This window comes from Bradyrhizobium sp. 63_E2_N1_3 (assembly GCF_052076005.1).
GTDB lineage: Bacteria > Pseudomonadota > Alphaproteobacteria > Rhizobiales > Xanthobacteraceae > Bradyrhizobium > Bradyrhizobium barranii.
The window spans coordinates 4414178-4871331 of record NZ_CP197235.1 but is presented as its reverse complement, the minus strand read 5'-3'; the positions used below and the strand labels follow the sequence as shown (position 1 = coordinate 4871331).

General features: G+C 63.4%; 435 protein-coding genes, 4 tRNA genes, 17 pseudogenes and 2 riboswitches (2 of these 458 running past the window's edge). Of the genes and pseudogenes, 229 read left to right on the top strand and 227 right to left on the bottom strand.

All coding sequences use genetic code 11. The annotated features are described in order from the left end of the window. The 9 genes and pseudogenes from AB7531_RS23250 to AB7531_RS23210 form a co-directional block, all read left to right on the top strand. Nucleotides 1–232: the 3' end of an efflux RND transporter periplasmic adaptor subunit gene (locus AB7531_RS23250; RefSeq protein WP_063983416.1), read on the top strand. 1169 nt of this gene lie to the left of the window's left edge; the window shows 232 of its 1401 coding nt (coding positions 1170–1401); its start codon lies off the left edge, out of view; it ends in the stop codon at nt 230–232. 36 nt (nt 233–268) lie between these two features. After that, the gene (locus AB7531_RS23245) at nt 269–3418 is read left to right on the top strand and encodes an efflux RND transporter permease subunit (RefSeq protein ID WP_063983415.1); all 3150 of its coding nucleotides are present in this window, start codon (nt 269–271) and stop codon (nt 3416–3418) included. Then, the gene (locus AB7531_RS23240) at nt 3418–6522 is read left to right on the top strand and encodes an efflux RND transporter permease subunit (protein WP_063983414.1); all 3105 of its coding nucleotides are present in this window, start codon (nt 3418–3420) and stop codon (nt 6520–6522) included. The genes AB7531_RS23245 and AB7531_RS23240 overlap by 1 nt, the downstream gene beginning before the upstream one ends. A 213-nt stretch (nt 6523–6735) precedes the next feature. After that, the gene (locus AB7531_RS23235) at nt 6736–7548 is read left to right on the top strand and encodes a class I SAM-dependent methyltransferase (protein ID WP_187387706.1); all 813 of its coding nucleotides are present in this window, start codon (nt 6736–6738) and stop codon (nt 7546–7548) included. Nucleotides 7549–8046: 498 nt separating this feature from the next. Beyond that, nucleotides 8047–8781: a tRNA-uridine aminocarboxypropyltransferase gene (locus AB7531_RS23230; protein ID WP_441280065.1), complete on the top strand. Its 735-nt coding sequence runs from the start codon at nt 8047–8049 to the stop codon at nt 8779–8781. A gap of 67 nt (nt 8782–8848) precedes the next feature. Then, the gene (locus AB7531_RS23225) at nt 8849–9694 is read left to right on the top strand and encodes an ABC transporter permease (RefSeq protein ID WP_245328437.1); all 846 of its coding nucleotides are present in this window, start codon (nt 8849–8851) and stop codon (nt 9692–9694) included. Nucleotides 9695–9857: 163 nt separating this feature from the next. Beyond that, nucleotides 9858–10463: pseudogene (locus AB7531_RS23220) on the top strand (ABC transporter ATP-binding protein); the annotation flags it as partial. Nucleotides 10464–10519: 56 nt separating this feature from the next. Beyond that, nucleotides 10520–10593 (top strand) — tRNA-Cys (locus AB7531_RS23215). Nucleotides 10594–10782: 189 nt separating this feature from the next. Beyond that, nucleotides 10783–10929 (top strand): hypothetical protein, encoded by a 147-nt coding sequence (locus AB7531_RS23210; RefSeq protein WP_167767891.1) that lies wholly within the window; start codon nt 10783–10785, stop codon nt 10927–10929. Between the two features lie 81 nt (nt 10930–11010). On the opposite strand, the gene AB7531_RS23205 is transcribed toward AB7531_RS23210, so the two are convergent. Beyond that, nucleotides 11011–11205, bottom strand: coding sequence for a hypothetical protein (locus AB7531_RS23205; protein ID WP_039148908.1), 195 nt, complete (start codon nt 11203–11205; stop codon nt 11011–11013). 262 nt (nt 11206–11467) lie between these two features. Here AB7531_RS23205 and AB7531_RS23200 point away from each other — a divergent pair, with 262 nt between their 5' ends. The 14 genes from AB7531_RS23200 to AB7531_RS23135 all read left to right on the top strand — a co-directional run bounded on the left by AB7531_RS23200 (nt 11468) and on the right by AB7531_RS23135 (nt 27140). Further along, nucleotides 11468–11731 carry a hypothetical protein gene (locus AB7531_RS23200; RefSeq protein ID WP_063983409.1) on the top strand — a complete coding sequence of 88 codons (264 nt, stop codon included), beginning with the start codon at nt 11468–11470 and terminating at the stop codon, nt 11729–11731. Between the two features lie 440 nt (nt 11732–12171). Continuing rightward, a complete protein-coding gene (locus AB7531_RS23195) occupies nt 12172–13089 on the top strand; it encodes an ABC transporter substrate-binding protein (protein WP_063983408.1) in 918 nt (305 codons plus the stop codon). Then, nucleotides 13089–14711, top strand: a complete 1623-nt coding sequence (locus tag AB7531_RS23190) for an amino acid ABC transporter permease/ATP-binding protein (RefSeq protein WP_063983407.1) — start codon at nt 13089–13091, stop codon at nt 14709–14711. Before AB7531_RS23195 ends, AB7531_RS23190 begins: the two co-directional genes overlap by 1 nt. A 46-nt stretch (nt 14712–14757) precedes the next feature. Then, on the top strand, nt 14758–15999 hold the full coding sequence (locus AB7531_RS23185) for an acetamidase/formamidase family protein (RefSeq protein WP_063983406.1): 1242 nt from the start codon (nt 14758–14760) through the stop codon (nt 15997–15999). A gap of 134 nt (nt 16000–16133) precedes the next feature. After that, a complete protein-coding gene (locus AB7531_RS23180; protein ID WP_063983405.1) occupies nt 16134–18464 on the top strand; it encodes an acetamidase/formamidase family protein in 2331 nt (776 codons plus the stop codon). 14 nt (nt 18465–18478) lie between these two features. Then, complete coding sequence (locus AB7531_RS23175) at nt 18479–18862, top strand: RidA family protein (protein WP_063983404.1); 384 nt, start codon at nt 18479–18481, stop codon at nt 18860–18862. A 341-nt stretch (nt 18863–19203) separates the two neighbouring features. Then, nucleotides 19204–20367 (top strand): PspA/IM30 family protein, encoded by a 1164-nt coding sequence (locus AB7531_RS23170; protein WP_063983403.1) that lies wholly within the window; start codon nt 19204–19206, stop codon nt 20365–20367. A 10-nt stretch (nt 20368–20377) separates the two neighbouring features. Beyond that, nucleotides 20378–21037 carry an OB-fold-containig protein gene (locus tag AB7531_RS23165; protein ID WP_063983402.1) on the top strand — a complete coding sequence of 220 codons (660 nt, stop codon included), beginning with the start codon at nt 20378–20380 and terminating at the stop codon, nt 21035–21037. A gap of 23 nt (nt 21038–21060) precedes the next feature. Further along, nucleotides 21061–22755, top strand: a complete 1695-nt coding sequence (locus AB7531_RS23160; protein WP_441280064.1) for a flotillin family protein — start codon at nt 21061–21063, stop codon at nt 22753–22755. Between the two features lie 210 nt (nt 22756–22965). After that, the gene (locus AB7531_RS23155; protein WP_063983400.1) at nt 22966–23334 is read left to right on the top strand and encodes a hypothetical protein; all 369 of its coding nucleotides are present in this window, start codon (nt 22966–22968) and stop codon (nt 23332–23334) included. 132 nt (nt 23335–23466) lie between these two features. After that, nucleotides 23467–23541 (top strand) — tRNA-Asn (locus AB7531_RS23150). 382 nt (nt 23542–23923) lie between these two features. Beyond that, nucleotides 23924–24136 carry a helix-turn-helix transcriptional regulator gene (locus tag AB7531_RS23145; RefSeq protein WP_245328436.1) on the top strand — a complete coding sequence of 71 codons (213 nt, stop codon included), beginning with the start codon at nt 23924–23926 and terminating at the stop codon, nt 24134–24136. 307 nt (nt 24137–24443) lie between these two features. Further along, nucleotides 24444–26732 (top strand): bifunctional DNA primase/polymerase, encoded by a 2289-nt coding sequence (locus AB7531_RS23140; protein ID WP_063983398.1) that lies wholly within the window; start codon nt 24444–24446, stop codon nt 26730–26732. Between the two features lie 246 nt (nt 26733–26978). Further along, entirely contained in the window at nt 26979–27140 is a 162-nt protein-coding gene (locus AB7531_RS23135; protein WP_161495836.1) for a hypothetical protein, read from the top strand. Between the two features lie 1325 nt (nt 27141–28465). Here AB7531_RS23135 and AB7531_RS23130 read toward each other — a convergent pair. The 6 genes and pseudogenes from AB7531_RS23130 to AB7531_RS23105 form a co-directional block, all read right to left on the bottom strand. Then, nucleotides 28466–28660 carry a hypothetical protein gene (locus AB7531_RS23130; RefSeq protein WP_144030747.1) on the bottom strand — a complete coding sequence of 65 codons (195 nt, stop codon included), beginning with the start codon at nt 28658–28660 and terminating at the stop codon, nt 28466–28468. A gap of 63 nt (nt 28661–28723) precedes the next feature. Continuing rightward, nucleotides 28724–29228, bottom strand: a pseudogene (locus AB7531_RS23125) (YciE/YciF ferroxidase family protein). Nucleotides 29229–29288: 60 nt separating this feature from the next. Then, nucleotides 29289–29600, bottom strand: a complete 312-nt coding sequence (locus AB7531_RS23120; RefSeq protein ID WP_063983396.1) for a hypothetical protein — start codon at nt 29598–29600, stop codon at nt 29289–29291. Then, complete coding sequence (locus AB7531_RS23115) at nt 29597–30235, bottom strand: cysteine hydrolase family protein (RefSeq protein ID WP_063983395.1); 639 nt, start codon at nt 30233–30235, stop codon at nt 29597–29599. The genes AB7531_RS23120 and AB7531_RS23115 overlap by 4 nt, the downstream gene beginning before the upstream one ends. A 36-nt stretch (nt 30236–30271) precedes the next feature. Next, nucleotides 30272–30562: a SemiSWEET family sugar transporter gene (locus AB7531_RS23110; RefSeq protein ID WP_063983394.1), complete on the bottom strand. Its 291-nt coding sequence runs from the start codon at nt 30560–30562 to the stop codon at nt 30272–30274. An 8-nt stretch (nt 30563–30570) separates the two neighbouring features. Then, nucleotides 30571–30783: a hypothetical protein gene (locus tag AB7531_RS23105; RefSeq protein ID WP_144030748.1), complete on the bottom strand. Its 213-nt coding sequence runs from the start codon at nt 30781–30783 to the stop codon at nt 30571–30573. 136 nt (nt 30784–30919) lie between these two features. Here AB7531_RS23105 and AB7531_RS23100 point away from each other — a divergent pair, with 136 nt between their 5' ends. The 4 genes from AB7531_RS23100 to AB7531_RS23085 are packed head-to-tail and all read left to right on the top strand — an operon-like array spanning nt 30920 to nt 32904. Next, nucleotides 30920–31504, top strand: a complete 585-nt coding sequence (locus AB7531_RS23100; RefSeq protein WP_063983392.1) for a phosphatase PAP2 family protein — start codon at nt 30920–30922, stop codon at nt 31502–31504. Continuing rightward, the gene (locus AB7531_RS23095) at nt 31491–32096 is read left to right on the top strand and encodes a cupin domain-containing protein (RefSeq protein WP_441280063.1); all 606 of its coding nucleotides are present in this window, start codon (nt 31491–31493) and stop codon (nt 32094–32096) included. The genes AB7531_RS23100 and AB7531_RS23095 overlap by 14 nt, the downstream gene beginning before the upstream one ends. Continuing rightward, nucleotides 32093–32440 carry a DUF3147 family protein gene (locus AB7531_RS23090; protein WP_063983390.1) on the top strand — a complete coding sequence of 116 codons (348 nt, stop codon included), beginning with the start codon at nt 32093–32095 and terminating at the stop codon, nt 32438–32440. The genes AB7531_RS23095 and AB7531_RS23090 overlap by 4 nt, the downstream gene beginning before the upstream one ends. Next, entirely contained in the window at nt 32437–32904 is a 468-nt protein-coding gene (locus tag AB7531_RS23085; RefSeq protein WP_063983389.1) for a DUF3147 family protein, read from the top strand. The genes AB7531_RS23090 and AB7531_RS23085 overlap by 4 nt, the downstream gene beginning before the upstream one ends. Nucleotides 32905–32937: 33 nt before the next feature. Here AB7531_RS23085 and AB7531_RS23080 read toward each other — a convergent pair whose 3' ends face one another. From AB7531_RS23080 to AB7531_RS23070, 3 genes and pseudogenes are all read right to left on the bottom strand, one after another. After that, nucleotides 32938–33453, bottom strand: coding sequence for a YciE/YciF ferroxidase family protein (locus AB7531_RS23080; protein ID WP_063983388.1), 516 nt, complete (start codon nt 33451–33453; stop codon nt 32938–32940). Between the two features lie 456 nt (nt 33454–33909). Next, complete coding sequence (locus AB7531_RS23075) at nt 33910–34260, bottom strand: response regulator (RefSeq protein WP_084795139.1); 351 nt, start codon at nt 34258–34260, stop codon at nt 33910–33912. Nucleotides 34261–34320: 60 nt separating this feature from the next. After that, nucleotides 34321–35456, bottom strand: a pseudogene (locus tag AB7531_RS23070) (YihY/virulence factor BrkB family protein). A 601-nt stretch (nt 35457–36057) separates the two neighbouring features. On the opposite strand from AB7531_RS23070, the gene AB7531_RS23065 reads away from it, so the two are divergent. From AB7531_RS23065 to AB7531_RS23055, 3 genes are all read left to right on the top strand, one after another. Continuing rightward, on the top strand, nt 36058–36267 hold the full coding sequence (locus tag AB7531_RS23065; RefSeq protein WP_063983386.1) for a hypothetical protein: 210 nt from the start codon (nt 36058–36060) through the stop codon (nt 36265–36267). 140 nt (nt 36268–36407) lie between these two features. Then, nucleotides 36408–37484 carry a glycosyltransferase family 4 protein gene (locus tag AB7531_RS23060; protein ID WP_063983385.1) on the top strand — a complete coding sequence of 359 codons (1077 nt, stop codon included), beginning with the start codon at nt 36408–36410 and terminating at the stop codon, nt 37482–37484. A gap of 12 nt (nt 37485–37496) precedes the next feature. After that, a complete protein-coding gene (locus tag AB7531_RS23055) occupies nt 37497–38492 on the top strand; it encodes a L,D-transpeptidase family protein (RefSeq protein WP_063983384.1) in 996 nt (331 codons plus the stop codon). Between the two features lie 397 nt (nt 38493–38889). Here AB7531_RS23055 and AB7531_RS23050 read toward each other — a convergent pair whose 3' ends face one another. From AB7531_RS23050 to AB7531_RS23020, 7 genes and pseudogenes are all read right to left on the bottom strand, one after another. Beyond that, the gene (locus AB7531_RS23050; protein ID WP_441280062.1) at nt 38890–39162 is read right to left on the bottom strand and encodes a hypothetical protein; all 273 of its coding nucleotides are present in this window, start codon (nt 39160–39162) and stop codon (nt 38890–38892) included. A gap of 72 nt (nt 39163–39234) precedes the next feature. Continuing rightward, nucleotides 39235–39498: a GlsB/YeaQ/YmgE family stress response membrane protein gene (locus AB7531_RS23045; protein WP_063983383.1), complete on the bottom strand. Its 264-nt coding sequence runs from the start codon at nt 39496–39498 to the stop codon at nt 39235–39237. A gap of 9 nt (nt 39499–39507) precedes the next feature. Then, a pseudogene (locus AB7531_RS23040) lies at nt 39508–39968 on the bottom strand (YidB family protein). A gap of 73 nt (nt 39969–40041) precedes the next feature. Further along, the gene (locus AB7531_RS23035; protein ID WP_038936815.1) at nt 40042–40662 is read right to left on the bottom strand and encodes a general stress protein; all 621 of its coding nucleotides are present in this window, start codon (nt 40660–40662) and stop codon (nt 40042–40044) included. A 37-nt stretch (nt 40663–40699) separates the two neighbouring features. Continuing rightward, nucleotides 40700–41020, bottom strand: a complete 321-nt coding sequence (locus tag AB7531_RS23030; RefSeq protein ID WP_028152961.1) for a PepSY domain-containing protein — start codon at nt 41018–41020, stop codon at nt 40700–40702. A gap of 437 nt (nt 41021–41457) precedes the next feature. Beyond that, nucleotides 41458–43239: a thiamine pyrophosphate-requiring protein gene (locus AB7531_RS23025; RefSeq protein WP_063983381.1), complete on the bottom strand. Its 1782-nt coding sequence runs from the start codon at nt 43237–43239 to the stop codon at nt 41458–41460. Then, on the bottom strand, nt 43236–44261 hold the full coding sequence (locus AB7531_RS23020; protein ID WP_063983380.1) for an aldo/keto reductase: 1026 nt from the start codon (nt 44259–44261) through the stop codon (nt 43236–43238). The genes AB7531_RS23025 and AB7531_RS23020 overlap by 4 nt, the downstream gene beginning before the upstream one ends. Nucleotides 44262–44450: 189 nt before the next feature. Between AB7531_RS23020 and uvrA (AB7531_RS23015) the strand changes: the two genes are divergently transcribed. Continuing rightward, nucleotides 44451–46979, top strand: a complete 2529-nt coding sequence (uvrA, locus tag AB7531_RS23015; protein ID WP_063983379.1) for an excinuclease ABC subunit UvrA — start codon at nt 44451–44453, stop codon at nt 46977–46979. On the opposite strand, the gene AB7531_RS23010 is transcribed toward uvrA (AB7531_RS23015), so the two are convergent. The 3 genes from AB7531_RS23010 to AB7531_RS23000 form a co-directional block, all read right to left on the bottom strand. Further along, the gene (locus AB7531_RS23010) at nt 46976–47119 is read right to left on the bottom strand and encodes a hypothetical protein (RefSeq protein ID WP_245328434.1); all 144 of its coding nucleotides are present in this window, start codon (nt 47117–47119) and stop codon (nt 46976–46978) included. The two genes, uvrA (AB7531_RS23015) and AB7531_RS23010, sit on opposite strands and share 4 nt — an antisense overlap. Nucleotides 47120–47890: 771 nt before the next feature. Continuing rightward, entirely contained in the window at nt 47891–48130 is a 240-nt protein-coding gene (locus AB7531_RS23005) for a hypothetical protein (protein WP_441280061.1), read from the bottom strand. An 87-nt stretch (nt 48131–48217) separates the two neighbouring features. Then, on the bottom strand, nt 48218–49414 hold the full coding sequence (locus AB7531_RS23000) for an MFS transporter (RefSeq protein WP_231141857.1): 1197 nt from the start codon (nt 49412–49414) through the stop codon (nt 48218–48220). Nucleotides 49415–50244: 830 nt separating this feature from the next. Here AB7531_RS23000 and AB7531_RS22995 point away from each other — a divergent pair. The 3 genes and pseudogenes from AB7531_RS22995 (at nt 50245) to AB7531_RS22985 (ending at nt 51251) form a co-directional block, all read left to right on the top strand. Further along, on the top strand, nt 50245–50526 hold the full coding sequence (locus tag AB7531_RS22995) for a hypothetical protein (protein ID WP_085398433.1): 282 nt from the start codon (nt 50245–50247) through the stop codon (nt 50524–50526). 34 nt (nt 50527–50560) lie between these two features. Beyond that, nucleotides 50561–50957 (top strand): annotated as a pseudogene (locus AB7531_RS22990) (Ku protein); the annotation flags it as partial. 51 nt (nt 50958–51008) lie between these two features. Then, nucleotides 51009–51251, top strand: coding sequence for a hypothetical protein (locus AB7531_RS22985; protein WP_063983370.1), 243 nt, complete (start codon nt 51009–51011; stop codon nt 51249–51251). Between the two features lie 920 nt (nt 51252–52171). On the opposite strand, the gene AB7531_RS22980 is transcribed toward AB7531_RS22985, so the two are convergent. From AB7531_RS22980 to AB7531_RS22950, 7 genes and pseudogenes are all read right to left on the bottom strand, one after another. After that, nucleotides 52172–52549 carry an ester cyclase gene (locus AB7531_RS22980; protein WP_063983369.1) on the bottom strand — a complete coding sequence of 126 codons (378 nt, stop codon included), beginning with the start codon at nt 52547–52549 and terminating at the stop codon, nt 52172–52174. Between the two features lie 621 nt (nt 52550–53170). Beyond that, nucleotides 53171–54604, bottom strand: coding sequence for an HWE histidine kinase domain-containing protein (locus AB7531_RS22975; protein WP_063983367.1), 1434 nt, complete (start codon nt 54602–54604; stop codon nt 53171–53173). Between the two features lie 450 nt (nt 54605–55054). After that, nucleotides 55055–58199 (bottom strand): annotated as a pseudogene (locus tag AB7531_RS22970) (GAF domain-containing protein). A 738-nt stretch (nt 58200–58937) separates the two neighbouring features. After that, nucleotides 58938–59159 carry a hypothetical protein gene (locus tag AB7531_RS22965; protein ID WP_084794892.1) on the bottom strand — a complete coding sequence of 74 codons (222 nt, stop codon included), beginning with the start codon at nt 59157–59159 and terminating at the stop codon, nt 58938–58940. 15 nt (nt 59160–59174) lie between these two features. Continuing rightward, on the bottom strand, nt 59175–59495 hold the full coding sequence (locus AB7531_RS22960; RefSeq protein ID WP_063979757.1) for a hypothetical protein: 321 nt from the start codon (nt 59493–59495) through the stop codon (nt 59175–59177). 70 nt (nt 59496–59565) lie between these two features. Then, a complete protein-coding gene (locus tag AB7531_RS22955) occupies nt 59566–60024 on the bottom strand; it encodes an Hsp20 family protein (protein ID WP_063979756.1) in 459 nt (152 codons plus the stop codon). 177 nt (nt 60025–60201) lie between these two features. Next, the gene (locus AB7531_RS22950; RefSeq protein WP_371494754.1) at nt 60202–60351 is read right to left on the bottom strand and encodes a hypothetical protein; all 150 of its coding nucleotides are present in this window, start codon (nt 60349–60351) and stop codon (nt 60202–60204) included. A gap of 41 nt (nt 60352–60392) precedes the next feature. Between AB7531_RS22950 and AB7531_RS22945 the strand changes: the two are divergent. From AB7531_RS22945 to tnpC, 11 genes and pseudogenes are all read left to right on the top strand, one after another. Further along, nucleotides 60393–60791: pseudogene (locus AB7531_RS22945) on the top strand (ATP-dependent DNA ligase); the annotation flags it as partial. Then, nucleotides 60790–61080 carry a hypothetical protein gene (locus AB7531_RS22940; protein WP_063979755.1) on the top strand — a complete coding sequence of 97 codons (291 nt, stop codon included), beginning with the start codon at nt 60790–60792 and terminating at the stop codon, nt 61078–61080. The pseudogene AB7531_RS22945 and the gene AB7531_RS22940, both read left to right, overlap by 2 nt. A 134-nt stretch (nt 61081–61214) precedes the next feature. Continuing rightward, entirely contained in the window at nt 61215–61601 is a 387-nt protein-coding gene (locus AB7531_RS22935; protein ID WP_231145284.1) for a DUF1236 domain-containing protein, read from the top strand. Between the two features lie 439 nt (nt 61602–62040). Further along, nucleotides 62041–62247 carry a hypothetical protein gene (locus AB7531_RS22930; RefSeq protein WP_063983366.1) on the top strand — a complete coding sequence of 69 codons (207 nt, stop codon included), beginning with the start codon at nt 62041–62043 and terminating at the stop codon, nt 62245–62247. A 92-nt stretch (nt 62248–62339) separates the two neighbouring features. After that, entirely contained in the window at nt 62340–62585 is a 246-nt protein-coding gene (locus AB7531_RS22925) for a hypothetical protein (protein ID WP_084795134.1), read from the top strand. A 202-nt stretch (nt 62586–62787) separates the two neighbouring features. After that, nucleotides 62788–63138 (top strand): PilZ domain-containing protein, encoded by a 351-nt coding sequence (locus AB7531_RS22920; RefSeq protein ID WP_341850513.1) that lies wholly within the window; start codon nt 62788–62790, stop codon nt 63136–63138. Further along, entirely contained in the window at nt 63135–63536 is a 402-nt protein-coding gene (locus tag AB7531_RS22915) for a response regulator (RefSeq protein ID WP_085398163.1), read from the top strand. The genes AB7531_RS22920 and AB7531_RS22915 overlap by 4 nt, the downstream gene beginning before the upstream one ends. An 8-nt stretch (nt 63537–63544) precedes the next feature. Further along, entirely contained in the window at nt 63545–63907 is a 363-nt protein-coding gene (locus AB7531_RS22910) for a response regulator (RefSeq protein WP_084795133.1), read from the top strand. 301 nt (nt 63908–64208) lie between these two features. Next, a complete protein-coding gene (tnpA, locus tag AB7531_RS22905; RefSeq protein WP_063980519.1) occupies nt 64209–64640 on the top strand; it encodes an IS66-like element accessory protein TnpA in 432 nt (143 codons plus the stop codon). Further along, a complete protein-coding gene (tnpB, locus tag AB7531_RS22900) occupies nt 64637–64993 on the top strand; it encodes an IS66 family insertion sequence element accessory protein TnpB (RefSeq protein WP_063980520.1) in 357 nt (118 codons plus the stop codon). The genes tnpA and tnpB overlap by 4 nt, the downstream gene beginning before the upstream one ends. A 122-nt stretch (nt 64994–65115) precedes the next feature. Further along, nucleotides 65116–66594, top strand: a complete 1479-nt coding sequence (gene tnpC / locus AB7531_RS22895; RefSeq protein WP_063986009.1) for an IS66 family transposase — start codon at nt 65116–65118, stop codon at nt 66592–66594. Between the two features lie 266 nt (nt 66595–66860). On the opposite strand, the gene AB7531_RS22890 is transcribed toward tnpC, so the two are convergent. Together AB7531_RS22890 and AB7531_RS22885 are read right to left on the bottom strand one after the other, a co-directional pair. Next, nucleotides 66861–67553 carry a helix-turn-helix domain-containing protein gene (locus AB7531_RS22890; RefSeq protein ID WP_063983365.1) on the bottom strand — a complete coding sequence of 231 codons (693 nt, stop codon included), beginning with the start codon at nt 67551–67553 and terminating at the stop codon, nt 66861–66863. A 607-nt stretch (nt 67554–68160) separates the two neighbouring features. Continuing rightward, a pseudogene (locus AB7531_RS22885) lies at nt 68161–68373 on the bottom strand (hypothetical protein); the annotation flags it as partial. Nucleotides 68374–68639: 266 nt separating this feature from the next. On the opposite strand from AB7531_RS22885, the gene AB7531_RS22880 reads away from it, so the two are divergent. The 5 genes from AB7531_RS22880 to AB7531_RS22860 all read left to right on the top strand — a co-directional run bounded on the left by AB7531_RS22880 (nt 68640) and on the right by AB7531_RS22860 (nt 71790). Further along, entirely contained in the window at nt 68640–69341 is a 702-nt protein-coding gene (locus AB7531_RS22880) for a response regulator transcription factor (protein WP_063986614.1), read from the top strand. A gap of 752 nt (nt 69342–70093) precedes the next feature. Then, nucleotides 70094–70336: a DUF6894 family protein gene (locus AB7531_RS22875; RefSeq protein WP_014494428.1), complete on the top strand. Its 243-nt coding sequence runs from the start codon at nt 70094–70096 to the stop codon at nt 70334–70336. Nucleotides 70337–70708: 372 nt separating this feature from the next. Next, nucleotides 70709–70957 carry a hypothetical protein gene (locus AB7531_RS22870; protein WP_014494430.1) on the top strand — a complete coding sequence of 83 codons (249 nt, stop codon included), beginning with the start codon at nt 70709–70711 and terminating at the stop codon, nt 70955–70957. Nucleotides 70958–71310: 353 nt separating this feature from the next. Beyond that, entirely contained in the window at nt 71311–71511 is a 201-nt protein-coding gene (locus tag AB7531_RS22865; protein WP_231141863.1) for a hypothetical protein, read from the top strand. Nucleotides 71512–71559: 48 nt separating this feature from the next. Next, nucleotides 71560–71790 carry a DUF6894 family protein gene (locus AB7531_RS22860; protein WP_014494432.1) on the top strand — a complete coding sequence of 77 codons (231 nt, stop codon included), beginning with the start codon at nt 71560–71562 and terminating at the stop codon, nt 71788–71790. 9 nt (nt 71791–71799) lie between these two features. Here the strand turns inward: AB7531_RS22860 and AB7531_RS22855 are convergent, their stop codons facing one another. The 3 genes and pseudogenes from AB7531_RS22855 to AB7531_RS22845 form a co-directional block, all read right to left on the bottom strand. Beyond that, on the bottom strand, nt 71800–72069 hold the full coding sequence (locus AB7531_RS22855; protein ID WP_085398671.1) for a hypothetical protein: 270 nt from the start codon (nt 72067–72069) through the stop codon (nt 71800–71802). Then, a complete protein-coding gene (locus AB7531_RS22850; protein ID WP_231141865.1) occupies nt 72066–72530 on the bottom strand; it encodes a hypothetical protein in 465 nt (154 codons plus the stop codon). The genes AB7531_RS22855 and AB7531_RS22850 overlap by 4 nt, the downstream gene beginning before the upstream one ends. A 444-nt stretch (nt 72531–72974) precedes the next feature. Further along, a pseudogene (locus tag AB7531_RS22845) lies at nt 72975–73324 on the bottom strand (PRC-barrel domain-containing protein). A 323-nt stretch (nt 73325–73647) separates the two neighbouring features. On the opposite strand from AB7531_RS22845, the gene AB7531_RS22840 reads away from it, so the two are divergent. From AB7531_RS22840 to AB7531_RS22820, 5 genes are all read left to right on the top strand, one after another. Further along, nucleotides 73648–74082, top strand: coding sequence for a hypothetical protein (locus tag AB7531_RS22840; RefSeq protein ID WP_187387703.1), 435 nt, complete (start codon nt 73648–73650; stop codon nt 74080–74082). 839 nt (nt 74083–74921) lie between these two features. Further along, a complete protein-coding gene (locus AB7531_RS22835; protein WP_063983360.1) occupies nt 74922–75485 on the top strand; it encodes a hemerythrin domain-containing protein in 564 nt (187 codons plus the stop codon). A 133-nt stretch (nt 75486–75618) separates the two neighbouring features. After that, the gene (locus tag AB7531_RS22830) at nt 75619–75897 is read left to right on the top strand and encodes a hypothetical protein (RefSeq protein WP_063986383.1); all 279 of its coding nucleotides are present in this window, start codon (nt 75619–75621) and stop codon (nt 75895–75897) included. Nucleotides 75898–76036: 139 nt separating this feature from the next. After that, entirely contained in the window at nt 76037–76273 is a 237-nt protein-coding gene (locus AB7531_RS22825; protein ID WP_085398194.1) for a hypothetical protein, read from the top strand. 1853 nt (nt 76274–78126) lie between these two features. Further along, nucleotides 78127–78621 (top strand): DUF4142 domain-containing protein, encoded by a 495-nt coding sequence (locus AB7531_RS22820; RefSeq protein ID WP_063983357.1) that lies wholly within the window; start codon nt 78127–78129, stop codon nt 78619–78621. A 704-nt stretch (nt 78622–79325) separates the two neighbouring features. Here the strand turns inward: AB7531_RS22820 and AB7531_RS22815 are convergent. From AB7531_RS22815 to AB7531_RS22800, 4 genes are all read right to left on the bottom strand, one after another. Continuing rightward, nucleotides 79326–79502, bottom strand: coding sequence for a hypothetical protein (locus AB7531_RS22815; RefSeq protein WP_187387677.1), 177 nt, complete (start codon nt 79500–79502; stop codon nt 79326–79328). A gap of 476 nt (nt 79503–79978) precedes the next feature. Beyond that, entirely contained in the window at nt 79979–80404 is a 426-nt protein-coding gene (locus tag AB7531_RS22810; protein ID WP_038935863.1) for a hypothetical protein, read from the bottom strand. Between the two features lie 457 nt (nt 80405–80861). Further along, complete coding sequence (locus tag AB7531_RS22805; RefSeq protein WP_441280060.1) at nt 80862–81047, bottom strand: hypothetical protein; 186 nt, start codon at nt 81045–81047, stop codon at nt 80862–80864. Nucleotides 81048–81307: 260 nt separating this feature from the next. Further along, the gene (locus tag AB7531_RS22800) at nt 81308–81553 is read right to left on the bottom strand and encodes a hypothetical protein (protein WP_135217284.1); all 246 of its coding nucleotides are present in this window, start codon (nt 81551–81553) and stop codon (nt 81308–81310) included. A 465-nt stretch (nt 81554–82018) separates the two neighbouring features. Here AB7531_RS22800 and AB7531_RS22795 point away from each other — a divergent pair, with 465 nt between their 5' ends. The 3 genes from AB7531_RS22795 (at nt 82019) to AB7531_RS22785 (ending at nt 83962) form a co-directional block, all read left to right on the top strand. Next, complete coding sequence (locus AB7531_RS22795) at nt 82019–82255, top strand: DUF6894 family protein (RefSeq protein WP_085398587.1); 237 nt, start codon at nt 82019–82021, stop codon at nt 82253–82255. Nucleotides 82256–82997: 742 nt separating this feature from the next. Then, nucleotides 82998–83267, top strand: coding sequence for a hypothetical protein (locus AB7531_RS22790; RefSeq protein ID WP_063983354.1), 270 nt, complete (start codon nt 82998–83000; stop codon nt 83265–83267). A 494-nt stretch (nt 83268–83761) separates the two neighbouring features. Then, complete coding sequence (locus AB7531_RS22785; protein ID WP_084795130.1) at nt 83762–83962, top strand: hypothetical protein; 201 nt, start codon at nt 83762–83764, stop codon at nt 83960–83962. A gap of 112 nt (nt 83963–84074) precedes the next feature. Here AB7531_RS22785 and AB7531_RS22780 read toward each other — a convergent pair whose 3' ends face one another. The 3 genes from AB7531_RS22780 to AB7531_RS22770 all read right to left on the bottom strand — a co-directional run bounded on the left by AB7531_RS22780 (nt 84075) and on the right by AB7531_RS22770 (nt 84836). After that, nucleotides 84075–84227 (bottom strand): hypothetical protein, encoded by a 153-nt coding sequence (locus AB7531_RS22780; protein ID WP_161495735.1) that lies wholly within the window; start codon nt 84225–84227, stop codon nt 84075–84077. A 164-nt stretch (nt 84228–84391) separates the two neighbouring features. Beyond that, on the bottom strand, nt 84392–84631 hold the full coding sequence (locus AB7531_RS22775; protein ID WP_063983353.1) for a hypothetical protein: 240 nt from the start codon (nt 84629–84631) through the stop codon (nt 84392–84394). Nucleotides 84632–84680: 49 nt separating this feature from the next. Then, the gene (locus AB7531_RS22770; RefSeq protein WP_187387701.1) at nt 84681–84836 is read right to left on the bottom strand and encodes a hypothetical protein; all 156 of its coding nucleotides are present in this window, start codon (nt 84834–84836) and stop codon (nt 84681–84683) included. A gap of 86 nt (nt 84837–84922) precedes the next feature. Between AB7531_RS22770 and AB7531_RS22765 the strand changes: the two genes are divergently transcribed. After that, a complete protein-coding gene (locus AB7531_RS22765; protein WP_063983352.1) occupies nt 84923–85126 on the top strand; it encodes a cold-shock protein in 204 nt (67 codons plus the stop codon). 659 nt (nt 85127–85785) lie between these two features. On the opposite strand, the gene AB7531_RS22760 is transcribed toward AB7531_RS22765, so the two are convergent. Continuing rightward, complete coding sequence (locus tag AB7531_RS22760; protein WP_187387677.1) at nt 85786–85962, bottom strand: hypothetical protein; 177 nt, start codon at nt 85960–85962, stop codon at nt 85786–85788. A 160-nt stretch (nt 85963–86122) separates the two neighbouring features. Between AB7531_RS22760 and AB7531_RS22755 the strand changes: the two genes are divergently transcribed. After that, nucleotides 86123–86365 carry a DUF6894 family protein gene (locus AB7531_RS22755; RefSeq protein WP_063983351.1) on the top strand — a complete coding sequence of 81 codons (243 nt, stop codon included), beginning with the start codon at nt 86123–86125 and terminating at the stop codon, nt 86363–86365. On the opposite strand, the gene AB7531_RS22750 is transcribed toward AB7531_RS22755, so the two are convergent. From AB7531_RS22750 to AB7531_RS22735, 4 genes are all read right to left on the bottom strand, one after another. Next, nucleotides 86362–86592, bottom strand: a complete 231-nt coding sequence (locus AB7531_RS22750) for an ECs_2282 family putative zinc-binding protein (RefSeq protein ID WP_063983350.1) — start codon at nt 86590–86592, stop codon at nt 86362–86364. The two genes, AB7531_RS22755 and AB7531_RS22750, sit on opposite strands and share 4 nt — an antisense overlap. Nucleotides 86593–86640: 48 nt before the next feature. After that, entirely contained in the window at nt 86641–87252 is a 612-nt protein-coding gene (locus AB7531_RS22745) for a hypothetical protein (protein WP_063983349.1), read from the bottom strand. A gap of 694 nt (nt 87253–87946) precedes the next feature. Next, entirely contained in the window at nt 87947–89137 is a 1191-nt protein-coding gene (locus tag AB7531_RS22740) for a tyrosine-type recombinase/integrase (protein WP_063983348.1), read from the bottom strand. Nucleotides 89138–89470: 333 nt separating this feature from the next. Continuing rightward, the gene (locus AB7531_RS22735) at nt 89471–90355 is read right to left on the bottom strand and encodes a helix-turn-helix domain-containing protein (protein ID WP_245328431.1); all 885 of its coding nucleotides are present in this window, start codon (nt 90353–90355) and stop codon (nt 89471–89473) included. On the opposite strand from AB7531_RS22735, the gene AB7531_RS22730 reads away from it, so the two are divergent. The 24 genes and pseudogenes from AB7531_RS22730 to AB7531_RS22615 all read left to right on the top strand — a co-directional run bounded on the left by AB7531_RS22730 (nt 90335) and on the right by AB7531_RS22615 (nt 117800). Next, nucleotides 90335–90514, top strand: a complete 180-nt coding sequence (locus tag AB7531_RS22730) for a hypothetical protein (protein WP_441280059.1) — start codon at nt 90335–90337, stop codon at nt 90512–90514. The genes AB7531_RS22735 and AB7531_RS22730 overlap by 21 nt on opposite strands. Before the next feature lie 459 nt (nt 90515–90973). Next, nucleotides 90974–91981 (top strand): formylglycine-generating enzyme family protein, encoded by a 1008-nt coding sequence (locus AB7531_RS22725; protein ID WP_063983346.1) that lies wholly within the window; start codon nt 90974–90976, stop codon nt 91979–91981. A 10-nt stretch (nt 91982–91991) separates the two neighbouring features. Next, on the top strand, nt 91992–93644 hold the full coding sequence (locus AB7531_RS22720) for an arylsulfatase (protein WP_063983345.1): 1653 nt from the start codon (nt 91992–91994) through the stop codon (nt 93642–93644). 62 nt (nt 93645–93706) lie between these two features. Then, nucleotides 93707–94741, top strand: coding sequence for an AAA family ATPase (locus tag AB7531_RS22715; protein ID WP_231141961.1), 1035 nt, complete (start codon nt 93707–93709; stop codon nt 94739–94741). Between the two features lie 7 nt (nt 94742–94748). Next, nucleotides 94749–95735: a DUF58 domain-containing protein gene (locus AB7531_RS22710; RefSeq protein ID WP_063983344.1), complete on the top strand. Its 987-nt coding sequence runs from the start codon at nt 94749–94751 to the stop codon at nt 95733–95735. After that, nucleotides 95728–96219, top strand: coding sequence for a DUF4381 domain-containing protein (locus AB7531_RS22705; RefSeq protein WP_187387700.1), 492 nt, complete (start codon nt 95728–95730; stop codon nt 96217–96219). The genes AB7531_RS22710 and AB7531_RS22705 overlap by 8 nt, the downstream gene beginning before the upstream one ends. Continuing rightward, complete coding sequence (locus AB7531_RS22700) at nt 96212–97210, top strand: VWA domain-containing protein (protein WP_063983342.1); 999 nt, start codon at nt 96212–96214, stop codon at nt 97208–97210. The genes AB7531_RS22705 and AB7531_RS22700 overlap by 8 nt, the downstream gene beginning before the upstream one ends. After that, a complete protein-coding gene (locus AB7531_RS22695) occupies nt 97203–98726 on the top strand; it encodes a vWA domain-containing protein (protein ID WP_084795128.1) in 1524 nt (507 codons plus the stop codon). Before AB7531_RS22700 ends, AB7531_RS22695 begins: the two co-directional genes overlap by 8 nt. 23 nt (nt 98727–98749) lie before the next feature. Then, nucleotides 98750–100117, top strand: coding sequence for a BatD family protein (locus AB7531_RS22690; protein WP_245328429.1), 1368 nt, complete (start codon nt 98750–98752; stop codon nt 100115–100117). 91 nt (nt 100118–100208) lie between these two features. Continuing rightward, nucleotides 100209–101894 (top strand): arylsulfatase, encoded by a 1686-nt coding sequence (locus AB7531_RS22685; protein WP_063983340.1) that lies wholly within the window; start codon nt 100209–100211, stop codon nt 101892–101894. A 24-nt stretch (nt 101895–101918) separates the two neighbouring features. Further along, nucleotides 101919–102125 (top strand): annotated as a pseudogene (locus AB7531_RS22680) (haloacid dehalogenase-like hydrolase); the annotation flags it as partial. A gap of 36 nt (nt 102126–102161) precedes the next feature. Further along, nucleotides 102162–102671, top strand: a complete 510-nt coding sequence (locus AB7531_RS22675; RefSeq protein WP_231141962.1) for a hypothetical protein — start codon at nt 102162–102164, stop codon at nt 102669–102671. Nucleotides 102672–102970: 299 nt separating this feature from the next. Next, on the top strand, nt 102971–104002 hold the full coding sequence (locus AB7531_RS22670) for a DUF1254 domain-containing protein (protein ID WP_231145288.1): 1032 nt from the start codon (nt 102971–102973) through the stop codon (nt 104000–104002). Between the two features lie 10 nt (nt 104003–104012). Then, a complete protein-coding gene (locus AB7531_RS22665) occupies nt 104013–104252 on the top strand; it encodes a DUF3302 domain-containing protein (protein WP_063983338.1) in 240 nt (79 codons plus the stop codon). Further along, the gene (locus AB7531_RS22660) at nt 104252–105193 is read left to right on the top strand and encodes an HlyD family secretion protein (protein WP_063983337.1); all 942 of its coding nucleotides are present in this window, start codon (nt 104252–104254) and stop codon (nt 105191–105193) included. The genes AB7531_RS22665 and AB7531_RS22660 overlap by 1 nt, the downstream gene beginning before the upstream one ends. Before the next feature lie 13 nt (nt 105194–105206). Beyond that, the gene (locus AB7531_RS22655) at nt 105207–106646 is read left to right on the top strand and encodes a DUF1254 domain-containing protein (protein WP_063983336.1); all 1440 of its coding nucleotides are present in this window, start codon (nt 105207–105209) and stop codon (nt 106644–106646) included. A gap of 51 nt (nt 106647–106697) precedes the next feature. Next, nucleotides 106698–107708 (top strand): SphA family protein, encoded by a 1011-nt coding sequence (locus tag AB7531_RS22650; protein WP_063983335.1) that lies wholly within the window; start codon nt 106698–106700, stop codon nt 107706–107708. A gap of 22 nt (nt 107709–107730) precedes the next feature. Continuing rightward, nucleotides 107731–109836 carry an adenylate/guanylate cyclase domain-containing protein gene (locus AB7531_RS22645; protein ID WP_063983334.1) on the top strand — a complete coding sequence of 702 codons (2106 nt, stop codon included), beginning with the start codon at nt 107731–107733 and terminating at the stop codon, nt 109834–109836. After that, nucleotides 109833–110837 (top strand): ABC transporter substrate-binding protein, encoded by a 1005-nt coding sequence (locus tag AB7531_RS22640; protein ID WP_063983333.1) that lies wholly within the window; start codon nt 109833–109835, stop codon nt 110835–110837. Before AB7531_RS22645 ends, AB7531_RS22640 begins: the two co-directional genes overlap by 4 nt. 270 nt (nt 110838–111107) lie before the next feature. Next, a complete protein-coding gene (locus tag AB7531_RS22635) occupies nt 111108–111284 on the top strand; it encodes a hypothetical protein (RefSeq protein ID WP_094183926.1) in 177 nt (58 codons plus the stop codon). A 137-nt stretch (nt 111285–111421) separates the two neighbouring features. Continuing rightward, the gene (locus AB7531_RS22630; RefSeq protein WP_063983331.1) at nt 111422–112078 is read left to right on the top strand and encodes a protein-L-isoaspartate O-methyltransferase family protein; all 657 of its coding nucleotides are present in this window, start codon (nt 111422–111424) and stop codon (nt 112076–112078) included. A 217-nt stretch (nt 112079–112295) separates the two neighbouring features. Next, nucleotides 112296–113687, top strand: coding sequence for a TolC family outer membrane protein (locus AB7531_RS22625; RefSeq protein WP_071914064.1), 1392 nt, complete (start codon nt 112296–112298; stop codon nt 113685–113687). Nucleotides 113688–114026: 339 nt separating this feature from the next. Then, on the top strand, nt 114027–114761 hold the full coding sequence (locus AB7531_RS22620) for a PopZ family protein (RefSeq protein WP_223154042.1): 735 nt from the start codon (nt 114027–114029) through the stop codon (nt 114759–114761). Nucleotides 114762–114923: 162 nt separating this feature from the next. Next, nucleotides 114924–117800 carry a valine--tRNA ligase gene (locus AB7531_RS22615; protein ID WP_231141965.1) on the top strand — a complete coding sequence of 959 codons (2877 nt, stop codon included), beginning with the start codon at nt 114924–114926 and terminating at the stop codon, nt 117798–117800. Between the two features lie 86 nt (nt 117801–117886). Here AB7531_RS22615 and AB7531_RS22610 read toward each other — a convergent pair whose 3' ends face one another. After that, nucleotides 117887–118495, bottom strand: coding sequence for a DNA-3-methyladenine glycosylase (locus AB7531_RS22610; protein WP_063983328.1), 609 nt, complete (start codon nt 118493–118495; stop codon nt 117887–117889). 130 nt (nt 118496–118625) lie between these two features. Between AB7531_RS22610 and lipA the strand changes: the two genes are divergently transcribed. Then, the gene (lipA, locus tag AB7531_RS22605; RefSeq protein WP_063983327.1) at nt 118626–119582 is read left to right on the top strand and encodes a lipoyl synthase; all 957 of its coding nucleotides are present in this window, start codon (nt 118626–118628) and stop codon (nt 119580–119582) included. Between the two features lie 6 nt (nt 119583–119588). After that, a complete protein-coding gene (locus tag AB7531_RS22600) occupies nt 119589–120059 on the top strand; it encodes a type II toxin-antitoxin system RatA family toxin (RefSeq protein WP_063983326.1) in 471 nt (156 codons plus the stop codon). A 110-nt stretch (nt 120060–120169) separates the two neighbouring features. Here the strand turns inward: AB7531_RS22600 and AB7531_RS22595 are convergent, their stop codons facing one another. From AB7531_RS22595 to AB7531_RS22570, 6 genes are read right to left on the bottom strand one after another with little or no spacing between them, the layout of a single operon-like run. Then, a complete protein-coding gene (locus AB7531_RS22595) occupies nt 120170–120985 on the bottom strand; it encodes a c-type cytochrome (protein WP_063983325.1) in 816 nt (271 codons plus the stop codon). Continuing rightward, the gene (locus tag AB7531_RS22590; RefSeq protein WP_063983324.1) at nt 120985–122607 is read right to left on the bottom strand and encodes a b(o/a)3-type cytochrome-c oxidase subunit 1; all 1623 of its coding nucleotides are present in this window, start codon (nt 122605–122607) and stop codon (nt 120985–120987) included. The genes AB7531_RS22595 and AB7531_RS22590 overlap by 1 nt, the downstream gene beginning before the upstream one ends. Then, nucleotides 122594–123163 (bottom strand): cytochrome C oxidase subunit II, encoded by a 570-nt coding sequence (locus AB7531_RS22585; RefSeq protein ID WP_063983323.1) that lies wholly within the window; start codon nt 123161–123163, stop codon nt 122594–122596. The genes AB7531_RS22590 and AB7531_RS22585 overlap by 14 nt, the downstream gene beginning before the upstream one ends. Then, nucleotides 123160–123336, bottom strand: coding sequence for a hypothetical protein (locus AB7531_RS22580; protein ID WP_166341619.1), 177 nt, complete (start codon nt 123334–123336; stop codon nt 123160–123162). Before AB7531_RS22580 ends, AB7531_RS22585 begins: the two co-directional genes overlap by 4 nt. 8 nt (nt 123337–123344) lie before the next feature. Beyond that, complete coding sequence (locus AB7531_RS22575; protein WP_094183930.1) at nt 123345–124601, bottom strand: cytochrome c; 1257 nt, start codon at nt 124599–124601, stop codon at nt 123345–123347. An 8-nt stretch (nt 124602–124609) separates the two neighbouring features. Next, on the bottom strand, nt 124610–125221 hold the full coding sequence (locus tag AB7531_RS22570) for a c-type cytochrome (RefSeq protein WP_225048829.1): 612 nt from the start codon (nt 125219–125221) through the stop codon (nt 124610–124612). Between the two features lie 189 nt (nt 125222–125410). Between AB7531_RS22570 and AB7531_RS22565 the strand changes: the two genes are divergently transcribed. Continuing rightward, nucleotides 125411–125962: a hypothetical protein gene (locus AB7531_RS22565; protein ID WP_354096316.1), complete on the top strand. Its 552-nt coding sequence runs from the start codon at nt 125411–125413 to the stop codon at nt 125960–125962. 124 nt (nt 125963–126086) lie between these two features. Beyond that, complete coding sequence (locus tag AB7531_RS22560; RefSeq protein ID WP_231141971.1) at nt 126087–126272, top strand: hypothetical protein; 186 nt, start codon at nt 126087–126089, stop codon at nt 126270–126272. Nucleotides 126273–126278: 6 nt separating this feature from the next. Here the strand turns inward: AB7531_RS22560 and AB7531_RS22555 are convergent, their stop codons facing one another. Continuing rightward, on the bottom strand, nt 126279–126890 hold the full coding sequence (locus AB7531_RS22555) for a CinA family protein (protein ID WP_028161429.1): 612 nt from the start codon (nt 126888–126890) through the stop codon (nt 126279–126281). Nucleotides 126891–126893: 3 nt separating this feature from the next. Next, nucleotides 126894–128075: a bifunctional 2-C-methyl-D-erythritol 4-phosphate cytidylyltransferase/2-C-methyl-D-erythritol 2,4-cyclodiphosphate synthase gene (locus AB7531_RS22550; RefSeq protein ID WP_063983322.1), complete on the bottom strand. Its 1182-nt coding sequence runs from the start codon at nt 128073–128075 to the stop codon at nt 126894–126896. Nucleotides 128076–128357: 282 nt separating this feature from the next. On the opposite strand from AB7531_RS22550, the gene dusB reads away from it, so the two are divergent. From dusB to ntrC, 3 genes are read left to right on the top strand one after another with little or no spacing between them, the layout of a single operon-like run. Continuing rightward, complete coding sequence (gene dusB / locus AB7531_RS22545; RefSeq protein WP_187388075.1) at nt 128358–129359, top strand: tRNA dihydrouridine synthase DusB; 1002 nt, start codon at nt 128358–128360, stop codon at nt 129357–129359. Next, entirely contained in the window at nt 129356–130531 is a 1176-nt protein-coding gene (locus AB7531_RS22540; RefSeq protein ID WP_063986376.1) for a two-component system sensor histidine kinase NtrB, read from the top strand. The genes dusB and AB7531_RS22540 overlap by 4 nt, the downstream gene beginning before the upstream one ends. Nucleotides 130532–130540: 9 nt before the next feature. Continuing rightward, nucleotides 130541–131983: a nitrogen regulation protein NR(I) gene (gene ntrC, locus AB7531_RS22535; RefSeq protein ID WP_028147560.1), complete on the top strand. Its 1443-nt coding sequence runs from the start codon at nt 130541–130543 to the stop codon at nt 131981–131983. 167 nt (nt 131984–132150) lie between these two features. Here the strand turns inward: ntrC and AB7531_RS22530 are convergent, their stop codons facing one another. Further along, nucleotides 132151–132435: a hypothetical protein gene (locus tag AB7531_RS22530; RefSeq protein ID WP_063983321.1), complete on the bottom strand. Its 285-nt coding sequence runs from the start codon at nt 132433–132435 to the stop codon at nt 132151–132153. A 45-nt stretch (nt 132436–132480) separates the two neighbouring features. Between AB7531_RS22530 and AB7531_RS22525 the strand changes: the two genes are divergently transcribed. From AB7531_RS22525 to hflX, 4 genes are all read left to right on the top strand, one after another. Then, nucleotides 132481–134868: a sensor histidine kinase gene (locus tag AB7531_RS22525; protein ID WP_063983320.1), complete on the top strand. Its 2388-nt coding sequence runs from the start codon at nt 132481–132483 to the stop codon at nt 134866–134868. A gap of 17 nt (nt 134869–134885) precedes the next feature. Continuing rightward, complete coding sequence (gene ntrX, locus AB7531_RS22520; RefSeq protein ID WP_063983319.1) at nt 134886–136256, top strand: nitrogen assimilation response regulator NtrX; 1371 nt, start codon at nt 134886–134888, stop codon at nt 136254–136256. Nucleotides 136257–136504: 248 nt separating this feature from the next. Continuing rightward, on the top strand, nt 136505–136753 hold the full coding sequence (gene hfq / locus AB7531_RS22515) for an RNA chaperone Hfq (RefSeq protein ID WP_007591126.1): 249 nt from the start codon (nt 136505–136507) through the stop codon (nt 136751–136753). An 11-nt stretch (nt 136754–136764) separates the two neighbouring features. Next, entirely contained in the window at nt 136765–138144 is a 1380-nt protein-coding gene (gene hflX / locus AB7531_RS22510) for a GTPase HflX (protein WP_063983318.1), read from the top strand. A 78-nt stretch (nt 138145–138222) separates the two neighbouring features. Here hflX and AB7531_RS22505 read toward each other — a convergent pair whose 3' ends face one another. Together AB7531_RS22505 and mazG are read right to left on the bottom strand one after the other, a co-directional pair. Further along, nucleotides 138223–139245, bottom strand: coding sequence for a DUF2278 family protein (locus AB7531_RS22505; RefSeq protein ID WP_063983317.1), 1023 nt, complete (start codon nt 139243–139245; stop codon nt 138223–138225). A 193-nt stretch (nt 139246–139438) separates the two neighbouring features. Beyond that, nucleotides 139439–140293 (bottom strand): nucleoside triphosphate pyrophosphohydrolase, encoded by an 855-nt coding sequence (gene mazG / locus AB7531_RS22500; RefSeq protein ID WP_063983316.1) that lies wholly within the window; start codon nt 140291–140293, stop codon nt 139439–139441. A gap of 137 nt (nt 140294–140430) precedes the next feature. Between mazG and queC the strand changes: the two genes are divergently transcribed. Further along, the gene (gene queC / locus AB7531_RS22495) at nt 140431–141144 is read left to right on the top strand and encodes a 7-cyano-7-deazaguanine synthase QueC (RefSeq protein WP_063983315.1); all 714 of its coding nucleotides are present in this window, start codon (nt 140431–140433) and stop codon (nt 141142–141144) included. Nucleotides 141145–141293: 149 nt separating this feature from the next. On the opposite strand, the gene AB7531_RS22490 is transcribed toward queC, so the two are convergent. The 3 genes from AB7531_RS22490 to nthA are packed head-to-tail and all read right to left on the bottom strand — an operon-like array spanning nt 141294 to nt 142950. Continuing rightward, on the bottom strand, nt 141294–141671 hold the full coding sequence (locus AB7531_RS22490) for a nitrile hydratase accessory protein (RefSeq protein WP_063983314.1): 378 nt from the start codon (nt 141669–141671) through the stop codon (nt 141294–141296). Then, entirely contained in the window at nt 141671–142330 is a 660-nt protein-coding gene (gene nthB / locus AB7531_RS22485; RefSeq protein ID WP_063983313.1) for a nitrile hydratase subunit beta, read from the bottom strand. Before nthB ends, AB7531_RS22490 begins: the two co-directional genes overlap by 1 nt. Beyond that, the gene (gene nthA, locus AB7531_RS22480) at nt 142327–142950 is read right to left on the bottom strand and encodes a nitrile hydratase subunit alpha (protein ID WP_063983312.1); all 624 of its coding nucleotides are present in this window, start codon (nt 142948–142950) and stop codon (nt 142327–142329) included. The genes nthB and nthA overlap by 4 nt, the downstream gene beginning before the upstream one ends. A gap of 120 nt (nt 142951–143070) precedes the next feature. Here nthA and AB7531_RS22475 point away from each other — a divergent pair, with 120 nt between their 5' ends. From AB7531_RS22475 to AB7531_RS22455, 5 genes are all read left to right on the top strand, one after another. Continuing rightward, nucleotides 143071–143877 carry an enoyl-CoA hydratase/isomerase family protein gene (locus AB7531_RS22475; RefSeq protein ID WP_063986375.1) on the top strand — a complete coding sequence of 269 codons (807 nt, stop codon included), beginning with the start codon at nt 143071–143073 and terminating at the stop codon, nt 143875–143877. A 128-nt stretch (nt 143878–144005) separates the two neighbouring features. After that, nucleotides 144006–145478, top strand: a complete 1473-nt coding sequence (locus AB7531_RS22470) for a DASS family sodium-coupled anion symporter (RefSeq protein ID WP_063983311.1) — start codon at nt 144006–144008, stop codon at nt 145476–145478. A 233-nt stretch (nt 145479–145711) separates the two neighbouring features. Next, entirely contained in the window at nt 145712–146851 is a 1140-nt protein-coding gene (locus tag AB7531_RS22465; protein WP_187387699.1) for a methionine ABC transporter ATP-binding protein, read from the top strand. Next, nucleotides 146841–147506 (top strand): methionine ABC transporter permease, encoded by a 666-nt coding sequence (locus tag AB7531_RS22460; RefSeq protein WP_063983310.1) that lies wholly within the window; start codon nt 146841–146843, stop codon nt 147504–147506. Before AB7531_RS22465 ends, AB7531_RS22460 begins: the two co-directional genes overlap by 11 nt. Before the next feature lie 28 nt (nt 147507–147534). Then, nucleotides 147535–148308 carry a MetQ/NlpA family ABC transporter substrate-binding protein gene (locus tag AB7531_RS22455; RefSeq protein WP_063983309.1) on the top strand — a complete coding sequence of 258 codons (774 nt, stop codon included), beginning with the start codon at nt 147535–147537 and terminating at the stop codon, nt 148306–148308. A gap of 177 nt (nt 148309–148485) precedes the next feature. Here AB7531_RS22455 and AB7531_RS22450 read toward each other — a convergent pair whose 3' ends face one another. Continuing rightward, nucleotides 148486–149475, bottom strand: a complete 990-nt coding sequence (locus AB7531_RS22450) for a helix-turn-helix domain-containing protein (RefSeq protein ID WP_063983308.1) — start codon at nt 149473–149475, stop codon at nt 148486–148488. Nucleotides 149476–149654: 179 nt separating this feature from the next. Here AB7531_RS22450 and AB7531_RS22445 point away from each other — a divergent pair, with 179 nt between their 5' ends. From AB7531_RS22445 to fsrB, 5 genes are all read left to right on the top strand, one after another. Next, the gene (locus AB7531_RS22445; RefSeq protein ID WP_231141973.1) at nt 149655–150851 is read left to right on the top strand and encodes a serine hydrolase domain-containing protein; all 1197 of its coding nucleotides are present in this window, start codon (nt 149655–149657) and stop codon (nt 150849–150851) included. A gap of 15 nt (nt 150852–150866) precedes the next feature. Next, entirely contained in the window at nt 150867–152867 is a 2001-nt protein-coding gene (locus AB7531_RS22440; RefSeq protein WP_063983307.1) for a primary-amine oxidase, read from the top strand. Nucleotides 152868–153074: 207 nt separating this feature from the next. Next, complete coding sequence (locus AB7531_RS22435; protein ID WP_028147544.1) at nt 153075–153533, top strand: hypothetical protein; 459 nt, start codon at nt 153075–153077, stop codon at nt 153531–153533. Nucleotides 153534–153614: 81 nt separating this feature from the next. Then, nucleotides 153615–155021, top strand: a complete 1407-nt coding sequence (locus AB7531_RS22430) for a Dyp-type peroxidase (protein ID WP_063983306.1) — start codon at nt 153615–153617, stop codon at nt 155019–155021. 495 nt (nt 155022–155516) lie between these two features. Then, nucleotides 155517–156809: a siderophore utilization protein FsrB gene (gene fsrB, locus AB7531_RS22425; RefSeq protein ID WP_063983305.1), complete on the top strand. Its 1293-nt coding sequence runs from the start codon at nt 155517–155519 to the stop codon at nt 156807–156809. Nucleotides 156810–157159: 350 nt separating this feature from the next. Here the strand turns inward: fsrB and AB7531_RS22420 are convergent. Then, a pseudogene (locus tag AB7531_RS22420) lies at nt 157160–157253 on the bottom strand (ClpX C4-type zinc finger protein); the annotation flags it as partial. Between the two features lie 72 nt (nt 157254–157325). Continuing rightward, nucleotides 157326–157478: pseudogene (locus AB7531_RS22415) on the bottom strand (glyoxalase superfamily protein); the annotation flags it as partial. 289 nt (nt 157479–157767) lie between these two features. Between AB7531_RS22415 and AB7531_RS22410 the strand changes: the two are divergent. After that, complete coding sequence (locus AB7531_RS22410) at nt 157768–158583, top strand: hypothetical protein (protein ID WP_441280058.1); 816 nt, start codon at nt 157768–157770, stop codon at nt 158581–158583. 149 nt (nt 158584–158732) lie between these two features. On the opposite strand, the gene AB7531_RS22405 is transcribed toward AB7531_RS22410, so the two are convergent. Then, nucleotides 158733–159929, bottom strand: a complete 1197-nt coding sequence (locus AB7531_RS22405; RefSeq protein ID WP_063983302.1) for a M24 family metallopeptidase — start codon at nt 159927–159929, stop codon at nt 158733–158735. Nucleotides 159930–160078: 149 nt separating this feature from the next. Beyond that, a complete protein-coding gene (locus tag AB7531_RS22400) occupies nt 160079–161056 on the bottom strand; it encodes a LysR family transcriptional regulator (RefSeq protein WP_063983301.1) in 978 nt (325 codons plus the stop codon). Between the two features lie 228 nt (nt 161057–161284). On the opposite strand from AB7531_RS22400, the gene AB7531_RS22395 reads away from it, so the two are divergent. From AB7531_RS22395 to AB7531_RS22370, 6 genes are all read left to right on the top strand, one after another. Further along, entirely contained in the window at nt 161285–162493 is a 1209-nt protein-coding gene (locus AB7531_RS22395) for an ABC transporter substrate-binding protein (protein WP_063983300.1), read from the top strand. Then, nucleotides 162490–163239: a nitroreductase gene (locus AB7531_RS22390; protein ID WP_063983299.1), complete on the top strand. Its 750-nt coding sequence runs from the start codon at nt 162490–162492 to the stop codon at nt 163237–163239. The genes AB7531_RS22395 and AB7531_RS22390 overlap by 4 nt, the downstream gene beginning before the upstream one ends. Then, entirely contained in the window at nt 163218–163757 is a 540-nt protein-coding gene (locus AB7531_RS22385; RefSeq protein WP_063983298.1) for a 4-hydroxylaminobenzoate lyase, read from the top strand. The genes AB7531_RS22390 and AB7531_RS22385 overlap by 22 nt, the downstream gene beginning before the upstream one ends. 504 nt (nt 163758–164261) lie before the next feature. Further along, a complete protein-coding gene (locus AB7531_RS22380; protein ID WP_063983297.1) occupies nt 164262–165281 on the top strand; it encodes a TRAP transporter substrate-binding protein in 1020 nt (339 codons plus the stop codon). 32 nt (nt 165282–165313) lie between these two features. Continuing rightward, entirely contained in the window at nt 165314–167203 is a 1890-nt protein-coding gene (locus tag AB7531_RS22375) for a TRAP transporter large permease (protein ID WP_063983296.1), read from the top strand. 22 nt (nt 167204–167225) lie between these two features. After that, on the top strand, nt 167226–168875 hold the full coding sequence (locus AB7531_RS22370) for an acyl-CoA synthetase (protein ID WP_063983295.1): 1650 nt from the start codon (nt 167226–167228) through the stop codon (nt 168873–168875). A gap of 15 nt (nt 168876–168890) precedes the next feature. Here the strand turns inward: AB7531_RS22370 and AB7531_RS22365 are convergent, their stop codons facing one another. The 6 genes from AB7531_RS22365 to AB7531_RS22340 form a co-directional block, all read right to left on the bottom strand. Next, nucleotides 168891–169688 (bottom strand): MBL fold metallo-hydrolase, encoded by a 798-nt coding sequence (locus tag AB7531_RS22365; protein WP_063983294.1) that lies wholly within the window; start codon nt 169686–169688, stop codon nt 168891–168893. A 13-nt stretch (nt 169689–169701) separates the two neighbouring features. Beyond that, nucleotides 169702–170478, bottom strand: coding sequence for a TatD family hydrolase (locus AB7531_RS22360; protein WP_063983293.1), 777 nt, complete (start codon nt 170476–170478; stop codon nt 169702–169704). A 12-nt stretch (nt 170479–170490) separates the two neighbouring features. Then, entirely contained in the window at nt 170491–172503 is a 2013-nt protein-coding gene (gene metG / locus AB7531_RS22355) for a methionine--tRNA ligase (RefSeq protein WP_084795126.1), read from the bottom strand. Between the two features lie 109 nt (nt 172504–172612). After that, nucleotides 172613–173659, bottom strand: coding sequence for a DNA polymerase III subunit delta' (locus AB7531_RS22350; RefSeq protein ID WP_063983292.1), 1047 nt, complete (start codon nt 173657–173659; stop codon nt 172613–172615). Beyond that, on the bottom strand, nt 173656–174342 hold the full coding sequence (tmk, locus tag AB7531_RS22345; RefSeq protein WP_063983291.1) for a dTMP kinase: 687 nt from the start codon (nt 174340–174342) through the stop codon (nt 173656–173658). The genes AB7531_RS22350 and tmk overlap by 4 nt, the downstream gene beginning before the upstream one ends. 2 nt (nt 174343–174344) lie before the next feature. After that, a complete protein-coding gene (locus AB7531_RS22340) occupies nt 174345–175607 on the bottom strand; it encodes a D-alanyl-D-alanine carboxypeptidase family protein (protein ID WP_063983290.1) in 1263 nt (420 codons plus the stop codon). A 152-nt stretch (nt 175608–175759) separates the two neighbouring features. Here AB7531_RS22340 and AB7531_RS22335 point away from each other — a divergent pair, with 152 nt between their 5' ends. Continuing rightward, nucleotides 175760–176716, top strand: coding sequence for an alpha/beta fold hydrolase (locus tag AB7531_RS22335; protein WP_063983289.1), 957 nt, complete (start codon nt 175760–175762; stop codon nt 176714–176716). On the opposite strand, the gene AB7531_RS22330 is transcribed toward AB7531_RS22335, so the two are convergent. The 4 genes from AB7531_RS22330 to AB7531_RS22315 all read right to left on the bottom strand — a co-directional run bounded on the left by AB7531_RS22330 (nt 176713) and on the right by AB7531_RS22315 (nt 179023). Next, nucleotides 176713–177228 (bottom strand): GNAT family N-acetyltransferase, encoded by a 516-nt coding sequence (locus AB7531_RS22330; protein WP_063986371.1) that lies wholly within the window; start codon nt 177226–177228, stop codon nt 176713–176715. The genes AB7531_RS22335 and AB7531_RS22330 overlap by 4 nt on opposite strands. 22 nt (nt 177229–177250) lie before the next feature. Then, on the bottom strand, nt 177251–177799 hold the full coding sequence (locus tag AB7531_RS22325) for a phage tail protein (protein WP_441280057.1): 549 nt from the start codon (nt 177797–177799) through the stop codon (nt 177251–177253). Between the two features lie 40 nt (nt 177800–177839). Then, nucleotides 177840–178367, bottom strand: coding sequence for a phage tail protein (locus AB7531_RS22320; RefSeq protein WP_063983287.1), 528 nt, complete (start codon nt 178365–178367; stop codon nt 177840–177842). A gap of 110 nt (nt 178368–178477) precedes the next feature. After that, nucleotides 178478–179023, bottom strand: a complete 546-nt coding sequence (locus tag AB7531_RS22315) for a phage tail protein (protein ID WP_063983286.1) — start codon at nt 179021–179023, stop codon at nt 178478–178480. A gap of 521 nt (nt 179024–179544) precedes the next feature. Here AB7531_RS22315 and AB7531_RS22310 point away from each other — a divergent pair. Further along, a complete protein-coding gene (locus AB7531_RS22310) occupies nt 179545–183807 on the top strand; it encodes an IPT/TIG domain-containing protein (protein WP_063983285.1) in 4263 nt (1420 codons plus the stop codon). Between the two features lie 66 nt (nt 183808–183873). On the opposite strand, the gene AB7531_RS22305 is transcribed toward AB7531_RS22310, so the two are convergent. After that, nucleotides 183874–184806, bottom strand: coding sequence for a septal ring lytic transglycosylase RlpA family protein (locus tag AB7531_RS22305; RefSeq protein ID WP_063983284.1), 933 nt, complete (start codon nt 184804–184806; stop codon nt 183874–183876). Nucleotides 184807–185612: 806 nt separating this feature from the next. On the opposite strand from AB7531_RS22305, the gene AB7531_RS22300 reads away from it, so the two are divergent. Then, the gene (locus AB7531_RS22300) at nt 185613–185741 is read left to right on the top strand and encodes a hypothetical protein (RefSeq protein WP_256376408.1); all 129 of its coding nucleotides are present in this window, start codon (nt 185613–185615) and stop codon (nt 185739–185741) included. Between the two features lie 31 nt (nt 185742–185772). Here the strand turns inward: AB7531_RS22300 and AB7531_RS22295 are convergent, their stop codons facing one another. Then, nucleotides 185773–186063, bottom strand: coding sequence for a hypothetical protein (locus AB7531_RS22295; RefSeq protein ID WP_063983283.1), 291 nt, complete (start codon nt 186061–186063; stop codon nt 185773–185775). A gap of 162 nt (nt 186064–186225) precedes the next feature. Here AB7531_RS22295 and AB7531_RS22290 point away from each other — a divergent pair, with 162 nt between their 5' ends. Further along, complete coding sequence (locus tag AB7531_RS22290; protein ID WP_063983282.1) at nt 186226–186816, top strand: TIGR00645 family protein; 591 nt, start codon at nt 186226–186228, stop codon at nt 186814–186816. 18 nt (nt 186817–186834) lie between these two features. On the opposite strand, the gene AB7531_RS22285 is transcribed toward AB7531_RS22290, so the two are convergent. After that, nucleotides 186835–187155 carry a DUF1476 domain-containing protein gene (locus tag AB7531_RS22285; protein ID WP_063986370.1) on the bottom strand — a complete coding sequence of 107 codons (321 nt, stop codon included), beginning with the start codon at nt 187153–187155 and terminating at the stop codon, nt 186835–186837. Nucleotides 187156–187418: 263 nt separating this feature from the next. Between AB7531_RS22285 and AB7531_RS22280 the strand changes: the two genes are divergently transcribed. Next, a complete protein-coding gene (locus AB7531_RS22280; RefSeq protein WP_028153369.1) occupies nt 187419–187643 on the top strand; it encodes a hypothetical protein in 225 nt (74 codons plus the stop codon). Between the two features lie 58 nt (nt 187644–187701). Here AB7531_RS22280 and AB7531_RS22275 read toward each other — a convergent pair whose 3' ends face one another. From AB7531_RS22275 to AB7531_RS22245, 7 genes are all read right to left on the bottom strand, one after another. After that, nucleotides 187702–187893 carry a hypothetical protein gene (locus AB7531_RS22275; protein ID WP_028153368.1) on the bottom strand — a complete coding sequence of 64 codons (192 nt, stop codon included), beginning with the start codon at nt 187891–187893 and terminating at the stop codon, nt 187702–187704. Nucleotides 187894–188008: 115 nt separating this feature from the next. Then, the gene (locus AB7531_RS22270; protein ID WP_063983281.1) at nt 188009–188656 is read right to left on the bottom strand and encodes a DJ-1/PfpI family protein; all 648 of its coding nucleotides are present in this window, start codon (nt 188654–188656) and stop codon (nt 188009–188011) included. Nucleotides 188657–188687: 31 nt separating this feature from the next. Then, complete coding sequence (locus AB7531_RS22265; RefSeq protein ID WP_441280056.1) at nt 188688–190895, bottom strand: multicopper oxidase family protein; 2208 nt, start codon at nt 190893–190895, stop codon at nt 188688–188690. 10 nt (nt 190896–190905) lie between these two features. Beyond that, a complete protein-coding gene (locus AB7531_RS22260; protein ID WP_341850515.1) occupies nt 190906–191955 on the bottom strand; it encodes a tryptophan 7-halogenase in 1050 nt (349 codons plus the stop codon). 92 nt (nt 191956–192047) lie between these two features. Next, complete coding sequence (locus tag AB7531_RS22255; RefSeq protein WP_063983279.1) at nt 192048–192464, bottom strand: hypothetical protein; 417 nt, start codon at nt 192462–192464, stop codon at nt 192048–192050. Continuing rightward, nucleotides 192461–194740 carry a LodA/GoxA family CTQ-dependent oxidase gene (locus tag AB7531_RS22250; RefSeq protein WP_063983278.1) on the bottom strand — a complete coding sequence of 760 codons (2280 nt, stop codon included), beginning with the start codon at nt 194738–194740 and terminating at the stop codon, nt 192461–192463. The genes AB7531_RS22255 and AB7531_RS22250 overlap by 4 nt, the downstream gene beginning before the upstream one ends. 18 nt (nt 194741–194758) lie before the next feature. After that, the gene (locus tag AB7531_RS22245) at nt 194759–196864 is read right to left on the bottom strand and encodes a tyrosinase family protein (protein WP_441280055.1); all 2106 of its coding nucleotides are present in this window, start codon (nt 196862–196864) and stop codon (nt 194759–194761) included. Nucleotides 196865–197322: 458 nt separating this feature from the next. Here AB7531_RS22245 and AB7531_RS22240 point away from each other — a divergent pair. The 5 genes from AB7531_RS22240 to AB7531_RS22220 all read left to right on the top strand — a co-directional run bounded on the left by AB7531_RS22240 (nt 197323) and on the right by AB7531_RS22220 (nt 203082). Beyond that, nucleotides 197323–197412 (top strand) — tRNA-Ser (locus AB7531_RS22240). A 361-nt stretch (nt 197413–197773) separates the two neighbouring features. Then, nucleotides 197774–198028, top strand: a complete 255-nt coding sequence (locus AB7531_RS22235) for a hypothetical protein (RefSeq protein ID WP_038937372.1) — start codon at nt 197774–197776, stop codon at nt 198026–198028. A 42-nt stretch (nt 198029–198070) separates the two neighbouring features. After that, nucleotides 198071–198343, top strand: coding sequence for a hypothetical protein (locus AB7531_RS22230; RefSeq protein WP_063983276.1), 273 nt, complete (start codon nt 198071–198073; stop codon nt 198341–198343). Nucleotides 198344–198626: 283 nt separating this feature from the next. Then, nucleotides 198627–198887 (top strand): DUF3551 domain-containing protein, encoded by a 261-nt coding sequence (locus AB7531_RS22225; protein ID WP_441280054.1) that lies wholly within the window; start codon nt 198627–198629, stop codon nt 198885–198887. Between the two features lie 814 nt (nt 198888–199701). Then, nucleotides 199702–203082, top strand: coding sequence for an AAA family ATPase (locus AB7531_RS22220; protein ID WP_063983275.1), 3381 nt, complete (start codon nt 199702–199704; stop codon nt 203080–203082). A gap of 47 nt (nt 203083–203129) precedes the next feature. Here AB7531_RS22220 and AB7531_RS22215 read toward each other — a convergent pair whose 3' ends face one another. From AB7531_RS22215 to AB7531_RS22180, 8 genes are all read right to left on the bottom strand, one after another. After that, nucleotides 203130–203321, bottom strand: a complete 192-nt coding sequence (locus AB7531_RS22215; protein ID WP_063983274.1) for a hypothetical protein — start codon at nt 203319–203321, stop codon at nt 203130–203132. Between the two features lie 204 nt (nt 203322–203525). Continuing rightward, nucleotides 203526–205139, bottom strand: coding sequence for an NAD(P)-binding domain-containing protein (locus AB7531_RS22210; protein WP_063983273.1), 1614 nt, complete (start codon nt 205137–205139; stop codon nt 203526–203528). Between the two features lie 681 nt (nt 205140–205820). Then, nucleotides 205821–206510, bottom strand: coding sequence for a MarC family protein (locus AB7531_RS22205; RefSeq protein WP_063983272.1), 690 nt, complete (start codon nt 206508–206510; stop codon nt 205821–205823). 24 nt (nt 206511–206534) lie between these two features. Continuing rightward, entirely contained in the window at nt 206535–206669 is a 135-nt protein-coding gene (locus AB7531_RS22200; RefSeq protein ID WP_256376406.1) for a hypothetical protein, read from the bottom strand. 16 nt (nt 206670–206685) lie between these two features. Continuing rightward, nucleotides 206686–206862: a hypothetical protein gene (locus AB7531_RS22195; protein WP_166096581.1), complete on the bottom strand. Its 177-nt coding sequence runs from the start codon at nt 206860–206862 to the stop codon at nt 206686–206688. A 49-nt stretch (nt 206863–206911) separates the two neighbouring features. After that, entirely contained in the window at nt 206912–207262 is a 351-nt protein-coding gene (locus AB7531_RS22190) for a phasin (RefSeq protein ID WP_063983271.1), read from the bottom strand. Nucleotides 207263–207289: 27 nt separating this feature from the next. Beyond that, nucleotides 207290–208153 carry an alpha/beta fold hydrolase gene (locus tag AB7531_RS22185; protein ID WP_063983270.1) on the bottom strand — a complete coding sequence of 288 codons (864 nt, stop codon included), beginning with the start codon at nt 208151–208153 and terminating at the stop codon, nt 207290–207292. 9 nt (nt 208154–208162) lie between these two features. Next, complete coding sequence (locus tag AB7531_RS22180; RefSeq protein WP_063983269.1) at nt 208163–210670, bottom strand: alpha/beta hydrolase; 2508 nt, start codon at nt 210668–210670, stop codon at nt 208163–208165. Between the two features lie 132 nt (nt 210671–210802). Here AB7531_RS22180 and AB7531_RS22175 point away from each other — a divergent pair, with 132 nt between their 5' ends. From AB7531_RS22175 to AB7531_RS22155, 5 genes are all read left to right on the top strand, one after another. After that, complete coding sequence (locus tag AB7531_RS22175; RefSeq protein WP_063983268.1) at nt 210803–211729, top strand: alpha/beta fold hydrolase; 927 nt, start codon at nt 210803–210805, stop codon at nt 211727–211729. After that, complete coding sequence (locus tag AB7531_RS22170; protein ID WP_063983267.1) at nt 211726–212322, top strand: hypothetical protein; 597 nt, start codon at nt 211726–211728, stop codon at nt 212320–212322. The genes AB7531_RS22175 and AB7531_RS22170 overlap by 4 nt, the downstream gene beginning before the upstream one ends. 93 nt (nt 212323–212415) lie before the next feature. Further along, nucleotides 212416–213063 (top strand): CoA transferase subunit A, encoded by a 648-nt coding sequence (locus tag AB7531_RS22165; RefSeq protein ID WP_063983266.1) that lies wholly within the window; start codon nt 212416–212418, stop codon nt 213061–213063. A gap of 4 nt (nt 213064–213067) precedes the next feature. Next, nucleotides 213068–213718, top strand: coding sequence for a 3-oxoacid CoA-transferase subunit B (locus AB7531_RS22160; RefSeq protein WP_063983265.1), 651 nt, complete (start codon nt 213068–213070; stop codon nt 213716–213718). Between the two features lie 13 nt (nt 213719–213731). Beyond that, nucleotides 213732–214190: a MaoC family dehydratase gene (locus AB7531_RS22155; protein ID WP_063983264.1), complete on the top strand. Its 459-nt coding sequence runs from the start codon at nt 213732–213734 to the stop codon at nt 214188–214190. Between the two features lie 6 nt (nt 214191–214196). Here the strand turns inward: AB7531_RS22155 and fabI are convergent, their stop codons facing one another. From fabI to AB7531_RS22135, 4 genes are read right to left on the bottom strand one after another with little or no spacing between them, the layout of a single operon-like run. Continuing rightward, complete coding sequence (fabI, locus tag AB7531_RS22150) at nt 214197–214985, bottom strand: enoyl-ACP reductase FabI (RefSeq protein WP_063983263.1); 789 nt, start codon at nt 214983–214985, stop codon at nt 214197–214199. Next, complete coding sequence (locus AB7531_RS22145; protein WP_063983262.1) at nt 214982–216196, bottom strand: acetate/propionate family kinase; 1215 nt, start codon at nt 216194–216196, stop codon at nt 214982–214984. The genes fabI and AB7531_RS22145 overlap by 4 nt, the downstream gene beginning before the upstream one ends. A 5-nt stretch (nt 216197–216201) precedes the next feature. Beyond that, nucleotides 216202–217164, bottom strand: coding sequence for a phosphate acetyltransferase (locus AB7531_RS22140; RefSeq protein WP_231142019.1), 963 nt, complete (start codon nt 217162–217164; stop codon nt 216202–216204). A 29-nt stretch (nt 217165–217193) separates the two neighbouring features. Next, the gene (locus AB7531_RS22135; RefSeq protein ID WP_063983260.1) at nt 217194–219416 is read right to left on the bottom strand and encodes a DUF3141 domain-containing protein; all 2223 of its coding nucleotides are present in this window, start codon (nt 219414–219416) and stop codon (nt 217194–217196) included. Nucleotides 219417–219567: 151 nt separating this feature from the next. On the opposite strand from AB7531_RS22135, the gene AB7531_RS22130 reads away from it, so the two are divergent. Then, nucleotides 219568–220089 (top strand): GNAT family N-acetyltransferase, encoded by a 522-nt coding sequence (locus tag AB7531_RS22130; RefSeq protein WP_063986368.1) that lies wholly within the window; start codon nt 219568–219570, stop codon nt 220087–220089. Between the two features lie 349 nt (nt 220090–220438). Here AB7531_RS22130 and AB7531_RS22125 read toward each other — a convergent pair whose 3' ends face one another. The 3 genes from AB7531_RS22125 to AB7531_RS22115 form a co-directional block, all read right to left on the bottom strand. Then, on the bottom strand, nt 220439–220762 hold the full coding sequence (locus tag AB7531_RS22125; RefSeq protein ID WP_063983259.1) for a hypothetical protein: 324 nt from the start codon (nt 220760–220762) through the stop codon (nt 220439–220441). 222 nt (nt 220763–220984) lie between these two features. Next, nucleotides 220985–222835, bottom strand: a complete 1851-nt coding sequence (ilvD, locus tag AB7531_RS22120) for a dihydroxy-acid dehydratase (RefSeq protein ID WP_063983258.1) — start codon at nt 222833–222835, stop codon at nt 220985–220987. A gap of 201 nt (nt 222836–223036) precedes the next feature. Further along, nucleotides 223037–223906: a VOC family protein gene (locus AB7531_RS22115; protein ID WP_231142021.1), complete on the bottom strand. Its 870-nt coding sequence runs from the start codon at nt 223904–223906 to the stop codon at nt 223037–223039. Nucleotides 223907–224823: 917 nt separating this feature from the next. Here AB7531_RS22115 and AB7531_RS22110 point away from each other — a divergent pair. After that, nucleotides 224824–227070: a TOMM precursor leader peptide-binding protein gene (locus tag AB7531_RS22110; protein ID WP_063983256.1), complete on the top strand. Its 2247-nt coding sequence runs from the start codon at nt 224824–224826 to the stop codon at nt 227068–227070. A gap of 95 nt (nt 227071–227165) precedes the next feature. Next, complete coding sequence (locus tag AB7531_RS22105; protein ID WP_063983255.1) at nt 227166–228542, top strand: SagB/ThcOx family dehydrogenase; 1377 nt, start codon at nt 227166–227168, stop codon at nt 228540–228542. A gap of 47 nt (nt 228543–228589) precedes the next feature. Here AB7531_RS22105 and AB7531_RS22100 read toward each other — a convergent pair whose 3' ends face one another. The 9 genes from AB7531_RS22100 to pncA form a co-directional block, all read right to left on the bottom strand. Continuing rightward, complete coding sequence (locus AB7531_RS22100; RefSeq protein ID WP_063983254.1) at nt 228590–229450, bottom strand: ABC transporter permease; 861 nt, start codon at nt 229448–229450, stop codon at nt 228590–228592. Beyond that, a complete protein-coding gene (locus AB7531_RS22095; RefSeq protein WP_014495224.1) occupies nt 229447–230376 on the bottom strand; it encodes an ABC transporter permease in 930 nt (309 codons plus the stop codon). The genes AB7531_RS22100 and AB7531_RS22095 overlap by 4 nt, the downstream gene beginning before the upstream one ends. Then, entirely contained in the window at nt 230376–231368 is a 993-nt protein-coding gene (locus AB7531_RS22090) for an ABC transporter ATP-binding protein (RefSeq protein ID WP_063983253.1), read from the bottom strand. Before AB7531_RS22090 ends, AB7531_RS22095 begins: the two co-directional genes overlap by 1 nt. After that, nucleotides 231365–232348, bottom strand: coding sequence for an ABC transporter ATP-binding protein (locus tag AB7531_RS22085; RefSeq protein ID WP_063986367.1), 984 nt, complete (start codon nt 232346–232348; stop codon nt 231365–231367). Before AB7531_RS22085 ends, AB7531_RS22090 begins: the two co-directional genes overlap by 4 nt. Nucleotides 232349–232351: 3 nt before the next feature. Then, the gene (locus AB7531_RS22080; protein ID WP_441280053.1) at nt 232352–233989 is read right to left on the bottom strand and encodes an ABC transporter substrate-binding protein; all 1638 of its coding nucleotides are present in this window, start codon (nt 233987–233989) and stop codon (nt 232352–232354) included. 30 nt (nt 233990–234019) lie between these two features. Next, nucleotides 234020–234835, bottom strand: coding sequence for a sugar phosphate isomerase/epimerase family protein (locus AB7531_RS22075; protein ID WP_063983251.1), 816 nt, complete (start codon nt 234833–234835; stop codon nt 234020–234022). A 492-nt stretch (nt 234836–235327) separates the two neighbouring features. Continuing rightward, nucleotides 235328–237361 carry an NAD(+) synthase gene (locus tag AB7531_RS22070; RefSeq protein WP_063983250.1) on the bottom strand — a complete coding sequence of 678 codons (2034 nt, stop codon included), beginning with the start codon at nt 237359–237361 and terminating at the stop codon, nt 235328–235330. 151 nt (nt 237362–237512) lie between these two features. After that, nucleotides 237513–238628 carry an alpha/beta fold hydrolase gene (locus tag AB7531_RS22065; protein ID WP_063983249.1) on the bottom strand — a complete coding sequence of 372 codons (1116 nt, stop codon included), beginning with the start codon at nt 238626–238628 and terminating at the stop codon, nt 237513–237515. 16 nt (nt 238629–238644) lie between these two features. Beyond that, nucleotides 238645–239271: a bifunctional nicotinamidase/pyrazinamidase gene (pncA, locus tag AB7531_RS22060; RefSeq protein WP_063986366.1), complete on the bottom strand. Its 627-nt coding sequence runs from the start codon at nt 239269–239271 to the stop codon at nt 238645–238647. A gap of 257 nt (nt 239272–239528) precedes the next feature. On the opposite strand from pncA, the gene glk reads away from it, so the two are divergent. From glk to AB7531_RS22045, 3 genes are all read left to right on the top strand, one after another. Next, nucleotides 239529–240515 (top strand): glucokinase, encoded by a 987-nt coding sequence (glk, locus tag AB7531_RS22055; protein WP_063983248.1) that lies wholly within the window; start codon nt 239529–239531, stop codon nt 240513–240515. Between the two features lie 139 nt (nt 240516–240654). Then, nucleotides 240655–240858, top strand: a complete 204-nt coding sequence (locus tag AB7531_RS22050) for a hypothetical protein (RefSeq protein ID WP_014495215.1) — start codon at nt 240655–240657, stop codon at nt 240856–240858. A gap of 146 nt (nt 240859–241004) precedes the next feature. Beyond that, entirely contained in the window at nt 241005–241160 is a 156-nt protein-coding gene (locus tag AB7531_RS22045) for a hypothetical protein (RefSeq protein ID WP_166096600.1), read from the top strand. Between the two features lie 95 nt (nt 241161–241255). On the opposite strand, the gene AB7531_RS22040 is transcribed toward AB7531_RS22045, so the two are convergent. After that, nucleotides 241256–241633, bottom strand: coding sequence for a response regulator (locus AB7531_RS22040; RefSeq protein WP_063983247.1), 378 nt, complete (start codon nt 241631–241633; stop codon nt 241256–241258). Nucleotides 241634–241744: 111 nt separating this feature from the next. After that, on the bottom strand, nt 241745–242548 hold the full coding sequence (locus AB7531_RS22035) for a Spy/CpxP family protein refolding chaperone (protein ID WP_063983246.1): 804 nt from the start codon (nt 242546–242548) through the stop codon (nt 241745–241747). A 484-nt stretch (nt 242549–243032) separates the two neighbouring features. Here AB7531_RS22035 and AB7531_RS22030 point away from each other — a divergent pair, with 484 nt between their 5' ends. The 6 genes from AB7531_RS22030 to AB7531_RS22005 all read left to right on the top strand — a co-directional run bounded on the left by AB7531_RS22030 (nt 243033) and on the right by AB7531_RS22005 (nt 249171). Continuing rightward, the gene (locus AB7531_RS22030; RefSeq protein ID WP_063983245.1) at nt 243033–244373 is read left to right on the top strand and encodes an ABC transporter substrate-binding protein; all 1341 of its coding nucleotides are present in this window, start codon (nt 243033–243035) and stop codon (nt 244371–244373) included. A gap of 148 nt (nt 244374–244521) precedes the next feature. Continuing rightward, nucleotides 244522–245460 carry a carbohydrate ABC transporter permease gene (locus tag AB7531_RS22025; protein ID WP_063983244.1) on the top strand — a complete coding sequence of 313 codons (939 nt, stop codon included), beginning with the start codon at nt 244522–244524 and terminating at the stop codon, nt 245458–245460. Continuing rightward, nucleotides 245460–246371, top strand: coding sequence for a carbohydrate ABC transporter permease (locus AB7531_RS22020; RefSeq protein WP_063983243.1), 912 nt, complete (start codon nt 245460–245462; stop codon nt 246369–246371). Before AB7531_RS22025 ends, AB7531_RS22020 begins: the two co-directional genes overlap by 1 nt. A gap of 6 nt (nt 246372–246377) precedes the next feature. Continuing rightward, nucleotides 246378–247478, top strand: coding sequence for an ABC transporter ATP-binding protein (locus AB7531_RS22015; RefSeq protein WP_063983242.1), 1101 nt, complete (start codon nt 246378–246380; stop codon nt 247476–247478). 34 nt (nt 247479–247512) lie between these two features. Next, on the top strand, nt 247513–248502 hold the full coding sequence (locus AB7531_RS22010) for a hydroxyacid dehydrogenase (RefSeq protein WP_063983241.1): 990 nt from the start codon (nt 247513–247515) through the stop codon (nt 248500–248502). Nucleotides 248503–248670: 168 nt separating this feature from the next. After that, a complete protein-coding gene (locus AB7531_RS22005; RefSeq protein ID WP_063983240.1) occupies nt 248671–249171 on the top strand; it encodes a hypothetical protein in 501 nt (166 codons plus the stop codon). Here the strand turns inward: AB7531_RS22005 and AB7531_RS22000 are convergent. Beyond that, on the bottom strand, nt 249168–249671 hold the full coding sequence (locus AB7531_RS22000; RefSeq protein WP_028158770.1) for a DUF1993 domain-containing protein: 504 nt from the start codon (nt 249669–249671) through the stop codon (nt 249168–249170). The genes AB7531_RS22005 and AB7531_RS22000 overlap by 4 nt on opposite strands. A gap of 114 nt (nt 249672–249785) precedes the next feature. On the opposite strand from AB7531_RS22000, the gene AB7531_RS21995 reads away from it, so the two are divergent. Next, entirely contained in the window at nt 249786–250568 is a 783-nt protein-coding gene (locus AB7531_RS21995; protein ID WP_063986365.1) for a transporter substrate-binding domain-containing protein, read from the top strand. Nucleotides 250569–250584: 16 nt separating this feature from the next. Here AB7531_RS21995 and AB7531_RS21990 read toward each other — a convergent pair whose 3' ends face one another. After that, entirely contained in the window at nt 250585–251478 is an 894-nt protein-coding gene (locus AB7531_RS21990; protein ID WP_354102518.1) for an alpha/beta hydrolase family protein, read from the bottom strand. Nucleotides 251479–251795: 317 nt separating this feature from the next. Between AB7531_RS21990 and AB7531_RS21985 the strand changes: the two genes are divergently transcribed. After that, complete coding sequence (locus tag AB7531_RS21985; RefSeq protein WP_063983238.1) at nt 251796–252671, top strand: DUF2147 domain-containing protein; 876 nt, start codon at nt 251796–251798, stop codon at nt 252669–252671. 179 nt (nt 252672–252850) lie between these two features. Continuing rightward, nucleotides 252851–253207 (top strand): hypothetical protein, encoded by a 357-nt coding sequence (locus AB7531_RS21980; RefSeq protein WP_063983237.1) that lies wholly within the window; start codon nt 252851–252853, stop codon nt 253205–253207. A gap of 142 nt (nt 253208–253349) precedes the next feature. On the opposite strand, the gene AB7531_RS21975 is transcribed toward AB7531_RS21980, so the two are convergent. After that, entirely contained in the window at nt 253350–253754 is a 405-nt protein-coding gene (locus AB7531_RS21975) for a (R)-mandelonitrile lyase (RefSeq protein WP_063983236.1), read from the bottom strand. 18 nt (nt 253755–253772) lie between these two features. Beyond that, nucleotides 253773–254471: a ribonuclease activity regulator RraA gene (locus AB7531_RS21970; protein WP_063983235.1), complete on the bottom strand. Its 699-nt coding sequence runs from the start codon at nt 254469–254471 to the stop codon at nt 253773–253775. A gap of 258 nt (nt 254472–254729) precedes the next feature. On the opposite strand from AB7531_RS21970, the gene pxpB reads away from it, so the two are divergent. The 3 genes from pxpB to AB7531_RS21955 are packed head-to-tail and all read left to right on the top strand — an operon-like array spanning nt 254730 to nt 257298. Next, nucleotides 254730–255461 carry a 5-oxoprolinase subunit PxpB gene (gene pxpB / locus AB7531_RS21965; protein ID WP_063983234.1) on the top strand — a complete coding sequence of 244 codons (732 nt, stop codon included), beginning with the start codon at nt 254730–254732 and terminating at the stop codon, nt 255459–255461. After that, nucleotides 255458–256495, top strand: coding sequence for a biotin-dependent carboxyltransferase family protein (locus AB7531_RS21960; protein WP_063983233.1), 1038 nt, complete (start codon nt 255458–255460; stop codon nt 256493–256495). Before pxpB ends, AB7531_RS21960 begins: the two co-directional genes overlap by 4 nt. Before the next feature lie 32 nt (nt 256496–256527). After that, on the top strand, nt 256528–257298 hold the full coding sequence (locus AB7531_RS21955; protein WP_063983232.1) for a LamB/YcsF family protein: 771 nt from the start codon (nt 256528–256530) through the stop codon (nt 257296–257298). Here AB7531_RS21955 and AB7531_RS21950 read toward each other — a convergent pair whose 3' ends face one another. The 5 genes from AB7531_RS21950 to AB7531_RS21930 form a co-directional block, all read right to left on the bottom strand. Then, on the bottom strand, nt 257299–257451 hold the full coding sequence (locus tag AB7531_RS21950; RefSeq protein ID WP_014495196.1) for a hypothetical protein: 153 nt from the start codon (nt 257449–257451) through the stop codon (nt 257299–257301). Nucleotides 257452–257780: 329 nt separating this feature from the next. Beyond that, nucleotides 257781–259388, bottom strand: coding sequence for a sulfite reductase subunit alpha (locus AB7531_RS21945; protein WP_063983231.1), 1608 nt, complete (start codon nt 259386–259388; stop codon nt 257781–257783). Further along, nucleotides 259385–261166, bottom strand: a complete 1782-nt coding sequence (locus AB7531_RS21940) for a NirA family protein (protein WP_063983230.1) — start codon at nt 261164–261166, stop codon at nt 259385–259387. The genes AB7531_RS21945 and AB7531_RS21940 overlap by 4 nt, the downstream gene beginning before the upstream one ends. Before the next feature lie 333 nt (nt 261167–261499). Further along, nucleotides 261500–262663, bottom strand: a complete 1164-nt coding sequence (locus AB7531_RS21935; RefSeq protein WP_063983229.1) for a CmpA/NrtA family ABC transporter substrate-binding protein — start codon at nt 262661–262663, stop codon at nt 261500–261502. After that, nucleotides 262660–263250 carry an ANTAR domain-containing response regulator gene (locus tag AB7531_RS21930; RefSeq protein WP_027559205.1) on the bottom strand — a complete coding sequence of 197 codons (591 nt, stop codon included), beginning with the start codon at nt 263248–263250 and terminating at the stop codon, nt 262660–262662. Before AB7531_RS21930 ends, AB7531_RS21935 begins: the two co-directional genes overlap by 4 nt. A 112-nt stretch (nt 263251–263362) precedes the next feature. On the opposite strand from AB7531_RS21930, the gene rimO reads away from it, so the two are divergent. Next, nucleotides 263363–264688: a 30S ribosomal protein S12 methylthiotransferase RimO gene (rimO, locus tag AB7531_RS21925; RefSeq protein WP_063983228.1), complete on the top strand. Its 1326-nt coding sequence runs from the start codon at nt 263363–263365 to the stop codon at nt 264686–264688. Nucleotides 264689–264894: 206 nt separating this feature from the next. Here rimO and AB7531_RS21920 read toward each other — a convergent pair whose 3' ends face one another. The 7 genes from AB7531_RS21920 to AB7531_RS21890 all read right to left on the bottom strand — a co-directional run bounded on the left by AB7531_RS21920 (nt 264895) and on the right by AB7531_RS21890 (nt 269174). Further along, nucleotides 264895–265020: a hypothetical protein gene (locus tag AB7531_RS21920; protein WP_256376405.1), complete on the bottom strand. Its 126-nt coding sequence runs from the start codon at nt 265018–265020 to the stop codon at nt 264895–264897. Next, nucleotides 265017–265436, bottom strand: coding sequence for a carboxymuconolactone decarboxylase family protein (locus AB7531_RS21915; protein WP_063983227.1), 420 nt, complete (start codon nt 265434–265436; stop codon nt 265017–265019). Before AB7531_RS21915 ends, AB7531_RS21920 begins: the two co-directional genes overlap by 4 nt. Continuing rightward, a complete protein-coding gene (locus tag AB7531_RS21910) occupies nt 265369–265800 on the bottom strand; it encodes a MerR family transcriptional regulator (protein WP_084795125.1) in 432 nt (143 codons plus the stop codon). The genes AB7531_RS21915 and AB7531_RS21910 overlap by 68 nt, the downstream gene beginning before the upstream one ends. Before the next feature lie 161 nt (nt 265801–265961). Further along, on the bottom strand, nt 265962–267083 hold the full coding sequence (locus AB7531_RS21905) for an IS630 family transposase (RefSeq protein WP_063981152.1): 1122 nt from the start codon (nt 267081–267083) through the stop codon (nt 265962–265964). Nucleotides 267084–267423: 340 nt separating this feature from the next. Next, nucleotides 267424–267642, bottom strand: a complete 219-nt coding sequence (locus tag AB7531_RS21900) for an SH3 domain-containing protein (protein ID WP_063983226.1) — start codon at nt 267640–267642, stop codon at nt 267424–267426. 56 nt (nt 267643–267698) lie between these two features. Beyond that, the gene (locus AB7531_RS21895; RefSeq protein ID WP_063983225.1) at nt 267699–268151 is read right to left on the bottom strand and encodes a hypothetical protein; all 453 of its coding nucleotides are present in this window, start codon (nt 268149–268151) and stop codon (nt 267699–267701) included. Nucleotides 268152–268232: 81 nt separating this feature from the next. After that, on the bottom strand, nt 268233–269174 hold the full coding sequence (locus AB7531_RS21890) for a hypothetical protein (protein WP_063986364.1): 942 nt from the start codon (nt 269172–269174) through the stop codon (nt 268233–268235). A gap of 124 nt (nt 269175–269298) precedes the next feature. On the opposite strand from AB7531_RS21890, the gene AB7531_RS21885 reads away from it, so the two are divergent. Both AB7531_RS21885 and AB7531_RS21880 read left to right on the top strand, forming a co-directional pair. Beyond that, nucleotides 269299–270450, top strand: coding sequence for a tetratricopeptide repeat protein (locus AB7531_RS21885; protein ID WP_231142031.1), 1152 nt, complete (start codon nt 269299–269301; stop codon nt 270448–270450). A 286-nt stretch (nt 270451–270736) separates the two neighbouring features. After that, on the top strand, nt 270737–271927 hold the full coding sequence (locus tag AB7531_RS21880; RefSeq protein WP_063983223.1) for an acetylornithine transaminase: 1191 nt from the start codon (nt 270737–270739) through the stop codon (nt 271925–271927). Nucleotides 271928–272077: 150 nt separating this feature from the next. On the opposite strand, the gene AB7531_RS21875 is transcribed toward AB7531_RS21880, so the two are convergent. The 3 genes from AB7531_RS21875 to pcsA form a co-directional block, all read right to left on the bottom strand. After that, nucleotides 272078–273052 carry a quinone oxidoreductase family protein gene (locus tag AB7531_RS21875; RefSeq protein ID WP_014495182.1) on the bottom strand — a complete coding sequence of 325 codons (975 nt, stop codon included), beginning with the start codon at nt 273050–273052 and terminating at the stop codon, nt 272078–272080. 81 nt (nt 273053–273133) lie between these two features. Next, nucleotides 273134–273868, bottom strand: coding sequence for a TerC family protein (locus AB7531_RS21870; RefSeq protein WP_063983222.1), 735 nt, complete (start codon nt 273866–273868; stop codon nt 273134–273136). Further along, the gene (gene pcsA / locus AB7531_RS21865) at nt 273865–274632 is read right to left on the bottom strand and encodes a phosphatidylcholine synthase (protein WP_063986363.1); all 768 of its coding nucleotides are present in this window, start codon (nt 274630–274632) and stop codon (nt 273865–273867) included. The genes AB7531_RS21870 and pcsA overlap by 4 nt, the downstream gene beginning before the upstream one ends. Before the next feature lie 87 nt (nt 274633–274719). Between pcsA and AB7531_RS21860 the strand changes: the two genes are divergently transcribed. Next, the gene (locus AB7531_RS21860; protein WP_063983221.1) at nt 274720–275904 is read left to right on the top strand and encodes a UbiH/UbiF family hydroxylase; all 1185 of its coding nucleotides are present in this window, start codon (nt 274720–274722) and stop codon (nt 275902–275904) included. Between the two features lie 6 nt (nt 275905–275910). On the opposite strand, the gene AB7531_RS21855 is transcribed toward AB7531_RS21860, so the two are convergent. Beyond that, the gene (locus tag AB7531_RS21855) at nt 275911–276864 is read right to left on the bottom strand and encodes an AEC family transporter (protein ID WP_063983220.1); all 954 of its coding nucleotides are present in this window, start codon (nt 276862–276864) and stop codon (nt 275911–275913) included. 106 nt (nt 276865–276970) lie between these two features. Here AB7531_RS21855 and hspQ point away from each other — a divergent pair, with 106 nt between their 5' ends. Beyond that, the gene (hspQ, locus tag AB7531_RS21850) at nt 276971–277303 is read left to right on the top strand and encodes a heat shock protein HspQ (protein WP_014495177.1); all 333 of its coding nucleotides are present in this window, start codon (nt 276971–276973) and stop codon (nt 277301–277303) included. A gap of 96 nt (nt 277304–277399) precedes the next feature. On the opposite strand, the gene AB7531_RS21845 is transcribed toward hspQ, so the two are convergent. After that, nucleotides 277400–278224 (bottom strand): invasion associated locus B family protein, encoded by an 825-nt coding sequence (locus AB7531_RS21845; RefSeq protein WP_063983219.1) that lies wholly within the window; start codon nt 278222–278224, stop codon nt 277400–277402. A gap of 272 nt (nt 278225–278496) precedes the next feature. Between AB7531_RS21845 and AB7531_RS21840 the strand changes: the two genes are divergently transcribed. The 3 genes from AB7531_RS21840 to AB7531_RS21830 all read left to right on the top strand — a co-directional run bounded on the left by AB7531_RS21840 (nt 278497) and on the right by AB7531_RS21830 (nt 283159). Continuing rightward, the gene (locus tag AB7531_RS21840) at nt 278497–280344 is read left to right on the top strand and encodes an extracellular solute-binding protein (protein ID WP_063983218.1); all 1848 of its coding nucleotides are present in this window, start codon (nt 278497–278499) and stop codon (nt 280342–280344) included. A gap of 4 nt (nt 280345–280348) precedes the next feature. Next, entirely contained in the window at nt 280349–281851 is a 1503-nt protein-coding gene (locus tag AB7531_RS21835; protein ID WP_063983217.1) for a class I adenylate-forming enzyme family protein, read from the top strand. Between the two features lie 84 nt (nt 281852–281935). Next, nucleotides 281936–283159 carry a hypothetical protein gene (locus AB7531_RS21830; RefSeq protein ID WP_063983216.1) on the top strand — a complete coding sequence of 408 codons (1224 nt, stop codon included), beginning with the start codon at nt 281936–281938 and terminating at the stop codon, nt 283157–283159. A gap of 55 nt (nt 283160–283214) precedes the next feature. Here AB7531_RS21830 and AB7531_RS21825 read toward each other — a convergent pair whose 3' ends face one another. From AB7531_RS21825 to AB7531_RS21815, 3 genes are all read right to left on the bottom strand, one after another. Further along, nucleotides 283215–284345 (bottom strand): acyl-CoA desaturase, encoded by a 1131-nt coding sequence (locus AB7531_RS21825; RefSeq protein WP_063983215.1) that lies wholly within the window; start codon nt 284343–284345, stop codon nt 283215–283217. Nucleotides 284346–284641: 296 nt separating this feature from the next. Further along, on the bottom strand, nt 284642–288160 hold the full coding sequence (gene mfd, locus AB7531_RS21820) for a transcription-repair coupling factor (RefSeq protein WP_063983214.1): 3519 nt from the start codon (nt 288158–288160) through the stop codon (nt 284642–284644). Continuing rightward, nucleotides 288157–288447: an FAD assembly factor SdhE gene (locus AB7531_RS21815; RefSeq protein ID WP_063983213.1), complete on the bottom strand. Its 291-nt coding sequence runs from the start codon at nt 288445–288447 to the stop codon at nt 288157–288159. The genes mfd and AB7531_RS21815 overlap by 4 nt, the downstream gene beginning before the upstream one ends. A 185-nt stretch (nt 288448–288632) precedes the next feature. On the opposite strand from AB7531_RS21815, the gene recG reads away from it, so the two are divergent. Further along, nucleotides 288633–290741, top strand: coding sequence for an ATP-dependent DNA helicase RecG (gene recG, locus AB7531_RS21810; RefSeq protein ID WP_063983212.1), 2109 nt, complete (start codon nt 288633–288635; stop codon nt 290739–290741). Here the strand turns inward: recG and panE are convergent. Then, nucleotides 290738–291666 (bottom strand): annotated as a pseudogene (panE, locus tag AB7531_RS21805) (2-dehydropantoate 2-reductase). The gene recG and the pseudogene panE sit on opposite strands and share 4 nt — an antisense overlap. Nucleotides 291667–291966: 300 nt before the next feature. Here panE and AB7531_RS21800 point away from each other — a divergent pair. Continuing rightward, the gene (locus tag AB7531_RS21800) at nt 291967–292404 is read left to right on the top strand and encodes an AAA family ATPase (protein ID WP_231142035.1); all 438 of its coding nucleotides are present in this window, start codon (nt 291967–291969) and stop codon (nt 292402–292404) included. 28 nt (nt 292405–292432) lie between these two features. Here AB7531_RS21800 and AB7531_RS21795 read toward each other — a convergent pair whose 3' ends face one another. From AB7531_RS21795 to glmS, 3 genes are all read right to left on the bottom strand, one after another. Beyond that, nucleotides 292433–293290: an NAD(P)-dependent oxidoreductase gene (locus AB7531_RS21795; protein ID WP_063986362.1), complete on the bottom strand. Its 858-nt coding sequence runs from the start codon at nt 293288–293290 to the stop codon at nt 292433–292435. 105 nt (nt 293291–293395) lie between these two features. Then, nucleotides 293396–294166 (bottom strand): DUF502 domain-containing protein, encoded by a 771-nt coding sequence (locus tag AB7531_RS21790; protein WP_014495163.1) that lies wholly within the window; start codon nt 294164–294166, stop codon nt 293396–293398. Nucleotides 294167–294255: 89 nt separating this feature from the next. Beyond that, nucleotides 294256–296082, bottom strand: coding sequence for a glutamine--fructose-6-phosphate transaminase (isomerizing) (glmS, locus tag AB7531_RS21785; protein WP_063983209.1), 1827 nt, complete (start codon nt 296080–296082; stop codon nt 294256–294258). A 219-nt stretch (nt 296083–296301) separates the two neighbouring features. Here glmS and AB7531_RS21780 point away from each other — a divergent pair, with 219 nt between their 5' ends. Then, complete coding sequence (locus AB7531_RS21780; protein ID WP_028158733.1) at nt 296302–296520, top strand: hypothetical protein; 219 nt, start codon at nt 296302–296304, stop codon at nt 296518–296520. A gap of 9 nt (nt 296521–296529) precedes the next feature. On the opposite strand, the gene AB7531_RS21775 is transcribed toward AB7531_RS21780, so the two are convergent. Continuing rightward, on the bottom strand, nt 296530–296715 hold the full coding sequence (locus AB7531_RS21775) for a hypothetical protein (RefSeq protein ID WP_187387697.1): 186 nt from the start codon (nt 296713–296715) through the stop codon (nt 296530–296532). Between the two features lie 12 nt (nt 296716–296727). Then, the gene (gene glmU / locus AB7531_RS21770) at nt 296728–298095 is read right to left on the bottom strand and encodes a bifunctional UDP-N-acetylglucosamine diphosphorylase/glucosamine-1-phosphate N-acetyltransferase GlmU (protein WP_063983208.1); all 1368 of its coding nucleotides are present in this window, start codon (nt 298093–298095) and stop codon (nt 296728–296730) included. 171 nt (nt 298096–298266) lie between these two features. On the opposite strand from glmU, the gene AB7531_RS21765 reads away from it, so the two are divergent. From AB7531_RS21765 to AB7531_RS21755, 3 genes are all read left to right on the top strand, one after another. Further along, nucleotides 298267–299637 carry a hypothetical protein gene (locus AB7531_RS21765; RefSeq protein ID WP_063983207.1) on the top strand — a complete coding sequence of 457 codons (1371 nt, stop codon included), beginning with the start codon at nt 298267–298269 and terminating at the stop codon, nt 299635–299637. Between the two features lie 41 nt (nt 299638–299678). Next, on the top strand, nt 299679–300554 hold the full coding sequence (locus AB7531_RS21760; protein ID WP_063983206.1) for a hypothetical protein: 876 nt from the start codon (nt 299679–299681) through the stop codon (nt 300552–300554). Between the two features lie 109 nt (nt 300555–300663). Further along, the gene (locus AB7531_RS21755; protein ID WP_028147889.1) at nt 300664–301044 is read left to right on the top strand and encodes a hypothetical protein; all 381 of its coding nucleotides are present in this window, start codon (nt 300664–300666) and stop codon (nt 301042–301044) included. Here the strand turns inward: AB7531_RS21755 and AB7531_RS21750 are convergent. Next, nucleotides 301004–302668 (bottom strand): glycoside hydrolase family 17 protein, encoded by a 1665-nt coding sequence (locus AB7531_RS21750; protein ID WP_187387696.1) that lies wholly within the window; start codon nt 302666–302668, stop codon nt 301004–301006. The two genes, AB7531_RS21755 and AB7531_RS21750, sit on opposite strands and share 41 nt — an antisense overlap. Before the next feature lie 222 nt (nt 302669–302890). Between AB7531_RS21750 and AB7531_RS21745 the strand changes: the two genes are divergently transcribed. The 4 genes from AB7531_RS21745 (at nt 302891) to AB7531_RS21730 (ending at nt 307123) form a co-directional block, all read left to right on the top strand. Beyond that, nucleotides 302891–303487 carry a hypothetical protein gene (locus tag AB7531_RS21745; RefSeq protein ID WP_063983204.1) on the top strand — a complete coding sequence of 199 codons (597 nt, stop codon included), beginning with the start codon at nt 302891–302893 and terminating at the stop codon, nt 303485–303487. Nucleotides 303488–303701: 214 nt separating this feature from the next. After that, entirely contained in the window at nt 303702–306371 is a 2670-nt protein-coding gene (locus AB7531_RS21740; protein ID WP_063983203.1) for a glycosyltransferase, read from the top strand. A 327-nt stretch (nt 306372–306698) separates the two neighbouring features. Continuing rightward, a tRNA-Lys gene (locus AB7531_RS21735) sits at nt 306699–306774 on the top strand. 49 nt (nt 306775–306823) lie between these two features. After that, nucleotides 306824–307123 carry a hypothetical protein gene (locus AB7531_RS21730; protein WP_063983202.1) on the top strand — a complete coding sequence of 100 codons (300 nt, stop codon included), beginning with the start codon at nt 306824–306826 and terminating at the stop codon, nt 307121–307123. A gap of 14 nt (nt 307124–307137) precedes the next feature. Here the strand turns inward: AB7531_RS21730 and AB7531_RS21725 are convergent, their stop codons facing one another. Then, complete coding sequence (locus AB7531_RS21725) at nt 307138–307335, bottom strand: hypothetical protein (RefSeq protein ID WP_231142042.1); 198 nt, start codon at nt 307333–307335, stop codon at nt 307138–307140. Between the two features lie 164 nt (nt 307336–307499). On the opposite strand from AB7531_RS21725, the pseudogene AB7531_RS21720 reads away from it, so the two are divergent. The 6 genes and pseudogenes from AB7531_RS21720 to AB7531_RS21695 form a co-directional block, all read left to right on the top strand. Beyond that, nucleotides 307500–307652, top strand: a pseudogene (locus tag AB7531_RS21720) (transposase); the annotation flags it as partial. Further along, nucleotides 307619–308686, top strand: a complete 1068-nt coding sequence (locus AB7531_RS21715; RefSeq protein ID WP_231142186.1) for an IS3 family transposase — start codon at nt 307619–307621, stop codon at nt 308684–308686. The pseudogene AB7531_RS21720 and the gene AB7531_RS21715, both read left to right, overlap by 34 nt. A 42-nt stretch (nt 308687–308728) precedes the next feature. Beyond that, a pseudogene (locus AB7531_RS21710) lies at nt 308729–308881 on the top strand (transposase); the annotation flags it as partial. Next, complete coding sequence (locus AB7531_RS21705; protein WP_231142186.1) at nt 308848–309915, top strand: IS3 family transposase; 1068 nt, start codon at nt 308848–308850, stop codon at nt 309913–309915. The pseudogene AB7531_RS21710 and the gene AB7531_RS21705, both read left to right, overlap by 34 nt. Before the next feature lie 438 nt (nt 309916–310353). Beyond that, nucleotides 310354–310626 (top strand): hypothetical protein, encoded by a 273-nt coding sequence (locus AB7531_RS21700; RefSeq protein WP_063983199.1) that lies wholly within the window; start codon nt 310354–310356, stop codon nt 310624–310626. Nucleotides 310627–310814: 188 nt separating this feature from the next. Beyond that, the gene (locus AB7531_RS21695; protein WP_063983198.1) at nt 310815–311102 is read left to right on the top strand and encodes a hypothetical protein; all 288 of its coding nucleotides are present in this window, start codon (nt 310815–310817) and stop codon (nt 311100–311102) included. Between the two features lie 986 nt (nt 311103–312088). Here the strand turns inward: AB7531_RS21695 and AB7531_RS21690 are convergent. Then, nucleotides 312089–312757 (bottom strand): hypothetical protein, encoded by a 669-nt coding sequence (locus AB7531_RS21690; RefSeq protein WP_063983196.1) that lies wholly within the window; start codon nt 312755–312757, stop codon nt 312089–312091. Between the two features lie 271 nt (nt 312758–313028). Here AB7531_RS21690 and AB7531_RS21685 point away from each other — a divergent pair, with 271 nt between their 5' ends. Then, entirely contained in the window at nt 313029–313199 is a 171-nt protein-coding gene (locus AB7531_RS21685) for a hypothetical protein (RefSeq protein WP_166096634.1), read from the top strand. Between the two features lie 87 nt (nt 313200–313286). Here AB7531_RS21685 and AB7531_RS21680 read toward each other — a convergent pair whose 3' ends face one another. Next, entirely contained in the window at nt 313287–313655 is a 369-nt protein-coding gene (locus AB7531_RS21680) for a hypothetical protein (RefSeq protein ID WP_187387694.1), read from the bottom strand. 217 nt (nt 313656–313872) lie between these two features. Between AB7531_RS21680 and AB7531_RS21675 the strand changes: the two genes are divergently transcribed. The 3 genes from AB7531_RS21675 (at nt 313873) to AB7531_RS21665 (ending at nt 315400) form a co-directional block, all read left to right on the top strand. Further along, nucleotides 313873–314043, top strand: a complete 171-nt coding sequence (locus AB7531_RS21675; RefSeq protein WP_167541702.1) for a hypothetical protein — start codon at nt 313873–313875, stop codon at nt 314041–314043. 670 nt (nt 314044–314713) lie between these two features. Then, a complete protein-coding gene (locus tag AB7531_RS21670; RefSeq protein WP_028152129.1) occupies nt 314714–314956 on the top strand; it encodes a hypothetical protein in 243 nt (80 codons plus the stop codon). Nucleotides 314957–315157: 201 nt separating this feature from the next. After that, nucleotides 315158–315400: a hypothetical protein gene (locus AB7531_RS21665; RefSeq protein WP_063983193.1), complete on the top strand. Its 243-nt coding sequence runs from the start codon at nt 315158–315160 to the stop codon at nt 315398–315400. Between the two features lie 137 nt (nt 315401–315537). On the opposite strand, the gene AB7531_RS21660 is transcribed toward AB7531_RS21665, so the two are convergent. The 3 genes from AB7531_RS21660 to AB7531_RS21650 all read right to left on the bottom strand — a co-directional run bounded on the left by AB7531_RS21660 (nt 315538) and on the right by AB7531_RS21650 (nt 318029). Further along, nucleotides 315538–315930: an NUDIX hydrolase gene (locus AB7531_RS21660; RefSeq protein WP_028152127.1), complete on the bottom strand. Its 393-nt coding sequence runs from the start codon at nt 315928–315930 to the stop codon at nt 315538–315540. A gap of 97 nt (nt 315931–316027) precedes the next feature. Further along, nucleotides 316028–317113, bottom strand: a complete 1086-nt coding sequence (locus AB7531_RS21655) for an AI-2E family transporter (protein WP_063983192.1) — start codon at nt 317111–317113, stop codon at nt 316028–316030. A 190-nt stretch (nt 317114–317303) separates the two neighbouring features. Next, complete coding sequence (locus AB7531_RS21650; RefSeq protein WP_063983191.1) at nt 317304–318029, bottom strand: outer membrane protein; 726 nt, start codon at nt 318027–318029, stop codon at nt 317304–317306. Nucleotides 318030–318258: 229 nt separating this feature from the next. On the opposite strand from AB7531_RS21650, the gene AB7531_RS21645 reads away from it, so the two are divergent. From AB7531_RS21645 to AB7531_RS21635, 3 genes are all read left to right on the top strand, one after another. Beyond that, complete coding sequence (locus tag AB7531_RS21645) at nt 318259–318648, top strand: hypothetical protein (RefSeq protein WP_063983190.1); 390 nt, start codon at nt 318259–318261, stop codon at nt 318646–318648. A 4-nt stretch (nt 318649–318652) separates the two neighbouring features. After that, nucleotides 318653–319315, top strand: coding sequence for a hypothetical protein (locus AB7531_RS21640; RefSeq protein WP_187387693.1), 663 nt, complete (start codon nt 318653–318655; stop codon nt 319313–319315). A gap of 152 nt (nt 319316–319467) precedes the next feature. Then, on the top strand, nt 319468–319695 hold the full coding sequence (locus tag AB7531_RS21635; protein ID WP_063983188.1) for a hypothetical protein: 228 nt from the start codon (nt 319468–319470) through the stop codon (nt 319693–319695). Between the two features lie 66 nt (nt 319696–319761). On the opposite strand, the gene AB7531_RS21630 is transcribed toward AB7531_RS21635, so the two are convergent. Further along, nucleotides 319762–320262: a hypothetical protein gene (locus AB7531_RS21630; protein WP_187387692.1), complete on the bottom strand. Its 501-nt coding sequence runs from the start codon at nt 320260–320262 to the stop codon at nt 319762–319764. A 204-nt stretch (nt 320263–320466) separates the two neighbouring features. Between AB7531_RS21630 and AB7531_RS21625 the strand changes: the two genes are divergently transcribed. Together AB7531_RS21625 and AB7531_RS21620 are read left to right on the top strand one after the other, a co-directional pair. Beyond that, nucleotides 320467–322512 (top strand): acetoacetate--CoA ligase, encoded by a 2046-nt coding sequence (locus AB7531_RS21625; protein WP_441280052.1) that lies wholly within the window; start codon nt 320467–320469, stop codon nt 322510–322512. A gap of 425 nt (nt 322513–322937) precedes the next feature. Continuing rightward, complete coding sequence (locus AB7531_RS21620) at nt 322938–323240, top strand: hypothetical protein (protein WP_063983186.1); 303 nt, start codon at nt 322938–322940, stop codon at nt 323238–323240. A 5-nt stretch (nt 323241–323245) separates the two neighbouring features. Here the strand turns inward: AB7531_RS21620 and AB7531_RS21615 are convergent, their stop codons facing one another. Next, nucleotides 323246–323479 carry a hypothetical protein gene (locus AB7531_RS21615; protein WP_063986360.1) on the bottom strand — a complete coding sequence of 78 codons (234 nt, stop codon included), beginning with the start codon at nt 323477–323479 and terminating at the stop codon, nt 323246–323248. Nucleotides 323480–323816: 337 nt separating this feature from the next. Continuing rightward, complete coding sequence (locus AB7531_RS21610; protein WP_063986359.1) at nt 323817–324101, bottom strand: hypothetical protein; 285 nt, start codon at nt 324099–324101, stop codon at nt 323817–323819. A 189-nt stretch (nt 324102–324290) separates the two neighbouring features. Here AB7531_RS21610 and AB7531_RS21605 point away from each other — a divergent pair, with 189 nt between their 5' ends. The 3 genes from AB7531_RS21605 (at nt 324291) to AB7531_RS21595 (ending at nt 325909) form a co-directional block, all read left to right on the top strand. Further along, nucleotides 324291–324878, top strand: a complete 588-nt coding sequence (locus AB7531_RS21605; protein ID WP_063983185.1) for a formyltransferase family protein — start codon at nt 324291–324293, stop codon at nt 324876–324878. A gap of 196 nt (nt 324879–325074) precedes the next feature. After that, complete coding sequence (locus AB7531_RS21600; RefSeq protein WP_014495138.1) at nt 325075–325419, top strand: hypothetical protein; 345 nt, start codon at nt 325075–325077, stop codon at nt 325417–325419. Beyond that, complete coding sequence (locus AB7531_RS21595) at nt 325364–325909, top strand: hypothetical protein (protein ID WP_063983184.1); 546 nt, start codon at nt 325364–325366, stop codon at nt 325907–325909. The genes AB7531_RS21600 and AB7531_RS21595 overlap by 56 nt, the downstream gene beginning before the upstream one ends. Nucleotides 325910–325967: 58 nt before the next feature. Here the strand turns inward: AB7531_RS21595 and AB7531_RS21590 are convergent, their stop codons facing one another. Beyond that, the gene (locus tag AB7531_RS21590; RefSeq protein WP_038955466.1) at nt 325968–326366 is read right to left on the bottom strand and encodes a RidA family protein; all 399 of its coding nucleotides are present in this window, start codon (nt 326364–326366) and stop codon (nt 325968–325970) included. A 147-nt stretch (nt 326367–326513) separates the two neighbouring features. On the opposite strand from AB7531_RS21590, the gene AB7531_RS21585 reads away from it, so the two are divergent. Beyond that, nucleotides 326514–327389, top strand: a complete 876-nt coding sequence (locus AB7531_RS21585; protein ID WP_063983183.1) for a DMT family transporter — start codon at nt 326514–326516, stop codon at nt 327387–327389. 204 nt (nt 327390–327593) lie between these two features. After that, nucleotides 327594–329021, top strand: coding sequence for a caspase family protein (locus tag AB7531_RS21580; RefSeq protein ID WP_063983182.1), 1428 nt, complete (start codon nt 327594–327596; stop codon nt 329019–329021). Nucleotides 329022–329088: 67 nt separating this feature from the next. Here the strand turns inward: AB7531_RS21580 and AB7531_RS21575 are convergent, their stop codons facing one another. Then, on the bottom strand, nt 329089–330048 hold the full coding sequence (locus AB7531_RS21575; RefSeq protein ID WP_063986358.1) for a LysR family transcriptional regulator: 960 nt from the start codon (nt 330046–330048) through the stop codon (nt 329089–329091). A gap of 125 nt (nt 330049–330173) precedes the next feature. Between AB7531_RS21575 and solA the strand changes: the two genes are divergently transcribed. From solA to AB7531_RS21550, 5 genes are all read left to right on the top strand, one after another. Continuing rightward, nucleotides 330174–331343, top strand: a complete 1170-nt coding sequence (solA, locus tag AB7531_RS21570) for an N-methyl-L-tryptophan oxidase (protein ID WP_063983181.1) — start codon at nt 330174–330176, stop codon at nt 331341–331343. A 76-nt stretch (nt 331344–331419) separates the two neighbouring features. Then, nucleotides 331420–332232 carry a transporter substrate-binding domain-containing protein gene (locus tag AB7531_RS21565; protein WP_028152112.1) on the top strand — a complete coding sequence of 271 codons (813 nt, stop codon included), beginning with the start codon at nt 331420–331422 and terminating at the stop codon, nt 332230–332232. A 98-nt stretch (nt 332233–332330) separates the two neighbouring features. Next, nucleotides 332331–333074: an amino acid ABC transporter permease gene (locus AB7531_RS21560; protein WP_063983180.1), complete on the top strand. Its 744-nt coding sequence runs from the start codon at nt 332331–332333 to the stop codon at nt 333072–333074. Beyond that, complete coding sequence (locus AB7531_RS21555) at nt 333071–333913, top strand: amino acid ABC transporter permease (RefSeq protein WP_063983179.1); 843 nt, start codon at nt 333071–333073, stop codon at nt 333911–333913. Before AB7531_RS21560 ends, AB7531_RS21555 begins: the two co-directional genes overlap by 4 nt. Nucleotides 333914–333924: 11 nt before the next feature. Further along, the gene (locus tag AB7531_RS21550) at nt 333925–334677 is read left to right on the top strand and encodes an amino acid ABC transporter ATP-binding protein (protein WP_063983178.1); all 753 of its coding nucleotides are present in this window, start codon (nt 333925–333927) and stop codon (nt 334675–334677) included. A gap of 43 nt (nt 334678–334720) precedes the next feature. Here the strand turns inward: AB7531_RS21550 and AB7531_RS21545 are convergent, their stop codons facing one another. Continuing rightward, entirely contained in the window at nt 334721–334960 is a 240-nt protein-coding gene (locus AB7531_RS21545; protein WP_028152108.1) for a BrnA antitoxin family protein, read from the bottom strand. A 3-nt stretch (nt 334961–334963) separates the two neighbouring features. Continuing rightward, nucleotides 334964–335941 (bottom strand): cysteine synthase A, encoded by a 978-nt coding sequence (gene cysK / locus AB7531_RS21540; RefSeq protein WP_063983177.1) that lies wholly within the window; start codon nt 335939–335941, stop codon nt 334964–334966. Between the two features lie 223 nt (nt 335942–336164). Here cysK and AB7531_RS21535 point away from each other — a divergent pair, with 223 nt between their 5' ends. After that, entirely contained in the window at nt 336165–336383 is a 219-nt protein-coding gene (locus AB7531_RS21535) for a hypothetical protein (protein ID WP_063983176.1), read from the top strand. Here the strand turns inward: AB7531_RS21535 and tgt are convergent, their stop codons facing one another. Further along, nucleotides 336384–337532 carry a tRNA guanosine(34) transglycosylase Tgt gene (gene tgt, locus AB7531_RS21530; RefSeq protein WP_063983175.1) on the bottom strand — a complete coding sequence of 383 codons (1149 nt, stop codon included), beginning with the start codon at nt 337530–337532 and terminating at the stop codon, nt 336384–336386. It abuts the gene before it with no gap. Nucleotides 337533–337775: 243 nt separating this feature from the next. On the opposite strand from tgt, the gene AB7531_RS21525 reads away from it, so the two are divergent. From AB7531_RS21525 to AB7531_RS21510, 4 genes are all read left to right on the top strand, one after another. Beyond that, the gene (locus AB7531_RS21525; protein ID WP_063983174.1) at nt 337776–338930 is read left to right on the top strand and encodes a patatin-like phospholipase family protein; all 1155 of its coding nucleotides are present in this window, start codon (nt 337776–337778) and stop codon (nt 338928–338930) included. A gap of 135 nt (nt 338931–339065) precedes the next feature. After that, nucleotides 339066–339812 carry a TetR/AcrR family transcriptional regulator gene (locus AB7531_RS21520; protein ID WP_063983173.1) on the top strand — a complete coding sequence of 249 codons (747 nt, stop codon included), beginning with the start codon at nt 339066–339068 and terminating at the stop codon, nt 339810–339812. Nucleotides 339813–340061: 249 nt separating this feature from the next. Next, nucleotides 340062–340664 carry a PepSY domain-containing protein gene (locus tag AB7531_RS21515; RefSeq protein ID WP_063986357.1) on the top strand — a complete coding sequence of 201 codons (603 nt, stop codon included), beginning with the start codon at nt 340062–340064 and terminating at the stop codon, nt 340662–340664. Nucleotides 340665–340882: 218 nt separating this feature from the next. Beyond that, nucleotides 340883–341920, top strand: coding sequence for an aspartate-semialdehyde dehydrogenase (locus tag AB7531_RS21510; protein WP_063983172.1), 1038 nt, complete (start codon nt 340883–340885; stop codon nt 341918–341920). Between the two features lie 114 nt (nt 341921–342034). Here AB7531_RS21510 and queA read toward each other — a convergent pair whose 3' ends face one another. From queA to coaD, 5 genes are all read right to left on the bottom strand, one after another. Further along, a complete protein-coding gene (queA, locus tag AB7531_RS21505) occupies nt 342035–343108 on the bottom strand; it encodes a tRNA preQ1(34) S-adenosylmethionine ribosyltransferase-isomerase QueA (protein ID WP_063983171.1) in 1074 nt (357 codons plus the stop codon). Nucleotides 343109–343251: 143 nt separating this feature from the next. Beyond that, nucleotides 343252–343716 (bottom strand): peptidylprolyl isomerase, encoded by a 465-nt coding sequence (locus tag AB7531_RS21500; RefSeq protein WP_071913717.1) that lies wholly within the window; start codon nt 343714–343716, stop codon nt 343252–343254. Beyond that, on the bottom strand, nt 343713–344123 hold the full coding sequence (locus tag AB7531_RS21495; RefSeq protein ID WP_063983169.1) for a hypothetical protein: 411 nt from the start codon (nt 344121–344123) through the stop codon (nt 343713–343715). The genes AB7531_RS21500 and AB7531_RS21495 overlap by 4 nt, the downstream gene beginning before the upstream one ends. Before the next feature lie 9 nt (nt 344124–344132). Continuing rightward, on the bottom strand, nt 344133–344708 hold the full coding sequence (locus tag AB7531_RS21490) for a peptidylprolyl isomerase (RefSeq protein ID WP_063983168.1): 576 nt from the start codon (nt 344706–344708) through the stop codon (nt 344133–344135). A 37-nt stretch (nt 344709–344745) separates the two neighbouring features. After that, a complete protein-coding gene (coaD, locus tag AB7531_RS21485; protein ID WP_063983167.1) occupies nt 344746–345243 on the bottom strand; it encodes a pantetheine-phosphate adenylyltransferase in 498 nt (165 codons plus the stop codon). A gap of 249 nt (nt 345244–345492) precedes the next feature. Here coaD and AB7531_RS21480 point away from each other — a divergent pair, with 249 nt between their 5' ends. From AB7531_RS21480 to AB7531_RS21460, 5 genes are all read left to right on the top strand, one after another. After that, entirely contained in the window at nt 345493–345750 is a 258-nt protein-coding gene (locus AB7531_RS21480; RefSeq protein WP_063983166.1) for a hypothetical protein, read from the top strand. A gap of 192 nt (nt 345751–345942) precedes the next feature. After that, nucleotides 345943–347796, top strand: coding sequence for a potassium transporter Kup (locus tag AB7531_RS21475; protein ID WP_063983165.1), 1854 nt, complete (start codon nt 345943–345945; stop codon nt 347794–347796). Nucleotides 347797–348553: 757 nt separating this feature from the next. Continuing rightward, complete coding sequence (locus AB7531_RS21470; protein WP_187387691.1) at nt 348554–350569, top strand: TonB-dependent siderophore receptor; 2016 nt, start codon at nt 348554–348556, stop codon at nt 350567–350569. 4 nt (nt 350570–350573) lie between these two features. Continuing rightward, nucleotides 350574–351737, top strand: a complete 1164-nt coding sequence (locus AB7531_RS21465; RefSeq protein WP_063983164.1) for a PepSY-associated TM helix domain-containing protein — start codon at nt 350574–350576, stop codon at nt 351735–351737. Beyond that, nucleotides 351734–351928, top strand: a complete 195-nt coding sequence (locus AB7531_RS21460) for a hypothetical protein (RefSeq protein ID WP_063983163.1) — start codon at nt 351734–351736, stop codon at nt 351926–351928. The genes AB7531_RS21465 and AB7531_RS21460 overlap by 4 nt, the downstream gene beginning before the upstream one ends. A gap of 88 nt (nt 351929–352016) precedes the next feature. Here the strand turns inward: AB7531_RS21460 and gyrA are convergent, their stop codons facing one another. The 3 genes from gyrA to AB7531_RS21445 all read right to left on the bottom strand — a co-directional run bounded on the left by gyrA (nt 352017) and on the right by AB7531_RS21445 (nt 356028). Next, nucleotides 352017–354758, bottom strand: a complete 2742-nt coding sequence (gene gyrA, locus AB7531_RS21455; protein ID WP_063983162.1) for a DNA gyrase subunit A — start codon at nt 354756–354758, stop codon at nt 352017–352019. A gap of 168 nt (nt 354759–354926) precedes the next feature. Further along, entirely contained in the window at nt 354927–355325 is a 399-nt protein-coding gene (locus AB7531_RS21450) for a DUF2306 domain-containing protein (RefSeq protein ID WP_063983161.1), read from the bottom strand. Nucleotides 355326–355527: 202 nt separating this feature from the next. After that, nucleotides 355528–356028: a single-stranded DNA-binding protein gene (locus AB7531_RS21445; RefSeq protein ID WP_212451249.1), complete on the bottom strand. Its 501-nt coding sequence runs from the start codon at nt 356026–356028 to the stop codon at nt 355528–355530. A 449-nt stretch (nt 356029–356477) separates the two neighbouring features. On the opposite strand from AB7531_RS21445, the gene AB7531_RS21440 reads away from it, so the two are divergent. From AB7531_RS21440 to AB7531_RS21400, 9 genes are all read left to right on the top strand, one after another. Beyond that, nucleotides 356478–357239 (top strand): outer membrane protein, encoded by a 762-nt coding sequence (locus tag AB7531_RS21440; protein ID WP_028153431.1) that lies wholly within the window; start codon nt 356478–356480, stop codon nt 357237–357239. Nucleotides 357240–357472: 233 nt separating this feature from the next. Next, complete coding sequence (locus AB7531_RS21435; RefSeq protein ID WP_063983159.1) at nt 357473–358159, top strand: outer membrane protein; 687 nt, start codon at nt 357473–357475, stop codon at nt 358157–358159. Nucleotides 358160–358390: 231 nt separating this feature from the next. Next, on the top strand, nt 358391–359137 hold the full coding sequence (locus AB7531_RS21430; protein ID WP_063983158.1) for an outer membrane protein: 747 nt from the start codon (nt 358391–358393) through the stop codon (nt 359135–359137). 189 nt (nt 359138–359326) lie between these two features. Next, the gene (locus AB7531_RS21425) at nt 359327–360091 is read left to right on the top strand and encodes an outer membrane protein (protein ID WP_063983157.1); all 765 of its coding nucleotides are present in this window, start codon (nt 359327–359329) and stop codon (nt 360089–360091) included. Nucleotides 360092–360236: 145 nt separating this feature from the next. After that, nucleotides 360237–360992 (top strand): outer membrane protein, encoded by a 756-nt coding sequence (locus tag AB7531_RS21420; RefSeq protein ID WP_063983156.1) that lies wholly within the window; start codon nt 360237–360239, stop codon nt 360990–360992. A gap of 304 nt (nt 360993–361296) precedes the next feature. Beyond that, nucleotides 361297–364275 carry an excinuclease ABC subunit UvrA gene (uvrA, locus tag AB7531_RS21415; protein WP_063983155.1) on the top strand — a complete coding sequence of 993 codons (2979 nt, stop codon included), beginning with the start codon at nt 361297–361299 and terminating at the stop codon, nt 364273–364275. 45 nt (nt 364276–364320) lie between these two features. Continuing rightward, entirely contained in the window at nt 364321–364653 is a 333-nt protein-coding gene (locus AB7531_RS21410) for a hypothetical protein (protein ID WP_187387690.1), read from the top strand. Nucleotides 364654–364797: 144 nt separating this feature from the next. After that, nucleotides 364798–365439 (top strand): HAD-IA family hydrolase, encoded by a 642-nt coding sequence (locus AB7531_RS21405; RefSeq protein WP_063983153.1) that lies wholly within the window; start codon nt 364798–364800, stop codon nt 365437–365439. A gap of 35 nt (nt 365440–365474) precedes the next feature. Then, the gene (locus AB7531_RS21400; protein ID WP_063983152.1) at nt 365475–366398 is read left to right on the top strand and encodes a nucleoside hydrolase; all 924 of its coding nucleotides are present in this window, start codon (nt 365475–365477) and stop codon (nt 366396–366398) included. Nucleotides 366399–366487: 89 nt separating this feature from the next. On the opposite strand, the gene AB7531_RS21395 is transcribed toward AB7531_RS21400, so the two are convergent. The 3 genes from AB7531_RS21395 to AB7531_RS21385 all read right to left on the bottom strand — a co-directional run bounded on the left by AB7531_RS21395 (nt 366488) and on the right by AB7531_RS21385 (nt 369736). Then, entirely contained in the window at nt 366488–367441 is a 954-nt protein-coding gene (locus tag AB7531_RS21395) for a YVTN family beta-propeller repeat protein (protein ID WP_063983151.1), read from the bottom strand. 2 nt (nt 367442–367443) lie between these two features. Continuing rightward, nucleotides 367444–368013, bottom strand: coding sequence for an SRPBCC family protein (locus AB7531_RS21390; RefSeq protein WP_063983150.1), 570 nt, complete (start codon nt 368011–368013; stop codon nt 367444–367446). A 955-nt stretch (nt 368014–368968) separates the two neighbouring features. Next, entirely contained in the window at nt 368969–369736 is a 768-nt protein-coding gene (locus tag AB7531_RS21385; protein ID WP_063986355.1) for an AAA family ATPase, read from the bottom strand. 265 nt (nt 369737–370001) lie between these two features. On the opposite strand from AB7531_RS21385, the gene AB7531_RS21380 reads away from it, so the two are divergent. Further along, on the top strand, nt 370002–372074 hold the full coding sequence (locus tag AB7531_RS21380; protein ID WP_231142064.1) for a DUF1217 domain-containing protein: 2073 nt from the start codon (nt 370002–370004) through the stop codon (nt 372072–372074). 16 nt (nt 372075–372090) lie between these two features. Here the strand turns inward: AB7531_RS21380 and AB7531_RS21375 are convergent, their stop codons facing one another. The 3 genes from AB7531_RS21375 to AB7531_RS21365 all read right to left on the bottom strand — a co-directional run bounded on the left by AB7531_RS21375 (nt 372091) and on the right by AB7531_RS21365 (nt 375171). Further along, a complete protein-coding gene (locus AB7531_RS21375; protein WP_063983148.1) occupies nt 372091–372951 on the bottom strand; it encodes a PCC domain-containing protein in 861 nt (286 codons plus the stop codon). Nucleotides 372952–372960: 9 nt separating this feature from the next. After that, a complete protein-coding gene (locus AB7531_RS21370; protein ID WP_063983147.1) occupies nt 372961–374568 on the bottom strand; it encodes an acyl-CoA synthetase in 1608 nt (535 codons plus the stop codon). 105 nt (nt 374569–374673) lie between these two features. Then, the gene (locus tag AB7531_RS21365; protein ID WP_063983146.1) at nt 374674–375171 is read right to left on the bottom strand and encodes a hypothetical protein; all 498 of its coding nucleotides are present in this window, start codon (nt 375169–375171) and stop codon (nt 374674–374676) included. 94 nt (nt 375172–375265) lie between these two features. Here AB7531_RS21365 and AB7531_RS21360 point away from each other — a divergent pair, with 94 nt between their 5' ends. The 3 genes from AB7531_RS21360 (at nt 375266) to AB7531_RS21350 (ending at nt 376523) form a co-directional block, all read left to right on the top strand. Then, nucleotides 375266–375628 carry a hypothetical protein gene (locus tag AB7531_RS21360; protein ID WP_014495092.1) on the top strand — a complete coding sequence of 121 codons (363 nt, stop codon included), beginning with the start codon at nt 375266–375268 and terminating at the stop codon, nt 375626–375628. 92 nt (nt 375629–375720) lie between these two features. Further along, a complete protein-coding gene (locus AB7531_RS21355; RefSeq protein ID WP_063983145.1) occupies nt 375721–376236 on the top strand; it encodes a DUF3828 domain-containing protein in 516 nt (171 codons plus the stop codon). A gap of 11 nt (nt 376237–376247) precedes the next feature. Beyond that, nucleotides 376248–376523: a GNAT family N-acetyltransferase gene (locus tag AB7531_RS21350; protein WP_063983144.1), complete on the top strand. Its 276-nt coding sequence runs from the start codon at nt 376248–376250 to the stop codon at nt 376521–376523. 49 nt (nt 376524–376572) lie between these two features. Here AB7531_RS21350 and AB7531_RS21345 read toward each other — a convergent pair whose 3' ends face one another. Next, entirely contained in the window at nt 376573–376971 is a 399-nt protein-coding gene (locus AB7531_RS21345; RefSeq protein WP_063986354.1) for an SPW repeat protein, read from the bottom strand. 202 nt (nt 376972–377173) lie between these two features. Then, entirely contained in the window at nt 377174–378109 is a 936-nt protein-coding gene (locus AB7531_RS21340; RefSeq protein WP_063983143.1) for a tetratricopeptide repeat protein, read from the bottom strand. Between the two features lie 104 nt (nt 378110–378213). Here AB7531_RS21340 and AB7531_RS21335 point away from each other — a divergent pair, with 104 nt between their 5' ends. Next, on the top strand, nt 378214–378483 hold the full coding sequence (locus AB7531_RS21335) for a GNAT family N-acetyltransferase (protein ID WP_028152356.1): 270 nt from the start codon (nt 378214–378216) through the stop codon (nt 378481–378483). Between the two features lie 56 nt (nt 378484–378539). On the opposite strand, the gene AB7531_RS21330 is transcribed toward AB7531_RS21335, so the two are convergent. Next, nucleotides 378540–378938, bottom strand: a complete 399-nt coding sequence (locus tag AB7531_RS21330) for a DUF3597 domain-containing protein (RefSeq protein WP_028156132.1) — start codon at nt 378936–378938, stop codon at nt 378540–378542. A gap of 332 nt (nt 378939–379270) precedes the next feature. On the opposite strand from AB7531_RS21330, the gene AB7531_RS21325 reads away from it, so the two are divergent. Both AB7531_RS21325 and AB7531_RS21320 read left to right on the top strand, forming a co-directional pair. Continuing rightward, nucleotides 379271–380179 carry a DUF2189 domain-containing protein gene (locus AB7531_RS21325; protein ID WP_063983141.1) on the top strand — a complete coding sequence of 303 codons (909 nt, stop codon included), beginning with the start codon at nt 379271–379273 and terminating at the stop codon, nt 380177–380179. A 136-nt stretch (nt 380180–380315) separates the two neighbouring features. Further along, a complete protein-coding gene (locus AB7531_RS21320) occupies nt 380316–381140 on the top strand; it encodes a lytic murein transglycosylase (RefSeq protein ID WP_063983140.1) in 825 nt (274 codons plus the stop codon). Nucleotides 381141–381200: 60 nt separating this feature from the next. Here the strand turns inward: AB7531_RS21320 and AB7531_RS21315 are convergent, their stop codons facing one another. Next, entirely contained in the window at nt 381201–381527 is a 327-nt protein-coding gene (locus AB7531_RS21315; RefSeq protein ID WP_028152352.1) for a hypothetical protein, read from the bottom strand. Between the two features lie 640 nt (nt 381528–382167). Here AB7531_RS21315 and AB7531_RS21310 point away from each other — a divergent pair. The 4 genes from AB7531_RS21310 to AB7531_RS21295 all read left to right on the top strand — a co-directional run bounded on the left by AB7531_RS21310 (nt 382168) and on the right by AB7531_RS21295 (nt 385632). Beyond that, nucleotides 382168–382320 carry a DUF1127 domain-containing protein gene (locus tag AB7531_RS21310; RefSeq protein ID WP_007590701.1) on the top strand — a complete coding sequence of 51 codons (153 nt, stop codon included), beginning with the start codon at nt 382168–382170 and terminating at the stop codon, nt 382318–382320. Between the two features lie 126 nt (nt 382321–382446). Further along, the gene (gene trmFO / locus AB7531_RS21305; RefSeq protein ID WP_063983139.1) at nt 382447–383874 is read left to right on the top strand and encodes a methylenetetrahydrofolate--tRNA-(uracil(54)-C(5))-methyltransferase (FADH(2)-oxidizing) TrmFO; all 1428 of its coding nucleotides are present in this window, start codon (nt 382447–382449) and stop codon (nt 383872–383874) included. 8 nt (nt 383875–383882) lie between these two features. Further along, the gene (locus tag AB7531_RS21300; RefSeq protein WP_063983138.1) at nt 383883–384977 is read left to right on the top strand and encodes an AMP-binding enzyme; all 1095 of its coding nucleotides are present in this window, start codon (nt 383883–383885) and stop codon (nt 384975–384977) included. A gap of 91 nt (nt 384978–385068) precedes the next feature. Beyond that, a complete protein-coding gene (locus AB7531_RS21295; RefSeq protein ID WP_063986353.1) occupies nt 385069–385632 on the top strand; it encodes a CAP domain-containing protein in 564 nt (187 codons plus the stop codon). Nucleotides 385633–385644: 12 nt separating this feature from the next. Here AB7531_RS21295 and AB7531_RS21290 read toward each other — a convergent pair whose 3' ends face one another. The 5 genes from AB7531_RS21290 to AB7531_RS21270 form a co-directional block, all read right to left on the bottom strand. Further along, nucleotides 385645–386118: a VOC family protein gene (locus AB7531_RS21290; RefSeq protein WP_063983137.1), complete on the bottom strand. Its 474-nt coding sequence runs from the start codon at nt 386116–386118 to the stop codon at nt 385645–385647. Nucleotides 386119–386240: 122 nt separating this feature from the next. Beyond that, on the bottom strand, nt 386241–387575 hold the full coding sequence (locus AB7531_RS21285; protein ID WP_063983136.1) for an MFS transporter: 1335 nt from the start codon (nt 387573–387575) through the stop codon (nt 386241–386243). Nucleotides 387576–387614: 39 nt separating this feature from the next. Beyond that, a complete protein-coding gene (locus AB7531_RS21280; RefSeq protein ID WP_231142066.1) occupies nt 387615–388556 on the bottom strand; it encodes a hydroxymethylglutaryl-CoA lyase in 942 nt (313 codons plus the stop codon). Further along, nucleotides 388553–389746 (bottom strand): CaiB/BaiF CoA transferase family protein, encoded by a 1194-nt coding sequence (locus AB7531_RS21275; RefSeq protein ID WP_063983134.1) that lies wholly within the window; start codon nt 389744–389746, stop codon nt 388553–388555. Before AB7531_RS21275 ends, AB7531_RS21280 begins: the two co-directional genes overlap by 4 nt. 113 nt (nt 389747–389859) lie before the next feature. Continuing rightward, nucleotides 389860–390972 carry a LysR family transcriptional regulator gene (locus tag AB7531_RS21270; RefSeq protein ID WP_354102453.1) on the bottom strand — a complete coding sequence of 371 codons (1113 nt, stop codon included), beginning with the start codon at nt 390970–390972 and terminating at the stop codon, nt 389860–389862. Between the two features lie 45 nt (nt 390973–391017). Here AB7531_RS21270 and AB7531_RS21265 point away from each other — a divergent pair, with 45 nt between their 5' ends. Next, entirely contained in the window at nt 391018–392196 is a 1179-nt protein-coding gene (locus tag AB7531_RS21265; RefSeq protein ID WP_063983132.1) for an aminotransferase class V-fold PLP-dependent enzyme, read from the top strand. Between the two features lie 13 nt (nt 392197–392209). Here AB7531_RS21265 and AB7531_RS21260 read toward each other — a convergent pair whose 3' ends face one another. From AB7531_RS21260 to yajC, 6 genes are read right to left on the bottom strand one after another with little or no spacing between them, the layout of a single operon-like run. Next, the gene (locus AB7531_RS21260) at nt 392210–393454 is read right to left on the bottom strand and encodes a threonine ammonia-lyase (RefSeq protein WP_063983131.1); all 1245 of its coding nucleotides are present in this window, start codon (nt 393452–393454) and stop codon (nt 392210–392212) included. A 45-nt stretch (nt 393455–393499) separates the two neighbouring features. Beyond that, entirely contained in the window at nt 393500–394363 is an 864-nt protein-coding gene (locus AB7531_RS21255; protein ID WP_063983130.1) for a phytoene/squalene synthase family protein, read from the bottom strand. After that, nucleotides 394360–394743: an Mth938-like domain-containing protein gene (locus tag AB7531_RS21250; protein WP_028152342.1), complete on the bottom strand. Its 384-nt coding sequence runs from the start codon at nt 394741–394743 to the stop codon at nt 394360–394362. Before AB7531_RS21250 ends, AB7531_RS21255 begins: the two co-directional genes overlap by 4 nt. 60 nt (nt 394744–394803) lie before the next feature. After that, nucleotides 394804–395823, bottom strand: coding sequence for a protein translocase subunit SecF (gene secF, locus AB7531_RS21245; RefSeq protein WP_063983129.1), 1020 nt, complete (start codon nt 395821–395823; stop codon nt 394804–394806). Nucleotides 395824–395834: 11 nt separating this feature from the next. Further along, nucleotides 395835–397439, bottom strand: coding sequence for a protein translocase subunit SecD (gene secD / locus AB7531_RS21240; protein ID WP_063983128.1), 1605 nt, complete (start codon nt 397437–397439; stop codon nt 395835–395837). Between the two features lie 47 nt (nt 397440–397486). After that, nucleotides 397487–397861, bottom strand: coding sequence for a preprotein translocase subunit YajC (yajC, locus tag AB7531_RS21235; protein ID WP_063983127.1), 375 nt, complete (start codon nt 397859–397861; stop codon nt 397487–397489). A gap of 181 nt (nt 397862–398042) precedes the next feature. Between yajC and AB7531_RS21230 the strand changes: the two genes are divergently transcribed. Then, nucleotides 398043–399035, top strand: coding sequence for an ATP-binding protein (locus tag AB7531_RS21230; RefSeq protein WP_063983126.1), 993 nt, complete (start codon nt 398043–398045; stop codon nt 399033–399035). 279 nt (nt 399036–399314) lie between these two features. Here the strand turns inward: AB7531_RS21230 and AB7531_RS21225 are convergent, their stop codons facing one another. Beyond that, nucleotides 399315–400433 carry a SphA family protein gene (locus AB7531_RS21225; protein WP_231145306.1) on the bottom strand — a complete coding sequence of 373 codons (1119 nt, stop codon included), beginning with the start codon at nt 400431–400433 and terminating at the stop codon, nt 399315–399317. 768 nt (nt 400434–401201) lie between these two features. Here AB7531_RS21225 and AB7531_RS21220 point away from each other — a divergent pair. After that, entirely contained in the window at nt 401202–402722 is a 1521-nt protein-coding gene (locus AB7531_RS21220) for an outer membrane protein (RefSeq protein ID WP_084795372.1), read from the top strand. Nucleotides 402723–402928: 206 nt separating this feature from the next. On the opposite strand, the gene AB7531_RS21215 is transcribed toward AB7531_RS21220, so the two are convergent. The 3 genes from AB7531_RS21215 to AB7531_RS21205 form a co-directional block, all read right to left on the bottom strand. Next, nucleotides 402929–403582, bottom strand: coding sequence for a MarC family protein (locus AB7531_RS21215; protein ID WP_063983123.1), 654 nt, complete (start codon nt 403580–403582; stop codon nt 402929–402931). Nucleotides 403583–403594: 12 nt separating this feature from the next. Further along, nucleotides 403595–404404 carry an MIP/aquaporin family protein gene (locus tag AB7531_RS21210; RefSeq protein WP_063983122.1) on the bottom strand — a complete coding sequence of 270 codons (810 nt, stop codon included), beginning with the start codon at nt 404402–404404 and terminating at the stop codon, nt 403595–403597. A 115-nt stretch (nt 404405–404519) separates the two neighbouring features. Further along, complete coding sequence (locus tag AB7531_RS21205) at nt 404520–405140, bottom strand: ParB-like protein (protein ID WP_063983121.1); 621 nt, start codon at nt 405138–405140, stop codon at nt 404520–404522. Nucleotides 405141–405516: 376 nt separating this feature from the next. Here AB7531_RS21205 and AB7531_RS21200 point away from each other — a divergent pair. After that, nucleotides 405517–405753: pseudogene (locus AB7531_RS21200) on the top strand (hypothetical protein); the annotation flags it as partial. Between the two features lie 161 nt (nt 405754–405914). Here AB7531_RS21200 and AB7531_RS21195 read toward each other — a convergent pair. From AB7531_RS21195 to AB7531_RS21165, 7 genes and pseudogenes are all read right to left on the bottom strand, one after another. Next, a complete protein-coding gene (locus AB7531_RS21195; protein ID WP_063986351.1) occupies nt 405915–406892 on the bottom strand; it encodes an HAD family hydrolase in 978 nt (325 codons plus the stop codon). 136 nt (nt 406893–407028) lie between these two features. Next, on the bottom strand, nt 407029–408672 hold the full coding sequence (locus AB7531_RS21190) for an arylsulfatase (RefSeq protein ID WP_063983119.1): 1644 nt from the start codon (nt 408670–408672) through the stop codon (nt 407029–407031). Between the two features lie 230 nt (nt 408673–408902). Then, nucleotides 408903–410548 (bottom strand): annotated as a pseudogene (locus AB7531_RS21185) (arylsulfatase). A gap of 239 nt (nt 410549–410787) precedes the next feature. Continuing rightward, nucleotides 410788–412458, bottom strand: a complete 1671-nt coding sequence (locus AB7531_RS21180; protein ID WP_063986350.1) for an arylsulfatase — start codon at nt 412456–412458, stop codon at nt 410788–410790. 126 nt (nt 412459–412584) lie between these two features. Continuing rightward, nucleotides 412585–413580: a formylglycine-generating enzyme family protein gene (locus tag AB7531_RS21175; RefSeq protein WP_063983118.1), complete on the bottom strand. Its 996-nt coding sequence runs from the start codon at nt 413578–413580 to the stop codon at nt 412585–412587. Between the two features lie 395 nt (nt 413581–413975). Next, nucleotides 413976–415358 (bottom strand): LysM peptidoglycan-binding domain-containing M23 family metallopeptidase, encoded by a 1383-nt coding sequence (locus AB7531_RS21170; protein ID WP_231142069.1) that lies wholly within the window; start codon nt 415356–415358, stop codon nt 413976–413978. 109 nt (nt 415359–415467) lie between these two features. Next, a complete protein-coding gene (locus AB7531_RS21165; protein WP_028152470.1) occupies nt 415468–416118 on the bottom strand; it encodes a protein-L-isoaspartate(D-aspartate) O-methyltransferase in 651 nt (216 codons plus the stop codon). A 237-nt stretch (nt 416119–416355) separates the two neighbouring features. On the opposite strand from AB7531_RS21165, the gene AB7531_RS21160 reads away from it, so the two are divergent. Next, the gene (locus AB7531_RS21160) at nt 416356–416727 is read left to right on the top strand and encodes a response regulator (RefSeq protein ID WP_028152469.1); all 372 of its coding nucleotides are present in this window, start codon (nt 416356–416358) and stop codon (nt 416725–416727) included. 3 nt (nt 416728–416730) lie between these two features. Here AB7531_RS21160 and surE read toward each other — a convergent pair whose 3' ends face one another. From surE to AB7531_RS21100, 12 genes are all read right to left on the bottom strand, one after another. Next, entirely contained in the window at nt 416731–417498 is a 768-nt protein-coding gene (surE, locus tag AB7531_RS21155) for a 5'/3'-nucleotidase SurE (protein WP_063983116.1), read from the bottom strand. Between the two features lie 104 nt (nt 417499–417602). Beyond that, nucleotides 417603–417965 carry a hypothetical protein gene (locus tag AB7531_RS21150; RefSeq protein ID WP_063983115.1) on the bottom strand — a complete coding sequence of 121 codons (363 nt, stop codon included), beginning with the start codon at nt 417963–417965 and terminating at the stop codon, nt 417603–417605. 197 nt (nt 417966–418162) lie between these two features. Next, entirely contained in the window at nt 418163–419494 is a 1332-nt protein-coding gene (gene serS / locus AB7531_RS21145) for a serine--tRNA ligase (RefSeq protein ID WP_063983114.1), read from the bottom strand. A 193-nt stretch (nt 419495–419687) separates the two neighbouring features. Beyond that, nucleotides 419688–420500, bottom strand: coding sequence for a twin-arginine translocase subunit TatC (tatC, locus tag AB7531_RS21140; RefSeq protein ID WP_063983113.1), 813 nt, complete (start codon nt 420498–420500; stop codon nt 419688–419690). Next, nucleotides 420497–421042, bottom strand: a complete 546-nt coding sequence (tatB, locus tag AB7531_RS21135) for a Sec-independent protein translocase protein TatB (protein WP_063983112.1) — start codon at nt 421040–421042, stop codon at nt 420497–420499. Before tatB ends, tatC begins: the two co-directional genes overlap by 4 nt. An 86-nt stretch (nt 421043–421128) precedes the next feature. Further along, complete coding sequence (locus AB7531_RS21130) at nt 421129–421365, bottom strand: twin-arginine translocase TatA/TatE family subunit (RefSeq protein WP_028156107.1); 237 nt, start codon at nt 421363–421365, stop codon at nt 421129–421131. 167 nt (nt 421366–421532) lie between these two features. Then, nucleotides 421533–422282: an SMC-Scp complex subunit ScpB gene (gene scpB / locus AB7531_RS21125; protein ID WP_063983111.1), complete on the bottom strand. Its 750-nt coding sequence runs from the start codon at nt 422280–422282 to the stop codon at nt 421533–421535. Between the two features lie 21 nt (nt 422283–422303). After that, nucleotides 422304–423143, bottom strand: coding sequence for a segregation and condensation protein A (locus AB7531_RS21120; protein ID WP_063983110.1), 840 nt, complete (start codon nt 423141–423143; stop codon nt 422304–422306). Beyond that, nucleotides 423140–424168 (bottom strand): beta-N-acetylhexosaminidase, encoded by a 1029-nt coding sequence (nagZ, locus tag AB7531_RS21115; protein WP_063983109.1) that lies wholly within the window; start codon nt 424166–424168, stop codon nt 423140–423142. The genes AB7531_RS21120 and nagZ overlap by 4 nt, the downstream gene beginning before the upstream one ends. Before the next feature lie 46 nt (nt 424169–424214). Beyond that, complete coding sequence (locus tag AB7531_RS21110; RefSeq protein WP_063986349.1) at nt 424215–425816, bottom strand: SPOR domain-containing protein; 1602 nt, start codon at nt 425814–425816, stop codon at nt 424215–424217. Between the two features lie 141 nt (nt 425817–425957). Next, nucleotides 425958–427748, bottom strand: a complete 1791-nt coding sequence (argS, locus tag AB7531_RS21105; protein WP_441280051.1) for an arginine--tRNA ligase — start codon at nt 427746–427748, stop codon at nt 425958–425960. Between the two features lie 9 nt (nt 427749–427757). Further along, nucleotides 427758–428966, bottom strand: coding sequence for a deoxyguanosinetriphosphate triphosphohydrolase (locus tag AB7531_RS21100; protein ID WP_094184451.1), 1209 nt, complete (start codon nt 428964–428966; stop codon nt 427758–427760). A 123-nt stretch (nt 428967–429089) separates the two neighbouring features. Between AB7531_RS21100 and erpA the strand changes: the two genes are divergently transcribed. Further along, nucleotides 429090–429419, top strand: coding sequence for an iron-sulfur cluster insertion protein ErpA (gene erpA, locus AB7531_RS21095; protein WP_014495044.1), 330 nt, complete (start codon nt 429090–429092; stop codon nt 429417–429419). Nucleotides 429420–429660: 241 nt separating this feature from the next. Then, nucleotides 429661–430563 (top strand): hypothetical protein, encoded by a 903-nt coding sequence (locus AB7531_RS21090; RefSeq protein ID WP_063983106.1) that lies wholly within the window; start codon nt 429661–429663, stop codon nt 430561–430563. Between the two features lie 77 nt (nt 430564–430640). On the opposite strand, the gene AB7531_RS21085 is transcribed toward AB7531_RS21090, so the two are convergent. Beyond that, on the bottom strand, nt 430641–432971 hold the full coding sequence (locus AB7531_RS21085) for a hybrid sensor histidine kinase/response regulator (RefSeq protein ID WP_063983105.1): 2331 nt from the start codon (nt 432969–432971) through the stop codon (nt 430641–430643). A 133-nt stretch (nt 432972–433104) separates the two neighbouring features. Between AB7531_RS21085 and xth the strand changes: the two genes are divergently transcribed. Continuing rightward, a complete protein-coding gene (gene xth, locus AB7531_RS21080; protein WP_014495040.1) occupies nt 433105–433902 on the top strand; it encodes an exodeoxyribonuclease III in 798 nt (265 codons plus the stop codon). An 82-nt stretch (nt 433903–433984) separates the two neighbouring features. Here the strand turns inward: xth and AB7531_RS21075 are convergent, their stop codons facing one another. From AB7531_RS21075 to AB7531_RS21030, 10 genes are all read right to left on the bottom strand, one after another. Continuing rightward, entirely contained in the window at nt 433985–434815 is an 831-nt protein-coding gene (locus tag AB7531_RS21075) for a tetratricopeptide repeat protein (protein ID WP_063983104.1), read from the bottom strand. Next, complete coding sequence (ilvD, locus tag AB7531_RS21070; RefSeq protein WP_063983103.1) at nt 434802–436526, bottom strand: dihydroxy-acid dehydratase; 1725 nt, start codon at nt 436524–436526, stop codon at nt 434802–434804. The genes AB7531_RS21075 and ilvD (AB7531_RS21070) overlap by 14 nt, the downstream gene beginning before the upstream one ends. Nucleotides 436527–436938: 412 nt before the next feature. Further along, complete coding sequence (locus AB7531_RS21065; protein ID WP_063983102.1) at nt 436939–437397, bottom strand: GNAT family N-acetyltransferase; 459 nt, start codon at nt 437395–437397, stop codon at nt 436939–436941. A gap of 74 nt (nt 437398–437471) precedes the next feature. Then, nucleotides 437472–438626, bottom strand: a complete 1155-nt coding sequence (locus AB7531_RS21060) for a ribonucleotide-diphosphate reductase subunit beta (RefSeq protein ID WP_063986348.1) — start codon at nt 438624–438626, stop codon at nt 437472–437474. Nucleotides 438627–438636: 10 nt separating this feature from the next. Next, nucleotides 438637–441540: a ribonucleoside-diphosphate reductase subunit alpha gene (locus AB7531_RS21055; protein ID WP_063983101.1), complete on the bottom strand. Its 2904-nt coding sequence runs from the start codon at nt 441538–441540 to the stop codon at nt 438637–438639. Nucleotides 441541–441662: 122 nt separating this feature from the next. Next, nucleotides 441663–441880, bottom strand: a riboswitch (cobalamin riboswitch). Between the two features lie 87 nt (nt 441881–441967). Continuing rightward, entirely contained in the window at nt 441968–442255 is a 288-nt protein-coding gene (locus tag AB7531_RS21050) for a hypothetical protein (RefSeq protein ID WP_063983100.1), read from the bottom strand. Between the two features lie 12 nt (nt 442256–442267). Further along, on the bottom strand, nt 442268–442717 hold the full coding sequence (locus AB7531_RS21045) for a nuclear transport factor 2 family protein (RefSeq protein ID WP_063983099.1): 450 nt from the start codon (nt 442715–442717) through the stop codon (nt 442268–442270). Between the two features lies 1 nt (nt 442718). Then, a complete protein-coding gene (locus AB7531_RS21040; RefSeq protein WP_231142072.1) occupies nt 442719–443498 on the bottom strand; it encodes a ribonuclease activity regulator RraA in 780 nt (259 codons plus the stop codon). A 12-nt stretch (nt 443499–443510) separates the two neighbouring features. Next, entirely contained in the window at nt 443511–444704 is a 1194-nt protein-coding gene (locus tag AB7531_RS21035) for an L-talarate/galactarate dehydratase (protein WP_063983097.1), read from the bottom strand. A 38-nt stretch (nt 444705–444742) separates the two neighbouring features. Beyond that, nucleotides 444743–446104 carry an MFS transporter gene (locus AB7531_RS21030; protein WP_231142073.1) on the bottom strand — a complete coding sequence of 454 codons (1362 nt, stop codon included), beginning with the start codon at nt 446102–446104 and terminating at the stop codon, nt 444743–444745. Between the two features lie 155 nt (nt 446105–446259). On the opposite strand from AB7531_RS21030, the gene AB7531_RS21025 reads away from it, so the two are divergent. Then, nucleotides 446260–447144 (top strand): LysR family transcriptional regulator, encoded by an 885-nt coding sequence (locus AB7531_RS21025; RefSeq protein WP_063983096.1) that lies wholly within the window; start codon nt 446260–446262, stop codon nt 447142–447144. A gap of 86 nt (nt 447145–447230) precedes the next feature. On the opposite strand, the gene AB7531_RS21020 is transcribed toward AB7531_RS21025, so the two are convergent. The 8 genes from AB7531_RS21020 to AB7531_RS20985 all read right to left on the bottom strand — a co-directional run bounded on the left by AB7531_RS21020 (nt 447231) and on the right by AB7531_RS20985 (nt 454532). Beyond that, a complete protein-coding gene (locus tag AB7531_RS21020) occupies nt 447231–447809 on the bottom strand; it encodes a hypothetical protein (protein ID WP_063983095.1) in 579 nt (192 codons plus the stop codon). Nucleotides 447810–447871: 62 nt separating this feature from the next. Continuing rightward, nucleotides 447872–448882 carry a DUF6925 family protein gene (locus AB7531_RS21015; RefSeq protein WP_063983094.1) on the bottom strand — a complete coding sequence of 337 codons (1011 nt, stop codon included), beginning with the start codon at nt 448880–448882 and terminating at the stop codon, nt 447872–447874. A gap of 17 nt (nt 448883–448899) precedes the next feature. Then, nucleotides 448900–450786, bottom strand: coding sequence for a TonB-dependent receptor plug domain-containing protein (locus AB7531_RS21010; RefSeq protein ID WP_245328422.1), 1887 nt, complete (start codon nt 450784–450786; stop codon nt 448900–448902). A 343-nt stretch (nt 450787–451129) separates the two neighbouring features. Next, nucleotides 451130–451343: riboswitch (cobalamin riboswitch) on the bottom strand. A gap of 75 nt (nt 451344–451418) precedes the next feature. Next, on the bottom strand, nt 451419–451640 hold the full coding sequence (locus tag AB7531_RS21005; RefSeq protein WP_063986347.1) for a hypothetical protein: 222 nt from the start codon (nt 451638–451640) through the stop codon (nt 451419–451421). A gap of 127 nt (nt 451641–451767) precedes the next feature. Continuing rightward, on the bottom strand, nt 451768–452025 hold the full coding sequence (locus tag AB7531_RS21000) for a hypothetical protein (protein WP_063983093.1): 258 nt from the start codon (nt 452023–452025) through the stop codon (nt 451768–451770). Between the two features lie 102 nt (nt 452026–452127). Next, nucleotides 452128–452340, bottom strand: coding sequence for a hypothetical protein (locus AB7531_RS20995; protein ID WP_063983092.1), 213 nt, complete (start codon nt 452338–452340; stop codon nt 452128–452130). A gap of 152 nt (nt 452341–452492) precedes the next feature. Then, on the bottom strand, nt 452493–452669 hold the full coding sequence (locus tag AB7531_RS20990) for a hypothetical protein (RefSeq protein ID WP_166341944.1): 177 nt from the start codon (nt 452667–452669) through the stop codon (nt 452493–452495). Between the two features lie 126 nt (nt 452670–452795). Next, entirely contained in the window at nt 452796–454532 is a 1737-nt protein-coding gene (locus AB7531_RS20985) for an adenylate/guanylate cyclase domain-containing protein (protein ID WP_063983091.1), read from the bottom strand. Between the two features lie 325 nt (nt 454533–454857). Here AB7531_RS20985 and AB7531_RS20980 point away from each other — a divergent pair, with 325 nt between their 5' ends. Continuing rightward, nucleotides 454858–457044 carry a transglycosylase SLT domain-containing protein gene (locus tag AB7531_RS20980; RefSeq protein ID WP_441280050.1) on the top strand — a complete coding sequence of 729 codons (2187 nt, stop codon included), beginning with the start codon at nt 454858–454860 and terminating at the stop codon, nt 457042–457044. 90 nt (nt 457045–457134) lie between these two features. Here the strand turns inward: AB7531_RS20980 and AB7531_RS20975 are convergent, their stop codons facing one another. Next, nucleotides 457135–457154: the 3' portion of a hypothetical protein gene (locus AB7531_RS20975; protein ID WP_175618423.1), read on the bottom strand. The gene runs 283 nt beyond the window's last position; the window shows 20 of its 303 coding nt (coding positions 284–303); the start codon falls outside the window, past its right edge — the gene reads right to left on this strand; it ends in the stop codon at nt 457135–457137.

Genomic DNA, 457154 nt, shown 5'->3' with positions numbered 1-457154 from the left:
GGTCGTCGGCCGCGATGACCAGACACCGTCGGCCGATCTCGCCCCGCGCAAGCGCACGCGCGGCCCGGACGGCCAGAAAAAGGATGGGCAGGCCAAGGACGGGCAAAAGGACGGACAGGGCAAGGACGGCGAGCACCGCGCCAAGCGGAGCAGCAGTGAAGGCGACCAGAAGGGGCAGACCGGACCGGCATCGGGGCCGGGGGCATCGGGACCTGGAGCCAAGCAGCCATGATCCCGACAACAGCCGCCTGAGCGGCAGGCATATCCCATGGGCGTCTCCGAACCCTTCATCCGCCGCCCGATCGCGACCTCGCTGCTCGGCATCGCCCTGCTGATCGGGGGCGCGCTCGGCTATTTCTCGCTGCCGGTCTCGGCGCTGCCGCAGGTCGATTTCCCGACCGTGCAGGTGTCGACGCAGCTTCCGGGCGCGAGCCCCGACGTGATCGCCTCGCTGATCACCGCGCCGCTGGAACGGCAGCTCGGCCAGATCCCGTCGCTGACGGCGATGAACTCGACGAGCTCGTTCGGCGTCAGCCAGATCTCGCTCCAGTTCGATCTCAACCGCGACATCGACGGCGCGACCCAGGACGTGCAGGCCGCGATCAACGCGGCGGCCGGCGTGCTGCCCAAGACGCTGCCCTATCCGCCGACCTACGCCAAGGTGAACCCGGCGGACGCACCGGTGATGACCCTGGCGCTTCGCTCCGACACGATCTCGCTGCGGGCGATGAGCGACATCGCCGACACGCTTCTGGCGCAGCGGCTGAGCCAGATCTCCGGCGTCGGCCGGGTCTCGGTGCTAGGTGGGCTGAAGCCGGCCGTGCGCATCCAGGCGGATCTGGCGCGCCTTGCCGCCTATGGCATCGCCATGGAGGATCTGCGCACCGCGATCTCCAATGCCAACGTCTCCGGGCCAAAAGGCTCGCTCGACGGCGCGCAGCAATCCTACCTCATCGCCGCCAACGACCAGATCGCCGCTGCCGACGCCTACAAGCCTGTTATCATCGCCTACCGCAACGGCTCCCCGGTCACGATCGGCGACGTCGCGCAGATCGTGGATGGCCTGGAGAACGACCGCACCGGCGGCTGGTACCAGGGCACGCCGGCGGTCATCATCGACATCCAGCGCCAGCCCGGCGCCAACGTCATTGATGTCGTCAGCCAGATCCGGGCGGAAATCCCAAAAGTCCAGCGCGCCATTCCGGCCGGCGTGAACCTCACCATCGTCTCCGACCGCACCGTCACGATCCGCGCCTCGGTCCGCGACGTGCAGTTCACCCTGATCCTCAGCGTCGTCTTGGTGACGCTGGTGGTGCTGCTGTTCCTGCGCTCGCTGCGGGCCACGCTGATCGCGGGCGTCGCGCTGCCGCTGTCGCTGATCACCAGCTTCGGCATCATGTATTTCGCCGGCTTCAGCCTCGACAATCTGTCGCTGATGGCGCTCACCATCGGCACCGGCTTCGTCGTCGACGACGCCATCGTCATGATCGAGAACATCGTCCGCCACATGGAGAACGGCGACAGCGCGATGGAGGCCTCGCTGAAGGGGGCCAGCGAAATCGGCTTCACCGTGATCTCGCTGACGGTGTCGTTGATTGCGGTGTTCATCCCGCTGCTGTTCATGTCCGGCCTCGTCGGGCGCATGTTCCGCGAATTCGCGCTGACGCTGACGATCGCGGTCGTGACCTCGGCCGTGGTCTCGCTGACGCTGACGCCGATGATGTGCTCGCGGCTGCTCAAGCACGCCCATGAGGAACTGGCTGTGCCGGGATTGGCCGCGATCAGCCGCTTCATCGATCGCACCGTCGAGTTCTATCACCGGACGCTCCTCTGGGTCCTGGAACGCCAGCGCGCCACGCTGCTCGTGACGTTCGCCACGCTGGGCGCGACCCTCGTCCTCTACGTCGTCGCGCCAAAGGGCTTTCTGCCGCTTCAGGACACCGCATCGATCACGGCGGTGACGGAGGCGGGACCCGACGTGTCGTTCACCGAGATGCAGAATCGGCAGGCCGAGGCGGCCGATGCCATCAAGGCGGACCCTGATGTGGTCGGCGTGGTCTCGGTGATCGGGGCGGGCTCGGTCAACCCGACCACCAATGTCGGGCGCCTGGTCATGACCTTGAAGCCGCGCGGCGAGCGGCGCGACGACGTCAGCGCGGTCGTGACCCGGCTGAAGGAACGGGTGTCGGCCATCCCCGGCATGACCGTCTATTTCCAGCCGGTGCAGGACGTGCAGATCTCGACCCAGTCGAGCCGTTCGCAGTACCAGTACACGCTGACCGGGACCGACGCGACGCTGGTGTCGGAATGGGCGCGCAAGCTCGTTGCCGAGATGCGGCGCGATCCGCTGTTCCGCGACGTCTCCTCGGAGGCGCAGGAGGGCGGCCTGCGGGCGCAGCTCGATGTGGACCGGACCCGGGCCGGACAGCTCGGCGTGAGCCTGCAAGGAATCACCGACACGCTCAACGACGCGTTCGCGCAGCGGCAGATCTCGACCATCTACGGCCAGGCCAACCAGTACCGCGTGGTGCTGGAAGCGCTGCCGATGTACCAGCGCGATCCCTCGATCCTGTCGAAGCTGTATCTGCCGGGCGCGGCGAGCAGCATCGTGGGCGCGCCCAACGCCCAGGTGCCGCTCTCGGCCGTGGCGACCCTGAAGCGCACCACGGCGCCGCTCGCGATCTCGCACCAGGCGCAATTCCCGTCGATCTCGCTCAGCTTCAACCTCGCCCCGGGCGCCGCGCTCGGCGATGCCGTCGAGGCGGTGAAGACGATCGAGACCCGGATCGAGATGCCCAACAGCATCGTCGGCGTCTATGCCGGCGATGCCGCCGAATTCGCCAAGGCGCTCGCCGGCCAGCCCTGGCTGCTGCTCGCCGCCGTCATCACGATCTACATCGTGCTGGGCGTGCTCTATGAGAGCTACATCCACCCGATCACCATCCTGTCGACGCTGCCCTCGGCCGGCGTCGGCGCGATCCTGGCACTGATGCTGTGCGGTCAGGACCTCTCGGTGATCGGCCTGATCGGCATCATCCTGCTGATGGGCATCGTCAAGAAGAACGCGATCATGATGATCGACTTCGCGCTCGAGGCCGAGCGCAGGCAGGGGATGTCGCCGAACGAGGCGATCGTGCAGGCCTGTCTCTTGCGCTTCCGTCCGATCATGATGACGACGCTGGCGGCGCTGTTCGGCGCGCTGCCGCTCGCGATCGAGAGCGGCACCGGCGCCGAGCTGCGCTTTCCGCTCGGCATATCCATCATTGGCGGCCTGCTGCTGAGCCAGCTTCTGACGCTCTACACCACGCCCGTGATCTACCTGGCGCTCGACCGCATCAACCGCCGCCTCGAGCAGGCGCTGCCGCCGGCTGAATCCGGCGGCCCGCCGGTCGCGGGCGCAACCGAGGGGATGCAGTGATGGCATCGATCTCGGAGCCCTTCATCCGCCGGCCGGTCGCGACCACGCTGCTGTCGATCGGGTTGTTCCTGCTGGGTGTCGTCGCCTACGAGTTCCTTCCCGTCGCCTCGGTCCCGAACGTCGACTTCCCCGCCATCTTCGTGTCGGCCAGCCGGCCGGGCGCCGACCCGTCCGTCATGGCGGCGACGGTGGCCTCGCCATTGGAGCGTCGGCTCGGCGAGATCGCGGGCATCAACCAGATCACCTCGACGTCGTCGCTCGGCACGACCAGCATCCAGCTGCAGTTCGACATCGGTCGCAACATCGACAAGGCCGCACGCGACGTGCAGGCGGCGATCAACGCGGCGCTGATCGACCTGCCGAGCGACCTGCCGACGCTGCCGCGCTTCCGCAAGGCGAACACGGCCGGCGCGCCCGTTTTCGTGCTGGCGCTGACCTCGAAGACGCTGTCGGCCAGCGCGATCTACGACGTCGCCGATACCGTGCTCGCGCAGCGCATCTCGCAGGTGCCTGGTGTCGGTGACGTGACGGTGAGCGGCGCCGACCAGCCGGCGGTGCGCGTGCAGCTCAACCCCGTCGCATTGTCCAACGCCGGCATCGCCACCGACGACGTCAGGACCGCGATCATCAACGCCAACCCGCTTGGTCCCGTCGGCATCTTCAACGGCGAGCGCCAGAGCGAGACGCTGTCGCTGAACAAGCAGATGCGGACGGCGAAAGAGTTCCGCGACATCATCATCAAGAGCTCGAACGGCAATTTCGTCCGGCTGTCCGACGTCGCCGACATCGAGGACTCCGTCCGCAACGCTCGCTCGATCGCCTGGTTCAACAAGCAGCCGGCCGTGCTGATCCAGATCACCAAGCAGGGCGACGCCAACGTCATCGACACCGTCGACCGGGTGAAGGCGCTGATCCCGGCGCTGAAGCAATGGATCCCGGCGGGTGTCGATATTTCCACGCTGGTCGATCGCACCAGTACGATCCGCGCCAGCGTGCTCGACATGCAGTGGACGCTGCTGGCAACCGCTGTCCTCGTAATGGTCGTGGTGTTCGTGTTCCTTCGGCGGCTGACGCCGACGATCGCGGCCGGCATCTCCGTGCCGCTGGCGTTGGCCGGGACCTGTGCCGGGATGTGGGTCGCGGGCTTCTCGATCGACAATCTGTCGCTGATGGCGCTGGCGATCTCGGTCGGCTTCGTGGTCGACGACGCCATCGTCATGATCGAGAACATGTACCGCAATCTCGAACATGGCATGCGGCCGCTCCAGGCGGCGCTCGTAGGCGCCCGGCAGATCGGGTTCACCGTGGTCTCGATCAGCCTATCGCTGATCGCGGCTTTCACGCCGTTGATCTTCATGGACGGCATCGTCGGCCGCCTGCTGCGCGAGTTCTCGCTGACGCTGACCTTCGCGATCCTGGTCTCGACGCTGGTGTCGCTGACGGTCACGCCGATGATCTGCGCCCATTACATCCGGCAGACCACGTCCGGGACCGCGACGCTGTTCGATCGGCTGATCGAAGGCTCGCTGTCACGCGTCGTCACGTTTTACGCCCGCAGCTTGCGCACCGTGCTGCAATATCCGCTGCTGACGCTGCTGGTGTTCTTCGCCACCATCGGCCTCACGGTGACGCTCTACATCAAGGTCCCCAAGGGCTATTTCCCGACCGACGATTCCGGCTTCGTCATCGGCGCGACGCGCGCCTCGGCCGACATCTCGTTCCAGTCCATGCTCGGCCTGCAGCAGCGGCTCGCCGACATCGTGATGCAGGATCCGGCCGTGGCCGGCATCGGCTCGACGGTCGGCAGCGGAGGCGGGCCGGGGGGAGCGACCTCGAACCGCGGCACCATGTTCATCAGCCTGAAGCCGCCGGAGGAGCGTGACCACGTCTCGACGCAGGTCGTGATCGACCGTCTCAGGCGCGCCCTGTACCCGGTGCCCGGCATCCGCCTGTTCATGTTCGCCGCCCAGGACGTCCGCGCCGGCGGACGGCAGAGCGATTCCGACTACCAGTACACGCTGACCAGCACCGACCTTAGCCTGCTCCAGAAATGGGCGCCGATCGTGGCCAAGCGCATGGAGAGCGTCGAGGGCATCACGGATATTTCCAGCGACCGCGATCCCGGCGGGCTTCAGCTCACGCTCTCGATCGACCGCCAGAAGGCCTCGGCGCTCGGCGTCAAGGTCCAGGACATCGACAACGCGCTCAACAACGCATTTTCGCAGCGGCAGATCGGGATCATCTACACACAGCGCAACCAGTATATGACCGTGCTGGAGATCGACCCGAAATTCCAGGTCGACCCATCCAACCTCGATCGCATCTATGTCGCCGGTGCCAATGACGCGCAGGTGCCGCTGTCGGCCGTGGTGCATGCGACGCGCGGGCTCGCTGCGCTGGCGGTCTACCATTCGCAGGGGTTTCCCTCGACCACGGTATCGTTCAACCTGATGCCGGACGTGCCGCTCCAGACCGCGACCCAGAACGTGCAGCGCGCGATCGAGGAGCTGCACATGCCGGAAGGCATTCGCGGCAGTTTTGACGGCAATGCCGGCGATTTCGCCAGGACCAGCGGCCGGCAACCGCTGCTGATCCTCGGTGCGCTGGTGGCGATGTATATCGTGCTCGGCGTGCTCTATGAGAGCCTCGCCCATCCGCTGACGATCATCTCGACGCTGCCGTCCGCCGGGCTCGGCGCACTGCTCGCCTTGCAGCTCACCAACACGCCGCTGACGGTGATCGCCTTCGTCGGCATCATCCTGTTGATCGGCATCGTCAAGAAGAACGGCATCATGATGGTGGACTTCGCGCTCGATGCCGAGCGCCAGCGCGGCCTGTCCTCGGCGGAGGCGATCTTCGAGGCCTGCCAGGCGCGCTTCCGCCCCATCCTGATGACGACCATGGCGGCGCTGTTCGCCGGCATTCCGCTGGTCATCGCGACCGGTCCGGGCACGGAGCTGCGCCGTCCGCTCGGCATCACCATCATCGGCGGCCTGTTCGTCTCGCAGATCCTGACGCTCTACACGACGCCCGTGATCTACCTGCTGATCGACCGCCTGCGCCGCCGTTCCGAGCCCCGTCCGCTCGCCGCGCCCGCGGAATAGGCCAAGTATCGCGCACGTTCCGACACCGTCAGTCGGCTCGATCCCCTAACATTTGATGTTGTCAACTTAACATCTGTTCTCATAAAGGCTGTTACTTCTCATTTCTGTCAACAAAGCTCGTTACAGAACGGAGACGGGCGCGGCCTTCGCTCGTCGCGCCGCCCGAAGCTATTGCATTCGAACGGAATCCCGCCCCGAGAACGTGTGACGTGCTTGGGAATCCTTGCGGGCGAGCGGAAATCGGCTGGCTCGTGGTGTTTTGGAGTGATTGGCCAAATGGCTAATACGGTCGGATCGCACTTTTTCCCGGAGATTGCGGCGGGTGGATTCTCTCGGGTCGATGGCACGGTTCAGTTCTGGCAGCGGGTCGGGGCTTTGGTTGGCCCGGATTCCGTCGTGCTGGACTTTGGCGCCGGGCGAGGCGCCGGCCAGAGCGAGGATTCGGTCGCCTACCGGCGCAGTCTGCGGTCGTTGAAGGGACGGGTGCGCGAGCTCGTCGGGGTGGATGTCGACCCGGCCGTAACGACCAACAAGGCGCTGGATCGGGCGTTCGTGATCACACCCGATGGAGAGCTACCGATCGCCGATCACTCCATCGACGTGATCGTATCGGATTTTGTGTTCGAGCATCTCCAGGATCCTGCCAGAGCCGCCCGTGAACTCGACCGCGTGCTCAAGCCGGGCGGCTGGATCTGCGCGCGAACGCCCAACCGCTATGGATACATCGCACTCGCCAACCGGATGATCCCCGACCAGTTGCATGCCCGCATCATCCAGTCGGCCCAGGACGACCGCAAGGGCGAGGATGTCTTCCCGGCCGTCTATCGGCTGAACACTGCCAGCGCGTTCAAACGGCATTTTCCCGCCTCCCGATACGATCTGTATGTGATCCCGTGGGACGCGGAGCCGGCCTACTATTTCGGATCGAAGCTGCTCTATTCGCTGTTGCTAGCGGTTCAGCACTGCACGCCGGCTCCGTTCAAGACGGTGTTGACGGCGTTCATGCGCAAACGCCCCGTGCCGTGAGCCCGACAGCCAAGTCACGTCGGGCTCAAGCCGCCGTACACCTCATTGCGAAGACGGGACGAAAGGCCTTCGAGCGCGGAACGTCACGCAACGCAGGCGCCTTGTAGAAAGATCGTACCCTCCAAGACGTCACCAAGTCCGAGCGATAACGTCATTCGGCGATCAACTGGGGCGTGTATTACGGCCTGACCACCACACTTCATGACCATCGCCTCCCAATCCCCATCCCAAAGCCCATGTCGACGTAGGTGCTCAGTTCTACGACACAGACCTCAGCAAGCCGATTTGGGTCGCCAACGTGGCCGCGAATGGTACTGTGGATTGGAGAGACGCTGCCGGAACGCCGGTCTAGCAGAGCGGTCGACGCGTTCGACATACCGGCGCAACGAGACCGCCTTCGGGCGGTCTTTTTGTCGTGTGCCGAGGTTCGGGGTTATGGCGGCGCCACTCCCGGCAAGAGAGTTGTTGAACCGCCGCTTCAAGCGTATAGCGGCGACCATGTCGAACCCCACAGCCGCCGCGCCGGCCGATCCGATCCCCGAATGCCCGCACTGCCAGAAGCCGATGCCGCTGTGCATCTGCGACAGTGTCACGCCCATCAAGAACCGGCTCTCGCTCCTGATCCTCCAGCATCCGCAGGAGCAGGACAGGGCGCTCGGCACCGCCCGGCTGCTTGCGAAGCACTTTGCCGATGCCACGGTGCGGGTCGGCCTGTCCTGGTCGAGCCTGTCCAAGGCGCTGGCGCGGCCGGTCGAGAACGCCTCGCACTGGGCCGTGCTCTATCTTGGCTCGGCGCGCGCGGCCGATCTGGAGGCCGAGGGCGAGATCCTGGCGCTCAACCGCACGGGCGAAGTCGCGGAGAACCAGCGCTCGATCCTCGGCAAGCTCGAAGGCGTGGTGCTGCTCGACGGCACCTGGAGCCAGGCCAAGGCGCTGTGGTGGCGCAATCCCTGGATGCTCAAATGCCAGCGCGTGATCCTCAACCCGGCGCATCCCTCCCGATACGGACGCCTGCGCAAGGAGCCGCGGAAAGACGGGCTGTCGACCATCGAGGCGGCCGCGACCATCCTGGCCAGTCTTGAGAAGCGCCCCGATATCGCCGAGACGCTCAATGCCAGTTTTGAACGGATGTTGACGCGCTACCGCGAGGTTCAGGCCGAAATGCCGGAATTGGCGCCAAAACCGCCGGTCAAGGACCGCCGGCGCGGTGTCCGGCGCAGCAAGCGCAGCTGACTCGCGCTTAAATCCTCCGTACGGTTGATTGCCCCGCGCGAGACGGGCGGGTAGAGACGATCGGCCGATGGGCCGCGAACTGTTATCTTCGCAGAATCGGAAAGCCGGAAGCGGAAGGGGCAGTCGAATTCAGGCCGCGGCGAAGGAAATCCTTGCACAGGCGGCGCGGCCCGATCGGTGGGGCACGCTCGCGCTGATGGACATCTCGCTGCGTTACCGGCGCACCGTGATCGGCCCGCTCTGGATCACGCTGACGCTGGCAGCAACAATCGCAAGTGTCGGCACGGTCTACGCCGCACTGTTCAAGCAGGACATCGCCGGTTTCCTGCCGCCCTTCGCCGTCGGCCTGATCGTCTGGACCCTGATCGCGACGACGCTCCAGGAAGGCTCAAGCATCTTCGTGGCGTCGGGCCACTTGATCAAGGCCGTGCCGGCGCCGCTGATCGTGCATGTGCTCCAGATGATCGCGCGCAACGTGCTCATCTTCGCGCATCATCTGGTGATCGTGGTGCTGCTCTACATCGTGATGCCCTGGCCGCTGCATGGGAGCATGCTGCTCGCGGTGCCCGGCTTTGCGATCCTGCTCATCGTTCTGCTCGGCGGTTCGGTCGCACTCGGCATGCTCTGCGCGCGCTTTCGCGATATCGGCACGGCGGTCGTCAGCGGCCTGCAATTCATCTTCTTCCTGACGCCGATCATCTGGACCGAGGACGCCCTGCGCGGCACCGCGTTCTCCTGGCTGATCCGCGCCAATCCGTTCGCGACGCTGCTCGACCTCGTGCGCAGGCCGCTGCTGTCGCAGCCGACCGATCCGGTGCAATGGCTGCTCGGGGCGATCTATGCGATCGTCGTAGCCGTCATCGCCTTCGGCTGCTACGCGAAATACCGCCACCGCGTGGCGTATTGGCTGTGAGGCGCGCATGAGCCTTGCTGCCCACATCGTGCTTCGCAACGTTTCGGTCAACTTTCCGGTGCTGTCGTTCCGCGACCGTTCGCTGCGCAGCCGGTTCGTCAGCGCGGTGACGCTGCGCCGGACGCGGGCTGTGCCGCACATCGTCTCCGCGCTCAACGACGTCAGTCTCGACATCCGCGCCGGCGACCGCGTCGCCATCATCGGCGCCAACGGCGCAGGCAAGACCACGCTGCTGCGGGTGCTCGCCGGCATCTATCATCCGACCGCGGGCAGCGTGGACGTGCTCGGCCGCTGCCTGTCGCTGTTCGACCTGTCGGCCGGCTTCGACGAGGAGGCCACGGGCTACGAGAACATCGTGCGCCGCGGGCTCGTGATCGGCGCGCGGCGCTCCGAGATCGATGCGCGGCGGGCGGAGATCGCAGAGTTCACCGAGCTCGGCGACAGGCTCGACCTGCCGCTGCGGACCTATTCCAGCGGCATGATGCTGCGGCTGATCTTCGCGGTCGCAACCGCCGTGGAAGGCGAGATCGTGCTGCTGGACGAATGGATCGGCGTCGGCGACCAGCAATTCCGCCGGAAGGCGCGGCAGCGGCTCGACGAGATCGTGGCCCGTGCCGGCATCCTGGTGCTGGCCTCCCACGACATCGAGCTGATCCAGAGCACCTGTAACCGCGCGATCCTGCTCGAGGAGGGGCGGATGACCGCGGCCGGCCCGACCGATGCGATTCTTGCGAAATATCTCGCCGGTCCTGGCGTGGCAAAGGCGTAAACACCCGGCCGGGGTTGCCTAAGCCATTGATCCCCTATATTGCTCCGCCCGTACGGGGCCACGTGGCGGAGTGGTTACGCAACGGTCTGCAAAACCGTGTACACCAGTTCAATTCTGGTCGTGGCCTCCATTACAACTTCCTGATATTTCATCACAAATTTTGCTCACCGCGCGTTCCGCCAAGCGCGCGGCTAAGGCCTGCCAGGTCGTGCACACCGGGTTTGCCCGGGGCTTGGCGGACACCAGCGATTCAGGCCCGATGGCATAGACTTCGCATCTGCGAAGTGATGCGTCAGGCCCCCCTGGAGCTGGAGAGCACGTGAGCGACGTCGTCCGATTTGTCCCGAAATCCGAGCTGGAGCGGGCTCGCCTCATTCGCGAGGCCCGTGCGATCTATGACAGTATCTTTCCGCCGGCCGCACCCGACCGGGTGCCGCAGGACGGCGAGGAGCGGGTCAAGACCTGATCGGAGCCGCGCCGTTCCGGCGCATGGCCGATAGCAAAACGCCCGCAGGAGCGGGCGCATCGGTTGACGTTGAAAGTGGTCTCAACAGGCCGCGTACCAGCCGTCCGGAAACGGCAGAAGGGGCCAGGCGCCCTCATTGTCATTGGCGGCTTTGGGCGTTGCGACGTACGACCACGAGCGGGGCACGAATTCCTCCTCCGGCTCGGGCGCGAAATCTTGATAGACCATGGCGTCCCGGACGGCATCCAGCAGCAAGTTGAATTCGGCTTCGCTCATCGCACCCTCGCAGAACGCGGATGGCGCAATGTCGCAAAGCCGGTTTGTTACCCGATTGAGCCGATCGTTCGCATTTTAGCGATCCGGCGATCGGGCTCCGATTGGTTAGCGATTCCTTAAAATCCCCGCGGAACCGTACGTTCCTCCCGTCCGGCCTCAGTGTGAAAGAGATCACATCCCCCGCGATTTATTTCTCCTACCCCTTGGCACGACACCGGCCAGCGAAGGCCGGGGGCGGGCAAGGCAGACGGGAGACTTGGTCATGAGGGCAAGGTTCTTACGGTTTGCGGGGGCGAAGAGCCGGGCGCGCCGCGCCTCGACGGTCGGGCTGTTCCTGGCGCTGTTCGCCTCCGCCGCCAATGCACAGCAGGGAACGCCGGAGCAGCGCCGGGCCTGCACCCCCGACGTCTACCGGCTCTGCGCCGGCGAGATCCCCAACGTCCGCGCCATCACGGCCTGTCTGCGCCGTAACCGGTCAAGCTTGAGCGAGGCTTGCCGCACCGTGTTCGATCAAGCCGGCGGTTGACATAGCCGCCCTGTGGGTTTGTGCGCAGCAAGTGGCTCGTGCGGCCTCGCGAATCCGGCATAGTCGGCCTGTGGATATGCTGCGGACAGGCTGTGGAAAGCGGTGAGATGCTGTGGATGTCGTCCACAGATGCGTCTGCCCCGCGCCTCATTTCCGTCAGCGAACGTCATATCTCTGTCAAATATCCTGACTGATTGATTCTCCAACCGTGCAGATTATTGCGTCGCGCGAGATCATTTGGTTCTCCCGAATTCGGAATTGCGTGCCGCAGGACACCTGACGCACGAACAGTTTTTGTGCAGCCGGCTGCCTAATTCGCGGGCCTCATTCATCCAATTTTTTGTACGCCCGCGGACAAGCTTTCCCGTCCGCACTCCACCTAGGCTCGCTCCCGAGATCTGGAACATGGCCAGTGCCATGACAATTCAAAGGAGCTGGAGATGGAGAGACGGGTATTGCCCCACGCGCAGGGAACGGCGCGCGCATCATCACCGTGGCGCAAGGTCGCGCTCGGCGCCACCATCGCCTTCGGCCTCGTCGCAGCGGCGCCGCTGAGCGCGCAGGCCGCCGCGCCCGCCGCCTGCGCCGCACTCCAGGAGAAATATCCGGACTGGAAGGGCAAGACGCTCGTCAACGCCATCAACCCGCATACACCGGGCTATGAGACGATCGACCCGAAGGATCCCAGCAAATATATCGGCTTCGACATCGATCTTGGCGAGGCCATCGGCGAATGCCTCGGCTTCAAGCTGACCTACAAGCCGGTGACGTTCGCAGCACTCCTCACAACGCTCGCTGCCGGCCAGGCGGACATCGTCATCTCCGACATCTACGCCACCAAGGAGCGCGCCAAGGCCGCCGACTTCATCACCTACTCGAAAGTGTTCGACGGGGTGCTCGTCGCCAAGGGTAATCCGAAGGGCATCAACGGCATCAACATGTCGATGTGTGGCGCGGCCGCCGCCGAGAACACCGGCTATGTCGAGGTGCCCCTGATCCAGGCCCTGATCCCGGAATGCAAGAAGGCGGGCAAGGCCGAGCCGACCATCCAGCTCTACGACAACAACGCCAACTGCATCCAGGCGATCCTGGCCGGCCGCGCCGACACCTATGTCAATGACGTCAACACCGTCGACAGTGCGGTGAAGGCCTATCCGGACAAGCTGGAGAAGGCGATCGCGGTGACGATCCCGTATTCGGTCGGCATCGCCGTTCCCAAGGACAAGCCGAAATTCCGCGACGCCGTGCTCGCCGCACTGATCGAGGTGCAGAAGGCCGGCACGCATATGGAGCTTCTAAAGAAGCATGGGCTCGACGTGAACAACTTCAAGGAGCCTGACATTCTGACGGCAGACTGATGTCGCTGTTCCTCCATTACCTGAGCATGCCGTATCTGCTCGAGGGCATCGAGCTCACCCTCGAGGTGACCGCCCTCGGGCTCGGCGGTGGATTGATCCTTGGATTGATCCTCGCCGGCATGCAGCTCTCGCGCTTCTGGCTCCTGGCGGCGATCGCCAGGGCCTATACCGTGATCTTTCGCGGCACGCCGCTGATTCTGCAGATGGTTTTCGCCTACGATGCGTTACCGCATATCGGCATCAAGCTGCCGGCGGTGCTGGCGGCCGGCCTCGCGCTCGCCTGCAACGAGGCGCCGTTCATCGCGGAGATGCTGCGCGCCGGCGTGCTCGGCGTCGACCGCGGGCAGGTGACGGCCGGCCAGGCGCTCGGCATGACGCCGCGGATCCTGATGTGGCGGGTGATCGCGCCGCAGGCGATCCGCACCATGATCCCGGCCTTCGGCAACGAGGCGGTGAGCGCGCTGAAGAATTCCTCGCTGGCGTCCGTCGTCGCAGTCCAGGAGCTGACCTTGCGCTCGACTCAATTGGCGTCCTCGACCTTCGACTTCTTCTCGATCTTCTTCGCCTCTGGCCTCTTGTACCTCGTGCTGACCTTTGCCATCAGCGTCATCCAGTTGTTCGTCGAATGGCTGCTCGATCTCGACCGCGCCAAGGGACGGAAGCGCAAGCTCGCCGATTACCTGCCGTGGCGTCGCGTCGATCTCGGCGCCAAGCTGGAGCTTGCGGAGGCGACCGTCGCCGATCCCGAACCCGTGCAGGCAGAGCTGACCGACACGCCGCCGCTTGCTCTGACCAGAGAGGAGCGCACGCGGCGTTCCGCGACGATCGCGCGCAACAACATCGCGGTCGAGACCAAGGACCTCACCAAGAGCTACGGCACGCAAAAGGTGCTCGGTGGCCTCGATCTGACCGTTCGCGTCGGCGAAGTGGTCGCGCTGCTCGGCCCCAGCGGCTCGGGCAAGAGCACGCTGCTTCGCTGCATCAACCATCTCGAAAGCTGGGACGGAGGCACCGTGCGCGTCGGCGGCCGCCGTCTCGGCTTTGACGACGACGGCAAGTTGCTGTCACCGCGGGCGATCGCCAACGAGCGGGCAACGGTCGGTGTCGGCATGGTGTTCCAGCAGTTCAATTTGTTCGCCCATCTGTCGGCACGCGAAAACATCGCCGGGCCTTTGCGCTGGGTCCACGGTATGACCCGCATCGACGCCGACCGTCGCGCCACCGAGCTGCTCGACCGTGTCGGTCTCTCACAGCGCGCCGACGCGCTGCCGCGACATCTCTCCGGCGGCCAGCAGCAGCGCGTCGCCATCGCCCGCGCGCTGGCGCCCAATCCAAGCGTGCTGCTCTTGGACGAGCCGACCTCGGCGCTCGATCCCGAGCTCGTCAACGAGGTACTGGAAGTGATCCGGCGGCTCGCCATCGACGACGGTCTCACCATGATCATCTCGACGCACCAGATCCGCTTTGCCGATGAAGTCGCCGACCGCGTCGCTTTCCTGAGCGGCGGCACCATCATCGAGGAGGGACCGGCGCACGAGGTGCTCACCAATCCCCGCAATCCGCTGACGGCGCGTTTCCTCAGCGTGATGGAAGCCGACAAGACTCCGGAGGCGGTGCGATGAGCGCCGCCCCCACGTTCAAGACCGCGTTCCCCGAAGAGGCCACCTGATGAAGCATTTCACGCTGCCGGTTTCGCCGAAGACCGTCCACTGGGGCTATTTCTCCAAGAAGGTCACGCCGGCCCTGACACTGCGCTCCGGCGACCGCGCCACCATCGAGACGCTGACCCATCACGCCAACGATGATTACGAGCGCATGATCCAGGGCGATCCCGGCGCCGAGAGCGTGTTCCAGTGGACGCGCGAGTACAAGGCGGTCCCGCGCCGCGGCTCAGGCCCGGTCGAAGGTCCGTTCATCCGCGGCGCAGGCGAGGGGATCGGCGTGCATCTTCTCACAGGTCCCGTCGCGATCGAAGGCGCCGAGCCCGGTGACATCCTGGAAGTGCGCATCCTCGATATCAGGCCGCGGCCGAGCTGCAGCGCCTGCCACGCCGGCCGCTGCTTCGGCTCCAACGTCGCCGCAAACTGGGGCTTTCACTATCACGATTTGATCGAGGAGCCGAAGCCGCGGGAGGTCGTCACCATCTTCGAGCTCGACACCTCGGGCGAGCCTTATGCGAAAGCGGTCTACAACTACGTCTGGACGCCGCAGACCGACCCCGACGGCATCGTGCATCCCACCATCGACTATCCCGGCGTGCGCGTCGATCACGCCACCGTCAGGAAGCGCGAAAACATCCTGTCGAGCGTGAGGGTGCCCGCGCGATTGCATTTCGGCACCATGGGCCTCGCGCCCTCGGAAGCTGATTTCGTCAGCTCGATCCCGCCGAGCTACACCGGCGGCAACATCGACGACTGGCGTATCGGCAAGGGCGCGCGGATGTTCTATCCGGTCGCAGTCCCCGGCGCCTATTTCTCGGTCGGCGATCCTCACGCCGCGCAAGGCGACAGCGAGCTCGGCGGCACCGCAATCGAGACCTCGCTCACCGGCGATTTCGAGTTCATCCTGCACAAGAAGGCTGATCTGGCCGGCACCAGTCTGGAGGGCCTCGACCATCCGATGCTGGAGACCGATCACGCCTGGTCGTTCTACGGCTTCACCTATCCGAACTATCTGGCCGCGCTCGGCGCCGACGCACAAACCGAGATTGCCAATCACTCGAGCCTCGACCGTGCGATGCGCGATGCGTTCAGAAAACTCCGGCGGTTCCTGATGACCGTGCACGGTCTCAGCGAGGACGAGGCGATCTCGCTGCTGTCGGTCGGCGCCGATTTCGGCGTCACCCAGGTCGTCGACGCCAACTGGGGCGTCCACGGCACGATCCGCAAGAACATCTTTCGCTGCGACTAATGCATTGAGACACAGCGAGTTTTCGGGATGAGGGGATGAGCGGCGAACGTCATTTGCGGCCCGTTGCTGCGACGGATGACCGCGTTCGTCTGGCACAGAGGTTGCTTCGATCAACTGCAATCTGGGTTGATCTGATGAGCTTCCGGCCGTTCACGAGCGAGTCCTACGCGCAAGACGACCGCCCCGAAGCCTGGCGGGACGTGCTGGCGGCGGTCGGCCTGCAACCGGCGACCGGCCATTCCTTCTTTGACGGACATGCAACCGCATCGCATCGCCACACAGCAGGTGTTGCGCTGACGCGGATGGCGGCTGGCGCGCAAAGCGTCGCGCCGCTATCGCAAGCGAATGAAGACCTTCCGATCGCGCTGATCCCGGTCGAGGACGGCATGGTGCTGAAGAGCGCCGGCGGCCACCGCATCGTTCCGGTCGGCCATCTCGTGCTGCTGCCGCGGAGCGGAGACTGGAGCATCGTGTTCCAGCGCGACATGCGGGCCATCGTGCTGTCGGTGACCTCGGAAGCGCTGCACGGACGCCTCTCGGGCAGGCCGCGGCTCGGCGAGCCCCGCGTCGTTCCACCCAGCGGCTTTGCCGATGTGTTCTCGCGTCTGCTGGACGCGACCGCGCGCACGCTCGACACGTTGAGCGATGCCGAGTGGAATTCGGTCGCGCAGTCGCTCGTTGACCTGCTCCTGACGCTCGCGCATCAACTGGCGGCTTCGACGTCCGATGCCGGATCGAGTGCGACGCAGGCCGCGCTGCTGCACCGGATCTGCCAGACCATCGAGCGGCGGCTCGACGATCCCGAACTGGCGCCGGCGCGCGTCGCGCAGGCCCAGGGGATTTCCGAGCGCTACCTGCAAAAACTGTTCGAGACGGTCGGCGACAATTTCACCCATTACGTCCGGGAGCGCCGCCTCCAGCGTGCCTGGGCCGATCTGTCCAATCCGACCGAGGCGCTTCGTTCGATCTCGGAGATCGCCTACGCCTACGGCTTTGGCGATTCCGCACATTTCAGCCGCGCCTTCCGTCATCGCTTCGGCCTGCCGCCGCGCGAATTCCGCCAGCAGGAGGCGGAGCGGGCGACCTTGCAGCACGGCATTGCCGGCCAGCGCGGCTGGCCGCAGGAGGCGCTGGCGCAGCTCCGCGTGCATTCGAGCGTCGAGGCACGCAGCACCGCTGCTTGCGCCGGCACCGAGGAGCGGACGACCGCGGAACGCAGGCATCACCATCTCCCGGTCGAAGCCAGCCGCATCCATTGGGGCTATTTCAGCCGCTCGCTATCGCCGCAAATCGAGATCGCCTCGGGCGACACCATCACCATCGAGACGCTGACGCAGCACGCCTCCGATGCGCCCGAGATGATGATCGCGGGCGATTCCGGTGCTGAAAGCGTGTTCGGCTGGACACGGGACAAGAAGAACGTCGATCGTCGCGGCGCTGGCCCGATGGATGCCAGCGTGTTCGGCCGTGGCGCCGGCGAAGGATTTGGCGTGCACATCTGCACGGGGCCGGTCGCGGTGAAGGATGCCCAGCCCGGCGACGTGCTGGAGGTGCGCATCCTCGACATCGTGCCGCGCGCGAGCCGCAATCCGAACCATGCCGGCCGTGTGTTCGGCTCCTCGGTCGCGGCTTGGTGGGGCTATCACTACAACGAGTTTCTCGGCGGTCCCATGCCGCGCGAGGTCGTCACCATCTACGAGATCTTCGACGATCCAGAGGAGCCGCACGCCCGGGCGCTTTATTCCTATCGCTGGGAGCCGCAGACCGACCCCTTCGGCGTCGTGCACGCCACCTACGACTATCCCGGCGTCCCCGTCGCGCCGGCCACGGTGAAGCGCCGGCATGCCGTACTCGATGGCATCCGCATTCCCCTGAGGCCGCATTTCGGCGTGATCGCGGTGGCGCCGCGCGAGGTCGATTTCGTCGACTCCGTGCCGCCGTCCTATTTCGGCGGCAATCTCGACAATTGGCGGCTGGGGAAGGGCTCTACCGTCTATCTTCCGGTTTCGGTGCCCGGCGCGCTGCTGTCGGTCGGCGATTCCCACGCCACGCAAGGCGACGGCGAACTCAGCGGCACGGCGATCGAATGCTCGATGACAGGGACATTCGAGGTGATCCTGCACAAGAAGGCCGATCTTGCAGGCCGGCCCTTTGCCGATCTCTCTTATCCCCTGATCGAGACCGAGACCGACTGGGTGCTGACCGGCTTCAGCCATCCCAACTATCTCGCCGAGTTCGGCGCGCAGGGCCAAAGCGAAGTCTACACAAAATCCTCGCTCGACCTCGCCATGAAGGATGCGTTCCGCAAAATGCGGCGCTTTCTGATGAACGTCAAAGGGCTCAGCGAGGACGAGGCGATCGCCTTGATGTCGGCCGCCGTTGATTTCGGCGTCACCCAGGTCGTCGACGGCAATTGGGGCGTGCACGCCATCCTCAGCAAGCGCCTGTTTCGGGACGCGACTTAACAAGGACATCTCAAGTGAAATTCCACATGATCAGCGGCGGACCGAAGCCGGTCGCGCCCTTCAGCCACGCCGTCGAGACCGACGGGTTTGTCTTCGTCACCGGCCAGATGCCGGACACGCCGCAGGCGCCGGGTGTGCTGCCCGACGGCATAGAGGCGCAGACGCGGGCCGTGATGGAGAATTTGAAGGTGGTGCTCGCCGGCCTCGATCTCGGCCTCGAGCACGTCGTGATGACGCGGATCTATCTGACGCGTTTCAAGGAAGACTATGCCGCGATGAACGAGACGTATCGCAGCTTCTTCGCACCGGATCGTTTGCCGGCTCGCACGTGTGTCGGCGTCACCGGGCTCGCCTATGACGCACTGATCGAGATCGATCTGGTGTGCCGGCGGCCGTGAGGCGATGCTGTAGCCCGGATGGCGCGCAGATCGATCCTGGACGCGTCCTGAGGCCCCGGATTACGCTGCGCTCCATCCGGGCTCTAAAAATGGAAGTGTCGGGACATCGACCAGCCGATTAACAGTCGGATGGTCGGCGGCAACGTTGACCAGTCCGGTTTCCGTTGGGTTCGCCTTAAATTGCAACCCGTGCGTGCATGAAGTCTTGATCGGCCGTGATCTAGGGATGATCAACCTCCTTGAACGCGTCGCCTGCGGCCGACGACTAACCCACAGAGTGCATGAGGGTCAGGGGAACGTGATCGTACTTCCTCTTCCAAAAGCACCAAAATGGTGCTTTAGTGCTTTCCATGAGCCCGTCGTCCAAAAACGCGCCGTCCGCGCTGCGTTACAGGCTTGCCCCTGACCCGGCCGCCAAGGCCGCCATGGAGGCGACGTTCAGGGCCTATGACCGCATGATGGAGATCCTGGACGAGGTGGCGCGGAGCCATAACGTCGGCTCCAATGTCGTCCTGCTCCATGCTCATGCCTATGAGCCGATCCGGAAAGAAACCGCGCTGCCGTCGCGGCTGGTGACGCTGGGCCTGCGCGACCGCGCCGATTATCGCGCCGCGCAGGGCCGCCGCCTGCCGCTCGACGACAAGCTCGCCAAGATCAAGGGCCCCGCCACCATTTCGATTGCAACCGTGGAAGGGCGCTTCAGCGTTCCCTTCGACTATGCCGGCTATGCCGAGGGTTGGGGGCAGAGCGCTCCCGCGCACCTCATCCGCACCGACGACGGTTTCGAAGTTCACTACGGCGTCACGCCGAACAATCTGCCAGAGGAGGAGAACGCTATGGATACCATCGCTGCCGCCCCCGACAACTTCCTGTCCCGGGTCGGGCGCCTGATCGCCGGGATCGCCTATGACGCGATCGAGCAGGCGGAGGGGAAGAACAAGCTGAACGTGGTTGGCCAAGCCATCCGCGAGATCGAGCGCGCGGAGAGTGAAGCGCGCGATGCGCTCGCGGCCGCGCGCGCCGAGGAATACCGTCTCAACGCGCGCCGCACCGAGATAGAACGCGAGATGACCAATCTTGCGCCCAAGATCGAAGGTGCGATTGCTGATAGCCGGGACGATCTCGCCCGCGCCGGCATCGCGCGGCAGATGGACCTCGAAGCGCAGTTCGAGGTGCTCTCCCGGGCCATCGACGAGAACAACGAGAAGATCGAACAGTGCGTGACGTCGCTGCGCGCCGTGCTGTCAGCATTGCAAGATGCCGAGCAACGCCGCGCCGATCTCGAAAAGAGCGAGGCTCAGGCAAGCCATCAGGCTTCGACGTCGCCCCGGAAGTCCGGTGGTGCCTCGGCGGCAGCGAAGGCCTTGCGCGCGGGCAGGGCGGTGGCGCGCGCCACCGGCGTCCCGGCAGCGATCCCGTATTCAAGCGACATCGACGAGCTCAGCACGTTGCATCGCGACAAGGAGATTGCAGCGAGGCTGGCGCGGTTGAAGTCGCGCTCCTGAGTAATGTGTCATGAGCGCTCTGCTCGAACACGTGATGTCGCCGGAGGTCAGGCCGTTCGCGATCGCGGCGGCCATGATCCTCATCGTCGGCTCGATCGAGGTGGTCTCGATGCTGGTCGGGGCCTCGCTGAGCGAGATGCTCGGCACCAACATCGATTTTGGTCACCCCAGCGACAATGGCGTGATCAACGCCATCTCCTGGATCAATGTCGGCGGCGTGCCGCTCTTGATCTTCCTGCTGTTGCTGCTTGGCGCGTTCTCCATCACCGGCTTCCTGATCCAGGACATCGCGCGGATGGTGGCCGGTCCCTTGCCGGCAACGCTCGCGTCGGTCGGAGCGGTCGCCGTCTCGATTCCGGTGGTCCGCGCCGCAAGCAGGGGCATCGCGCGGGTCATTCCCAAGGATGAAAGCTATGCCGTCGGTCTCGGCGATCTCGTCGGCCGTGTCGGCGAGGTCGTGATCGGCCCGCTCGATCAGGGGCCGCCCGGCCGCGTCAGCGTCGCCGACATCCACGGCAACCGCCATTTCGTGTGGGCGGTCGCCGCACCGTCATCATTGCCCCTGCCGCAGGGAACCATGGTCCTGCTGGTCGATCGCGCCGGCACCCGCTTCGTGGCGGTGAAGGCCGACGATGAACTGAAACCTTCCAAACCGCCTCTAAGCAGCTGACAAGTCATTTATCGGAGAAAGTCATGTTCGACATTGCAGTCCCGGCCATGATCGGCGTCGCGCTGATCGTCGTCCTCGGGATCGTCTTCACCATCCTCTACAAGCGCGCCACCCGCGACGAGGCCTTCGTGCGCACCGGCCTCGGCGGCAAGAAGGTCGTGCTCGACGGCGGCGCCATGATCCTGCCGATCTTCCACTCCTATGCCAGCGTCAATTTGAAGACGCTGCGGCTCACCGTCGAGCGCAAGGAGCGGGAGTCCCTGATCACCAAGGACCGCCTGCGCGTCGACATCATCGCCGAGTTCTACGTGCGCGTCCGTCCTGACGATGAGAGCATTGCGCTCGCGAGCCAGACGCTGGGCGCGCTGACGAATGACGCCGAAGCCCTGCGTAACCAGGTCGAGGCAAAATTCGTCGACGGCCTGCGTTCGGTGGCGGCCACCATGTCCATCCTGGAGTTGCAGGAGAAGCGCAGCGACTTCGTCAAGCATGTGCAGGCGACAGTGGAATCGGATGTGAAATCCAACGGTCTCGAGCTTGAATCGGTGTCGCTGACCAAGCTCGACCAGACGGATGTGAAATTCTTCAATCCGGAAAACTTCTTCGACGCCGAAGGTCTGACCCAGCTGAAGACCGTCACCGAGACGCGCCGGCGCGACCGCAACTCGATCGTGCGCGACAACGAGGTGGCGATTGCGCAAAAGGACCTCGAGGCGCGGCAGCAGACCCTGACCATCGAGCGCACCAAGAAGGAGGCCGAGCTCTCCCAGGAGCGCGACATCGCCAACAAGACCGCGAGCACCCGCGCTGAAGTCGCAACCGCGACCCAGACCGCGCGCCTGACCGAGGAGAACGCCCGCATCGATACCGACCGCGCCGTGGCCGAGAAGGAGGCCGGCGCCAAGCAGGTCAAGGAAACCGCGGTCATCGAGTCGGATCTCGCCATCAACAAGCGCAAGACCGACGCGCAGCGCGAAATCCAGATCGCCACGCAGGAGAACGAGATCCAGATCGCGGCCAAGAGCAAGCAGACCTCGGAAGCCGTCGCCGACGCCAAGACCGCCGAGGCGCTCGCCGTCTCCGCGGAGGAAAAGGTCGTGACCGCCCGCGCGGTCGAGGTCGCCGACCGTGCCCGTCTCACCCAGGTGCTCGCCGCGCGCACCGAGGCCGAGCGCAAGTCGACCGAGCTGATCGTCGCGGCCGAAGCTGAAAAGAAGGCCTCGCTCGATCGTGCCGAGGCCGTCAAGACGCTGGCCACCGCGGAAGCCGAGTCCAACAAGATCAAGGCAGTCGGCGTCAGGAATATCGGCGAGGCCGAAGCCGCAATCATCACGCTCAAGAACGAGGCGCAGAACAAGCTCGGTGCCAACGTCATCGACTTCGAGCTCGCCAAGAAGCGGATCGAGACCATGCCCTCGGCTCTGGCCGAGATGGTCAAGCCGATCGGCAATCTCAAGGACGTCCGCATCCTGCACACCGGCGGCGCGTTCGGCGGCAATGGCACCGGCGGCGGCAATGTCGGCTTCGGCGAAGGGCTTGCGGGCGAGCTCCTCAAGGTGCACGCGCTGCGTCCGATGATCGACGAGATCCTGCGCCAGAGCGGGTTTGCGCCGGGCGAGGATCCCGTGAAAGCGCTGGTCGGCGCGGTGACGGGAAAGAGCAACGGCGCCGCAGTGCCGGCGCCCGTGCCGGAGAAAACAAACACCGCCGATCTATGAACGCCGGTTCATTGCTGCGGAGAATTCGAATCGATATGAACTGCCCGTGCGCGTCTCGCGTCGCGCACGCTCCGGAGCGTCGATCGATCGCGTGTTGAACCACTTGATCGCGCTCCGGGTGAATTCTTCGAGGCAACGCCATTTGTTGCCGCGGTGCCTGCGCGGATCGACGTCAGGCACCGGAGCCTCTTTCGATCGGGGGAATTTCACATGAAGTATTTTCTGTCCGGACTGATCGCGATCGGTCTTGCGATCGCCGCTGCGCCGTCGTTCGCGGCCGACGCCCGCAACGTCACCGTCGTCAACGAGACCGGCTATGCCATCAAATTCCTGGGCTTCAACGCACCGGACGACGGCCTGGACGAATGGGAGAACGAACTCGACAAGGTTTTGCAGAACCAGGCGAGCACCTATGTCGAGTTCGAGGAGGACGACGAGGGATGTGTCTGGAACATCCGCGTCGACTGGCAGAACTATGACGAATCCGTGCTCTGGAAGAACGTCAACCTCTGCAAGATCACCGCGCTTCGGTTGCGGTACGATTCCGGAACCAAGACCACGTCCTTCGTCGCCGAATAGTTTGACCTGACTTGAGCCAGGGGAGGGGCGGCGGCCCTTCCTCGGCGCATTGTGCAAGATCGCGAATTCGTCCTTTGCAAGCGCAAGCGGCTTTGTTATACGCAGCCGCGCGCGAACGACTGGTTCGCCCTTTCCTCGGTAGCTCAGCGGTAGAGCATCCGACTGTTAATCGGATGGTCGCTGGTTCGAATCCAGCCCGGGGAGCCATTTACTGTGCATTAAGCCTTTGATTTCAAAGCGCTTTTTCAAATTTAAAAAAGGCTTTCCCCGCTTTCTCTCCCCGCTTTGATCAGGCGCCGCCCGGGGCCGGCTCACCTGCAAGCTAGCCTGCACGCGCGGCCCTCGCGCAAGATCTGGTGGGTAGGAAATAAATTTACTCCATATGCGGTTTCTCTATGGCCATATTGCCCGAAAGGTGTATAATGCTCATTATGGCGACGTTGTGCGATTCGTGGGCGCTCACGTGACTGCCTGACGGGCACCTAGCCCGTCATCGGCTCTCAGCCGAGGTAATGCAGCCGCTCAGCGGCAACGCTAACCGAAAACTCCACACACCATGCACACTCTAAATCCGTCCGTCGACGAGCCCATGCTCGTCTCGATGAAGCACGCATGTGCGCTCACTTCGTTGAGCCGCACGATGCTCAACCGCTACCGCGCGGAGGGCCGCTTTCCTGCGGCCGTCCCGCTCGGGGACCGCCGCGTCGCCTTCGTCCGTCAGGAAGTGAATCAGTGGATCGCTGACCGCATCGCTGCGCGTGGCGCCAACGACAATTCAAAGAGCGGCACCCAAGCCGCCTGACGCTCGATCGGCGCAAGCCGAGGTACGCAGCGGCACAGCCGCAACCCCAATAGGGGGATTTTCCACTTGAGAATAATTGATATCCGCCCGGCACCGCCTGGCTCGTCGACGATTGCGTACGTCGATGTCGAATTAATCGACGGCGCCAAACTATTCGGAATCCGCGTCTCGCGGGCTGATGACGGCACGTATCGCGCATTCGGCCAGAACTCCGAGCGCGGACGTACCTGCTCATTCTCTCAAGCCATCGTCGCAGACATCGCAGCAGCAACCATTTCTCAACTCTCATTGACGGGCCATCGCACCAATGACCGCACTCGCAGCTAACAACACCGACAAAAACGATATCGCCGACCTTCGGCGCACACTCTGCGAGAACGGCTATCCCCACATCCCTGTGAAGGATAAGGGTCCGCGTATTCCTGGCTGGGCGAAGAAGCGTATTACCACGGGCCAGGTAGATGGGTATCTTCGCCAATATCCTGACCACGTCCGCACTGGCATTCTGTGCGGCAACGATCTCGTCGCTATTGATATCGACGCGCCAATCGAGGCAGTCAGCGAGAGGCTGTTCACTCGGCTGACCGAGGTTGTGCACGCCGCTGCACAAGCACCACGCCGTACCGGTAAAGCGCCAAAATGCCTATTCCTATTTCGAGCCACTGAGCCGGGCGACAAGAGTGCCACGCCAGAATTCAAGATCGACGGCGCTAAGCATCAGGTCGAGGTTCTGCGCGACGGGCAGCAGTTTGTCGCATTCGGCGATCACGTCGAAACCGGCAAGCCGTATCGTTGGGATAATGGCTCACCGCTCGATGTGAGGCCAGTCGATTTGCCCGCCATAACCAACAGTGAGATCGCCGCGTTTCTTTCCGAGGCCGAAACTATTCTCGCTGGCCTTGGCGAGCGGGTGAAGGAGAAGCCTAAGACGAAGCGCGCGTCGGCTGGAGATTCGTTCTGGCAGCAGGTCAACACCGCGGCTATTGCGTCGCCAGACCGATGGGTGAAAACGCTATTTCCTGGCGCACAGTACCAACCTGGCACTGGAGCGTGGCGAGTTTCCAGCCAAGAGCTTGGCCGGAAACTTGAGGAGGATATCTCAATCCATCCCGAAGGGATTCAAGACTTCGGCCGCGAACATGGTGCCACGCCCATTGAACTCGTGAAGGAGTTTGGTGGTGCGCCCACCACCAAGGATGCCGCATTCTGGCTATGCGAACAGGTTGGCGTCGATCCCGCCGATCTTGGATGGCAGCAGCGCCAGGCTGTCGCGATCATCACTGGCCCAGTCGCGCTGCCGACGCCCGCCAACGATGACACCAGATCGCCTGCGAACCGTCGTCATGACGAGGACCCTTTCACGCCTGAAGCGTGCGGTGGTCTCATGGCAGACATCTCACAGTGGATTCTCGATACGTCTCGGCGCAAGTCACCCGAGTTTGCGGTCATGTCGGCAATCGCCTTCATGTCAGTGTTCTATGGGCGGCGCGTTATTGGCCCGACCACTTGTGGGGTGAACCTCTATCTCGCCGGCATCGCCGGTCCGGGGTTCGGTAAAGAGGCGCCGCTGCAGCGGTTGGTGAAGTTGCTGCAGGAGACCGATATGGCGTTCCTCGTGGGAGCCGGTGAAGTATCCAGCGCCAGTGCGATCGAGAAAATCCTTCGTCGTAAGCCCGTCGTCGTAATGCCTTGGGACGAAGTTGGTGACGTTCTGGAGTCGATCAACGCAAAAGGAAATGGGAACTGGGCGTCGACAATTCGCAAAGCTATGTTGGAGCTATACTCGAAATCGACCGGTGTCTGGTTCGGCAAGGAAACCATGGATGACGATCGGATCGGGGCGCCGATCCATTGCCCGTCGTTGACAGTCATCGGCACGTCGACACCAACACGATTTTACGGTGGTTTGTCGGATAAAAACCTGTCGGACGGCTTCGCCGCCCGCATGGTCTTTATTGCCCCAACCAAGCGACCGGAGCGCGGCAATCCTCGCGACGGCGGGCTGGTGGTGCCGGAGCCATTGCGGGAGGCGATCAAGGAAGCGCAAAAGAAGTTCCCGTGGCCATCCATGAACTCGCAGGGGAATTGGCGGACGCCCGATGTTCAGCCCCATCTGTACGAAGTCCCGTGGGCTGATGAGGCGGCCGAAGCCGCGTGGTTGGCAATCGAAGATTGGCAGGAATCTGAAATCGAGCGTGACGAAACCAGGGATGGTCTCGTTGGACGATTGGCAGAGAACGCAATCCGGTTGGCCACTTTACGCGCGCTCAGCCGCAGCCCCTCGCGGCCTTCAGTCAGTGTCGAGGATGTGCGGTGGGCACACGCGATCATGTTGGCCTCCGTCCGGTCGCTCGATGATGGCGTCGACAAGTATATGTCTAGCAGCCAGTTTGAGCAGCTCTGCCAGGCCATTCTGTCTTCGCTCCGCTCCAGTCGCGGCGGCTCTATGTATCGAGCTGAATTGCTGAAGCGCCGCGGCATCAGTGGCTCAGATACCAGGACGTTTGATGCTGCGATCCTCCGGCTTCAGGAAACCCGCCAGATCGAGAAGACGGACGGCAAGCGGTTCGTTCTCTCACCCGCCAGTGGTGGGTGAGGGACTTGCAGAATTCTTGCAGAAGAACGGCAATTGCAACGAGGTGGTACTGGAAATTGTGCCACGGTGTTGCAAATGGCAAGAGTTTGGCAAGTGGTGTGGTAGGTGTAAGTATATGATATATATAAATATTATCTATTCACTTGCAGAATTGCAGCATTTGCAATCACTCCCGCTTTTTTCGGATCACTCCGAGAATCCCTATGGGTTGCAAATCTGCAAGTCGGTCTCGGAGGATGGGGTGTGATGATCGATCCAGACACAATTGAAGATGCCGACGAATGCGATGGCGAGTTGCTCCACGCCTACGGGCGCGACACCTCGACTGGCGAGTGGCAATGGCAGTGGGTGCCCGTTGATGTGCTGATCGAGGCAGGTCGCGGCGACTTGGTGCCGTGGTTAGGGTAGGGGGCCATTCCGAAGTTGCCAGCCCACCGCCTTGCCTACCGGCCCCACAGTTACGGACGTCATCCCGCAAGTTTTCAAATTGTTTTCCCCTGTGTGCAGCCATACCAAGAGCCAGTGAATGGCCAGAACGTCACGTCACGAAGAGACAATCCATGAAACACACCCGTCCTGGATACGCCACGCGTTGCTGCTGCGCTGGGCGAACACCGTGATGTGTTGGAGCAGTCACTCGATGGCGCGACCGCGCGGGAGATTGCCGCTGCGAACGGTTGGGGCGATGGCAAGGCGGCGAGCGCAGGATCGGGGGCTGCAGGATGCCGCTCTATTGGCGTTGGCCGCGCCGGAGATCGCAGCCTAGCAATGAAATCATGGTCTAGCCTCATTTGAGCCTGGAATCGCCGATCAGTATCTCCCGCGCGCCAGAGCGGGGGAGACTGCGAGTCGTGGCGAACGAGCGGCGACGTAATGTCTATGCTGCGCAGATAATGGTCGACGGCAGTCCTGTGCGCCGCCACCTCACTGATTCCTCTGCGGTCGTACAAGTAGATAACGCGCCTCTCGTGCCCGCAGCCTTCGGCCTGCGCGTTCCAAGTGCTGGCTTGGATACGGATTGCTCGGTTGTATGGCGTGATGAGCGCCGTCTCGCCGTGAAGTTTCTGAACTGACTGCCTATGTCTTTGTAGACGCGCGTCCCTCGACCCTATCTGGGAACGTATACAAGTGTAGGGATGCTGATCCCGACGTGGCAGCGCGCCGCAGGGTTGAGGGGGCATGTGCCGTCGACAAATCTCGCTTAGCATCTGAGGCGCATGGACCGGGGAGGGGTGGGTCAGATCCTTCCAACCTTCGCCACTAACCACCGGCGGCCCCCGAAATTTCGCGCATCCACAAATCAAAATATGGGGTATCTTAGGTTGTATTGTATAGTAACGCACCTGACGAGAAGACCCATGCCGCGCGAAAGCGCGGCGAGATCAGTGCTCCGTAGTCGAAGAATAGATCCTTCATGAACCCGCTAGCAACGCGCTCCGCTTTTCTTTGGTCGTCGACAAGTAAATCAGTTGCGGATGCCGATTAGTCGCAAGCATGGGACGGCCGCCTCATCAATGATAGCCATATCGCCGACAGCATCATCGCCTGCGCGAGGAAAGGGCAGACATCGATCGGCGGTTTGACGGAGGCGGGAGAAGCCGCGCTCGCACGCCGGGCCATTTCAGACAGGAAGCAGGCCTGATCTTCTCTACCGGGCCGCGTGATCCGCAGGCCGAGACGCGGCGGCTTCCTTGTCGGCGCGCGGTAGCCAGCGCTGTACGCCAGTAAGTTGATCAGAAGAAGAACGGCGTTCTGGATGATGAGCGAGTTCTTCGGTTCATTATCCCGTCGGCGATCCATGCGAGAGACGCGGCGATAAAGAGAGCGAACCCGCACACGGTGATGCGCGCGTTCCAGTTCGCCGCCACCATGGCGGCAGCGATAATCGTCATGGCGGCTGCCAGTGTCCTTAATACTTCAAGGCTCATGCTTTCCTGCTCAAAACAAGGGCCGCCTTCCGGGCGGCCCTCCACGTCAATCCTGCCAACGGACTAGGCGGCTTTCCGGTTCACGCTGCGCAGCGCCATCGTATTGAGCTTCTCGTCCGTCGCCTTCTCCTCATCGAGATTCTGCTGCAGGACGGAGGCGCAATCATCGCGGCCGAGCATCTTGGCCCATGCGATCAGTGTGCCGTACCGGGGTGATTTCATAGTGTTCGACGGCTTGGGCCGCCACAATCAGAGCCGCATCCAGCACTTGCTTGTCGTCGACGTCGCCCGCGACCTCACTCGCTTCCTTGAGGATGCCGTCGATCGCGGGGCAATCGACGCCCTTCGCCGCGACGCCATGCATTTCGAAGACTTTCTCAAGCCGGGTGATCTGGCCCTTGGTTTCGGAGAGATGCGTTTGGAAGCCGTTCTTGAGGCCGGGATCGCTTGCCTTCTCGATCATGTCCGGAAGGTTCTTCGCGATCTGCTGCTCGGCGTAATAGATATCCTGCAGCGTATGCACGAAGAGGTCGTTCAGCGTTTTAATGTCCCTGGTGAAAAAGCCCATGGCGTCCTCCTGTGTTGGGTTCGCACTCCAAACGACCGGCGGGGGGACCGTTCCTACGCGCTACAGCGGGATTTGCTGCGCGGGGATGACGATCTTATGCTGCGCGAGCTCCGACTCCAGTCGCTCGCGAAGACCGCGCCAGTAGTCCGGGAGGAGAAGCTCCGTCGTGACCTCAACGACGGCGATATTGTCGTGCTCGGTGCCGCCGCCGCTTCGCCACAGACCTTCGCCGGGCGCTCGGATGAAGCTCGTTGCGCCGCCGAACTTGTCGGTCAGCTCTCTCAGAAGCCCGTCGAACCAATCCTTCGGGATCTTTTCTCCCTTGCCCGTCTCCTTCGGTAGCAGGATCTGCACAAGATAGGACTCGCTCATGGCAGAAGGCCCGTGCGGGTGCCGCCGGGCCAGGCGGCGAGGAGCGTTTCCGTCGTCACGCATTCCACCTGCTGCCCGAACCTGTTCGCGTAGATGGTCATCATGGAGTCGTGGGTCTCGTCGGCGGAGCTGCAGATCGCGTCGGTCATGAGGACGACTCGAAAGCCCCAATCGACCGCGCCCAGCACGGTCGCCAACACGCAGACGTCGGTCTCGCCGCCCGTGACGATCACGGTGTCGACGCCGGCGGCGCGCAGTTGCGCGTGCAGGTCGCTGCCGATCCACGGTGAGTAGACGTACTTGTCAAAAGTGCGGGCAGGTGGAACGAAGCGGGCGAGATTCGGTACAAGATCGATCATGTCGGAACCGATCTCGTCGATGGTCATCGAGCTCCAGCGCTCATAGTAGCGGCGCCACATGCCGACGCCGTGGCCGGGAGCGCTCGCCGGAATGAAGCGGGTGAAGACCGTGCGCGCCGGGTGCGCGGCCGTTATCGCCACGACGTTCGGCAGGACGCGGGGCAGCCACGGCATCTTCCAATCCGTGTCTTCGGCGAACATGCGCTGCATATCGACGCAGAGGTGGATCGCCTCGGCGCCCACGGGCCCGTACCTGAGCTCGTCCTTTTTTGACATCGCTCCCATCCTCGAAAGCCAGCCCCAACGGACCTGCTAGGGCTTGGTTCCTCGCTTGTGCGAGTGGCACTTGCGGTCGCGGAGCTTGCAGCCGAGGACGGCACCGGCGAGGGCGGCGCCGACCACGTTGGAGCCGACGATGACCCAATCTCCCTTAATGGCGCCGTAGACGATCCAGAGCGTCAGGCCGAGCGTGAGTGCCGTGAGCATGCCGAGAGAGAGGTCGTCCGTGGATCCGCGTGGCCAAGCCTTCCGGACCTGCGGCACGTAGGACAGGGAGGCGAGAAAGGCGGCAAGTGCGCCGACGTAGGGGGCAAGGGTCGACAAGCCGGTAGCTACTTGGGCTCGATCTTGAGCTTAGGATCGGTAGGAAGGACTTTCGCGCCGACATCGGCCGCGGCCTGCTCGGTGCTCACACCGGAGTTGGCGTGGACGGAGCCGGAATTCTTCCCGCCGATCAGCGGGTAACTGAGGAAAACGGTCGCGAGCACCAGCGCTCCACTAGATGCGAGCCATTGCGATTTCCGCTTCTTCCCGATTGTACCCATCGTTTTCCAAATCTTGGCCTGGTCGATTGGTTCCATGACAGGCAGATGAACTTGGAACCTGCTCCGACGTTATGATGGCAAAGGCAATTCAAACGAGGCGTCCGCGACTACGCGGACGCCGTCACGGATCGAGGTGATGGCGCTGGTCACTGTCAAACCTACCAAGCCTGACGTGCTCATTGCACGGACCGTGGCGAGTAAGACCAACCATTGCGCGGAGAGGGTCTCGCGCGGCCTGACGTGGGGCGGCGACGAAAAGATCCTCCTGGCTTTGGCCGTCGCCGGTTGGGTCGTGACGAGGGGCAGATCGGAGCAGCTGCAGCGCGCGGGCAACCACGCTCTCCTGGTCACAGTCGCAGCCTCCCTGGCGCCTCACGGTATGAAATCGGTTTTCGACCAGACCCGCCCGGATCGCACGACGGTGCTCGGTCATCTGCACGGGGTCTCGTTTTCCGGCAAGCGCGAGGACGCATTTCCGTCCGGCCACGCGCTCCACATGGGCGCCCTGGCATCCGCTGCGGGCACATTGCCGCCTCTGCTGCGGCGACTAATCCGTACCTTGGCGGTCGGCCTTTCCCTGACGCGGGTCATAGTGCTGGCGCACTGGGCGAGCGACGTGATCGCGGGCTTCGCGCTCGGAGTCATCATGGAGCGGTTACTGCGTCTCTGGACCGGCTATCCAATGTCGCCACCGAAGGAGGATGACAATGCCAATCCTTGAGGACGTGAAGGAATACGTGCAGCGCGCGACCGGTCTGCGCCGACCCGGAAAGAAGGAGGCGCCTGACCTAGCGCGGCCAAGAAAGCCTCAGACGGCTCGTTTCAAGGAAGACGGTCTCATCCCGAACCATCCGCGCTGGCCTCTCGTCATCTACCGAGGCGCTGTGGATCTCGGCGACGGGCATGATCCGGCGGCCGTCATGGAGGACCTGTTCGAGGCCAACGGCTGGGGCGAAACTTGGCGGGACGGGATTTACGACTACGTTCACTACCATTCACGTATCCATGAGGTGCTTGGCATCGCGCGGGGTAGGGGACGTGTACGCTTCGGCGGAAGCAAAGGCCGGATCTTCAAGCTTAAGGCGGGCGATGTCGCCATCCTGCCGGCGGGCACGGGACACCAATGCCTGTTCGCAGATGAGGACTTCCTCGTCGTCGGCGCCTATCCGCGCGTCGGCACCTACGACGAGTGCACGCAGGTCGAGGACCGTCCGAAAGCTCTGAAGACGATTCCAAAGGTGCCTGTCCCGCGCAAGGATCCGGTGTACGGCGCGGGAGGCCTGCTCTCAAAGCTATGGAAGAAACCGAAATGAGCGAGTACGTCGTCCGCTTCCTGGTAGGCGGCGCCGTTGTGTCGGCCTTCGCGATGCTCGGAGACGTGCTCAGGCCGAAGAGCTTCGCCGGCCTGTTCGGAGCCGCGCCCTCGGTCGCGCTCGCCACTCTAGGCATCGCGATCTATCAGCACGGCGAATCCTACGCAGCCGTCCAAACCCATTCGATGATGGCCGGTGCGATCGCGCTCGGGATCTACAGCTTGGTCGTCTGCCAGCTCTTGATCCGGGCGCGCATGCGTGCGCTGCCGGCCACGCTGCTGTCGATCGTCGTGTGGCTCGCAGCTGCCTTCGGCCTGTGGGCGGCCGCGGGAGGTCAGACATGAGCGCGCCGATTGAAATCTCGCCGTCCTCGCTGCGAGAAGGACGCTGGCACGAATACGCGGTCCGCTTCGCGCTGGGCGGCGCAGCGACCGTCTTCGCCGGCCTGGTCAGCAGTTGGTACGGGGCTTCGATCGGCGGCCTATTCCTTGCTCTACCGGCGATCTTCTGCGCCAGCGCCACTCTCATCGAGAAGCATGAGATCCGCCGCATGCGCGAGGCCGGACTTGACGGAAAGCGGCGAGGGCAACAAGCCGCAGCGCTCGACGCCGCCGGCGCTGCGCTCGGCGCGCTCGGGATGCTGGCGTTCGCCGGAGTGTTCTGGCTACTGGTCGAACGAAGCGTCGCCGGCGCATTTGCGAGCGCCTCGCTGGCGTGGCTGGCGGTGTCGGTCGCGGCTTGGTTCGTGCGACGCAAGGCGAGATCATGTCGGAGCTCGCCCGCAGCCGAAAGGGCCGGCCCGCGTTAACGCGAAGCCGGCCCTTCTGAAGTTGGTCAGCCGTCAGGCAGCGTCGGAGGCCTTGGCGTTGACGCCCTTGCGCAGCGCGACCGTGTTGAGCTTGGTGTTCGCCGCCTTCTCTTCGTTCAGGTTGGTCGTGAGGAAGCGCACGATCTCGTCATGGCCGAGTTCTTCGGCCCAGGCGATCAACGTCCCGTAGCGGCACATCTCGTAGTGCTCGACGGCCTGCGCGTTGGCGACGATGGCCGCGTCCAGCACCGCCTTGTCTTCGATTTCGCCGGCGGTCTCGTCGGCTTCCTTGATGATGCCGTCGATGGCCGGGCACTTCGTGCCGCTGGGCTCCTTGCCGAGCTTTGCGAAGGCCTTCTCGAGCCGCTCTACCTGCTTATTGGTCTCTTCCAGATGGTTCTTGAGGCCGGTAACCAGGTCGCGGTTGGTGGCCTTTTCGATCATCTTCGGCAGCGCTTTCAAGATTTGCTGCTCGGCGTAGTAGATGTCCTGAATACCGTGGATCAGAAGGTCATCCATGGTTTTGATGTCTTTGGTGAAGAAGCCCATAATCGATTTCTCCTCTCGCAATGATGTCAACGGAACGCCGAAGGGTCTTCGGCGGTTCCGCCTTGCGACACGGAGACACTGATGACAGATCGAACCAATACCTTCGTAGCGCGGCTCGATCGAGCGGCCATGGGCGACTAGAGCGACGTGCCACGCCATATTTAAGAGACACTCTTCCTCGAACGTCGGCAGGAGCGATGGCGGGAAAAGGGGCCGGCGCCACGAGGGCGCGGGCCCTAAGTTTTGCTCTTCGAGTATCGTGACATCCTCGAAGCTTATTCAACGTTCGATGTCGGTCGCCGTTCCTGCGTCGCGCGACGCAGAGCGCGACGAGCTCGCTGCGCCACTACTCGACCGGCATCCGAGGACATGAAGCGGTGGGGCGTGCTGACGATCGGGACGGGACTGGGCAACGCCCGCGTCACCAACCGCGGCAACGGCAAAAACTAGCAGACGTTAGCGACCCGCCGTCATCTCTCTCACGGCTTCGACAATCTGCTCCGGATGGTAGGGCTTCCGTAACATGAGGCTGTTCGGCACCGGTCGGGGCGTCACGGGAGAGAAGCCCGTCGCATAGATCACCGGCAACTCCGGATGATGTTGACGGCAGTGTTCGGCGATCTGCCAGCCGTCGATCTTTCCGGGCAGCCTCACATCGGTGACAAGAACGTCGGCCGCCGTACGTTTGCACCACGCAAGCGCTTCTTCGCCGTCGCAGGCGTGGATGACGTCATAGCCTTCCTCGCGTAGCGCTTCGACGATGAATTCTCGGATCAGAGGGTCGTCTTCGACGAAAAGGATGCGCACGCGGAACTCCGATTCACTCAGGAGTCTGAACCGCCGAATGTTTGGGCGGTTCCTGCTGGTCTATCGGTCCACACGGGCCGCGCCGACCGTGTCCGCCATCTTCGCGCCCCGCGCGCCGAGCGGCTTAGGCGCGCCGGTCGTGGTGTCACGTGCGGTCTGATGCTCTATCTCCGCGTTAAGTTCGCATCCGAGCAGGATCACGATCGCTGAGATCCAGAGCCACGTCATGAAGCCGATGACGGCGCTGAGCGAGCCGTAGGTCTGGTTGAACGTGCCGAAGTTGGCGGCGTACCAGGAGAACAGCGCCGAAGCCACGAGCCAGAGCACGGTCGCGCCCGTGCTGCCCCAGGTGATCCACGTCCAGCGTGGCGCTTGGCGGCTTGGCCCGAAGCGGTAGATACAGGCGAGAGAGAGCGCGAGGACGACAAAGAGCGCCGGCCAGCGCCCAATCCGGACCAGGAGTTTGGCTGCGTTCGACAGGCCAACGTACTGCAGTGGAACGACGACGACCGCACCCAGCGCCGCTATAACAAACGCGATCCCGGCGGCGGTGAAGCCTAGGGACATCGCATTCAATTTCAGAAAGCCGCGCTTCTCCTGTTCGCAGTAGACTATGTTTAAGGTGTCAAAAAGCGACTTCATAGCGGCGTTCGCGCTCCACAGCGAGATTCCCAGCCCGATCGCGAATGTGAAGAGCCCAGGGTCCGATCTCCCTTGGTGGCAACGCGCATGAGTTGTTCGCGTGCCACGTCGACGGCACCGCCCGGGATGAAGCCGGACACGTCGTCGAGGTGCCTGGCGATGCTGCCTGGATCCGAAAACAACCCGTAGATGGCGACGAGAGCGGCGATCGCCGGAAAGATCGCGAGTATGCTGTAGTAGGTCATACCGGCGGCCAGCGCGAGAATGCGATGTTCGCCGATGTTGCCGTATACACGCCAAAGAATGTCTTTCCACCCTTCCGCCGGGATCTCCGACGGAGAAGTCGCGCTCCGGCCGCGACCGTCGCCTTCCGCCGCCAGGCCGGCAGCGGCGGTGTCCCGCTTTGCCTCCGCCAGCGGCGGATGGATTTCGTCCTCTAAAGGGGCAAAGCGCTCGACCAGGAATGCCGCGGCCAACAAGCCGAGCGCCGCGGCGATACTCCAACCACTATGGTCGGCGCGACCGCGGGGCGTGCCATCGACAACATGTTTCATGAGCCTCTCCGCGAAAGTTAATCGGAGTGGTTGAAGGGAATTCCTCGCGGCGACTTCGGAGGTTTCCGGCCTTAGCCCCCGGTTGGGGAAACATGCGCCACGCGCCTGAGCTGCGGCCTGAGAGGAGCCTATGCTAACTCGGTGGGGATACTCAGATGTCGGCGATAGACCAACCGATGCGGAAGCCTTGACCGTTGTGAGGCGGGTCCAATAAACGCGCGCCTGACAGAACCCGGCGGGGGCGGGATCGGTACGTTTGTATGAACTGCTATGACTTAAGTCGGTTGGAGGATCCCATTAGGCGCTGTTGGATCGAGGGTCTTCTCCGGCCGCTCGACAAGTAGGGAAATAATCCGGCGCAGGGCTTGCTCTTGCTCGTCGATCTTATTCGCATCGGCCATGGTTTAGCATTGGCACTGGAGCTCGAAGCGATGGGATTGCGCTTGGACGGCGATGGCGAACTCCAGGTGTCCCGTGAGCCGTCACGGCCTCGATACGGTCCATCTCCGTCACTGGGCTTAAGATTTTCGGGAAAAACTGGAAACCTCCGCTCGGGCGATGAGTTGCCGTCCCACGACGTCAATTTTGTTGGACCCGGAACATGGTCGACGAAGCCCTGCGGCGGCGAGCCGTGGATACAGTTTGGTCCCTCTATCGTGCGAAGCATCGCGACGTGGATGCCGCGGACAGCCGGCGTTGTCTGCTGCAGCGCCACCTTCAAGGAAGATGGGAAGCGCGCGTGAGCGAGGTCGAAGAACTGACCGGGTTCGGCCTGGCCTACTTGAACCGTCTCCCCAAGGACGAATGTTGAGGCTTATGGAGAAGCTCGTCAGGCAATTGGTGGCAAGCACCGCGAGGCCGGACTGGACGCTGTTGATCATCTCCAAGCTCGTTTCGGCTGCCATCATGCTGATCCTCCTTTTGATGTTTCCAGTCTAGAGGATCGGCAATATGCGCATTGCTCAGCTTGCTCCCCTCGCCGAAAGCGTTCCCCCAAAGCTCTACGGCGGCACCGAGCGGGTCGTGGCATGGTTGGTGGACGAGTTGGTAGAGCTCGGTCACGAGGTCACACTATTCGCGAGCGGCGACTCCAGGACGAAAGGCAAACTCCATCCCGTGTGGCCACGCGCGCTGCGCCTCGGTCGGAAGGGCGTGGACCCCAATGCGGCCAGTGCCGTGCTGCTGGAGGCCATCGCCAGGCGCGCGAAAGACTTCGACGTGATCCACGCACACATCGATTGGTTGCCGCTTCCGCTGCTCAGTCGGCTCGGCGTGCCCTTCCTGACCACGATGCATGGTCGGCTAGACCTCCCGGGCCTGCCGGACGTGGTGCGCGAGTTTCCCGGCGCCGGCTTCGTCTCGATATCCGAGCACCAGCGCGTGCCGCTTCCGGAGGCGAACTGGATCGCCACGATCCAGCACGGGCTGCCTTCGCACCTCTTCCGCCCGTCTTTCGATGAGGGATCCTATCTCGCTTTCCTTGGTCGCCTCACGGCGGAGAAAGGTCCCGAGGACGCAATCCGGATCGCGCGGGCGGCCGGCAAGCCACTGCGCATCGCCGCAAAGATCCCGCGCGGTGAGACCGGATACTTCAAGAAGAAGCTAGAGCCGCACATCGATGGTCGAATGGTTCAGCTTGTGGGGGAAGTCGACGATGCGAAGAAGCAGCCGTTCCTCGCCGACGCAGCGGCCCTCCTATTCCCGATCGATTGGCCTGAGCCGTTCGGTCTCGTCATGATCGAGGCGATGGCATGCGGAACGCCCGTTATTGCCTACCGATCCGGATCCGTGCCGGAAGTCGTTGAGGACGGCGTGACGGGTTTCATCGTCGAGAATGAGGACCAGGCGGTAAGGGCGGTTGGAGAGCTTGGCCGTCTCGACCGGAGGGTAGCCCGCGCCCGCTTCGAAGCGCGCTTCTCCGCAAGCCGGATGGCGCGAGAGTATGAGCGCGCCTACCGAGGCTTGATCGCCGATCCCGGCGTGAAGGAAACGGACCTTTGCCCAGGTGCTCAGCCATCGATACCATGAAAGGATTTGGCGATGTGGCCTCGAAAGGTGAAACACATCATTGTTCTCCTGGCCGTGATGGCCGACCCGGCGGCGCGGTGCGCCGAAATGGGGGCGGCTGCTATCGATGCCGCCGAACCATCGAAGAAGATCTTGTCGAACGAGAAGCCGACGCCGGCGGGCGTTCGGTTACAAGTCCTGCTCGACCGGGCCCACTTCTCGCCAGGTGAGATCGACGGCAGATTCGGCGAGAACGCGAAGAAGGCCCTCCGCGCCTTCGCGGAGGCGCGGCAATTGCCGAGCTCGGACGTTCCGACCGAGGACGTCTGGAACGCACTGCGCGCGGACGATCGGCGAGTCACGGCGAACTACACGATCACCGAGCAGGATGTCGCCGGACCTTTTCTTAGCAAGCTCCCGTCGAAGATGGAGGAAATGAAAGACCTGCCGAAGCTGGGTTTCACCAGTCCGCGAGAAGGACTGGCCGAGAAATTTCATATGAGCGAGCAACTGCTGGCGGCGCTCAATCCCGGGCAGCGCTTCGACCGCCCCGGCGACGACATCATCGTTGTGGATACTGGCAGTGCAGAGGCCGGCGCGCCGTCGAGGGCGGACAGGGTCGAGGTCGACAAGAGTCGGCAGACCGTGAAGCTGTTCGACAAGTCTAACGTGCTTATCGGCTTCTATCCGGCAACGGTCGGGAGCGAGGAGAAGCCGTCGCCATCCGGCACTCTGAAGGTGACCGAGGTCGACCGAAATCCGACCTATCGCTACAATCCGGCCTACCACTTTAAGGGCGTTCAATCCCGAAAACCTTTCACCATCAAGCCGGGCCCCAACAATCCGGTTGGAACGGTGTGGATCAACCTCACCGCTGAAGGATACGGCATTCATGGCACACCGTCGCCCGACAAGGTCTCGAAGGCGGAATCCCATGGCTGCGTCCGTCTGACCAACTGGGATGCGGAGCGGGTTGCAACGAGCGTCGCGAAGGGCACTCCGATCGCCTTCGTCGACGGCTCACGATGACAGCAAATGCACCGCGAGCGTGGCCCCCCGGCGCCGATTGGCGTGAATGACTCCGGTCGGTCAGGTCGGCGAGTGTTTATCGAGGTAAGCGCAGCATCGAACCCGGAACCTGTTCTGGCGTTGAGTAGCCTGGTTGGCGCCGGCTGTTTATCGAGGAGCCATTGGAGGAGGAGCGGAATGGATACGGCCGAAGGTTCGAGCGCTAGCTTCCCTACCAGGCTGCCTCGCGACGCACACTAAGCCGCCGGAGCTTACGCCCGCCGACGGCAACGGCGGTGAAGAGCTTTTTCAAGGCAGCTACAACACTCGTTTGCGACCCCTATGTTCCGAACGTTCAGACGTCACGGTTTCGGACTTGGCGGCGGCGTGGGTGCGGCTTGAGGAGGCTGAGAGGGCATCAATTGCTCGGCTGCTGCGGCGCTATGGTATCGCCGCCTGCATGAGGAACGCACGTACCGATGTTGCTAAGCAGGCGTTTGGCCTGGAGGTCGCGCATCTTTGAGTATTCGCGTCGTCGCTCGATATTTGCCGCGGCCCATCGGTCCCAGACCTCGAAGGCGTCGGTGTAGTGCTTTCGCATCTGCTCCTTGGCGGCAAGGCAATCGGCGAATTTGTCGAAGACCAGGTCGGTGTTGACCGGTGTCATGCCTCCTACCAGGACAACGAGCATCCATTTCATCTGCTGTGCCTTTCGCGCCGGACGGATATTCGCGTTTACGCGAAGAATTTCCGGTTACCGCGGTTAGATAGCCCGTCGACTGCGACCGGCCACAAAACCGTAGACAAAAAGCACGATGATGGCGCCCACGACCGCCCCCACCAGCCCTGCGCCTTCTCCGGGCCGATACCAGCCTAGTGACTGGCCAAGATAGGTCGCAACGAACGCTCCCACTATTCCCAGGATAGTGGTCAGGATGAAGCCGGAGGGCTCGTTGTCGCCAGGCATGATGAACTTCGCGATGACGCCTGCGACGAAGCCAATGATGATCGTCCAGATGATGCTCATGTCTCTCCCCTAGCCTTGCGATCCCGATGGAGCCGGAAGACGTCCATCAGGCGTGTATTTGTCCACCGCTTGCCGGCAGCTCGCGAGACAATCGGTCGAGAATCTCCTGCCGGGACAGGCCGGTCTGCTGCTCCAGTTTTTGAAGGACGTCCGGACCGATAGCCTGCTGGAGTTCGGGCGGGGTGACTTCCCGGTTTGGCCCTTGATTGATCCAGGATTGGGCCGCATCGCCCTGTCCGTTCTGCTTGAAGTGCTCAAGCAACTCGCCGATCCCGCCGTTCAGCAGCGAACTCACGCCGCCGCCTCCCACAAGGCCGCCAAGATTGCGAGCATACCGCTCAGGGAATCCTTGGCACCCGCCGGCTGACCGGAGGTAGCGTTGCGAAACATGTCGGCGAGTCCCGATTTTGGTAACCGGCGATTGCGAGCATACCCAAGAGGGCGGTCATTGATGGCATTCCGCGACTCATCTTCGGCTCCTGAGTTCGATGGGCAAACGTACGCAAGAAAAGGGCGACCCGCCTTGGCGGGCCGCCGGGTAATTCATCGCAGGCCGGTGCCGTAGAGCTGGCGCTCTCTCCGGACCTCCTCCGCGCCATAAGGCTGGGCGGATGGATCATAATTTTTCCACCCTGCCTTCTGCCAGGCTGCGCTCCGGTCGCGCAGGTTGACGGCGGACTGATTCAAGATCGCTTCGTATCGCGTCCGATCCGCATCCGGCACACGAGCTGAAACCAGCGTACCGCCGCGCCTCACACCTTCGGCGTAGAGTGGTGCTTCCTCATCGGATACGCCGGCCTGCGTCAGCGCCCCAACGACCCCGCCTGTGGCGCCGCCGGCAACGGCACCGAGCGCGGTCGATGCGAGCCATCCGGCCGCCACGACCGGACCCAGGCCGGGGATAGCCAACAAACCAAGGCCCGCGAGCAAGCCGGCAGCGCCACCAAGACCTGCGCCGACGCCCGCTCCCGTGGCTGCGCCTTCCGCCCGATCGTCCACCCCATCGCGATCGCGATCGACCTTCTTGTCGGTGCTGTACCAGTTGTCGGAATTGTTCGCGACGATGCTCAGATCCGAATGCGGCACGCCCGCGGCCTCCAGGCTCGTCACCGCGCGCTGCGCATCGGAGTAGTTATCGTAGAGACGTGAAATCGTAACGGTCATGCTGAATCCCTCTTAATTTTCGCTGGTGGTCGCCAGGTTACTTGGCCGCGTTCACGTTGCCCTGGAAATCCAGACTGACATTGGTCGAGGCACCGCCTTTGCTGGCCTTTCCGCGCCAAACGCCGTTGTCGTCCTTCTTCAGGGATGTGACGTTGCTGTAGCCCGCGTCCTCGATCTTCGATTTGGCCTGGCCCTCGGTGAAGCTGTTGGCGCCTTCAACCGGCTTGCTGGAATTGTTCTGGCCGGAACTGTTGACCGCATTGTTGTTGGGCCGATCGGTCGCCGGCGGATTTTGCGCAAACGACGGACCCGCCAGAAGCGAAGCAGCCGTCAGCAGCAAAAGAAATGTCTTTTTCATATCGTCCTCCTGTCGTGGCAAGGCCCAACATACGCTGAACTGAGAAGTTCCAAGTTTTCCCGGTCCGCAGGGCTTGCAAAGCATCTACAAGAAAGCGGGAGCGAGCTCCGGGGCGCGTACTTGAACCTATTAGAAGGAGAGCCCGGACGTGGTCCAACTCGGGCCTGGGGCGACGTGCGCCAACGCGCCCCTGTCAGAAGTAATAGCGAACCTCGCAAGAAGCGCAGCGCGGGTAGTACATTTGCTGAGGCTGATGCGGCAGGCGCGGTATCCCAAAGCGCAACGTGTGATCCGTCCTTAGCTGTGTTCAGGCGTGCACCGTGTCTTTTTGATTCGGAACACCGCATCGCCTTCGAAGTTGGAAGATTCGTGGGTTAAGTAAGCTACCCGCCGTCGGCGGAGGTCCGCAACGCGTTGAAGCGCCGCGGGCCCCAAATTCAATCTCTCTTGCCGAATAGGCCGTCGACAACTTGTCTTGCGGTGTCGCTGATGACACGGCCAGCGCCTCTGTCTCCTTTAGCCATCGCAGGCATAAAGGAGCGGGCCTCCTTGAACGTGACGTGCGGCGGCAGCGGAGCCACCTCAGGATCTGTCTTCACTTCCAGGACGACAGGGCGATCGCTCGAAAGTGCCTCCTGCCATGCGGATGCCAGGCGGCCCGGAGAATCAACGAAGATCCCCCTGAGCCCGAGCAGTTCGCCAAATTTGGCATAGGCAAAGTCGGGGATATCCTGCGAAGCCTCGAATCTTGGGTTTCCCTCCATGACCCGCTGCTCCCAAGTGACTTCGTTGAGGTCCTGATTGTTGAATACACATACGATCCATCGCGGATCCGCCCAACGCTTCCAGTACTTCTGGACCGTGATGAGTTCGGTCATGTTGTTCATTTGCATTGCGCCATCGCCCACAAGTGCGATGACCGGCCGGTCCGGATGGGCGAACTTGGCCCCGATGGCATAGGGGACTGCTGCGCCCATCGACGCCAAGCCTCCCGAAAGCGATGCAGCCTGGCCCTGCTGCACCCGGAAATCGCGGGCATACCAGTTGGCGCAGGATCCGCTGTCACTGGTCACGATGGCGTTAGCAGGTAGCAAGGGTGACATTTCCCAAACGACGCGCTGCGGATTGACGGGATTGGCTTCCGCCTTAGCCCGACCTTCCAGCTTCTTCCACCACCCAGTTATGTTGGTCTCGATCGTCTTCGCCCATTCCCGGTCCTCCTTGCGCTGGATTAGGGGCAGGAGCGCCTTAAGCGTTGCGGCGGCATCGCCGTGAAGGCCGACGTCGACCGGATACCGCAGCGACAGCATCGAGGCTTTGATGTCGATCTGGACGGCGCGTGCGGCCCCGTCTTTGGGTAAGAACTCCGACCAGGGAAAGCCCGTGCCGACCATCAGGAGCGTATCGCAGCCTTGCATAAGATCCCAGCTTGGCTCGGTCCCGAGTAGGCCTATCGCGCCGGTAGCGAACGGCAGGTCGTCCGGCAACACATCCTTGCCCAGCAATGCCTTCGCAATGCCGGCGCCGAGCAAGGTCGCCATTTCGATGAGTTGAGGAGCGGTGCCACGAGCGCCCGCGCCGACCAGAATGGCTACCTTCTTGCCGGCATTCAGGACCTCGGCCGCCTTGGATAGGTCCGCATCCTCTGGAATGATCTTGGGTTTGGAATAGCCCACTCCAGACCGCGTAAACCCGTGCGCTACCGCGGGCTCTTCGTATTCCTCGTCCTGAATATCTTTCGGCAAGATAATGACGGAAGGTATGTTGTCGGCTTTAGCGACCCTGATGCTGCGGTCAAGGAGGTGCCGCACCTGGGCAGGGGATGACGCTTCCTGTACGAAGCCAGCGACGTCCGCAAACATCCGGTCTAAGTTAAGTTCCTGCTGGTAACTGGCACCTCGAACGGTTGCCTCAGCTTGCCCGCAGATAGCAAGAACGGGAGCATGGTCCAGTTTACCATCGTACAATCCCGTGATGAGGTGAGTTGCTCCCGGGCCGCCGGTCGACAAGCACACCCCTAATTCACCGGTGAACTTGGCGTGTGCGACCGCCATGAAGGCGGCCATCTCCTCGTGCCGCACCTGGATGAATTCAATGCTGTCGGCGCGCTGCAGGGCGCCGATCACACCGTTGATGCCGTCGTCCGGATAGCCATAGATGCGGCGCACGCCCCAAGCGTGGAGCCGTTCGACCACAAAATCGCCGACCTTCATGCTCAAGCCTCCGAAGCAGCAGGGAGCGAGGCGCTTTTCTCGATGAGGCCTTGTTGCTTGAGATCACCCCAGAAATCCGAAGGGATCTTGGCCTGGAGCGAATTCCAGTCCTCCTGGATCTGTTGAGCGCTCCGTGCCCCCACGACCAGAGCGACCGCGACGTCGGCCGCCGCCGAAAACTGAAGTGCGGCAGTTCGGAGGTCCACGCCATACCGAGAGGCGATCGTCCTGAGCTTCTCCCGCTTCTCGATGACAGCAGCGGGAATCTTGAAGTTCTCTTTTCCGTAATTGTAACGTGGACTTCCTGAGATGAAGCCGGCGTTGAGAGAGGAGCCGATGACGAGCGAAACGTTCTTTTTTCGCACGACCGGGAAAAGTTCGTTCACCGCACTTGCGTGATCGATCAACGAGTATTGGCGGGCGCACAGGCAGACGTCAGGATCCGCATCTTCCATGACTTTGAGGATGGGAAGCGGTGTATTCACGCCGATGCCCCAAGCGCGGATGATGCCCTCGTCACGCATTTTGGAGAGCGCCGGAAACGCGCCTTTACGGGCGATTTCGTACTGTTCTTCCCAGCCGTTCGGAAAGAACGCGAAATCGGGTGAGATGTCGTGCACGAAAGCGACGTCCAGGCTGTCGACGCCGAGGCGCTGCAGGCTGTCTTCGATCGAGCGGCGCACACCGTCCGCCGTATAGTCAAAAATGATGTCATTGGGCGAATCTGACAGCGGATAAATATCCGCATGTTTGTTGTTCTTTGACGCCTTGAAAAGCTTCCCGACCTTCGACGAGAGCATATAATCGTCGCGCTTCTGGTTATGCAGAAAATGACCGAAGCGACGCTCGCAGAGTCCGAACCCATACCAAGGCGCTACATCGAAATATCGAACGCCCATCGCCCATGCGCCTTCAAGGGTTGCCTCGGCTTCTTTATCGGTATGCTTGTTGAACTCGTTGCCGAGGGAAACGCCACCGAGGCCGAAACGGAATTCCGGTTTGAAGATCTGTCGCGCGCGGTCATTCATAGAGAATCCTCAACATTTGTCGGGAATTGAACGACGGGCGCGAGAGCCGGTTCCTAGATGTAAATTCACAGGAGCTTGGGTTTTCGGCGCTGAAGGGACGGACAGTGACCGTTACGGAACCGGTCATTTCCCGGAGACTTTCCTCTTCGAGACGGCCATAGCGTTCCGCGAGTGGCGAGGAACCGTACGATGGACAAGTCGCTGATCGGCGATAAGGGCGAGCGGAATATCCATACAGACGACGGTTTCGTCCGCGTCCGCGGAGCCCGCGAGCACAATCTGAAGGACGTTTCGCTCGAGATACCCCGAAATGCGCTCGTGGTGTTCACGGGCGTGTCCGGATCCGGGAAGTCGTCGCTCGCCTTCGGGACCTTGTACGCAGAGGCCCAGCGGCGTTACTTGGAATCGGTCTCACCGTACGCCCGCCGCCTTTTCCACCAAATGGCAGTGCCCGAAGTGGACTCGATCGAGGGGCTTCCCCCCGCAGTCGCTTTGCAGCAACAGCGAGGCTCGCCGACGACAAGGTCATCAGTCGGCAGCGTGACGACCCTGTCCAATCTGCTGCGGATGTTGTACTCGCGCGCCGGCGACTATCCGCAGCATCAACCGTTGCTATATGCGGAGTCGTTCTCGCCCAACACGCCCGAGGGCGCTTGTCCCAACTGTCATGGCATCGGACGCGTCCATGCGGTCGATGAACGTTCGCTCGTTCCCGACGACACGTTGACCATTCGCGAGCGGGCCATAGCCGCGTGGCCAAGCGCGTGGCAAGGCCAGAACCTACGCGATGTTCTCGTTACCCTCGGCTACGACGTAGACAGGCCGTGGCGCGAATTGCCGAAGAAAGATCGGGACTGGATTCTGTTTACTGACGAGCAGCCGACCGTGCCGGTCTACGCCGGCTATACGCCTGCCGAGACGAGGCGGGCGCTGAAGCGGAAGGAGGAGCCGAGCTATCAAGGTACTTTTACCGGCGCGCGCAAATACGTGCTGCAGACGTTCGCCACGACGCAGAGCGCTATGATGAAACGCCGGGTGGCGCAATTTCTGTCGAGCTCAAATTGCCCAGTCTGCAAGGGGAAGCGGCTTAAACCCGAACCGCTGTCCGTCACCTTCGCCGGAATGGACATTGCCGAGGTTTCGCGACTGCCGTTGAACCAGCTCCGCTTGTTGCTCGGCGGGCATCTCGACAAGAAAAGGAATCAATTCGTCGGCCATCCTGAGAAGGCTCTCGTGGTGCAACGGATAACGGAGGACATGTCGGCACGCCTTGAAGTGCTACTTGATCTCGGTCTTGGCTATTTGACGCCCGAACGCAGCACGCCGACGCTGTCGCCAGGCGAGCTTCAGCGGCTTCGATTGGCGACGCAGGTCCGCTCTAATCTGTTCGGAGTGGTCTATGTCCTGGATGAGCCCTCGGCGGGACTGCATCCGGCGGACACGGAAGCCTTGTTGCGCGCTCTCGACCGCCTGAAGTCGGCCGGCAACTCGCTGTTTGTCGTCGAACACGAGCTCGACGTGGTGCGGCACGCCGATTGGATCGTCGACGTCGGCCCCGACGCAGGCGCGCAGGGAGGGCGTATTATGTACAGCGGTCCCCTGGCAGGACTGAAAGACGTGGAAGCGTCTCGGACGCGACCTTACCTCTGTGGCCAGCACGAGAGCGTGGCAAGGGCTCCACGAAACCCCCGCGGATGGCTCAAGCTTCGCGGTGTCACGCGCAACAATCTCAATCGGCTAGACACGGAAATTCCGCTCGGCGTGTTTACGAGCGTCACGGGGATTTCGGGATCCGGCAAGTCGAGCCTCATTAGTCAGTTTCTTGTCGATGCCGTGGGCGACGAACTGGGCCATCGCAAAGAGGCGGGCGACGAGGACGACAAGCTAGAGGCTTCGGTCGAAACCTTAGGTGGCGAGATTGCGGAAGGCCTCGATGACATCAAGCGATTGGTAGTAGTGGACCAGAAGCCGATCGGCCGCACGCCGAGATCGAACCTCGCGACTTACACCGGCCTGCTGGATCATGTTCGCAAGATATTCGCTTCAACCAAACAGGCGCGTGCAAGGCGCTATGACGCGGGAAGGTTCTCCTTCAATGTAGCGAAAGGCCGTTGCGAGACGTGCCAAGGGGAAGGCTTCGTCTGTGTCGAGCTTCTCTTCCTGCCGAGCGTTTACGCTCCCTGTCCGACTTGCAAAGGCGCGCGGTACAACGCCAAAACGTTGGAGGTCAAGATCCGGAACAAATCAATCGCTGACGTGCTGGCGTTGACTGTAGACGAAGCGTTCGAGTTCTTCAGTAGTGAGGATTTTCTACGTCGTTGTCTGGGCGTGCTTCGCGACGTCGGGCTCGGGTATGTCCGGCTCGGCCAGTCGGCGACCGAACTGTCAGGAGGTGAGGCGCAGCGGGTCAAGCTCGCCACCGAGCTGCAACGGGCGCAACGTGGTCAGACACTCTACGTTTTGGATGAACCGACGACTGGACTTCATCCGTCGGACGTCACCAAATTGATGAGGCAACTGCACGGCCTCGTTGAGGCCGGCAATACGGTCATCGTGGTCGAGCACGACATGACGGTGGCTGCCGCCAGCGACTGGATCATCGATATCGGGCCCGGTGCCGGCGACGAAGGCGGTCGGATAGTAGCCTCAGGCACGCCGTCGCAGGTCGCGAAGAAATCGCGGAGCCGGACAGCGAATTATCTCGCAGCCGTCCTCTAAGGTCCTGAATCTGCCGCCTTCAACGCCGCCAGGCGCATGTGTAGAAAGGCCAGAACCATGATGGGCGTCAGTTGCGCGTACTGCTTCTTGAATTTTTGAGCTATTTTCGCTTCGATCATATCGACGAATTCGCCGGACATGTAGGCAGTCAAGACCTCTGTGTACGTAGCTCTTGCGGCAGATGGCAGGCGTGTTGCCGAGTTGCTTCGCCACTGTCTCGATCGCGGCGACAACATTGCGCTTCGGCTCTGGCTAGCTAGCGATCATGGCCCGCCGGTTCACGCTGGCGGGCCCACACCTGGTGAGCCCATTAAGGGCGATGCTTCGGAGTCAAATCGTGAGCGGGGTTGGCCGATCGACTCTTACCAAATCACAGCGCAACGCATTGGAGGCGGCGGCAGGTGGGGAAGTTGTGCACGACGCCGCTAGTTCACTTTCGTATCGAACGGGCGCAGCTCTAGGTCTCTGTGGTTCTTATGGCGCACGAGATTGATTGCACCCGGCCGCAAGATTGACGGCACAAGCGTCCTGATGGAGCCAACGGAATTGGGAAGAATCGAGCTTTCGCCAATGTGTGCACCGCCGAAAACCGCCTCCGGGCGGGATAACCCAATCCGGCGCGCGCCCGGTACATGAGTCGTGCGTTGAACGCGGTTATTCGATCTGATCGGTGAAACGGCGCCAAAATAAAGAAGCCCTCAATTGGCAGCCTCTTCGTATGCGCCGGTTCAGCGGGCGGGCTTCTCATTGGCCTTAAAATTGAACGCCGCCAGGCTCAAAATACATTGTCCTGGCGGCGCTTATTCCGCTGGTCTCAAATCCCAGTCCGCCAGTTTAGCGGGCCGAATATGAAGGGCGCCTGAACCAACTCACGTATCGCTGGGGAACAGTGGCATTTCGCGCCCCCGCGCTCATTGGCGATCCTGGAGAGCCGTCAGGATGAGATATCGCCACGAATGCGCGGCCTGATTGCTGGCTTGTACGAAGACTGGATATCTCTCGATGAACGGGTCGAGAGCCTTTCCGGCGAGATTGACCAGATCGGTGAGAAGGAAACTGACTGCCGTCGCATCATGAGCATTCCGGGCGTCGGCCCTCTGATCTCGACCGCCGTGGTCGCCGCCATTGGTACCGGCGAGACTTCGGCGCATGGCTGGTCTTGTGCCAAAGGTGCCGCAGCTTGGTGTGCCCGGATCGCAAAAGCAATTCGCGCCGTAATGTCCGGCCGGCCGCTTGCCTCAATACTTCTTCACTGCGGCACCGAACGCCAGCCACAGCCCGATCGATGCGAGCCCGAAGCCGCCCAGCAGCAAGAAGGTCGGGCCGTAGCCGATCCACTGCGCGATCCAGCCGCCAAGCGCGGGGCTCAGGCTTGCGCCGACGCCCTGCACGGTGATGACGGCGCCCTGGCCGAGATTGATGCGGCCGGTGCCGTCAAGCGAGCGCGCCACCATGCCAGGCACGGCGACGGTCTGCAGCCCGGTGCCGATGCCGTCCAGCACCTGCGTCGGAATCACCCCCCACCATCCCGTTACGAAGAAGGCGAGCACGCCGCGGATCGGCAGAAACATGAAGGAGATGAGGATCACCGGCCAGTAGTTGCGCTTTCCCGCGACCTGCATGGCGATCAGCGAGGTCACCACCATAACGCCCTGGGCGATCACCACGGTGGTCGCAACAAAGCTCGGTCCGTTGGCCTGGCCTTCGGCGACCGCTGCAAGTCCATAGAGCGGCACGATCGCTGCATTGCCGAGATGGAAGATGGCAAGCGCAAACGCCAGCACCAGTAGCGGCTTGTGCTTGAGCAGGACGGACATGCCATCCGGCGGGTTCTTGCTCTCGTCTTCCTTGCTGCCGCGGGCCTGGCGATCGTCGATGGAGTTGTCCGGGATCATCAGCACGCAGGCTATCGCGATGGCGCCGAATACCGCCGCAAGCACGAACACGGCGACGTAGCCGAACTTGTAGCCGAGATAGCCCGACAGCGCCGCGCCCACCATGTTGCCGGCGTGGTTGAAGGCCTGGTTGCGGCCGTTCAACGCATTGAAGCCCTTTTGCCTGGCGATGCCGAGCGTGATGCCTGTGACCGCCGGCACGATCGCAGCGCTCGCGAGCGATTGCGCTACTTGCGACAACGTGACCGCCCAGAAATGTTGCGAGATCAGGATGATCGCGGACGCAAGCACCACGCAGATGCCGGGAATGACGACCCACAGGCGCTTGTTGCGGCTCGAATCGATGAAGCCGCCGATCGGCGTTGTGACCAGCATGCCGGCGACATTGCCGATCGTCAGCGCGGTGCCGATCAGTCCGGTCGCCCAGCCGCGCTCCTGGAGGAACACGCCGACGAACGGTCCGATGCCCGACTGCATGTCGGCCATGAAGAAGTTGACTGCGTAGAGGGGCCAGAGGCGGGGAGGGGAGCGCGATGCCATCGAGACGCTGAACGACTTCCGACAGAATGTGGTCCCGTACACGCAGGGCTGACAAGACGCGATGACATGGCCAGCCAATTGGCGCGGGGGCGGACCAGAGGATAATATGGGCCAATCGCGGTGGTTCCTCCGCCCCTGCGATGGGATGGTTACGGCGTCATCTCGTGGGTGCCCCTTGCTTCTCCTGGATCATGGCCATGCCTCTCTGGACCCGCGAAACCTGCGGCGCCCGATTTCAGACAGCGGAAATCCACCTGCCTCGCGCCTGAACTGCGAGGACGAGGGGCAATATGTGAATTGGAAGGGGCAGAGCCGGAGATCGGCCGCTGGGGTAAACGCCAGCGACGTACGCGTCAGAGCGTCGATACCGGCCCGCGTCCGCAGCTCAGTTGGTAGCAGCGCCGCTGTGACATGGCGGAGGTCGGCCGTTCAAAACCCGTCGGGACGCACCACCCAATTCGCACTTTTAGCTCAGGGGTAAGCTTTGGGCTACGACGCGTTTCATTGGGGCGGAAGCTTGTCGCGCGCAAAGCGGACATTGGTGCCGATGCCGAGGTCGGTTAAGGGCCCCCATGAGCAAAGGTGGCATGTTCCCAAATCTTCTTTTCTAGGGAACATATGCAGGCTCATTCGGGCAAAGCAGCTACTTGCAAGGCGGCCAGCCCAGCTCGACGCTTTTTCGAACAGCCAATCGCATTGACCGTTCTGTGCAACGATCGACATTGCCCCGTGGAATCCATCTTGCGGCGCAACTACGGAACAACGTTACATCTGTGAGATTCGCGGAACGAAAGGCATCGTCAGTCTTTCTCTGACTTTGGGAGACGCCCATGACATCTCAGGCCGTAGATGGTGCGTGCGCGTTCGCGTGGCGGAACTACTTGCTGCTCCACAGTGGCATCAGCGAGAACGACGACAGGTGTTCCGCCCTCTATCGCTACGTCGCTCATCTTCGTAATACCGGCGAAGATGATTTCGATCTCTTGCAAATAGCGGCAGTCGCCTATTTGAGAAAACTCGACGAATTGCATGACGACCGATGTGCGAGACTCGCGGCAGATCAAGTTTTGGCCGAGTTTTCAGCATCACGCAATGCACAATCTGACACGTAGCTTTAGGCCATAACACTAGAGCGAAGGAGCGAACCAGCATTTTGACGAGATCCAAGACGTCAAAGTCACCAAGGATATGCTCGATCTCGCAAAGCACATTGTCAACCAGAAGTCCGGCACGTTCGATCCCGAGAAATTCGAGGACCACTACGAAACGGCTCTGATCGAGCTCATCAATCAGAAGCGCGCCGGCAAGCCGATCACTCCGAAGGAGCGTCCGCGCGGCGAAAACGTCGTCGATCTGATGGACGCGGCGGAAAAGCGTCGGGGGCGCCGCAGCCGTAGCCAAGGTTCCAAAAAAGTCGGCCAAGAAGGCCAAAGAGACCTCGGCCGTTCAGAAGGAGATGTTGATGCCGATCGCCGGCAAGAAGTCGGCGAAGGAGGCGGCCGCCAAGAAGCCGGGGGCCGGGACGCGGCGGAAGTCCGCGTAGGAACGAGCCGTCGGGAGATCGGTTGCTCCGACGCTATCGTAGGAGGACCGCATGGATATGAAAGAAACCTCGGCAATGACGGAAGCCTCCGGGCTGACGAATGATGACGGCGGCATAGAGCAGGCTTCCTTAGCGAGGTCGAGCCGCCAGGCGGATGCGAGCCGTCGCCCGTCGCATTCGCATGATGCCGCGATGCGCTGGGCCGAACAGTTGCGCGAGATGACTTTGAAGGCGCCGCTGCAATCCCTGTTTGTGGCGTTCCTGCTTGGGATCTGGGTGGCGAGTCGGCGCTAGGCACCCGTGGGACCGGAAACCTTGCGCACCGGACTGTAAATAAGCGCCGAACTTTGACCCCCATCGGCTTGTGATGGTTCAAGGGTGTCGATGGTGTTGGGCGGGGTCAGCCTTGGGCGCCGATCGGGGGGCAAACCATGCGCCGAATAACAGGTCGTTCGCCACTTCAAGGGCGATCTCGCCGGCGGAGGCTTGATCAAGCGGTTTAAGTTGCTTCTCGAGCAGCTTCCTTCGAACAAGCAGAACGCGGACGAGATCATGCACATGGCTCGGTTCGATCCGAACGTGGCAGCTCCTGCTGGAGCGGGCTGTAAAGAACCCGAACGTGCCGCAGTACAACATTGACTTGCGTCGTCTTATCGCGGCCGCCAACGCATCCCGTGAAAACTAAGGGGCTTAGGATGCCGTGGATTGCAGCTTACGACCTCAGCGAATAGCAGCGGACGCTGGTGCGCCTAATCGTCAACGACGGGAAGAAGCTTGAAGAAGCGGCCGACCTCGCCGGATATCACCCCAAGTATCGGTTTATAAGACAATGCGACTGCCAGCGGCCGCGGCTGCGATCTCGGAATCGATACAGCTTGACCTTGCAGTCGTAGGTGCCCCGCTTGCTTATCGAGTTGCGAAGTCGCTCCTCCAAGACACAAGCATTAGCGCCCGTGTCCGAGCCGATCTGTCGATCAAAGTTCTAGATCGGGCAGGGCACATTGCTCCTACTCGCAAGGACCCGTCGTCCCAGCAGAAAGCCCTCTCTGAGATGTCGCGGATGAGCTCGCGGCTTTCATCGAGCGCAATCAACCGAATTCGACAAAGTGGAGGGTGAGCTCGCGTCGCGAGCGAAGGACATTTCGTATTTAGGGTGATTGCGCGGCGTGCTCGAGACTCGGCGGTGTGAGCGCTAGCCGCTTGACGCCAACTGTCTACAGTTGCGCCTCCAAGGCCGCCTTATCGATAACCGATCGAACGCGCATTATCTTGTTGCTATCGAATTCATAGAAAACGTTCTCGTGAAAGGAAACTCGCCTGCCGTTTACCGGCAAGCCGAGAAAGACGCCTGCTGGAGAGCAATCGAACCGTAGCCGGCTTCCTAGGTGGGGATACTCACTAATCATCATTTCCACGTTGAAGCGAAGGTCGGGAATTGCCGCGTAATCCTGTTCGAGCATTTTTCGATAACCCGCCAGGCCGAGGGGATTGCTATTGTGGGTGATGTCGTCGGCGACGAACGTGCCCAAGCGCGACCAAGCTTGCTCATTCAGGCAGTCGATATAGTCGCGATAAATCTGCTTTAGGTCCATCACTGAATAACCTTTGGCATCACCACAACGATGTCGCCAGTCATCCTAAGAGGTAGACTCGCCTAACTACCCTTTGGAAGCGGCAATTTGGAGAGGCGTCGCTTGCGGAGCCGCCTGGCCTGACATCTCTGCCTGTTCGAGCTCGTCGGCCTGCGCATGGTATTGCTCGGCAAGGGACCGTAAGGTACGGGATGCCGACATGTCGCTGACGGTGTTGGAGAGCCGCTCCGCCCGAAAAGCTTGCTCCCTCAATCTGTCTGATTGTTTGCTCAAGAATGAGTTCCTACCCAATGAACGCAGAACGCTTCGTGAGCGATTTTCGTTCCTGTCCATAGGCTAACTTTCTGGGCACTTCTCATCCAGCGCACAAATGTTAAGGATCGGGCTCCGCCGTTCTGGGCAGAACAGCGCTTCAGCGAGGACGCAGGGAGAAAGGGAGGCATGCCAAGCTATCGGGTTTATGAGGTCGATGCGGAGGGGCACAAGTGTTGGATGGCGCAGAAGCCCGCGACCGTTGACATCGAGCTCGACGAGTTTTGTGATGGTGCCACATTATAGGTGTTTTACCCGACGCGTCTGTCGGCAGAGCCAAGCTTCGCCGTGTAAGTCAGACCAGCAACATCAAACGGCCGTCTGCGGTCGTGTCTCGATCGCCTCAAGCGCGGCGGTGATCGAGCAGACAAGCCCCTCCGGCGCGAAGTCGAGCCGGATTTTCCCGTTCACGTCGCGGCTTGCATGTTCGATCAGGCGGCTGCCGAACCCGCGGCGAGTCGGCGGAGAAACCTGCGGGCCGCCGCTTTCGCGCCAGCTCAGATTGAGCATCTCCTCCTGCACACGCCAGCGAAGCTCGACCCGGCCCGAGGGCCGTGAGAGCGCTCCGTATTTTACGGCGTTGGTGGCAAGCTCGTGCAGCGCCAGCGAGAGTGCCAGAGCCTGGCCGGGGGAAACATCCAGGGAAGGCCCCTCGGTAAGGATCTGATCCGTGGCGAAGGGCGCGACCGCCCCCGCAGCGAGATCGGCGATATCGGCGCCCTTCCAACTGCGGGCAGTGAGCAGATCGTGTGCTCCGGCGAGGGCAACGATGCGTGCGTCGATCGTCCTGCGGGCCGCCTGCACATTCGTCGCGTCCCGAAGCGTCTGATTGACGATCGATTGCACGGTGGCAAGGCTGTTTTTGACGCGGTGATTCAGCTCGTTGGTGAGCAGGCGCTGCAACTCCTCGGACTGCTTCAATTCAGTCAGATCGCGGCTCGCGCCGGCGATGGCGACGGGTTGGCGCTCGGCGCCGCGCCCTTCGAACTCCACGAGGCCCCAGGCACTCAGCCAGCGCCAGCTCCCGTCAGTCTGCTTCACCCGGTACTCAACCTCATAGCGTCCGTCGCTTTCGGGATCGATCGCTCTGGCGACGCGGGCCCACATCAGATCCATGTCGTCCGGATGGAACTTGGCTTCAACGCCGGCCGTGTCGTGGAGGAAGCGCGCCTCAGTCAGACCATAGAGCCGCTGGGCGTTCTCATCGTAGACACAGACGTTGTCTGCCATGCTGTAGCGCCACGTGCCCATCTTCGAAGCGACCATGGCGAGATCGAAGGTACGCTGCTGACGCTCTAGTGCCAGCCGCATGTCGTGCTCATGCGTGACGTCCAGGAAGCAATTGATCCCTCCGACGACTTGGCCGCCAGCGTCGCGCATGGGCGCAACATTGACGCGCGCCACCCATCGCCGTCCGTCGGGATTTCGCACCACGGCCTCGGCGCCTTCGAAGCTCTCCCCCGCTAGCACGGCCCGCGCCATCGGCGTTTCGTGGGGCGGAATGAAATCGCCTTGCAGGGTCTCGAGCCAGAACGAGCCACAGAACTTCTGCTCGGGATCGAGCAGCTTCGGAGCGCGTCCCCAAAGCTGGATCGCCCGCTCATTGACCCTCACGATCCGTCCCTCAATATCGCAGGCATAAACGCCGATCGGGAGCGCGTCGAGGATGGTCTGGTCGAGTGATAGGAAAGACGCAAAGAGAGCGGGTGCCCGGGCAGGCAGGCTGAAGTTCAGAAGCGACATCGCTCTAGGCTATCAGAAAGTGCAGCGGCAACCAATGCAGCCGCCTGAAGCTTATTTCCGGAGCGATAGGAACCTGTCTGAGCCGGCCGCGTTTCTTCCGGTTTAATCGGACGAGTTCGAGGCGAGGTCCGTCAGTTTCGCAAAGCTTCCAGAGGCGTTGTTCAGCGAACGTCAGGCTTGCCCTCCGAGCGGCATGGAGGAGGCGGGGGCCCCGAAAGGGCTTGGAGTCTGCTCAATCACAGCTGGTCCCGGTAGTGAGCTTTACCGTGCTGCAAGAAGTCGGGTCAAGGGCAGGGGGCGGTCTCTGAGTCGGACCACTTCTGCACGAGCTCTTGCTCCAGACATGTCTCTGGAGTGTGCTATCAAGCCGATGCACCAGAGAGCTTACGCCGAACTGAACAAACAAACGTAGCAGCGCGATTCGCGAAGTCGGACAGACCAGCATTGGACCTAGATCTCATCGAGCAGTCCGCGGACCTTCGCCGCTAGGTCTTCGATATTGAATGGCTTGGAAATCAAGTGTGCCGGCATCGAGCATGCCATTGTGGACGATGGCGTTGCGCGTATAGCCGGTCGTGAACAGCACCTTCAACCCGGGCAATCGCTCTAAGGCCCGGCTCGCCAATTCGGCGCCTGTCGTGTCGGGCATGACCACGTCCGTAAAGAGCAGATCCGGGACGAGTCCGTCGTCGATCTTTCTGATCGCCTCTTTAGCACCTGCCGCCTCGACGACGGTATAGCCCAGGTCACGCAGGCTTTCCGACGAGATATTGCGAACCCGGTCATCATCTTCCACGACGAGGATGGTCTCTTTGTGCAGGCTCGCGCCGATGTTCGCCTTCGGCTCGGGCGCACCCGATGTCTCCTCGACGCCGAAAAAGCGCGGAAGATAGACTTTGACCGTCGTTCCTACTCCCACTTCGGAATATAACTTTACGTGACCGCCCGACTGCCGCACGAAGCCGTAGACTTGGCTGAGACCTAGGCCGGTGCCCTTGCCCACCGCCTTCGTCGTGAAGAATGGGTCAAATGCTTTACCAAGCACGTTTTCAGGCATTCCAACGCCATTGTCAGTGACGGCAAGCAGGACATATTGACCGGGCGTCAGCGCGTACTCACGCGCATACTTCTGGTCTATAGACGAATTGCTTGTTTCGATCGTCAGCTTGCCGCCCCTCGGCATGGCGTCACGCGCATTCACTGCGAGATTTAGCACGACACTTTCCAGCTGAGCGGGGTCAGCTTTGACTCGCCAAACTCCGGCCGCCAGAACCATCTCGAGACGGACGAGTTCTCCCAGCGATCGGTCGAGCAGCTCGCTCATCCCGCCAACCATCTTGTTGAGGTCCATGACCTCGGGCGCAAGCGGCTGTTGGCGTGAAAACGCCAGTAGGCGCTGAGTTAGTGTGGCTGCCCGATTTGCACCATCTATGGCTCCCTCGATGAAGCGGTCCACGTTGATTTCTCCCTTGCCCAGTCGTCGTTTGGCAAGATTCAGACTGCCGATGATCACGGCCAGCATGTTGTTGAAGTCGTGAGCAATCCCGCCCGTCAATTGACCGACAGCTTCCATCTTCTGAGACTGTCGGAGCTGCTCCTCGGCCTTCATACGTTCCGATATCTCCTCGGCTACGCGTCGCTCCAAATCGGCATTGAGGGACTCCAGTCGCATCAGAAGACGCGCGTTGTCGATCGCAGTGGCGGCGTGGCCGGCGATGCCCAGAAGTGTGGTTTCGTGCTCGATTTGAAACTTCCTTGGCTCAGCGTGACCGAAGAAAAGTCCGCCAAGTACTTCGCCCGAACGTGAAATTACGGGTACCGCCAGATATGACCTGACGGGAAGGTGACCTTCCGGCATTCCTTTTCGCGGAGCATTTTTGCCATAGCGCGGATCTTTCAGGATGTCGTCTGATCGCACCACGCCCGTACCCAAGAACGTCGGCTCGAAGACCGCCGTATTGCGTGGCATAGGGAAGTTTTCGAATGCCGATCGTGGTACGCCAGACAACGAATAAAGCATATAGCTTCCACCGTCCGGTGTAAGGACGTTGTAGAAGAAGGCGCCGAATTGAGCCCCCGAGAGCTCGACGCCGGCATCGGTTACGGTCTGAACTATCTTCTCGAGATCTCGTTCGCGGGCCACGGAAGCCCCGGTGTCGTTCAGTATGCGCAGATGGCGCTCGGATTTCTTCTGCGCACTGATGTCCAGAACGGTGCCGATGAAGCGGACGGCCTTTCCTCCCGAAAAGATCGCCTCGCCGGTCGCCGCGATCCAGCGCTCGGTTCCATCCTCGACACCTATGGTTCGGTATTCGATGTTATAAGGCTTGGGAGACGTCGGCTCGAGTGCTTCAGAGACCGCTTCGTGCGCACGTTGCCTGTCGTCCGGATGCAAGCCCTTCAGGAACGCGCCTTCGTAACTTATTTCCGCCTGAGGCGACAAGCCGAACAATTCTTTGCAACGATCGTCCCTTGGCAGAACGTCATTGACCGGATCATAGTCCCAAGTGCCTATGCCGGCAGCCTTGTTGGCGAGGCCGAGTCGCTCTGCCGCTTCCCGGGCTGCCTGCTCCGACCGTACACGTTCGATGTGCGCCCACGAGCGTTCGGTCACCTCTGTAAGCAATGCGAGTTCGCGCTTGCTCCACCGGTGCGCTTGCCGATGATGGATCGCCATCAAAGCTGTTAGCCGTCCTTCCTTCACGAAGGGCATGCAAATGGTAGCGCCGATTCCAATGTTCTGGAACGTAGCCGCTTCTTCGGGCGCAATCTCTTTCAAATTGTCATTGATGACCAGGGGGCGGCCCGCTCCGAGCTCGGTTACGGCCTTTTGACCGAAATCGGCCAGGCTATAGTGCCCAAGAATGTGCATTGCCCCTGGTGCCGCCCAATCTCCCCGAATGGTAAAGCCGTCCTCGTCCGGATCCATATCGGCGTAGGCACAGCTCGATACCATCAGATGTTCGCCAAGCATCCTAGTCGTCACAGCTAAAACGCCGTCTGCGTCTCTGGTTTTGGCGGTTTCCCTGTTGAGGGCATCTAGAAACGTCAGGCGAGCCTCGTTTCCCCTGACAGCGACCTCGGCCCGACGACGTTCCACAGCTGTGCGGGTTCGCTCGGCAACTTCGCGCACCAGTTCGAGTTCTTCTGCGGTCCACTCCCGTGGCTCCGCGTTGTTCAAGTACAGGAGTGCCACAACACCGTCGGACTCGGAGATTGGCATGTTGACCAGGGCGCGAGCCGATATTGCTTCAAGAGCATCGGCACGCTCGCCGATACGAGGGTCCTTCTCCGCATCCGCACAGATGACCGTCTCACCGCGCTTCAGATCCTCGATGTAGCTACCGTAGTCGCGGAAGCGAAGAACGCCCGCCAGGCTCGATATGCCCGGCGCATTCCAGTCACGGCTTATGGTGATCGTTTCGGCCGATGTATCGACCGTACCGTAGCCGGCCCTGCTGACCCCCAGGCTGCTTCCGAGAAGTTCAGCCGCGGCATACGCAAGAGCATCGGGATCGTCGATCCGACGGATGAAATCGCTCAGGGTGTCAGGGACGGACATGCGGTCGATCGATGGCGTAGCCCGTAACGTCATCGATCCCCCTTTGTGTCTTTGAGCATATTGATTTCTTAATATTTCAGGGGCGTGCCCTGAGCCAGGCGATCCGCAGAGGAATTGCATAACGGCGGGCAGCAAGCCTAGGTTCCCGTTCCGGATATGCCTACAAAAAGCAGCTGCTAACCGTGGTTCGGACGGCCGAGGGCGTGAGGCCGAGGGGTTTCCCGAAATCCTGCCAAAGGACCAATTCGCACTGAGCTGGATCATCCGCGGAATGCGTCCTGAGGACTTAGCACCAAGTATCGATGAAGAGTGCCGCGCGACATGAAGCCCATAGCGGCAATCGCGGTAACGGAGGGATGTCCCTGGATGCCGGGCCGGACTTGCCGACCACGTCTGATGCCCCGTGAATCCAACACCTCGTCATCGTTGCCGTGACGACCGCTACCGGCCAATTACGGAAACTGAGCCCGTCAGGGGAGTGGCGCCTACCTGGTGGCCCCGGGGCCGGTCAGGAAGGACATTGTTGCAGGCCCGCCGCTTTCGGCCATTGCCGGGGAGGAGCCGTAAGCTCATCTTATGGCGCCAACGGCCCCGGATCGATTAACCGGGCTCCGCTTGCGAGCAATAGAAACATCGCCTGATAACCGCGATATCTCGCGGCCATTCGCGTTCTTTCACGGCCCTTACCCAGGGCAGTGCCAGACTGGTCGCAAACTCGCCATTCCCAACCACGCCGATTGCGATCGATCAATATAAGGTCCAGCATTGAAGCTAAGCCACCCTGGATGCTGCACCGGTGATTGGACCGTCGAGATTCAAGGAAAATGGGAAAGTCGTCGTCGATAGCGCATCAATAGCGATTTGCTCCTCCGAGAGTCGCTTCATCAAGAACTCGCGCTCAAGATCTGAGAGCCGAGTGCTCAGCAGGCGGCGGTAGCGGTGGACGTTGTTGCGATGGGCGCGAAGCCGCGCTAGTTTTTCGTCCGTTGTCATCTGAGGCTCCGAACTTCACGCCGCGGCCGCACGTTCGGTCGAACGGAGACGGTAGGGCTTTCCGCCGGGTGGCGTCCGGGGGCCACCGTCCAAGGCGCGCAACGCGTCCAAGATTTCGTCGATCGATACCGGCTTCTTGAGGCCGGCAGGTGCGCGCATCGACGGGCAAGAGGCGATCGCGGACGCGTCGGACGCCCATGATGCCAAGATTGCGCGCTTCTCGGCCAGCGTCAGGGCAGGGTGATCCAGAACGTCTTTGGGTGTCTCAAAGACCGTGCCGGGATGAAGCAGCGCGTCGAAGTCGAAAACGTTGTCGTCAGCGGTCGTCGGCCGCATGGTCCTCTCCTTTTCATTGACGAATGGATGGGAGCCGCACGACTTGCAGCGCGGCTCCATGGCGCCTCTACTAGGCGGCGGCTTTGGCTTCCAGCTTCCGCACGCTGCCGGTCGAGGCATCGCCGATCGCAATCCGGCGCGGCTTCATCGCATCCGGAATCTCGCGGACGAGTTCGATGGTCAGCAAGCCGTTGTCGAATGCGGCGCTTTTCACCTGGACATATTCGGCGAGGCTGAATTGGCGCTTGAAGGCGCGGTGCGAGATACCGCGATAGAGGAAATCACGTTCGGTCTTGTCGGATTTGCTGCCTTCAACCGTCACCACGTTCTGCTCGGCGGTGATGACGATATCCTCGGGCGAGAAACCCGCCACCGCCAGCGAGATCTGATAGCGATCCTCCGCCAGCCGTTCGATGTTGTAGGGCGGGTAATTGTCCTCGCTGGCCCGCTGAGCGGTTTCTGCGAGGTCGAAGAGGCGGTCGAAACCAATGGTCGAGCGCCAGAGGGGGGCAAAATCGTAGGTGCGCATAGCCAAATCCTCCTAAGAGCAAGATGTCTACGAGCGGCACCGGACACGGTGCCCGTCTCTTGGCCCGGGCCCATGAGGCGCCCGGACACCATCGTCAGATGGCGACAAAAAAATTAGCAAAGCCGGTTTTGGTTTCAAGAGGGGGCTGAAAAAATTTTGCCGCCGATCGCCGCGCCGTTACAGGTCCTCGCACCCCTTGAAGAACGGATGCCGCACCTTCCCCTCGGCCGACTTCGCTTGGTATTCGATCTCAGCAAGCAGCTTCGGTTCGACCCAGATGCCTTCGTGCGCAATCCTCTTGGCATAGGGCTGTGTCTTACGGACCAGCGGCTCGAGGCGCCGCCGCAGCTCGGCCGCCGATGTCTTGTCGAAGCCAGCTCAAGGGCGCCTCGACGAAGATCGTGCTCGTCGCCTTCGACCTGCTTTATCTCAACGGCAGGGACCTCCGGAATGTGCCGCTGTTGGAGCGCAAGGCGGCGCTGAAGAAGATCATCACCGGCAGCGACCTACAGTTAAGCGATAGCTTCGAGATCGATGGCCGCGAGATGTTCACGCACGCCTGCAAGGTGGGGCTCGAAGGCGTAGTCTCGAAGGTGCGTGACAGCATCTACGCCAGCGGCCGGGGCAACAATTGGATCAAAAAGACATGCGCCCAACGCGAGACCTTAACAATTGCCGGCTTCGCGCTCGACGAGGGCAAATGGGACGGTATTTATCTCGCGAGGCGCAAGGGCGACCACCTAATCTATGCCGGCAAGGTCGACCATGTCGTTCTGTAAGACGGAGAAATCGGTGCTGCCATCGGCGGCCGGCATCACGACCTCGCCGTTTATGATGGCCGAGCTCGCCTTGAATCACCCGAACCCACCCTTCTTCAGGATTTGCCGCAGTGTATCCGATTTGCTACGCGTCGTTCAAGAAAACGCGGATTTCGAATCCGTCGAGCAAAAGATTGCAATAATTGCGATAGCCTTCTTCGTCGCAACTTCTTGCAACCGGCCCATGATACTGCGGCTTTCCAATCAAGAGCTACCCGTCTTAGCAACGTATGCCTGACAGCAACGCTGCGCCACCGCGGCCTGAACTGTTACGCAGTAACATTCTCCAGACGCGCCTTTCATCGGAGGAACCGGAACAATGCTCTGGCCCAGCGGTTGACGGCGCATCAACAACCACTGGAGAGAGTGGACATGAAAACCCGTCTTGCGATTTCATTGGCTGCTGTGTCGCTGCTGGCGGCGTCGACTGCGGCCTTTGCCCAGTCGACGACCGAACAGGGCGCTAGGGACGGCGCGCGTGCGGGTGGCGACATCGGTGGCCCGGTCGGCGCGATGGTCGGCGGCACCGTCGGTGCGGCCGTTGGCGCCGGCCTCGAAATTCCGAATGCCGTGCTCGGCGGAATTCCGCGCGACGACTCCGTCGTGATCCACGAGCGCGTCGTCGTCGGCGAGCCCTTGCCCCCGACCGTGGTCTTGCGCCCGGTGCCGAACTACACCGAGTATCGCTACGCGGTCGTGAACGACCGCCGTGTCATCGTCGAACCGCGCACGCGCCGGGTCGTGAAAATCATCGACTGATCGGTCAAGGCGTGTAGGCTGTTAAGAGCTAAGGCCCCGCGGAGCGTCACTCCGCGGGGCCTTAGTTCGTCATTGCCGAATTGGCGCGAACCGCCGGTGCGGTTGGGAGATCAGTCGTTGCGAGAAGGCCCTAGGCAACTGTGGCGGGCTTCTCGTGCTCGAGGCCGCCGAGCCGGGTGTACGATAATGGCGGAGAGACGGCCCCGGCTGCAGGGGTCAAGGGGGTAGGCCGAGGCCGCTCCGCCAGCTCTGCCGGCGAGCCAGCGACGACTCAATAATTGCCCGCGCTCGTCGTTCCTATTGGGACCATCATTCCAAAAATGGGCACTGGCTTGTGTGCGACCTTAGGCGCTGGCCGTACTTATTGGTTGCGGGAACAAGTGGCAATTCCACGAGTTTTCGAACCGTCTGTGTTGCATGGTTATGCGCCGAGGCAACGATGAAGACCAAGCTACCCGGGAAGTTGTCCCACTACGATAAGATGGCCGCCTCCGCTCAGCAATTTTTCAAGGAGGCGACGGCCTGTCGCGGGGAGGCGGCTCGCAGCCTCGACCAGGTCGATCGAGAAGGCTGGCTGAAGCTTGCGCGCGAATGGACAGAGCTCGCGCTCGCGGCCGAGCGGGGCCAGATTTTCCGCCGGGATTAGCGATGGATGCGTCCCAACAGGACGTGTTGATTGCTGGATTGAGCCCTTAGAGCCGGGGCCGTCTCTCTACCGTTGTCATATCGGAGTAACGTATGCGTTCCTCGCTCTCGATCATGCCAGCCGCCCCTCTCGACCACAACATTGCTGAGTGCCGCGAACATGCGGATCACTACAAGAGACTTTCTGACCACTACAAGAGACTTTCTTCCGCGAGCGGCATCTCCAAGGACCGCGCCACCGCCCTGAGAAACATCGCCCGAACCTATGTCGGTTTGGCCGGCCAACTGGATAGACTGGCGTCTCTCGCGCGGAACGAGCAGACAATGGAGGTGAAGTAAGGCGGCACTGGCCTGCTTGCGACTTCACGGACGCTGTTCGTATTTCAACTTCGGTGTCCCAAGCAGATCCCAATTTGCCAACTTTTCCCGACCGCGGTTACTACCTTTTAGTTGATCGGGGATATAGGGGGGGACCACTTCCGTTTACCCGATGCCAGCATAAAAAGAGCAAGAAGACCGAAGGGTCACCTTCGAGCATCCGTTGCCTGCGCAAATGATGGCCATTGATGGCACGTGGCGTCGCGCGTGCACGCTTAAGGAGGTCTCAAATGTCGGAGCAACACTTCAAGTTGAGACCTCGATTGAGGGGCTGACCCTGAACGAGTTCTTTCTTCTGCTTTCGTCCACTGGACTTGCCTATCGTCGCTGTCAGCTCGAACGAGTAAACGGCGACCAGTTGCGGGTCAGCTTCATCCGCGAAAAGGTCAAGGCCAAAAAATCCTCCGACAGGAGCTGGACCCCGGATTTCAAGACTGCCAAACTTTCCCGGGAACCTTTGGCTTGTGTGCACTTTGTAACCTCCAGTTCACGTGTGCTCGGCGGAAAACTATGACGGAAGTGCTGCCGACAGTTCTTCTGGTAGAAGACGACGATGCGATCCAAGGCATTGTCGAGGAAGCATTGAGGGAGGGGGGCTTCGAGTTCACCAGCGCCAAGACCGGCGAGGAGGCGGTAACACTGCTCAAAGGTCGGCTCGTTGCATACTGCGCTCTAGTGACTGACATCAATCTGTTAGGAAGCCTCACCGGCTGGGAGGTCGCGCGGGCGGCACGCGAGACCGATCCCAATTTGCCCGTGGTCTACATATCGGGCGCAGCGGCCCACGACTGGCCGGCACAAGGCGTTCCCAACAGCATAATTCTTCAGAAACCGTTTGCCCTCGCGCAGCTTACAACGGCGGTCTCTCAGCTCCTTAACGAGCGCTCGGTGGCCGATTTAGGCAAGGCTTGAGGCGAGAGATGACGCAGGCATCAATACTCCTCGTGGAAGATGAGGCGCTTATTCGAATGATGCTTGTCGAGATGGTCGAGGAACTCGGACACAGGGTCATCGCTGAAGTGGGGAATATAGATGATGCGCGATCCGTTGCCGAGATCGGGGAATACGATCTCGCGATCCTCGACATCAATTTGCATGGTATGAACGTGGGGCCCGTTGCCCAAGCAATAAGGAGACGAGGGCTGCCGTTCTTTTTCTTGAGCGGATACGGCAGCAGCGGCGTGCCGCATGGATTTGAAGGAACGCCCGTCTTAGTCAAACCGTGCACGCTGGATAAGCTTAGGCACACAATCGATACTGTTTTGCCGAACGGAGAAACTTGAAAGCGCAAGACAACCGTTGCGGTTGCCCTTTGCGAAGCAAGGCCGCCTCAGTTGGCGGGCTACCCCGCCCAGCACCTCCTATTTGCGAGTCAGCAGATCCTCCCCGGGCGGCGTCCGCTTTCATGCTGCGATCACCAGCCGCGCTCGATCTCATATCTGAGCCCGGCGCCAATCCGCTTCAATTCATCTTCTCACGGAGCTTTCGGATGAACTCGCGGTAAGCGTCGTTCCGCTCCCACCTTTTCGGGGCAGATGGGATAGGCGAGTTTCACGATCTCTTTGAAGGGATCGGTTTGTGTCTATGTTTGACCATACGCTTAAGTCGGATGTAACGGCGCGCCGGCTGGAAGTGATCACGGAGACGGGACGACGTCGTTGGTTCTCCAAGGACGACAAGGCCCGGATTGTCGAGGAGACGCTGGTACCAGGCGCGGTCGTTTCCGAGATTGCCCGGCGACACGGGCTGACCCCACAACAAGTGTTCACTTGGCGCCGGCAAGCGCGCCGGCAGCCGGCGCCGATGGCTAACGATCCGCAGTTTGTACCTGCGGTGGTAGACGCCATGGCGCCGGTCGCGGTTGCGGGCCGTGAGCGCAAGACAGCGCGACGGAAGGCCAAGCCGGATGTTGGGGGCATCGAGATCGAAGCCGAAGGCGTCACTATCCGGGTCGGCCAAGGCGCGGACGTGGCGATGATTGCGGCCATCGTCCATGCGTTGAAGGCAAGCCGGTGATCGGCCCGTCCGGCACTGTCCGGGTGATGGTGGCAACCAAGCCAGTCGACTTCCGCAAGGGAATGGAAGGGCTTGCTATGTTGGTACGCGAGCACATGAAGGCCGATCCGTTCTCGGGTGCTGTTTATGTCTTCCGTGCCAAGCGCGCGGACCGGATCAAGCTGATCTTCTGGGATGGTACGGGTTTGTGCCTGTTCGCCAAGCGGCTCGAGGAAGGCGTCTTCCGCTGGCCGAAGATCGAGGATGGCGTGATGCGTTTGTCAGCGGCAGAATTGTCGGCGCTGCTCGAAGGGCTCGATTGGCGGCGTGTCCACGCGGCACGGGAGACGGTCGTCCCGACGCAAGCCGGATAATTGTGGGCCGCGCTGCGGCGAAGTGAATCAGAGGCATCGAGTACGTCGTCAGGCGGGCGCGAATATGCTCTGATTTGCCCGTGAGCGATAACCTTCCTGATGATCCCGAGACGCTGAAGGCGATGCTGCTTGCCGAGCGGCACGAGAGCGAGCGGCTGCGCCAGATCATCAAGGAATTGCAGCGTCATCGCTTTGGCCGGAGGGCGGAGTCGCTTCCTGAGGAACAGATGCTGCTGGGCCTCGAGGACGTCGAGCAGGTCGCGGCCTCTGCCGAGGCCGGTCAGGACGAGACCGCCCCGGAAGGTCGGGCGGAACGGGCGCGCAAGCGCCGCGTCAACCGCGGGGCACTGCCGGCGCATCTGCCGCGGATCGAGGTCGTCGTCGACATCGACGACAAGACCTGCCCCTGCTGCCAGGGCGAACTGCATCGGATCGGTGAAGACAAGAGCGAGCGGCTGGACATGGTGCCGGCGCAGTTCCGCGTTGTCGTTACCCGGCGTCCCAAATACGCCTGTCGTGCCTGCGAGGATGGTGTCGTGCAGGCCGAGGCTCCGGCCCGGCTGATCGAGGGCGGCCTGCCGACCGAGGCCACGGTCGCCCAGGTTCTGGTGTCCAAATATGCCGATCATCTGCCGCTCTACCGGCAGGCCCAGATCTATGCCCGCCAGGGCATCGCTCTCGATCGATCGACGCTGGCGGACTGGGTTGGGCATGCCGCCTTCCACCTGCGCTCGCTGCATGAGCGCCTTCTCACGATGCTTCGAGCGAGGTCCAAGCTGTTCGCCGACGAGACGACGGTGCCGGTGCTCGATCCCGGTCGAGGGCGCACCAAGACCGGCCAGCTCTGGGCCTATGCCGCCGACGACAGGCCCTGGGGCGGCCTCGATCCGCCCGGCATCGCCTATGTCTATGCACCCGACCGCAAGGCCGAGCGGTTGTTCAGCCATCTTGCCGGCTACAAGGGCGTCCTGCAGGTCGATGGCTACACCGCCTATCCAAAGCTTGCCGAGCGCGGCGAGGTCGAGCTCGCCTTCTGCTGGGTGCACATGCGGCGCAACTTCTACGAACTCGCGACGGCGGGCCCCGCGCCGATCGCAAGCGAGGCGCTGAAGCACATTGCCGCATTCTACGCGATCGAGAAGGAGATCCGCGGCCGCAGCCCGGAGGAGCGCCGTCTCGTGCGTCAGCAGAAAAGCCGACCGCTGGCCGATGCCTTCGAGGCTTGGCTACGCGCCAAGCTGGCTCTCATCAGCCAGAAGATCAAGCTCGCCGCCGCCATCCGCTACGCTCTCTCGCGCTGGCAGGGGCTGACGCGCTTCATCGATGACGGTCGCATCGAGCTCGACAACAATACGGTCGAACGATCGATCCGCGGCATCAAGCTCAGTCGCAAGAACGCGCTGTTTGCCGGATCCGACGGTGGTGCCGAACACTGGGCGGTCGTCGCGTCCCTGGTCGAGACCTGCAAGCTCAACGACGTCGATCCGCTTGCCTATCTCACCGACGTCCTGACCAGGATCGTCAGTGGTCATCCGAACCGCGACATCGACCAGCTATTGCCTTGGGCCTACCGCACTCAGTTCCTCAAAGCCGTGGCCTGATAACGACGCTTACAACTCGCGAAGGTCATTCGCATAATCCTCAACGATCCGGCGCGCCTCCTCCAAGCGAGTTGGCTTGGGCTCGGGTTCGGTTGGCTTGGGCTCGGTATCGGAAGGCTTGTTCATGGCAGAGGCCTTGAACCTAGATCGCCGGCAATCCTTGATCTAAGTCAACGGACCTTCGTGCTAGCTCCCGCAATATCCGCGATCATGATGTGAGTCTGCGTATTCATCATCGTCGCCAGTACGGCTCGTCGCTTTTGGTATCAGGGTTGTGCCGGTTCTTGCCGATCGAAATCGGCAAGCCGGCTTCTGTCGTTTAACATGATCTCTCGCTGATCGCCGTCGAGGAACGTAAGGACGCCCGCTTTACGCAAGCTAGATAGCACGCGAGAAACCGTCTCCAACGTCAGGCCGAGATAGTCCGCAATGTCGCGACGAGTCATCGGGAGCGACACATTGTCTGCTCCGGTGCGGCAATCCATCTCAAGTAAGAAGGCGGCAACCCTTTCTACCGCGGTCTTGCGGCCCAGAAGCAGCATATGGTTTTCTGCGTGCTCCAGGTTGCGGGTAGTCATGCTGAGCAGGTTGTGCGAGACAACCGCGTCTCTTGCGGCCACCAATTGAATGCTTTCTCGCTTAATCAGGCGCGCGACGGTTTCGACGACCGCCTCTGCGGTAAATCGATGCGTGTCGCCATTCTCAATCCCGAAGATATCGCCCACTAAGTGAAAGGCGGCGATTTGACGCCGACCGTCCGAGAGCAACTTGTAACTTCGCACCGCACCATGCTTGACTTGATAGACATACACAGCGGGCTCTTTTTCACCGAAGATTTCGGTGTCTTTTCGGTATTTAAATTCGCTGAGGCCGATGATTCGGTTGAATGTACCCGCTAAACCGAATTCATCGAGCGTATTGGGCTGAGGTCGTCGATCCGTTGTGATACGCACAAACATCGGTCATTCCTCTTCCGCATCAAATCCTTTGAATAATCCTTTGCCACCAGGTCGTTCGACGAGCGACCATATTCATTCCATGTCCCTTAGATCATTGTACCAAAGGACAATGTCAGGTTGCTGGCGTCCCCGGCCGCAATGTTGCGTTTCGAGGAGCTCGCGCGCGGACGCCTCCGGGTCTGCATAGGGTCGTTCTGCGGTGTGCTTCTAGATTTTTGCGGTTAGCGCGGTGGCGCTCATAACAGAGCCGACGTGCGATCTATCCAAGAGGGCGGAATGAAACTTTTGGTCCCATGGGCTATTGCGCTACGTGAGCCAAATTTGTTGTTTGGGAGGCCGCCATATGGCCAATTCTGTTCGCCCATGGACCTCGGAAGACCTTGAGACGCTCAAGGCGATGGCCGGGAATCACCGCCGCGAAGAGATAGCCGCTGAATTGAACCGAGGCGTCTCGTCGGTGGCTGTTAAAGCGCATCAGCTCGGTATCTCTTTGCGATACCACGCCATGCCAAAGCGTCGACCTTCAACAGCCGAGCCAGCGCCGGGTCATTGACTCGATTGTTTCGAATCTGCGTTGCCCTCTTGCTAGAGCGGAAGTCCGCCACCGTCAGGCGACCCCGCGCAAGGGCAGCGCGAGCTGCGTGTCGAAGCGCCTTGTGGCGTTGGCGGCGATGAAGTCTTGCAACGCAGACGAGACCTCGGCGTCGGTGTCGGCCGCGCGCCGGGCCTACGCATCGGCTACCTCGGAAGTCGCGTCCCGCGACCACCCCTCGACGGGATTGAAGGATACAATCCGGAGCGGATAGGCGTACTGGCCCGAGGGTCGAAATCGGGGGTCGGGTGCATCGGCCTTCTCGGGTCAGGTGGTTGCAAGGGAGGTCTTTTTTCGGGTAAACGGGGGTCAGGTTAAGGGGCGAAACGGGGCGAATCTGTCGCGCTTTGTGGAACTTGGTCACACCTCAGCCCAGTTTGCATTGCTCGGCGACAAGGTTCGATCGCCGACTTCGGCACCCATGTATGCGGCACATCAGTGGATTGCTCGCCGTTTCAAGCACGACCCAAACGGAAAGCAGAAAGCAGAGGCTCATGCCCACAATCGCTTTGGTCGACGATGACAGCAACATTCTCACATCCGTCTCGATCGCGCTGGAGACGGAAGGCTACCGCATCATGACTTACACCGACGGCGCCTCCGCGCTCGACGGCTTCCGCACCACCCAGCCCGATCTTGCCATTCTCGACATCAAGATGCCGCGCATGGACGGCTTGGAAACGCTGCGCCGGCTGCGGCAGAAGTCCAACCTGCCGGTGATCTTTCTGACCTCCAAGGACGAAGAGATCGACGAACTGTTCGGCCTCAAGATGGGCGCCGACGACTTCATCCGCAAACCATTCTCGCAGCGCCTGCTGGTCGAGCGCGTCAAGGCCGTGCTGCGCCGCTCGGCGCCGAAGGACCCGACTGTCGCGCCGAAGGAGAACAATGCCAAGGCGCTCGACCGCGGCCTGCTGCGCATGGACCCCGAACGGCACACCTGCACCTGGAAGAACGAGCCGGTGGCGCTGACCGTCACCGAATTCCTGATCCTCCAGGCGCTGGCGACCCGCCCCGGCGTGGTGAAGAGCCGCAACGCGCTGATGGACGCCGCCTATGACGACCAGGTCTATGTCGACGACCGCACCATCGACAGCCACATCAAGCGGCTGCGCAAGAAGTTCAAGGTGGTCGACAACGAGTTCGAGATGATCGAGACACTTTATGGCGTCGGCTACCGCTTCAAGGAAGCCTGAGGCTCACGCGCCTTCACGAAAGACTGAGAGCATCGCCGGTTCTCGTTCCATCGGGACCGGGATGGCTCTAGCGATAGGGGAGTTTGCAGGACGCCCTCGAGGTTGGTGTCAGCCTCATCCGTCTCGCGCCAGGCGCAACCGGCGCGCTCCAGAGTCTTCAAGCACCAGATAGATATCGCGGTCGAGGCGGTCGGCCGGCACGATCGAGGGCGAGGAACGCATACGCTACTCCGATACAACAAGAGCGAGAGACGGCCCCGGCTGCAGGGGCCTAGGGGGTAGGCCGAGGCCGCTCCGCCAGCTCTGCCGGCGAGCCAGTCAAATATCAGCCGCCCTTGTGGTTCCTTTTCCAAACTGAAGGGGGCGCTTCCGTATTTAACCAGTGTCATAAGACTGATTTTAACGGGCGCTAACATGGTAGAAGGCAAGCCAGCGGGGAAGGCGCTGCTGTGACCCGCACGGCCAACAGAAGGCAGAGCCAGTGATCAACATTGCTGAGTGCCGAGAACATGCTGACCTCTACAAGAGACTTTCTGGCGCGAGCGGCATTTCCAAAGATCGCGCCGACGTCCTGAAAAACATCGCCCGAACTTATGTGGGTTTGGCTGGCCAACTGGACAGACTGGCTTCTCTCGCGAGGAACGAGCTGAGGTAGGTGGCCGGCCTGCTTTCGGCATCAAGTCGCCTAGTTTGATTTGGGCGTGGCCTGTTTTACGAAAGAAACAATTTGAGGTTGGCGTCGTTCTGGTCTGATGAGACGGTATTATTTTGACATCAGAGAGGGTGACGAGATTTTCCCGGATGAGGAAGGTCTAGAGTTCTCAACCATAGAGAAGGTGCAGGAAGAGGCGGCGCGCTCGCTTGCCGATATGGCCAGAGATGCCGTCCGCGCCTTAGGGGGCGATAGCCAAAAGCTGTCGATTGAAGTCCGGGACGAGAGCGGTCCGGTGCTCCAGCTCAAATTCACATTCGCGGTCGAACGGCGCAGGCATTGAGGCCGCCTCCGTTGGCGGGCTGTGTTCCTTCTGTCGGGAACCCGAGTTCTGGTTTATGGTCCGGAGATCACCGCCCCGTCCGAGGCGCCCATTGATGACTGAGAGTGCTTCATGCTCCCGCCCTCTATGCCAAGCGGAAGCCATGTGTGAGAAGTGCGTTCAGTACGACGACAAGATCGCCCGGTATCGGCGCCTGTCGCTCGGAATCAACGACTGACAAACGCTGGACGGAATTGCAGTCCTGATCGCACAGGCGACGGACGCAAAAGCCGTCGTCCATCCATTCCCGCCCAAAGACTGAGGACGGGCTATTTGTGCGGCGAGGTTTCGCCTTTCATAGCTCCTTGCTGGCATTCAGGCGTTCGCCGTTGCATGTTTGTCCCTATGGAGACGCGCGAAGACTTCCTGCTTAAGCTAGCGACGGTTTTGGATGACGTCGGGTCGAACCAGAAATTGATAATTCGGGACCGTTACATCGAGCGTGCGTTTGGCGGCACGCGTGCCATCGCGATTGCAGAGGCGGAGGTCTTTGCCCGGGCGCACGGCTGCACTTTTCGCTACAACCGCATCAAGCGCCAAGGAGAGTTCACCCGTGCTTATCCGGCAGGCGGCAGGGCGTGAGGTGGCTCGTCGAGAGCGCGGGCTACTGCTGGTCGTTGGGTGCGGAAAAGCAAGTCCGGCGGCCGGTTCACGCTGGCGGGCCAGAACTTCAAGTAAGCATCCAGACGGAGAAAACGACACAGAGGCAGCTTGCACCTATGAATGCGAGACCCAAAAAGAAGCGCTCGGCAAGGTCCATTTCCATGGCGTTCCCCTCCGGCTGCCCGCGATAAGTAACATTCAATTGTGATCCGAGGTTCCCGCGTTATCGCGTGGAACTTGTGTTCACTAGGGCACAGACCACGGAACTGCCCGCGCGTTAGGCTGCAAGAACTCAAACCCAACGGTTAGGACCCGTAAGATCGAGGTGTGTCATGCAGCGACGCCGTCGTTTTAAACAAACTGTGTCCCTCGAAGAACGTCTTGCCCAAGAAGCCGTACGCTTAAGAGAGCTAGCCAAGAAGCTCCCTGCCGGCTTCGAGCGAGAAGCTCTCCTCCGCAAGGCCAGACAGGCCGAGACCGGCTCGCACTTGAGCGAGTGGTTGAGATCACCCGGACTGCAGCCGCCAGAATAGGAACACGCGAACATTTCTTCTATGCTCTCCCTCGAATGAGGGCGGCTTATGACCCGGTACTACTTCGACATCCGGGACGACACTGGTTTGTACCCGGACGAGGAAGGTCTGGAATTCGACACTCAGCAAGAGGCCGAGGTCGAAGCCGCTAGGTCGCTTGCGAACTTGGCAAAGGACTTTGCCACCATACGGCAGGACGTTTCCGTGGAAGTGAGGACAGAAGTTGAGCGGGTGTTTCAAGCCGCATTCATTTTCGACAGAAGTAGGACGAAGCAGTAAGGACGGTTCCTATTTGCGAGTCAGCAGATCTTCCCCGGGCGGCATCAGCTTCACGTAGGTGCCGCTTTCATGCTTCGATAACCAGCCGCGCTCGATGGCGTATCTGAGCCCGGCGCCGAACTCGCTCCCGCTGCCCTTCAGCTCGATCATGAACTGCCCGTTGATCCGCTCGATGTAGATGCGGCCGTCCTGCACGGCCGCGACGCTGGCCGCGAGCTCGACGAGCTTGCGCGCGGCCGCATCCGGGTCTGCATAGGGTCGTTCTGCGGTGTGCTTCATCGTCGTGTCCCATTGGCCGCCCGCGCGGCGGTGATGTGTGCGCGGTGAGGGTAGCTCTCCGCCGTTTTCCAGCTGTCGAACGTGGTGCCGCAGACGCAGCGCATCAGTGTGCTCCGGATCTCGCTGTCGAGCTTCTCGCCCCGCGCCCGCTTGGCCGCAACCTCGGCCCGCCAGTCGCGATCTTGGCGCCATTCGGCGAAGGCGGTGTCTGGGATGGTGAGCCGCAGCTCGGACCACGCGGCCTCGAAAGCCTCGCGCGCGGCTTCGAAGGTGGCGGCTATGCCACTCCGCCATGTGCCTGGCTCCATGCCACGATAGAAGCCGATGGACCAACCCCATTGATCGGCGTGGATCGGTACGCCGGCGCGCGCGCCGATGGTCCCGGTGCGGACGTCGGTGAAGTAGATCTGCCAAGATTCCTCGTGCGGATTGTTACCGCGGCGACGGGTGAGGGCGGTCATTCCACAAGAATAGGGGCAAGTCAGGCGCGGGACCAGTCGCTGGATTTTGAGGCCTGCTCTGGTCTCAGGGCTCTATCTGTTGGTCAACGCTTAAGCGCTTCGTGCGGCCAGAGCTGCACCTTGTTATCGTGCGCCGCGTAGCGCTCCGGTGATCACGCCAGTGCGCGCCGCTCGCGCTCCTCAGCCCAAGCAGTAAACGTCGCATGCGCCCAGGCCGGCGAGGACGGCGGGATCGCACCTCGGGTCTGCACCCCTCCAGCCGATCGGAGAGCAACAGCACGTCAACATAGGCGACGCCATGTTCGCGCGCGATAGGGAGATGCGGGAATGTCGTCCGCCCAACAACGTGCTTTTCTATTTCCCATAAACGCGCCGCTGACAGCCGTGCCGACCCAAGGGCTGGTCGTTCAGTTCTTCAGTCTGGCAACACACGACTGGGAAGTTTCAGATGCACTGCCGGGCGTCATAAAAGCCACCCCGACCCTCCCAGTACGTCGGCGTCCCATAGTACCGGTGGGTGCGCGCTTCCCAGTCTCGATCCTGCCATGAGTCATCACTGAACTCAGGCGCGTCCCTCAGCTGTTGCTCGGTGATGTTGGTTCGAAAACCACCAAGCGCGACGTATCGTATTTTAGAGCGCCCCACGGAATGGGGTAATGGCTATGGCCCAATCCAACAAATCCACCCAAGCTCAAGACGGCATAAGCCACGCGACCTGTGACCTTGTCGATGATGAGGTGATCAATCTCACCGATGTTCTTTCGATCTGCTCCATAAACCTCGGTCCCTTGAATGTAGGTTTTGTCGGCCTAACTCGGCCACTCCAGGGGTGTTCCTAGCTTCGGAGAATAGTGTCGCACGCCAATCATCAATCTATCGTCGTCGACATCGATTCAAACAACCTCCAGCTCCGATCCCATGGCGAAAACCTGTATCGGAAGGCGAAGTGGGCAAAGACGAGGATAATGAGGCCGCCAACTGAGCGGCCCTATTTTAGGTGGCGATTTTGGCCCCGGTGAACTCAGCCACTCGTCAATGTTGGCGCTGCTCTTGCGCGTCCGGAACGGAAGGCGCCATCCTTTGTTCAATCGTCCAGAGAGTTCAAAGGAGAAGGGCTATGATCGCTAACAGATTTATGATCTTGGGTGCGTTGCTCGCCTTCAGCGCCAACTCCGTTTATGCCGGTCCCTGCACCACGGTGAGCCGCGATGCAGGATCAGGAAATGTCCCGGGCTATACGGGACAAACCACTGGTTCCACAGCAACTGATTCTAAGCAGCAACCGCCGACATCTTCGATGAGCAAAGCCTCGGAGAATACCGCAACGTCGTCGGAAGATGCTCAGCGCCAGATGCAGAGCCAGCCGACCGCTGCCGAACAATCAAAGGCGACCCACCCCGCACCCTCTGCCCAGTCACCGGATCGAACGGCAGGCACCGTCGAGCAGACCCGCCCCGCGCCCACGGAACAATCAAAGAAGGCGACGGCCGGTGCGGCCGAGCCCGCGCCGTCCCAGAAAAAGGTAACGGCGGCCGACCAGGACTGCGAGTAAGCGCGGGGGTCAATGGCTTCAAGAGGGAACACTGGCTAAACGCCTGATATGAAGTGGTCCTCTGCACCACTGGACCGGGCCGGTGCCGATTGCTTCCGCTTCCGGTCCGAGGTTGAAGTCGATCGGCGCACGTTGGCTGCAACCCATGACAGCCTTATGCGGTCACCGACCGCACAAGGGCGTGCCGACTGGTCGACGCTCGCGCGATCTTGCCGTCCGTGCCAAAGCCGACGACGTGGAAGACTTCCTTCCCGATGGATGCCGATCGAGGCCAGCGGCTGTGTGGTGGTGTCCATGGGATGTTTCTCCGGATGCTGCAGGGTAGTCTTTCCAGACTGATCCCGCGGAGGAAGCAGCCGGTCCATCCCATTAGCGGACCTTGCGACGCGCTGGTTGGTCGTCTCAGGAGTCGCGATACCCGGTCAGTTGTGCTGACTTTCGGATGAGCCGGAGATCATATAGTTTCTTTAATGCTGCTCATCGAGACAGGACATGCCGGCATCTCCGTTTTAGCGAATGGCAGCGCGATTGCCGTCCGCACGCATCGCCCTCTCAACGAAACCGACAGTCTCTTTGTGCGGTCACGAGGACTAACCGCGCGCACGGCACGCGAAGAGCGAAGGCCGCCGGGGCTGGCTGAGTTGGCGAGCCCTACTTTCAGCTGAGCAGCCACAGAGCGAAAGAAGCGCTCCCGTCCAATGTCGTGATCGAGCTTTAGGCACGGCTGAGACTGCCGTCGGGAAAGCCGGCGGCCGATTTAAGTTGTCTCGGATTGATCTGTGGCAAATGCTGACACCGGACCAAAGACTATACTGGAGACTGGTTTATGGAGCTCTGCCATGATCATAGAGCGCTTATCCCAAGAGCATCTCAACATTGAGAAGCTGCTGGCCATCCTCGAGCGGGAACTCGAGGTATTCGACCGCGGGGACCGTGCTGACTACGAGGTCATTCACGCGGTTATCAGTTACTTCGAAGTCTACCCAGAAGTTTATCATCATCCCCAGGAAGACTTGGTATTTGCCAAGCTGAGGGCACGAGATCCGGCTGCTGCTGCGAAGGTCGGCGATCTAGCTCGCGAACACCAGAAAGGGGCCCAACTTTTGCGCCGCGTCGCTCAGGCGGTCGACGGCGTTCTCGCGGAACGTGAGATTCTGCGCGAAGATGTGGATCTTATCGTTCGGGATTTTATCGCGCACGAGCGCCGTCACATGAGGATGGAAGAACGCGATTTTTTTCCCGTGGCACTTAAGGTTCTCAAGCCTCAAGATTGGACTGAGATCGCTTCAGCCGCAACGAGTCACAATGACCCGCTATTCAGCGACGTTGCCGAGGAGCGGTTTGACACGCTGCGCGCACATATTGTGCGGCTTGAGCAGGAGGCTGACGCCGAGCGTAAGTAATCGCTATGGCGTCGCGCCATGCATTGTGCCGCGCGACGCTGAGGACGCTGAGGTCAAGCGTAAGGCAGAGTCAGAATTGAGCTGCGCCTTTGCTTGCGCGCTCACATACGCTTGCGGCCCGAAGCAGGAGGCTATGATGCCGCTCCACACCGACAATCTCGAATCGACCATGCGCTATGCATTGCTGACAACGCGTGCTATAGCCCTCTGTCCTTTCCATCCCGAGGTCATGATCCGCGTCGGAGACAGCGACGCCGAAACACATGCTTATTACCGCGCCAGAAGCATCACCAAGAGTGATGGCACGTGCTGGGAGCGTGAAGATCTCATGGAGGAGATTGTGCGCCAACTCACGGATGCGGCCGACGGCGTGTGTCCTCGGTGTGCGCAGCTGGTTGCTTCCCATAACTGACGGGCCGCGCCGTCAGGACACCGGAAAGGGAAGACCGAGGCAAAGAATCTTAGTGTTGGCTAGCTGACAGCATGCTCGTTCACGCTGGTTGGCTTTCGGCAGGATCGCGGCAAGACAAACCTCACGATGGCCGGCCTTCATGGAGACGCGCGAAGACTACTTGCTCCGGCTGGCGAGTGTTTTGGATGTTCTCGCGATGGACGAGCGGCTGATAGTTCGCGGCCGATACATTGAGCGCGCGTTCGGCGGTACGCGTGCCCTCGCGATTGCAGAGGCAGGAGTCTTTGCCCGCGCGCATGGCTGCGCGTTTCGTTACGACCGCATCAAGCGCCAAGGAGAGTTCACCCGTGTATATCCGGCAGGCGGCAGGGCGTGAAGTGGCTCGTCGAGAGCGCGGGCTACTGCCGCTCATGAGTGTGGGAAAGCCGCCAGCTATTAGCACACAGGGGCGCCGCCGAGGGTTGGCCGGACCCGCCAAAAGACCTTGCCGAGTACTGCCAGCGCCACCGCATCAGCTTCGACCGGATGCTCGGCTGCCGTCTGATGGGCCTCAACGAGCGCCGCTGCCGACAGACGTAGCTGCCGAGTGCCGAACAGCTCGCAGCGAGGTATGCTCCACTTTCGCCGGAGGATCAGGCGATTGACGCCGAGATCAGGCGCATCCTGGCCCAGCGTGGACCAATGAAGCCGCCGTCGCCGAGCCCATAGGAGGCGCGACCGGCAGCGGCTGATGACGCACCGCCGTCGGCTGAAGCGCTGAAGACGATTCCGCGGTTCGCGCTCGGCCGGCGACTCCGCTAACTTAATCCTGTAATCGGTGCCCGCCGATTGCCAATATCTCAGTCAAAACTCCCGCCGGCTCGCAAGGTCGGCGGGTTTTCTTCGACCGAGCTTCGAATGACAAATGCCAACCGAATAGTGCTGGCGCAGCTCAATACATCGTCTCTCAGGCCTTACCGAAACTCGGCGCACGTCCATGCGCAGGGCTCGGCTCAAGATCGAGCGCCTTAAGGCACGGTTAAGACGCATCGAACGGGCTACTCGGCGGTCCGACCCAGCGGACCGCTTCTAAGTACAGCAAGTTTTCGCCCACGGAACGCGTGCGAGCTACTGCGTCGCGGGTGTGGGCCGTTCGGGCTGCCGACCCGGCTGTGACAAAAGGCACTTCTGCGAGTGGCATCGTGGACCTTGCGGCAAATCTTGGAACTATATGCACGCTTACTCGCATAAGTTTTATTGCCACAGTTTTGCACCACAAAGGGATCAGCATCTGCCAATGGGGGGCATGGCCGATGAAACGAGACCTGAAAGAGCTCCGGCGGATAGAGCAGATCTGTCTAGCTGAGGCCGCGCTTGCCACGATGGATATCGAGCGGATCGGACTACTGAAGGTCGCCGAGGATTGTAGGCGCTCCGTGGACGAGATCGAGGCGCGGGCCGCCCTTCAGAGTCGAGTTCGCAGTTTTTTGGGGGTATCGTGGATACGCAGACACCAATTGGCCCGGTCGCGTGGGCGTGCGGTCTGATCGGCCTGGCGCTGTTCGTCGCGCTCTATCTTCCTTGGTAAGCCGATCGCGAGTCCATCACAAAGGCCCGCCGGTTCACGCTGGCGGCTGGGCGCTGTTCGTTATCATCGCTCTGTCCGCATGTAAGGGCTGCGCTCTGAGACCAATCGAAGGTCGGGGTCGGCGGCTATGGTCAGGGAAGCCTCGATCCGGAGCGGGTTCTCTGGAGGGCGCTCAGCCAGCACAGCCCAAGCGATGACGCCGACTGCGAAAAGCGTTGCCGTTAAAGTCCAAGGATACCGCATCATTGCGTCCTCCTTAGTCTGGTATCAAAGTCCCGATCAGGTTGAGCAGCGCCTGGTGCTCCGGACCGTTTACGCTGTCGCGCAGGAATCGGCCGATTTCAATGTACGAGGTCCGTCCTCCTGAGCCGGCATTCGGCTGATGCTTCACGACTGGCGTGCTCGAAGCTGGATGTCGCGCCAAAGACCAGACGTCGCCATTGCTGCTTTCATACAGGACCCGATCGCTCATAGCGAGCTAATAGCGCCCGCACTATTCGGTTCCTGTCGGGGATCGTGCCGACTTCGGCCTACTAATATCCTGCGGTAGGTCCTGCGTCCGAACCCAAGAGGCGTCCGCCAGATCCAACGCGCCATATCCTCAATTGGAACCTCTTCCGCAATTGACGTGTTCATCGACAGACAACCCACAGGAGTTGCCGATGATCAGAATGCTTATGTCACTCGGGACAGCAACCTTGATGGCAATCTCAATTGCCAGCGCATCTGCGAAAGACAAGCAAAGCGAAACCTTCCTTAAGAAGGCAATCGAGGGCAATTTCGCTGAAGTGAGCATGGGAGAGCTGGCGCAGCAAAACGGTCAAAGCGACGCCGTCAAATCGTTTGGCAGGATGCTCTCTACAGACCACGCTGCCGCCAATCAGAAGGCATTAAATGCTGCCCAAGCACTGGGAATGAACTCACCAGGCGGACCGAATGCGAAGCAAAAAGCTGACCATGACAAGATGTCAAAAATGACCGGCGCGGGTTTCGATAAGATGTTCGCTACCCACATGGTCGCAGACCACCAGACGGATATCGCCGAGTACAAGAAGGCATCAAAAAGTAAGGATGCTGCTGGAGAATATGCTTCCGGCCAGATAGATACGTTGCAAAAGCACCTGGACACCGCAAAATCGTTGAAGAGCGGTAATTGATCCGACGCCGGGAATTGGGGCGGCAGGATCGCGGCAAAGATATGCAAAGCGCCGGGCGGAAGATTATCCCGTCGGTTCACTGGTGCCTGGCGGATCGCTCGCGTAAGCCGGCGGCCGGGCTTAAACCTTCTAGGCCGATTGACGGGCTTGATTCTCAACGCGGTTTGGGACTCGCCTCCGGTTCGACGGCCGGTTGGTCGATTTCAGGTGCGGCGGGTTCTCGCACGATATCTTTGGAAGCTTGTCGGTTTCTTTGGAATGCCCATCCGATTAATCCCGCCAGCACGAGGACAGCTCGACAGCTCCGGCGAGCATAAACCAGTGTGGATACTCCATCCCAGAAAGCATCGCTGTTCCCGCTAATGCTCAGTGTTCACCCTCGTACCGCATCGGCTGGGTAGGCAACCGATCTTGAGCGCGATGGTTTCGACGACTGCTTGTTTTTTGGTCGGAAAGTGCGTCGCCACCAACGACAGAACACCAGCGATGCAGAGGGCCGTCAGAGCGGCGCCCGCAACGCTTACCGCACCTCGCAACAGCAACTGCCCCAACGCCCGCAACATGGCATCCGCATAACCGGGAAATGCTTAACGAATGCCGCGCGCGATCAACGGCGCTCAGAAAAGCGCGTCGCATCGCGCGGCATCCCGTCAGATCAAGGTTCCGCGCAAGCGAGCGCTGTCGGATGACTAGTAGGTGCCCGCCTATTGCGTGCTGAGCGACACGCCAAGAACAAATGCCTTAGCCGCCGTCGCGCCCGGCGTTCGCTTCAACTTCTTTGCGATCTTCGTGACACCAGTCTTTTGCCTCGCAAGTAACTTCAGCGTCTTCAGGTCGTCTTTCGTCCACTCGCGACGAACAGTCTTCTTTTTCTTGGCCAACTCGCCGCTCCTTCATTGATAGGAGCGCGGTCTAACACATGAGGCGTGGCGTGCAAACCCGCGTGAGGAAATTCATTGCCCAACGATCATTTCAACGCGCCTCACTGCTAAACTTAGGCCTTAGGCTCGTCCGGAAAATCGAAGCTGAGAAAAATGAGGGCGACCGCTCCGACGATCAAGAGCACGACGCACAGCGCCGCGATTCCGTAGGGCCACACTTAGGTCTCCGTTGGAAAGAACGAAGCCGACGCGCCGAGTATGATGGCACGCCGGCGTCGCCATGCTGAATCCGGACAGGGCAACTCGTCCGGTGACGACAGCGTAATCGGGCAACCGACGAGCAATCGAAGGCTGAAATTAAGCTTGAGCGGTAGGGTAAATGAGGGAGGAACTGCCCGACAAGCGAAGGCGTCTGCCCAGAGGAAGAAGCCGATGACCTGTTCGACTAACTTTCATGTCAAGACGCGAGGATGGGACTAGAGTACGAACGTCGTACCAAGATTAAGGACCATCTTTACCATCCACTGGCCCCTGATCGTAAAGGTCATCGGATTCGTGTTGGGTAAATCGAAATTAAAAAAGACGCTTCCACTCTTATTGAATGCCACGCCGGACAAGTCATCTGGTGAAAAGGACACGTTTTGCGTGACGTCACCGCGATGCCCCTTAATGTCCTTCAACGAAAATGGGCCGCTGAAGGTGCGCATAAGTTGCGTGTCTAATTGGAAGTCCGTGTCCGCAACACCACTTCCCGAGATTGGTCCGGAGCAACCCAACAGTGCTGCGATGTTAGCTACCCTGCTGCCAATCTTAAACGATATCGATGCGGTGCCCGACGACGTGCGTACCCTCAGCACGTGCGCAGCAATAAACCAGTCGTCCGCCTTTGTGTCTGCTGCCACGGCCGCCTCCCGCTGTAACTGAAACCTCTCGCCAGCGACTGGAGATTAACCGTCCTGTTGTCATACCCATGTGAAGAGGTTCACACGACGCAAAACGACATCGGGTGATGCGCCCATTGTGTTGTTCAACAGAAAGGCCGCAGCGGCGAACCACTGCGGCCTGCTGCCGGGTTAAAATTTATAAGTGAAATATGGGTCCAGCCCCGGCGAGATGAAGCCTACAGCGCGGGGCGGGGCGCAATGTCGTCGATGTTACACTGTGGGACAATTAAATGCGTCAGCTTCGCTGACTGAGGTGGGACTCGCCGGGGTTGGCGAAGGCGAGCCCTCAACCCCAAGGCCGCGAAAGCTAAAAGCTCCGGCTGCCTTGACGGACGCAGTAGTCTGCACCTGATCGGCGCAGATGCGAGCGTTAAAACAATATCGAAATTTGGCGGCTCCCTCAACGAAGCCAGCGTCAATTTACCGCTGATGCCCCCAGGCCGATACCCAACACGATCGCCTTCTGACGTAGCGCGCCTTCGGTTCGCTTGGTCATCTTGGCGATTTTGACGACCGGCGTGCGAGCCTTGGAGTGCGCCTTCAATTCTTTGATATTTTCCTTCGTCCACTCGCGGCGAACCAGCTTTTTCTTCTTGGCCAAAACGGCGCTCCTTCCATGTTGAAGGCGCGGTCTAACAACATGGCGCAATATACGCAACAAACGCTCTGCGCACTTACGGAGATTTAATGGCCGACAACGAACAGCTAGTTCTATCTATTTCGGCTGACACGCGGGAAAATGCAGAACCAGCAAGACAATCGAAACGGCGACTGAGGCGGTAGACGCCAAGACCACGACATCGAAGACCTTGCCGCTCGTTCTGCTCGGCACTTTGCGCCAGTGCATGGCAGTCTTCTCGCTCAGATTTTCGGCGCAGCACCAGCCCGGTCAAAGACCGGCACTTTTTCTTCGTCGTCAGGTGCTGCAGCAGATGGCGTATCTTCTGCCGCGTGCCGCAACGCTTCGGTTTGAGCGTCCAGGCCATCGACAGTTTCATTCGCCTGACTGCCGGAGTCGTGCGGTTTCGTCGGAACTTGGCTGGCGCCGGAACCAGTAACGGGATCCATTGTGCTCGACCCACGTGGCGTCCGATTTTTCTGTGTCATCGGAACCTCCCTGACGAGTCAATTTTTTCGCTCGCTGCAGGTTCCAGCCAGCAGAGTCCGCTAGCAATCGCGGCTATGCCGACGCCGCCGGTTGAAGATCTACTGGCCGCGGGATGGCAAATTGGCGCGGATCGCGATGCGCGCAACGCGGAGGTGGATCTACTGCACATGATGGAAGTCCAGCGGCGCCGCCCAGCCAGCGATGGCCGGCATTACATAGGCGGCCATCGGTGCTGACGACGGTGACCGCGGATGGCGTGACGCGGCGCGCGGTGCATCGTTGGCGGGAGGATCGGGCGGGGAAGCCGGTGAGGCCGCAAGGAGAGGTGCGGAGGAGGGCGTCGTGAGTTGGATGACGCGAGCCCGTTTGCTAGCGCCGCGGCTGCACGGACCCTGTCGTTTTGGACAGGTACGGACCTCCCGGGCTGAGCGCATGATCGCGGCTAAAGGACGAGAGCCGCGGTTATGCGACGTTACTACTTCCCGATCTTCCACAATGGCGAGACACAGGCGGACGAGGTGGGAGAGCTATTTGCCTCTGCTGAACTAGCGATCCAATACGGCGCGCGTGTCGCGCGATATATCGCCAACGATCCCGAATATGACTGTGCTGCGGGCACGGTCGTAATCGGGGTTGACGCCTCGGGAGCAGAGATCGCGCGGCACGGGGCGGGTAATGCCGCCACGCCCCAAGAAGAATAAGCATCGCGCGGTTGCCGCTCCCGAGGATTGGGACGAGGTGTTTGAGACCGGACATGACGGCTTTTCCGATCTGCGATGGGCGGGAATTGCGTTGAATAACGACGGTCGCCCCGATCGCGAAGAAGCGCGCGCCGCGTGGGAGCGGTTTGGGCGCGCGTTTCTTGAGGAGTATGCCTTCCGGAATCCGAACGGCCCAGGCCGCTACGGGCCACCGTGGGCTTTGAGCAAGTTAGGACAACCGCGCTGATGCCGCTTCGGACGCGGAAGAATAGACGCCGCAGGAGCAGCGTGCACGTGACACCGGAGGCAATTGCGTTATTCCAGCGCGGCCTGCAGGAGCGAGATCCCCACAAATTTCGCGACCTGAAGATTGCCCTGGCCGCAGCGCTTAGCCGGAGCAAATTTGCGGCTTGCTCACTAGACCGCCAGCCGCGGTCATTGATCTGCTGTGACCGCGAGCCAGTTGGGGTCGTGCTGGAGATTAGGGCGCGGCTGCAGAGAGAGATCGGGGACCATCTATGCTCCATCACCGGCTGAGGCACTGCCCGTGGGCGTCGGTGGCTGAGAGACCGATAGGGCTCCCGCCTGCACAGCATGGAGCGCATCATGGACCAGCCGTTCCCGGATTTTCTGCATAGGTCGCATCCGTGGGTATTTTAGGAGCGAGCCCAAGCGCCTTTTTCTGATAGCAACCAATCACCGGGCGACGAGTTGCCAGTTTTTCCCAACCGTCAGGGCATCCATGAGTATCCGGGATCAGCGTACGCTCGCCCGTCTGGGCAGACAGAGCGTCTCACGTCCGGAACGAGCGGAGACCGATGCCCAGCAGGCCGCAAGGCAAGGGGATGTTGTGAACCAGGTTGAGGCGACCGAAGAACTTTCCGACGTACCGGATTCGGAAAGTTCGCTGTTCGCGTTGTGCGTGCTCGGCCTGGCGGGCATCGCAACGCTGGGCTGGATCTGCGCGCTCGCCTGGATAGCGTGGCGCCTCGCCGCATGGGTGCTGTCCTGAGGTGGGTTCGCGGCTCTGAAGAAATTGGCCAAAATGCATAGCTTGCCCTTGAAACCGGTTGCTATGATCACTCATGGGTCGTGAATGGTTGTTTCGTATCGCGGTAGTTGTGCTTGGCCTTGTGCCGGTAGCACTGATCGCCTTCGTTCTCTTCGAAAGAGCGTTTCATGGATTTAGCTCAATTGGACCCGCGCTGCCGAGCGCTCCCTCCGTATTGTCAGGGAGGCGCAGCAAATGACCCGCCGTCAGCTCTGGCTTTATCAATCGCTGGTATGGGCATCAACCGCGCTTGCCCTCGCGGTAATCGCATCCATGATGTGGTAAGGCCGCCTCATTGCCGGCGCTGGCCTGTTTCCGAGGCCAGTGGCCTGATTTGAAATTCACGGTGGTTTGATTTGAAAAGTTAACTTTGGAACTGAAGGCGCCCTGTCTGCATATTAAGCTCGCGAGAACTCAAATCCTGCGGTTAGGACCCGTAAAGACGAGGTTGTGTCATGAAACAGCGCCGTCGTTTCACGCAGACCGTGTCACTGGAAGAACGACTTGCCGAAGAAGCAAAACGCCTCCGCGAACAAGCCAAAACCCTCCCCCACTGTCCTCAACGAGAGGATCTCCTCCGCAGGGCTCGGCAAGCTGAGACCGGCTCACACATGAGCGAGTGGCTGAGATCGCCCGGGTTGCGGCCGCCAGAATAGCTGACGACGATGGACCGATACGCGCTCTATTATCGTCTGTTCCTTGGCGATGATGGTAGCCGGCTACCCTACCTGCTGGCCCAATAAGTCGCGAAGGGAGCAATTTTGCTCATCATGCTGCTTCCAGCCGTGCTACTTTTTCCCGATGCGTAACGAATTGGTCTATCGTGGCGTTGTGATCGTGCTGGGGATGCTGCCGGTAGCGGCTACCGTCATTGGCCTGTTTTTCCTGTAAGGCCGTCAGCTGGATCCCGAGGTTGGTCATTCAATAGGAACGATCGTCCGACAGAAAGATTGAGCAATCGGTCTGTGGCTCGTTCCTAGGTTCGCGCCATCCACCCGGAACCGCTCATCGTCTAACGCGCGTTGGGCGATGGGTCGGTTCTCGTAGGGCCGCCTCGGTTGGCAATGCTTCCGCGCCAGTTCGCCTCAGCTGGTCGCGGGTTTCTTTTTGGCTAACCCGTCTTGGCATGGAACGCCGAAGCTGTCGCAAGTGAGCGCGAAAGCATCTTTCGCCTTCGAGTCTTCAAAGCAGAAGACCATGCCGACGTCGGCCCGATCGATCCACCAGTCGACCTTATTCTCCTTCGCAATTCGGGAAGCTTCTCCGCGCAGTAGATCGAGCTGTTTTCCGGCCGCACGGACGATCAGGCAATTTTCCTTGGGCATAATCGCGAATCCTCAAATGATGAAAGTGCACGGCAGCTTGCGCCGCGGATCAAGCTGGTGAGCCTATCACGTCGTACTCGAATGCCACTCCCTCAGGATCGTTCTCCTCGAACCACGTTTCCGCGGCATCGACCGTCGCGAAGACCTTAATCTGATCGACGTCGCCGACCTGTTTGGCGGTGTTAACGTACACAAAGACGATCATTGATCCCTCTTCAGCTTGCGCCGGGCCAGCCTTTCTTTTGTCGGAATTCCGGCACTAGTTTTCGTTTTCAAATATGGAGAAGTTAAGTGGCTTTGGGGACGGTAAAATGGTTCAACCCGACGAAGGGGTACGGTTTCATTCAACCAGATTCGGGCGGCAAGGACGTATTTGTCCACATCTCGGCAGTCGAGAAAGCTGGTTTCACCTCGCTCGCAGAGGGAGCCAAGGTTAGCTTCGACGTCGTATCCAATCGCGGAAAAGAGTCGGCGGAAAATCTGCGGGTGGGGTGAGCATTTGAAACCGCGACCCAACCGCCCGCCGAGTCACGCTGGCGCCTGTCGCTCTGTCCGCATGTAAGGGCTGCGCTCTCTAGGCCCCAACGATTGACGGGCCTTGATTTGGTCCTCTCAACGCGATTTGGGACTCGCCTCCGGTTCGACGGCCGGTTGGTCGATTTCAGGTGCGGCGGGTTCTCGCACGCTATCGTTGGAAGCTTGTCGGTTTCTTTGGAATGCCCATCCGATCAATCCCGCCAGCACGAGGACAGCTCCGGCGAGCATAAACCAGTGTGGATATTCGATCCTGGAAAGCATCGCTGATCCCGCTAATGCTCAGTGTTCACCCTCGTACCGCAGCGGCTGGGTAGGCAACCGATCTTGAGCGCGATGGTTTCGACGACTGCTTGTTTTTTGGTCGGAAAGTGCGTCGCCACCAACGACAGAACACCAGCGATGCAGAGGGCCGTCAGAGCGGCGCCCGCAACGCTTACCGCACCTCGCAACAGCAACTGCCCCAACGCCCGCAACATGGCATCCGCATAACCGGGAAATGCTTAACGAATGCCGCGCGCGATCAACGGCGCTCAGAAAAGCGCGTCGCATCGCGCGGCATCCCATCAGATCAAGGTTCCGCGCAAGCGAGCGCTGTCGGATGACTAGTAGGTGCCCGCCTATTGCGTGCTGAGCGACACGCCAAGAACAAATGCCTTAGCCGCCGTCGCGCCCGGCGTTCGCTTCAACTTCTTTGCGATCTTCGTGACACCAGTCTTTTGCCTCGCAAGTAACTTCAGCGTCTTCAGGTCGTCTTTCGTCCACTCGCGACGAACAGTCTTCTTTTTCTTGGCCAACTCGCCGCTCCTTCATTGATAGGAGCGCGGTCTAACACATGGCGCGCGGTACGCAAATCACTGGTGGACGGCGCTGTTTGACGAACCCTGTCGTTTTTGACAGGTGCGGGCCGTCCCGAGATGTGGGCATGATCGCGGCTAAAGGACGAGGGCCTCGGCTATGCGACGTTACTACTTCCCGATTTTCCACAACGGAGAGACACAGGCGGACGATGTGGGGGAGCTATTTGGCTCTGCTGAACTAGCGGCCCAATACGGCGCCCGTGTTGCTCGGGATATCGCCAGCGATCCCGATTACGATCGGGCTAGTGGCACGGTCGTAGTCGTGGTTGACGGCTCCGGTGCAGAGATCGCAAGGCATGGAGTTGAGGGGCGGGCGGAAGCGGCGGAGGTGAGTGACTAAGTTATCTTGAATCCCTTTACGCCTTTGAATGCCTCTTTGATCTTTCTATTTACGTCGCTCTTAACCAGTTCGACGGCGCGCCTTTTGATGTCACCATAGGGACCAAAGTCGACACCACAATCTTTGCAGGTGGCGTGCGAGTCATCAGTGTGGTTATCGGGCAGGGTGATCTCGGTGCAGCCGCACTTCGGGCACTTGAAGTTCACGTTGATGTTTTCGGTGGTCATTTGGTTCTCGTTTGAGCGCGTTTCGGGATGTTGGCCTATTCCAACATCTCAACCGGCCTTCTGTGTCGTGTAGCCATTGTCGATGATGTAACGGAGAAAACCGCGCGCGCGCGGTGTGATCGCGAATAGCGAACCGTCCTGAGTTCGGGTAATAAGCGTAAAAGATTCCAGAAAATTGAGCCACTGCTCAAAAGTGTAATTCTTGTAGATCTCGGGAAACGCATCCCTTGCTCGCTCATAGAATCGCTTCAGGTCATCCATGGACAGGGGACTTGAATTAAGACGCTCTAAAAGAAGTATCTGGCTGCCAAAAATGAAGTTGTAGGTGCGTTCGAAAAGACCTCCGATCAACAGGCCTGATGATAGTGTGAGCAGCTCACTGTCGTGACTATTCGGGAAGAGCCCTTGGATAATAATTTCGCCTTCTTTTAGCAGGTCGACCGGAATGGCTGCTTCGACCTTCTTTATGGCGTCACTATTCACCTTCGGCGCCGATACATTGGCCTGAGATGGCAGGGGATCGAGCGTCACAGGGCCAACTTTCGTTACCCTTGGGAGCTGAGCGACGATCGCATCGCGGAAATAGTAAGCGATCCAGCTTGCGGCGAACGGCCATGCTGCCGCCTTCACGAATTCGACCAGTAGCTTAAGGTATTCCATCGCCCGTTTCCCCCCAACCCGCCGCCACCATAAGGCGAGCCAATCGGGGAGGGCAACTAGTCTTTGGAATGGACGGCTCCATCCACTCGCCATCTTCGTTGGCCATGCTCTGTGTATGTCCGATTCGATTGACTGGAACGACGATACACCGCGCCGCCTAGCGGTGATTGCCAAACTGGCTTTCCCGATGGAGGGATGACCGCGAGCAGCCTAAGGCGAGAGGCCGAGCGCGGCCGGCTCGCCGTTGAGCGCATCGCTGGAAAAGACTTCACGTCGTTTCAGGCAATTGCCGAAATGCGGAAGCTGTGTCGCGTTGAGCGGAAACAAACACCCAGCTTTCCCCATGGGGCGTTTTCAGTGAAGCGCTCGGGGGCATCGTGGGCTGTAGCGGACCGGCCGACGCATGGGCGGCGCGCCTGCTAGGGGGGGCTGTACGCGGCCCGTAGCGCGGCCACGGCTGCGCTGCTGACGCGTACCGATGAGAGCCAGATGCGCGCCGTCGCGATTGCCCAGAGCCTGGAATGGGCCATGGAGCGTGAGGACTCGGCGGCACTGCTTAGGGTGGTTGAGGACGTGGCATCCCGGCCTGGGGCGTTCGCGCTATAATCGCAAGACAGATTCGGCGGCCAGTCACCTGACAACCATCAAGCCTGCGCCGCCGAGGCCCGCTCCAGCCGCAAAGCTGGGGCGGGCTCTACTTTCCGCCGCAGTAGGCGGCCCAATCATCCATCAGCGCCCGGCGCTTCTTAAGGGCATCCCCCCGGCGGTAAGCGCGCTCAACGGTATCACCTGCAGCATGGCCCAGCGCGGCTTCCGACACGTAGTTCTCGTGCTCGGTCTCCTCGGTTGCCCAATCCTTGAAGGTGCTGCGGAAACCATGCGTGGTCGCGTCACCACCGCCATGGGCACCGATTACCTTTCCGAAGGTCATATCGGATATAGGTCGGTTGGCGCGCACGCCCGGGAATACTAGGTGATTGAGTGACTGTGCCTTCATCGCCTTCACGATCTCAACTACGCGATCGCAGAGCGGGACTCGAAGCTCCCTCCGTTCCTTCGTGCGCGGGGCAGGGATCGTCCACGTAGCGGCATCAAGGTCAAACTCATCAAATACAGCTAGGCGGGTCTCGGCGCTTCTGGTGGCCGTCAAGATAAGAAATTCCAGCGCTCTCGCGGTTATCGTGTCGGTGCCGCGCAGGCGCCCCACGAAGGCGGGCGCGGCCTTGTAGGGTAGGGCTTCGTGATGGCCGCGCGTGGACTCGTCCGGTTTGTGGAGGACGTGCTCCAGGTTGCCCTTCCACGCGGCCGGATTGTCGCCACTACGCAGCCCCTCAACCTTGGCTGCGTCAAGCACACGCTCAATGCGCCAGCGGAGCTTCTCCGCGGTCTCCTGCTTGGTGCCCCAGAGGGGACGCACAGCCGCCAGCACGTCCTGTATGTCGATGTCCGCCAGCGCCTTGCCGCGCATCAGCTTTACGTGGTTGGTGAGGGTGTTCCGCCAACCGGCCTCGGTCTTGGCACCTCGCCACCGGCCGGCCTTCACGGCGGCGTCTATGTATGCGTCGGCGTATTTGCCGAAGGTCATCACACTGGCCGTCACCTTGGCCGCCTCAATCGCCTCAACGGCCCGGTGGGCGATTGGATCAATGCCACGTCGGAGTAGGGCGCGGGCTCCCTCGGCTCTCTGGCGCGCCTCTCCGAGCCCTATAGTGTGCAATGGGCCAATGCCCATCTCCCGGCGCTTGCCAGCGAAGCGATAGTCCAGAATCCAGTATCGGCCGTTGCCTTTGGTGACCAACCAGAGACCACCCCCATCGCGTAGCTTTATGGATTTGCTCGCCGCTATGCCCTTCACCGTTAGCGCATTTAAGGTGTGGCTCCCCATTTCGTATCCCCGCTAGCTTCCCCGCTTTTTCCCCGCTATCGGGGTACGCGCTAGCAGTAACCGCTATGGACGATATGGGCAATGGCCCTCCTACGTAACTGCGTTATAACGGCTTTTTTGCTCGGCCATATTGAATACGTTACCGGTATGGGCAAGAACAAATATCCAGCCCGGGGAGCCAAAATCCAGCAAATTCAAAGCCTTACTTGCGTTGCAATTGCGCAACACTACCCGCGGCCGCCGCGTTGGGCCCGGTGCACGGCTGTGCAGTCGACCGGTGGAGCTGGAATCGGTCGGACCATAGCCGTCCCCCAGCACAGCCGAACCAGGCGCCTATAATTCATGCTCAGAGGGTTGAACCCTCAGGCGAGGGACAGTTCGTCCTCCCAGGGTCTGCGACGGACGTTCCCCGAACATCGCATGGTAATATTGCGAGAACCGCCCGAGCTCGTAGAAGCCCTGCTGCATGGCGACAGCGGCCACGGTCGTCGAGCCGGGAACGCTCTCATGCAGAATGGAATGAACGGCACACAGCCGCTTGTGCCTGAGGAAGCTGACCGGGCCCAAGCCGAACACCTCCTGGAACGCGCGATGGAGGGTGCGGCGCGACACCCCGAGAGCGGCGCAGATCTCCGAGACATGCACCGGGCGCGTGCCGGCCTCGTCGAGATACTCCTCGACCCGGCGGATCAGCCGCCTTGCCGAAGGCAGCCAGCCGGTGTCGTCGGGCGGCAGTGACGACATCACGTTGGCCGCCATGCATTCGACGATCGATCGCTTCCAGAAATCGGCGGTCGAGGGCGTCAGGCCGCTCCTGTAGGTGCGCAGATGCGACATGATCCGGACCAGACGATGTGCGGCGATCGCGCCGCCATCGGGGTCCGCCCGGAAATGGTCGCGCCTGCGCCAGGTGTCGGGATTGCTCAGCCTCGCTTCGCCGCCGAACAGCGATGCGACCTCGTTGATGTCGAAGCGCATGGCGGCGTAAGCGGATCCACCGTGAAAGATTCCGTCATGCTCGAGCAGCGGCGGGATCACGAGCACGTCGTTGAGGCGCATGTCGAAGGACCAGTGGGTGACGCGCTCTTCGGCCGCGAGCAACATCCCGATGATCAGCTTGTCGTCGCTGGCGACGCGCTGCGTACGCATGCCGACGCTGAAGGTGCCGATGCTGAGCGAGAAATCGCCGATGCCGACATGGGACAGCGATCCGCGCAATCGCCCGCGCCCGAGCTGCATAACATCGACGTGCGAGCCGTGAACGGCCTGGTGAAGACCTTCGAAGCCGTCAAGCTTACGCGAATCAACCAGAAGGAATTGGCCCATGGCGCCACCCTGTTACTCAAGCGCGACAATTCTGCGGCAGGCGGCGGCTGAATACCACCACAACGCGAAGTGGGTACGACGAGCCGAGTTCGCGCTTTGAGGTAAATTATCACCGAATTTGACGCGAGCTGTGCACCACATGATGCTGTGGATTGAGGAATTTGCGACATGTGTCGTTAAGCCTCACCGATCGGCGCGACGTATTGGCACAAACTGCACATCACGGGCATCCAATCTTCGGATACCATTTGCAACCTAGGCGATTTCGGTGACGATCGCTCTGCGAACCGCGGGGCGAGGATGGCGGTATGGTGTTGCCGCGGGCTCGAAGGATGTGCGCAAAAGAGGGAGAGATGCTGACGCAAGTTTACGACACCCATCTCGCACCCTCGGCGCCAAGAAGAGGGGACCAGACAATGCGTCCAGAATGCCGGGCAATGTGTTCTCGTCGACGCCTGCTGAAGTCCGCGCCATAGTATCGGGTGGAATACTCGTATCGGAGTTTCCACAATGCTGCGGGCAGATACGGATCACTGCGAGTGGTTACCGGACGACGCGAAGACCGGCGAGATGGTCTTCATTCCCGGCGGGACCTTCCGTATGGGATCCGACCATCATTATCCCGAGGAGGCGCCGAGCCACCGCGTCTCCGTCGACGGTTTCTGGATCGACCGCACCTCCGTCACCAACCGGCAGTTCAAGCAATTCGTCAACGCGACCGGCCACGTCACCGAGGCGCAGATCGTTCCCGACCCCAAGGACTATCCCGGCGCGCTGAAGGAGATGCTCTACGCCGGCTCGCTGGTGTTCTCGCCGCTGCCGCGCATCACCGATCTCACCGACTGGAGCCAATGGTGGTCCTTCATGCGCGGCGCCAACTGGCGTCATCCTTACGGCCCCGGCAGCAACATCAAGGGCCTCGACGACCATCCGGTCGTGCACGTCTCCTATAGCGATGCGGCAGCCTATGCCCGCTGGGCCGGCAAGGAGCTGCCGACGGAAGCGGAATGGGAGTTCGCCGCGCGCGGCGGCCTCGACGGCGAGGAGTTCGCCTGGGGCGATGCGCTGATGCCCGGCGGCAAGCACATGGCCAACATCTGGCAGGGCAATTTCCCCGTCCAGAATCTCGGCGAGGATGGGTTCGAGCGTACCTCGCCGGTCATGGCTTTCCCGCCGAACGGCTACGGCCTCCACGACATGATCGGCAATGTCTGGGAGTGGACCTCGGACTGGTGGTCGTCAAAGCATGCCGCCGACGCCGCAAAGCCCTGCTGCATCCCGAACAATCCGCGTGGCGGCCGCGAGGACGCGAGCTACGACCCGCGCCTGCCGGACATCAGGATCCCGCGCAAGGTTCTAAAGGGCGGCTCGCACCTCTGCGCGCCGAATTACTGCCGCCGCTATCGTCCCGCCGCCCGCCACGCCGAGCCGGTCGATACGTCGACGAGCCACGTCGGGTTCAGGTGTGTGGTTCGAGCAGTCGATCCGAATTCAGTGAGATCACCGACCACAAAGTAGGAGCATCGGAATGAGCCGTGGAATTAGGAGCAAGACCGGGACGGACGCAAATGATGCCATCAATCGTCGCAATCTCCTTCTCGGGACGTCTTCCCTAGTTGCCGCCGCGGCCCTAACATCGGAGGCATTAGCGCAAGCCCAGAAGGCAGCACCAGGCGGCTCGCCGGCAGCGACATCATCCGGTCGCAAGCCGAACATCCTCTTCATCATGGGCGACGACATCGGCTGGTTCAATGTCAGCGCCTACAACATGGGAGTGATGGGCTACCGTACCCCCAACATCGATCGCATCGGCAAGGAGGGGGCGGTATTTACCGACTGGTACGGACAGCAGAGCTGTACCGCAGGCCGCGCCGCCTTCATCACCGGCCAATCGCCTATCCGAACCGGCCTGACGAAAGTTGGTCTTCCCGGCGCCGAGCTCGGCCTGGGACCGCTCGACCCTAGTGTCGCCGATGTGCTCAAGACCTACGGCTACGCCACCGGCCAGTTCGGCAAGAACCATCTTGGTGACCGCGACGAACATCTTCCGACGGCGCATGGCTTCGACGAGTTCTTTGGCAACCTCTATCATCTCAATGCCGAGGAGGAGCCCGAGAATCCCGACTATCCCAAGGACCCGGAGTTCCGGAAGAAATTCGGGCCGCGCGGCGTCATCAAATCAACTGCCGACGGCAAGATCGAGAATACCGGCCCATTGAATGCCAAGCGTATGGAGACCATCGACGAGGAATTTCTTGGCGCGGCCAAAGATTTCATCAACCGACAGCATCGGGCCGACAAGCCCTGGTTCTGCTATTTCAACTCGACGCGCATGCACATTTTCACACATTTGAAGAAGGCGTCGGAAGGAAAGACAGGTCTCGGGACCTACCCTGACGGAATGGTCGAGCACGACGGCATGGTCGGAGAACTGCTCAAGCTTGTGGATGACCTCGGTGTCACCAACAACACCATTGTCGTCTACACCACCGACAATGGCGCCGAGGCATTCACCTGGCCGGACGGTGGCTCAACGCCGTTCAAGGGTGAGAAGGCCACGAACTGGGAAGGCGGCTTCCGCGTCCCGTGCTTGATGCGCTGGCCGGGTGTCATCCAACCGGGCACGATCATCAATGATATCTGTGCCCACGAAGACTTCATCCCGACCTTCGCCGCAGCGAATGGCGATCCGGACCTCGTCGAGAAGGTCAAAAAAGGTTCAATGCTGAACGGCAAGACTTTTAAGGTCTATCTGGACGGTTTCAATCTGATGCCGTTCTTGAAGGGCGACGTAAAAGAATCGCCCCGCAAGGAATTCCTGTACTGGAGTGATGACGGCGACTTGATGGCTCTTCGTCTGCGCGATTGGAAGATCAGCTTCATGGAGCAGCACACGGAAATAGGTCCCAAGACCCCGCTTGGAGTCTGGCAGGGCAATTTCACCAAGCTTCGCGGGCCAAATCTCTACAATTTACGGACAGATCCATTCGAACGTGGGCCCGACAGCATCTATTACGCCGATTGGCAGGCGCACCGCGCATTTATGTTCGTGCCGGCGCAGGCCATTGTCGCGAAGTACATCGAGAGCTTCAAGGAATTTCCACCGCGCGCCAAGGCGGCAAGCTTCACCGTCAGCGACGTCATGGACAAGCTGACGACAACGCCTCCGGGCAAGAACTGACAAAAGCGGCCTACCGGCCGGCTGCGTTCCGGCCGGACGCTTCTCGATGAGACTGGAAGGACATGTCGGATTCCGGAACGGCGCAAACGTCAGGCTTCACAGAGCGAGCGGACACCAAACGCTCGGCCTCCCGCGATGCCGTGCTCGAGCTGAAATCGCGGATCGGAAAGTCCGTGCTTGGCCAGGATCATCTGGTCGAGAGCATGCTGATTGGCCTTCTTGCCAACGGTAATCTTCTGATCGAGAGCCTGCCCGGTCTCGCCAAGACGCGGGCAGTCAAGACGCTGGCAAAGCATCTCGCCGCTGATTTGTCGCGCGTGCAATTCACCCCGGATCTCCTGCCGTCGGACGTGACTGGCGCCGAGATCTACGTCCAGACCGACAAGGGTGGACAGTTTGAATTTCAGAAAGGGCCGATCTTCGCCAATCTTGTGCTCGCCGACGAGATCAACCGCGCTCCGGCCAAGGTGCAGTCCGCGCTGCTCGAGGCCATGGAGGAACGCCAGGTCACGGTTGCAGGCAAGACTTACAAAATGCCGGACCTCTTCATGGTGCTCGCGACCGAAAACCCGATCGAGCAGGAAGGCACCTATTCGCTCCCCGAAGCGCAGCTCGACCGCTTCCTGATGCATGTCGTCATCACTTACCCCGACGAGGCATCCGAGGGCGAGATCATCCGGCTCAATCGCGCCGAGAACGCGCAAGCACCGAAGGATCACACCTCGGAGCCGCCGCCGATCCCGCAACAGGCGATCCTGGACGCACGTGGTGAGATCGACGGCATCTTCGTCTCGGACCTCGTTCAGAAGTACATCGTCGACGTGATCTACGCGACGCGCTTTCCCGGGCGCTATGGCGAACCGCTGAGCAAATGGATCCAGGTCGGCGCCAGCCCGCGCGGCAGCCTGGCGCTCGATCGTTCCGCGCGGACTCGCGCCTGGCTCGATGAATACGATTTCGTGACGCCCGACCACGTGCGCGCGGTGATCCACGACTGCCTGCGCCACCGGATCATCCTCAGCTACGAGGCAGTGTCGCAGGGCGTTACGCCCGATCAGGTGATCGACAAGATTACCGAGCTAGTTGCGGCAGCCTGAGGCCATCATGACCGAGACATCAGCCAATATGCCAGGTGTCTATGTCGGTCTTCACGAATTGATCGCGCTCGAACATCGCGGACGCAAGGTCTCCTTCCTTCCGCGCCAACCCGTGCATAGCCTTTTGTCCGGCCGCTTTGCGTCCCGCATGCGGGGCCGGGGCCTGAACTTCGAGGAGATCAGGGATTATCGTCCCGGCGACGACGTCCGCTCGATCGACTGGAAGGTGACGGCGCGCCTGCGCAAGCCGCATATCCGGGTCTTCAACGAGGAGCGCGACCGGCAGACGATCCTGGTGGTGGATCAGCGCCTGTCGATGTTCTTCGGCAGCCGGCATGCGATGAAATCGGTGACGGCGGCCGAGGCCGCAGCGATCGGGGCGTGGCGGGTGCTAGGCGTCGGCGATCGCGTCGGCGCCGTCGTGTTCAACGATCGAGACTTCATCGAGGTGACGGCGCGCCGCAGCCGGGCGACCGTGCTCCAGATCCTCGCGGCGGTCGTCACGCAGAACCAGGCGCTCGGCGTCGGGCGCGGTCTGGTGTCCGCGCCGGCGATGCTCAACACCGCGCTCGATCATGCAAGGCGTCGGGCACCGCACGATGCCGCCGTGATCATCATCAGCGATTTCGACGGCGCGGACGCTGCAACGCGCGATATGGTCGCCGCGCTGGCGCGGCACAATGACGTCGTCGCTGCGTTGGTCCATGATCCCCTGCAAAGCGATCTGCCACCGTCGGCCAGCATGACGGTGACCGATGGCGAGTTGCAGATCCGGCTTGATGTCGGCCGTGACAGCGTCCGCAAGAGCGTAGCGCAGGTCACCCGGGACCGCCTGAAAGGCATCTTCGACTGGACGCACGAGCTCGGAATTCCCGTGCTGCCGCTGAGCGCGGCGGAGGACACCGCTGCGCAGCTTCGGCGTCTTCTTGGTGGTCTGCCGGCCGGTCGTGGCCGCGCGGCCCCGCATAACCAGACGGAGGCGGCTCTTGGCTGAGGCTACATCCGTGACTGCCGACCCGGTGGCCGGCCTAATCGACTTCCCGCTGCCGCGCGAGGTCAGCCTCTGGCCACAGACCTGGGAGGCGAGGCTTGCGATCGCCCTGCTGCTCGCGGCCATCTGCGCTACCGTGTGGCGCGTGGCGCATCTGCGCCGTGTCAACCGCTATCGCCGCGAAGCGCTCGCGGAGCTTGATAGCATCGAGCATGCGCGAAATTCGGTGCCGTCGGAGCTGTTGTCGAAGCTGACCTTGCTGGTGCGGCGCACGGCGCTCGCGGCCTTTCCGCGCGAGCGAGTGGCGCCACTGGTCGGGCCGGCATGGCTGGCCTTCCTCGATCGCAGCTGTGGAGGCGAGGAGTTTTCTCACGGCGTAGGCCAGCTGCTCGCGAGTGGTCCTTATCGGCAGATTCCGCCTGATGGCGCCGAGCTGCAATCGCTGGTCCGTCTCGTGCGCCGCTGGATCAGGGGGCATCATGCTTGAATTCGCCTGGCCATGGTTGCTTCTGCTGTTGCCGCTGCCAGTCCTGGCGTGGTGGCTGCTGCCGCCATACCGGGCGCGGCAGGCCTCGATCCAGGTGCCCTTCTTCGACAGGCTGGCGGCGGCGACCGGGCAGACGCCGCAGCGCGGCGCGGTCGTCCTTGAACGCCGCACCGTCCAGATGGTCGCGGCAGTGGCCATCTGGACGCTGCTGGTTGTGGCGCTGGCCCGGCCGCAATGGGTCGGCGAGGCGGTGACGCGCGAGGTCTCCGCGCGCGACCTGATCCTGGCGATCGACATTTCGGGATCGATGGATCAGCGCGATTTCAAAGCGCCGGACGGTACGTCGCTCACCCGTCTCGACGGCGTCAAGCGCGTGGTCAGAGACTTCATCGCCCGCCGCAAGGGCGACCGCGTCGCCCTGATCCTGTTCGGCACCATGGCCTATGTGCAGGTGCCATTCACGCAAGACCTCCAGACGGCGCAGCAACTGCTCGATCAGGCGGGGGTCGGCATGGCCGGCCAGCAGACGGCGATCGGCGACACGATCGGTCTTGCCATCAAGACGTTTGCAGCCAGCAGGGCGAAGCAGAAGCTCCTGATCCTCCTGACGGACGGCAACGATACGGCGAGCCGGGTGCCGCCCGAGCACGCCGCCGACATCGCTCGCCAGAACGATGTCACGGTCTACACCATCGGCGTTGGCGATCCCGCAGCCTCGGGCGAGAACCGCGTCAACCTCGCCGTCTTGCAGCATGTCGCGGACGCCACCGGAGGGCACTTTTTTCGCGCCGAGGATGGCGCGCAGTTGCAGGCGATCTATGCCGATATCGATCGCCTCGCGCCGGCCAAGCTTCAGACCTTGTCATGGCGGCCGAAGCTGCCGCTGTTTCAATGGCCGTTCGGCCTGGCCATCGCGATCGGTCTGCTCTTGTGGCTCTGGCTCCTGCTCGGCAGCGAGTGGCGCCGGATGAGGAGCGTCAGCCATGCGTGACGCAGCCACCATGTCCTTCCATCTCTTACGCCCGCTCTGGCTGCTCGCGCTGCTCCCGCTTGCTGTCGTGTTTGCGGTGCTGCTTCGCCGGCAAGATGTGCGCGCGCAATGGGGTGGCGTGATCGCGCCGCATCTGCTGACGCATCTCATCGTGCGGCCGGGACAAGGACGCCAAATCAACCCGCTCTATCTCGTCGCCGCCGGAATGATGCTCGGCATCATCGGCCTGTCCGGTCCGACCTGGCGCCGCGAGCTTCCGCCCTTTGTCGAAGACAAGGCACCGTTGATGATTGCGCTCGCAGTCGGATCATCGATGAATGAGACCGATGTGGCGCCCTCGCGCCTCGAACGCGCCAAGCAGAAGATCAGGGATCTGCTGGCGGCCCGCGCGGGCGCCAGGACCGGGCTCGTGGCCTTTGCCGGCACCGCGCATCTGGTGATGCCGCCGACCGACGACCGGTCCGTGATCGAGCCGTTTCTGGCCGCGCTTGAGCCAGGGCTAATGCCGGCGGATGGCAAGAACGTTGCGGGTGCGGTCGCGCTGGCGGCCGACGCGCTGGCGGCCGAACCGGTCCCCGGAACGGTCCTGCTGGTCGCGGACGATCTCGGGACCGCGGATGCGGCCGCCGTGCGGCAGGCAGCCGGACGCAATGGTCTCGTCATATTCGCGGTCAGCCCGGATTCATCGGCGCTGCCCGCTGGCGCGGACGTCATTCGGGTCAGCATCGACGGCTCGGACATCGTGCGACTGGAGCGCCGGATCGAAACGCACTTTCAGGCCGCCCAGGGCGATGCGTTCGGCACGCAATGGCGGGATGAGGGCTATTGGCTGCTGCCGCCGCTGGCCCTGTTGAGTCTTCTCTGGTTCCGGCGCGGTACGACAGTGGCGTGGGTCCTGGCTCTCTTCATCGTGACGCACGCCAGCGCTTCGAGAGCCGAGGAGACATCGCGCTTTACTAATCTTTGGCTGACGCCGGATCAACAGGGACGGCTTGCATTTGACCGTGGCGACTATGCCGCCGCGAAAACGACGTTTGCCGATCCAATGTGGCGCGGCATCTCGGCTTACCGCGCATACGATTTTCTCGCCGCTGCCGAGGAATTCTCGCGCGTTGACACGCTGGAGGGAAAATTCGCGCTGGGCAACGCGCAGGCGCAGAACCACGCTTATGAGAAAGCGCTCAAGACCTATGACGAGGTGCTCAAGGCGCAACCCGGCAACGCCGCCGCGAAGACGAACCGCGCCATCGTTCAGGCGGCGCTGGATGCGCGTGAAGCCAAGCGCCGCAAGCAGGAGCAGGATGACCCTGCACCGCCGGATGAGAAGGCCGACGAGATGCGCGTCGATCCCAATCAGAAAGGCGGAAAGAAGATCACGGTCACACCGCAGGACGTCACCACTGCCGGCGCCGCCGAGGCCTGGATGCGTCAGGTCCAGACCTCACCTGCGGATTTCCTCAAACTCAAATTCGCGATCCAGGCGGCCGCTCCAGCCCAGGGGAGGGTGTCGCAGTGAGAGTTTGGATCGGCTTCATCGCCTTGCTGCTCGGCGGCGCGCTCCCGTCGCAGGCTGTGTATGCGCAGCAATCAGTGGCGCTCGAGCCGATCGTGCAGGTGACGATCGCCCCGCCGCGAGTCGTGGTTGGGCAAAAAACCACGTTGAGTGTCCTGGTCCTGGCGCCGAACTACATGACGTCGCCGCCCGAACTGCCGGATTTTCAGGTGCGCAACGCGGTGACACGACAATTGCAGAGCGTCAACACCAGCGAGCAGCGCGATGGCGTGCCCTATGCCGGTGTGCGGTTTGAATACGCGATCTCGCCGCAGGAGCCGGGGTCCTACGCCGTCGCCAACCAGATCGTCAGGATCAAATATGCGGCCGAGCCGCCAGCCACCCGTGAGGTGGCTGTCGCGCTGCCACGCGTGTCATTCGAAGCATTCATTCCGGATGCGGCGAGCGCGCTTCGCCCGTTCGTATCGGCCAACAGCCTGACCGCCGAGCAGGACGTCAGGCGTTCGTCTGACCCGCTCAAGGCCGGTGACGCCGTGACACGAACCATCACGATCCGGGCGGAAGGCACGCCGGCGATGCTGCTGCCGCCTCAGCAATTCCCGTCTGTCGATGGCTTGAAGCTTTATCCGGCGCAGCCGAAGCTCGAGGACAAGGTCGACGGGCGCTCCGACGTCATGACGTCGACCCGCGTCGATTCCGCAACGTATATGGTGGAGCGGGCAAGTGACAATTCGCTGCCGTCCATCGATATCGGTTGGTGGAATGTCGGCAGCGGCAAGGTCGATCAGGTTCATCTCGAGGCCGTGCCGCTCAAGGGAACCGTGACTTCGGCGGTGGCGGGTCCAGCTTCTTCGAACCAATCAGCTCGGCGGTGGACGTGGGATAGCGTCGTCGACTTTATCTTCGACCACTGGCTGACGGCCCTGCTCTTGGTGGCCGTCACCGCCGGGTTCGCTTGGTTTGCTCCTCGTGTGACCCGCCGCGTTGCGGGCAATCTTCATCGTCGGCACCAGGCCTATCTTCAGTCGGAGGCGTTTGCCTTCAGCCGGTTGCGCCGCGCGATCCGCCATCGCGACTCAAAAGCGTCTTATTTTGCACTGCTTGAATGGCTGCCGCATCTCAACGCGACGCAACCTCCAATTTCGGCCGGAGCTTTCAAGGCCGCCGCACGCGATCCGGAGCTGGATCTCCAGCTTGATGCGATCGAGAGCGAGTTGTTCGGAAATCGGGGCAATCCGGCTCATTGGTCTCCACGCCGGCTGCTCCACCAATTGGTCGCCGCCCGCCGCAAGCTGCGCCCGCGCGCCGGAAGCCGGGCCACGACAGGTCTGCCCCCGCATTTGAACCCGGTCGGGACCCCGAAGGTCACCGCGTATGGAAAACCCGCGAGATAAGCAAAGCACAGGAGGCCACTCAGACGGAACGGACGATCTAGATTCGCCCTCATCCACGCCAACCAACATCGAATAAGTCAGGGAGCGTCGAATGACCAACGAGACGAAGAAGCAGAATAATGCCGTTGTTGATTCCACCTGTAGCGACCATTCGGCGATTCATCGCCGCGCCGTGTTGCTTGGCACATCGTCGATCGTCGCAACAGCGGCGCTGACATCGCAGGCACTGGCGCAGGCTCAGAAGGCGGCTCCTTCGGCGGCGCCGACTGCGGCGCCCGCCGCGGGCCGCAAGCCCAACATTCTCGTCATCTTCGGTGACGACATCGGCATCCCGCAAATCAGCGCCTACACCATGGGCATGATGGGATATCGCACGCCCAACATCGACCGCATCGCGAATGAAGGGGCGATCTTCACCGACGCCTACGGCCAGCAGAGCTGCACAGCCGGTCGTGCCTCCTTCATCCTGGGGCAGGAACCGTTCCGGACCGGCCTTCTCACGATCGGTATGCCGGGCGACCCCCACGGCATCCAGGATTGGATGCCGACGATTGCCGACGCCATGAAGACCCAGGGCTATGCCACCGGGCAGTTTGGCAAGAACCATCTGGGCGACCGCGACGAACATTTGCCGACGAAGCATGGCTTCGATGAGTTTTTCGGCAATCTCTACCACCTCAACGCGGAGGAGGAGCCGGAAGGGTACTTCTATCCCAAGGATCCGAACTTCCGGAAGCAGTATGGTCCGCGTGGCGTCATCAAATCATCGGCGGACGGAAAGATCGAAGATACTGGACCGCTGAATACCGCGCGCATGCCGACGGTCGACGAGGAGTTCCTGGGGGCAGCCAAGGACTTCATCGGCCGTCAGGCCAAGGCCGACAAGCCGTTTTTCGTCTGGTTCAACTCGACGCGCATGCACGTGTTCACGCATCTGAAGAAGGAGTCGCTCGGCAAGACCGGCAAGGGCATCCACGCCGACGGCATGGTGGAGCACGACGGGATGGTCGGGGAGTTGCTCAAGCAACTCGATGACCTCGGCATCGCTGAGAACACGATCGTTCTCTATACGACCGACAACGGCGCCGAAATCGCGCTTTGGCCGGACGGAGCCATGACCCCCTTCCATGGCGAGAAGGGCACCACATGGGAAGGCGGCATGCGCATTCCCATGATGGTGCGCTGGCCCGGCGTGGTGAAGCCCGGCACCCAGTACAACGACATTATCTCGCTGACCGACTGGTTCCCGACCCTCTGTGCAGCGGCGGGGATCCCCGACGTCAAGGAGAAGATGAAGACGGGATTTGCAGGTGCAGGCGGGAAGAACTTCAAGGTTCATCTCGACGGCTACAACTTCATGCCGTTCCTCAAAGGCGAGGCCAAGCAAGGACCACGCGAGGCGATCTATTACTTCGATCAGGGCGGCAACCTCAATGCCATCCGGTGGAACGACTGGAAGCTGAGCTTTGCCTCGTCGAAGGGAAACATCGCAACCGGCACGCGTGAGGTTACGGCCTGGTCGCTGATCACCAATCTGCGCATGGATCCATATGAGCGTGGCTTGGAGGAGGGCGGCGAGGCGATGAAATTCCTCGCCCAGAACATGTGGCTCATCGTGCCGGTGCAGGGCAAGATCAAGGAGTTCTTCTCCGATTTCGATCAGTTCCCCTATCAGGAAGGCAGTTCGCTGAACGCGGGCAGCATCAACTACGGAATGCTCCGGCAGCAAGCGGCGCTGAAGCGGCTCAACGAGCTTGAAACCCTCAAGCCGCAATAGCAACGGGCAGAAAGGACAAGTGTGCTGATGGTTAGGGTTTACGCTGTGCTGCCTGCATGTCTCGCAGCCATCTCCGTTGCGGTGGCTGTTGCGGTGGCGCAGCCGGCGGATCCCTTGCCATCGTGGAACGATGGCGCGGCGAAAAAGGCGATTTCCGATTTCGTCGCGCGCGTCACGACGCAAGGCGGAACGGACTTTGTGCCGCCCGCCGAGCGCATTGCCGTGTTCGATTTCATCAACGAAGCAAGAACAATGTGAGAAACCAAGATGCTTGAACATATGCGCGTTTTTCGGTTGACGACCTGCTTGCTGGCGCTGGCCACCGGCGCTTCTCTTCCGATCGGGGCTGCGGCGGCGGCGCCGCTTCAGCCTGCCGCCATTCACTGGGACGCCGCCACATCGTCTGATCTCATCGAAGTGCGCGCGGCCGTTCGTCGCGGCGGAGCTGCCATGGGTCCGCGCGGTGGGGCCGTGGTTCACCGCGGCGGCGCCGTGGTCGGGCCTCGCGGCGCGGCCTATCGCGGCGGCACCGTGGTGCGCGGACCGCGCGGCAACGTTGCAGTTCGCCGAACCACGGCCGTGGCGGGACGCGGCGGCTGGGCGCGGCCCGGCTGGTACGGTTGGCCGAGGGGCGGTGCCATTGCGGCGGGCGCCGCGATCGGTTTCGTGACAGCGGCCACGGCTGCTGCCTGGGCAGGTGCTGCGCCTGCGCCCGGCATGTGCTGGTACTACACCGATCCGTCCCGGACCCAGGGCTTTTGGGATTACTGCCAGTGATGGTGGGGCGCCGATCGATGTGATGCTCGCCTGCGAAGGCCAACCGGGGCGGACGCTTACCGGCCCGGTTCCCATCTCCGGACAAGATACGCGTCCGATCCCCAATGGTGGGTAGAACGATCAACAAAGTGCTGGATGGAGGTTTAGAAATGCAGCCTGGTCGCGCGCGTCTACGGGCCGAGCAAAGCCGCGATGACCGGAGCATGGAAGCCGCCGCCACTGGAGCCGATGCAATGATGAACGGGACAACGCGTCGGATTTTTGTCGCCGGCTTCCGGTTTCGAACGCGAGGATCAGCGATGAAATTGAGATATGTCTTTTGGGGATTGCAGGGGATACTTATCTGCACAGGTGCGGCCTTGGCGCAGGTTTCAAACACAATTCCCGTCACGGTCGACAATTTCATCCGTGCGGAATCCGATCTCTATCTCAGCGTCGTCGCGATTAAAGAAGGCGGCTTCGGCAGGTTCGAGCACCATCGTGAACTGTCACCGATTGATGCCCAGACCATCGTCCGGATGAACCGCGACACACTCTACTCGGCGGCTGTGTTCGATCTCGATGCCGGCCCCGTAACGGTTACGCTGCCGGACGCGGGCAAGCGTTTCATGTCTCTTCAGCTTATCAGTCAGGATGAGTATTCACCGCCTGCGCTCTATGGCGCCGGCAAGCACACCATCACCAAGAGGCAGATCGGAACGCGTTATGTGCTTGTCGGCGTACGAACGCTGGTCGATCCCAACGACGCCGCCGACGTGAAGAAGGTTCATGCGCTCCAGGACGCGATCAAAGTCGACCAGCCCGGAGGGCCGGGCACGTTCGAGGTACCGAAATGGGACCCGGTCAGCCAGAAAAAAGTTCGCGACGCGTTGATCGTTCTGGCCACAACGCTCACCGACACCAGCCGCTCCTTCGGCACCAAAGATCAGGTCGATCCGGTCCAGCGTCTCATCTCGGCAGCTGCGACGTGGGGCGGCAATCCACGGAAAGATGCCATCTATCTCAATTACACGCCGCCGAAGAACGATGGAAACTCGATCTACAAGCTCAGCGTCAAGGATGTGCCCATCGACGGCTTCTGGTCGATCAGTCTCTACAACGCTGACGGCTATTATCAGAAGAATCCGTATGAGGCTTATTCGCTCAACAACATCACATCGAAGAAAAATGCGGATGGATCGGTTAGCGTTCAATTCGGCGGCTGCGACGGCACGATTCCCAACTGCCTGCCGATCATGAGCGGCTGGAGCTACACGGTGCGGCTCTATCGCCCGCGTCCCGAAATCTTGAACGGCAAGTGGAAATTCCCGGAGCCGCAGCCGGCGAGCTAGAGGATCGACCATGAGCGGCTACGACATCTTCGCTTGGATCGTGCTCATCATTCTCGTCGTGAGCGCGATCGGCGTGGTCTGCATCGCCGGCTGGTTGCCGGGACACATCGCGAAGTCCCGCAACCATCCTTACGCGCAGGCGGTGACGGTCGCGGGCTGGATTACGTTGTTCTTCGGCTTCGCGTTGTGGCCGATTGCCTTGATCTGGGCCTATGTCGACGTACCCTCGCGCAAGGCGGGAGACGCGTGATGGCGGTCGCGATCCTCAACATCTATCTGCTGCTGCTGTTCCTGCTGGTGCGCTTCAAGGTCGTACCTTTCAACACCTTTTGGAAGGCTTCGCCGTTCATCGTTCTGGTGCTCGTGATGTTCGGGCTTCTGGTTCCGATGGGCTGGGGTGCGCCGCAAGGTAACGCGCTGGTGGTACGCAATGCCGTATCGATCGTACCCGACGTGGCGGGTGAGGTGATAGACGTGCCGGTGGTGGCGAACACTCCGCTCAAGACCGGAGACGTGCTGTTCAAGATCGATCCGACGCCCTACGCGGCGCAGGTCAAGGCCATCGAGGCCCAGTTCAAGCTTGCCAAGACGCGCCTGGGCCAAATGACGCAGCTCTACGAGCGCGACGCCGGCCGCGGCTTCGACGTCGAGCAGCGCCAATCGGAGGTCGACCAGCTTGGCGGTCAGTTGGAGTCGGCACAGTGGAATCTCGACAAGACGGTCGTGCGCGCACCGACCGACGGCTATGTCACCAACCTTGCGCTGCGCAAGGGTGCCCGGGTGGCGAACCTGCCGCTGTCGCCGGTGATGGCGTTCATTGATACTTCCAATACGATCATCGGGGTCGAGATCAACCAGATCGACGCCCGCTACGTCGCACCCGGACAGGACGTCGAAGCCACGTTCAAGTTCGCGCCCGGGCGGATCTACACTGGCAAGGTCGAAAGCGTGCTTCAGGCGATCGCGACCGGGCAGGCGCAGACCTCGGGTACGGCGGTGCTGCCAAAGGCGATCGAGGCGGCCCCCTTCATCGTTCGGGTCAAGCTCGACGATGCTGCCTTCGCCGACCGCTTGCCAGCCGGCAGCGCCGGAACGGCGGCGATCTATACTGACCATCTGAAGCCGACCCACATCGTCCGTCGCGTGGTCCTGCGCCAGCTTGCGATCCTCAACTACGTCAACCCGTTCTAGAGAGGAGCCGCCGATGAAAAAGACGATCATTGGAGCAGCTATCGCAATAGCTCTCGCGGTGTCGGGCACACACGCCCAGAGCATTTCACCGGACGAACTGAACAGCCGCAGCATCCAGCGCCGCGCCATAGAGGCCGTAATCTGGGGGATGCCGGTGGTCAACTACGACTTGATGCTCCAGGAAATGTTCGCGAAGACGGAAGGAAAGGTAGGGCAGGCGATCTATTGGGGGCGGCCGCTGGATTGGCACAACCAAACCCTGACCCCGAATCCCGACGCGCTCTATTTCATGGTGTTCTTCAACACCAAGGACGGTCCGGTCGTGCTCGACCTGCCGCCCGGCGACAATGACGGCTCGTTCAACGGCAACATCGTGACGGTCTGGCAGATGCCGCTCGAAGACGCCGGGCTTCTCGGTGCCGACAAGGGAAGCGGGGGAAAATATCTGGTTCTGCCGCCGGGGTATTCAGGCAAACCGCCGGACGGATACGTCACACTGCAATCCGATACGTTCGGCGGATACATGCTGTTCCGATCAAATCTCAGGAGCCACGGCCCCGCCGACGTCGCGACGTCCATCGCCTACGGCAAGCGGCTCAAGGTGTATCCGCTGGCGCAAGCCGAAAATCCTCCTGCGACCGTTTTCACCGACGTCAAGGACGTCAACTACGATTCGACCATCCGCTATGACGAGAGCTTCTTCGAGCATCTTGATCGCATGGTGCAGAGCGAGCCATGGCTGCAGCGCGATCGGGCGATGATCGATCAGCTCAAGACGCTCGGTATAGAGAAGGGAAAGCCGTTCCAACCGGCTGATGCGACCAAGACCCTGCTGGCGTCTGCGGCACGTGAGGCCGGGGCTCTGCTGGAAGCGAAATACGACGCCGGCCTGCCACCATTCTTCTCGACGACGAGCCGCTGGACCTTTCCCGCGCCGCCAGATCTGATCAAAGCGGCGCAAGAAGGTTATGCGGATCCGGAACAGTATCCGGTCGATCAGCGTGGCATGGCCTACAGCTACGCTTATATCGGCATCAAGCGCCTCGGTTCGGGGCAGTTCTACCTGATCTCGATCCGGGACAAGGACGGCCAATCGTTCGAGGGTGGCCAGTCCTATCGGCTGACCGTGCCGGCCAATCCGCCGGTCGAGCAATATTGGTCCGTCACGGCGTATGACCGGCAGACCCATGCGCTGATCAAGAACATGTCGCGCGCCAGCCGCTCCTCGCAGATTCCCGAGTTGCAGAAGAACGCGGATGGCTCGGTCGATATCTATTTTGGCCCGGCGGCGCCGGCGGGCAAGGAATCGAACTGGGTGCCGACCGACCCGAACCGCAAGTTCGAGTTGATGTTCCGCGCCTATGCGCCGACCAAGGCGCTTTTCGACCACAGCTGGAAACTGTCTGACGTCGAGCGGATCGCAGCGACTGTGGGAGGTGCGACGAAGAACTAGATCGCTGGGAGATGAGAAGCACAGTTTTTAGGATGGAATGAAGGACTCGACATGACGGGACACATTCGCAAAGTCGGGCTCGCGACGGCATTGGCGATGGCGAGCTTCGCCGCTCAGCCTGCGCTCGCGGCTTCAGGCGGCGTGAGCTTCTGGCTTCCGGGCATCTTCGGCAGCTTGGCCGCCGTTCCCGTAACGCCTGGATGGGCCTATTCGACGATCTACATTCACCTCAACGAAAAGGCCGGAGGAGGGCAGAACTTCGTCACTAGCGGCCGCATACCCGGCTCGGTGACCGCCGGCCTCAACGCACATGCCGACGCGTTCGTCATGGGCATCACCTACACCTCGCCGATGCCGGTGCTGGGCGGCCAAGCCGGCTTCACCGTGCTCACCGCGCCCGGCAACATTGGCGCCGGCATCGATGCGACGCTGACCGGTCCGCGCGGCAATACGATCTCGGGCAGCGCCACCGACAACCGCACGACGCTGACCGACGTGTTCTACCAGGGCACGCTGAAATGGAATCAGGGCGTCCACAACGAGCTTGTCTACATCACCGGCAACATCCCGAGCGGCACCTATGATTCCAGCCGGCTCGCGAATCTGAGTTTTGGCTTCCCCGCGATCGATGTCGGTGCCGGCTACACCTATCTCGATCCGAAGAGCGGCCACGAATTCTCGATCGTCGGCGGGCTCACCTATAGTTTCATGAACGGGGCCCTGCAGTATCAGAACGGCATGGATTTTCATGTCGACTGGGCCGCCTCGCAGTTCGTCAGCAAGAACGTTCACATCGGCATCGCCGGCTATTTCTTCCAGCAGATCACCGACGATAGCGGTCCCGGCGCCAAGCTCGGAGGCTTCCGCGGCCAGGCGGTCGGCATCGGTCCGCAGATCGGCTTCATGATCCCGATGTCCGACGGCTACCAGGGCTATCTCAATATCCGAGGCTACAAGGACCTTGAGACCGAGAACCGGCCGAACAGCTGGTCGACCTGGGTTACTTTCTCGGTCTCGCCGTCGGCGCCGGCGGCGACGAAGCCCATCGTGCGAAAATACTGATGGAGGCGTTCAGGCAGCTCCGATGACAGGAGAGAAGACCAGCAAGCGCGTATTTCGCATTGGCTTTCAGACATCGATCATCACGGTGTTCGTGGGCGTGGTGTTGCTTGTGGGCCTGACGCTGGTCTATCTCAGCTTCGAACGCGTGACCGCCATCACCAGGACGGCCGCCTCTGGCTTCATCGAGAAGGTGGCACAGCTTGGCGCCGATCACATCGACGAGCAGTTCAAGAATGTCCGCGACAATCTCGACATACTGTCCGGCCTGCCGCCGATCCAGGAGGCCGACATCGCGGACAATACGCGGCTCTACAGCCTGATGGCGGCGATGCTGCGCAACAACCCGCAGCTCTTCAACCTCTATGTCGGCTACGAGGACGGCTCGTTCATCGAGATGGACGTGATCGACCGCGCCCAACCGTCGTTCCGGAAGGGCTTGAACGTCGATGAGGATGCTGCCTTCCGGCTGGTCGTGATCTCGCGCACGACGGGGGCCGCGCCTGTCACGCAGTATCTCTCCGAAAACCTCATTCAGGTTGCCGAGGTCGCCGGACCCGCGAGCTACGACCCGCGGCAGCGGCCCTGGTATGTCGAGGCGTTCAAGAACGACAAGACGCTGTTGACCGGTCCTTACGTCTTCTACGCCACGGGCGAGCCGGGCTACACGCTGCGGACGCCGTTGAGGGAAGGGCGCCGCGGCGTCATTGCGGGTGATTTGCTGCTGAACCGGTTCGAGGACATGCTGGCGGAGCAGAAGCTCGGCCAATCAGGGCTGGCGTTCCTGTTCAACGATGCCGGGCGCATCGTCGGCCATCCCGAGATGAACCGCCTGATGGCGGAGATCCCGGAGCGGCAGGACGACCTGCCACAGATCGGCGCGCTCCGGCTGCCTGCGCTCGTGCCGGTCATCCGCTCCTGGCGGGACGGCGGCGCGGCCCAGCAGTTCTTTGCCGACGCGTCGGGCCGAACCTATGTTGCGGCGGTTCACAGGCTCGAGACGGCCGGCTCGGCCAATATCCGGATGGCGATGGTCGCGCCGCTCGACGAGTTCTATGCGCAGATCATCGACGAGCGCCGTACGCTGTTCGCGCTTGCGCTGGCCTTTGTCGGAGCCACGCTGCCATTCGCGTTCTGGCTGGGATCGCTGATGGCGCGGCCGCTGCGCAAACTGGCCGACGAGACCGACGCGATCCAGCGGTTCGAGATTACCGAGCGGCCGCGCGTCCATTCCGTCATCGCCGAGATCGAGGAGCTTGGCCGCTCGGTGTTCACCATGCGTAGCGTGGTCCGCAGCTTTGCGAGCTTCATCCCGCGCCAGATCGTGCGGCAGTTGATCGAGACCGGCTCTTCGCTCAGCCTCGGCGGCTCCAGGCGTGAGGTCACGGTGCTGTTCACCGACGTCGCCGACTTTACCGCCAAGACGGAGCGCGCCGACCCGTCGCAGGTGATGATCCACACCTCGCGCTATTTCGCGGTACTGTCGGACGAGATCATGCGGCACCAGGGCACGGTCGACAAATATATCGGCGACGCCGTGATGGCGTTCTGGAACGCGCCGGCCGACGATCCCGACCACACCGTCAATGCCTGCCGCGCCATCCTGGCATGCCTTGCGGCCAACGAAGCGCTCAACCAGGAGTTTTGGCGCGAGGGCTGGCCGCCCTACGACACCCGCTTTGGCCTGCATGTCGGCGATGCCGTGGTCGGCAACATCGGCTCGAGCGACCGGATGAACTACACCGCGCTTGGCGCCACCATCAACCTGGCGTCGCGGCTGGAGGGACTGAACAAGAATTACGGCACGCGCGTGCTGGTCAGCGCGGCGGTCCGCGCCAGCGTCGGCGATCGGTTCCTGTTCCGCAGCGTCGACAGCATCACGCCGAAGGGATTTGCCGACGCGATCGAAGTCAGTGAGCTCCGCGGCGAGCTGGCGCACGCCGATGAAGCCGAGGTTGCGATGTGTCGACGCTGGGATGAAGTCTTTGCGGCGATCGCGCAGGACGGCGCGGCCGAGACGACGCGGGTCCGGCTGTCGGCCTTCCTGCACGACTATCCCGAGGATAGCGTCGCGCTATTTCATGCCCAGCGATTTCGGTCCGCGGCCCGGAATGCGGGAGCGGCGGCATGAACATCTGTGGTCTCAATCGCCGGCAATTGCTGCGGCACGGCGCGGCGCTGGCGGCCGCGTCAATGCACGCGGCGCCAGCCATTGCGCAGGCGCGCAGCAGAATTCGGCTCGGTTATCTCCACGTTGTCGCCGTGGACGGACACATCTGGACCGGGCTCGATCGCGGCTCGTTCGACCGCGAAGGGATCGATTTCGAATTGCACGAGTTCAACACCGGACCTGAAGTCTTCGAGGCGATGGCGCGGGGTGAGCTCGACGTTCTCTCGGCCGGCGGCGTCATCTCCAACTATCTGGCGCTCGGCCGCGGCCGGGGCTTTCTCATCAACGACATTGAGGTCGCGACCGCACAGCTCTGGGTCCGGCCGACGCTCGGCGTCAAGGGGATGGCCGATCTCAGGGGCAAGCGGATCGCGACGACGATGAAGACCACGGCTCACATTTTTCTCGATCGCGCGCTGCGGGCCAACAACGTCAATCCGTCCGAGGTCGAGATCGTCAACGGCAGCATGGCCGCCGCCGTCAAGGCGTTCATTGCCGGCGAGGTGCCGGCCGTTGCGCTCTGGGTGCCGTTCAACATTGCCGTCCGCGATGCGTTGCCGGATGCGGTCAAGCTGGTGGACGCCTCCGCCTTCTACCCGCAATCCGCCGTGCTCGGCGGCTGGGCCGCGCGGATGGATTTTTATGCGGCGAACAGGGAGGTGCTGGCCCGGATCATCCGCGCGTGGGCAGAAGCGAACGACCACATGGTGCGCAACCCGGCGGCCGCAGCGGAGGCGATCCAGACACATTACGGGCAGTCGCGTCCCGCCGACATCGCGGAAGCCTTCAAGGCTCAGAAGCTCTATTCCTCGCGCGAATGGAAGCGGCTCTATTCCGACGGGACCGTCGTGAAATGGCTCCAGCAGGTCAGTGACTTCTTCATGACGGATGCCGGCGTCACCACCCCCGTGCGGGCCGCAGACTATTTCGACACGCAGCTTTACCTTGCAACCGTCGCCTGAACTTGCAGGGGGCACAGGCTCGCACGGACACTCCCTTCGGGCCATGCATCGGCCTGCCCAGCGTCCAGATCATATTTCAATGTGTTTTCAATATCCTGCGCCCGCATTCTAATGTAGCCGCGGCACCACGTCAGGTGATATCCGCCCCAGCGCAGAATCGCACTCAAGCAGTTGTGTGTGTCGGGCGCGGTCGCGTCATGAGGGCGACGCCAATTCGACCCAATTCAAATCGAGCTTGGCAGGCGCCGGATCCTTACGGAGGTGATTCCAATGCCAGACGTCCTCGACCGTTCCGAAATGGCCCCCTCGATTCTGCCGGCGGACGTTCCCGAGCTCAGCGATGATGAATGCCTGGCCTGCCTCGCGCGCGCCGTCGAGGCGCACGATTCGGCGCGGCTCGACGAAGTCGCCGCATTGATCGGCCGCCTCGCAGTCACGATCGAATAGCTCATCGATCACCTTGACGCCTCGGGTTGCGCAGCCTGGTCCGCCGGGCCAACGGACGTGTTGCGTTTTCGCGGAGCCTGTTCCAAAGATGCCGCCAAATTTCGTCCGCGGCATCGTCCGCATTGCAGGGTCCGCAAATGTCCGGTTTCTCGACCGCGCGCCTAAAAATGGTCGATGGCCAGGTGCGCACCAATGACGTCACCGATCGCCGTATTCTCGACGCGATGCTCACAGTTCCGCGCGAGGCGTTCGTGCCGATTGCCAGGCAGGCATTGGCCTATCTCGACCTCGATCTCGACGTGAGCGAAGGCGGGGCCAAGCGGTTCCTGATCAAGCCGCAGCTGACCGGCAAGCTGCTCCAGGCCGCCGAAATCGGCGAGGGGGACAACGTGCTGGTGGTCGGCTGCGCCACCGGCTACCTCGCCGCGCTGACGGCCCGGCTCGCCCGTCAGGTCACCGCGACGGAGTGTGATTCGGCCCTGGCCGCGAAGGCCAAGGATGCTTGCGCCAGCCTCGCCAACGTCACGTGCAAGGCCGCAGCCTGCGCCGAAGGGGATCCTTCTGCCGCTCCCTATGACGTCATTATCCTCAACGGTGCCTTCGAGGTGACGCCAGAGGCGCTGCTCGGGCAGCTCAAGGAGGGCGGGCGCCTCGTGGGGGTGTCGGCCCAATCCACGCCCCCCCGGGCCGTGATCGTGACCCATACCCACGGTGAATTCGGCCATCGGGCGCTGTTCGATGCCGCAGCTCCGGTCCTTCCCGGGTTGGAACGGGCCGCCGCTTTCGTTTTCTGAACGCCCGATTGAGGGCTTTGGCCCGTTAAAATCCCGTTCTGAATCAGAAGTGTGGCCCGGATGCTGCACGTGAAGAGTTTCCACCGGGAACTACCTTCAGGTGGTTCCGTTGCGCCAATTGGCAGCCTATGTTGCTGAGGGGCAACGACTCCACTCGGTAGACGGTATCCTAGCTCGCGGGCACGAGCGGGGCGTTAGAATGAACGGAATTTAAGGGATGCATGGGGTGAAGCTCTTCACCGGAGCTGCGGTTTCGGTCCTGCTGCTGGCGCTTGCCGGGCCGACGCCTGCCTTGGCGGACACGATCGAGGCCGCCTTGGTGCGGGCCTATCAGAACAATCCGCAGCTCAACGCACAGCGCGCCCAGGTGCGCTCGACCGACGAGAACGTGCCTCAGGCGTTGTCGGGCTATCGTCCCAGGGTCGCGCTGACGGCGAACGGCGGCTATCAATATCAGGATACACTGAGTTCGCCGGGGCCGGGTAACACACCAATCAACGGGCCGAGCGTGCCGCGCAGCGTGGGTGTGACCGTCACGCAGACGCTCTATAACGGCAACATCACCGGCAACAGGACGCGCGCCGCCGAGAGCCAGGTTTCCGGCTCCCGCGAAGCGCTGCGCAGCCTGGATCAGAGCGTGCTGCTTCAGGGCGCTTCGATCTACATGGACTATCTGCGCGATGCAGCTACGCTCGAAGTCCAGCGCAGCAACGTGCGCGTGCTCGAGCAGACGCTGAAGCAGACGCGTGATCGCTTCAACGTCGGCGAAGTGACGCGCACCGACGTTGCGCAATCGGAAGCGCAGCTGGCGGCTGGCAAGACGCAGGCCCTCACGGCCGAAGCAAATCTCACCACGACGCGCGCGAACTTCCGCCGCATCATCGGCAACGAGCCGACGAACCTCGCGCCCGGTTCGCCGGTGGATCGTTTCTTGCCCGCAAGCCTCGCCGGGGCAGTCGAGCTCGGCCTGATCGAACATCCCAACGTCACGGCCGCGATGTTCGGCATCGACGTCAACTTTCTGCAGGTCAAGGTCGCCGAAGGCGCGCTGCTGCCGACGATCGCGTTGCAAGTGGGGGCCACGCAGGGGAACGAACAGTCCTTGATTCAATACAGGTCGTTCAACGCGTCCGCCATCGCGCAGGCCAATTGGCAGCTCTACGATGGCGGCAATACATATTCGCTGATCCGCCAGTCCAAGGAAAACCTGGCGCAGCAGCGTCTCAACCTCGAAACCACCCGCGACCAGACCCGCGCGACGGTCGTGCAGTGGTGGGGTTCGCTGCAGGCCGGTAAGGCCCAGGTGCAGTCCGCGCAGGCGCAGGTCACGGCGTCCGAGATCGCGCTGAACGGCGTGCGCGAAGAAGCCAAGGCTGGTCAGCGTACCACCCTCGACGTGCTCAACGCGCAGCAGGCGCTGGTCAACGCGCGCGTCGCGCTGGTGACCGCACAGCACGACCGCGTGGTCGCGTCCTATCAGGTTCTGGCCGCCATCGGCCGTCTGTCGCCGCAGGTCCTCGGCCTTGCGACCACGGTTTATGATGCGAGCGTTCACTACCATCAGGTCCGCGACAGCTGGGCCGGCGTGCGCACGCCTGACGGACGCTAAGGTCCGTAGTCATCCGGTCGGCCTCGCAAACAGCCGAGGCCGACTGGTGCTTTGCTTGCAATCATCAAAATCCCTGACATAGCCTTGCCAAGAAGATGCGGGTCGATTCGCCCGGCACCTGATGTCGTGTGCGTAAAGGCTTGAGTGCCGAGGGCAGGGGCGCACCGCCGCACGTTGAGCCGTGAACTGGGGACAAGTCGGGCTGCCGCGACGAAAATGTCGGGGCGTCCGTTGCGGAACCGGCCAATCCTGTCGTGCTTGGTGTAAAACAACGCATGCGAGGGCGTTGATGATGTGGAGTCGGAGATGACGCAGCCTGCAAAGGTCACAGAACCCTCGATGGAGGAGATTCTGGCCTCGATCCGGCGCATCATTGCCGACGATGAGGCCAAGCCGCCGCCGGCCGAAGCTGCCAAGCCAGCGCCCGCTGCAGCTGCGCCGAAGCCGTCAGCAATGAACGACATTCCGCCATCCAAGGTCGCTCCCGCGAAACCTGCTGCCGAGAAGCCCGCGCCGCCGCCGGTTGCGAAGCCGGCTCCAGCGCCGCCGCCGCCCGCACCTGCGGCGGATGCATCCAATAACCAGGACGATATTGATGCTCTGCTGGCGGGGCTGGACGCGGCTACGCCTGCGCCCGAGGTCCGTGCACCTGAGCCAGAGCCCGAACCTGAACCCGACGTGCTCGAATTGACCGACGAGATGGCGGTGGATCCGGAGCCGACGCCGCCTCCGCCGCCGCCGAGCTTCCGCAAGGTCGAGCCGCGCGACGATCTGGAATTCGCCGAATCGCCGCTGCGCCTGATGCCGTCATCGTCCTATGCGGCGGTGGACTACGATGCGCCGCCGGTACCGCCCCAACAGCCGATCCTGGCCCAATCGACGGTCTCGGCGGTCGAATCCGCCTTCAACTCCCTGGCCCACACGGTGCTCAGCAGCAATGCGCGGACGCTGGAAGATCTGGTCAAGGAGATGCTGCGTCCGATGCTGAAATCCTGGCTCGACGACAACCTGCCGGGCCTCGTTGAACGCATCGTGAAGGCCGAAATCGAGCGGGTCTCGCGCGGCGGCAGGTGAGGGCGGCTCCCGAGCCCTCATAAAGCCCCTCTTATGCGCCTGTTTGGCCTGCCGACCGGCCGGCAAGCCGTTTTGCCGCCGGGCTTTCCGTTGATCTTCTCTTGGTCCTTCTTTTGGACCTTTTCGTTGACTTGCCCCCCGCGCGCGGCTTTCTAGCAGCCCATGATCGAGAAAAATTACCAGCCCGCCGATATCGAAGCCCGCATGTCCGTCGTGTGGGAGGACAGCCGTGCCTTCAGGGCCGGCCGCCCCGACCGCCGCGACGCAGTGCCCTTTACCATCGTGATCCCGCCGCCGAACGTGACGGGCTCGCTGCATATGGGCCACGCCCTCAACAACACCCTCCAGGACATCCTGTGCCGGTTCGAGCGAATGCGCGGCCGCGACGTGCTGTGGCAGCCCGGCACCGACCATGCCGGCATCGCCACCCAGATGGTGGTCGAGCGGCAGCTGATGGAGCGTCAGCAGCCCAGCCGCCGCGAGATGGGCCGCGAGAAGTTTCTGGAGCGGGTCTGGCAGTGGAAAGCCGAGAGCGGCGACACCATCATCAACCAGCTCAAGCGCCTCGGCGCCTCCTGCGACTGGTCGCGCGAACGCTTCACCATGGACGAGGGCCTGTCGAAGGCCGTCATCAAGGTGTTCGTCGAGCTGCATCGCGACGGCCTGATCTACAAGGACAAGCGGCTGGTGAACTGGGACACCAAGCTGCTGACCGCGATCTCCGACCTCGAAGTGCAGCAGACCGAGGTCAAGGGCCACCTGTGGTATCTGCGCTATCCGATCGAGGGCAAGACGTTCAGCCCCGAGGATTCCTCGAGCTTCATCGTCGTCGCCACCACGCGGCCCGAGACCATGCTCGGCGACACCGGCGTCGCGGTGCATCCCGACGACGAGCGCTATCAGAAGCTGGTCGGCAAGAACGTGATCCTGCCGCTGGTCGGTCGCAAGATTAAGATCGTCGCTGACGAATATTCCGATCCGGACAAGGGCTCGGGCGCGGTGAAGGTGACGCCGGCGCACGACTTCAACGATTTCGAGGTCGGCAATCGCCACGGCCTGGGCCGGATCAGCGTCATCGACAAGGAAGGTTGCCTCGACCTCGTCGACAATGAGGTTTACCTGCGTAACCTGCCGGAAGGCGCTTCGCAGTTCGCCGAGGAGTTTCACAAGGTCGACCGCTTCGCGGCGCGCAAGCGCATCGTCGAGCGACTGGAATCCTTCGGCTTCGTCGAGCGGATCGAGCCGCACACCCACATGGTGCCGCACGGCGACCGCTCGAACAGCGTGATCGAGCCCTATCTGACCGACCAGTGGTACGTCGACGCCAAGACGCTGGCAAAGCCCGCGATCGCGGCGGTGCGTTCGGGCGAAACGACGTTCGTGCCGAAGAACTGGGAAAAGACCTATTTCGAGTGGATGGAGAACATCCAGCCCTGGTGCATCTCGCGCCAGCTGTGGTGGGGTCATCAGATCCCGGCCTGGTACGGCCCTGATGGCAAGGTGTTCGTCGCCGAAACCGAGGAGGAGGCCGTCAGCCACGCGCTCGGCTATTACGTCGAGCAGGAGGTCATCACGGCCGAGCAGGGCCGCGAGATGGCGCTCGACCGCAACAAGCGCGAAGGCTTCATCACGCGTGACGAGGACGTGCTCGACACCTGGTTCTCCTCGGCGCTGTGGCCGTTCTCGACGCTCGGCTGGCCCGAGGACGCGCCGGAAGTGCAGCGCTATTACCCGACCAACGCGCTGGTGACCGGCTTCGACATCATCTTCTTCTGGGTTGCCCGGATGATGATGATGGGCCTGCACTTCATGAAAGAAGTGCCGTTCTCGACGATCTACATCCACGCCCTCGTCCGCGACGAGAAGGGCGCCAAGATGTCGAAGTCGAAGGGCAACGTCATCGACCCCCTCAACCTGATCGACGAATACGGCGCCGACGCGTTGCGCTTCACGCTGGCCGCCATGGCGGCGCAGGGACGCGACATCAAGCTCGCCACCAGCCGCGTCGAGGGTTACCGGAATTTCGCGACGAAGCTCTGGAATGCGTCGCGCTTCGCGGAGATGAACCACTGCGCCGTGCCCGAAGGTTTCGAGCCGGCGAAGGCCAAGGAAACGCTGAACCGCTGGATCGCGCACGAGAGCGCCCACACCACGCGCGAGGTGACCGAGGCAATCGAAGCCTATCGCTTCAACGATGCGGCCGGTGCGATCTACCGCTTCGTCTGGAACGTCTATTGCGACTGGTATGTCGAGCTCGCAAAGCCCGTGCTGCTCGGTCCGGACAGCCCCGCCAAGGACGAAACCCGTGCCATGGTCGCCTGGGCGCGCGACGAGATCCTGAAGCTGCTGCACCCCTTCATGCCCTTCATCACCGAAGAGCTGTGGGAGGTGACGGCCAAGCGCGACGGCCTGCTGGCGCTGGCGCAATGGCCGCTGAAGCCGTCCGAGCCGACGCCGGAGCAACTCGCGATGCTCGCCGCGGCTGCCGGGCCGACTGATCCGCTGATCTCGCCGGTCCTGATCATGCCGATCTTCGACCATGCCGACTTCACCGATCCGAAGGCGGAAGCCGAGATCGGCTGGGTGATCGACCTGGTCACGCAGATCCGCTCGGTGCGCGCCGAGATGAACATCCCGCCGGCAACGCTGACGGCGCTGGTGCTCGCGGGCGCCTCGACCGAGACGAAGGAACGCGCGCCGCGCTGGACCGACGTCATCAAGCGCATGGCACGGCTGTCCGACATCTCCTTCGCCGACCGCGCACCTGACGGCGCGGTCCAGCTCCTCGTGCGCGGCGAGGTGGCCGCGCTGCCGCTGAAGGGCGTGATCGACGTTGCCGCCGAGCGCACGCGCCTCGACAAGGAAATCGGCAAGGCCGACGCCGACATCAAGCGCGCCGAGTCCAAGCTGGCGAACGAGAAGTTCGTCGCCAACGCGGCCGAGGAGGTCGTCGAGGAGGAGCGCGAAAAGCGCGAGGCGGCGCTGGCCCGCAAGGCCAAGCTGCTGGAGGCGCTGGAGCGGCTGAAGCAGGCGTCGTAGAGCGTTTTCGAGCGAAGTGGAAACCGGTTCGCGTCAAGAAAACGCGTCAAAACTAGAATCTAGAGCCCGTTCCATCGGAACGGGTTCTAGGCCTCCTTCGGGAACGGCTTGCTCAAGAACTTCGAGCCCTTGACGCCATAGCGCCAGGGCAGCTCGACGGCCTTGGTGATGCCGATCCGGATGCCGGCCACCACTTCGACCTCCTCTGTCCGCGCATGCAGCGCGATCGGCGGCCGGTCCAACGGCAGGGCGTTGTGCGCGATGGTGATGCCCAGCGCCTCGGTCAGCTTGCCGGGACCCGAGCACAGCGCGTGCACCTCCTGGAGATGGCGGCGGCGGCGCATCGCGGCGATGCCATGCGTCGGCTCCAATGCGCGGATCAGCACGGCGCTGGCGGAGCCTTCCTCCTCGCAGACGAAGTTCACGCACCAGTGAATGCCGTAGGAGCGGTAGACATAGGCAAAACCGGGCGGGCCAAACATGATTTGGTTCCGCGGCGTCGGGCCATTGTAGGAGTGCGCCGCCGGCTCGGTATGATGATAGGCCTCGACCTCGACGATGAGGCCGCCGACGCCATTGACCAGCATGGTGGCCCCGATCAAATCGGGCGCGACCTCGTGGACGCTGCGGCCGAAAAACCCACGCTTCAGGGCTTTGCCGAGCCGCGGTGGTGAGGCTTTCGAGGTTGGAGCCATTCGAGGTGAGAATCGCCTGAGAACAGAGCAGGATATTGCCCATATCTGCCATGTTCCCTGAAGCGGCGCGAGCCGGGTTGCGGCAGGCAGCCAGACCGACTAGGTAGGACCTGAACAGACCGGACAGCCCATGGTCGTTATTGTCGACACCATCTCGAACCCGTTGCGCCCCCGCCACCCTGAAAAGGTGAATCGCCCTGATTCCGCTTCGCCGCCGAAGCCGGATTGGATTCGCGTGCGCGCGCCCAATACCCGCGGCTATGCCGACACCCGCAACATCGTGCGCGCCAACGGCCTGCATACCGTGTGCGAGGAGGCGGGCTGCCCGAACATCGGCGAGTGCTGGGACAAGAAGCACGCGACCTTCATGATCATGGGGGACACCTGCACCCGGGCCTGCGCGTTCTGTAACGTCAAGACCGGCATGCCCAATGCGCTGGATGCGGCCGAGCCGCAGAACGTCGCCGAAGCCGTCGCCAAGCTGGGGCTGGCCCACGTCGTCATCACCTCCGTCGACCGCGACGATCTGGCCGATGGCGGCGCCGAGCATTTTGCAGAGACCATCCGTGCGATCCGGGCCGCGTGCCCCTCGACCACGATCGAGATCCTGACGCCCGACTTCCTGCGCAAGGAGGGGGCGCTCGAAATCGTCGTCGCGGCGAGGCCCGACGTGTTCAACCACAATCTCGAGACCGTGCCGTCGCGTTACCTCACGGTGCGGCCCGGCGCGCGCTACTTCCACTCGATCCGGCTGTTGCAGCGGGTCAAGGAGCTCGATCCCACCATCTTCACCAAGTCCGGCATCATGGTCGGCCTCGGCGAGGAGCGCCACGAGGTGCAGCAGGTGATGGACGATCTGCGCTCAGCCGACGTCGACTTCCTGACCATCGGGCAATATCTCCAGCCGACCCGGAAGCACCACGCCGTGATGCGCTATGTGCCGCCCGACGAGTTTTCGTCCTACGAGAAGGTCGCCTACACCAAGGGTTTCCTGATGGTGTCGGCGAGCCCGCTCACCCGTTCGTCGCATCATGCCGGCGAGGACTTTGCGAGACTGAAGGCCGCACGGGCCGCGACTGCCCGCTGAACCGCCATGCCCAAATTTTCAAGCAAGCGCCGTGTCCATCACAGCGCGTCCGAGATGTTTGATCTGGTCGCCGACGTCGAGCGCTACCCGGAGTTCGTGCCGCTGTGCAGCGCGCTCAAGATCCGCCAGCGGATGGCCAAACCCGACGGCACCGAGGTGCTGGTCGCCGACATGACGGTGTCGTTCAAGCTGGTCAAGGAGTCCTTCACCAGCCGCGTGACTCTCGACCGCGCCAATCTGAATATCCGGGTCGAATATCTGCAAGGCCCGTTCAGCAACCTCGAGAACCGCTGGACGTTCGAGCCCAAGGGTGAGGGCGTCTGCGACGTCGGATTCTTCCTGGCCTACGAGTTCAAGAGCCGGATGCTGGCGATGCTGATGGGCTCGATGTTCGATGCCGCGTTCGCGCGCTTCTCCATCGCATTCGAGAAGCGGGCGGATGCGATCTACGGCCGGCCGAAGCTGGGGTCGTCGTAAGGCGTACTCTCTCCGCCGTCATTGCGAGGAGCCCTTGCGACGAAGCAATCCAGGGTCTTTCCGCGGAGGGATTCTGGATTGCTTCGCTGCGCTCGCAATGACAGTGAGGCTCAATCCACCGCCTTCACTACATCCGGCGGCTGCGAGGCGTAGTACGCCGCGGCCGCCTCGATCTCCTGCGGCGTCATCGCGCGGGCGATGTTGCGCATCTGCTGGCTGATGTCATTGCGCCGCTCGCCGGATGCGAAGGCCTGGAGCTGCGCCTTCATGTAAGCTTCGGACTGGCCTTCGAGCCACGGACTGCCGGTCTTGTTGTCAAGGCTGCCATGGCAGGAGCCGCAGGGCGCGATCCCGCGCATCGGCGCGCCGTAGATGACGATGCTCGGTTTCGGCAGCTGCGGCGTCGGGTGATAGGCTGCCGGCCGCGGCAGATAGGCGTAATAGTTCGAGAGATCGGCGATCTCCTGGTCCGTCAGATTGACGGCGAATGGCGACATCACGGCATTGGTGCGCGCGCCGGATCGGAAATCGTGCAGCTCCTTGTAGATGACGGCCGCGTACTGGCCGGCGAGATTGGGCGAATCCGCGCGGCTGATGCCGGTCGGGCCGTGGCAGATGGCGCAGCGCTGCGCCAGCGTCGCGCCGCGGCCGATGGCTTCCTGGCTCGGACGCGACAGCGTATGCGAGGTCAGCACGACCTCCGACAGGCGTTTTGTCTGTTCGGGCGCAGTAACGTTCGCCGCACGCTGCGGCACGCCGGCGGCGCTGCAGATCGCATCCCAGACATTGGCGAACTGAACCCAGGGCTGCGCGAAAGGCAGCACGATGAAGCCGGTGATCGCCGTCACGATCAGGATCGCGGCGGTGATGCCGACGCCAATCCTGAAATGGCTGTTGCGGAAGGTGAAGAGGTCGCGCGCGCTCATCACTGCGCTCCCACATAGACGGCCGGCACCGACGTGCCCTCGGTCAGCGCCAGCGTCACGATCGGGTAGCCGTAATTGGTGAGGGTGAGGACGATCATCAGCGCCACCCACAGCGCGTGCGTGTTGAGCGCGACCGGCACGGTCGCGGGCTGATGCACGGCCAGCGCAAAGCGGTACGGGCCGGCGTCAACCCGGGGCGCACGCATGCCACGTGCGAGGATGACGATGAACATGATGCCCGACGCCAGCAGGATGAAGCCGCCGATCGCCGAGAAAGTGACGGAGAGCGCCTGAGGCGCGATCGCGGGATCGCCGAAGTCGAAATAGGCCATGCGGCGCGGCATGCCCAGGATGCCGACCCAGTGCCACGGGAAGGTCGTGATGATCATACCGATGAACCACAGCCAGAGCTGGGTGCGGATCAGGCGGATGTCGATGAGTTCGCGCCCGGTCAGATGCGGCCACAGATCATAGGCGATCGCAAAATACATGATCACGATGGCGCCGCCGAAGATCAGGTGGAAATGGCCGGTGATCCACTGCGTGTTGTGGATCGACGCATCGAGCTGATAGCTCATGTTGATCAGGCCGCCGGCGCCGCCGAAGCCGAGCATGACGAACGAGAACGCCAGCGCCAGCATCATCGGATTGTCCCAGGGCAGCGCCTTGATCCAGCCGAATAGGCCGCGGCCGCCGCGCAGGCGCGCGGCGATCTCGACGGAGGCGCAGATCGTGAACACGGTCAGAAGCGTCGGCAGCGCGACCAGCGCCGTGAAGGCCGAATGGATGAACTTGAAGCCAGCGCCGACCTGCGGATCGGCGAAGGTGTGGTGCATGCCGATCGGCATCGCCACCACCAGGAACAGGATGAAGGAGATCCGCGCCATGCTGTCGGAATAAACCCGGCCGCCGATCGCGCGCGGCACGATGGTGTAATAGGCGATGTAGGTCGGCATCAGCCAGAAATAGACGATGGCGTGTAGCGTCCACGAGAAGAACACGCGGGCAAGACCCGCGTCGATCGTGGCCTTCAGGCCTGCCGCGACGGGAATGATCTGGAGCAGCAGCTCGAGCGCGGCGCCAACCGCGGTCCATGCCCACAGATAGGAGCCCGCGACATTGGCGAACATCGCCAGCGGCACCGGTGCGCCGGGATGGGCCTTCCGCCAGACGCGCAGATTGATCGCCATCAAGGCGACCCAGATCCAGGAGCCGACCACCACGAGCACGACGCCGAGGTAATAGAATACGTTGCCGATCAATGGCGGATAGAACGTGTAGAGCACCGAGGCGCGGCCGAGCGCGATCGGGACCATCGCCATGACGCTGCCGATCACGATCAGCCAAAATCCGGTCCAGGCCCAACGCACGCCGACGAGGCGCTGCTCCAGCGCCGACTCGCTGATCGCATAGCCAAAGCCCATCGCGACGAGCGTGGGAAAGACGTAGCCCATCACCGTGCCGTGCGCGGTCAGCGAGCGGTAATAGAGCTCGGGATTGGACAGCCAGGTGCCGATCGGGCTGCGGATGAACATCTGCCAGGCGCCGAGCGTGAGCGCGATGCCGAACACGCCGAAGGCCAGCCAGAAATGGGCGAGGATGAGTTTCCTATTCGCCAACACAGCTCAGCCTCCCGCCACCCTTCGCGCGATCGGCGAATTCGGTCTTGTTGATCACCTTGACCTTGCCCCACATGCCCTCGTGGCCGAAGGAGCAAAACTCCTGGCAGGGCATCAGATAGTCGCCGGTCCTCGTAAAGCGCATGAGCTGTTCGGAGATGTAGCCGGGCACCAGCATGGTGTTGATGTTGGTGCCCTGGATCAGGATGCCGTGGACGACGTCGGCGCTGGTGGCGCGCATCGTGATCGGCGTATCCACGGGCACCACGATGCAGGCCGGCGTGAAGGAATATTGCTGGCCGATCGCGCGCACGGTCACATTGCCATTGGCCTCCAGCACGCTGCCGAGATTGCTCTCGACGAATTCGCCGGACAGATGAATGCGCGAGGGATCGGTGGTCTCGACGCGCGGCTGCGGCATGGTGGCGCGATGGATGCCGGCGAAGGCTGCCAGAAGCGCCATGCCGACGACGATTATCACGGCAATGGTCGCCCAGCGCCGCTCGACGCGGGCCGCGACCTCGGCGCTGCCATGGGTGTGGGTGTCCCCTGCGCTCATTGCAGCGATCCGCGCGGCAGGAAGACGAAGAGATAGAAGGCAAACCACATCGCGACCACGCAGGCCGTGGCGATGCCGGCCAGCACGATCGCGCCGGACGGTCCTTGCGAGACGACTTCCTCGACGGCCTGGTCGGCGGCGGCTGGGCTGGTCGGCGGATCGGAATTGAACATGACGCCTCTCAGTTCAGCGGTGCGGAGCGCAGCTCGTTGGCCTCGCGCGCCGAGACCGGCGTGCCGCGATTGCCCCAGGCGGTGCGGATGTAGGAGACGACGGCGGCGACCTCGTTGTCGGAGAGGAGGCCTGCGAAGGGCGGCATGCCGTAGGGCATCGGATTGCCCTTGGTGCCCGGCGGATAGCCGCCGTTGAGCACCATGCGGATCGGATTGACCGCCGACTGCATCTCGATCGACTGGTTGTTGGCGAGCGGCGGCCAGTGCGGCGGCTTGCCTTCGCCCTGCGCCCCATGACAGCTCGCGCAATTCTTGTCGTAGACGGTCTTGCCGAGGCTGATCAGCAGGCTGCTCTCGGTGTTCGGCAGCGCCGAGCTCGGCGCGGGCGGAGGCGAGGGCTCCGCGATGCCCTTGAGGTACACCGCCATGGCGCGCGTGTCCTCGTCGTTGAGGTATTGCAGGCTGTTGTGCACGACCTCGGCCATCGGGCCGTAGACCACGCCGCGCATGGAGACGCCGGTCTGGAGCAGGTCGGTGATGTCCTTGATGCTCCAGTCGCCGAGACCCGCCTCACGGTTGGAGGTGAGGGACGGCGCGTACCAGTTCTGCATCGGGATCAGGCCGCCCTTGAAGGCGTCCGATTGCGAGGTGCCGCCGAGCGCGTTGATCGGCGAATGGCACATGCCGCAATGACCGAGCCCCTCGACCAGATAGGCGCCGCGATTCCATTCCGCCGACTTGGTGGGGTCGGGCTTGAACTCACCCTCGCGGAAGAACAGCGTGCGCCAGCCGAGGATGAGCTGGCGGTTGTCATAGGGAAAGCGCAGCTCGTGCGGCTTGTTCTTCTGGTTCACCGGCTGAATCGAGCGCAGATAGGCGAAGATCGCGTCGCTGTCGGCGCGTGTCACCTTTGTGTAGGACGCGAACGGCATCGCCGGATAGATCAGCCCACCATCCGGGAAACGGCCGTTGTGCATGGTTCTGTAGAAATCGTCCGCGCTCCACTTGCCGATGCCGGTCTCCGGATCGGGCGTGATGTTGGAGGTGTAGATCGTTCCGAACGGGGTCGGCATCGGGCGCCCGCCGGCAAACAGCCGGCCCTCAGCCGCAGTATGGCAGGCCGTGCAATCGCCGGCGCGGGCGAGATATTCACCCCGCGCAATGACGTCGCCGGCCTTGTCCTGCGCCTGCGCGGCCGTGATGAGCGCGGCAAGGGCCAGGAGCTTGATCGAAAGCAGCGTGATCGACAGTCTTGAGCCCATCATGCGCCTCGTCAGTTGGGCTGGCTGCCGCAGCCGAACGGCAGCGCGTAGGTGCCTTTCGGGACGGGCGCCGGGTTGGTGGGCGCGGGTCGCGTCGCGAGCCAGGCCGCAACGGCGGTAACATCTGCTTCCGTCAGATGGCCGGCGACGAGCTGCATGCAGTCCGGCGATTTTGCCGTTCGCGTGCCGTAGCGCCAGGCGCCGAGCTGCGCACTGACGTAAGCGGCGCGCAAGCCCAGCAGACCGGGGATGCCGGGCTGCATGCCGGTGAGGCCCGGGCCGTGACAGCTCACGCACGCCGGTATGTTACGACCGGCATCGCCGCTGGTCGCGAGCAGTTCGCCCTGCGCCAGCACTTCCTTGCTGACTTCGCTCGGCGCGGGCTGCGGCAGCGGCGGATGCTCGCTGGCGAAATATTCAGCCATCGCCTCCAGATACGGATCAGGCAGAAACTCCAGCAGATAGTTCATCGGCGGGTATTTGCGCCGGCCGCTGCGGAAGGCGAGGAGCTGGTTGTAGAGATAGCCGGCCGGCTTGCCGGCAAGCCGCGGGAAATAGACGTCGCTGGTGCCTTCGCCCTTGTTGCCGTGACAGGGCGTGCACGCCTCCACCCGCGCCGCCATGGTATCCGGCGGCTGGTTGGCCGTTTGTGCGGCAGTACCATCAATAGCGGCCAAGGTAGCAATAGCGATAGCCAGTGCAGTGTCGCGAGCGAACACGCCGTCGCCCTCCAAAAAGCAGGACCGGGTTGATTCCTGGCCACAGCGTAGAGCCGCATTATTGCGCCAATACAGTCGCGCGCAAGATCGGACATGGCGATGACGCTTGGTCGCGGTTGCACATTTGCGATCCTGATCGAATTCGACAAGAATTGCGTGCTTTTTGAAAACTGGCGTAACGCCGCGATCTCGCGGCGTATTCCGCCCGAGCTTTGCTTCACAAGCGGGAAGCGCGGCAATGTGGAATCCGTTCGCGCGCGCGGGTGTTCTGCCGCTTGGGCCGGGCAGACGACCTGTCATCAGAGTGCATCTTCCCGTCGGGCGACAAGTGCAGTTTGTGCCAAAACGCAGCGCGCTGACGCAACACCCCTTGCCGCAAACGGCGCACCACGAGCTCTGCCCTTCGCGAAAGGTTTGACTACAATCCGAGTCGGGCGCGGGCGCTTTATCGCGGGATCGGGGGAGATGGGACGCTGGAAGCAGGCATGGAGCGAAGAAGACCTTGGCAGGCTGAAGGTACTGGCAGGCACCAAGCCGATTGCGCTGATAGCGAAAGAGCTCGGCCGGACCCGCGGCACGGTGCTGGCGAAGGCGATTGAGCAGAAGCTCCCTGTCATTTGTCGGACGAAGCGCCAGGAACAATAATTGGATGTCGCGGAACCCATTCAGCTTCCTTGCGCCGAACGCACATGCCGGGAACGCGCGCTTGGCCGCGCTCAATTGACAGCATGGGACAGGCCGGCAGCTGGCTGACCAGATCCTGAAGGAGTTGCGTGAAGATCCTCGCGTCGACGAGCGGGCCGCGCCATCGGTCAATGTGTCGAAGGTGGTCGCCGCCGATCCCGCAGCGCCCGTCGTGGAATTGACGGTGAGCGCGAAGGTGGCGCCGTCCGACGCCGATGCGGTCAAGCAGCGCGTGCTCGACCACGCGAGCGCGCTGCTGGCGGCGGCATGACGTGGCTCAGCCGCGCGGTGACCGCGGCGTCCTGCGCTTCACCGCATGCCGGCGCGGCGAGCGGGTCACGCGGGGCCGCAGGCGGGTTGCCGCGGCCGCGCGCCGCGGCTTGGGCTGCGCCTTCGGGCCGCGGGCGAGATCCATCAGCATGCGCAATGCCTCGACCACCGAGCGCTGGCGCACGGCGGTACGGCCAATCGCGCCAAAACGATGCTCGCGATGGACGATGCGGCCGTCGCGCGCGGCAACCGCAAAATGCACGAGACCGACCGGCTTGCCGGGCGTGGCGCCGCCGGGGCCGGCGATACCGGTGATGGCAACGGCGAGATCGACGCCGGCCCGCTCCAGCGCGCCGACCGCCATCGCGGTTGCGGTCTCCTTGCTGACGGCGCCGAAATTCGCGAGCGTGCTCGCCTCGACGCCCAACATCGCGCGCTTGGCATCATTGGAATAAGTGACGAAGCCGCGGTCGATCACGTCGGAGGAGCCGGGAATGTCGGTCAGCGCGCCGGCAACCAGGCCGCCGGTGCAGGACTCGGCGGTGGCGATCGTCAGCTTGCGCATCCGGCAAAGATCGAGCAGCGAGCGGGAGAGGGCGCGTGCGTCGCTGCCGCCCATGACCTAGACGCCCCAGGGCAGGCGGATGGTGGCGCTCGCGGTAGCCGCGATGCCTTCCTCGCGGCCGGTGAAGCCGAGCCGCTCGCTGGTGGTCGCCTTCACCGCGACGCGCGAGATGTCGACCCCGGAGATCTCGGCGATGCGGGCGCGCATGGTGTCGCGCAAGGGGCCAATCTTCGGCCGCTCGCAGATCATCGTCACCTCGAGGTTGGCGACGCGGCCGCCGCGCTGCGCGACGCGCTCGATGGCGTATTTCAGGAACTGGTCGGAGGAAGCCCCCTTCCATTTCGCATCGCTCGGCGGAAAGTGCGAGCCGATATCGCCGTCGGCGAGTGCGCCGAGGATGGCGTCGACCAGCGCATGCAGGCCGACATCGCCGTCGGAATGGGCGAGGAAGCCTTTGGTGTGCGGTACCCGCACGCCACAGATCATCACGTGGTCGCCTTCGCCGAAGGCGTGCACGTCGTAGCCGGTGCCGGTCCTGATGTCGCCGAGCAGGCTGGCCAGGCGCGCTTCCTCGCGCACGAAATCCTCGGGAGTGGTGAGCTTCATATTGGCAACATCGCCTTCAAAGGTTGCGACCGTCAATCCCGCCCATTCGGCAATCGCGGCATCGTCGGTGAAATCGCTGCGTCCATCCTTTGCCGCGCGACGATGCGCCTCGAGGATGACGTCGAAACGAAAGGATTGCGGCGTCTGCGCGATTCGCAAGGCTGAGCGGTCCGGCGTGTCCTCGACATTGCCGCTCTCGCCGGTGACCTTGATGGTGTCGGTGACGGCAACGACGGGGAGCGCGGCGCCGGTGCGGCTCGCCGCCTCGATTGCGCGCGAGATCACGCCTGCCGAGACGAAGGGGCGCGCGGCGTCGTGGATGAGCACGATATCGGGCTTATGCCTGGCGAGTGCTTCGAGCCCTGCGAGCACGGAGGCCTGCCGCGTCGCGCCGCCATTGGTCGGCGGCTCGTGGCTGAGACCTGCGACCGCTGCCGTGAACATGGCGCTGTCGTCGGGGTTCACCACCGGCTGCACGGCAAACACGTCGGGGTGCCGGCTGAAGGCTTCCATGGCGCGATAGATCACGGGCACGCCGCCGATCTCGCGATATTGCTTGGGACCACCGGCGCCAGCCCGCAGGCCGCGTCCGGCCGCGACGAGGACGACTGCGGTGCGCTGTGATTTCGCCATAGGACTCAAATACTCAGTTGGTGATGAAGAGAGTCGGGGAGTGGGGTGATTGCCGCATGCCTCTAGCACGGCAGGCCCGCAAAAAAAGGGGGTTTCCCCGGATTGTGGGAAACAGCATTTTGCTGCACTGCACTTGAAAGATTTGCAGAACTGTCTAAACTGTAGGCATGACGCTTGACTGCACAAGAATTGTGCGCAAGATAGGTCATGGCAGGCGCGATGAGGCCCTGCCTACGCAACGAGACCCCTGTGACCGGCTCGGCAGTATCAGGCTCTAAGCCGTTGAAAATTGGCGATATCGAGGTCGCCACCCCGGTCTTCCTGGCGCCGATGTCGGGGGTCACCGACTCGCCCGTCCGCAGGCTCGCCGCCGAGCTCGGGGCCGGTTTGGTCGTGTCCGAAATGACCGCCAGCGATGAGCTCGCGAATGGCCACAAGATGTCTCGGTTGCGCTGCGAAGCGACCGGAATCGGGCCTCATGTGGTCCAGCTCGCCGGCTGCGAGGCGCACTGGATGGCCGAGGGAGCCCGGATCGCCGAAGCCGGAGGCGCCGACATCATCGACATCAACATGGGCTGTCCGGCCCGGCACGTCACCGGCGGCCAGTCCGGCTCCGCCCTGATGCGCGATCTCGACCATGCCGTCAGCCTGATCGATGCGACGATCGCGGCGGTGAAGGTGCCGGTAACGCTGAAGATGCGGCTCGGCTGGGACGATCACACCCGCAACGCGCCGGAATTGGCGCGGCGTGCGGAAGCCGCCGGCATCAAGCTCGTCACCGTGCACGGCCGCACCCGTTGTCAGTTCTACAAGGGCGAGGCCGATTGGGATGCGATCCGCGCGGTGCGCGAAGCGATCTCCATTCCGCTCGTCGTCAACGGCGACATCACCACTTACGAGAAGGCGCTCGCGGCGTTGGAGGCCTCCGGCGCCGATGCCGTGATGATCGGCCGCGGCGCGCAGGGGCAGCCTTGGTTGCCCGGCGAGATCGGCCGCCGCCTGAAGGGCGGGGCGGTCGAAGCCGCGCCGTCGCTCGCGACCCAGCTGCATTATGTCCGCACGCTCTATGAGGGCGTCTGCGCGCTCTACGGCCTGCGCATCGGCCTCCGGCACGCGCGAAAACATCTCGGCTGGGCGCTCGACGTCGCGGCCGATGTGAGCCGTGCGCCGGCCGAGAAGCTGAAAGCCTGGCGCCAGAAGATCCTCACCTCCGAGGATCCGCGCCTCGTCCACCAGTCGCTGCAAGATGCCTTCGACGATTTCGCATGGAGCGCTGCTGCATGAGCTCAGCTGCTGACCATCGCCGGCCGCTTCCGTCCGAGAGCGATGCGATCCTGGATGCGCTGCCCAATCCCGTGCTCATGATCGGGCCGGACGGCAAGATCGTCGCCGCCAACATCGCGACCGAAGCCTTCTTCGACATCTCGACGCAGTTCCTGAAACGGCAGTCGCTGAAAGAGCTGGTGCCGTTCGGGAGCCCCTTGCTGGCGCTGATCGACCAGGTTCGTTCGTCGAACTCGCCGGTCAACGAATACAAGGTCGATCTGGGCACGCCGCGCATGGGCGGCGACCGCCAGGTCGATCTGCATGTCGCCCCGCTGACGGAGCGGCCCGGCCATATCGTGGTGATGCTCCAGGAGCGTTCCATTGCCGACAAGATGGATCGCCAGCTCACCCATCGCAGCGCCGCGCGCTCGGTGATCGCGCTGGCCGCCATGCTGGCGCATGAGATCAAGAATCCGCTCTCCGGCATCCGCGGCGCGGCGCAACTGCTGGAGCAGCAGGCCTCGTCCGAGGACCGCATGCTGACGCGGCTGATCTGCGACGAGGCCGACCGCATCGTGACGCTGGTCGACCGCATGGAGGTGTTCGGCGACGAGCGCCCCGTGGTGCGCGGTCCCGTCAACATCCATTCCGTGCTCGATCACGTGAAGCGACTGGCGCAGTCGGGCTTTGCCCGCAACATCCGCTTCATCGAGGATTATGATCCGTCGCTGCCGCCGGTCCTGGCGAACCAGGACCAGCTCGTCCAGGTGTTCCTCAACCTCGTGAAGAACGCCGCCGAAGCGCTGATCGACGTCCCCGACGCCGAGATCCAGCTCACCACCGCGTTCCGTCCCGGCGTGCGCCTGTCAGTCCCCGGTCAAAAATCCCGTGTATCGCTGCCGCTCGAATTCTGCGTGAAGGACAACGGACCAGGCGTGCCGGACGATCTTCTGCCCAACCTGTTCGATCCCTTCGTGACCACCAAGCAGACCGGCTCGGGTCTTGGCCTGGCGCTGGTCGCAAAGATCATCGGAGATCACGGGGGCATCATCGAATGCGAGTCTCAGCCGCGCAAGACCACCTTCCGCGTGCTGATGCCGATGTATTCCACATCGGTCAAACATGCCGATCCAAGCAGCCGCGACGGCTCTGCCGGGAAGTCGTCGTCTGCGTCACAGGGGGCGAAATGAGGATTAACGATGCCCGCAGGTAGCATTCTCGTTGCTGATGACGACACCGCCATCCGCACGGTTCTCAATCAGGCGCTATCCCGCGCCGGCTATGAAGTCCGGCTCACCGGCAATGCCGCAACGCTGTGGCGCTGGGTCAGCCAGGGGGAGGGCGATCTCGTCATCACCGACGTGGTGATGCCCGACGAGAACGCCTTCGACCTGCTGCCGCGGATCAAGAAGATGCGGCCGAATCTGCCCGTCATCGTCATGAGCGCGCAGAACACGTTCATGACCGCGATCCGCGCCTCGGAGCGCGGGGCGTACGAATATCTGCCAAAGCCCTTCGACCTGAAGGAGCTGATCGCCATCGTCGGCCGTGCGCTGGCCGAGCCGAAGGAACGGGTCTCGACGCCGGACGAGGACGCCGAGATGGAGGCGATCCCGCTGGTCGGCCGCTCGCCGGCGATGCAGGAAATCTACCGCGTGCTGGCGCGCCTGATGCAGACCGACCTCACCGTGATGATCACGGGCGAGTCCGGCACCGGCAAGGAGCTGGTGGCGCGCGCGCTGCACGATTACGGCAAGCGCCGCAACGGCCCGTTCGTCGCGGTCAACATGGCGGCGATCCCGCGTGACCTCATCGAGTCCGAACTGTTCGGCCACGAGCGCGGCGCCTTCACCGGCGCCAACACCCGCGCCTCGGGCCGGTTCGAGCAGGCCGAGGGCGGCACGCTGTTCCTCGACGAGATCGGCGACATGCCGATGGAGGCGCAGACCCGCCTGCTGCGCGTGCTCCAGCAGGGCGAATACACCACCGTCGGCGGCCGCACCCCGATCAAGACCGACGTGCGGATCGTCGCGGCGTCCAACAAGGACCTGCGCGTCCTGATCCAGCAGGGCCTATTCCGCGAAGATCTGTTCTTCCGCCTCAACGTCGTGCCGCTGCGGCTGCCCCCCTTGCGCGAGCGCATCGAAGACCTGCCGGACCTCGTGCGGCACTTCTTCACGCTGGCCGAGAAGGACGGCCTGCCGCCGAAGAAGCTCGATGCGCTGGCGCTGGAGCGGATGAAGCAGCACCGCTGGCCCGGCAACGTGCGCGAGCTCGAGAATCTCGCCCGGCGCCTCGCCGCGCTCTACCCGCAGGACGTGATCACGGGCTCCGTCATCGACGGCGAGTTGGCGCCGCCCACGGTCAGCCCCGGTGCCGCGGTCCAGCAGGGCGTCGACAATCTCGGCGGCGCGGTCGAGGCCTATCTCTCCTCGCACTTCCAGGGCTTCCCGAACGGCGTGCCGCCGCCGGGCCTCTATCACCGCATCCTCAAGGAGATCGAGGTGCCACTGCTCACGGCCGCGCTCGCCGCCACCCGCGGCAACCAGATCCGCGCCGCCGATTTGCTCGGTCTCAACCGCAACACGCTGCGGAAGAAGATCCGGGACCTCGATATCCAGGTGTACCGGAGCGGGGGTTAGTCTTCCCGAACGGACGGTGGCTCAGCTCCCCCTACCAAAGCGGAGCTGAGCCTGTCCGGATCGCGCTGGCCGTTGTGGCTAACGCGGTGAGCAAAAGTCCGAATCAGGCCGAAACGTTCCGCTGGAACGTATGAATTGTTATTCAACCGCCGAGCGCAGCGTCGCGCTCATCTGATCAGCCGCGCCGAGACCGGCTGGGCGCTGGCGACGTTCGCCAGCGGCTGCTGCACCCCGAGACCATTGACCAGGAGGTCGGCGGCTACGATCAGCAGCAGCACGGCCGACACCATCATCGCGAGAAAGAACCTGTCCATGGCGGTCAAGCCGCAGGGGCGGGAATCCGTTCCCGCAAGCGAGGTTTGCCAGAACAGCGGCCTGTGGATGCGCCGGTCCGTCGCGGCGAGGGCGCCGCGGAATTGTCGCAATTCGGCAACAATGTGGTACGAATACATCAGTATCCGCCCGCCGCGGACCCCGTTTTCAGCACCATTGCCGGAATGACCAGCGCAGATACCTCGGCCGCACACTTCGACACGGCCCCAGCGGAAGAGCCCCGGCGTTGGTCGGTGCGACGCTGGCTGGCACCCCTTGCCGTGGCGATGGCGTTGCTGTCGGCCCTCCTGACCTTCCTGGTCCTGACCGGTCTCACGAGGATCGAGCCGACGCCGGAGGTGGTCCGCTCCTTCTATCTGATCAATGCGGCCACGATCCTGCTGCTGGTTGGCATCATCGTCCGCGAGCTCTGGCAGTTGATCCTGGCGCGGCGGCGGGGCCGGGCGGCGGCGCGCCTCCATGTCCAGATCGTCAGCCTGTTCTCGATCGTGGCGGTGCTGCCGGCGGTGCTGGTCGCCGTCGTCGCCAACGTCACCATCGAGCGCGGCCTCGACCGGCTGTTCTCCGGCCCGACCAAGGAGGTGATCCAGAATTCGCTGACGATCGCGCGCGCCTACATGCAGGACCACGCACAGCTGATCCGCGGCGACATTCTCGGCATGGCCAATGACATCGCCCACGCCCGGCCGCTCTACGACCAGGACCGCCGCTCGTTCCGCGAGCTGCTGACCGCCAGCGCCGGCTCCCGCAACCTGCCGGGCGCGATGATCATCGACAAGAACACCAATATCCTCGAATCGGCCGACACCGGCATGCGGCTCGCCTATTCGCCGCCGGCGCCGGACTTCCTCAGCAACGTCAACGAATCCGAGCCCGAGATCGCCGTGCTGCCGGATGCGAGCTTCGTCGCCGCGGTGATCCGCCTGCGCGCCTTCAGCGACACCTTCCTTTATGTCGCGCGGCCGCTCGATCCGAACGTCGTCAACCAGCTCAAGCAGACCGAAGTCAGCGTCGCCGAATACGCCCAGATCGAGTCGCGCCGGCTCGGCATCCAGGTCGCCTTCGCGCTGATGTTCGCGGTGATCGCGCTGACCATCCTGATGGCCTCGGTGTTGATCGGCCTCAACTTCGCCAACTCGCTGGTGGCCCCGATCCGGCGGCTGATGAACGCGGCACACACGGTCTCGACCGGCGACCTCCATGTGAAGGTGCCCGTGCACCAGTCGGAAGGCGACCTCGCCCAGCTGGGTGAGACCTTCAACAAGATGACGCAGGAATTGCGCAGCCAGCGTGACGAGCTCGTCAACGCCAGCGATCTCATCGACAGCCGCCGCCGCTTCATCGAGGCCGTGCTGTCCTCGGCGAGTGCCGGCATCATCGGCGTCGACAATTCGGGCAGCGTCGGCATCCTCAACCGCTCCGCCGAGAAGCTGATCGGGCACTCCGAAGCGGAGACGCTCGGCCATCCGCTCTCCGACGTGCTGCCCGAGCTAGAGGAGATGATGAAGACGGCGCGGGAAGGGACCCAGCGCCTGGTGCAGGGCCAGATCACGATCACGCGCGACGGCACCGAGCGCAACCTGTCGGTCCGCGTCAGCGCCGAGAAGACCAGCCAGCCGCACGACAGCTACATCATCACGCTCGACGACATCACCGAACTGGTCTCGGCGCAGCGCACCTCGGCCTGGGGCGACGTCGCGCGCCGCATCGCGCATGAGATCAAGAATCCGCTGACGCCGATCCAGCTCTCGGCCGAGCGCATCCGCCGCAAGTTCGGCAAGGACATCACCGAGACCAAGGACAAGCAGATCTTCGAGCAGTGCACCGATACCATCGTGCGCCAGGTCGACGATATCCGCCGCATGGTCGACGAGTTCTCGCGTTTCGCACGGATGCCGAAGCCGGTGATGGAGGGCGAGGACGTCGCCGACACCGTGCGGCAGGCGGTGTTCCTGATGAAGGTCGCCCATCCCGAGATCGATATCGAGGCCGAATTCAAGGAAGATCCGCTGCGCGCGCAGTTCGACCGGCGGCTGATCTCGCAGGCGGTCACCAACATCGTCAAGAACGCCACGGAGGCCGTCGAGCAGGTGCCGCCGGAGGAGCTCGGCAAGGATTACGGCAAGGGCCGCATCGACGTCGTAGTCTCGCGCGAGGGCGAGGACGTGCTGATCGACGTCATCGACAACGGCATCGGCCTGCCCAAGGTCGCGCGCTCGCGCCTCCTCGAGCCTTATGTGACGACGCGGGCCAAGGGCACCGGCCTTGGCCTGGCGATCGTCGGCCGCGTGCTCGAAGACCATGGCGGGCGTATCGAGCTGAAGGACGCTTCCGATTTCCGCGAGGGCCAGCGCGGCGCGTGGATGCGGATGCGTTTTGCGATCTCCGGTGCCCCCGCGAAGGGCGAGGGGACCGTGCAGGCATCGTCGGCCGCAAACGCGGTCACGGACATCGCCAAGCCGCCCGAAACAAAACAGCCGGCCGCCGAAACCAAAGAGGCGGCTGAAAAGACCAATGATTCAACGAAGATCGAAGCCTCAACAGGCATCTGACAAGACAGGCGCGAACCATGGCAAGTGAAATTCTGATTGTCGATGATGAGGCCGATATTCGCGATCTCGTTGCGGGCATTCTCGAAGACGAGGGCTTCGTGACCCGGACCGCCCGCGACAGCGATACGGCGCTCGCCGAGATCGCCAATCGCAGGCCGCATCTGGTGTTTCTCGACATCTGGCTCCAGGGCTCCAAGCTCGACGGCTTGCAGCTGCTGGAGCAGGTCAAGAAGGACAATGCCGATCTGCCGGTCGTGATGATCTCCGGCCACGGCAACATCGAGACCGCGGTCGCCGCGATCAAGCGCGGCGCCTACGACTTCATCGAGAAGCCGTTCAAGGCCGACCGGCTGATCCTGGTCGCGAACAGAGCGCTCGAGAACTCGCGGCTCAAGCGCGAGGTCAAGGAGCTGAAGCAGCTCGCGCCGAGCGCAAGCTCGCTCGTCGGCCGCTCGCCGAGCATGAACCAGCTGCGCCAGACCATCGATCGCGCGGCCAAGGCCAACAGCCGCATCCTGATCGTCGGCCCGGCCGGCGCCGGCAAGGAGCTGACCGCGCGCACGCTGCATACGGCCTCGGGCCGCGCCGATGGTCCGTTCGTCGTGATCAATGCCGCCGCGATCACGCCGGAGCGCATGGAGCACGAGATGTTCGGCGTCGAACAGTCCAATGGCGAGCAGCCGCGTAAGCCCGGCGCGCTCGAGGAAGCCCATGGCGGCACGCTGTTCATCGACGAGATCGCGGACATGCCGCGCGAGACCCAGAACAAGATTTTGCGCGTGCTAGTCGAGCAGTCGTTCCAGCGCGTCGGCGGCACCGGCAAGGTGCAGGTCGACGTCCGCATCATCTCCTCCACGGCGCGAAATCTCGAAGAGGAGATCGCTGCCGGTCATTTCCGCGAAGACCTCTATCATCGGCTCTCGGTGGTGCCGATCCGCGTGCCGGCGCTCTCGGAGCGGCGCGAGGACATTCCGGAATTGATCGACTATTTCATGGAGCAGATCTCGGCCGGCAGCGGCCTGCCCAAGCGGCAGATCGGGCAGGACGCGATGGCGGTGCTGCAATCGCATGTGTGGCCCGGCAACGTACGCCAGCTCCGCAACAACGTTGAGAGAGTCATGATTCTGGCCGCGGGCGGACCGGAGGTGATCATCACCGCCGACATGCTGCCGCAGGACGTCGGCTCGATGGTGCCGGCGATGCCGACCAGCAACAACGGCGAGCACATCATGGGGCTGCCGCTGCGCGAAGCGCGCGAAGTGTTCGAGCGCGACTATTTGATTGCACAGATTAGCCGTTTTTCAGGAAATATTTCTCGCACGGCTGAGTTTGTTGGCATGGAACGTTCGGCGCTGCACCGGAAGCTGAAGGCGCTCGGTGTCGGCTGACACCGCGACGTCGCGGCCGCACCTCAGGGATTAGCGAGGAAAATCATCGATTTCCGTAGTTTTTCGGGGCAATTGGGCGTGGCCTGCCGCGTGAAGCGGCTTGCCTAATAACCCGTCCTGTCCTCTAATCGAACCGCTGTTCCTCCGAGGGGGATCTCATGAGGAATGGCAACCGGAAGAGGCCCCGAATGTCACAAAGAGGGCCGCAACCGGCGCAATAAAAAGAAACTCAAAGCGAGAAAAAAACAATGGCGGCAGACCGCGCACAAAACCTACAGGACACCTTCCTCAATCACGTTCGCAAAACCAAGACGCCACTGACGATCTTTCTGGTCAACGGAGTGAAGCTCCAGGGCATCGTGACCTGGTTCGACAATTTCTGTTTGCTGCTTCGGCGCGACGGTCACTCGCAGCTTGTCTACAAGCATGCGATCTCGACCATCATGCCGGGCGCTCCGATCCAGTTGTTCGAAGGCGGCGAGGATCAGCCGGCTTGAGAGTGATCTGATTGGAACCCCGGAATTTCGACGGGGAGGCCGACCGTCCGCGGTCGGCAGGGGCGAAGCAGACGGGGCGGGTGCTTGTCATCGGCCCCTACTTGCGTGTGCGCGCGGGCGGTGCCGACGCGCAATCGGAAAGCCATGTTCAGCGTGACGCGGAGGCCCGGCTCGATGAGGCCGCCGGCCTCGCGCGGGCGATCGACCTCGTCATTGCCGACGCCATTATCGCGCCGATCAGCCAGATCCGCCCCGCGACCTATATCGGCAAGGGCAAGGTCGAGGAGATCGCCGCGCTGGCCAAGAGCCTCGATGTCGAGCTCGTCGTGATGGATTGCGCGCTGGCGCCGATCCAGCAGCGCAATCTCGAGAAGGAATTGCACGCCAAGGTGCTCGACCGCACCGGGCTCATCCTGGAAATCTTCGGCCGCCGCGCCAAGACCAAGGAAGGCTCGCTCCAGGTCGAGCTTGCGCATCTCAACTACCAGCGCTCGCGCCTCGTTCGCTCCTGGACCCATCTGGAACGCCAGCGTGGCGGCTTCGGCTTCATGGGCGGTCCCGGCGAGACGCAGATCGAAGCCGATCGCCGCCTGATCCAGGAGCGCATCTCGAAACTCGAGGGCGAGCTGAAGAAGGTGCAGGCGACGCGGCGGCTGCATCGCGCCGGACGCCAGCGCGTGCCGTATCGCGTCGTCGCGCTGGTCGGCTACACCAATGCCGGCAAGTCGACGCTGTTCAACCGCCTGACCCGCGCCGACGTTCAGGCCGCCGACATGCTGTTCGCAACACTCGATCCGACCCTGCGCGCGCTCACTTTGCCGCATGGCGGCAAGGCGATGCTGTCCGACACCGTCGGCTTCATCTCCAACCTGCCGACCCAGCTCGTCGCCGCCTTCCGCGCCACGCTGGAAGAGGTGCTGGAAGCCGACGTCATCCTGCATGTGCGCGACATCTCGCACGAGGATGCCGAGGCCCAGCAGGGCGACGTCGACGCCGTGCTGCGCCAGCTCGGCATCAATCCCGACGACAGTGGCCGCATCATCGAGGTCTGGAACAAGATCGACCGTTACGAGCCTGACAAGCGCGAAGAGCTTTTGAACATCGCCGCGCGCCGGCCGGAAGATCATCCGGCGATGCTGGTCTCGGCCGTGTCAGGCGAGGGGATCGATGCACTGCTTGCGGCCATCGAGGAACGTCTCGCCGCAAAGCGCACCACGCTCGATCTCTCCATCGACGCCGCCGACGGCGCCGGCATCAGCTGGCTGCACAGGAATTCCGAGGTGCTGGCCAAAGAGCTGCACGACGGCCGCTTCGACATGACGGTGCGGGTCGACGAGACCAAGCGGGATATCGTGGTGAACCGGTTCGATGCCGTGCCGCGCGTGGCGTGATCCGAAGGGCGCGGTGCGCCCGACCGGCCTGCGTGCGATATCGACCATATCCGCGTTTCCGGGTTGAGACGCGTAACGCTAGAATGGAATGGTCAGGCCCGGATTCTTCGCCTGCGCCTTGGTATAGGCGACGCCGTGGATCTTGATCCCGCGCTCGTCCAGCAGCGAAATGATGCCGCCCTGGTTCGACAATTCCATCGGCTTCTGCACGACGACGGCGAGCGTGCCCCCGGCCGCGATCTTCCCTGACAGGACCATCTTGTTCTTCTGCTTGTCGGCCAGCATCCAGCCGGTGAGATCGATGTCGCGATCGGCCGTATTGAGCAGCGTGACGACTTCCCGCTCAGGCGTCTTCAAGGCATTGACGAGTGCTGCGATGATGCGCACGAGTCCGTCAGGCATTTGCCCGGTCGGAGGAGCGGTCGGATCTGGCGGCTGTGTCGGAGCGCCGAGATCGATGGGGTCACCGGTCTTGTCGTCGGTGTGCCAGGCCTGGGTCTGGAATTTGAGGAAGACCGCCGTCCATAGCTTCTGATCCGGGAATTCGAACACCAGCCCGCCGTCTTGCCATGGCCCGTTGTCGCCCGAGAATCGTCCGATTGGATTTCCCTGATTCATATGGATATCGTGAATGCCGCGGCCCGGCCGGAAGCCGAAATAATTGTCCGCCTTGGTCTCCGGCCCCCATGTCTCACCGAATGCGTAGATCATCGCGCTTTCGTTTGAGAGCGCGCGCTGGACGAACTGGTCGAGCTTCTCGTTGAGGTCATTGTCGGGTCCGGGCACGGACAGCGGCAGCGGGATCATCTCCTGGGGCTGCATCAGATTGCCGCGAATGAAGTCCAGCGCGATGCTGGCCGGCTTCGGCGGCTGCGGGTGCAGGCCCTCCGGCAGCGCCGCGAGATGATCGGTGATCGGATGGACAAAGTGCGATCGCACCAGGAACTCGACTTCGCTTCCGTCGGCTGACTGCACATTGACGGCGATGCGGAAATCCGCGTTGTCGGCCACGACATGGACTTGATAGTGCGGCGACTGGCCGGTGCCGAAACGCATCGCGATCGGGCGTCCTTTGAGGACCGAATAGTGCTTTAATGGCATCGCACTCACCTGAGGTGGGATTTCGGCTGCGCGGGCTCCGTTGCTCAACTCTAGACTGCTTGTCGTGACGGTTTCATGGCTTGACTGCGATCCGCCATGACCGCCTCGCTGCATTCGGGAAAAGATGCTGACCTATATCTCCTTCGCGACCGCTTCGATCCTTGCGGGTACACCGATGGAGCAGGCCACAACGCTAGCGGCGGGCCTGCGAGCGAGTCTCTGATACCGGTTTCCCCTCACTCTTCGCCGCGTTCCACAGCGCGTCCATCTCCGCCAGCGACGCCTGCTCGAGCGTCCGCCCTTGCGCCTCAAGCGCGCGCTCGATGAAGGCGAAGCGCCGCTCGAACTTTGCATTCGTCGCGCGTAGCGCGGCTTCCGGATCGGCGTCGACGTGGCGGGCGAGATTGACGAGTGCGAACATCAGATCGCCGGTTTCCTCCGCCAGCCCCTCGCTGTCGTTGCGGTCGAGCGCCGCCTCGATCTCGTCGGCTTCTTCGCGGATTTTCGCCAGCACCGCGCGCGGGTCGTTCCAGTCGAAGCCGACGGTGGAGGCCTTGCGCTGGAGCTCCATCGCGCGCGTCAGCGCGGGCTGACCGGCCTTGACGCCCGAGAGTAACGACTTGTGCGTCGGCGTTTCCTCCGGCGGCCGGCGAGCCGCACGTTCGGCTTTCTCCTCGGCCTTGATGCGGTCCCAGACCTCCTTGACGTGGGAGGAGGCGAGGTTGCCGTCCTTGTCGGCGAAGACATGAGGGTGGCGCCGGATCATCTTGCGGGTGATGGCCTCCACGACGTCGCCGAAGGTAAAGGCATTCTGTTCTGAAGCCATCTGGGCGTGAAACACGACCTGGAGCAGGAGGTCACCGAGCTCCTCGCGCAGATCGTCGAGATCGCCGCGGCTGATGGCCTCGACCACCTCATAGGCCTCCTCGATCGTGTAGGGCGCGATCGTCGCGAAATTCTGCTCGAGGTCCCAGGGGCAGCCGGTCACCGGCGTGCGCAGCGCCGCCATGATCTCGATCAGACGGGAAATGTCGCGGGAAGGGGTCATTGCGGGGCAGTCTCCTGGCTCCAAAGCCTTATGCCAAAAGCGGCCCGCCGTTCCCAGCGCGGCGCTGCGGAACAGGCCGATTTCCACCGATTGGCGGCAGATTGGCGAGCCGCGCCCGCAGTGCTAAAGCGCGGGCCATGAGTGACGCATTTTCATCACAAACCGCCCTGGTGCTCTTTTCCGGCGGCCAGGATTCCACCACCTGCCTCGCCTGGGCGCTCAGCCGCTTTGCACGCGTGGAGACACTGGGTTTCGAGTATGGCCAGCGCCATGCCATCGAACTCGCCTGCCGCGACCGGCTGTTCGACGGCATCAAGGGGCTGCGTGCCGATTGGGCCGCAAGGCTCGGCGAGAGCCACACGCTGTCGATTCCGACGCTGGCGGCTGTGTCCGAGACGGCGCTGACGCGCGACGTCGCCATCGCGATGGGCGCCGACGGCCTGCCGAATACGTTCGTGCCCGGCCGCAACCTGGTGTTCCTGACGTTTGCCGCGGCGCTCGCCTACCGGCGCGGCATCACCCACATCGTCGGCGGCATGTGCGAGACCGATTATTCCGGCTACCCCGATTGCCGCGACGACACCATCCGCGCCATGCAGGCCGCGCTCTCGCTCGGCATGGCCAGGCAATTCGAGCTGCATACGCCGCTGATGTGGATCGACAAGGCGGCGACGTGGAAGCTCGCTCACGACCTCGGTGGCGCAGGACTGGTCGATCTCATCCGCGAGCACTCGCACACCTGCTATCTCGGCGAACGCGGCGCGCAGCATGAGTGGGGTTTCGGGTGCGGCGAGTGCCCGGCGTGCAGTTTGCGGGCGAAGGGATGGCGGGAGTTTGCGGCGGGCCGCTGAGGCCACATATTCGGTGTCATCACCCGCGAAAGCGGGTGATCCAGTATCCCAGAGACCGTGCTTGAGTCGAGAGGCCGCGGCCTACTGGATTCCCCGCTTTCGCGGGGAATGACAGCGGAGGGCTTGGCACGAGCGTGCCTCTTACCGACCTACCGAAAATCCTCCGGCCGCAGCTCGATCGGCTTACCGTGCGGCGTACGATCCGCGGCGTGGTCCCAGGCGTCGCGGTAGCGGTGCAGCGTCTCCGCCGATGCGACGCCCTTGCTTGCAACCAAACCTTCCAGCGTGGCGAGCCAGTGCAGGTAATAGGTCTCGCCCGTGTCAGGGTCGCCGGCGGCTTGGGCGCGCTTGATCTCGGAGGCCAAGGCTGCGGCCCATTCCGGCCAGGTGAACACGCCGCGCTCGTGCAGCGTCAGCGCCATCGCAAACGCATGCGCTTCCCAGGGTGCGCGGAACACCGGGCCGTCGTCATCGCGCGGAATGCTCGGAATGGCCGCCGTCGCAGCGGCCGCAGCCGGGCTGCTCATCACGCCGGGTCCAGATAGGGTTCGAAGGCGTCGATCGACACCTTCAAGGTCGGATCACCGTCCGCGCCCCAGAGGTCGCGGCCCTCGAATACGACCGTGTAAAGCCATTGCGGATTTTCGCCGAGCTCCATCGCCGCCGAATCCGGAAATACGTGGCAGCCGTGGTTCAGCTCGACGACACCGACATGGCCGCGCACATAGCGCGGCAGCCGCGTATGCGTGGTCGGATGAATGTTCTTGGCGCGGACGCGATCGCCGATGTTGAATTTTGCCGGCGCCGGAGCAGGGCGGGCGAACTTGCCGCGCACCATGACGCGCTCGACATTGGCGAGGTCGAACTTGCCGTGCTTGAGCGCCTTTGCAGGCTGCATCGCGTGGCCGGCGGCGACCTCCTCCCGGGTGAGGTAGCCCTTCTCGATCAGCATCTCCTCGAGCCCGAGAAACCATTTCTTGTAGTAGGAGCTCGAGAGATAGTCGTGCGGCGGCAGCGTCTCGCGATAGAAGCGCGAGGTGTCGATGTTGAAGGCGCCCGCCGCGCCCATCGCGCGCACCATGGCGAGAACACGCGATTCCCACTCCTCGTGAAACATCGGCTCGTTCGGCTCGGCCTCGACCTTGCCGAACCCGTCCATGCCGCCCATGTCGTGGACGCCGTTCACGAGGGCGCTCCAGGCGTCTTGGGAAAGCCGGTGCCGATCATGGAATCGCGCGTGACGAGTTCGGCGAGCTGCTCCTCACTCCAGCCTTCGGTGCCCGCGGGGCGCATCGGCAGCACCAGGAAGCGGGTCTCGGCCGTCGAATCCCAGACACGGATTTCCATGTCCTTCGGCAGGGTGACGTCGAAATCGGCGAGCACGCCGCGCGGGTCCTTCACCGCGCGCGAGCGATAGGGCGCAGCCTTGTACCAGACCGGCGGCAGCCCCAGCATCTCCCAAGGGTAGCAGGAGCACAGCGTGCACACGACCATGTTGTGTCGCTCCGGCGTGTTCTCGACCACGACGAGATGGTCGCCGACGCGGCTGACATGGCCGAGCGTGCCGATGGCCTTCGAGCCATCCTCTAGCAGCGCCTTCTTGAACGCCGGATCGGTCCAGGCCTTGGCGACGACGCGCGCGCCATTGTGCGGTCCGATCCTGGTCTCATAGGCCTGGATGATGGCGTCGAGCGCGGCCGGCTCGACATAGCCTTTTTCTGTCAGGATCGTCTCGAGCGCGCGCACGCGCAGCTCGGTCTCCGACAGCTCGGAATGGTCGTGATGATGGTCGTGATCGTGGCTCATGGCGCAAAGATAGGCGCAATGGTCCCTGCCTGTCGAGTATGCGCTGGGGCGCAACCGGGTCCCATATTCGTGAGGCCGGATGTAGGCTAGCCTCGCAGCAAAGCGGATTGGGAGACATTGGTGACGAACTTCGTGACGATCGAGAAGGGCCTCGGACCGGAGGGGCGGATTGCGGTGGTGCGGTTCGACCGCGGCGACGGCATCAACGCGCTCTCGCCGGAGGCACTGCGCCAGCTCACCGCGGCCGCGCGCAGCTTCGAGGATGATGCCGCAACGTCCGTCGTGGTTCTGACGGGCAGCACCAGCGCCTTCAGCGCCGGCTTCGACCTCAAGGATGCCGAGGGCCGCTCGCGCAAGGACATGGATCTCGGCACGCTGCGGCGGCATCTCAAGCTCGGGCCGCGTCTGACCCACGCCTGGCATGAGATGGAGCAGATCACGATCGCCGCCATCGAGGGTTTTTGCGTCGGCGGCGGCGTCGCGCTGGCCGTGGCGCTCGACTTCCGCGTGATGGGGCACGACGCGCATCTGCGCGTGCCCGAGATCGGGCTCGGCATGAACATGAGCTGGCAGAGCATCCCGCGCATGCTGCATCTGATCGGGCCGGCCCGCACCAAGCAGGCGGTGATCCTGGCCGACCAGCGCATCAGCGCTGATGAGGCCTATGAATGGGGCCTGGTGGAGCAGGTGGCCGATCCCGGCCATGCGTTCGATGCCGCCATGGAGCTTGCCCGGAAGGTCGCCGCGCAGCCGCCGCTCTCAGTCGCAATGACCAAGCTGACCGTCAACCGGCTGGCACATGCGCTGGACGATCTCGCCAGCCACATGGACGTCGACCAGTTCGCGCTGGCGAGTCTCACCGAAGACCACAAGGAGGGCATCGAGGCGTTCCTGACCCGCCGCAAACCGCGCTTCAAGGGGCGGTAGCAAGGGGCGGTAGAACGTGAAGTCAGGCCATTGATCGCGCCGCGGACAGTCCGTATACGCCGCGCTAGGACAAAAACGGCTCGGCCAACGGGCGGTACAATGCGACGACAATCGAGGGGGGAGGGCCCATGGCCGCTAGCTCGCAGACGCCTCAGGCAAAAGGGTTTAGCTGGAAGCTGATCGCGCCGCTCGTGGTGTGGCTGGCCATCTATCTGTGGCCGGTGCCGACGGGTCTCAACGCCAATCAATGGCACTATTTTGCCGTGTTCGCGGCCGTCATCACCGGACTCATCCTGGAATCGATGCCGGTCGGCGCGGTCGGGTTCATCGGGCTGACGGTCGCTGGCGTCGCCGGCTATATCGATCCCGATCCCGGCAAGTCGCTGCGCTGGATGCTCGCGGGCTTTGCCGAGAGCACGGTGTGGCTGATCGTCGGCGCCTTCGTATTCTCGATCGGTTATCGCAAGAGCCAGCTCGGCCGCCGCATCGCGCTGGTGCTGGTGCAGAAGCTCGGCCGCAACACGCTCGGTCTCGGCTATGCGGTGGCGATGTCGGACTTCCTGCTGGCACCAGCGACGCCATCCAACACCGCGCGCAGCGGCGGCATCGTCTATCCCATCATCAGCAACATCCCGCGCATCTACGGCTCCGAGCCGGGACCGACCGCCGGCAAGATCGGCACCTATGTGATGTGGACGGCGTTTGCGGCAACCGCGATTACCAGCTCGCTGTTCTTCACCGCGCTCGCGCCCAATGCGGCCGCGCTTGCGATCGCCAAGAGGACCGCCGGCGTCGAGGTGAGCTGGGCGCAGTGGTTCGTCGGCTTTGCGCCGCTCGGCATCCTCCTGATGATCCTCGTTCCGCTGCTCAGCTATGTGGTCTGCCGTCCCGAGGTGAAGCACAGCCCGGAGATCTCCGAATGGGCGGCCAGGGAGGTCAGCGAGATGGGCCCGATGTCGCGCAACGAGTGGATCATGCTGGCTCTGATCATCCTCGCGATGTTCCTGTGGATCGCGGGCTCGAGCCCGGACATCCACGTGCCGCTGCTCGGCTCGAACTTCGTCAACGCCACCACCGTCGTGTTCATCGTGATCTCGCTGATGCTGGTGACGGGCGTGATCGAGTTCGCCGACATCGTCAGCGAGAAGAGCGCCTGGGAGGTGTTCTTCTATTTCACCTCGCTGCTGACGCTGGCCTCGGGCCTCAACGAGATCGGCTTCATCAAATGGTTCGCGACCGAATACGCCAAACCGCTCGCGGGGCTGTCGCCGTCGACCGCGATGATCCTGCTGGTCGCGCTGTTCTTCTGGATCCACTACTTCTTCTCGAGCATCACCTCGCATGCGGCGGCCGTGCTGCCGGTGGTGCTCGCGGTCGGATCGGGCATCCCCGGCCTGCCGGTCACGACGCTCGCCATGCTCTGCATGTATTCGCTCGGCCTGATGGGCGTGATCTCGCCTTACGCGACGGGACCCGCGCCGATGTATTTCGGCAGCGGCTACATCGGGAAGGGCCAGTTCTGGGGCTTTGGGCTGCTGTTCGGGCTGCTCTATTTTGCGGGACTGCTGCTGATCGTGCTGCCCTGGTTGCAGATCAGTTGAGCGGGGCCGGAAGCTCATACCCCCGGCAGACGAATTTTCTTCGCCGGGGTGGGATTAGGAAAACTTCGTCCAACTCCCCGCAAATATCTGACATTGCAAGGAAGACCTGAAAAGGCGATGGTGCGTGCTGCAGTGCAGCGCGTTCCACCGGAACCCTCGCCGCGATTTCACTCTCCGTCGCTTGACGCGACCGGTTCCCGCATGCCCCACGGGGGCAGCAGGAACTGTTGTGCATGAAGGCCGCCCCCATGAACGCCCACCAATCGCTCGCGATCGGACAGAAGATCGAAACGCTTGAAGCGATTTCACCTGCCGCCCGAAACGCTGACGCGATGGTCCGTTTCGAGGGCATCTCGAAGATCTATCCGGCCTATCGCGGCAAGCCCGGCGTCAACGCGCTGCAAGACATCGACTTCGCGATTGCGCGCAGCTCGATCACCGGCGTCATCGGCCGCTCCGGCGCCGGCAAGTCGAGCCTGGTCCGGCTGATCAACGGGCTGGAGAAGCCGACCACGGGCCGCGTGATCGTCGATAACAGCGATATCTCGGCGCTGGCCGGCCGCGAATTGCGGCTGGCGCAGCGCTCGATCGGGATGATCTTCCAGCATTTCAACCTGCTGTCGTCGCGTACGGCGGCCGACAACATCGCGCTGCCGCTGGAGATCGCCGGCTGGGCCAAGTCCGACATCAAGGCCCGCGTCGCCGAGCTGCTGGCGCTGGTCGGCATCGCCGACAAGCACGACCGCTATCCTTCCGAACTCTCGGGCGGCCAGAAGCAGCGCGTCGGCATTGCCCGTGCGCTGGCGACGCGGCCGAGCGTGCTGCTGTCGGACGAGGCGACCTCGGCGCTCGACCCGCAGACCACGCGCGCGATCCTCGATCTGCTTGCCAACATCAACCGCGAGCTTGGCGTGACCATCGTGCTGATCACCCACGAAATGTCCGTGGTGCGACAGCTCGCCAAGGAAGTCGTGGTACTCGATGCCGGCCACGTCGTCGAGAGCGGCCATGTCGCCGATATCTTCACCCATCCCAAACACCCGATCACACAGTCTTTCCTGGCCGAGGTCATCGGCGACAGCCTGCCGGTCTCGCTGGCGAGCCGGATCGTACCAGAGCCGTCTGCGGGCGGGCAGGCCGTGATCCGCGTCCAGGTGCGCGGGGCAGGGGCCGGCGACACGGTGGTGGCGCGGCTTGCCCGCGAGCTCGGTCTCGACGTGGCGCTGCTGTCGGCGCGCATCGACGAGATCGGCGGCCAGCATGTGGGCTCATTGACCCTCGGTATTCCCGGTGGCGAGGACGCGGTGACGCGCACGCTCGCCTGGCTCTCTCAATATCAACTCCCGGCGGAGCGTCTCGGCTATGTCGCCTGAACTCATCAACCTCATCGTCCAGGCAACAGGCGAAAGCCTGTACATGGTCGGCATCGCGGCACTGCTCGGCACCGCCTTCGGCCTGCCGCTCGGCGTGTTCCTCGCGACCAGCCGGAAAGGCGAGCTGTTCGCGGCGCCCACCATCAATCGCGTGCTCGGCATGGTCGTCAATGCGACGCGCTCCACGCCCTTCATCATCCTGGTCGTCGCCATCATCCCGTTCACGCGGCTCATTGCCGGCACCTCGATCGGATCGACCGCGGCGATCGTGCCGCTGGTCATCGCATCGACGCCGTTCATCGCGCGTCTGGTCGAGGCCGCGATCCGCGAGGTCGATGGCGGCCTGATCGAAACCGCGTCCTCGTTCGGGGCATCACCGATCCAGATCGTTCTCAAGGTACTGATCCCCGAAGCGTTGCCCGGCCTGCTGCTGGCGCTGACGCTCGCGGTGGTCAGCCTGCTCGGCTACTCCGCCATGGTCGGTGCCGTCGGCGGCGGCGGACTCGGCGATCTCGGCATCCGCTACGGCTATCAGCGCTTCATGCCGGAGATGATGCTGGCCGTCGTGGTCGTGCTGATCGCGCTGGTGCAGCTCGTGCAGAGCGCGGGCGATTATCTGGCACGCCGGGTCAACCGCCGGCTGCGGCAGCGCTGATACTCATTCCCTGAAACTGGAGACTACAATGCGCTTTCTCGCAACCCTTGCGGCTGCAGCCTTGCTTGCGACCACCGCTCAAGCTGAAACCATCCGCGTCGGCGTTACCGCCGGCCCCCATGCCGAGATCCTGGACGTGGTGAAGAAGGTCGGCGCCGAGCGCGGCCTCGACATCAAGGTGGTCGAGTTCACCGACTACGTCATTCCGAACCAGGCGCTGGCGCTGAAGGACCTCGAAGCCAACTCGTTCCAGCACGAGCCTTACCTGAAGAACCAGATCTCCAAGACCGGCTGGAAAATTGTCAAGGTAGCCAACACGATCGGCTCGCCGCAGGGCGTCTATTCGCAGAAATACAAGAAGCTCGCCGATTTGCCGGAAGGCGCTCGCGTTGCGATTGCCAGCGATCCCTCCAACGGCGCGCGCGGCCTGATGATTTTGGCGCTGCACGGCGTGATCAAGCTAAAGGATCCGAACAACGTCTCCTCGACCATTGCCGACATCACCGACAATCCGAAGAAGCTGCGCTTCGTCGAGCTCGATGCCGCCCAGCTGCCGCGCGCGCTGCAGGACGTCGACGTCGTCTCGATCAACAACAATTACGCCGTGCAGGCCGGCCTCAATCCGGCGACCGATGCGATCGCGCGCGAGAACCCCGATGGTCCCTGGGTCAACATCCTCGCCGTCCGCGAGGAGGACAAGGACAAGCCGTGGGTGAAGCAGTTGATCGCGGTCTATCACTCCGATCCCGTGAAGGCGTTTCTTGAGACGCGCTTCAAGGGTACGTATTTGCCGACCTGGTGACGTGCCCGGCCTGCATGGCTCGAGACGCCCGCTTGCGCGGGCTCCTCACCACGAGGGTCCAATATCTCGCCGCAAAACACGACCTCATCCTGAGGGCCCGCCAGAGGCGGGCGTCTCGAAGGATGGCCGCAAGCGAGCTGCTAGCCACGACTAGTCGTAGAGTAGAAGACGCGCGCGTCAGGCGATAAGCCTCGCGCGCCGCAGTGTCTCCGAGGGCAGCTCGGAGAAGTGGCGCTTGTAGTCGAGCGAGAACTGGCTGAAGTGCCAGAAGCCGTGTTGCACGGCGACGTCGTAGATCGACGTCTCGGCGCCGCCGGCGCGCTTCAGGTCCCGCCGCACCCGATTCAGCCGCATCGCGCGCCAGTAATGCATCGGGCTCGTGCCCACGACTTCCTGAAAGCAATAGCCGAGCTTGCGCGGGCTCGCGCCGACCGCCTTGCAGACCTCCAGCAGCGACAGCGAGCGATCGCCGCTGCCATGCATCAGCTCGCGGGCGCGATCCACGGTGCGCTTGCGCGCCGTGGCGCTGCGGCCGGGATCGCTGGGCTGGGCCGTCGGCAGCATGTCCATGATCTCGACGAGGAGGGCGTCCTCCAGCGCCTGTCGCGCGGCCGGATCGTCGAACCGTTCGGATGCGGCCGTGATGGTCTCGTGAATGGCGGCGAGGTGGGCGCGCAGCCGCGCGACCGGCGCCGCCGCCATCTCGATCACCAGCAACTGGTGCCAGACGGCGCGCGGCAATTCGATGTCGAGCCGTGCCGCAAGCTCCGCGATCAGCGCCGCGCTGGCGACGACACCGCGGAGCTCGAACGCCTTCGGCGTACACATGTCGATCTCGGCGTCGATGCTGGCGATGACCTGGGAGCCCGCAACATTGGCGCCGTTGCAATTGACCTCGCTGCCGCCGTGCCAGGGCAGGCCGATGCCAAAGCTGTCGGCACCTAGCTGGCCGTATTGGCGCACCTGCTGGCTGGTGATCTCGCGGAAGACTTCGAGCCGGGGCAGGGAGAGTTGCGTGAAGCTGCCCCGGAACGCCCCGGCGCTGATCTGGTCGTAGCTCAGCCGCCAGCGGCCGAGCGTGGCGCAATGCTCGTCGACATCCGTGCTGCTCGCTTGAAGTAGATTGGCAGCCGAGTCTTGAATCGGAAGAGTTGCGCTTAAGGCCATGACAGCACGTCAGTATTTGCAAGCCGAATAGCCAGCAAGAACTACGCCAGACTGGCACGGCCATGGCCGCTGTCCAGCAAAATATTGCCGGATCTCGATAACGCCCGATGCGGCCTGTGTGCAGTCTTCTCCCTTGCCGTTCCGACATCGCAGTCGGGATGGCCTTGCGGAGGATCGAGATGCGACCGACGGACATCATGCGCGGCAGCCCGCCCACGCCCGAGGCCCAGGTGACCCGCGCCAACTGGCGCAGCTTTCCCGCCATCCGCTGGGGCTTCACCCACACCCGCGAAGTGCTGCCGACCGCGGAGGTTCGCCGCTCCGCGCATCCCACACCGATGGCAAGCGCGCCGCGCGAGCTGCAAAAGCTCAGCTTCACCGCGCCGGACGGCAAGCCGACCACGGTCGAGGCCACGTTGCGCGAAACCTTCGGCGATGCGCTGCTGGTCATGCACCGGGGCACACTGATCCACGAATGGTACGGCGACGGCATGAGCGTCACCACGCCGCATCTGATCTGCTCCATCAGCAAGTCGATCGCCGGCACGCTCGGCGGCGTGCTGGCTGCGCGCGGCCTGCTCGATCCGGAGGCGAGGGTGGTGCGCTACGTGCCGGAGCTGGAGAGCTCGGTCTATGGCAGCTGCACCGTCCGCAACGTCCTCGACATGGCGGTCGCGATCAAGTTCGAGGAGGACTACGAGGATCCGGCCGGCGACGTCGCGCGCTATCGCTTCTCCTCGGGCTGGGACGTGCCGCCGCCAGGCGTCGAGGCCGGCCATCAGCGCGCCTATCTCACCACGCTGCGCGGGACAGGAAAGCCGCACGGCAAGGTGTTCCACTACGTCTCGACCAATACGGAAGTGCTCGGCTGGGTCTACGAGCGCGCCTGCGGCATGCCTTACCATCGCATCCTCTCCGACTATCTCTGGCAGCCGATGGGCGCCGAGGAGGATGGCTCCCTCACGCTCGACAGCCACGGCATGGGCCGCATCGCCGGCGGGCTTTCCGTCACCGCACGCGATCTGCTGCGCTTCGGCGAAATGATCCGCTGCCGCGGCGTGGTCGAGGGACGGCAGGTGGTGCCGGGCTGGTGGATCGACGACATCCACGAGAACGGCGATCCCCAGGCGTGGAAAGACGGCGACCTCGCCGACATCTTCCCGGGCGCCCGCTACCGCAGCAAATGGTACACGATCGATCCGTCGCGGAACGATCTCGCGGGGATCGGCATTCACGGCCAGTGGCTCTACATCGACGCGGCCACCGACACCGTCATCGTCAAGCTCGCGACGCAGCCGAAGGCGATGGACGTTCCGCTCGACCACCGCTGGCTCGCCGCCTTCCGCGCCATCACCGCGCATCTCGCCCCGCGCTGATTTCTGGTCATCATCATGCTCGATACCGTCAAAGCCAAATCACCGATTCAAGCGGCCGCACCGCATCCGCTCGATCCTCTGACAGCCGAAGAGATCACGGCCGCCTGCACGCTGGTTCGTGCCGCCGCGACCTCGCCGGAGAACTGCCGCTTCCCGACCGTCCGGCTGGAGGAGCCGACCAAACAGGAATTGGCTACGGGCGGACCAGGGCGCCGCGCCTTCGCGCTGACGCTCGACGTCACCACGGGCGAGGCGATCGAGCACATCGTCGATCTCGGCCGCAACGAGATCGTCGGCCGCAAGGTCATTCCGAACCGCGAGGCGCCCTATGGGCAGCCGCCGGTGATGCTGGAAGAATTTTTCAAGTGCGAGGCCGTGGTGAAGGCCGATCCAGGCTGGCGCGCGGCGATGGTCCGCCGCGGGTTGACCGACAAGGATATCGAGCTGGTCCAGGTCGATCCGTTCTCCTCGGGCTTCTTCGATTTTGAGTACGAGCGCGGCGCCCGTATCGTGCGCGCCGTCAGCTTTTTCCGCGAACATCTGCAGGACAACGGCTACGCCCATCCGATCGAGGGCGTAGTCGCTGTGGTCGACCTGATCGGCGGCAAGGTCATCGACCTCACGGACGCAGACCCGATCGTGCCGATCCCGCGCAAGAAGCGGAATTACGGCGCGCATGAAGTCAAAAACCCGCGCACCGACATCAAGCCGCTGCATATCGAACAGCCGGAGGGCGCGAGCTTCAAGGTCGATGGCTGGAAGGTCGACTGGCAGAAATGGAGTTTTCGCGCCGGCTTCACGCCGCGCGAAGGGCTGGTGCTGCATCAGCTCGCCTACCAGGACGGTGATCGCAAGCGCTCGCTGATCCATCGCGCCAGCGTCACCGAGATGGTGGTGCCCTATGCCGATCCGACCGAGAACCATTTCTGGAAGTCGGCGTTCGATGCCGGTGAATACGGGCTCGGCATGCTCGCCAATGCGCTCGAGCTCGGCTGCGACTGTCTCGGCAACATCCATTATTTCGACGTGCCGGCCGCCGACAACAAGGGCGCGCCCTTCGTCATGCAGAATGCCATCTGCATGCATGAGGAAGATTACGGAATTGCCTGGAAACACTACGAATTCCGCAACGGCCTGTTCGAGGTGCGCCGCTCGCGGCGCCTCGTCATCTCGTTCTTCGCCACCGTCGGCAATTACGACTACGGCTTCTACTGGTACCTGTACCAGGACGGCACGATCCAGCTCGAGACAAAACTCACCGGCATCATCCAGACCGCCGCCGTGCCATCCGGCGAAAAGTACAAATGGGGCGGCATGGTCGACGACAATCTGGGCGGCCCAACGCACCAGCATTTCTTCAACGTGCGCCTGCACATGGACCTCGACGGCGGCGGCAATACCGTCACCGAGCACGAGTTCCTGCCGCGGCCCTGGGGCGCGGACAATCCGCACGGCAACGCGTTCGATACCACGACCCGCATCCTGTCGCGCGAGCGTGATGCGGCTGCCATTGCGAACGGCGAGACCGGCCGGTTCTGGAAGATCAGCAATCCCAACGAGACCAATTCGGTCGGCAACGCGCCGGCCTACAAGCTCGTGGTCAATCCGAGCCCGCTGATGCTGGCGCAGGAGGGCAGCTATGTGCGCAAGCGCGGCGGCTTTGCCACAAAGCATGTCTGGGTCACGGCCTTCGACAAGGACGAGAAATACGCCAGCGGCGATTATCCCAATGTCCACGCCGGCGGCGACGGCCTGCCGCGCTACGCCGCGCAGAACCGCAACATCGAGAATACAGATCTCGTGGTGTGGCACTCCTTCGGCCACACCCATGTCTGCAAGCCCGAGGATTTTCCGATCATGCCGGTCGAATATGCCGGCTTCATGCTGAAGCCGACCGGATTCTTTTCGGCCAATGCCGCCGGCGACATTCCGCCGGAGCGCAACAGCCGCAGCGTGCTGGCGGGCGACCCGAAGGATGCCGCCGGCGGCGCGTGCTGCCACGCCGGCAAAGCGTAGGCTCGTCGCGCGACAACAACGTTCGCAGCAGGCCAACCAGCGCTGGTTCGCTGGTCGCATGCGCTCGCGGTCGAATTGTCAGGGGAGTATTGCTGCCCCTTTCGAAGGGCCCGCGACGCGACGGCCGGCCGCACGTCGAAAAGATCGCTTCCAATTCCTTTCGAGAGTGATACCATCTTAAGGTTGTATTCTTTAAGGAGATTTCCCATGACCCATGCACTCAATCTCACGCTGCCGATCAAGCAGGATGCCGAGACCCTGGCAAAGCTGCGGAATCTCGAGGCGAGCTTCACTGAGAAGGTTCAGCCCGCCATCGCGGCGGCGCTGAAGCAGTCCAGGATTGTTCATTTCGCCCGGGTCGTCGTCATCGAGGACAAGTACATCCAGGTCATCACCGAATATGAGGGAACGCACCAGGAATACACGGAGTTTTTCCGGCGAGCGCTCACGCCGATATTTGCCGCGATATTTTCCCTGGCAGATACGACTGGCCTGGACATCAACGATCCCAATGCGTTCTTCGAATTCTCGAAGAACCACAACGCGCGCTCGCTGGGCACTGCGACCGACGGCTCAACCGACATCAGCGGCAACCCGTCCGGCTGGCTGTTCTCGGCTTACGACGGCATGACTGTCGCAGACATTCTGGCAAAGCTCGGGAAATAGCTTTCAGAGCGTATTTGCGCTTTCGGGATAGGCCGGCTTTGAGGCTGCCTATCGACTGACCGTTCTTGCAGGGCAGGCGCCATGGTGGATCTCGGCAATTTGCAGGCGATCGTCGCTCGAAGCTCGGCCAAGCCGCTACTTGCGGCTCTGTTGTTTAGGTTTGGCGACGCCGGCGGCGCCAGGTCCTTCCTGCGGCAATGGATACCGCGGGTCGCGGTGGGGGCGGGCCCGGACGCCGAGGGTCCCGCGTTCCACTTCATGTTCAGTTGGAACGGCATCGCGACGATGATGTCGGGTCGCGCCGACCTTGACGTCGCGCAGGGGCGGCAGCAATTCGAGGTATCGTTCGTGGACCCGGCGCAGGCGCCGGATGGCGGCATTGCGACACAGCTTGGTTTCTTCGACGCCAGCGCTCCGGCGGGATGGTGGGACGGCAAGTTCAAGTCGAGCGATATCGATCTCGCCATCCACATCGGGTTCGACACGCCCGAGCAGAAAGCCGATTGCCTCGCGCAGGTGCGGCAGTCCGCGACAGGCCTCGGTGTCCGGGAATTGTCGCTCGACAGTTGGGACGACGGCGCGCTGTCCGGCTGTCGGCCAGCCGACGGCCGCCTGCATTTTGGCTATCGTGATGGAATCACCGCGCCCAATATTGACTGGCAGGATGCGCCGGCTGCCAGGGCTTCCGACGCCGTCGATTGTCGCGAGATCGTCGTCGGCTATCCGAACAGCGATTTTCCCACTGCACCGTTCAAGCCCGGTCCATGGCAGGACTTCGCGCGCGATGGATCATTCGTCGGCCTGTCGTGGCTTTATCAGGACGTCGCGGCCTTCAACAGATTCCTGAAGGCGAATGCACCGCAGGCGGCGCCGCATGTCGGCCCGGAACTGGCCGAAGAATGGATCGCGGCCAAGATGATGGGGCGCTGGCGACACGGGTCGCCGCTGTCACGTTTTCCGGATGCACCACCGTCGACCCCGCAATTGAACGATGCTTTCGGCTATGGCGACGATCCAAACGGCGTCAAATGCCCGCTCGGGGCTCACATTCGCATTGTCAATTGCCGCGATCATCCGCTGAAATTTGCCAATCAGATTCGTTTCCCCAAGGGGCCGCCACGCGTCATACGCCGCGGATTTTCCTACGGTCCTCATCTGGAGGGCACGGAGGACGACGGCAAGGACCGCGGCATCGTAGGGCTTTTCTACTTCGCCAGGATCAACGAGCAATTCTATACCATCTTGCGGTGGATGCATCAGACCGACTTTGCCGACGCCTACATGCGCCTTCCGAACGGAGCCAACGCGCAGGATGCCTTGACTGGAAACCGGGCAGATCCAAAGGCCGAGACCCGGTTCCAGGTTCCGCTCGCGGGGGACGCCTCCGTGACGTTCCAGATGAAGCAATTTATCCGCTACAAGGGCGTCGCAGTGCTGTTTGCGCCGAGCGTTAAAGCGCTCAACACGATGATTGCCGTGCAACGTTGAATTGCCGGCTCCCGTCAGCCTTCGCATCGTCGTCGCAGCCATTCGCTCGCGGCAGCGAGTCCGCCGTTGTCACGCGTTTGCGGACAAGCGGCGAATGTTCTCACTCTAGAAGCATTCCATATCGAAGCGCTCATAGAAGCCGGCGATGCGCCTCGACGCGCAGATGGGCGCATTGGTCGCACGATTTATTCCCCGGTCTCGATAGATTCTAACTCTGCGTCTCTCGCACTGAGAATGCCCCCGCGTTAGGGCGAGAGTCCAAAAATCATTCCGGCAAAGCCGGCAGCGCGGGACCTCGCTAGACGTGTCAGACTTCCAACTTCGTTCGTGCTCCAATGCGCGTGTTCGACAGCTTCAGGTGCTTTTCTTCGGCGCTGTCAGCACATTCGCTCTCTGCGTTCCCTTCGCGCCCGTACAGGCGCAGACTCAAATTCCCACGGTCTCGGTGGAAGCGCCGGCGCAGCGCGCCCGACCCGCTTAATGAGAGTCGAGACGATGAGAGCGATATTTGGCAGGCTGCATCGCTGGGCGGGACTGCTCACGGCCGGATTCCTGTTCTTCTCCGGCATCACCGGGGCGATCATCTCCTGGGACCACGAGATCGACGAGGTGCTGAATCACCACCTGTTCGATGTCACCAGCAAAGGCCCGGCCATTCCCTCGATCGAGCTCGCGAAGATGATCGAGCAGCGCGATCCCCGCGCGCGCGTCGTCTACCTCTTCATGACGCCGGAGGAGGGGCACTCGCTGTGGTTCTTCGTGATGCCGCGGATCGATCCGGCGACGGGAAAACGCTTCGCGATCGACTACAACCAGATTTTCCTCGATCCCAACACCGGCGCGGAGCTCGGCCGGCGCTATTGGGGCGCGGTGTGGCCGGTGACGCGCGAAAACTTCGTCTCGTTCCTCTACAAGCTCCACTATACCATGCACATCCCGGAATTCTGGGGCAGCGATCGCTGGGGCATGCGCGTGCTCGGCGTGATCGCCATCATCTGGACCATCGATTGCTTCGTCGGCTTCTATCTGACGCTGCCCTCGCGACGGCGCGCCAAGACCGCGCGGGCGCCCCAGGTCACGCGCCAGCTCGAACGCGGCTTCTGGGCGCGCTGGGCGCCGGCCTGGACCATCAAGGCATCGGGCAGCGCCTACCGGATCAATTTCGACATCCATCGCGCCTTCAGCCTGTGGACCTGGGGCGTGCTGTTCGTCATCGCCTTCACGGCGTTCTCGCTGAACCTCTATTTCGAGGTGTTCTCGCCGATGATGAAGATGGTGTCGAACTACACGCCGACGCCCTATGAGCAGCGGCCCTACCGCAATCCCGACGATCCCATCGAGCCCAAGGTGACGTTCGCCGACATTGCTGCGCGCGCGGCGGCTGAGGGCAAGGGGCGAGGGTGGACCGTCCCGGTCGGCGCGCTCAGCTACGGCCCGGCCCATGGCGTCTATGCCGCGGCGTTCTTTCATCCCGGCGACGATCACGGCGCCGGCGGCGTCGGGCCGGCGCAGCTCTATTACGACAGCGAGGACGGCCGCCCGATCGGCGAACGGCTGCCCTGGGTCGGCACGGCCGCCGACATCTTCGTGCAGGCGCAATTCCCGCTACATTCGGGCCGCATCGTCGGGCTGTTCGGCCGCATCTTGATCTCGATCATGGGCCTCGTGGTGGCGGCACTGTCGGTCACCGGCGTCGTGATCTGGTGGCGCAAGCGCCGCGCCCGCGTCCGGGCGCGCGAGACGGCGGCGATGCGCCTGAGCCGGCAGCAACTCACGCCGGCGGAGTAGGGCCGGCGTGCCGCTCGATCGTCTGCGCGTTTACCGAGTCCGCTCGTTGACGATGGGCATCGCTGTCTGCAGCGCCTGCTCGTAACGCTTCGACTGACTGAGCGAAAACTTCTTCATCGCCAGCAGTTCGTCGGACGTCTTGCCTCTCAATCGGGCGACGTTGGATGTCTTGAACACGTCATCATTTGCCGCCGAAGCGTTCTGTCGAAGCGCAAAAACCCTTTCGATGTTCTGCGACAACAGCCGATTGCGCTCCACCCCTTTGTTCGCGTGCTCCACATAGTGAAGCAGTCTATCGGTGGGCATGGCGCGAGCACTGTCTGCATCGCCTTCGATGAGGCGAAGCAGCTGCTCATCAACGATATCGGTGCATAGGTCGATACATTCGTCGCATATAAAGACAGCTGGCCCAGCCACCAGCTTGCTCACTTCATGCTGGTTCATGCCGCAGAACGAACAGTAGATGGGACGATCCTGCTGGGCAGGATTCTGCACGCCAGCACTCGGCTGCGCCGCATCAATCTTGGCCGACAGAATATTCCAGTTCTCGTACCCGAACGCTTTCGCGATCAGTTCCAAAGCTTCGCTGTGAGTGGTTTGCACGGCTTTGGCATTCAAGGCATCGCGCAAGGAACGAGCCATAGCCTTCGCATCGCGGAAATCGCGCATGAGAGCACCCGTATCGGCGAACGGAGAAGATCGGTGCCTGCCTTGCCGACCCGCTCGCCAATAGCGAGGGTGAGGGCGACTTTGATACGTTCACCATCCCCAAAGGGCGCAGGCAGCGGGTGTATCGACCCAACCGAATTTTGGCGCTGGACGGCCGCTCTTGTCAACCTGAAACGGGTACATCGACACCTCCGGCCGCCGCGCAGTTTGCAGTTCAGGAGCCGATGAACCTTCCAGTCCGGCACCGGCACAAAGACTGGAGATCGCTCCCAGTCTTCCGGAAATTGCAATGAGATCGCTCGCCTTGCTCTGCCTGCTCGTTTTCGCGACGCCAACCGACGCCGCCACGCCCGAGCAGCACTATCTCGATTTACGCGATCGCTACATCGCAAAATTCTCCAAAGCCAAGGAGAACGACGAGACTTTCAAGCAGCACGATGCAGCGCTCAACGAGCTGACCGGTGTGCTGCGCGGCCTGGTCGGACCGGTCACGATCAAGGGGCTGCCGGCCGAGGGCAAGTCGAACGCCGACACGCTGTTCAAGGGCGACTCGGGCTTCGGCCATCTCGACGGTCTGGGCTTTGCCTCCGAAGGCGACAAGATGCAGGCCGTGGTGACCACCACAGGTCTGCTCAAGCACTGGCTGCGCGAGCACCGCGAAGACGGCATGCCGCAGGAGATCGCCGCAGCCTTCAAGCCGGATCGCTTCTACTATCAAGCCATCCAGGACTCGGCCTTCGCCAAATATGCCGAGCTGCCGATCACGAAGCCCGCATCCACGAGTACCGCGGTCGCCGTGCTCGGCGTGCGCGGCAACGGCGACCTGAAGGGCGCGCCGCACGAAATCGATGTCGTCGCGATCCAGGGCGAGAAGGTCTTCTTCCTCGCCGTCACCGACGCCGTGAAGACGGCCGAGATCCCGGCCTGCGAAAAAGTCTGGAAGCAGATGATGGCCAGGAAGACTCCAGAGGACGCCATGGCCAAGGAAGACCAGGCGATGGAGGCCTACACCAAATGTTTCGCCAAGGAAGCGCCAAGCCAGAGCTGGTTCGCGGGCGCGGTGAAGAAGGCGCAGAGCCAGCTGGAGATGCTGCTGGCGCGGTAATTGCGCAGCTTCACCACACTCCGCACCTCATCCTGAGGAGCCCGCAAAGCGGGCGTCTCGAAGGATGGCCACACGCGAGAGGCGGGCCTTCATGGTTCGAGACGCGCGTGCCGCGCTCCTCACCATGAGGGTATTGCAACGCCATCAGGCTAGAGCGCGCTGCCACCCAAATTCCACCCCCGTCCGCCCTCGCCAAAAATCTCATACCCGGTCGGCGTCACCACAACCGTGTCCTCGAGCTTGATGAAGCCGCGCTTCGGATGCTTCATGGTGGTCTCGATCGAGACCACCATGCCTGTTTCGAGCGGCAGGCGGGCGTCGGTGTCGTCGTAGGGGACCGGGCCCTTCGCGGTCAGGCGAGGGGCCTCGTGGCTGACGAGGCCCATGCCGTGGGCCAGGAAATCGGTGCAGTCGCGCTGGGTGATCTGGGCAAGCTGCCGTTCGGCCGCGACGTAGATGTCGCCGCCCAGAGCGCCCGGCCGGACCGTGGCGAACGCGGCGCGCTGCACGGCTTCGATCTCGGCCAGACAGTCTCTCAGTTCGGCATCGGGCTCGCCCAGCACGGCCATGCGGGCGAGGTCGCCGATATAGCCGTGATAATTGCCGCCGGAGTCGAGCGACAGCACGTCGCCTTGCTCCCAGCGCTGCGATGACGGCGCCCTGTTGTGGCTGCTGCCGCAGGCGAGCAGGCAGTATTCGAACGTCAGGCCGCGATTGGCCTCGGCGATGCGCAAGCCGTCCGACAATTGCTGCTTGGTCGTGCCGGGCCCGTGCCCGGCGATCACCTCCAGCATCGAGGCAATCACCAGTTCGGATGCGGTCTTGAGCTTGGCCAGCTCATCGGCCGACTTAACCGCCCGCAGCCGCTCCAGCACCAGCAGCGCGTCCTTGAGCTCGGCACCGGGCAGGGCGTCGGCGAGCGCCCTTCCTGCATCCATCGGCAGGAACGCCATCTCGACCCCGACCCGCTTCAAGGGCACGCCGGCATCCCGGATCAGGCCCACGGCCCGCGTCACGGCATCCACCGAGCCATTGGATTCGGTGCGGACCTGCGGCACCCATGGCGGCGCCACGGCACGCTGATGGGTTTCCAGACGGTGACCGATATAGACCGCCTTATCAGGCGCGCCCCTGGGATAGACCAGGACCGGCAGATAGCGGCTGACACCCATGGCGTCCATGTAGTCGAAGAAAATCGCGCGCTCGGCGCCCAGCAGGTACTGCACATTGTGCTTGGAGGTCGCGACCAGCACGTCGAGGCCGGCGGCGTCCATCAGCTTGTCGAGTTTGGCGGCATCGAACGGAATGGCGCGCGAGCTGTTCGCGCGGGCGGCGCTCTCTTGCATGACAGGGCTCCCTTGGGCGGGCGGTTGGGACCGCCTTGTATCGTTGACCTCTTCAGGACTGCGACGCCTAGTCTAGCACAACCTTCCACTCGCGCGCCCCAACCGAACGACCCGATGGAAAATGGAACCAGGACTGAGAGCGTCTCCAGCTAGCGTCCACGCCTGAGATCCGCTGTCGCGCGCCTGAGGATATCGTGAAGCCAGTCATGCGACGGCTCGCCCTCGATACGTTCGTGCCACAACAGCCGGACCTCGACCGGCGTTGTGGCGTAAGGCAGTTCGTACGTCGTGATGGCATGCTCACGTTCGAATGCCCGCGCCAATGGACGCGGAACGATGGCCGCGAGTTCAGAGTCCGCGAGCAGGGCGGGCAGCGCCAGGAAATGCGGCAGCGAAACAGCTATGCGCGGCGGCCGGTCGCTTTCGGACAATGCCCGTTCGAGTGCCGCGCGGTCATACATCTCCGATCGCCTTGCGAGGCCACGCTCGGAGATGAAGCCTCCGATCGCTCCCTCCTGCTCGCCGCCGAAGGAGACAACGACCAGCGGCATGCGCGCCAGGGCCGCGTTGTCGATCCGACCGAGCTTGCGCTTTCCGCCCACGATCAGCACGTCGTCATATTCGAACAACAGTGAGGTCCGAAAGCGGTTCGGCGGATCCGAGAAGACGCCGATCGCAACGTCGATGCGACCGAGGTCGATCTGCTCGGCGAGGTCGATCCGCGTCACCGGCTTGATAATCAGGTCGATCGCCGGCGCCTCAAGCCCAAGTATCTTCAGGAGCGGTGACGCCAGCACCATCGTGGTGAAGTCGTTGGCGGCCAGGGTGAACTGTCGGGTCGAGGCCGCCGGAACGAAGCGCGGCTGCTCGACCGCCGCCTCGAGAGATCGCAGCGCTTCGCGAACCTGTGGAGCCATCGTCAATGCACGCGCGGTTGGCTGCATGCCGGTCGCCGTGCGCACGAACAGATCGTCTTCCAGCATCTCGCGGAGCCGGGCGAGCGAATGGCTCACGGCGGATTGACTGAGCGCAACCCGCTGGCTCGCCCGCAGCACGCTGCGCTCCTCCATGACGGCGTCGAAGACCTTGAGCAGGTTCAGGTCCAGGGTCTTGAAGGAAACAGCCACGTGCAGGACACCGTCGCAGGCGGATCGCGCGCCCGTTGCATAACTGCGATCTATTCCAGTTAAGGCCATGCGCGCAGCCGACGCAACCGAGCAGGGCGCCCGGACCGCGACGCCTGGCCGTTCGCGCCACCAATCTGAAGGCGGTTCAGGATCACTCTGCAAGAGTTTCACTTCCGCATTCGCGCGATCCCGTCATGATCCCGACGCCGGATTTGGAGGAGATGGGCAATGAAATCCTGCGGGATGTCGATCGGAGCTTTCGGACTGGCACTGGCGCTGTTCACGGCGCCGGCTATTGCGCAGGACGGTCCGGTGAAGCTCGGCGTTCTCACCGACATGTCCTCGCTCTACGCCGACAATGGCGGCCAGGGCTCGGTGGTTGCGGCGCAAATGGCGGTCGACGATTTCGGTGGTCAGGTGCTGGGGCGCGGTATCCAGATCGTCGCGGGAGACCACCAGAACAAGGCCGATGTGGGAGCGACCATCGCGCGGCGCTGGATTGAAAACGAAAACGTCGAGGTCGTCCTCGACGTGCCGAATTCTGCGGTCGCGCTGGCGGTGCAGGGCATCACACGGGACAAGAAGAAACTGTTCCTCGCCACCGGCGCCGCCACGTCGCGCCTGACTGGCGACGAATGCTCGCCGACCGGAATTCACTGGACCTACGACACGTATGCGCTGTCGCAGGGAACGACACGGGCGATGTCGCGTCTCGGCGCAAAGTCCTGGTATTTCATTTCGGTCGACTATTCTCTCGGCGCCCAGCTCGAGGCCGACAGCCGCAAGGTCATCGATGCCATGGGCGGCAAGGTGATCGGCGCCGTGAAACATCCGCTCAATACGCCGGATTTTTCGTCCTTCCTGCTCCAGGCACAGTCCTCGAAGGCGGACGTGATCGCGCTCGCCGACACCGGCGGCGACTTCATCAACGTCGTCAAGCAGGCCGGCGAATTCGGCATCACGCAGCGGCAGAAGCTGGTCGGCCTGCTCGTCTTCATTGCTGACATTCACAGTCTCGGGCTCCAGAGCGCCCAGGGCCTGATGCTGAGCTCGGCGTTCTATTGGGACCTGAACGAGGATACACGGGCGTGGTCGAAGCGCTTCATCGCCAAGACCCAGAAGGTCCCGACCATGATCCACGCCGGCACCTATGGCGCGGTGATGCACTACCTTAGGGCGGTCCAGGCGGCCGGCACGCTGGATGGGCCGATCATAGCCGCCAGGATGCGCGCCATGCCCGTGAACGATCTCATGACCAGAAATGGCCGGATCCGCGAGGACGGCCGGCTGGTCCGCGACATGTATCTGTTTCGCGTCAAGTCGCCCGAGCAGTCCAAATACAAGTTCGACTATTACGAGCTGCTGGCGACGATTCCGGGCGAGGAAGCCTTCCGGCCGATGGAGCAAGGCGGATGTCCGCTCCTGAAGCAGCCATGATCGGCGAGGGCGCAGCCGTGCAGAGCGGCATAGACGAGATCATCGCAGGCCGTTTTGCATGCCGCGACTTCTCGGGCGCGCCGGTCGGGCGAGGGACCATCGAGCAGATTCTGCGCGTGGCACGGTTTGCGCCAAGCGGCGCCAATATCCAGCCCTGGCACGTCTACGTGCTGGCCGGCGATGCCAAAGACAGGGTCTCGGTGGCGCTGCGCGAGGCGCACGAAACCGCCCGCGACGCGCATATGTCGGAATACAGATACTACGCCAGTGATCTGCCCGAACCCTACCTGCAACGACGACAGGAGTTCGGCCGGTTGTTCTACGGTTCGCTCGGCATCGCCCAGACCGATATCAAAGCCAGGAGCGGCCAGACCGCCAAGAACTATGCGTTCTTCGGCGCGCCCGTCGCGCTGATCGTCACGATCGACCGGCGCCTGGAGGTCGGCAGCTGGCTCGACCTCGGCATGTTCATCCAGAACGTGCTGCTGGCTGCGGCAGGCCATGGGCTCCAGTCATGTCCGCAGGAGACGTTCTCGAAATACCACCGGATCCTGCGTCCGCTGCTGTCGATCCCGGCGGAGCAAATGGTCGTGTGCGGCATTTCGATCGGCCGTGCCAGGCACCAAATCGCGGGCAGGCTGATGCCGCGCGCGGACATCGCGGACTTCGCCTCGTTCGCGGGCTTTGAAGAACAAAGTGCAACCCAAATGGAAAGGACAACGCCATGGGAAGCCGAGACGAACTGATTCAGTGCAGCATTCCGTTTCTCCGCGAGGTCAAGGACATGACGCCCGGCGCGGAGATGGAGCGGTGGCTCAACCAAACCTACGGCGAGGGCAGCCAGCTCTACCAGGACCTGGCGCGGCTGATTAAGCGCGGCGTCGAGGAAGGCTGGGCGGCGAACCAGGAGGTCGACGGTCCGAACTACCGGCGCAGCCGCATCATGGATCCGACGCCTGAAACGTTCCAGTTCAGCATCACGGCCGTCTACATGAACAGCACCGATCCGCGCCGCTTCAAGGACGAGGACGACCACGACGTGCTCCGCGGGCAATATCACGGTCACCCATACGGGGAACTGAACCTGGTCGTGCCGCTGGACAAGGGCGCCGAGCTCAAGGGGCTGCAGGGCTGGCAAGGGCCTGGCTGGACCGCGCCCGACCCCGGCAGCCGGCACTATCCTGAGGTGCGCGGCGGCGCCGTCATCGCGCTGTTCTATCTGCCCGCCGGACGCATCTCCTACGACTTCGCGGCGCCGTCCTGACTGCCGGCCGGACCATCTCGGGTGACGCCGTGCGCGAGCGTCACCCGCTCAGAAGAATGCACAGCTGAGCCCGCGCGCGGCGATGCGCCGCGACGCCACGGCCAGCAACGCGGCTCACCATGAACGGTGGGGAGGGATTTCGGCGACCATGCGCCAGGCGGGCCCCAGCCCGGACCGCCACATCCGTAATTCGCATAAGGTATATTATGGAATATTTATATATACAATTAGATCAGATATTTAGATCGAATTCCTGACACCGCGCCTTCGCTTGCCGTCCGTTTCCGCGATGCGCGGCGACTGGCCTCCCGGCTCTTGACGGCTACTGTGCATGGGGTTGTTTTTCAGATTTTGAATCCGGCCCATCTGCCGAAAGCCGATATTGCCGCGACGGTGCCCGGCTGCAATAAGCGAGACCTCGCGAGATCGCAGATGACCTTCAGGCCTTCCGTCCGTATAGGTTTGCATCTCAGAACAACAACAAACTTCCGAGGAAGCAGACCCATGAGCTTTTCCCGACGCACGCTTCTCAAGGCCTCCGCCGCGACCGCGGTCCTGGGCGGCCTCGGTGCGCCCCATGTGGCCCGCGCCCAGAGCGCCGAGTTCACCTACAAATACGCCAACAACCTGCCTGACACCCATCCGCTGAACGTGCGCGCCAGGGAGATGGCGGCGGCGATCAAGGCCGAGACCAACGGCAAGTTCGACCTCCAGATCTTCCCGAACAACCAGCTCGGCTCCGACACCGACATGCTGAGCCAGATCCGGTCCGGCGGCGTCGAGTTCTTCACGCTGTCAGGCCTGATCCTGTCGACCCTGGTGCCGGCCGCGTCCATCAACGGCATCGGCTTCGCGTTCCCGGACTACGGCACGGTCTGGAAGGCCATGGACGGCGACCTCGGCGTCCATGTCCGCGGCGAGATCAAGAAGGCCGGCCTCGAGGTCATGGACAAGATCTGGGACAACGGCTTCCGCCAGACCACGTCGTCGAGCAAGCCGATCAACGGTCCCGACGACCTCAAGGGCTTCAAGATCCGCGTGCCGGTGTCGCCGCTGTGGACCTCGATGTTCAAGGCGTTCGATGCGGCGCCCGCCTCGATCAATTTCGCCGAGGTCTATTCCGCGCTCCAGACCAAGATCGTCGAGGGCCAGGAGAACCCGCTGGCGATCATCTCGACCGCCAAGCTGTACGAGGTGCAGAAGTACTGCTCACTGACCAACCACATGTGGGACGGCTTCTGGTTCCTGGCCAACCGCCGCGCCTGGAGCGCGCTGCCGGAGGATGTGCGCACCATCGTCGCCAAGAACATCAACGCCGCCGCCATTAAGGAGCGTGAGGATACCGCGAAGCTCAATGCGAACCTCCAGCAGGAGCTCGCGGGCAAGGGCCTGACCTTCAACCAGCCTGCGGTGGCGCCGTTCCGTGACAAGCTGCGCTCCGCCGGCTTCTATGCCGAGTGGAAGGGCAAGTATGGCGACCAGGCCTGGGATCTCCTGGAAAAGGCCGTCGGCAAGCTGTCGTAACGCGCGTTGGGGCCGCCGAGGTTCTTATCGAGATGGCTCATGTCGAGGTTGAGGCGACCGGAGTGGTGGGCGAGGTGGCTGTTCAGCCCCCTCGCCGATCCCCTGTGCTGGCCTCGCTGGAGCGCATCCTTGGCCTCGCCGTCGAGATCCCCGCGGCCATTCTGGTGGTCGCGGAGATCGTGATCCTGTTTGCGGGTGTGGTCGCGCGCTACGGCGTGCACCGGCCGCTGATCTGGTCGGATGAGCTCGCCTCGATCCTGTTCCTGTGGCTGGCAATGCTCGGCGCCGCGGTCGCGTTCCGCCGCTCCGAGCACATGCGCATGACGGCGCTCGTCGCGAGCGCGCGGCCGGCCTTGCGCGCCTATCTGGACGTGGTCGCGACCTGCGCGGCGCTGGCGTTCCTGGCGCTGATCGTCTGGCCATCCGCCGAATACGCCTACGAGGAAAGCTTCATCACCACGCCGGCGCTCCAGATCTCGAACATGTGGCGCGCCGCGGCGCTGCCGGCCGGCATCTGCCTGATGGCGGTGTTCGCGCTGCTGCGGTTGCTGCGCGCCGCCGATTACCGCATGGTCCTGACGGCGGTGATATCGGTTGCCGTCATCGTCGGTCTGTTCTGGCTGGCGCAGCCTTATCTGCGGCCGCTCGGCAATCTCAACCTCGTCATCTTCTTCGTCGGCGTCGCAGGCTTCTGCGTCTTTGCCGGCGTTCCCATTGCGTTCGGGTTTGGCCTCGCGATCTACGGCTATCTGGCGCTGACCACGCGGACGCCGGTCATGGTGCTGGTCGGGCGGATGGACGAGGGCATGAGCCACCTCATCCTGCTCTCGGTGCCGCTGTTCGTGTTCCTGGGGCTCCTGATCGAGATGACCGGCATGGCGCGGGCCATGGTCGCGTTCCTGGCGAGCCTGCTCGGCCATGTCCGCGGCGGCCTGCATTACGTGCTCGTCGGCGCGATGTACCTCGTCTCCGGCATCTCCGGCGCCAAGGCTGCCGACATGGCGGCGGTGGCGCCCGTGCTGTTCCCGGAAATGAAGCAGCGCGGCGCCAAGCCCGGCGACCTCGTGGCGCTTCTTGCGGCTACGGGTGCCCAAACCGAGACCATTCCGCCGAGCCTCGTGCTGATCACGATCGGCTCGGTCACGGGCGTCTCGATCGCCGCCCTCTTCACCGGCGGCCTGCTGCCCGGCGTCGTGCTCGCCATCACGCTCTGCATGCTGGTGTGGTGGCGCTACCGCCACGAGGACATGAGCCATGTCCGCCGCGCCACGGGTGGCGAGATCGGCAAGACCTTCATCATCGCCCTGCCCGCGCTCGCGCTGCCCTTCGTGATCCGCTACGCCGTGGTCGAGGGCATTGCGACCGCGACCGAAGTCTCCACCATCGGCATCGTCTACGGCGCCCTGGTCGGCCTCCTCGTCTACCGCCGCTTCGACTGGCGGCGGCTGTTTCCCATGCTGGTCGAGACCGCGGCGCTGTCGGGCGCGATCCTCCTGATCATCGGCACGGCGACCGGCATGGCCTGGGGGCTCACCCAATCCGGCTTCTCGCGCTCGCTGGCTTCAGCCATGACCGGATTGCCCGGGGGGCCTGCGACCTTCATCGCCGTGTCGATCCTGGCCTTCACCATCCTCGGCAGCGTGCTCGAGGGCATTCCGGCAATCGTGCTGTTCGGGCCGCTGCTGTTTCCGATCGCCCGTGCCGTCGGCGTGCACGAGGTGCACTACGCCATGGTGATCATTCTGGCGATGGGTATCGGGCTATTCGCCCCGCCCTTCGGCGTCGGCTATTATGCCGCCTGCGCCATCGGACGCGTCGATCCGGCCGAAGGCATCAGGCCGATCTGGGGCTATCTGCTGGCGCTGCTGGTGGGATTGATCATCGTCGCGATCTTCCCCTGGATCTCGATCGGATTCCTGTAAGGCGGCGTCAAGGAGGGTGTCGATGAGCGAGCGGCAGAACCAGTACAACATGGGCCTCGACAAAACCCCCGCCAACTACGTCCCCCTGAGCCCGCTGAGCTTCCTCGCGCGCAGCGCTGCCGTCTATCCCAACCACGTCAGCACGGTCTATGAGGGCCGCAGCTTCACGTGGCGCGAGACGCATGAGCGCTGCAAGCGCTTTGCGTCCTGGCTTGGCGGCAAGGGCATCGGCGTCGGCGATACCGTCGCGGCGATGCTGCCGAACATTCCGGCGATGAACGAGGCGCACTTCGCCGTCCCCATGACCGGCGCCGTCCTCAATGCGCTCAACATCCGTCTCGATGCGCCTTCGATCGCGTTTCAGCTCGATCATGGCGGCGCCAAGATCATCCTGGTCGATCCGGAGTTTTCGACTGTCATCACCGACGCGCTGGCGCAGATGAAGGGGCCGAAGCCGCTCGTCGTCGACGTCGACGACGCCGCTTTCAAGGGCGGCAAGCGTATCGGCGAGATCGAGTATGAGGCGGCGGTTGCGCAAGGCGACCCGGACTTCGCGGCGATCCCGCCAGGCGACGAATGGGACGCCATCGCGCTGAGCTATACCTCGGGTACCACGGGCAATCCCAAGGGCGTCGTCACCCATCATCGCGGCGCCTATCTGAACGCCGTCAGCAACATCCTCGCCGGCCAACTCGGCCAGCATCCGGTCTATCTCTGGACGCTGCCGATGTTCCACTGCAACGGCTGGTGCTTCCCATGGACCATCGCGGCGGCCGCCGGCATCAACGTCTGCCTGCGCAAGGTCGAGCCGACAAAAATCTTCGAGCTGATCAAGCAGCACGGCGTCACCCACATGTGCGGCGCGCCGATCGTCTACAACACGCTGATCAACGCACCCGACGCGCCGAAGGGCAGTGCCGCGCGCCGCGTCGTGGGCCTGATCGCCGGCGCCGCACCGCCGGTTGCCGTGCTGGAAGGCGCGGAGAGCATCGGCATCAGGCTCACGCACGTCTACGGCCTGACCGAGGTCTACGGCCCCGCCTCCGTCTGCGCCGAGCAACCCGGCTGGGACGATCTGCCCGCCGCCGAGCGCGCCAGCATGAAGCGGCGGCAGGGCGTGCCCTACCCGCTCGAGGAAGGCGTCACCGTCATCAATCCGCAGACGATGCAGGAGGTGCCCCGGGACGGCGAGACCATCGGCGAGGTCATGTTCCGCGGCAACATCGTGATGAAGGGCTACCTCAAGAACGAGAAGGCGACGAAGGAAGCCTTCGAGGGCGGCTGGTTTCACACCGGCGACCTCGGCGTGCTCGACGAGCACGGTTACGTCATCATCAAGGATCGCTCCAAGGACATCATCATTTCCGGTGGCGAGAACATTTCCTCCGTCGAGGTCGAGGACATCCTCTACAAGCATCCGGCCGTGCTGTTCGCAGCCGTCGTCGCAAAGCCCGATCCGAAATGGGGCGAGGTGCCCTGTGCCTTCGTCGAACTGAAGGACGGCGCCAGCGCGACCGAAGCCGAGATCATCGCCTTCTGCCGCACGCATATGAGCGGCTTCAAGACGCCGAAGGCCGTCGTGTTCGGACCGATCCCGAAGACGTCCACGGGCAAGATCCAGAAATTCTTGCTGCGTAACGAGGTCGGCTCGTCGAAGGCGATCTCGGCCTGAACCGAGCCGGCGCGATCAGTGCGTCTCGAGCCGCATGCCGTCGTAGGCCGGCACCACGTCCGCGGGCAGCGATTGCCGGATCACCTCGTAATCGACGTCGGCCGTCATGTTGGTGATGACGGCCCGCTTCGGCTTGAAGCGCTCGATCCAGGACAGCGCATCGTTGATGCTGAAATGGCTGGAATGCTGGGTGTAGCGCAAGCCGTCGACGATCCAGAGATCGAGATTCTCCAGCGCGCCCCAGCTCTCGCGCGGGATGTCGTTGAGGTCGGGCGTGTAGGCGGCATTGCCGATGCGATAGCCGAGCGCGGGAATCTGGCCGTGTTGGACCAGGAAGGCGGTCATGGTCACGTCGCCGCCCTTGCCGCTGATGGTCCGGCTTTCGCCGGCCTCGATCGAATGCCGGTGCAGGATCGGCGGATAGTCGCTGCCCTCGGGCGAGATGAAGCAGTAGGAGAACCGCGCCATGATGTCTTTCGCGGTCGACTGGTTGAAATAAACCGGAATGCGCTTGCGCATGTGGAGCACGACGGAGCGCAGATCGTCCATGCCGTGGGTCTGGTCGGCATGCTCATGGGTCAGGAACACCGCGTCGATGTGGTCGACATTGGTATCGATGAGCTGCTCGCGCAGGTCGGGCGAGGTGTCGATCACGATGCGCGTGGTGCCGTGGTGTGATGTCTGCTCAACCAGCAGCGAGCAGCGGCGGCGGCGGTTCTTTGGATTGTTGGGATCGCAGGCGCCCCAGCCGAGTGCCGGGCGCGGCACGCCGGCGGAGGAGCCGCAGCCCAGGATCGTCAGCGTCAGCGTCATGCGGCTCCCAGTCCTAAGATTTCACCTTGGAGAACAGGCGGAAGAAGTTTTCGGTGGTCTGGCGTGAGATCTCATCGAGCGACACGCCGCGCATTTCGGCGAGCACCTTGGCGACCTCGACCACATAGGCCGGCTCGTTGCGTTTGCCCCGGAACTTGCCGGGCGCAAGATAGGGCGAGTCTGTTTCAACCAGAATACGGTCCGACGGCAGTTCAGCCGCAAGCGCGCGCAGGGTCTCCGATTTCTTGAAGGTCAGGATGCCCGTGAAGCCGATATAGAGCCCGAGCGACACCGCCTTCAGCGCCAGCTCGCGCCCGCCCGTGTAGCAATGCAGCACGGCGCGAAACGATCCCTTGGCGGCCTCCTCCTCCAGGATGCGGCCGCAATCCTCGTCCGCCTCGCGGGTATGGATCACCAGCGGCAGGCCGGTCGCACGGGCCGCGGCGATGTGCGCGCGAAAGCCCCTCGCCTGCGCCTCCGGCGCGCCGTTGTCGTAGAAATAGTCGAGCCCGGCCTCGCCGAGCGCGACGACCTTGGGATGCCCGGTCAACCCGATCAGCTCGTCCGGCGAGATGCCGTCTTCCTCGTCCGCGTTGTGCGGATGGGTACCGACCGAGCAGTAGACGTCATCGTAGCGCTCAGTGATGGCCAGAAGCTGATTGAGCTTTCGCACCCGCGTGGAGATCGTGACCATACGGCCGATGCCGGCCGCACGTGCACGCGAGACGATCCCGTCGAGGTCTTCCGCAAAGTCCGGAAAATCCAGATGGCAGTGGCTGTCGACCAGCATCGCCCGAACGCCCTAGGCCGCCGGCTCGATGTAGCGCGGGAACGCCGGTGTTGGCGCCGGCAGCGTCGAGCCTGGCGCGATCCGTTTGGCGCCCCCGAGCATCGCGAAGTTCCGCTCGCCCGCGGGAATGCCGAGGCTGTCGAGCAGCAGGCCCGAGGCAGTCGGCATCGCCGGCTGGGCCAGGATCGCGATCTGGCGCACGACTTCGGCGGTGACATAGAGCACCGTCTTCTGCCTGACAGGATCGGTCTTGGCGAGCGCCCACGGCGCCTCGCCCGCGAAATAGCGGTTGGCCTCCGCGACCACGGCCCACACGGCGTTGAGCCAGTGATGGATCTGCTGCGTCGCCATCGCTTCGCGCGATGCGGCGATCATGCCGTCCGCCATCGCCAGAATCGCCTTATCGTTGTCGCTGAACTCGCCCGGCTCCGGCAGCACGCCGCCGAGCTGCTTGGCGATCATCGACAGCGAGCGCTGCGCGAGGTTGCCGAGGTCGTTGGCGAGATCGGCATTGATGCGCGCGACGATGGCATCGTGGTTGTAGTTGCCGTCCTGGCCATACGAGACCTCGCGCAGGAAGAAATAGCGCATCTGGTCGACGCCATACTGGTCGGCAAGATTGAAGGGGTCGACGACATTGCCGACCGACTTCGACATCTTCTCGCCCCTGTTGAACAGGAAGCCATGGGCATAGACCCTCTTCGGCAGCGAAATGCCGGCCGACATCAGGAATGCGGGCCAGTAGACCGCGTGGAAGCGGATGATGTCCTTGCCGATGATGTGCACGTCGGCCGGCCAGTAGCGCCAGTTCTTGTCGCTCTCGTCGGGGAATCCGACGCCGGTGATGTAATTGGTCAGCGCGTCGACCCAGACATACATCACGTGCTCTTCGTCGCTGGGCACTTTCACGCCCCAATCGAAGGTCGTGCGCGAGATCGAGAGATCGCGCAGGCCGCCGCGTACGAAGCTCACCACCTCGTTCTTGCGCGAGTCCGGGCCAATGAATTCAGGATGATCTTCGTAGAGCTTCAGAAGCTTGTCCTGATAGGCCGACAGGCGGAAGAAATAGCTCTTCTCCTCGACCCATTCGACTGGCGTGCCTTGCGGGCCGAGGCGCACGCCGTCGTCGTTCAGGCGCGTCTCGTCCTCGGCGTAATACGCCTCGTCGCGCACCGAGTACCAGCCGGCATAGCTGTCGGCGTAGATGTCGCCGTTCGCTTCCATGCGCCGCCAGATCTCCTGGCTGGAGCGATGGTGCTGCTCTTCGGTGGTGCGGATGAAGCGGTCGAACGACACGTTCAGACGCTCGTCCATCTCCTTGAAGCGGCCAGCATTGCGGGTCGCGAGCGCGGACGGGGTCAGGCCCTCGTTCTGCGCAGTCTGGACCATCTTCTGACCGTGCTCGTCGGTGCCGGTCAGGAAGAACACGTCCTTGCCGTCGAGCCGCGCAAAGCGCGCCAGCACGTCGGCCGAGATCGCCTCATAGGCGTGGCCGATATGCGGGCTGCCGTTGGGATAGGCGATGGCGGTCGAGATGTAGAAGACGTTGTCGCGCGCGGGCGCAGCAACGGGAGTTGCGGCTTGCGGAGCTGCGACGGGCTTCGGCGCGGGCGGCGCCTCAGGCTTCGACACCTTGGGCTTCGACACCTTGGGCTTCACAACCTTCGGCGGCGTGGCGACAGGAGCCGGTGCTGCGGTCACGGCAGGCGCGGTCACTTTCGCTTTCTTGGCGACCTTCTTTGCCGGAGGAGCCTTGCTCTTCGCCGGAGATTTGGCTGCCTTTTTGGCCGCTTTCTTCACCGCCTTCTTGGCGACGACCTGCTTCTTCGCAGCCTTCTTGCCGGCCTTCTTTGTCGTCTTCGCAGCGCTTTCCTTCACGCCCTTCTTGACGGCAGCCTTCTTGGTCTTCTTGACCTTCTTGGCAGCTTTGCGCGCGAGCGCCTTCACGGCCTTCTTCACGGCCTTGTTGGCAGCCTTCTTCTTGCTGCTCTTGCCCCTGGCGGTTTTCTTAGCTCGCGTGGCCACGACGAATTCCTTTACCGGCTTCTCGAAATTTGGAAACGAACCTGCGTTAGGTCATTATTTGGAGTATGATCCTGTCGGAAAACCGCTGCACACTTTTCCGGATCATGCTCTAGCGCGTTGCGTCCGCCAGCCAGCCGAACACCGAGAAAACCAAGGGCTTTCGCTCCAGATTGTAGGTTTCGGTGTCGCGCGCGGCGCGGACGATCTTTTCCCATACCTCAGCTAGGCGCGCAAGGCGCGGCAGATTCTGGTTGGCATTGGCCTCGTCGGAGTGCAGGCGCTCCGCAATCCAGCGATCGATGCCGTCGATGAAGGCCGCCAGCGCGACTCGATCGCTGGTGCCGAGCGAATCGCCGAGCGTGTGCAATTCGCGCGGATCGACCTGTGGCAGGCGCGCGAGCAGCGCCGCCGTGCGCTGCTGCAGCTTCAGGGCATCGCCGCCGAGCAGCGTCAGCGCCCGCGCGACACTGCCCTCGGAGGCCTCCGCGGCCTCGCGCAGCGCCGGATCGTTCGGATCGAGGTCAGCCGTCGAAGCTGCGGCGCCGATCACATCATCCGTGTCGAGCGGGCGCAGGCGCAGCTTGCGGCAGCGCGACTGGATCGTGGCGAGCACGCGCGCCGGCGCGTGGCTGACCAGGAGGAACAGCGATTGCTGCGGCGGCTCCTCGAGGATTTTCAGCAGTGCGTTGGCGGCATTCGGATTGAGCTCGTCGACGGTGTCGACGATGCAGACGCGCCAGCCTTCTGCCGCGGCAGTCGAGCCGAAGAAACCGATCGTCTCCCGCGTCTCGTCCACGGTGATCACGGTGCGCATCACGCCGCGGTCGTTGGCGGTGCGTTCCAGCGTCAACAGACCGCCATGCGAGCTGGCCGCAACCTGCCGCGCCACGGCGTTATCAGGATCGATCGCGAGGGTCTCGGCGCGCTGCACGGACGGCGCCAGCGGCTGGCCGTTGGAAAGCACGAAGCGCGCCATGCGATAGGCCAGCGTCGCCTTGCCGATCCCCTGCGGCCCGCCGATCAGCCAGGCATGCGGGATGCGCCCGCTGCGATAGGCCGCGAGCAGCGCCGTCTCGGCCTCGCGATGGCCGAACAGAAGGCTCGTCTCGCGCGGATGCGGAATGGCGGTTTCGCGTTCGGCCTGGCGCGGGCTCATAGGGAAACCACCGATGCAGGGGTGGGGAGAAGACGGTCGCGCAGCGCCGTCCAGACTCGTCCAGCAACCGTGTCGGGATCGGAATTGGCATCGATCAGGACGCAACGGCCGGGATCGTCCTCGGCGATCTTGCGATAGGCCTCGCGCAGGCCCTGGTGGAAGCTGAGCTGCTCGCCCTCGAACCTGTCCGGTGTGCCGCTACCACGACGCACGGCGGCGCGCTGCAATCCAATCTCGACCGGCAAATCGAGGATGAGGGTGAGGTCCGGCTTGAGATCGCCGATCGTGACCCGCTGCATCGCGTTGATCAGGCCCATCGGCACGCGGCCGAGGCTGCCCTGATAGGCCCGCGTCGAGTCGGCGAAGCGGTCGCACAGCACCCAGGCGCCCCAATTGAGCGCAGGCTGGATCACGGTGCGGACATGGTCATCGCGTGCAGCCGCGAACAGCAGCGTCTCGGCTTCGGGCCCGAGCAGCTTGCCCATCCCCGACAGCACCAGGTGACGCATGATCTCGGCACCCGGCGAGCCGCCGGGCTCGCGCGTGACGAGGGTGCGCATCCTGGCCGCAGTGAGGCGGTCGGCGAGCTTCTTGATCTGGGTCGACTTGCCGGTGCCCTCGCCGCCTTCAAAGGTGATGAAGCGTCCGCGTCCGGACGGTCGCTGTGCTGCGCTCTCACTCATGATCAGAGCTTCTCGGCGCCCGCGCGGAACATGCCGATCACGAGCTCGCTGGCACCGTCGATCGCGCGGCGCATGGTCGAGCCGGTGCCGATCGCTTCGGCGGCATAGACGGGCGTCTCCACCGCGATATTGCCGCTGCGCCAGACCTTGACCACGCCGACCTTCTGGCCGGCTTCGATCGGCGCGCGCACCGGTCCGCTATAGACGATGCGCGCAATCAGCTTGTCGCTGCCGTTCTTGTGCACCATCACCTTGACGGGCGTCTTGGCGACCAGCTTGACCGAGCGGCTCTCGCCGCCAAACACTTTTGCGTAGCCAACCTGCTGGTCGGCCGCGATCAGGGTGCGGGTCTCGAAATTGCGAAAGCCCCATTCCAGCATCTTCTTGGCTTCGGTGGCGCGATCCTCAGGATCTTCCAGGCCATTGACGACCACGATCAGCCGCGTGCCGTTCTGCACGGCCGAGCCGACCATGCCGTAGCCGCCCTCCTTGGTGTAGCCGGTTTTCAGACCGTCAGCGCCTTCCATCGAATTGAGCAGAGGATTGCGGTTGGGCTGGCGGATCTTGTTCCAGGTGTACTCCTTCTCGCCGAACAGTTTGTAGAATTCGGGGAAGTCGAGAATGATGTGGCGAGCGAGGACGCCGAGCTCGCGCACCGTCATCTTGTTGCCGGGATCGGGCAGGCCGTTGGAATTGCCGAAGGTCGACTTCGTCATGCCGAGCTCGCGGGCACGCTTGGTCATGAAGTCGGCGGCAAAGATCTTCTCGTTGCCGGCAATGCCCTCGGCCAGCGCGATGCAGGCGTCATTGCCGCTCTGGATGATCGCACCATGCAGGAGGTCATCGACCGAAACCTTGCTGTTGATGGCGGCGAACATGGTCGAGCCGCCCGAGGGCGCCCCGCCCTTGCGCCAGGCGTTCTCGCTGATCCGGTACTCGTCGGTCGGCTTGATGTCGCCCTTCTTGATGGCATTGAAGACGACTTCGGCCGTCATCAGCTTCATCATGCTGGAGGGCGCGCGCAGTTCGTCGGCGCTCTTCTCGAACAGGACGCTGCCGCTGGAGGCCTCGATCAGGATCGCGGTGGGGGCATCGCCATCGAAGCCGGAATCCTCGGCTTTCTTGGCGCCCTGGATGCTCTGGTTGGCGGCGTACAGGGCCCCGCCCCAGCCGATGCCAGCCACCAGAACCGCCGCGATCAGCCCGCGCGCCAGCGCCCCGGCGGAGAACCGGGTGCGACGGAGCGGAAAAAGACGAAATGCCATGGCGAAGCCCTGAGAGCGGCGTTCTAACAGCAGGAACCGGTGCGAACAACACCGGGCTGGCCGCCGAACCCGAGATTGCACGATTCTCGGCGCGCCCCTATCGTGGCACCTGATATTTCCCGACCAAACCCCTGAAACAAGGCGGAAAAGCGATGTTGTCCACCCGCGTCATCAAGGCCAACGGGATCGACCTGTTCATCCGCGAAGCCGGCCAGGGCCCGCTGGTGGTGCTGTGCCACGGCTGGCCCGAGCTATCCTACTCCTGGCGCCACCAGATCCCGGCGCTGGCGGACGCCGGTTTCCACGTCGTTGCCCCCGACATGCGCGGCTACGGCCAGAGCGCGGCGCCGGCGGACGTCGCCGCCTACTCGATCTTCGACACGGTGGGCGACGTCGTTGGCCTCGTGCACGCGCTCGGCGAGAGCAAGGCGATGGTGGTCGGCCACGACTGGGGCGCGCCGGTCGCCTGGCATGCGGCGTTGTTCCGGCCCGACATCTTCACGGCGGTGGCGGGCCTGAGCGTGCCGCCGCCATTCCGCGGCCGCGGCAAGCCGCTCGATCTGCTGCGCCAGGGCGGCGTCACCAATTTCTACTGGCAGTATTTCCAGACACCCGGCGTCGCCGAGGCCGAGTTCGAGCGTGACATCGCCCGCACCATGCGCATCGTGCTCGGCGGGCGCGGCCTTGCCGATCCCAGCGCCGCGATGTTCGTCCAGGAGGGCAAGGGCTTTCTCGGTCACGCGCTCGCCGAGGAGCCGCTGCCCAACTGGCTCAGCGAGGCTGACCTCGCCTATTTCACCGAAAGCTTCCGCAAGTCCGGCTTCCGCGGCGGGCTGAACTGGTATCGCAACCTCGACCGCAATTGGGAGCTGACGGCGCCCTGGCAGGACGCGCAGATCCATCAGCCATCGCTCTTCATTGCCGGTTCGAAAGACGCCGTCATCACCGGCCTGATCGGCGCCAAGCGCGTCAACGAGCTCGAGCGCGTGCTGCCCAATCTGACGCGGAAGCTGATCATCGAGGGCGCCGGCCATTGGGTCCAGCAGGAGCGGCCCGACGAGGTCAACGCTGCGCTGCTGAAGTTCCTGCGCGAAGCGGCTGTGCGTTAGCCGAGATCCTTTTTCATCGCGATGTGAGCGGCGCCCGCCTGCCCGGTCTCGGCAAATCCTCGCCGCAGGTAAAACCTGAGCGCGGCCGAATTGTCCGCGAGCACTGAGAGCGTCAGCGCGCCGACACCCTGCTGCCGTGCGCTCGCTTCGAGAGCGTCGAGGATCTTCGTGCCGGCGCCGCGACCGCAATCGGCCGGCAGCAGCGCGATGTCGATGATGTGCCAGTGCTCGCTTTCGCAATGAAGCAGCAGCCGGCCGATCGCGGTCCCATCCTGTGTGACGATCAGCGAGATCGCCCCCGGAAACTGCGCGGCATAGCCGGCCGCCTGGCTGCGGAACTGTTGTGCGATGATCTGGCCGACGATCGGCCCGGACAATGCCGTCGCGGTGAATTGCCCCGTCCGCACCTCCTCGAAGAGACGCCGGATGAACGGCTCGTCATTCGGGCCTGCGGGCCGAAGCCGAAGGGCCGGATCGTCCGGGACGATGTCGAGCGGCGCGCCGTCAATCATGCCGTCGCGCACTCAAGATCGTTCAGGAGCTGCCGAAAGCCGGAAAGATTCCCGCGTAGGCGATACACCAGACGATCGCCTGGGTCGGCTGCATGTTGTCGTGCGGCAGGTTCTGCCCGGTGAGTGTGACGGCGCTTGGCACCAAGGTGAGACTGCCGGGTGGCGCCGTGAAGCCGGTGAAGTTCGGGTCGATCGCAACCGTGGTCCCCGCCGCGCCGGGACCTGCCGTAGCGCCTGTCGCGCTCTTGTTGCCGAGTTGCAGGGCGTGCGTGTGCCTCGCCATGTTGTCGCCGATCAGCGTCACCGTCGAACTGCCGACGGTCTCGCCGACGACATAATTTTGCAATCCCGGGCCTTGCCCCTGACCGATCGCGACCGAACCGTTCAGGTTCGGCAAGGCGAAATTGGTCGTGCCATTGCCGCCGTAATAGGTACCGATGAGTGCAAATAACGCACTGTGACCCTGAATTGGCAGGAGCTGGCCGTCGCACGGCAGCCAGGCGCTGTTGAAGCCGCCGACTGCAAAAGGAAACGTAAAAGCCTGGATTTCTCCGACGAACGGATCTGACATGTTGTCTTTCCTTGAGACTGAATACGGATGCGTGCGCAGCCTAACCGGACGAAGGGAAGACGCCCGCGTAGCAAATGCAGTAATTGGCAACCACGCTCGGCATCATGTTGTTGTGCCCGATGCTGTTGCCCGAAGTGGCGACGCAGGGGGCCATCGTGGAGTACGTCCCGGCGTTCGCAATCGGTGCGTAGAGTTCACCTGCTGACGCCGTGGCAAGATGAAGGGTCGGCCCGGGCGTTACATCCGTTGCCGTCACGGTCGAGGACATCAGCGCATGACTGTGGGTCGGCATTTCGGCTTCGATCAGGGTGTGGTTCTCCTCACCCCCGGGCTGGCCCAGCGTATAGTTCGGAAGGCCTGTCCCCTGTCCCTGTCCGATCGGCACACGGCCGCGTAGATCGGGAAGGTTGAACGTGTTGACGCCATCGCCGCCATAGGTGGTGCCGATCACGGCGTAAAGCGTCTCAAACTGGGCAATCGAGACCGACTGTCCATTGCAGGCGAACCAGCCGTCCGGCACCCGCGGAAAGCCAAACAACCTGATCTCGCCGAGAAACGGATCTGCCATCGCATATGATCCTTTGGTGTGCGCCCGTTCCGATCCGATCGGCGAATGCGCGAATATGGGAAAATTGAAGTGGACGGATTACGTTTGCGAAAATGCGGCCGTGCAGCCGCTCAGCTTCGCGACGGAAAAATCCCCTGCGTCGCGATCAGATAGCTGATCGTGAGATAGGGCTGCATGTTGTTATGCTGCTGGTTGCCGCCTTCGTTCACCAGATTGGTGGCGGTGGCCAATGGCGTGTCGCCGCTCCCGGCTGCGGCAAAAATCTTCGTCGGGTTGGTCGCCGGCAGTGAGTTTGTCGCGAAGACGTTGCCTGTGGGAGGGACGCTCCCGCGTCCGCCTCCTCCGACCGCTGCGGACACTTGAATGAGATGATTGTGGGCCGGGAGCTGCTGCACATTGAGGCTGGCCATATACGATCCGCCGGTCATGCCCACGGGATATTGGCCGGCGCCACTCGAGCCGAGGATCGCGCGACCGCGCAGATCCGGGAGTGCAAACGTCGTCACTCCGTTGCCGCCATAATAGGTGCCGAGCAACGAGAACAGCGCGGAATTTTGCTGGATGGCCAGCAGCGCACCGTTACACAGCGCCCAACCTCTGGGAATCACTGCGCCCGCAAAAGGCATGATCTGTCCGAGAACCGGCTGTAACGGCATGCCCCCTCCCCCAAAAAACTAACGACCCGTCGCGTGATGATGCAAACCACGACGGCGGCACTTAAATTAAAGAATGAATTTATTGCGGCCCACTCGCCGAGATTGTTGAACAGCCAGCGTCGACAGTCAAGCGCAAGCGCAACCATAAATTGACAAGTCAAGCGTTTCCGTCGATTGCCATCAAAGCACGCTTTTGTTGCCGCTATGCAACGGTTCGCCGGAAAGTAGTGCCCGCGACTTGGTTCCGGCAGTTTGGCTGGCTCGCTCGCTTGCGTTGCGCACCGCGTCCCGTCAAATGCACGCAACGATATAGGCGAATAATTTCACAATCAGGGATTTTAGGCGGATGCTCTATCGAGAGCTGCCGCTAAGGGGGGCCGGTGAGTCACGCAATTGCGGTGGCCATTCCAGCGATAATCGGGAAATTGGCGGTCCCGACACGCGATGGTGAAGCTACGCCTTCGCGGATATTGCGCTCTCTCTGGCGGGCGGCTCAACGCATCTGCATCGCGGCCGTCGTGATGCTCGGCGCGATGGCAGCGGCGAACGCGGCTTGCGATCAAACGACGGATTCGACGTCGGGCGTGACCATCAACTTCACGTCGGTCGGTCAGATCTATCGCCTGTGTCTGACCGTCGGCGCAGCCGCGGCCGACGACTCGGTTGTATACGGCGTCTATTCCGTCGCGGGCACAGACGCCTTTTACAATGCACCGATCGCAAATTCGACCGGCCATTCGGGCAGCCCACTGCTCACAGCGGCCGATTATAATCCGACCACGTCAAAGGCAACTTACACATTTCACCCAACGAACCCGAACCAAAACGGTCAATCCGCGAAGGCCGGCCAGGCCGAGATCGATATCACGCTGAACAGCAAGACAGGTGGCGGACAGGACTCGATCACCCTGTATTACACGCCGGGCTGCAGCGATTTCAACGTGGGCTGCTCCGGCAGTTCGATCGCGAATACCCCTTACACGTTCACGATCAATCTACCCAGCCCCACGGTGACGTCGATTTCACCGACGACCGGGCCGCTCGCCGGCGGCACTTCGGTGGTGATCACGGGCGCCAACTTCACCGGGACGACTGGCGCGGGCGGCGTCAAGTTCGGCGCCACCAATGCGACGAGCTACACCGTCAACTCCAATACGCAGATCACGGCGACAGCGCCGGCGGGGTCCGCCGGGACCGTCGATGTCACCGTCACCAACGGCTCGACATCGCCGACGTCGGCGGCGGACCAGTTCACCTATGTCGCCCCGCCGACCGTAACCGCGATATCGCCGACATCAGGTCCAACCGGTGGCGGCACATCGGTGATCATCACCGGCACGAATTTCAGCACGACCACAGGCGCTGCCGGCGTGAAGTTCGGCGCCATCAATGCCGCGAGCTACACGGTCAATTCCAATACCCAGATTACCGCGACATCGCCCGCAGGGACTGGCACGGTCGACGTCACCGTGACGACTGTGGGCGGAACGTCCGCAACCACGGCCTCCGACCAGTTCACCTATGTGGGCGCGCCCACCGTCACTTCGATTTCGCCGACCTCGGGTCCGGGCGCTGGCGGCACCACCGTAACCATCACCGGCACCAACTTCTCAGGCGCGACGGCCGTGGTGTTCGGAGCAGCGGCTGCGACTGGCGTCACGGTCAATTCGGCGACCCAGATCACCGCGACATCGCCGGCAGGAACCAGCACGATCGACATCAGGGTGACGACAGCCGGCGGCACGTCCGCAACATCTGCAGCGGACCAGTTCACCTATATTGCCTCACCGACCGTCACCTCGATCTCACCCACTGCGGGCCCGCAGACAGGCGGCACGGTGGTGACGATCACGGGCACGAATTTCACCGGCGTCACGGCCGTGTCATTCGGCGGGACGGCCGCGACCGGCTTCACGTTCAATTCCGCGACCTCGATCACCGCGACCTCGCCGCCCGGCACCGGCGCCGTGGACGTCAGGGTCACGACGCCGGGCGGGACATCCGCGACCTCGGCCGCTGATCAATTCACCTATGCCGGCCCTCCCTCGATCACGTCGATTTCGCCGACAGGCGGCCCCCTGGGCGGCGGCACCATTGTCACGATCACCGGCTCCAATCTGTCAGGTGCAACGGCGGTGACGTTCGGCGCCACGGCGGCGGCCGGCTTCACCGTCAATTCGGCAACCCAGATCACCGCGACATCGCCTGCCGGGACCGGCACCGTGGACATCAGGGTCACGACGGTAGGTGGAACGTCGGCAACGTCCGCCGCGGACCAGTTCACCTACACCGCCGCGCCGACCGTTACCTCGATCTCACCGACTACGGGTCCGCAGACAGGCGGCACAGTCGTGACGGTCACGGGCACAGGCTTCACCGGCGCCACCGCAGTGACATTCGGCGCAACCGCCGCAACGAGTTTCACGGTCAGTTCGTCAACATCAATCACCGCGACGTCACCCGCCGGGACCAGCACCGTTGACCTCCGCGTGACCAATCCGGGCGGCACCTCGGCCACCTCCGCCGCCGACCAGTTCACCTACGTCGCCACGCCAGCCGTCACGTCGCTTTCGCCGACGTCGGGGCCGGCGGCCGGCGGCACGGTGGTAACGATCACGGGCACCAATTTCACCGGCGCGACAGCCGTGACGTTCGGTGCAACCGCGGCGGCGGGCTTCACCGTCAACTCCGCAACCTCGATCACCGCGACATCGCAGGCCGGCACCGGTACCGTCGACGTCAGGGTGACGACCACGGGCGGCACCTCGGCGACATCGGCGGCAGACCAGTTCACCTATTTCGCCGTGCCGACCGTGACGTCGATCTCGCCGACGGGCGGCCCGCTCGCCGGCGGCACGTCGGTGACCGTCACCGGCACCAATTTCACCGGTGCGACCGCCGTGAAGTTCGGGGTGACGAATGCATCGAGCTTCACGGTCAATTCCGCGACCTCGATCACCGCGACCTCTCCCGCCGGCACAGGCACCGTTGATCTCACGGTCACGACACCTGGCGGAACGTCGGCCATATCAACGGCGGATCAGTTCAGCTACGCCGCGACGCCGGCGGTGACGTCGGTTGCGCCGAATGCGGGCCTGCTCGCCGGCGGAACGTCGGTCACCATCACGGGCACCGCGTTGTCCGGCGCCACCGCGGTGAAGTTCGGCGCCAACAACGCGACCAGCTTCACGGTTAATTCGGCAACGTCGATCACGGCAACCTCGCCGCCCGGCGCCGGCACGGTCGATGTCACCGTGACGACGGCCGGAGGGACGTCGCCGACCTCGGCGGCAGACAGGTTCACCTATCTGTCCGCGACGACCACCACGGAGCTCACCTCGTCGAAGAATCCGAGCAGCTACGGCGAGTCTGTAACTTTCACGGCCAAGGTGAACAGCTCGGGCGGAACGCCGACGGGAACGGTCACTTTCAACGACGGCGGCACGCCGATCGGCACGTCTACCCTGTCGGCCGGCGTCGCCACCTTTGCCACGACCACGCTCGCCGTCGGCAATCACAGCATCACGGCGACCTACAACGGCAGTGTGGCCTTCAACGCCTCGACCTCGCCGGCTCTGAACCAGTCGGTCGACATTCCCGCCGACAGCGCCAAGCTGCGCGCCCTCCAGCTCAACGTCACCAAGATCGTGGCGCAGAGTTCGGGACAGGCGATCTCCGGTTCGATTGACACCGCGATTTCCGAAGGGTTCAGCGACGGCGGGCAGTACATCATGCCAGGCGCGGGCGGGCTGCGCGTCAATTTCGCCGCCGCGCCCGACGGCGATGAGGACGACAAGCCCAAATCCGGTCAGCAGCCCGGTTCTCAAAGTTTGAACTCCTATTCGGGCGACGGCGGCTCCGGCCGGACCGGCGGCCGCGGGCGCGGCTCCTCGCGGATCGATGACGCCTTCGCCGCGATCGATCGGGCGGCTCCGACCAAGGCACCGGCTGCGCGCTTCAGGGAGCAGAAGGACTGGCTGTTCTGGATCGACGTACGCGGCAGCGGCATCGATCAATGGGGCTCGTCCGGCAACATCGGTCAGGGGGCAACCCAGGCCACGCTCTTCGGCCAGCAGATCAACCTGCTGACCGGACTGACCTACCGGGCGAGACCCAATTTGCTGGTCGGTGTGACCGGCGGCTATGAGAACTTCAGCTACACCCAGACCGACATCAACGGAAAGCTGAAGGGCGACGGCTGGACCGTCGGTGCCTATCTCGGCTGGAAGATCATCCCGACGCTGCGTTACGACGTGGCCGTGACCTATTCCGGCATCGGCTATGACGGCACCGCCGGCACGGCCCAAGGCAACTTCAACGGCAATCGCTGGATATTCGCGACCGGCTTCACCGGCAGCTACAGCTGGGCCAATTTCAATATCGAACCGTCGGCCAAGGTCTACGCGATCTGGGAGCGGGAAAACGCCTATGTCGACTCGCTCGGCACCCAGCAGGCGGCCCGCACCTTCTCGAGCGGCCGCGCATCTGCCGGCAACAGGGTCTCCTACCCCATACCGTGGCTCGATAGCGTGCTGCTGGCGCCCTATGCCGGCGTCTTTGCCGACTATTACTTCACCCGTGACGATGCGGCCGCGATCGTTGCTGCGGGCGGCATCCCGCTCGCTTCGACACCATTGCTCCAGGGCTGGTCAGCCCGCATCACGGGCGGCATCGGCGCAAGGCTGGCGGGCGGCACTACGGTCGGCTTCGGCGCCGAACTCGGCGGCATCGGCAGCAACACGCAGATCTGGACGTTCACGGGACGCGCGCGCATCCCATTCTGATCCCTGGGCGCGACGACGGGCCAGCGGCGCTACGCCGCTCGCCGGATTTGCCGGCTTGGTACCTGCTTAGTAGAGGCCGCGGCCGCTCAGGATGCTGCGGGCCTCGGCGGCGCCGTCGGCCGATGACGGCGCGTTCTCGGTCGCATAGCGGCCATCCTCGTCATAGGACACGGCACGCGCGTTCTGGAGCGCCCGGCCCCGGCCCCGGCTGCGGCTCGAGGCCGACATCTCCGAGGTCGCGTTGAGCGACGCCATGTCGGCAGAGGTGTTGCCGAGATTGTAGGGCCGCCCTTCCGGCGTCGGAACCTCGCCGCGAATGGCGCTACGGTTCGACGATGGCAGCTCCGGCACGAAGGGCCTTGCCGAGGCAACCCGCACCATCGAGGGCGACGGCGCCGGGATCCCGGTGCGCAGGGTCGCCATCAGCTGGCGGTCGTCGGAGCCTTCCAGCGGCGCCCGGCCGACATATTCGACACGGACCTTGGCGACGCCATTGCCTTTGAATTCAAGGAGTTCAGCGGCTTTGTTCGAGACGTCGATCAGGCGGTTGCCGTGATAGGGCCCGCGGTCGTTGACGCGCACGATCAGCGATTTGCCGTTCGAGACATTGGTCACCCGCGCATAGGACGGCATCGGCAGGGTCGGATGCGCCGCTGTCAGCGAAGTCATGTCGAACACTTCGCCATTGGCGGTCAGGCGGCCGTGGAAATCGTCGCCGTACCAGGACGCCATACCCTCGGCGCGGTAGTTGACGTCCTCCTCCGGCACGTAGGTCCGACCGCCCACAACATAGGGCTTGCCGACGCGGTAGGTGCCGCCGCCTTTCGGAACCGGATCTCCAAACGCCACGACCCGCGGGCTCGAGGACACGCCGTATTTCGGATCGACCCGACTGGCGAACTTGTTCGAGGAGGCGCAATTGGCGAGCGCGAGGCAGGTCGCGACCGCGGCAACACCGCGTGCGGCCCGCAAAACCGAATCTGACCGTCGGATCCCCATGCGCCCCAAATACCACTTCGCCGGAGGCGTACCCAACCCGCTTTGGCTACGGGGGAGCCGCTGTCCGGTCCCAAAATCCGAGGCGGCCCACCACCGCGTCGGAAGCAGTAAGGATAACGCAACCCGAACACGGCGGAAATGGGGAGCCCACAGCGTTCACGCCGGGATGGTAAACGGGGCGTTCGCTTCTCCCCCGTTGATCTACGGAGCGCAGGCACCCTGCTCTGTACCACTCCTGGACATTCTGTTGCGCCAAATCCTCACTCCACCCCCATTGTCTTGTGGCTCACTGGAATTCTTTTGACTGTGCAAGGCCGCACGCGTTTTCTCGGTTGCAGGGGCGAACTGGAATTTGATGATGATCGAGACGGTTTCGGCACTGATGGGTCTGGTAAGCGCGGGGATCTTCCTGGCCCATGCGTTTGAAGGTTACCGCACGAGGGCCTGAGGGCATTCGCGCGGACGGCAAGGATCACCTCTTTCAAGACGGCACGTTCGGACAATCTTAATCGATCCGACCGAGCATCGAACACGAGAGCGGCAGGTGTCCCATGCGCAACCATGACTTCGTATCCGATGGCTTCCTGGCACTGACCGCCGGCGGCTTGTTTCTTCTCTGCTCGAGCCTCGTGGCACTGGCCTTCGCCTGAGCACCACCACCAGGCTCCTTCTTTCTAACCACAACTACACCGCGATGCAGCATACAGCTCTGTCCGGTATTGCCCTGCTCCCGTTTAGTTGATTGAATTTCTGCGTTCGGCGCCTCGACTCATTTCAAGAGGCCATCACCAACGAGGGTGACGCAAATGCTTGCTGAGAAATTTTTTCTGGTTCTGGAATCGCTGATCCGCGGCGACCGCACCTATTCCGACGGAAGCCCCCGGGTGATCAGCACCTCCCCGCACGTGCCGGTAAAGCTGCCGGACCGGAAATAGCCGTCCCCCAAACCTCCGAATCACGCGCTGCTCAGCGCAGGCCCAATAGCGAGCGGCGATAAAGGCTGTCGCGGGCCTCGCTCAGGCAGACGAAGCTGCCGTCGAAACCCTGGCCATACCGCTTCTGGCCCTTGCCGTAGTAGATGCCTTTCCTGAAATCGAGCCAGACCACCTGATCGTGCGGGCAATGACGTTGCGCCTGCGCCTCGTAGCGAAACGGCGTCAGCGGCGTCGCCGAGACCTCCGCGCCACCGGCGCCAACCACGATTGCGACGGCGACCGCGATGCCGCCGAGCCTTTTGCCGAAGCCGCTCCAAGACACCCCCGCCTCCCGATTCAAGCCCTGACTCTTTCGCCGTTCGGCACGGTAGCACGAGACTGCGCGATCTGCCGGCCGCAGCCAGCGGCTTGGCCGTCTTCCACCGGCCATCTTGTCGGGTTACATGAAGGCGAGATCATCTCAGCTCGCGAGGATGCTGCCTGAATGTCGGTTGAGCCTGGACCCGAGTCCGAACTGCGCACCGAACCCCGCCCGCCGTTGCCGCGTTTGGGCCTGCTGCCGATGATCATCTTCGGCTCGCGCTGGCTGCAACTGCCGCTCTATCTCGGACTGATCGTGGCGCAATGCGTCTACATCGTGCTGTTCCTCAAGGAGCTCTGGCATCTGTCCTGGCACGCGATCGACCTCACCGAACAGCAGATCATGATGAGCGTGCTGGCGCTGATCGACGTCGTGATGATCTCCAACCTGCTCGTGATGGTCATCGTCGGCGGCTACGAGACCTTCGTTTCGCGGCTCGACCTCCAGGGTCATCCCGACGAGCCGGAATGGCTCGGCCACGTCAATGCGAGCGTCCTGAAGATCAAGCTCGCCATGGCCATCATCGGCATCTCCTCGATCGCGCTGCTGCGCACCTTCATCGAGGCCGGCAATCTCGGCTCGAACCGCGCCGGCTTCACCGAGACCGGCGTGATGTGGCAGGTCCTGATCCACATCACCTTCATCGCCTCGGCGATCGGCATTGCCTACGTCGACAGGCTCAGCGACTCCGGAATGCGCAAGCACGCCGAGTGAGGGCAACGGCCGGCTTTCTTATTGTTTGCTTGCTTCGAGCTGCGCGAGCGCCTGGTGCAGGCACTCCTGAAGCTTCTGCGCGACCTGCTCGCGCGCCACGCCCTTGGCGGCAAGATCGCCGGACACCTTGCCCACGACATCGTCGATGCTCTGGCTCTCCAGATTGTCTGTCACCAGCGCCGTTGCGTAGCTTGCCGCGGCGTCGCCGCTGAGCCCGAGCTGGCCCGCGGCCCAGAGCCCGAGCAGCTTGTTGGACCGGGCCGTGGCCTTGAACATGAATTCCTCGTCGTGAGCGAATTTGGCCTCAAAGCCCTGCTCGCGCTTGTCGAACGTGGTCATGGTCAGCTCCAATGCGTTTTCGCTGAGGAGAATCGGGGACTGGCTGGGAGCGAACGTCTCCGTGGTTCTCGTCAGTTTAGGATCATTTGAATCTTCCTCCCGGAAGGCAGAGGCCGTCAAGCCTGCGCGGTGGTGCACCGCAGCCCGGGCGTGGGCACGGCACGCACCAGCGCCGCGCCAGCCAAATCGGCTAGGCAGAGATGTTTACCGTCCGTTAAGCAGACTCGGCGCCGGATGGGCCGGGGGACATCGAGAGCTGGCGCATGAACAAAGAGCTGCGGGAGTTTCGACGGCTTGAACGGGTCTGCCTGGAGCAGGCTGCCCTCTCCACCATGGATCTCGCGCGAAGCGGGTTGCTCAAGGTCGCCGACGATTGTCGCATCGCGGCCGAAGCGATCGAGGCGCAAGCGCCCCGCGGCGCGTTCGCCGGCGCCGTCCAGGCGCTCAAGCTGGCTTTGAGCGCAACGGGGATGTCCAACCGGCATTAGCTGCCGGTCTCCAGTTGGGAGATCGCCTCAGAAGATTGCGGGCGACGACCGCGTTCGGTCAGCCCTTCGCCTCGGCCGCTTCGCGCGCGAGCCGCTCGGCCCTCAGCCGTTCCTTATTGGCGTAAAACGCCTTCTGGGCCTCTTCGTGATCGCGCATGGCCTTTTCGGCCTCGATCCGGCGTGCGGCATCACGAGCCTGGCGCTGCTCAGGGGTCAAGGGTTTGCGTCGGAAGGAAAGGTCTTCGGTCATGCGGAGACAACGCGCAGGCAGCGAAACGGTTCCATGAGTTGAACCCGGCAGTCGATGCGGCCGATTGAAGTATCAACATATCAGATAGTTAGATGATGCATTCGGTCGGCCGGACCTATTGCGTCGACCCCGGCGGCTTGACGCCTGTGAGCGGGCACTGCGGTGCCGCGGGAATCGCGCTGCGGACGGGCGGGTCCGGATAGTATTGGGTGTTCTGCTGAACCTCACGCGCCAGCTCCGTGCCTCCGAGCAGCGTGATCAACATCAGGGCCTCGTCGAGGCCCGCGGATATTCCGCCTCCGGTCAGGCGATTGCGATCCAGCACGAAACGCGGATGTCCGTCGGCAACCTTCACCTTCGGGAACAGCGTCGGGAAGCATTCCAGGAAAGCCCAATGCGTCGTCGCCCAATGGTCGTCGAGAAGGCCCGATGCCGCGAACAGCATTGCTCCCTCGCAGACCGAGCACATGTACTTCGCACCGGCGGCCTGCCTGGTCAGAAACTGGACGTAGGTCCGGTGCGGATCGTTGATGATATCGGTGAGCGCGACTGGATCGCCGCCGGGAATCCAGACGGCATCATATTGGGTGCACTCCGCGAAGGATTTTGCGACCTCGAACGGAAATCCCCGGTTGCGAAACCGTTTCATTCCCGGCTTTGCCGCGACGATCTCGACGTCGAAGTCGGCCCAGTCGAACATTTCGAAGGGACCGGCGACGTCGAGCATGTCGACGCCGTCGTAGACGGGAATGCCGATCTTCATCGCGCGTAATCCTCCCTGCTTCCTGTGACGATCAATGTTTGTGGCCGACGGGCGTCGCCGCGGGTGTCGCTGTCGGCTGCTTGGCATGGCGCATCCCCGCCATCCCGAGGCCGCCGCCCGGCGCGTTGAGGTCGGGAACGATCGCGATATTGGCCATCATGCCCGCGTCCTCGTGGTCCAGGATGTGGCAATGCAGGACGTACTCGCCGATGTAGCGGTCGTACCGCGTCCTGACGCGGATCTGATAGTTGTTCTCGACGATGATCGTGTCGCGGAATGTGTGCCACATGCCGCAATACTGGTTGGCCAGTTGCTGCTTGTCGGCATACACGATGTCAGCTTTGCAGGTGCCGTCGGGATTATAGATCGATATCTGCTGACCGTTGGTGTTGGTGGTGGTGACGTCGATCACCTGGAACGGATTGACGTGGATATGGAAGATGTGCGGCTCGCCTTGTGCGGACAGCATCCAGTCGTCCGTGGTGTTGACCTCGCGCGTGAAGTTCACCACGTCGGGATCGTACGAGGCATTATTGACCGTGAAGGCCGGGAAGTTGATCGCGAAGGCCGCCTGCTGCTGCTGGCTGCCGGCAGCCGGCGGCGCAAGGTTTTCGAATGGCGCCCACGGCCGCAGATCGCCGTCACGCAGCCCGGTGCGAACGGCGTCCGGCAGCGTCGGATTGGCATCGTACAGCGCCTTGCCGACATAGGCCTGCAGGTCGCCGGTCACGGGCTGCCCTCCGCGCACATGGATGTAGGCCAGCAATTGCGGCGTCGTCGGCCCCTGCCCGCCGCCATTGCCGTTGGACACGCGCTCAGCCTTCGGCGCCGCCTGGTTGAGCAGGCAATAGTCACCGTCCGAGGGGAATACGACGAGGACGTCGCTGCGATAGCCGGGCTGCATGTAGTTCGATTCAAGCACGCCGCCGACTTGCGAGGCGTGCACGGTGCGCAATTTGGTCCGGGTCAGACCGTCGGATGCGATCTCGAACTGCGGGATCAGCGTGCCCGTCGAGGCGTTGCAGGCGGCCAGGAGATCGGCCTTCTGCTGCTGGCGGTTGCCGCTCAGCGCCGAGGTCGCGATCAGGTTCGTTGTACCGACCGGCGTGGCCCGCACGAGCTGAATGTTGATCGTGTCGTGAATGCCGGCATGCACGAAGCGCCAGCGCTGGATCTCGCCCGCCGGCACGGTGAGCGTCGGCTGCACGATGCCATTGACGCTGGTGAAGCGGCCATTGGTGTCCCAGATCGACGATGAGTCCAGTTGCAAGCCAAAGTTCTCGACGACGCCGGGGCTTACCGGATTGCCTGACGTCGCCAGCGGGCACGTCCACGGCGCGTTGGCGATATTTGCCGGACTGTTGGCGTTGTAGAGTCCCTGCGTGGTGTAGATCTGCTGCCACGGGCCGCCGGGCTGGTTCGGCTGGTTGGCGAAGCAGGCATAGGCGATCTGCTGAAACAGGAAGAGCTGCTCCTTGAACGGGGCGCCGTTGACGTCATGCAGGACCGTGTCGATATCGGCAATCGGCTTCGGGTTCTCCGGCGACGGTGGCGTATAGGGACGCTCGCCCTTGACGACCAGCACGCCCGAGGCGCCGCTCGCCACCTGTACTGCTGTCGAGCCATGACGGTGGGCGTGATACCAGAACGTCCCCGCCGGATGGTCGTTGGGGATGTTGATCTCATACGGAAACTTCGTCTGCGGGGCTATGTTGAGCAGCACGTTGTCGCTGTTGCCGGCAGGCGAAACGTGCAGGCCGTGCGTGTGTAGGTTGGTGGTGTTGAAGCACCCGACCAACGCCGGCAAGCCCAGCCCCTCCGGCGGATTGGGCAAACAGCTCGGGTCGTCCTTCGCGAGCTGGTTGATCAGGTCGACGCGCAGCGTATCGCCGGGCTTGACGAAGATCGCCGGGCCCGACTTGCAGCCGCCATAGGAGCGCAGCTCGACGGGGTCGAGGCCATCCGGTTGCGGATCGGTTGGATCCGGGTTGTTGATGAAGAAGCGGCCGCGCACGAAGTTGAGCACCACCGAGACGATCGAGCCGCTGCGCGAGATCGATCCTTGCGGCCGGCAGCCGCCAACGGCCGGCGCCACGCCGGCCTCCAGGGCCACGACATTGCCCTGTCCGGGCAGCGTCGGCGGAGGTTCGAAAGCACGGGGAACCGGCGCCGCGAATGCTGGAAGGCTCGGTCCCAGCGCGGCGATGACAAGACCAATTCGCCCGAAGCTCTTCATCATGTTGTCCGCCCTACTGTTCCAGAAGACTGCTCGAAGGATTGCGTGAAGGCGCGTCGGCACGCCGGCGCCGCCAGAACGGGCGCTCGGGCCAGCGCGAGACACTGCCGTAGTGTTCGCTCAGCGTCGTCGCGTAGGCCGCGGCCTCGCGCGCGACCCACGCGCCGTAGCGATCGAGAGCGGCCGCATCACCGCGCGCGAGGCAATCGCTGGCGGCATAGGCGGCGAACACGCCCGAGCGCATGGCCTTGACCACGCCATGACCCGAGATCGGATCAAAAGCGCTCGCGGCATCGCCTGCGCAGAGGAAATGGAAGCCGGCAGTCGTTGCGGCGTACCGACTGCCCGCAGGGATCAAGCGGGGTGGTTCGAGCCGAATGATCTTGCTCGCGAGCGCCGAGACGAATTGCGTCCTGGCGAGAGCTCTGCGCCAGCCGTCCGGCGTGTTCAGCCTGAGGCCGCGCGCGAGATCGGCATCGGTCATGCAGGCAAAAGCGCGCCTGCCCTGGTCGAGTGCCATCGTGTACCACCAGCCGTCTTCAAAGGCCTCGACGAGCAGTTCCGGTGCGGCCGGTCCTGATGTCGTCGCCTCGGCATAGGCCGCAATCAGGCGGTCCTGCGCTTTCGCCCGCGAACCCTGGCGGTCGGCGAGTGCGCGGGCGCGGCCCGTCGCATCGATGATCAGCCGGGCCGAATGGCTGTTGCCGTCGTCGCAAACGACCGACCAGCCGTCCGCCTCGCGCGCGAGATGACAGACCTTCGCGTCGACGCGCTCGGCCGCGCGGCAACCCGCCGCCGTGAGCCAGCCATCGAACGCCCGGCGGTCAACGCGCCATGACGGTCCGCGCGCCTCCAGCAGCAATTCGCTGGACGTCAGGCCGGCCTGGTCCCAGGAGGTGAGCGTGCGGTGCGACGGCGCAAAGCCCTGCGCCAGGAAAGTCGGCCACAGACCGAGCTGCCGCAGCACCGGCTGGACCAGCGGTGACAAGACCTCGCCTCGTCCTCGTCCCTGGCCCCGTCCTTCGCTTTGCCCACGCCGCTCGGACGGCGCGATCACGGCCACCCGAAGCTCCGGCGCGCACATCGCAAGCTCGCGGGAAGCGGCCGCTCCGGCTGGACCTGCGCCTGCAACGATGATGTCGAACGCGGCCAAGGTCAGTCGGCCCGGACTGCGTAGAACGACGCCACCACGCCGGCCGGCGCCACCGTGCCGGGCGAGCCGCCGCTGTGCGGGATGGTCCGGATCACCGAGCCGACGATGGCCGGACGCTGGTCGACGCCATTGGGCCAGGCCGGCACCAGCGAGCCCCAATAATCGTAGATCCATTCCTCGCCGCCGACGACGCCGGTGCCCTGGAAACGCACCTGCATCGGCGATCCATAGGCGCGCGATCCCTTCAGCGCGAGCGACCAGCCCGGGCCGCCGATCGTTCCGGTCAGCAGCTGCATCGGCCCGTCCGCGATATCGATCGTGCCGCGGCCGAATTCGAGATTGTTGAAGGCCGTGTTGACGTCGGGATCGTTGAGCAGGCTGCGATAGGTCCAATGTCCGACGAATGGATTGTCGCTCATGATGCCTCGCTTTTGGGATCGGGCCGCGACCCGGTTGTTCGCTCGACGCTGATGTATTTGGGCCCTTGATAACTGTCGGCGGGCTTGACGGCCGGCTCGTAGGGATTGCGCACGATGAAACCGAGCAGCGACCACTCGGTGACCATCTTGAGGTCGCCGACCGGCGTCTGCGGGACGCCGCGGCTCCACGTGGTCCAGACGTAATTGGGCTTACCGTTCGAGACCGAGGCGATCTCGAACGACTGCAATGGCCGATGCGCCGGCCACCACAATGTGGTCCAGGTCTTCTCGTCGCGCCGCAAGCGATCGTCATTGTCGCTGCCGGGCCACAGATTGTTCCAGTCGGCGTAGGTGATGTTGATCGGCTGCGTGGTGCACTCGTTGAAATCGGACTGCCAGGGCAGCCCCATATATTTGGTGAGGTCCCCCGGCTGAAGACCGGTCTCGAAGTCGTTGTCCTGGCTGAGCGGCGAGTTGACGTTGAAGGTCGGGTCGGCAATCACGGTGCCGTGGTCCTGATTGGCCTGGGCGGCGCTCTGCAGGAAATCCGAGACGCTGCGATCGGCGTTGATCCGATACGGCGCCCAGTAGATCGAAGGGTTGCGCATCACCCAGCCGAGCTCGGCGCCCGGACAAAAGGCGCCGCCGAGCACGTTGCTGAGCACGCCGCGGTCGAGCTCGCGGCCGGTCTTCGGCGGTGTCTTCGGATAAGGCGCGAAGGGTGAATAGCCGTCGGGTAGCCAGCCCTCCTCCTTCTCGTTGATGAACCAGCCGCGCGCCCATTGGCCGAGGATGAAGAGCTGGTACTCGGTGAGATGAAGAAACTTCGACGGCGTCTCGTTGGTCAGCGGATTGTCGCCGCACAACAATGGCATCAGCGGCAGCGAATGGACGCGCGACGACGCCCGGTCCTGCACCTGGAACGAATTGGCCTCGCCCGTACGGCGCAACAAATCGAACAGGAAGCGGCGCATCGGTCCGTAGGGATCGTCGGCCTTGGAATAGTGGGTCGGACCTGCGACCGCCGCCACCGCCATGACCGCTTCGCCCTGACTGGCATCGCGCAACGGTGCATCCGACGGTGTTGCCGTCGCCGTCGGCCGCGTCGCGCGTTTCGGGGTCTTTGATAATTTGTCGGGATCGAACGTGCCGCGCTGGGCCTGATCGTGCGGGTAGTTCGATTGCTGAAGGATATCGTTCAGGTATCTAAATTCATCCGGCCGGAACAGGATCGGCCAGATGTCGCGATAGAACCACGGCCGGTAGTTGCCATTCCAGGCAAGACGGCCGGCCTGCCAGTGGCGCAGCGCCGCCTCGTCGCGAAACGGGATCTGCTGCGGATCGTCATAGGTGCCGAGCGTCCCATAGATGCCGGTATCGGTGGCGAACTGGCGCACATAGAGATCGTACAGCACCTCGTCCATCGTGATCATGTCGAGGATCTCAGGGACGAAGCGCGGGTAGCCGACCACGACCCATGCCGGAAACTCGACGTCGACGTAGCGGGTCTGGCCGACCTGCTTCGAATACATGATCAGCCGTGCCATCACCGGCCCATCGGAGATGTCGTCGTACCAGCCGTCGGTGTTGGCATAGTCCTCGATCTTCGGACCGAAGCTGCCGTTGACGTCCATGCCCGAATTGCCGTGACCGCCGAGCACGACCACGCGGCCCTTGTTGTCGGTCATCATCTCGCCCAGCGTGTCGATGTCGAACGGCTGCAGGCCCCTGGGCGGGAACGTGGTGGCATAGCCGCCGGGGCCGCCCGAGCGATCGAAATGCGCGCGCCGATTGGTGGTCGCATTCACGCTGCGCGGGCCGGGATCGATGATGAGCAGGTCGCGGTCCTGGCCGGTGATGTCGGCGTTGCGGCGCGCGCTGCCGGGGGCGTAGCCATGCTCGCCCTTGAGCTCGGTGAACGGGTACCAGGAGGCCTTCTTGTTGGCGACATAGACGCGCCACTGGATGTCGACGAGCACACCATGATTGCCGCCGCCCTCCACGGCATCGCCGAGCGCCAGCGGCCTGCCTTCCGGGGACTCATCGTCATAGACAAAGATCTGGAAGCGCGCGGCCTGCCGCTTCACCCGGCCCTGCGCATCCTTGAAGGTCTTGACCGGAACAGGTGTGACCCCGTCGGGGCCGTGCAGGGGATTGCCGAAACTGTCGCAGGCCAGCGGCATCGCCGCGGGCGTTTCCGGCGCGAGGTAGAATTCGCTGTCGCTGTTGCCCAGGCGCGCGATGCCGATGCCCGGATGGATTCGATACGTCGCCATGACTTCCCCGCCGCTTTCTCAATCCAGGAAACTGATCGACACGCCTTCCAGCTTCAGAAGCTCCCTCTCCTCCTGGTAGTCGCCGCCGATCACGACCAGCGTGATCTGCAACGGGCCCTTCTTCTTGAGCGCCTGCCTGGCGGCGGCCGTGACGTCGATGCGATGGACGCGTGGCGTGTTGTGGCTGCGCCCGCGCTGATCGAAGCGCCGCGGCTGCGGCGGCGGGATATCGCAATGGCCGGGACCGCCGTAGCAGGCCCCATGTCCGAAGATCGAGATGTAGCCAGCGTAGTGCGGATTGCCCTTGATCGGCGTCGAGGCGTCGGCCCCGGGCTCGTTCAGGAAGGCGCGCACGAAGCAGGAGCGCATCAGTTGCGGCACCTGATGCAGGCGGATCTCCGCGCGTTTGAAGCTGCGCGCGGCCTGCGGCACGTTGATCGGCTGCGACACGAAGCGGCTGACCGGCGCCTCGAGCCCGACCGGCAGGAAATGCGAGCTACGGACGTATTCGTAGCCGAACGGCGCGATGTCGAGCGTGTCGCGAATGGTGTAGTTCCACGGCGACAGCACGGAATCGAGATCGGCCGGCAGCGCATTCGGATTGAGCTTCTGCCACTCCCACCAGATCCGATCGATATTGACGTGGATCGGCCAGAACACCGGGTCGTAGGAGGCCGTCAGGTTGCTGAACATGTCGCCGGAGCGCGGCTGCGAATAAAGATCCGGGCGCGCGTGGAAACGGCGCCCGCCGACCTGTACGGCATCGTTGCGGCGCTTGGCGAGCGCGCGCAGACGTGTGGTCTCGGCGTCGGATTGCGATGCAGCCGCCGCAGTCGGGGCATCTTTGCAGACATAGGTCGCCTGCCCTGCATCCGGATTCTGCCCACCGGTCCAGATGTGCATGGTGTTGTGCGGATTCTGGTCGAGGAACCCAAACGCCGCGTCGTAGATGCTGCCGCCGCCGAAGTCGCGGAAATTGTTGAGGCTCAGGATCTGGGCGATGTCGTCGGCCGACGGGTAATGATAGTTGATCGCCTGGTTGATAGTCTGTCCCTTGGGATATTCGGCCGGATAGCGCAGCGGATACCAGAGCGAGTTCGAGTGCAGCAGCGCGTCGATGAAGCGCTGGCGGTTGGCATTCTCATTATCCGGCGTGACGGCCGCATAGCCGATCTTGCTGATGACGTAGCAGAAGAAGCGGTGCTGTGAGGTGAAGGTGACGCGGTCATGCGCGAGCGCCAGGATCGCCTTCTTCTGCGCCGCCGTCGGCGCCGGGTCGAGCGCCGCCAACAGCGTCTCCGCCGCTTCCTCGGTGAGATAGGCCTTCATCGAATTCGGAATGATGCGGCCCTTGTCCGGCTCCTCCGGCCGGTACTCCGGCATCGTGAAGTCCCAGTACGGGAGCATCAGCCCGGGCTCGAAGTCCTGAAGGTTCTGTTCGAACTCGTAGAGATAAGCGCGGTGCCAGGGCAGGAAACGCTCCCAGCCGTGCTGGCAATGGTTCTGATGGATCAGCGCCTGGTTGTTGTAGTTGCGCCGGTCTTCCGGCCAGTGGTCGAGATCGTAAAGCCGGCGGAAGCCGCGGCGCAGGCGTTCGAGCTGCGGCTCGCTCATGCAGTCGATGTTCATGCGCCGCCGGGGCTCGCCGGCACCCGCGGCCGGCGAATAGCCGTCGGCAGCAACCGCAAATTCGGCGATCTCGCTCACCTTCACCGTCGCAGTCTTCGCCGGCTTGCCAGGCGCAAGCTCAACTGCGACGCTGGTCGCATCATCCGGGCAGCCGGCATCGATCCAGTCGGCAATGCGGTCGACGTCCGCGGGCGTGACGCGCTTGCCGCCCCATGGCAGCGCCGGAAACCGGCCGCCGTCGAACGGTGCTTCACCGCGCAATCCCTTGATCAATCCGGACGCGTCGCTGCGCGCATGCGGCGGGATGCAGCAGGCGTGGCCCTCCGGCACTGGAGCAACCATCTTGATGCCGAAGATCTCGGCCGCCTCCAGCGCCTGTGCGCCCTTGTCCCAAAACCGTCCAGCGCCACCATAATCAGCGGTGCTATCGCCGGCAGCTTCATCCAGGATCGCCTTCACGCGCGCATAAGCAACGGTCAATGCTTCGGTGTCCATTCCAGCCCCCGGACAGCAAGACGAAGAAGGCCGCCGGAGACTAAGCACAACTTTTGGGTGATGTCACGTAGACACGCACCTTCAACGTCGAAGCAAGCGCGAATATTTTTCGGGGTTGCGTGATCTATTTCATACAACCTTTATCAAAACGACAGATCTGGCCATGCGTCGTGCGGATGAGGCGGATGCGAGCACGAGTGCGTTGCTCAAGCTCAGCGCCGGCCATCGGACGTGTCCGGTCATCAAACGCTGCGTGATTGAGCGCAGCGTGCATTCCAGTCGTCGTGGGACGAAGCCGAGCCACACCGTGAGCGAATCCGAGCCGAACGACTGCTCGACGAAGCCGAGCTTCGCCCTTCCCGGCCTGTTCCCCCATAGGACTTGGTTTTCCCCCGCAAGCGCCAACTTCGCGTTGCCTTGCGCGGTCGACTGCGTTAAGCGACAACCATTCTCTGTCCGGAAGGGTGGCCGAGTGGTTTAAGGCACCGGTCTTGAAAACCGGCGTGCCCGCAAGGGTACCGTGGGTTCGAATCCCACCCCTTCCGCCAAAACATCAACAAAATCAATTAGTTAGCTCGTGGTTTTCGCTTCAGCGCACAATCGAACGTACAATCGTCGCTTGGTGGCGCCGTAAGCGTCGCGGTGAGATCGAGTCGATTTGTCGCAGTTCGGACGAGGCGACGCCCGATCCCAACACTGATGCCGCCGCCGATCTCATCAGCTTTCCGACGTCGCGATGGACTGTCGTGTTTCGACGCGATGCATCGAAGGAGCGACAAGACGGTCCTTGAATCACAGCGATGGCGTCGCGCATCTATCCACACCCACGACCGGCAGTAGCTCGCGAGCATTCCGCGTCGCTAGGAATCGATAATTTGACTCTCGCCTGCGCCGCGGTTCGATGGCGTCATGACCAAGGCAGAGAACAGAGCGGCGGCGAGAGCTTGGCACCAAGAGCGCATGCGTCAGCGCGCGGAAGAAGTGCGGGCCGAGGCGGTAGCAGCCGACCTGGCCGAACTCGGCCGGCTTCGCCACTACCTCATCTTTGGCAGGAAGGATCGCCGTGCCGACCGCGAGAAGCTGATGAGCGCCATTGACGACTACGTCGGTGAGATGACTGGCGACCGAACCGCGCTGCACGCCAAAAACCACAAGTGCGGGTGAAGCAGTACGGCCTGGGGACGAAGAATCGGGTAGTCGATCTGCATGAAACTCGCCGCCGAACGTGCCTTTGCCGCTCCTGAAGCCGCCGCCCGCAAACTGGTCGAGCTCGCGAAGACCATTGAAGCTGTCCAGGACGGTCGCATTCACATCGAAAAGCTCAATGCTCCGTTTCTCTACACGCTCAAGGCCACCGGGTTGGAGTTCGGCGCCGGCATCAAGCATGCAGTTGAGAAGGGCTGGCTCGAGCTGCACGAGAGCGGGACCTATGTCCGGCTGATCGACACCAGCGCAAAAGCGGCCCCAGCAAAAGACTAAGTTGCCGGGGCCGTTTGGAGGCTACCTTGGCGGTAATGGGGTCGCCAGGTGGTCATGAGCATAGGAAAAACCGGCAATCAGTTCTGTCCACTTGTGCCCAAAGCAGTATAGTTCCAGATCGGGAACGGAACCGATCGCAATGAAGTTTACAAGGGACGGCCCGCCAGCGTGACCAGCGGGCTGGTAGCGATCGTCAGGCGCAGTCGCGACCTTCGCGGGGTACGATCGAAGTACTGGCTCGTGGAGCTTCGCGCGCGTTCTCAATGTCCGAATGGAGGTTCCAATGCGTACTCCGGCCTTGGCGATTTTGGCAATCGGGATGGCATCAACAGAGCCGGCGGCAGCTCAGACGTATAATCCGGCCTTTCCGGTTTGCCTGCTCGTTTACCGCGCGGGGGCCAACTATTACGATTGCAGCTACACATCGCTGCCTCAGTGCAATGCTTCGGCATCGGGCCGCGCCGCAGAGTGCGCCATTAATCCATACTTCGCGGGCGTGGAAAACCCCGCAGCTTATCGGCGGCACGGCCGCCGCGCCTACTAGGGCATTGCGAGAGACGCTCAGCCCGCCAGCGTGAACCGGCGGGTTGCTGCTTGGGCCGCCTGCGTTTCGGTACCGCAATCCCTAGCGGCTTGTGTCGACGCTACCACCGCGCTTCTATCGGACGATCCGATCAAGACGGCAGCCCGTTATACAACCAAATATCTGATCTTTCATTTGGGTGCCTACCCGGCAACCCCTAATGCAAGCGCGCACATCGTCGCCCCACACACGGCCCTTGGTTTGAGAACTCGAGATACATCGATTGTTGCATGCCTTGTCGTTATCGGGGCATTTGGACAAACACGCCGCAAGGCCAAGTCGCTCGCCTTCTGAAAATGTCGCTTCTTGGGCGGTTGCGAGCGTCGTTGTTGTCGCCGCAGTATAAAGGGCTAGCGCGAGCGCGCTCTTTAGGATTTCTGTAGCCGACATTATCTCCTGCCTCTGTTTGAGACCTCGGAAAGCAGCGTACGCCGGATACACCACCAAGGCGCAAGGCGGCCAGGAAATATCGGATCGCGAAGTAGGCCGCCCGCGTGAGCCGGCGGGCCTGGCTTCACGGACGTATCGTCCGCTCAATTTCACGGGCCGCCCAGGTCGCAACCATCATCGCGAACCGGAAGCGCTCGCGCGTTTCCGCAGGTATTTGGATGCTGCGAATTGCGAGGCTGTTCACATGTCCGGACCCGACAGCATGCTATTGTCGGTGCGGTCATGCCGAACTGTTCGTTTGAATGGCTTCCAATAGAATTAAGTAGGACGAGCAAATATTCGGCTCTGATGCGCTGAAGCTGTTCGTACACACAAGGGTCCTGCCATGGAAATCGGGACTTGGCTGAAAAGTTTGGGCCTAGGACGACATGAGTCCCTGTTCATCGCGAACGCCATAGATTGCGATGTGTTGCCGCAATTGACAGAAGTTGACTTCGAAAAGGTTGGCATCCCACTCGGCGACCGGAAACGCCTCGTGAATGCGATCAGTGCGCTTCCCTCCAGCCTTCCCTCCACTGTCGTGAATGCTGCAATTGCGCAATACGCGGAACGGCGCCACCTCACGGTAATGATCTGTGACTTGGTCGATTCGACCGCCCTGACGGCACGCCTTGACCCGGAAGATATGGGCGCCGTCATCGATGCCTATCACGCTGCTTGTGCTCGTATCACGCGCTCCTATGACGGCTTTCTCGCCGACTTTCGCGGAGACGGCATTCTTGCGTATTTCGGCTATCCCATTGCGCACGAGGACGATCCCGAACGAACTGTAAGAGCTGCGCTCGATATCATTGCTGCTGTCGCACGGCTTGAAACCCGCGCTGGAGAACCGCTCGCGGTGCGTATCGGTATCGCTACCGGCATGGTGGTAGTCGGTGACCTGGGCGGCGAAGGCAAACTTCGGGAGCACTCCGTGGTTGGGGGCGCTCCCAATATCGCGGCTCGCGTGCAAGCCTTGGTCGAGCCGAACACCGTGGTCGTCGCAGACTCCACCCGTCGTCTCCTTGGCGATATCTTTAGTCTTCGCGACCTTGGCGCCCACCACCTCAAAGGCATTAGCGAGCCGGTGAGCGCGTGGGCCGTCCAGGGCGTCTCGGCTTCCGAGAGCCGCTTTGAGGCGGTGCGTCCGACAGAACTCGCCCCTGTCATCGGCCGCGATTCCGAGTTGGAGTTCTTGTTGGAACGTCAACGTTTGGCTCGCACGGGCGAAGGCCAGATCGTTCTCATCTCAGGCGAGCCGGGTATCGGGAAATCGCGCTTAGCAGCGGCTCTGGCTGAACGTGCAGCTAAGCATCAACCACACGTGCATTTCCGTTATCAGTGCTCGCCTTACCACGCCAACAGCGCACTTCATCCCGTGGTCGAGCAGTTGGAAAGGAGTGCCGGATTTAAGGCGGACGATCCCGTCGAGACGCGGCTTGACAAGCTGGAGGCACTCCTCTCGTTGAGAGCACCGCAAGTTCAGACGGTAGTACCACTTTTTGCTGAGCTGCTATCGATCCCATTCGCGAGCCGTTATCCAAAACCGCAGCTAAGCCCCGCCCAGCAGCGTCGCCGCACACTTGCCGCGCTGCTCGATCAATTCGAGAGCCGTTCTCGCAAACAGCCCATCCTGTTGCTTATCGAAGATGTTCAGTGGGCCGACGACACCACCCTCGAATTGCTCGACCTCATCGTAGAGCGAGCCCGACAGTTGTCTATCCTTGCGCTGGTTACCTTTCGACCAGAGTTCGAGCCTCCCTGGACCGGTCTTGCAAATGTCGGAAGCCTGGTCCTCGGACGGCTCAACCCAGATGATGTCAAAGGTGTTGCCACGCAGGTGGCCAATGGCCGAGCGCTTCCGATCGACGTGATGAAGCAGATCGTAACAAAGACTGACGGAAATCCGCTCTTCGTGGAGGAACTCACCAAGGCTGTCCTCGAAGCTGGCATTCTGATCGAATGCCAGGATCGCTATCAGCTCGGGGGACCGTTACCGCCCTTTGCCATCCCGGAAACCCTTCACGACTCCCTGATGGCGCGGCTCGACCGCCTGCATTCGGTGAAGGAGATCGCCCAGATTGGCGCCACCATCGGTCGCGAATTTTCTTATTCCTTGATGCGGGCTGTGGTCGCTCGAGAGGAAACACGGTTGCAGCATTCCCTCTCCGAACTCGAGGAGGCCGGGCTTATTTTCCGCGAAGGTGACCTGCCGGATGCCATTTATAGCTTCAAACACGCATTGGTGAGGGATGCGGCTTATCAGAGCCTGCTGAAGACACGGCGGCGGCAACTCCATGCGCAAATAGCGCGCGTGCTAGAGGAAGGCTTCCAGGATGCCGTCGTGAACGACCCTGAAATCCTTGCGCACCATTTCACCGAAGCCGGCATGCTTGAGAAGGCTACGGACTATTGGCTCAAGGCCGGAAAGCGCGCGCTCGGGCGCTCCTCCAATGCCGAGGCAGTAAAACATCTCACGAGAGGAATGGAGCTGACCCAGCAACTGCTCAGCTCGCCGCAACGCGATCGCAAAGAACTGGATTTCTATCTGGCCCTTGGTCCTGCAGTCGCCGCAACTGAGGGCGATGCCGCGGCTGAAACGTCGCGGGTCTTCTCACGGGCTCGCGCGCTGCTAGGCGAAAGTGTCAGCCTAGAAGAACGGATGACGATCCTGTGGGGCAGCTACCTAGCCCACAGTGTGCGCGCGGAGTATAGCTCAGCGCTGGAGGATGCCCGGTACGGCCTCGCGTTGGCCGCAGAGCATGATCATCCCGGCGTGGCCGTCCTAGCCACGCGCTTTATTGGACAATCATTGCATCTCACGGGTGCCTTCGCCGACGCACGCGAACACCTCGATCGCGCCCTCGCACTGTGCTCAACCAATCCAGCCACGATATCGACCTATCGCCGCTTCGGAGTCGATGACGCGGTGAACAGCCTGGCGTGGCTCTCGACGACGCTATTGGTCCTTGGCTATCCTAAACAGTCTACAACAATCGTCGAGCGTACTGAAACTCTTGCTCGAACGAGGGAACAAAGCTTTACGACGGCCCTGGCCCTGGGGAACATAGTCGTTTTGGGCACAATCGGCGGCGACGCAAAGCGCGCTTTGGCTCACGCCGACGAAGCGATATCGCTCAGCATCGAGCATGAATTTGCGGCAATTGAACGAAGAGCACGTTTTTTCCGCGGAGCGCTATTAGCCCAAGGAGGGGATCTTCAAGTCGGGATCGAACTGATGCGCGGCGCTTTGACGGCAACTTACCAAAACTCTGAACGGTGCCGCCGCACTCTCTATTTGGGCCATCTCGCCTTCGCTCATGCCCAGCTCGGAGAGCTTGAAGTTGGACTGCGCCTGCTGGACGAAGGCGTCCAGCTGGCCGAAACAACAGGGGAGAGATTCTTTGAGGCCGAGTTGTATCGTCTTCGGGGCAACATCAACCTAAAACTCGGCAGGCGTGACCAGGCAGAGGCCGCACTGCAGCGAGCCGTGGCGATTGCGCGGCAACAACAAGCTCGCTGGTGGGAGTTGCGTGCCTCGATCTGTCTCGCGCGGCATTGGAGTAACGAAGGCAGATATTTCGAGGCTTGGTCCCTCTTAGAGCCTATATACACTTGGTTCACCGAAGGTCGGGATACACCCGATCTGACAGACGCGAGAAATCTCGTGGACGCACTACGCTCAGTTTCAGGAATGAAAGATGAGCCAAAGCGTGGCAGCTGTTGACCAGCACCGCTCAACATCATGCCTGACGTAAATTGATCAGCGTCCGATCAACGCCTGCCCTTCGCCCGCTTTCCGGACTTGCCACCTGTTCGTTCAAGTTTGCTAAGGGCGCTCTCGACATCCTTGATTGCCTTCTTGAGCTGCTTCTCGCGCTTTCCAAGAATGCTCTTGAGTTGTCTTCGCTGCTCGGCGGTCAATGTCGTAAAATCGATCACCTTCGTAAACGCGATGAAGGCCATTGCTTACCTCCCGATGGTGGTGGTCGTTAGGCCGTGATCAATATGTGCAAGGCAGTGAAACAAATATTCTCCAATATCATCGACCTATAGTCAAACGGCATTTCTTCCAGAAATACTCGATCGGCCTTCCGACCCACGGGCCCTCGTGGTGAGCGCGAGAGAAAGCGGTAGCAACTGACATCGCGCTACCACGCCGTCGTTATTTCACTTCCGCTTTTTGTTCTTGAGCCGCGCCGGTCGCGAGGTGCGCTTCGTGCGACCGAGTCGGGAAGACCTTACAGTCGGAGATTTCTCGTGGGGCCTTGATCGCTGCAACAAGGCGCGGAGCGTGGCAAACTGGCGTTGATCCAGCTGATTGGCAAAGCTCTCGAAATCAGTGGCGTCACTGCCAAGCTGGCTCAACCAGACAAATGCACTGTCCAAGGTGCGCAACTCAGGCGTCTGGTATGACAGCAGATCTCGGTAATAAGTTGCCGACTCCTCGCAAAACAGATCACGCGCGATGCCATTTACGAGCCGCCGCACTCCATATTTTATCCCCGTGATAGCCGCTCCTGATATTCCATGGCTCAGCATCGCTCCGAACGTAAAGTTGTGTAGCCCTCGCAGAAACGGAGCAGTGCCGCGGTGCCGCTCGGTGAATTCAAAGGCTTGGCCCAAATAGGGATAGCGCGCGAGGGCCTCGCTTTCCTCGCCCGATGGAGGCGTGAAGCGGTCGCGCCAAAGGGCTATTTGTTCAAAGAATAGGGCGAGCTCGGGACGCGCCGAGAGATCCGCCTCAACGCCGCTCGCAAAAATCATGAAGTCGAATTCGAATCTACGATTGCTGCTTCGAACCCTTGCAATACCGCAAGCTTCGTCGATGAAACTCCATCCGCAGTCGGGGTGCCAGGCGAAATTCTCAAACTCGCGGCATCGCCAATAAGCGTCCTGTGTAGGCGGGACCGGAAGCTCCTCAAGAATGTGACGCATGAACCGCCAGCGGTCCAGGTCCGTCAGATCGCCGAAGTGGCCCAACATACCGGCAAAATTCATCCAAGTGAGTGGGTTGACCCGCGGCATCTCCGAACGGCGGAAGCAAAGGTCTACTCGCGCGGCGCCCGCCTCAAGTGCGAGAGCTGCGTTGTCAAAGGCGGATGCCCCGGCACCAAGGATACCAATGCGTTTTCCTGCAAGCTTGCGAAAATCGATATCATCGGCCGAATGTGCGTAAAGATCTGCCGACAAATGGGCGACCAGAGACTTAGGAGCGCCCCACCTGCCACTTCCCTCAAAGCCTGTCGCAAGAATGATCTTTCTTGCATACACCCGCTCAATTCCTTCGGAACGACGGAGATGGGCAAGGAAGATGCCATCCGCCGGCTCAATCAACATTAGTTCGACCTCGTTCTCAACCGGGAGGTCCAGGACGTCTCGGTACCAATCCAGATACGAGCGCCACACCTCCCGAGGGACGGTATCTATGCGACCCCATGCTCGCCGCCCAAATTTTTCCTCGTACCACGCCCGCACCGTTAGACTCGGGACGCCGAAATCAATCCCAGTCACCTCCTTCGGAGTCCGCAACCGTTCCATCCGAGCGAAACTGCGCCAAGGTCCTTCGAAACCGCGCTGGCAACGATCGATGATCCTGAAGTTTGCTATGCGCTCAAGCCTCAAGCCGAACGCGATACCCAGTCCGCTCTGTCCAGCGCCGACAACCAGCACGTCCAGAACCGGCACTCCGTCCATAAATCGCGGGACGGTCCACTCCCGAGCCGGATAGTCCAAATAAGTCAGCTCGCGTCGAACGCGCTTCGTGAGTTGGGAGACGCTCATGGGACATTCCTGCCGCTGCGCTCTTGTTCGAAATGACTTTTGCCATTCGGCTTAGTTCTGTCCCATTACCACAGGTCTGATTGCAGAAAAATCGACCGCCCGACCGCCATTGGGTTTCGCACAGAGCGATTTTGGCCCGCAAGACAGCGGGCTATTATTCTAGCGCTCACTCAAATGCTGATCCGCCCGACGATCGAGCCATCAGTTGCCTCCGATCGCGAGACACGCAACATCGACAATCAACGCGCCTATCGGGGACGATCTGAGCGTCAATCGACTGAAAGACTCAGGCTAGCTCGCCCATCAGGTAGCCTCATAGCGGCACGCTTAGCCGCGTTCCTGACGAAGTCCCCTGCCCGCCCAATCGGCGTAGTGCCGAATTTGCGCTGGTCCATTCGTAGCTCGTCACCGTAGCATTGTACGCGAGCTCCGCGCGGATCGTCAGAATTTGCAATGGGTTCAACTTCTTGGCTAGCGTTGTTTGGAGGAGCGGTGACAGATCACTGACCGCGGCTTTTGACCGTAAGTTCGGAGGACGGTTTTTCCTGAGGAATGGCTGGAAGGCTCAAACCGCTCGACGTAGAGCGCCAAACGCCGATGGAGACGGACTCTACCTGATCGTCACCGGACCAACATCGGAGTCGCATTGGCCGATTGGTGTTGCGGTCGGCGCGCTTCTACCTATTGGATAGCGCGCGAAACGCTTTCCAATATGGACCGCGCGACCTCGGAAACGCCGGTGAGGATGATCTGCACGCCGATGCAGAGCAGCAGGAAAGCTGACAGTTTCGTCACCACGCTGGTGCCCTCCTCACCGAACAGGCGCGCCATCGCGCTCGATTTCCGGTAGGCGTGATAGATCGCGGCAGTCACGGCGAACGCCACCAGAAGCGAAACGATCGATGACTGGAACATCGCATCGAGGCTGCTGGTCCGGCTAATCCCGATCGCGATGGCTGTCGCGATCGTTCCCGGCCCGGTCGTCAGCGGAATTGTGAGAGGAAAGAAGGCCATGCGCTTCATGGTCGCATGATCAGGGGACGAGACCTCGTGAGGTCCGGCCGGGCCCGAGGGCGCGTGGAGCATGGACCAGCCTGTCGCTGCGACTACGAGGCCGCCGGCAATCCGAAGCGCCGGGATTGTCACGCCGAAGAAGTTGAGGATCTGGCTGCCCAGAAACAGCGACACCAGCAGGACCACGAAGGCATATCCGGCAACCCGCAGCGCAAGGCTCGCGCGCTCGTCTTCAGAAAGACCTCTCGTCTTGTCGAGGAAGATGAAGGCCAGTCCGTAGGGATTGATGATCGCGAACAGCGCGCCGAAGCCGAACAGGAAATCGGCAACGAGCCCCGATGTGGCGATATCACGCATGCTGCGCCCGCTCCGCTCTTCGGCTTACGGGCATGTGAAGCCGGGCGCTTTGAAATCGGCCAGATTGTCGAGCGTCTTGCGCAGAACCTCGAACAGCACGGCCACCGACCAGCTGTTGGCGACACGGGCCAGCATGCCGACGAAAAACCGGGGCATCATCCGATGATACCGGATCTCACTTGTCCTTGCCGGGTGATCGCTCAAGACGCGATCTCTGCGCGCGCATGCGCTTGATCTCCTCCCTGAGCGCCTCGGCTTTTTCGTCGCGTTGCTCGCTCGCCGTTTCCAAGGGTTCGTCGCGAAGCAACTTCTGGAGTGCCTTTTCGACAGAAAGCTTGTTGGTCTCGGCCATACCAGACCTTTCTGACGCTACCGCGTCTGTCAGTACCGTGGTTGCAGTCTCAGCTCTTCGGACTGAACATGCCGCCGGCCACCTTCATCGCCGCCTCACCCATGGTCTTGGTCTGGTCGGTCAGGGCCCGCATCTGCTCCTGGAAGAAATCGGCTTGAAGCTTGAGCGCGTCCTGTACGTCCTTGGCATGGATCAGCTTGTCGCTGAGGTCCAGGGTCGCTGTGACATTGCGCTGCATGAAACTGCAAAACTCCTTCGCCTGGTTCGCGATCGGCAGAGGCGACGAACTGATCCCCTTCTCCAGCATCTCGAAATAGTCGGCGTTGGCCTTGCGCAGTCGGCCAAGTGCGTCGGTCAGCGCCGCACGGACGTTATCTGCGGATAGATTGATCTCTGCCATGACGTCTCTCCCTTCAGGTGTTAGCAGTTACGCGGTAAGTCCTCCGAACCAGGCGCCGAAATAACCGGCGTAGAGCGCGGGTACTTCGAGATTCATCGAGTGCCCGACGCGAGGCACGATCACGAGACGGCAATCCGGCATCGCATCGGCCATGACGTGAAGATCGGCTGGCAGAATCCAGCCGTCCCATTCGCCCCATAGCACCAGATGCGGATGCTTCAGCTCCGGCATGCAGCGCTCGAGCTCTCTGCTCTCTCTTTCCTTCGTGAGGTTGACCGGCGTTCCGATCCAGATACCCTCGGAGACGCCAAAGGTCTGCTCGATGATGCGATCGAACAACGCCTGGATATCCTTCAATCCCTCCCGAAATCGAGGCACGACGTTCGGCGCCATGCTCTCCGGGACGAACAGCGAGGACGCCGCGGTCGCCATGATCGTCCGTGTCAGGTCCTTGCTCGCCATCATCGCCCGAAACAAGCCGATCTGGTCTGCATTGAAAGTCATGCCGAGCGGCGTCACCGGATCGAGTGCGAACACACGCCCGAAGCGCTGCGGCTGCATCAAGAGCATGCGGGCGGCGATGATGCCGCCGGTCGAATGCGTCGCGAGATGGCAATAGCCGATGTCGAGCACATCGAGTGCCGCCAGCATGTCCTCGGCATGCTGCTGCATGGAGTAGTTCGAATAATCGGCGGCGGGCTTCGGCCGGTCGCTGTCCCCGCAGCCGCGCCAGTCGATGGCGATGACGCGCAGGCCCGTTGGAAACAAGGGCGCAGCCAGCTCGATCCAGTCCTTGCTGGCGAGATTGCCATGGATGAAGACGACGGTCACTTCGCCTCGGCCCCACTCCCGCCAGCCAAGCTCGATTTCACCCGCCTGCACCCGTGGCATAGACCGATCCTATTTGTTGAGACCGGCGGTTGGTGCCGCACCGGGAGGTGTCGGTGCCACTGGCAGGGCGGACACCACGGAACCCTTGATCATGCGATCTGTGCCAAGGGGGGATGAGGTGTCGACCGTTCCCTTCGTGACGAAGTCCACGACGTCCGCTGAATATTCCACCGGATTGTCCGTGTGGATGAAGTGCCCGGTCTCCGGATAGATCTTGAGCATCGGCCGGTTGCCGGCGTTGGTCATGCGCGTCATGAACGGCGTGATGACGTCGCGTCCGAGATCGGTCAGCCCGTTGAAAGCGGGCGTCGGGATGAACGGCTCCTTGTCACCGAAAGCGAGGAAGATCGGCGCCTTGATCTGGGTGACCCGCTCGTAAAGGTTCTTCGGATCATCCTGCTGGAGCTCGGCTCCGATCGTGTAGATGTCGAAGATGAAGACGTTGCACCACTGTTCGAGCTCCTTGGGGTTGCCCTTGGTAAGCCCGACGCGCTGCTCGGTATGGAAGCGCGCATATTCGCTGTCGCTGAAGAAGTAGCCGCTCTTCGCCGCCGACACCACGCCGGTGTCGGGGTTGCGCTTCTTGAAGTAGAAGAAGTCACGAATGCTCTGCTCGTCGCGGGCCTTCTCCGCCGCCAGGATGCCGGTCTGGTCCCAGATCTGCTTCCACTTGTCGAAGTTGCGACCGAGTCCCGGTTGGAACAGAGGTGCCTTCTTGTCTTTCGCGATCGTAATGTCGCGCGGGTATTCCTCGAGTCCGGATGGTGCTTCGAGCGCGAGGCCCTGCACCGCATCCGGCCAGGTCAGGGCGTACCCCGTGACGAACTGACCGCCCAGCGAGTGGCCGAGATAATAGGCTTTCTTGACGCCAAGCTGGTTTACGACGAGGTCGTAGATGACCTCGCGCATATCCTGCATGGTGCGCGCCGGGCTCTTATCGAGATTACCGGGCCCGGACATGCCGTAGTTCGGCAAGTCCGGCACGATCACACGCAAGCCACTCCGCAGCGCATATTGCATGATGTTGCCGTAGTGCCCGCCGAATGCGCCCTTGCCGTGGATGATGACGAGGACCTTGGGATCCTTGTCGGTGCCGGCATACTCATCCATGTAACCAATCTGCCAGGTGTTGCCGATCTTGTCCTTGGCGTTGGCGTATTTGACCGGATAGGGATAGGTCACGAAGTCCTTCCAGAAGGACTTGCTCGGATCGATGTTTTCAGCGACGCCCGGTACGCGATAACTCTTGTCGACGAACATCCCCGCGCGATCAAGGGCCGCGACGTCGTCCATGAAAGCGACGAATTTCGGATCGTTCTTGCGCTGGTTGATGATCGGGAACACGCCGTAATGGGCGACCGGACTCTCCTGCGCGATCAGGTCCGCGCCCGGCACGCGATCTACGGCTTTTTGGGCCAGCTTGAAGTTCAGCCAGAGATCGTTGGTGATGTGCATCACCAGTGTGCGCGACTGGATGCGGCCGAGATAGGGATTGACGTTATGGGTCTCACCGACCCGGTTGCGCCAGACGAGATCGACGGCGTCATAGAGCTTGGCACGGTTGGTGACGCTCAGACCGGCCTTCTCGTTCGGCGGATCCCAGTAGAATATCTCGGGCTGGACCGCGGCCCAGTTCTGGGTCGTGCGGAAGCCGAAATCGTAGCCCGTCATGCCCAGGATCGACCAGCCGAACGCCACACCCGGCATCGGGTGCTTCTCCTTGGGCAGATTGTAGTAGTCACCCTTGGTCGCCTGCCAGACCGGATCGCCCTCGATCGCGGCCGTCATCATCTGGAAGGTCCAGTTACCGACGGGGTCTTCACCGTCCGACTGTGTGGTGCCGCCGATCGGCATCAGGGCGCCGATATATTCGGGATGCATGACCCCCCACACATAGGTCTGGGTGCCGCCCATGGAGACGCCCGTGACAAGCGCGACACGCGCGACCTTCAACTCGTCGCGCAGCAGGCGGTAGTTCGCCTGCACCATGTCGTAGTAGCTGTACTGCGGAAACTTGATGCCGAGGCCGTCGGACGGTTTGCTCGCGCCCCACGTGCCCAGCGGGTCGACCATGATGACGTAGTAGCGGTCGGTGTCGATCGGCCGTCCGGGGCCGATGATCGGGACGCCTCCCGACAGGGCCGCGCCCTTGACCCACTGTTCGTACATATCGGTGGAATCGCCGGAATAATAGGAATTGATCACGACCGCATTGGTGATCTCGCCGGCGGCATTGCGCCGCGCGTTGCCGATCGCGATGTATCCGGTACGCAGCTTGCCTGCCCCGAGCGATTCCAGCGTCACGCCGCCCTCGCCGCCATTCTCCCATTTGGAGGGATTGGCCAGGTCGTACTTGCCGCCAAGCCGGAAATTCGCGATCTCATAGGTCTTTTTGAGCCCGTCATGCTGCATCTGCGACGAGCGCCGCGTGAACGGCTGGGCGACCGCGAGCGCGGTGCCGACCAGCAACAGGATCAGGCTGACGAAGCAACGCTTGAGTGCGCTTCTCCCGTTCATGACGAACTCCCTCCTGGCGGTATTTTGCGCGAACGCTAGGCTGCACCTCCTCCTGAGGTTTGATTTAGCTCAATGGAATCCTTGAGCCGGCGTTGAGGATCGTGGTCATCGTCACGCTGGCCGGTCCCCGCAATGCCCTTCCTCAGTCATGGCTCATATCGTATCCGCTATGAGCTCGACGGACCGGCGAATGCGCCTGCCTATGTGCTGGTCAACGGTCTGACGCAGTATTCCGAGCTTTGGGGCACGTATCGCGACACGCTGATCGCACGGCGGTTCCGGGTCGCTACCTTCGACCTGCTCGGCCAGGGCGTCTCCGACAAGCCCGCGCTATTCATTAATCAGGACGACCACATCGCCGTGCTGCATCGCCTGATCGGCGAACTTGGCGACAGTCCGGTCTTCCTCAGTGGCATCAGTTTCGGTGGCTTGATCGCGCTGCGCTATGCCATCGAGCATGGCGCGCGGCTGTCGGGCCTTGTGCCGATGAGCTGCTTTGCCGAGCTTTCACCACAACTGCTACTGATCGGCAACGCCTTGCGCACCGGCCTCATTCTGGGCGGCACCGGCTACCTCCAGGATCTGTTGCTGCCGATGAACCTGTCTGATCAGTGGTTGAAGCCGCTGCTGGACAAGCTCGACAACGTGAAGCGGCAGGGCTGGCTGGTCAACGACGTCTACGCCCTTCAGAACCTGATGGAGTCCTTCCTCGACTTCAAGCCGCTGACGCCGCAGCTCTCCTCAATATCCGTCCCGACCATGATCCTGAACGGCGAGTTCGACTTCCTCACGCCGCGGGCGTTGCACGAGACGTTGCGTGTGGAAATTCCCGACAGTGCGCTCGTCATCATCCCGAGGGCCTATCACGCCTTCACGCTCGAAAAGGCCGCACTAACAGCCGACCTGTTGGCGCGCTTCGCCGAGGACGTGTTGGCTGGCCGCTGGCAGGGCAACAAGCAGATCTTGATCGCGCCGGAGGATGCCGGCGGAGACTTTTCGCCGTTTCCCGCCGGCTATGACCATCTGCGCGCGATTCCGGTGCAGAGGCCAGCAACATGAGCGCGTTCTTCGGACCGCTGCCAGCCGACGGACGCGTGCCGCCGCGCCAGCAGACGCGGGTCGCCGCGTTCCTGGTTTCTGCGCATGGTGCGCTGGCACGGCAACTCGCGGTCGCCCTGCCCGCGAGATTCGATGCCGCCTGGCAGACCGAATTGAACGCGCAGTTCTATCGCGAGAGCGAGATCGTCTCGCTTCTCATGCGCGCGACCGCCTGGGTCCCGGACCTCGCGCTGGGCCCGATGGCGGCATCCTGGGAGATGGCCTGGCTCCCCGCCCCGATCGAAGGCATCGCCGATCACACCCGCGCGCAGACCACTCACCTCGCGACGCTCGCGCATGCGGTTCATGCCGGGATCCGGCCGGCGGCCCTGCTGCCGACGGAAGCGAACGCGAACGATCCCTTCGTGATGGCGCTGCGGCGCATCGAGTTCGAGAGCGGCCGGCTGTTGCAGGCGCAGATTCTGTTCCTGAAGGGCCCGGACCTCCTACCTTTCCGGGATGCCGTCAACGCGACGCTCGAACGGCGGCATGCCGAGGTGCGCAGGCTCTGGCACGAGACCCTTGCAGGCGTCGGCGTTGGCCCGCGCGAATGACCTTGCAACCTTGACGCAGATCAAAGCCGAGAGTCTGCCCGCCCCCAACATCGGTCCAGTATCCACCTGCGCCTGCCGACCGGAGTTCCGCCCATGAAGGCCGTTTCCGTCGAAGAAGCCGTTGCGATGATCCCGGCCGGTGCGAGCGTCATGGTCGGCGGCTTTATGGGCGTCGGAACCCCGGAGCGCCTGCTTGACGAACTCGTGCGGCAGAACAAGACCGGCCTGTCTCTGATCTGCAATGACGCCGCTACTCCCGGCAAAGGCGTCGGCAAGCTGTTCGACGCTGCGCTGGTCTCAAGGCTGACGGCAACGCATATCGGCCTCAATCCGAAGGCGCAGCAGCAGATGCTCGCGAACCAGATCGCCGTCGATCTCGTGCCGCAAGGCACCTTCGTCGAACGCATCCGCGCGGGTGGATGTGGCCTCGGCGGGGTGCTGACGCCGACGGGCGTCGGAACGCTGGTTGCCGAAGGCAAGCGTCAGATCGAGGTGGATGGCAAGCCGTTCCTGCTGGAGACGGCATTGCGGGCGCAGTACGCGCTGGTTCACGCGTTTCTCGCCGACTATCTCGGCAATCTCGCTTACGCACTGACCTCCCGCAACTTCAACCCGGTCATGGCGATGGCTGCCGACACGGTCATCGTCACTGCAGAGAACATCGTGCCCGTCGGGGTCATCGCGCCCGATCACGTCGTGACCCCGGCGCCGCTCGTCGATTACCTCATTACCAACGGGTGAGATCATGGACCCGCAGATCATCATCGCCCGACGCGTCGCCAGGGAGTTGAAGAGCGGAAACCTCGTCAATCTCGGCATCGGCATTCCGACCCTGGTTGCGAATTACGTTCCGGCCGATTTGAAAGTCTTCTTTCAGTCGGAGAACGGACTGATCGGCACCGGGCCGATTCCCGAGCAAGGCATGGCGCATCCGACACTGACAGACGCCGGCGGCCGCCCTATCAGCGCGCTGCCGGGTGCGGCGACCTTCGACAGCGCAATGTCGTTCGGACTGATCCGCGGCGGCCATGTCGACGTCACCGTGCTCGGCGGCCTCCAGGTCGATGCGCATGGGCTTCTCGCCAACTGGATGATCCCGGGCAAGATGGTCCCGGGCATGGGCGGGGCGATGGACCTCGTCAGCGGCGCCAAGCGGGTCATCGTCGCCATGCAACATGCCGCGAAGGGCAAGTCGAAGATCGTCAAGACATGCAGCTTGCCTCTGACCTCGGCGCGCCCGGTCCATCTGGTCGTGACCGACATGGCGGTTATCGGTTTTGCCGACGGCAAGGCGACGCTGCTCGAGACCGCTCCAGGTGTCAGCGTTGGCGAGGTTATGGCGGTGACAGAGGCCGAATTGGTCGTTCCTGACAACATCCCGGAAATGACGATCTGACGAGGTCACGACCATGCGGATATTCAGCGACTTCAACGAGATCAAATCCGCGGTCGGCAGCGAGATCGGCGCGAGCGACTGGATCGAAGTGACCCAGGATCGGATCAATAAATTCGCCGAAGCGACCTGTGACGAGCAATGGATCCATGTCGACCAGGACCGCGCCAGGAAGGAAGCGCCCGGCGGCACCACCATCGCTCACGGCCTGCTGTCGCTCTCGCTTGCTCCCCTGTTCATTCGATCCGTGATGGGTTTGAAAGGGCTGCGCAATACGCTGAATTATGGCGCGGATCGCATCCGGTATCTGGCGCCGGTGCCGGCCGGCTCAAAGCTCCGCGGCCGGGTCACGGTCGCTGAAACCGAGGACGTGCCGCCGGACGGCTTGCGCGTCAACTATCATCTCGTGATCGAGATCGAGGGCGGCAAGAAGCCCGCTTGTGTCGCCGAGCTGATCGCCCTGCACTATCGCTGAGTGCGCTCAGTCGATGATGTGATACCCGCCATCGATATAGAGAACGCCCCCGGTGATCAGCTTGGCACCATCAAGCGCCAGGAACGCGGTTGCGTTGCCGACGTCGTCGATGCTGACCAGGCTGCGCGCCGGCGCTTTGGACTGCGCCTTGTCCATGAGCTCGTCGAACTCCGGGATACCTGACGCTGCACGCGTGGCGAGCGGGCCGGGCGAGATCGCGTGCACGCGGATCCCCTTTGGGCCAAGTTCGGCGGCCGCGTAGCGGACGGCCGCTTCAAGCGCCGCTTTCGCCACGCCCATGATATTGTAGTTCTCCACCACCATCTGGCTGCCATAATAGGTCATGGTGAACATCGTGCCGCCGTTCTTCATCAGCGGCTCGGCGAGATGCGCCATGCGCAGGAATGACCAGCAAGAGACGTCCATCGTCTTAAGGAAGCCATCGCGCCCGACGTCCACCACGCGGCCATGGAGCGCCTCCTTCGGCGAGAAGGCGATCGAATGCAGCAGGAAATCGAGCTGTCCCCATTCCTTCGTAATCCGCTCGAACACCGCCTCGGTCTGCCCCTCCGTCATCACGTCCAGCGGCATGAAGATCGGCGCTTCCAGCGCCTGCGCGAGCGGTTCGACGTGTTTCTTGGCGCGATCGTTGAGATAGGTGACGGCCAGATCGGCCCCAAGCGCACGAAATGCCCTCGCGCAGCCCCAGGCAATGGACTGGTCGTTCGCGATGCCCACGACGAGGCCCTTCTTGCCCTTCAGGGCAACCTTTGCATCCGGGAACACGGGGATCATGACACCCTCTCTTGCCTTGGATTGGTCGATTGTCCGTTCATCAACAGCGACAGCGTATGCTGTGCGATCATCAGTTCCTCGTCGGTCGGCACGACGTAGACGGGGATGCGGCTGTCGGAACGCGAGATCAGTCTGGAATTGCGGGAGTTCTCAACGGGATCGAGCGTGCCGCCGAGCCATCCGAGCTGCTCGACCACGCGCGCGCGAATGTTCGCCGAATTCTCGCCGATCCCGGCCGTGAAGACGAAGGCGTCGAGGCCCTGCAAGGCGGCCGCGAGCATGCCGGCATTGAGACCGATCCGGTACACGAAATAGTCGACCGCGAGCTTCGCCTTGGGGTCGGCGCTCTCCTCCAGCTCGCGCATGTCATTGCTGACGCCGGAGAGCCCCTTCAATCCGCAGTCGCGATAAAGGAAGTTCTGCACGTTTGAGGCCGACATCCCTTTCTCGGAGATAAGATAGATCACCACCCCGGGATCAATCTGCCCTGGACGCGTTCCCATAGGGAGGCCATCGAGCGCTGTGAAACCCATGGTGCTCTCGACGCTGCGCCCGTCCTTGAGCGCGCACATCGACGCGCCGCTGCCGAGATGGGCAACGATCACGCGCCGCTTCGCGATATCGGGCGCCACGCCCGGCAGCGTCCGGGCGATATACTCGTAGGACAGCCCATGAAAGCCATAGCGCCTGACCCCCTCGGCATGAAGTTGATGCGGAATAGCATAATGGTCGGCGACGGCATCATGCGTGCGGTGAAACGCGGTGTCGAAGCAAGCAACCTGCGGCAGCGTCGGGAAATTCGCTAGCAGCGAACGGATCGGCGCCAGATTGTGGGGCTGGTGCAGCGGCGCCAGGGTCACAAATCGTTCGAGGCGGGACACGACGCCGTGGTCGATCAGGACCGGCCGCGAATAGTCCGGCCCACCATGCACGACCCGGTGACCTACCGCGATCGGTGTGACGCGAAGTTCGTCCCGCAGCCAGTCGCCGGCAACGGCCATCGCCGCCGGAACATCAGCCACAGCCTCGATCGGATAGGCCCGATCGGCCATCGGGTCGCCGCTCGGGCCACTTGCCCGCAGACGCGGTCGGCTGCCGATACCGTCCATCTGTCCCTTGATCTGACGACGAAGCGCACCGTCGCCTTCGATCGCATAGACCTGAAACTTCACACTGGACGAGCCGGCATTGACGACGAGGATCGTATCCATGGCGATCACGCGGCAACCGTCGGCGCCTTCTGGCGCCGGGCACGAGCATAGAGAGCGGCGACGGCACAGGACGCCATCCGCGCACGTGGCGAATCCGCGCGCGAGGTCAGCACGACGGGCACGCGCGCACCGAGCACGATCCCGGCGCTATCGGCCTTGGCGAAATAGGCGAGATTCTTGGCGAGCATGTTGCCGGACTCGAGGTCCGGAACCATCAGGATCTGAGCCCGCCCGGCGACCTCGGATGTGATGCCCTTGATCCGCGCGGCTTCCAGATCGATGGCATTGTCGAAGGCCAGCGGGCCGTCGAGGATGCCGCCGGTGATCTGGCCGCGATCGGCCATCTTGCACAGGGCAGCGGCTTCGATGGTCGAAGGGATTTTCGAGGTCACCGTCTCGACGGCAGACAGAATCGCCACCCGCGGCGTCTTGCCGAACCCTGCCTGGTTGTAGAGGTCGATCGCGTTCTGAATGATGTCGCGTTTGGCGTCGAGATCGGGGAAAATGTTGATCGCCGCATCCGTCACGAAGATGGTCTCTGCATAGGCAGGCACATCCATCACAAAGACATGGCTGATACGCCGGTCGGTGCGCAAGCCACCGGTCTTGGCGGTGACGGCGCGCATCAATTCGTCGGTGTGCAGGCTGCCCTTCATCAACAGTTCGCCTTTGGCGGCATGGATGAGCTCGACGCCCTTGGCCGCGGATTCGTCGCTGTGCGCGGCATCAACGATCTCGAAACCGGACACATCGAGATCGCACCGGGCGGCAGTATCCTTGATCTTCCGCGCGGGCCCGACGAGCACGGGCCGGATAATGCCGGCGCTTGCGCTGTCGATAGCACCGCGCAGCGAGGTCTCGTCGCAAGGATGCACCACGATGGTCGGCGTTGGCGGCGCGCCCTTCGCCGCCGCGATTAACCGATCATACTTGCTACCGGGCTGGGTTCGCGTCGTGTCGGCCGACATGATGTCACTCCCGATCCTGCCAATCCGCGTTACGACGCCCGTGCCTTGGGATCGAAAGGGGCGACGTTCGATGTCAACTCCGCCTCTCCGTCCAGACCGAACAGCGCGGCGACGCGCTTCAGGCGATTGGCCCGCTCGCCGGTGATGTCCTCACTCGCCGACAGCACCTCGCGCATCGCCACGAAGGCCGCACGCCGCTGGCTGGTGTCATCGGGCAACAATTTCGGGATCGCAGCGAGAGCACCTTCGCGATCGAGAAGCAGCATGAAGAACTGCTCACGCACCAGCGTCTTGAATTCCGACAGCGTCATGCGGGCGCCGGCATGGTCACGCCGGACCTGCCGCAACGCCTCGATGCTGCGCTCATCCACCATGCCGCGTGCGGAGCCAACATAAAGCAGCGCGCGGAGGGCCGCTTCGCGGAGCCCGCCCTCAGCGATGTGCGATTTTAGCTCGGCGATCCGTGCCGCGAGCATGGCGCGATGCTCCGGCGACATCTCCTGGCGGCGCGAGGGCACGGAATTTGGGTCGACGCCGACCGCGGCCTGGAGCAGTGGTGAGCCGTAGAGGTTGAGGAAGACGGCCTCGCTCAGCGCCTCCTGCGCGTCGCGCCAGCTATCCAGCGCGTGCACGATCTGCTTCGACATTTGTTCCTGGAATGACAGGAATGGATTGTCCTTTGAAGCCGGCTTGCGGTCTGTCTCGACACGATCTGCAGCCGATTTGACCGTGGACATCCAAGGGTTCTGGCTGCTGAACGCCTCGTATTGCAGCCGCAGCGGATGCATGTTGCGGGCCCATTCCGCGAGTTGGGGCGTCACCATGCCCTTCACCCACGGCCGCAAGAATTTTTGATAGGCCGAGAGATTGAGCTCCGAGACACGCTTGGCCGCAGCGAAGCGCCGCTCGTCCTCGGGCGAATTTCCGCCCATCGCGCGGATATCATCCAGCGTGCGGGCCTCGCAGCGCATCACCCACTGGCCTGCCGCAAGATCCGCATTGAGTGTCTCGTTGCCACGGGCCTCGAACGTGGCTTCGTAGAGCCCTGGCGGCAGCACGTCGATCAGGTCGATGTTGCTGGAGAACTCAGCGTGCTCCTTCTTGGCCACGCCGCCGGATACGAAGATGCCGAGATGGCCGATGCTCTCGTGAACGGTATAGACGATGGTCTGGCCATAAGCTCTGATCTCGTCGACGTCGGCGTAGCAGTCCAGGATCCAGTCCAACGCCTGCTGCGGCGGGGTGACGTTGTCGCCCTTGGAGCAGAACACAACGATCGGCGAACGAATGTTGCGCAAATCGACCTTGCGGCCGTCGGACATCTCGATCTTGCCGGCTGCGAGATTGTTGCCGATGAAGAGCTCGTCGACGATGAACTGGATTTCCTCGGCATTGAGATTGACGTGTCCGCCCCACCAGCGCTCGAAATCGAGATAGCGTTCCGCCTCGGTATCGACCTTGGAGTAGACGTTGTACTGCTTGGTCCAGAGCGTATTCGACGGGTTCTGGTTCTCGAAATTCTGCACCAGCCAGGCGCCGTCGAATTTGCCGGCGCCGAGATCGCTCGTGAGCGCCGTGAGCCAGCTTCCGCCCAGCAGGCCGCCGGAATAGCGCATGGGGTATTTGCCATGCACGCCTGCCCAATAAGCCAGCGGCGCACCGGCGATGATCAGCGGCCCGAATAATTCCGGCCGCAGTGACGCCAGGATCATGACGGCCCAGCCGGCCTGACAATTGCCGATCACGCAGGGCTTTCCGTCGGCGTCCGGATGACGGCTGATGACCGTCTCGATAAAGATCGCTTCCGCGCGCGCAATGCGTTCGATGGTCTGCCCGGGCATAGGCTCCGGAAGGAAGCCGATGAAGTAGCAGGGATGCCCCGCCTTCATGGCGACGCCGATCTCGCTATCGGCCTTGAAGCCGCCGATGCCGGGTCCATGGCCGGCGCGCGGATCGACCACGACGAACGGACGCCGGCTCATGTCGATCTCAACATCCTTCGGCGGAACGATGCGCACCAGCGCGTAGTTGACCGGTTCGTCCAGCTTCCGGCCGTCCGTGATCAATTCAGCAGCATATTGCAGCACATGCGGCGCGGTCTGGGCGACGTGCTCGCGATACTGGTCGCCACGCTGGCGCATGATGTCCAGGAACAGGACGCTGCGCTGTCCCGCATCGACCATGTATTCCACGGCCGAGGCCACCAGCCCTGACATCGGCCCATCAGGCAGCTTTAAGTCTTTGATCGCCATGTTCGACCTCGTCGTCGCGCGAGGTCATTCAAAAAGGTCGGCGGTCGCTGACGTTGATTTAGGTCAACGGTTGGCGACGGTGTTCGCGTCAATCGGGATCGACCAACCGCCCCGCGGGGGCGCGCCGCAATCGGGCCGCGGGAGAGCTCAAGTGCCGGATGCCGCAAATTACAGCCGCCAGGAGAGACTTCGCGACGGACGATTGGTCGATATCCGGGCGCTTCGCCCCGAGGACGAGCCCGACATGCTTGCCGCGCTCGAGGAGACAAGCGCTCAATCGCTCCAACGCCGCTTCTTTGTGACGAAGCGTCATTTTTCCGAACGGGAGCGCGCTTTTTTCATGGAACCCGATTTCAGAAACCACGTGGCACTGGTTGCGTGCACGGAAGAGGCGAGCCGCAGCATGATCATCGGCGGTGGTCGCTATGTCATATTCGAGCCTGGACGGGCCGAAGCAGCTTTCGTCGTGATCGATGCCTGGCAGGGACGTGGCGTTGGCGGGCTGCTGACGTGCCATCTGATCGCTATCGCCCGCGAGGCCGGATTGACGGAGTTGACCGCGGAGGTGTTACCGGAGAACGCGGCGATGCTCCGCGTCTTCGACAAGTTTGGCTTCAAGCCAGCAACGACCCGCGAACCCGGTGTAATTCACATGGCATTGAAGCTGTCCTAATACGCGGCCGGTACGAGAGCTCCAGCATCGAGAGAAATGGCGGCGGCGCGTCGCGCCACCGTCCGTTGGTACCGGCACCTCCAAACGCGCGCCCTCACCCCAGGCCTGAAGTTTCCGCCGCGTGCGATCTGTCAGGCGAGCGTCAGCCTGTTCGTCTAGCTTCGCAACATGTCGGCCGCCGACACACGCCGCCCCTCAGCAATCCCGGACACTGGCGACACCGCCCAGGGCGTCGCTGGTTGCGAGGCCCGGTTGGATTCGCGTCCATTTCCGGGCCTCGTTTGCTGCCTCAAAAGAAAACGGCGCCCCCAAAGGAGCGCCGCCCGAAACTCTTCGTCGCTGCGTTGGCTCAGTAGCCGCAGGACGCGCAGCCCATCTGCACCGGCGCGTAATAGGAATACCCCGGCGAAACCATCTCGACGCGCTGGCGCGTGGCGTATTGCGGCGGGACGCGTTCGTACTGGACGCTCGGCGGTGCCACCATCACGGTCTGCGGCACCATCACGGTGCGGTACTGCGCCGGCGTGCGGTGCGCGACGGTAGCGCCGGGAGCAACCATCACGGTCTCGTCGACGGTGCGGTATTGCGGCTGCACGTATTGCTGCTGGTAGCAGGTCTGGCACGGCGGCGGCGCGTAGCAATTGTAGCAGCCGGCAGAGGCCGCGCTCGTCATGGAAATCGCGGCGACGACTGTTGAGAAAGCGATAGCGAGAGTACGAGACATTGTGGTGGTGCCCCAGTTGCCCAAAATGGATTTGCGAAGGTCGCGAGCAGTATACGCTGCAACATCCCGAGTTGCCGAACTTCGTCGAGGCATCCTTAATGCGAACGGCCGGCTTTCGCCGGCCGTTCAGAACTTGTTGACCATGCGCGCGAGGCGCGGACGGTACAGCGCTTACTTCGTGCGCCGCTTTACCTCACGCACCGCACCGCGTGCGGCGCTGGTGGTGAGTGCTGCGTAAGCCTGAAGCGCGGTCGAGACGTTGCGCTTGCGGCCCACAGCCTGCCAGGCGGCATCGCCCTTGGCCTCTTCCGCCACGCGGCGCTTGGCGAGCTCCTCATCGGAGACCTCCAGGCTGATGCTGCGGTTCGGGATGTCGATGGCGATGCGGTCGCCGGTGCGCACCAGACCGATGTTGCCGCCTTCCGCCGCTTCCGGCGACAGATGGCCGATCGAGAGGCCGGACGAGCCGCCGGAGAAGCGTCCGTCGGTGACGAGCGCGCAGGCTTTGCCGAGGCCCATCGATTTCAGGTAGCTCGTCGGATACAGCATCTCCTGCATGCCGGGGCCGCCGCGCGGACCTTCGTAGATGATGACCACGATCTCGCCGGCGACGACCTTGCCGCCCAGAATGCCTTCCACAGCGGCGTCCTGGCTCTCGAACACGCGCGCGGGGCCGGAGAATTTCAGGATCGAGGCGTCGACGCCCGCGGTCTTCACGATGCAGCCGTCCTGCGCGAGGTTACCGCAGAGCACGGCGAGACCGCCATCCTTGCTGAAGGCATGCTCGAGGTTGCGGACCACACCCTTCTCGCGATCGCTATCGAGCTCGTCGTAACGGCGCTCCTGGCTGAAGGCGACCTGCGTCGGGATGCCGCCGGGCGAAGCGCGGAAGAACGTGCGGACAGACTCGCTCTTGGAGCGCTTGATGTCCCAGCGCTCCAGCGCGTCGTTCATGGTCGGCGCGTGCACGGTCGAGACCGAGGTGTCGATCAGGCCGGCGCGGTCGAGCTCGCCCAGAATGCCCATGATGCCGCCGGCGCGATGCACGTCCTCGACATGGACGTCGGCGACCGATGGCGCGACCTTGCACAGCACGGGTACGCGGCGCGACAGCCGGTCGATGTCCTGCATGGTGAACTCCACCTGCCCTTCATGGGCCGCCGCCAGCAGATGCAGCACGGTGTTGGTCGAGCCGCCCATGGCGATATCCAGCGTCATCGCGTTCTCGAACGCCTTGAAGTTGGCGACGTTGCGCGGCAGCACGGAGGCATCGTCCTGCTCGTAATAGCGGCGCACGATATCGACGATGGTGTGGCCGGCCTCGACGAACAGGCGCTTGCGGTCTGCATGGGTCGCCACCACCGTGCCGTTGCCGGGCAATGCGAGGCCAAGCGCTTCGGTCAGGCAATTCATCGAATTGGCCGTGAACATGCCCGAGCAGGAGCCGCAGGTCGGACACGCCGAGCGCTCGATCACCTTGACGTCCTCGTCGCTGACCTTGGAGTCGGCGGCCGCCACCATGGCGTCGATGAGGTCGACGGCCTTGGTCTTGCCCTGCAGCGTGACCTTGCCGGCCTCCATCGGGCCGCCCGAGACGAACACGGCGGGGATGTTGAGCCGCAGCGCGGCCATCAGCATGCCGGGCGTGATCTTGTCGCAGTTGGAGATGCAGACGAGGCCGTCGGCGCAGTGCGCGTTGGCCATGTATTCGACGCTGTCGGCGATCAGCTCGCGCGACGGCAGGCTGTAGAGCATGCCGTCATGGCCCATGGCGATGCCGTCATCGACCGCGATGGTGTTGAATTCTTTGGCGACGCCGCCGGCCTGCTCGATCTCGCGGGCGACGAGCTGGCCGAGGTCCTTGAGGTGGACGTGGCCGGGCACGAACTGGGTGAAAGAGTTGACGACCGCGATGATCGGCTTGCCGAAATCGGCATCCTTCATGCCCGTCGCGCGCCAGAGGCCGCGGGCGCCCGCCATGTTGCGGCCGTGGGTGGTGGTGCGGGAGCGATAGGCTGGCATGGCGGTTTCCGTCCTCGGTTGGGTCAGCCGGGCGGAAAAATGGAAGCCGCCTCAGGCCTTTCCGGCCGGATAGCGCACGGGCTGGGCGCGCGCAACGGGAACTTGCCCCGAAACGGCCCGGATCGGCCCCGCGCAGGCCTCCCCTGCTCCCGGCGCGGGTTATTGCAGTGTCGCGCCAGCGCCGGACGGACGCTGCCGTAGCTAGCGCTTCGGCTTGGGCAGCACAATTCTCCCCTGGGAGGCAATGCCGCCCCACTTGGCGGACCACCCAACTTCCGAGGCCGAGAATGGCTCGATGCCTGCATGACCCTGGGCACCCTGCAGTGCAAACAGGGCGCCCTGGGGATCCACACATCGTGCGATCCAGCAGCCATCAGGCAATTCGATCGGACCCTGGAGGATCCGGCCTCCACCAGCATTCACATGCTTCGTCGCAGCGCCGATATCGTCGACATTGAAGTAATGCAGCCAACATGGCTGCGCTACGCTCGAAAGTTTGGTCAGCATGCCGCCGGCCGTTTGCCCGCCGGCCGAAAACAATTGATACCAGTCCGCTGGATCGGTTTGAGCGTCGGCTTTCTGCCAACCCAATAGTTCTCTGTAGAAATCGAAGATCACGGTCCGGTCGGCGGCCAATAGCTCATGCCAGCCTACGCGCCCGGGCTCGTCCAGCCGGCCCGGTTTCCATCGGCCATATGTCGGTTTCTCGATCAGCCCGAACGTCGCTTTCTGCGGATCGGCAGCGACTGCTATTCGGCCAATATTGGTGTCGGTCGGCGGCACAAAGATCGTGCCTCCGAGACGCCTGATCTGCGCGGCAGCCCCGTCCAGGTCGTCGACAGCGACGTAACCCATCCATCTCGGCGTTGCCCCTGATCTCCGCCCCTCTTCCGGGATGTCCATAAGGCCGCCCAGCGGGGTGCCGCCGTTACGAAGCATCGTGTAAGGCAGTTCCGGAGTCGATTCATCCGTCACGCCCCAGCCGACGACCTTGCGATAGAATGCGCCCGCCGCCGCGACGTCCGTGGTCAGCAGTTCGTACCAAGCGAAACGTCCGAGTTGATCCGCCACGCCGATCTCTCCGTTCAAACCTGGAAGCGATTGCGGCACTGCACCAAGTTGCGCGCGCACCGAGAGCGTGGATCGTTGACGCGTTGTGTCAACCGGCCGTGCTGATTGCCGTTCATGAAGATGAATACATCCCGAACGTGCAGCCCCGCGCTTTTGTGCGCGTAATTGTTGCCCGCGTTATTTCCTGGGCGTAGACTTACCGCGGCTGGGATACTTCTTGCAATGCTCGGAGGTTCGACCATGCGGCAGGCGAAGAAGACTTCTAAAGGGAAGAAGCGAGTAAGCAAAGTCGCCGTGCCGGCGTTCGGAGCCGCCGGGTTGACGTTCTCGCTGGCGGGAGGCGCATCGGCGTCCGCCGTACCGACACCCGACGTACAACAATTGCCGCACCTTGGAACGGGCCAGGCAATCACGCTCGATGAAGAGGAAATGGCTGACGTCAGCCTGGCCACCTTCCATCTCTTCGACAAGGAAAACGCCGGTAGCCGCGTGCAGCTGGCATGGCGCGGATGCGGCGGTTGCCGCGGCTGCGGAGGCTGTCGGGCTTGCCGTGGTTGCCGATGTGGCGTCGGTTGCCGATGTGCGGGTTGTGCAGTTGGCTGTGCTGTCGGCTGTGGCGTTGGTGTGGTGGGATGCGCCGTATCATGCGCGGGTTGCTGCGCATCGTGGGGCCGCTGCCGCGTGTGCTAGACCCCGGCGCATTCCGAATGTCAAATTCACGGGTTGATAGGTCATTGGCCGGCCTCAAGAAAGGGTCCGGCCAATTGCTTGAATTCGCTACGACGCTTGCATCGGCGGCTTGCGGGTGACGGCTGAATTCGTTTCAATTCTCTGGGAAAATGCCGGCGCGCGGTCGCGACGATCCATCTTGCGCCGGGGATCTAGCGTGACGGCAACAGGATCAGCGTGCTGACTCAATGACTGCAACTCGCAAGACCCGCGTTGCGCGGCAGACCCGCAAAGACATTCTCCGATTTGCACCGAATTTCACCGCTTACTTGCTGCCTCCCGATGCGGTTTGTCTCTATTCCGAGAACCGCAAATTCTTCCTGCACGGCGAGCTCTACTGCGCCCTCGCCACTGCGATCGGGCAACACGGCAAGACCGGGTCGGAGATCATTCGCCAGCTTTCGAAGCGCTTCCCGGCCGACAAGATCGAGGAAGCAATCAAGCGGCTGCTCGATCGCCGATATGTCGTTGCGCGGACCCCGAAAGCGTTCGACGACGCCGTCGGCGGTTTCCTGGCAAGCCTCGGCATGCCCTTGGAGATCGCGGAACAAAATCTTCGCAATTGCCCCGTTCAGGTCGAGTCGATTGACGTCAAAGGCGCCAAGGAGCTGACCGCGGCCTTGGGTAAGCTCGGCGTTCAAATCGCCAAGCGCTCGCCGAAGCTCACGATCACGCTGGTGAACGATTATCTTGACGGGCGACTTGCTGAATTGAACCAGGAACGTGTGGCCGGCAAGACGTCCTGGTTGCTGGTACAGCCATCCGGCGCGTTTCCGCTGGTCGGGCCCATGTTCAAACCGGGCGAGAGCGCCTGCTGGACCTGCCTGTTCGATCGCATGATCCGCAACCGGGAGATCAAGGGGTTTCTTGACCGGGGACCGGCGCGTGCGGTTGCCATATCGCCTCTCGTCAGGGAAAGCGTCGGCAAGACTGGAATCCATTTTGCGGCGGTCGAGATCGCCAAGGCAATCGCCTCGGATTTTCGCACCGATTTGTGCGATCACATCGCAAGCTTAGACCTGACCGGCGCCGCCATCGCCAAGCACTACGTGACGCGACGTCCGCAATGTCCGACCTGCGGCAGCAGGAAGCTGAACAACCCGCGCCGATCTCCGGCCCTGGTCGAGATTGCCGAGGGCAAGAGACTCGTCATGACCAGCGGTGGATATCGCACCGTGACGTCGCGGTCGACGGTGTCGCGCTTCCGCAAGCATGTGAGCCCGCTGACCGGCGTGGTCACCCGGCTCGAGCGGATCGACGTCGACCTGCCGATGAACACCAATTACTTCGCCCAGCACAATTTCTCCGCGCCGGCCCACAGCATCGACCAGCTCAGGTCCGGATTGAGCGGCGGCAGTTTTGGCAAGGGCTCGACCGCCGAGCAGGGTGAAGCCAGCGCGCTGATGGAATCGATCGAACGCTATTCGGGCATTTTCCAGGGCGATGAGATCAGGACGACGCGCCGCTTTGTCGATTTCGCGCCTGGCGACGCGCTTCTTCCCAACGATGTCCAGCTCTTCAGCGAAACGCAGTTCAAGACCAGGTTTCTGCAGCAGCCGGACGATCCCCATCCGGTGCCCGAGCCGTTCGATCCCTCGACGAAGACCGAGTGGTCGCCGGTCTCGTCGTTGCGCGACAAACGCTTCAAATATCTGCCGACCGGCCTCCTGTACTTCTTCTATGGCGGCTTTCATACGGATTCCAACGGCTGCGCGGCCGGCAACACCCGCGACGAAGCCATCGTTCAGGGCTTCCTCGAACTGATCGAGCGCGATGCCTACGCGATCTGGTGGTACAACCGGGTGCAACGCGCCGAGGTCGATCTCGGGCGATTCGACGATTTCTATGTTCGGGATCTCCAGGCTCAATTTGCGGAAGCCGGGCGCAAGCTGTGGGTGCTCGACATCACCACCGACCTCGGCATTCCGACTTACGTGGCGATCATGCACTGGATGCAGAATGGACACGAGAATATCGAGTTCGGTTCCGGCGCGCATTTCGACCGCCATATAGCGCTGCTGCGATCCCTCACCGAACTGACCCAATTTATGTCCGTCGGCATGATGGGCGGCGCAAGCGGCGAGAAGCCGACCCTCGACGGTGTCACGCCGCTGCGCCTGGAAGACTACCCGTTCCTGACACCGAGCGACCACCCGATCGTCCCCCCAGCGCCGAGCCTCAAGCTTCACGACAATACGCGTGACCAGGTCGTCGCCTGCGTCGAGATTGCCGCCCGTGCTGGCTACGATTTCCTCGTCCTCGACCAGACACGTCCCGACGTCGAGGTTCCGGTCGTCAGAGTGCTCGTTCCCGGCCTGCGTCATTTCTATCGCCGTTTCGCACCGGGTCGCCTTTACGATGTGCCGGTGAAGCTCGGATTGCTGGACCGGCCGCGACCGGAAAGCGATCTGACTTCATTCCTTCCACACACCTGAAGGGTTGCTCTTTCGTGCGCGCTCCCCGGAAAAAGCCGACCAGGAAGATCGCGCCAGACATTGCCGCCCGATTGAGCCATCATTTCTCCCTCCAGATGCAGCCGGACGGAAACATCACCGCCATTCTGGGCGACTATTCCGTCAACCTCGGACAATTCAGCGCGGCCGCGATGGACTGCGCGCGACATCTGAGCACCGGCCTTCCGCTCGCGTCCTTTGCAGGCAAGAGCGCCATCGCGAGAGACGTCGACGCCCTGGTGCGTCGCCTGGCCCGGCAGGGGCTTCTGGAATACCGCCTCTCCTCTTCGCGTAACACGCAGGACTTCGTGGTCATCGAGCCCCAAGTCCCCGAATACTGGCCGCAGCGCGCGAAGCTGGGCAGTCGTGACACCATTGTGCTATCGCGCTTTGCCTTTCTGCGCCGGCGCGGCAACGAGCTGGTGCTGGAATCGCCACGCGCCGGCGCGTTGTTCCGGATTGGCGATCCCGCCATCGCCGCGACCCTTGCTGCGCTGTCGCAGCCTCGGAAGATCGGCAAGCTCAACCAGAAGGTAGCTTCCCCCACCCTCCATCTGCTCGAACTGTTGCTGGACAGCCAGATCCTGCTCAAGCTCGATGCGAAAGACGGAGAAGGCCTGAGGGTGAACGAAGGCGACGGCAACCTCGTACTCTGGGATTTCCACGATCTGGTGTTTCACACGCGGAGCACGGAGGGTCGGCAAGCCAATCCGGTCGGCGCCGCCTTCACCTATGCCGGCATCGTTCCGCCGTCGCCGGCGGTGCGTCCGCCCTGGGCCGGCAGCAAGATTGACCTGCGCAAATTCTCCTCCCCTGAGCCGAACTCCCGCTTCCCCAAGCTGTTGCGCGAACGCCATTCAACACGGGATTTCGACGACAAGAATCCGGTCACGCTCGGCGAACTCGCGCAGTTTCTCGACACCAGCGCGCGCGTCTTGTCCGAATGGAAGAGCGAGCCGTATTTCGAAGGCGGTTCCGACGTCACCTACAGCACGAGGCCTTATCCGTCGGCGGGCAGCGCGTACGAGCTAGAATTGTACCTTACCGTCGCGAACTGCGACGGGCTTGCGCGCGGACTCTACCACTACGATGCAGGGAGCCACGCGCTCGTCGCGATCAGCGCCTCCCCCCAACAACTCCAGGCGCATTTGGCGGCTGCCCAGTTCGCCATGGACGCGCCGGGTCAGCCACAAATCCTCATCACGATCGCGGCGCGTTTTGGGCGGGTCTCCTGGAAATACAGCTCAATCGCATATTCGCTGATCCTGAAGGATGTCGGCAGCCTGATTCAGACGCTTTATCTGGCGGCGACCGATATGGGCCTCGGCGGCTGCGCCATTGGCAGCACCAACATCGATCTGTTCGCGAAAATGACGGAGTTGGAATTCCATATCGAGGGCCCGGTCGGTCAATTCGCGCTCGGGCGCGGCAGGACGCCGGAGGTCCAAGGCTAGAAACGGGTGTCCGACGGCAAATCGACGCATGCGTCAGGCCAGTCGCCCTATTGCAGGGTCGGGTCGAGCCGATCGCGCAGCCAGTCGCCGATCACGGAGACGGCCAGCGTGGTGATCACGATGGTGGTCGCCGGCGCCAGCATGATCCAGGGCGCCCGGGTCAGGTACTCCCGGCCATAGCCGACCATGTTGCCGAGGCTGGTCATCGGCGGCTGCACGCCGAGGCCGAGGAAGGACAGGCCGGATTCCATCAGGATCACCTCGGGGAAAACCAGCGTCGTCGAAACGATCAGGGTCGAGGCGATGTTGGGCAGGATATGCCTAAGATAAATCCGCGACGGCGTCGCACCGAGCTGGCGGACGGCCGCGGCATAGCCTTGCGCATTGGCGGAGATGGCGAGGCCGCGGGCGATGCGGGCATAGCGCTCCCAGCCGAACAGCCCCATCAGGCCGATCAGCAGCGGCAGCGAATTGCCGAAGAAGGCGAGCACCGCGAGCGCCATGATCAGGAACGGCATGCTGGCCTGGAAGTCGGTCAGCATCAGCACGAACTGCTCGACGGCCCCGCGGAAATGCGCGGCGAGAAAGCCGAGCGTGGTGCCGACGATCGCCGAGATCGCAGTCGCGCCGAACGCAATTAACAGCGAGATGCGGATCGAGACGAGGAGCCGCGACAGCACGTCGCGGCCGAGCTCGTCGGTGCCGAGCCAGTGCGCGACATTGCCGGGCGCAGCCAGCCGGTTGCGCAGGTCGAGCTGGGTGAAGCTGTAAGGCGCGATTTTCTCGGCGAACGCCCCGATCACCAACATGGCGACGATCCAGCTGATCGCGAGTGCGACCGAGACAGGGATCGCGGGAAGGCTGATGCGACGGCGGACAGCCGTATCCTTCAGCGTCGCATCGGTCATGCGTGGGCTCCCTTGGCGCGGAGGCGCGGATCGAGGAAGCCATAGAGGAAGTCGACGATCAGATTGGACGTGACCATGGTCATCGCGACCAGCAACAGGATGCATTGCACGACGGCGAGGTCGCGGTTGGCGACGGCGACGACGAGCAGGCGCCCTACTCCGGGCCAGGCAAACACGCTCTCGACCACGACCGCGCCCGCGATCAGCGTGCCCACCATGAAGCCGAGGATGGTGACGGTCGGGATCGCCGCGTTCGGCAGCGCATGCGACGTCACCACCTTGCGCCACGGCACGCCCTTGGCCGAGGCGGTGCGGATATAGGGCTGGCCCAGCACCTCCAGCATGGCGCTGCGGGTGAAGCGCGCCAGCACCGCGGCGCCGCCGAGGCTGAGTGTCACGATTGGCAGGATGGCGTGACGCCAGCTGTCCTGCCCGCCCGACGGCAACCAGCCGAGCTGAACGGCGAAGACGAGCACGAGCAGCAACGCAAGGACAAAACTCGGCACGGTGAAGCCGGCGACCGCCGTCATCATCACGGCGCGATCGATTCCCGAGCCGCGGTGCAGCGCCGCGTAGATGCCGGCGGGAATGCCGAGGGCGACCTTGAAGAAGAACGCCGGCAGCGTCAGCGCCAGCGTTGCCGGAATCCGCTCCAGCACGAGTTCGATCGCCGGCCGCCCGTCGCGCATGGAGCGACCGAGCTCGCCCTTGGCGATGGCGCCGAAGTAGTCGAGGTACTGGAACCAGATGGGATCATCGAGCCCCCAGGCCTTGCGGAAAGCAGCGAGCACTTCCGGCGGCGCCTCAGGTCCCAGGATCATCAGCGCGGGATCGCCGGAGAGCCGCAGCACCACGAAGGCGAAGGTGACGACGAGCACGATCGTCAGCGCCGCGCGTCCGATCCGAATGGCAAGATAGCGTCCCATCAGGCCGCGTCCCGCGTCTCGGCCTGCGGCCCCGTCACGAGATGGCAGGCGACTTGCCTGTCACCACCGACGGCCGACAGCGCCGGCACCTCGCTCGCGCAGCGCGCGATAGCGCGCGGGCAGCGCGGATGGAAGGCACAGCCTTGCGGCCGCGCCGCCGGGTTCGGCGGATCGCCTGCCAGCACGATGCGGCCCGCACTGCGGCGGCCGGGCGCAGGTGACGCCGAGACCAGCGCCTGCGTATAGGGGTGTTCGGGACGCGCGAAGAGATCGTCGGCGCTGCCGATCTCGACGATGCGGCCGAGATACATCACGGCGACGACATTGCTGATCTGCCGCACGACTCGGAGATCGTGGCTGATGAACAGCAGCGTCAGCCCGAGCTGCGCCTGAAGATCGCAAAGCAGGTTCACCACCTGCGCCTGGATCGAGACGTCGAGCGCGCTGACCGGCTCGTCGCAGACGAGGAAATCCGGCTTTGTCGCCAGTGCCCGCGCTAGCACGATACGCTGACGCTGGCCGCCGGAGAGCGCGCCCGGATAGCGCGCGCCATGCGCCGGTGTCAGCTCGACCGCGCGCAGCAATTCGCGGACACGCTCCTCGCGTTCGGCCGGCGTGCCGAGACCGTGAATGTCCAGGGGCTCGCGGATTTGGGTGGCGACCGGTAATCGCCGGTCAAGCGCCCCCAGCGGATCCTGGAAGATCATCTGCATGCGCGCCCGCTGCGCGCGCCACGCCTTCGTGCCTGGCGCGGCCATCACCTTGCCGTCGAACCGCACCTCGCCGCGATCGGGCGGCTCGAGGCCAAGCACGATACGACCCGTGGTCGACTTGCCCGAGCCGGACTCGCCGACGAGGCCGAGCGTCTCCCCCTTGCGGATCGCAAGTGACAAGCCGTCGACCGCGTGAACCGCTGTGCTGCGGCCGAACATCCCGGAGCGCATCGCGTAGCTGCGCGAGATCGAGGACACCTCGACGAGCGGCCCGCTCATTCGGCGGCGATCCCGAGCAGCGCGCGGCGCGAGGCCCCGGCACGGATGCAGGCAACCACGCGATCGTTCGCGATCGGCGCGAGGCTCGGCACGGCAAGTCCGCACGGCTCGGCCGCCAGCACGCAGCGCGGCGCGAAGGCACAGCCGCTTGGCATGTGCGCGGGATCGGGAACGGTCCCCGGAATGGCCGTGAGACGTCGACGCGGTCCGTCGAGCGGCGGCAGTGCGCCGATCAGGCCCTGCGCGTAGGGATGCACCGGATCGGCAAAGAGCTGGTTGGCGGGCGCCTGCTCGACGATGCGGCCGGCATACATCACGGCGACGCGGTCGCAGTTTTCCGCGACGACGCCGAGATCATGGCTGATCAGCACCATCGCCATGCTCATCTCGCGGCGGATGGTCGAGAGCAGCTCCAAAATCTGCGCCTGGATGGTGGCGTCGAGCGCCGTGGTCGGCTCGTCCGCGACGAGGAGATCGGGATTTCCGGCCAGCGCCATCGCGATCATGATGCGCTGGACCTGGCCGCCCGAGAATTCGTGCGGATAGGCTTCGAGCCGCCGCGCCGCATCGGGAATGCCGACAAGATCGAGCAGCCGCCGCGCTTCGGCCTTCACCGCCTCGCCCGAGAGATCGCGATGCAGCGCCAAAGCCTCGCAGAGCTGCTTGCGAATGGTGAGCACCGGATTGAGCGCGCTTGCGGGATCCTGAAAAATCATGGCGACCCGCCCGCCCCGCACCCGGTCGAGCTCACCCGCGGCTGCGCCGAGGATCTCGCGTCCGTCGAGCCGCACGGAGCCCGAGACTTTTGCATGCCGCGGCAAGAGGCCGAGCGCAGCAAGCCACGTCACCGACTTGCCGGAGCCGGACTCGCCGACGAGGCCGAGGGCCTCGCCCTTCTGCAAAGCGAGATCGACGCCGCGCAGGACCGCCACGCCATTGAAGGCGACGCTGAGGCCCTGGATGCTGACCAGCGGCGTCACCACTTACGCCTCGAAATTGCCGGCGCGGAAATCCATCGCGAATGCCGGCGACGCCTTCCACTTGATCGACTTCGGCTTCGCGGTGAAGGTCGCGTTCTGGTGCAGCACCGTATAGGCGGGATCCTCGCGCTCGGCGATCTCGAGCATGCGGCGGAACGCCTTCTTGCGCGCAGCCCGGTCGGTCGAGGTCTCAATGAACTCCGAAAGCTTGTTCAGTTCGGCGTTGGACCACTCGCCGATCTGCTGCTGCTGGCCGTTCGGGCCGTGCTGGGCGACCAGCGACGAGACGGGATCGTTGAAGGCAGCCGAGTTCGACCAGTCGCGTACCGCGCGGGTCGGCGCGCGTTCCATGATCTGCGACCAGTTCTCCTTGGTCTCGATCTGGACGTTGAGGCCGACCGACTTCCACATCTCGACCAGCACCTGGGCGGTCGCAACCTGGTTGGTGTAGTAGTTGTTGAGCAGGCGATAGGGAATCGGATCGCCCTTGTAGTTGGCCTGCTTCAACAGATCCTGCGCGAGCTTCGGATCATAGGCCGGCACGCTCCAGTCGGCGTTGAACATGTCGCCATAGAATTCCCACTGCAGGCCCTTCGGCACGCGGGTGCGACCGGCCCACAGGCTGTCGACGATCGCCTGGCGGTCGATCGCGTGGGTGAAGGCGCGGCGCACCAGGGGATTGGCGAGCTGGGCGTGGTTCTTGTCGAACACGGTCAGGCGGTGATTGAGGATGGTGCCGCCCTGCACTTCGAACGCCGCGTTCTTCTCGATTCCGGCAATCTGGTCCGGCGGGATGTCGCAGGCGAATTGGTATTCGCCCGACAGCAGCCCGTTGATGCGGCTCGCGACCTCGGGCACTTCGAGGAAACGGATGCGCTTGAGCGGCGGCCGGCCGCCCCAATATTCGTCATGCGCTTCGAGTGTCAGCGACACGTCGGGCTTGAGCTCGACGACCTTGTACGGGCCGGTCGTAACAGGCTTGCGCGCCCAGTCGAGATAGCTCGCGGATTGCTCCCAGGCGCGGCGGTTCATGATGTCGGAGCCGTAGCGCGACAGCCGGCCCTCGATCGTGACGTCGGGCGTCGCGTTGTAGAAGCGCACCGTGTACTTGTCGACGGCATCGACGCGCACGAGGTCCGGCCAGATGCGGCGGGCAACCGCCGGCACGTCAGGCGGCAATTCCTTGCCCGGGCGCGGCGTCGGGATCTTCTCGAAGGCCTGGATGGTCGAGCGGCTCTTGGCCTCGGTCTCGCCGAACATACGCTCGCGGCTGAAGGTGAAGACGACGTCTTCGGCCGTCAGCTCGTCGCCATTGTGGAACTTCACGCCCTGGCGCAGCTTCACCTCGACGGTCTGGTCGTCGATGCGGCGCCACTCGGTGGCGAGGCCCGGCACGGCCTCCAGGCTGCCGCGCCAGTTCTTGGAGATCAGGCCCTCCCAGATCGAGGAGAAGAACACGCGCTCGCCGACGTTCGATTGCTCGCGCAGCACGTCGAGCACGTTCGAATTCGTCACCTTTTGAACGGCAATCGTCACCGACGGACGGTTGTCGGCCTGCCCGATCGCGAAGCGCGGCAGGAGAAGCGTGCCCGCGGCAACGCCGCCGGACTTCAGGATGGTGCGACGGGTGAGTTTGCTCATGACGATAAGCCCTGACCTTTGTGATGCCGGTTATTCAGCGAGACCGAGCGCGGCCAGATGGGCAGCGCCGGCGCGAACGTCGTCGTGATTGCGGAGTTCGAGGATCAGCCGCGGGTTGGAGGTCAGCCGGCCCAGCGCGCGGAACACGGCCACCCACGGGATGTTGCCTTCGCCTGGCGCCCAGTGCCGGTCGGCAAAGCCGTCGGTGTCCTGGAGGTGCACATGCGTCAGCATGTCGCCGGCGGTTTCGACGTAGTAATCGACCGGCGGAGCGCCGGTGGAAATGTGGGCATAGTTGGCGTGGCCAGTGTCGAGGGAGACGCGGACCTTGTTGCTTTCGAGCGCCTTGGCGAGGCGCACGCGGTCGCGCGGATCCTTGTCCTCGATGTTCTCGATGACGACCTCGCAGCCGATCGTCTCGGCGCGCGCGATCACCTCGGCAAGCGTCGTCTTGACGCGTTCGACGAGATTGCCGCGGTTATCAGGATAGAGGTCGAGATTGTTGTGGTCCCAGGTCGTGAACGGCGAATGGATCACCATCTGCGTCGCGCCGAGGAATTCCGCGGCATCGAGGCCCTGAAGCAGCCGCTTCGTCACCGCCTTGCGGATCAAGGGATCATGGCTGTCGATCTTGAAGCCCCAGAACGGGCCGTGAATGCCGAGCCGGCCGGTATGGCCCGAGAGCATCTGCTTGATCTCGCTGGCCGCACTCCGCCAATCGCCGTCAAGCAAATCCGCGCGGAAAAAATCCTGGATTTCGAGATCGCGCTGCCGTTCCAGAAGCCAGTCGCGGTGAGCAGGGATCGATTTGATGGACAATGCTGCGCCCAGCACCGGCTTCGACATGGCTTGCTCCTTGACCGTCAGCGATGACGGGAGCAGCGCTAGACCAGTTAAGTGACAGGCCCGTGAAATGCAGGTGCCGCGGCGATGCGCTGATGTGGACATCCCCGCCGATCGCCTGCATCGAATTCAGGCAGCAGTGATCGCAGCAGATGCGGACGAATGCACCAGCGTGCAGCATCAAGCGCGTTCGTGTCCGTAGTGATCCGGAATGGAATCCTAACCATACTTCGCGTACATCGCGCGCATCGATCGGCGGCCTTCCAGGGGCATCACCTTCTGATCGCGCTACATGGGGTTGGGGGACCGCATGGGGCGGGGGGATCAAAGGCTGGGGCAAGGTGACGAGGTCCGGACTCCTAGGCACTCCGGACCTCGGCACTTTCTAGATTGAACGCAATTTCGCGCCGCCGGCCTGGGGCCGCGCGGCGCGAAGTCGTTCTGGAGCTACCCTGCCCGCGTTCTGGAGCTACCCTGCCCGATCAGCCGTCTCAATCACTTCGGAACGTTCCGCTCGAGATCCTCAAGCCATGCCGCCGCGCTGGAATCCGACGGCGCGCGCCAGTCGCCGCGCGGCGACAATGAGCCGCCGGCCGAAACCTTCGGCCCGTTCGGCATCGCCGAGCGCTTGAACTGGCTGAAGGCGAAGAAGCGGCGCAGGAACACTTCCAGCCAGCGCCGGATCTCCGGCAGATCATAGGCCCTGCGCTTATCGGTCGGGAACGCCGGCGGCCATTCGCCCTTGGCGACATCATTCCAGGCGTGCTGCGCCATGAAGGCGATCTTGGACGGCCGCATGCCGAACCGCAGCGTGTAGAACAGGTTGAAATCCTGCAGCTCGTAGGGCCCGACGGAGGCTTCCGTGCTTTGCGGCTTCTCGCCGGGCTTGACTGGAACCAGCTCGGGCGAGATTTCGGCCGACAGGATCGACGTAAGCGTCCGGTTGACGTCGTCGCTGAACTGTTTTGAAGCGATCACCCAGCGGATCAGGTGCTGGATCAGCGTCTTCGGCACCCCGGCGTTGACATTATAATGCGCCATCTGGTCGCCGACGCCGTAGGTGCACCAGCCGAGCGCGAGCTCCGAGAGATCGCCGGTTCCGATGACGATGCCGCCATGATGGTTGGCGAGCCGGAACAGATAGTCGGTCCGCAGGCCCGCCTGCACGTTCTCGAACGTGATGTCGTAGACCTTCTCGCCTTTGCCGAAGGGATGGCCGATGTCCTTCAGCATTTGCGTCGCCGTGGGGCGGATGTCGAGCTCCTGCCACTCCGTCTGCAATGCCTTCATCAACGCCAGTGCGTTGGTCTTGCTCTCGCTGCCGGTGGCAAAGCCCGGCATCGTGTAGGCCAGGATGTTGCTGCGCGGCAGTCCGAGCAGGTCGACCGCCTTGGCGGCGACGATCAGGGCGTGGGTGGAATCGAGCCCGCCCGAGACGCCGATCACCACGCGCTTGGTTCCGGTCGCGCGCATGCGCTGCACGAGGCCGGCGACCTGGATGTTGTAGGCCTCGTAGCAATCCTGCTCGAGCAGGGCTTCGTCGCTCGGCACGAACGGGAAGCGCTCGATCTTGCGCAGGAAGCCGATGTCGGTGGCCGGCGCCTTCAGGGCAAAGGTAATCCTCCGGAAAAAGGCTTCGCGTTGCCGGCGATTATCGTCGAACGTGCCCATCAGTGCGCGTTCCTGCCTGAGCAGATCGAGATCGACGTCGGCCAGCGTGATCTGGCCGTCCTGGCGGAACCGCTCGCCCTCGGCCAGCAGCACGCCATTCTCATAGATCGAGGTCTGGCCGTCCCAGGCCAGATCCGTGGTCGATTCCCCTGCTCCGGCGGCTGAATAGACGTAGGCCGCAAGACAACGCGCCGACGTCGATTGGCACAGCAGTGCGCGCGAGCGCGCCCGACCGATCGTGATCGGGCTGCCGGATAGATTGATCAGCACGCTGGCGCCGGCAAGCGCGAGTTCGGAAGCTGGCGTCACCGGAATCCACATGTCCTCGCAGATCTCGACGCCGATGATCAGGCCTGGAACATCCTCGGCCGCGAACAGGAGGTCAACGCCGAACGGTGCGTGCAGCCCGCCAAACGCGATCGTCTCTCCGGCCATGCCGGCGCCGGAGGCGAAATGCCGCCCCTCGTAGAATTCGCGATAGGTCGGCAGATAAGACTTGGGCACGACACCAAGGACGTTGCCGCGATGAATGACGACGGCGCAATTGTAGATGCGATGACCGAAGCGCAGCGGCGCGCCGACGATCAGGACGGTCATCAAGGCCGAGGAGGCCTCGACGATTGAGGCGAGCCCGCGCTCGACCGCATCGAGCAGCGGGTCCTGCTTGACGAGATCCTCGATCGCGTAGCCGGACAGGCACAGCTCCGGAAACACGGCGACCGCCACCGACTGCTGCTGACAGGCATTGGCCGCCGCCAGGATCGCCTTCGCATTGGCCGTGGGATCGGCCACGTGGGAGGTAGTGACGCAGGCCGCCACGCGCGCAAATCCGTGGGCGTAGATCGAGTGGAAGCTCATCGAGCGCGGTACCCTTAATCTTGTCGCGGCCGCAGCCGCCAGTTCCGGATGATATGTAACCCATCGACCGGGCCCCGTGCAGGCCATCCGCCGTCATGCATAACGGATTTGCGTGTTCGCCGGCCCGGCCGGGCCAAGGCACCTGACAAGGTCAGGCGCTGCGGGCCAGCACTCCGGAGAGGTCGTTGCGCAGCCACTCGACGATCCGGGGCCAGGCATGGGCGTGGGTGCGCGCCCCCATGAACATGCCGAGATGATTGCTGGGCTCGGAGGCCGCGGCAATGAAGGCCGGCGGCGTTCCGAGCAGACCGGCGGTCGCAAGCGCCTGTCTGGCCGGCACGACGTCGTCATCGAGCCCGGCGAGCAGGAAGACCGGCGCCTTGACGTCCCTCAGATCAACCTCGCGGCCGAGCGCCGTGAAGTTGCCGCCGGCAATCCGATTCTCCCGGAAGATTCGGTTGACGATCTCCAGATAATAGGTGCCGGGCAGGTTGAGCGTCTCGGTATTCCAGCGATCGAAACGCGCGAGCAGTGCCGCGCCCTCCTCGTCCGAGAGATCCCTCTGCAATGCCGATGCAATGTCGTCGCGGCTCGGCGCCTTCGTCCAGAAGCGCAGCATCTCGTCGCCGCTGACATTGCCGCCGCCGCGCGCCACGAGCTGGTCGTAGAGCGCCTCAGGCGCATTGCGGGCGAGCCGGGACAGCGCGGAATCGATCGAGAGATCGACGGGCGCCCCCACCAGCACCAGCCGCCGCACCTTGGCGGGAAAGCGCGCCGCATAGAGCAGCGACAGCCAGCCGCCCTGGCACAGGCCGACGAGATCGACCGGCGCGCCGATTTCGTCAACGGCGACGTTGAGATCGCCGAGATAGCTGTCGATCGAGAGATAGCGCATGTCCGGCGAGGCCGAGCGCCAGTCGGTGAGGTACACCCGATCGATGCCGCCATTCTGCAGGGACTGCACCACGCTGTGGCCCGGTGCGAAGTCGGCGATCAGGGCCCGATGCAGCGCATAGGGCGCGCAGACCAGTGCCGGCTGGCCGGATTGCGTCCGCGTGCAATCGCGCAGGCGCATGGTCGCAAGCTCCAAGGCGACCGTGTTGGGCGTCGTCCACGGCAGATTGCTCGCGTCTTGTTCCGGCGGATCGCGCTCCAGCCACCAGAAGCAGGCGTCCATCGCGAGCCGCGCCGCCGCAAATGGCCATAGCAGCGGATCATTCGGAGGACGATCCGATCCACCCAGCGGTTTGCCGCCCTTCTCCACCATGACTATCTCAAGGTCCTCACAGCAAGGCCTCCAGGCTGACGATCGAAATACCGCGCTCGCGAAAACTCCGATGGGTCGCGGCCACCGAGCCGTCGAGATCGATGCCGCGGCATGCATCCTCGATGACGGCGACCTCGAACCCCGCCTTGCGGGCATCTTCCGCCGAGAAGCGAACACAGAAATCCAGTGCCAGACCGGCGACGAAGACGGTCTTCAGCTCGCGCTCGCGCAAATAGCCGAGCAGGCCCGTCGGCGTCCGATGGTCGTTCTCGAACAGCGCCGAATAGGAATCGATGCCGCGACGAAAGCCTTTGCGCACCACGAGGTTTGCCCTGGTAATTTCGAGCTCCCCATGGAATTCAGCGCCCACCGTGCCTTGCACGCAGTGCGTCGGCCACAGCACCTGGGTGCCGTAGTCGAGCTCGATGGTCTGGAACGGCTGCTTGCCCGCATGGTTCGGTGCGAACGAGACGTGATCGCCCGGATGCCAGTCCTGGGTCAGCACCACATTGGTGAATTTCGCGGCAATTCGGTTGATGGCCGGGACAACCTTCTCGCCGCCGGGAACGGCGAGCGCTCCGCCGGAGCAAAAGTCGTTCTGCACGTCGATCACCAGCAGCACGTCGCGGTCGGAAATCTGCATCGCAAGGTCCCGTTCCAGCCGTTCGGCGCGACGGGCGCCGAACGCTCCGTCCAATGTCGATCTTCCCGCGCGGCTTCGCAACCATCGACACATGCGGCGATATCGCGCCCGTCGTACCTGGGATGCAACGGTTTGGCGTTGTCCGAGTTGACTAGGCTCACCCGAGGACGGATTCTAGAGACGTTCGCAAATTGCGGATCGGATGGAGCGGAGGGAACGGTTCCCGCGAGCCTGCAGGACGCGGCAGCCACAAGATCATGAGTATCGGCAAGACAGGACAGATTCTTCTCGCCGATATCGGCGGCACCAATGCGCGCTTTGCGCTGAGCGAAAGCGCATCCGTCAGCGGCGACCAGGCCGGGCCCATCGAGTATGTGAAGGTCGCTGACTTCCCGACCGTCCGGGAAGCCATCGCCGACGTCCTTGCGCGCCGGTCCGGCGGCAAGCAGCCCAAACGAGCCGTGCTGGCCGTCGCGGGTCCCGTGACCAACAACCGCTGCGTCATGACCAACAGTCCGTGGGTCATCGACGGCAACGAGCTCCAGCCGGCCCTCGGCTTTGAGAGCGTGCATGTGCTCAATGATTTCGAGGTCGTGGCCTGGTCCCTGCCCGCCCTGAAGCCTGCCGATTTGATCCCGCTCGGGGGCCAGGACGGCCTCCCGGGCGAGCCGCTGCTGGTGGTTGGGCCTGGAACCGGCTTCGGCGTCTCCTGTCTGGTCGAACGCCACGGCGCCCGGCTGGCGGTCGTCACCGAGGCAGGCCACGCGACTTTGCCGGCGGAGACCGAGCGCGAGGAGCGCGTGATCGCGGCTATGCGCCGACGTCTCGGTCATGTCTCCATCGAGCGCGGCGCGCTTTCGGGCTCCGGCCTGCAAAACCTCTACGAGGCGCTGGCGGAGGTCGACGGCGCCCAGGTGCCGCACCGCGACGCCGCCGCCATCACCAAGGCCGCGCTGGAGGGCAGTTGCGAACTGAGCCGCGCGACGCTGGAGATGTTTTGCGCCATCCTCGGCTCAGTCACGGGCAATCTCGCGGTGACCTTCGGCGCCCGCGGCGGCGTCTACATCGCCGGCGGGATCGTGCCGCGCTTTCCGGAGTTCCTTGCCGCTTCCGCGTTCCGGGCGCGCTTCGAAGCCAAGGGACGCTTCCAGGACTATTTGCGCAGTATCCCGACCAGGCTGGTGACGAAACCCGACGCGAGCTTCGTCGGCCTGAAGATGTTCGCCGACCACAATCCGGATTGATGAGCCGCGATCGGCTCCGACGCCGTCCAGTCCGTTAACTATACACAGCTGATTGCAGCCAAGGCGCGGTTCCACGCAGGATCGTGCTTGCCCGACTGTGTCCGATGGGAAACAATTCCCGTAGTTGCGGGGGCGTGACATGCGTAAGCAGGACTTCGGTTTCGACTATCACCGCTATCACCGCCTGCTGACCGAGGCGGACGACGATGACAAGCGGCTGGCCCTGATCGAGCTCCTGATCGAGGAAAAGGCCCGCGACCGGCTGGCCGCGCAGCGCGCCTCTGATCGCGCCGCCATGACGGCCCATACCATCGCCACCGTGCTGAAGAACGGCCGCAACTGAGACTTGCGGGACCGCTCGCTGCTCGCGAAAACACGCGAGCGATTGCGATTCCGTTAACGATCCCTCGCAAGCTCGCGTCAAACTTTTTGCTCTAAGAGCTTCCCTTACCTGATGCAATTCAGGGGTCAACAAAGGGGGGAATGAACATGAGCATGATTTCGCTTGCCGCGATCCCGGTCGCCGTCGAAACCCGTTTTGCCGATTCTTCGTTCAAGATCATCTTGCTGTTCTGCTGCATGGGCCTGGTCGCCTCGTTCGGCGTGATGGCGCGCGGCATCGACCTCAGCGCCGGCCTGATCTGAGACGACGAGACATTCTTTCGCCAAATGGCCGCCCCTCACGGGCGGCCATTTTCGTTGGCGATCTCGGTACGGCGCCTTCTCGGTGAGGAGCCTTCTCAGTGAGGAGTTTTGGCGACCGCGCCCGGAAACAGCGAATCGATCATCACCTTGAGCTGGTCGAGGGAAATCGGCTTGCGCAGGATCGGCCGCCGCCGGAGCAAGGACGGCAGCAGTTCCGGCCCGTAGCCGGTGGCGAACAGAAACGGCTTGCCGCGGCGCTCGATCAGGTCGGCGACGGGATCGACGTAGAGGCCCTTCAGATTGATGTCGAGGATGGCGAAATCGTATTGCGCGGTCATCGCAAAGGCGCTCGCGTCCCGGACATTGTCCGCTTCCGCGACGACATGGTGGCCGAGTTCCTCCACCATGTCGGCCATCATCATCCGGATTAACGCCTCGTCTTCGACCAGGAAAACGGAGAGTCCGTCCGCCATATCAACCCCGCAGTCAGCTTACGAAGCTAACCATACCCGAAATGCGGAGAGGATTCACGAATTCGTGGCGGGCGCCGTTAATTCAGGCGCCCGCAATCGGATTCAACTTGATTAATCCAGCCCGCGCTCGTGACTGAGGCGCACCATCTCCTGGATGAAGACCTGCTTCTGCTTGTCGTCGAGGCTCGAATAAAGCGGCTCGGCGGCATCGGCGACGTTGCGCTGGTCGGCGGCGCGGTCGATCAAGAATTGCGATTCGTTGCGCATCTGCTCGATGATGTCGTCAGGCGGATCCCGCTTGGCGCGAGCGATCCGCAGGTTGAGCCGCTCCGCGCCATTATGCCCCAGGTAGTGCATAGCGCTCGAGAAGCCGAACCAGTGCTTCTCCTGATCGGGCGTCAGGTTCAACTCGGTCTTGATCCGCTCGATATAGGAATCGCTGTTGGCGACGATCTGCTCGGCGCTCTGTTGCGGCGCGCCGGGCTGGGTGAGGACGGTGACGTCCTTATTGTCCTTGTTGTCCTGCGGCGCATTCCTGGCTTCCTTGCTCGCCTTGGCGCCCTTGGCCGCCTTGGCGGTCTCCTTGGCGCCCTTGTCCTTGCCGGCGCCCGGCTGCTTGGAATCCTTGCTCGCGTCCTTGCTGGCATCCTTGCTCGCGTCCTTGGCAGCCGGAGCCGGCTGGTTGTTGACGCCGAGCACGCCGGTGAAGACACCGACCACGCCGCCGATCGCACCGCCCAGCACGCCGCCAACGGGTCCGGCCGCCTTGTTGCCGGCCGCGGCTCCATCCTGAACGCCCTTGACCAGGCCTTGCGCCTGCGCAACCGCGGCGGCGCCGAGCAGCACCGCGAGCACGGAGCCCAGCGCGAACCATCGCCGCAGGTGAAGTCGCGCAAGCGGCGCCGGGTTGATCATTCTGGTCTCCATCGTCGATCCGATTGTCCTGTCCGGGTGGGGGCCACCCGCCGGTTGCAACTCTATCGTTTTCGCCGCTTCGCGGTCCAGCCGCAGCCAATTGCTGTCCACGCCCGAAAACTGTTTGGCGCGAAGCGGTTATGAAGGCTTATTCGAAACTGCGGCGTAATTGCGCACGAGATGTCCCACGCTCCTTGCCCCGAAGTGTGCGTCGCAAAATGCGCCTCCGAGGTTCACCTCCGGGTGCGCTTCGCGAGACGGCGCCGCCGCGTTCCCGGACGCAACGTTAGTTCTAGACGGCGAGTCGTTCGGCTTCCTCGACAGACGGGATCAATCATGATCTGATCGCGCTACCAATTTGCTGCGCTTCGCGCGATTTCACGGCGAGGCGGTAGCACCAAGAAACGCGAACAAAAATCAAAAACAAAACTCGGAATGCCAGAGGAAACGCGAAAACAATAAAACATCCAGGTGAGGAAACGAGATGTCACGCAAGACACTGACGCGACGTCAATTTGTAGCCGCCACTGCAATGTCCTCCGCCGCGCTGATCACAGCGCCCTACGTCCGCGGCGCTTACGCCGCCGGCAAACTCTCGATCGGCTTCTGGGACCACTGGGTGCCCGGTGCCAACGACGCCTCCACCGCCATGGTCAAGGAATGGGCTGAAAAGGAGAAGGTCGAAGTCTCCATCGATTACATCACCAGCAACAACAAGAAGATCGAGTTGACGGTCGCGGCCGAAGCGCAGGCCAAATCCGGTCACGACATTCTTCAGATGTACACCTGGTGGCCGCATGCGTATGCCGAGCAGTTTGAACCGGTGAACGACGTGGTCGAGGAGGCGATCAAGCAGAACGGTGAGGTCAACGACACGGTCAAATATCTCGGCAAGGCCAACGGCAAATGGCTTGCGGTCCCGGCAACCCCGGGGAGCCAGATCAAGGGGCCCTGCTCGCGCATCGACCTCATGAAGAAGCATGCGGGGATCGACGTCCAGGAACTGTACCCCGTCGGCGCGCCGCCCAAGGCCGATAGCTGGAATATGGATACATTCCTGAAGGCGGCGGAAGCGTGCCAGAAGGCAGGTTTCCCATTCGGAATCGGTCTCGGCGAGACCACCGACAGCGTCGATACCGCGGGCGCCATCTTCCAGTCGTTCGGCGCCGAACTCGTCAACGCCAAGGGCGATGTCACGGTGAAGACCGATGAGGTTCGCCAGGCGCTCGAATACTACAAGAAGCTGATCGCCTTCCTGCCGCCGGACGCTCCGTCCTGGGACGACGCCTCGAACAACAAATGGCTGATCTCCGGCCGCGGCGCCCTAATCATGAATCCGCCGAGCGCCTGGGCGGTCGCCAGGCGCGACGCGCCGCAGGTCGCCGAGCAATGCTGGACGCACGGCTTCCCCTCCGGTCCTAAAGGCCGGTATGCGCCGTTCCTGCCCTATTTCTGGGGTCTCTGGAATTTCTCCAAGAACAAGGCATCGGCCAAGAGCCTTCTGGCTTTTCTGTCACAGCCATCATCGATCGAAAAGTTCGTCGCGGCGAGCGGCGGATACGATTTGCCGGCCTATGCGAAGATGACGACGCTGAAGACCTGGGCCGAGGTAGGCCCGCCGAAGGGCACGCTCTATCACTATCCAAATCCCTACAATCATCAGACACTTTCGATTGCGGCCTCTCCGGCGCCGCCGAAGATCGCCCAGCAGATCTACGCGCAGGCCACGCTGACCAAGATGGCGCTGCGCTTTGCGCAGGGCGAAAAGTTGGAGACCGCACTCGCCTGGGGCGAAGGCGAGTGTGAAGGCTTCATGCGAACCTAAGCCGGGGTGTGCCACGGCGGTTCACGCATCCCCGCGTGAGCCGCCAGGGCACCCCACCGTTCGATGGAATGAGCAGATCGAGCCGACACGCGGGTGCCGGCTCCGCCGTTGGACATTCCGCAAGGAAGCTTGACCCAAGGACACTGACATGGCCGATGTCGTCGTTGAGGACGGTCGCGTCGCCCGCACGGCGAGCGCGCGCAAACGGACGGGTCTGCACAATGCGTTGAAGCGGAAATCGACCGTGGCGTTCTTCCTGACGCTGCCGCTGATCCTGCTGATCGCGCTGTTCGTGCTTTACCCTGCCCTGTTCTCGATCCACCTCGCGACGCTGAACAAGTCGATGCAAAAATTCGTCGGCTTCGGCAACTTCACCTTCCTGTTCAAGCGCGAGACGTTCTGGATGGTGGTGGAGCAGTCCTGCATCTTCGCGATCACCGCCGTGTTCTTCAAGGCGCTGATCGGCTTCATCGTCGCGCATTTGGTGCACAACATACCGGCCAAGGGCCAGCGCAAATGGCGCGGCATGCTGCTGGTGCCCTGGGTGATCCCGCCGGCGATGAGCACGCTCGCCTGGCTGTGGCTGTTCGACCCCTCCTACAGCGCCTTCAACTACACGCTCTCCTTCTTCGGCATCGGTCCCATCAACTGGCTCGGCAATGCCGCCTGGGCGCGCTTTTCCGTCATCCTCGTCAACGTCTGGTACGGCGCGCCGTTCTTCCTGATCATGTACCTGGCGGCGCTGAAATCGGTGCCGGACCAGCTCTACGAGGCCGCCGCAATCGACGGCGCCAATTGGTGGCAGAAGATGTGGTACGTGACGCTGCCGATGATGCGCAACATCATCGCGATCACGACGCTGTTCTCGCTGATCGTCACCTTCGCTAATTTCGACATCGTCCGCATCCTGACCTCAGGCGGGCCTCTCGACCAGACCCAGATCTTTGCCACCTATGCGTTCCGGGTCGGCATCGAGAGCAACGACATTCCGCTCGGCGCCAGCGTCTCGCTGTTCATGGTCCCGATCCTCGCCGTCGCAGCGATCTTCATCCTGCGCGACGTCAATAAACGCGGGAACGAATCCTGATGAGCACAATAGCGATCGACAAGGCCGGCCCCCGGCGCAAGGTTAAATATGGCAGCATGAGCCGCGACCGTACCTGGGCGCTGCGCTGGTCCTATTTCTTCCTGGTGCTGTTTGCGATCTTCTTTCTGACGCCGCCGCTCTACATGGTGATAACCTCGCTCAAGAGCAGCGCGGAGATCTCGGCTGCGACCAATCCGTGGTGGGTGTTCCACCCGACGCTGGCGAACTATGTCGAACTACTGACGTCGAACCAATTCCTCCGGTTCTTCTGGAATTCGACCATCGTGTCGCTGGTGGTTGTGCTCGTCACGATGCTGATCAGCATCCCTGCCGCCTTCGCGCTCGCGCGGATGAAGTTCTGGGGCTCGACGACGCTCGCCACCGGCGTGTTCCTGACCTACCTGGTTCCGGACAGCCTCCTCTTCATCCCGCTGTTCAAGATGCTGGCGCTGGTTCAGGACATCACCGGCATCACGCTCCTGAACCGATGGTACGTTCTGCTATTCGTCTATCCGACGCTGACGGTGCCGTTCTGTACCTGGATCATGATCGGCTATTTCGCCTCGATCCCGAAGGAGCTCGACGAGGCCGCGATCATCGACGGCGCCTCGTGGCTTCAGACCCTGACGCGGATCTTTATTCCGGTCGCGCTGCCGGGCCTGATTGCCGCGACCATCTTCGCCTTCACGGTGTCCTGGGCGCAGTTCCTCTATCCCCTGGTGTTCACGACGTCCATCGACCAGCTCGTGCTCCCGGTCGGCATCACCACCACCCTGATCAAGGGCGACGTCTTCAACTGGGGCCAGATCATGACCGGCGCGCTGCTCGGTGCAGCTCCGCCGCTGGTCATCTACGCCTTCCTGATGGACTACTACATCGCCGGCCTGACCGCCGGCGCGACAAAGGGTTGATGTCTCATGGCTGACGTTGCATTGCGGAAGGTAGTCAAGCGTTACGATGATGTTGAAGCCGTGCGCGGCATCGACTTGGACATCGCCGACCATGAGTTCATCGTGCTGGTTGGGCCTTCGGGCTGCGGCAAGTCGACGACGCTGCGCATGATCGCGGGCCTCGAGGACATCAGCGACGGCGACATCATGATCGGTGGCGACGTCGTCAATGACGTACCGCCGAAGGATCGCGACATCGCCATGGTGTTCCAGAACTACGCGCTCTACCCGCACATGACGGTCGCGGAGAACATGTCGTTCGGGCTGCGCCTGAAGCACTTTCCCAAGGCCGAGATCAAGGCGCGGGTGACGGAAGCCGCCCGCCTCCTCGACATCACCGACCTGATCGACCGCAAGCCGAAGCAGCTCTCCGGCGGCCAGCGCCAGCGTGTCGCGATGGGCCGCGCCATCGTGCGCAATCCGAAAGTGTTCCTGTTCGATGAGCCGCTGTCCAATCTCGACGCCAAGCTGCGCGTGCAGATGCGGATCGAGATCAAGAAGGTGCACCAGAAGGTACGCACCACCACGGTCTACGTCACCCACGACCAGGTCGAGGCGATGACGTTGGCTGACCGCGTCGTTGTGATGAACAAGGGCCGCATCGAGCAGATCGGCACGCCCAACGAGCTCTACCACAAGCCGGCGACGCGCTTCGTCGCCGGCTTCATCGGCTCGCCCGCGATGAATTTCATCCCGTGCCGGCTGGAGGACGTCGGTGGCGCGCTTCAGATCCGTCTGACCGACCGCATCGCCTTTGCGCTGCCGCCGGCCCGCGCCACGCGCTACAACGCGCTGCCGCGCACCGACAAGCTGCTGCTCGGCCTCCGGCCCGAGCACCTCACCGAGTCGCACGCGCATCTGGGGCCGGGCGTCGAGACCTTCGACACCGTGCTCGACGTCACCGAGCCGATGGGGATGGAGACCCTGGTCTATTTCGGGCTCGACGGCACGCCGGTCTGCGGCCGCGTCGATCCCAACGCCGGCGCCAAGGACGGGGCACCCATGCGTTTGGCGATGGACCTCAACAATATGCACCTGCTAAACGAAGACACCGGCGTCGTGTTGTGACGCAGGTCCAAGAAATGCAAGCAGGCGGGGAGCGATGGCGACCAACAAAAAGAAGATTTTCGTTACACAAACTTTGTCGCAAGGGGCCCGCGCCCTCCTCACCCAGCGAGACGATATCGAGCTCGTCGAGTTTCCGAACCTGATCTCGGCCAAGGATTTCGAAGCCTTGCTGAAGAACCACGCGCCGGTTCACGGCGTGGCGCTGGGTGCCACCGCCTTCGGTGAGACCGAGCTCGAGGCCTCGAAGGACATGAAGGTGGTGACCCGCATCGGTGTCGGCTACGACGCCGTCGACGTGCCCGCCCTCTCCCGCCGCAAGGTGCCGCTGATGGTGGCGGGCAGCGCCAACTCGCCCTCGGTCGCCGAGCAGGCGCTGTTCATGATGCTGACGCTGGCCAAGCGCGCCAATGAGATGCACGCCTGCGTCAAGGATGGCCAATGGGCCAACCGGCTCGGCATGCTGCCGTTCGACCTCTACGGCAAGACCGTGCTGATCATCGGCTTCGGCCGCATCGGCAGTCGCACCGCCAAGCGCTGCCAAGCGATGGAAATGAAGGTGCAGGTCTACGATCCCTACAAGCCTGCCGCCGAGATCAAGGCCGCGGGCTGCGAGCCCGTCGCCGATCTCGACGCCGCGCTGCCCAACGCCGACTTCGTCACCATCCATTGCCCGAAGACGCCGGAAACCGTCGGCCTGTTCGATACGGCGCGGATCGGCCGGATGAAGCCGAAATCCTACCTCATCAACACCGCACGCGGCGGCATCGTGAAAGAGGCTGCGCTGTACGACGCTCTGGTCTCCGGCAGGATTGCCGGTGCCGGGATCGACGTGTTCGAGGTGGAGCCGCCGCCGGTCAGCAACGCGCTGTTCGCGCTGCCCAACGTCATCATGGCCCCGCACGTCGCCGGCGTCACCGTCGAGGCGGTGAGCCGCATGAGCGAGCAGACCGCTCGCAATATCCTGAGTGTGCTGGACGGCGATCCCATCCGGCAGAACATCATCAACCAGGACGTGCTCGGCTGAGCCGACCTCCGGGCGGGCGGTTATCCGCCCGCCTCCGGAACGCCAGAATGCGTCCCATTTTGGTGCAGATCGAGCCCCAACTCAGCCTTAATCAAACCCGCGTAATAAGTCCGGCCGCGGCGGCAGTGGGACAGACTTGCCGGCCGCGTCGAGCTGGAGGATGAACCCTTGTCAGAGATCGACCCGACCGACCACGCGCTGGCAACCATCGCCAGCATTTTGGAGCACCCCGAGCCCGTCCGCGAGACCGAGACCGAAATGGTGGTCGACGGTGAGCAGGTCGTCGCCGACGAGCATCCGATCGCCGACGAGCATGTGGTGGTCGACGAGCATGCGATGGTCGACGAGCACGAGCATCCTGTGGTCGAGGAGCAGCCGCTGGTGCCGGAGCACACCGATGCCGATGGCTACAGCAAGGTCGGTCCGGGGCCGATGGTGGCGATCCGTCTGAAATGGACGGTCCATCGCGGCGATGACGACCAGTTCTACGTCCACGAGACCATCGGCGAGCAGTCCGCGCCCGTGGTCAGCGGCCCGATGACGAGCGAAGCCGCGGTGCATTTCGTCGACGCGCACGAGGACGAGGCACATCGGCGCTTCGAGGAGCTGCGCAGCGAGATCGCCGGCCGCAGCTCGCTCGCCGATTACGAGCGCAAGGGCGAAGCCTAGCGCTCGCGGGGGCCGAGAAAATCCCGCTTCACGAGCTCGACGCCGGCATGCCGGAGCAAGTCGTAGGACGTCGTGACGTGGAAGAAGAATTGCGGGACGCTGAACGTCAGCAGCAGCGTCCGCCCGGTGAAGGGCAGCTCGGTCCCGTTTTTCAGCCTGAAGAAGACATTCCGCTCCGCCGCACTATCGATCTCGGCGCGCGACAGGCTTTCGATGAACTCGATTGACGTCGCAATGCGCGCCTGAAGCCCGGCGATGTCGTGCTCCAGCGCCGGCAGCGCCACCGGCTCCTGGTCGGCCAGCAAGGCTGGCGCGACCGTGGCATGGCGGCACGCCTCCCCTATCTGCTGCGCCAGATCGTACATGTTCGGCGCCATGCGCATGCCGAGCAGGACGGCCGGATTGAACTTCCGGCTTTCCGCATAGGCGACGCCCTTGTCCAGCAGTGCCGACAGGTTGCGCAGATACGGCACGAAGACGCCGACCGAGGCGTCATACATCGAGATCGTCACCCCAAAATTCCCTTCAATTCCGCCTCGCCAGCGACGGGCATCTGGTCTAAATCCAGGTTTCAAGAGCTGCACAATGACAGCTCGGGCATGGGTGGAAAAGAGATGATCGTTCGAATCGTGGCGGCTTTGGCCGCGGTCCTGCTGGCGAACTTTTCAGCATATGCGCAGCAGCCGGCGCCGTCGCGCCTCGACGAGATCGTCAAGCGCGGCACTTTGCGCGTCGGCATGACCGGCGACTACAAGCCTTTCACCTACCTGGACAAGGCGACACAGCAGTTCAGCGGCTTCGACGTCGACATGGCGGAGGCGCTGGGCAGGGCGCTCGGCGTCAAGGTCGAATTCGTGCCGACGGCCTGGCCGAAGCTCATGAAGGACTTCGAGGCCGACGAGTTCGACATCGCCATGGGTGGCGTCTCGGTCACGCTCGACCGGCAGAGGAAGGGCTTCTTCTCGATGCCGATCATGCGTGAAGGCAAGACGCCGATCGCACGCTGCGCCGACGTCGGCAAGTACCAGACCATCTCCGACATCGACAAGAAGGGCACCCGCGTCATCGTCAATCCCGGCGGCACCAACGAGCGGTTCGCGCGCGCCAACATCAAGGACGCCGAGATCAACGTCTTCCCCGACAACACCGTGATCTTCGACGAGATCGCCAAGGGCAACGCCGATTTGATGATGACGGACGCCTCCGAGACCCGCTACCAGCAGAAGCAGCATTCCGGCGTGCTCTGCGCGGTGCATCCCGAAAAGCCGTTCGACTTCTCGGAGAAGGCCTACTGGCTCCAGCGCGACATGGCGCTGAAGGCTTTCGTCGACCAGTGGCTGCACATCTCGATGGAGGACGGCAGCTACAGGAAGATCTACGCCGCCTGGTTCGACTAGCGACCGATCTTGTCCGTCACTCCAGATGCTTGCGGAAGAAGCTCACGGCCGCGTCGTTGAAGGCGCTGTGAAACGCTTTCCTGTCGAACCCGGGCGGATCAGTGCACAGGATCGGCGCGGCTTGGGCCAGCTTGGGCGGACATGGCGCAAGAAAGGAAAAGTGCGACGAGTTCGGCACGATCCGGAAGTCAGGGCGCGCGGGAAGCATTTGTTCCAGCGTATCGACTGAAGCGGGCACGACACCGTCGCCGCCGAGCGCCGAACGCCACAAGAGAATCGGGATCGTCACATTGGCGAGGCGCTCCCGGTTGAAAAGGCCTTCATAAAGCGGCGGATCCGCCAGCACGGCGGCTCTGATGCGGGAGTCGTGTACGGCCGCCTCTGTTGGCACAAGGCCATCGCGAATGGCCTGGCATTTTGGCGTCTTGGCTGCATCTCCGTCGCAAAGCGGAGCGAGCGCGCCGAAATCGGGGTTGCCGCCGATCACGACGAGACCGGTATAGGCGCCGCGCGAGAACCCGAACAAACCAACCCGCTTGGGGTCCAGGACCGCCGCTTCCTTCCAGGCGCCGAGCATGAAATCCGTAAGCCGCTTCATGTCGGCGGGACGCTCGACCAGGACGGAGAACTCATCGGTCCGGCTGCTGTCCCTGGCAGTGTCGCCCGGGTGATTGATCGCAGCGACCACGAAGCCGGCATCGGCCAATGCGGTCGCCGTGTCGACGTGCCCCAAAAACGAGCCGCGCCGTCCGTGCGACACGACGATCAGCGGCAGTCGACTGCCCGCTACCGGACAATCCTTCACACCCGGCAGGACGACACCGCCGCCCAGAACGACCTCGGAGGGCGGCGCCGCACAAGGTGTCCACACCATGCCCGTGAGCGCGGGGCCGCCGGCGTCCGCCGGCACTTCGATAAACCCGAGCCCCGCCGCGTGCGCCAGTGTCGCAGTAAGGCAAGCGACTACGATCAGAACAAGTTCGCCAAGTCGCGGCCATAGCATTTGCGTGTGCTTTCGGAAGCTTCAACCACAACGGTTTTAATTGCCCATCCCATACCCCGTCCAGAGCTGCGCCGCGCCGCCGTCCAACTCTGGACGGAGTTCAGCGTTATTGAACCCGGAACCGCCGGACCACGACTCATACGGTGACAGTGATCTAGATCACTTTTTGCGATCGAACCGGCGCGTAAGCGTTGGTACGGGGACCAGCTGTTCAGGAGACGGAAATGAGGAAGCTGTTGGCCACGGCCGCATTCCTTTTGGCGAGCACCGCTGCGCAGGCGCAGTACACTTTCGAATATGGCGGGCGCACCATCCGCATCGATCCGGACCGCGGCACGGTGCAGATCCCCGGCGTCTACGACAACACCGGCCAGGGCAAGGCGAAGAAAGCCAAGAAGAACGAGACGACCCCGGGCCAGCAGGCGCCGCAACAGGCCAAGGTTGATCCGCAACCACCGGCCGCTCCGGCGCCAGTTCCCGCCCCTGCCGCAGCGCCGCCCGCAACCGAACAGGCGCCGGCCGCCGCAGCGCCGCCGCCAGTTCCGCCCCCGCCCGCTCCGCCGCCGTCCGCAACCGCCAGCAACGCGCCGGCTGAGGCGGCCGTGTTGCCGCCACCTGCACCGCCTCCGGCGCCCGCTCCGGTCGGGCAGCAGGCAGCGCCCACCGTGGCGCCGCCGCCGGCCCCGACTGTGGCTGCTGCACCCCCGGCGCCGCCTCCAGCCCCCGCACCCGTTCAGGCCGCCGCCGTCGCTCCCCCGGCTCCCACAGCCGCGCCCGCGCGCGATCTCAATTCACCGCTCGGCATCTGGCTGACCGAGGAGAAGGAAGGCAAGGTCCGCATCGAGCAATGCGGCAGCAATCTCTGCGGCTATTCGGTCGACAGCAAATCGAACCAGAACGGCGAACAGGTCCTCATCAACATGAAACCCGCCAAGGACCAGAACAAGGATCAGAAATGGTCCGGCCGCATCCTCGATCCCAACTCCGGCTCAACCTACGATTCCACGATCGCGATGAAGGGCACCGACCGCCTGCGCGTGCAGGGCTGCGCCTTCGGCGGCATGTTCTGCGGCGGCCAGACCTGGACGCGCGTGAACTGACCTCGGGTATGACGTTCTGACTAAGACAAGGGGCCCGCAATGCGGGCCCCTTTGCTTTTGCACGCTGCGTCATGGCAGGTGCGCCACCTCACAGAGCCCCTTGCGCACGTGACAGCCCTCACATCGCGGGTTCCGCGCTCATGCCACGATCCCCCCATGGTCAACCAACGGGGCGTGTCATGAACGGATTTTGCAGAGGTCTCTTCGCCAGCATTGTCGCCATCGCCGTCCCGCTGACGCAGGCGGGCGCGGCGACCTCCACTTTCGACGGCGCATGGAATGTACGCATCTCATCTTCGAGCGAGACCTGCGGTAACGGCGCAACGGTCTCGATCGGCATCAGCAACGGTCAGATCGCGTCGAGCAGCGCTGTGGTTTCAGCATCCGGCCGCGTGGCCGATGCCGGCAGCATCAACGTCACCTTGAGCACCGGGATCAAACGCGCCGTCGGCTTCGGCCGGCTCAGCGGCACTTCAGGCTCCGGCACATGGCGCGGCCCCCTGTGCACGGGCACGTGGACGGCGGAGCGGATGTGATTTGCCGCGTCCCGGACGCGCTGCAACGCGCAGCGTTGCTGCGCTGAGCCGGGACCCAAGGGCTCTTGCTTTGAGGAGACTTGTGGGCCCCGGATCAGCAACGCCGCGCTTACGCGCTGCATTGCATCCGGGGCACGAGAGATTAGCCCAGCGCCGCGCCGTACTCCGCGTCGGTCACCGGCTCCAGCCAGGTCGAATAGACGCCGTCGAGCGCTTCCTGCATGGCGATGTGGCACATGCTGTTGTTTGGCGAAGCGCCATGCCAGTGCAGTTCACCCGGCGGAATCCAGACGGTGTCACCGGGACGGATCTCCTTGACGGGGCCACCCTTGGTCTGGACGCGGCCGACGCCGGAAATCACGTAGAGCGTCTGCCCAAGCGGATGGTGGTGCCAGTTGGTACGCGCGCCCGGCTCAAAGGCGACGCGCGAGCAGTTCAGCCGCGCCGGCGCCGGCGCCATGATCACGGGGTCCTGCAACACGGTGCCCGTAAAATTTTCCTTCGGCGCGCGGCGGGTCGGCCGCGTGCCTGCGACGGTGATTTCCATGGGATACCTCGTTTCCTGTTACTTCTTGCTGGCGGCGTAGCGCGCCTTGGTTTCGGCGTTCATGGGATAGAGGCCCGGCAGCACCGCGCCGTTGTTCACCTCGTTGACGATCCAGGCTTCCATCCGCTCCTGCTCGACGCCCTCATTGAGCACGTGATCGAGCATCGCCTGCGGGATCAGCACGCAGCCGTCCTGGTCGGCGACCACGATGTCGTTCGGGAACACCGCAACGCCGCCGCAGCCAATCGGCTCGCCCCAGCCGACGAAGGTGAGGCCTGCAACCGACGGCGGCGCGGCATAGCCGTCGCACCACACCGGAAGATTGGTGCCGAGCACGCCCTCGACGTCCCGCACCACGCCGTCGGTGACGAGTGCGGTCACGCCGCGTTTCATCATGCGCGCGCAGAGGATGTCGCCGAAGATGCCGGCATCGGTGATGCCCATGGCATCGACCACGGCAATACAGCCGTCCGGCATCGCCTCGATCGCGGTGCGGGTCGAGATCGGCGAGGACCAGGATTCCGGCGTCGCCAGATCCTCGCGCGCCGGCACGAAGCGCAGCGTGAAGGCCGGCCCGACCAGCCGCGGCAGGCCCGGACGCAGCGGACGCGCGCCGCGCATCCACACGTTGCGCAGGCCCTTCTTCAGCAGGACCGTGGTGATGGTGGCAGTGGTGATGGCGGCGAGGGTCTTGCGGGCTTCGGGGGACAGCGACATGGACGAGAACGAGCTCCGGATGGGCGGGAAAGAACGCGGGCATCTTGCGAGCCGCAGCCCTTGCGTCAAGGGCCAAAGGGCCAGCAAGAACGCAGGGCCGCTGGGCTGTTATGCGACGCGATAACAACGCTTTATCGTTTCCCCTTGCATTAATTTATTGGACTTGCGGGCGCATTTACGCGAAGCAAGGAAAAGCGGAACTCAAGGCTGAGCCCGCATTTCCTGAGAAGCCCGATTTCGACAGCCCTTCGACAGCTCATGGCCGCGACGCTTCCCCCGCCCCGCCTTCTGCCCAGTGGCGACAGCGCCGTCACGGTCGAATTCAGCCGCACCATCGATGACGCCGCCAACGAGCGCGTGCTCGCGCTCGACAAGGCGCTCGCAGCAAGCCCCATCGACGGCATCACCGAGACCGTTCCGACCTATCGCTCGCTGCTGGTGCATTACGACCCCGGCAAGATCGGCTTCGACGCGCTCGGCGAAAAGCTGCTTGCACTCGCCAGCCAGCCGCTGCCGCCGGCCACGAAGGCGCGGCGCTGGCGCATTCCCGTCGCCTATGGCGGCGAACACGGCATCGACCTCGAGGATGTCGCCAAGGCGCTGAACACCACGCCCGACGACATCGTCGCCCGTCACATCGCCGGCGACTACCGCGTTGCCATGATCGGTTTCACCCCGGGTTGGTCCTATCTCAGCGGCCTCGACAAATCCCTTCACATGTCGCGGCGGCAGAGCCCGCGGCTGTTCACGCCCGCCGGCACGATCTCGATCGGCGGTATCCAGGCCGGAATCCAGTGCCTGGCCGCGCCAAGCGGCTGGCACCTGCTCGGCCGCACGCCGGTCAGAACCTATCAACTCCACCGGAATCCGACCTTTCTCACCGAACCCGGTGATCGCGTGACGTTTTTTGCCATCGACCACAAGACCTTCGAGGAACAGGATCGCGCCGCCGAGGCTGGCGAGATCATCGCCGAGCAGGTGGTCGCATGAGCCGGCTCGTGATCGCCAGCATCGGTCCCGCAAGCTCCGTTCAGGACGGCGGCCGCCACGGCGCGCAGCGCTACGGCCTGACGGTCAGCGGGGCGATGGACCGTCTGTCGCTGGCGGCAGCGAACACGCTGGTCGGCAACGCGCCGTTCGCGGCCGTCGTCGAGATCGGCCCCTTCGGCGCCACGTTCACTGCCAAAGACGGCGCCGTGCGCGTCGCGATATCAGGCGCGCCGCGCAATGCGGACGTCGCCGGTAAGCCGGTGGCCATGGACACGTCAGTGACGCTCAAGGACGGCGAGACGCTGACGCTGGGCTTTGCCCGCGGCGGCGCGTTCACTTATCTGGCGATCGAAGGCGGGATCAAAGGCGAACTGGTGTTCGGCAGCCTTGCGGTGAACGCCCGCGCGGGCCTCGGCAGCCCCTACCCGCGCCCGCTGCAGGCCGGCGATGAATTCACAGTTGATGCCGCAAGCGGCGCGCCCGAGCTGCGCATCGAGCTGCCGAAGCCTGCAACAGGTCCGATCCGCGTCCTGCTCGGACCGCAGGACGACGAGTTCGACGACGCCAACAAGGCGCTGTTCCTCGATAGCGAGTGGAAGATCTCGGCGACCTCCGACCGCATGGGCTACCGGCTCGAGGGCCCGGCGATCAAGCATCTGCATGGCCACAACATCGTCTCCGACGGCACCGTCAACGGCAGCATCCAGGTCCCCGGCAACGGCTCGCCGATCGCTCTGATGATGGATCGCGGCACGTCCGGCGGCTATCCGAAGATCGCAACCGTGATCACGGCCGATGTCGGCCGCCTCGCACAGACCTCGGCGGGAACCGCGTTCCGCTTCCTTGAGGTCACCATGGCCGAGGCGCAGGAGGAGGCGCGCAAGTTCGCGCAACTCATCCGCAACCTGCCCGATCGCCTGCGCTCTTCCGATACCGTCGAGCTGAACATCGAGGCGCTCAGCGATGCTAATGTCGCGGGCTATGCGGTGAGCGCCATGGATGCCGGGACCTGGCAGGTCACGGCGGAGCCGTAAGCGACAAGACGACCAGAGGCGGAGAGCACCCCATGAAGACGATCGATCTCAACTGCGACCTCGGCGAAGGTTTTGGCGCGTGGGAGATGGGCAACGACGCCGCGATGATCGAGCTTGCCAGCTCGGTCAACGTCGCCTGCGGCTTCCATGCCGGCGACCCCGACATCATGCGCCGGACGGTCGAGCTCGCGAAGGCGCGCGGCGTCTCGGTCGGCGCCCACCCTGGCTACCGCGACCTGCACGGTTTCGGCCGCCATCCGATCGCGGGCCTGAAGGCTTCCGAGATCGAGAACCTCGTCGCCTACCAGATTGGCGCGCTGCAGGCTATCGCGACCGCGGCCGGGCACAAGGTCACGCATGTGAAGGCGCATGGCGCGCTCTCCAACGTCGCCTGCGAGGATGACATGACGGCCAAGGCGATCGCCGCCGGCATTAGGGCGGTCGACCCGAGCCTGATCTTCGTCGTGCTCGCCAATTCAAAGCTGGTGAAGGCCGGCGAAGAGGCCAATCTGCCGATGGTGCACGAGGTGTTCGCCGACCGCGCCTATGAGGACGACGGCAACCTCGTCTCGCGCAAGAAGCCCGGCGCGGTGCTGCACGATGCCAAGGCCATCGCCGACCGCGTGGTGCGCATGGTGCAGGACGGTGCGGTGGTTTCGGTCACTGGTAAGGTGATCAAGATGCGCACGGACACGGTGTGCATCCACGGCGATACGCCGGGCGCAGTCGACATCGCGCGCGGCCTGCGTCAGGCGTTGAAGGATGCGGGAATCGAGGTCGCGCCGTTCAAGCGCGGGGCGTAATCAGAACGGATGCACCGAGAGCGTGCCGAACACGATGGCCGCGATGACCGCGAAGGCGCTGTAGAGCCCAACGTGATGCATGCTCGCCCCGGTCCGACGCGAGAGCGAGCGCGCGTAGAAGTGCAGCCTGGCTTCCGCCGATAGTTCGCGCATGGTCGATCTCCAACGCCCCATTTGTGGGAGTATGAAGGATCAACCCTGGCGGGAGGCAAGATGGCGGAGAAAATAGCGATGGAGGTTCTCTGAAGGCGCCCCGTCGCAGGTGCAAATTCTCTGCACCCAAGGGTTCCGAGAATCTTATTCGTTAAGATCCGAGCCAGCTGGAACCGGCCCGGATGACGGTGGGATGACAGCCGGGCGGAGGCCTTCAGCCCCCTCCAAACAAAATTATCGAAAACAACCCCATGCACAGTAGAAGCGGCCAACGGCGCGACGTCCGGCGGTTGCGCCGCCGGGACGATTTGCGCTGATCGGCTCGCGCCTTAGTAGACGTCAGCCTGGAAGCGGCCCGTCTTCTTGAGCTCGGCGACGAAACTGACGGCCTCATCCGTCGAACGCGCCCCGAACTGCGCGACGATGTCGACCAGCGCGCGCTCGACGTCCTTGGCCATGCGTTTGGCATCGCCGCAGATGTACAGATGCGCGCCTTCGGCAAGCCAGGTCCACACCTCGCGGCCGACCTCGCGCATGCGGTCCTGCACGTAGAACTTCTTCTCGCCGTCGCGCGACCAGGCCAGCGACATGCGCGTCAACAGCCCCGAGGTCTTCATCGCGTTGAGCTCTTCCTGATAGAAGAAATCGCAATCGCTGCGCTGATGGCCGAAGAACAGCCAGTTCTTGCCGGGCGCGCCGGTCGCCTTGCGGTCGAGCAGGAAGGCGCGGAACGGCGCGATGCCGGTGCCGGGGCCGATCATGATGACAGGCGTCTTCGGATCCTGCGGCAGGCCGAAACCGTGCGCCTTCTGCACATAGACCTTGAGCTTCTCGCCCTCGGCGATGCGTTCGCCGAGGAAGGTCGAGGCCACGCCGATCCGCTTGCGCTTGCCGATGACGTAACGCACGGAGTCCACCGTCAGCGACAGCTTTCCGGGCGTCGCATTGTGCGAGGACGAGATCGAATACAGCCGCGGCTGGAGCGGCTCCAGCGCCTCGACGAAGGCCTCCGGATGCGGCCGCGTGCCCGAAAACTTCTGGAGCGCCGCCATGACATCGAGCGTGGCGGCGTCACCATCGGGATCCTCGCCCTGTGCCAGCGCCCGCGCCTTCTCGCGCTGCGCGCCGCCGGTGATGAAGGAGATCAGCTCGAACAGCGTGTCGGGCGCCGGCGACAGCGAGACGTCGTCGATCAGCACTTCGCGCAGCGTCTTGCCGTTGACCTTGGTGGTGTGGGAGGCGCCGAGCAGCGCGATGATCTGATCGACGAGGCCGACCTCGTTGCGTGCGAACACGCCAAAACTATCGCCGACGACATAGTCGAGCTTGCTCTCGGCGAGATCGAACTCGACGTGATAGGTCTCTTTCTCAGACTTCCCCTTGTTGAGCAGGCGCCGCGACAGGAACGTCGCCGCGATCGGATTGTCGCGCGAGCGGCCGGGCTCGGCGATCGTCACCGTCACGGCCGGCGCCGCCACCGCATCCACCTTGTCGGCCGCCTTGGCCGCCGGCGCCTTGTCCAGCTCCTCGTACAGCGACTTCAGCATCCGCGCGGTTTCCTTGCCGCCGGGGACGCAGAGATTGAGCCGTGCTTCGCTACGGCCCGCGATCGCCTCCGAATAGTCGTGGCAATTGTAGCCGCACTGCCCGCAATCCTGCTGCGCCATCGCGGCCATCATCTTGCGGCGCACGGGACGGCCTTCGGCGAGCTTCATCCGGTCCGCAATCGGCATGGCCTGGTCGTGCCATGGCGCTTCACCGTCGTCGCCGTCACCGGCTTGCATGACGGCGGCACCCTGCTCCGCCGACAACGGCGTGGCCACATCAGGCGACAGCAGCCCGGCAAAGAAGCCGTTGAGCCAGGAGCGCTGCGCGTCGGAGAACGGCGCGCTGGCGGGAATGATGTCGAGTTTCGGCGGGGGCGTGATCTGGTTCATGCGGACACCTGTGCATCGGCAAGCTTGCGCAGCGTTTCGCCATCATGGCGGCGCGCAAAGGACAGGAAGGTCTCGTCGGGCGACGAGCGGTGGGCGATATAGGCCTTGAGCAGTCCCTCGACCGTCTTCGGCGCGTCTTCGGCCTTGAGGTCGTGATAGACCTCCTGCCCGACATCCGCATCGGGACCGAACCCGCCGCCGGTGAAGAGGTGATAGCCGTCCACCGTGTCTTCGTCGTTGATCGGCACGCGCGCTCCGATCAGGCCGATGTCGCTGATGTAATGCTGCGCGCAGGAATGATGGCAGCCGGTGACGTGGATGTTGACCGGCTTGTCCATGGCGACGCGCGGCTCGCACCAGTCGCCGATCTCGGCGGCATTGCGCTTGGTATTGGAAGCCGCGAAGCGGCAGCCGGCACTGCCGGTGCAGGCGATCAGGCCAGCGCGGATGTGCGAGGCCTCGACCGCGAGCCCGATCTGCTTGATCGCCGCGATGGCGAGCTCGACATTCTCGTCGCGCACGCCCGATATCAGCAGGTTCTGCCAGACGGTCAGGCGGATCTCGCCGTCGCCGAGGTCCTGCGCCACTTTGGCCAAACCCCGCATCTGATCGCAGCTGATCTTGCCGAGCGTCAGCGAGACGCCGATCCAGTTCAAGCCGTCCTGCTTCTGCTTGTGCACGCCGATATGCGCCATGCGGTCCGCGGCTGGCCGCGGCGCAAACGCCTCTTCCGGCACGCGCGTGAACGGCGTCTTCAGCCGCTCCTCGACAAGCTTGAGGAAGCCGTCATGACCCATGGCATCGAGCACGTATTTCAGCCGCGCCTTGTTGCGGTTGGTGCGATCGCCATGATCGATGAACACGCGCACGATGGCGTCGGCGACGGCGGTGGCCTGCTCCGGCTTGACGATGATGTTGGAGTATTTTGCAAAGTCCTTGTGGCCGGTGATGCCGCCGAGGCCGAGGCGGAACCAGACACCGGGCTCGACGCCAAATCCATCCTTCACCTCGAACGCGGTGAAGGCGATGTCGTTGGTTTCCTCCAGCACCGCGATCCTGCCGGCGCCGTCGAAGGCGACGTTGAACTTGCGCGGCAGGCCGTAGAGCGAGCGATCGTTGAGGATGTGGTAGTGCCACTCACGCGCATAGGGGCGCGTGTCGATCAGTTCCTGCGGGTCGATGCCGGCCGTCGGCGTCCCCGTCACGTTGCGGATGTTGTCGGCGCCAGAGCCGCGCGAGCACAGGCCGAGGTCCTGGATGCCCTCGATCAGCCTGATCGCATTCTTCGGCGGGATCTCGCGGAGCTGGAGATTGGCGCGCGTCGTGACGTGACTGTACGGGCCGCAGAGATCGTCGGCGAGATCGGCAAGGCCGGACAGCTGCCAGTGCTTCATGATGCCGTTCGGGATGCGCAGCCGGCACATGTAGGAGTCCTGCGTCGGCGCGACGTAGAAGATGCCGTAATAGCGCCAGCGGAAATTGTCCGCCGGGCTCGGCGGCGCGTTGTCGAGCGCCTGCTGCCGCAGTCGCGGATAGGCATCGAACGGATGCTCGTCGCGCTTGAACTTCTCCTGGTCGGCGAGCTTCTTGCCGGCTGCGATGACCTTGTCCTGCGCCTTGATGTGGACGGCGTCGGGGCCCGTGGGCTCGGCATTGGCCTTGCCGGCGCTGCCGCCGAGACCGCGACCGACCCGGCTGATCTGCAAACCGGTCGTGAAGCCTTCGAGATAGCGTTTCTGCTCGTCGGAAAAGTCGACTGAGAGCGTATCGATTTTCATGGTCGGTAACGAAGCTCCTGCGGCCACCGGGTGGCATCGACGGAAAATTGCGCGACCCGCGAGGAACTCGGCTGGCTCAAGAAGCCGGCTGCGCACCCAACGGTCCGGTCAGCTTCGTTGCTGCGGGACTTGGCTCAGCAGGCGTCTGTGACAAGCTGGCCGCACTGCAACATACAAGTTGCGTGCCAGCTTCGATGAAATGAAAATTGCTTTGATTTCAGATGGATACAGACGAGCCCGGAAAATCGCGGTCTGGAACTCTCATGAAATTCGAGCAGGCGGCCCAAAATTTAGCCGATGATCTCTTCCGCCTAAAAACGATGCAGAACCGAATCAGGCCTTCCAGCGTCCGACCTCGAAGGCCTCCAGATGCCCGCGGATGTTACCGGGATCGAAGGCCGGGCCCGCAAATGCCCCGAACGCCGCGGGGGCTTCAGCGGGCGATGGCTGACCGAGGGCTGCGTCGTAGAGATCGGGCCGGAACACGGCCATCGCCGTCTTGACGCCGTCAGGCGTCAACGCCGTTTGCCCCCAGCGCACCATCTGCGCATAGAGCCAGGCCGCCTGGACCGGATCGGGGCGCCCTGCCCCTTCGCGTCCGACCAGGAGATAGCGACCGCTCTCGCGGAGAGTGCCGTCGGGAGAAATCTTCAGGCGCCCGGTGAGGGTTCGCTGAATGACTTCGGCATCGACGCCGATCCGTTCCGGCTGCGCCAGGATCCGCGCCGCCTCAGACAGGTTCGCGGGGTTCTCGATGAACTCGGCGCCCTTCACGGCCGCGCGCACCAGCGCTGCCACCACATCCGGATGCTTGTCGGCCCAGACCTGGCGAACCGCCAGCACCTTCTCTGCCGCGCGCACGAGAATGTCGGAGACGAAATGCAGGATGTGGCCGACGCCGAGATCGACCGCGACCGAGTTCCAGGGCGCCCCGACGCAGAACGCATCGACATGGCCATTGGCGAGGCTATCGACCATGTAGGGCGGCGGCAGCACCACGAGGCGCACATCCTCATCCGGATCGACGCCGGCCGCCGCCATCCAGAACCGGAGCTGGTAATTGTGGGTCGAGAACGGGAAGGTCATGCCGAAGGTCAGCGGATCGGCACCTAGCTTGCGACGCTTCGCGACGACCTTCGCCAGCGCTTTCGCCGTGACAAGCGGATCGAAGCGGTCACCGTCGATCTCCTCCATCAGCGCGGCATGGAGCGCCGGCGAGACCGTGATCGCATTGCCGTTGATACCGAGGTTGAAGGGCGCCGCGATCGGCACCTTGACGTGGCCGAGCCCGAGCGAGGACGCGATCGCCACCGGCGCCAGCAGATGCGCGGCGTCGAACAGGCCGATATTGAGCTTGTCACGCACGTTGGACCAGGAGACCTCGCGCACCAGCTCGACCTCGAGCCCTTCGGCGGCAGCAAAGCCCTTGTCGACGGCGACGATCAGGGCGGCGGCGTCGACCAGCGGGATGAACCCGATGCGGAGGGGACCGGTCATTTCAGCATCTCCGACGCGGTGATGATCGACTGCGCGATCTCGCCGATTTTCTTCTTCTCGCGCATCGCCGTGGAGCGCAGCAGCACGTAGGCCTCGTCCTCGGTGAGGCCCTTGACCTTCATCAAAATTCCCTTGGCCTTCTCGATGATCTTGCGGTCCTCGAGCTGCGACTTGGTGCGCTCCAGCTCCTCCTGGAGTTTTGCGAAGGCGTTGAACCGGGACACGCAGAGGTCGAGGATCGGCTTGATGCGCTCCTTCTTCAACCCGTCGACGATGTAGGCGGATACTCCCGCCTCCACGGACGCCTGGATCGAGGCTGAATCGCTCTGGTCCACGAACATCGCGATCGGCCGCTTCACGGCGCGGCTGACCTGGAACATCGCCTCAAGCACGTCGCGGCTGGGGTTTTCCAGATCGATCAGGATGATGTCGGGATCCACCGCATAAATACGGGCGAGCAGGCTCTGCATCTCGCGGATATGGACGACTTGCGTGAATCCGGCCTCCCGCAACCCTTCCTCGAGGATCGCAGCCCGGATCGGGCTTTCGTCGACAATCACGATTTTAGGCGACTGTTCGGCGCTCATAGCTCACTCACCACCCGGCGATTCATCCATAGCATGCCGGAGGGCGATGCAAAGGGTTGTAATTATGGGCAATTGGGACTAGCTCAGGCCTGTCAATCAGGCAGATTTGGATATGGATCAGACGGCTGCGCCCAAGGTCAGCTTCGTGTCACTCGGGTGTCCCAAGGCATTGGTGGATTCCGAGCGCATCATCACGCGCCTGCGCGCCGAGGGCTACGAGCTCGCCCGCAAGCATGACGGGGCCGACATCGTCATCGTCAATACGTGCGGCTTCCTCGACAGTGCCAAGCAGGAATCGCTTTCGGCGATCGGCGAGGCCATGGCCGAGAACGGCAAGGTGATCGTGACCGGTTGCATGGGCGCGGAACCCGAGCAGATCGAGCAAGCCTATCCCGGCGTGCTCTCCATCACCGGCCCGCAGCAATATGAGAGCGTGCTGGACGCCGTGCATCGCGCGCTGCCGCCCGCCCACAATCCGCATCTCGATCTGGTGCCGCCGCAGGGCATCAAGCTGACGCCGCGCCACTACGCTTACTTGAAGATCTCCGAGGGCTGCAACAACCGCTGCACCTTCTGCATCATCCCGAAGCTGCGCGGTGATCTCGTCTCGCGTCCGGCCAATGACGTGCTGCGCGAGGCCGAGCGCCTCGTCGGCGCCGGCGTCAAGGAGCTGCTGGTGATCTCGCAGGACACCTCGGCCTACGGCGTCGATCTCAAATATGCCGAGAGCCCGTGGAAGGATCGCCAGGTCCGCGCCAAATTCCTCGACCTCGCGCGCGAGCTCGGCGAGCTCGGCGCCTGGGTCCGGCTGCAATATGTCTACCCCTACCCGCATGTCGACGAAGTCATCGCGCTGATGAACGAGGGCAAGGTGCTGCCCTATCTCGACATCCCGTTCCAGCATGCGAGCCCCGAGGTGCTGAAGGCGATGAAGCGCCCTGCAGCGCAGGACAAGACGCTGGCGCGGATCAAGCGCTGGCGCGAGGAATGTCCCGATCTCGCTTTGCGTTCGACCTTCATCGTCGGCTTCCCCGGTGAGACCGATGCCGATTTCGCCTATCTGCTCGACTGGCTGGATGAGGCCGAGATCGATCGCCTCGGCTGCTTCAAATACGAGCCGGTTGCCGGTGCGACGTCGAATGCGATCGAGAATCCTGTACCCGAAGAGATCAAGCAGGAGCGCTACAACGCGCTGATGGCCCGCCAGCAGAAGATCTCCGCGCGCCGGCTGAAGCGCAAGGTCGGCACGCGCCAGCAGATCATCATCGACGAGGTCGGCCCGACGGTTTCAAAAGGCCGCTCCAAGGCCGATGCGCCGGAGATCGACGGCGCGGTCTATCTCTCCAGCCGCCGCCCGTTGCGCGTCGGCGAGATCGTCACCGCGAAGATCGAGCGCGCCGACCAATACGACCTGCACGGCAGCGTCGCGGGGTTCTGACGGCGCCAACGATCGCGTCACCTCTCTTGCGGGTCGCTGCAACCGGATATGAAGAAGGTCGTCATGCCCGGGCTTGTCCCGGGCATCCACGTTCTTCGTGCCACTGGGCAATGCGTGGATGGCCGGGACAAGCCCGGCCATGACGCTGTGGAAGCCTCTGTGCCTCAAGCTTGCAGGGAGCAGACCGTCGCTGGGCTACAGCTCCGTCAAACCAGCCATTTCGGCACCCAGCGCTCCGGGCGTCGGGCGCGGGCGAGATCGGCCTGGGCTTCGGTCAGCTTGGCGGGCTCGCCGTCGATGGTCGGGCGCACATCGTATTCGAAGTTCGTCACGTCGCTTCTCCCGACGCCTGCCGTCCGTCATGCGCGGAAAACACCTCCTTGGCTGCGAACAGCCCGTTCACCGCCGCCGGGAAGCCCGCATAGACGGCCATCTGCATGATGATCTCCACGATCTCGTCGCGAGACAGCCCGACGTTCAGACCCGCCTCGATATGCACTTTGAGCTGAGGCGCGGCATTTCCGAGCGCCGTCAGCGCGGCGATCGTCGCGATCTCTCGATCGCGCAGGCCGAGGTCCGGGCGGCTGTAAATGTCGCCGAAAGGAAACTCGATCACGTATCGTGCGAAATCCGGAGCGATGTCGGCGAGCGAGGCGACGACCTTTTCGCCGGCTCTGCCGTCAATGCGTGACAGGGCCCGCTGGCCGCGATCGAAGCGGCTTTCGGCTTGTGTATGGGCGTGCGTCATTTTCCTTCGTCCTCTGTTCATCGCCGGCATAACCGGAGATCTTGGTATCAAGGACGAGCAGGCATTCCTGGAGTTCGGCAATCTGCGTGCGAACCTGTTCCCGGTGGATTTCCAGCATCTGCCGCCGGGCTGGCCCGGTGGCTTCGCCTTCATCACGAAGCGCCGCATAACGCAACATGTCCCGGATCGGCATTCCCGTGGTCTTGAGCCGACCGAGGAATGCGATCCATGTGAGGATCGATGCGTCAAAGTCACGCTGGCCGGAACGATCCCGGTCTGCGTATGGCAGCAGCCCGACGCGCTCATAATAACGCAACGTGTGAGTCGACAAGCCGGTTCGTTTTGCGAGGTCGCCGATCTTCATGTGTGCCCGTTCTCGTACTGACGCACGTACAGATACCCCTTCGAGCGCACTCTAAGTCAAGGGGGATCGCAGGGGGATCGAAGGTGCCGTTCCCGCGAGGTCAAGATGGCACGACAGCAGAAGAATACCGGTTCGACGCGACTAGTACCTCGTCACAGAGATTATGACTCTTTGGAAGTGGCGGGGTAGGCGCCAGCCATTTTGGCGCGAGCCTTGTCTGTTGTGAACATCCATTTGATGCGGGAGCGGGCGGCATTTCGTTGTCGTTCCCAGGCGGTGATTTCGCGGCGCAGTCGCTTAGGGTCGTCGATCCTGCGATCCAGGCACTGGCCCCGCAGGACGCCGATTTCGATCTCGACCATGTTGAGCCAGCTTGCGTGTTTTGGGGTATAGTGGAACTCGAGCCGTCGCAAAATCCGCCTGGCTTCGGCGGGCGGGAACGCCTGATAGAGGGCGCCGGCGGAGTGGGTCGATAAATTGTCCTGGACGACCCGGATGATCTCGGCGTCGGGATAATGGATGTCGACGAGATCACGCATGCATTGGGCGTAATCCCTTGCCGCTCGCCGCTCGGTGACCTTGACCTTGCGCCAGGGACGATGCACGTCGAGGAGAACGAAGAGATTGACCGTGCCATTGCGACGATACTCATAATCGTAACGTTCGAGCCTGCCGGGCTTGGCCGGGATGGGCTGACGCGTTTCGCCGATGAGTTGCACCGGGCTTTCGTCGAAGCACACCACTGGCCGCCTGGAGTCGGGTGCCTCGGCATAGAGGTCGAGCACATCCTCCATGCGGGCGACGTATTCGCCGTCGACCTGCGGAATGCACCACATGTCTTTGCGCCAGGGCTTGAGGGCATTCTCGGCCAGGCGCCGCCGAACCGTCTCGTGCGACAGGCTCTTGTGTTCGGTGAGCTTGACCATCGCACCCGCCAGCAGCTTTAGCGTCCAGCGGGCACGGCCCCTTGGCGGACTGGCGCAGGCTGTCGCCACCAGCAAGGCTTCTTCCTTGCCCGTGAGTTTGCGCTCCGCCCCGGGACGCGGCTCTTCGCTCAGCGCCCGCTCCAGATTGCCTTCCACGAAGCGTCGCTTGGTCCGGTACACGGTCGAGCCGCTCACGCCGACGCTCCTTGCGATCTCCTCGTCGCTGGTCTCGGCATCGGCGGCCAGCAAAATCTGCGCTCGCTTGAGCTTGCGGGACGCATGCTTGCCGCCGCTGAGCAGCGCCCTCAGTTCGGTGCGCTCGATTTGGCTGAGTTCGACCCGATAGCGTACATTCATGGCGTGCCTCCTCGTTCGAGGCACGCACGAACAACTGAATCGGATGGCCGGCGTGAGTCCTTCGACAAAACCCTTCACGCCCACGCAGGGGCAGTATCTGGCTTTTATCCACCTCTATACCCGGCTGCATCGCAGGCCCCCGGCCGAAACCGACATGCAGGAATATTTCCGCGTCAGCCCGCCTACGGTTCACCAGATGGTCCTGACACTGGAACGCGCCCGCCTCATCAGACGGCAGCCAAGGACGCCTCGCAGCATCGAGGTCCTCGTTGATCCGAAACTCCTGCCGGAGCTAATCTGACCGCCGGACCCAACCTGTCAAAATCACTGTGCAGAGCCACTAGTCGCCGGCAAAAAAGATTCCCTCGATGTCTTCCGCTTGCCGACCTCCGGCCAGACTGACCCAACCAGTCAGTCCATTCTTGTTCCGAACGAGGAAATGGTAGCGCTCGGACGAGTCCTCCTCACGTCGGTCGCTTGCGACGAGCACCTCAACGAACTCACCCTTCGGAATGGTGCCGACCGCATTCGTCGCAGCCTTATCGAAATAGAACGTCAAGTCATGCAGCGTCTTTGACTTGAGGCCGACGTAATGAAACGGCTAGTTAACCTCCTTCAACCGGTCGTCGTCAAGGCAGTACTTGCGTCGATGGTCGAACATCGTATTGACCTGACCGGAGGCGTAGACGCAACCGTGCCGGGTATCTCGAATCGGAGGCCTTCGATCTGGTCTTGATAGAGATCGCCCGCGCCTCCAATCAGGTTAAATACGCAATTGTAGTCGGCACTACCGCCGGAGCTGCAGACAACCAGGAAGTACCTCTCCGACCGAAGGTGAAGCTTCGTTTCAAAAACGTAGGTGAGAATAACGCCGCCAGCATCGGCCTCATCGCTGTTTTTCTTTTCGTCCGGTGTGATCACGTGAGGCCGCGTGAGCGCGGGATCGGTAGCCAGCACGATCGGAAGGTCGGCAACGGCGCTTTCCACGAGCTCGGTTTGCGCGTCTGCGGCCGACGCCGCTGACATCAGCAGGATCGCGACAATCAACCGGTGACAAAGGCCGCGCATCAGCGAACTACCCCGACGAGAAGCTAATTCAATCAGCAACCTGATTGCACGGCTCCGTGACGGGATTCTGACGGTGTTCCGTCACGCCAGCCATTTCGGCACCCACCGCTCCGGGCGCGGGGCGCGCGCGAGATCGGCCTTTGCTTCGGAGAGCTGCGCCGGCTCGCCGCCGATGATCGGACGCACATCGTATTCGAAGTTCGGCATGACGCGGCCGTCGACATAGAGGCCGAATTTCATCGCGTGCCACAGCCCGAGCTCGGGCTGTGCCTTGCGCATCTCCTCGCGCAGATCGCGCAACAGCGATTCGATCGAGGCGGCCTCCTCGAACGGCTGCGGGCCGAGGGTCAGGACGCGGGCCTCGTACTGCTTGCCGACGATCGCGACCTCGAAGCGCGTCTTGTCCCAGGGCTTCTTGCCCTTGGGCAGATGCGCGGCGAGCCGCCAGCCGAGCTCGGCCATCAAGCGATGATTGGCCCAATAGTCTTCGCGATCCCGGCTCCATTTTTCCACGAAGCCGCGGAAATCGGGAAGCTCCGCGGCACCGTCGTCACACGCGGCCTTGTCGCCGATCGGCTGTCCCGCAAGCCATTTCGCGAGCTCGTCGGTCTGGCACTCGACCTCGTCATGCGGCTTGAGATCGCTCCAGGCCTTGTCAAATTGCTGCGACGTCAGCTTCGCCAGCAAGCCGTCGAGGCTCGGCGCGAGCAGCTCGTAGTCGCCCTCGGAGCCCAGCCCCACGATCGGCGGATTGTCGCGATCAAGACCCGCGCCATACCAGCCGCCGACGGCCGAGCCATCCGGCAGCCGCATGAACAGTGAAAACCTGTCGCGCAAGGGACTGCCGTCGAAGATCGGCGCCTGATCGGAGAACTGGCCTTGCAGCGAGAAACGGCCGACGCTGCCCCAGGGGCGCCCGTTCAGCCAATCGGCAAAGTCGACCAGCAGGGATGGCGCCTCGATGCCCGGCGGAAACGCGCCGCGAATGCTGTCGAGGTCGATTGGATAAGGCGTATCGGACAAGGTCTTCAAACTATCTGGTTGGTCCCGCCTTCTTGGTCTGATCCGTGATGCATTCGGTTCGAACCAAGTCGCGTCCTTCGATCACAAACGCGCTAGAGGCGCAATGGTTTCGATGTGGAAAACAATGAAACACACTGAAACGTCAAGGATTCTCTTCAAGCTGTCTGCGATCGGCATCGCAATGGCCGTGTTCGCCCTGTCCGCCGCCGCGCGATCGCCGTCAGCCGCGCAGGCACGCCAATGGTGCTATGGCGACGACGACGGGGGAAACGAGGATCAGCGCATCGCCGGCTGCTCGGCCGTGCTCAAGGCCGATCCCTCGAATGTGCGGGCGCTGGCCAATCGCGGCGAGATGTTTCGGCGAAAAGGCGACACGGAGCGTGCCCTGGCGGACTTCAACCGTGCCATCGATCTCGATCCGAAAGACGCCGACCTCTGGTACAATCGCGGCATCGCCCATGACGATCTCGGCGACACCGACCACGCCATTGCCGACTACACGCGCGCGATTCGGCTGAATGCCCGCGACGCGCTCTACTACAACAACCGCGGCAATTCCCACATCCACAAGAACGACTACGAGCATGCGATGGCCGACTACGATCAGGCCATCAAGCTCGACCCTAAATTTGCGCTGGCCTATTTCAATCGCGGCACTGCCTATCGCAACCATGGCGACGACGCTCGCGCACTGGCGGATTTCGATCTCTCGATCAAGCTCGACCCGAATTACGGCCCGGCCTACGGCAACCGCGCACGCGTCTTCCGCGACCGCGGCGACCGTGCGCGTGCGCTGGCCGACTTCGCAAAATCGCTTCAGCTCAGTCCGAACAACGATCGCGATTTCTTTGCGCGCGCGAACATGTATTTCGACACCCACGACTATGCGCAGGCGCTGGAGGATTACGATCGCTCGATCAAGGCCAATGCGAGCTATCCGGGCGTGTTCAATTCGCGTTGCATGACGCGTGCGATCCTTGGCCGCCTGCAGGAGGCGCTGGCCGATTGCGAGCAGTCGCTGCAGATGGCTCCCAACGACCCCTATACGCTGGACAGCCGCGCCCTCACGTATCTGAAGCTCGGCAATCTCGACGCGGCCATTGCGGATTACGACGCGGCGCTGAGCGCAAAGCCTGAGCTCGACGGCTCCCTCGACGGCCGCGGACTGGCGAAGCGAAAGAAGGGCGACAACGAAGGCGCTGAGCAAGACATCGCGGCCGCCAAGGCAATCAACGCCGGCATCGCGGACAGTTTTGCGCGCTACGGCGTTCAGTGACGTTCTCCCATCTCGCCGATGCACGCCGGACGGGTGTTCTTCAAAACGCCCGCTTGACAAGCCCTGCCCTTCGGCTGTAGGGACCCGCCCCATGATCAACGCTCGGACCCATCAGCGCACCGAAATGCTCCGCCGTCGCTTCCGCGACGACGAGAGGGTGCGCCATGTCCGACGACGCCGCTGAACCACTGAATTCAGCCGAGTTTTCGCAAAGGCCGCACCCGCAAGGTGCGGCCTTTCTGCTTTTTTGCGCCCTTTTTCCACCCCGTCCCCACAGGAGTTCGACATGACCACGCATCCGTATGACGCGCTGATGGACATCACCGCACGGCCCAAGGCCGTGTTCGTCCGCGGCGCGGGCTCCTACCTCTGGGACGACAGCCGCAAGCGCTATCTCGATTTCGTGCAGGGCTGGGCCGTGAACTGCCTCGGTCACTCCCCGCCCGCGATCGCCGATGCGCTTGCCGCGCAGGCCAAGCGGCTGCTGACACCGAGCCCGGCGTTCTACAACGAGCCGAGCCTGAAACTTGCCGAGCGGCTTGTCGCAAACAGCGCGTTCGACCAGGTGTTCTTTGCCAACTCGGGTGCGGAAGCCAATGAGGGCGCGATCAAGCTCGCGCGCAAATACGGCAGCCTGCACAGGAACGGCGCGTTCGAGATCATCAGCTTCGCAGGCGGCTTCCACGGCCGGACGCTGGCGACGATGTCAGCCTCGGGCAAGAAGGCGTTCGAGCCGCTGTTCGAGCCGAAGGTCGCCGGCTTCAAGAAGGCGAAGCTGAACGACATCGCCTCGGTCGAAAAGCTGATCAACGACAACACCGTCGCGGTGATGCTGGAGCCGATCCAGGGCGAGTCCGGCGTATGGCCCGCGACCGATCAGTTCCTGCAGGAGCTGCGCGCCCTCACCGAGGCGCACGGCCTGCTGCTCATTTTTGACGAGATCCAGACCGGCATGGGCCGGACCGGAAAACTCTTCCACTACGAGCACACCGGCATCGCGCCCGACATCATGACGCTCGGCAAAGGCATCGGCGGTGGCGTGCCGCTCGCAGCCCTGCTCGCAACCGAACGTGCCTCCTGCTTCGAGCACGGCGACCAGGGCGGGACCTTCAACGGCAACCCGATCATGTGCGCGGCAGGGCTCGCGGTGCTGGAGGAGATCAGCAAGCCCGACTTCCTGAAGACGGTCACCGAGACCGGCCTGCTGCTCGAAAGCGAGTTGCAGAAGGTCTCGGCCCGGCACGGCCTCGGCGGCGTGCGGGGACGTGGCCTCTTGCTCGCGCTCGACCTCAAGCTGCCGATCGCGCCAGGCATCGTCGCGCAGGCGTTCGAGGCCGGCGTGCTCCTGAACGCGCCGCAGCTTGACACGCTGCGCTTCATGCCGGCGCTGAACGTCACGCGGGCCGAGATCGCCGAGATGATCGATTGTCTCGACGGGATTTTGACCAGGGCCGGCGCGGCACGGCGGGTGGCGTGAGGCCAGTCTCGTGCCCCGGACGCAGTGCAGCGCCCCTTCGGCGGTGCGCTGCAGAGCCGGGGCCCAGCCGGTGAGATGGGTCCCGGCTCTGCGCAGCAGCGTTTCACGCTGCGGCGCGTCCAGGACACGGGAGCCGAGGATGACGAGAGACTACGGCTTCAGGATCGACGCGCCGGTGGTCTTGCGGCTTTCGAGATCGATATGCGCCTTGGCGGCGTCCTTGAGCGCGTAGGCGTGGTTGATCGGCACGTGCAGCTTGCCGTTGATGACGGCGGCGAACAGCGTGTCGGCGCCTTCCAGCAGCTCCTTGCGCGTTCCGACGTAGTCATTGAGCTTCGGCCGCGTCGCAAACAGCGAGCCGTGATTGTTGAGCTCGGCAATCGAGAACGGCGGCACGGGCCCCGAGGCATTGCCGAACGAGACGAACATGCCGCGCGGCTTCAGGCAGGACAGCGAGCCCGGGAAGGTCGCCTTGCCGACGCCGTCATAGACGACGTCGCAGCCCTCGTTGCGGCTGATCTGCTTCACGCGCGCGACGAAATCCTCTTCGTTGTAGAGGATGACGTGGTCGCAGCCATTGGCCTCCGCAAGCTCCGCCTTCTCGCGCGAGCCGACCGTGCCGATGACATGGGCGCCGAGCGCCCTCGCCCATTGGCAGGCGAGCAAGCCGATGCCGCCGGCCGCAGCATGGATCAGCACGCGGTGATGCGGCTCGACCTTGAAGGTCTTGTGCAGGAGATACCAGACCGTCAGCCCCTTCAGCATCAGCACGGCGCCCTGCTCGTGCGTGATGTGGTCGGGCAGCTTGACCAGCTTCTCCCAGGGGATGTTGCGCTCGCCCGTATAGGCACCGAGATTGTGGTAGTAGGCCACGCGGTCGCCGGGATGGAAATGCGTCACGCCGGGCCCGACGGCGATGACCTCGCCCGACGCCTCGTTGCCGGCGATGAAGGGCAGCCCCGGCGCCTTGTAGAGGCCGGTGCGATAGTAGACGTCGATGAAGTTCAACCCGACCGCATGCTGGCGGATGCGCACCTCGCCGGAAGCCGGCGCCGGGACATCGACGCTCTCATAGACCAGGGCTTCGGGGCCTCCGACCTTGTGCACACGGACGGCTTTGGTCATCACCTGACCTCCTCTCGGTCTTCTCGCCGCTGAGCGAAAGACATCGCGCCCGCCTTGTCAACTCGACCCAGATTGGAACGGCTAAACGGACGACTTGCGGACTTTCCTGCGGTTGCGCTTCGCCAGCACGTTGAAGAATTCCACCGCCGCCGAGAACGCAATTGCGAAGTAGATGTAGCCGCGCGGAATGTGGAATTGGAATCCGTCCGCGACCAGCGCGACGCCGATCAGCACCAGGAACGCCAGCGCCAGCATCTTGGTGGTCGGATGCTCGGCGACGAATCGCGACACCGGCCCCGACGAAATGTACATGATCAGGCAGGCGATCACGACCGCCGCGATCATGATCTCGATGTCCTGCGCCATGCCGATCGCGGTGATGATCGAGTCCAGCGAGAACACGATGTCGATGACGATGATCTGGACGATCACCCAGAAGAACGCGCTGCCGCCGGACTCCCGGTCGCCCTCGCCGTCATCGGCTTCGACCTCGGCGTGGATCTCGTGCGTCGCCTTGGCGATCAGGAACAGGCCGCCGCCGATCAGGATGAGATCGCGCCAGGAGAACCCGTAACCCGAAAACGAAAACACCGGCGCGGTCAGGCCGATCAGCCAGACCAGCAGGCTGAGCAGGATGATGCGGAAGATCAGCGCCAGCGCGAGCCCGATCTGGCGGGCGCGGTGGGCCTGCTTCTCGGGGATGCGCGACACGATCACCGACAGGAAGATGACGTTGTCGATGCCGAGCACGATCTCGAGCGCGGTCAAGGTGAGCAGCGCGGCCCAGGCTTCAGGACTAGTGAGGAGGTGCATCATGCGAAGGATCTTGCCAGGCGGATCAATGCGTCGCTGAAGCTGATCCAGAGCGCGATGGCGCAGAGCACGATGGTCACGCCGGTGCCGACGCGAAAATCCATCTCCAGCACGTAGAGGCCGAGCACGGCCCAGATCGCGATCAGCGACATCGTCAACCAGCGCAGCCGAACCACCCGCACCGGATGCAGCACGTGGAACGGCACGAAGGTCAGCACGACAAGCGCCGCGACCAGCAGCGTCGACCACAGCGGCGGCCAGTGCAGCAGGAACAGGTAGAACGCCGCCGCATTCCACAGCGCCGGAAAGCCGCGGAAATGATTGTCGTCCGCCTTCATGCGCAGATCGGCGAAATATAGTGCGCTGGTGACGATGATGGCGATGCCGAGCAGCGGCGCGGCCACCGGCAGCAACAGCCCGCTCGCCACGATCGCATAGGCCGGCACGAACACATAGGTGACGAAGTCGACCACGAGATCGAGCACGTCTCCCGACCAGTTCGGCTGCACATCCTTGACCTTCAGCAGGCGGGCGATCGGCCCGTCGATTGCATCGATGATCAGGGCAACGCCCAGCCACTGAAACATCGCCGCCCAATGCTCGCGCACGGCCTCCAGCATCGCCAGCAGCGCGATGGCCGCGCCGAATGCGGTGAAGATGTGCACCGAGAAGGCCGCGGCGCGGATCGCCGGTCTCGGCTTCAGGGAATCCTCTTGGGTATCCATGGCTTCTGCTATCAGAATGGGACCGGTTTGCACATCCGCCATTGCGGCGCGCGGTCGCACAATTCGCCACAAAATCAAGGAAATATAGCCGGGCTTGAATTTGCCGCGCAGCATGTCAATTGTCGTTCCATGACAGATGCATCGACACTCCATGACGCGGCCGTGATCGGCGGCGGACCGGCGGGACTGGCGGCCGCCATCGCACTGGCGCAGGCCGGCGCGCGGACCGCGCTGGTGGCGCGGCGCATGCCCTACGCCGACAACCGCACCACCGCCCTGCTCGGCGCCTCCATCGATCTCCTGGAGAGCCTCGACGTCTGGCCGCGCTGCAAGGGCAAGGTGGCCGCGCTCGAAATCATGCGCCTCGTCGACGACACCGGCCGGCTGTTCCGGGCGCCGGAGGTCCGGTTCTCCTGCCACGAAATCGCGCTCGACGCCTTCGGCTACAATATCGACAACCGCTCGCTGATGCTGGCGATGGAAGAACGCGCGGCCGAGTTGCCTAACCTCGTCCGTTGCGATGACGAGGCCGAAAGCGTCGTCATCGAAGCCGACGACGTCGCGATCCGCACGGCGTCCGCTCAATTCCTAACGGCCCAGCTCGTGGTCGGCGCCGACGGCCGGCACTCGCTGTGCCGGGAAGCCGCCGGCATCGCGGTGACGCGACGCGACCTGACGCAGACCGCGCTGACCTTCAACGTCGGCCACGCGCGCCCGCATCGCAACGTCTCGACCGAGTTCCACACGCCGCATGGCCCTTGCGTGTTCGTGCCCCTGCCCGGCGACCGCTCCAGCATCGTCTGGGTCTCGGCCCCCGCCGAGGCCGAGCGGCTTCGCGGCTTGAGCGACGCGGAGCTGTCCGCCGCGATCGAGAAGCAGTCGCATTCCATTTTGGGACGCATGACGGTCGAGCCGGGCCGCAACCTATTCCCGCTGGCGATCGAACGTCCAAAATCCTTCGGGCGCGACCGCATAGCGCTGGTCGGCGAAGCCGCCCATGTGGTCCCGCCGATCGGCGCCCAGGGCCTCAACCTTGGTCTGCGCGATGCCGCTGACATCGCCAGGCTTGCGGGCGAAGCCATCGCTGCAGGCCAGGATCCGGGCGCGCCCGACGTGCTCAAGCGCTACGACCGGGCGCGGCGTCCGGATATCTTGAGCCGCACTTTCGCGATCGACATCGCCAACCGTTCCCTGCTCAACGATTTCCTGCCGCTCCAGCCGGTCCGCGCGGTCGGCATGCACCTGCTCGGCGCCATCGGCCCGCTGCGGCGCTTCGCCATGCGCGAGGGCCTGACCCCGACGTGGCGGCGGTAGGCTCGGTTACGGAAACGCCAGCCGGCCGGTCTGGATCGCCCACATCACGCTGGTCAGCGTGACCACGGACGCGAAGGTCCCGAGCAGCACCGCGACGGAGGCGGATTCGATCCAGGCGTCGTTCTGCCGGGCGATCACGAACACGTTGAGCGCTGGCGGCAGCGAGGCCATCAGCACTGCGGTCGCAGCCCAGGGCTGCGCGAACGGTCCAAACGCCAGCATCAGGCCGAACGCGGCGAGCGGGTGGATCAAGAGCTTCACGGCGATCACGCCCGGCACCTCCCACGGCACCCGGTTGAACGGGCGGAGCGCCACGGTCACGCCGAGCACGAACAGCGCGGTCGGTGCGGCTGCGTTCTGAAGGAACGTGATGGTGCGATCGAGTGCGACCGGCAGCTCGATATGAAGCGCCGCCACGGCCGCGCCAAAGCAGGCCGACATGATCAGCGGGTTGAGCACGATCTGCTTCAGCACCACGCCGAAGGCATGGACCAGCGAGGGATGGTCGCGGTCGGAGAGCTCGATCAGCAGTGGCACGATCGTGAACAGGAAGATGCTGTCGCAGCAGAAGATCAGCGCGGTCGGCGCCGAGGCCTTCGGTCCAAGCACGGCGAGCGCCAGCCCCGGCCCCATATAGCCGATATTGCCATAGCCGCCGGAGAGGCCCGCAAGCGTCGCCTCGCGCAACGTCAGCCGTCCCAGAACCTTGCCGACGACCAGCGCCAGGGTGAACGCCGCAACCGTCGACAGCGTGGTCGCGACCAGGAACGGCGGGTTGTTCAATTCCGCAAACGGCGTCTTCGACATGATCGCGAACAGCAGCGCCGGCAGCGACACGTAGAGCAGGAAGAAGTTCATCCAGGCGAGGCCCGATTCCGGCAGCGACTTGGTCTTGCCGCAGGCGAATCCGACGAAGATCAAGCCGAAATAAGGTAGCGCCAGATTGAGGATATCGACCATTGATGAAGTGTTTTCTGAAGATTTGGGGGCTATCTGCCCCTTAGCCGAAGGTCAATTACAGATCAGGGCACTAGCATCGGCCACAATCCTGGTCTATCGACGGGGAATGATTAAAGCGAGGACCGCCAAATTCCAGATCGGACAGGTCGTTCGCCACCGGATCTTCTCGTTCCGGGGGGTGATCTTCGACATCGATCCGGAATTCAACAACACCGAGGAGTGGTGGCTGTCGATTCCCGAAGAGGTGCGGCCTCACAAGGACCAGCCGTTCTACCACCTGCTCGCGGAGAACGCGGAGTCGGAATACGTCGCCTATGTCTCCGAGCAGAACCTGGTGCCGGACGATTCCGGCGAGCCGATCCGCCATTCCCAGGTTGCCGAGATTTTCATCAAGGACAAGACCGGCGGCTACCGCCCGCGCAATCCGTCGCTGAACTGAGCCGACCGCGCTTGAAGTGAGTTTCGCCGCCATCAAGCGGCCAGCAAAAAAGGCGCTCGAACCGAGCGCCTTTTTCATGTCCGGGATTTTAGCCGCTTACTTCTGACCTGTCGGAGCCGCGCCGGGCGCGCCACCGTTCTGCTCGAGCTTCTTGCGCTGCTCGTCGGCTTTCTTCTGAAGCTCTTCCTGAAGCTTCTTCTGGGTTTCCTCGAACACCTTCGGATCGGTCGGCGGACCGTCATAGGCCTTCTGGAATTCGCCGGCGAGCGGCAGCGGCAGCGTCAAGGGTGCGCCGTTGGCATTGATCGCCTGGACAACGAGGTTTTGGCCCTTCTTCATGTTGCCGATGAGCTCGGGCGTGGCCTCGTAGTCGGACATGCAGCCATTCTGGAAGCAGATCACGTAGGGGCTCTGCAACGGCGCATTGTTGTCCACGATGATGCGGGTGCCGTGCACGAGTTGCATGCCGAGCGGCAGCGTCACGCGCAGGATCTTCTTGGGTTCGCCTTCCGGCTCGATGATCACGGCCGCGATGACCGGCTGGCCCGACTCGATGCGGCCGTCCTTGCCGGTGAAGCAGACCTGCTTGGCGTTGGCGTCCTGGCCCTTGAGGCAGAACTTGGTCCAGGGGGCGTAGATCAGCTGGATCTGCTGATCGGCCGGCTGGGCCGCCGCGCCCTGCTGCGCCGGAGCGCCCTGCGCGGGAGCCGGCTGGGCGGGAGCTTGGGCAGCCGGCGCCGGAGCCTTGGGGGCAGCCTTCGGAGCAGCTTTCGGGGCCGCCTTGGGCGCGGCGGGGGCACCGGGGGCCGGCGCCGGGGTCTGGGCCTCAGCGGCAAACGGAACGGCCAATGCCGTCGCCGTCAACAAGGCGAGAAGTCGCCCGCGCGGCCGGACGGACGCGGCCAAGTAACGGAAATTCATTGCGGAAAACCCTTTCTGAACGGGAAGTGCCCGAACCGCTCCGAAGCGACGAACCTGGCCGCGTTGGGCGCGGCTCTCTCCCCGTCAATTGAGGCGGATAAGTGACGGGCTCGACGCTCTTGCGCGATTGCGTGCCTTCTTAACGTGGCCGACGAAAAGATCAATGCCGACAAGCGTCTTTGACCACGCCTTGAACCGCTCCCTGGCCTGCGATCCGTGAAATTCCTTGTGATAGGATTCAGGCCCGCAGGTCCTCGAATCAACGTGTGCCGATGTCCATGTTCCAGCGCCTTCTCGAGGGCCTTCGTGAGGGCCTTGGCACCCGCCTCTGTCTTCTCGCCTTCGTCGTCGCCTCCGCGCTCTCCGCAAGCGGCGCACGGGCTGGGGAAGCCTATGCCATCGCGATGCACGGCAAGCCGGCGATGCCGGCCGATTTCACCCACATGCCCTACGCCAACCCTGATGCCCCCAAGGGCGGCCGGCTCACCTGGGGCATTCTCGGCACCTTCGACAGCCTCAATCCCTTCATCGTCAGGGGACTGGCCGTGCAGCCGGTGCGGAACTACGTGGTCGAGAGCCTGCTCGCGCGCGGCAATGACGAGCCGTTCACGCTCTACGGCCTGCTCGCCAGATCGGTCGAGACCGATGACGCGCGGAGCTTTGTCACGTTCCGCCTCGATCCCCGCGCCCGCTTCTCCGACGGCAAGCCGGTCCTGGCGGAGGATGTGCTGTTCTCCTGGCAGCTGCTGCGCGATCACGGCCGCCCCAACCATCGGCAATATTACGCCAAGGTCGCCAAGGCCGAGGCGCCCGACCCTCTCACCGTCCGCTTCGACCTGGCTGGCGCCAACGACCGGGAATTGCCGCTGATCCTCGGCCTGATGCCGATCCTGCCGAAGCATGCAGTGGATGTCGCGACCTTCGAGGAGACGACGCTGACCGGCCCGATCGGCTCGGGCCCATATCGGATCATGGCGGTGAAGCCCGGCGCCAGCGTGACCTTGACCCGCAATCCCGACTATTGGGGTCGCGACCTGCCCATCAATCGCGGGCTCTACAATTTCGACGAGATCAGGCTCGACTATTTTCGCGAGGCCAATGGCCAGTTCGAAGCCTTCAAGCGCGGCCTCTATGATTTCCGCGTCGAGCACGAGCCGCTGCGCTGGCACGACGGTTACGACTTTCCAGCCGCCAAAAGCGGCGAAGTGATCCGCGACACCATCAAGCCCGGCGTGCCGCAGCCTTCCGAATTCCTGGTGTTCAACACGCGCCGTCCGATCTTCGCCGACATCCGCGTGCGCCGGGCACTGACGCTGCTGTTCGATTTCGAGCTGGTCAACCGCAACTACTTCTTCGGACTCTATTCGCGCGTTGCCGGCTATTTCGCCGGCTCCGACCTGTCGGCCTATGGCCGGCCCGCGGATGCGCGCGAACGCGAGTTGCTGAAGCCCTTCGCCGCGCAGATCCCGCCCGACGTCATGGACGGCAGCTACCGCCTGCCCGTCACCGACGGCTCGGGGCGCGACCGGACGACGCTGCGCGCGGCACTCAAGCTCCTGTCGGACGCCGGCTACGATCTCGACGGCACCGTGCTGCGTAACCGCGCGACAAAAGCCCCCTTCACCTTCGAGATGCTGGTGACGACCCGCGACCAGGAGCGCATCGCGCTCGCGTTCCAGCGCGACCTCAAGCGCGCCGGCATCGAGCCGAGCGTTCGCGCGGTTGATCCCGTGCAGTTCGACCAGCGCCGGCTCGGCTACGAGTTCGACATGATCCAGAACCGCTGGGACCAGTCGCTGTCGCCCGGCAACGAGCAGTATTTCTATTGGGGGAGTGCGGCCGCCGACAATCCGGGCACCCGCAACTACATGGGCGCCAAAGATCCCGCCGTCGACGCCATGATCGACGCCCTCCTCGAGGCCCGTGATCACACAGCCTTCGTCTCGGCGGTGCGGGCGCTCGACCGCGCCTTGATCTCCGGTTTCTATACAATCCCCCTGTTTAACGTATCCGAGCAATGGATCGCGCGCTGGAATCGGATAGAACGGCCAAAGGCCACCGCGCTGTCCGGCTACCTGCCGGAGACCTGGTGGTCGAAGGGGCAGCCGCAAGCGAAGTGACGCCGTGAATCAGCCAGCCGTATCGCCGACGCTCGACACGCTGTTTCAGCGCACGCTGATGCGGCAACCGCACGCGCCCGCTTTGCTCGATCCCCTCAACAAGGCCCGCGTGACCGGCCACCAGCCGCGGCGGATGACCTACGCCGAGGCCGACACCGCCATCGAGGCCCTGTCGGCGCATTTCGTCGAATCGGGCCTGCCGGCCAATTCCGTCATTGCGATCCAGCTGCCTGCTACGGTCGAGTTCGTGCTGACAGTGCTCGCCGCGCATCGCGCCGGGCTCGTCGTCGCCGTGCTGCCGCTGCTCTGGCGCCATGCGGAACTGACCGCCGCGCTGAACCGCACCGCGGCGCGCGCCATCGTCACCATGAGCAAGGTCGACGGCGTCAGCTATTCCGACCTCGCAATGCACGCCGCCGCGGAGGCCTTCTCGATCCGCTACGTCTGCGGTTTCGGCGCCGACCTGCCCGAGGGCATGGCCTCGCTCGACGACGTGCTGGCCCGCCCGCCGGGCACCACGCGCGCCGTGATCCAGGACGGCCGCAAGGCGGCGATGATCTCCTTCGACGTCACCGCGGAAGGCTTTCGCCCGGTGCCGCGGCCGCATTTCAGCCTGATCGCCGGCGGGCTCGCGATGTCGCTGGAAGCCGACATCAAGCAGGGCGCGACCGTGATGGCGGCGTTCACGCCGATGTCGTTCGCGGGCCTCGCCTCCTCGCTCGCGGTGTGGCTGCTCTGCGGCGGCACGCTGGCGCTGCATCATCCCTTCGAGAACGACGTGCTGGAACAGCAAATCAACGAGCAGGAATGCGAGGTGCTGATCGCCCCCGCGCAGCTCGCGCTGCGGCTCGGCGATGCCGATCTCGCGGCGCGGATGCCGAGCTTGCGCAACGTGATCGGCCTCTGGCGCGCGCCCGAGCAGGTGGCGGCGAGCGATGCCTGGATCGCGCCGCATGCACCGCTCACCGACGTCTATCTGTTCGGCGAGGCCGGGCTGTTCGGCGCCCGCCGCGGCGAGGACGGCATGCCTGTCGCGGTGATGCCCGGGCCGCACGGCGCCCCGCGCGAGCAGTCCGGTTCGTCCATCGCCGGCGAGATCCTGCTGACGCCCAGGGGCACGCTCGGCCTGCGCGGAGCGATGGTGCCGATCGCGGCCTACGCACCGCCGCAGCCGGTCGGCGACACGCTGACGGCGCAGCCGCCGCGCGATTATGTCGACACCGGCTATGCCGCGCGGCTCGACCGTCCGAGCGGCGCGATCTGCATCACCGCGCCGCCCTCCGGCATCATGGCCGTCGGCGGCTACCGCTTCCTGTCCAACGACCTCCAGGAATGGGCGCGCCGGCTCGGCCAGGGCGCCCTGCTCACCGCGCTGCCCGACCGGCTCTCGGGTCACCGGCTCGCAGGGCGGGCCCAAGACAATGCCCGCGCCCGCGAAGCGCTCAATGAACTCGGGCTTAACCCCCTGATGGTCGAGGCTTTTCGCGACCGCTCCGGGCCGGTTTAAGCGCAGTTTCGACCCATCCATTGACGCTGCATTAAGGCAACCGGACTAGATTGCGCAACATCTGTTGCGTGATCAGAGTTTGCGATGTCCCAGGCGGGCCCGATCCTGTTTGTGTCCAACGCCCAGCGGCCGCCTTTCATTGCGGCACTGGACGAGGCCCGTCTGTTTCCCGTCGTCGACGCCGACTGGGCCAGCGCCGCCCGCGCGGTCGAGCAGGTGCAGCCGGCCGCGGTTCTCGCCGCGATGCATGCCGGGCACGAGCCCCACCTGGCGACGCTCGCCAGGAAGATCGCGGACCAATCGCCCTACCTGCCGTTCGTGGCGCTCGATGCTGCGGGCACGCTGCCGCAGAACGCCCTGCCCTTCTCCTCGCGCGGCGGCAATTCCGACCGCCTCGTCGCGCGGCTCCGCGCCGCGCTGCGCGTACGGACTCTCCATGCGACGGTTCTGCGCCGGCTGCCGGACGCGAAAGTCGGGTTGCCGGAGGGGGATCCGGCCCGCGATGCAACGGTGCTCCTGATCGGCCGCGGCGCAGCCTATCCTGCGCTCTCCGTCGCACTCGGCGAACGCGTCGGGGTCGTCGGCGCGCTCTCGATCGAAGCCGCGGCCAAGCATCTCAACACCCGCGATATCGATGGCGTCGTGCTCGCCGAAGGTTTTACCGCGCGCGTCACCGACGCCTTCCTCACGGTGCTCGCCGAAGACACCCGATTTCGTAGCCTGCCCGTGGTCGTCACCGCGCACCAGCTCGCGCAGACTTACGACCTGCCCAATCTCGAGCTGATCCCGGGCGAGCCGGCGATGGTCGCCGCCAACGCGCTGCCGCTGATCCGCCAGCACGCGATGGAAGCGCAACTGAGCCGCACGCTGCGCTCGATCGATGCCGGCGGCTGGCTCGATCCGCGCAGCGGCCTGCTCACGGTGGAAGCTTTTGCCCGCGATTTCGCCAAGGCGGTCGAGCAGGCTCTTGCCCGCGGCGGCGGCCTCTCCGTGGCGCGCTTCGCCTTCGAGCCCGGCAATTCCCGCGCGCAGCTCGACGCAGCGCGGATCCTGAGCCGCCTGATGCGGCAGATGGATTTTGGCGTGGCGCAGAAAGACGGCTCCGTCGTCGTCGTGTTCGCGGAGACCGACTTCCGCACCGCCCACATGATCGCCCGCCGCCTGTCGGCGGTGATGCGGCACACCTCCAATGGCAAGCACGAGATGCGCAGCGATCCCGTCGTCAGCGTGGACTCGCTGTCGCCGTCGGATACGGCGCGGTCGCTGCTCGGGCGTCTCTCAGCCGACGCGTCGCGCGCGGCGTCGTAGTCGCGCGTCAGCAATCCCTGATCACGAGCACGCCCCTTGTCCGGGGATCGTCGCGCTAAGCGCCACCATTCGCGCCCGATTTCGGGGCGGCCGCCAGAGCGGGCGTGGCCAGGAGAAAGCCGACAGTCTCGTTCAAGAGCTCGTGGGCCCGGTCGACGATGTCGTCCAGCGACATCGTCTTCGCGAACATGCGCTGTGCTTCAGCCAGCAACTGGTCGCGAGTCGGCATGCTGGACAGACGCAAATCGGCACGCTGCTGCAACAGAATGATCGCGTCCCGGACCGACAATTCGGTCTCATGGATCGACGTCTTGATCGCCTGTGCGATGTGTTCAGGATTGAAGCGAGCGGCGAGCTGCTCGGCCGCTTGCTTGATCGCGCGTGATCCCAACCGATGCTCATTGCGCAGGACCTGCTTGGGCGGCATCTTCAGATCGCGGACAATCCCGAGCCAGGACAAGGCCACCAGGATGTAATAGGTGAGATCAATCTCGTACCAGTGGAAGCCCTGTCGAGCACTGGCCTGATAGGCGTGGTGATTGTTGTGCCACCCCTCACCCATCGTGACGAGAGCGAGCAGCCAGTTGTTGCGGGAATCGTCACCGGTCACATAGCGCCTGCGGCCGTGAACATGTGCGAGGGAGTTGATGCAGAACGTGCCGTGATACACGAGCACCGTGCTCCAGAGGAAGCCGACCACGAGCCCTGACCACCCCGCAATGAGGAAGCAGAGGCCCGCGAGCACGAATGCCGGCAGAAGCTCCAATTTGTGCAGCCACATCAACTCGGGATACGACGCCAGATCCGATACTTTCACCAGATCGGTTGCATCGTGCTGCCGGTAGAAGATCCAGCCGAGATGACTGTAGAGGAAGCCCTTGTGCCGGGGCGAATGCACATCCTGCGCCGTATCCGAGTGAAGATGGTGATGGCGATGTTTGGCAGCCCACCAGAGGACGCTTTTCTGAGCGCTGCTCTGGGCCAGGAAGGCCAGGATGAACTGAAACACCCGGCTGGTCGCGTAAGCCCGATGCGAGAAATACCTGTGATAGCCGGCGGTGATCGCAAACATGCGCAACCAGTACAGAACCGCGCAAATGGTAACGGCTTGCCACGAGACGCCCGACCAGATCGCCGCGACGCATCCCACGTGGACCAATATGAACGGCAGGACCTGCGGATACATGACGTCGTCGTGTTCGTCACCGTGTTCCTGGCCTGAATCGATATTGATAGACACGCTCGCGACCTCAGAAGTTTCAATGGGCGGGGCAGCCCCGCTTTGCGGTACAAAAAACCCGCGGCCGGTAAACCAGTCGCGGGTCACACGAATCAGGTCATCAGTCGGGCACGCTATCAGCGGCGAGGCCAAATCGTCGGCCGAACTCGACGAATCGAACATGGCTGTCGTTCGATCATTCCGCAAGTGGCCATATGCCGCTGTCTTGTATCCAAGTACCGCTCCGGTGGCGCTCGGAACAATTACGCCGCCTTCTTGCTCTGCGCGAGCTGTGCCAGCTGCCGCATGATCTCCGTGGTGCCGGCGAGACGCTCTTCCGGCGTCTCCCAGTCTTGCAGGAACACCACCTTCATGTCGGGCCGCACCTTGGCGGCCTGGCCGTAGCTGCGGATGAACGACACCAGGCGGTCGGGATGGGCGAACGAATTATCGCGGAAGGCGATGACGGCACCCTTCGGGCCGGCGTCGATCTTCCCGACATTGGCCGTGCGGCAGAACGCCTTGATCGCGGCGACCTTGAACAGATAGCGCACCTCGTCGGGCAGCACGCCGAAACGGTCGCGCATCTCGGCGCCAAAGTTCTCGATCTCTTCCTCGGTGTCGAGATCGGCGAGCCGCCGGTACAGCGACAGCCGTACCGAGAGGTCGCCGACATAATCTTCCGGAATGAGCACGGGCATGCCGATGGTGATCGAGGGCGACCAGCGGTCGGCAGCGGGCTCGGACACGCCGGCCTTGAGGTTGACGATCGCCTCCTCCAGCATCGACTGGTAGAGCTCGAAGCCGACCTCCTTGATGTGGCCGGACTGCTCCTCGCCGAGCAGGTTGCCGGCGCCGCGGATGTCGAGATCGTGCGAAGCGAGCTGGAAGCCGGCGCCCAGCGTCTCCAGCGATTGCAACACGGTGAGCCGGCGCTCGGCCTGCGCGGTGATCTTCTGCTGCGCCGGCAGCGTGAACAGCGCATAGGCCCGCAGCTTGGAGCGGCCGACGCGGCCGCGGAGCTGATACAGCTGCGCCAGGCCGAACATGTCGGCACGGTGCACGATCAGGGTGTTGGCGTTGGGAATGTCGAGGCCGGATTCCACGATGGTGGTCGACAGCAGGATGTCGAACTTGCCGTCGTAGAAGGCGGTCATGATGTCTTCGATCACCGCGGGCGGCATCTGGCCGTGCGCGACCGCGACCTTCATCTCCGGCACGTTCTTGTCGAGGAAGTCCTTGACCTCGGCGAGGTCGTCGATGCGCGGCACCACGTAGAACGCCTGGCCGCCACGATAACGTTCGCGCAGCAGTGCCTCGCGGATCATCAGCGGATCGTGCGGGGCGACGAAGGTGCGCACCGCGAGGCGGTCGACCGGGGGCGAGGCAATGATCGAGAGCTCGCGGACGCCGGTGAGTGCGAGCTGCAATGTGCGCGGGATCGGCGTCGCCGACAGCGTCAGCACGTGCACCTCGGAGCGAAGCGCCTTCAGCCGTTCCTTGTGGGTGACGCCAAAATGCTGCTCCTCGTCGACGATGACGAGGCCGAGATCGCGGAACTTGATCGCCTTGCCGAGCAGCGCGTGGGTGCCGACGACGATGTCGACCGAGCCGTCGGCAATCCCCTTCTTGACCAGGTTCAGCTCCTTGGTCGGGACCAGGCGCGAGGCCTGCGCCACGTTCACTGGAAAGCCCTTGAAGCGGTCGGTGAAGGTCTTGTGGTGCTGGCGGGCGAGCAGCGTGGTCGGCACCACGACCGCGACCTGCTTGCCTTCGAGCGCGACGGCAAAGGCCGCGCGCAACGCCACCTCGGTCTTGCCGAAGCCGACGTCGCCGCAGATCAGCCGGTCCATCGGACGGCCGAGCTCGAGGTCCTTCAGCGTGGATTCGATGGCCCCTAACTGGTCCTCGGTCTCGTCATAGGGGAAGCGCGCACAGAACTCGTCATAGAGGCCCGGCTGCACCGGCAGCTTTGGCGCCTCGTGCAAATGGCGCGCGGCGGCGATCTTGATCAATTCGCCTGCGATCTCGCGGATGCGATTCTTGAGCTTCGCCTTGCGGGTCTGCCAGCCGCTGCCGCCCAGACGATCCAGCTCGACCGCGGTCTGGTCGGAGCCGTAGCGCGACAGCAGCTCGATGTTCTCGACCGGCAGAAACAGTTTTGCGTCGGCGGCGTAATGCAGCTCAAGACAGTCATGCGGCGCGCCGGCGACGTCGAGGGTTTGCAAGCCGATGAAGCGGCCGATGCCGTGGTCGGCATGGACGACGATGTCGCCGGCGGTGAGGCTCGTCACCTCCGAGATGAAATTGTCGAGCTTGCGGCTGGCCTTGCGCGGCCGCACCAGGCGGTCGCCGAGGATGTCCTGCTCGCTGATCAGCGCGATCTCATCGGTCTCGAACCCGGCCTCCAGGCCGAGCACGGCGAGCATGGTCTCGTTGCGCGGGGTCGCCTGCACCGTCCGCCAGGCGTTGACGCTGGTGGTATGGGTCAGCTTGTGGTCGCGCAGCATCGAGGTCATGCGGTCGCGCGATCCCTCGCTCCAGAGAGCGATCACGACCTTCTTGCGCTGGGCATGCAGCGCCATCACGTGGCTGACGACGGACTCGAACACGTTGACGGTGGCGTCATTGCGTTCGGGTGCGAAGTCGCGGCCCTTGCGCGCGCCGGCATCGACGATCGTCGCACCATCGGCCGGAACCGAAAACTGCGTCAGCCGCACCAGCGACATCTCGCTTTCGCGCCTGGTCCATTCCTCGTCGGTGAGATAGAGCCTGTCGGGCGGCAGCGGCTTGTAGATGGCACCGCCGCCAGGATGCTCCATCGCATCGCGGCGGGCTTCGTAGTAATCTTGGATCTGCTTGAAGCGCTCGCGGACGGCGTCCTCGGCCTGCGGCTCGATCGCGACGGCTGCGCCTTGCAGATAGTCGAACAGCGTGTCCATCCGGTCCTGGAACAGCGGCAGCCAGTGCTCCATGCCGGGATGGCGGCGGCCCTCGCTGACGGCCTCGTACAGCGCGTCGTCGCGCTCGGGCGCGCCGAACTCGGCGACATAGCCCATCCGGAAGCGGCGGATGGTGTCGGTGACGAGCTGGAATTCCGAGATCGGCACGAGGTCGAGCGAGCGCATGTCGAGCATCGTGCGCTGGGTCTCGGCGTCGAAAGAGCGGATCGATTCCAGGCTGTCGCCGAAGAAGTCGAAGCGGACCGGCTGGTCGAGGCCGGCCGGAAACAGATCCAGGATGCCGCCGCGCACGGCATATTCGCCGGGCTCGCGCACGGTCGAGGAGCGGTTGTAGCCGTTGTGCTCGAGCCAGGCGACGATGGTCTCCATCGGCACGACATTGCCGGGCGCGACCGACAGCGCCTGCGCCGCGACCAGATCGCGCGTGGGCACGCGCTGCACGATGGCATTCACCGTGGTCAGCACGATCAGAGGCTTGTCGCTGCCGGTCAGCGGCGCAAGCCGCGCCAGTGTGGTCAGGCGCTGCGCCAGGATGCCGCCATGCGGCGAGACGCGGTCATAGGGCTGGCAGTCCCAGGCCGGAAAGGTCAGCACCGGCAAATCAGGCGCGAAGAATTGCAGCGCGCGCTCGAGCTGCTGCATTCGCCCACCGTCGCGGCAGACCACGGCAAGGCTGACGGCCGGTTTCTTCGGCCGCGCGGCGATGGCACGGGCGAGATCGGAGATGACGAGGCCCTCGGCGCCCTCGGCCACATTGGCAAGCGTCAGCGCGCGGCCGGGCGTGAGCAGCTCGGCCGGCGACTTCATCCCCTGTTTCATAAATCGCCGTCCGTAATCGGGAACGCCTTGATGCGGGCAAACAGCGCGCCGGTGACATCAGCTGGCAGCACCTTGTCACCGGTGATGGCGGCATAGAGATCGGGATCGGACTCTTCGAGCAGGGTCTCGAGCTCGGACAGCTCCGCGTCGGTCAGATTGCCGATCTCGGCATCCGCGAAGCGGCCCAGGATCAGGTCCATCTCGCGCGTGCCGCGGTGCCAGCACCGGAACAGGAGCCGCTTGCGGCGATCGTCCAGCCCGTTGCTCGATCGTGTCGTTCCCGTCATGTCTCAGATCCAGTCAAACGCAGAAAGCCCGGACGTGCCGGGCCGGGGTGATATAGCCACTCGGACCGCCCCTGTCAGCCCTCGATTTGGCATGGCCCGCTGCCCGCGTGGGCGCCGCGAAAAAAGCCGTGGATGCCCGCCATAAAGCCGGGCATGACGGGCCGAAACGATCCTAGATTCGCCTGATGCGCCCCAGCCTGCTCAATCCGCTGTTTGCTCCCGTGACCAGCCTGCCCGGCGTCGGTCCGAAGCAGGACAAGCTGCTGCAGTACCTGCTCAGCCGCAACGAGACGCCGCGCCTGGTTGACCTGCTGCTGCATTTGCCGAGCCAGGTCATCGACCGCCGTGCGCGGCCAAAGATCCGCGACGCCGTCCAGGGAACCATGGTGACGCTGGAGGTCACCGTCGATCGCCATCGTCCGCCTCCGCCGCGCAATGCCCGCGCGCCCTATCTCGTCTACGCCAGCGACGACACCGGCGACGTCGTGCTGACCTTCTTCCGCGCCAAGCCCGGCTATGTCGAAAAGCTGCTGCCGATGGGCGAGAAGCGCTACGTCTCGGGCACGCTGCAGATGTATGACGGCATCCCGCAGATTGTGCATCCCGACCGCGTGCTCGACGAGGAGGCGATCGCAAAACTCTCCGGGATTGATCCCGTCTATCCGCTGACCACGGGTCTGGCGCTCGGCTCGCTGCGACGCGCGGTCGCGCAAGCGCTGCAGAAGCTGCCGGCCCTGCCGGAATGGATCAGCCCGGAGGTGATGCGCCGCTGCAGTTTTCCGTCGGTCACCGAGGCGCTCAGCCGCGTGCACCAGCCGGTCGAGCTGACAGACATCCTGCCCGAAAAACCCTACTGGTCGCGCCTCGCCTTCGACGAGCTTTTGGCCGGCCAGCTCGCGCTGGCCCTGATCCGCGCGCAATTGCGCCGCCCGGCCGGCGTCCGCAACGCCGGCGACGGTCACTTGCGCAACAAGATCATCGACGCCCTGCCCTATGCATTGACGTCGTCGCAGCGAGAAGCGACCGCCGCGATCGCGAACGATCTGCAACAACCCGTGCGCATGCTGCGCCTGCTTCAGGGCGATGTCGGCTCGGGCAAGACCGTGGTGGCGCTGCTGGCGGCCGCAGCCGTCGCCGAGGTCGGCAAGCAGGCCGCGCTGATGGCACCGACGGAAATCCTGGCGCGGCAGCACATCAAGACCATCGCCCCGCTCGCGGAGCGCGCAGGGCTGCGCGTGGCCATCCTCACCGGCCGCGAGAAAGGCAAGGAACGGCGCGAGCTGTTGGCGCAACTCGAAGCCGGCGAGATCAATCTCCTCGTCGGCACCCATGCGCTGATCCAGGACGACGTGATCTTCAACGATCTCGCCCTGGCCGTCGTCGACGAGCAGCATCGTTTCGGTGTGCGCGAGCGCCTCGCGCTGACCTCGAAGGGCGCCGCCGTCGACGTGCTGGTGCTGAGTGCGACGCCGATCCCGCGCACGCTGGTGCTGACCTATTTCGGCGACATGGACATCTCCGAGTTGCGCGAGAAGCCCGCCGGCCGCCAGCCGATCGAGACCCGCACCATATCGATGAGCCGCCTCAATGAGGTCACGGACAGCATCGGCCGGGCCTTGGAGGCGGGCAAGCTGGTCTACTGGATCTGCCCGCTGGTCGAGGAATCCGAGGCTGAAGGCACCGAGCACCTGACCAATGCGACCAAACGCTTCGAGAGCTTGCAAAAGCGTTTCGGCGACCGCGTCGGCCTCGTCCACGGCCAGATGAAGGGCACCGAGAAGGACCGTGTGATGGGCCAGTTCGCCGCCCATGAGATCGGCCTTCTGGTTGCGACCACCGTGGTCGAGGTTGGCGTCGACGTGCCGGCCGCGACCATCATGGTGATCGAGAACGCCGAACGGTTTGGCCTGGCCCAGCTGCACCAGCTGCGCGGCCGCATCGGGCGCGGCTCGGAAGCCTCGACCTGCCTCTTGCTGTACAGCGAGCCGCTCGGCGAGATGTCGAAGGCACGCCTGAAGGTCATCCGCGAGACCACCGACGGCTTTCGCATCGCCGAGGAAGATTTGAAGCTGCGCGGCGAAGGCGATGTGCTCGGCGTGCGCCAGAGCGGCCTGCCCGGCTACCGCATCGCGCGGTCGGAGGTGCACGGCCAGCTCATCACCCAGGCTAGAGACGAGGCGCTGCGTATCCTCAAGGACGATCCGAAGCTGAAGGGCGAGCGCGGCGAGGCGCTGCGGTGCCTGCTGTATCTCTACGAGCGGGACGAGGCGATCCCGCTGATCGGGGCGGGTTAGCCTGCTGTTCTTCGGCGCCCGACCTCATAAGCCGCCACATGCGCGCAGGCCAGATCCAGCAGCGGCGTGTCGATACCGAGCGTGCGGGCGCGATTGGCCATATCGCCCAGGATATGCTCCGCTTCGGTGACCGAACCACGCTCGACATCGCGCAGCATCGAAGCCTTGAGCGGCGAGTCCAGGGTGGTGAACAGTTTCCGGTCAAACTCGATGAACGGAGCGCGTGGCTCAAAACCCGACGCCGTTGCAACGGCACAGCATTCCGCGAACAGCCGGAAAATGGACTGCTCGCCGTTCGGCACCGCCAGGATGTCGCCGATACTTGCGCGCATCAGGCAGGTGATGCCGGCGAGCGTGCTGAGCTGGACGAACTTTTCCCACATGTCCTGCATGATCGCTTCGCTGGCGCGCACGTCGATGCCGGGGACATGGAGCAGTGTTTCCAGCGCGAGCGCACGCTCGCTCAGCGCCCCGTTGGTCTCGCCGAAGACGATGGTCTGATTGGCCATGAACTGAACGACACGACCATCCGCGTCGAGCCCGGCGCTGACGTTCGCCAGGCCGCCGAGGACGCGCGCAGCACCGAACTTCGCGGTCAAGGTGTCGATATGTTTCAATCCGTTGAGTATCGGCAGAATCATCGTGTTGGCGCCAACGGCCGGGGCAAACTGGGCCATCGCATCGTCGAGCGAGTAGGATTTCACCCCGACGAGCACGACGTCGAATGTCTCCTTGAGATCGTCTGCCAAGATGATCTTCGGCTGTACGGCAAAGTCGCCATGCGGGCTCACGACCTGCAGTCCATTCCGCCGCAATTGCTCGGCACGCTTCGCTCGCACCAGAAAGGTCAGGTCGCCGCCCGCTGGACCAGGCGAGCTCCGTAATAGCCTCCAAGCGCGCCTGCGCCGATCACCAGCACTCTCATTCGAACTCCGATTGCATCCATCTGTCTCCGCAGAAACAATAGCAGACGGGGCGTGCGGCGTCTCCTCCCGGTCATTGCGAGCGCAGCGAAGCAATCCAGAATCTTCCCACGGAGACAGGCTGGATTGCTTCGCTGCGCTCGCAATGACGAAGTGGATAGAGCCGGTTCAGAAGACTCACCCTTTCGCCGCGGTCGACTTTATGAAACCTTGCGCTCATGCGCAGGGTCATCGTTGTCGGTTCTCAGGGAAGCGGAAAGACGAGCCTCTCTCGAAATCTCGGGCGGAAGCTTGGACTGCCCGTGGTGCATCTCGACGTGCTCTATTGGCGGCCGGGATGGAATCCATCCGACAAGGCCAGCTTCCGTCTACGCGTCGCGGAGGCGATCGCGGGCGACGCATGGGTCATCGACGGCAGCTTCTCGGGGCTCGCCTTCGATCTCACGCTTGCGCGTGCCGACACCCTGGTCGTCATCGACCGCCCGCGCTGGCTCTGCCAGTGGCGCATTCTCTGGCGCTCCGCGTTCGATCGCGACACGACGCGCCCCGATCTGCCCGAGGGATGTCCGGAACAGTTCGACTGGAAACTGATGAAGGAGGCGTGGCGCTACGACACGGAGCGCGTGCCTGTGATCGAGGCCGAGCGCCTTCAATATGGCCCCGATGTCCCGGTCGTGCGCCTGAGACGCGACCGGGACATCCAGGGTTTTCTGGAGTCGGTTTCAGTGCACGGCGAGTGATCCATTGCCGTGACTTCGGACTGGACGGTCAGGTCTTCTTCTGCGCGACACGCGCTGCGAACGCCTTCAGCAGTGCCGCATCCACCGCTTCGCCATTCGCATCCGCGGCGAGGTGCTCGAACCAGCGCGCAAAGCCTTCGTAGATCTGGCTCGCCGGATGGTCGGGCCCGAGGAAACCCGAGATCTCCCGCATCTCCGCGACCCAGCGATAGGCTTTCGGGATCATGTCCGGCAGCGCGACTTCGAGCCGGGCCAGGACCGCGGGCTGGCTCAGCGCGAGCTCGTCGCGCAGCGCGTCAGCCGCGCCCGCCTTCGTGGCCGCGACCACCATGGCCGAGCCGATGCCGGCCAGGCCCTTGACGATACCGGCATAGGACATCTTCAGCGCGGAGGCCGCGCCGACGGGTCCCTCGACAATCCGCACGTCGAGCCCGAGATCCTTCAGCACCGCGAGATCCCCAGCGTACTCGCCGGACAGGTAGAAGGCCGGGCTCTTGCTGCCGGGCTGCGGCGGGAAGCCGATGATGCCGCCATCGACGAACGGCGCCTGTGCCGAGCCGATGATCTCCTCGATTCTTTGAACGGTATCGACATTGACCGCGTTGCAGTCGACGACGATGGGCTTCTTCTCGCGCCGGACGATCAGCGCCGCCAGGCGTTCGGCCAAAGCCACGGCTTCGCCCGGCGGCACGATCGAAAGGATGATGTCGGCCTCCGCGATCACGTCGTCCTCGGCGCCGATCATGCCGGCATCCGCGGCGCGCTTTTGCGTCGCCTCGCTGCGTCCCTTCAACGACGTCAGCACGCGCGCACCGTTTTCGCCGAGGCGGCGGGCCACGGCGCTGCCCATGGCGCCGGGCGCGAGAATCGCAATGGTCTTCGTCATCATGCACTCCAGGTCGAATTCCGAGCGAGGCGCTCAATTCAACCGGAAGACTAGCAGAGGACGAAAGTGCTTGCGTGAATGCGGCCATCCGAAACGGGAATGGCCCTACTCCACCTTCGCAGGCTGGGGCTGGAGCGCGGACGCGTTGGCAATGCGCGCGGCATTCGCCATGCCCGCGAGCGCGGCGGCTTTCTTCGGGTCGGGCGCCGAGCCCGGCTGCACAACGCCGGCCGACATGATCAGGGTCGCGGCATCTTCGGTGCTCATGTCGACCTCGACGATCTTGCTCTTCGGCACGTAGAAGAAGAAGCCCGTGGTCGGGTTCGGCGAGCACGGCAGGAACACGGAGACGTGCTCCTCCTGCCCCGGCAGGCTGCGCGCGACCTCTTCATTCGGCGACTGCGAGATCAGCACGATCGACCACATGCCCGGCGACGGAAACTCGACCAGGCCGACTTTGCGGAAGCTCGAGCCCTTGCCCGAGAACAGCGTCTCGAACACCTGCTTCAGGCCGCGATAGATGGCGCGCACCGCCGGGATGCGGCCGAGGAAGGTCTCGCCGATATCGACCAGCGTCCGTCCGATCAGATTGGCGGCGAGGAAGCCGACCAGCGTCAGCGTGAAGAATGCGACAATCAGTCCCCAACCTGGAATGACATACGGCAGATAGGTTTCGGGCCGATAGGCCAACGGCACGAACGGCCGCACCACGCCGTCAACCCAGGTGACGAACCACCAGACCAGATACAGCGTGATGGCAATTGGCCCCGTCACGACGAGGCCGGTGAGGAAATAATTGCGGAAGCGGCCCATCAGGCCGGTATGCGGTTCCGGGATGGGATCAAGCGGCGCAGGCGCGTCGTCGCGGGGGGTCATTCGGGTTCCAGGTCGGTCGCTGCACTCAAGCTAGGGTCTTCTAGCAGGTTTTGGAAGACTACCTAGCGTTCCGGCCTGATCCCTTCTGCCTATTCCACGGTCACCGATTTCGCGAGGTTGCGCGGCTGGTCGACGTCGGTGCCCATGATGACCGCTGTATGATAGGCGAGCAGCTGCACGGGGACGGCATAGACCATCGGCGTGAACGCGGCCGCCATATCGGGCATGACGATGGTGACGAGGGACTCGACGGTCGCCTCCTCCGCGCCCTTTGCGTCCGTCATCAGGATGATCCTGCCGCCGCGGGCGGCAACCTCCTGCATGTTGGAGACGGTCTTTTCGAACACGCGGTCATAGGGGGCGATGACGACGACCGGCATGGTCTCGTCGATCAGCGCGATCGGCCCGTGCTTCAGCTCGCCGGCGGCATAGCCCTCGGCATGGATATAGGAGATCTCCTTCAGCTTCAGCGCGCCTTCGAGCGCGAGCGGGAAGCTGGTGCCGCGGCCGAGATAGAGCACGTCGCGCGATTTGGCGATCTCACGCGCCAGCTTCTCGATCTGGAGCTCGGTGGTGAGCGCGTCCGACATCAGGCGCGGGATCTCGACAAGGCCATGAACGAGCTTGGTCTCGTCCTCGTCGGACAATTCGCCGCGGGCCTTGCCGGCCGCGATCGCAAGATTTGCCAGCACCATGAGCTGGCAGGTGAAGGCCTTGGTCGAGGCGACGCCGATCTCGGGGCCGGCGAGCGTCTGCAGCACGGTCTCGCTCTCGCGCGCGATCGTCGAGGTCGGCACGTTGACGACGGCCACCGTGTGCACGCCCTCAGCCTTGGCGTAGCGCAGCGCGGCCAGCGTGTCGGCGGTCTCGCCCGACTGCGAGATGAAGATGGCGAGATCGCCCTTCCGCAACGGCGCCTCGCGGTAGCGGAATTCGGAGGCGACATCGACCTCGACCGGCACGCGCGCAAAGCGCTCGAACCAGTATTTCGCGACGAAGCCGGCATAGCTCGCGGTGCCGCAGGCGGTGATGTTGATGCGCTGGATGCTCTTGAAGTCGAAGGGCAGCTTGACCGGCAGCGAGACGCGCTCGGTCGCCATGTCGACATAACGCGCCAGCGTGTGGCCGACCACTTCCGGCTGCTCGTGAATTTCCTTCGCCATGAAGTGGCGGTAATTGGCCTTGTCGACCAGCGAGGTCGAGGCGGCGTGCTTGATCTTCTCGCGCTGGACGGCGTGGCCGTCCTTGTCGAAGACCGTGGCGCCCTTGCGCGTCAGCACGACCCAGTCGCCGTCTTCGAGATAGCTGATCGTGTCGGTGAACGGGCCGAGCGCGATGGCGTCGGAGCCGAGATACATCTCGCCATCGCCATATCCGATCGCGAGCGGCGGGCCATTGCGGGCGCCGATCATGAGATCGTCGTCACCTGCGAAGATGAAGCCGAGCGCGAAGGCGCCGCGCAGCCGCGCCAGCGTCAGCTTCACCGCTTCCACGGGCTTGTTGCCGCGCGTGAGCAGATCGTCCACGAGATGCAGCACGATCTCGGTGTCGGTCTCGGTGTGGAACACCGTGCCCTTCTTCTCGAGCTCCTCGCGCAGCTCGCGGAAATTCTCGATGATGCCGTTATGGACCACGGCAACGCGTTCGGTCGCGTGCGGATGGGCATTGTTGACGGTCGGCTTGCCGTGGGTGGCCCAGCGGGTGTGGCCGATGCCGGTCGTGCCTTTGAGCGGCTCGGCCTCGAGACGCTTCTCCAGGTTCTTCAGCTTGCCCTCGGCGCGGCGGCGCGCGAGATGCTTGCCTTCGAGCGTGGCGACGCCAGCGGAGTCGTAGCCGCGATATTCAAGACGTTTGAGCGAATCCACCAATTGCTCTGCAACCGGCGTGCGCCCGAGAATGCCGACAATCCCGCACATGCGGATCAATATCCCCCAAATCGTCGAAAAATCGCCTAAACGATCCGCTCGGTCTTTAGCGAAGTTCCTAAGGAACCAGATACTCAATAATTATTGCGGATTGAGACAGCGCCGGTTCGCTTCCGATTTCGACTGCGTCGAATTGGCCGGCCTTAAACCGCGCGAATTAACTTGTTGTCAATAAGTTTGACCAACGATTCCCGGCCAGGGAGTAAGGTCATGAAAAGCTCGTCCGGCCGCAAAGGCCTGTCATCGATGTATGCCCACGCCAGCGAGACCACTGGCACGCACCTTGCGCATTGGCCGCCGCCCCAGCGCGGCAAGGAAAGCAAACCCGTCTTCGTCAAGCACGCTGCCGGAGAACCTGCGAAACGGGCCAAGCCGCGCGGCTGGCGCCTGACGCGCGCGATCTTCTCGGAATTCTCCGACGACGAATAGCGGCGCGCCCTACCACCCCAGCATCACGGCCCAGACGAGGAAAATGAGGAGCGCCCAGAACGCTAGCCCGATGACGAGGGCCAAAATCTCGGGCGGATCGTACTCGTTCATTTCCCGCAGCAGCAGTCGCCCCATCCCCGTGACGAATGTGTCAATCAGAAAACTGCTCAGATCGCGCACAAAGCGAGAGGACACCGCAGTTGGCGCTCAGTTCTCCGGCTTCTTTTCCGGCTTCTTGCCGCCGGTCTTCATCTCGCGATAGCGCGCAGCGCCGCCTTCCCGGATGGTCTGCTGATTGCGCTCCAGCGCCATGGCGTCGTCGGGCACATCGCGCGTGATCACCGAGCCTGAGCCGATATAGGCGCCGTTGCCGATCTTCACCGGCGCGACGAGAGAGGAGTTGGTGCCCACGAAGGCACCCTGCCCGATGATCGTCTTGTGCTTCTTGAAGCCGTCGTAGTTGCAGGTGATGGTGCCGGCGCCGATGTTGGAATTGGCGCCGATGGTGGCGTCTCCGATGTAGGAGAGATGGTTGACCTTGACGCCGGCCTCCAGCGTCGCGGCCTTGGTCTCGACGAAATTGCCGATGCGCGCGCCGTCGCCGAGCGAGGTGCCGGGTCGCAGTCGCGCATAGGGGCCGATCGAGACGTTCTTGCCGAGCGTGGTCTGCACGATATGCGAGAAGGAATGGATCACCGTGCCGTCGGCGATCGACACGCCCGCACCGATCACCACGAACGGCTCGATGGTGACGTCATTGCCGAACACGGTATCGGCGGACAGATAAACGGTCTCGGGCGCGATCAGCGTGACGCCTGCTTCCATCGCCGCTTTGCGCAAGCGCGCCTGCATCACGCCTTCGGCCTCCGCGAGCTGCGCCTTGGTGTTGATGCCGCGCACCTCGTCCTCGCTGGTCTCGATCACGACGGACTCCCATCCCTGTTCACGAACGACGCCGACCGCGTCAGTCAGATAATATTCGCCCTTCGAATTCGCATTGCCGATCTTGTCGAGGATCGCGAGTGCACGGCGCCCGTCGATCGCCATCAGGCCGGCATTGCACAGATCGATCTTGCGCTCGTCCGCGCTGGCATCGGCATGCTCGCGGATCGCGACCAGACGGTCGCCCTCGACGATGAAGCGGCCATAGCCGGTGGGATCGGCGGCGCGAAAGCCGAGCGCGGCGATTGCTGCGCCCTTCGCGAGCGGCGCGCGCAGCCGCGCAAAGGTCTCGGCTGAGATCAGCGGCGTGTCGCCGAAGGCAATCAGCAGATCGTCCGCGCCCCGCGCAATCGCCTCGCGCGCCGCCAGCACCGCATGCGCGGTGCCGAGCCGTTCTGCCTGCACGAAGGTGAGCGCATCGGGACGGATGCGTTTCGCCTCGTCCGCGACCGCCTGATGGTCGGGGCCGATCACGACGGCGAGCGAGGTGCCGGTTCCCTTCGGTGTGGCGGCGAGCACGTGCGCGAGCAGGCTCTGGTGGGCGACCGGATGCAGCACTTTCGGCAGGTTCGATCGCATGCGCGTGCCTTCGCCGGCGGCGAGTACGATCGTGAGGCTGGAACGGGCGGTCATCGAAATCCTGTCAAACATGGCCGAATCAACGGGCGGCGGCAGGCCGACGCCGTCATGAGCTGTCGCCTTGCTACCCCCGCAAACGCCCGGAATTCAAGTGCGACGGGGTTTTCCTGTTAATGTTCCCTGATTGATTCGGGGAAGCAGTTCGGGGCTGGGCACTTAACGTTCATGGCAAAGGATTCCGACCCACTGGCGGACGCCTTCGGGGCCAAGGAGACCGGCGGGCTGTTCTCCGGACTTCTGGCCGAGGAAAGCGCGGTCGACCGCAGCACGATGTGGCGGCTGGGCGCGTGGGGCGTGGTTGCCGTCGGCGCCGTCGTGATGGCCGTGATGGCCAATCAGGCCCAGCTCGGCTGGCGCCGTGACCAGGTTGCGTCGGCCGATCTGTCGCGCCAGGCCGACCGGCTCCAGATGCTGACCAAGGAGAGCCAGAACGAGGCCCGCCGCCTCGCCTCCGCCATCGAGACGCTGAACACCGATCGTGACCGGCTCTATTCGCGCGTCACCGTGCTCGAGCAAGGGATGGATTCCGTCACCGGCGCCATCGCCAAGCAGAGCGCGAAGCCGCAGGACGCGCCGGCGCCTGACACCCAGCCCGCGGCGCCGACCGTCGCGCCGGTCGCCTCGACGCCGGCTCCCCCAAGTGACAAGCCGCGCGCGGCAGCCGCGAAGGACCAGGCGAAGGAGCCGACAAAAGACGCCCTGAAGGAGGCCGCAAAGGATCAGTTGATCCCGCCGCCGCAGAACGCCGCCATGGCCTCGCTGGTATCGCAGTCGCCGCTGACAACGTCGGCACTGCCCATGCTTCCGCTGGTGCCATCCAAGTCGATCATGGCGCCACCCGATCCCGCCGCATCGAAGCTGACGCAGCCCGAGACGACGGAGAAGGCCGCCGAGAAGAAGCCCGAACAGGCGCCCGCCCCGACCGAGGTCGCCGCGGCGCCAGCCAAGCCGCCGGAGACGGCCGAGAGCGAGGCCCCTGCAATCGCGGTCCAGCAGACGCGCTTCGCCATCGACCTTGGCGGCGCCAACTCGCTCGACGGCCTGCGCGCGCTCTGGCGCGGCCTGACCAAGTCCAATCCCGAGATCGCGGCGCTGCGGCCGATCATCATGATCAAGGAAGGCAATGCCGGCCTCGGCATGCAGCTCCGCTTGGGGGCCGGCCCGCTGATCAATGCCGCCGCCGCCGCAAAGCTCTGCGCGGGCCTCGCCGAGAACGACCGCCATTGCGAGACCACCGTGTTCGACGGCCAGCGGCTGTCGATGCGCGGCGGATCGGAGAAGGGACAAGAGAAGACTCAGGACCGGGTTCAGGAGAAGAACGCGGACAAGAACCAGGACTCCGTCCCGCAAGCCGAGACTGCGCCGGCGCCCGCTCCGGCCGCCAAACCGGAGAAGCGCCGCCGCAGCTACTCCTCAAAACGCTCGTCGAAGCGCGAGGAGCCCGCGCCTGCCCCCGCGCCTCAGCCGCCGGCCGCACCGGCGAAGCCGGAGACGGCCTCGACGGGATCGACGCTGTCGTCGTTCTTCAGGCGGTAGGAACGCTCAAATAACAAGCATCAACGCAGGGGTGATCGACAATGGTTGATGCTGGAATCCGAGCGCGCGTTGTTCGTTTCCTGAACGGAGACTTTGTGCCGGAGGATCTGGCGCGTATTTTTCTATTTGCCAGAGATCGCTGCGATGGAAGAGAACCTGTTCAGGAAATCGGCGACTTCGTCGCTCATAAGGCCGAACGCAACAAAGGGATAGTTACTCGGGAAGTGCGCGATTGGGCTCTGATCGCCTTCTTCATGTCTTTCTTCAATAGACACCCGCCTGGGGCCAATCCGTACATCACGAACAGATCACTGCCATCCCAGTTCGTGCCTTGGCTGCACGCGACCCTCAGACGCGCTCCGCCGCGCCTCCGAAAATTCCCGATGGCGAAGGCAAAAAAGCTAGTCGAGACGATCGAACAAAAGATCGTCCGCACTAACTTCGGAACGATAAGCGTGGAACGGCTCAACGCGGAAGAGCTGGATTATATTGACAAATTGACGAGTAGCTTTGTCGTCCGGCCTGCATTTACGTCTGATCGACTGTTCACCGATCTGAAGGCAACCCTGAGAAGCAGCGGAGTGCTCGAACCCAAGGAAAGCAACGCTTTCGATCAACAAAAGCGCCTGACTGAGCTCTTCGCGGTAACGCTCATGCACGGTTGCGCTGTCGATCTAGGAGACGGCTTGAACACGACTCTGATGGCATCCGATCCAATAAATGGCGGCCCAATCAGCGTTGATGCCGGAATTCCAGTGCCCAATCCAGGGGGAGTCCCACTGGCCATCGCGACGGCGATGTACAAGACTGAGCTTTCGCCTCAGGGCAATATGGAGGAGGACCTGATTAACGCACCACAACCTTGGGCATTCGAGCTGGAATTGAGGCCCAATGGTCTCCTGTGTCGCTTGGGTTAGCCACAGCGCGCGCGAGCTCGGTCTCATCGCCTAATTGGCGATTATGCAATGGGCAGAAATATCCACCTCGCCTGTTGCCCCCTCCCGTCATCCCGACCATATTGCGCCCATGACAAAAAAGCCCTTCCGCCTCACGCCCTACCAGGTGCAGTTCCTGATCGTCGTCGGCTTCGTGTCCGTCGGCTACGCGATCTATCTGCGCTATCTCGGCATCGAGAACTCGACCGTTGGCCTCGCCTGTGACGCCGGCCTGCAGACTCTAATCTGCAAGGCGCGCACAGTCTCGACGGTGCTGTTCAAGAATTCGGTGTTCGGCATCGTCGCGCTGGTGGTTGCGACGCTGAACCTCATGCGGCCGTCGATCGTGCTGCTGACCGTCGGCATCGTCGCCGCCGGCCTCGGCATCGTGCTCTACAATGTCGTGCTGTCGGGCCTTGCGATCGGCCTGTTCATTCTTGGATTTGCTCGGCCCGCGCCCGCCACAGCGTGAACGCGAACAGCAAGTAGATCGCGCAGGTCCACAGCGACTGCCAGTTCTCGCGGCCCTCGTTGAACAGCACATAGGCGGCCGCCAGCGTGAGCAGGCCCGCGAATACCGATTCCGCAATCGGACGCTGGCCGATCTGCGGCCGGTTCAGCATCAGCACCGCGAACGGCACCACCGCCATCGTCAGCGAGGCGTAGGGGAAGTCGTGGTAGCGCGAGTCGAACACGAAGGCGAGCGCGGTCTGCGCCGCGATCACCGCGGTCACCGCCAGCGTCAGGCCGAGCACGGCGGTGAGCTTCGACCATTTGCGGCCCTCGCGCGGGCCGAGCAGATCGAGGAAGGTCGGAAGGCTGCGGCCGATCACCATCGCCTGCGCGCAGAAGATCGGCGACAGGATGCCGGCCAGAAGCAGCGCGCCCCAGTGCAGCCAGCCGCCGATGCCGTAGCTCTCATAATACATCTTGTCGACGCCGATCCCGAGCAGGGTGCCCGCTGACGTCGCCGAGATCGCGACGCCGAGCCAGGCCGAGAAGCGCGGCGTCCACGGCCGCCTGCGCAGCGTGAGGCCGGCGACCGCGAACACCAGCACGCAGAGGCCCATGCCGGCGCCCATGTACCATTTCCAGTACGGGAAATTGCTGATCGGCTGGCCCGGCGGATATTTCAGGTTCCGGCGCACCGAGTCGTACAGGCCCCAATAGCCGCCGACGGTGCCTTCCAGCTTGCGCTTCCAGGGCTGGTCATAGGACTCGATCAGATTGACGCGAAACTTGTTCGCTTTCGCCAGGCCCAGGATTTCCGAGACGACGCGCGCCTGGTTGGTGCGCGACGGCAGCGCGCCCTCGCGCATGCGCCCTTCGCTGGGCCAGCCGGTCTCGCCGATCAGGATTTCCTTGCCGGGGAACGCGACCGCCATGCGCTCGCGGATCGCCTCGACATGGCTCGCTGCGAACTTCGCCTTCACCGGAACATCCTCCCAATAAGGCAGGATGTGGATCGTGACGAAGTCGACGGCGTCATAGACCTCGCGATTCCTGAGCCAGAACTCCCAGACGTCGGCATAGGTGACGGGCACGCTGACCTGCGCCTTCACCGAGCGGATGATGGAGACGAGGTCCGCCGTCGTCATCTCGCCGCGCAGCAGCACCTCGTTGCCGACGATGACGCTGGTGATGATGCCGGGGAATTCCTTGGAAAGGCGGACGGCGAGCGCGGCCTGCTCAAAATTCTTGGCGCGGTTGCTGGAGAGCCAGATGCCCTGGAGCACCTTCAGCCCGCCGACCTTGGCGGCGATCGCCGGCACCTGGTCGAGCCCGTTCTCCATCGAATAGGTGCGGACGCAGTCGGTGATCTCCTTGAGCTGGCGCAAATCCTGCTCGATCTGGTCGGCCTCGATATGGGTCCACGCGTTCAGCGGCGACTGTTCCCCGCGGAACGGCGCATACGAGACGCATTGGACCTTGTCGGCCGGGTCGATCGGGGCGCGCGCGAGCGTGATTGGCGTGGCCAGCCACCACCACACGGCAGCAATCGCACCCAGTGAAACGAGCAGAAGCGCCAGTGGCGTACGAAGAGAAATCGGTTCCGTCCTCCGCGAGGTGCCGTCGATTACCTGCTCACGCGCCATCTGCCAAGGGGTGTGTCCGGGATGGATCCTTCCCTCCCCCGAGGAATTTACCTGCGGCCGTTCGACAGAGGCCTAGGATCGTGACTTTGCTGGACAAAATTTCAAATTCAGGTCATGGACTCGGCAGGACTTTGCCGCCGCATTGGGGACCCATTTGGACGCCATCACCGGCGAGTCCGCGAGGTCCTGGCGCGGGCGGTCAGCTGATATATTGGGGAATTCATGCGGCAACGGGTGTTCGAGTTACGAAATGCGGTCCTGCGGCAGTTCGCCGCCACCTTGGCCGTCTCCTCCCTGGTCGTGATGGTCGGTCTCGGTGGCGCCTCCGCCCAGAGCGGCACGCCCGCCCCGGACCAGGGCAAGGCAACCACCCAGCCCGCCGATGCCGCCGCCAAGGACGCCGCCCAGAACCAGCGCCGCACCGACGAGTTCGCCGAAGCAGCCCAGGTCATCAACGGCCCGGCCGGCAACCCCGAATGCGTCTGGCTCGGCCGGCGCGTGGTGCGGCTGATGTGGCGCGACGACCTCGATACCGCGTTCCGCCATCTCGACCTCTACGACCGCTTCGGCTGCCCCGGCGGCCACATCCAGGCCGCCTTCCGCTGCCTGACCCGCTTTGGCGGCCAGATCGATCCCAAGGTCGCCGAGACCCTGGACAGCCGCGTGCACGCCTGCTGGATCAACCCGGCATCCCAGCCGCAGCAGGCGTCAGCCAGCGCCTCCCAGCCGGCGGCGCCAGCCACGGGCAATTCGCAGGCCCCGCAGCCGGCCGCGAGCCCCGCGCCTGCGGCAAGCCCGACACCGGCGCCCTCGAAATAGCCGCGATCGTTTCAGCCGCCGTTCAGGAACGATCGGCGATAGAAGCGGTTGGCACTGCCGCACATTCCGAAACTGTCATGCCCTCATACGGTCATGAGGCCATGACAGTTGTGAAACCGCGCGGCAGAGGTATGCTCCATTTGCCGCGGACTCGGTCGGATCTCGGGGTCGGATCCGCTTCCCTGCCACCTCAGCCCCTTTTGGTTTAGCCGCGATGCGCGTTGTCGCCGCCGTTCTGTTGCTTGTGTCCGTGCTTCACGCCGGCATCTGGGGAGTCCTGCGCGACAAGGAACCCGCGCCCGACTTCAAGGGCCTGCTGCCCAGCGTCTCCTACGCCCCGTTCGAAGGCGCGGCGCACCCCGACATCGACAACATCCCCACCGTCGAGAAAATCCGCGCCGACCTGAAGACGCTGTCGACGATGACGCGCGCGATCCGTCTCTATTCGTCCACCGGCGGCGTCGAGCTGGTGCCGCCGATCGCGGCAGAGTTCGGCCTCAAGGTCACCGTCGGCGCCTGGATCGACAAGGACAAGGATCGCAACGAGCGCGAGATCAAGGCCGCCATCGAACTCGCCCGCAAGAACAGCAACGTCGTCGGCGTCGTGGTCGGCAACGAGGTGATCTACCGCGGCGAGCAGAAGGTCGAAGACCTCATCGACATGATCAAGAAGGTGAAGGGCTCGGTCCGCGTGCCCGTCACGACCGGCGAGATCTGGAACATCTGGCGCGACAATCCCGACCTTGCCTCCAACGTCGACTTCATCGCCGCCCACGTGCTGCCCTATTGGGAAAACTTCCGCTCGGACCAGGCGGTCGACCAGGCCGTCGACCGCTATAACCTGCTGCGCAATCTGTTCCCGGGCAAGCGCATCGTGATCGCCGAATTCGGCTGGCCGAGCCAGGGCTACAACCTGCGCAACGCCGACCCCGGTCCGTTCCAGCAGGCGCTGACCCTGCGCAACTTCGTCAGCCGCGCCGAAGCCATCGGCATGGAATACAACATCGTCGAAGCCATCGATCAGCCCTGGAAATATTTCGAGGGCGGCGTCGGTCCGTACTGGGGCATCCTGAACGCCAGCCGCGAGCCGAAATTCGCCTGGACCGGACCGGTCGAGAATCCCGACTACTGGAAGCTGATGGGAATTGCGCTGCTGGTCGGCATCCTCCTGTCGCTGCCGATCCTGCGGCTGGAGCAGCCGACCGCCAGGCAGGCGTTCCTGCTGTCGGCGACCGCCAACGGCGTCGGCGCCTGGGCCGCGACCGTGTTCGCGTTCTGGAACGACCACTATTTCATCTTCGGCTCGGCCTTCGCGCTCACGCTCGGCATGATCCTGCTTGTTCCCCTTGTCCTCATCGCGATGGCGCGCGTCGACGAGATCGCGGCGGTGGCCTTGGGCCGGCCGCCGCAGCGGCTGCTCTCCAAGAGCAAGCCGGTCGAGAACGTTCCCGAGAATTACTACCCGAAGGTCTCGATCCACATCCCCGCTTATTTCGAGCCGGTCGAGATGCTGAAGCAGACGCTCGATGCGCTGTCGCGGCTGAACTATCCGAACTACGAATGCGTCGTCATCATCAACAACACGCCCGATCCCGCCTTCTGGCAGCCGATCCAGGACCATTGCCGCGCGCTCGGTGAACGCTTCAAGTTCATCAACGCCGAGAAGGTGCAGGGCTTCAAGGCCGGCGCGCTACGCATCGCGATGGACCGCACCGCTGTCGATGCCGAGATCATCGGCATCCTCGATGCCGACTATGTCGTCGATCCCGACTGGCTGAAGGACCTCGTGCCTGCTTTCGCCGACCCGCGCGTCGGCCTCGTGCAGGCGCCGCAGGAGCATCGCGACGGCGACCTGTCGATCATGCACTACATCATGAACGGCGAATATGCCGGCTTCTTCGACATCGGCATGGTCCAGCGCAACGAAGCCAACGCCATCATCGTGCACGGCACGATGTGCCTGATCCGCCGCGCCGCGATGGACATGGCCGGCGGCTGGTCGTCCGACACGATCTGCGAGGACAGCGATCTCGGCCTCGCGATCCAGCAACTCGGCTGGACCACCCACTACACCAATCATCGCTACGGCCAGGGCTTGCTGCCCGACACCTACGAGGCCTTCAAGAAGCAGCGTCACCGCTGGGCCTATGGCGGCCTCCAGATCGTGAAGAAGCACTGGCGGAACTTCCTGCCCGGCCGCAGCCGGCTGACGCCCGATCAGAAGCGCGAATATGGCTTGGGCTGGCTGAACTGGCTCGGCGCCGAGAGCCTCGGCGTGGTGGTGGCGCTGCTCAACCTCATCTGGGTGCCGATCGTCGCCTTCGCCGACATCGCCATCCCCGACAAGATCCTGACGCTACCGATCATCGGCGCCTTCATCGTCTCGCTCGCACACTTCCTGTCGATGTACCGCGCGCGCGTCGCGATCAAACCCGGCCAGATGATGGGCGCGATGATCGCCGCGATGAGCGTGCAATGGACGGTGTCGCGCGCGGTCGCACAAGGTCTCATCACCGAGCACATCGCGTTCGCGCGCACCTCCAAGGGCGGCCTGTCCAGGATGTCGATCGAATTCCAGGCGTTCTGGGAGGCCGTGATCGGCACCCTGCTGGTGATCGGCGCCGGCGTGCTGATCGCCTCCAACAGCTATCGCCAGATCACCGAGATCTACATCTTCGCCGGCGTCCTGGTGCTGCAAAGCCTGCCGTTCCTGGCCGCGGTCGCGATCGCGATCCTCGAGCTCAGCCGCATCAACTCGTTCCAGTTCTGGCGCGACAGCGCGATCCGCACCGCCGAGCTGATCGGCCTGCGCCCCGTGGCCCTGCCGACCCCCGCCGGCACGCCGCAGCCGGTGCCGAGCGAGGTCCGGCGGGAAGCGAACTGACGAACGAACGGCCTCTCGGCGCGGGTGAAACCTCCGCGCCGGCAAGCCACCGGCGCTGTTCGGCGTGGATAGCGGGCCGCCAATCGAGTTAAAAATTCTGGTCTAAGCGGCGGAAAGCGCGAGCGAATCCCCGCCTCCGCCAAGAGTTTGGGCCGCCACTCGCGCTATTGACCTCAGCGCCCCGTCCCCCTACACAGCGCGGGCCGAAAGCATGATCCGGAAACAGCCGGTTTTTCCCCGCGACGCCAGTTGAGGCAGCGGCAAGACATGCTTCTCGAATGTCCGAAGACGATGGCGATCGATCTTGAAAGCCATCAGCGGCCATGGGAGCGCGTAGCTCAGCCGGTAGAGCACGTGACTTTTAATCACGGGGTCCTGGGTTCGAGCCCCAGCGCGCTCACCAAGCCGAAACAATAACTTGAGCGAAATCACAAGCCGACCGAAAAAGCCGTGTGTGGGCACTGTGTTGGCAAATTGATTGCCGATCTGAGCGTCGAGGATGCAGCGCGGCAATTGCTCGCGATCGCCATGAGGCCGGCGCGCTCAAGCGGCAGCACGCCCTCCCCGTCCGCCAGATCCGGGCACATGCGCTCCATGCGCGCGAAAGAGCCCCACTAGGGCCGGCGCAACACCCCAAGCAGGTCGGCGACATCGATCACATCAAGGTCTTCGCGACGGTGGGCGCCGCGGAACGATGGTTTGAGGAGAACGACCCGGAGGGCGTCGCCTTCGAATACGATGTGATCGAGTGATGTGGAGCGGATAATTAGCGCCACACCGTTGGTGGGTTCAAGGCCTCGCGACCCGCTGCTTTCAACGCGTCGGTCGAGAACTGCCCATGTGCCACGGCATCGAGCAGCTTCGAAGCAACGTACGCTCTGGCGCCCGTCTCGCTTACAGGAATATTTTCGCAAACTTCATCGAGCACCGCCCTGAGCAGCGCAGTCATTTCAGCATCAAACACGCCGAACTCCCGAAATTGAGAGGATACTGAACGCTGCACAAGCGGAATATATTCGCTTTGACCTGCCCCTGCCGATTTCCTCCAGTTGAAGTTAGAGTCCGTGACCTGCCCCTGCCGATTTCCTCCAGTTGAAGTTAGAGTCCGGCCTTCTGAAGGACGGACAGATGAAGCGAGCCAGGTTTACGGAAGAGCAGATTATTGGCGTGCTGCGTGAGCATGAGGCGGGTGCGAAGGCTGCCGATTTGGCGCGGAAGCATGGCGTCTCTGAAGCGACGCTGTACAATTGGAAGGCGAAGTTCGGCGGTCTGGACGTCTCCGATGCCAAGCGGTTGCGGCAACTCGAGGACGAGAACGCCAAGCTGAAGAAGCTGCTGGCCGAGCAGATGCTGGATGCTGCAGCGCTACGCGAGCTTTTGTCAAAAAAATGGTAGGGCCCGTCGCCAAGCGCGAAGCCGTCGCGCACCTGCAGGCCGTCATGGGTCTGGCGGAGCGGCGGGCCTGCGGCATCGTCGGCGCTGACCGCAAGATGGTTCGGTACCGATCGTGCCGACCGCCGGACACCGAACTACGCGGCCACTTGCGCGAGCTTGCTAATGCCCGTCGGCGGTTCGGCTACCGCCGGCTGTTCGTGCTGCTTCGCCAGCAGGGCGAGCCGTCCGGGCGGAACCGGATCTACCGTCTGTATCGAGAGGAAGGCCTCAGCGTGCGCAAGCGCCGGGCCCGCCGCCGCGCCGTGGGCACCCGAGCGCCGATACTGGTCGAGGCTCGGCCGAACGCCCGGTGGTCGCTGGATTTTGTCCACGACCAGTTCGCCAGCGGCCGTCGCTTCCGGGTCCTGAATATCGTCGATGACGTGACCCGGGAATGTCTGGCGGCCATCCCCGACACCTCGATCCAGGGGCGGCGGGTGGCACGCGAACTGACGGCGCTGATCAATCAGCGCGGCAAGCCGGGCATGATCGTCTCCGACAACGGCACCGAGTTCACCTGCAATGCCATGCTGGCCTGGTCGGAGGAGAACAAGATCGACTGGCACTTCATTGCGCCGGGCAAGCCGATGCAGAACGGCTTCTGTGAAAGCTTCAACGGCCGGATGCGGGACGAGCTTCTCAACGAAACCTTGTTCTTCGGCCTCGATCACGCCCGCGCCAAGATTGCGGATTGGGTCGGCGACTACAACGGCCAACGCCCGCATTCCTCGCTCGGCTATCTGACCCCTGCGGCCTATGCCGCCTACCTCACCGCAACGTGCGATCGGCTGCGCAACCCCGACCAGCTCCGCCGATCGCACGTTGCTCACACCGCGCCAAACGGCGTAACATCCGCCGAGACTCTAACCGCTACTGGGTGAAACTTCAGGGGCAGGTCATCCGGCCTTCTGAAGGACGGACAGATGAAGCGAGCCAGGTTTACGGAAGAGCAGATTATTGGCGTGCTGCGTGAGCATGAGGCGGGTGCGAAGGCTGCCGATTTGGCGCGGAAGCATGGCGTCTCTGAAGCGACGCTGTACAATTGGAAGGCGAAGTTCGGCGGTCTGGACGTCTCCGATGCCAAGCGGTTGCGGCAACTCGAGGACGAGAACGCCAAGCTGAAGAAGCTGCTGGCCGAGCAGATGCTGGATGCTGCAGCGCTACGCGAGCTTTTGTCAAAAAAATGGTAGGGCCCGTCGCCAAGCGCGAAGCCGTCGCGCACCTGCAGGCCGTCATGGGTCTGGCGGAGCGGCGGGCCTGCGGCATCGTCGGCGCTGACCGCAAGATGGTTCGGTACCGATCGTGCCGACCGCCGGACACCGAACTACGCGGCCACTTGCGCGAGCTTGCTAATGCCCGTCGGCGGTTCGGCTACCGCCGGCTGTTCGTGCTGCTTCGCCAGCAGGGCGAGCCGTCCGGGCGGAACCGGATCTACCGTCTGTATCGAGAGGAAGGCCTCAGCGTGCGCAAGCGCCGGGCCCGCCGCCGCGCCGTGGGCACCCGAGCGCCGATACTGGTCGAGGCTCGGCCGAACGCCCGGTGGTCGCTGGATTTTGTCCACGACCAGTTCGCCAGCGGCCGTCGCTTCCGGGTCCTGAATATCGTCGATGACGTGACCCGGGAATGTCTGGCGGCCATCCCCGACACCTCGATCCAGGGGCGGCGGGTGGCACGCGAACTGACGGCGCTGATCAATCAGCGCGGCAAGCCGGGCATGATCGTCTCCGACAACGGCACCGAGTTCACCTGCAATGCCATGCTGGCCTGGTCGGAGGAGAACAAGATCGACTGGCACTTCATTGCGCCGGGCAAGCCGATGCAGAACGGCTTCTGTGAAAGCTTCAACGGCCGGATGCGGGACGAGCTTCTCAACGAAACCTTGTTCTTCGGCCTCGATCACGCCCGCGCCAAGATTGCGGATTGGGTCGGCGACTACAACGGCCAACGCCCGCATTCCTCGCTCGGCTATCTGACCCCTGCGGCCTATGCCGCCTACCTCACCGCAACGTGCGATCGGCTGCGCAACCCCGACCAGCTCCGCCGATCGCACGTTGCTCACACCGCGCCAAACGGCGTAACATCCGCCGAGACTCTAACCGCTACTGGGTGAAACTTCAGGGGCAGGTCAGCTTGGCAGCGTTCGTCGCGTATTCCGGTCTGGGCTCTGAAATCCCAGCGCCTTCCAAATTGGCACCTGTCTGTCAAAGTAATGTGACAGCTTCCTCGGCCACATCAACAGGAGTTTGCAGGGCCTGCCAAGGCCCGCCAGCGTGAACCGGCAGCCTGAAACCTTCCCAGGTTTCGTACGTAAAATCTCTATCCGAGGTTTTTGTTAGTTCCCATCTCGGGGCTGGAAATGAACACCGCCGCCGGGACAATGTATTAGAGCCCGGCGGCGTATTTGTTGGTGCCTGAACCGGCGCGCGCCTCGAGCGGCGGCTTCCACCTGAATTTGTAGGGCAGATTTTTTTCTAACCTGAGTTAGTTTTTTCTATGCCCAGCGTCGACTACCCCAATTTTTCTGCGCGTAGAGCAAGGGGTCGACCGGGTGGTTCAACAACTGGGACTGGAGGATTGGGCCTGGCAAATCGCCGCCGACGTGTATCGCTTGAATCTGTATAGCCGACTCACCGGACGAGCGGCCCCGGGAGATGCCGTTTCAGACGAACAGCTTGCCAGAGCAATCCGCGAAAGCTTCACTCAAACGAACGACGGCGCCTATCGAGAAATGGTTGAGTTAGCGACCGATGCCGCTTTATCGGCCTACGATCGTGTCGTCTCACGCAATGTCAAACAGGCGCGCGCTCAACTAGCGAACTAACGGCTCGTCGGCGGATGATGACTAGCCTGCCCCGCAAGAGAACCCCGCCGACCTTGTGAGCCGGCGGGCTTATCTCTACCGCTTCAACCGGCGGCGATGCGTCATCAGCCGTTACCGGACGCCACTCCGATGCATTGATGCCGCAATCGGCGCGATGTTATGCTAGTCGCAGAACCGGGAGTTTCTCGATGCGCAAAATCGCCGCCGCTGTCATGTTTGCCCTGATCGGACAAACCGCATTGGCTCAGGACCATGTTCCAATGTACGGCGAGTCCAAGGACAAGACGGAGGCCGAGAAGGCGGACGACATTCGGGCCGAGCGCGCCTATCAACGCTCCCTCGGCAATGTTCCCAACCAGAAGGCAGTCGATCCGTGGGGAACTGCCCGCGGCGACGAAGCGAAGAAGCCGGCCACGCCGGCCAAACCGGTAGTGAAACATTCGTCCAAGGCCAAGAGCGGCAGCCCCCCCAACTAGCGAATTCTAAGGGGGGCCGCCAGCGCGAACCGGCGGGTCAGCGCTTCGCTGCGTTGCCAGCTAATTCCATCGCGAGATCTAGGGCTGCGATTCCAATTTGGTCGGTCGGACGGGATCTGCAGCGCTGTAAAGTCACCGCCTCCAACAATCGCCTCTATCATAGAGCGACGGCCGGCGAGGCTACCATCGAGCATCCAGCCAAAGCTTATGCCGTGGCGACGGCAATAGCCGGCCAATTCTTGTGAAGCGCAGAAGCCTGGTGCGTGCGGAGCCGGCTCCTGAGCGCGGTGGCCAAGGGCTACGAGTGTTGGTCCACGGGTCTGCAACCTTGGGGAAAACGCTCCCTAGGTCAGTCGGGCTGCATTTTCCGAATCAACCAGATGTGCGCGCGTTCGCGCGTGATCTTGCCGGGGGTGTGTGTGAGCCAGTTTCTGTCCGTGCTGCTATTGCTGACGACACTAACGCTGACGGTGTGTTTCGGCGTGGCTGCCTGGCGCCAGTCGGCCGGCAGAGATACCGATATTACAGCCACCATTTCACATCGGGAAACCGGCTGGAGGTCCGAACGGAGCAACTGAGACCTTGCGCTCGCTCTTGCGAGAGAGTTTTGAAGTCACCGTTGGCGCGCGCCAGTTCGATTGCGATGCCCCCGGGCTTGATCTCGAAAATGCATCGGGGCGCAGCGGCCCCTAAGTCGAGCGGCCCCTCACGGATAACGTCTCGGTGAATGAAACCGTTCGCCGCATCACGCGAAGCACTCAGGAAACAATCCGGGTCCAGTGTCTCGTCACCCACGAGGGGATCTCAAAATGATTATTCTCAAGGTCTCTGCTGTTGTTCTTGGCGCTGGCATCCTTTTCACGATGTACTCAGGGGAGCTAAGCGCAGACGTCGTGCTTGCCATCGTGTCCTGCTTGGCATGACAAGAAGACCGGCCAACGTGAACTCGAGGGCCAGTAATGCCAACTGCTTCGCTTGAACTATCTTCAGCTTTCCGGAGCCGACGTCGCAGCCGGCACACTCAGCGGCGCTCCCCCAACTGAAACCGGCCCGACAGACTTCGACTGCCGAACCATCCGCTTCCGCATCGCTGCCGACAGTCCATAGCGCGCGTTCGCTTTTCGGATCGAGGACGTGACGTCCGACATCATTGCATTCTGCAGCGTGTCGACCTTCGCGATGAGCGTGGACAGCTGTGAAGATATCTTCCTCACATCCACCCGTTCGTCCGTGATGCTCTGTCGCAGAGACAGCAGCACCATTGAATCCTGCTGCAGCAGGGCTGCATTTTGCTGCAAGGCGTGGTTGTTCTCCTGCAGCGAAGCCGTGTGTTGCTGCTGGGCCGACTGAATGTCCTTCAAGGCAGCGACAACCGGATCCGCCTTTGGCGCGGAAGCTTCCCGGCGCGGAAGCAGTTCAGCCAGACTGCTGAGATTCGGCGACGAAAGATCAGCCGGCCATGTATAGATCGCCGCCGCACCATTGATAGCCAAGGCACACACCGACAGTGCCAGGACCGATTTCCGGCTGGACCGCTTGGCCGGTGCCGGAGCTTCCGGGGCTGCGGGCTCGAGTGCTGCGACTGCGAGCGCGAGCGCCGCGGGGTCGAGTTGTTCGACGAGGCCTTGCGCCTCGGATGTCGTGGTCATGTCCATTGACCTCAAATGAGCGAGCAACAGGAAGCCGACGCCGGAACGTCCTCGCGACGGCTCCTCTACGCAGCACCCACCTACAACTGCCTAAAATTGTGGGCATTTTGGATTAATTCCACGTTAGCGACATGGCCGCCTGGCAGGCCTGGCCGCCCCGGCCGATTACGGGGGGCGAAGGGACGGAATGAGTCACGCGGCAGCCTGCTTCGAAGCACCAAAGCCGAGAGACAAGGCCCCCGAAAGGTGTAAGATTCACGGGAACCGGAGGAACGGCATGTTTGAAATCAGCGGTTTCGACACGGCAGGCGTCGTCAGCCTCAAGCGGCTGTCACTCGCGGCCGCCCTCAAGAAGGCCCGAGAGCTTGTCGAAGACGGGTGCTGGGACGTTCAGATCGTTGATCCGACGGGGCGCGTACACACCTCGTTTGAGGAGCAGGCCGCTTAGTCGTGGCGCTGGGCCGGCTCCGCGGCTAGCTCATCAAGAGCACACTGATCGAGAGCAAACTCGGCCGTGCGCCTGACGGCCCGTCTCTCAGTACCGCCGATAGTAATTCTCTGGCCGGTCCTGGAATTGTAGTGGAACCGTGCCGTTGGGGTAGCAGACACCGTCGCGGATATCGACGTCAGCGCCGTGGCCGCATGGCACCGGACGCCGGCGCATTCCATAGTAAGGCCGCGGGCCCTGATAGTATCCCTGCAGCGCCGCCTGGTCTTCGGGACGGAGATAGCCGTTGGGATAGCACATCCCGTCGCGGGCGCTCTGATCCCAATGATCACCGCACGGCGGCGGATGTCTCGGCACGCCGCGATACTGCACCTCGAGCGGGCGTTCGACAGCTGACGCCGGCGCCGTTGCACCGCCATGAAGAGCAAGGATTGTCGCATTAGTGGTGATCAACATCGAAGCGGTCCTCCAAGGCAGCAAGATAGACAACCCCTCTGAATGACGCCTGAACGAGACGGGAGCGCCACGACCATCAGGGTCGGCCGATGGCACGATGGCGGCCACCGCGCTGCACTGGACACTGCAGCTGCCTGCAGTTCCAAGGGCCTTGCCACAAAAGCCGGGAGACAACGCCCTCGAAAGGTGTAAGATTCAGGAAAACCGGAGGAACGGCATGTTTGAAATCAGCGGTTTCGACACGGCAGGCGTCGTCAGCCTCAAGCGGCTGTCACTCGCGGCCGCCCTCAAGAAGGCCCGAGAGCTCGTCGAAGACGGCTGCTGGGACGTTCAGATCGTCGATCCGGCCGGGCAGGTCTACACCTCGTTTGAGGAGCAAGCCGCTTAGCCGCCCCGCCCTTCGGCACTTTTCAGAAAGCACCCGTCCGGTCCGATCACGCTTCGCGAGCGGTGATCGTGATCGAAATGAAACCCCAGCGCCTGGTAGGGAGCGCTGGGGCGTTTTCAAAATATCAATCGGTAAAAGCAATGAGGCCTTCATAGCACCGGTCTCGAAGCGCGAGTGTGAACTGGTTCACACGGCTCCGCCGATCTTCGCGTACCGCGTCCGGGTGTGGCTATCCGCCTCGGCCGACGTTGGACGAGGCATCATTGAGCCAGCGCGCCGTTGCTTCATCGCTCCAGCCGGGGACCGCGAAGCGCACGCGAGGATTCACTTCCGTGCCGAAACGATCAACCGGAGGATGGCGTGTCGCAGGATTGTGCGCACGAGCGTGGTGCGCGGCGTCCGCAGACGTACACAAGACGATCAGGAGGCCCAGGGCCAAAACAACACGCATCGTATCGGCTCCAATCGAGTCCGTTCCCGCTCATGTAATACGCCGACCGACCCACCGCGATCTGACGCGGCTTCACAGCTAGGAGAGCGAAGCGCGAACGCGACGTTCTTGCGATCGAGCGGACCGCCGCTCAACTCCCGCGCGCCGCACCGTTGCCAACCAATTCGTTTGGGAGCACGCTCTCTCCAGGCGCTTAAGACGCCGCACAGGGAGAACCACATGAAGGAACCGGGCCTGGACGGCCGCCATCGGGACAAGGATGGCGCGATCAGCAAGAAGCACGGCAACACGCTGGTCGGTACGTTGCGGAAGATCTACGGAAAGGCATTTGCGGCCGGTTATCCCGATGCGACCCCGCTCAGCGAGGTCTTGCATCAATTGAACGAGACCTCGCTGAGCCAGTTGCGTCGCGATCACGACACCGGGCATCTCGGGCACAAGATCGACCACGCCTCGAAGTGAATGGACTTCGCTTGGCCGATTTCGCTTGGCCGACTTCACTTACCCCACTTCACTTGGCCGACGTCAGGTCGTCGAAACCGACTCCGCCGACAGCCTCTCGGACGCAGCTTGGACAGGCTGCGCGATCGGTCGCCTCGCCGTACTTGCCGTTTGAGCCCTCGCTACCCTCGCGCTAGCATGAGCCCTTTTACGGAGGCTCATTTGAAGCAGTTCATTATCATCATCGCCGCCATCGCGCTCGCCGTGACTGCTCCCGCCCGCGCGCAGGCGCTGGTCGATCCCAACAAGGTTGCCCCCGAATATCGCGAGGCGGCCGAGAAGCGCCGGGCCGAGCAGATGCGGCAACGCGAATGCGCACTGAAGGCGGATCTCGACAAGGTGCTGCCCAGGGATCGCACCGTCTATCTCAACCACTGCCTGGACACGCTGGCGGTCAAGCAATAGCGGCTGGCTGGGGCCGTCTCGATCAGACCACGACCGTAGGCCGACCTGACCGCACGATCATCTGTCGATTTCGGGCTCGTGTTGTGGACCAGCGGGCGATTTGTCGCACCGGCGCCGCGAAGACGCGGCCCCCCTCCTCACTGGCGCCGCGGCTTGCTCGGAAACAGCCGATCGCGGATGTAGCGCGAGGTCGGCGTCAGGCGGATGCCGCGCGGCTTCTGCCAGGCGGCCCGGTCGATCTCCTTCTTGTCGCCGATCTCGAGCCTGCCCTTGGCACCCTTGGCGATGAAGATCGCGTCGCTCATCTTGCGACCGGAGCGCTTATTCCTGGCCGTCACTTCCTTCCACAGGCTGATCCGGCCGAGCTTCAGCTTGGGCAGCTCCTCCTTGATCTCCCGCCGCAGGCAGTCCTTGTCGGACTCGCGCGAACGCTTGCGGCCGCCCGGGAACATCCACAGGCCGTCCGACCGCCGTCTGACCAACAATACCTTGCCGCGTTTTGCGGCAACCAGCTTGGAAGACTTCGCCATTACTGCCGTAGATCGAAAACAGAATCGCCCTATCGTAACTTGTCTAGTTGAATAGACAAGTTCGTGGGGCGCTTTGACCACAGCCCGTGCGAGCAGCTCAGCTTTCGCTCGCCGCCGCCCGGTCCTCGGTCCTGATCCAGGCCATCATCAACTCCCAGGCCACCGACAGGATGATCGGCCCGATGAACAGGCCGACGATCCCGTGGGCGAGCGTGCCGCCGATCACGCCGACGAAGATCACGATGGTCGGCGTGGTGAGGCCGCGCCCCATCACCAGCGGCTTCAACATGGTGTCGATGAAGCCGACGAGGACGAGAAACACCGTGAGCAGCAGCGCCGTGGTGACGTCCTTGGCGGTCCAGATCCAGATGATCACCGGCAGGATCACCAGGAACGCGCCGATCTGCACGATCGAGAGCAGGAGCACGATGAAGGCGAGCAGGCCGGCGCTCGGCACGGCTGCCATCTTGAAGCCGATGCCGGCGAGCAGCGCCTGCACGATGGCGACGCCGATCACGCCTTGCGCCACGGCGCGGATGGTGGCGCCCCCAAGCTCGAGAAAATGCTCGCTCTGCTCGGGCACGATGCGAAACAGGAAGCCGCGCCCGGCCGCAACCAGCCGCGGCCCATGCGGAAACAGGAAGCCGGCGACGAACACCGAGACCAGAAACTGGAGCGTGCCGAGGCTCGCATCGCCCGCAAGCGACAACAGGGGTCCCGCCAGCGGCTGGAGATAGGGCGCGACCTCGCGCAGCACCGCACGGATGTTGTTGTAAGCCTGATCCCAGAGATCGTAGAGCCAAGGGCCGACCACCGGCCACGACTTGAGCTGCTCCGGCGCCGACTGCAGCGCGAGATCGCCGGTGCCGAGCTGCTTCGCCAGTTCGCGCGCACCGTCCACCGCGCTGAGGCCGAGCCAGGTCGCCGGGCCAATGACGATGCCGAGCGTGATCAGGGTGAGGATCGCGGCCGCGGTCTTCGGGCGGCCGCCGAGGATCTTGGCGACCCAGCTGAAGGCCGGATAGAACGCGACCGCGAGCACGGCGCTCCAGGCCAGGATCGGCACGAACGGGCGGATGATCAGGAAGGTCCAGATGATCAGCAGGCCAAGCAGGCCGACCCGGATCAGGAGCTGGATGATGTCCTCTCCCGTCAGGAGCTGACGGAGACTTTTCACGGGCACGCCTTTCCTTGCGGCATTGACGCGGGTTCCGGCACTTGCGCGGCAAAGCGTTATTGCCAGCCGCGCATCCGGCGTCAAGACGACCGGGCCCGCGGCGGCGCAAGGGATCGGACCGCTGCGCCGCCCGGCGCGGCATCAGCTGTCGCCGAACGGGTTGGTCCAGTCGGCCAAGCGGTGGCGCTCCGTCCGCTCAGAAGTGGTAGTTCACGCCCACCGTGCCGGTCTGGATGTTCAGCTTCACGTTGGCTGGAGTCGCCACCAGATTGCCTGTCGTCACCGGCTGCTCGGTGATCGTGCCGAAGCCCATATAGTTGTACTCGGCCCGCACCGACCAGTTCGGCACGAACATCCACTCGATGCCGCCGCCGGCAAGCCAGCCGGTGCGATTGAAGCTGCCCGAGGCGGAACCGGCGAGCGGGCCGGCAAGGCCGTTGTTGACGCTATACTTGTCGCGGGTGAAGGCCGCGCCACCCTTGGCGTAGAGCAGCACGCGGTCGAAGGCGACGCCGAAACGGCCGGCGACCGTGGCGATGTAGTCGTTCTTCAGCGACAGGTTGAAGCCGGCACCGCCACCGAACGGGCCGCCGGCATTGAGTGTGACGCTGGACCAGGCGCCGGTGCCTTCGAGGCCGATCACGAAATTGCTGATCTGGTAGTTGCCGCCGATCTGGCCCCCGACGATGCCGCCGCTGGCCGTGGCCGAGCTCCAGGTCGCTGTCGGATCGGTCGGGTCGATGCCGGTCCATTTGCTCCAGGCGCCGCCGCCATGCGCGCCGATGTAGAAGCCGGTCCAGCTGAAGATCTGGGCCGGCACGATCGGCGCCTTCACCACCGGCGCAGGTTCGATGATGTCGGCCGCAAAGGCCGGAGTTGCCAGCGACAACAGCGCAGCTGTAAAAATCAGTTTCTTGCTCATGATCCCACCCCCAATGACTTTTGCCCTGCTCGACCAGGGCGATGGGGTGAAATCTAGCTGTCCGATCAAGGGGGCGCTTGGACCGACCGGCGGCGCGATTTGGACTGACGGGCGCTCGTCGCAAGCTTAACCGGCTCCACTGGGGGGCCAGGCCTTCGCGCGGGATAGACGCCATTGATACAACTAAAGGTAAATATTATACTCGGACATTTCCAAAGGAGAGGATACCGTGGATCCTTTACTCGCGCAGTCATACTTCAAATTGTTCATGAATTACGACACGAGGAACATAGCTGTTCTCGATCAAATCAAAGCCGCCCTACTGCAAAACCAAATGTCCACATTTCGATCTGACGCTTTGCTCTGCGTGCTGTCGCTTTTCGACCAGATGATCGTTCAACCCTACCAGGATCGATTGAGCCAGGGGAATCTCTCGTCTCCAAATAGCACCGTCGTTCTCACAGCACAGAACCTGGATGCCCAGGTGATGGATAGCTTCTATGAGTTGGTAAAAACAACGAACAACAACAAGCGCGAGTCACTTGCATCTTCCCACGACGTCATCAAAGCGATCGACGCAGCCTGGGGTACCATCTCAACTTATCTTTTGTGGGGGTGACGCCGTGCCAGCTTTCGATCCTCTGACTGCAATTGCACATTTGGAGGCCAACAAAGCGACGATTTGGCCCGACGTCACGACGCAAGATGCCTTTCTATCGGAGGCGAAGGCTCGCCTTGGCGGCCGAAGTTCGGACGACAAGAAGGAAGCGACGAAGCTGGCGGTCGAGACTGCTAAGACGCTTCTCACAATTGCTGTCGCGCTTCTGGTTGCTTCAGGGACATTGCTTCAGTTCACGCGCTCTAATGGCGTTCCGTGGCTGTCTTGGACCGTCGCCTTCTTCACCTTCAGCGTGATCCTCTTGTTCATCAGCATGAGCGCCGGCCTCTCTGCAATCAGCGGGGTCTATAAGCGTGCCGACGGACGAACGTTCCCAACCGAAACCGCTTGGTCAACGCTCCCCGTCTCGAAACGCTTGAACGTGCAGTCTCTAACGGGGGTTTTTGCTCTTCTAGCCTTGCTGATCGGGCTAGGACTTTCGGCGCACAGTACACAAACACCGGGACTGAGCCTCACGATCCCCGGCACTCAGTCCGCGCTGCCAGCGGGCCCCCTCATGATCGACGGAACATGGACCGAACTGCGCCTAAAAACGGCAGGAAACCAAGAGCTAAAACTGCCGCCGAACTCACCAACTAGCGGCCCGCTCGCGATCAACTGCAAATAGCCTTGCCATCGTGCCAGTCCTATTTCCGTGGCAGACGGCAAGTCGCCAACTTGGCTAATCGGAATTAACGGATTTTGCGTCATTCGGTTTACTTCGAAGCAAATGCTGAATCCTACGCTGGTCAGCGTGACCTAACCTGTAATTGCGGTGCAATGGCCAACAGCATCTGGACGATCGAAGAATTCACCTGCCCCGGTTGCAGCATGAACTACATTGCGACAAGGGAAGAGCACGCCGAGCCGCATTCGGGCCACTTCAAATGCAGCATCTGCAGTGGCGTGGTGCACTCCTGGTCGGGGAAGCATCACTTCTTCGGCTGGTCCGCGGTGAAGACCAAGCCGCCGGTGTTCGGGAGACGGTGGGCGGGAGTGGGTTGGTAGGCCGAGGCAAGGTTCTCACTGCCGTCGCCTGGATGGAGCGAAGCGAAATCCGGGACCAGTGTCGCTTTATTGCACGAACCCCGGATTGCGCTTCGCTTCATCCGGGCTACCAAACCCCATCGCCACTCTCGCCGTCATTGCGAGGAGCTCTTGCGACGAAGCAATCCAGAGCGCCTCCGCGGAGGGATTCTGGATTGCTTCGCTGCGCTCGCAATGACGATGTTGAAGCAACGACGCACAATGCATCGACGGAGTTCGCAGTGACACCTTGCCCGTCGTCGGGCAAAACACTTCACGCAAAATTCCCACTGCGATTGTCAGCCCTGCCGCTGTGCGGAACAATAGCGATCCTTTTATCATGGCAACTGCTACGACATAAAAAACCCGCGGCAGGTTTCCCCGCGCGGGTGTTACGAATTTCCGATGATGCCGCTCTGCCAGTGTTTTGCCCGACGTGTCAAATCCGGACGAGGCGATGCGTCGCGCCATCGAGATATCGGTAGGCTGTTCGCGTTGGACAAGTCCGAAAAGGACCTGCTTGGCACCAACTGAAAACGACGAATGCATTCAATAGCCCCGCTACTGTGTATGGGGTTGTTTTTCAGCTTTTGCTTTGAGGGCGTTTGAACGCCAGCTTCAGCGCCGGCCGCGCGGCATCAGGCCGGGATCGGCGGCGAGCGCTTTGCCGTGACGCAGGGATGAGGAACTGACGCTTCTGCTCAGCCGCGACACCGGTTAGACTCCCCTCCCCGCAACAGAATCCGACACGCAATGACCGCACCCTTCGTTCCCCAGATCGCTCTCTACCGCAACTGGCTCGCCGAGCAGCGTGGCCTTTCCTTCGCGAATTACGAGGAGATGCGGCAGTGGTCGGTGTGCGATCTAGACGGCTTCTGGCGCAGCATCTGGGACTATTACGATCTGCAATCGCCGACGCCGTTTGCGGCCGTGATCACCGAGCGCAAGATGCCGGGCGCGGTGTGGTTTCCCGGTGCGCAGGTCAACTATGCGCGGCAGGTGTTCCGGCATGTTGAGGCCGCCGACGCCGCCGGCCTGCCCGCGATCGTCAGTAGCGGCGAGGACGGCAAGCTCAACGAAACGAGCTGGCCGGAGCTGCGGCGCAAGGCGGCGGCGCTCGCGCTGCATCTGAAGGGGAAGGGCATCAAGCCCGGTGACCGGATCGCGGCCTATCTGCCCAACATCCCCGAAACCATCATCGCGTTCCTGGCGAGCGCCAGCATCGGCGCGGTCTGGAGCGTCTGTGCGCCCGATATGGCTGCGCCCGCCGTGATCGACCGCTTCAAGCAGATCGAGCCGAAGGTGCTGATCGCCTGCGATGCCGTCACCTATGCCGGCCGCCGGCATGATCGCAAAGACGTCGTCGCGGAGCTGCGGCGGTCGCTGCCGACGGTCGAGCACGTCATCCTGCACAGCGAGGCCGCGCCCGCAGCGCCGGACGCCCTGCTCGCCGACATCGTCGCAAGGACAGGCGCCGCGATCGACGCGTTCGAGCCGGCCTGGCTGCCGTTCGATCATCCGCTCTGGATCGTCTATTCCAGCGGCACCACCGGCCTGCCGAAACCGATCGTGCACGGTCATGGCGGCATCGTCATCGTGGTGCTGGCGCTGCTGGGCCTGCACAACGACCTCGGCTGCTCCTACCACAAGAACTCGTTCGGCGAGTGCTATCACTGGTACTCTTCGACCGGCTGGATCATGTGGAATTCGCAGGTCGGCGGCCTGCTCAGCGGCACCACCTGCTGCATCTTCGACGGCAGCCCGGGCGGCACCAAGGACAAGCCGGACTGGACCACGCTGTGGCGGTTCGTGGCACAGTCGAAGGCGACCTTCTTCGGCGCCGGCGCGGCGTTCTTCGCCAACTGCGCCAAGGCCGAGATCGATCTCACTGCGGCCGGCGATCTGTCGCGGCTGCGCTGCCTCGGCTCGACCGGCTCGCCGCTCAGCGCCGATACGCAAGCCTGGTTCAACGATCGCTTCGCGGCGTTGTCGAAAATCAACGGCAGCAAGGCGCAGGCCGACATCTGGTGGGCGAACATCTCCGGCGGCACCGATTTCGCCGGCGCCTTCATCGGCGGCAACCGCGAATTGCCGCAGACCCCGGGCGCGATGCAGTGCCGCCTGCTCGGCGCGGCGGTCGAAGCCTTCAGCGAGCAGGGCCGCGCCGTCATCGACGAGGTCGGCGAGCTCGTCTGTACCGAGCCGATGCCCTCGATGCCGCTCCGTTTCTGGAACGACAAGGGCGATGCGCGCTATCGCGCCAGCTATTTCGAGACCTATCTGGACAATTTCGACGGCAGCGGCCGCGGGCCGGTGTGGCGGCACGGCGACTGGCTCAAGGTCAATCCGGACGGCTCCTGCATCATCTATGGCCGCAGCGATGCGACCATCAACCGGCACGGCCTGCGCATGGGCACGAGCGAGCTCTATTCCGCGATCGAAGCGCTGCCGGAAGTGCTGGATAGCCTCGTCGTCGACCTCGAATATCTCGGCCGCGACAGCTACATGCCGCTGTTCGTGGTGCTGCGCGAGGGCACAGCCTTCGACGCTGCGATGCAGGCCAGGATCAACAAGGCGATCGAGGCCGGCCTGTCCCGGCGATTCCTGCCGAACGAGATCTTTGCCGTCGCCGAGATCCCGCGCACGCTCTCGGGCAAGAAGCAGGAGCTGCCGATCAAGAAGCTGCTGCTCGGCCAGCCCGTCGAAAAGGTCATCAACAAGGAGGCGATGGCCAATCCCGCCTGCCTCGACTGGTATCTCGCCTTCGCCCGCGACTATCTCGCCCGAACCGCATCGTAGCTTCGATCAACCGCCGCCGAAATTGGAGGGATCGAGATTCCTGTTCTCCGACGGCGGGATCGGCGGCCACCCGGGAAATTTGTACCAGCCGGGCGGGACCGGCGCGTCCTCGGGCAGATGGACGACGACGTGGTGGCGCGGGCGGGCATGATGCGCCGGCGCGGCAGCCGCCCATGCGCATGTTGAAATTAGGAGGACCAAAGCCAGGATAGACCGCATCATACGTGCTCCAGACGTCCACCCGGGCACCATGTGGTGCGGGAACCACGCTGGAACGATGCGTCGCAACGTCACGATGTCTCACATCGGCGGCATCGCTGCTGCCAGGAGACGCCGGAGATCAACCCAATTGCGCCAATGGCGTTTGGATTCCGTTCACCGATCGCCGCTAGATCAGGATGGATCCTCCGCGACGAACAGCAGCTATGGCCGATCTCAACGCAGTCCTCTCCAGGCTCAACGACCGCCTGCTCCGCCTCGAAGGCGAACTGTTCGTGCTGCGCTCGCTGGCGCGCGCGACGCTGACGGCGGGCGACGACCATGCGGCGCGCATGCGCAAGCTGGTCGAGGCCGCAAAGGTCGCGCTCGACGACGAGGCCAAACGTGAGCTCGACAAACCGACGCGCAAATATGTCGATGCGGCAACCGCGCTGGTGGAGGAACTTCTGGTCGAGCCGACCCAGGCACGGCCGCTGTTCACCGTCATCGACGGTGGCCGGCGCGACTGAGCGCGTCAGATCGGACGTATCCCGCGGGAATCCGGAGACTGAGCCTTCAGCCGGCTGAGCCCCTCCTCGATGATCGCGATCTCCTCGTCGATCTTGCCGATCGGCAGGCTGAAATCATAGCCGGACCTGCTCTTCAGATCGACCGCGAGCCGCTGCCTGTGCATCATCAGCTCGTCGAGCCCACGGCGGTTCTTCAGCCGCACATAGGCGTCCACGATCTGCTCAATTGCGCTCGGCATGAAATCGGTCCCGGCAAAAAAGCCCACGCGGCGCACCCACGCCGGCGGGACATTTTTGGTGTCGCGGTACGCAATACAAATCCGCGACGGATTCGTCGATACGACAGGCAGGTTGAGAACGCGTTACCGTTTGATGATTTCGTGATGGCGCCGGCATGAAAAGCCGCTGGCGATCACTCGCCAGCGGCCAAAGCCGGGTTCGAAAACGGATTCGGAATCAAATTTGGCCAGCCCCGGTTGGTGCATTCTAGCGGCACACGGGGGCTGCTTATGTTAGAAATGAAACAGAGGAACCGGCGGATACATCATTTGCTGTCGATGTGGCCGCCCGGCAACGCTAGTCGGTGACGCAAAAATATTTGCGCGGCAGCCTGCGGTAGGCGCTGTAGCGGTAGTACGGCCTGTAGGCGTAGCCGCGATAGAGTGCGGGCGGCTCCTCGCCGTAATAGGCGTCGTGGTAGAAATTATAGACCGGCCCTTCGACGCAACGATAGGCATCCCACGTCGGACCGATGAACGGCGCCACCCCGACCTCGGGCGGGACCGCCGGGTACGGCCCGCCGGCGCGCGCGGGCGTGGCTACGCTCAGTGCCGCGAGAAGGAAAAACCACGCGCTTCGCATGCGCTCGCTCCTGATACGGTGCAATACGCGCATGGAAGCACCGGAACGGCCGGCTGCGCAATCGCGGAGCCCGTCGCGCCCCGCGCCCGGTGCATTGTTGATAACCGGCACAAACCGCCCGCGGCTGGTGACAGGACGCACCGACGTGTTATCGGGGGATGACGCAGTTGCGAGACGGATCGGACACCCATGCGCATTACCCTCGTCGGCTCCCGCCATTTCGGCGTGACCACCCTGAACATGCTCCGGGAGCACGGCGTCCCGATCGTGCGGGTCGTCGTGGCCGACGCCGAGGATCGCCTCGCCGCGAGCGCCAAGGCGGCCGGCATCGAGGTGACAGTCCAGGCCAATCCGAAGCTGGTGGTCGCCTCTGAAATCGGCCCCGACACCGACCTGATCATCACCGCCCACAGCCACGCCCGGATCGGCAAGGACGCCCTGGCCGCCGCGAAGTACGGCGGGATCGGCTATCATCCCTCGCTGCTGCCGCGTCATCGGGGCAAAGCCGCCGTGGAATGGACAATCAAGGAAGGCGATCCGATCGCCGGCGGCACGATCTATCATCTTGCCGACCGCATGGACGCCGGCGCCATCGCCGCCCAGGACTGGTGCTTCGTCAGGAAGGGCGAGACGGCTCGCGAGCTCTGGGAGCGTGCGCTCGCTCCGCTCGGCCTCAAGCTGCTGGCCGACGTGATCGACTACGTCAAGGTCCACAAGGCGCTGCCCTCCAAGGTTCAGGACGAGCAGTTCGCCACCTTGGCGCCAAGTCTTTCGTGAGTCCTTCCCTGAGTCCTGTCCTGACGTTTACCCTTAACGTGAAGGCGCGTTGATTCTGCTTCGAAAATTGGAGCCGGAAACACAAATAAACCATTGTTTCCACAGGAACAATTTTCGCTTTGGCAATGCAACAAATTTCCGTCACATTTAGGCCGAATAAGCGTCAGCATATCAGACAGATTCAAGGACGGAATTCATGCGTTTTGGTCGCATTACGGCATTCTGTGCCGCTTCAGTTATCACCCTCGCCGCTCCCGCTTTCGCCCAGACCCCCTATGACGGCAACTGGCATGTCACCATCGTGACCAAGAGCGGCACCTGCGAGCCGACCGCGAGCTCCATGCTGACGGTTGCCGACGGCAAGATCACCGCGCCCGGCGCTAACGTTTCCGGCACCATCGGCAGCGGGGGACTTGTGAAAGTTTCGATCAATGGTGCATATGCCAACGGTCAACTCAGCGGCAACGCCGGATCGGGGAAGTGGAATGGAGCATCTGCAGGCATACCGTGCAGCGGGCGGTGGGAAGCATCGCGCCAGTAAGAAATTCGGGACCCGCGTCGTAAGCCGGCGGCTGCTGATCGCGGCCGCCGTTTTGTTTGCGGCGGGGATCGCCAACTCTGAGAGCAAGGCCCAGTCCGGCCCGTTCGCCCCGCTGGCGGGGAGCTGGAGCGGTGCCGGCACCGTCACGCTCGATGACGGCTCGACCGAGCGGATCCGCTGCCGGGCCAGATACGCCCCGATCGGACCGACGATGGAGATGTCGCTGACCTGCGCCAGCGACGCCTACAAGTTCAATCTCGGCGCCAACGTCAGGGCTGAAGGCGGCGCCATCGCCGGCAGCTGGTCCGAAGCCAGCCGCAACATCAGCGGCTCCCTCCAGGGCCGCGGCGCTGGCGGAAACTACGACCTGGTCGCCTCGACCGCCGGCTTCAACGCCAACATCTCGCTGAAGACGTCCGGCAACAAGCAGAGCGTCACCATGCGCGCGGACAGCCAGTTCCGCGGCGCCAACATCTCGCTGTCGCGCTAAGGCGGACCGCGTTCAAGCCAAAAGCCCCGGCGATTCCGCCGGGGCTTTTTTATGCGTCTTATGCGTTCGGCACGAACGCCGTGACCTCGATTTCGACCTTGGCCCGCTCGTCCACGAGACCGCCGATGTAGAGCAGCGTCGAGGGCGGAAAATTGCGCCCCAGTGTTTCCTTCCAGGCCGCGCCGATGCCGGCGCCCGCGGCCTCATATTCGCTGCGGCTGGTCAGGTACCAGGTCAGGCGGACGATATGCTCCGGACCGGCTCCGGCCTCGCCAAGGAGCTTGATGATCCGCTTCAGCGCGGTTGCGACCTGCGCCGCCATGTCAGGCGCGTAATTGCCGGTCTCGTCGCCGCCGGTCTGCCCGGCCAGCACCACCCAGCGGCCCGGCCCTTCGGCAACCACGCCGTGAGAAAAGCCCCGCGGTTTCTTCCATTCGGCCGGCTGCAAGATTTGCATGAGCGAAGATCTCCCTTTTCTTGTTGTTCAATGATGCCTTAGCACGCCGCCCTGCATCGCTGCATCCGCAGTTTTGGCCGTTGCAAACGCCGGCGATGTCGCCGATACCGGCCCTCCCCTCAGGCTCGATCGCCCGCACCAGCAACGATGACCGCAACACCGTCCAAAACGATGGCTGCACTGTGGATGGCCGGCTGGCTGGCGCTGATGCTGGTCATGGCGGTTGCCGGCCGCGAGACCACGCGCGAGCTGAACGTCTTCCAGATCATGGAAGTGCGCTCGGTGATCGGCTTCACGCTGCTGCTGCCGATCATCTACCGGGCCGGCGGTTTCAAGGCGGTCGCGACCAAACGCCTGCCCCAGCACCTCGCGCGCAACGGGGTCCATTATTTCGCGCAGCTCGGCTGGTTCTACGCACTGACGCTGATCGGAATCGGCCAGGTCGTCGCGATCGAATTCACCATGCCGATCTGGACTGCGCTGCTGGCCGCAACGTTTCTGTCCGAGCGCATGACCGTCTGGAAGATCGCCGCCATCGCGCTCGGCATCGTCGGCGTCGTCATGATCGTGCGGCCCGCCACCGGCGAGATCAATCCGGGCCAGTTGATCGCACTGGGGGCCGCGATCGGCTTCAGCATTTCCATGATCTTGGCGAAATCGCTGACCCGGACCGAGAGCGCATTGTCGATCCTGTTCTGGATGATCGTGGTGCAGATGGTCGTGGGCCTGCTGCCGACGCTCTATGTCTGGACCTGGCCGTCAACCACTCTCTGGGGCTGGCTCTTCGTCATCGGGGTCTGCGGCACATTCTCGCACTATTGCCTCGCCAGCGCGCTCCGCTACGCGGATGCAACCATCGTGGTGCCGATGGACTTCTTGCGGGTGCCGCTCACCGCGACTGTCGGCTGGCTGCTGTATTCGGAGCGGCTCGACGCCTGGACCGTGCTCGGCGCGACGCTGATCCTGTGCGGCAATCTCCTGAACCTGAAGCCGACCGCCCCGGTTCCCGCCCGCGCGCAGTGAACCTCGCGCTGACTCGCGCGACAAAAACGAAGTGGCCGTGTGATCTGGATCACGTTGGAGGGGCATTCCATCGTGCACATTCGGCCACACAGCAGCGGGTTGAATACGACGTACTGCCGTTTTGGTGGCGCGAAGTCGGGCACTTCGTGTAGGTTCGTTGCCAATTTGTTGCTGCCTGCAATTCGATTCTGTTGGGGATTTCAGATGCGCACTCTCACCCTGCTCGCTTCGCTGATGTGCATGGCGCTGTCGGTCAGTGCCGCGAAGGCCGACCGCCGTGTCGCCTTCGTCGTCGGCAACGGCTCCTACAAGAACGTCGCACAATTGCCGAACCCGCCGATCGACGCCAAGGCGATGGCGGCGACCCTGCGCAATGTCGGCTTCGAGGTGATCGAAGGATCCAACCTCACCCGCGACCAGATGACGGAGAAGCTCCTGGACTTCGGCCGCAAGGCGCAAGGCTCCGATGTCGCAGTGTTCTATTATGCCGGCCACGGCATCGCCGTCAGCGGCAGTAACTACCTCCTGCCTGTCGACGCCGACATTAAGTCGGAGATGGACGTCAAGCTCGGCGCAGCCATCAATATCGACCTGACGCTCGAGCAGACCATGGGCGACGCCAAGGTCAAGCTCGTCTTCCTCGACGCCTGCCGCGACAATCCGTTCGCCGCCAAGATCAAGTCGAACTCGGCAACGCGCAGCGTCAACGTGCAGAGCGGTCTTGCCGAGATGAAGTCGGGCGAAGGCACGCTGATCGCGTTCGCCACCGGCCCGGGCCAGACCGCGCTCGACGGCCAGGAGGGCAACAACAGCCCGTTCACCCGCGCGCTGATCGACAACATCACCAAGCCCGGCGTCGAGATCCAGCAGGCGATGACCTCGGTGCGCGCCCAGGTCAACGAAGAGACCCGCAAGGGCCAGCTTCCCTGGGGCCACACCAACCTGATCGGCGCGGTCTATCTCAACCCGTCGCAGCAGACGCAGGTTGCCAACGCAGCCCCGACCGCTTCCGGAAACGTGCCGGCGGCAGCGAGCAGCTCCGACGGTGTCGAGCTCGAATACTGGCGCTCGGTCAAGGAATCCAACAAGCCGGAAGAGCTCAACGCCTATCTCTCGGCCTATCCGAACGGCCAGTTCAAGGCGCTGGCGCTGGCGCGGCTTGCGGCGATCAAGAGCGGCCCGTCCACGGCGACCCGCAATCTGAACTCCGGGATCGATCCCGCCACCTTCACCGATGACTCCACCCAGCTCACCGAGGACCAGATCGGCCTCGACAAGGGCCAGCGCCGCGACGTGCAGCGCCGCCTGACCGGGCTCGGCTTCGACACCAAGGTGACCGGTGCCTTCACCGACGAGACCCGCTCAGTGCTGAAGCGCTGGCAGGCCGCTCGCGGTTATCCGTCGACCGGCTACCTCAACAAGCTCCAGCACAAGGCCCTGCTGTCCGAGATCGTGGCGGCCGCGCCGGCCACCGCGAGCGACGACAGCGCGAAGCCGGCCCGGCGTGCTGCCCCGGCCCAGGCCCAGAGCAGCGCACCGGTTCAGCATCGCAACAGCGGCGGCGGCGATGCCGGCGCGGCCTTCGTCGGCGGTGTCGTCGGCGGCATGATGGGCGGCATGTTCCGCCGCTGAGGCGAGACCCGGCTCCAAAACGCAAAAAGGCCCGGCGAGAGCCGGGCCTTTTTCGTGGTGGCAATGGCTAGTAGTCTTGGGTGAACCAAGGCACGAGCGTCCGGATCCGCGGCATCGCCTGCATCGTAATACTCGTCCGAGCCATCTCCGCGATGCGCGGCGCCAGTGATGAGAGATCGCCACGGCGGGTCACCAGAAGCAGCTCACGAAAAAATCCGGGGCCCGGCAGAGGGAGAGCGCTGACTTGACCAGCGTGAGCGAGCCCCTGCAACAGACACAGCGGCGTGGTGATCGCCACGCCCATCCCGGTGGCGACCATGGCGACCAGGCTGTCCGAGGTGTCAAACTCAAAGGCCCGCGGTGGGCGAATGCCCAAACGGCTCAGGTGGCGCTCGACCTGAGCGCCCGCATAGGAGCGTTCGCTGTACCGGACCAGGCGATGCCGGGTCAGGATCTCCCGCAAATCAAGGTCAGCAAATTCGGCTTCCAATCCGCGCGGCACCACCAGCAGATTTGGCTCGCGGTAAAACGGGAAGCGCTCGATATCATACAGGTCATCCATCGCATCGCATGTGATCGCCGCGTCGATCGTTCGGTGGACCAGCGCCTCGGCATGCGAGTGAGCAAGGCCCGACCAAACGGACAGGCTCAGTGCGACCTCGCCCGTCATGAGCTCCTTGACGAGGTGTGCGCCGACCGTGGCGGCATAGGAGTCGATGAGGCCGAGCCTCAGATCGACACGCTCAGGCAGTTTCGCTGCGTCCCGGAGTGCGCTGAGTAACGTGTCAAAGTCGCGATTCAGATCGCGAACACGGCCAGCAAGGATGCGGCCCGCCCGCGTCAGTGTAAGCGGCCTCCGGCTACGGTTGAAGAACGCGACGCCGATCGAGGCCTCGGCCCGCCGCACAGCCTGAGAAACCGCTGATTGCGTCATCCCGAACTGACGGGACGCCTGAAGCATGCTGCCGGACTCCGCGACGGCAGCGACAATCTGCAAGCTTCGCAAGTCTGGAACAGGTGGCGTCATATCCATAGCTTAAGCAGAAGTCATATTAACATGCAAATTGCCTTCATTATATGAATTATCCTTGTAGGAGAGCCGCATCCGAAAGCAGACTTCGGATCGTCCTAACAATTAAGCAGTCCCGATCCATGAGCGAGCAAGCGGATATTCTGGTGATCGGCCTCGGTGCCATGGGCAGCGCGGCCCTCTATCAACTGGCGAGGCGAGGGGTAAAGGCGGTCGGCCTCGATCGCTTTGCCCCGCCCCACACGATGGGATCCAGCCACGGCGAAACCCGCATCACCCGGCAGGCGGTCGGCGAAGGCCGCGATTACGTGCCCCTGGTGCTGGATACGCACCGGATCTGGCGTGAGCTCGAAGCCGAGACGTCTGCCGAGCTGCTGAACCCATGCGGCCTCGTCGTCATGGCGCCCGGTGTCGGCGAGACGTCGCACCACGGCAAGCCGGATTTCGTCGCGCGCTCGATTGGGGCCGCGCGTGACTTCGGCATCGCGCATGAAGTGATCGACGGGCGAGAGGTGGCTCATCGCTTCCCGCAGTTCCTGAATCTCCAGGGCAACGAGAAGGCCTATTACGAACCCGGCGGAGGGTACGTTTTTCCGGAGCGCTGCATCAAGGCGCAACTGACGCGCGCGGAGCAGCTCGGCGCAACGATCCGCACGGGAGTCGAGGTTCTCGCGATCGCGCAGCGCGGCTCCGCCGTTCGGGTGGAAACGTCCTCAGGCACATTCGAGGCCGACCAGGTGGTGGTGTCGGCCGGCGGCTGGAATGCCCACCTGCTCGGCGCGCCGTTTGACCGCGTGCTTACGGTGAAGCGGCAGGTGCTGCACTGGTACGAGCTCGAGGATACCAGCGCGTACCGCGCCGACGCCCCTGTGTTCATCTGGATGCACGGCGCGACGGATGTCGACTACCTCTACGGCTTCCCGCCGCTGCCTGGCGATCGTCGTCTCAAGGTCGCGACCGAGCAGTACGAGATCAACACGACGGCCGACGCCATCGACCGCACCGTCGATCCCGCGGAATCGGCTGAAATGTACCGGAAGCACGTCGCGGGGCGGCTCGCCGGCGCCACGCCGCGCGTCGCGCAGGCGGCTGCCTGCATCTACACGGTGACGCCCGATCGGGGCTTCATCATCGACCGCCATCCCGACCAGGACCGGATTTGTGTCGTCTCGGCGTGCTCGGGCCACGGCTTCAAGCACTCGGCAGGTATCGGCAACGTCGTGGCCGGAATGGTAACCGACGGTCGAAGCGCGATCGACCTCAGCCCATTCTCCATCTCCCGTTTTTCGTGACGTTTGGCACGAGCCTTGTATCTTGAACAAGCGCGCGCAACGCGCGTCGTGATCACAATCCTGGAGGCGTCATCCGATGAGAGACATTGTCCGTTCCATGATGACAGGCATCGCGGCGCTGCTGATGCTTGGCAGCGCCCAAGCCGCCGATGGCGTCGATGCCATCAAGCAGCGCGGCACGTTGAATGTCGGCGTCAAGGCTGACTACAAGCCCTTCGGCTTCCGCGATCCCACGGGAAACGTGGTCGGCATCGAGCCGGATCTCGCCGCAGACATTGCCAAGCGCCTCGGCGTCAAACTCGAACTCGTTCCGGTCGCGGCCTCCAACAGGATCGAATTTCTTCAGCAGGGAAAGGTCGACCTGCTGATAGCGACCATGTCGGACAGGCCGGAACGCCGTCGCGTGGTTCAAGCCATCGAGCCGCTGTACTATTCGGACTATGTGAACATCCTTCTCAACAAGAAGTCCGGCATCAAGGACTGGGCCGAGCTCAAGGGAAAACCCGTCTGTGCAACGTCGGGGGCCTGGTACAACAAGGACGTTGCCAAATCCTACGGCCCCGAAATCGTTGCGTTTGACGGCTCGGAGAAGCCTCTGTTCGCCATGAAGCAGGGCAACTGCATCGGCTATGTCTACGATCAGACCTTCCTGCAGGGCAAGCTGCTCGAGGACGAGTGGAAGGCGGACTACGACTTGCCCCTGAAAGGTATTTTGCCATCGCCATGGATGATCGCTGTCGCGCTCGATAATGCCAGCCTTCAGAAGCTGCTCGAAGATACGACAAAGGACTGGATGAAGACCGGCTTCATCGTGGCAGCGGAAAAGAAGTGGGGCATTACGCCGACCGAGTATTCGCTGCTCATGCACGAGCAATACAAGGACAAATAGACGCGCAGAGCGGAGCGCCAGATCCGTCTTGCGCTCCGAACAGGTCGAGCCAATGCACTGATACGAGGCATCGCCTCAACAGTTTGGTGTCGCGCAAAATGCACGAAATCGGCGACTGGTTTCAACGGCTCTACGAAACGACGGGGCTGAATTTCTCCGTATTCTACGATGCCTACGATTGGGACCGCTATTTCGGCGGGCTCAAGATGACGTTGCTTCTGAGCGTCACGACCATCCTGCTGAGCCTCGTCATCGGCGCGGTCGGCGCCTTGCTGCAAGGCAGTCCGTCCATGCTGCTGCGGTTGCCCGTCAATGCTTTCGTGGTGGTGTTCCGCAACACGCCGCCGCTGGTCCAGATCTTCTTTTTCTATTTCGGCCTCGGCACCATGCTCCCGGCCGTCGAGGCGGCGGGCATGCGCGTTCCGCTGCTGAGCAACGTCCAATGGGCCATCATTTCGCTGTCGCTGTTCGCGGGCGCCTTCAACGTCGAAATCTTCCGCTCCGGCATCGAGGCGGTGCCGAGGACGACGCTGGAAGCCGCGGAGGCGCTCGGATACACGCGCCTCAAGGCTTACGTCCATATCGTCCTTCCGCTGGCCATTCGCGTCTGCCTTCCCGCACTGAACAACAACCTCGTCAACCTGCTCAAGACGACCACCCTCGCCTACGCGATCGCCGTTCCCGAGACGCTGTATGCGGTCAAGCAGATCTGGTCGGAATCGCAGAACGTCTTCGAAATGATGGTCGTATTGCTGGCGACCTACGGCATCCTTGTCGGCGTCCTCGTCTGGCTGATGCATCGCTGGGAGCGGGCGATGCGCATCCCGGGATATGTCCGATGAATGACGCCCAGCCCGAGCACAGGCTCGCCGTTCTTCTGCCGTACTGTCCCGCGCCGACCCGGATGTCCGTGCGGATCGGCCCGCTGTCCGCCGCGATCCTCTGTTTCTGCGCCATCATGGCCGCATCCACCGCGTGGGCGCAGACCGGACCGGCGGTGCTGTCCCCGCTGCAAGTCATCGTGAAGTGGTCGCCGCTGCTGCTGCGCGGGTTCGCCTTCAACATCCTGATCTCCCTGCTGGCCATGCTGCTGGGGACCATCGCCGGGCTTGGCCTGGGTCTGGGGTTGTTGTCGGAGTTTCGACCGCTCGCCGCCGTCAGCTGGCTCCTGACTCAATTCTTCCGCAACGCGCCCTGGCTGGTGCTGCTGTTCTTCGTCATGTTTCTGGTGCCCTTCCAGGTCACCCTCTTCAAGACGACCATCCCCTTGCCGGACTGGATCAAGGCAACGGTCGGCTTCGCATTGCCTGTCATGGCGAATGTCGCCGAGGTCGTGCGCGGTGCCGTCCGCTCCATTCCGTCGACGCAATGGGAGGCGGCGGAATCGCTCTCGTTCACACGGCGCCAGACGATGTGGCTGATCATGCTGCCACAGTGCATCAAGCGCATGCTGCCGCCCTGGATGAACGTCTATGCGCTGGTCGCGATGTCGACGGTGCTGGCATCGATCGTCGGTGTTTCGGAGATGCTCACGCTGACGGCGCAGGTGCATGCCGCCGAAGGCGGCAGGCCGGAGCTGTTCGCGCCGCTCTACGGTTTCGCGCTGCTGTGTTTCTTTCTCTACTGTTATCCGATCAACCTCTGGACCGCTCGTCTCGAGCGTCGGTTCCGCATACGCTGAGGGAGCAGAGCATGGCCACAAGCTGGACTCCGGATCAGCCCATCGTCCAATGCGTCGACGTCAGAAAGTCGTTCGGAGCTCTCGAGGTTCTGAAAGGCATCAGCCTGTCGGTCAGGAAGAGCGAGGTGATCTGTATCATCGGCCCGTCCGGATCAGGCAAATCCACGCTGATCCGCTGCATCAATGCGCTGCAGCCGATCACGTCCGGCAGCATTCAGATCGAAGGCATCGAGGTGTCCGATCCCAGGCTCGACAAGCTGGCGCTGCGCCGCAAGGTCGGGATGGTGTTTCAGCAATACAATCTCTTCCCGCACAGGACCGCGCTCCAGAACGTGATGATGGCGCCGATCCATGTTCTCGGCCAGAAACGTGCCGAGGTCGAAGCGCGCGCCCGAGCGCTGCTTGCCAAGGTTCGGCTCGCGGGGAAGGAGGATACCTATCCCGGCGAGCTCTCCGGCGGACAGCAGCAGCGCGTGGCTATCGCCCGCTCGCTGGCGATGCGACCGGACATCATGTTGTTCGACGAAGTCACGGCCGCCCTCGATCCGGAAACGGTCAAGGAGGTCCTGGTCACCATCCGGGAGCTTGCCGAGGATGGCATGACATGCCTCCTCGTCACCCATGAGATGAACTTCGCGCGTGAGGTCGCCGATCACGTCTACTTCACCGACCGCGGTGTGATCGTCGAGCACGGGCCGCCGGAAGCCTTGTTTACGGCGGCCAAGGACGAGCGAACGCAGCGGTTTCTGTCGCAGGTCCTCTGAGTTCGCCGGCGCGCCGCCCTTCGGCGCCCCTGGGCAGGAGGCGCTACTTCCCCGCCGCCTTGCGCAACGCCTCGTTGATGCGGTCCTGCCAGCCCGGACCGCCCTGCTGGAAGAACTCCAGCACATCCTGGTCGATGCGCAGCGTGACCTGCTCCTTGATTCCCGGCGCTACGTTCGGCTTCGGTGGCGCCACGGCGACCTTGGCGGTCACCTTCTTGAACGCCGCCTCGGCCTCCGACCGCGCATCGCCAAGCGTGCGCGGCCGCCTCGGTTGATCCGTCATGTCCTAGATTCCCTCAAACAGAGCCGTCGAAAGATACCGCTCGGAGAAGGACGGCACTATAGCCAGAATGGTTTTTCCCGCAGCTTCCGGCCGCTTGCCGATCTGGAGCGCCGCCGCGATCGCCGCGCCCGAGGAGATGCCGCCGGGAATGCCCTCATGCCGCGCCAGCGCCCGGGTGGTCTCGATCGCGGTCGTCGAGTTGATCTTCACGATCTCGTCAATCACCGAGCGGTCGAGGATGTCGGGCACGAAGCCGGCGCCGATGCCCTGGATCTTGTGCGGCGTGTGCTGGCCGCCTGAGAGCACCGGGCTTTCCTCCGGCTCGACCGCCACGACCCGCAGGGACGGCTTGCGCGGCTTGAGCATCTGGCCGACGCCGGTGATGGTGCCGCCGGTACCGACGCCGGCGACGAAGAAATCGACGTTGCCGCCGGTGTCGTTCCAGATCTCCTCGGCGGTGGTGCGACGGTGCACCTCGGGATTGGCGAGGTTCTTGAACTGCTGCGGCATGACCGAATTCGGCGTCGTCTTCAGGAGCTCCTCGGCGGTTGCGATCGCGCCCTTCATGCCCTGTGCCGCCGGCGTCAGCACCAGCTCGGCGCCGAGAAAGGCCAGCATCTTGCGCCGCTCGATCGACATCGATTCCGGCATCACCAGCTTGAGCCGGTAACCGCGCGAGGCCGCGACGAAGGCGAGCGCGATGCCGGTGTTGCCCGAGGTCGGCTCGATCAGCACGGTGTCGGGCTTGACGATGCCGGCCTTCTCCATCGCGATGATCATGGCCGCGCCGATGCGATCCTTCACGCTCGCGGCGGGATTGAAATATTCAAGTTTTGCCAAAATCGTCGCGTTGACGCCGTGCATGCCCGGCAGCCGCTGCAAGCGCACGATCGGCGTGTCGCCAAAGGCCTCGACGATCGAAGAGTAGATCCGGCCGCGGCCGGGCTGGTGCGCTGCACCCGTGTTGGACGATGCGTCCATGATGAACTCCCTGTGACGACAATTTCTGTTTCTGCAGCGTCTCTTGCGCAGTAACGGACAGCTTGGGACGACACGCAAGCGACAATGCGGCACATGTTAAATACGCTGCATCGCAAAATCGCGTGAGCTGTAATTATCAGAAAACCAACGCATTTGTGTTGCGACCTCGTCAACTGATTCGGTCTATGTTAGACTTAGGTCTCAAAGCAGAGAGGTCACCACGATGTCAGCAATCGCTGAAGTGTTGTCGACCGTCGCACATCACCGCGCCCCGCGTTGCAGCGAGTTGCCGACCTGCGCCGTCTGCGCCGACTCGATGGTCGCCGCCGAAGCATCCGCCTACATCTCTGACCATATGATCAGCTATCTCTGGACCTGCGACAATTGCGGCTACGGCTTCGTGACCAAGCACGCCGTCAAGCAGCGGATCGTCTGCAACTGACTAGCGCGGGGCGATGTCGCCCCTCGCCCAGTCCTGGCGCGTACGCTGGTAGAACTCGTCGAACGTCCCGTGTGCGATCGCGTCCCTGATGCCCTGCATCAGGAACTGGTAGTAGGCGATATTGATCTCGGAGAGCAGCATGGCTCCCAGCGTCTCGCCCGCCTTGACGAGATGATGCAGGTAGGCGCGCGCGTAGTTGCACGCCGACGGCCAGGAACTCTCTGCGTCGAGCGGACGCGGATCGTCGGCGTGGCGCGCGTTGCGCAAATTGACCTGGCCGAAGCGCGTGAAGGCAACGCCATGGCGGCCATTGCGCGTCGGCATCACGCAATCGAACATGTCGATGCCGCGCTTGACCGCTTCGAGGATGTCGTCCGGCGTGCCGACGCCCATCAGGTAACGCGGCCGCTCTCTCGGCAGCATCGGTGCGGTCTCGTCGATCATCGCCAGCATGACCGCCTGTGGCTCGCCGACGGCAAGACCGCCGATCGCATAGCCGTGGAAACCGATTGCAACGAGGCCTTCGGCGCTGGCGTGACGAAGCTGCGGCACGTCGCCGCCCTGCACGATACCGAACAGCATGTAGCCGTCCGGCGCACTCTCGAAGGCGCGCTTGCTTCGCTCGGCCCAGCGCAGCGACAGCCGCATCGCCCGTTCGATGTCGTCCCGCTCGGCCGGCAGCCGCACGCATTCGTCCATCTGCATGGCAATGTCGGAGCCTAGGAAGCGCTGCACCTCGATCGAGCGCTCCGGTGACAGTTCGACCTTGGCGCCGTCGATATGCGAACGGAATGTGACGGCGTTCTCGGTGACCTTGCGCAGGTCCGACAGCGACATCACCTGGAATCCGCCGGAATCCGTCAGCATCGGCCCGTTCCAGCCGGTGAACCGCTGCAGGCCGCCGAGCGCCGAGATCCGCTCGGCGCCGGGACGCAGCATCAGATGATAGGTGTTGCCGAGCACGATGTCGGCGCCGGCCTCGCGCACCTCACGCCAGTGCATGCCCTTCATGGCGCCGGCGGTTCCGACCGGCATGAAGGCCGGCGTCCGCACCACGCCATGCGGCGTGGTCAGGCGCCCGGTGCGCGCGGCGCCATCGGTGGCGAGCAGCTCGAAATGATTGGGTAGACCTGTGTCGGGAAGATTCATGGTCGTGCTTATTGCGTGTCGGAAGAGGCTGATCAACCCGCTCGGACCACACCAGAGCCGACTTGTGGCTCAGACCGGGACACATTTGACGCCGACTTGATCGCCCGGCGCGCTTGCCAAACAAAACGATACAGTGTAGTTTTTGCGCGGGGCTGGACGAGATGCCGCGGTGAATTTTGCCGGCGGCAGTATTTGCGTGATCGCCAGCCACCGACAATGCCCTCCGCTTCATGTTCGACCGAAATGTCCGGCCCCTCGCGCGGCTGGATCAGACAGACAGGCGCCCGCCTGACCGGATTCCTGGTTCTGGCGTGCAGCCTGGCACTCGGCGCCTGCACCTCCCTGCCCCGCACGCCCTATACGGCCGCCGAGGCCAGCACGTCGCGCGTGCTCGATATCGACGGCCTGCGCCGCTACGCCGACGAGCCCGTCACGAAATTCAGCTTCGAGAAGGACACCAGCACCGCGACGAAGTCCTATCTGGCGCTCTCCGGCGGCGGCGCCGATGGCGCCTATGGCGTCGGCGTGCTGAGCGGTTGGACCGCTGCCAGAACCCGTCCCACCTTCTCGGTCGTCTCGGGCGTGAGCACCGGCGGCCTGATCGCACCCTTTGCGTTCCTCGGCTCGCAATATGACGACACGCTCAGGGAGGTCTACACCAGCGGCATCGCGGAGAGCCTCCTGAACGATCCCAGCATCATGCGTGTGCTGTTCGGATCCGGCCTGTTCGGCAACACGCGGCTGCGCGAGCTCGTCGCCCGCTATGTCGGTCCGGAGATCATGGCGCAGGTCGCGCGTGAAAACGCCAAGGGCCGAAAGCTGCTGGTGGTGACCACCGATCTCGACACCCAGCGGACCGCCATCTGGGACATGGGCAAGATCGCAGCGGTCGGAACACCCGAGGCGCTAAAACTGTTTCGCGACGTGATGGCGGCTTCCGCCAGCATTCCCCTGGTGTTTCCGCCTATCATGATCGACGCCGAAGGCCAGGGCCGCAGATTTCAGGAGATGCATGTCGACGGCGGCGTGACGGCGCCGGTGCTGACGCTGCCGGAAGCCCTGCTCTCCCAGGACCGCCTGCCCGGCAACGCGCGGATGAACATCTACATCCTCGTCAACAAGAAGATCGAACGCAATTTCGAGCTCGTGTCCAACAGCACCATCGACGTCGCCTCGCGCAGCCTGTCGTCGATCACCCAGTCGCAGACGCGCTCGATCATCTTCTCGACCTATGATTTCGCCAAGCGCAACAATCTCGGCTTCCACCTCTCCTACATCGCGCGCGATTACCCCGCGCCGCCTTCGGAAGGGTTCGACACCGCCTATATGCGGGCGCTGTATCAGTACGGATACGAGAAGGCTGCCTCCGGCCAGGCCTGGACTTCGAAGCTGCCGTGATCTCTCGTGACGGAACGAGACCGTGCCGAAACCGTTGACGATATGGCCAATTCGGCCAGATTCGCGATGACGCCCCCGCTCCCGCGCGATATAGAGCAAATGACGACGACTAGAAGCGCGCAGGAATCATTGGGCATGGGATTGACTGCGACCAAGACAAAACCGGCAGCGCCACGGCGCGAGTTGCCGAAATCACGCGGCGGCCGCCCGACGAAAACCGCTGCGATCGAGCGCGATCAGCGGCTAATCGAGGTTGCCACCCGCCTGTTCCTTGACCGCGGCTTCGACGCGACCTCGCTCGACGCGGTCGCGGAAGCCGCTCGGGTCAGCAAACCCACCGTCTATTCCCGTTACGGGGACAAGCGCGGCCTGTTTGCCGCCGTGCTGAGGCGCGAAATCGCACGCTGGCTTGCGCCGCTATCGGCAGCCGCCGAGACCCAGCTCTCCAGCGCCTCGGACATTTCGGTCGAGCAGCGGCTGGTCGAGATCGGGCGCGAGATGCTGACCTTCACCTGCGGGCCCGATGCCGTCGCATTCAGCCGCATGATGACGTCACAGGCCATCAACTTCCCCGACATCGCCAAGCTCGGCAAGGAGGAAGGCTGGCTGAAGGCCGTCGCCACCACGGCCCGCTTCTTCGACCGTCTGGTGGCGCAGGGCGCACTCGACGTCGACGACACCACGATCGCGGCAGAGGTGTTCCTCGACGTCGTCGTCGGTCACACCCACCGCCTGGCGACGTTCGGCACGGCGCTGGAATTGAAGGCCGCCGAGAAGCGCATGCGCGCGGCGATCAAGCTGTTTCTCGCCGGTGCGCTGGGACCCGCAGACCGCATCCAGAGCACCGCAAAAGGCACACAGCGGCGGCGCCCGTCCCGCTGACAATTCCGTGAGTGCGACGTTTCCCCTTCGAGGTTACGCCCGCGTCGTTGACCAAAACAAAACGATACGGTATGGTTTAGTTATAAGCGATACGGACCGCTTTTTCACCAGCCCCAAAGGGGTCCGTACCGCCGAAGATCGCCGTGCCGGGTCCAGCCCGCTGCGACGCTCCGCGGCCGGCCGATGCCCAAGGTCGGCCGCGAATTCTTTACGATCATCCGGCACACTCGCTGGCCGAGGGTTTCGAGCATGACGACAGCCAAACGATTGACCTCGCGATTACTTGCGATCGCCTTGCCCGCGCTGCTCCTTGCCGCGCCGGCGCAGGCGACCGTGGCCGCGGGCACGCCGACCGCGCTTCACGGCGACACAGATGGTGATGCCGAAGCAGACCGCCAAGCGGTCAGCCGCGAAATCGAACGATTCCGCAGCTCGTCGATCTCGATCGGCCAGGCCATGGCGATTGCGGAAGCCCGTCATGCCGGTGCCACGACGGCGGATGTGAGTTTCGACGGAGCCTCCGGCGTGCCGGTCTACCGGGTGAAGACCCTGCACAACGACCGCATCTGGCGCCACACCATCAACGCCGCAACCGGCGAGCTCGTCGGCGGCGAAGCCGCCCTCCCCCTCGCCGAACTCGATCTCGACGACCGCAGCAACCTCGCGGCGCTCGGTGCCATCAAGCACCGCCTTGCGGATGCCGTGCACGTCGCCGAACGTGCGGCCTCGGGCAAGGCGATCAGCGGCGGACTGGTGCGCGAACGAGGCCGGCTGAATTTCGCGATCGTCGTCATCAGCGGCGACAACCTCAAGGAGGTCATCCTGGAGCCGCCGGGCGCCCGGGCGAAATAGCGGCGGCCACAATCCCGCCGAAAAGCCATTGACGGGCGCGAAACTCTCCCGCATAAGTCGCCGCCATGTTCACGACCACCAAACGCACGACTAAAACCACCACGGCCTTCGGGGCCCGGGGAGGCGTGCGCGCGTAGGTCGTCGACTTAAACGCAATCCACTCTACCGAAGCTCCGACCTCTGGTCCGGGGCTTTTTTGTTGTCTTCAGCTCAATGCAATGGAGGAGAATGTGAGTAACGATCCCGTCGTCGCGATTGTCGGCGTCACCGGTGCGGTGGGCGCCGAATTCATCGCCACCATGGACAAGCGCGGCTTTCGCGTCGGCAAGCTCAAGGCGCTCGCAAGCGCCCGCTCGGCCGGCAAGACGGTGTCGTTCCGCGGGCAGGACGTCGTCATCGAGGAATTGACCGAGCGCGCCTTCGAGGGCGTCGACATCGCGCTGTTCTCCGCCGGCGGCAGCATCTCCAAGAAGTTCGCGCCTGTAGCGGTCAAGGCCGGCGCCGTCGTGGTCGACAACTCCTCCGCCTTCCGCATGGACCCGAACGTGCCGCTGGTGATCCCCGAGATCAACGCGAACCGCATCCGCGACCACAAGGGCATCATCGCCAACCCGAACTGCGCCGCCATCACCGCGCTGGTGCCGCTCTGGCCGATCCACCAGAAGAACCGCATCAAGCGCGTCATCATCTCGACCTACCAGGCGGCCTCGGGTGCCGGCGCCGCCGCGATGGACGAGCTCGTCGAGTCCACCCGCGCCAATCTCAACGGGCAGGTCTATACGCCCAAGGTGATGCCGCACCCCTACGCCTTCAATCTCTTCAACCACAACACCGCCGTCGACCCTGATACCGGCTACAACGACGAAGAGACCAAGGTCATCAAGGAAACCCGCAAGATCTTCGAGGACGAGAAGATCGCCATCGGCGTCACCTGCGTCCGCGTGCCGGTGCTGCGCGCCCATTGCGAGGCCATCACCTTCGAATGCGAGAAGCCGATCGGCGAGGACCAGGTCCGTGCCATCATGGCGCAGGCGCCCGGCGTGAAGCTCGTCGACGACCGCGTGAAGAACTACTTCCCGATGCCGATCGACGCCTCGGGCCAGGACGACGTCCTGGTCGGCCGCATCCGCAAGGATCTCAGCGATCCCTCAGGGCATTCGATCTCGATGTTCGTGGCGGCCGACCAACTGCTCAAGGGCGCCGCGCTGAACGCGGTGCAGATCGCGGAGCTCTTGCCGCAGCGCGTGATGGCGTAACGGAAGGTGTCGTAGGGTGGGCAAAGGCGCGCAAGCGCCGTGCCCACCACTTCTCTCGCGCATTTAAGAAAGATGGTGGGCACGCTTCGCTTTGCCCACCCTACGGCGCCGAAATTAGTCGCGCGCCCGAAACAACAAGCACGCATCCCCGTACGAATAGAACCGGTATTCTTCCGCGATCGCGTGCGCATACGCCTTCTGCATCGCTTCGAGCCCGGAGAACGCCGACACCAGCATGAACAGCGTCGACTTCGGCAAATGGAAATTGGTCAGCAGGATATCGACGGCACGGAAGCGATAGCCGGGGGTGATGAAGATCGACGTCTCGGCCGCGAACGGCTGGATGGTGCCGTCCTCGCCGGCCGCGCTTTCGAGCAGCCGCAGTGACGTCGTGCCGACGGCGATGATGCGGCCGCCGTTCTGCCGTGCGGTGTTGAGCCGCTCCGCCGTTTCGGCCGAGATCGTGCCCCACTCGGCATGCATCTTGTGGCCTTCGGTGTCGTCCACCTTCACCGGCAGGAACGTCCCTGCCCCGACGTGCAGCGTGATGCGGTTGATGCCGACGCCGCGGTCGCTCAGCGCCTGCTCCAGCGCCGGGGTGAAATGCAGGCCGGCGGTAGGCGCCGCGACGGCGCCTTCATTCGCCGCGAACATGGTCTGGTAGTCCGCGAGGTCCTGATCGTCGGGCGTGCGCTTCGAGGCGATATAGGGCGGCAGCGGCGGGCTGCCGAGATCTTCGATCGCCTGATCCAGCGCCGGGCCGTGAAACGAGAATGACAGTGTCACTTCACCATCGGTGCCCTTGGCCTCGACCTCGGCGTCGAGATGGCCGAGCAGGCAGACCTTACCTTCGTTGCCGAAACGGATGCGGTCGCCTGCCACGAGCTTTTTTGCCGGCTTCACCAGCGCCTGCCAGCGCGAGCCGTCGAGGCGCTTGATCAGCGTCGCCTCGATCTTGGGCTCGGTCTCGCGGCCGATGCGGCGGCCCTTGAGCTGCGCCGCGATCACTTTGGTGTCGTTGACGACGAGCTGGTCGCCCGGCTTCAGCCATTGCGGCAGCTCGGAAATGAGCTGGTCGCGCAGCGCGCCGCCTTCCACGACCAGCATCTTCGCGGAGTCGCGCGGGCTCGCCGGGCGCAACGCGATGCGCTCGGCGGGCAGATCGAAATCGAAGAGATCAGTGCGCATGTCGGGCTCAGCGCCACGCAGTCAGACCCTCATGGTGAGGAGGCGCGTAGCGCCGTCTCGAACCATGAAGGCCGAGCTGCAACAGCGGGGCCTTCATCCTTCGAGGCGCGCGTTCCGCGCTCCTCAGGATGAGGGTTGAGCGATTACTCCGCGTCCGCGGCCATCCGCGCCTTGACGATCTTGTCGGGGTTCTGGACGGGCTCGCCGCGCTTGATCTTGTCGACGTTCTCCATGCCCTCGGTGACCTTGCCCCACACCGTGTACTGATTGTCGAGGAAGCGGGCGTCGTCGAAGACGATGAAGAACTGGCTGTCGCCGGAATCGGGGCTGGCGGCGCGGGCCATCGAGGTGGTGCCGCGCACATGCGGTTCCTTGTTGAACTCGGCCTTCAGCTTCTTGCCGGAGCCGCCGGTGCCGGTGCCCTGCGGGCAGCCGGTCTGCGCCATGAAGCCCTCGATCACGCGGTGGAACACGATGCCGTCGTAAAAGCCCTCGCGGACCAGTTCCTTGATGCGCGCGACGTGGCCGGGCGCGAGATCGGGCCGCATCTCGATGGTAACGGGGCCCTGCGTGGTCTCGAGGATCAGGGTGTTTTCGGTGACGCTCATGCTCGTCTCTCTTGCGTTGGGGGTGAAGTCTTCCGGTTACGGAACTGGATCGCGAATGGACGTCCCGCGGCGGCGCCGGCCATTGCATCGGTAAATGGCATCGGCGTGCAGCGTTGCAGCGCCTCCATCACGGCGACCCGGTATTGCAGCCGGTCATTGTCGGAGGCCTCCGCGGATTCATAGGTAATCCTCGGATGGCCCAAAATGTTTCCGGCCCGGTTAAAGCTCACGACGACGGTGATGTCGATAGGGCGAGCCTTGCTGGGCGGCGGCGGCTTCCAGCAGGTCCGCAAGTGCTGGAAGATGTCCTGGATGGTGTTGACCTCTGCGTCTCCGGCGGCCGCGCCGGAAACGCCTGAAAGCAGCAGCGCGGCAGCCAGCAGAAGCCTATTGCCATAGCGCGCCATGGCCCCATCCTATTTGATGTCGGAAGCGACCTGGACCTTCACCATCTTGTCGGGATCGGTGACGGCACCGCCGGCCGAACCGGGCGGTGCCTTCTTCAGCTTGTCGACGACGTCCATGCCCTGCACGACCTCGCCGATCACGGTGTACTGGTTGTCGAGGCTGCCGCCGTCCGCGAACATGATGAAGAACTGCGAGTTGGCACTGTCGACGCTGTCGCCGCGCCGCGCCATCCCGACGATGCCGCGGGCGAAATGAACCTTGGAGAATTCCTGTTTCAGGTTCGGATATTTCGAGCCGCCGGTGCCGTTGAATTTCTCGCCGTCGCCGGTCTGGGCCATGAAGCCGTCCATGACGCGATGGAACGGCACGTTGTTGTAATAGCCCTCGCGCGCGAGCTGCTTGATGCGCTCGGCATGCTGGGGTGCAATGTCGGTCCGCAGCTTGATGACGATGCGGCCCTTGGTGGTGTCGATGACGATGGCGTTGGCCTTGTCGAGATTGGCCGGCAATTGCTGCGCCACCGCCGGGACCGCGCTGAAGAGCGCGGCAAAGATCGTGGCAAGAATTGCGAGACGACGGATCATGAGAACTCCGGATCAGGTAGGATGAAGAACTGCGCCGTTATCCGGCGAATTTGGCCTTGAGCAGGTTGGCGACGAGCGGCGGCACGAAGGTCGAGATATCTCCGCCCATGGCCGCGATCTGACGCACCAACGTGCCGGTAATTGGGCGGACGGCCGGAGAGGCCGGCAGGAACACGGTTTGGACGTCGGGCGCCATGGCGCCGTTCATCCCGGCGAGCTGCATCTCGTAGTCGAGGTCGGTGCCATCGCGCAGACCCCGAATCATGACAGTCGCGCCGTGCCGGCGCGCCGCAGTGACCGCAAGATCGTCGTAGGTCACGGCATCAAGCGTGCAGCCGACCTGGGCCGCGACCGGCCCGCAGACGTCATGGAGCATCTTGAGCCGCTCCTCAATTGAGAACAGCGGCTTCTTGCCGGGATGGACCCCGATCGCGACCACGAGCCGATCGCACAGGGGGACACTGTTCCGGACCACGTCCAGATGGCCGTTGGTGATGGGGTCAAAGGAACCCGGATAGAAGGCGATACGCGGCATGTCCCCGTCCTACCGCGCCCGGCCCGGTCCGGCAAGCCAGACGGGTTCCCTGCCGGTTTTTCGGCGGCGCCGAGTCGGAATTCCCCGAATTGTTTCGTCCTCGGGACGACCATGAAACAAAACGAAGTGCGAACGAAACCATTTCGGGCGTCCGCGAAGACGTCCGGAAACTGGCCATGGTTACTAATCCACCCAACGAATGACGGGCCGCACAACTGGGCGTAGCGGCCGCATCACAGGGGACCGTCAATGATCAAGACCATCTCGGCCATCGCTATTGCTGCGTTTGTTGCCGCCGCTCTCACCGTCCTTCCCGGTTTCGCTCCGTCCGTCGAAGCAAGCGTCCCGCAGCCGCTGGCCAAGAGCGACCGCCTCGATATCCGCACCGTCGGCAGGGACTGCTCGCAGCAGGCTTGGCCGAACTTCGAGGCATCCTGCCTGCGGCAGGCCGGCACCAAGGCCAATATCCGCGAGGCCCGCCTCGTGACCGCCGACCGGACCCCGTAGTCGGGGCTGTCAGCTTCGCGTCATATAAACCCCGAGATGAATCCCATGGATATTTGCGACGTCCCGTCGCAGACTGTCTGATGCTCGCGCCCGTCGGAATGGCCCGGCGGGCGCGATCCCATCGGGGGGTCGACCTTGTCCAGTACGCCCGCAGTCGTTTCCGGCCATCACCCTGACCCTCTGCCGATTGCCATGACCATGGGCGCCCTCGGGGTTGTCTATGGCGATATCGGCACCAGCCCCCTCTACGCCCTGAAGGAAGCCGCCAAGGCGGCCGCCCATGGCGCTACGGTGACTCCCGAAGCTGTCCTGGGCGTTGCCTCGCTGATCCTCTGGGCGCTGCTGCTGATCATCTCGCTGAAATATGCGCTTCTGATCCTGCGCGCGGACAATCGCGGCGAAGGCGGCATCGTCGCGCTGCTGGCGCTATTGCATGCCCGCCACGCCCAGCCCGGCACCTGGCGCGCGCATCTCCTGGTGGTCGGCCTCGTCGGCGCTGCTCTCCTTTATGGCGACGGCGCGATCACCCCGGCGATCTCGGTGCTCTCAGCCATCGAAGGCCTCAAGGTCGATGCGCCCTCGCTCGCGCCGGTCGTCGTGCCCATCACCGTCGCCATCCTGATCGGGCTGTTCATGATCCAGAAGCAGGGCACGGGCTTCATCGGCCGCATCTTCGGGCCGGTGATGCTGGCCTGGTTCTTCGTGCTGGCCGCGCTCGGCGTCCACGGCATCGTCAAGGCCCCGGCTGTGCTCGCGGCACTGAGCCCGCTCTATGCCTTCAACTTCCTGATCCACCAGGACTTCCACATCTCCTTCGCGATCCTCGGCGCCGCCTTCCTGGCGGTGACCGGCGGTGAAGCGATGTATGCCGATATGGGCCATTTCGGCCGCTTCCCGATCCGGCTTGCCTGGTTCGCGATCTGCCTGCCCGCGCTGGTGCTGAACTACTTTGGGCAGGCCGCGCTGCTGATCACCGATCCCGCGATGATCGAGAACCCCTTCTTTCAGCTCTGCCCGGACGCCCTGCACTATCCGCTGGTCGCCTTCTCGGCGCTCGCGACCGTGATCGCCTCGCAGGCGATCATCTCCGGCGTGTTCTCGCTGACCCAGCAATCGATCCAGCTCGGCTTCCTGCCGCGCATGCAGATCCGCCACACCACGAGCCACGCGATGGGCCAGATCTACGTGCCGCTGGTGAACTGGCTGCTCGCTGCCGCAACGCTCGGCGCGGTCCTGAGCTTCGGCACCTCGGAAGCACTCGCCGGCGCCTACGGCATCGCGGTGTCGCTGCTGATGGCGATCACCACGCTGCTCGCGGCCCTGGTCGCGATCCAGTGGGGCTATTCGCCGTGGATCGTGGTCGCCGTCAACGGCTTCTTCTTCGTGATCGACGTGATCTTCTTCTCCGCCAATTCGATCAAGCTGTTCGAGGGCGGTTGGTTTCCGCTGCTGCTCGCGGCCCTCGTCGCCTTCATGATGCTGACCTGGCGCAGCGGCGTGAGGCTGGTCGAGGCGGCGCGCGCGAAGCTGCGCCAGCCCGAGGAGGACCTGATCGAGACCGCGGTCAACAAGTGCAGGGCCAGACTGCCCGGGACCGCCGTCTTCCTGGCATCCGCGCCGCGCGGCGTGCCGCTGGCGCTGACGCAATTCGTCAAGCACAACCACGTGCTGCATGAGCGCATCGTCCTCGTCACCGTGCTGATCGAGGAATCCCCGCACATCACCGATGAAGACCGCGCCGAGGTGATCGAGATCATCCCCGGTATCACCCGCGTGGTCCTGCACTACGGCTTCATGCAGAATCCGACGATCTATGCCGGCCTGACGCTCGCCTGCCGCCAGGGCAAGCTGCCCGGCATCGACCTCTCCGACATCACCTACTATGTCGGCCGCGAGACCATCATCCCGAGCGAGGACATTCCGGGCATGTGGGTCTGGCGCGAAGGCCTGTTCGCCTTCCTCCAGCGCAACGCCGAACGCTCCGCCGCGTTCTTCGGCGTGCCGACGAGGCAGGTGGTGGAGTTCGGCACCGAGCTGGAGATCTGATCGTCGTGCGGATCGCCCGTTCAGGGCAAGGCAGGCTTCGCACCACGCGTCTCGATGAGATGCCGATCACCGACAGGTAGAGCTCGTCACGCTCCGCTTACCCGGGAGTGTGCGACATTCGCGCGCACCTCAATCTTGTCTGGCCCATCACCAGACATACGCAGCAACAAATTCCAATGTTTTGTCGATCAGTTAGCTTCGCTTTTTTAGAAGTTCTAAGAATGTCTCCAATTATGACGTTTCGAGTGATTCAAAATTCGTCCAACTCGACGCTCGCAATGTCGCCATCTAACACGCGCGCGGGTGCGAAGTCGCGTGAGGTCAGAAGGATCATCCCGCCGGCGCGGCGATCGCCGGATGGGGCGCTGACATGGAATGCGATGGACACGGCCTGCGTGGTCGTGCGGACTATTTTTTAAGGAACACTTTCAAGAGCACAGCCAGCGCACTCACGCTCGGCTGCTTGCTGATGGCCGTCACGCCGGTGAACGCGCAGAACACTGGCCAATCCGGTGCATCCGCGTTGCCGCCGGTGACAGTCGACGCACCCGTTCAGCGCGCGCAACGTCCGGTCCAGGTCCGGCGCAACGCATCGGCGCGGCGCAGTGCGAGCCAGCGGTCCGCTCAACAGGCCAACCGTTCGACAGTACAGCCGGAGCCCCAAGCGCTGGTGGGAACAGCAGCACGCGTCAATGCCGGGACCAACGGATTCGTCGCAACGCGCGCCTCTGGCGCGACCAAGACGGATTCATCGATCATGTCGACGCCGGCATCGATCGCCGTCATCACTCGCGACGAAATGAATGTGCGGCAGGCGCAGAGCATCCGCGACCTCTTGCGCTACGCGCCAGGAATCTATTTCAGCAACGATACCGATTTCCGCTTTCAGAACGTCAGCGCGCGCGGCTTCAGCCTCGAAACATATCTGGACGGGCTGCGGCTCCAGGGCGGACCGTTCGGTGCGCCGCGGGTCGATCCCTATTTGCTCGAGCGCGCCGAGGTGATCACCGGGCCGGCATCAATTCTCTACGGCGCCGCATCGCCCGGCGGCATCCTCAACCTCGTCAGCAAGCGCCCGACTGAAAATCCGTTCGGAGAAGTCTCCCTGCAAACCGGCTCGTTCAACCGGATCCAGGGCGCCTTCGATGTCGGCGGCCCCGTCGACAAGGACAAGACGCTGCTCTACCGCGTCACCGGTATCGGCCTCAACGCCGACACCCAGGTCGACAATATCGGCGAGCAAAGATTTTCGATCGCGCCGGCCTGGACGTGGCGTCCGAGTATCGACACCACCATCACCTTCCTGACGAGCTACCGGCAGGACCCGAAGGGTGGTGCCTTCGCGCTCTTGCCGATCCAGGGCACGCTGGTGCCGGGGACGTTCGGGCAGATCCCGCGCAATTTCTTTGCCGGCGATCTCAACTACGAGACTCTCAAATACAAGCAGGCAACCGCCGGCTACGAGTTCGAGCATCGTTTCGACGACGTCTTCACGGTGCGCCAGAACGTACGCTACCTGCACAATGAGCTCAGCTATGTCGAGGTGCAGCCCGGCGGGTTCACGACGACGGGCGCGGGCGGCACGCTCCGGCTGGTCGACGGCCGCACGATCAACCGGAGCTACTTCTCGACCAACGAGAACCTCGACACATTCGCTGCCGACAACCAGCTCCAGGCCAAGTTCAACATGGGACCGCTGCAGCACACGGTGCTTGCCGGCCTCGACTACCAGCGGTTCGACTTCAACAATCTCGCCCGTTTCGCTGCCACCAACACGCTCGACATCCTGGCGCCGAACTACACGCAGAACATCGCCGTCCCCACGGCGCTCTTCCAGAACCTCGACCAGCACCTGTCGCAGCGCGGCCTCTACGTCCAGGACGAGGCTAGGCTCGGCCGGCTCACCGTCCTCGGCGGAGTCCGCTACGACTGGGCCGAGGGTAATACCCTGGCGCAGAACACCGGCGTTCGCGTCCTGAACGACGACCAGAAGCCAACCGGCCGCATCGGCGCGATCTACAATTTCGACAACGGCATCGCGCCCTATGTCAGCTACTCGACCTCGTTCCAGCCGACCTCGGTCGGCACGCTGCTGAACGGCCAGCCGTTCAAGCCGACCACCGGCGAGCAGTATGAAGGCGGCGTGAAGTATCAGCCGGTCGGGACCAATCTGATGTTCACTGCCGCGGTCTACGATCTCAAGCAGCAGAACGTGGCAACGGTCATCAGCGGCCCCGGCATTCCCGCCAACACCACGGCGCAGGTTGGCGAGGTCAGCTCGCGCGGGTTCGAAGGATCCGTCGTCGGCAGCCCCCTGCCCGGCCTGAGCCTGCGCGGGCAGTACTCCTATCTCGACAACCGGATCAGCTCGCCCCAGGACGTGAATTTCGGCAAGCGGCTCGCCAACGTCCCGATGCACACCGCCTCGCTCTGGGCCAACTATCTGGTGCAGGGCGGTCCCGCCACCGGCTTCGGCTTCGGCGGCGGCGTCCGCTACGTCCACGACATGTACACGACCAACGCCAACAATCTGACGGTTCCGACCATCGTGCCGGGCGTCTTCCTGCCCGCCGCCACGGTGCCGGCCAGCACGGTGTTCGATGCGGTGCTGTCCTATGATTTCGGGATGCGGTATCAGCAGTGGAAGGGCCTCAGTGCGGCGGTGAACGTCAACAACGTGTTCGACAAGACCTATGTCTCGTTATGCACGGCCGGCGGCTGCCGCTGGGCGCTGGGGCGCACGGTGCTGGCGACGCTGACCTACCGGTGGTGAGAGGATGACAGCACAGTCAGTCAAATGGTGGTCGCTGGTCCACAAATGGACCAGCCTAGTCTGCACGCTATTCCTCCTGATGCTTTGCATCACCGGGCTCCCACTGATCTTTCATGACGAGATCGACGAGCTCTTCAAGTCGGAAGCCTCGGCCCGGGAGCTCCCGGCGGATACTCCGCAGGCTCCGCTAAGCCGGCTGGTCGACGCCGCCAAGGCGCGCTATCCGCAGCGCTACCTCCAGGTGCTCGGCTGGGACGACGATCGCGCCAACATCGTCAACGTATTCCTCTCGGCTACGCCCGAAGCTCCCCCCGGCCAACGTTTCCTGAAGCTGTCATTCGATTCCAGGACCGCGGAACTGATCGGCGAAGACACGCAGCAGGGCGGCCTGATGAGCGCCATCCGCATATTCCACCGCGACATGTTCTTGGGGTTGCCGGGTGAACTGTTTCTCGGCGTCATGGGCCTGCTGTTTGTCATCGCGATCGTTTCCGGCATCATGCTCTACGCGCCCTTCATGCGCCGGCTCAACTTCGGCACGGTGCGTCGTATCGGCGCGTCGCGGGTCAAATGGCTCGACCTGCACAATCTGATCGGCGGAGTGACTCTCATATGGCTGCTTGCCGTCGGCGTCACCGGTGTCATCAACACGATATCGTTGCCGCTGTTCTCCGCCTGGCGCGCGGAGGTGATGCCGGAGCTGATCGCGCCGCACTTGGGTAAGCCGCCGCTTGCGAAATGGGCCGACGTCGACGACGTCATGGCCGCAGCACGTCGCGCGCTCGACGGCAATACGCCGGCCAGCATCATCTTTCCGACGGTCGCACGGTTCGGGACACCACGGCACTTCATCGTCTGGACCAAGGGCACGACGCCGATCACCTCGCGCCTGTTCACGCCCGCGATGCTCGACGCCGAAACCGGGCAGCTCGTCACCGCGCGTGGCTTGCCGTGGTATCTCAGGGCGTTGCAGGTATCGCGCCCGCTTCATTTCGGGGACTACGGCAGCCTACCGCTGAAGATCATCTGGGCGCTGTTCGATCTTGCCGCCATCGTCGTGCTTGCCAGCGGCGTCTATCTCTGGCTCGGCAAGCGCAAATCGCCTCGCGCCACCACGCGCGCGCAGGACGGGCCGCCTGTCGTAGCGACATCCGGGATCCGTCCATGAAGCGCGAGCGCCACACCATGGACGAGATCTTTCGCTGGCCGCTCCTGCTCGCGGGGCTCATCCTTGTCGGGCTGGCGTCGGCGCTGTTCGGCGACGATGGCTGGGACGCGCTGTCCTGGGCAGCACTGGCAATTCCGCTGGCCGTGCTCGGCTGGAAGGCATCGCGCCGGCCGCATCTTCCAGGATCATAGGCCGGACACCGGCGCGTTGTGCCGTGCCGGACCTATCCGGTTGATTGCAACCGTCAACGGGGACGACACCTGACGGGATCGGCTCGATCTACGAACCGTTCCCGTTCTCGCCGTTCCCACTATCGGCCTCTTCCGTGATGTGCTCGACCGAGACGACGTGCTCGTCCTCGGCGGTGTCGAACACGATCACGCCTTGCGTCGAGCGGCCGGCGATGCGGATGCCTTCGACCGGGCAGCGGATCAGCTGGCCCTTGTCGGTGACCAGCATGATCTGGTCGGCGTCTTCCACCGGGAATGAGGCCACCAGATTGCCGTTGCGGTTGTTGACGCTCATGGCGACGATGCCTTTGCCGCCGCGGCCAGTGGTGCGGTACTCGTAGGACGAGGTCCGCTTGCCGTAGCCGTTGACGGAGACGGTGAGCACGACCTGCTCGGCCGCCGACATCTCGACATAGCGCTCCTGCGGGAGCTGGAAGCTGCCGGAGGTCGTCTCTTCGGCCTCGGCATCCGCCGGAGCCTCGTCGACCACGGCTTCGCCGGCCACCGCACGACGCATCTTCAAATAGGCCGAACGTTCGTCCGAGGTGGTCTCCATGTGGCGCAGGATCGCCAGCGAGATCACCTTGTCGCCCTCGGCAAGCGCAATGCCGCGCACGCCCATCGAAGTGCGGCCGGTAAACACGCGCACGTCGGGGACGGGGAAGCGGATGCACTGGCCGCCGGCGCCGGTCAGCAGCACGTCGTCGCGCTCCGTGCAGATCTGCACGTCCACGATCGCTTCATTCTCATCGAGCTTCATGGCGATGATGCCGGAGCGGCGGACGTCGACGAAGTCGGACAGCTTGTTGCGCCGGACGTTGCCGCCGGTGGTGGCGAACATCACGTCGAGGTTGCCCCAGGTCGATTCATCCTCCGGCAGCGGCATGATGGTGGTGATGCGCTCGCCCTGCTCCAGCGGCAGGATGTTGATCAGCGCCTTGCCGCGCGCGTTCGGCGCGGCCATCGGCAGGCGCCAGACCTTCTCCTTGTAGACCTGGCCGCGCGACGAGAAGAACAGCACCGGTGTGTGCGTCGACGCCACGAACAGGCGGCTGACGAAATCCTCGTCGCGGGTCTGCATGCCGGCGCGGCCCTTGCCGCCGCGGCGCTGCGCCCGGTAGGCCGACAGCGGCACGCGCTTGACGTAGCCGGCGTGGGAGACGGTGACGACCATATCCTCGCGCTGGATCAGGTCCTCGTCCTCGACCTCGCCCTCCTGCTCGATGATCACGGTGCGGCGCGGGGTCGCGAACTCGGCCTTCACCTCGGCGAGCTCGGTCTTGATGATGCCCAGCACGCGGGCGCGCGAGCGCAGGATGTCGAGATAGTCGGCGATCTCGCCGGCGAGCTTGTCGAGCTCGTCGCGGATTTCGTCGCGGCCGAGTGCGGTGAGGCGCTGAAGGCGCAGGTCGAGAATGGCCCTCGCCTGTTCCATCGACAGCCGGATCGTGCCGTCCTCGCTGATGCGGTGGCGCGGATCGTCGATCAGCGTCAGCATGTCCTCGACGTCCCGTGCCGGCCAGTCGCGCGACATCAGGGTGTCGCGGGCAGTGGTCGGGTCGGGCGAGGTCCGGATGACGCGGATCATCTCGTCGATATTGGCGACCGCGATCGCCAGACCAACCAGGATGTGGGCGCGATCGCGCGCCTTGGCGAGCAGGAACTTGGTGCGACGCGTGACGACCCGCTCGCGGAAGTCGACGAAGATCGCCAGCAGGTCCTTCAGATGCATGATCCGCGGACGGCCGCTGTCGAGCGCCACCATGTTGACGCCGAAGCTCGTCTGCAGCGGCGTGAATCGGTACAGCTGATTCAGCACCACATCCGGCACGGCGTCGCGCTTCAATTCGATGACGACGCGGTAGCCGTCGCGGTCGGATTCATCGCGCAGGTCGCCGATGCCCTCGATCTTCTTTTCCTTGACCAGCTCGGCGATGCGCTCCACCATCGTCGCCTTGTTCACCTGGTAGGGAATCTCGGTGATGATGATCGCCTCGCGCTCCTTGCGGATGGTCTCGATCGCGACCTTGCCGCGCATGACGATGGAGCCGCGGCCGAGGTGGTAGGCGGCGCGGATGCCCGCGCGTCCGAGAATGACGCCGCCGGTCGGGAAATCCGGTCCCGGAACGATGTTGATGAGTTCCTCGATGGTGAGCGCAGGATTGTCGATCAACGCGACGCAGGCGTCGATGACCTCGCCGAGATTGTGCGGCGGGATGTTGGTGGCCATGCCGACCGCGATGCCGCCCGCCCCGTTGACCAGGAGGTTCGGGAACTTGGCCGGCAGGACCGACGGCTCGGTTTCGTTGTTGTCGTAGTTCGGCTGGAAGTCGACGGTGTCCTTGTCGATGTCGGCCAGCAGAGCCAACGCCACCTTCGTCAGTCGCGCTTCGGTGTACCGATAGGCGGCCGGGGGATCGCCGTCGACCGAGCCGAAATTGCCCTGGCCGTCGATGAGCGGCACGCGCATCGAGAAGTCCTGCGCCATCCGGACCATGGCGTCGTAGATCGACTGGTCGCCATGCGGATGATATTTACCGATGACGTCACCGACCACGCGCGCCGACTTGACGTACTTCTTGTCGGGCGTGTGCCCCTGCTCGTTCATCGAGTAGAGGATGCGGCGATGAACCGGCTTCAACCCGTCGCGCGCATCAGGCAGCGCACGCGCCACGATCACGCTCATCGCGTAATCGAGGTAGGACTTCTTCATCTCCTCGTAGATGGAAACGGGACGAATGTCCGAGGGTTGCGCCGGCTGGTCGCCGGGCTTGTTGTCGTCGTCAGCCAAGGGGAAATCCGGTGAGATTTTATCTGGGAATCATATAGCGCATCGCCCCCCTGATAACCACCCTTGCGAGGTCTGGGGAAGCGGTTTTTCCGACTGTTTTTCCAGAGACTTACGAGCTCAGCACCACTGCCTCGAGCGAAGCCGGAATGAGCCGCCGGGAACCACGTCCTAGGCTCCGAAAATCACCCGGTGCATGATCCGTCCAGGCACGAGCGTGAACAGCCCGGCAATGACGAGCGCGCCGACGAACGTCATGATCATGATACGCCGGTGATCGGCGACCCGATGGGTATGCGCCCGCCACACCGCGAGCGGTAGCATCACCAGCGTGAAGATCGACAGGAGATGGATCGGGCTGAACGGCCCGACCAGACGGATCTGGTGGATCCAGAACGACGAGGCCGCCACCACCGCCATCAGCGCCACCCAGATCCAGCCGATCGTCCGGTGCGGCAGCGTTCCCTTGGGGGCAGCAAACTGGACAAGGCCGAGCACGAAGGCGGCCATGGCGGCAAAGGCGTGCAGCGGGATCGCTGGAGCGGCCTCAAGCAGCGGCGCAACGCTCATGCAGGGGTCTCTCCGATCGACGGCCAACCCATGTGAACAGGGTTAACATCAAGTTAATACCATTCACATCACGCCTCGTCAAAGGCTTGAGGCAGCACATGAGGCAAGCCCGGAAAAACCGAGCCTTGCCCGTCAATTCGTAAGGAAACCTGTCGCTCTACGCGAGCAAGGTGACATCAGGGGCGAAGCGCCCCCGCCCGTCTCAGAACGGGATGTCGTCGTCCATGTCGCTGTTGCGGCCACCGCCGCCGCCGGCGGCCACAGCGCGGCGCGGCGCGCTGCTGACGGGACCGGAGGAGCCGAAATCGCCGCCCGGCTCGTCGCCGAAGCTGCCGCCTCCACCGCCGCCGCCGCGGCCGTCGAGCATCGTCAGGGTCGAGTTGAAGCCCTGGAGCACGACCTCGGTGGAGTACTTCTCGGCGCCGCTCTGGTCGGTCCATTTGCGGGTCTGGAGCGCGCCCTCGATGTAAACCTTCGCGCCCTTCTTCAGGTACTGCTCGGCGACCTTGCAGAGCCCTTCATTGAAGATCACGACGCGATGCCACTCGGTCTTTTCCTTGCGCTCGCCGCTATTCTTGTCGCGCCAGGTCTCCGAGGTGGCGATGCTCAAATTCGCGATCGGCCGCCCGTCCTGGGTGCGGCGGATTTCGGGATCCTTGCCGAGATTTCCAACCAGAATGACCTTGTTGACGCTTCCCGCCATCGCCGCTCTCCACTCCGAATGCCACTGAATTTTAGAAGGCCCGGGACGCGCCCGCGTCCTCTGCAACCTGTTGACGCGACCCTATACGCTTGCGCGGACGGATCGGCCCGTCACCCCTCCACTTATCCCCATATATAGCACCCCTGGCGGGTTCGTTCCAGATTTGTTCTTATGACACCCCTCACCTTGTTGCGTTGGCAAGACGACACCGCGCGGCACAAAGACGGCCTGCGCCAAATGGAATTTCCCCGAATTCCTGAGGACGGCGAAACAGCTTAACATTCATCAAGTTAGAAGCAGTTCAGATGCCGCCCGACTGTTGCATTCCGGAGACGGACTCCGCCTCCCGCCTAAGCTACGCTTGCCGCGGAATTAGATTCTTATAGGCGTCGCGCCTGATCAGCCGCTTCGGGGACTTCGAAAAGCGGTCAGAAACTGGGGGGACTGCAATGAATAAGATTTTGATTGGTACTATTGGTGCAATCGCGTTGGGGCTGTCGGCTCCCGCAAGCGCGGCAGATCTCGCTGCGCGTCCCTACACCAAGGCTCCGGCACCGATGATCGCGACCATCTACGACTGGAGCGGCTTCTACATCGGTATCAACGGCGGCGGCGGCACCAGCCACAAGTGCTGGGACGTCGATATCGGCGGTGGCGTTCTCGTAGGCGAAGGCTGCCACAACGCGACCGGCGGCACGGTCGGCGGCCAGGTCGGCTACCGCTGGCAGTCAGCCAACTGGGTGTTCGGCTTCGAAGGCCAGGGCAACTGGGCCGATTTCTCGGGTGACAACATCAGTGCGATCAGCGGCCTGCGCGATCGTTCGAAGATCAACGCCTTCGGCCTGATTACCGGTCAGGTCGGTTACGCCTGGAACAACGTCCTGGTCTACGTGAAGGGCGGCGGCGCCGTCGTCGGCGATCGCTACCGCAGCTTCGACGTCGCCAGCGGCCTCGAGTTCGACCGGGCCAACGAGACCCGTTGGGGCGGCACCGTGGGTGCGGGCGTCGAGTTCGGATTCGCCCCGAACTGGACCGTGGGCTTCGAGTACGACCACATCTTCCTCGGCAACCGCACCATCGGCTTCACCGGATCCGGCAATTTCGCCCCGCTCGGCGTCGCCACACGCTCCGATCGCATCAGCCAGGATGTCGATATCGGCCTCGTCCGCGTGAACTACCGCTGGGGCGGCCCCATGATCGCAAGATACTGATATCCCTCTGAGATCGCTTGGAGATCAAAGGCCGGCCTCGCGCCGGCCTTTTTGCGTGGGCAACGGGAATTATAGGTCAGTCACCGTTACGTTTTGCGATTATTGTGGCTTTTGGGAGACACAACTTGCGGCTTTGCTGATGTAAGCACGACATCAGTTGGACCACGGCGTCCGATGTCCTTCCGAACGCACGGAAGGCAAAAACAGAAACCGGGACTGGGATTAGTTTGAAAATGAAGAAGGTTTTGTTGGCTTCGGCCTGTTTGTTCGCTCTCGCTGCTCCGGCTTCAGCCGCTGATCTCGCGGCGCGCCCCTACACCAAGGCTCCGGTGGCGGTGGCCTCGGTCTACAACTGGACCGGCTTCTACCTCGGTATCGTCGGCGGCGGCGCCTGGGAAAACGGTTCCGGCGACCCGAAGATGAAGGGTGGCTTCGTCGGCGGCACCGCCGGCTACAACTGGCAGACCGGCAACGTCGTGTTCGGCGTCGAGGCTGATGGTTCCTGGGCTGACGTCAGCGCTTCGGTGACCGGCGCCACTGTTGTTCCCGGATTCGGCGTTGTGACCGCAACGGCGAGCTCGAAGACCGATGCCATGGGCACCGTGCGCGGCCGTATCGGCTACGCCGTCAATCAGGTCCTGTTCTACGGCACCGGCGGCTACGCCTGGATCGACAACAAGATCACCCTCTCCGCTCTCGGCCTGACCGCGTCGGACAGCAAGTGGCACTCCGGCTGGACCGTCGGTGCGGGCGTCGAGGCGTTCTTCGCTCCGCAGTGGTCGGTCAAGGGCGAGTACCTCTATCGCAGCCTCGGCGGCGAGACCTACTTCTCGGGCGCCCTGCCCACCGGCACGCTCAACTTCCACACCGTGCAGGTCGGCGTGAACTATCACTTCGGGGGCCCGGTGGTCGCGAAGTGAAGTACTGAGCTTCGCTTCCAACGCACCGCGTTACGAAAGGCCGGCCTTGCGCCGGCCTTTTTGTTTTCGCGCGTCCAGATCCAGGCCAACCGATTCCCAACGTTTTTCGGGAAGAGCTGTGGCATCCGGTGACACAACCTTCGGCTTCAATGGTGTAGAGCAATGACATCGATTGGGTCATTGGGTCGGCCGTTTTTCGCCGACAAAGAGAAACGAAACTGGGGAATTGAAATGAAGAAGGTTTTGCTGGCCTCGGCCAGTCTGTTCGCACTCAGCGCGTTGGCTCCCGCCTCGGCGGCCGATTTGGCGGCCCGCCCCTACACCAAGGCGCCCATTGCTGTGGCCTCGATCTACAACTGGTCCGGCTTCTATCTCGGCATCAACGGCGGCGGCGCCTCGAGCCGCAACTGCTGGGATGTCAACAACATCTTCGGCATTGCGGGTCCGGACACGGCTGAAGGCTGTCACAATGCGACAGGCGGCGTCGTCGGTGGCCAGGTCGGTTATCGCTGGCAGTCGGCCAACTGGGTGTTCGGCCTTGAAGCCCAGGGCGACTGGGCCAATCTGAAGGGCTCGAATACGAGCGTGGCGCTTGCTCCGCTGGTCAACGAGACCAAGATCGACGCGATTGGCCTGTTCACCGGCCAAGTCGGCTATGCCTGGAACAACGTGCTCTGGTACGTGAAGGGTGGCGCGGCGGTCACGCATGCCAAGTACAACGGCTCGGCGTTCGGCGTGGTCCTCGACAGCGCAAGCGAGACGCGCTGGGGCGGCGCGGTCGGCACCGGCCTCGAATTCGGCTTCGCGCCGAACTGGTCCGTTGCGATCGAATACGACCATCTTTTCATGGGCAAGCGCAACAACTCGTTCACGATTCTCGGCATCAACGACCGCATCGACCGTATCAAGCAGGACGTCGATATGGGCACTGTTCGCGTGAACTATACGTTCGGCGGCCCGGTCGTGGCGAAGTACTAAGCGTCGCCTCCGACGTCATCGCGTTACGAAAGGCCGGCCTTGCGCCGGCCTTTTTGTTTTCGCGCGCACGGCGCGAGCGCTTGCGGACAAGTTCCATTTTTCGGCGCGCTGTGACCCTCCGGTGACAGACTGTCGCACCTCGAAGGTTGTATCGAAGATCGCAACAACTTTGCCCTTGGGGGGTCCGTCTTGAACAAGTTTATGCTTGCCGCCGCCGGCATAGTCGCGATGACCACGTCCGTTTCGGCGGCCGATCTGGCGGCGAGCCCCTACACCAAAGCTCCTGCCCCGATGATCGGCGCGGTCTACGATTGGAGCGGCTTCTACATCGGCGCCAACGGTGGTGGCGGCTGGAGCCATAAGTGCTGGGACATCGTCGCCAACATCCTCGGTGCGCCGGTCACTCCCCCCGCATCGGAGGGCTGCCACACCGCGACCGGCGGCGTGGCTGGCGGCCAGGCCGGCTTTCGCTGGCAAAGCGCGTCATGGGTGTTCGGCGTGGAAGGCCAGGGCGACTGGGCTCACCTTAGCGGCTCCAATGGACCGAGCCTGGCTGCGGGCGGCGTCGGCTCAGACCGCTCGAAGATCAACGCCTTCGGTCTCGTGACCGGCCAGGTCGGCTACGCCTGGAGCAATGTGCTGTTCTACGCGAAGGGTGGTGCGATGGTTGTGAGCGACAAATACGAGGGCTTCACCACGGCCACCGGCTTCGTGTTCGACAGGGCGAATGAAACGCGCTGGGGCGGAGCGGTTGGTGCTGGCCTCGATTTCGGCGTAACGCCCAACATCGTGGTCGGCGTCGATTATGTGCACGGCATCATGGGATCGCGCGACAACCGCTTTACGTTCAACAACGGCACGTTCTCGCGCGCCGATCGGATCCGCCAGGACGTTGACATTGCAACGGCCCGCGTCAGTTACAGGTTCGGCGGCCCCCTCATCGCCAAATACTGATCTTCGCCTCCGACGCCATCGCGTTACGAAAGGCCGGCCTTGCGCCGGCCTTTTTGTTTTCGCGCGAGGGTGCACCCAACCGTCTTGGAGTCGTGAGGCGCGCGCAAGGCGTCCGCTAATGGCTTTGGCGAGTTGGGGACGTGACATGAAGACGTGGATGCTGGCTGCGGTCAGCCTGTTCGCACTCGGTGCGGTCGCGCCGGCTACCGCCGCCGATCTCCCGATCTACAAGGCGCAGGCGGCCGCCGTTCCCGTCTATGACTGGAGCGGCATCTATGCCGGCATCAACGGCGGCGGCGGCTTGGCCCATGCCTGCTGGGGCGTGACCCGCGCGCTCGGCATCGCTGTCGATCCGGCCGTTGGCGAAGGCTGTCACAATGCGGGCGGTGGCACGGTCGGCGGACAGCTCGGTTATCGCTGGCAGAAGTCGCGTTGGGTGTTCGGCATCGAGGGCCAGGGCAACTGGGCCGACTTCAAGGGCAGCAATGTCAGCGTGGCGCTGCCGCTGTTCACCAACCAGACCAAGATCGACAGCTTCGGCCTGTTCACTGGCCAGATGGGCTACGCCGTCAACAACCTGCTCCTCTATGGCAAGGCCGGCGCCGCGGTGGCGCACGACAAGTACGACACCTTCGTCCCCGGCGTCCCGGCCGCGGTGTTCAACAGCGTCAACCAGACCCGCTGGGGCTACACCATCGGCATCGGCGTGGAATGGGGCTTTGCCGAGAACTGGTCGGTCGGCGGCGAGTACAACCATGTCTTCCTCGGCCATCACAGCGCCGACTTCGCAACGCTCGTCGGCGGCTTCGCCCCGCGCACCGACCGGATCGGCCAGGATATCGACATGGGCCTGATCCGCATCAATTACCGCTGGGGCGGCCCGGTCGTCGCCAAATACTGAGGCAAAGCTTCCCACAGGAACCTCCAAGTCCTGATCATGTGCGGATTGCCCCAAATCCGCATTCAAACGCGAACGAAGGGCTGGCCTCGCGCCGGCCCTTCGCATGTTCTGGGGGCCCTGCTCCTGCCAGATGCCGCCAGCGCGCCAACAATCCGTTGACGATTCGCACACGCCACTGGAAATCCGCTCCCGTTCTTCCTACGTTCGCTGCCATACCCATCGGCGCCGATCCCGGTTCCGGGCGACGCGCGCCTTTTTTGTTGGCGCGATCGCGCACCTTTGGGATTCCTTGAGGGCAACTCGGATGGATGAAGTGATCAAGGCGAAGCGCCAACAGCAGAACGCGGGATCCAGCCTGCGCGCAATTACGATCCGTGGCGCGCGCGAGCACAACCTCAAGAATGTCGACGTCGAGATCCCCCGCGACAAGCTGGTGGTGTTCACCGGGCTGTCAGGCTCCGGCAAATCCTCGCTCGCCTTCGACACCATCTACGCCGAGGGCCAGCGCCGCTACGTCGAATCGCTGTCGGCCTATGCGCGCCAGTTCCTGGAGATGATGCAGAAGCCTGACGTCGACCAGATCGACGGCCTGTCGCCGGCGATCTCGATCGAGCAGAAGACCACGTCGAAGAACCCGCGCTCGACCGTCGGCACCGTCACCGAGATCTACGACTACATGCGCCTGCTCTGGGCGCGCGTCGGCGTGCCCTATTCGCCCGCCACGGGTCTGCCGATCGAGAGCCAGACCGTCTCGCAGATGGTCGACCGCGTGCTGGCGCTGCCCGAGGGCACCCGCCTCTATCTGCTCGCCCCCGTCGTACGCGGCCGCAAGGGCGAGTACCGGAAGGAGCTCGCCGAATGGCTCAAGAAGGGCTTTCAGCGCGTCAAGATCGACGGCACCTTCCATGAGCTGGCGGAAGCGCCCACGCTCGACAAGAAATTTCCGCACGACATCGACGTCGTGGTCGACCGCATCGTGGTGCGCGCCGACATCGGCCAGCGCCTCGCCGAAAGCTTTGAGACCGCGCTGAAGCTCGCGGAGGGCCTCGCCGTCGTCGAGTTCGCCGATGCGGCTGCAGCGGCTGCGCCCGCCGAGGAGAAGAAGAAGACCGCCAAAATTCACGACAAGAGCGGGCCCGAGCGCATCCTGTTCTCGGAAAAATTCGCTTGCCCCGTCTCCGGCTTCACGATTCCGGAGATCGAGCCGCGCCTGTTCTCGTTCAACAATCCCTACGGCGCCTGCCCGGCCTGCGGCGGCCTCGGCGTCGAGCAGCATGTCGACGAAGACCTCGTCATCCCCGACAAGGAGCTCGCCATCGGCAAGGGCGCGATCGCGCCCTGGGCCAAGTCGTCGTCGCCTTACTATATTCAGACGCTGACCGCGCTCGGCAAGCACTACAAGTTCACGCTGACCACCAAATGGAAGGATCTGCCGAAGAAGACGCAGAACGCGATCCTCCTTGGCTCGGGCGAGGACGAGATCAAGTTCTCCTACGAGGACGGCGTCCGCTCCTACGACACCAAGAAGCCGTTCGAGGGCGTCATCACCAACATCAACCGCCGCTATCGCGAGACCGAGAGCGAGTGGGCGCGCGAGGAGCTCGCAAAGTATTTCCACGACGTCCCCTGCGAGGGCTGCAAGGGTTTCCGGCTGAAGCCCGAGGCGCTCTGCGTCAAGATCGGCGGCAAGCATATCGGCGAGATCTCGGAACTGTCGGTCAGGAAGGCCGGCGAATGGTTCGAGACCGTGCCCGAGGCGCTGAACACGCAGCAGAACGAGATCGCCGGCCGCATCCTCAAGGAGATTCGCGAGCGCCTCACCTTCCTGCTCGACGTCGGCCTCAACTACCTCACTCTGTCCCGCTCCTCCGGCACGCTGTCCGGCGGCGAGAGCCAGCGCATCCGCCTCGCCTCGCAGATCGGCTCGGGACTGACGGGCGTGCTCTACGTGCTGGACGAGCCCTCGATCGGCCTGCACCAGCGCGACAACGCCCGCCTGCTCGACACGCTGAAGCGCCTGCGCGACCTCGGCAACACCGTGATCGTCGTCGAGCATGACGAGGACGCGATCCTGCTCGCCGATTACGTCCTCGACATCGGGCCCGGCGCCGGCATGCATGGCGGCAACATCGTCGCCGAAGGCACGCCCGCCGAGATCATGCGCAACCCGAAATCGCTGACCGGCAAATATCTCACCGGCGAGCTCGAGGTCGAGGTGCCGGAGCGGCGCCCGCCGAACCATCGCCGCACCATCAAGGTGGTCAACGCGCGCGGCAACAACCTCAAGAACGTCACGGCCGAGATTCCGCTCGGCCTGTTCACGGCCGTCACCGGCGTCTCCGGCGGCGGCAAGTCGACGCTGCTGATCGACACGCTCTACAAGGCCATCGCCCGCAAGCTGAACAACGCCAGCGAAGGCGCCGCCCCCCACGATCGCATCGAGGGTCTCGAGCACATCGACAAGATCATCGACATCGACCAGTCGCCGATCGGCCGCACCCCGCGCTCGAATCCCGCGACCTATACCGGCGCCTTCACGCCGATCCGCGAATGGTTCGCCGGCCTGCCCGAAGCGAAGGCGCGCGGCTATGAGCCCGGCCGCTTCTCCTTCAACGTCAAGGGCGGCCGCTGCGAGGCCTGCCAGGGCGACGGCGTCATCAAGATCGAGATGCACTTCCTGCCCGACGTCTACGTCACCTGCGACGTCTGCAAGGGCAAGCGCTACAACCGCGAGACGCTGGAGGTCCTGTTCAAGGGCAAGAGCATCGCCGACGTGCTCGACATGACCGTCGAGGAAGCGGCCGACTTCTTCAAGGCGGTCCCGCGCGTGCGCGAGACGTTCCAGACCCTGCACCGCGTCGGCCTCGACTACATCCATGTCGGTCAGCAGGCCACAACCCTGTCGGGCGGCGAAGCCCAGCGCGTCAAGCTGGCGAAGGAGCTGTCCAAGCGCGCCACCGGGCGCACGCTCTACATCCTGGACGAGCCGACCACCGGCCTGCACTTCCACGACGTCAAGAAGCTGCTGGAGGTGCTGCACGAGCTGGTCGCGCAGGGCAACACGGTCGTCGTCATCGAGCACAATCTCGAAGTCATCAAGACCGCCGACTGGGTCATCGACCTCGGCCCCGAAGGCGGCGACGGCGGCGGCGAAATCGTCGCCTGGGGCCCGCCGGAGGATATCGCGAAAGCGCCGCGGAGCTACACGGGCAAGTTCTTGGAGCCGGTGTTGAAGAAGGCGCGGAAGCCGAAGCGGAGGAGCACGAGCGAGGCGGCGGAGTAGAGTTCATTCCGCCTCGTCCGCGGGATCATCGGGGAAAGGCTGCAAGTGTCCGCGATGCCCAGCCGCACCTACATGCTCTTCCGCAAGGCAATCCTCGCCGAGCAGCAGGCAACCTGCATCTACGAGGGGCGTTATCGCGAGCTCTGCCCCCACATCATCGGCACCAACAAGATGGGTGAGGAAGCCGTCCTCGCCTGGCAATTTGGCGGCGAGAGCAGCGGACCGCTGCCGCAATGGCGATGCCTGAAGCTCGCCAATATCACCAACGCCCGCACGCGCGATGGCCCCTGGCACGAGGGCGGCTCTCACCGGACTACTCAGACCTGCGTCAGCAACATCGATCTCGACATCAATGTTCACGTGCGCAGGTTGCGGTGACGCACATGCGTCCCACGGCTGACGGGCTTGCCGGCCATGATCGCAGGGTTGATTTCAATGCGCTCGTGTCGCATGGGTGTCCTCGAATTCTTCTAAATAATAGCCGCCACGTCTCGTTTGTCAGCGAACTCGAAACCCTCCTCCATGCCCTACTCCCTCGCCATCTTTGATCTCGACGGCACGCTGGCCGACAGCTTTCCCTGGTTCCTGCGTACCATCAACGATGTCGCCGATCGCTTCGATTTTCGTCGCGTCGCGGATGACGAAATCGAAGCGCTGCGGCATGCATCGTCGCGCGAGATCCTCACCCGGCTCGAGGTACCGCTGTGGAAGCTGCCGGCGATCGCGCGGCATGCGCGGCGGCTGAAGGCGGAGGCGGCGGCGGAGATTCCGCTGTTTGCGGGCGTCGAGACGATGCTGCAGACGCTGGCCAATAACGGCGTGCAACTCGCGCTGGTGACGTCGGATAGCGAAGCCAATGCACGCGAGAAGCTTGGCGAGTCCGCCGCCCTGTTCGCGCATTTCGACTGCGCGGCATCGCTGTTCGGCAAGCCCGCGAAATTCCGCCGCGTGATCCGGCGCGCAGGCGTGGAGCCAGGCCGCGTGATCGCGATCGGCGACGAGGTCCGTGATATCGAGGCGGCGCGCGCGGTGGGGATTGCCTGCGGCGCGGTGAGTTGGGGCTACGCCGCGCCGGCGGCGCTGCGGGCGCTTGCGCCCGATCACATGTTCGCGCAGATGGATGAGATCGCAGACGTAGTCTGCCGGATTTCGCTCAAGGCCTGATCCGCAATCGGCACGCCCGGCCCAAGGAGACGGTGATGACACTCTCGGACGCAGCCCGCCTCAAACTCCTGGAGCCGCCGGTCGGCAAGGTGCGCGTGGTGCTCGACACCGACACCTACAACGAGATCGACGATCAGTTCGCGCTGGTGCAGATGCTGCTGTCGAAGGACCGGTTCGACGTCGAGGCGATCTACGCCGCGCCGTTCTTCAACACACGCGCCGACAATCCCGGCCACGGCATGGAGCTGAGCTACCAGGAAATCCTTCGCCTGCTGGAGCGCCTCGACGTCGCGCCGGACGGCCTCGTCCATCGCGGCGTCACCGACTATGTCGGCCCCGGCAAGACGGCGCAGGCGGCCCCCGCCGTCAACGACCTCGTGGCCCGGGCGCGCGCAGGCTCCCCTGACAATCCGCTCTACATCATTGCCATCGGCGCCATCAGCAATATCGCCTCGGCGCTGCTCAAGGCCCCCGACATCATCGACCGCGTGGTGGTGGTCTGGCTTGGCGGTCACGCGCTGGAATGGCCGCACACGATCGAGTTCAATCTCAAGCAGGACGTCGGCGGCGCGCAGGTGCTGTTCGACAGCGGCGTGCCGCTCGTGCTCGTGCCATGCAAGGGCGTCACCTCGCACCTTCACAGCACGGTGCCGGAGATCGAGCGCTACATCGAACCGCATGGCAGCATCGGCGCGTTCCTCGCCATGCGCTTCAAGGACTATTCGTCCGACCATCTGGGCTGGGCCAAGGAGATCTGGGACATGGCGCCGGTCGGCTGGCTTCTCAATCCCGATTGGGCGCCGAGCGTGATCATCCCGGCCCCGGTCCTCACGGATCAGATCACGTGGAGCGTCGACCGCCGGCGGCATCCGATCCGCTACGTGACCTATGTGGATCGCAACCCGATCCTGAAGGACTTTTTTCTGAAGTTGAAGGCGTTTGCCGGATCGAGATCGTAGGGTGGGTTAGCGTAGCGTAACCCACCGCTTCTTTTTCCGCAGCGACTAAAGTGGTGGGTTACGCCTTCGGCTAACCCACCCTACGCCCCCTACTCCGTCCGCCTGAGAAACGCCCCGAACGCGCGCGGGCCGTCGCCGGTCTTGACCTCGCCGATCACCTTCAGCTCGGTGGCATCGATGATGCTCAATGTGTTGCTCTCCCAGCAGGCGACGATGACGCGCTTGCCGTCGGCGGTCGCATTGATGCCTTCGGGATAGTCGCCGACATTGATCCGCTTGACCGGCTTCAGCGTCGCCAGGTCGAACACGCTGACGGTGCCGCCATACTGGTCGGTGACGAAGCCGCGCCCTTGCGTCAGCGCCACGGCGTAGGGACGCATCCCGACCGGCACGCGGCCGATCTCTTGGCTCGCGGCGATGTCGATCACCGAGACGTCGTTGGAGCCGACATTGGCGGTGTAGGCGCGTTTTCCCTCGGCATCGATGGTGACGCCGAACGGACGGGTGCCGACCTTGATGGTCGCTTTGCGCTCACGCGTTGCGGTATCCACCACCGAGACGCTGTCGTCGTCACGGTCCGCCGAGAGCAGCAGCCTGCCGTCAGGCGTCACCGCGAGCCCCGACGGTGAGGCGCCGACCGCAATGCTGGCGGTGACGCTGCGCGTGGCCGTATCGATCACCCGCACCGCGGCGGCATACCAGTCGGCGACGTAGAGCGTCTTGCCATCGGGCGTCACGGCAATGCCGAGCGGCCCGCCGCCGACCTCGATCCGCCCCGAGACCTGCCGCGTTGCCGCGTCGACCACGGTCACCGCCTTGGCGTCGGGGCTCGTGACATAGGCAAAGCGCCCGTCCGCGCTGACGGCCACGCCGGCCGGCTTGCCGCCGATCGGAATGGTCGCAACGCTGCGCGACGTTGCGAGGTCCACGACCATCAGATCGTCACTGAGCTGGTTGGTGACGAACGCCTCTTCGGCGGACGCGCTGCCAATACTGGCAGCGCAAAGGCTGGCGGCGAGCGCCGCCAGGACCCGCGCCCGCACGGTCAGCTTCCGCTCTCGATCTTCTTCTTCAGCGCTTCGAGCCCGGCCTGATAGAGCCCCTTCACCGCCTTCACAGCGGCCTCGTCGCTCAGCTCGGGCGGCGGATCGTTGTTGGGGAAGCCGCGGTAGAACGCGCCCGCCCATTCCAGCGTCGCGCCCTTGCCGTCGGCGCTCGGCGTCACCGTCAGCGTCGAGGAATAATTGGTGACCGGCAGCACCTTCACGTCCACCTTGGTGATCCGGTAGGAATAGGTCATCGCGGCAGCGTCGAACTTGTAGAGTTCCTCATCGACGGTGGCGCCTCCCGTCAGGGTCAGCCGCCGCGTCGCTTCGATCTCATTGCCCTTCTCGCCCTCGGTCTTGGTGACAGGCGGCAGCCAGCTCATGTCCTGGAAATTGCCGATCGCGGCCCACACCTTGGCCGGCGGCGCGTTGATCTCGATGGATTCGCGCACCTTCTGCCGGGTCGGCCCATGTGCCCAAGCCGGGCCAAACGCCGCCGTCAAAGCCACCGCGCCCGCGGCAGTCAGCACCGCGCCCATGACCATGCGCCGTCCAATCGTCACCCTCATCTCGTTTCCTCATGCGTCTCGTGGATCGTGCGCGACTTGAGGCGCGCTGCGATCATGGTAGCGCATTTTGCGGCCGTGGGGAGACCTGTTCATGGCGGCGTTGCGGCGCGCGCTCGCGCGTCCCAGAACCCCTTGCGCCGCCCGTCGGGCAAAACACCCAATGGGCGGGTCAACCGCACCACGCAGAAATAATTCTCTTTATCCGCATTTCGGATTATCATATAGAAAGCCATCCCACCCCGGGCCGAGGGGCGTTATCGCGATCGTCACGACACGCGGGATGGGACGTGGTGGACGCAGGCGGCGTCGGCGCGAAGGTGGTTTGCAGGGCGGGCAACCGTGAGCGAACGCCGCGCGCACACGACCGGTGCAGCCTGTGTACGGTAAAACCGTGCCGTCCTGGCGCCCGGAGCCTGTGCGCCAAGTCTCGCGGTGATGTGGCGGCCCGACCGGGCCGCGCGCATCAGTCATCCGCAAGGCGACGGGGGCAATAGTGCATCGCTCCCCGGGGAGAGCTCGGCATAAGCCGTAAAACCACTGCGCAGGGAAGGCCGGATGTTTGGCTTCACCTGTATGCCGCTGTGCAAACTTCGTAGCGCAATTTCCGCACAGTGGACCGCGGGTGCCAGCCGGCACCCGGCCTTCCCTGCGCCCTCGGCACTTTCGAGGGTGGTGACTACAGCAAAGCTCGGGCAGATCTTGCCGCGAGGATGCGAAACCGTGCGTGCGATTTGAATTCGAATGCAAAGCTAGAATCTGCTCTCGTGCCCCGGACGCAGCGCAGCGCTTCCCTGGCGATGCGCAGCATCGTCCAGTGCGGCGATGCGCTGCAGAGCCGGGGCCCATGCTGCAGCGAGCGTGTGACTGCGTGGGTCCCGGCTCTGCGCCGCACCGCTACGCGCTGCAGCGCGTCCGGGACACGAGAAGAGCGAGTGCCGTGGGAGCGCGCCCTCGCCTACTCCGCCAGTGTCGCCTCCACGAACCCGCGCGGATCGTCACAGAATTCGCGCATCACCCGGTAATGATCGGTTTGCTCCACCGTCGTCGGCTCCAGGCCGTATTTGCCCAACCGCAACAGTCTCGCGTTTGGATAGGCCATCAGCAGAGGCGCATGGGTTGCCATGATGACCTGGCAGATGCGGGACTCGTCCATGCGTCGCAAGAGCTTCAGGAATTCGATCTGACGCGCCGGCGACAGCGCCGATTCCGGTTCGTCGAAGATGAAGATGCCCTGGCGCTGGCAGCGCTCTTCGAAGAAGCGCAGAAAACCTTCGCCATGAGAATGCGACAGGAAGTCGGGGCCGGCCTGGCCGGCATCACGTGCGGCCTTGTCGAGATATCGCGCGACCGAGAAAAAACTCTCGGCGCGAAAAAAACAGCCGTTGGTGATCTTCGGCAGCCAGCTTGCGCGCAAGGCCCTGGAAAGCTGGCCGCCCATCTTCTCCCGCGCTTCGGAATGGTCGACGGGCATGTAGCCCTTGCCTCCACCCGCATCGTCGTAGCCGGCAAGCGCTGCGATACCCTCGAGGATCGTCGACTTCCCGGTGCCATTCTCTCCGACGATGATCGTGATGGCGGCGTCGAAGTTGAGCTCGAAATCATCCGGGAAGATGGGCAGGCAAAACGGATATGCCTCGCGATCGTGAACTCGCGACGGATCGAGCCAGACCCGCTTCAGATACGGCGCCGGCAGGTTGATGGTGCGATTGCTTCGTCGGCTCATGCTCTGCTTCCAACCCACTCCGGTCGATATTTCGACTGGAACATACTAGGAACACAATCCTCGCGAAAGCAGCACCTGAGAAACATACAGCAACAAAACCCGGCATGCGTCACTTGGACGCAAATTAAAACCTAAGATTGCAGCAAAGAATCGCCTTAAGAAAACGTTGCTGCGAGACAGCTTGCTGGCATGAGGCCAGCCCCCACCCCGCGACCCGGCAATGATTGACGGAAGTCCAGGACCGTAGAGCCGCGAGGAATGCGCGATGGTATCAACGTATTTCAGCTACAACTACATTGCGCACCATCTCAAGCAGTCCCTGACGCGGGTTGAACAGCAACCCGATGTCGCGCGAGAATCCGCCTATTACAAAGCCAACATCGGCAAGGTGCGGACCGTCGATGATCTTATGAAAGATTATCGCCTGTATCATTATGCGATGAAGGCATATGGCCTGGAAGACATGGCCTACGCCAAGGCTTTCATGAAGAAGGTGCTGGAGAGCGACCTCTCCGACCCAAAGAGCTTCGTCAACAAGTTGGTAGACAAGCGCTACCGGGAGTTTGCCGCGGCATTCTCCTTCAATGGCAGTGCCACGCCAGTTGCGCAATCGGGAGACCAGACCGACGAGATGATCGGTCTGTACACGACGACCAAGAAGAGCCAGGTCGATGCGCTTGCCGCAGACTCGAATTACTACAGCGCTGAAATCGGCAAGATCAGCAGTGCAGACCAACTCCTGAACAACGACCGTCTTCGCAACTATGTCTACTCGGCATACGGGATCGATCAAAGCAAGTGGCCGGGTGACACGATAAGTCAGGTCTTGCGCAGCGATCCGTCCGATCCAAATAGCTACGTCAACACCACCTTCACTTCTCAGTTGACCGGCCTCAACGCCCAGCTTGCTCAAGCCAAATCGGACGCCAGCGCCGCTGATCTAAAGATAACCGGTTACAAGGCCCAACTATCGCAACCGGGCGCCGACGTGACCCAGTTGAACATCCAGATCCTGGTCGAAAAAAGTCACCTGGAGTCATATACGAAAAGCATTTCCAGCCTCAGTGACCAGATAGCGACGATTGGCGGGTTTGTAGACCTGGCCGGCGCGTTCGAGTTCTCGCCCGACGGGTCGCTTCCGTCAGGCGTGTCCGCCCAGACTGCCGCAAATGTCGCGATCACGAAAAAGCGGTTCGACGACAGCAAGGCCGCCGTCTATTCGGCGGCAAGCCCGATATACGAAGCTTTGGCGATCAAGCAATTCAGAACGGACCTCAGCAAGATCAATTCAGTCCAGGCGTTCGTATCGACACCTGGCGTGTATGATTTTGCGCTGGGCGCCGTCGGCCTCGATCCCGGAATGGTCTCGAAGGCGACGATCAAGGCAGTCCTCGAAAGCGACGTCAACGACCCCAAGAGCTACGTCTATACCCTCAAGGACAATCGGTACGTAGAGCTCGCACGCGCCTTCAACTTCGACGCAAAAGGCAATCTGACGACCCCCTTGGTGGCTCAAGACTCGGCTCAGGTCCTCCAGATCGCGAGGGAATACGTCATTGCCGCGCTGAAACAGGCAAGCCCTCAGCAGGAGAAGGCAATTCGGGCACTAGCCACGAAAGATGCGACGGCTTATCAAGAGGCAATCGCAGGCATCGACAGCGTTTCCGAGCTTCTCGCAAACAGGCCGATGGTCGATTTCATTCTCTTGGCCAAGGGTTTGGACCCTAAGAAGGTCAGCACCGAATTTCTCAAGAAGATCTTCAGCTCCGACCTGAACAACCCAAAGAGCTTCGCGAACACGCAGAGCGATCCTCGCTTTGCCGAAATCGTGGCATCGTTCAACTTCGACAGCAAGGGTAACGTCGCGCGCCTCCCGATGATGGGTCCTCAGAAGAGAGATCAATTCCGGGAAACACAGGCGAACTATCTCCAGCAAAGCCTGGAGCAGCAGCAGGGGGATACGAATCCCGGCGTACGCCTTGCGCTCTATTTCCAGCGAAAGGCGGGAGAAATCACGTCCGCATACGACATCCTTGCCGACAAGGCTCTTTCGGAGGTGTTCAGGACCACCTTCGATTTGCCTGACTCGATGGCCTCGATGCAGATCGATCAGCAAGCCAAGGTCGTGGACAAATTCATGAAGATCAAGGACCTTTCCGATCCGGCGAAGGTTGAAAAACTGTTGAGCCGGTTCTCCGCCATGTATGACGTCAGAAACGGCGAGAGCATCGGCCAGGGTCAATCTCCCTTGCTCAACCTCTTTCAAGGATCGAGCTCGGGCATATCAGGGATAAGTGAATCCACGTTCTTGGCCATCGCCAAGCTACGTGCTCACTGATGATCGCTCGCCGATACTAGCCCAACACCTCGAGCGCCAGCTCCATGGTCATCAGCACGGGATTGTGCCCACGGATCAGACGGCCCTCCGCGATGCCGCCAGTGTAGTCGATCAAGGCAATGTCGAGCGCCGCCTCCGGTGCGCCCGAACTGCCCTCTACGATCGTCCCCGCTGTCACGGCGAGCTCGGTCGCGAACGACTCGGTCACCCCGCCATGGGTGAAGCGTGCACCGATGGTCGAACCGACGCCGCCGTGGATCTTCGCACGCGCGATGCCATGCGTGCGGCAGAACGCTTCGAGGCAGCCGGCAAAATCCTGGTTGGGCCGCAGCCGCAGCGCGAAGGCGCGGCTTGTCGTACGCGCGCCGGTGCTCGCAGCGGACACCGGCCCGAACAGCTTGAAATTGGTCTCGGTATCGGGCTCCGCGGTGAACATCGCACCGTCGATGCCGAACGCTTCAACCTCGAACGGCTCGGCGACAACAGTCTCGTCCGGCAGCATGTGGCCGCCGCTTGCCTTGCCGTCCGCCTCCGTCCAGAGCCCGTGGCAATGAAAGAACGGGGCGCCATCGCGCATTCCGAGCGTCATGCAGCCGAGTTTCGTCCGCGTCACGCCGCTGGGGCGAAAAGTGTCACTGTAGAACGCCGCGTTCTCACCTGTCTTCGACAGCGCCGGCATCACGTATGCGAATGGTCCGAGTGCAGCGCTGCCAAAATTCAGCACGCCACTGGCAAACCCCTCTGCCGCAAAACCACGCCGCGCGGCTTCGAGCAGCGGCAGACCCGCTTCGACCCTAAACGAGAATGCGCGCCCCCTCGCCTCGACCCATTGGATGCGTTCGGCGACAGGCGCGCCCGGCTGCTTGATACTTCGCATCGCGTATGCTCAGCCCGCCTGCTTGTTGTCGAGATCGAGCAGCCCGCGCGCCTCGAGCTCATCGCGCACCATGCGCTTCGGGATCTTGCCATAGCCGGACTTCGGCAAGGCCTCCCAGAAGAAGAACCGCTTCGGCATCTTGTAGCGCGGCACCTTCGGCAGGAGGAACGCCGCCATCTCGGCTTCGCTCACCGGCTTCTCGCCTTCGCGCGCGACGCAGACGGCGACGCCGACCTCGCCCCAGGTCGCATCGGGCACGCCGAGCACGGCAACCTCGCCGACCGCGGGATGCGTCAAGATCTTCTCCTCGATCTCGCGCGGATAGATATTGGAGCCACCGGAGATGTACATGTCGGAGGCCCGTCCCGTGATGTAGACGAACCCCTCCTCGTCCATGTGACCGAGGTCGCCGGTGCGGAACCAGCCGTCGCGGAACGCCTTCGCATTGGCCTCGGGGTTGTCGTAGTAGCCGGCGAGCACGGCAGGCCCGATCACGCAGATCTCGCCGCTCTGGTTGGCGGCCAGCTCGCGGCCCTCGTCGTCCTGGATCGAGACCTGCATGGCCGTGCGCTCGAAGCCGCAGGTGCCGATCTTCGCATAGGGTCCGTCCTCGGGATCATGCAGCGCCGCCGGTAGCACGGTGATGTTGCCGGTGACCTCGCCGAGGCCAAAATACTGCACGATGACCTTGCCGAGCTTCTTCAGCGCGGCCTTCTGGTCCTCGCGGTACATCGGCGCGCCGGCATAGATCACGTGACGCAGCGAGGAATGATCGTATTTGTCGGCGGCCGGATGCTCCGCCATCATCTTCAGGATCGTCGGCACCGTGAAGAGATTGCTGACCCGATGCGCCTCGATCAGGCGGAACGCCTCGTCGATGTCGAATTTCTCCGTCGGCAGCAGCACGGTGCACACGCCGCGCGCGGTCTGCACCAGCTGATGCACGCCGGCGCCATGCGACAGCGGCGCCACCACCAGCGACGCATCCGCTTCCGTAACGCCGGGGGTGAGATCGGCGAGATGGTTGGTGACGACAAAACCCATCTGGCCGTGGGTCAGCACCGCGGCCTTGGAGCGGCCGGTGGTGCCGGAGGTGAAGAAGAACCAGCAGGGATCGTCGTGCTCGACGGCGACGTTCGCAACGCTTGCACCGGCCTGCGAGGCGATGGCTTCCGCCACCGAGCGCTCGCCGAACGAGCCCTTGCCGTCGACGCTCCAGGTGAACTCCAGCGCACCGCCCTTCACGGCTGCAGCGTGCTCGGGAAAATCGACGTGGCACAGGAACGCCTTCGCGCCGGAGGCCTGCGCGAGATAGGTGACCTCATCCGGTATCAGGCGGAAATTGGTGGGCACCCAGACCGCACCGAGCCGGAACGCGGCGAACATCGAGAAGAACATCTCGTCGCCGTTCTTGGAATGGACGAGGATGCGGTCGCCCTTGGCGATGCCGCGCGCGGCGAGTGCGGCGGCCAGCGCCGAGACCTGCGCATCGATCTCGCGCCAGGTCCAGGATTTGTCACCCCAGACGAAACCAGGACGCGACCCATGCCGCCGCGCATTCTGGGTCAGCATGTGAGCGAGATTCATGACGCGGCGGGACATGCGCAGGGGCTGCATCGGGCTTCCTCTTCGACGGCGGACGGCGCACGAGCCGCCCGCTCCTTGCAGCCCATTTATCGCCATCGAATGCGGTGTAGCAAGGCCGTCGGTCGCGCATCTGCCCTACGGCTGCTTGAACGCAAACGGCGTCGCCGTGATGGCCTTCTCCTTCCGGCAGGCCTGCGCACCGAAACCGCCGCAATAGCTGCCGTGCAGATCGAAGCGAATGGTGCGCGCCGCGCCACGCTTCATCGCCGGCGGCAAAATCTTGTAGCCGCGGACATAGCCGTCGAACACGGGGCGCACGCTGCCGTCGGGCAAAGTCACCAGGACGTTCATGACGCAGCCGCCGGTTCCGCAATAGGTGGTCTCGCGCTCCCCGCATTTGGTGTCGCGGAAATCGACGATGTAGTCCTCACGGCCGTCGCCGGTCAGGTCGATCTTGCGCACGGTGTCCGGCGCGAAGGTCACCAAGCTACCATCCTGGCTGTCGCATTCCTCATTGGCGTAGCGCAGCGCCTGCTGCACGCCGGGCGGATAATCGGCCGGATTGAACGGTTTTGCATCATCGGCGCGCGCAGCGGTGGTGAGCAGTGTGAGCAGGAGGATCAGATATCGCATTCGCGTTTGTCGCCGGCGCGGCCGCGACCGTTCAGGGAATTTTAAACATGATCGGCGCAACCTCAGCCAGTTCTCGCGTACAGAGTGCCGCATCATGGTCAAAGCGCCCGCCTTCCTCCTGTTGTCGCTGGCGCTCGCCGGATGTGCCGTGGCGCCTCAGGCGCACCTCTCCGCCGACCCCGCCTTCAAGCCTGCGCGCTATGCCTGGGATGGCGCCGGCGAGGATCCCAACCAGCCACGTTCCGGGGCTCCGCGTGCCACGCGCGCCGACGCCGGCTCCGAGCGCAACAGGTCGCAAGCCGGACTTCAGCCCTATTCGAAGGAATGGTGGCAGGCCCAGGACGGCATCGAGGCCGAGCAGGACGCCAAGGTCACCCGCTCCCTCGTCATCTGCCAGGGTTGCCTCCGCCCGCAGCCGCAATCTGAAGATTCCAGGCTCGCCAAAGCGACCGATTGAACCGAGCGGCCGCGCCATCGGTCTACAGAGATACGCGCTGACGCCGGCCGCTCCGGCCCTGCGGTCGCACGTCATTATCTCAGGGACATTTCATGCTCACCCGTCGGACCTTCGTCGCCGCCTCTCTGCTTGCCACCGCCTCCCCGGCATTCGCCGTGATGCCTGCCTCCAGCGACCCCGTCGCGATCCTGACCGCCATCTACACGCGCGTAGCCAAGGGCAAAGGCGATAGCGGCGGCGCCTTCGTCATCGAGAACAAGGCGGCCAAAACAAAATATCTCTCGAGGGCGCTGGTCGCGCTGTGGGCCAGGGCGGATGCGCATACGCCGAAGGGCGACGTTGGTCCGGTCGATTTCGATCCTGTCACCAACTCGCAGGAACCGGACGTGAAATCCTTCAAGGTTGACGCAGAGAAGATGGAGGCCGACAAGGCGACGATCGCGGTGACCATCACCGGCCACCGCAACGACCGCAAACCCGCCGACCAGATCGTGCGTTATGACTTCGTGCGCGAGGCCAACAGCTGGCGGATCGACGACATCAAGGGCTCGTCCGACGGCGAGGCCTGGTCGATCCGCAAGATGCTGGCGGACTCGTTGAAGACCTGACGGGAGACACCATGAGCGACGTCATCGATAACAAGGCCGGTCATCGCTTCGAGCTGGAGGTGGAGGGCCATCTCGCGACTGAACACTACAAGCTCGACGGCAACGTCATCACCTTCGAGCATACCGACGTGCCGAAGGAGCTCGGTGGCAAGGGCGTCGGCTCGAAGCTGGTGCAAGGCGCGCTCGACCAAGTCCGCGCGGCCGGCTTGAAACTGATCCCGCAATGTCCGTTCGTGAAGGCGTGGATCGAGAAACATCCGGAGTATGCGGATTTGGTGAAGAGCTAAGCGAGCGCAGGCCCGCCGAGCGCGCGGCGGGCCTGCTCAAATCTACCGCCTATTGCCCATGCTTCAGCATATCCTGGTCACTCAGATCCCAGTCCTGCCACAGCTGGAGCACGCCGAGGATCACCGCCACCGCTCCCAGACTCGTATGGTAGATCCGGAGAAAACCTTCGCCGGAATAGCCGAACACATAGGGCGAGACGATGAGCCAGAGCCCGACCAGGATCGTCGCCACCTCCTGCCAGCGCTGCAACGCGACATATTCGAGCTGGCTCAGGCCAAATACGACGAGGCCGATTGCGACCGTGTTCAGGATCATCGTCTGGCGTTCGACGATCGGCGAGTGATCCTGGATGGGGAACCACGGCGATGCGACAATCAGCGCGCCGAGCAGCATCCCGCACCAATCTTCCCATGTTCGATGAGTCTTGATGAAACTAAAGTCCGACATCGTATCCTCCTCCAAAAGAGGCATACGTCAGCGGCTGGCGATCATGACACTCCGAATGTCTAGCGACCGTGCCGGCCGCATTCGGGCGTATGTCCTGTAACGAGACGTGGGGAACCGGGTGCACGATTGCAAGACGGACTGATGTTTTTTGCCAGCGAGGCGGCGTTAGCGAATTATGGCTCACGCGTTGATCGAACGCTCGCTACAGAGCCCCAAGCTTCTGCAGTGCATCATGGGCGGACGGCAAGCCTGGACGCAATTCCAGCGCCTTCCGGAAATCGGCAATCGCGCCCTGCCTGTCGCCGAGGCGCAGCCTGGCCTGGCCGCGGTTGTTCCAGGAGAACACGTCGGAGGGATCGTATTGCAGCGCCTTGTCGTAGTCGGCGAGGCCGCCCTTGTTGTCGCCCCGATAGAGCCGGATCATGCCGCGATTGCGCCAGCCGCGTGCGTCGGTCGGCGCGACGCGGATCGCCTCGCCGTAGTCGGCGGCGGCCCGATCGAGCTGCTCGCTGTCGCGGTAGACGTTGCCGCGGTCGATATAGGCAATCAGATCCGGTGCCAGCTTGATCCGCATGCTGTAGTCGGCGAGCGCGTGCGCCGCGTCGTGCTTGCGAGCATAGACGAAGCCGCGGTTGGCGTAGGCGGTGACACAGTTGGGATCGCGCTCGATCGCCGCGTCGAAATCGGCAATGGCGCCGTCGAGGTCGCCCTTGTTGAAACGGGCCTCGCCGCGGTTGCTATAGGCCAGCGCCAGCGACGGATCGAGCTTGATGGCCTGGTCGTATTCGGCGATGGCACGATCATAGTCGCGCTTGAAGCTGTAGACGCGGCCGCGATTGTTGTAGGCGCAGGCATAGCCGGGATCGAGCCGGACCGCCTCGTCGAGATCGGACAACGCGGCGTCGAGCTCGCGTTTCTCGGTGAGCCCATGGCCGCGATTGCAATAGGCGCCGGCCAGCCTCTGCCCGCCCTCGCTCCTGGTATCGATCACGGTCGAGCAGGCTTTGATCCGCGCGTCCGGCGTGCTGGTCAGCCCGACGCAGGCCTCCCAGGCCGGGGCGCCTTCGGCCGCAGCCGACACCGGCGCGGTCGAGACGAGCGCCGCAAGCAGCGCCAAGAGGCTGAGCGGGACACGCATTTTCCGGATATCTCCCCTGCGGCAACCTCCCTTGGTCGCACCTTGGCAAGGGCCGGTTCAGGCGCCTAGATCAGAGAACACGCAGCGCTTCGAAGGGATCTGGCATGGCGGTACGGGACAACAAGGACAGGAGTCGCTTCGAGCTCGATGCGGGCAACGAAATCGCCTTCGCCAATTACCGGCTGACGCCGTCGGCCGTGATCATCACCCATACCGAGACGCCGCGCGCGCTGCGCGGCCGCGGCATTGCGTCCGAGCTGATCAAGGGTGCGCTGGACTTGATCCGCCGCGACGGCAAGAAGGTGATCGCCGGCTGTGGCTTCGTCGTCGACTATCTCGACAGGCATCCGGAGGAAGCAGACCTCGTCGCCTGAATGCAAAAGGGGCCCGCGAGATCGCGGGCCCCCCTGGCTTACGACCGAGCAATCGGTCAGTGCTTGATCTCCGGCGGCAGCTTGCCGCCATTGGCGGCCAGCTTGGACATCACCTGCTTGTGCAGCCAGACGTTCATGCTCGCCGAGTCGTTCATGTCACCGCTGTAGCCGAGCTCCTTGGCGAGGTCCTTACGCGCGGCAAGGCTGGAGTCGATGTCGAGCGCCTTCATGAGGTCGACGATCGAGGTGCGCCATTCCAGCTTCTCCTTCTGGGCAGCGACCAGCTTGTCGACGATGGCCGCAACGTCCACGGTTGCCATCGGCGCGGCAGCAGGCGCCGATCCGCCCGGCGCGGCGCTGGCGGGTGCGCTACCCGAGGGTGCGCCACCTGCGGGCGCGGCGGAAGCCGGATGGCTGCCGAAGATCGCGCCCATGATTTTCCCGAAAATGCTCATGTCTTCTCCCCGAATAGGATCCGTTGGAAGGGCCTTGAGTGGCACTTATAAACGAAGTTACGGCGTTACGCCCGCGAAGTTCTGCGAACCGACAACCAGCATCAGCTTATCTGCGGCGAAATGACGACCGAATGACATCGTTGAGGTTGCGGTGCGGCATCGAATCTCAACCAAGCGTGTGGGACAGGACTCGGAAATGGGCGTACGCTCCACTTTCAGTTCGCGATGACGTCCGGAATTCGCGTCTGGCCGGAATCGCGAAACTCAGAAAAGCGGCCGCTTGCGCCGTTGCCGGCGCCGAATTCGGCTGCATGGCAAGGGAGCTAGCGACCATGGCCACACTCTACCCGGGCAATGTCCCCACTGTGGCCCAGCCCGCGGATGCGGCTGGACCGGTGATCCGAACCATCCAACTGTCCGATCTGCACGACGCGCTCAGGCGGGGCTGGGAAGATTTCAAGGCGGTGCCGAGCCACGCCATCATCCTCTGCGTGATCTATCCGGTGCTGGGCCTCGTGCTCGCCCGCGCGGTGATGGGCTATTCGGTGCTGCCGCTGTTGTTCCCACTGGCCGCAGGCTTCGCGCTGATCGGCCCGTTCGCCGCGCTCGGTCTCTATGAGCTCTCCAGCCGGCGCGAACGTTATGAGGAGGCCAGCGCCTGGAATGCCATGGAGGTGCTGCGCTCGCCTTCGTTCGGCGCCATGCTCGGTCTCGGCACGCTGCTGCTCGCTCTGTTCGTGACCTGGGTTGCGACCGCTCAGGCGATCTATGTCGCGGCGTTCGGCTATGAGGGCGCGACCGGGATCTCTGATTTCATGACGCGCGTGCTGACGACCCAGCAAGGCTGGTGGCTGATCCTGGTCGGCTGCGGCACCGGCTTCCTGTTTGCGCTTGCCGCGCTCTGCATCAGCGCCGTGTCGTTCCCCTTGATGCTCGACCGCCATGCCGGCGCGTTCGAGGCGATGGTGACGTCGCTACGCGTCGTCGCCAAGAACCCGGTGCCGATGGCGGCCTGGGGCCTGATCGTGGCGGTGCTGCTGGCGCTCGGTACGATTCCGGCGTTCCTTGGCCTTGCCGTGGTGATCCCCCTGCTCGGCCACGCCACCTGGCACCTCTACCGCAAGGTGATCGTCTCGGAGCCCGGTGCACGTCCGGTGCCGCCCCCACCGCATCGCCCGCGCAAGCCGGCCGCCGACTTCCCCGCCAACCTCTTCCCCTGGCGCAATCGGACGGACGCCTGACGATATCGTGACATGCTATCCTGCCCGGGCTCGGCTCGGGCAGGATTACGTGCTTGTCATACGCCTTGCTTTGGCCGCGGTTACAATCGAAATTGCGCCCGCCGGTCAGATCACTTCACGGAATCCATTTCATCTGATGACCCCGACGATTTCTCGTCTCGCTCTCGCAGCCCTCGCCCTCTCCGCGTCAATCCTAACCGCCCAGCCAGCCCTCGCCGCTGTTGCCTGCGGCTCGGGCAATTTCGACGCCTGGCTCGCGGACTTCAAAGCCGACGCCGCGGCCAAGGGCGTCTCGCAGCAGGCCGTTGCCGCCGGGCTTGCCGGCGTGACGCTCGATCAGAGCGTGCTCAACCGGGACCGCTCGCAAAAAGTCTTCACCCAGACCTTCGAGGAGTTCTCCGGCCGCATGGTGCCGCCGCGCATGCAGCGCGGCTCCAACATGATGAAGCAGTACGGCTCAGTGCTGTCCCGCATCGAACAGACTTATGGCGTGCCCGGCGAGGTGCTGGTCGCGATCTGGGGTCTCGAGACCGATTTCGGCGTCAACACCGGCAAGTTCGCCACCATCCGCTCGCTGGCAACGCTGGCCTATGATTGCCGTCGCTCCGACCAGTTTCGTGCCGAGCTGCTGGATGCGCTGCGCATCGTCCAGCGCGGCGACCTCGCCCCCGCCGACATGAAGGGCGCATGGGCCGGCGAGCTCGGTCAGACCCAGTTCATGCCGTCGTCCTGGATGAAATACGCCGTCGATTTCGACGGCAATGGCAAGCGCGACCTCTTGCACAACGCGCCCGACGTGCTCGCCTCCACCGCCAATTATCTCGCGGGCTACGGCTGGCAGCGCGGCAAGGACTGGCAGCCGGGCAGTCCGAATTTTGCTGTATTGCAGCAATGGAATAAGAGCGAAGTCTACTCCAAGACCGTCGCCTATTTCGCGACCCAGCTCGCACGCGCCCCTTAAATAGCGCCCGACAGGACGCGTAGGGCCGATCGCCCGGCGATCGGCCCTCTCTTGGTGCGCTTACTTCCCCATGGTGGCGTTCATCGCCTTGTTCAGGTGCGCGCCGCACACACCCATTTTGCCGTTGAGCAGCGCGTCCTGCGCAGCCGCGATCTCCTTCTGCGCCACGAACTTGCTGTCGCCGTCAGCCATGTTCTCGATCGCGGTCTCCGTCTTCTCCAGATTGGCCGAGCTGCAGCCGCCCATGGCGTGCTTGGCAGCCTGGGCCGGCGCGACGGCGAACGCGACGGCGGCAATTGCGATAACCCCGAGTAACTTCGTCATGATGTTACTTTCCTTCTCTTGTTCTTGGGACAGAACCAGCGACATTGCCAGAATCTGCGACATGACTTTCCTCCGGGCGCGGCAACTTGCCGCAATAAATTCCTCGCGAGAATTGCGTGATGTTGCGCGCGGCGCAGAGGCACCATGCGAAATTTCTGATTTTCATTACACCCTTGTAATGAACGCCACACGTTCGGCGTGTGTGCACCGCACCACGGAGGCGGTCGCGGTCTGAAACGAGTCAGGATGAGTTTCGGCAGGCTCCTTGCCCGCTTGTCTGGTGATCCGCCAGCCCAGAGCGAGTCGGATCGTGTGGACCCGGTCGTATGGTATCTTTCATATAAATGAATATATATTCATCTCTATAGTTCCACTATCATGCGATTCTCGCATGCGAGACTTGGGCGCAGACGCTGACTGATCGCCTTGAGAACAGTTGGAACCCTACCTATTTCCATTTCACCGGTAACGAGAGTGGTTGCAGTAAACCCGTGAATTCACGGTGATTTATGGCAAAGCATTCCCTATTTCGCCTACCCTTTGGGCGAGAGTGCTCCCGGGTTAATCGTCCGTTACCACCGCTATGCACCTCGCGCTTAGCTGCATCGCAACATCGGAACTTTCGCACTGCACCACTCTCACCTATATTCATTTCAACGATGAGGCCCGGGCAAGGGCTGAATCGAACTACAGGAGACTACCAATGCTGCTCTCGCTCATCCGCATGATCCAGGCTTTCCGGGACTATCAGCGCAATGTTGCCGAGCTGTCCCAGCTCAGCGATCGCGAACTGGCCGACATCGGCCTCGATCGCTCGGACATCCCGCGCGTTGCCGCCGGTCAGTATCAGGGCTGATTTCGTTCAGCCCTTCACCGGACGAACCGATAGCGCCCGCCTCGTGCGGGCGTTGTCGTTTCTGATGGCAGAAAACTCCATCTCGGCGATTCCACTGACCGCCGAAAAGCGCTACCTGTCCGCCCCATGACAGGACCCCAATCCAACATTGTGCACGTGATCGGCGCCGGCCTTGCCGGTTCCGAAGCCGCCTGGCAGGTCGCCAAATCCGGCGTGCCCGTGGTGCTGCACGAGATGCGGCCGGACCGCATGACCGAAGCGCACCGCACCGATGGGCTCGCCGAGCTCGTCTGCTCCAATTCGTTCCGCTCGGACGACGCCGCCAACAACGCTGTCGGCCTGCTGCACGCCGAAATGCGCCGGCTCGGCTCGCTGATCATGCGCGCGGCGGACGCCAACCAGGTGCCCGCCGGCGGCGCGCTCGCGGTCGACCGCGACGGCTTCTCGGCGGCCGTCACCAAGGCGCTCAACGACCACCCCCTGATCGAGATCGCCCGCGGCGAGGTTTCAGGCCTGCCGCCGGCCGACTGGAGCAACGTCATCGTTGCGACCGGCCCCCTCACCTCCGCGCCACTCGCCGACGCCATTCGCGAGCTCACCGACGAGAACGCGCTCGCCTTCTTCGACGCGATCGCGCCGATCGTGCATCGCGAGTCCATCGACATGTCAGTGGCCTGGTTCCAGTCGCGCTATGACAAGGTCGGCCCCGGCGGGACCGGCGCCGACTACATCAACTGCCCCATGACCAAGGAGCAGTATGACGGCTTCGTGGCCGCGCTGATCGCGGGCGAGAAGACCGAGTTCAAGGAATGGGAGACCAACACGCCTTATTTCGACGGCTGCCTGCCGATCGAGGTGATGGCAGAGCGCGGCCCCGAGACGTTGCGCCACGGCCCGATGAAGCCGGTCGGCCTCACTAATCCGCACGATCCCACCACGAAGGCCTACGCGATCGTGCAGCTGCGCCAGGACAACAAGCTCGGCACGCTCTACAACATCGTCGGATTCCAGACGAAGCTGAAATACGGCGAGCAGCAACGCATCTTCCGCAGCATTCCGGGGCTGGAGAAGGCCGAATTCGCCCGCCTCGGCGGCCTGCATCGCAACACCTTCCTCAATTCGCCAAAGCTGCTCGACGGCCAGCTGCGCCTGCGCGCGCAGCCGCGGCTGCGCTTTGCCGGTCAGATGACCGGCTGCGAGGGCTATGTGGAATCCGCCAGCGTCGGCCTGATCGCCGGTCTCTATGCGGCAGCGGATGCGCGCGGCGAAACACTGGCGAGCCCGCCTGCTACGACGGCACTGGGATCGCTGCTCGGTCACATCACCGGTGGCCATATCGAAACCATCGAGCCCGGTACGCGCTCGTTCCAGCCGATGAACATCAATTTCGGCCTGTTCCCGCCGCTTGCGAGTGCCCCGACGAAGAAGCCCGACGGCACCCGCCTGCGCGGCAACGAGAAAACGGTGGCCAAGAAGCAGGCGATGAGCGCGCTGGCGCTCGCCGATCTCGATCGCTGGATCGCCGATCACCTGCGCATCGCCGCAGCCGCGTGAGTTTTTCGATGAGTCTTCCCAAAGACGACGCCGCGACACTGTCGGCGCGCTGGACCGAGGGCGTGCTGCTCAAGCGCGACGTGTTCTCGACCGTCGAGCGCGGCCGCTTCCGCGGTGACAGCGGCGAGGTCGACGCCGTGCTGCGCCGGCTCGACGAAGTGCCGTGGTGGTCATTCCCCTTGGCGCGCCACCTGTTCGCGCGTGAGAAGCACGCGCTGGCGCTGGCCAAAGGCCTCAATGTCGGCCCCGATTTGCTGTGGGCCGGCCGCCGGGCGCTCGTGCGCGGCTTTGTCGACGGCGTCGCGCTCCATCTCGCCAAGCCACATGGCGACCTCGCCTATTTCCGCTCGGCCAAGGCGGCGCTACGCCGGCTGCGCCGCGCCGGCATCTGCCACAACGATCTCGCCAAGGAGCAGAACTGGCTGGTCGGCCGCGACGGCCGCGCCTACGTGACCGACTTCCAGCTCGCCGCCTGCTTCAACCGACGTGGCCGGCTCTACCGCATCCTCGCCTACGAGGACCTGCGGCATCTGCTCAAGCACAAGCGTTCCTACGCACCCGAGGCGCTGACGCCGCGCGAGCGAAAAATCCTGGCGAAGAAGTCATTCGCCGCCAGCCTGTGGCTCGCGACCGGCAAGAAGGTCTACCGCGCGATCACGCGCGGCCTGTTCAACTTCACCGACCGCGAGGGCGGCGGCCGCCGGCTGGTCAACGACGCGCCGGTGCTGGCCGAGCTGATCCGCAAGAACCCGGCCGTGCGCGACACCGCCATCGTCGCCTTCGCCGACCGCCGCTCCGGCGTCGGGCTCTATGCCTTCGTCGAAGCCGATCAGGCCACGCTTGAAGGCGAGCTTCGCAGCGAGCTTTCGGCCGCCAAGGGTCCCAAGCCGCCGGAGCACATCCAGGTCGTACACGCGCTGCCCCGCGATACCAGCGGCAAGCCGCGGACCGAGATCCTGCAACTGGTCGCCATGAACCAGCTCGACCTGATCGAGCCGATGATGAAGAACGACCAGGACCGCGCCTTCCTCAAGGACATCCTGGAACAACGGAAGAACCTGCGCGACCGCTTCAATTTCGAGGCGGACCTGCCGGCGAGCTGACGGGCTGCGCGCGCCTTGAAGCGTCCACATTGGCGATAGAGAACCGATCGGATCATTCGGGCGGCGGGTCATGGGCATTCGGGGGACGATGATGCATCGTGTGGTTGGCGGCGTGATCGCTGGCCTTCTGCTGCTTGCAGCTGCACCCGCGATGGCCGAATCCCCGGCCGAGCTGATCTCCGGCTTTCGCCTCAAGAACGGCGAGGTCCGCGTCGTCCGCGATTCAACCCTCGACCGCATCGCCATGGACCAGGCCCGCGCGATGGCGGCGAAGGACGACCTCAGCCACGACGCGCTCGGCCCGTTCAACCGGCGCGTCGCACCGGCCGGCGCGGGCCGCGCCGCCGAGAACATCGCCTATGGCTACGACAATTTCGAGAAAACGCTGGGACAGTGGATCGACTCGTCCGGGCATCGCAAGAACCTGCTGCTGCACAACGCCTCGCGCGTCGGCATCGCCAGCGCCAAGAATGCCAGCGGCAAGCGAACCTATTGGGCCATGGTGATCGCGGGCGACTACGAGCCGAAGGGCAAGGGCAAAGGTAAAGGCAAGAAGGACGAGGAGCCGGTGGTTGCCGTGAAGCGCGAGGCCGCGCCCGCCAGCAAGCCCAAATCCAGCGGCTGCCACGTCAAGCTGCTCGGCCTCTGTATCTGAGGCGAGATAATTTCAGCCGCGGCGCGCGGCCTCGATCGCGGCGACATCGATCTTCGTCATCCCCATCATCGCATCGAAGGCGCGCTTTGCCTCGGCACCGCCGGCCGCCAGTGCCTCGGTCAACACCCGCGGCGTGATCTGCCAGGAGAGGCCCCATCTGTCCTTGCACCAGCCGCAGGCGCTCTCCTGCCCGCCATTGCCGATGATGGCGTTCCAATAGCGGTCGGTCTCCTCCTGATCGTCGGTCGCGATCTGGAACGAGAAAGCCTCGTTGTGCTTGAAGATCGGACCGCCGTTGAGGCCGAGACAGGCGACGCCGGCCACGGTGAACTCGACGGTGAGCACGTCGCCCGCCCTGCCGGAGGGGTAATCGCTGGGCGCGTGATGGACGGCGCTTACGGCGCTGTCGGGAAATGTCTCGGCATAGAAGCGGGCGGCCGCCTCGGCGTCCTTGTCGTACCAGAGGCAAATCGTGTTTTTCGCCATTGCGCGTCCCCTTCGGTTCCAGGCCATCACACCGCCCTCCATTGAGAATGGACGGTGGTGTGATGTCTTTCGCCTAGATACCCTCTTGAATGCGCCTCACCAAGGCGCGCCAATGCCGCGGCCTATGCGACCCGGGGTTCCGCCACGTCCCTGGCTTTCAGGTCTCGCGGAAGCACCGTCAGCAGCAGCAACGCACAGAGCACGCACAAGCCGCCAATGACATAGAGCGCGGGTGTCGTGCTGCCGGTCGCATCCTTGACCGAGCCAACCATGACCGGGCTGACGATGCCGCCGACCTGCCCCAGCGTGTTGATGAGCGCGATCCCGCTCGCTGCCCCCGCACCGGTGAGAATTTTCGGAGGCAGCGTCCAGAATGTCGGAATGGCCGCAACTACGCCGGCACCAAGAATGGCGAGCGCGCCAACCAGCGTGACGACGTTCCTGTCGAATACGCCCGAGGCGAAGAAGCCCACCGCCGCCGTCAGCGCCAGACCCGCGACGAATTTCGGGCGCTCGCCCGATGCATCCGACAATCGGCCTACGACGATCATGCAGATGGCGCCGCAGATATAGGGTACGGCGGTCAGGAAACCGATCGCGGCTGCACTGCCTCCGCCGGCCGCTTTGATCAGGTCAGGCGCCCAGAAATTGAGGCCGTAGGAGGCGATCTGGATCAGGAAGTAGATGAATCCGAGCAGCAGCACGCCGGGCATGAGCAGCGAGCGCCATGCCGAATGCTCGCCGATCTCGCTCTTCTGGCGGTCTAGCTGAACCGAGATCAACCGGCGCTCGTCGTCGCTCAACCATTCGGCCTGCTCGATCCCGTCGTCGAAGCGCAGCAGCACAACGAAGCCCAGCGCAACGCAGGGAATGCCGCCGGCCAGAAACAGCCATTGCCAACCGGCCAGACCGTGCAGCCCGTTCAGGTAGTTGAGGATGAGACCCGAGATCGGCGCGCCGATGATCCCCGAGAATGCAGTGGCGAGAAAGAACACGGACGTCATGCGGCCGCGATGCGATTTTGGAAACCAGAGTGTCAGGTAATAGAGAATGCCGGGCGCAAATCCCGCCTCCATGGCGCCGATCACGAAGCGCAGCGCATAGAACTGCCACTCGCCATGAACGAAGACCATCGCCGCCGTCGCCAGCCCCCAGGAAATCATGATGCGGGCGATCCAGCGCCGCGCGCCGAAGCGATAGAGCAGCATGTTGCTCGGCACTTCCAGCAAGACGTAACCAACGACGAACAGGCTGGCGCCAAATCCGTAGGCGGTGTTGCTGAGACCGAGATCGGCCTGCAGCGCGGCCTTGGCGAAGCTGATGTTGACGCGGTCGAAGAACGCAAAGAAGTAGCAGACGATGATCAGCGGCATCAGCCGCCACGCAATCTTCTTGATGACCTGATGCTCTGTGAGTCCAGTATCGAGGTCAGCAGTCGCCGCCGTGGCAATCGTCATGGTTTCCTCCAAAGTGTTTTGAATTTTGATAGCGGTCGATCAGCCCGAGCGTCGCAGCCGCTCGGGTATGGGATGCAGATCGAGGGGACGGCCGGCCTTGGCGACCTGTCCCGGCACCTCATGTCCGACCAGTCCAGGCAACCGGAACGAGAGATCGATCAAGCGCTGCAGGTCGAGACCGGTCCGCAAGCCCGTCTCGTGGCAGAGATTGACGAGGTCTTCGGTACAGACATTGCCGGTGGCACCCGGCGCAAATGGACATCCGCCGAGGCCGCCCAGTGCGGCGTCAAAGCGGCGCGCGCCGGTGTCATAGGCCGCGAGGACGTTAACCAGCCCAAGACCGCGCGTGTTGTGGAAGTGAAGCGTGAGCATGTCCGCAGGGACCAGCATCAAGACCTCGGCAACCAGCTGCGAGACCTGATTAGGATTGGCCATGCCCGTGGTATCGGCGAGCGTGACGCCATCGACCCCGAGATCGAGATAGCGCTTGACGATATCGAGCACCTTCTCGAAAGGCTGCAGGCCTTCGAACGGACAGCCGAACGCGGTCGCAACCGTCGCGTTGACCAACGCGCCGCCTGCATGGGCCGGCTTCACGATCTCGCTGAGCGACGCCAGCGACACCGCATGCGTCATGTTCATGTTGGCGCGGTTGTGCGTTTCACTCGCCGACATCACGAAATTGAGCTCGTCGGCGCGTGCGGCCAGCGCCAGCTCGGCGCCCTTCCGGTTCGGGATCAGTGCCGTATAGATCGTGCCGGGCCGCCGCTCGATGCCGGCGAAGACGTCCGCGGCGTCGCGCAGCGACGGCACGGCCGCCGCTGACACGAACGACGAGACCTCAATGCGGCTGAAGCCGATCGCAGAGAGCGAATTGATCAGCCGGATTTTTTCGCTGGTTTCGACCCATTTCGCTTCGATCTGAAGGCCGTCGCGCGGAGCGACCTCCTGGATCAGGATGTCCGGTGCCGTTGCCGTCATTGCACCGCTCCGCTCCGGCGCAGCTGCGCGATATCGCCTGCCTGCAAGCCGAGGCCCGCGAGCACCTCGTCGGTATGCTGTCCCAGCGTCGGGCCAGCCCATTTGACTGCGCCCGGGGTGTCGGAGAGCTTTGGCGCGATGCCCGGCATCTTTACGGTGACGTCGCCCGGCAGCTCGGTCGGCAGGATCATGTCACGGGCGGCGTAATGGGGGTCCTCGACGATGTCCGCGACAGAATAGATCCGGCCTGCAGGAACATCCGCCGCATCAAGACGCGCGAGGATCTCGTCCATCGTTCGCTCCGAGGTCCATGCCGTGATGGCAGAATCGAGCAAGGCGTTGCCGCGGACGCGCCCGTCATTGCTGGAAAGGGCCGGATCGTCGGCAAGGTCCGGTCGGCCGACCACCTGCATCAGCCGCTTGAAGATCGCGTCGCTGTTGCCGGCGATCACGACATGGCGCCCGTCGGAGCTGGGATATGTATTGGATGGACTGATGCCCGGCAGGGCGCCGCCGGTGCGGGTCCTGACATGACCCATGAGGTCATATTCGGGGACGAGACTCTCCATCAGGTTGAACACGCTCTCGTAGAGCGAGACGTCGACCACCTGCCCTCGCCCCTGCCCCGTCTTGACTCGGAGCAGCGACATCAGCGCGCCGATCACGCCATGAAGCGACGCAAGGCTGTCGCCGATACTGATGCCGACCCGGGCCGGCGGGCTGTCGGGATCGCCGGTGGTGAAGCGCAGCCCACCCATAGCTTCGCCGATCGCGCCGAACCCGGAGCGATCGCGGTAAGGGCCGGTCTGCCCGTAGCCGGAGATGCGGACCAGTGTCAGGTCCGGATTGAGCTTTGAGAGCACATCCCAGCCGAGGCCGAGTTTCTCGAGGCTCCCTGGCTTGAAATTCTCGATCACGACGTCGGCTTGCGCGGCCAGCCGAAGCGCCACGTCCCGCCCGTCAGGCGATTTCAGATCGATCGCGATCGACTTCTTGTTGCGGGATTGCAGGTACCACCAGAGCGAGGTGCCCTGATGCAGCTTACGCCATCTGCGCAACGGATCCCCGCTGCCCGGCTGTTCGATCTTGATGACTTCGGCGCCGAACTCGGCAAAGAGCCGCGCGGCAAATGGTGCCGCGATCAAAGTTCCGAGCTCGACGACTCGTATTCCGGATAATGGTCCGTCCACGTCTGGCGCTCCTCGATCGTCTTTGATCGTGGTGTCGCCGAGCGCAGGGCCCTAAGTCCAATATCCTTTGATGAACACGCGTTCGCGGATGACGAACGACACGAAGGCCGCCATCAGTGAGGTTTGGTTCCGGGCAATCGCAGATGATCGAGCATCAACTGGCTCGTGGCCGACAATCCCGCGGGATCCCTGGCCACCAGCACCAGTTCGCGATCGGCCCAGTCGTCGCTTAACTCGACGGCCGTCAGATTCATGCCGTGACTGAGGACCTCGAACGCACGGTCGGGAATGAGGCCGATCCCCATACCGGCCTGCACCATCCGGCACACCGCATCAAAACCCGGGACGTGGACCCGCAACCGGATCGACTTGCCAATCTGCTGCGCGGTGTATTGCGAGCGCAGATAGATCGAGCTGGTCGCAAACAGGCCGACATGGTCGTAGTCGAGTGTGTCGGCGAACGAAACGTCTCTTGCCGACGCAAGCGGATGATCGGATCGCACCACGATGACGAGGCGGTCCCGCCGATAGGAGAACCGCTCCAGCCCGCGCGTCGACACGTCTGCCGAGCAGATGCCGATTTCGGCCACGCCCTCCTCGACGCCGCGAACGACATCGGCGCTCGGACGCTCCTGCAGATCGAGCCGCACCAGCACGTGCGAGCGAAAGAAGCCGGGCAGATCGTCGGGAAGGAATTCGACGATCGACGAGAGATTGGCCAGCATCCGCACATGCCCGCGCACGCCGCGCGCATGCTCGGCCATGTCGACGGCGATCTTCTCGACGTTGAGCAGCGTCACGCGCGCATGATGCAGCAGCGATTCATCGGCCGGCGTCAGCGCCATGCCGTTCGGATGCCGCTCGAACAGCGCGACCTCGAGTACCTCCTCGAGGTCGTGCATGCGTTTGCTGACAGCAGAGGGCGCGATGGCCTCGCGCTGCGAGGCGCGCGTCAAATTGCCCTCCTCACAGATGGCGATGAACAGCCGCAGGGTCGTTAGGTCGATCCGTCGGGTGATGTTGGTCCTGGGCGTCCCGGTCATTGAGCGGGATTGCGTCTTCTCTTGCATGGTCTGTTTCCCGATCCGGGAAGATATAACGTCCGAAGTCACCGGGTTTCTCAAAATCCGGGGAGAACGGCCGCCGATTTGGAATCCGATACCAAGACGAGGCAATAATCCGCCATTTTGTTCCAAGCAGCACATAAGCTTGCTCGCGCTCGTCAACGCGCCTAATTCATGGGATCGGGACAGCAGAGGCGGAGACCAGCATTGATCGACATCGACCGGATACGTTCCGACACCCCGGCCGCCTCCCGCCTCGCTTATCTCCACAATGCCGGCGCGGCCCTCATGCCAACTGCCGTCGTCGCGGCAATGAAGGACCACATCGATCTGGAGGGCGAGATCGGAGGTTATGCCGCTGCCGACCGCGAGTCCGATCGGCTCGATGCGGTCTACGGCTCCGTAGCGCGCCTGCTGAATGCCGCCCCCGACGAGATCGCCCTCATGGAGAACGCGACAATTGCCTGGCAGATGGCGTTCTACGCGATTCCGTTTCGCCAGGGCGATCGGATCCTGACTGCCGAAGCGGAATACGCTGCCAACTACGTCGCGTTTCTTCAGGTCGCAAGGCGCACGGGCGCGATCATCGATGTCGTGACGAGCGATGCCAGCGGCGAACTCGACGTCCATGCGCTCGAGCGCATGATCGACGAACGCGTGAAGCTGATCGCCATCACCTGGGTTCCGACCAATGGCGGATTGGTCAATCCCGCGGCGGCGATCGGCAAGATCGCGCGGGCGCACGGGATTCCCTATCTGCTCGACGCCTGCCAGGCGGTCGGCCAGATGACGGTCGACGTCGACGCCATCGGCTGTGACATGTTGTCGGCGACGGGGCGCAAATTCCTCCGCGGCCCGCGCGGCACGGGCTTTCTCTACGTCCGTCGCGAGATGCTGCAACGGCTCGAGCCGCCGATGATCGATCACTTCGCCGCGCCCTGGGTCTCGCGAGGTGAATATCGGCTCCGTGACGATGCCCGCCGTTTCGAGACATGGGAGAACAATTACGCGGCACGTCTCGGTCTCGGCACGGCCATCGATTATGCCCTCGCGATCGGTCTCGGCCCGATCGAACAGCGCTGCCGTCTGCTTGCGGACCGTCTTCGCGGCGGCCTCGCCTCCGTTCGCGGCGTGACCATTCGCGACCTCGGACGCACACCGGGCGCCATCGTCAGCTTCACGCTGGATGGGTATGAGGCGGACGCCATCGTCAGCAGCGCCGCTGCGGCGGGCATCACCATCGGCGCTTCAGATCCGGCGAGTACTCGCATCGATGCCGAAATCCGCTCGCTGCCACCGGTCGTGCGGGCCTCCCCGCATTACTACAACACGGAAGCCGAGATCGACCGGCTGATCGGCCACCTCGTGGGTTTGGCGCCGCGATAGCGGCGCGCGCCACTCAGGTGCAGCGCGCGCTCAAGCCGGATGCACCGAGCTTGGCCATGACCTCGTCGAGATGCGCGCTGTCGCGGGTCTCGATGACGAGCTGAAGCAGCGTCGCTTTGGCCGGCAGATCCGAGAAGGTCCGCTGATGCGAGACCTCGATGATGTTGGCGCCGGCCTCGGCCAGCAGTGAGGCGACGGCAGCCAATTGCCCCGGCCGATCGGGGATATCGAGCGACAACTGCGTCAGCCGACCCTCGCGCGCTAGCTCACGCGTCAGAACGGAGGCGATCAGCCGCGTGTCGATGTTGCCGCCGCTCAGGACGAGGCCGACCTTCTGGCCGGCAAAGCGGGACGTATCGGACATCAGCGCGGCAAGCCCGGCGGCGCCGGCGCCCTCGACGACCGTCTTCTCGATCGAGATCAGGGTCGCGACCGCGCGCTCGAGCTCGGCTTCGTTCACCAGCGCGATGTCGTCGACGAGGCGGCGGACGATCTCGGTCGTGATCTTGCCCGGCGATTTCACCGCGATGCCTTCGGCGAGCGTGTCGCCGCGCGCGGGCAGATTGCCGTCATGGATGGCGTTGTACATCGAGGGGTAGAGCCAGGCCTCGACTCCAAGAATCCGCACCGTCGGCTTGATCGATTTCGCGGCAATGCCGATGCCGCTGATCAGGCCACCGCCGCCGATCGGGACCACCAGCGTATCGAGCTCCGGCACCGCCTTCAGCATCTCGAGCCCGACAGTGCCCTGCCCCGCGATGACGAGCGGGTCGTCGTAGGGGTGGACGAAGATCATGCCGCGGGCCTCGCCATGGCTGCGCGCATAGACGGCCGCCTCCTCCAGCGTCGCGCCCGTCACCACCACCTCGGCGCCGTGGTGCTTGGTGTTCTCGACCTTCACCATGGGCGTGCCGACCGGCATGACGATGGTGGCGGGAATGCCGAGCCGCTTGGCGTGATAGGCGACGCCCTGCGCGTGGTTGCCCGCCGACATCGCGATGACGCCGCGCGCACGCTCCTCCGGCGTCAGTGCGGTGAGCCGGTTGAGCGCCCCTCGCTCCTTGAACGAGGAGGTGAACTGGAGGTTTTCGAATTTCAGCCAGATGTCGCAGCCGCAGATGTTGCTCAGCGTGCGGCTGTAGCTGCACGGCGTCTCGACGACGGCGCCGCGGATGGTGTCGGCGGCGGCATGAATGTCGCCCAGAGCGACCGGCAAGCCACTGAGATCGGGGGATGTATTTTGGGACAACTCAGCCATAGGACAGCATAGAGCATTTGGCCATTTGAGGCGATAAGCCGGCCGCTATTTGGTAAATTCCCGGGAACGTGAAGCCCGCCACAGCGTCCATAGCGTGCGCAGCCGCGACGGGGGCTGCGGCGCAAACGGATTGCGCCCGGGTTGCGACAGGCGCTTGAGGTCACCCCGCACCTGGCTCAGCAGCAGAAACGCTGGCCGTGCCGGCGCCGGCACCTCCGGCAACAACGACAAGGCCGTCGTCAAATGCTGCTCAGCTTCGCCCACGAGCTGGCCCAGCACCGCATGCAGATTCGGCGTCTCCTTGCCGGCGAACACGTCCTCCATCTCGCAGCAATGGGCCGCCAGCAGCTGCTGCGGCAGGAACAGTTGCCGGTGCGCCGAGTCGCGCGGCAGATTCGCAATCACCTGCACGATGCCCTGGGCGAGCCCGGCATGCCTTGCGACATGCTCGGCCGCCTCCGAAGGTGGCGCCATGACCCGCGCCGCGAGGCCAAACAATGCCGAACAGGTCGCGTCCAGATAGCCCTCCAGAGCCGCCATGGTCGGCATCGGATCGTTGTAGAGATCGAACTGATGCTCGTCGGCGAGCAGCGACAACGGCTCGACCGGCAGGTCGAAATCGCTGATCGCACGCAATAGCTCCGCCGCCACCGGGTTGCCCTCGGCGCTGCCGTGGACGTGGCCCGACAGCATGTCGGTCCACCATTGCAGGCGGATTTCGCCGGGCAAGGGCTGGCTCACCTGGTCGCGGACGCGGACGATCTCGACATTGAAGGCATAGAGCGCCAGCAGCGCCTGGCGCTCGGCGGCCGGCGCAAACAGCGTTGCGGCATAGCGCGGAAAGTCATGGCTGCGCACGAGGCCGGCGCAGAAGGCGACGGAATCGGCCGGAGGCGCAGCGCTGCTCATGGCACGGCGATCAGCGCGGCCGCGACGCGGCGCCGCTCGCCGATCATGATGTTGTAGGTGCGCACGGCGGGACCGGTCTGCATCGTATCCAGCACCACCCTCACCGCCTTCAGCGCCTGCCGCAGGTCCGGCGGCGGCAACCAGACGCCGGTTCCGGTGCCGATCAGAAGCGTGTCGATGCTGTTGGCCGCCGTGAAGACGCGATCCAGCGAATAGCGGTCGATCTTCGTCGGGTCCGTCACGTCCCAGGCCCAGATCGCGTCGGGCAGGCAGAGCAGCGATCCCCGATGCGACATGCCGGCAAAGGCGAAGCCGCCCTTGCCATAGGCTTCGATCGGCGCCGAGCGGGGAAAATGCGGTGCGTTGGGATCGCCGGCCATGTGCTTCGTCCGAATGAGCTTACTGCCCTCGCAAACGCCTGCGAGGGCATGCGGTTCGGATCATGCCTTGTTTTTCTTCGCCGGCGTAGCCGTATCGGGCGCATCTTCGCGATGCTCGCCGACGCCGAGATAGATCAGGATCGGGGCCGCGATGAAGATCGAGGTATAGGTGCCGACCAGCACCACGCCGAACATCATCACCGCGGTGAAGCTGTGGATGGCATGGCCGCCGAACAGCAGCAGAGCCAGCAGCGCCAACGTCACGGTGAAGTGGGTGATGATCGAACGCGACAGGGTCGAATTGATCGACTCGTTGAGCAGCTGCGGCATCGGCATCTTCTTGTAGCGGCGCAGCATTTCGCGGATACGGTCGTAGATGACGACGGTGTCGTTGAGCGAATAGCCCAGAATGGTCAGAAGGGCCGCGATGCTGGTCAGGTCGAAATCGACCTGGCTGATCGACATGAAGCCGATCGTCAGCACGATGTCGTGCACGTTAGCGATCATGGCGCCGAGCGCGAACTGCCATTCGAAGCGGAACCAGAGGTAGATCAGGATCGAGACGATCGCGAGCATCAGGCCGAGCATGCCGTAGGCCAGCAGCTCGCCGGACACGCGCGGCCCCACCACCTCGACGCGGCGATATTCGACGGAATCGCCGAGCGCACCGCGCACCTTCTGCACGGCTTCCTGCTGGGCAGCGTCGCCGCCCGGCTGCTCCGCGACGCGGATCAGGACGTTCTCGGGGCCGCCGAACTGTTGCAGCTGGACTTCGCCGAGATGCAAGGCATCGAGCGTCGTCCGCATCGCGGCGATGTCGGCGGCGCCGGACTTGGCCTGCACTTCCAGCAGCGTGCCGCCGCGGAAGTCGATTCCGAAATTCAGGCCATGGGTGAAGAACAGTGTGATCGCGACGATCGACAGCGCCGCCGAGATCGGGAAGCTGATCCGGCGGAAGCGCGTGAAGTCGAAATGCGTATCGTCCGGGACGATGCGCAGCGACGGCAGCAGCCCGAGCGCTGCGACCACGGTGAGAACGGCAATGAGAATGCCAAGCCCGACGAGAACGTAGTGAGTCACGGTCTTAGCTCCTAGATCGGCACGCTCTGCGGCCGCTTCCACCGCACCCACCAGGCTACGATCAGCCGGGTCAGCGTGAAGGCGGTGAACACCGTGGTGATGATGCCGATGCCGAGCGTCACGGCAAAGCCGCGCACCGGACCGGTGCCGATGTAGAACAGCACGGCGGCGGCAATGAAGGTGGTGATGTTGGAATCGAGGATGGTCGCAAGCGCCCGCTTGAATCCGGCGTCGATCGCCGAAATCGCATTGCGGCCACCCCGCAGCTCCTCACGGATGCGCTCGTAGATCAGCACGTTGGAGTCGACCGCGATTCCGACGGTGAGCACGATGCCGGCGATGCCGGGCAGCGTCAGCGTGGCGTTGAGCAGCGACAACAGGCCGAAGATCATGGCGACGTTGATGGCCACCGCGATGTTCGCGAACACGCCGAACAGCCGGTAGGTCAGCAGCATGAAGATGATGACCAGGATCGAGCCGACATAGGCCGCAAGCTCGCCCTTCTCGATCGAGTCCTGGCCGAGGCCCGGACCGACGGTGCGCTCCTCGACCACAGTGAGCGGCGCCGGCAACGCGCCGGCGCGCAACAGGATCGCGAGATCGTTGGCCGATTGCACCGTGAAATTGCCGGAGATCTGGCCCTGGCCGCCGGTGATGGGCTCGCGGATGACGGGCGCCGAGATCACCTTGTTGTCGAGCACGATCGCGAAGGGCAACCCGACGTTTTCCTGCGTGGCCTGCGCGAACTTGCGCGCGCCCGAGGTGTTGAACTTGAAGCTGACGACCGGCTCACCCGTCCGCTGGTCGAAGCTCGCCTGGGCGTCGGTCAGGTCGCCACCGGCGACCAGCACCTGCTTCTTGACCACATAGGGCGTGGGCGGCGGCGAGGCGCTCATCAGCAGCTCGGATTCCGGCGGCAACCTGCCCTGCTGCGCCTGATCCGGCGGCACGGACGCATCGACCATGCGGAATTCCATCTTCGCAGTCTTGCCCAGCAATTCCTTCAGGCGGGTCGGATCCTGAAGACCGGGGACCTGCACCAGGATGCGGTCGTTGCCCTGGCGCTGGATGACGGGCTCGACGGTGCCGAGCTCGTTGACGCGGCGCTCGACGATCTGGATCGACTGCTCGATGGTCTTGCGCATGCGGTCGAGCATCGCAGCCTGCGGGATCGTCAGGCGGATCACGCCGCCGCCGGCGTCGGTCACCTCAAGGTCGCGCTGACCGCTGGACCCCATCAGTCCGCCCAGCGGCTGGGACAGCTCGCGCAGCTTGGCGAGCGCCGGCTGCACGTCGGATTCCTTGGTGATGCGAACCTCGGCCGCGTCGTTGCGCACGGTCACGCCGCCGGTGAATCCGATCTTGGCATCGCGCAGCGTCCGGCGGACGTCGTCGCGGACCTGGTCGAGCCGTTCCTTCTTCACATAGGCGGAATCGACCTCGAGCAGCAGATAGGAGCCGCCCTGGAGATCGAGGCCGAGCACGAGCCGCCGCTGCGCCCAGGCGGGCCAGGTCTTGACTTGCGCTTCGGGAAAGAAGTTCGGGACCGCGCAGAGGCACACGATCAGCGCCGTCAGGATAATCCCCAGCGCCTTCCACCGCGTGAAATACAACATCGACTGGACCTGTCAGATCGGGAGACTTGGGATGCTCGCGGAAGCGCTCACTTCGACGCGGCGTCGTCCTTGGCGGCTTCCTTGCTATCCTTGGATTCCTTCGCCGGCTCGCCCTTCGCGCGCACGCCGGAGACCATCGAACGCATCTGCCGCACGCGCACGCCGTCGGCGATCTCGAACTCGATCTGGTCGTCGTCGACGACCTTGGTGACCTTGCCGACGAGGCCGCCCGTGGTCACGACGGTGTCGCCCCGGCGGATGTTCTTCACGAGGTCGGCATGGTCGCGGACCTTCTTCTGCTGCGGGCGCAGAATCAGGAAGTACATGATCACGAAGATCAGGGCGAACGGCAGCAGCGACATCAACATGCTGTTGGTGTCGCCGGCGCCCGCGGCCTGGGCATACGCAGGGGTAATGAACATTCGGACGATCCTCGTGGAAACGGGGGAAAACCGGTCAGGCCCTCAAAGGCGACCGGTTCGGTCAAATTCGCGCGGACTATAGCGGCCATTGCCCCAATTGCAACGCTGCCAGACCGTCGATTTGGCCATCTTGCGGCGCGGCCTCAGGCCCGATAAGGCTGCATTCTCAGGAACTTCGGACATGCCCAAAAAACCAAGCAAAAGCCCGGCCGGCAAAGGCCCCCGTACCCCTGCCAGGATGCCAGCCCGCGTCGCGGCAAAACGTCCCAAGGCAACCCCCAAGGCAGTTGACAAGGCAGCCCCGGACCTCTCCCAGGATCGTATCGTCCGCGCGCTGGAGACGATCGCGGCGCACCTCGCCGCCCAGGGCAAGCCGGCCGTCGAACGCGAATCGTTCGAGCGGGCGGACGCCTATGTCTGGCACCCGGACGGCCGCCTCGCTGCGGTGCCGCGGGTCAGCCGCGTCGAGTTGTTCCTGCTGAAAGGCGTCGACCGGATGCGCGACATCCTGATGGAGAACACTGAGCGTTTCGCCAACGGCCTGCCGGCCAACAATGCCCTGCTCTGGGGCGCGCGCGGCATGGGCAAGTCGTCGCTCGTGAAGGCGGCGCATGCCAGCATCAACGCGGAGCGCAAGGCCGCCGATAAGCTGAAGCTGATCGAGATCCATCGCGAGGACATCGAGAGCCTGCCCGCGCTGATGGAACAGCTTCGCGCCTCGTCCTTCTACTTCATCGTGTTCTGCGACGACCTCTCCTTCGACGGCAATGATGCGTCCTACAAGTCGCTCAAGGCCGTGCTCGAAGGCGGCATCGAGGGCCGGCCCGAGAACGTCATCCTGTACGCCACTTCCAACCGCCGCCATCTGCTGGCGCGCGAGATGATCGAGAACGAGCGCTCGACCGCGATCAATCCCGGCGAAGCGGTCGAGGAGAAGGTCTCGTTGTCCGATCGCTTCGGCCTGTGGCTCGGCTTCCACCGCTGCAGCCAGGACGAATATCTCGCCATGGTGCGAGGCTATTGCAGCCATTTCGGCATTGAGGTCGATGACGAGGCGCTGGAGCGCGAGGCGCTGGAATGGTCGACCACGCGCGGCTCCCGCTCGGGCCGCGTCGCCTGGCAGTTCGTGCAGGAGCTTGCGGGGCGGCTCGGCGTGAAGCTGACGGTGCAGTAGCGGTCGGATCGCAACCCGCCTACGTGCCGCCCTTCCCCGAAGGCGGGGGTCAAGGGCGCGTGCCTTGCTTCGTCACCATGTGCCGGGTCGGCGTGACGGTACTTTCAGGCGCGGCGGGCGAGATCGCAAATCGTGCGCGAAGGCGACGCCTGCTACGCGCCGGCACTACGGCATCGGTGGTGGTCACCGGAGCGAGCTTCGACGGGGACCAGGTGCCACCGGTTGCCCGCGTGTTGCAAAGAATGATCAGCAAGCTGACAAGCCGCAGCTTGGTTGCTGCTAATATTTTCTGACGATGGGTTTTGTCGTCGGAGGTGCTCCGGGCGCGGGCGGCGAGATAGAGAAGGTGACCCAGGTATTCCAGCCCGATGGCCGGTTTTCCGCAGCGAACTCGCCGTAAGCTTTCAAATTGAGATAGCCCTGCATGTCGCCGACCGGAAACAGGAATCCTATCTGGGGGCCGATGCCGACCACTTGGGACTGGAAGCAGCCGACGCGGTCGCCTGAACCGCTGTCGCAGCCGAGCTCCTTATAGACATACCCCACGAGTCCAACCATGACCTGCTTCGACAGGAATTGCGATGCACCCCAGTCGAAGTGCATGTCGACGCCATTCTGATACTGCGTTGCAGTGTTCTTGAAATTGTAGGTGAAGCCGAGCACGCCGGAGAATTCGTGGCCGGTCTGCGGATTGAAATAGGTGTAGCCGCCGCCGACGTCGATCGCGCTGTGTCCGATGCCTATATTCGACAGGCGATCGGATTGGTAAGCGCCAACCGGGATGTCGCCCATGATATAGGTCATGTAGTTGTGGACCCCGGCGTTCCAGCGCAATTGGAATACCGGCGCTACATCCCCAAAGCCCCACGTGGTGTCGCTGATGGTGTCGGACCGCGCGAAGGGGACGTTGTTGCCGAGAGGGCCCGTGAGCACGCCTGACAAGGTGCCTGCCAGGCTGGTGCCGACGACGCCGTAGGCTGCTAACAGGGACACCGACGCCTGGCCGCCGAGAACCGGCGTCGCGAATACATAGGTTGGGATCACAAAGCCAAGATCGCCCGTGGCGTTGACGTTCAAATTCAGTTTTGCGTCGAGGGTAACATTGGCCGGAACCCTGTTGAGCGTGAACTCGCGCGCACGCGCGACGTCGGCGCCGGCGGAGACAGAGGTGTGATAGTAAATGTTTGCCAGCGACCAACCCGGCTGCTGCGGCGCGGCCGCCAGACTTCCAAAGAAACCGGGGACCCAGAAGCTGACGCCGCCTTCATCGGCCAAAGCACAATGGGAAAAACCAACGATCGCGGACGTCAAGACGAATGCAGCAACGCCAAGTCTGCGTCGACGTGCTGATTTCGATCGCTCACTCTGCCCCGCCGCCAGTGCAATGCTCACTGTCATGTCGTGCCTCGTAAGATGTGTTACCTCCGAATACAATCCGGCGACAGCGTACCCCCGAGGCGATCGGGGCTCATCATGTAAAATTCAACGGGGATAGATCTATCGCAAGAAAGATCAATGCTGCGACCAAAGAGCCACATTCGGTAACCCAAGTCCGATCGGGCGCCACAGCAGATCTACTGCAACCCTCTCATAGCTGGAAATGTTGGGTATGCAGTTTGTGCCACCGATTCTATTTTCGGACCCCCACCAACGAGTGAGAAAAACAACAAGCTCGCATCGCCGTTCGCCGGCGTCTCTTGCTGCAACGCGATGCCAGCCGTTGCTAGGTCGCATATTGAGCCTCACGACTGCTTATTGGTAATCGAGTGTGACCAAGAGCAAAGTTGCCAGACGATGAACCTCAAGCTCACGCTCGTCGGCGTCGTTCTAGCGTCAGCCTTCGCCGCACCTGTGGCCGCTGGCCCATTCGAGGATGCCGTCGATGCTCACGCCAGAGGCGATTACGCCAAGGCCCTGTACGGCCAAGACGTGGGGAAGCCGGCTACGCAGCAACCTCCTCGTTGGCCGAAACTTCTATTGCGGTGCTGATGACCGCCATGTGCACAAATTCCAATGCATCACTGCCAGATCGCCCAGCGCGTTCTCAAACAGGAGACGATCGCAAAGTCAGACAACGATGTTCACTTAAAGAACACGAAGCGGCACGAAGACTCAATTTCGTTGTGGCCGAAATGTCACCTGCATCGACATTGCAAGCTAGGCTTGATGCAGATCAAACAAGTTGATTGGTCAGAGACCTTCTTGGTCATATGTTTGCGAGTTGTGGCCGACCTTGAGGAGGCGACAGTGCAGAGAGTTTTCCTCATTTGCATCGCGGCAGGATTGTTGAGCGGACCCGCTCTTGCGTCCGACCTGCCTGTCAAAGCTCCGATATACAAAGCACCAATCGCGGCACCTTTGTATAATTGGGGAGGGTTTTATGTTGGTGCCAACTTCGGTGGGGGATGGTCCAACGGCAGCCTGAACATTCCCGGCAACAATCTGTATGGCGGCCTGACCGAATTCGTTGGAGGCGTGCAGGCGGGCTATAACTTCCAGGCCGGCCACTTTCTGTTTGGTGTCGAAGGTGAGTTCGATGGAGCCGGCTTCGGTCATCCGGTCTTTCCTGCTCCGACATTAGCCTTTGTAGATCAACACTGGATCGGCACCGTGGCGGGCCGTGTCGGCCTCGTGGATGATCGATGGCTCGTATTCGCCAAGCTTGGCGGCGGCTGGGTCAACAGCAGCGCTACTTTGAACCTCCCCGGCGCCGCTTGGAACGGGACCAGCACGAACACCGGCTGGTTGGCGGGCGCTGGCATCGAATACGGCTTCAAGTCGCATTGGACCGTCAAACTCGAATACGATTATCTTGGGCTATCGAACTGGAGTTCTCCCACCGTCCCCTCGGTCGCTTTGAACCGCGACCTACAAATGGTCAAAGCTGGCATCAATTATAAATTCGAAAGCGGCCTTCCTGCGGTGGCCGAGGCGCCGAAGCATTCCCACGAGCCTTCAGACGACGAAGATCTACAGAAGAAATCACAAAACCCGATCGCGGATTTGGTCAGCGTGCCGTTTCAGAGCAACACCAATTTCAATACCGGACCATTCAATCGCACCCAGGAAGTACTCAACATTCAACCCGTCGTGCCCATGCATTTAAACGATGACTGGAACGTAATCTCACGTACCATCATTCCGTTGGTGAGCCAGCCGAGTCCGTTCTTCGACAGTAGCACCAACGGGATTGGCGACATTACTCAATCGTTGTTTGTGTCCCCCGTGCATCCCGGGCCGCTGATCTGGGGCGTGGGACCAGTCTTCACCGTTCCGTCCGCAAACGATCCCATCCTCGGGACCGGTAAATTCTTGTTCGGCCCAACGGCCGTGTTAGTGGTCACGCCGCCACATTGGGTGATCGGTGTATTGCTAAATAACCAGTGGTCGGTCGGCGGCAATCCACTGCGACCGCCCGTCAACGCCTTCCTCGCCCAGCCCTTCGCCAACTACAACATGGCGCACGGCTGGTACCTGAACACATCACCCATCATCACCGCGGATTGGCTCGCGGCGTCGGGGGAGCGGTGGACAGTGCCGGTCGGCGGCGGTATCGGTCGGGTTTTCAGAGTGGGTGATCAACCGATCAACGCATCGATTCAAGCCTATTACAACGTGATACGTCCGATTGGCGCTCCGGCCTGGTCCCTGCGAACTACTGTCGCGTTGCTGTTCCCGGTTAATTGACACGGCAACCTGGCGCGCAACGAGACTTGTGTCTCGGTGTCCGAAGTGGATGATCGCGTCCTTTGTACTGTGGGCGGACAACTTCCCGACGCCGCGTAATACGGTCTACCTCGGACTCGGTTCGGTTCAGAACAAATCTCCGATTGGCAGAATACATCCGAGGTCAAGATCGCCCCGGAATTTGCGTGGCGCCACCAACAGCTAGTTCAACGCAGAATCGTCACACCATGCGTCTGCAATGCCTCGATGATACCGTCGAAGATCAGCGCAACGCCCATCGCAGAGACGAAGAAGCCAACTATTCGGGTGATAGCATCGATCCCCATTGCGCCGAGCTTGTCGAAAAGTTTCCCGGCATATGCCAGACACAGGTAGGTGACGACCATCGTCGCGAAAATAGCCGCGACGATCGCTACGAAGGAGGCCAGTTCCGCTGATGATCGCTTAATCGTGGCAGTCATGCCGAGGATGGTGGCGATAGCGCCTGGTCCGCACATGAGCGGCATCGCAAGCGGCACGAAAGCTATGTTACCGCTCTGATCCGCGCCGCTGGCCGGAATCACGCCACCGGAAGCGGATGGTGAAAATAGTTCAAAGCCGATCTTCATCAGGATGATCCCGCCGACGATGCGGACCATGCTCAGCGGCACACCGAACAAGCGTAGGATCAGCGTTCCGAAGATCAAGAAAAAGAGAGATAGAAGCAGCGCATAGAGGCAAGCTTTCCATGCCACCTTGCGATGTGTGGCGGCGTCCTTGCCTTCCAGCATCTTCAGATAGACTGGCAGGACCTCGAACGGATTTATTATCGCGAGCAAAGTCGCGAACGTACCCACGAACAGCGAGAGTTCATGACCCATTATGCCTGCGCCTCACCCTTTCTCCGGGTGCTCGACTTCGGTGAAAAGGCTCCCCTGTGCCGCACCTGAGCCTGCGCGGCCGCCGCCGGCACCGCGGAGCACCCATGCTGCACCCACTGCGAGAACTGCACCCACGAGTGGACCTGCGACATACACCCAGTAGCTCGTGAAGTCGGTCGCGATTAAGTTCGGGCCGAACGTGCGCGCTGGGTTCATCGACGCTCCCGAGATAGGGCTCCCCCACAGCCCGGCGAGTGCGATGTACGCGCCGACGCCGATCGCGCCGATGATCCCGATGTTCTGAGCGCCTGACGCCGTGCCGAGAATGACACTGACGAGACCGAGGGTCAGCACGGCCTCCATCAGGAACGCATCGGACGCGGAGTATCCCGACGCGGGATAGTTCGACCCGTAGCTGGCCGACACGTTGATCACGGCGTGCAGGAACAGTGCCGCGAGCGTCGCCCCGATCAACTGCACGACGATATATCCCGGTACGCGACGCCATGGGAAGTCGCCACGCACCGAGAACGCGATACTGACCGCGGGATTGAGATGAGCACCGGACACCTTGCCCATGAAGAGGATGATCGCCATCACCATCAGACCGGGTGCGACGACCGCAGCGGCACGGCTGATCGTGCCGGGAAACGCCTGCCCCATCATGCCGCCACCGGCGGCCACGAGGACGAGGAAGAACGTTCCGAGCAGCTCCGAGAACAGGCGGCGCCACTCTTGGTTCGGATCGTGGAAGTCGTTTAGCGACGCGACAAGCTCGTGATCCAGATGGCTCAGTGTTCTGTCGGCCACTGTTTGCGCCATGAGTTGCTCTTTCCTCTAGTCGATACCGCTGTCCGTTAGCCTCTCGCACCGGGCCAGCACGGCTCCTCGGGTCTTCGGCGCGCTTGCGGATTTTTCCAGCGGGATAGGCATGCCTTCAATCCTCCAAGACGGGACCACACCAGCCGGGCAGGTAGCTCGCCTCCTCGTTTTTGGACAATTCCAGGGCTTGCTCGAGGGCTTCCTCGAAGTGGGTCTCTACGGTTTTGCGCTTGACCCGGCGACGCAAAAAATCCGCCCACAAGAACTCGCTGAACGGCGTCGTGTCCTTGGCGTACCCGCCGGCGCGCCGCAGTTCGCCCGCCAACGAGCGGAACGGATCGTCAATAAGCCCGGCCACGGTCTTCGGCAAATCCTTGTAAGGGCGCAGACGGCCCTCGTCGTCGTATGAATGCATCCAGCTTTGATTGTCCAGGACGAACCAGAACGAATCGGGCTCCAGCGTCCTGAGGTTTTTCACCACGGTAACCAATACCTCTTCGACCCCTTCTTCATGGAGCGCACGCGCCAGGTGGTGATGATCGATGACGTAGTGGCGGTCCTTTGGGCCAAGCACGACGGGGATCATGTGCTTACCCAGGAACTCGGCTCCTTTCTCTTTGCTCTCGTCGCGCCAGCGCTTGCGCTTCTCCTTGACCTCCCGAATGCCGACCGTCATCTGGGTCGGGCGCAGGTCTGCGATCGCAACGGGCTTGAGAATGGGTTCACGGTCCGACATCGTGCAGACTTCTTTGGTCACTAGTCCGGAAATGTTCGCTTTTAGAAGACGTCGTCGCCTCGTCAGCAACCGACCGCGAGGCCAGCCGCGTCCGGTCGGTCCCGATCACCGGACATTCTCAGCGCCCGTCGGCAAAGCCCGCCTTTATAACAACGACCCTTCGTTGTGCTCACGGTGGACTATTCCATTGATCTGGATCAACGGTCGGCCAAGACTCTTGGCGCACGCCCGTACCGGGGCTACACGGACATGATGGCGCTTCGTGATTGTGGTCGATGACGATGCGGCCATCCTGAAGCGTATGGCGCATGCTGTTCGCAGGTTTAGCTTCGAATGGTCAATTCGAGGGAGTCTGACCACGAACATCACTCCCACCATGCGCGCATTGGTATGGTCGACCTCCGTTCTGGCTCTCACAATTGGTCCGACCTTCGCCCAGCAGATCTCGGGAACGCCGGGCTCACCCAGCGCCACGACGACGATAGACGGCAAATATCTCCCAAACCCGCCCGCGCCGTTCGGCGGAACGATCAATATGGATGCCAAGGATTCCAAGCCCTATTGGCCACCGACCGTGGTGCCGCCCAAGGGGGCGCCCAACGTCCTGCTGATGTCCTCCTTGCGTTAACAGCGGACGTCCGCGCCTCGAACGCAATGCCGCAGGCGGCAAAGATGGTCGGTGTGCAAGTCCGGAATGCGTTGGGTGCCTCTTGCCGGTAACCATGTCCACTGGCTATTGCCGTCCAGATGGCACTTATGGATCCTTAGAGGATGTCAGTCGAAGGCAAAGATGCGCTTCCAGTCCTTCTTCATGTCGACGACCGCCCACTTGTTGACGGCCGCGGCGTCGAGCGCGACGTCGAGTTTCCCGAAATGCGAGTCGCGGTCATAGGCATATTCGCGTTCCGCATCGGTATGGTGGACGATCAGGCCGAACCGCGCGCCACTGGCGCCGAGCGTCGTCCATTGCAGCATTTCGAGATCGCCGTCGGAGTTGCCGAAGGCGGCGATCGGACGCCGGCCAATGTGCTCGTTGATGCCGATCGGCTTGCCCGCCTTGTCGTCGATGAAATTGATGTCGGGCAGCCGGAAGAGCGTTGGCGCACCGTCCTTGATCTCAAATCGGGTTTTGATCGACGATCCGACCACCTGCTCCGGAGGTATTCCGTAGATCCGCTCGGTCCAGGGCCGCATGAACTCGATGCCGCCACCCGACACGATGAAGGTCTTGAAGCCGTTGGCCCTGAGGTAGGCAAGCAGTTCCAGCATCGGCTGATAGACGAGCTCAGTATAAGGGCGCTTGAAGCGACGGTCGCGCGCGGTCGCGAGCCAGTCGGTCACGATTTTTTCGAACTCTGCCGTCGTCATGCCGGCATGAGTTACCGCGATGATCTCGACCAATCCCTTTTCGCCGGAAGCCGCCAGCGCCTTCAGATCGTTGTCGAGCACCGCTGCGAATGGCTGCTTGGTCTTCCATTCCGGATTCATGGGCGCCATGGCCTTCACGCGGTCGAGTGCGAAGGCCAGCTGTATGTACATTGGCTGCTCGATCCAGAGCGTGCCGTCATTGTCGAAGGTCGCGATGCGCTGGTCGACCGGGACGAAATAAGGCCCATTTTGCGTCGTGACGCGCGCAACAAAGTCGAGGATCGAGGCCTTGGTCGCGCCGTCGTTCCATGATGGCAGTGGATCGCTCTGCGCTTGTGCCATTGCGGATTTGGAACGGAGTGAAACGGACAGTACCGGAAGCATCGCCAGGGACGAGAGAAGGACGCGACGATCGATAGCAGGTAAACAGATGATCGGCTTCATGGTCGACGCCTTTCCATTGCCCAGCGGGCGCACGGAAATTCGGCGCGCCCGCCATGAAACCAGTCGATGCCAGGCGCTACTTGCCCACCGCCGCCCGGGCCGCCTCGATTTTCGCCTTCACGGCATCGAGGTTGAAACTCGCGCCCTTTTGCATCGGCGGAAACTCGATCGCCGTCATCGCCAGCTTTTCCACCTGCTGCTGAACAAATACAAAGCGCCAGAATTCGTATTTGAACCAGTCGAAGTATTGCTGCGCGCCTTCTTTACTCCCGTTATCGGGCCAGCCCGTGCGCTCGAATGGATCGAGGCGAAGATTGGTCAAATAGGGCACGTCAACCTTGGTTTTTTCGCCGAGCCAGCCTTTTGGCTGGTCGATGAAGCGATACTTGAAGTCGTCGATGCGCACGGCACCGAGTTCGCTCTCTCCGAAGTAAAAGATTTCGTGTCGGTTCGACGGCCCCTTGCCGGTAATCATGTCCATCTGGTTATAGCCGTCCAGATAGCACTTATAGGTCGTGTCACCGATCTGTTTGCCCTTCTGCAGCTCCTCTGCGATGTTCGGGTTGCCGGCGGCCGCCAGCAAGGTCGGAAACCAGTCCAGACCGGAAATGATGCCGTTCTCGACCTTGCCGGCCGGCACCTTGCCCGGCCAACGGATCATGCAGGGCACGCGGAAGCCACCTTCCATGACGGTGCCTTTGCTCTGCGCGAAAGGCGTCTGCCCGCCATCAGGCCAGGTGAAGACCTCGGTGCCGTTGTCGGTGGTGAAGACCACGATGGTGTTGTCGTCCACGCCCATATCCTTGAGCTTCTGCATCACCATGCCGACGTCGTCATCGAGCTGCGCCATGCCGGCTTCATGTATCGACCAGCCGTTCTTGGAGTTGCGCGTTGCCTCGTACTTTGGTGAAAGATGCGTGACGATGTGCATCCGGGTTGGATTGAGCCACAGGAAGAACGGCTTGTTGTCGGCCTTGGCCTTCTCGATGAACTTGATCGCCAGGTCGCGGATTTCGTCGTCCACGGTCTCCATTCGCTTGGGATAGAGCGTTCCAGCATCCTCGATCTTCTGCTTGCCAACCTTGCCCCAACGCGGGTCCACCGTGGGGTCATCCACGTTGGTCGCATAGGTATGAAGCATGTTGCGTGGACCGACGACGTTCAGCAGATCCTGCGGGTAGTTTGGGTGCGCGGGGTCTTCCATTGCGTCGAGGTGATAGAGGTAACCGAAGAACTCGTCGAAGCCGTGCACTGTCGGCAAGAATTCATTCTTGTCGCCAAGGTGATTCTTGCCAAACTGGCCGGTGGCGTAACCCATTCCTTTCAACGCCGTGGCGATGGTCACGGCCTGCGCGGGTATGCCGATGGCAGCGCCGGCCTGGCCGACCGTGGTCATGCCGGTGCGGATTGGCAATTCACCGGTGATGAAGTTGGCGCGACCTGCCGTGCAGCTCGCCTCGGCATAGTAATCGGTGAACAGCATGCCTTCGGCGGCGAGCTTGTCGAGATTGGGCGTCCGGCCGGCCATCAGGCCGCGGTGATAAGCGCCGATATTCCACATGCCGATGTCGTCGCCCATGATGACGACGATGTTCGGCCGCTGCCCGGCTGGCGCGGGTGCCGGCTGCTGCGCCTGTGCCGCGGTTGTCAGCCCGACAGCCGAGAGCGCCGAAGCGGCGACAAGAGAACTCCCGCTCAGCAAAAGATCGCGGCGTTTCATTCCGCCGCCCGATTGTGGAGTAGCGTCGTGGGAATCTCCAGGTGGAAGCTTATTGCTCATGACGTACTCCTCCCGTTGTTACGCAATTGGCTCTGTTCGCTTGACGCATCGGAAGCCGGCGTGGCTTGTGGAGGTGGTGACCGGCCCGACGCGGCCTCTTGGATCACTTGCTCGCTATTCCGTTGGCGGGCGCTCCGACGCGGAGCGCCCGCTCACCTCATATTTATCTGCTACTTGCCAGCCTGCGACTGCATGGCCTTTTCGATCTGCTCCTTGACCGCTTCCAGATTGAAGCTCGCCCCCTTCTGCATCGGCGGGAACTCGATCGCCGTCTGGGCGAGCTTGCCGACCTCCTGCTGCACGAACTGGAACCGCCAGAACTCGTAAACAAACCAGTTATAGAATGCCAACGACCCCTGCGCGCCGTTGGGCATGTTCGTGCGTTCGAAGGGATCAAGGCGGATATTGGTGAGGATCGGCCAATCAACCTTGACCGTGGCGCCCAACCAGCCGCTTGGCTGATCGGTGAAGCGATACTTGAAGTCGTCGATACGCACCGCGCTCAGTGTGCCCTCGGTGAAATAGAAGACCGAGTGGCGGGCAGACGGGCCCTTCCGGTAATCAGGTCCATCTGGTTGTATCCGTCGAGGTAGACCTTGTAGGTCTTGCCGGCGAGTTGCTTTCCTTTCCTCAACTCGTCGGCAATATTCGGATTGCCCGCTGCGGCGACGAAGGTCGGGAACCAGTCGAGTCCGGAGATAATGCCGTTCTCGACCTTTCCCGCCGGCACCTTGCCCGGCCAGCGGATCATGCAGGGCACGCGGAAACCGCCTTCCATGGCCGTTCCCTTGCCGCCTGCAAATGGCGTCTGTCCGCCATCAGGCCAGGTGAAGTTCTCCGCGCCATTGTCGGTTGTGAACGCGACGATCGTGTTGTCGTCGAAGCCCTCGTCCTTGAGCTTCTTCATGACGGCGCCGACGATATCGTCCAGTTGCGCGAATCCGCCCTCGGAAACCGACCAGCCGTTTTCGGAGTTGCGCATGTTCTCGTATTTTTCCGAAAGGTGCGTGACGACGTGCATGCGCGTCGGGTTGAGCCAGACGAAGAACGGCTTGTTGTCCCGCTTGGCCTTGTCGATGAAGTCGAACGTGATCTTCAGGATTTCGTCATCCACCGTCTCCATCCGCTTTGGATAAAGCGGTCCGGAGTCCTCGATCTTTTGCTTGCCGATCTTGCCCCAGCGCGTCTGCACCGTCGGATCGTCGACGTCGGTCGCCCAGGAATGAACCATGTTGCGCGGACCGACGGTGGCCAGTAGCGCTTGCGGGTAGTTGCGGTGGGCCGGGTCTTCCATCGCGTCGAGGTGGTACAGATAGCCGAAGAACTCGTCGAAGCCGTGCATGGTCGGCAGGAATTCGTTGAGGTCGCCGAGGTGGTTCTTGCCGAACTGCCCCGTGGTGTAGCCCATGGATTTTAGTGCGGTCGCGATCGTCGGTGCCTGCGCCGGCATTCCGATCGGGGAGCCAGCCTGGCCGACCGTGGTTAGCCCGGTGCGGATCGGCAATTCTCCTGTGATGAAATTGGCACGGCCCGCCGTGCAACTCGCCTCGGCGTAATAGTCGGTGAAGCGCATGCCCTCCGCGGCGAGCTTGTCGAGGTTTGGTGTCCGGCTCGCCATGATGCCGTGATGATAGGCACCGATATTGAACCAGCCGATGTCGTCACCCATGATAAAAACGATGTTCGGCCGTTGTCCCCCCGTTGCGGGCGCTGGAGCCGGCTGCTGCGCTTGTGCCGGCGTTGTCAGTCCGACGGCCGAGAGCGCCGAAGCGGCCACAAGCGAACTGCCGCTCAGCAGCAGATCGCGGCGTTTCATTCCGCCGCCCGATTGCGGCGCAACGTCGTGGGATTCTTCTGGCGGAAGCTTGCTACTCATGACGTGCTCCTCCCGTTGTTATGCAATTGGCGCTGTTCGCTGATGCACCGGAAGCCGACGACGCTTGTGGAGGTGTCTACTGGCCCGGCGCGGCCTGCTTGATCACTTGCTTGCCATTCCGTTGGCGGGCGCCCCGCCCTGGGGCGCCCGCTTCGTCGGATCACGCTCGTGGCGCGCAGCTAGTCGCTGCGACCGGCAGTCTTGGCCTGCTTGATCTGTTGCATCACCTGATCGAGATTGTAGCTCGCCGGGTCCTGCAGCGGCGGGTACGCAATATAGCTCTCGAGTTCCTTCAGCCAGAGCGCCTGGCCGATGGGCAGCATGTTCCAATCGTAGATGTAGGCTGTCGAAGGGGAGCCGATTGTGCCGCCCTGGCCCATGAGCGTCTTGTATTGTGAACCGATCGAAGTCTCGAACGGGTCTCGCTTGATGTTGACGACCTGGGCCCAGTGATAGGGAAGCGCTCCGGCAATAAAGCCCGCCGGGTTGTCGGACACCATCGTGAAGTAGATCTTCCAGTTCTTGTAGCGCACCGCCGACGGATCCTTGCCCGAATAGTAGAAGAAGGTATCGCGCGCCGACGTTTCCGAACGCCCGGAGAGGTATTCGGCCTGATCGACGCCATCGAGCGTCGTCTTCACGATGCCGGGATATTGGCCGGCCTCGATGCGCTTCTTCAGCGCGTCTCCCTTTGCACCACCGGCGATGTTGACAAATGTGGGCAGCCAGTCGAGTGACGCGAATATGTCGTTCTTGATGGTGCCGGGCTTGATGACCCCCGGCCAGCGAACGAGCGCCGGAGCGCGCATGCCGCCTTCCCAGGTGCTCAGCTTGCCGCCCTTAAACGGAGTGGTGCCGCCGTCCGGAAAGGTGATGGTCTCGGCGCCGTTGTCTGTCGTGAACACGATGATCGTGTTGTCGAGCTGGCCCATGTCCTGGAGCTTCTTGAGCACATAGCCGATGTTGTCGTCCATCTGCTTCATGCCGGCCTCGTTGAGGCCCCAATCCTTGCCGCCGGGCTCGCCGACCATGGCCGCGTACTTGTCATTCAGCACGGTTGTGATGTGCATGCGCGCAGGGTTGTACCAGACGAAGAAAGGCTTGCCCGTCGTCTTCGGATCGTTGCGATCGATGAAGTCGATGACCTTGGCCGAGATTTCCTCGTCGACACCCTTCGATCGCTCGAGTGTCAGCGGGCCCTGGTCGATGCACTGCTGAGTCCTGGACGTACCATCGGACTTGCACGACAGGACGTTGCGCGGAGGCGTCAGGCAAACCGACGTTTTCGGATCGACCGCGCCCGGTACCTCCGGGATGCCTGGGATCGGCGTATTCTTGCATGGCGGGGCAACAGTCTGCTGGGTGGGGGACTTGTTGATGTCCGGGAAGCTCACGCCCTGCATCGCATCGAGGTGATACAGGTAGCCCCAGAATTCCTGGAAGCCGTGCGCGGTCGGCAGTGCGTCGGTGTGATCGCCGAGATGGTTCTTGCCGAATTCGCCGGTGTTGTAGCCGAGATCGAGCAGGAACTTGGCGAGCGCCGGGGTGCCGGGCCGCAGATAGGACGGGCTGCCTGGAAGTTGCGGAGGAATCATGCCGGTGCGCAGCGGATGCATGCCGGTGAAGAAGGCGTTGCGACCGGCGGTGCAGCTCTGCTCGGCATAGTAATGCGTGAAGATCGCGCCTTCGTTGCCGATGCGATCGATGTTGGGCGTCTCGCCGACCATCAGGCCGCGATGGTAGATGCTCGGCTGGTACAGGCCGATGTCGTCACCCATGATGAAGAGGATATTGGGTTTCTGTGCCGGCTGTGCGGTCGCCGGCGTGCTGGCTGCCCCGGACAGCGACATCAACATCGTCGCGCCAAGCAGCGAGGCGCAGGACCTCTTGTGGCAACTGGACGTCTTGAACGGTGGAATTGCGGCAAACGGCGGCTTGTCATTGAATATGCAATTCAACATGGCCTCGCTCTCCCGTTATGATGCGTTAGAGACACCTCGCCTGATGCACCGAAATCCAAGGTGGCTCGTGGATGTGTCGATCGGCTCCGCATGCCGTGCAGCCGGCCGGTAGCGTCTGCAGTAGTTCGGCGCGCACAAATGCGAGCCGCCTTTGATGACCTTGCGTGGAATCTTGACGTTGGTCGTTCTGGGGTCGTAGCTATCGGCCTCGCGGCCGCCGCGCGGGTTCTCTGGAATGCAGCAGGCTTTTGCTGCGTCAGCCTCATGCCGAGGCGAGTACCAGTCGGACGTCCATTCCCAGACGTTGCCGATCATATCGCGCAGCCCGTAACCGTTCGGCGGAAATGCGGTGACCGGCGATGTCCGTTCGTATCCGTCGTCCCTGGTGTTCTGGCGTGGAAATTCGCCCTGCCAGGTGTTGGCCATGTGACGGCCCCCGGGCGCAAATTCATCTCCCCATGCGAACTCGGCGCCGTCCAGCCCGCCGCGCGCCGCGAATTCCCATTCCGCTTCGGTTGGCAAATCCTTGCCGGCCCATTTTGCGTAGGCGAGCGCATCGCTGAAGGCCACATGCACGACGGGATGATCGTCCAGCCCACGGAGGTCACTGCCCGGCCCGTAGGGATGCCGCCAGTTTGCGCCTTTGGCGAAGGTCCACCACTGGCTGAAGTCCCGGAGACCGACCGGATGCGCGGGCGGAGAGAACATCAGCGAGCCCGCATAGACCATGTGCGGGAGTATTCCCGGATAGTCCTTTGGATCGGGCGCGATCTCGGCAACGGTGACGTGGCCGGTAGCCTTCGCGAACGCCTTGAATTGCCGGTTGGTCACTGGATGGCAATCCATCCAGAACGCATCCACGGTGACACGGTGGACCGGCGCTTCTTCCGGATAGTGCCGATCCGAACCCATGCGAAACGTGCCACCCGGCACGAACAGCATCCCCTCACCTGTTGGATGCTGGTACGATTGTCCGGAATCAGGCGGCGATTTCGTATCAGCCAGCTTCATGCCGAACTCCGGACCCGTGCGTCATTGGCCTGCGCTGCTACGGACACGGAACGCGAGGCTTCCAGGTTGATCTAAATCAAAGGGTGTCCCGGTCGGGTTATTCGCGATGTTGCCGGGTCCGGCCTGCCATGTCCGCTGCGCCATCGAAACCGAAGCAGCTTCAGGACATTAGGACATTTCACCGGCAGCCATCGGCTACTTTGCATGGGGTTGTTTTTCGAAAATTGATTGTCCGGACCCAAAGCCTCAGTACGCCACGGTTCGAGGCAGCTTCTCGGCTTGGCAACCGCCGCCTCTGGAATACGGGATCGCCCGCACCAGTGCGCAATGCGCACAAGGCGGGCGATGACAGCATACTCGTGGTGATTGCGTGCCCTACTCGGTGGGCCCGCGCCTCACGCCCCGTTCAGGAATTGAAGCGGGTCAACCGGGCTCGATCCTTTACGGATCTCGAAGTGGAGCTGCGGCGACGCCACCTCCCCGGATTGACCCGACTTGGCAATGACCTGACCGCGCTTGATGGTATCGCCGCGCTTCACCATCAGCTCACTCGCATGGGCATATGCGGTGACGTAGCCGTTGGAGTGCCGAAGCAGGACCAGATTGCCGTAACCTTTGAGCTCGTTGCCTGAATAGGCGACGACGCCGTCTTCTGCCGCCTTGACCGGCGTACCCTCGGGCACCGCGAGATTGATGCCGTCATTGGACTTGCCATTGGTCTTGGCGCCGTAGCTCGTGACCACCTTGCCGCGCACCGGCCAGCGGAAGGTCGGCAGCGCGCTCGTGGTCTCCGCAGCTTTCGCCGGAGCCTCCGCGGCCTTCTCTTCGACATTGGCCGTGGCCTGGGCCAGACGCGCGCTTTGCACGGGTGCGGCGACAGCGGCCATCTTGGTGGCGGGTGCAGGAGCAACCGCAACGGGCTGCAGCGTCCCGGCGACAGGAGCCGCGGCAACCGGCACCGCGAGGGCAGCGGTCTTGGCACCCGGCACGGTCAGCCTGGTGCCGAGCTTGAGCTTGGCCGACGGAGCAAGACCGTTGGCGCGGGCGAGTTCGACAGGCGAGATATGGTTTTTGCGGGCGATGCTGGCGAGCGTGTCACCGTGGTTGACGAAGTGCGTGCTCGGCGGCGCGGCGACGGCGGCAACCGGCTTCGCAGCAGGCGCCATCGCGGGAGCCGCCGCGACAGGAGCCATCGCCGGTGCGGGCGCAGCCGCTGTGGCCGGATGCGGGATGATCAATTGCTGGCCGGGCGAGAGCGCGCGCGGGCCCTTGTAGCCGTTGGCGGCGAGGATCGCCTGCGGCGTGACGCGATAGCGCTTGGCGAGCACGTCGAGCGTGTCGCTGGTGCCGACGATGATTTTGGTCCCGCCGGCCGGCTGGGCGGCCGCGACCGAGCGCGGCGGCACGGTGGCCGTGGTCTCCAGATGCGGCTGTGCCGGGGGCGCGTAGGAGCTGACGCCGCGACCGCCTCCGGACACCCCGCCACCCGCCGCAACCGGATAGGATTGCGGCGCGGAGACCGCCGGCGGCGGCAAGGGCTGCGACTGATAATAACCGGGCTGCGTCTGCGGCCGCGAATATTGCGGCAGCTCACGCTGCGGCGGCGGTGCCTGCTGCACCGAGCCGGTCTGCTCAGACGCGAAAGGATTGGAGAAATTCGACTGGGACAGCCGCGACTGCATGTCGGCGCTGCACCCTGCGAAGCTGAACGAGATCAGCGCCAAGACCGCAACCTGCGGCACGCGGCGCGAGTAAAGCAACTCGGCGACTACAGACATGGTTACTCACTCGTACGCAACAGAACTGGTCTTTTAAGTAAACACGTCGCGAGTAAATAACGGCTTAACCCTCCCAATAAGATGTTGGCGGCACAGCCGATCCGGAAATCTACAGCTCCCGCGCCACCCCGGGCAGCGCCGGCACGAAGCGGACCTCGACGAGTTCCTTGCGCTCGATCCCGGCTTCGGTCCGGCTGAAGCGGACCAGCGTCTGCACACCATGGTGCGGGCCGATGGGTGCGATCAGGATGCCGCCGACCTCCAGCCGCTCGACCAGGTTCTCCGGAAGCTGCTCCATCGCGGCGGTCACGATGATGCGGTCGAACGGGCCGATATTGGCCGGCAGGTTGAGGCCGTCGCCGAGCATCACCTCGACATTGTGACAGTTTAGCTTTTCGAGCCGGGCGCGTGCCGCCTCCGCGAGCTTGCGGTAGCGCTCGACGGTCAGCACCTGGCCTGCGAGACGCGACAGCACGGCGGCCTGATAGCCCGAGCCGGCGCCGATCTCGAGCACGCGGTGCTTCTTCTGGAGCTGCAGCTGCTCGGTCATGTAGGCGACGACGAAGGGCTGGCTGATGGTCTGCCCGCAGGCGATCGGCAGCGCGCTATCACGATAGGCGGCGTCGCGATCGGTCTCCTCGACGAACAGATCGCGCGGCACCTCCTCCATGGTTCGTAGCACCGCCTGATCGCTGATGCCCCGCCGCCTCAGCGAGAGCTGAAACATCATCTTTTCCGGCGGGTGCTGATCGGAGGTCATCGCTGCTTATCGTCTCGTCGGGTCCGGGGCCACGTGTCTCGTTAAGACCCGGGGCAGGAATCCTGTTCCTACCCAGGAACCCATGATAGCCGTTCGGGCGCGGTATTGGACCATAAATCGGCTTGCAACGGGTTGGCTGCAAAGACCATTTTCGGGTGTCCGCTCGCCGAAACGCGCATTGCGTCGATTCGCGTTATCTGCGAACGTTTTCCGCAAATGGGCAAGGACTCAACGACTATGACCGCGACCGGACCTTCGGGCCGCTCTGTATTCCTCGTCGAGGACGAGGTGATGATCAGGATGATGGTCGCGGATATGCTCGAAGAGCTCGGCTACAAGGTGGCTGCCGAGGCCGGCGATATCACCGAGGCGCTGCGGCTCGCCCAGGCGACCGAGTTCGACATCGCCATCCTCGACGTCAACGTCAACGGCAAGGTCATCTCTCCGGTCGCCGATGTCATCAGGGCGAAGGGCTGCCCGTTCATCTTCGCCACCGGCTACGGCTCCTCCGGCCTGCCCGAGCAGTACCGCGACCGGCCGGCCCTGCAGAAGCCGTTCCAGCTCGACGCGCTCGGCAAGACCATCGAAGCCGCCCTTCGCGGCGGCTAGCGATTACTTCAGCGTCGCGCTCAGCGCTTCGGAAAACGCCTCATTGGTGCGGTCGAGCCGGAGCGGCGTGACGGAGACGTAGCGCTCGCGCAGCGCCGCCAGATCGGTGCCTTCGGCAGGCGTATCCATCATCGCGGCACGCTCGAAGCCGATCCAGAAATAGGGATTGTTGCGGCCGTCCCTGCGCTCGTCGATCCTGAGGAAGCCGAGATTGCGCTTGCCCTGGCGGGTGACGCGAATGCCGAGCACCTCTTCCGGCGTACAGGCCGGGAAATTGACGTTGATGACGGTGTCCTTCGGGATGCCGGCGGCGATCACCTTGCGCAGGATGTCGGGTCCGAATTTGAGCGCGGTGTCCCAAAGCGGGCGCTCGCGCGTCTCGACGCTGAACTCCTGCGACAGGGCGAAAGACGGCAGCCCCAGGATGGTGCCCTCCAGCGCGCCGGCGATGGTGCCGGAATAGACCACGTCCTCGGCGACGTTGCGGCCCTTGTTGACGCCGGACAGTACGAGGTCCGGTGGCTTGGTGCCGAGGATATGGCGCGCGCCCATGATGACGCAGTCGGTCGGCGTGCCGCGCACCGCGAAGTGCTTTGGTCCGACCTCGCGCAGGCGCAGCGGATCGTTCAGCGAGAGCGAATGCGACACGCCGGACTGGTCGAGCTCGGGCGCCACGACCCACACGTCGTCGGACAATGCGCGTGCGATCTCCTCCACGACCTTGAGGCCGGGGGCGTGAATGCCGTCGTCATTGGTGCAGAGAATGCGCATATTAAAAATCGTTCCTGAAGCGGGTCTGAGCCGTCTTATCCGGCCGGGGCCGATCAGGCAAACCGGCCGACTGGGTCCGGGGGCGGGTTCCCAGCCTGGTCCTGCTACCTGCGGATGCGCCATTGCGGCAGGAAGCGTGCGAGCCTGCCTTCCGCGCGCAGCTTCATCGCCGGCACCACCAGGCTCACGACCGGAGCCTCGATGACCCCGAGCGCCTCCAATTGCGCGAGGATCGGGTCCGGCTCCAGCGTCTGCGGAAAGCGTTCGCGCGCCACCGTCAGCGCCTTGTCGAAATCCGCAGCATTCACGCCGGGCTTGGCCCGCCGGCTGCACACGAGATCGTCATCCCAGAGCCGCGCGATCGCGATGTCGAGCACACCACGCAGACGCTGATCGACGGCCTGGATACCGGCACCTGTCACCGCCCATTGTCTGCCGACCCAGAAGATGTCGCGGTGCAAGGCCATGAACACTGAGTTCGCATTGTCGGGTGGTCGGCAGAATAACCAGCCGACCGATCTTCGCAACCAAACGTTTCTGCGTGACAGCCGGGCAACGCGCCCCGGACTCCCGTTCCGATAGAATCGGAACGGGACTTCAGATTTTTATGTTGTTTGACGCGCTTTCTCGACGCGAACCGGTATCCGCTTCGCTCGAAAACGCCCTACTCACGCGCGACCACCTTCAGCCCGCCCATATAGGGCTGGAGCACGTCGGGGACGGCGATCGAGCCGTCCTCCTGTTGATAAGTCTCCATCACGGCGATCAGCGCGCGGCCGAGCGCGGTGCCGGAGCCGTTCAGCGTGTGCACGAATCGTGGCTTGCCGTCCGGACCGCGCGAGCGGGCGTCCATGCGACGGGCCTGGAAATCACCGCAGACCGAGCAGCTCGAGATCTCGCGGAACGCGCCGCCCTCGCCCTGCCCGGGCATCCAGACCTCGATGTCATAGGTTTTTTGCGACGAAAAGCCCATGTCTCCGGTGCAAAGCGTCATCACACGGTAGTGCAGATCGAGCCGGCGCAGCACTTCCTCGGCACATGCCAGCATCCGCTCATGCTCGTCCTTGCTGGTCTCCGGCGTCGTGATCGACACCAGCTCGACCTTGGTGAACTGGTGCTGGCGGATCATGCCTCGGGTATCACGTCCTGCGGCGCCCGCCTCCGCGCGAAAGCACGGCGTCAGCGCAGTCAAGCGCATCGGCAGCTGCTTCTCATCGAGGATGGATTCACGAACGAGGTTGGTGAGCGCCACCTCCGCTGTCGGAATGATGCCGAGACGCTCGGTCCGCAGCCGCTCCAGATCGGGTGCGGCGAGCAACTCGCCCTTGATCGCCCAGAACTGGTCGTCCTCGAATTTCGGCAATTGTCCCGTGCCGAACATGATCTCGTTGCGGACCAGCAGCGGCGGATTGATCTCGGTATAACCGTGCTCGTCGATGTGCAGATTCAGCATGAACTGCCCGAGCGCGCGTTCGAGCCGCGCCAGCCCCTTCTTCAGTACGACGAAGCGCGCGCCGGAGAGCTTTGCCGCAGTCTCGAAATCCATGTCACCGAGCGCGCCGCCGAGATCATCATGGGGCTTGGGCGCAAACGCGTAGTTGCGACGGTTGCCGAAGACATGGCGTTGCACATTGCCGTGCTCGTCGACGCCGTCGGGCACTTCGCCGAGCGGCAGATTGGGGATCGCCGACAGCGCCGTGGCAAGCTCCTCGTCGGCGGCTTTCGCAACGGCCTCGAGCTGCGGCATCGTTGTCTTGAGCTCGGCGACCTCCGCCATGAGCTTGGCGGCGCGCGCGTCATCCTTCGCCTTCTTGGCGTCGCCGATCTCCTTGGAGGCCGCATTGCGCCGCGCCTGCGCCTGCTCCGAGGCCAGGATCGCCGCCCGCCGCTTCTCGTCGATCGCGAGCAGCGACGCCGACAACGGCTTCAGGCCACGCCTGGCGAGGCCTGCGTCGAAGGCTTGCGGATTGTCGCGGATCGATTTGATGTCGTGCATGGCGGTGGTCCTGGATCAGCGCATAAACCTACAACGGCGAACGTTGTACGTCAGCGCGTTCCCCCTAGCACAGCTGTCATCGCCCGCGAAAGCGGGCGATCCAGTATTCCAGAGGCGCCCGTGATTCCCCGAGAGGCTGCGGCGTACTGGATTCCCCGCCTTCGCGGGGAATGACACCGGTGGACGTGGCGCCCTACTCTGCCGGATTGGCCGGCGTCGACACGTCGGTGCCGGTGGCGGCCTTCGACGCCGCCGCCTTCTTCTCCACCATCCCGACCGCGATGATCGAGCCCTCGTAGAGCAGGAGCAGGGGAATCGCCAGCGAGCACTGGCTCAGCACGTCGGGCGGCGTCAGAACGGCCGCGATGACGAAGGCGATGACAATGAAATAGCGGCGCTTCTCGCGCAGCATCTTCGAGGTCACGATCCCAATACGCCCGAGCAGCGTCAGGATCACTGGAAGCTGGAACGCGATGCCGAAGGCAAAGATCAGCGACATCATCAGCGACAGATATTCGCCGACCTTGGGCAGCAGCTGGATCTGCGCGGTCTCGTCGCTGCCGGCCTGCTGCATGCCGAGCGAGAAGCGGACCAGCATCGGCAGCACCACGAAATAGACCAGCGCCGCGCCCAGCACGAAGAAGAACGGGGTTGCGACCAGGTACGGCAGGAAGGCCTGCTTCTCGTGCTTGTAGAGCCCGGGCGCGACGAACTTGTAAATCTGCGTCGCGACGATCGGGAACGAGATGAAGCCGGCGCCGAACAACGCGAGCTTGAGCTGGGTGATGAAATATTCCAGCAGCGCCGTGTAGATGAACTTCGAATTCTCGGGACCCGCGACCCACACGAACGGCCAGACCAGCACGTTGTAGATCTGCTTGGCGAAGAAGAAACAGAAGATGAAGGCCACGCCAAAGCCAAGCAGCGCCTTGATCAGCCGCGACCGCAGCTCGATCAGGTGGTCCATCAGAGGGGCTTTGCTGGCCTCGATATCGGCGTCGCTCATGACGCTTTGACGTCCTTGATCGCCTCGGGTGGCGCAGTGTCTTGAATGACCTGGGCCTGCTCGACCTCGCGGGTGATCGCGAGCGGCTCGTTCACGGCCCCATGCGCCTCGGCTTCCACGAAGGTCTCGGGCGTCGGCGCTTCCGGCGTGGTCGGTGTCGCCGGCGTTTCGCTTGAAATCGCCAGCGCTTCGCTTGAAGTCGCCGGCGCTTCGACGGCGGTGGTCGTGGAGGCCTCGGCCGGCTTGTCCAGCGCATCGACGCGAAGCGCGTCGCTAACGTCCTTCTGGAGCGAGGTCATCAGATTGTTGCCGGCAAAGCCGGAAGCGGCTTCCTTGACCTCGTCAAAGCTCTTCTTGAGGTCGGCCATTTCGGCCTCGCGCATCGCTTCCTGGAACTGGCCCTGGAATTCGGCAGCCATCTTGCGGGCCTTGCCCATCCACTGCCCGACCATGCGCAGCACGCCCGGCAGCTCTTTCGGGCCGATGGCAACCAGGGCCACGACCCCGATCAGGACCAGTTCACTCCACCCGATGTCGAACATGAGGTCTTCCGTTCACGCCAGCCGCGACCGGCCCAATCCTTCGCGCTTAGGATCGGCGCCGTCACCCGCGTCTCGCGTACGCTTACTCAGACGGCCTTGCTGCCGACGTCGGACCGGGCCGCGGTTGGCGGCGCGGCGGCGTGCTCGATCGACTTGGCCGGCTCGGGCTTGTCGGCGACCTTGTCGTCGTCCTGCATGCCCTTCTTGAAGGCCTTGATGCCCTGGGCCACGTCGCCCATCAGATCCGAAATCTTGCCGCGGCCGAACAGCAGCAGGACGACTGCGATCACCAGGATCCAGTGCCAAATGCTAAGCGAACCCATCCTGCAACCCTCCAAACACACCTGGCCGGGGACCCGGCCGATCTTCCCGGAAACCTAGGCTTGGCAGGCCTCAAAAACAAGGACCAAGGCAGCGCCAATTCGCTGTTGGCGCTACGTAATCTTGCCAGTGTTAACTGGTCGCAGGGAGCCTCTAAACGGCCGGGACGTCAGTCCTCGCTGCCACCCTCGCCGCCCTCATTGCCGCCTTCCGGCGTCTCGGGCTCGACCGCAGGCGCCAGCGCCAGATCCAGGTCCTCGCCCGGTTCCAACGGATCCTCGTCCTCGCGCAGCTGCGGGTCATCCGACGGGGTCGGCACGCTGAATCCGGTCGGCAGGCGCGAATCCAGCAGGCCCGTGCCCTTCAGTTCCTCCAGGCCCGGCAGATCGCCAAGCTGTTCCAGGGTGAACTGCGACAGGAAGTCCTCGGTGGTTCCGAAGGTCAAGGGGCGGCCGGGCGTCTTGCGACGACCGCGCGGCTTGATCCAGCCGGTCTCCAGCAGCACGTCGAGCGTGCCCTTCGAGGTGACGACGCCGCGGATCTCTTCGATCTCGGCGCGCGTCACCGGCTGGTGATAGGCGATGATCGCCAGCACCTCGATCGCGGCGCGCGACAGGCGGCGGGTCTCGGTGCTCTCCCGCGTCATCAGCCAGGCGAGATCGCCGGCGGTACGGAAGGTCCATTTGTTGGCGACGCGCACGAGATTGACGCCGCGCAAGGCATAGTCGGCCTGGAGCTGTTCGAGCGCAGCCTTGACGTCGACGCCATCAGGCATGCGCTTGGCCAGCGTCGCGGTGTCCAGCGGCTCATTCGAAGCAAACAGCAGCGCTTCCAGCAGCCGCAGCTCTTCAGGACGTGCCTGGGACTCGTTCTCCATCGGCTCGGCCTCTTCTACCCGCACTTCAGCCAGGCTTGCCATGGTAGCTTCTCCTTCTTGCACTTAACCGACCGGCGCATCAGGCGCAGGAGCTGCGTCCACGACCGGTTTCGGGCGCCCCTTCCGGAAATAGATGGGCGCGAACGCCTCTTTCTGGTTCAACTCGAGCTGACCTTCACGCACCAGTTCGAGCGCAGCCGCAAAGCTCGAGGCGAGCACCGTCGCGCGCTGCGTCGGATCGGCAACGTGCCGGAGCAGAAAGTCGTCGAGAACGCCCCAGTCGTCCTGTTCGCTGATGCTGCCGACAAGCCGCTCCAGCGTGGCGCGCGCCTCAGCGAGCGACCACACCGTGCGCTTGGCCAGATGCACGCTCGCCAGCACGCGCGACTGGCGCTGCGCGGCATAGGCGGTGAGCAGGTCGTACAGCGTCGCGGTGTATTTCGGGTGCTTGATCTCCGCGATCTGCTCGGGCTCGCCACGCGGGAAGATGTCGCGCAGCAATTGCTGCCTGTTCATCAGCCGGTTGGCGGCCTCGCGAATGGCTTCCAGCCGGCGCAGGCGGTTGGCGAGCGCGGTCGCCATCTCTTCTGCGCTCGGGCCTTCCGCACTCGGCGGCTCCGGCAGCAGCAGGCGCGACTTCAGGAAGGCAAGCCAGGCAGCCATCACGAGATAATCGGCAGCAAGCTCCAGCCGGATCTTTCGCGCGGCTTCGATGAAGTGGAGGTACTGGTCGGCCAGCGCCAGGATCGAGATCTTGGCGAGATCGACCTTCTGCTGCCGCGCCAGCGCGAGCAACAGGTCGAGCGGGCCCTCATAGCCCTCGACGTCCACAACCAACGCCGGCTCACCCTCGGCGAGCTCTGCAGGCCGCCCGGTTTCAAACGATAGGATTTCTGCGGTCATGCGGATGCCGTGTTTGCCCGTGCGATCAATGCGTCCAGTTCGGCGCGTGCGGCCACCCGGTCGAACGGCTGCGGTGCCTTGCGCGACGCAAGTGCGGCCTTCGCGCGCGCCAGCGCCGTGCCGGACAGCTCAGGTGTCTGGCCGGCGACCTCGCGCATCTCCTCGATGTTGCCGTTGCAATGCAGGGCCATGTCGCAGCCGGCCGCGAAGATGGCGCGGGTCCGTTCGGCGATATTCCCCGACAGCGCGTTCATCGACACGTCATCACTCATTAACAAACCCTGGAACCCGATCACGCCGCGAATCACCTGAGTGATCATTGTCGCAGAAGTCGTCGCCGGATGGGCGGGGTCGACCGCGCTAAACACAACATGTGCAGTCATGGCCATCGGCAGGTCGGCCAGCGGCTTGAATGCCGCAAAGTCGGTCCGGTCGAGCTCGTCCCTCGGAGCATCGACCGTCGGCAGCTTGAAATGGGTGTCGGCGGTGGCGCGTCCATGTCCGGGAATGTGCTTCAGAACCGGCAGCACGCCGCCCTGCTCCAGGCCCTCGGTGACCGCGCGCGCGATCGCGGCGACCTTGCCCGGCTCGGTGCCGTAGGCCCTGTTCCCAATGACGGCATCGGCACCCGGCACCGGCACGTCAGCCAGCGGCAGGCAATCCACGGTAATGCCGAGATCGGCGAGATCCGACGCAATCAGCCGGGCGCTGAGGCGCGCAGCCGTCAATCCAAGTACCGAATCAGCGTCGTACAAGGTCGAGAAAATCGCGCCCGGCGGATAGACCGGCCAGTGCGGCGGGCCCAGCCGCTGCACCCGGCCACCCTCCTGGTCGATCAGGACAGGCGCGTCAGCTGCGCCCGCAGCCGCCCGCAATTCCTCAACCAGCGCAGCAACTTGAGCCGGCGCCTCAACATTGCGCTTGAAGAGGATGAAGCCCCATGGGCGTTCGGCACGAATAAACTCCCGCTCGGCGGCGGTTAGTTCCGTTCCGGATACACCGGTAATGAAGGCCCGCGTGCTCATAACGGCCGATTAACCCTGCCCCGCGAGGGGGTCAAGGAAACGGCCGTTAATTCCTCTGGACGAAGCAGGCGGACAGGCCAGCGGACTTCAGGCTGTTGCAAGCCTGCGTCGCTTCCTCGGCCGAACCGTAGGGTCCGGCGAAAGCGCGATAGACGACCCCCTTGCCCTTGTCGGTCAGATCAACCCGCTTGATCACCGGCGAGCGCGATCCAAGCACGCTGCCATATTTGCTCTGAAGCACCCGGTAGGACGCGGCCGCGCTGTCCTCGCTCTGCTGCGAGGAGACCTGCACGACGTAGCCGCCGCCACCATTGCTGGCGGGCGTGATTTGCGTCGGGTTGGTCGCAGCCATCCGCTGCGGCACCTCCGCAACCGGCGTCGATTGCGGCGCAAGCGAGAGCGGCTGGTTGGCACTGGCATTGGCCGAAGTCGGCGGATTGCGCGGCGCTGGCGGTGCGGCGGGCGCGGCAACGGGCTTCGGCGCGGCTGCCGCCGGCTTGGCGGCCGCGGATTGCGGCGCGGTGCTATCGGTCTGATCGGCCCTCACGGCCACAGTCCTGATCGCGCGCGGCGTGTTGGCCGGCAGCGTGCCGTTGCTCGGGATCGGACCCGCGCTTGGCGGCGGGATCGTGGACGGCGCGACGCTCGCCACCGACGGCGGGTTCGCGTTCTGATTCAGCGGCGGGAATACCACGCGCGGACCGCCCGCCTTGGCAGCGACGTCGACAGGCGCCTCTTCGCGCGGCACGATCTTCTCGGAGCCATCGCCGCTCGCCATGCGATCCGGCACCTTCGCCGAGGAGTCGGTCGGCGCCGGCACGATCTTGGTCGGCGTGTTGTCCGCCTTGATGATCGGCGGCTCGCCGCTGCGGGGCGAACCGACATAGGTCTTGTAGGCGAAGGCCGCGCCAGTGCCGACCACGGCAAGCGCGAGGATCGCTGCGACCGTCATCATGCCGCCGCGCGGCTTCTTCGGCTCGTCGAGATCGGCCTCGGGATAGTCGCTCTGGAACGCGTAAGGATCGTCCGGATAGGCGGGATCGCGCTGATAATCCTGCTCGCCGCCCTCCAGCCGTCCATAGAGCGCGTCGTCGTAGCGCGCCGGATCGGGCGGCTGATGCGGCTCCTGATAGGCTTGCTCCTGGTAAGCCTGATCATGCTGCTGGTGAGCGCGGCCCTGATGGGCCTGATCCTGATAGGCCTGCGCTTGATGGGCCTGATCCTGGTAAGCGTGGTCCTGATAGGCCTGCGGCTGATGGAAATCAGGCTCGGGCGCGGTCGGCTGGGCTGAATAGCGGTGCAATGGATGAACCGGGTTCACAGAAACGGGATAGTCGGGCTGCTCGGGCGCGGGCTGCGGCTGCACGTTGGCGCGCCGCATCCATGAGGGCGGCCCGGGCGGAGCCGGCGGCGCCTGCTCGGCATAATCCTGCCGATAGTCGTCCTGTGGATAGTCGTGGTCCTGATAGCTCTGGGCTGGCGGTGCCGGCGGCTGCGCGCTCGGTCTCCCCTGCGCAGCGAATGGATCGGTCTGTCCGATCAGGCGGGCGAGTTCGGCCAAGGGATCGTTTTCCGCCTTCCCATGCTGATCGCCACCGCGACCATAGCCATCGGAAGGAAACGTTCTGTCCTGATATCGTTCGGCCATCGTGATGATGCGTCCCTTCGGGAAAGCCGCGCGCCCCTCGACCAAGGCGCGGCTTTCGACCCACAAGGCATTCAACCAAGTCTAAGCGGTCCGGCTTCTGCCGGTTACCCCCAAAATTCCCCTTAAGTAGTTCGCCCCAAACTACCGCATCTCGTCCGGAGCATGGACGCCGAGGATGGCGAGGCCCGATGCCAGGACAGAGACGACGCCCTGGACCATGGCCAGTCGCGCCTTTGTAAGATCTGCATCATTATTGATAATGAAGCGTAAATAGGGCAAATCGCGCCCCTTCGTCCAAAGTGCGTGAAATTCGCTCGCTAAGTCATAGAGATAGAAGGCAATTCGGTGCGGCTCATGGGCCGCGGCGGCGGCCTCCAGCATGCGCGGAAAAATTGCGAGGCGCTTGAGCAGCTCAAGCTCGACCGGGTCCGACAGCCGTTCCACCGCCGACTCGCCGAGCCACGCGATCCGCTTGCCGGTATCCTCAGGCAGTTCCGGGAACACCTCGGCCCGGGCGTTGCGGAAGATCGAGTGGCCGCGGGCGTGGCCGTACTGGACGTAGAATACCGGGTTGTCGCGCGACTGTTCCATGACCTTGGCGAGGTCGAAGTCGAGCACCGCGTCGTTCTTACGGTAGAGCATCATGAAGCGGACGGCGTCCTGGCCGACCTCATCCACCACCTCACGCAAGGTGACGAAGTCCCCGCTCCGCTTCGACATTTTCACCGGCTCGCCGTTGCGCAGCAACTTCACGAGCTGGACGATCTTGACGTCGAGCGCGCCCTTGCCTGATGTCGTCGCCTTCACCGCCGCCTGCATGCGCTTGATGTAGCCGCCATGGTCGGCGCCCCAGACGTCGATCATCTCGGCAAAGCCGCGGTCGAACTTGTTCTTGTGGTAGGCGATGTCGGAAGCGAAGTAGGTGTAGGAATTATCCGACTTGATCAGCGGACGATCGACATCGTCGCCGTAAGCCGTCGCCTTGAACAGCAGCTGCTCGCGGTCTTCCCAATCCTCGACCGGCGCGCCCTTCGGCGGCGGCAGGCGGCCTTCATAGATGTCGCCCTTGGCCTTCAGGAAATCGATGGTCTCGGCGACCTTGTTGTTGCCGGTCTCGATCAGCGAGCGCTCGGAGAAGAACACCTCGTGGCGGATGTTGAGGGCGGCGAGATCGTCCTTGATCTCGTCCATCATCATCGCGATTGCCTTGGCGCGCACCGTCGGCAGCCACTCGGCCTCGCTCATCGCGAGCAGCTTGTCGCCGTGCTCCTTCGCCAGCGCCGCGCCCACCGGCTTCAGATAGTCGCCGGGGTAAAGGCCTTCCGGGATCGCGCCGATGTTTTCGCCAAGTGCCTCGCGGTACCGCAGGAAGGCGGAACGCGCGAGCACGTCGACCTGGGCGCCGGCATCGTTGATGTAGTATTCGCGGGTGACGTCGTGGCCACCGAACTGGAGCAGGCTTGCGAGCGCGTCGCCGAACACGGCGCCGCGGCAATGGCCAACATGCATCGGTCCGGTCGGGTTCGCCGAGACGTATTCGACATTGACCTTGGTGCCACCGTGGACGCGGCCGTAGTCAGCCCCCTCGCGCAGCACCGTCCGCAGCGCCTCGGCCCAGGCGGCCGGCTTCAGCGTCAGATTGATGAAGCCGGGGCCGGCGACGTCGACCTTGGCGATCAGCGCGTCGGCACGGAGCCGCTCGGCGATCTGCTCGGCGAGGTCGCGGGGCTTTGCCTTTGCCTCTTTCGCAAGCACCATGGCGGCGTTGGTCGCCATGTCGCCATGGGAGGCGTCGCGCGGCGGCTCGACCACCACGCGGGAGAAATCGATACCCTCGGGCCAGTTGGCGTCCGCTGCGAGCGCGCGGCAGGCGGCGTGCACGCGTGCGAGCACGTCGGCGAACAGGTGCGGTGCTGAGGATGTGTCGGGCATGGCCGCCGCCTAACGCAAATCCGGGGTCGAGTCAAAGAGCCGCTGGTGCTCGGTCAAGGCGAAACGGTCGGTCATTCCGGCAATGAAATTGCCGATCCGGCGGGCCCGGTCGCCCTCATTGTCCGCCTCCGCCCCCAGCAGCCATTCCGGTGGCAGCTCACCGGGCGATGTCAGGTATTTTGCGAACAGGTCGAACAGAATCTGTTCCGCCTCCCCCATCACCCGCATCACCCGCTTGTGGCGGTACATGTGCTGATAGAGGAAGCGCTTGATGGCGGCCTCCTCCTCGGCAACCGCCGCCGGGAACGTGACCAGCGCCCGGCTCTGCCGGCGCACGTCCTGGGCCGATTGCGGTTTCACGGCGGCGAGGTTCTTCTGCGCCTCCGAATACACCGCACCGATCAGGTGCGAGATCAGCTCGCGCACCAGCTCGGCGCCGCGCCTGACGTCTTCGAGATCGGGATAATGCGCCGAGGTCTCGGCAATGATCTCCGCGGTCAGCGGCATCACCTTGAGATCATCGAGATGGAACAGGCCGGCGCGCAGACCGTCATCGATGTCGTGGGCATCATAGGCGATGTCGTCGGCGATCGCGGCAACCTGCGCCTCCAGCGAGGCGAAGCTCCACAATTCGAGATCGTAGGTCTTGATGTAGTCGGCGATGCCGACCGGAATGCCATGCTCGCGATAGGGCCCGACCGGCGCGCCGCTGCGATCCGTCAGCGGGCCGTTGTGCTTGACGATGCCCTCCAGCGACTCCCAGGTCAGGTTGAGACCGTCGAACTCCGGATAGCGGTGCTCGAGCGACGCAACGACCCGCAAGGTCTGGGCGTTGTGGTCGAAGCCGCCGAAATCCTTCAGGCAGGCATCCAGCGCCCGCTCGCCGGCGTGGCCGAACGGCGGATGGCCGAGATCATGAGCCAGCGCCAACGTTTCCGTGAGGTCCTCGTCCAGTCCGAGCTGCCGGGCCAGGGCGCGAGCGATCTGCGCCACCTCCAGCGAATGGGTCAGCCGGGTGCGGTAGTGGTCGCCCTCGTGGAACACGAAGACCTGGGTCTTGTACTTCAGGCGGCGGAACGCGGTGGAATGGATCACCCGGTCGCAATCCCGCCGGAACGGGCTGCGGGTCCGGCTCGGCGGCTCCACGACCAGCCGGCCGCGGCTGCGGTCGGGGTCGCAGGCATAGGGCGCACGGGGGGCTGCCATTCCGACGGACACGACGAATTTAGTCCCTATCCATTTGATTCTGCGTATGCTTGCACTTAACTATGCCGGACGCGGGATACCAAATGAATTGGGCAAGTGAACTTGGTATGACCGCGGGACTATCGGAGATGAACTATGACGACTGACGTGACCATCAGTGACCGCGCCGCACGCCGGATTGGGGAGATCCTCAAGGGCGAAGGTTCTGGCGCGATGCTGCGCATCTCCGTCGAGGGCGGCGGCTGCTCGGGCTTCCAGTACAAGTTCGACATCGACCGCGACCGCACCGACGACGATCTTGTGATCGAGCAGGAGAATGCGGTCGTGCTGGTCGATTCCGCCTCCCAGCCGTTCCTGGCGGGCTCGCAGGTCGATTTTGTCGACGATCTGATCGGCGCCTCGTTCCGCGTCAACAATCCCAATGCGACGGCGTCCTGCGGCTGCGGGACCAGCTTCTCGATCTAGCCCGACTTAAAATCTGAAAAACAACCCCATGCAAAGTAGCCGGGAGCCGGCGCGATGCATTTCGGACTTTACGAAAACTGTTTGACGCGTCGGGCAAATCAGGGGTAAGTTGCGATCATCGCGAGGTCCCCAAGGGGGCTCGGCGGGTCCGATACAGTCTGACGCCGAAGCGGCCCCTGTCCAATCATTCTAGAAAGCTTAAATCTCGTCAGCGGCGCCAATAGCGGTATTAAATTATCCAATGCGCATTTTCGATCGTCTGTTCTGTTGCCTCGCTCTATTCCTTGCAATCGCAGCCGTCCCGGTGCTTCCCGCGCGCGCGGCCGAAACCTGCCCGTTCATCAGCGCCCAGGAGCTCGCCCGCGCGATGCCGGCGCTCAAATGGTCACTGATTTCAAATCAGGACGGCCGCGGCTGCATCTACCAGGGCGGGCGCGGCGACACGATGATGTTGACCGTGTTCCGCAATCCCGACAACGACCGCGCCAGGGAATTGTACGCGACCTTCGTCAAGACGCTTGGTGAGCGCATGCCGCTGAACGCGGTCGCGGGGACCGGCGACGAAGGCCAGGGCGGAACGAGCGCCGCCAGCGCGGAACGCCAGGAAGCCTCGGTCGTCGCCTTGTCCGGCGATTACATTCTGCAGATCAGCGTCTATCCGATCGGCCGGCGTGCCGACGACGCGCTGCTCGGACCGCTCACAGATGCCGCGCGCGTTGCCATCGCCAACGTGAGCAAGAGCAGCGAGCGGTTTGGCAATTGCGAGTGGCTCACGGCCGCCGATGCCGACGGCTTTCTCGACAAGAGCACGCTGACGGTCCAGCGGACCGGCGCCGGCAGCTGCATGATGTTCGATCGCGAGGCCAATACCATGACCGTCGCGGTGATCGCGATGTCGCGCGACACGGTCATCGGCATGATGAAGCGCGCGGGCCCCTGCAAACATTTGACGATACCCGAGCTCGGCAGTGAAGCGTTCGGCGAGCATTCCTGCACCAAGGGCAACGGCAACGCCGTTAACATCTATGTCTGGAAGAACGGCAGGCAGGCTTCGATCCTGTTCGCGCCGGTCAAGCCGCATCCCGAGTCCGGCTCGGTCGAGCGCCTGAGGGCGGTCGCCGGGCGCGTCTATGGAAAACTGTAACGGCGCCGCGTTACATTGCCGGCGCACGCGCCCGTAGCCGTCCTGCGGCTGCGGGACCAGCTTCTCGATCTGACCGGCTAGACGCCGGTCATCTGCCTTTCCTCGTCCGTCCACTCGACGTCGAGCGGCGTCAGCTCCGGCTGAAGCGGCGCGCCCTCCGACATCATGTGGCCGTCGAGCGCGCGCAACAAGGCGGCCGCGAGTGCGGGCTTACGCAGCGGCTTTGCCAAAAAATCCGACATGCCGGCCTCGCGGCAGATCTTGACGTCCTCGGGGAAGGCGTTGGCGGTCAGCGCGACGATCGGCAAGGCTTCGAAACGCCCGCCTTGAGCGCGGATCGCCCGCGTCGCGGCAAGGCCGTCCATGTCCGGCATGCGCACGTCCATCAGCACGACATCGTAATCGCTCTCCGATGCAGCCTCGACCGCCTGGACGCCGTCGGTGACGACGCGCAGCTCGACGTCGAACGCCCCCAACATCTTGGTCACGACCATGCGGTTGACGGCATCGTCCTCGGCCACCAGCACCCTCAGCGGCCGGTCGAGCCCCGCGATCCGCGCCTTGAGCTCGTCGGCTTCATCGCTGCCCGCGGCCTGGTCGAAGGCCTGCGCCTGGCTCCAGGGCAGCACCAGCGTGAAGCGGAAGGTCGAGCCCTCGCCCGGCGTCGAGGTGACGCCGATGGTGCCGCCCATCTGCTCGATGATGCGCCGGGAGATCGCAAGCCCTAGTCCGGTGCCGCCAAAGCGGCGGCTGATCGAGGCGTCGGCCTGCGCGAAGTCGGAGAACAGCTCCCCGAGCTTCTCGGGCGCAATGCCGATGCCGCTGTCGGTCACGGTCCATTCGACGGTCGCAAGCAGATCGCGGCGCGCCTGGCAGGTGGCCTTGATCGTCACCTCGCCTTCGTCGGTGAACTTTACCGCGTTGGAGGCGAGGTTGAGCAGCACCTGCCGAATCCGCGCGACATCACCGCGCAGCGTCGGCGGCAGGTTCGGATCGAGCTCGACCTTGACGGCGAGCCCCTTGCTCTTGGCGCCTGCGCGCACGACGGTCGCAACCGTCTCGACCAGCGCCTGCGGGGCGAAGTCGATCGCCTCGAACGCGAAGCGACCGGCCTCGAGCTTTGACAGATCGAGGATATCGTTGAGGATGCGCTGCAGATTGTCGCCGGACTCGCGGATCGAGGTGACGGCCTCGTGCTGCTCCGGATCGAGCTTGGTTTCCAGCAGCATGCTGGCAAGCCCGAGCACGCCGTTCATGGGCGTGCGGATCTCGTGGCTCATCACCGCGAGGAAGTCGGACTTCGCGCGGCTCTCGGCCTCCGCCTTTTCCGCGCGCCAGCGCTCGGTGACGTCGCGGCCGAAGCCGCGATAGCCGAGGAACTGGCCGTCGCGGTCGTAGGCCGGCTTCGCGGTCAGCGACCACAGCCGCGCCTCGCCGCCGGCGACGACCTTGAGGTTCATCTCGTGCAGCGGCTCGCTCTGCTCCATCAGGCCGACGACGTTGTAGGCTGCGCTCTTGTCGTCGGGACAGAGCATGTCGAGCACGTCGACGAAATGCGAGCCCTTCAGCAGCGGAAGCGGAAGCTGCGCCACTTCGGCGAAGCGTTGGGGCACGTCGACGAGATGCCCTTCGGCGTCGGTCTGCCACAACCAGTCGCTGGCGTTCTCCTGAAAGTCCTTCAGCAGCAGCGAGATGATCTCGGTCTGACGTTCGAGCTCGAGCCGGGCCTTGAGATTGCCGAGGAACAGATTGCCCTGTGAGACGATGTTGCGCGCCATGAAGAACGCGAACAGCAGCAGGAACACCGCGGTCAGCAGATACGGCCCGGTGCCGCACAGGAACAGCGCGCCGGCACAGGCCATCGTCACGGTCGCGAGATAGACGAGGCCCGCGCGCGGGAAGGTCGACAGCGTGACGGCGCCGCCGGACATCATGCCGACCATCAGGCAGGCCAGGATGAGCTGACTGGTCGGCTCGACCCGGCTGAACAGCGCGAGCGGCAGCGTGCCCCAGATCGCCGCGAGGAAGAACGCCTGCCGCAGCATTTGCCGCGCGGCGCGCGGTGACGCTTCCTGCGGCGGGCTTTGATGCGACCGCCGCCACGCGCGCACGGCAAGCGAGGCGGTGACGGCGAGGGTCATGCCCCAGATTGCGAGGAAATCGTTCCAGCCCCTGCCCCAGAACAGGATCAGCACGATGGCGACGTTGAGCATGGTGACGGCCATGGTCACCGGGATCGCGCGCATCACCGCGTCGATCTGCTTGGCGCGGATGCGGCGCAGCTCGCGCTCGCTGAGATCGGCGGTCAGGCCGTCCTCGATCTCGAAGCCGCCGAGCCAGTACAGGAACGCGCCGATCAGGCCGTCGCGCGGCTCAGCTTGCTTCATGGATTTGTCCGGCCATCCCATTCGAAAAACCTTTTCGGTATCAGTGGCCCGAGCCCGGCTTAAGCCGGGTTAATTTTGTGGGAGATTTTGCGGCGTCCTTGACGGGCGCGTTTGCAGTTTGTTCTAACCATGGCCCCTGCCCGGAGCCCCACCAATGCCCATCAGAGTTGCTACCTGGAACGTGAACTCGGTCCGGCAGCGGATCGACCTGCTGTTGACCTGGCTGAAGGAGTGCCAGCCCGACATCGTCTGCCTGCAGGAGATCAAATGCGTCGACGAAGCCTTCCCCCGGCTAGAGATCGAGGCGCTCGGCTACAACGTGGTCACCCACGGTCAGAAGACCTTCAACGGCGTCGCTTTGCTCTCGAAGCTCCGCTTCGACGAGACCAAGTCGGGCCTCGCCGGCGACGACGAGGATGCCCATGCCCGTTTCCTCGAGGGCGTGGTCACGCTCAAGCACGGCGTGCTGCGCATCGCCTGCCTCTATCTGCCCAATGGCAATCCGGTCGGGACCGAGAAATATCCTTACAAGCTCAAATGGATGTCGCGGCTTCTTGAGTATTCGAGGGAGCGCCTCAAGGCCGAGGAGCCGCTGATCCTCGCAGGCGACTTCAACGTTATCCCGCATGCCCGCGACGTCCATAATCCCGCCGCCTGGACCGAGGACGCCCTGTTCAAGGCCGAGACGCGGGAGAGCTTTCAGTCCCTGCTGGGCCTCGGCCTCACCGACGCGCTGCGCGCGGTCACCGACGAGCCCGGGCTCTACACCTTCTGGGACTACCAGGCCGGCGCCTGGCAGAAGAACCATGGCTTGAGGATCGACCATCTGCTGCTGTCGCCGCAGGCCAGCGACCGGCTCGCCAATGTCGGCATCGACAGCTATGTGCGGGCTTGGGAGAAGCCGTCGGACCACGTGCCGGTATGGGCGGATCTGGATCTGGAGGCGGCTTGAGCCGATGCCTGGAGGTGCTGGATGGCGCCGGCGGACTGCGCTTTGCGCAGCCGCGGGCTAACCTACCCGGCGGGGGTACCTACTACCGGCGGCCCTGAACGCCCTGCACCCACTGTTCCAGCATTTGCAGGCACATGGCGCGGTCGTCGTCCGAGGCCTTGGCGAAAGCGCGGTTGTAGCTTTCCTTGATCCAGGTTTCCTCGATACCGGCGCTGTCACGCGCCAGCGTCAGCCACATCAGGCCACGCGCGGCCTGCCGCGGCAGGCGGTCGCCATTGAACAGCATCTGGCCGAGCAGCGCCTGCGCCTCGTGCTGGCCCTTCTGGGCGGCAAGGCCGAGCCAGCGCGCGCCATAGCGGAAATCCTCGCGCGAGGCGTCCGGGGTCTTCAGATACAGCCGGGCGAGATCGTACTGCGCATCCGCATTGCCGAAATAGGAGGCCGCATAGGAGAACATCTCCCGCGCCCGGTCCGAATCCGGCTTGATCTTCGAGTTCGGGATACCGCTCAGATAGTAGCGGCCGAGCGCGACGAAGGCGTTGGCCACGACCTGCGCCTGCGGCGCCGACGGGCTGTCCTCGGCATGCGCATTGGCGATGCGGCTGAAATATTCGAAGGCGCGCACATCGTCCTGGGCGACGCCGTCGCCGTTGGCATACATGCGGCCGAGCTTGAACTGAGCGCCGGGATGACCGCCTTCGGCGGCATATTGCAGGGCGCTGAGCGAGGTTTCCTGGGGCGTGGTCGCCGGTGCCGCCACCTTGCTGCGCACGGCACCCGCGGCGCCCGGCAAGGCGGTCACGACCGGGAGGGCCGCGTCCTTGCTGGCCGAACCGTCAAAGGCGAGCGCCGGCGCGGCCAGCGCACCGACCCCCAACACAAACGCAACTATGGCACGCCTAGATGTCCGCATAGCACTGTTTCTCGTGCGCGCCGCCCGGATGGGTTACTGCCCCACCGACCGCTGGTCCAACCTGCTGAGCATACTTCCAGAGCGCACCCGACGTGTGGTTAGTCGCGCGAGCGCTCCATTTGGTCTTGCGCTGGGCGAGCTCTTGGTCGCTCAATTTTACGTTAAGGGTACCTACGACCGCGTCGATCTCGATGATGTCGCCATCCTCGAGCAGCCCGATCGGGCCGCCGATGGCGGCTTCCGGCCCGACATGGCCGATGCAGAAGCCGCGGGTGGCGCCGGAGAAGCGGCCGTCGGTGATGAGCGCGATCTTACCGCCCATGCCCTGGCCCGTCAGCGCCGCGGTGGTCTGGAGCATTTCCCGCATGCCGGGACCGCCCTTGGGGCCCTCGTAGCGGATCACGATGACTTCGCCTTCCCTGTAGGTGCGGTTCTGGACGGCCTCGAAGGCGTCCTCCTCCCGGTCGAAGCATCGCGCCGGACCGGTGAACCTCAGGTTAGACATTCCCGCGACTTTCACGATCGCACCTTCTGGCGCCAGATTGCCCTTCAGACCAACCACACCACCGGTGACGGTGATCGGCTTGTCTGCCGGGTGCACCACATCCTGGTGCGGATTCCACTTAACGCTTTTGAGGTTTTCGGCGATCGTTCGACCGGTGACCGTAATGCAGTCGCCGTGGAGAAATCCGTTGTCGAGCAGCGTCTTCATCAGAAGCGGTATGCCACCTACTTCAAACATGTCTTTGGCGACATAACGGCCACCCGGCTTCAAATCCGCGACATATGGTGTCTTTTTGAAGATTTCGGCGACGTCGAACAGGTCGAACTTAATGCCGCACTCATGCGCGATCGCCGGCAGGTGCAGCGCAGCATTGGTCGAGCCGCCGGACGCCGCGACCACGGCGGCGGCGTTCTCCAGCGCCTTCCGTGTCACGATGTCGCGCGGCCGGAGGTTGGAGGCGATCAGGTCCATGACCTTCTCGCCCGCGGTCATGCAGAAAGCGTCGCGGATTTCATACGGTGCCGGGGCGCCGGCCGAGTACGGCAGCGCCAGGCCGATCGCCTCGGAGACGGTCGCCATGGTGTTGGCGGTGAACTGTGCGCCGCAGGCGCCCGCCGAGGGGCACGCCACGCGCTCGATCTCGTCGAGGTCCTCGTCCGACATGGCGCCGACCGAGTGCTTGCCGACCGCCTCGAACATGTCCTGCACGGTGACCTGCTGTCCCCGGAAATTGCCGGGCAGGATCGAGCCGCCGTAAATGAAGATCGAGGGCACGTTGAGACGGACCATCGCCATCATCATGCCCGGCAGCGACTTGTCGCAACCGGCAAGGCCCACGAGCGCATCATAGGCGTGGCCGCGCACGGTCAGCTCGACGGAATCGGCGATGCACTCGCGCGACGGCAGCGACGAGCGCATGCCGTCATGGCCCATGGCGATGCCGTCGGTGACGGTGATGGTGCAGAATTCACGGGGGGTGCCGCCGGCGGATGCCACGCCCTTTTTCACCGCCTGGGCCTGGCGCATCAGGGAGATGTTGCAGGGGGCGGCCTCGTTCCAGCAGGAGGCGACGCCGACGAAGGGCTGGTGGATCTGGTCGGTGGTCAGACCCATGGCGTAGAAGTAGGACCGGTGCGGCGCGCGCGTCGGGCCTTCCGTCACGTGACGGCTCGGCAGCCTCTGCTTGATGTCGGTCTTTGCGTCCATCGCAAACCAGTTTCCCCGGCCAACCTTTTCAGACCCGAAAAATCAGAGCCAAGATTTGAATCGACCTTGGGATTTCCCGTCCTTCGAAGACCGCCGATGCCCTTCAAACTTTAGAGCGATTTTATTCATGTTCGGGTGTGGCTAAAAAGCGGCGCTGATGCGAACGGACGGAGATAAGGGTTTAATCCAAGATGGGTGTTGCAGAGACAGCACAAACGTTACCGGAAAGACACGGGTTGGCTTACTGCGATACCCTCGTGATTATGACAATCCACAACTTTAGATTTCAAATCTGTTTCGGCGCACCCCAGCGCGGGTCTCAGGAACGGAGTGTGCCTCACCTGAGTCGCGGCGGCCCGCAGTACCAACACCGTCATCCTGAGGCGGGACTGATGAGCGCCAAGCGCCCAGCTCAATCCGTCAGGTCGAGCCGCATGAACTGGTTGTGCGGGCTCGCCTCATAGTCGGCGAACGGCGCGCAGGAGACGAAACCGGCGCTGCGGTAGAGCGAGATGGCGGGCGCGTGCAGGGCTGCCGTGCCGGTCTCCAGGCTGAGGTGCACGTAACCCCGCCTGCGGGCTTCGGCGATGATATGGCTCAGCAGTGCGCGCCCTACCCCGGTGCCCCGTGCAGCGGGAGCGGCACGCATCGACTTCACCTCGCCATGCGTATGATCCAGCTCCTTCAGCGCACCGAACCCGAGCAGGACATCGTCCTGCCAAGCCGTCCAGAAGGTCACGGAGGCAGCCGAAAGGCCGGTGGCATCGAGAGCGAAGGCGCGCTCGGCCATGACGCTGCGCAGCTCCTCGAGATGATGTGCCAACAAGTCGGCGACATAGGGCGCCGTCGGATCGTCTCGTCGGATCTCCACCTCATCCCCCTGCAGTCGTACGCGTGCCACCGTTTAGCACAGGTGGCACGCCCGCGGCATAGTCATGATCGGTGCTATTCCCAAGTCAGCGCACCACCATTCTGGTATTCGATGACGCGGGTCTCGAAGAAGTTCTTCTCCTTCTTCAGATCCATTGCCTCGGACATCCACGGGAACGGGTTCTCGACCTCGGCGAACACCGGAGCGAGCCCGATCTGCGCACAGCGCCGGTTGGCGATGAAGTGCATGTACTGCTCGCACAGCGCAGCATTCAGGCCGAGGAAGCCGCGCGGCATCGTGTCCCGTCCGTAGGCGGCCTCCAATTCGGCTGCGTCGCGGATCATGCCGCGGATCTCGTCCTGGAACGCTGCCGTCCACAGATGTGGGTTCTCGATCTTGATCTGGTTGATCACGTCGATGCCGAAGTTGAGATGGATGCTCTCGTCGCGCAGGATGTATTGATACTGCTCGGCGATGCCGACCATCTTGTTGCGGCGGCCGAGCGACAGGATCTGCGCGAAGCCGGTGTAGAACCACATGCCCTCGAACACGACGTAGAAGGCGACGAGATCGCGCAGGAAGGCGCGGTCGCTATCCGGCGTCCCCGTCTGGAACGATGGATCGTCCAGGTGCTGCGTGTGCTTGAGCGCCCAGGCCGCCTTGTCCGTGATCGACGGCACCTCGCGGTACATGTTGAACAGCTCGCCTTCGTCGAGGCCGAGGCTTTCCACGATATACTGAAAGGTGTGGGTGTGAACCGCCTCCTCGAAGGCCTGCCGAAGGAGGTACTGCCTGCACTCCGGATTGGTGAGGTGACGGTAGATCGCCAGCACGATGTTGTTGGCGACCAGCGATTCGGAAGCCGCGAAGAATCCGAGATTGCGCTTGATCGCGCGCCGCTCGTCCTCGGTCAGCCCGTCCCGCGACTTCCATAGCGCGATGTCGGCCTGCATCGAAACTTCGGTCGGCATCCAGTGATTGTTGCAGCCTGAGAGATACTTCTCCCAGGCCCATTTGTACTTCAGCGGAAGCAGCTGGTTGACGTCGGCGCGGCAGTTGATCATCCGCTTCTCGTCGACGGAGACGCGGCCGCCGGCGCGGTCGATCGCACCTAGGCCGGTCGGGTCGGCCGGCTCGAGCTTGAGCTGGGTCTGCGGACGCAGTGCGGTGGCGAGACTTGAGACGGCAGGAGCGGCCGCTGTGGTTTCGGTATCGGACCAGTCGAGCATCGTCATCTCCTCACTGGCACGCTTCGCATTCGGGATCGTCGATCCGGCAGGCCTTGATGCCGTCGAGGTCCGGCGTTGCTGCGGTCGGCATCATGATCGGCGCGTGCGACACTGCCACTGACGCGGACACCGCATTGAGCTTTCCGTCAGTGCCCTTCAGCGTCGATTTCTCGACATGCGTGGCGCTGCGGGAGCGCAGGTAATAGGTCGTCTTCAACCCGCGTCGCCAGGCCAGCCGGTAGAGCGCATCGAGCTTCTTGCCGGAGGGATTGGCGATGTAGAGGTTGAGCGACTGCGACTGGTCGATCCATTTCTGCCGGCGCGCGGCCGCCTCGATCAGCCAGGCGCTGTCGATCTCGAAGGCGGTGGCGTAGAGCGCCTTCAGATCGTCAGGAACGCGGTCGATCTGGCCGACGCTGCCGTCGAAATATTTGAGGTCGGAGACCATGACCTCGTCCCAAAGCCCCCTCGCCTTGAGGTCGCGGACCAGGAACTCGTTCACGACCGTGAAGTCCCCGGACATGTTCGATTTCACGAACAGGTTCTGATAGTTCGGCTCGATCGACTGCGAGACGCCGCAGATGTTGGAGATCGTCGCCGTTGGCGCGATCGCCATGACGTTCGAGTTGCGCATGCCGCTGGACGTGACCTTCTTGCGGAGGCCGTCCCAGTCGAGCGTTGCGGAGCGATCGACGTCGAGACCACCGCGCGCGTCGGCGAGAAGCTGGATGGAGTCGAGCGGCAAGACGCCCTTCGACCACAGCGAGCCCTCGAAGCTCGGATAGCGTCCGCGCTCCGCGGCGAGATCGGACGACGCTTCGATCGCGTGGAACGAGATTGCCTCCATGCTGGTGTCGGCAAACGCCACGGCCGCGTCGGACGCGGTCGGAATGCGCTGGACCTGAAGCGCTTCCTGAAAGCCCATCAGGCCGAGCCCGACGGGACGATGACGCATGTTGGAGCGGCGCGCTTCGGGGATCGTGTAGAAATTGATGTCGATGACGTTGTCGAGCATCCGGACGGCGGTGGTCACCGTCCGCTTCAGCTTGGCCTGGTCGACACCATCAGGCCCGACATGGTTGAGCATGTTGACGGAGCCGAGATTGCAGACCGCGACCTCGTCGCCCGAGGTGTTCAGCGTGATCTCGGTGCAGAGGTTCGAGGAATGGATCACGCCCGCGTGGCGTTGCGGCGAACGCAGATTGCAGGGGTCCTTGAAGGTGATCCAGGGATGACCGGTCTCAAACAGCATGGTCAACATGCGACGCCAGAGGTCGCTCGCGCGCACGGTCTTGAAGACGCGCATGCCGCCGGCCTTCGCCCTGGCCTCATAGGCCTCGTAAGCCGTCTTGAACGCCTCGCCATAGAGATCGTGCAAATCGGGCGTCTCGTCAGGCGAGAACAGCGTCCATTCGCCATCGGCATCGACGCGCTGCATGAACAGGTCCGGCACCCAATTGGCGGTGTTCATGTCGTGGGTGCGGCGGCGGTCGTCACCGGTGTTCTTGCGCAGGTCGAGGAATTCCTCGATATCGACGTGCCATGTCTCCAGATAGGCGCAGACGGCGCCCTTGCGCTTACCGCCCTGGTTGACGGCAATCGCGGTGTCGTTGGCGACCTTCAGGAATGGGATGATGCCCTGGCTTTCGCCGTTGGTGCCCTTGATGTGGGCGCCGAGGCCACGAACCGGGGTCCAGTCGTTGCCGAGACCGCCGGAATATTTTGCGAGCAGCGCATTGTCCTTGATTGACTTGAAGATGCCGTCGAGGTCGTCCGACACTGTGGTCAGGAAGCAGGACGACAATTGCGGACGCAGCGTACCCGAATTGAACAGCGTCGGCGTCGAGGCCATGAAGTCGAACGATGACAGCAGATCGTAGAACTCGATCGCCTTGGCCTCGCGATCGATTTCGCGCACCGCCAAGCCCATCGCGACACGCATGAAGAAGGCCTGCGGCAATTCGATCCGCTTGCCTCGGACGTGCAGGAAGTAGCGGTCGTAGAGCGTCTGAAGACCGAGGAACTGGAAGTTCAGGTCGCGTTCCGGCTTCAACGCGGCCGCGATCCGGCCAAGGTCGAAGCGGGCGAGTTCAGGATCGAGCAGTTCGGCGGCGATGCCGGTCTTCAGATAGGCCGGGAAGTATTCGACGTAGCGCATCGTCATGTCGGCCTGCGAGGCGGACGTCGGCACGCCATGGACGTAGGACAGCACCTCGCCGCGGAGCTTGTCCAGCAGCAGGCGCGCACTGACATAAGCATAATTCGGCTCCTGCTCGACCAGCGTGCGTGCGGCCATGATCGAGGCCAGCGCCAGTTCGTCCTGGCTGATGCCGTCGTAGAGATTGCGGGTGGTCTCGGTGAGCACGGGTGCCGCGGAGACGCCGTCGAGACCGGCGCAGGCTTCGCCGATAATCAGCGCAAGCCGCTTGGTGTCGAGACCAACGCGCGAACCGTCGGCGAGCGTGACATGAAGGACCGGCGCGACAGCGGGCGTCGCTTCCGCGGCCGCCTCCTCGGCGCGCTGGCGCGACCGCTCCTCGCGGTACAGCACATAGGCGCGTGCGACCTTGTGGTGCTCGCTCCGCATCAAGGCGAGCTCGACCTGGTCCTGCACGTCCTCGATATGGAAGGTGCGTCCCTCGCCTGCCCGCCGCATCAGCGCAGCGACGACTTCGGCCGTGAGCTGCTCCACGCTCTCATGGACGCGACGCGAGGCGACCGCGCTGGTGCCTTCGACCGCAAGGAAAGCCTTGGTCATGGCGACCGCGATCTTGGCGGAATCGAACGGCGAGACCTTGCCGTTGCGACGGATGATCTGCATAGCCGGCTCGCTCGAAGCAGGCGCAAGCGATTGTGGACGCAAATGAACGATGGGTGCGGAGGCGGTGTCCGCGTCGTGCAGGTTCAGTGACATCAATGGGCCCCGTGATGCGCGCGTTGTGTTTGAACGGGGCTGTAAGGAAGGACGCTGCAGAAACGCCGGCAGCAGAGTTGCCGGGCGGTGCATGCAAGCGACCGCCGGACACCCCGCCCGTGGACGTTCAGATTGTCGCGGCAGGTCTCCTGGCTCGCAGGTCGTCGCCCACTTCCCGTCTTCCCGGCGCGAAAGGCGCCAGTGACGATTGTTCGGAAGCAGCTCGCTGCTGACAGTTGCGGGGGCAGCGCCGGAATTCCGCGCTCTCGCGCGGTTCACCGGCTTCCCTCTTAGCCACTAAATCTTGCGATCCAGCGGAACCGTGACGCCCACATGTGGTGACATATGCAGCCGGGTGTCAACGATTCGTTGCGGGTCATGAGCCCTGTGCCCTGTGGAATGCGGGAATTCGCACTTGGATCGCGCCTCAGCTTGGCGCGCTATGAGGTCCGCATCCCGACTGCAAGATCACACAGTCCGGCGCGACGCTGCCGCTGCATGTCGCCTCGCAGCCGCTCACCAGCGACGCCACTCTCGCTTCCAGCACACGCAGCTCCGCAATTTTCGCCCTGATCGCACCGAGGTGCTTCGCCGCAAAGGTCCTCGTTTCGCTGCACGGCGCGCATCGCTGGCCGGCGAGCCAGACCGCGCTGGTCAGCCCGGTGCGCGTCACGATGACGGCGGTGAAGGCGCCCACGCCGCCCAGGAACGGCATGGACGCCCGATGCTATTCGGACGAAAGGTGATAGCCGCGATCGCGATAGTCGAAATCGACGAGCTCGCAGATCCGGGCCGATGGATCGGCGGGCGCCGCATAATAAGCCCTGATCTCCTTGATGCGACCGCTCGCCCCTTCGAACGCGTACCATTCGTCGCCGCGAAGCGCCGTGCCCTGCTTGCGCTTCCAGTGCGTCCATTCGATCACGGCTTCCGGCGACGTCGACGAGCAAAGAATCTTTTCGATCGTCCATTGCGACCCGAGATTCTCGACGCACCAGATCCATTTGCGCGCGATGGTATCGGCGCCACGCCATGGAATGTCCGGCAAGCCGGACGGGAAGTAGTGAACCGCGTCCGCCGTGAAGCAGGCCATCAAGGCATCGTAGTCGGCGGCGTTGCAGGCGTCGAAATAGCGACGGATCGTCGCCTCCATGGCGGCGGGCGATGTCTTGCTCATGTCAGGCTCCCGCCCGGATCGTCGTGGCCCTCGCCGGATCCGCACCGGCCTTTTTCCAAGCCTCAAAGTCGGCGCGCACGGCGGGTGTGGGCGGATAGACGCCGTAGAGCGGCTCGCCGGCACTGATACGATACGACAGGTACTTCTCGAGCTGGTCCCGCCTCTCGCAGAGGTCGGCCATTTCGGCGGCCAAATGCCGTGGCACGACCGTGATGCCGTCACCGTCACCGACGATGATGTCGCCCGGGTAGACCGCCACGTCGGCGCAGGCGATCGGGATATTCAGGTCCGCGACGCGATGATAGGACAACCGCGTCGATGCGGTGACCTGCCGCGCATAGGCCGGGAAATCGAGCCGCGCCAGCTCCTGGCCGTCACGAAACGCGCCATCGGTGACGATCGCGGCTGCGCCGCGCACCTTCATCCGCGTCGGCAGCATGGCGCCCGCCGATGCTGCGCGTGGATCGTTGCGGCTGTCGATCACCAGGACATGGCCGGGCGGAATGTTCTCGACCGCTTCCCATTGCAGATTGTCCGCGTTCGGATACGGCGTGAGTGTCTCTATGGTATCGAGATCCTCTCGCGCCGGGATCATCCGCATGGTGAAAGCTTCACCGGCGAAGCGGACCGCGTCCTTGTTCATCGGCACCAGCCCGACCAGAAAGCACTGGCGCAGGCCTTTCTTGAACAGCTCGGTGGTCAGCGAACCCGAGGAGACATCCTTCAGCCGGCGGATGACAGACGGATCCAGGGGACTAAGCTTCGTCTTTGGTTCGTACATGGCCATCCTCCCTCAGCGGCGCTTTCCGACCTCGTGGACGTCACGGGCCCAGGCGCGCGCCTGCTCCGACAGGCTGAAGCCGAGGCCCGGCCGGTTCGGCACGATCATGCGGCCGTTCACGACCTCGAGCTTTTCGTTGAACATCGCCTCCGACCACTCGAAATGCTCGACCCAGGGCTCCCGGGCATAGGCCGCGGTCAGGTGCAGATGGATCTCCATGCAATAGTGCGGCGCGAGCTGGAGCTTCTTGTGGTCGGCGAGCGCGAGGATCTTGAGGAACGGCGTGATGCCGCCGACGCGCGGCGCATCCGGCTGGATGAAATCGACCGAATTGTTGCGGATCAGCTCGTAATGCTCGTCGATGCTGGTCAACATCTCGCCGGTCGCAATCGGGGTCGCAAGCTCGGCTGCCAGCGCCGCATGACCTTCGTAGTCGTAGGCGTCGAGCGGCTCCTCGATCCAGGTCAGGTTAAATTGCTCGGCGATGCGGCCGAAGCGCAGAGCCGTGGTGCGGTCCCATTGCTGGTTGGCGTCGATCGCCAGCGGAACGTCGCCGATGTGGTTGCGAACCGCCTCGATGCGCTTGAGGTCGACCATCGGGTCGGGCTGGCCGACCTTCAGCTTGATGGCGCCGATGCCCCTGTCGAGCGCCATGCTGACGCGCTCCTTCACCTCCTCGATCGGCATCGAAAGGTATCCGCCGGAGGTGTTGTAGCAGCGCACGGAGTCACGATGGGCACCGAGCAGCTTTGCCAGCGGCAGCTTGGCGCGCTTGGCCTTGAGATCCCACAGCGCGATGTCGAAGGCGGCGATGGCCTGCGTGGACATGCCGCTGCGGCCGACCGAGGCGCCGGCCCAGACGAGCTTGTCCCACAGACGCGCGATGTCGCTCGGATCCTCGCCGATCAGCTCGCCGGCGATCTCCCTGGCGTGCGCAAACTGCCCCGGACCACCGGCGCGCTTCGAATAGCTGTAGCCGATGCCGCTGTGGCCGTTCTCGGTCTCGATCTCGGCAAACAGGAAGGCGATCTCGGTGAGGGGTTTTTGCCGGCCGGTGAGAACCTTGGCATCGCTGATCGCCTGGGCGAGCGGCAGGAAGACGAGCGACGTCCTCACCCATGCGATCCGGTCCGTCGTCGCTTCCCCGGCTGCGAGCCCTGCCGCGAGCGGGTTGGCGATAATGCGCGTGTTGATCTGGTAGTTCATGGCTTTCTCCTATCGAGGTGGATTTGCGGGAAATGATGTCATTCGGCAGCGACCGACGCGGAGCGGATCAGCCCGCTGCCTTCGCGAATGACGAGACGCTCGATGGGCCCGACGATGACCCAGTAACAGAGCACGGCCAGCAGCCCATGCAGGCCGACATACAGCAGCGCTCCGTTGAACGATCCGGTGGCGGAGAGGATGTAGCCGATCGCAACAGGCGTCACGATTCCGGCGGTGTTGCCGACGGCGTTAAAGACGCCGCCAGTGAGTCCGATCACCTCCTTGGGCGCGGTGTCGGCGACGACCGTCCAGCCCAGCGAGCCAAAACCCTTGCCGAAGAAGGCCGCGCTCATCAGCACGGTGATCAGGACCGTGGAGTTCGTGTAGTTGCAGCCGATGATCAGGACCGTCATGACGAGGCCGATCGTGATCGGGGTCTTGCGCGCGATGCTGAGCGAACCGGTGCGCTTGAACAGCCAGTCGGTGAAAAAGCCTGTCGTAACGCCGCCGACGAAACCGCAGATGGCGGGGATGGTCGCGATCAGGCTCGCATCGAGCACCGACAGGCCGCGGTCCTTGACGAGGTAGGTCGGAAACCAGGACACGAAGAACCAGGTGATGGACGAGATGCCGTATTGCGCCAGGAAGATGCCGACCAGCATGCGGCTCCTGAACAGCTCGGCGAGGTCGGACCATCGCGGCCCCTGCACCGCTGCTGCCGTCGGCGAAGCGCCGCCGAGATCCACCAGCGCGCCTCCATCATGCAGATGAGCAAGCTCCGCAGCACCTATCCTCGGGTGCCGGGTCGGCGGATAGTACGCAACGGCCCAGACTGCCGCGAGCGCGAAGCCCAATACGCCCATGACGGCGAAGATGTGCTCCCAGCCGAAGCGATGATCGAGGAAGCCCATCAGCGGCGTGAAGAGGACGAGCGAGACATATTGGGCGCTGTTGAAAATGGCGCCCGCGACGCCGCGCTCCGCGGACGGAAACCACGCCGCGATGATACGCCCGGCCGCCGGGCCGACAGGCGACTCGAAGACACCGAGCATGAAGCGCAGGATCAGCATCACCAGGAACGGGTAGCTGGCCCAGCCGACGCAGCTCATGAGGAAGGTGACGAGCGACCACAGGATCAATCCGCCCAAAATGGTCTGCTTCGCACCGAGCCGATCCGCGATCCAGCCAGCGGGAAGATGCGCAAGGACATAGGCCCACGCGAACGCCGAAAACATCCAGCCGAGCTCGACCGGCGTGATGCCGAGCGCCTTCGACATGTTCGGCCCGGCGATCGATAGCGTCGCCCGGTCGCCGCTGCTGAGCGCGAGCAGGACGGTGATCAACGCCAGGGTGACGAAACGATAATGCGTCCGTGCGGACGGCTTCTGCTCCGTGGCCACGCTGCTCCCCTCTTTCCCGATTTTGTTTGCCCGGCCGCCTTCGGCGACCGTGGATGTCCGGAACGCCAGCGACGACCGGACGCGAGAAAGCTAGATCAGCGATCAATTCAGGTCTAAACTCATTTTTGGATTTAATTGATCCAGAAAAGGTATCAATGATCGAGTTCGGACAGGTACGCGCGTTCGTGGCGGTGGCCGATGAGCTGAATTTCGGTCGTGCCGCCAAGCGGCTGAATATGACGCAGCCGCCGCTCAGCCGGCAGATCCAGATCCTGGAGGCAACGCTCGCCGTCAAGCTGCTCGAGCGCACCAGCCGATCGGTCAGGCTGACCGCGGCCGGACGCGCCTTCCTGAGCGAGGCCCGCACGATGCTTCAGCAGCGCGAGCATGCGGTCAAAGCGGCCCGGCAGGCCGCGTCGCTCGCCGGTGGAGCGCTGTCAATCGGGTTCGTCGGCGCGACGACGTACGGCTATTTGCCCTGGCTCGCAACGCGAGTTCGCGATGAACTGCCGGATATCGAGATCACCTTTGAGGAGCTGACATCGCGCCAGCAGCTCGATGCACTGAGGTCGGGCCGGATCGATCTCGGATTGGTTCGGCCGATCGAGACGGAGAAGCCAATTAGAAGCGCCAGCGTCTTCCGTGAAGGGCTTGCCCTTGCGCTGCCGCTTGACCATCCGCTCGCGGTGCGACGCCGGCCGGAGCTGTCGCATCTCGAGGGCCAGCCCTTCATCATGTATTCGTCGGGCGGTCCATATATGCGCACGCTCTTGACGGCGGCGTTCGACGCCAATGGCATCCGGCCCCAGGTCGTGCAATCGATGAGTCAGGCACAGGCAATCCTGTCGCTGGTCAGCGCAGGTCTCGGCCTTGCGATCGTCCCGGACGAAACACGCAACGCCTGTTTCGACAACGTCGTGTTTCGCCCGATCAGGCTCGGACCATCGGTCTTCGCCGAGCTCCATGCGATCTGGCGCAGCGACAACCGCAACACCGCCCTGCCTCGGCTGCGCGAACTTGCGTTCCGGACCGCACGCTGAGCGCAGCCTGAAGCGCGGTGCCCTGCGGTGGTGGGACACAAAGTCCGGTCATCGCAACGACCGGACCTGGAGACTCCGGAGGCGTCCTACGCGTTCCGCATCGCGCGCCCGAACGGATCGACCAGGCGGACGATCTCGCAGGCGGCGACGAGGCCGGCGAGCCAGACGGCGCTGGTCAGCCCGATGCGCGTCACGATGGCCGCAGTGAACGCGCCCTCTCCGCCAAGGAACGGCGTCGCGGCAAGCAGCGCGAGCTCATAGGCGGCGTAGGCGGCGACGAGCGCGATGGCCAGCATCAGCGGCGTGCGGCCCTGCGGCAGCAGGCGGAGGACGGTCGATGCCGCCGCGGTCGACAGCAACGCGGCAGCACCGATGACAAAGCCCCATGCGATGGTGCTGCCATCAATGGGATAATGCAGCACGCCGAAGCCGATGGTCTGGTTCACGAGCCAGGCGCCGGTGACGACGAGCAGCGCCGGACGCATCGGCAGCATCGCGGCGGCAACGACGGCGAACGCCGCAAACGGCGTCGCGCAGGCAAGCGCGAAGCTCGCGAGCGCGCATGACACCGTCAGCAGCGCGAAGCAGAACATCGGCGCGAGGCGCGACGCGACCGGATGAAGGCGGAAACGGTCGGCGTGGGGCGGCAGGATGGTGACAGTCATGGAACGATCTCCTTGTGGGATTTGTAGCACATTTTTTGCTGAAACGCGGCATCACGTCTGACTCAGTGAAGAGCCTCCATGGGATCTTCAGTCTCGGCTGGATCGCGCCGGTCGTAGGCGGCAAGCCAGGCGGCGAGTGCCGCCGTGTGCGGCTCCATGGCCGCCAATTGGCGCAAGGCCACGCGAACGGTGGCGCGCGCCGTGCGATCGGGCGGAAGCGTCACCATCTCAGGTCCCCGCCCCTTCGCGACCGCCTCGACCACGGCCCTCTTGCACACCGTTAGCTCCGGCAGCCCATAGAGTTCGAGCAGCGCCTGGAAGGCTGCGTGATGATCCGGCCGGAAAGCGCGCTTGCGGCCGAGCTGATCGCGCAGCGGATGGGCAGGATAGAGATGCGCGCAGGGGATCCACCCCTCAGGTAGCGGCTCGGTGGCGGCATGGGTGCGGCGATGCGTGAGCAGCTTTGGCAGAACGTGGGTGTGCGGGCCGTCAGGGCTTCGCCCACCCGGCGGCGGGATCCGCTGGAATACCTCGGCGCGCCCGATGCGGCTGATGAAGACGCGGTGCGGATTGGCGGCCAGAATGATCCGCATGGCATCGCTTTCGGGCGCGAACACGGATTGGCCCGTGCGGCTCCTGAGTGCGGCGACGGCATCGGCATCGCTGACGCGGATGCAGGCGTCGATCTGCAACGTTCCGAGACCAAGGTCGAACAGGATGCCGCTGCGATCCCTCGTCAGGAGCGCCTCGACATCCGGACCGAGCTCGGTCAACACGGTACGACCACTCATGGCGCTGGCTTCATGCGGAAGACACAGCGCGATGCGGTGGCTCCAGCTCTCCGTGGTCGGCGATTCCGATGCGATCAGGCGCAGATCCGGGTGGGAGACAACGCGTATCCCACCCTTCTGCGTCACGGCGCTGATCCCGTTGCGAGACTGCTCCATATCGAAGGCCTCACCGGGCTCGCGTGTGAACTCGGCAATGGCACCGAACGTGCCGACGCTCCAGCCGGCCTCAGCGTCGGCAAGCTGGCTTGCGATCGGGTCCATGAGCGGATCGGCCGTCGTCATGAGGCTTCTCTCTCTCACTATCTGACGTCGTAATTCGCCAGGCGAATGCCGCCATAGACGCCCAGTCCCGGCTGCAGAAAGCCGGTCGGATTTTGATAGTGCACATTGGCGAGATTATCGACCCGGCCGAACACCTTCACCTGGTCGGTGACCAGATATTCGGCTGCGACGTTGACGACAGTGTAGGCCGGAGCCAGCAGACGCAGAATGCTGAAGTCGCGGTTGCCATCGACGAAACTCCCGACGTGCAACACTGTTGCGGACAATGTGAGCGGGTCGATCGGATTCCAGATGACATTTGCGCTCCACTTCTCCTTCGGACGCCTCAGCAGCTCCAGTCCCGCCGTTGCATCCACTGCGCGGGTAAAAGTGTAGTCGGCACGAACGCGAAGCCGGTCGGTGATCGCAGCCGCGACGAAGCTCTCCGTGCCCTCCGTGATCGCCTTGCCGATATTGGTGTTGGTGCTCGTGAACGTCACGGGATCGAACGTGCTCTGGATCAGGTCGGTAATGTTGTTACGGAAGTAGGTCGACCCGAAGCGGACACGATCGCCAAACAAGGGTTGCTCGAAGCCGGCGTCGTATCCGACGCTTTCCTCGGGCCTGAGGTTGGGATTTGCAAAGAAGAAGAACGCGGGAAAGCTGACGTAAAGCTGGTTGAGCGTCGGCGCCTTGAACCCCGTGCCGTAGCTTCCCTTGAACTTCGTATCCGTGACCGGCACGATCACGGCAGACGCCAGACGAAAGGTCGGATGCTCTCCAAACCGCTCGTTGTCGTCCTGCCGGACATTGGCCGTGAAGAAGATGCGATCCCGGAACTGGGACTGCAGCTCCATATATCCGGCCTTGTTGACGTTTTGCGCCGAAACCGTCGCCGTTTGCAGTGTTTCGGTCTCATGCTCCGCGCCAATGATGACATTGTTGTTGGGCGCGAGCTGGGTCGTGGTGTGCCAATCATACTTGACGCGGTCGCCGGTCGTGATCGTGGCCATCGCGTCGCCGGGCGAGATGTTGTAGTTCCAGTGATTGGTGTAGTTGACGCCGAAATAGCTTTTCATCCGGTCGTCGAGAGCGGACCAGACCGCCTCCCCGCGCGTGAAGAGCTGGTGCACCGTCTGCGTGCTTTGCGCGGCCGCGGGAAAGCTCGCGGATGTGACGGGATCGAAGGTGTCTCCGGTAAAGCGCAGGGTGGCGTCGGTGTACCGCGCCACGCCGTTGAGCGTGAGGTTTTCGCTCAATTCGGCGCCAAGCTTCGTCGAATAGGTCATGTTGTCGTAATAGTTGCCGATCGCCTTCTGCCCCGGCGGCAGCAATTCGACCGGTGTCACCGGCACGTCGTTCGCGTGGAAATGCGCGACGTTGAAGGCATAGTTGAAGTGGTCCTGTGAGCCGCTCAGACCTGCAGTTTGATTGAACGTTCCGAACGAGCCTCCCTCGACCGAGCCGGTGGCGCGGGCGGGACCGTCGCCCTTCTTCGTCACGATGGAGATCACGCCACCCAGCGCGTCTGCGCCGTAGAGACCGCCCTGCGGACCGCGCAGGACTTCGATCTGCTGAATGTCGGAGGTGAGCAACTGGCCGAAATCAAACGAACGGTTCGGGTTGCCGGGATCGCTGACATCGATGCCGTCGATCAGGACCTTGGTGTGGTTGGAATTCGTTCCGCGCATGAAGATCGACGTCTGTCCGCCCGGACCGCCGGTCTGCACGAGGTTCAGGCCAGGAACCGCGCTCAGCGCATCGGATGCGGTCCGGCGCTGATCGCGCTCTATGTCTCTGGCGGTCAGAACCGTCACCGAGCTCGCAACCAGATTGGTCGGAGTGACAACGCCCGTCGGACTGACGACGACCGTCGGAAACAGGTTGGCCGCGGATACCCCGGCAACCGGAGACGACGCCGGCACCAGCTCGGGCTTCGGCAGCCGAGCGACGCGCCGCTGCTCGGGCTGGTCGGGCGGCCGCGCGGCTCGCGGCTTGGCCGCACGCTCGGTCCGGCGCGACCTCGACCGGCGGCAGCAGATCGGGCGATGCCGACTGCTGGGCCCGGGCGATGGACAGATCGAGCGAATACAGGGAAACGAACGCGACAACGCCGGCGCGGAAGCGCCTGGCGGCAAAGACAATACGGGACACTCTTGTAACCTCGGTATGACGTCAGTGGCACGTCACAGCGAACGAGGTTTCACGGCGGAGCGTTCGATTGCTCCGGTGAAGCTAATGTCTGTACTCCCCGACCGACATCTTCGCGTGTGACCACGGCTGACGGCAGGTCTCCTGGCTCGCGGGTCGTTACCTTACGTCGCCTTCCCAGGACCGAGATTCCCAGTGGCATATGACGAAAGATTCACCGCTTACAGTTGCGGGGGCAGCCGTGGCGTTGAGAATATCCCGGTATCGGGAAAACCTCGCACCACGTTCCCTTTTGATCTCCGTGAGGAGAACCGTCACCGGCCAATCTACGGGGCGGGCAAGCGAAGAGTCAATCGGCCGGTTGCATCACGGTCAGAGCGCCGCACCGGAGATTGAGCCGGCGCAATCAGGCCGGCTCCCGCTCCGAACGCGTCCTGATCATCGCCCGCTCGCCGGCATCGACGAGCTGGCCGATGCCGGTGCGGCCTGTGAGCGCGCAGCGGATGATGTTCTCGGCAACGGACCTGCGAAAGCAATGGTCCTCGCCGACCGGGCGATTGCGGCAGACCCGATCCAGCGCCAGCTTCATGTTGATCCGGGTGCGGGTGTCGAAATGCTCGCTGATCATTCGCAGGGCCTCGATGCGTTGATGTCGGAGCGGAAACGCGTCGGCGTAGGCCGGGTTCCAAAACGGACCGCGCAAGGCGTTGCGCAGAACCGACTACGCCCGATCTCTTGGTCCTGTGACGGGCGGGCTACGCCCGACCTCTTGGCCGCTGGGCCTGAGCCCAGGCCGCGGTGACGTCGCGCAGCGGAGCGTCGATGCGCCGGATCGGGGTCAGCTCACCGGAGGCCGAGCTGATGGCGGTCTCCTCGCGGCGACAGCGCGGGCATACGAAGCGGACCTCGTGCGGCGACGAAGACCAGCTCGAACGTTTGACGTTGGCCGCCATCGGCCATGCATCGCAATGCGAGCACGACACCAGGAACCGACCGGGATCGAGCATACCCATTCCATAGGACTCCGCGTCCTGCCTGCCGCTTCAATGACTAACCCATGTGAATCGTTCCGGTGCCCGAGCACCCTCGGCGCTAGCTCCAGCCAGCGCCGCCGCTCAGTGGGCACCCTTGAGGGTGCATGACGTGGTGCAGGTGACGGTGTTGCCGTGGTCGCACGCCTTGCAGGCGGCAACGCACTGGTTCATGTCGCGGGGATTGTAGGAGCTGTAGTTCCGCATCGCACAGACCGGGGTCGAGCCGGTGATGTCCTGCTCCTGGTTGCAGGCGGCCGTCATGAGCGCGAAGATGAGGACTGCGAGAAGGCGCATGGGATTGCCCTGGTGAGGAGCGGCAAAGCGACGTCAGCGAGATGCGCTGCACCGCAACGGACCTCGGCATTCCCAATGCGAGCAATCATGATCGCGACGCTCGCATCCTCAAAGGATGCGCGCCAAACATTAAGAACGGATTGCAGGCGGCGTCAGGCCGCGGCCTTGGTCGCGATCGCCTTCCGCATATCCACCGCCAGCTGACGATACTGCTCCGAGAGTCTCAGATAGAACTCGCGCTTGGTGCTGTCGGTGGCGAGCTTGGCAATCAGCTCGCATTCGGCGGTGAGCGTCTCGAACCGTTCCAGCCTGTCATGAAGTTCTGTCATCGGCGTGTCCCCATCAAACGCCACAAGGGACGTCAAACCTAAGCCTGAGAAATAGGTCACGGCGAACATCGTTATCGAGTAGAAACGTTTTTTCCAGCAAGGGCGGTGCAAGCCCAGCAAGAACGGCTATTTCTGCTCCAGCCGCCAGGCACCATCCCAAGCTGCGTCCGGCGGATTGGCCTCGAACTGCGCGATGCGGCCGAGCAGCGTGCGCGAGGGACCGTCGCCGGGCACGGCTTCGAGCGCTGCATTGAACGCGGCGCGAGCCTCGTCGAAGCGCTGCGCGCGGTAGGCGGCGAGGCCTTCGGCGTAGCGCGCGCGCAGGCTCTCCTGCGGGACGCTGAGCCCGTGCGCCTTGCTCATCACCTCGAAAATGGCCTGCGATGCGCTTTGGCCGGCCACCGCCAGACGATCGATCTCGCGCAGCTCGAGGTTCGAGCCGATCGCGTCCGCCGTGGCCTGCGCGATCAGGATCCGCGTGCCGTAGATCTTGTTGACCAGTTCGAGCCGCGAAGCGAGGTTCACGGCATCGCCCATCACGGTGAAGCTCATCATCAGCTCGGAGCCGATGCTGCCGGTCAGGACCTCGCCGGTGGCAATCCCGATGCGCAGATCGCAAGGGCCTGGCATGGCGCGGATACCAAGCAGGTCAGGCAATTGCTTCTGCAACGCCGGCACCTCATCGGCCATGTCGATGGCGGCGTAGCAGGCGAACAGCGCCGGCTCGTCCTCCTCAATGAAGGGAGGGCCCCAATAGGCCATGATGGCATCGCCGATATATTTATCGATAACGCCGCGATGGCTCCGGATCGGCGCGGACATCACCGTGAAATAGTGGTTCATGACCTTGACGAGTCCGCGCGGGGTCATGCCCTCGCTCATCGAGGTGAAGCCGCTCATGTCGGAGAACATGATGGTCATCACCCGGCGCTGGCCGTCGATGGCGACCTCCGGGCGGTCGATCAGCCCCTGCGCCACCTTGGGATCGATATAGCGGCCAAAGGTCTCACGGATCCGCTCGTTGTGCCGCAGCTGCTCGATCATGCGATTGAAGGCGGCGGCGAGTTCGCCGATCTCGTCCTGGGTCGAGACCGTGATGGTCTTGTCGAAGCGGCCCGCCTCGACCTCGCGGGTGCCGGCGAGCAACAGCCGCACCGGTCGCGTGATGCCACTGGAGACGAGGAGCGCGAAAGCAAATCCGACCACCGCCGCGAGGATGGTGACGATGCCCGAAATGATCATCGCCTGGCGCTGGCGACCGATCACTGTCGCCGTACTGGCGAAGACCTGCTTCAGCATGTCGGCGCGGATCGCGTCGATCTTCTGGTTGAACTGGTCGCGTATGGTGTCGAGATGCTCCAGGGTCCCGCGCGCCTCCGTCATCTGCTTGCCTTCGACCTGCTTGAGGAGTTTTGCGTGGTCCTCATTCATGTCGTGACGCAGCTCGGTGAGAGCGGTTTCGATGCGGGTCTCGATCCGCGCCAGCCCGGCATTGTCGGAAGGCGTCCTCTTGTCGTCGATGATCGCGTTGATGTGCGTGCGCGCGGCCTCGCCTTCCTCGTCGATCTTCCGATCGGCCTCCTCGAATTCGCGCAGGCGCGCCGCATAGGCCTCCTCCTCCGAGGGGGCCTGCATCTTCATCATGACCATCCGCCGCAGCGCCACCGAGCGCTCCAGCGAGCGGATGTTGGCGCGCGCCAGATGGCCGTAGGCCGGAATGTAGCGATCGGTCAGCTCGTCGAGCAGGACACCGACCTGGCTCGACATCACCATCGAAAGAATCGCGGTGACCAGCATCAGGACGATCAATCCGAGGGCGATCCCGACGATCTTGCGCCTGATCGACTGGTTGAAAAGTGGCATGAGCGGTGGGGGTAAGAGCTGAAAGGACCGGTTGGGAACTCAATACACCGGTTTTGGCGGCGGGAACACGCGCAATCTGGCCCTCGCGACGCCCCTGACCGCGCGCAACCGTCGCGCGAGCCCCATTCGTTAACAAAGGTTGAAGGCATTACCTTTCCGCCATTTCGGAAGTTCCCGAGTTCCCATCGGTATTTTGCCGCATTGTTGAAGGAGCGTGAGGACTGCGAAACGATGTCGTGGCATCGTTTTGGGTGTCGTCTTTGATTCTCAAGCCGCATGTCGTCGCGGACCTTGGTTTGTAGTGGTTTCGCAGGGGGACCATCGAATGAACCAGTGCCTACGCTCGCTCGCGTGTGTCGTTGCCGTGGCCGCATTGGCCCTTCTTCCTGCCGAGTTGGCAGCGAAGAGCAGTCACAAATCGTCGGCGTCAAAGAAAACGCATGAGACGAAAGCCGGCGGCGAGCAGCGTCACGCTGCCGCGAAGTCGCGCCACGGCAAGCATGCCGACGCCAAGCGCAAGCCCAAGAAGGACGACGAGCCCTCGGACAAGCCGGCGCCGCCGCCGCTCACCGGCGACCTCGCCGCGCTGAAGGACGCCATCGATCTCGCGCGCAAGGGCAAGACCGACGATGCGAGCGCCGCGCGCGACCGCATTGCCGATCCGGCCGGACAGAAGCTCGCCGACTGGTTCATGCTCCGCCATTCCGAGAGCACAGCACCCTTCAAGCGGTACGCCGCCTTCCTCGCCGCCAATCCGGACTGGCCGAGCAGCGCCCTGCTCCGCCGCCGCGCCGAAGCGCGGCTGTGGCAGGAGAAGAGCGACGCGGCGACCGTGCACAAATTCACGATGGACCGGCCGACCAGCGCCAAGGGCAAGTTCGCGCTCGCCCGCGTGCTCCTGGGTGAAGGCGACAATGACAGGGCTACGCGCCTGGTGCGCGAGGCCTGGCGCACGGACGAATTGTCCGAGCGCAGCGAGGAGGATTCCTACGAGGCGTTCCGCGATCTCCTGACCGCTGACGATCATCGCGCCCGCATGGACAAGCGCCTCGGCGCCAAGGACTACGCCGGTGCAAGGCGCGCGGCCAAGCGGCTCGGCGAAGACGCGCTCGCGATCGTCAAGGCCTGCTCGGCCGTCACCGGCAAGGCCAACAAGGCCAAGGATTATCTTGAGGACGTCTCGACCGAAGCACGCCGCGATCTTGGCTACGTCCTCTGCCGCGCGCAGTGGCATCTCCAGAACGACCGCATCGACGACGCCGCCGAGGTGATCCTCGCCGCCGCGCCCGACATGATGGCGGCCCAGGACACCGATGCCTGGTGGCGCGAGCGGCGCCTGCTCGCGCGAAAGCTGCTCGACCAGGGCAAGTTCAAGACCGCCTACGACGTGGTGCGTGCGGCGGCGGTGCCCGCGATGGAAGTCTATCGCGTCGACTACCACTTCATGTGCGGCTGGATCGCGCTGCGCTATCTCGACGATCCCAAGGCGGCCATGGTGCATTTCGCCGCGATCGACGAAGGCTCGGCCAATCCGATCGCGCTGTCGCGTGCGCATTACTGGCGCGGCCGCGCGGCCGAGGCGATGGGGGCGACGGCGGATGCCCGCATGAGCTATCAGGCCGCGGCGCGCTATCCGACCGCCTATTACGGCCAGCTCGCACGCGCCAGGCTCGGCGTCGACGGGATCGAGCTGCGCCCGCCCTCGCCCGTGCTGGCCGCGGCCGACACGCAGCCCGCGGACGAGCGCGTCCGCGCCGCCGAGATGCTCTACGGCATCGGCGAGCGCGACATGGTGTTCTATTACGCCGAGGATTTTGCCAAGGAGAGCACCGACGTCGCAGCGCTGGAAGCGCTCGGCGAGCTCGCCGGCCGGCGCAACGATGCGCGCGTGATGCTGGAGGTCGGCAAGTCGGCGCTGGCGCGCGGGCTTGCGCTCGACCATTACGCCTTCCCGACCATCGGCATTCCCGAGCACAAGCAGGTCGCGCCCGCAATCGAGACCAGCGTGATCTATTCGGTGGCGCGCACCGAAAGCTCGTTCGACCAGCGCGACAAGTCTGCCGCCAACGCGGTCGGGCTGATGCAGGTGACCCCGGAGGCGGGCCGCGATACCGCAAGACGCTTTGGCCTGACCTATGACTGGGACAGGATGGTGTCCGATCCCGTCTACAACACGCAGATGGGCGCGGCCGAGCTCAGCGCGCTGCTGTCGGAATATCGCGGCGACCAGATCATGACCTTCGCGGGCTACAATGCCGGCCGCGGCCGGGTGCGCGAATGGGTGCAGGCGCGCGGCGACCCGCGCGACCCCAAGGTCGATCCGGTCGACTGGGTCGAGCGCATCCCGCTGTCGGAGACGCGCAACTACGTCCAGCGCGTGATGGAGAATGTGCTGGTCTACCGCGCCCGGTTCGAGGGCAGCGGCACAGCCACGGCGAAGTCCGAGCAACGCGTCACGACGCACGAAGTCAGCGCGGCACCCACGGCAGCGGCCGCAGCCGCCGCGCCCTAGCTTCGCAACGCCGGGGCTGGACGCGGCGCGAAGCTGGATGCAGTGACTGCGGCCGCCGACTCTGCGCGGCCCGCATCGTTAGGCTAGCCGTCACCTCCTTCCGTGGTCAG

Bases quoted from the DNA above. Each gene is read 5' to 3' on its own strand.
- AB7531_RS23245 (WP_063983415.1), top strand. From the start codon at position 269: ATGGGCGTCTCCGAACCCTTCATCCGCCGCCCGATCGCGACCTCGCTG.
- AB7531_RS23240 (WP_063983414.1), top strand. From the start codon at position 3,418: ATGGCATCGATCTCGGAGCCCTTCATCCGCCGGCCGGTCGCGACCACG.
- AB7531_RS23230 (WP_441280065.1), top strand. From the start codon at position 8,047: ATGTCGAACCCCACAGCCGCCGCGCCGGCCGATCCGATCCCCGAATGC.
- AB7531_RS23225 (WP_245328437.1), top strand. From the start codon at position 8,849: ATGGGCCGCGAACTGTTATCTTCGCAGAATCGGAAAGCCGGAAGCGGA.
- AB7531_RS23205 (WP_039148908.1), bottom strand. From the start codon at position 11,205: ATGAGCGAAGCCGAATTCAACTTGCTGCTGGATGCCGTCCGGGACGCC.
- AB7531_RS23200 (WP_063983409.1), top strand. From the start codon at position 11,468: ATGAGGGCAAGGTTCTTACGGTTTGCGGGGGCGAAGAGCCGGGCGCGC.
- AB7531_RS23195 (WP_063983408.1), top strand. From the start codon at position 12,172: ATGGAGAGACGGGTATTGCCCCACGCGCAGGGAACGGCGCGCGCATCA.
- AB7531_RS23190 (WP_063983407.1), top strand. From the start codon at position 13,089: ATGTCGCTGTTCCTCCATTACCTGAGCATGCCGTATCTGCTCGAGGGC.
- AB7531_RS23185 (WP_063983406.1), top strand. From the start codon at position 14,758: ATGAAGCATTTCACGCTGCCGGTTTCGCCGAAGACCGTCCACTGGGGC.
- AB7531_RS23180 (WP_063983405.1), top strand. From the start codon at position 16,134: ATGAGCTTCCGGCCGTTCACGAGCGAGTCCTACGCGCAAGACGACCGC.
- AB7531_RS23165 (WP_063983402.1), top strand. From the start codon at position 20,378: ATGAGCGCTCTGCTCGAACACGTGATGTCGCCGGAGGTCAGGCCGTTC.
- AB7531_RS23160 (WP_441280064.1), top strand. From the start codon at position 21,061: ATGTTCGACATTGCAGTCCCGGCCATGATCGGCGTCGCGCTGATCGTC.
- AB7531_RS23155 (WP_063983400.1), top strand. From the start codon at position 22,966: ATGAAGTATTTTCTGTCCGGACTGATCGCGATCGGTCTTGCGATCGCC.
- AB7531_RS23145 (WP_245328436.1), top strand. From the start codon at position 23,924: ATGCTCGTCTCGATGAAGCACGCATGTGCGCTCACTTCGTTGAGCCGC.
- AB7531_RS23140 (WP_063983398.1), top strand. From the start codon at position 24,444: ATGACCGCACTCGCAGCTAACAACACCGACAAAAACGATATCGCCGAC.
- AB7531_RS23135 (WP_161495836.1), top strand. From the start codon at position 26,979: ATGATCGATCCAGACACAATTGAAGATGCCGACGAATGCGATGGCGAG.
- AB7531_RS23130 (WP_144030747.1), bottom strand. From the start codon at position 28,660: ATGAGCCTTGAAGTATTAAGGACACTGGCAGCCGCCATGACGATTATC.
- AB7531_RS23120 (WP_063983396.1), bottom strand. From the start codon at position 29,600: ATGAGCGAGTCCTATCTTGTGCAGATCCTGCTACCGAAGGAGACGGGC.
- AB7531_RS23115 (WP_063983395.1), bottom strand. From the start codon at position 30,235: ATGTCAAAAAAGGACGAGCTCAGGTACGGGCCCGTGGGCGCCGAGGCG.
- AB7531_RS23105 (WP_144030748.1), bottom strand. From the start codon at position 30,783: ATGGGTACAATCGGGAAGAAGCGGAAATCGCAATGGCTCGCATCTAGT.
- AB7531_RS23100 (WP_063983392.1), top strand. From the start codon at position 30,920: ATGGCGCTGGTCACTGTCAAACCTACCAAGCCTGACGTGCTCATTGCA.
- AB7531_RS23095 (WP_441280063.1), top strand. From the start codon at position 31,491: ATGCCAATCCTTGAGGACGTGAAGGAATACGTGCAGCGCGCGACCGGT.
- AB7531_RS23090 (WP_063983390.1), top strand. From the start codon at position 32,093: ATGAGCGAGTACGTCGTCCGCTTCCTGGTAGGCGGCGCCGTTGTGTCG.
- AB7531_RS23085 (WP_063983389.1), top strand. From the start codon at position 32,437: ATGAGCGCGCCGATTGAAATCTCGCCGTCCTCGCTGCGAGAAGGACGC.
- AB7531_RS23080 (WP_063983388.1), bottom strand. From the start codon at position 33,453: ATGGGCTTCTTCACCAAAGACATCAAAACCATGGATGACCTTCTGATC.
- AB7531_RS23065 (WP_063983386.1), top strand. From the start codon at position 36,058: ATGGTCGACGAAGCCCTGCGGCGGCGAGCCGTGGATACAGTTTGGTCC.
- AB7531_RS23060 (WP_063983385.1), top strand. From the start codon at position 36,408: ATGCGCATTGCTCAGCTTGCTCCCCTCGCCGAAAGCGTTCCCCCAAAG.
- AB7531_RS23055 (WP_063983384.1), top strand. From the start codon at position 37,497: ATGTGGCCTCGAAAGGTGAAACACATCATTGTTCTCCTGGCCGTGATG.
- AB7531_RS23050 (WP_441280062.1), bottom strand. From the start codon at position 39,162: ATGCTCGTTGTCCTGGTAGGAGGCATGACACCGGTCAACACCGACCTG.
- AB7531_RS23045 (WP_063983383.1), bottom strand. From the start codon at position 39,498: ATGAGCATCATCTGGACGATCATCATTGGCTTCGTCGCAGGCGTCATC.
- AB7531_RS23035 (WP_038936815.1), bottom strand. From the start codon at position 40,662: ATGACCGTTACGATTTCACGTCTCTACGATAACTACTCCGATGCGCAG.
- AB7531_RS23030 (WP_028152961.1), bottom strand. From the start codon at position 41,020: ATGAAAAAGACATTTCTTTTGCTGCTGACGGCTGCTTCGCTTCTGGCG.
- AB7531_RS23020 (WP_063983380.1), bottom strand. From the start codon at position 44,261: ATGAATGACCGCGCGCGACAGATCTTCAAACCGGAATTCCGTTTCGGC.
- uvrA (WP_063983379.1), top strand. From the start codon at position 44,451: ATGGACAAGTCGCTGATCGGCGATAAGGGCGAGCGGAATATCCATACA.
- AB7531_RS23010 (WP_245328434.1), bottom strand. From the start codon at position 47,119: ATGTCCGGCGAATTCGTCGATATGATCGAAGCGAAAATAGCTCAAAAA.
- AB7531_RS23005 (WP_441280061.1), bottom strand. From the start codon at position 48,130: ATGCGCCGAAGTCTCGCCGGTACCAATGGCGGCGACCACGGCGGTCGA.
- AB7531_RS23000 (WP_231141857.1), bottom strand. From the start codon at position 49,414: ATGGCATCGCGCTCCCCTCCCCGCCTCTGGCCCCTCTACGCAGTCAAC.
- AB7531_RS22995 (WP_085398433.1), top strand. From the start codon at position 50,245: ATGACATCTCAGGCCGTAGATGGTGCGTGCGCGTTCGCGTGGCGGAAC.
- AB7531_RS22985 (WP_063983370.1), top strand. From the start codon at position 51,009: ATGGATATGAAAGAAACCTCGGCAATGACGGAAGCCTCCGGGCTGACG.
- AB7531_RS22980 (WP_063983369.1), bottom strand. From the start codon at position 52,549: ATGGACCTAAAGCAGATTTATCGCGACTATATCGACTGCCTGAATGAG.
- AB7531_RS22975 (WP_063983367.1), bottom strand. From the start codon at position 54,604: ATGTCGCTTCTGAACTTCAGCCTGCCTGCCCGGGCACCCGCTCTCTTT.
- AB7531_RS22965 (WP_084794892.1), bottom strand. From the start codon at position 59,159: ATGACAACGGACGAAAAACTAGCGCGGCTTCGCGCCCATCGCAACAAC.
- AB7531_RS22960 (WP_063979757.1), bottom strand. From the start codon at position 59,495: ATGCGGCCGACGACCGCTGACGACAACGTTTTCGACTTCGACGCGCTG.
- AB7531_RS22955 (WP_063979756.1), bottom strand. From the start codon at position 60,024: ATGCGCACCTACGATTTTGCCCCCCTCTGGCGCTCGACCATTGGTTTC.
- AB7531_RS22940 (WP_063979755.1), top strand. From the start codon at position 60,790: ATGTCGTTCTGTAAGACGGAGAAATCGGTGCTGCCATCGGCGGCCGGC.
- AB7531_RS22935 (WP_231145284.1), top strand. From the start codon at position 61,215: ATGAAAACCCGTCTTGCGATTTCATTGGCTGCTGTGTCGCTGCTGGCG.
- AB7531_RS22930 (WP_063983366.1), top strand. From the start codon at position 62,041: ATGAAGACCAAGCTACCCGGGAAGTTGTCCCACTACGATAAGATGGCC.
- AB7531_RS22925 (WP_084795134.1), top strand. From the start codon at position 62,340: ATGCGTTCCTCGCTCTCGATCATGCCAGCCGCCCCTCTCGACCACAAC.
- AB7531_RS22915 (WP_085398163.1), top strand. From the start codon at position 63,135: ATGACGGAAGTGCTGCCGACAGTTCTTCTGGTAGAAGACGACGATGCG.
- AB7531_RS22910 (WP_084795133.1), top strand. From the start codon at position 63,545: ATGACGCAGGCATCAATACTCCTCGTGGAAGATGAGGCGCTTATTCGA.
- tnpA (WP_063980519.1), top strand. From the start codon at position 64,209: ATGTTTGACCATACGCTTAAGTCGGATGTAACGGCGCGCCGGCTGGAA.
- tnpC (WP_063986009.1), top strand. From the start codon at position 65,116: ATGCTGCTTGCCGAGCGGCACGAGAGCGAGCGGCTGCGCCAGATCATC.
- AB7531_RS22890 (WP_063983365.1), bottom strand. From the start codon at position 67,553: ATGTTTGTGCGTATCACAACGGATCGACGACCTCAGCCCAATACGCTC.
- AB7531_RS22880 (WP_063986614.1), top strand. From the start codon at position 68,640: ATGCCCACAATCGCTTTGGTCGACGATGACAGCAACATTCTCACATCC.
- AB7531_RS22875 (WP_014494428.1), top strand. From the start codon at position 70,094: ATGAGACGGTATTATTTTGACATCAGAGAGGGTGACGAGATTTTCCCG.
- AB7531_RS22870 (WP_014494430.1), top strand. From the start codon at position 70,709: ATGTTTGTCCCTATGGAGACGCGCGAAGACTTCCTGCTTAAGCTAGCG.
- AB7531_RS22865 (WP_231141863.1), top strand. From the start codon at position 71,311: ATGCAGCGACGCCGTCGTTTTAAACAAACTGTGTCCCTCGAAGAACGT.
- AB7531_RS22860 (WP_014494432.1), top strand. From the start codon at position 71,560: ATGACCCGGTACTACTTCGACATCCGGGACGACACTGGTTTGTACCCG.
- AB7531_RS22855 (WP_085398671.1), bottom strand. From the start codon at position 72,069: ATGAAGCACACCGCAGAACGACCCTATGCAGACCCGGATGCGGCCGCG.
- AB7531_RS22850 (WP_231141865.1), bottom strand. From the start codon at position 72,530: ATGACCGCCCTCACCCGTCGCCGCGGTAACAATCCGCACGAGGAATCT.
- AB7531_RS22840 (WP_187387703.1), top strand. From the start codon at position 73,648: ATGATCGCTAACAGATTTATGATCTTGGGTGCGTTGCTCGCCTTCAGC.
- AB7531_RS22835 (WP_063983360.1), top strand. From the start codon at position 74,922: ATGATCATAGAGCGCTTATCCCAAGAGCATCTCAACATTGAGAAGCTG.
- AB7531_RS22830 (WP_063986383.1), top strand. From the start codon at position 75,619: ATGATGCCGCTCCACACCGACAATCTCGAATCGACCATGCGCTATGCA.
- AB7531_RS22825 (WP_085398194.1), top strand. From the start codon at position 76,037: ATGGAGACGCGCGAAGACTACTTGCTCCGGCTGGCGAGTGTTTTGGAT.
- AB7531_RS22820 (WP_063983357.1), top strand. From the start codon at position 78,127: ATGATCAGAATGCTTATGTCACTCGGGACAGCAACCTTGATGGCAATC.
- AB7531_RS22800 (WP_135217284.1), bottom strand. From the start codon at position 81,553: ATGACACAGAAAAATCGGACGCCACGTGGGTCGAGCACAATGGATCCC.
- AB7531_RS22795 (WP_085398587.1), top strand. From the start codon at position 82,019: ATGCGACGTTACTACTTCCCGATCTTCCACAATGGCGAGACACAGGCG.
- AB7531_RS22790 (WP_063983354.1), top strand. From the start codon at position 82,998: ATGAGTATCCGGGATCAGCGTACGCTCGCCCGTCTGGGCAGACAGAGC.
- AB7531_RS22785 (WP_084795130.1), top strand. From the start codon at position 83,762: ATGAAACAGCGCCGTCGTTTCACGCAGACCGTGTCACTGGAAGAACGA.
- AB7531_RS22780 (WP_161495735.1), bottom strand. From the start codon at position 84,227: ATGACCAACCTCGGGATCCAGCTGACGGCCTTACAGGAAAAACAGGCC.
- AB7531_RS22775 (WP_063983353.1), bottom strand. From the start codon at position 84,631: ATGCCCAAGGAAAATTGCCTGATCGTCCGTGCGGCCGGAAAACAGCTC.
- AB7531_RS22770 (WP_187387701.1), bottom strand. From the start codon at position 84,836: ATGATCGTCTTTGTGTACGTTAACACCGCCAAACAGGTCGGCGACGTC.
- AB7531_RS22755 (WP_063983351.1), top strand. From the start codon at position 86,123: ATGCGACGTTACTACTTCCCGATTTTCCACAACGGAGAGACACAGGCG.
- AB7531_RS22750 (WP_063983350.1), bottom strand. From the start codon at position 86,592: ATGACCACCGAAAACATCAACGTGAACTTCAAGTGCCCGAAGTGCGGC.
- AB7531_RS22745 (WP_063983349.1), bottom strand. From the start codon at position 87,252: ATGGAATACCTTAAGCTACTGGTCGAATTCGTGAAGGCGGCAGCATGG.
- AB7531_RS22740 (WP_063983348.1), bottom strand. From the start codon at position 89,137: ATGGGGAGCCACACCTTAAATGCGCTAACGGTGAAGGGCATAGCGGCG.
- AB7531_RS22730 (WP_441280059.1), top strand. From the start codon at position 90,335: ATGGGACAGCGATCCGCGCAATCGCCCGCGCCCGAGCTGCATAACATC.
- AB7531_RS22725 (WP_063983346.1), top strand. From the start codon at position 90,974: ATGCTGCGGGCAGATACGGATCACTGCGAGTGGTTACCGGACGACGCG.
- AB7531_RS22720 (WP_063983345.1), top strand. From the start codon at position 91,992: ATGAGCCGTGGAATTAGGAGCAAGACCGGGACGGACGCAAATGATGCC.
- AB7531_RS22715 (WP_231141961.1), top strand. From the start codon at position 93,707: ATGTCGGATTCCGGAACGGCGCAAACGTCAGGCTTCACAGAGCGAGCG.
- AB7531_RS22710 (WP_063983344.1), top strand. From the start codon at position 94,749: ATGACCGAGACATCAGCCAATATGCCAGGTGTCTATGTCGGTCTTCAC.
- AB7531_RS22700 (WP_063983342.1), top strand. From the start codon at position 96,212: ATGCTTGAATTCGCCTGGCCATGGTTGCTTCTGCTGTTGCCGCTGCCA.
- AB7531_RS22695 (WP_084795128.1), top strand. From the start codon at position 97,203: ATGCGTGACGCAGCCACCATGTCCTTCCATCTCTTACGCCCGCTCTGG.
- AB7531_RS22685 (WP_063983340.1), top strand. From the start codon at position 100,209: ATGACCAACGAGACGAAGAAGCAGAATAATGCCGTTGTTGATTCCACC.
- AB7531_RS22675 (WP_231141962.1), top strand. From the start codon at position 102,162: ATGCTTGAACATATGCGCGTTTTTCGGTTGACGACCTGCTTGCTGGCG.
- AB7531_RS22670 (WP_231145288.1), top strand. From the start codon at position 102,971: ATGAAATTGAGATATGTCTTTTGGGGATTGCAGGGGATACTTATCTGC.
- AB7531_RS22665 (WP_063983338.1), top strand. From the start codon at position 104,013: ATGAGCGGCTACGACATCTTCGCTTGGATCGTGCTCATCATTCTCGTC.
- AB7531_RS22660 (WP_063983337.1), top strand. From the start codon at position 104,252: ATGGCGGTCGCGATCCTCAACATCTATCTGCTGCTGCTGTTCCTGCTG.
- AB7531_RS22655 (WP_063983336.1), top strand. From the start codon at position 105,207: ATGAAAAAGACGATCATTGGAGCAGCTATCGCAATAGCTCTCGCGGTG.
- AB7531_RS22650 (WP_063983335.1), top strand. From the start codon at position 106,698: ATGACGGGACACATTCGCAAAGTCGGGCTCGCGACGGCATTGGCGATG.
- AB7531_RS22645 (WP_063983334.1), top strand. From the start codon at position 107,731: ATGACAGGAGAGAAGACCAGCAAGCGCGTATTTCGCATTGGCTTTCAG.
- AB7531_RS22640 (WP_063983333.1), top strand. From the start codon at position 109,833: ATGAACATCTGTGGTCTCAATCGCCGGCAATTGCTGCGGCACGGCGCG.
- AB7531_RS22635 (WP_094183926.1), top strand. From the start codon at position 111,108: ATGCCAGACGTCCTCGACCGTTCCGAAATGGCCCCCTCGATTCTGCCG.
- AB7531_RS22630 (WP_063983331.1), top strand. From the start codon at position 111,422: ATGTCCGGTTTCTCGACCGCGCGCCTAAAAATGGTCGATGGCCAGGTG.
- AB7531_RS22625 (WP_071914064.1), top strand. From the start codon at position 112,296: ATGCATGGGGTGAAGCTCTTCACCGGAGCTGCGGTTTCGGTCCTGCTG.
- AB7531_RS22620 (WP_223154042.1), top strand. From the start codon at position 114,027: ATGGAGGAGATTCTGGCCTCGATCCGGCGCATCATTGCCGACGATGAG.
- AB7531_RS22615 (WP_231141965.1), top strand. From the start codon at position 114,924: ATGATCGAGAAAAATTACCAGCCCGCCGATATCGAAGCCCGCATGTCC.
- AB7531_RS22610 (WP_063983328.1), bottom strand. From the start codon at position 118,495: ATGGCTCCAACCTCGAAAGCCTCACCACCGCGGCTCGGCAAAGCCCTG.
- lipA (WP_063983327.1), top strand. From the start codon at position 118,626: ATGGTCGTTATTGTCGACACCATCTCGAACCCGTTGCGCCCCCGCCAC.
- AB7531_RS22600 (WP_063983326.1), top strand. From the start codon at position 119,589: ATGCCCAAATTTTCAAGCAAGCGCCGTGTCCATCACAGCGCGTCCGAG.
- AB7531_RS22595 (WP_063983325.1), bottom strand. From the start codon at position 120,985: ATGAGCGCGCGCGACCTCTTCACCTTCCGCAACAGCCATTTCAGGATT.
- AB7531_RS22585 (WP_063983323.1), bottom strand. From the start codon at position 123,163: ATGAGCGCAGGGGACACCCACACCCATGGCAGCGCCGAGGTCGCGGCC.
- AB7531_RS22580 (WP_166341619.1), bottom strand. From the start codon at position 123,336: ATGTTCAATTCCGATCCGCCGACCAGCCCAGCCGCCGCCGACCAGGCC.
- AB7531_RS22575 (WP_094183930.1), bottom strand. From the start codon at position 124,601: ATGATGGGCTCAAGACTGTCGATCACGCTGCTTTCGATCAAGCTCCTG.
- AB7531_RS22570 (WP_225048829.1), bottom strand. From the start codon at position 125,221: ATGGCGGCGCGGGTGGAGGCGTGCACGCCCTGTCACGGCAACAAGGGC.
- AB7531_RS22565 (WP_354096316.1), top strand. From the start codon at position 125,411: ATGGCGATGACGCTTGGTCGCGGTTGCACATTTGCGATCCTGATCGAA.
- AB7531_RS22555 (WP_028161429.1), bottom strand. From the start codon at position 126,890: ATGGGCGGCAGCGACGCACGCGCCCTCTCCCGCTCGCTGCTCGATCTT.
- AB7531_RS22550 (WP_063983322.1), bottom strand. From the start codon at position 128,075: ATGGCGAAATCACAGCGCACCGCAGTCGTCCTCGTCGCGGCCGGACGC.
- AB7531_RS22540 (WP_063986376.1), top strand. From the start codon at position 129,356: ATGAGCTCAGCTGCTGACCATCGCCGGCCGCTTCCGTCCGAGAGCGAT.
- ntrC (WP_028147560.1), top strand. From the start codon at position 130,541: ATGCCCGCAGGTAGCATTCTCGTTGCTGATGACGACACCGCCATCCGC.
- AB7531_RS22530 (WP_063983321.1), bottom strand. From the start codon at position 132,435: ATGTATTCGTACCACATTGTTGCCGAATTGCGACAATTCCGCGGCGCC.
- AB7531_RS22525 (WP_063983320.1), top strand. From the start codon at position 132,481: ATGACCAGCGCAGATACCTCGGCCGCACACTTCGACACGGCCCCAGCG.
- ntrX (WP_063983319.1), top strand. From the start codon at position 134,886: ATGGCAAGTGAAATTCTGATTGTCGATGATGAGGCCGATATTCGCGAT.
- hfq (WP_007591126.1), top strand. From the start codon at position 136,505: ATGGCGGCAGACCGCGCACAAAACCTACAGGACACCTTCCTCAATCAC.
- AB7531_RS22505 (WP_063983317.1), bottom strand. From the start codon at position 139,245: ATGCCATTAAAGCACTATTCGGTCCTCAAAGGACGCCCGATCGCGATG.
- mazG (WP_063983316.1), bottom strand. From the start codon at position 140,293: ATGACCCCTTCCCGCGACATTTCCCGTCTGATCGAGATCATGGCGGCG.
- queC (WP_063983315.1), top strand. From the start codon at position 140,431: ATGAGTGACGCATTTTCATCACAAACCGCCCTGGTGCTCTTTTCCGGC.
- AB7531_RS22490 (WP_063983314.1), bottom strand. From the start codon at position 141,671: ATGAGCAGCCCGGCTGCGGCCGCTGCGACGGCGGCCATTCCGAGCATT.
- nthA (WP_063983312.1), bottom strand. From the start codon at position 142,950: ATGAGCCACGATCACGACCATCATCACGACCATTCCGAGCTGTCGGAG.
- AB7531_RS22470 (WP_063983311.1), top strand. From the start codon at position 144,006: ATGGCCGCTAGCTCGCAGACGCCTCAGGCAAAAGGGTTTAGCTGGAAG.
- AB7531_RS22465 (WP_187387699.1), top strand. From the start codon at position 145,712: ATGAAGGCCGCCCCCATGAACGCCCACCAATCGCTCGCGATCGGACAG.
- AB7531_RS22460 (WP_063983310.1), top strand. From the start codon at position 146,841: ATGTCGCCTGAACTCATCAACCTCATCGTCCAGGCAACAGGCGAAAGC.
- AB7531_RS22455 (WP_063983309.1), top strand. From the start codon at position 147,535: ATGCGCTTTCTCGCAACCCTTGCGGCTGCAGCCTTGCTTGCGACCACC.
- AB7531_RS22450 (WP_063983308.1), bottom strand. From the start codon at position 149,475: ATGGCCTTAAGCGCAACTCTTCCGATTCAAGACTCGGCTGCCAATCTA.
- AB7531_RS22445 (WP_231141973.1), top strand. From the start codon at position 149,655: ATGCGACCGACGGACATCATGCGCGGCAGCCCGCCCACGCCCGAGGCC.
- AB7531_RS22440 (WP_063983307.1), top strand. From the start codon at position 150,867: ATGCTCGATACCGTCAAAGCCAAATCACCGATTCAAGCGGCCGCACCG.
- AB7531_RS22435 (WP_028147544.1), top strand. From the start codon at position 153,075: ATGACCCATGCACTCAATCTCACGCTGCCGATCAAGCAGGATGCCGAG.
- AB7531_RS22430 (WP_063983306.1), top strand. From the start codon at position 153,615: ATGGTGGATCTCGGCAATTTGCAGGCGATCGTCGCTCGAAGCTCGGCC.
- fsrB (WP_063983305.1), top strand. From the start codon at position 155,517: ATGAGAGCGATATTTGGCAGGCTGCATCGCTGGGCGGGACTGCTCACG.
- AB7531_RS22410 (WP_441280058.1), top strand. From the start codon at position 157,768: ATGAGATCGCTCGCCTTGCTCTGCCTGCTCGTTTTCGCGACGCCAACC.
- AB7531_RS22405 (WP_063983302.1), bottom strand. From the start codon at position 159,929: ATGCAAGAGAGCGCCGCCCGCGCGAACAGCTCGCGCGCCATTCCGTTC.
- AB7531_RS22395 (WP_063983300.1), top strand. From the start codon at position 161,285: ATGAAATCCTGCGGGATGTCGATCGGAGCTTTCGGACTGGCACTGGCG.
- AB7531_RS22390 (WP_063983299.1), top strand. From the start codon at position 162,490: ATGATCGGCGAGGGCGCAGCCGTGCAGAGCGGCATAGACGAGATCATC.
- AB7531_RS22385 (WP_063983298.1), top strand. From the start codon at position 163,218: ATGGGAAGCCGAGACGAACTGATTCAGTGCAGCATTCCGTTTCTCCGC.
- AB7531_RS22380 (WP_063983297.1), top strand. From the start codon at position 164,262: ATGAGCTTTTCCCGACGCACGCTTCTCAAGGCCTCCGCCGCGACCGCG.
- AB7531_RS22375 (WP_063983296.1), top strand. From the start codon at position 165,314: ATGGCTCATGTCGAGGTTGAGGCGACCGGAGTGGTGGGCGAGGTGGCT.
- AB7531_RS22370 (WP_063983295.1), top strand. From the start codon at position 167,226: ATGAGCGAGCGGCAGAACCAGTACAACATGGGCCTCGACAAAACCCCC.
- AB7531_RS22365 (WP_063983294.1), bottom strand. From the start codon at position 169,688: ATGACGCTGACGCTGACGATCCTGGGCTGCGGCTCCTCCGCCGGCGTG.
- AB7531_RS22360 (WP_063983293.1), bottom strand. From the start codon at position 170,478: ATGCTGGTCGACAGCCACTGCCATCTGGATTTTCCGGACTTTGCGGAA.
- AB7531_RS22350 (WP_063983292.1), bottom strand. From the start codon at position 173,659: ATGAGCCCGCGCCAGGCCGAACGCGAAACCGCCATTCCGCATCCGCGC.
- tmk (WP_063983291.1), bottom strand. From the start codon at position 174,342: ATGAGTGAGAGCGCAGCACAGCGACCGTCCGGACGCGGACGCTTCATC.
- AB7531_RS22340 (WP_063983290.1), bottom strand. From the start codon at position 175,607: ATGGCATTTCGTCTTTTTCCGCTCCGTCGCACCCGGTTCTCCGCCGGG.
- AB7531_RS22335 (WP_063983289.1), top strand. From the start codon at position 175,760: ATGTTGTCCACCCGCGTCATCAAGGCCAACGGGATCGACCTGTTCATC.
- AB7531_RS22330 (WP_063986371.1), bottom strand. From the start codon at position 177,228: ATGATTGACGGCGCGCCGCTCGACATCGTCCCGGACGATCCGGCCCTT.
- AB7531_RS22325 (WP_441280057.1), bottom strand. From the start codon at position 177,799: ATGTCAGATCCGTTCGTCGGAGAAATCCAGGCTTTTACGTTTCCTTTT.
- AB7531_RS22320 (WP_063983287.1), bottom strand. From the start codon at position 178,367: ATGGCAGATCCGTTTCTCGGCGAGATCAGGTTGTTTGGCTTTCCGCGG.
- AB7531_RS22315 (WP_063983286.1), bottom strand. From the start codon at position 179,023: ATGCCGTTACAGCCGGTTCTCGGACAGATCATGCCTTTTGCGGGCGCA.
- AB7531_RS22310 (WP_063983285.1), top strand. From the start codon at position 179,545: ATGCTCGGCGCGATGGCAGCGGCGAACGCGGCTTGCGATCAAACGACG.
- AB7531_RS22305 (WP_063983284.1), bottom strand. From the start codon at position 184,806: ATGGGGATCCGACGGTCAGATTCGGTTTTGCGGGCCGCACGCGGTGTT.
- AB7531_RS22300 (WP_256376408.1), top strand. From the start codon at position 185,613: ATGCTTGCTGAGAAATTTTTTCTGGTTCTGGAATCGCTGATCCGCGGC.
- AB7531_RS22290 (WP_063983282.1), top strand. From the start codon at position 186,226: ATGTCGGTTGAGCCTGGACCCGAGTCCGAACTGCGCACCGAACCCCGC.
- AB7531_RS22285 (WP_063986370.1), bottom strand. From the start codon at position 187,155: ATGACCACGTTCGACAAGCGCGAGCAGGGCTTTGAGGCCAAATTCGCT.
- AB7531_RS22280 (WP_028153369.1), top strand. From the start codon at position 187,419: ATGAACAAAGAGCTGCGGGAGTTTCGACGGCTTGAACGGGTCTGCCTG.
- AB7531_RS22275 (WP_028153368.1), bottom strand. From the start codon at position 187,893: ATGACCGAAGACCTTTCCTTCCGACGCAAACCCTTGACCCCTGAGCAG.
- AB7531_RS22270 (WP_063983281.1), bottom strand. From the start codon at position 188,656: ATGAAGATCGGCATTCCCGTCTACGACGGCGTCGACATGCTCGACGTC.
- AB7531_RS22265 (WP_441280056.1), bottom strand. From the start codon at position 190,895: ATGATGAAGAGCTTCGGGCGAATTGGTCTTGTCATCGCCGCGCTGGGA.
- AB7531_RS22255 (WP_063983279.1), bottom strand. From the start codon at position 192,464: ATGAGCGACAATCCATTCGTCGGACATTGGACCTATCGCAGCCTGCTC.
- AB7531_RS22250 (WP_063983278.1), bottom strand. From the start codon at position 194,740: ATGGCGACGTATCGAATCCATCCGGGCATCGGCATCGCGCGCCTGGGC.
- AB7531_RS22245 (WP_441280055.1), bottom strand. From the start codon at position 196,864: ATGGACACCGAAGCATTGACCGTTGCTTATGCGCGCGTGAAGGCGATC.
- AB7531_RS22235 (WP_038937372.1), top strand. From the start codon at position 197,774: ATGACCAAGGCAGAGAACAGAGCGGCGGCGAGAGCTTGGCACCAAGAG.
- AB7531_RS22230 (WP_063983276.1), top strand. From the start codon at position 198,071: ATGAAACTCGCCGCCGAACGTGCCTTTGCCGCTCCTGAAGCCGCCGCC.
- AB7531_RS22225 (WP_441280054.1), top strand. From the start codon at position 198,627: ATGCGTACTCCGGCCTTGGCGATTTTGGCAATCGGGATGGCATCAACA.
- AB7531_RS22220 (WP_063983275.1), top strand. From the start codon at position 199,702: ATGGAAATCGGGACTTGGCTGAAAAGTTTGGGCCTAGGACGACATGAG.
- AB7531_RS22215 (WP_063983274.1), bottom strand. From the start codon at position 203,321: ATGGCCTTCATCGCGTTTACGAAGGTGATCGATTTTACGACATTGACC.
- AB7531_RS22210 (WP_063983273.1), bottom strand. From the start codon at position 205,139: ATGAGCGTCTCCCAACTCACGAAGCGCGTTCGACGCGAGCTGACTTAT.
- AB7531_RS22205 (WP_063983272.1), bottom strand. From the start codon at position 206,510: ATGCGTGATATCGCCACATCGGGGCTCGTTGCCGATTTCCTGTTCGGC.
- AB7531_RS22200 (WP_256376406.1), bottom strand. From the start codon at position 206,669: ATGATGCCCCGGTTTTTCGTCGGCATGCTGGCCCGTGTCGCCAACAGC.
- AB7531_RS22195 (WP_166096581.1), bottom strand. From the start codon at position 206,862: ATGGCCGAGACCAACAAGCTTTCTGTCGAAAAGGCACTCCAGAAGTTG.
- AB7531_RS22190 (WP_063983271.1), bottom strand. From the start codon at position 207,262: ATGGCAGAGATCAATCTATCCGCAGATAACGTCCGTGCGGCGCTGACC.
- AB7531_RS22185 (WP_063983270.1), bottom strand. From the start codon at position 208,153: ATGCCACGGGTGCAGGCGGGTGAAATCGAGCTTGGCTGGCGGGAGTGG.
- AB7531_RS22180 (WP_063983269.1), bottom strand. From the start codon at position 210,670: ATGAACGGGAGAAGCGCACTCAAGCGTTGCTTCGTCAGCCTGATCCTG.
- AB7531_RS22175 (WP_063983268.1), top strand. From the start codon at position 210,803: ATGCCCTTCCTCAGTCATGGCTCATATCGTATCCGCTATGAGCTCGAC.
- AB7531_RS22170 (WP_063983267.1), top strand. From the start codon at position 211,726: ATGAGCGCGTTCTTCGGACCGCTGCCAGCCGACGGACGCGTGCCGCCG.
- AB7531_RS22165 (WP_063983266.1), top strand. From the start codon at position 212,416: ATGAAGGCCGTTTCCGTCGAAGAAGCCGTTGCGATGATCCCGGCCGGT.
- AB7531_RS22160 (WP_063983265.1), top strand. From the start codon at position 213,068: ATGGACCCGCAGATCATCATCGCCCGACGCGTCGCCAGGGAGTTGAAG.
- AB7531_RS22155 (WP_063983264.1), top strand. From the start codon at position 213,732: ATGCGGATATTCAGCGACTTCAACGAGATCAAATCCGCGGTCGGCAGC.
- fabI (WP_063983263.1), bottom strand. From the start codon at position 214,985: ATGATCCCCGTGTTCCCGGATGCAAAGGTTGCCCTGAAGGGCAAGAAG.
- AB7531_RS22145 (WP_063983262.1), bottom strand. From the start codon at position 216,196: ATGGATACGATCCTCGTCGTCAATGCCGGCTCGTCCAGTGTGAAGTTT.
- AB7531_RS22140 (WP_231142019.1), bottom strand. From the start codon at position 217,164: ATGTCGGCCGACACGACGCGAACCCAGCCCGGTAGCAAGTATGATCGG.
- AB7531_RS22135 (WP_063983260.1), bottom strand. From the start codon at position 219,416: ATGGCGATCAAAGACTTAAAGCTGCCTGATGGGCCGATGTCAGGGCTG.
- AB7531_RS22125 (WP_063983259.1), bottom strand. From the start codon at position 220,762: ATGACGAGCGCGGCCTCTGCCGGCTGCTACAATTGCTACGCGCCGCCG.
- ilvD (WP_063983258.1), bottom strand. From the start codon at position 222,835: ATGCCAGCCTATCGCTCCCGCACCACCACCCACGGCCGCAACATGGCG.
- AB7531_RS22110 (WP_063983256.1), top strand. From the start codon at position 224,824: ATGACTGCAACTCGCAAGACCCGCGTTGCGCGGCAGACCCGCAAAGAC.
- AB7531_RS22105 (WP_063983255.1), top strand. From the start codon at position 227,166: ATGCAGCCGGACGGAAACATCACCGCCATTCTGGGCGACTATTCCGTC.
- AB7531_RS22100 (WP_063983254.1), bottom strand. From the start codon at position 229,450: ATGACCGATGCGACGCTGAAGGATACGGCTGTCCGCCGTCGCATCAGC.
- AB7531_RS22095 (WP_014495224.1), bottom strand. From the start codon at position 230,376: ATGGGACGCTATCTTGCCATTCGGATCGGACGCGCGGCGCTGACGATC.
- AB7531_RS22090 (WP_063983253.1), bottom strand. From the start codon at position 231,368: ATGAGCGGGCCGCTCGTCGAGGTGTCCTCGATCTCGCGCAGCTACGCG.
- AB7531_RS22080 (WP_441280053.1), bottom strand. From the start codon at position 233,989: ATGAGCAAACTCACCCGTCGCACCATCCTGAAGTCCGGCGGCGTTGCC.
- AB7531_RS22075 (WP_063983251.1), bottom strand. From the start codon at position 234,835: ATGTCGAAGCCGGTGCTGGGCGCAGCATTGTCCATCAAATCGATCCCT.
- AB7531_RS22070 (WP_063983250.1), bottom strand. From the start codon at position 237,361: ATGAGCTTCCACTCGATCTACGCCCACGGATTTGCGCGCGTGGCGGCC.
- AB7531_RS22065 (WP_063983249.1), bottom strand. From the start codon at position 238,628: ATGGTGGAGAAGGGCGGCAAACCGCTGGGTGGATCGGATCGTCCTCCG.
- pncA (WP_063986366.1), bottom strand. From the start codon at position 239,271: ATGCAGATTTCCGACCGCGACGTGCTGCTGGTGATCGACGTGCAGAAC.
- glk (WP_063983248.1), top strand. From the start codon at position 239,529: ATGAGTATCGGCAAGACAGGACAGATTCTTCTCGCCGATATCGGCGGC.
- AB7531_RS22050 (WP_014495215.1), top strand. From the start codon at position 240,655: ATGCGTAAGCAGGACTTCGGTTTCGACTATCACCGCTATCACCGCCTG.
- AB7531_RS22045 (WP_166096600.1), top strand. From the start codon at position 241,005: ATGAGCATGATTTCGCTTGCCGCGATCCCGGTCGCCGTCGAAACCCGT.
- AB7531_RS22040 (WP_063983247.1), bottom strand. From the start codon at position 241,633: ATGGCGGACGGACTCTCCGTTTTCCTGGTCGAAGACGAGGCGTTAATC.
- AB7531_RS22035 (WP_063983246.1), bottom strand. From the start codon at position 242,548: ATGATCAACCCGGCGCCGCTTGCGCGACTTCACCTGCGGCGATGGTTC.
- AB7531_RS22030 (WP_063983245.1), top strand. From the start codon at position 243,033: ATGTCACGCAAGACACTGACGCGACGTCAATTTGTAGCCGCCACTGCA.
- AB7531_RS22025 (WP_063983244.1), top strand. From the start codon at position 244,522: ATGGCCGATGTCGTCGTTGAGGACGGTCGCGTCGCCCGCACGGCGAGC.
- AB7531_RS22020 (WP_063983243.1), top strand. From the start codon at position 245,460: ATGAGCACAATAGCGATCGACAAGGCCGGCCCCCGGCGCAAGGTTAAA.
- AB7531_RS22015 (WP_063983242.1), top strand. From the start codon at position 246,378: ATGGCTGACGTTGCATTGCGGAAGGTAGTCAAGCGTTACGATGATGTT.
- AB7531_RS22010 (WP_063983241.1), top strand. From the start codon at position 247,513: ATGGCGACCAACAAAAAGAAGATTTTCGTTACACAAACTTTGTCGCAA.
- AB7531_RS22000 (WP_028158770.1), bottom strand. From the start codon at position 249,671: ATGTATGACGCCTCGGTCGGCGTCTTCGTGCCGTATCTGCGCAACCTG.
- AB7531_RS21995 (WP_063986365.1), top strand. From the start codon at position 249,786: ATGATCGTTCGAATCGTGGCGGCTTTGGCCGCGGTCCTGCTGGCGAAC.
- AB7531_RS21985 (WP_063983238.1), top strand. From the start codon at position 251,796: ATGAGGAAGCTGTTGGCCACGGCCGCATTCCTTTTGGCGAGCACCGCT.
- AB7531_RS21980 (WP_063983237.1), top strand. From the start codon at position 252,851: ATGAACGGATTTTGCAGAGGTCTCTTCGCCAGCATTGTCGCCATCGCC.
- AB7531_RS21975 (WP_063983236.1), bottom strand. From the start codon at position 253,754: ATGGAAATCACCGTCGCAGGCACGCGGCCGACCCGCCGCGCGCCGAAG.
- AB7531_RS21970 (WP_063983235.1), bottom strand. From the start codon at position 254,471: ATGTCGCTGTCCCCCGAAGCCCGCAAGACCCTCGCCGCCATCACCACT.
- pxpB (WP_063983234.1), top strand. From the start codon at position 254,730: ATGGCCGCGACGCTTCCCCCGCCCCGCCTTCTGCCCAGTGGCGACAGC.
- AB7531_RS21960 (WP_063983233.1), top strand. From the start codon at position 255,458: ATGAGCCGGCTCGTGATCGCCAGCATCGGTCCCGCAAGCTCCGTTCAG.
- AB7531_RS21955 (WP_063983232.1), top strand. From the start codon at position 256,528: ATGAAGACGATCGATCTCAACTGCGACCTCGGCGAAGGTTTTGGCGCG.
- AB7531_RS21950 (WP_014495196.1), bottom strand. From the start codon at position 257,451: ATGCGCGAACTATCGGCGGAAGCCAGGCTGCACTTCTACGCGCGCTCG.
- AB7531_RS21945 (WP_063983231.1), bottom strand. From the start codon at position 259,388: ATGAACCAGATCACGCCCCCGCCGAAACTCGACATCATTCCCGCCAGC.
- AB7531_RS21940 (WP_063983230.1), bottom strand. From the start codon at position 261,166: ATGAAAATCGATACGCTCTCAGTCGACTTTTCCGACGAGCAGAAACGC.
- AB7531_RS21935 (WP_063983229.1), bottom strand. From the start codon at position 262,663: ATGACCGGTCCCCTCCGCATCGGGTTCATCCCGCTGGTCGACGCCGCC.
- AB7531_RS21930 (WP_027559205.1), bottom strand. From the start codon at position 263,250: ATGAGCGCCGAACAGTCGCCTAAAATCGTGATTGTCGACGAAAGCCCG.
- rimO (WP_063983228.1), top strand. From the start codon at position 263,363: ATGGATCAGACGGCTGCGCCCAAGGTCAGCTTCGTGTCACTCGGGTGT.
- AB7531_RS21915 (WP_063983227.1), bottom strand. From the start codon at position 265,436: ATGACGCACGCCCATACACAAGCCGAAAGCCGCTTCGATCGCGGCCAG.
- AB7531_RS21910 (WP_084795125.1), bottom strand. From the start codon at position 265,800: ATGAAGATCGGCGACCTCGCAAAACGAACCGGCTTGTCGACTCACACG.
- AB7531_RS21905 (WP_063981152.1), bottom strand. From the start codon at position 267,083: ATGAATGTACGCTATCGGGTCGAACTCAGCCAAATCGAGCGCACCGAA.
- AB7531_RS21895 (WP_063983225.1), bottom strand. From the start codon at position 268,151: ATGCGCGGCCTTTGTCACCGGTTGATTGTCGCGATCCTGCTGATGTCA.
- AB7531_RS21885 (WP_231142031.1), top strand. From the start codon at position 269,299: ATGAAACACACTGAAACGTCAAGGATTCTCTTCAAGCTGTCTGCGATC.
- AB7531_RS21880 (WP_063983223.1), top strand. From the start codon at position 270,737: ATGACCACGCATCCGTATGACGCGCTGATGGACATCACCGCACGGCCC.
- AB7531_RS21875 (WP_014495182.1), bottom strand. From the start codon at position 273,052: ATGACCAAAGCCGTCCGTGTGCACAAGGTCGGAGGCCCCGAAGCCCTG.
- AB7531_RS21870 (WP_063983222.1), bottom strand. From the start codon at position 273,868: ATGATGCACCTCCTCACTAGTCCTGAAGCCTGGGCCGCGCTGCTCACC.
- pcsA (WP_063986363.1), bottom strand. From the start codon at position 274,632: ATGGCGGATGTGCAAACCGGTCCCATTCTGATAGCAGAAGCCATGGAT.
- AB7531_RS21860 (WP_063983221.1), top strand. From the start codon at position 274,720: ATGACAGATGCATCGACACTCCATGACGCGGCCGTGATCGGCGGCGGA.
- AB7531_RS21855 (WP_063983220.1), bottom strand. From the start codon at position 276,864: ATGGTCGATATCCTCAATCTGGCGCTACCTTATTTCGGCTTGATCTTC.
- hspQ (WP_014495177.1), top strand. From the start codon at position 276,971: ATGATTAAAGCGAGGACCGCCAAATTCCAGATCGGACAGGTCGTTCGC.
- AB7531_RS21845 (WP_063983219.1), bottom strand. From the start codon at position 278,224: ATGAATTTCCGTTACTTGGCCGCGTCCGTCCGGCCGCGCGGGCGACTT.
- AB7531_RS21840 (WP_063983218.1), top strand. From the start codon at position 278,497: ATGTCCATGTTCCAGCGCCTTCTCGAGGGCCTTCGTGAGGGCCTTGGC.
- AB7531_RS21830 (WP_063983216.1), top strand. From the start codon at position 281,936: ATGTCCCAGGCGGGCCCGATCCTGTTTGTGTCCAACGCCCAGCGGCCG.
- AB7531_RS21825 (WP_063983215.1), bottom strand. From the start codon at position 284,345: ATGTATCCGCAGGTCCTGCCGTTCATATTGGTCCACGTGGGATGCGTC.
- mfd (WP_063983214.1), bottom strand. From the start codon at position 288,160: ATGAAACAGGGGATGAAGTCGCCGGCCGAGCTGCTCACGCCCGGCCGC.
- AB7531_RS21815 (WP_063983213.1), bottom strand. From the start codon at position 288,447: ATGACGGGAACGACACGATCGAGCAACGGGCTGGACGATCGCCGCAAG.
- recG (WP_063983212.1), top strand. From the start codon at position 288,633: ATGCGCCCCAGCCTGCTCAATCCGCTGTTTGCTCCCGTGACCAGCCTG.
- AB7531_RS21795 (WP_063986362.1), bottom strand. From the start codon at position 293,290: ATGACGAAGACCATTGCGATTCTCGCGCCCGGCGCCATGGGCAGCGCC.
- AB7531_RS21790 (WP_014495163.1), bottom strand. From the start codon at position 294,166: ATGACCCCCCGCGACGACGCGCCTGCGCCGCTTGATCCCATCCCGGAA.
- glmS (WP_063983209.1), bottom strand. From the start codon at position 296,082: ATGTGCGGGATTGTCGGCATTCTCGGGCGCACGCCGGTTGCAGAGCAA.
- AB7531_RS21780 (WP_028158733.1), top strand. From the start codon at position 296,302: ATGAAAAGCTCGTCCGGCCGCAAAGGCCTGTCATCGATGTATGCCCAC.
- glmU (WP_063983208.1), bottom strand. From the start codon at position 298,095: ATGACCGCCCGTTCCAGCCTCACGATCGTACTCGCCGCCGGCGAAGGC.
- AB7531_RS21765 (WP_063983207.1), top strand. From the start codon at position 298,267: ATGGCAAAGGATTCCGACCCACTGGCGGACGCCTTCGGGGCCAAGGAG.
- AB7531_RS21760 (WP_063983206.1), top strand. From the start codon at position 299,679: ATGGTTGATGCTGGAATCCGAGCGCGCGTTGTTCGTTTCCTGAACGGA.
- AB7531_RS21755 (WP_028147889.1), top strand. From the start codon at position 300,664: ATGACAAAAAAGCCCTTCCGCCTCACGCCCTACCAGGTGCAGTTCCTG.
- AB7531_RS21750 (WP_187387696.1), bottom strand. From the start codon at position 302,668: ATGGCGCGTGAGCAGGTAATCGACGGCACCTCGCGGAGGACGGAACCG.
- AB7531_RS21745 (WP_063983204.1), top strand. From the start codon at position 302,891: ATGCGGCAACGGGTGTTCGAGTTACGAAATGCGGTCCTGCGGCAGTTC.
- AB7531_RS21740 (WP_063983203.1), top strand. From the start codon at position 303,702: ATGCGCGTTGTCGCCGCCGTTCTGTTGCTTGTGTCCGTGCTTCACGCC.
- AB7531_RS21695 (WP_063983198.1), top strand. From the start codon at position 310,815: ATGCGCAAAATCGCCGCCGCTGTCATGTTTGCCCTGATCGGACAAACC.
- AB7531_RS21690 (WP_063983196.1), bottom strand. From the start codon at position 312,757: ATGGACATGACCACGACATCCGAGGCGCAAGGCCTCGTCGAACAACTC.
- AB7531_RS21685 (WP_166096634.1), top strand. From the start codon at position 313,029: ATGTTTGAAATCAGCGGTTTCGACACGGCAGGCGTCGTCAGCCTCAAG.
- AB7531_RS21680 (WP_187387694.1), bottom strand. From the start codon at position 313,655: ATGTTGATCACCACTAATGCGACAATCCTTGCTCTTCATGGCGGTGCA.
- AB7531_RS21675 (WP_167541702.1), top strand. From the start codon at position 313,873: ATGTTTGAAATCAGCGGTTTCGACACGGCAGGCGTCGTCAGCCTCAAG.
- AB7531_RS21670 (WP_028152129.1), top strand. From the start codon at position 314,714: ATGAAGGAACCGGGCCTGGACGGCCGCCATCGGGACAAGGATGGCGCG.
- AB7531_RS21660 (WP_028152127.1), bottom strand. From the start codon at position 315,930: ATGGCGAAGTCTTCCAAGCTGGTTGCCGCAAAACGCGGCAAGGTATTG.
- AB7531_RS21650 (WP_063983191.1), bottom strand. From the start codon at position 318,029: ATGAGCAAGAAACTGATTTTTACAGCTGCGCTGTTGTCGCTGGCAACT.
- AB7531_RS21635 (WP_063983188.1), top strand. From the start codon at position 319,468: ATGGCCAACAGCATCTGGACGATCGAAGAATTCACCTGCCCCGGTTGC.
- AB7531_RS21630 (WP_187387692.1), bottom strand. From the start codon at position 320,262: ATGCATTCGTCGTTTTCAGTTGGTGCCAAGCAGGTCCTTTTCGGACTT.
- AB7531_RS21625 (WP_441280052.1), top strand. From the start codon at position 320,467: ATGACCGCACCCTTCGTTCCCCAGATCGCTCTCTACCGCAACTGGCTC.
- AB7531_RS21620 (WP_063983186.1), top strand. From the start codon at position 322,938: ATGGCCGATCTCAACGCAGTCCTCTCCAGGCTCAACGACCGCCTGCTC.
- AB7531_RS21615 (WP_063986360.1), bottom strand. From the start codon at position 323,479: ATGCCGAGCGCAATTGAGCAGATCGTGGACGCCTATGTGCGGCTGAAG.
- AB7531_RS21610 (WP_063986359.1), bottom strand. From the start codon at position 324,101: ATGCGAAGCGCGTGGTTTTTCCTTCTCGCGGCACTGAGCGTAGCCACG.
- AB7531_RS21605 (WP_063983185.1), top strand. From the start codon at position 324,291: ATGCGCATTACCCTCGTCGGCTCCCGCCATTTCGGCGTGACCACCCTG.
- AB7531_RS21600 (WP_014495138.1), top strand. From the start codon at position 325,075: ATGCGTTTTGGTCGCATTACGGCATTCTGTGCCGCTTCAGTTATCACC.
- AB7531_RS21595 (WP_063983184.1), top strand. From the start codon at position 325,364: ATGGAGCATCTGCAGGCATACCGTGCAGCGGGCGGTGGGAAGCATCGC.
- AB7531_RS21590 (WP_038955466.1), bottom strand. From the start codon at position 326,366: ATGCAAATCTTGCAGCCGGCCGAATGGAAGAAACCGCGGGGCTTTTCT.
- AB7531_RS21585 (WP_063983183.1), top strand. From the start codon at position 326,514: ATGACCGCAACACCGTCCAAAACGATGGCTGCACTGTGGATGGCCGGC.
- AB7531_RS21580 (WP_063983182.1), top strand. From the start codon at position 327,594: ATGCGCACTCTCACCCTGCTCGCTTCGCTGATGTGCATGGCGCTGTCG.
- AB7531_RS21575 (WP_063986358.1), bottom strand. From the start codon at position 330,048: ATGACGCCACCTGTTCCAGACTTGCGAAGCTTGCAGATTGTCGCTGCC.
- solA (WP_063983181.1), top strand. From the start codon at position 330,174: ATGAGCGAGCAAGCGGATATTCTGGTGATCGGCCTCGGTGCCATGGGC.
- AB7531_RS21565 (WP_028152112.1), top strand. From the start codon at position 331,420: ATGAGAGACATTGTCCGTTCCATGATGACAGGCATCGCGGCGCTGCTG.
- AB7531_RS21560 (WP_063983180.1), top strand. From the start codon at position 332,331: ATGCACGAAATCGGCGACTGGTTTCAACGGCTCTACGAAACGACGGGG.
- AB7531_RS21555 (WP_063983179.1), top strand. From the start codon at position 333,071: ATGAATGACGCCCAGCCCGAGCACAGGCTCGCCGTTCTTCTGCCGTAC.
- AB7531_RS21550 (WP_063983178.1), top strand. From the start codon at position 333,925: ATGGCCACAAGCTGGACTCCGGATCAGCCCATCGTCCAATGCGTCGAC.
- AB7531_RS21545 (WP_028152108.1), bottom strand. From the start codon at position 334,960: ATGACGGATCAACCGAGGCGGCCGCGCACGCTTGGCGATGCGCGGTCG.
- cysK (WP_063983177.1), bottom strand. From the start codon at position 335,941: ATGGACGCATCGTCCAACACGGGTGCAGCGCACCAGCCCGGCCGCGGC.
- AB7531_RS21535 (WP_063983176.1), top strand. From the start codon at position 336,165: ATGTCAGCAATCGCTGAAGTGTTGTCGACCGTCGCACATCACCGCGCC.
- tgt (WP_063983175.1), bottom strand. From the start codon at position 337,532: ATGAATCTTCCCGACACAGGTCTACCCAATCATTTCGAGCTGCTCGCC.
- AB7531_RS21525 (WP_063983174.1), top strand. From the start codon at position 337,776: ATGTCCGGCCCCTCGCGCGGCTGGATCAGACAGACAGGCGCCCGCCTG.
- AB7531_RS21520 (WP_063983173.1), top strand. From the start codon at position 339,066: ATGGGATTGACTGCGACCAAGACAAAACCGGCAGCGCCACGGCGCGAG.
- AB7531_RS21515 (WP_063986357.1), top strand. From the start codon at position 340,062: ATGACGACAGCCAAACGATTGACCTCGCGATTACTTGCGATCGCCTTG.
- AB7531_RS21510 (WP_063983172.1), top strand. From the start codon at position 340,883: ATGGAGGAGAATGTGAGTAACGATCCCGTCGTCGCGATTGTCGGCGTC.
- queA (WP_063983171.1), bottom strand. From the start codon at position 343,108: ATGCGCACTGATCTCTTCGATTTCGATCTGCCCGCCGAGCGCATCGCG.
- AB7531_RS21500 (WP_071913717.1), bottom strand. From the start codon at position 343,716: ATGAGCGTCACCGAAAACACCCTGATCCTCGAGACCACGCAGGGCCCC.
- AB7531_RS21495 (WP_063983169.1), bottom strand. From the start codon at position 344,123: ATGGCGCGCTATGGCAATAGGCTTCTGCTGGCTGCCGCGCTGCTGCTT.
- AB7531_RS21490 (WP_063983168.1), bottom strand. From the start codon at position 344,708: ATGATCCGTCGTCTCGCAATTCTTGCCACGATCTTTGCCGCGCTCTTC.
- coaD (WP_063983167.1), bottom strand. From the start codon at position 345,243: ATGCCGCGTATCGCCTTCTATCCGGGTTCCTTTGACCCCATCACCAAC.
- AB7531_RS21480 (WP_063983166.1), top strand. From the start codon at position 345,493: ATGATCAAGACCATCTCGGCCATCGCTATTGCTGCGTTTGTTGCCGCC.
- AB7531_RS21475 (WP_063983165.1), top strand. From the start codon at position 345,943: ATGACCATGGGCGCCCTCGGGGTTGTCTATGGCGATATCGGCACCAGC.
- AB7531_RS21470 (WP_187387691.1), top strand. From the start codon at position 348,554: ATGTCGACGCCGGCATCGATCGCCGTCATCACTCGCGACGAAATGAAT.
- AB7531_RS21465 (WP_063983164.1), top strand. From the start codon at position 350,574: ATGACAGCACAGTCAGTCAAATGGTGGTCGCTGGTCCACAAATGGACC.
- AB7531_RS21460 (WP_063983163.1), top strand. From the start codon at position 351,734: ATGAAGCGCGAGCGCCACACCATGGACGAGATCTTTCGCTGGCCGCTC.
- AB7531_RS21450 (WP_063983161.1), bottom strand. From the start codon at position 355,325: ATGAGCGTTGCGCCGCTGCTTGAGGCCGCTCCAGCGATCCCGCTGCAC.
- AB7531_RS21445 (WP_212451249.1), bottom strand. From the start codon at position 356,028: ATGGCGGGAAGCGTCAACAAGGTCATTCTGGTTGGAAATCTCGGCAAG.
- AB7531_RS21440 (WP_028153431.1), top strand. From the start codon at position 356,478: ATGAATAAGATTTTGATTGGTACTATTGGTGCAATCGCGTTGGGGCTG.
- AB7531_RS21435 (WP_063983159.1), top strand. From the start codon at position 357,473: ATGAAGAAGGTTTTGTTGGCTTCGGCCTGTTTGTTCGCTCTCGCTGCT.
- AB7531_RS21430 (WP_063983158.1), top strand. From the start codon at position 358,391: ATGAAGAAGGTTTTGCTGGCCTCGGCCAGTCTGTTCGCACTCAGCGCG.
- AB7531_RS21420 (WP_063983156.1), top strand. From the start codon at position 360,237: ATGAAGACGTGGATGCTGGCTGCGGTCAGCCTGTTCGCACTCGGTGCG.
- uvrA (WP_063983155.1), top strand. From the start codon at position 361,297: ATGGATGAAGTGATCAAGGCGAAGCGCCAACAGCAGAACGCGGGATCC.
- AB7531_RS21405 (WP_063983153.1), top strand. From the start codon at position 364,798: ATGCCCTACTCCCTCGCCATCTTTGATCTCGACGGCACGCTGGCCGAC.
- AB7531_RS21400 (WP_063983152.1), top strand. From the start codon at position 365,475: ATGACACTCTCGGACGCAGCCCGCCTCAAACTCCTGGAGCCGCCGGTC.
- AB7531_RS21390 (WP_063983150.1), bottom strand. From the start codon at position 368,013: ATGAGGGTGACGATTGGACGGCGCATGGTCATGGGCGCGGTGCTGACT.
- AB7531_RS21385 (WP_063986355.1), bottom strand. From the start codon at position 369,736: ATGAGCCGACGAAGCAATCGCACCATCAACCTGCCGGCGCCGTATCTG.
- AB7531_RS21380 (WP_231142064.1), top strand. From the start codon at position 370,002: ATGGTATCAACGTATTTCAGCTACAACTACATTGCGCACCATCTCAAG.
- AB7531_RS21375 (WP_063983148.1), bottom strand. From the start codon at position 372,951: ATGCGAAGTATCAAGCAGCCGGGCGCGCCTGTCGCCGAACGCATCCAA.
- AB7531_RS21370 (WP_063983147.1), bottom strand. From the start codon at position 374,568: ATGCAGCCCCTGCGCATGTCCCGCCGCGTCATGAATCTCGCTCACATG.
- AB7531_RS21365 (WP_063983146.1), bottom strand. From the start codon at position 375,171: ATGCGATATCTGATCCTCCTGCTCACACTGCTCACCACCGCTGCGCGC.
- AB7531_RS21360 (WP_014495092.1), top strand. From the start codon at position 375,266: ATGGTCAAAGCGCCCGCCTTCCTCCTGTTGTCGCTGGCGCTCGCCGGA.
- AB7531_RS21355 (WP_063983145.1), top strand. From the start codon at position 375,721: ATGCTCACCCGTCGGACCTTCGTCGCCGCCTCTCTGCTTGCCACCGCC.
- AB7531_RS21350 (WP_063983144.1), top strand. From the start codon at position 376,248: ATGAGCGACGTCATCGATAACAAGGCCGGTCATCGCTTCGAGCTGGAG.
- AB7531_RS21345 (WP_063986354.1), bottom strand. From the start codon at position 376,971: ATGTCGGACTTTAGTTTCATCAAGACTCATCGAACATGGGAAGATTGG.
- AB7531_RS21340 (WP_063983143.1), bottom strand. From the start codon at position 378,109: ATGCGTGTCCCGCTCAGCCTCTTGGCGCTGCTTGCGGCGCTCGTCTCG.
- AB7531_RS21335 (WP_028152356.1), top strand. From the start codon at position 378,214: ATGGCGGTACGGGACAACAAGGACAGGAGTCGCTTCGAGCTCGATGCG.
- AB7531_RS21330 (WP_028156132.1), bottom strand. From the start codon at position 378,938: ATGAGCATTTTCGGGAAAATCATGGGCGCGATCTTCGGCAGCCATCCG.
- AB7531_RS21325 (WP_063983141.1), top strand. From the start codon at position 379,271: ATGGCCACACTCTACCCGGGCAATGTCCCCACTGTGGCCCAGCCCGCG.
- AB7531_RS21320 (WP_063983140.1), top strand. From the start codon at position 380,316: ATGACCCCGACGATTTCTCGTCTCGCTCTCGCAGCCCTCGCCCTCTCC.
- AB7531_RS21315 (WP_028152352.1), bottom strand. From the start codon at position 381,527: ATGTCGCAGATTCTGGCAATGTCGCTGGTTCTGTCCCAAGAACAAGAG.
- AB7531_RS21310 (WP_007590701.1), top strand. From the start codon at position 382,168: ATGCTGCTCTCGCTCATCCGCATGATCCAGGCTTTCCGGGACTATCAG.
- trmFO (WP_063983139.1), top strand. From the start codon at position 382,447: ATGACAGGACCCCAATCCAACATTGTGCACGTGATCGGCGCCGGCCTT.
- AB7531_RS21300 (WP_063983138.1), top strand. From the start codon at position 383,883: ATGAGTCTTCCCAAAGACGACGCCGCGACACTGTCGGCGCGCTGGACC.
- AB7531_RS21295 (WP_063986353.1), top strand. From the start codon at position 385,069: ATGCATCGTGTGGTTGGCGGCGTGATCGCTGGCCTTCTGCTGCTTGCA.
- AB7531_RS21290 (WP_063983137.1), bottom strand. From the start codon at position 386,118: ATGGCGAAAAACACGATTTGCCTCTGGTACGACAAGGACGCCGAGGCG.
- AB7531_RS21285 (WP_063983136.1), bottom strand. From the start codon at position 387,575: ATGACGATTGCCACGGCGGCGACTGCTGACCTCGATACTGGACTCACA.
- AB7531_RS21280 (WP_231142066.1), bottom strand. From the start codon at position 388,556: ATGACGGCAACGGCACCGGACATCCTGATCCAGGAGGTCGCTCCGCGC.
- AB7531_RS21260 (WP_063983131.1), bottom strand. From the start codon at position 393,454: ATGGCTGAGTTGTCCCAAAATACATCCCCCGATCTCAGTGGCTTGCCG.
- AB7531_RS21255 (WP_063983130.1), bottom strand. From the start codon at position 394,363: ATGAGCAGCGCTGCGCCTCCGGCCGATTCCGTCGCCTTCTGCGCCGGC.
- AB7531_RS21250 (WP_028152342.1), bottom strand. From the start codon at position 394,743: ATGGCCGGCGATCCCAACGCACCGCATTTTCCCCGCTCGGCGCCGATC.
- secD (WP_063983128.1), bottom strand. From the start codon at position 397,439: ATGTTGTATTTCACGCGGTGGAAGGCGCTGGGGATTATCCTGACGGCG.
- yajC (WP_063983127.1), bottom strand. From the start codon at position 397,861: ATGTTCATTACCCCTGCGTATGCCCAGGCCGCGGGCGCCGGCGACACC.
- AB7531_RS21230 (WP_063983126.1), top strand. From the start codon at position 398,043: ATGCCCAAAAAACCAAGCAAAAGCCCGGCCGGCAAAGGCCCCCGTACC.
- AB7531_RS21225 (WP_231145306.1), bottom strand. From the start codon at position 400,433: ATGACAGTGAGCATTGCACTGGCGGCGGGGCAGAGTGAGCGATCGAAA.
- AB7531_RS21220 (WP_084795372.1), top strand. From the start codon at position 401,202: ATGCAGATCAAACAAGTTGATTGGTCAGAGACCTTCTTGGTCATATGT.
- AB7531_RS21215 (WP_063983123.1), bottom strand. From the start codon at position 403,582: ATGGGTCATGAACTCTCGCTGTTCGTGGGTACGTTCGCGACTTTGCTC.
- AB7531_RS21210 (WP_063983122.1), bottom strand. From the start codon at position 404,404: ATGGCGCAAACAGTGGCCGACAGAACACTGAGCCATCTGGATCACGAG.
- AB7531_RS21205 (WP_063983121.1), bottom strand. From the start codon at position 405,140: ATGTCGGACCGTGAACCCATTCTCAAGCCCGTTGCGATCGCAGACCTG.
- AB7531_RS21195 (WP_063986351.1), bottom strand. From the start codon at position 406,892: ATGCTTCCGGTACTGTCCGTTTCACTCCGTTCCAAATCCGCAATGGCA.
- AB7531_RS21190 (WP_063983119.1), bottom strand. From the start codon at position 408,672: ATGAAACGCCGCGATCTTTTGCTGAGCGGGAGTTCTCTTGTCGCCGCT.
- AB7531_RS21180 (WP_063986350.1), bottom strand. From the start codon at position 412,458: ATGTCGCTGTCCGGGGCAGCCAGCACGCCGGCGACCGCACAGCCGGCA.
- AB7531_RS21175 (WP_063983118.1), bottom strand. From the start codon at position 413,580: ATGAAGCTGGCTGATACGAAATCGCCGCCTGATTCCGGACAATCGTAC.
- AB7531_RS21170 (WP_231142069.1), bottom strand. From the start codon at position 415,358: ATGTCTGTAGTCGCCGAGTTGCTTTACTCGCGCCGCGTGCCGCAGGTT.
- AB7531_RS21165 (WP_028152470.1), bottom strand. From the start codon at position 416,118: ATGACCTCCGATCAGCACCCGCCGGAAAAGATGATGTTTCAGCTCTCG.
- AB7531_RS21160 (WP_028152469.1), top strand. From the start codon at position 416,356: ATGACCGCGACCGGACCTTCGGGCCGCTCTGTATTCCTCGTCGAGGAC.
- surE (WP_063983116.1), bottom strand. From the start codon at position 417,498: ATGCGCATTCTCTGCACCAATGACGACGGCATTCACGCCCCCGGCCTC.
- AB7531_RS21150 (WP_063983115.1), bottom strand. From the start codon at position 417,965: ATGGCCTTGCACCGCGACATCTTCTGGGTCGGCAGACAATGGGCGGTG.
- serS (WP_063983114.1), bottom strand. From the start codon at position 419,494: ATGCACGACATCAAATCGATCCGCGACAATCCGCAAGCCTTCGACGCA.
- tatC (WP_063983113.1), bottom strand. From the start codon at position 420,500: ATGAGCGACGCCGATATCGAGGCCAGCAAAGCCCCTCTGATGGACCAC.
- tatB (WP_063983112.1), bottom strand. From the start codon at position 421,042: ATGTTCGACATCGGGTGGAGTGAACTGGTCCTGATCGGGGTCGTGGCC.
- AB7531_RS21130 (WP_028156107.1), bottom strand. From the start codon at position 421,365: ATGGGTTCGCTTAGCATTTGGCACTGGATCCTGGTGATCGCAGTCGTC.
- scpB (WP_063983111.1), bottom strand. From the start codon at position 422,282: ATGGCAAGCCTGGCTGAAGTGCGGGTAGAAGAGGCCGAGCCGATGGAG.
- AB7531_RS21120 (WP_063983110.1), bottom strand. From the start codon at position 423,143: ATGACCGCAGAAATCCTATCGTTTGAAACCGGGCGGCCTGCAGAGCTC.
- nagZ (WP_063983109.1), bottom strand. From the start codon at position 424,168: ATGAGCACGCGGGCCTTCATTACCGGTGTATCCGGAACGGAACTAACC.
- AB7531_RS21110 (WP_063986349.1), bottom strand. From the start codon at position 425,816: ATGGCCGAACGATATCAGGACAGAACGTTTCCTTCCGATGGCTATGGT.
- argS (WP_441280051.1), bottom strand. From the start codon at position 427,748: ATGCCCGACACATCCTCAGCACCGCACCTGTTCGCCGACGTGCTCGCA.
- erpA (WP_014495044.1), top strand. From the start codon at position 429,090: ATGACGACTGACGTGACCATCAGTGACCGCGCCGCACGCCGGATTGGG.
- AB7531_RS21090 (WP_063983106.1), top strand. From the start codon at position 429,661: ATGCGCATTTTCGATCGTCTGTTCTGTTGCCTCGCTCTATTCCTTGCA.
- AB7531_RS21085 (WP_063983105.1), bottom strand. From the start codon at position 432,971: ATGGGATGGCCGGACAAATCCATGAAGCAAGCTGAGCCGCGCGACGGC.
- xth (WP_014495040.1), top strand. From the start codon at position 433,105: ATGCCCATCAGAGTTGCTACCTGGAACGTGAACTCGGTCCGGCAGCGG.
- AB7531_RS21075 (WP_063983104.1), bottom strand. From the start codon at position 434,815: ATGCGGACATCTAGGCGTGCCATAGTTGCGTTTGTGTTGGGGGTCGGT.
- ilvD (WP_063983103.1), bottom strand. From the start codon at position 436,526: ATGGACGCAAAGACCGACATCAAGCAGAGGCTGCCGAGCCGTCACGTG.
- AB7531_RS21060 (WP_063986348.1), bottom strand. From the start codon at position 438,626: ATGCTCGACTGGTCCGATACCGAAACCACAGCGGCCGCTCCTGCCGTC.
- AB7531_RS21055 (WP_063983101.1), bottom strand. From the start codon at position 441,540: ATGTCACTGAACCTGCACGACGCGGACACCGCCTCCGCACCCATCGTT.
- AB7531_RS21050 (WP_063983100.1), bottom strand. From the start codon at position 442,255: ATGCCGTTCCTGGGCGGCGTGGGCGCCTTCACCGCCGTCATCGTGACG.
- AB7531_RS21045 (WP_063983099.1), bottom strand. From the start codon at position 442,717: ATGAGCAAGACATCGCCCGCCGCCATGGAGGCGACGATCCGTCGCTAT.
- AB7531_RS21040 (WP_231142072.1), bottom strand. From the start codon at position 443,498: ATGTACGAACCAAAGACGAAGCTTAGTCCCCTGGATCCGTCTGTCATC.
- AB7531_RS21035 (WP_063983097.1), bottom strand. From the start codon at position 444,704: ATGAACTACCAGATCAACACGCGCATTATCGCCAACCCGCTCGCGGCA.
- AB7531_RS21025 (WP_063983096.1), top strand. From the start codon at position 446,260: ATGATCGAGTTCGGACAGGTACGCGCGTTCGTGGCGGTGGCCGATGAG.
- AB7531_RS21020 (WP_063983095.1), bottom strand. From the start codon at position 447,809: ATGACTGTCACCATCCTGCCGCCCCACGCCGACCGTTTCCGCCTTCAT.
- AB7531_RS21015 (WP_063983094.1), bottom strand. From the start codon at position 448,882: ATGACGACGGCCGATCCGCTCATGGACCCGATCGCAAGCCAGCTTGCC.
- AB7531_RS21005 (WP_063986347.1), bottom strand. From the start codon at position 451,640: ATGATCAGCGAGCATTTCGACACCCGCACCCGGATCAACATGAAGCTG.
- AB7531_RS21000 (WP_063983093.1), bottom strand. From the start codon at position 452,025: ATGGGTATGCTCGATCCCGGTCGGTTCCTGGTGTCGTGCTCGCATTGC.
- AB7531_RS20995 (WP_063983092.1), bottom strand. From the start codon at position 452,340: ATGCGCCTTCTCGCAGTCCTCATCTTCGCGCTCATGACGGCCGCCTGC.
- AB7531_RS20990 (WP_166341944.1), bottom strand. From the start codon at position 452,669: ATGACAGAACTTCATGACAGGCTGGAACGGTTCGAGACGCTCACCGCC.
- AB7531_RS20985 (WP_063983091.1), bottom strand. From the start codon at position 454,532: ATGCCACTTTTCAACCAGTCGATCAGGCGCAAGATCGTCGGGATCGCC.
- AB7531_RS20980 (WP_441280050.1), top strand. From the start codon at position 454,858: ATGAACCAGTGCCTACGCTCGCTCGCGTGTGTCGTTGCCGTGGCCGCA.